Genomic DNA, 461,373 nt, shown 5'->3' with positions numbered 1-461,373 from the left:
GCGTACAAGACTGCGCCGGTACGGTGGGATGCCGTATGCAGGCGAATGGACGTTTCGCGCGGACGAATGATCGCTACATGCTGGCCTCTCAGCTTGTCGGCAAGCATGTCCGATAGTTTCTCCGTCTTCTCCCTATACGCCATTAAGATTCGCTCCGCTTCCTGTTTTTTACCCGTGATGACGCCAAAAATGCCCAGTATCTTGCGCCAATCCTCATTCCGGTCAAACAGAAGGGTAGGCGCGAATTGGCAAAGCTTCGGATACAGCCTCTCATGCAAATCCGTACAGACGATCAGGTCAGGCTGCAGTTCTGCAAGGGCATGCATATCGATCCGCTCACAGGTTCCAAGCACCGTAAATTGACCCAGCTTGTTCTGCAAATAATCCGGGAAGCAGGAAATTTCAGCGCCTCCGATCCCTACGCTGCCGGCAGGCTGTTCTTTCAGCGTAAACAGCTGGTCGGCATATTGAACGTCAAGCACCGCAATCCGCTTAGGCAGCCGCTGCAGCCGAAGCTCGCCTTTTCTATGCTTAATGACGGCCGCGTCATCTATGGTTTGCGAAGCAGCCAATGCGTAAACCTCGCCTGCCAGAGAGGTACGGCGGAAGTCCTGCGGAGCGATCCCGTAATAATTTTTAAAGGCTCTGCTGAAATAATACAGATCACGATAGCCAATGCTTAACGCAATTTCCTGAATCGTTGCGTCCGTATGCCGGAGCAGCTCGGCCGCGTGGCTCATTCTGACCTTAATGACATACTCCATAGGGCCCAGCTGCTTCTGCCCGTTAAACCATCTCTGCAGCTGCCTTGAGCTGCAATGAACCAGTCCGGCTAGAACGTCCAGTTTTAACGGCTTATTATAGTTTGCGTCAATGTGCTTCATTACAATGGCAACCGCTTCCGAAGGCGTCTGATAGCCTTCCGCCAGCAGCTGCTTCAGCAGCTCGTAAAGCAGACCCTGCAGAAGCGCATTGGCATGGAAGCCTTCGATGCCTTGCCTCATGCCCCATTTGAGCTCCAGCTGTTCCACGACCTGATGCAGCGACAGCCGCTTGGAAGGCTGAATTCCAAACGGCATTTGCAAAAGCGCTTCCTCAACAGCGGCGAGCTCCCCTCCCGCAGAAGGCATGAGCTCGGCTCTGTAATAGATGACGGTATATTCGATTGGTTCCGTAATGGCTTCCATGCTGATGGCTGCATCTTTGCCCGCATGGCGGACTGAAAAGGGGCTTAAGGAGTACGTTGTTCCGTCAATTAGCAGGCTGCCATAACCGCTCCATGCAAAAAACAGCATATTCTCCGGCAAACGCTGAAGCTGGCTGCCCGGAAGCAGGATTTCCCGCCGAACGTCAAGCACTCTGACCGCAATATCGTTCCAAAACGATAAATGTTCCTGTAATGGCATTTGACACCTCTCCAAACCTATTGTCTAGATTATTTTAATTGAAAATGATTTTCATAGTCAATTAGAAGTCTCCAACTCGTTTAAGGTTTTGGGCATTTCAAGCAATATTCGGGTGCCATTTGATAATACAGACAACAGGTCAGACGCTTGCTTCTTCCCGTGAGCCAACAACCGTCTCTGATCTCCGCAAAGGAAGCGAACGGGTTTTTCCGCATGCCAAACCGCTCTCCCGGAGCCTCCTTCGCAATATAGAGAAAATCCTCCCTTAACCTTCGGCTGAGTTCGTCATCATGATCCTGGTCATCGCCATATATAGGCGCGATACGCGCCATGACGTTCTCCCATAGAATGGCCATCGATACCGGACCTTCCGCGGCTGCTAGCTTTATTATCGGGGTCAGGCTTTCTCCAAATAACTGTTGAATAACTTCCGCGCGCCACGCTGCTCTATTAAGGGGATCGGGCGCTGTAACCATAACTTCGGTTAGCGCCATAAACGGAAAGGGGGTTCCGGAAATGGATGCTTCCTTATGAAAAAGCCGGCTGTGCTCCAGCGTAATGCCTATCCCCTTATTGTAATAGGTCATCGCGCCAAGCACCGGAGCTACAAGCAGGCTGGCTATTCTCTTTACCAGCATGGATGCAGCGACGCTTTTGTTCGGAGCGCCGATATGGTTCATCAGCCAATCCATATAAGCTCTTCGCGGCTCCGCATTAAGCAGCTCGCTTAATGCGAGCTGCTTAATGTTATGCTTCGGAGCCTCCCCAACCGTCAGGCTATAATCGCAGGACAGCTCCGCCCAGGCATCGGATACAAGAAACGGATCCATTCTATTGCTGGCCTAGCAACGCTTCCGCGGCTTGTTCAATTATCAGGCTGTTGGCGATTGGCCCGTAGTAAGCAATCCACAATGTGCTGTCTGCTTTGTAGACATGATGGTTTTTTACCGAATCCAGCGATTTCCAAATATTCGTGCTTTCCAGTTCCTTAACCGCATCCGCAAACATCGCATCGGACAACAGGAAGTAATGATCCGCGCCAATCTCGCTTACGGCTTCCAGCGATAGCTCATAGGCGGTATCGTCAACCGCCGCAACGGATGCCGGTACCTTTAATCCCAAATCGTTATAAAGGATAGCTCCCGTCCGGTGATCCGGCGTATGCACGCGAATGCCTTCGATTCTTGGACGGATTAGGGCAACGGTCTCCTCGCCCAGCTTGGCCGCAAGCTGCTCCTTCAGCTTAGTTGCTTTTTCCTCATAGGCTTGCTGAACAGCCTTGGCTTCTGCTTGCTTACCCATGATTGTGCCCATGGTATCCAGGGTAGCGCGCCAGTCCTCATCGAAATCCAGCACGATGGTTGGCGCGATTTTACTAATATTCGCGTAGGCTTCCTCCTGGAAATCGGTCATCAGAATCAAATCCGGCTGCATAGCCAGAATAGCTTCCAAGTTCGGCTTATCCCGCGTGCCTAACAACTTGACGTCTCCTGCCAGGCGGTCGCTCAAATATTCCGGAAAATCCGTATCCGATCCGGCGGCGGTTACGCTTCCCGCCGGCTGCTCGTCCAGCGCAATCAGCTGATCGACAAACTTGGTATCCAGCACCGCGATTTTTTCAGGCCTCTTCTCGAGTTTATATTCACCTTTCAAGTGCTTAATCGTGACGGGATAGGCGCTTCCGCCTTCTGGCTCAGAATTGCCCGGCGCTTCCTCTGCTGGAGCTTCTGACGGCGTGCTGCTTGGCGCGTTAGCGTTATTTCCTCCGGAACCGCATGCTGCCAGCATGAGAGCTAAACAAATAAACAACGAACAGAAACCTAAATTGCGTCTTTTCAATTTCCGATCCCCTCTTCTTCATTCCTGATAATGATTTTCATTATTGATTGTACTGGTTTTTCATTCCTTTTCAATGAACGATTGCGACGAACCGTTTATCTTTTTGCGACAACCCTGTTCTGGAAATAAAAAAACCCGCCTTCTCCTTGGAGAAAGCGGGTTCCTATTTCGCGTTATTGACGGCCTAAAAATGCCGCTACTTCGGCGAGGCGTGAGGCATAACCCCACTCGTTGTCATACCAGGCGGCAACGGATAAAAGTCCGCCTTGTACATGGGTCAGCGGCAGGTCGATAATCGAAGAATGGGAATCCCCTACGATACGCGAGGAAGCCCACTCTCCTTCCAGCACATCAAGCACTCCGTTAAGCGGACCCTCCTGCGCGGCTTTACGGAACATATCGTTAATTTCCTGGGCGGTACACGGCTTCTCCGTAACCAGATTCAGCTCCGCGATACTCCCGGTGCGTGTCGGAATCCGGTAAGCTTTACCCGTAATTTGCAGATCGGGCCAAATAAACTTAAGCGCTTTTGCCGCACCCGAAGAGGACGGGATAATATTTTCCGCGGCTGCCCAGGAATCCCTGCGGTCTCTCATCGGCTGATCGGTCAGCGATTGGGTGTTCGTATAGGAATGCACCGTGGAGAATAAGCCGTATTGAATGCCGAAGTTTTCACGGACCAGCTTGACGACCGGAGCGAGCGCATTGGTCGTGCAGCTCGCCATGCTGATGATTTTGTGCTTGTCCGGATCAAAGCTGTCTAGATTGATTCCTTTCAGCAATACCGCATCGCAGTCGTCAAGGGTTTTGCTTGGTCCGCTGACGAGAACGCGCTTCGCGCCGCGCTCCAGGTGAAGCTCCGCTACCTGTCTAGTTACCGCCCGTCCCGTGCAATCAATAACAAGCCCGACGCCAAGCTCGCTCCAGTTCGGTATTTCCTGCGACGAGTTCAAATAAAGAATGGAACGGTCGCCGATTCTAATCGTTCCTTCCGTGCCTGCCACAGGCTCCGGCCAACGCTTGTAGTTCGTATCGACCTCAAACAGAGCCGCGAGCGTTGCTTCGTCTTTAATATCCGAGATGGATACGGGGACAAACAGCTCATTTTCCAAAGCTACGCGAAGAAGCTGTCTGCCGATCCGTCCAAAGCCAAAAATAGCAATATTATTCATGTTCATTCTCCTGCCTGCGCATCGTTGGCGCAATCAAATTTTTACCGTTGCGAAAGGTTAAACGGCTATTCCTTCAGCCAAGCGTTAGCCAGCAGCATCGCTCCGCGGGCGGCCGCCGTGTCTGCCAGGGCATTCAGCATGACAAAGTCGTGAATCGTCCCCTGGAAACGCGCTTGCGTGACCCGCACGCCAGCCTCGCGAAGCTTATTGGCATAAGCCTCGCCTTCATCGCGAAGGACATCCGCCTCTCCCGTAATGATTAGAGCTTGCGGCAAGCCCTTAAGCTGCTCGGTTGTCGCGCGCAGCGGAGAGGCATAGATTTCATTCCGCTGCTCTTGATTTGTCGTATATTGATCCCAGAACCAGGCCATAGCGTCCCGGCGAAGGAAATAACCCGTCGCGAATTCCTTGTAGGATTCCGTATCGTTACCTGCATCCGTTACCGGATAGAACAGCAGCTGCTTATGAATCTGAGGTCCTTTGCGTTCCTTTGCCATAATCGTTATGGCAGCCGTCATGTTGCCGCCAACGCTGTCCCCCGCCACATAAAGCCGGCTTGTATCAAGGCCGTGCTCATCGCCGTGCTCCGCTATCCACTGCAGGGCTGCGTAAATTTCTTCGATCGCAGCCGGGTATTTGGCTTCCGGAGACAAGCTGTAATTCGGAAAAACAACGGCGGCCTCCGCCCCAGCTGCCAGCTCGCGAATAAGCCGGTCATGCGTATGGGCATTGCCGAACACCCAGCCGGCGCCATGAATATAGAGAATAGCCGGCAGCTTCTTTGCCGTATTTGGAGCGCGCAGAATGCGAATGGACACCTGCCCGCTTGGTCCGCCCTCAATCGTCAGGTCGGTGATATCGACAGGCGGCTTCTCAATATCTCCCGCTTGAACGTTGTCCACCGTTTCGCGGCCTTTTTCCGGACCAAGGTCGAACAAATATGGCGGATTTGCCGTATCCTGCGCGAATTTCAAAGCCTCCGGCTCCAGCACGATTTTCTTGCCAGCGTTTTTTTCTGTCATCTCTACCTCTCCTCACATAATTGGATTGCATCCGAATGGACTACCTATACTTAATCACCGTTATGCCAGGAAATGAATCCGGCGATGTCCTCCTAGAGGGAAAGGAATATCAATCTTAAGTCTAGGATAAGATGTCGTCAGAATATAGTGATAATTTTACTATTTTTTTGTTAGAAAGAGTCCTATGGTTTGTAAAATCTATATAAATTAAAACCGGTACGACGAAAGAATCGCGCGTACCGGCCTCATTAAATGTACTGGGACTTAGCCAAAGGGGTGAGCTAAATCTCCTGCAAACAGAAGAACAACCGCGGCAGCTATAACAAGGTTCAGAACAGCCGGGAACATCTTGCCGAACGGGTGCTTTACTCTCAAATGCGACAGAATCGCTAATAACATGGTAACTCCAATCCAAACCCCCGACCAGCCTGCCATGCCGGGATACCAGTAGCCAATAAGGAGTCCGACAGCCCCAAGCAGCTGAACAAGTCCCGTAACCACGCGGAACCATTGCGGCAGCTTGATCGAATCAAACAGCTCTACCTGATGTTTAGCTCCCGTAAGCTTTGTAATTCCGAAGAAAATCATCGAGAATAGCAGCCAGCTTTGAATAATAATGGCTAAAATATGCATGTTGAAATCTCTCCCTTGTTTTGTTTGGATGTTTCTCATTAAATGAGACACCTTACGGTGTCCTTTTCTGATTTTATAATATAACACCTTTTGGTGTCCTGTAAAGGATTATTTTTATTAAATCAGCGTAAAATAAAAAGCCGCCTTCTCGTCTAATCGACGCTCAAGGCGGCCTTTCTCTTCCTGTTACACTTTCAAATCGATATTGCCGCCCAAATGGGGCTGCACGCTTTGCGCCATCATTTGGATCAGCTGCTGCGACTGCTCCGTCGAATGGTCCTTCGCCATCTTGAGCACGCTGATTCCAACCTCGTTCATAAGCTTGCTTTGGGACAAAGCAACGGACATAGCCGGAATATCCATCATTTCCCTCCACTCCAGATTTGACTTCACCTTTTGTATCGGAACATGATCCCTTATTCGTTAGAGGGTCTTCGCGGAAGGGATTAGATCATAAATCCTCCATTAATATCCAGCGATGCTCCGGTAATATAGCCGGCTTCCGGGCTCGATAAGAAGGCTACTAAGCTGGCAATATCGTTTACCGTTCCATAACGGCCGAGCGCAATGACATTTTTCAAAATTGCGGCCATCTCTCCTTCAGCGGGATTCATGTCCGTATCCACCGGACCCGGCTGGATATTATTGACGGTCACGCCTTGCGGAGCCAGATCTCTGGCCAGACCGCGGGTCATCGCGGCAACCGCCGCTTTGGACATGCTGTACAGGCTCATGCCGGGGAATCCGGTCACATCGGCATTTACGCTGCCAATATTAATAATTCTGTCTCCGTGCCGCATTTGCGGACCGGCTGCCTGAATGGCGGCAAACACCGCTTTGATATTGACGGTAACGGTTCTGTCGAAATCCTCCATGGTGAATTGATCATACGGCTTTACATCCAGAATACCGGCATTGTTAACCAATATATTCAGATGGCCAAATTCATGAATGGTCTCTCCAACAGCGGATTTCACGGAATCGATATCTTCGCCTTTTGCTTGAAGCGCTAAAGCTCTCCCGCCTGCCGTTTGAATTTCTGTAACTAGTTCATTGGCTTTTTCAACGGAATTCGCGTAAGTAAACGCTACAGCCGCTCCCTCTTGACTCAGCCGCCTAACAATGGATGCCCCTATGCCGCGGGATCCGCCCGTCACAAATGCCGTTTTGCCTTGCAATTTATTTGAATTCATCTTATTTACTCTCCTTTTTGAATAAGGTTAAGATATATTTTAAGGGAACGATCATTCCAATTTAGAGCAAAAAAAATTAGCGCAGAAAAAAAAGAGACATCTCTAATATGTTATCTAACGTATTCCTGCCAGCAGATGCGGAAGTAACCGTTATACCGTTCGCCACATTTACAAGGTATTGCGAAAGAACACGCAAATTAGGGTTACCCTTAATTTCACCGTTGGCAGTCCCGCGTGACAGCAATTGAAAAAACGCCCTTTCTCTTAAGTTGTTGTTGGTGCTGACTCTTTCGCGGACCTCCGGATGCTCGCCCATCTCCAAAGAAGCATAAACCAGCAAACACGTTCTGACGCTGTTATGTTCAATCAATTTAGCAAAAAACCGCATCAGCACTTCCCTGCAGGTACCCGGCTCGTATAGAATCGCCGTAATGTCGCTCGTCTGGTCACCATAACGGTCCAGCGATACCAAATACAACTCTTCCTTGCTGCGGAACGTCTGATAAATACTGCTACGGTTCAGGGACAATGCGCTGACCAAGTCCTGCATCGATGTTCCTTGGTAGCCTTTTTCCCGGAATACATCAATCGCCTTATCGATTGTCTCTTCAATCTGAAATGTTTTTACTCTGGACATTTTTTTAATCATCCCCTGCTCAGTATGCTAGCCGAATATGAATTCCGTGTCAACACTTTCAGGAATGATCGTTTCAAATAAGTTAACTTTTCACGCGAAGCTGTCTGACCTTCTTCCGGAGCAGAACGCAAAGGAATGCAAACGGGATATAGACGTATATAAAATAGAGTCCCACCTTGGAATAAATATCCGCCAGCTTCTCAACGGTTCTGTGGTCTCTAATGGCTTCGCAGAGTATCGCCATCGCGATAAGACTCAAGACCAAAAACAATCGCGGCCTTATGCGAAAGGCAATCTTGGTTGCGCGGCAAGCCGCCCAAATATAGATGGAAATGCCCGCTATAATTTTGATAAACCATAAGGAGATCGCTATATATTCAAGCCGTTGAAGCAGCGGCACTTCAAAGATCCCGATCATATTCAAGGTCGGCCAGATCGTATGGCGCAGCTGTTCCTCGGTGAAAAACATAAAGGCCAGAACCAAAATGACCCCATACAACAAGATGACCAAAAAGAGGATAAGATGCGCCCATTTCTGCGACTTTTCCGGGGTTTTTATAAACGGATAAAACAAAAGCAGGATTTCGAAGCCGAGAAAATTAAAAGCCATATCTTCGGAAGAAAGCAGAATGTCGGATACGGAGTGATTCCATAACGGCAGCAGGTTTAAAGGATGCAAATACGGAAAGGCAAGCAAAACCTGCGGGATGATCGACACGCACGAAATGATCGTCGCCCATACCGCAATGCCCGTTACGGTACGGAGACCTCCCGATACGGTGTAGTAAACAAGCAATAAAATAACGATGCTGACGTATAGAAAATTCATGCTGGGAAACAGCCAGACTTGAATTAGCTCGATATACACTTTGAACTTGACGAAAGCGCCCAGAACAAAATAAATCACAATGGCCGCATTAAAAAAGCTGCCCAAAAATTTGCCGAACAGCTTGTTATTAATGGCGGCTATATCATGTGCCCCTTCGGTCGTTGACAATAGCTTATAGATCATCCATAGAAGAATATGAATGCTGATCCCCGTTAAAATAACCGAGATCCACGCGTTATAACCGGCATGCTTAATGAGAGTCCTTTGGTAAGAAAGAATGCCTATTCCCACCATGCCAACATATAGAGGGAAGATGATTAAATAGGGAGATATCTTGTATTTCTCGCTGATCTCATTGCTCAAGTCCGCTCTAACCTCCCGCGCCCGTTCGGATAATACGAGCCGTTACGCTTACTGTCGTGGACAGCTCCTTGTAATGCCTCTGAAACGCCTGCGGGTCCCAGTCTTTCGTCCTGCTTCTTATCAAATCCCCCAGGCCCAGAGGATCCACGTCATTGCTTTGCAATAAAGCGATAAACTTCCGAATCTCGTTCTGGCAGTAGGTCTCTATGCAACTCTCCAGCAAAGCAATTTGTTCCTTCGAGGTCAGATCAATCCATTGAGGGACATCCTTGACTTGAGCCTCAAGCTTTACCTTAATGGCAATGGAGGCAGGAGGACCCGTCTGAATCACTTTATACCTTGTTTTCGAATGGATGCTGTTCATCAGGAAAAACTCGTCGCCGGCCTGATCCGAGCCTGTCACGGGAACCATAATGCTCCCGTTTAACGAATTTTCCATCAACAGCTTCATCAGGAAGGAATCCTTTATGCCGATTTTGGTCTTGAATTTGTCCTCTTTAAACAAAGCGATGCCATCGAGCTTGAGTTCATCCCGTTCCACGGTGAAATGAGGAAGAAAGAAATCTCTGCCGCTTCCGTAGAAATCAAAAAACGTCAAGTGAAGATTGATTCTGGGTAAATTTCCGTATCTAATATTCTGCTCGATCATATCGGACATGAAATAGGGGTCATTGCGATTTTCCTTTATGTTAAGTATCTTCAGAGCCTCTCTGTCCGCAACGCCAAGATGGGTTCTAGAGGATATTTTAGGATCGCGGATCAGGCTTTCGATCGCCGTTTTTATGCCCTTGCGCGCAAAACGCTCTCCGAATAACGCCATTCTCAACTGCCCGTACTCTATCGGAAAATCAAGCTTCATATTGAGCTTTGGCATGCTGTCGTAGATGGATTTGGACTCCGTCACGTAAAATTCCAGCTTTGATTTCCCCTGTTCCTCGTAATTGGCAATAATAGCGCTGCTGGTTACCCCGTTCTCGACGGCATCGTACCCAATCGTTTGAACGAATTTAATGCTATTGACAACGTTGGTATCGCCGCAAGCGGACAGCAGCGCGCAGAGGACAATGATCAGGAAAGCCTTGCTTCTCAACTTCATCATTCCCGCCTTCTAAGTCATTCTCTATCCAGATCGTTCCGCCTTTTCACCTTGCCCGGCTTGTATTTGACGGTAGACTCCGTTCTTAAGTAGCCCGGTCTTTTGTTGCTGAATTGGTAAGACGGGCGTATAAAGCTGTCCTTCAAATCCTGGATCCGCAAGGGATTGATCGGTACGATATACGGGACGCCAAGAGAGGTCAGACGGGTTAAGTGGACAAGCAGGAACCCAATCCCGATAAACATTCCCAGCGCTCCCCACATCGAGGACGCAAGGATCATGGGAAAGCGCAAAAAGCGGATTGCGTTCGACATCTTATAGATCGGCGTGGCGAACGAAGCAAGCGCCGAGAAGGCCACGATAATAACCAGGATATTGCTTGTCAAACCAGCCAAAACCGTGGCTTGACCGATTACGATACCGCCAACGATACCTAACGTCTGACCGATCTTTGTCGGAAGCCGGGCGCCTGCCTCCCGGAGAAACTCGATCGTGATCTCCAGGAACATGACTTCAAGCAGCGGCGGAAACGGGACGTTCCTCCTGGAGAATATGAGCGGCTCGAGCAAATCCCTAGGGATTACCTCGTAATGAAAAGTAGTGATCGCGATATACATGGAGGTTGCAAACAACGAAAAAATGATGCCCAAAATACGGATAAGCCGGAAGAAAGATCCCAAAATCCAAGGCAGATAGTAATCTTCCGGAGAGATGAAAAAATCAAATAAGGTAGAAGGGCCCGTAATGAAATAAGGCGACCCGTCGCTAATCACCGCCACTTGCCCAATAATGAGCGCGTAGACGACGCGGTCTCTCCGTTCCGTGGACAAGAATAACGGAAATGGCGTCAAGGAATTGTCCGAGATAAACTGGTCCAGCTGGGAGGTATCGAAGATAACGTCATAATCAATAGCTTCCAGCCTTTGTTCGACGGTATGCACATATTCCTTGTTGGTTACCCCGTCGATATACACAATGGCGACTCTTGTTTTGGAAGTTGTTCCAATCAAGATTTCTTTCACAACGAGGTTAGGAAGATTGACCTGAGACCGCAATAATCCGATATTCGTATCCAGACTCTCGACGAATCCCACCTTGGGCCCAACCACGCTAAATTCATTTTCGGTATCGTTGTTTTGGCGTACTCCCTGAACAGTCGCGATAGAGATGATCGCATGTTTGCCGGCTTCTTGGTCGAATGAAGCAATCACGCACCCTTTTAACAGCTTGGCTTGAATGGCTTCTACCTCTTCCGATATGGTTACGTCTTCAATCGGAATCCAGTTTTTTATATCCTCCAGGCGTTCAAGCTCCGAGTCCAGAGCGCGGTTTTGCAAAGGGTGGATGATATTCGTCTGCAGGGACTTTTCGTCAATCAATGTACTGAAATAGCAGATGTTCAGCTGTTTGCTGCCCGCGGACACCAGAATCGATTTATAATCGCTGGATTGGCTTATAATCTTTTTTAATTGGGCAATATCCCGAATATCGGTTTTCAAATCATTAGCCATTACCAATCCTCGAATCTCCGTTTTTGGTAAAGGTATTTTTACCAAAACAACCCGCATTCATTCTCCAGCTAAACAAACAGGAACAAAAAAACTCCTTGAATATCAAGGAGTCTCCATGCTTCAGCCGTTGCTACAGCTTGTAATCGGGCGTATAAAACTCGGTAAGAAAGCGGTAAAACAGTTGCTCCGTCGGAAGCAGTTTGCGCTGGGTCGGGCAAATGACCCCTATGCTTCGCGTAACCGTTGGATCGGCCAGCGGAATTTTCACCGTCGATTGCGGGATGGTCTCGACCAAGGTAACCTCCGGCATAAGGGCAATCCCGAGGCCCGCCGACACCAGCCCTTTCAGCGCATCGATATCATCCCCTTCAAACGCGATATGAGGCGTGAAGCCGATTTCATGGCAGGCATTCAGCACGATTTTACGGAAAATGGTCCCTTCGGGAAGCGTCACGAAGGACTCGTCCTTTATCTCCGACAGCTGTATGCTGGACCTGTTGGCAAGCGGATGATGGATGGGCAGCAGCGCAACAATCCGTTCCGTAAAAAGCAGCTTTTGCTGAATAGGTTTATCCTCTTCCGGCAGCGGGGCAATCATGGCTAGATTAAACTCGCCGTTGACTACGCCGTCGATCAAATCGCCGTAAAGGGCTTGTCTCATCTGAAACTTGGCTTCCGGGTATCGTTTGCGAAAGGCGTAAATCGCCTTTGGCAGGACATGCGCGGCCAAGCTGATCGGGAACGCGATACGAACGATCCCTTTTTCCGGATCCAAATATTCCTTCACTTCCCGCTCGGCCTCGTTCATCATGTTCAGCATTTGCTCCACGCGTTGCAGCAGAATCTTTCCTATCGGCGTCAGCTTTACTCTCCGTCCATTCCGGATAAATAAATCAACGCCTAATTCGCTTTCCAGTTGGGCTAGCTGCCTGCTGACGGAGGATTGCGCAACATGCAGGACATTGGCGGCTTCAGTCACATGCTCTCTCTTCGCAACTTCCATAAAATATCGCATTTGTCTAACTTCCACTAAACTCACCCTATCCTTCATGCGCTAAACGCATCAACTTTATCCTAACTGAATATTGTTGCGATTAAATATTTGATATTAATATTAAACTACTAAATTAAAAAAGAAAAATGAATATGTTTGCCTACAAACCTTGAGGGAGTGTTACCGCAATGAGTATCGTAAAAGAAGTCGAGCAAGCGAACACAGAAGCTGCTCACGGCTATATTGATGAACTGTTTGAAACCGTGCAAAAACGAAATCCCGGCGAAGTCGAATTTCATCAGGCGGTGAAGGAAGTATTCCTGTCCCTTATTCCCGTACTCGCTCAGCAGCCAAAGTACATCGAGCATGCCGTTCTCGACCGCCTGGTTGAGCCGGACCGGATTATCTCGTTCCGCGTACCTTGGACGGATGACAAAGGCAAAGTACAGGTTAACCGCGGTTTCCGCGTTCAATTCAGCAATGCAATCGGCCCTTACAAGGGCGGCTTGCGCTTCCATCCATCCGTAAACGCCAGCATTATCAAGTTCCTCGGGTTTGAGCAAATCTTCAAAAACTCCTTGACCGGCCAAGCCATCGGCGGCGGTAAAGGCGGCTCCGACTTTGATCCCAAAGGCAAATCGGATCTTGAAATTATGCGCTTCTGCCAAAGCTTCATGATGGAGCTTAGCAAGCATATCGGCCCGGATACGGACGTCCCGGCAGGCGATATCGGGGTTGGCGCAAGAGAAATCGGCTATATGTTCGGCCAGTACAAAAAGCTTGCCGGCGCTTATGAAGCGGGCGTTCTGACGGGCAAAGGGATCGGTTACGGCGGCAGCCTCGGCCGTAAGGAAGCAACGGGCTACGGAGCCGTATACTTCGTTGAAGAAATGATGAAGAGCGTAGGCCTGGGCTTCAACGGCAGCACGGTAGTTGTTTCCGGCTCTGGCAACGTATCCATCTATGCCATCGAAAAAGCGATTCAACTCGGCGCAAAAGTTGTAGCCTGCAGCGATTCCAGCGGTTATATCTATCACGAGGCCGGTATTAACCTGGATACGCTTAAACGCCTGAAAGAAGTCGAAAACCGCAGATGCAAAGACTATGTTCTTGAGCATCCGGATGCGATCTACGTTGAAGGCTGTTCCGGCATCTGGTCGATTGCCTGCGATATCGCGCTTCCTTGCGCAACGCAAAACGAGATTGACAAGGCTTCGGCTGAGCTGCTTGTGGGCAATGGCGTAAAAGCGGTTGGCGAAGGCGCCAACATGCCTTCCACGCTGGAAGCTATCGATGTCTTCCTGGACAACAAAGTACTGTTCGCTCCGGCGAAAGCGGCAAACGCAGGCGGCGTGTCCGTATCGGCTCTGGAAATGGCGCAAAACAGCGCAAGACTGTCCTGGACGCTTGAGGAAGTAGATACCAAGCTCCAGCAAATCATGCACAATATCTATACGGCGAGCATGAAAGCCTCCGAAACATACGGCGTTCCCGGCAACTTAGTTATCGGCGCTAACATCGCCGGCTTTGTAAAAGTTGCCGACGCGATGATCGCTCAAGGCGTATAGGATCCAGCGAATCATACTGCAACAACAGCAAAAACCTCTTCTCCCTTTCAAGGGGAAGAGGTTTTCATATTATACAGGTTATTGTTTAGCGATTTGTTTCATGAGACGAATTTCCTTGAAGCCCACGAATCTCTTGTTGGCCTCATCCCAAAGGCGGAAACGGATCGCTTGCAAGCTGGAAGCTATCGTTATCGTGGTCACCTTGTGCAAGGCAGGCGTTTTCTCATGAGCTTCTTCCAATAAATAATTCGGTACTCTCGGACTAAGGTGATGGACGTGATGAAAACCGATATTCCCTGTAAGCCATTGCAGCAGCTTGGGCAGCTTGTAATACGAGCTTCCGTCTACCGCTGCCTTCACATAGTCCCATTCCTCTTCCTTCTCGAAGTAACTATCCTCGAATTGGTGCTGGACATAAAACAACCAGATCCCGGCTGCGCCGGAAAGATAGAAGATCGGAATTTGAACCAGCAGGAACGCCTGCCATCCAATCGCCCAGCAAAGCAGCGCGGCTAATCCCGCAATACCCAGATTGGTCAAATACGTATTGATTCGTTCTTTGGTTTTTGCATTTTTCCGGTTAAAACGATTCTCAATGAGCATCGTGTAGAATGGCCCAAGAACAAACATGACAAAAGGATTTCTGTATAGTCTGTACCCCAAACGCCTCCAGAAAGAAGAGGTTAAATACTCCTCTACCGTGAGGATCCATACATCCCCGGTTCCCCGTTTATTCAGATTACTGCTCGTAGCATGATGGATCGAATGCGCATGCTTCCACTGCTGATAAGGATGAAAGGTAAGAATGCCGGTAATCGTTCCTACGATTTCGTTCAGCCTCTTGCTTTTGAACAGCGACTGATGACAGCAATCGTGAAAAAGGATAAAGATCCGGATGACGAAACCGGCTGCCGCAACGGAAAGAGCAAGCGTAAGCCAATAGGATATATCAAGCGCCCAATAGGCTAAATACCAAAGCAGCACAAACGGCAAAACGGTATTCAGGATCTGAAGTATGCTGGTCCTCGCATGCGATTTTTCGTAAGGAGCCATGTCCTTTTTTAGTTGACGTACAGTTGGAGTAGGCATAGTTGTTCCCCTCTGTCCCCATGGACTTCGTTTATTTGTTGGCACATCAACTCTTTATTCTTTTGACCCCGAAATAGTACATGCTAAGCGGCCACCATAAAATGGCGAAGATCGGATAAATCGCCCAGACGGTATCCGGCGAAGAAACCAGGTTAACCGTAATAAAGAAGGCAATCATCAGCGCGCTGGCGGAGATGGAAAACGGGTAATACTGCTTCTTCCGGACATAATGCAAAGCGAGCGGCCACCAGATTACGGCAAAGGCCGGATAGATCGCCCAAGGATATTCGGGTGACATTACGGCGTTCAAGATCGCATAATACACCGTCGCGCTTATGCTCGAAAGGATGGCGAAGGCAATCGTCTTTGCTTTGGATCCGCTCCATATCGTTACCGGCCACCAGACGAACGGAAATATGGCGTAAACAAACCAAGGAAACTCTGGAGATTCCATGTAATTAAGGGTAAGCAGAAAGACGATGACGAGCAGACTTCCGAGCACGGAGTATAGCCTGTAATAGCCCTTTCTAACGGAAGCCAGACTTAGCGGCCAGAACAATAACACAAAGGCCGGGTAAATGAACCAAATTTCACTTGGAGATGTTAAAAAATTGACGATCATAAAAAACAAGATGCTCATCAAGCTGCCAACTGCGGCAAATCCAACTTGCTGCCTATCTATCATTAGGTCGACCTCCTCACCTTAAGCGCAACCAATTAAACACCATGGACAACGGCCACCAGAGAACGGCAAATGTCGGGTAAACGAACCAGATCACATCCGGCGTGTAATAGAAATTCACGAATACAACAAGCGCGATAATGAGAAGGCTGCCCCAGATCGAAAAGCCGAGATTTAATTTGGCATTGTTTCTTCTTGTGGGAAGCTTGTGTCCAAGCTGCTGCTTGATCTCCTCGATATCGCCGAATTCGACAATCGCTTTGTTGATGGCATCCTCTTCTTCCTTCCCCTGCTCCATCAGGTCGAATACCTTCTCCTGGAGATTGGACACAATTTCCTGCTTGATAATCTTCTTTTTCTCGCTCTCCGGAATACCCTTAAACAATTCGTCTACATGCTGCTTTATCGATTTCAATTCAATCCCTCCATGAACACGTCGATAATTTCCTTGATTTCTTCCCATTCTTTAACCATTTCCCGCAAATAGGCCTTGCCTAACGTCGTTATCCGATAATATTTCCTTTGTCCTCCGTGGGAAACATCACCGTAATAAGATTCGATAAGGTCTTTGTTCTCCAGTCTTTGAAATACCGCGTACAAGGTCGCTTCTTTGATCTGGAATCTATCCTTCGTCCGCAGGCTGATCTCTTTAGAAATTTCATATCCGTACCGATCCTTCTCCAGAATCAGGCGCAGGATGATTGGATCCAAATGCCCGCGAATAATGTCGCTCCTAATGATACAAAGCCCTCCTTGACCTAACTATTCTATCTGATAGAGTAATACTAACCGAAATTACTCTATGTGTCAAAGTAATTATGGATTATTGAATTTTAGGCGATCGATGCTGAACGAGAAATTAAGAAGTTCTTCAGAAATTTGAACACCGGATATTAAGATTTTCCATTTATAATGAGTGAAAAGGTACATTGAGGGGGGGTTGCTATGGAGCAACGCGTGGTGCTGGTGGTGGATGACGATAAAGAAATACGCGATGCCATTGAAATTTACTTGAAGCTGGAAGGCATCGCCGTATTAAAGGCGAAGGACGGACTGGAAGCCTTGGAGCTGCTGGAATCCAATCCGGTGCATCTTATCATCCTGGACTTGATGATGCCGCGGCTGGACGGTATAACGGCAACTTACAAAATTCGTGAGCGCATCAATCTTCCGATTCTTATCTTAAGCGCCAAAAGCGAGGACAGCGACAAGATACTGGGACTCCATGTAGGCGCGGATGATTATATGACTAAACCGTTTAACCCCATGGAGCTTGTTGCGCGGGTAAAATCCCAGCTTAGGAGATACGTCACCTTCGGCTCCTATGAAGGGGTAAAAAAGACCATTAACCTGCGGGGACTCATGCTTGACCAAGAGGCGAAGGAAGTGACGGTAAACGGCGAAGCCGTAAAGCTGACACCCATCGAGTTCAAAATCGTGGAATTGCTGATGACGAATGCCGGACGAGTCCTCTCCATCCACGATATTTATGAACGAGTCTGGAAGGAGCCGGGCTATAACGCCGAAAATACGGTGGCTGTCCATATCCGGAAAATCCGCGAAAAAATCGAGATTGAACCGAAAAACCCAAGATATCTGAAAGTGGTGTGGGGTATTGGTTACAAAATGGAGAAATAGGACTCATGTTGTCCTCTATGCGCTCTTGCTGGTTATCGGTCTAAGCGGACCCTTAACCTTAGTGGATCAGGGCAGCCGTTATCTTCACCGCGATTATTTCCATACGCAAGAGTTTCGGATGCAGCTGGAGCAATTCGCTGCCACGTTGAACCTATTCGAGCTTAATTCGATATCGAAGCAGGAGGCCAAATCCGCCATCACGGTGGAAAAAGCGGAAGTCGCGGACTACCGCAATCAGCTTGCTCCTCTTACCGAACAGCTTAATGTCATCCGGGACGAATACGAGCTCTCTATTCAAGATGCGCTTGCCTCAGGCAACAGCATGGCTGCCGAATATTACAAAGCAGAAAAAGAGCGGAAGACAGCCGATCTGTTGAAACTGTATCAAGATGATGATCGAATCGCCGCCCTCGTAAGAGAAAACAAGGAGAATCGTATAGACAGCTACTACAGAATAAGGGAAACCTACCGTTCGGAGTTCAACCGCTTCCATGACCAGTTCGATTATTACTTATGGAATTCGGCTTCAGGCATTGTCCATTCCAGCTTAAGCGCCAATAATGAACAAGCTGCGCGGAATGCAATGTCTGCCGGTAGCCACGTTTATGTAACGGACTATACAATAGATATTACAAATTCGCTGCATTACCTTATTGGAGCACATGAATTGCTGGATGCCTCCATCCTGCCTTATCAGGGCTGGATCGCGGTTCCGAAGAACAGTCCCCAACAGGCATTGGCCAAGCAATATCGTTGGGAGCAGTTCTCGCTGTTCGCTTACGTCTTGGCTGGCAGTATCTTGCTTATAGTATGCTCTGCCCGATTGAAACGCGTTATGTCCTTCCGAATGGAAACAGGCCTTTGGACGGGATTCTATACCAGACTGCCGATAGATGTCAGAAGCATAATATTTATGGGAACGGCTGTGATGACGGCCGGTATACTCGTGAACTCGGCGGGCTTCTATCCTTCGCTGTTTCATTCGCCGTTGTTGTATGCGGGCAAGCTGCTTGCTTCATTCGCGGCGGCGGCAGTCGGACTGGCCTTAACCTTCTGTCAGGGGAGGATTCTGGCAAACGAAATGCGGAGCTGGAGCAAGGTAAAGGACGAATGGGCACGCTCCCTTTTGAAGCGGACAAGCTCACGCGCAGAAGCTGGCGTCACTCAAATAAGGAGCCAAGTCAAGGACTCCTTCCTATACAAAAGCGCCGGAGTCAGACTGTTCTTGTTCGCTTTTCTTATTGCCGGATTCGGTTTTGCCGGAGGATGGGCGGTTGCCGCTTACTTCTACTATGGCGATGCCTTCTACTTCCTGCTTGCTCTGATTATGGCGGTAACTGGGGTTGCGGCGTTTATGCTGTCCATCAGACAGCTCGGATATTTGAACCGGGTTGCCTTCGCTGCGGATGAGCTGGCATCCGGCCGGGTGCCGGATGCGGTTCCCCAATCGGGAAGCGGCGTGCTTGCTTCATTAGCGGATAATATTAACGCTCTCAGGCAAGGCGTCCGCATCATGCAAAACGAACAAGCCAAAAACGAGAGGCTAAAGACGGAGCTCATTACCAATGTTAGTCACGATTTGCGGACTCCCCTTACTTCCATTATTACGTATGCCGGGCTGCTCAAGTCCGGAGATGCAACCATGGAGGAACGGGCGGCTTACGCCGAGATTATCGACCAGAAATCGAAGCGGCTAAAAACGATGATTGACGATCTGTTTGAAGTATCGACCATGGCAAGCGGCAATGCGAAACTGCTGCTGGAGCAGACGGATCTGGTTCAGCTTATGCAGCAAGCGCTGGCGGAATATAAAGATGGAATGGACGGCTCGGATATTCAATTCCGACTCTCGCTGCCGACGGAACCGGTCTACGTCTCGGCAGACGGGCAAAAGCTGTGGCGGGTATTCGATAACCTGATCGGAAATATGTTGAAGTATTCTCTTGCCCATACGCGTGCTTATATATCGATGCGGCTGACCGGACATCAGGAGGTTGCGATTATTTTCAAAAACGTATCGAAGCATGAAATCAATGATAACGCCGACGAGCTTCTCGAGCGCTTCAAACGCGGAGATACGTCGCGCCATACGGAAGGATCGGGCCTTGGACTTGCGATCGCGAAGTCCATCATAGACCTTCACGGGGGCAGCCTGACGCTCGAGACCGATGGGGATTTATTTAAAGCGACGGTTATGTTAAAGGTTGTGTTTTATTCTTAAGTCCGTTCCCTTGCCATAATAAGGACATACGGATGCTGGTGCGGCGGATCTTATCCTTACGCGTCTCGTCGGAATCCGTAAAAAAGCAAGCGTCGACGGCAATGCTGAGCAAGGCCTCTTTCGCTGCCTGGGAAGCATCCGGCTCCCGCTGGATGAGATAATGGCAGATTTGATAACAATAGGACTCATACCGCCGCAAGATACCGATTTTTACATGCCGGTCCATAGAGAAATGTTCTCCCTTCTCTTCCTGTGCAATCTATGCAATAGCATAAGAAAAACTATTTAATAAAACCTGAGGAAAAACCTTAAGTTTTTCTTAAGAAGAAGCTGGAAAGAATAAAAGCTCCCCGCGCGGGAACAGGCTGATTCGCCTGATTGCCCTTGAAGGGAGCCTCTTTGATTAATCGGAGCTTGATCCTCCGCCCCCCGAATCCGAGCCTGAAGAGACATCGCCGGAAGGGGAATGGCTGCTTCCATGATCATGATGATGATGATCGTGATGGTGGCCGTGATGATGATGGCGGTGGATATGATCATCCGATTCGTTATTTATGACGGGAGAATGCAAATTCGGATCTGCCGAGGAATGTCCCGCTCTTCTATATCCCCCATTGGAGCGGTCTCCTCTTTGATTGGAGGTTCCCATCACGTTCGAAATGATCATGAATGCGGCCGCTACAATAACGATGACGATCACAATGGACAACAAAATCCCCCCTTCTATAATATCCATATTTTACCTAGAACTCATTGGTAAGATCAATGCTTTTTTTTGCAAGAAAAATACGGCAGCCGGTCACCTAGCGACCGAATGCCGTAACTGTTGAACTTATGCAATACTTACTCTGCTTCGCTGCAATTTCCGCCTCACTTCCAGCATAAAAACGTTTAGACTTACCCAAACCCCGCCAAATACGTAACCCGCGGCTACATCGCTTGGATATTGCAAGTGGAAATAAATGAGGCTGATCCCCAGCAATAGGCATAAAAGAAACGCGGCGGCAATCATGAATAAATGAATGATTGCCTGACTGTAATGCCGCAAAATCAGAAAGACGCAAAATCCCAACACGGTAACTGCCGTAAAGGTATCCTCGCTTGGAAAGGTGTTCATGATAGGAAAACCGTACTCGGAAGAGACCGGACCTGTCCGGTGAAAGACCATCCGAAGCCCTTCGTTTAGAACGACCCCTCCAGCTGTCGTCCAGCACAAAAACAATAGTTCAAGCAGCTTGTTGTTCCCCTTGAATCGAATAACGACAAAGGTAAGGGCGATCACCGAAGCATGGAGATAAATGCTGCCAATTTGCAGGAAATCCTCCATCCGGTCATGCCACCTTGAGCCGATTATCATTAAAACCAAATAATAAATTACTTCATCAAACTGCCCAAACTCCTTCGCAACGAAATCCTGAATCATTCCGAACATAACGGAGAGTAATAATAAGAAGACAGCAAAGGAAGCGAGTATCGCATATTTGGCTTTGCCCAATGACTGTACCTGTCGAACCCCTCCGCTGACCAGATCGAGCAGGAACGCGATGATACGGTACTTGTACTTTTTCATGAGATTGTACAGCAAAAACAGCAGACCCGAAGCAATCGCAAAGATGATCAAATAACGATTCACCGTGGAATGGTACGTTTCCCATTTAGGCCCTAACACTTTTCCGAGCGAGATAAATAAGCTGACCCAAAAGACAGCCCCGGAATAAGCGTAAATCGCATACCGCCGAAACGGCATACGGGTTACTCCGCAGAAGTACCCCGTAATATGCCTGATGCCCGGTATGAAGTATGCGATAAACAACAGCTTATCGCCATATTTCTCAAACCAGACCGTTAAGCGCTCCATTTGTTCCGCACCCATATGGAACCGATGGCCGTATTTCGCAATAAACGGTTTGCCTAACCAATAACCGATCCAATAAGAAAGCGTTATACCGGCGGTTACACCGGCTGATGCGGTAAGAATGCTAAGAAGCCAGCTCAGTTTTTTCTCAAAGACCAGCATTCCCGCATAGCTCATCATGATCTCTCCGGGAAGAGGCAAGGCTAGCATTTCAAGGCATAATGCGAGAAAAATAATGCCGTAACCATACTGTTCAAGCCAAGCTGCGATATCGATGATGTATCCCCCCTTGCATCTTCCATTATTGTGAACCGGATATCAGCCGTTCATCCTAATAGAAGAACACTGTGCAATATGCAATATCCTGCACCTTCCTCCGAGACCGTGAAATAGAGCGATTAGTAATCCGTAACCAGCAGATATACCAAGAAGACGGCCGCAAGCGCAAAGCGGTAATAAGCAAATGGCGCAAGCTTAAAGCGTTCAAGCAGCTTCAAGAACGTAATAACCGCAACGAGGGCCACTACAAAAGCGACAAGGAAGCCGGTAATAAAAAATACCGTATCCGACGCGGTCAAGCTGTTATAGCTTTTTAATAACTCGAATCCGCTGGCGGCTACCATCATTGGAATTGCAATCAAGAATGAGAAGTTTGTTGCCGCTCTATAGCCAACGCCGGCTAATAATCCTCCTGCAATGGTTGCCCCCGAACGCGAAAAGCCGGGCCATAACGCCAGACATTGAAATACTCCGATAGCAATAGCTTGCTTGTAGGTAATCTGATCCAAGCCGCCGGATGGGGCAGAAGAAGACTTGCTGCTCTCTCCGAACAGCATAAAGATTCCGCCGAAAACCAAGCCTGCAAGCACGGTGTAAGCAGAAAATAAGTACGAAGTAATAAACGAGTGCAGAACCAGCCCCATCACCATCGCAGGCAAGCAGGCTAGAATAACATGAAGAAGATTAAGTCTGCCCGGCAGCTGATCTTGCTGATCCCCGGCGATATCCGGCGTTAGTCTCCCTACCCCCAGAAGGCTTAAAATTCTTCGCCAATAAATAACGGCAACAGCCAAAATGGCTCCAAGCTGTATAATAATCTCAAAGGTATCTGCCTTGTCCCCAGTGAAGCTCAACAGTTTTCCCGACAAAATCAAATGCCCCGTTGAAGACACCGGAAGAAATTCGGTTAAGCCTTCTATGATGCCCTGAACGACAGCCGTAAAAATATTTTGCATAACGGAATTACTACTCCTCTCGTAACTCATGCCTTAATTTAACCTCTCCTAATGTAAGGCGGAGATCTCAACAAGCCGTGAATATTCGATTAAATTTTTATTAATTATTATGAAGAAAAATAAAAAAGCCTGATCCTCTGATCAGACTTCTCTTTACCCTCTGCAGCGATAGCCGGCTCCCCATACCGTTTCGATATAGACGGGGTTAGCAGAGTCCTTTTCGATTTTTTCGCGAATTTTCCGGATGTGTACGGTAACGGTCTGCAAATCCCCAAGCGCGTCAACTCCCCATATCCGTTCAAACAGATGCTCTTTGCTGAATACTTTATTGGGATGACTCGCCAGGAAATACAACAGATCGAATTCTTTCGCAGTTAATACCGCTTCCTCCTCATTCACGTACACCTTGCGCGTATCCGGATCGATATACAGATCGCGAATTTGAATGATGTCTTTGGCGTCCTTTTTGCCAACTAGCCTTTCATACCTGGCCAGATGAGCCTTCACTCTTGCAACCAGCTCCGCCGGCTTGAACGGCTTGGTAATGTAATCGTCAGCTCCGAGACCTAACCCCCGAATCACGTCGATGTCATCATGAAGGGAAGTGACGATAAGAATCGGAATGTCCTGCTTCTCCCTTATTTTCTTGCATACCTCAAAGCCGTTCATCTTGGGAATCATCAGATCCAGAATGACCAGATCATAATGGCCGGACAAGCTCATGGCGAGTCCCGCTTCTCCATCGGCGGCTACCTGCACTTCAAACCCGTTAATCTCCAGGTAATCCCGCTGAAGCTCCGCAATCGATGTATCGTCTTCAATCAGCAAAACCGATTTCACCATTTTCCCCCTCCTCCCTTGAATGAATAGGCAAATACAAGCTGATGGTTGTGCCGGCTGTCCACTTGCTTGCTGCCGTTATTCCCCCGCTATGGCTCTCCATAATTTGCTTTGCGATCGCCAGGCCTAGCCCACTGCCGCCCGTCTTCATGCTCCGCGATTCGTCGGCGCGATAGAAGCGCTCGAATATGTGCGCGAGATCTTTGTCTTTCATCCCGATCCCGTTATCCGAAATCCTCATGACTGCCCGATCACCCTCCAGAAAGGCCTTCATCCGGATAACCGGCAACGGTTTGTCCATGTACCTGACGCTGTTGGAGATAATATTGTTCAGCACGCGCTTGAACTGATCTCTGTCCATGCGAACGAAATATCCGGCGGGCACATCCATATCGGGCTCGAACGCGATTGATTTTTTCTCAAGCTCGAATTGAAGCTCCTCCGACAAATCGTTAAGAAAAGGCAAGAGCTCCACCGCTTCAAAGAGGAACGGCTGGCGGTTAAGATCAAGCTTGGAGTACAGAAAGAGTTCGTTAATAAGATGTTCCAGCTCCGCGGCCTTGGCATCGATTGTTTTCATGTACCTCGCGTTTTTCTCGGGCGTGTCCGCCACCCCTTCCGTCACCCCGTCAATATAACCCCGGATGGCGGTAAGCGGCGTTCTTAGATCATGCGAGATGCTTGCAATCAATTCCTTGCGGTTCGCCTCGTATTGAGCTTGGATTTGAATAGACTCCTGCATACGCGAGCGCATATCCTCAAAGGCCATGCCTAATTGACCAATCTCGTCCTTGCCCTCAACCTGAAGCCTAAAGTCCAGGTTGCCGTTCTTCATCTCCCGCGCGGCTGTCCGCAAGGTCTGCAGGCGGCGAATAATATTTTTGGACATATAAGTCGTCAGCAGGACATGCGTAATGATCAGGATCAACAAGGAACAGACAAATAAGGTAGGGAAATACTTGCGGATGAAGTAGGTAAGCGGATCTTCCTTCGATATGATGAACAGGCTTACCGGTTCGTTCTTAAACATGACGTCAAACTGCAAAAAAACATAATTCGTGCTTCCTTCTTTTTTCTCGGTATAACCGTTCGAAGAATTAGGCCTTGCGTATTCCGGTAAATCCGCTGCCAGCCGGGGGCTTTGCTGCATATTATCGGAGCGGTAGTAGATCGCATCGCCTTTTCTTACGATAATGCCGGAATCGTTCTTCTCCAAATCAACGGACATATCCTTCAAATACGTGGAGTCCAGCAATAAATCGGGATGCCGGACCGAGGTGCGTTTGATTTCTTTGACCGCATGCTCGACGGCTTCATGACCAAACCTGTTTTCCGTCGTTTCATAAACGCCCTTTAGATTTTTCACGTCTCCTTGATAGAAAATAACCAGGAGCAGGCTGATCACCAGGATCGAAATAAGCGGTATGACCAGCATAGCCGCATAAGATAACAGCAATTTAAAGCGTATGGACATGCGAGGTAAATCTCCTTAGGGAAACAAAAATAATTTGCGCGCTTGCGTTAAGGATTGTTTCTCTATTATTGGCAATGAAAGAGAAAAGGTCAATCTCCACGATCGTGGGGCTAAATGAGCTCCTCATATTCCTTGATCGCGGACCTGATTTTCGCAGCCGAGCGCCCGGACCAATCCGTACGGAAATTGCTTGGCTTGATCAGCGATACATGGATGTTAAACGGAGCCACTTCTTTGGCAAGGCTTTCCGAGATCCCTTCAACCGCGTATTTGTACCGTTGTAATAGCCGACTCCCGGAAATGATGCCAAACCTCCAATGGAGGATAGAAAATTTTGTTCTCTAAAAATCTAATCTCTACTTTTTGTCGTACTTGTAAATGAATTTCGTAAAAGATAAAAAACACGCCATAAGACGGCGTGTTTTCTACGCTTCCTCTAACCTTGGATAATCCGGGTTACAAACCAATAAAGTCCGATGACCGCGACAAACGAAGAGGCGGCGTAATTGGCGTACTTGTAAGCTTTGTAGCGGCCGATCCAAATAAGCAGCGGAAGCAATACGGCGAGCACGGCCAATTGGCCGATTTCGACGCCAACGTTAAACGAGAACAATGTCAGCAGGAAACGGTCGCTCATCGCGCCGCGCAGCACCTCGGCGAAGCCAAAGCCATGGATGAGACCAAAGCCCATGGCGATGATCCAGCGGCGCTTTACCTTTTTGAGCCAAATATTCTCGACGGCCACATACGCGATGCTTAAAGCAATGGCAGGCTCGACGAAAGCAGGCGGCAAATTCACGATATCGAGGGCGGAAAGCGCAATCGTCAAGCTGTGTCCGACCGTAAACGCCGTCAGGACCTTCACGTAATCCCGTTTTCGCTGCTTGGCGATAACAAGCGCTGCAATAAAGAGCAGATGGTCAATGCCGCTCAAGATATGCTCGACGCCAATCCGCAAATATTCCCACATCGACATAAGCCAGTTCGGTACCTCTACCGTCGTTTTGGAAGCATCCGCCTCCGATGCTCCAAGCTGCCCGGTTACCGTATGATTGCCGTTATTAAACACGATATCCTTCGATGAACCCGCTTCGCGGATCGTGGCAAAGTTCTGATGAGCCGGATCGGTATCGAAGAAAAAGCTGTAATCGATGCTATAATCCGAAGCTCCGTCCGGGAGCGGATAGTCAAGCTTCACAAACAGGCATTGGCCATTATTTCTTTCTTTTGCCGCAATATCGCCAATCGTTGGCTCCACGGGCTGACCGCCTGCCTTGACAATGAGCGAATCCGCAATCAACGGTCGCAAATCCTCGTCCGTCCAGGACACTTCCCCTTCAGCCGGAGCTCTCGATTTCCCGGGATCAATGACAAACACGCCGCCGGAGCGCATGTCCATCCACTGGGACACTTCCGTAATATCCAAATACAAATCGTATTCCAGCTGCCCGCCGCTTACGCTGATGTCCGAATAGCCATACGTGTTCATATGCGCGTACGCATGCGGAACGATGCCAAGCAAGAGTAGACAGAACGCCAAAAGCGCAATCGCCTTTTTCATGGGATTCGCAAGCCTCCTTGGTATGCCAAACCCGAGCGGGCGCATGGAGATAGATTCTCCATGCGCCGGTCCGGTAAAAGCTGTACGTTATTTCAATTGTTCCAATAGTTCATAGACGACTTTCGCGCTTTCCAGACGCGTTGCATTCGCTTGCGGAGCGAATTGCCCGTTCTCGCGGCCGGTCATGATGCCAAGCGCGTTCGCCTTCTCAATGGCTTCTTTGGCCCAGGCGCTGATCTTGCCTCCATCCGTATAAGCAGCGTTGCCCGAGTCTGCGACAGCCGTACCTTGCTTATACTCGAGAGCACGAATGATCAGGACGGCCATCTCTTCGCGGCTGATCCGTTTGTCCGGCTGGAAGCTGTCCTCGGTAATGCCCGTTACGATTCCCGCTTTAAGGGCTGCGGCTACGGCATCCGCATACCAGCTGCCCGCTTTCACGTCCTTGAACTTCGATGCCGCCGAATCGGACCCGCTAAGTCCAAGCGCTCTCGACAGCAGCGTCACGAATTCCGCGCGCGTCGTAGACTGGTTGGCGCCAAACTTGCTGTCGCTGATGCCATTTACGATACCGCGGAACGATAGCTCCTGCACGTAATGATAAGCCCAGCTGCTTGAGGAGACGTCGCTGTACGGCTTGTTATATTCCATAACGATATACTTGCCCGGTTGATCAACGGACGCCGTAAAGCTGCCATCCGCGTATTCGCCGCCGATCCAGACGGCATTGCCGCTCTCGTCAATCCGGTAAATGCCCGCAAGCTTGACGTTATTGATCGAATCCGCCTTCAAATCAATCTTGACCGGACTAGGCAGCGTGCCGATATTAGTCAGACCGCCGGATTTGCCAAGCTCGCCGAAGGAAAGCTGCAAGGCCGCGCCTTTCGCTTCCATATTCGCATTACGCTTACTTCCCGCAGCCGCTTCTGCCTGATCGATTAAACTCTGCGCCATTTGGTCCAGCTTGATAACGAGCTGGCTGCCATCGCCGAGCTTTCCGCCGAGAGACTGCAGAACCGTACCCGGTATGGTAACCATAACGCTGCTGCCGGTGTCGACCTTCACTTCGCGGCTGCCGATTTTGGCCAGCGTTTCTTTGCTAAGAGCGATTGCGCTGTCACCCGTATCCGGCTTCAGCGTCACTTCTCCCGCTGCAGGGATCGCATTTGGTGAAATAACCGTTACATCCGGACTTGAATCCGGATTAGACGGAGTGCTCGGATTCGATGGAGTTGTTGGCGGTACCGTCTTAGAGCCCGTCGAGAAGCTCCATATATCCGAAGTCGAGCTGTCGCCGTTTATGTCCGTGGCCGTTGCGTACCAATGATATGCGGTATTGCCTGCTAGACCAGGCCAGCTTGCGGTAGCCGTGCTGCCGCTTGCCACGTACTTCTGACTGCCGATTTCTTTGCTGCCAAAGACGTTTACTCCGATAAAATCGGTCGCAACCTGCTTGCTTGGATCCTGCGTCTTGTAAGGCAGCAGGAAGTCGTCCTTGCCTTCTTCCTCGAAGAAATTGCTGTCGTTCATGTAAGCCGAGTAAGTCGTTACATGAATCTGATTAGCGGCCAAATTAAATTCCAGGAATCTCATGTAGCCTTGTCCGCCCTGCGGGCCGGATTGGTAATCCGCCAGCATCTCGATAACGACGCGGTCGCTGTTCTCGACGTGCTTGACGTTATAAGCAACGCCATGCAAATGTCCGCAAAGCACCATCTTAACATTCTCATTCTTCGCTACGATTTCGTTCCAGATCATCTCGCCTTGACCGGAATAAGCGCCCGTCGGTGAAATATATTCATGGGTACCGATAATGACGTAACGGTCCGGGTACTTCTTCAGCACGTCGTTTGCCCATTTCACCGTGCTCTCCTGAATGTTCCAGCCCAGGTACATGATCAGGAAATCCTGGCCTTTGACCGAAATCAAGTCGTAGTGGTCGCGGTTATTGTTCAGGTCGTCGCCATAATACGGCTGATCCTTGAACCGCTCGCGTCCGAAGTACTTCCAATATTCCGTGTAGTTGGATTCGTCGTGATTGACGTCATGGTTGCCCGTTACGACGCCATACGGAACGCCGGCATCCTCCAGACGCTTCATGCTGTCGCTCGCAACCTTCCACTCGTCCGGACGGTTGAAGTCATCGACCAAATCGCCGGTGTGAATGAGATAGGAAATTTTCTTCTCGTCCTTCATGTCGGCTACGTATTTCATTTCTTTGTCGTAAATTTCCGGATAGGAATCGGAGTAATATTGCGTGTCGCTCGCCCATGCGAAGCTGAAGTCGACTCCGTCCTCGGCAGCCGGCACGAGATCCTGGACAAGCACGTGAATCGTTTTGTCTCTAACCATATCCGACGCGCTGACCTTCGCCTTCAGCTCGAAGTCTTCCGCCCCAACGCCCGATGCGGCTCTTACCCACTTGTTCGTATTGTAATTCCAAGCATACAGGGTCACTTGACGGTCCGGCAGCGAATGCCCTTTCCAGACTACTTCTACGTTTGCGATATCGACCGGCTCTTGATCCAGCTTGAAGTCGTAACGCTGGTACGGGAACAGGCCGTCCGCGTCGGTGACGAAATAACTGCCGTCCACCGCTTTCACCTGATTAACCGCTTCCGCGGAAACCGCCGTTTCGCCAGCCGGGTTCAGCTCCAGCGGAGGTTCGCGGTCCGTCGAATTGGAAAAGCCCGCAATGTCCGTACGATTGCTGTAATTGTATCGGTACGCTTCGCGGAAGCTGACATCCATCGCATCCCCGTTCGGATCGCTTACCTTTACGCTAAGCTGCGCATTAGTTCCAACGTTTGCAGCGTTATCCCCAGGCGTTGGCTCGAAAGATTGACTTGGTGTCTCGTCGCCGACGCTGAAGGTCGCGGAAGAAGCCGCAGCATTGCCGGCTTTGTCCGTAACCGTAACGGTAAATACATGATCGCCGGCAGACAGCTCGGATGCTTTCACTTGACCTGGCAGCGTTACGGCTTCACCATCCAACGTAGCCGTCGTTGTGCGAATACCGGAGGTTGCGTCTGCAGCTTTAACGTTCAGCGCGATATTGCCGCTGTAGGTTTCGCCGTTCTTAACGGAGAACTCTTCGAATACCGGGAGCGTGTTGTCGATGATAGCCGTTACGCTTGCCTTGGTTCCCGCTTCGGCATCGGACACCTCGAAGACGTGCTCGCCATCGGAGAGCGTAGTTGTATCCAGCGTTGCTGCTGTGCCTTGGAACAACGATTCGGGCAGATTGACGGTCAGCTCGAGATATTCGAAATAGCCGGCGCTGTCGCCGACCTTTTGCCGTTTGGCCGGATCAACAACGGTAAACTGGTCTTTATCGAGCACCTTGCCTCTCGCAGTGATAGCGGCTTGCCCGCCATTGCCGAGCAAGAACCTCATGTTCTCGATCTTGTAGTCATCGTTATTGCCTTCCGTGCCAAGCGGATCCAGCTTGTTGCCGGCCGTCACGAGCAGCACGTTGTTGCCCGGCTTCAGCAGACTTTTAGGTACGGTTGCGACATGAGGCGCAAGATAGGATACGTTAGGGAACGTCGATACCAGCTGTCCGTTCACGTATAAACCGTCATTAAAGCTCTTCTCCATATTGTCGGCGTCAAACGTCAGATAAGCATCGTCGTTTAACGCCTTCCCGCTGCCCAGCGTCTGGCCGTCCGCTTTCAAGCTTAACGCGCGTCCCGCATCAAGGGCATTGCCTTGAATCCGGGCATTGCCTTTCAGGAAGCTGTTCGGAGCTGTATCGAGCCACAGCTTGCTTTTTGGTTCAAAGGTAACCGAGTAAAGGGCCCCTCCGCCATCCGTCGAACGGGAAACGTTCTGGCCGTCCGCCGCTTCGATATAATAGTCGAGAGCTTCTGCCCCAAGTATTTTATCCAAAGCGATTGTACCGCTGTATTCGTTTGGATTGGTCAACGAACGAAGCATGTTAGCTTCCTGATAGGCGGAATCGCCCTTCTTTTTGAAGAAGAGAGTTGCCCGGTCAACTTTGACATCGTCCAAGATGGTCGCCGCAACGTTCAAGCTGCCAAATGGCTGGTTGCCTGCGGGAGCCGTATAAGTGATTTCCGGCTTTGTCGCGTCCTCGGGAACCTCGACGGTTATTTCCGGCACCTGTCCTTCGACGATTACGCCCGGCGTAGCCGTCTGGCCGGCGGAGCGCTCGAACATCCGATTCAAAAATTGCGGATTCGAATCGCCTTTCGGATATTCGTATACAACGCTTTTTCCGTCGTCATTCACTTCATCCTTGCCAACGTTATACCAGGCCTGCGAAATGGCGCCGCCCCAATGGCCAACCCAATCGGCGGCGTCCGGAGCGATCAGAATACGTCCCTCGCTTGTATTGTCCATTCCGATCGAGTAAAGAGAAGTCAATTGCGCGCTTGTCAGATTTACAGGCGAACCCGTTACCGAGCTCCAATGCGCGTTGAAATCCGCCAGCGTCTTGTCAAGGCTTAAGTCGGATTTGACCCAAATGACCGCCGATTGCTTCGAAGGCAGATTAAAGTCCTCCGATAAATCCCATCTGATCGTCGCGCCATGCGAAAATTCGTAATAGATCGCATAGTCCTTCAGATTAACGGATCGATCCGTGTTGTTGTATACCTCGATGTACTCGTACATATCGCTGCCCTTATCATCCGGAACAAGCTCCGTAACGAGAAGCGCAGGAGCGGCATCCGTCACCGAGTGGAATATCCGAACCTGAAACGGGCTGCCGGAGAAGGGATTCTTTCTCGTATGAAGCCCGTCCGTCGCCTCAATGTAGTAATAGAGGTATTCGGCCTCCTCGCTCATGGCTTCCTTTGGAATAACCCCGCTATAGCGGTTTTCCGCACCCGCGGTCATATTGACGGAGCCGTAATCCGCATCCTTATCCGTCTTGAAGTAAAGCTTGGCGCCTTGAACAGTGCCAGCCGCACTCGTAATAACGGCATTGATCGGAATATCTTTAACCAAAGTCGAGCCTGCTACCTGCGCATGCTCGATTTGAGGGGAAAGCTGACCGGCGGCCAAAGAACCCGGCGTTGGCGCAACCTTGCTTCCGACCTTCTCCATCAGCTTCGTTTTTTGGCCATCCACTTTATAGATCACGGCCGTATTGTTCAAGTCGTCGCAATTGGTAGCCGCTTCGGCCGGGCAGCCGTCGTTGTATTTGGCCGATACGATCGTGTCGACCGTTTCTCCGGTCTTCTTCACGATCGATACCGTATGCTCATTCGTATTGATCAGATTGCCGGACGGGTGATTAAACGAGACGATGTCGTTGTCGGTAAGCGACACGTTATAAGCTCCGTTGAACTTGTCCAGCGAGCCGTTTTGTTCATCGCTGTAATAAGCGCGCACAACCATAGTCTGGTTTGGCTGGATCGTCTTGTTATCCCTGAACGTCCACTCGTATGCGAGCGCAGAACCGTTAAAATACTGGATTTGGTAGTCATTCAACGCGATTGGCTCGCTGCTGTTGTTATAGATCTCGAAATACTCCCAGGCATTTACGTCCCCGCTGCCGATATTCGGGGTGTTAAACACGATTTCCGAAATGAGCAGAACCGGGGGCAGCTCCGGCTCTTCCGGCTGCTGGGGCTGCTTGATCTGCAGCTCGTAGAAGCTGTCGGCCGCGGACGGGCTTCTGGTCATGCCGGCAGCGTTCGTTGCTTCGATATAGTACTCCACCTTGCTTGTCCCTTGCATCACGCTTGCGGGGATTACGCCGGTCAGTACGCTAGAGGAATCCTTGACGTTAATGTCTGCCGGCGTAAAAGCAGCATCTTCCGCTTTCTTGTAATAGAGCTTCGCGGAGAGCAAAGCACCGTCGCTGCTCACGTCGGCTGTCACGGAGAAATTTTGCGGTTCGATGGGTACAGTTACCGGAACATGGGTTAATACCGGAGGCGTAGTCGCCGGAACGCCCGTATCCGCAACCGGCTGACCCGCAATAAGGCTTCCCGGCGTTGGCGCTTGCTTGGATGCCAGCTTGGTCATCGCCGTTGCTCCGCTTAACGGATTATAGGCAAATACGATGCTTTTGCCGTTGCTGTCGTCGATGTTGTTGGAGGAGTTGATGAGCGGAGCCCCTGCGGCATCCGCATCGTTATATCTCGCGGAAATAACGGTTTCTTTGTTTAAAGAACGCTTGACCGATACCGTCTGTGTACCGGTGTTCGGAAGATTGCCGCCGCTGGACTGGTCCATAAAGGCGACTTGTGTCTCCGTCAGTTCGGCGTGGTATGCCGAGTTAAAAGATGCAAGCGCGTTATGCTCTGCTGCCGTAGCAGGATCGGAAGCATTGCTTTGACCTTTTACAACAATCGTCTGATGAGGCTCAAGCATGCGGCCAGCTTCGATGGGATACTCGTAATGAGCGCCGCCGTTATAGCTGTCGCGGGTAATAAAGTAGTCACCCAGCGAAATCGCAGTGTCGCTGTTATTGTACAACTCGACATATTCCCAAGCGTTATCGTCCGTACCGCTTCCGCCCGGAGGCGTATAGTTCGGAGAATTAGCCACGATTTCCGTAATCAATAGCTCCGGTCCGAGCTGCGACGCCTCCGCGTTAGCCGTCCCGGACGCGCCAATCGGCAAGCCCGTTACGACAAGCGCTACCGTCATCGTTCCCGCGATGAACCGCCGCCGCGCTTGTTTGAACAACCTATTCATTCCTCACACGCTCCGCTTCTATTAAGATTGCTGCTGCCTAATTCACAGACAGTGTAATCTAGCGGATGCGGAATGCCTATTCACATTTCATTCGATAGCATACAGCTCTTTAGAATGGAAGACGGTTTTCCGGCAAGTCCGTACTTTCTGCATATTATCTAATATAGGGTCTATCATTTTTTTGACATTCAGATAACACTAGCTTAACTCCAGACTCACTCTATGGAAGTATTATGAATAAATGGACAAATACAACTGGAAAGCAGGGTGCCTTTCATGAGAATGTTTATGCGGAAAGGGCCTTCCCACAGCTACAGAAAGCTAGGTTCGAATTTACCCCAGTCCGCTCTGTCTCGCTTGGAATGCTTAAACCGTTTAAGGAATATTAACGGAGTCTTGGGTGCGGATTGGAGCAACCGGCTGCCAGCCAACCGTAGCTGTCATGTTGTGCTCTTTCATTTTCGATTTTCCAAAGAAGCTTGCGCCAATGATGAACAACCGTATATCCTGCATAGCGTCGCCGAATTCCTCCATAATCGGATAAGCGAGAGGTTTAACGACACCGACACGTTCCAGATCGAGACGGATTGCGTGGTAACGGTCCTTTATGGAGGTATCCGCGAGAAAATCGCCTCTTTCATGCATACCTTGCAACCGCTGTTGAAACGGCAAAATATCCGCTGCCCTGTCACTATAGCCGTCGGCACGCAAAGCGTTCGTTATCATGACCTTGGCGCCGCCTATCAGGAAGTACGGCAAATGGCCATGCAGGCGAACCTGACCGAGGATATACAGTTTATTGACAAGCTGCAGGCAGCTCCTCCAATGCTGTTAAACCCGAAACACGAGCAGGCTCTGGGTTCGTTTATGCAATCGGGCAACGCCGAGGGTGCCATACAGCTGATGTCCCAGATTATCGATCTTTTCGTCAAAAACGGCGCCTCCGTTCAAGTGTATCGGCACTTGGCCGATCTTATCGCATCCAAAGTGTGGATTAATCTGGAGCCGCTGCACTTAAAGGCCGAATCCGTTGATAAGGCCTACTCCATTATCAGGCAAGTGAGGGAATGCGCCACCGTGCAAGATTATTTGGATACGTTTACAGAGCTTTTTGAGTGCGTAGCCGCCTTCATCAACGAAACGCAAGAACGTCAGGATCCAATCGCAGCCTTGATAATGGATATTTTGAACACCCGTTACTCTCAGGATTTGTCGCTTGCCTATCTGGCCCAATTGCTAAACATGTCACCCGCGTATTTGTCCGTCTATATAAAAGAAAAAACCGGAGCCAACTTCAGCGACCATCTGAACGAAATCCGCATCCGCAAGGCCAAGGAGCTGCTTATCGTCACCGGGATGTCTATCCACGACATTGGCGTACATGTCGGGTACGAGAACATAACGTCCTTCAACCGGATGTTCAAAAAGCAGATCGGGATGCCGCCCGGCGAATTCCGAAAGCAGCAAATTTCTCACATTCATAAGGTCAAATAAATGGAGAAGGGCAGTATCTCGGGTGAACCACCTGAGATACTGCCCTTCTTGTCGTTTTATCCGAGGAGATCCGAAATAACCGGATCTTTTTTCATTACGCGAAGGATAACCGTCAAAGCTTCAGCCCTTGTAAGGGTATCGTCCGGCGCAAACCGGTTTCCGCCCTTGCCATGGATAATTCCGGCTGCCGTGGCTTCTTCAATCATCTTCTTAGCCCAATGCTGGGGCGCTATATCAATGAAAGTATTGGATTCACCGGAATTGCTTTGCATAATAAGTATTTTCGAAAGAATGGCAACCATCTCGGCACGCGTAATCGTTTGGTCAGGGTGGAATGTTCCATCGGGATATCCGCTGATAACGCCGTAGTCAGCAAGAATTCCAATGGACTCTTGTGCCCAGGAGGTAGGGGTATCCTCAAATTCTTTCCCGCCATTGTCCGAACGTAAAGCAAATGCTTTAACGACAAGCGTACTAAACTCAGCTCTCGTAACAGAGGCATCCGGGCGGAAATTGCCATCCGGATAGCCCGCGATTATGCCTATCTTAGCGCCAAGTGAAATATCTTTGGAGGCCCAATGGGACGCCGTGTCTTGGAACGATGTTGGTTTCCCGGCGTTTAAGGCAGCTTGTATTGATACTTTAAGCCGGTCGGTAGAGACGAAATCGCGGAAGATCTTCGTAGCCGGGAGCGTTCCGGGACCCGGGCCGGAGACGCTTCTCACTGTCACGCTTATGTCTATGGATTTGGTTCCGTAAACGGCAGTGATCACTGTACTGCCTGTCAGGAGACCTGTAATGCTTCCGTTTGAAACGCTCGCGATTGCAGGATTTTGAACAGACCAAGAAACCAATGAGGTCACATCCGCCTCTGACAGGTTGGAATACTTGGCCGTAATGACCGTTGTCGCCGTTTGACCTGCCAACAAGCTAAATGTATTCGGACTGGAGCTTAAGCCGCTTAACGCGATCAGGGTAATGTTCTTTGTTACACTGCCGCTGTTGCTTGCTCCGTCGTTTACGATGAAGCTGACCGTGCGAGCCGCCGTATCCGGTGCTGCGGCTATATTGTTATAGGTAACGGCTCGCAAGGCGTTTTGCCATTGGGGCAAGGTTGCAGCACTTCCTGCGGAAGTCATCGTCAACTCCCCGCTCGTGCTCGAAAAACTAGCCGTAATATTGCCGTATTTCGCAGCATTGTCGTTGGTGAATGCCAGCACATCCTCTTGGGCGATGAAGTGGCTTGAGACGCTAACCGATGCACTTGCAAGCGTCGTGTTGTCCAAGTCGGTTATCGTCAGACCGCTGTCTACGGCTACCGGAGTTGAAGCTGCCTGATCACCGGACCTAAAAATGACCGAACTGTTGCTAGCGGTTAGGATAGGCGTCTGATTCGTGGCAGTTACGGTAACGGTTCTCGTTGTAGTATTGCTGGTATTGCCAGCACCATCGATGGCACTGAAGCTGATTGTACGCGTTGCCGTATTTGGTATGATGGCAGCATTTGTATAAGAAACAGTACGCAAGGCGCTTTGCCACTGCGAGAGCGTAGCCGTAGCACCCGCGGACGTCAGTGTCAACACACCCATGGCTGCATCATAGCTAGCCGTGATATTCCCCATTGTTGCACCGTCATTGGTAAAGCGAAGGATGTCTTCACCTGTTTGGAAGCCGCCCGCAATTTCCACGGACGCGCTTGCAAGCGTAGCACTGACTCCATCTGTCACCGTTAGACCGGAGTCGATAATAACCGGTATAGAGGTTGTGTTATCTCCAGCCACGAAGGAAGCCGAGCCGTTGCTCGCGGTCAAGTTTGGCGACCCGGCAACATGTACCGTATTCGTAGCAGCGGCGCTCGTTTTTGAGCCGTCGCTCCCTTTGTAGCTGATGATTCGGTTTCCTGACGCAATGCTCGTTGTCGAAAACGCAACTGAACGCAAGGCATTGGACCATTGCGCCAACGTGGCTGTCGCGCCAGAGGATGTCAGCGTCAGCACGCCCGAAGCTGCATTATAACTTGCGACAATATTGCCGTACATGGCTGAATTCGTATTGATAAAAACTAGCATATCACCAGACATGTAGCCTGCCTCGATGGATACCGTAGCGCTGGATAACGTCGTATTATCCAAATCGGTTACCGTCACGCTGGAGTCAATCGTGACAGAAGAGCTGCCGGACACGTAAGTTGTCGTCCCGCCGGACACGGTCAAGATAGGCGTCTGGTCCGTCGCCGACACCGAAACGCTCCTCGTTGTTGTATTGCTGGTATTGCCAGCCCCGTCAGCCGCATTGAAGCTGATCGTACGCGTTGCCGTATTCGGCGTTACGGCCGTATTCGTATAGGCAATTGAACGAAGGGCGCTTTGCCACTGCGCTAACGTTGCTGCAGCACCCGCCGACGTCAGCGTCAGCAAGCCCTTAGATGCATCATAGCTTGCCGCAATATTCCCCATGGTCGCTCCGTCGTTAATGAAAGCCAACACGTCTTCCCCAGCAAAAAAGTTGCCTGTAATAGCCACTTCCGCGCTTTCGAGCGTCGTACTAACCGCGTCGGTTACGGTTATGCCAGAGTCGACCGCAACCGGAGTCGAGACCGTATTGTCTCCTGCAGCAAATGAGGCTGAACCCAAGCTGGTCGTTAAATTAAGACCCGAAGCGGCGAATATGGTAGGCGTAATGTAATTTCCTGCACCCAATTGAAAGATCAATGCGACAATAACCATAAACATCCATTTTCGTGATAAGTTTTTCATGAGAACCCCTGTCCTTTTCCTATGAATGTATAAAATACGGTAGATAAACTATATTAATTATAGCTCTAAATATCTATATGAATAGGACTTTAAGACTCATTTCACTGTCGTTTATTACCATTTCAAACCATGCAGTCTATTAAAACACAAAAAAACTTCGATTATCAAATGTTTTCTTTGTGTTTAAAATATCGCGACATTGTTCGATGCGGCCGCGCGGATAAACAACCGGGTCTCTGCAAATACTTTGCAAGAGGTGATTGACTGTGGAAGCATCCAGAGCGAAGGAGATCGCCGAATCTCCGGATATGATCATCGTATCGTACTTCGGCGTCCCCGTTTTTATCGAGCACGTGAATGTAGGAGCAGGAACGGCGAGAATTCATCCGACAGCCACGCCGGAAGAAGAACAAACGGTACCGGTCGAGGTGCTGGAGGAAGAATTCAACGAAGAGTTAGATCTGCCATTCGTGTGAACGAGGAATGGGATAAGATTCTTGTCATCCGCTTGACAGGAACCTTATCCCACCATACATCCGCGGCCAATAAATGAAAACATCAGCTAAATGTGAGAGTCGATAAAACTACCTAATATGCGACAACGGAAAGTGACATTATTTATTCACCGCCTTCTATATAATCGAGTAGCGGCATAAACTAGGATTACCCGAAAATGATAGCTTGGGTAGCGACTATAGAAGATTGCTGCCACACTAAATATGAGGCACAAGAAAGGTGGAAATGCATGTACGTAAGTCAAACGATGCAGCAGGTGAAAGAAGAGATATTGAATGGAGAATGGGTGGGCAAGCTCATCCATATGCGCGACACTACCAAATCGATTAACGTAACCCTTGAACCTATCCAATCCATACACGGATTCCTAGAGTTCTATGAGGGGCAGGGTTACGGCTTCTATAAATGGAGTCAAAGCGCGATAAGCGTGTAACGGAGTAACTGTAATATAAAATAAAAGGACCAACCTTCACGTTAGTGAGCTTGGTCGATAACTATAATAGGCAAATGGAATTAGATGAATGCCTCTGAGGCAAATACCCAAGCAACTTACCTCCCCGCTCATATTGTAGAGTATACTCCAAGGAGGTGTTGTGAATTATGTCAGGATTTGGCCATGGCAATCAAGTTGGGGCGATTCTTGTACTGTTCATCTTGCTGGTGATTATCGTCTGCGGATGCGGCTTTTTTGGCGGCTGGGGCGGAGGTTACGGGCCGCAAGTTGGCGGCGTAGGCACAGGTAAAGGGCACTACTGATTGTTATAAAATTCGTTTCTTCCCTAAAATATAAAACAAAGGACCTTCCTGACGGAGGTCCTTTTAAGTTTAAGCGAAACATCGGAGATGGCTATTTCTCCAGCTCATAGCGGGCTGCGATAATGCCCGACTTGAACGTCCGGCTGGACAGCAGCTTGAGCCTGATTTTCTCGCCTGCGCCGTCGAATACCGATGTTCCGTCGCCAAGGACGACCGGACAAATCGTAAGCAGGAATTCGTCAATTAAACCGAGCTCAAGCAGCGTCTTTGCCGCTCCCGGGCTGCCAAAGATGACGAGATTTTTACCAGGCTGCTCCTTGAGCGCTCTTATTTCATCCGCGATATTGTCCTTGATCAGCATCGTATTGTTCCATTCCACCTTGTCCATCGTCCCGGAAATAACGACCTTCTTAACCGCCTGCAGCCATTTGGCATGCTCCAGTTCGTGCTTCGACGCATTCGGATCGTCCAACAACGTGGGCCAGTAGCTCTCCATCATCCGATACGTCGTGCGTCCGTACACGGGAGCGCCGACTTCGGCTACGACCTCCTCGGCGTATTTTTCCAATTCCTCATTGTACGGAATCCAATCGAGTCCTCCGTTCGAATCCGACGCATACCCGTCCAGCGACACATGCATAAATAATACGAGCTTCCTCATGTCCGTTTTCTCCTTCGATTTGAAATGTATTTTGTTATTTTTTACGCCGTTAGCCAATATCTCATCCTGCTGTTAGATTCATAATAAATCATTACGTTACGTAAGGTTCAAGCAGAAATTTATAAAAATAGAGCACCTGCCGGCGGCAGAATGCTCCTTTGTTCGTTTTGCATTAAAAAGGAACAGCTCCCAAATCGGCCAGCTGCTCCTTGATCATTAACGAATGACTCTCTTAATTGAACGTATTTTTGAATTATACATCTTTACTTAAATGCCGAGAATGGGATAACGAACGTAGGAAAACCCTGTGCAGCGCCCATTAATTCCCCCTCGGTGAAGTAAATGGCTACTCCGTTATGGGTTAAGTAAAAATTTTGATCAGCCTTAATCGTTTTAAAAGGCGTGATCACGTCAAGCTTACGGTCTTTGATTTGTTTTTTGATCTGATCGTTAATGATCGTCACATAGCTTGCCTTGCCTTCCGTCACATCCTTCAAGGTAAGTTCGTTCCCCGTACTCAAATCGAACGTATGAGGAACGAGATTATGGAGGTCATGCGCTCCACCTGAATCCATGCTGTAGGAAGTGTATAGACTTAGCTTTCCTTTTTCGTTGTACGTAACTTCGAATGCTCCTTTAAGATTGCTGTTGCTGATCGTGTCATACTCATTATGCTGGCTCGATAAGGCTATTGTTTTCTCTGCCTCTTGCTTCAACAGCGCATTGATTTTGGTCTGTACGTCCGTATTTCCCATGCCGGAAATCACAGGGTAATAAACCAATCGCTTTTTGCCGCCGCTGTTATCGCTTAACGAGTGGGCTTGGATCGTCAACTTGTTCTCGGCAATGGCTTTAATGCCGATTTGTTTGGAAGCTGATGAGTACGTCACTTCATAGCCCATGCGTTCCAACAAAAAGCGCAGCGGAAGATAGGTCGTGTTGTCCTGTAGAATCACTTGTTGGCCATTAATGAGCTGACCGTTTAACGTCACGGTGTTGTTTTTTAGATCCAGCTTCAATATCCGGTTGTGCCCGGTAACAGTAACCACTTGAGTCTTTTTATCGAAATTTGTTCCTAGTCCCAACGCCGTATTTAAGTTTCGCAATGCAATATAAGTGGAACCTTTGCTATTGATGGTACCAATGCTGCTCTTAACTCCCTCAATGCTAAAAGACTGATTGATGATGCTGAATTTGGCGTTGGTAACAGCCGCTGCTGCTTGACCTGCTGGCAGCGACAGGGCCACCGGAGAAGCTAATAACGCGATAGCAAGGGCTAGCCCAAGTTTTTTATGTTGTTTGAATTTCATATTTAACATCCCTTTCATAGAGGGCGTTACCCCCTTCGATTTATAATTAGTTTATGACTAAACGATCCTTCCGCCGAAATGTTTTGTTTTAACCTTTTACGCCCACAGGATTAACCGAAAAGTGACATACTTAACATCGGCCAGCACCTCCATTTGTTCTTACAAGTTGAAGTATAGGAGGTTTCTGTGTCCAACGTGTGTATTTGAAATGGATATCCGGAGAAACTAACAAGGGTTCAATAAATTTGCTTATAAAAAAACGGCTGCTAAAAGCAACCGTTTTCTTCACTATAGTTTCCCGTCGTTCAGGCTATGTACTTAGATAGGACTATCCAAGTTTCCGTCTTAACTATTTTTTTCTAACGGATGTTGTTTCACAATAACAAAGATCCGTAAGTTGGCCGTTACATTCGCGAAGCGTCCATTCTTACGGATCTTTTATAAGGCAGGTCTATTTTTTCAAACGATTTTTGGAAGATGCTTTACCTTGCTTTCTGCTGTTCAAGCCAGAAACCATAACATTCTTCTCCGTATGGGTGTAATAATGTTGATAAACCGGACAACAATGATGTTTCTTTACCGTTTCAATATTTTGAATGACGTTCACAAGCTGTGGATGGTAGTAGTCCTCGTATATGGTAATTGGAGGATCATAAATCGTCTGCGTTGGACAATCGGGACAAAAGTTAGCTTCATTCATACTACCTACATTGCCCATGTAATAGTTACGATTCACTTTCATTATCCCCTTCCAGTTTTTTAATACAACGTATTGTATTCACAGAGTTACAATACGGCCTGTACGCTTGACCCGGAAGGCGATAGCCTCCAATGCTTTCAAGGGTTGAAAGGCGAGAGATTTATCGGGTAACCGATATGTACGTCTTATTTGGGTCCTCTACTATATCGATATCTAAGCTAAGCCTTGCAAACCATCAACAGGTTCCCATCCGGATCGCGGAAGGCGAACCAGTGGTCGTGCTCGATTGGAGTGACGAGTTCAACGCCGTGCTCCTTCATAAATGCGTAAGAAGCGGCAAGATCGTCCGTCAACAACGTAAAAGCCGGGGTTTTGAAAGTCGGCGGGCCGCCAGGCTCTTGGCCACCCCACATTGGCATCGTGTCCAAAATGATTCCGGAGCCCTCAACAGGAAGCGAGCACAAATGACCGTTCATAACATGAACGGATTCAGCAGGTATCCCCATCATCCGGCAATACCAATCTCGCGCCTTTTCGATATCGCGGACCGGAACGAATGCCGCGCCGGATCTTTTCAAGAGCGGCGTCAACTGGGGAGGCTCCTCCTGAAGTTCCTTGCCTTCCGATTGTCGCTCCGCTTGGTAGCGCTTGAGCAATTTTGAAACATCGATTCCGTCAATCGTAAGCCCTTCGATGTTACACCTTTCAATGTGAACGCCACTAAGATCGGAGGAGGCTATCGTGCTGCCCGCCAACTCACACATCTCGAATCGCAGCGGCCGCTGACGCCCTTGATCTTCCCGGTAAGCCGGGTGCCCTTTCGTGGGCAGTCCTATATTATGTATAAAAGCTCCGCCCAGCTGTGCTCCGTCAATTTCAAGGTCCGATAGGTTGGCATCGGTGATAAGCATCCTCGACATATTGACGTCCTTAAACCTTGCTTCGCTTAAATCTGCACATTCGACTCGGAAATTGGGCAGCGAAGTATTTCGGAACGTTACTTCCTCCGCGCGGCAATTTTCGAACTCGGCCCCTGTCAGACTGGAATTCCGTACCACGACTTTTTGCGTGTTTTCCCGCTGATTGTTAATCTCCATTTCATTTCCTCCTTTAATAATAGGTAGACCGGAAGGCTAACATCAGTGTCTGTGCGAATAAACACTCGCATTTAATAACTTCTATATATGCCGAACTTTCCCTCCGTTCCAAAATTCATTTTACTTACCGCTCCAACCTGTACAATAGCGGGCACGCGATCCATAGATATTCCTGGTATTCCCAATAAAAAAACAGCAGCCGGCAGCTGCTGTTTAGGTTATCAGGTTGTCTCTGATGGATCCATTCCGTCCGGACCATCGATAATGTCGATTACGCCGACGGCAATGATGGATACTGCGGCTGCTTTACCGAGTTTCTTGGCGCCGTCTTTAATGAGCTGTTTATCGTTTTCCTTCATGCCTGTCACAACTTCTTTTCCGCTTTCAACCACGTATTCGATTCCTTGGCCCGCACCTTTAACGGTAATCGTAACCGCATCTCCAAGATCATGCAATCCGGTCTTCGTCTGCTGCTTATCCGCCGATATTAAACCTGCCCCAACATCCCATACACCGCTCGCTGCCCGGCCTGCCAGTTCACCTGTCTTTGCCGTCACTCTTTCCACATCGTTACCGATTTCTTTAATGTAATCGCTATGAACAAGTTCCCCGGCAACGCGCACGGTTCCTCCAAGCACTCTGCCCGTGAAATCGCCCGCCAGCTTTCCAAAGCCTTTCAGCAAATCCATCAGAACACCTCCGTATCTTAATTTATTCAGTATAACGATTATTGACGCACTTCGTTTCACTGCAGCTCCAGGTTTCCTTGCAAAAAAAACAGCAGCTGGTCGTTTGTATACCGGCCACTGCTTAATTACGCTTCTGAAGAGCTAATTTTTTAAACCGGTTAGAGTAATTCCCTCTACGAAATACCTTTGACCGATTAAGTAGAAGATAACGCCCGGTGCGAAAGATAAGCAAGTAGCGGCCATCGTAAGCGACCAGTCACTCTTTAATTGGCCTCTAAAGTTGGTCAGACCAAGCGCAATCGTATATTTATCGCTTGAGTTAATGTAGATCATTTGTTGAAGCAAATCGTTCCATAACCCTATGAAGATAAACAATGCGACGACAATCATGGCAGGTCGGATAGCCGGCATAATAATGCTGAACAAGATGCGGAAGTACCCGGCACCGTCGATCGTTGCCGCTTGATCGAGTTCTCTTGGAATGGACATGATAAATTGACGGATCAAAAAGATATTAAAAGCACCGCCACCGCAAAAATAAGGCAGTATCAATGGCCAATAGCTGTCGTTTAGTCCAAGGCCGCGCGTCCAACCGATATAAAGCGGAATAAGCGTTACCATGGCAGGCAGAAGCATGGAGCCTACGCATAGCGCCCAAATCAGACTTTTGCCCCGGAATCTCAATCTTGCGAAAGCGTATCCGCATAGGGTAGCCGTAAAGGTTCCTGCCAGACAGGAGGGAACGATAATCACCATCGTGTTCCACAGGTACTTCCAGAATTTGAATATCTCTAACGTCCTCTCATAGTTGGAAAACAACCAGTTTTGCGGTATTAAGGAAGGCGGATATTTATAGATCTCGGCATTCGTCATGAGCGATGTCCGAAAAATCCACCAGATTGGAAAAAGGGCTAAAACGGTAAATACGATGACAACGACAAACGTTATTAGGTTCATCATCCGGTCCCTGCGTTTTTTGCTCTTTAGTCTGCCCCCGTATGCGGCTACACTCATTTGTCGTCCCCTCCCTCGTTATAGATCCATTTGCCCGATGTCTTGAACAGTAAAGCGGTAAAGGCTGCAAGAATGGCAAAAATAATGAATGTCGTTGCGCACGCGTAACCTAATTTGTAATTGACGAAGGCTTGATCATACATGAGATAAGTCATGAACCGGGAGGAATTGCCTGGACCGCCATTCGTTAAAGAAAGCGCCGGCGTAACGACTTGAAGGTTCGCGATCAAGCTCATCAACAGGTTGTAGAAGATGATTGGCGTCATGCACGGCAGCGTAATATGACGGAAGCGCTGCCAGCCGTTCGCGCCATCCATTTCAGCCGCTTCATGGTACACAACGGGCACGTTTTGCAGCCCAGCCAAGAAGATAACGATCAAGTTGCCTGCCAGCCAGACCGAAATTAACGAGAGGGAAGGGACGACATAGCTGGAGTCGGCGATAAAGAGGATTTTATTCAGTCCAAGCTCGGAGAGAAGATAGTTGAAGAATCCAAAGTTCCCCTCATAGAGCCAAGACCAACCTACGTAAATCGCTGCAGCAGGCAACACATACGGCACATAAAACACTGCTCGGAAAAACCCTCTCGCGGGAATTTTTCGGTTCAGCAGCAGAGCGATAAATAGCGAATAGATCATGCTGCCAATGACCGATAAAATAGCAAAATAAATCGTCGCGATGATGGAATCCTTAATATAAGGATCGGTGGTAAAGATCTTCCTATAATTATCAAAACCGATGAATTCGGGGCTTTTCAAGCCCGTCCAATTGGTCAAACTGATTCCAAGCACTCCCAGAAGAGGCAAATACGTCAGGAAGATTAGTCCTAGAAAGGCCGGGATCAGACAAATATAAGCTACGCGTGCCTCGCCTGAATGAATACGGGAACGGCGCTTTTGCGGTTTATTAAGGATTTCCATTTCTCGCTCCCCACCTCATGTTTAAAAGATGACCGCCGCCGCTTGCGTAAACGTGGCGGTCATCCTTCTTATCTTTTTTATTGATTGCCTTTATGAGCGGCTTTCAAAGCATCGAGATTTTTGGTGATGGCATCCTTAGCCGTTGTTTTACCGGTCCATACATCCCCGAGAACCGATCCCAGCAGCGTGTTAAAGTCCGTTGTATTATTCGTATAGAACCATGAAGCAGGTCTAGCGGCGGAAGATTGCGCGTAATCGACTACGGCAGATTTGTATTCGTCGTACGATGGGAAGTTTGGATTTTCGACCCACTTGCGGGTTAATGCTTCGTCCTTATACCACTTCTCCAGCGTTGGCATCCAAATTCCAGAGGAGATGAGTGCCCAGTTATTTTCTTCGGAGTTGTACCATTTCAGCCATTCCATTGCTTCATCCGGATGCTTGGATTGAGAGAAAACAACATTGGCGCCACCCGTATTAAGGGTAACTTTATCCTTCATGTACGGCAATACGGCTACGCCATAGTTCAGACCGGCCTCCTTCGCCGTATTTAAGCTGGTTCCCACATTCCATGCTCCATTCGTTGCCATAGCGACCGTACCTGCAATAATCGTGCGCTGAATGCCATCGTCCGTCTGTCCGACGGACAAAGGCGCAACGTGATCTTTTAAATACAGGTCGGCAACCTTCTGGATGGCCTCGATGCTGGCGTCTTCCCCAACGCGAACCTCCGTGCCGTCATTGGAATAAAAGCCTCCGCCATTGCTGATCGCCCAAGTTTCCAGCTGCCACGGAAGATTTTCCACGGACGCGCCGTATTGAACGATGCTTTGCGAATCGAAGCCTTCCTCGCCGGGATGCCTGCCTTTTTTATCGTTCGTCAGCTTCTTGGCCGTCTCTACGAATTCGTCCCATGTCCATGCTTTGTCGAGCGCGGATGGAGGATAAGGAACGTTCGCTTTGTCGAACATGTCTTTGTTATAGTAGAGTAGGAGGATTTCGTTAGCGGCGGCGTACGCTACGGTTTTGCCTTGATATTTGTAAGCCAGGCTGTCAAGTGGCTTGCTGTCGCTTCCTTCATACATGGAGCTAACATCGTTAAGCATGCCTTGGGAAGACCATTGAATGACGCCATCCTCTTTTAACATCCCTGTATCGGGCAGCTGATCCGCCGTTGCAAGCGTATTCAATTTTGTCATGTAGCTTTCCCATGGAATCGCTTGCACTTCCACCTGTATTCTGTCCTGGGATGCATTAAATTTGTCCGCTACCGCTTGAGTGGTGCTCCCTTCTTCCGCACTTCCCCACATCGAGTAAATAATTTTAACCTTTTCCGTTTTGGAAGACGACGTTGCAGGCGTTTTGGTGGCTTCTGTTCCCGGTGATGCTGTGTTTGTCTCTTTATTCCCGTTGTTCCCATTGTTTCCGCAGCCAACGACACTCATGATAAATGCAGCCGATACAAGACCTATCCCAAGTTTCCTTCCCGTTTTCATGACCCCGATCTCCCTTCAGAATTTGCTTTCATTTAAATGTCTAACCGTTTGACTCAAACGCTTAAGGCTCCCAGGCTTTCGAGTTAAACGTTTAACATCAAGCCCATTACTATTGTGCCATTTTTAATGGCAGAGCGAAACCGATTATTTCAACCTGTTTTTTAAATATTTCAACCAATGAATAGGCAACAGGTGCAATGGATTCTGTTTTGCTTAGCCTCTTGGGTTATCTTATTTTCGCTATAAAGTTAAACGTTTAGCAAAATTCTGAATCGATCCGGAATAAGCAAGTTCATTAAGGCTATCTTATTCCAATTTTTGTGCTTTTTCAACCAGTTGCATAAAATTTAATAGATTATTCCTGCATAATAAAGACAAGCCGGTATAGACACAATAGCGTAGTCTAATACCGGCTTTTGGAATGCACTATGCACTAATGGTTTTATTGAGACAACAACAAATATTGGGCATCGCGAATGAGATAATTCGTCGCTTCGCTTGCAACATGCTTGCCGCTTTGCGCCTTCACTTCATCTATGAAAGCCGACAAGTTGTTCTTATCCAGCTTACTCTGAAGGCTATTGGCTATACCTGCATTATCAATCCATCCCGTCGTTTTGAAGCGTGATACTAGAGCGCTTATCGCTTCAATGCTTGTCGTAATCTGGAATTCAATGGTTTGACTGCTCGTATTTCCTGCCAAATCGCTTGCAGATACGATCAATGTGTGAGTTCCAAGCGGCAGTGTATACAGCGGAAGGTTTGCTCCCTGCTCCACAGGCTGCTGAACGCCATTTGTGCTTAACATAACCTTCGTCTTGCTTCCGTCAACTCCGGACAAGCTGTCAGTCAGTGTAATCAGAGGTGTAATGTCCATAGAATCGTTGTACATGCCGTTCTCCACACCAGTTACTGATAGGGTTGGAGCAGACTGATCCAGGTTGAAATTGATTGATTTGACCGTTTCGACATTACCAAACTTATCCGTTGAGCGGTAATTCACCGTATAATTGCCGTCCTGATGGAATGTTATCGGGGCCGTATAAACCATCCATATGTTTTCACCGTCCAGGCTATACTCCGTTTTTTCCACACTCGAGAGATCATCTTTTGCGTTCAAAGTCATCGTTACATCCGACGTATACCAGCCATTGCTGCCATTAGGTGCTTCTGGATTGAGAGAGGCGGCCGTAAAAGGCGGTGTCTGGTCATTCTGGGGTACCGCTTGGGATACTTCCCATTCCCATAAGCCAACGCCATTCCCGTTCCGGGCTTTCTTCGTCATCGTAACACGCAAAGATTTGATTTCCAGAGCCGGGTCGAATCCAAATAGATTGGCGGAACCAACCGGAGTAGTAAGAGCCGTGATTCCTGTAGTAACGGTCCCCGCCGTTACCCATTCATTCGTTGCGCTGTTTAACGGAATGTAGGAATACGTGTACTTTGTAGGCGCTTCTATGCCGCCGTTATCCGTCCAGAGCATCAGATTGGAGCTTTGGATGGTTGCGCCCTGCGGCCAATCGTATTGCACCCATTCCTCGGAGCTTGTATTGCCCCACGAACCCCAATGCGGGTTGCTTGCTGCCGTTTTTAATCCGTCGTTAACCGCAGGGAGGCTCTCCCAAGACGATGTGTAGCTGGCTGAGAGACTAGCTGCAAACGCCATATTCTTGTCGCGCGGACTCAGCAGCCGCAAATCTGCCAGCAGCTTCTCAATGGCCTGGGCAACATCCTCTTCCGTAGCTTCCTTGTCGCTCATCACGGCCGAAGCGGCCGCCTTCGCTGCAGCAATTGGCTCCAGACCTTGATCGATAAAGTTCGCAGCCTTTAAGGCATTCGCAAAGTTAATAACCTGTATCAGCTTCGACTTGTCAGTCCCTCCCGTATAACCGTTTACCTTCCATTCCAGAATGCCGATCCCAACGGTGAGAGGTTTCATCTCCATACGGGCGCCCGTAATGTAAGCAGGCTCAAAGGCGGTCGTGTTGTATTTATTCAAGGCATTTCCAAGTCCGCTCACTCCTCTTGGCGTGTACCAATTACCGTCCGCATCGCGAAGCTGAAGCTTCATATCCGTCGGTTGGAAATTCCCTGCTCCGTCCCGAAAGACGTAGACATCCATCGAGGAAGCAAGGAATGGCTCATCCCATTGATACATCACCCATGCCGGCTCCCCTTCTCTGCCCCAGTTGTGCCATGCGCTGTTAGCGGCACCTTTCGAGGAAGAGAAATCCGACGAGCTTTTTGGTTCGTTACCGTTATTCATCGCCTCCGGATATCCGTCGCCACCGGAGAAGCTGGCGGAAGCCCTTGCAGTCAGAGCATTGTTTTGAGGTTGTGCTTTCACGACATATACAGTGGCGCGAACCTTTAATTCGCTGCCCACGATATTCCCCTCAACTACGAATTCCCCCGCCTTCGCGTAGCTGGACGGATCGACCTCATTCCATGCGATCGTACCTGGCTTATACCCATCGTCAAACAGAATATCCATTTGTCCCGGAAGTGTCGGAGCCGTATTCAGCTGCGTCACAACGCTGATTGCCTTATAGGAACCATCGGCGTCCTTCGAAGTAATAATCGTTACATCCTTGCTGGACGTCTTGCCTTCATCAGCCGCTGTAAAGGTAAACACATAAGTGCCTGCCTTGCTGATACGGGCATATGCATTTGCTTTGTCGCCGCCAACAAAAGCAACCTCCGCTGCGCCTTCCGGTTTTTGCTTTAGCGTCCACCCATAGGTCCATACCGGATCGGATACCGCGCTGTACACCGGATCCGGGGTCGCTTTGCCGGATAACACGAGAATACTGCTGTTCGAAGCATCCTGGACCGCAGTCACCTCGCCAATGACCGGAGGCTGTTTTTCCGGCGGAGCGGCCAACTTGAAGGTCAGCTCGTTAGATCCGCTCATCAGCCCGTCGTTAGCGGTGAGTCTAACCGTATAGGAGCCTTCCTTCGTACCGTTTGCCCGCGTGGATGTCGACTTCGGATTGGTGAAGGTCAGCTTGCCGCCTTCCGGAGTGCTGACAACTTCCCATTGATAAGTCAACGTGCCGTTTGGCGCGCCGTCATCGGTCACCATTCCGTTCATCACGAACGGAATCATCGCTTGCGGGTCCTTCTTTGCCAGCTCCGCAGTAACCTTAGGAGCTTGATTCTCGCCCGCATCTGCCTTTTCAATGGTCAATTCGGCCGTTTGTTCACCGCTCATTTGGAACATTGCCGTACCTTTATTGTTCAGTGCATAGAACTGCCCCGCATCTTTTCCATCCAGCTTCATCGTATAATAGCCATTCTCTAATCCTGCTCCGTCGAAAGTAATCTTGGAAGCATGCTCGCTTTGGGCAAGATTCGAGAGCTGCAGACGAAATGCTTTGCCGTTCTTTTGAATCTGCGCGCTTTCGATTTTATCGCTTTCCGACACTAGGAATATTTTGTCGTCGATTAGGTTGATACGCTTGCCGAAACCGTCCTTCGGCGTGATCTGGTAAGTGCCGTCTTCTTCCGTGACGGAAGCTCCGTATCCGAAAAGCCCAAATACCGGGTCGGTGACGATATCGGAACTTATGCGCAATAACGAGCCATAGAGTCCTTCCTCGGATTCGCCGGAAAAGTCCTGCCAGCCGTTGTTCATCACGCGTGTTCCGCCATCGTTTACGTTCTTGGTACCCGTTCCGCCCTTCTGGGCGTTATATCTCCAAGAGATGCCGCCTACGGATTGTGCCGAGATCTGCCCCATGTTGACGGCATTAAAGTTTGATAGTTTCGCCGCATAGTTACGCTGCTGCGCGATAGCAGCCTGTTTCCCGGATCTGCCGTCATTCTCGTAGCGGAGCCAGTCATCCATGATGGATCCCGCCAAAGACGCGGTATATTGGAAATTCCACCAGCCTTCGCCGGCGCGGAATACCGGCACGGAATAATAGTACCAGGTCGGTTGAATGCCCCGCATCGCGCGGGTCTTCAAGTCGGCCATTCCCATGCTTTTCAAGGCTGCGTCCGCCCGCGCGTCTTCCGGGTAGTAAGTACGCAGCGCCTTGGCCGCGGAATAAGCCCCTTCTTCGCCGGTATTGTCGTATTCAAACTCGGAACCGTAAGGATAAGCGGCGTTTGTCACGTTCCGGCCTTTGCTTTGGGCGAACTTCTTTTTCAAATTCTCATACTCGGTAAGCATGCCCTCTTCTTTAAGCGCCTCGATCATATCCGGTATCTGCTGTTCGCCATAGAAGCCGGTTGCTCCGCTGGAAACGCGGTTGTAGTAGATGCCGTAAGCCTTTTCCAGGTAGTATTGCGGCGTTTCGCGATACTCGAGCAAATTAGGGTAAGCCTTTTGGATCCGATACATGTTGAAATAGCCGGTGGCTTCCATCATTTCGGAAAACGTCCGTACATAAGGCTTTTCCGAATTCGTGTAAGCACCCGAATCTTTGAGATAGTTCGCAACCGTGAAGCTGTTCTGCGTATTCTTCATATATTTTTCCCACATAAAATCGATCAGGTAGTTTTCAATGGATTTAATCTCATTAGGATCCGGATCGAGGTAATTCCTCATGGTCATGAAGTTGATATTATCGTGGCTCCAGTCATCTCCCCAATGGCTGGTCGTCGTGTCAAGGCCGGTTGTCAGATACCAGTCGCGGTAGATGCCATAGGTCGGACTATTCGGGTCTTTATCCTGCGTTTTGTCTACCATGAATTCGGAGTGAGCCTGCGAGGTTTGATCAAGCTCGGCTAGAATATTGAATTCGAACTGCGTAAACTTATCCGTTTGCTCCGCACCGGACTTCAGCTTGTAATTCACGCGAACGCTGTTATTGCCGAGATTGCCAAACTTAAGCGAATAGATATGATGCTGTTCGCCGTTAACAAGCTTGGTTTCCACGAACTGCACGGATTTCTCATATCCCGGGTTCCCTTCGGAAAGTCCGCGGCCGGAACGGGAATTGTTGACCATTTTGTCTCTGGTCTGACCGGGCTTGATATCCGGAATATGCGCCGCATCAAACGGATCATTCTCTTCAACAGACTGAATCTCTACCGACTGTACGTCGATGAGGCTGTCGTCATAGTGCAGATCCAGCTTGACGGGCATATTGATCGCAGCCTGAAAGCCGGGAAGCGCAACCGCATCGATCATCCCCGATTTGTACAGGATGGAACGAAGGTTAGCCTCGCGGTCTTCCATCGAAGCAGAGGCATTATTGGGGCTTTGGGCGTTAACTTGCGGGCTGTTGTCGCCTGCGCGCACCGCGGAAAATTTAAATTTGTATGTTTTTTGCTCTTCCGGCCCCAAGACCAGGCTGGTGGCGTCGGTGAAATATCCGCGGCCGGTTTTCTGAATATCCTTGGAGTGAATATACAAAACGTTCAGACCCGGAAACCAGCCGCCGCTGTCGCCGACCCAGTTCGAATACAGGCTTCCGTTGCGCAGTTCGCCCGCGTCGCCTAGCCAGTAATCCACATACTCAATGCGCGCGCCGCTTTCCGGGACCGGGGCGAACATCATGAAGTTTCCTTCGCCGCTCGTGCGGATCGCATAGGAATACCCGCTGTCGGCACCGGCAAAATTATGTACCGTAACCCGATTGTCATAGGTATCCGAATCCGATTGATATTTGTTATTCCAAGGCATCGGCAAGCCGATATCGCCGAATTCGATATATTTGCTGCTTTTGTTTTTGAGCGTGATTTCCCATAGCATCGAGCCATCTTCGGTATCCATATCAAATACGGACTTCACGTCGAAGCCTTTCATCGCCCGGGCAGCTGCGGAATCGAGATTCTGTCCGATAAAGTTGACTTCCACTTTCTTGCCGTCCGCCGAAGCCTCTTTCGTAAAATAAGGGTTAGCAGGATTGATGTTCGCATACTTGGTTGATCCGCCGGCCGCCAAGGTTTTGTTGGTATCCACTTCCACAAAGCCAGCCCTGTCGTTAGGGAATTGCTTGCTGTCGCCGGTGCGGTATGAAAATAGCATTTCGCCCATCCATTGGTGCTGGACGTCGTTTTGCGGCGACGTATTGTTCGGCAGAACAAAATTGATAGGCTTGCCGCTTTTGTTCGTTGGGTTGTTCTGAATGTATAACTCCTCAATCTGCCCTAAATCACCGACCTTGGCCGAAAGGCTGGCATTGGAGATGCTGCTCGTTGCTGCGGCTGCCGAAGGCACCGCGTTAATCCCCAAGGGCAGTACTTCGAAAAACAACGTAAAAGCGGCAGCCAGCGACATCAACTTTTTAGTAGTCGTTTTCATCTTAACCTCCTGTTTATATTTCGTAGACTGATCATGCTTATCATGATGACTAAGAAATACTAAACGATTAGATTTTAAGCTTCGTGGCAATGACTTTCCGTGTTTCCGCCCATAATCGCTACTCCTTTCTCTATTTTTATCAACGGAAAGCGCTTACTTCATTGTAACATCCCTGATTTAGGTTGAAAAACCAATATTCCAACCTATATTTATGGAATTCCAACATTCCTATTCGCGTTTGAATCATGTAGGGAAGCGTGATGCTTTAATACAAAAGCTTCTGATTTGCCCGAGTGCCGCAAAATTTTACAATCTGACGGCTCATTTTAGTAAATCGTTTAAATTTCTTTGCAGTTTATGAAATTTCACCATAGAATTAGCTTGAATTTAGTGCCGGAGAACGCTTATCATGTAAATGTAAGCGTGATCATAATGGATCAAAGTGAGGGATGCCTGATGTCCGAGCTAATCATGCACTTTGTAACTCCGCCTATTCCTTATTTCATAGATAATGGAAAGCATACTTTTTTGCCGGGAGAACGGCATGTAAGCAGATATGCGATCAACGTATTCGATATCATTATCGTCACCAAGGGGAAGCTGTTCATTGGCGAGAATAATAAGGAGTGGACCATACATAAAGACGAAGCGATTATATTAAGACCCGATGCTTATCATTACGGCACCGCTTCCTGCGAAGAGGAGACGGAAATTACCTGGATTCATTTTCAAACGTTTGGCGCCTGGGACGAAATGAAAGGCATAAACGAATGCCTGGAAAACCAAATGACGTTATTTGAAAAGCATAAACAGAAAGCCTATCTCCACCACTGCGAATTAAGCTCGATCTTTATACCGAAAAAATTAAAGCTGTCCGGCAAATCGATGAATGATCTCACGGCGTTTTATTCCCTGGATAATGATCCGCGTTCGCTCCGCAATTGGCGGAAACAAACGGCTTTCCAGACCTTTATGCAAAATATTAATCACGATTCGGGATTAGCAACAAATTCAACCGCCATTCATCTTGCCGAGAAGATTGAATTGTATATCCGCCAGAATTATACCTCCAAGATCACGAACCCCGTACTAAAGGCTGAATTTAACTACCATCCCAACTACTTAGCCAAATGCATGTTGAAGGTCTATGGCTTAACTCCCATTGATTACCTGCTTCAGTACCGAATCGAGCAAGCGAAAAAGCTCCTCATTCAAACGGACTGGTCCATTGCCCGCATTGCGGATGAGGTTGGTTTCAGCAACCCTGCCTATTTCTCTTCCGTCTTCACGAATAAACAAGGAAACTCACCGGCAAACTTTCGAAAAAAGGAATGCCGAAAGCCTGAAATATCTTAGGACAAAAAAAACGGAAGCTGGCTATCGCATATCCAGCTTCCGTTTTTTTATGTTAAATTCTAATTTCCGTACTTATAAATTGATCATCGATAAAGAATAGACTCTTAACGATTTCCCCTGCTTGCGAAACAAATATAAGTCCTTTTTCCAGCATCACATACCTGGTTGGATAGGCGGCATAACTCGTAATCCTCCAGCCCTTCCCTTCCGGCTCGATAAAGCCATTGACGCATCTGATTTCTCCTTCGGTGTCCGTATACAGGTAGGTTGTCGAACCAAACCCGAGCATATAGGCAACGAGCTCTTCGCCCATATCCCAGTCGTCGCCTTCAATGTTGGAAAAAAGACGGCTGAACAAGGGGTCGCCCGACTTTTTGAAAATCGATTGCCCAAAGCGGTTTCGGGATAATTCGGGCATATTCAAATTTGGAGCTGCAATGCTGTACGTAGAGGCTGCCTCTCCGGGTTTGAGCTTACGGATTGTCGAATGCACATTCCAATCGTAACAATTAAACACGGCCATAGTTGCCCGGTAACCTGCTTCCAGTAATTTGGGATCCCCAAGCGTTTCGTAAGAAGAGCGGGCAGCGCCCGCCACTAGTCCTCCCCATAGCGAATGCGTCATAAAGGATAAAGCCTCCCACCATCGATCCGGAGCATTTGCTCTATAGTCGTTGCTAAATCCAATGTTCGCGATAATCAAAGGCGCATACAATTCGGCTTCATCCGTTAGCTTAGCTAAGCATAGCGCTTCACACGTAGGACCAAATCCCGCATTATCGTAGAAATGCTCCGTCACGGCTCCTTGATAGCCTTGCGAGCCTAGCTTTAATCCTTCCACGAATCGTATCCATAACCCATGTAGTTTATCATGCCAATACATAATCTCTTTCTTGTTCAAATCCTCTAGCAGGTCCGCGATATAAAGTATAAATACGCCTACAAGCTGCGATTCCTCTTTTTCCCGTTTATTGCTGTGACCATCCGGATCAAGCCTCATGCACATGACTTCGGCAGCCCACGTCAGATACGTTTCCGGATTTGCATGAGACAATAAGGACCGATCGCATTTGGATAATAAATAATAGACGTGACCAATGTAATCGAAATCATAAATGCGGTAGAAGGAACCGTAAAGCGTCTTGGGGATCTTAAAATCCCCTTCCTCAAACCAATGATGTTTTAGATCCAGGAATGCGGAAGCCTCCACCGCCTGAACTTCTTTCGTTACCGGGGGAGCGAGAAGATTTTTCATCAGAATGAATGTTAATTTACCAAGCGATTCTCCTTGGTTGGATAAAGGCATAAAGGCATAAGGACGATTGGATTCCGGTGCCGCGTTAAAGCTGTTGCTGCATAGCCAAGCAGCTCTTTTTTCCAGCAGAATATGAATCGGTTCAAGCACGTTTCCAACCAATACATCGCATTTTCCGTTAGCGAAGGCAGCCTCCAGCTTAATCTCTCCCGCTGACTTCAGCGGTATAACCATACGTAAACGTTTAGATTTTTCGTTGGAAACCAACAATTTGAATTCATTCGTAATGTCGGTTTCCTGTATGGTGCCTGCTTCGTCCACGACGCTGATCATTTTCGCCGAGAGCAGAGCTTCCTTCTCCGGCAGCCTCACTTCGGCAAAAAACTTTCCGTCCGTCGTGGTCACATGCGAATAGGTCCAATGCGGGTGCCCGTATTGTTGCGCCTTTGCGTAAAAGTCCTCTTGGTCTTGAAACGGGGTAAACGCGAATGACCATATTTTTTCTGCCGAAGGTTCAAGCGTAAGTGGGGAGTAGTCTCCGCCATAGATCCAATCATTCTCTGCAGACGGACCCATCGAGCTTCCATCTTCAACAAACGACAACCGGTGATAGAGCATTCCATCCAAAGATGGCGACACCTGTTCTAAAAAACGGTTTAAGTAGCTGCAATAAGTCCCAAAAGCGGTCACACGCTCGCCCGTGCTATAGATGGCCAGATGCGGAGCCTCATTGCTTCTGCGCATTGCGGCAAACTTGGAGAAATCCCCGCCCAAATGAGGAAACACAGCACATGAATGCTTCATGTTCTTCAATACATCCGGATCGCGGAACATGATGTAGGCAAGGGAAAACCAACTATGAAATCCATTTACCTTTATAGAATAATCGGTAGGGTTCGAACAACGGATATTCCATCTCCATTCGCCGTTATGATTAAGCAGATACTCATACTCGACTTTAAATTTATTATGCAAAAAAATGACGGCAGCCGACTTATCATCCACGAAATGAATTTGAGGCTGTAAGTTAACGCTTTCAATTTTTTCATCATCAATGACAGCACTCCACTGCCCAAACCGCTTATCCTGACTTGAGTAGCCGGCGTCCTTTGCATATTGCGCATCGATAACCCAGTTCATCCTGTCCGGATCCCCAGTCAGAAATAAAGACTCTACCGTGCCTTGCGGAGATAAGTGTACTTCAAAAGTATCATTACGAAGCAGTTTCAAGTTCTCACTCCTAGTGTTGTAATCTAAACGTTTAAATTATAGAACCATCTTATCATAGCGTAATAAGCCCCAGCAAGTGTTTTATATACCATGCCAAATACGATGAATAACGGCTGCTTTCGCCCTCTTTCCTCTATTTTAATAGCACCTGACTAAGAAAGTGATAAAACTAAGAAGATCCAAATCTGATGTTAATCGATTTACCTTTTTCCCAATAAAAAAAGAGACCGCTTTGAACGATACAGTCTCTTGCCGAAATCTAAGATCCTATTTAAGGGGCATCCTCGGTGCGGCTACGGATTCCCGCTCGATTAATTTACACAAAGGAGTTTCTTCCGTTTTCTCGTTGGTTCCGTTAATCCGATTATAAAGGGCCTTCATAGCTAATGTGCCCATATCGTGTAACGGCAGATCCATGGTTGTGATTCTGGGACTGAGATAAGCGCTGAATTCCCGATTATCAAAGCCTACGATAGAGAGATCCCTTGGAATAATCACCCCTTGCTCAGACGCAGCCCGCAATGCCCCCGCTGCCATCAGATCATTCATAATAAGAATGGCCGTCGGCGGGTCCTGCAGCTTCATCAGCTCGGACGCAAGATGATAGCCTGAGTCCAAGCCCCAGTCGCCTACTTTAATAAACTGAGGGTCAAATGGCAATTGAAATTCGGTTAATGCTTTGTAATATCCATTAAATCGCAGCCTGGATGGTATTGAATCCATTAAACCGCTTATAATCGCAATTCGCGAATGTCCCTTTCCAACCAGATATTTAATTGCATCATAAGAAGCCTGTTCATCATTGTATTGGATCGAGCACTCGTTTTGCGCGTAACAATAGGTATATACGATAGGTTTATTATACGTATTGATCAACCCCGTCAAGTCGCGGGGATGCACGCCTATGTAAATGATTCCCTCTACTTGCTTGGATAAGAGGTTCGATACGGCCTCTTGCGCATGCTTTTGGTAACGATCGGTGTCCGCGTAATCATACCCCACTCTTTTTTGAAGCCGGAGGTTGGTCAGCAGAATATGCATGTCGTTCTTCTCGGCATATTCGTTAATTCCGTCGATGATTTCGGGTACGTTAAAGACGGTTACGTCCTCAGCGATTACCCCAATCGTATTCGTTCTTTTACTCTTTAGGCTTTTTGCAATATCATTTGGCCTGTAATTAAGCTCCTCGATTACTTTTAAGACCCTTTCTTTCGTCTTGGGCCTTACATTGCGGGTGCCATTCAATACATAGGAGACGGTTGCCGTGGATACGTTCGCTCGCAATGCGATATCTTTAATCCCGATTTTTTCCATGAACTTCACCCTTTTTAAACGTTTCACATTATTCTATTGTTATATCATTAACAGAATTAACAATCAAGCCATTCCCTTTCAAGCAGCCGCGGATAAGATCATGTTTTCCAAATTTCGAATCTCCGTAACCGCCATTAGGCAAGGTGATGTGCTGATTACGCTATTTCGCCAACCGATTATCCGTCATTTTAATGGCTCCCCTCGCATCGACAGTCTGAAACTCTTAGAGATTGTTAAACGTTTAGAACATTATATGATGACAAGACAGGTGATTTCAATCAGAAAAGGCAAATTGACACAATAAATACCAGCCCCAGTCTCAACGATAGTAATTCGGTCCCAAATTCGGTGAAGTAATAGCGGAGGCATATGAATGAAGTCAAAAAAGTCGACAGAAAAAGTTCTGCCGACCTGTTGAAGGCTAATGACTCTGTAATGATGATACCTTGTTAAAGCCTGGCGAAGGTGATGTAATCGACTTGGACAGGCTCCGCCGATTCGATGCGTAGTGCCCGGTTGATCTGTCCCCGGTGATATTGCCCGTGCAAGAGAACCTGCAGCAGAATGTCCCGGACGGACGTTCGGAACGGATCCCCGCTCTGGTTGGCATAGTCGACCATCTCGTCCAATTGGGAATCCTCAAGCCCTTCGATATAGACGCGATATTGCTCGGCGTTTAGTTCGAACATGGTGCGGATCGCCGTCAGGTCTTCCGTCTCCTCCCATAGCGAATATTGCGCGCTGCCCTTGCCCTGCAGCCGGGAGAGCCAGACTTGTTCCGCGACCGCGACATGACGAACCAGCTTCAAAAGGTCCTTGTTCTTCGTCTTACTCTCCTCGAGCGCATCCAGGATGCGTCCGTCCGCCCAGTACAGGTGTTCCATCATCAGCTTGATTGTCTTCATATCGGTTTCCCCCTCATCGTCTCATCCATGACTTGAACCTAATTTCCCTTAAAAAAACTTGTTTCCATCATACTACCACAATTTGCAATCCTTCTGCCCGATAACGTAATAAGAACAAGATGCCGCTGTCATAGCCGTCCGCATCTTGTTCTTAATACGCTAAGTCACTCTTCTATCGCCTGGTAGACCGTGGTCCTGAAGTCGTGGATAACCCTCGCCGAATCCGGGGTGTACATTCCGACTTGGGTGAGCAAAATCCCGGTGAGCTGTTTATCCGGGTCGGCGTAGGTCGAAGTCCCGCTTCCACCATCCCAGCCGAACTGGCCGATAGACGCGTAGTCGCCACGGTAGGTGCGAACCGCCATCCCCATGCCCCAACCGCCGTGCTGACCTTGGCCGAATGAAATATGCACGTTATTGGCGGCCATGGCGTTTCTGGCAGCCTGTTGCTCTGGCGTGAGGCGGTTGGTCGTCATCAGCTCGACGGCTGGCCTCGACAAAATTCGTTCCCCTTCGTGCATCCCGTGATTTAGCAGCATCTTGAAGTAGGCATGGTAGTCATCGACGGTTGAGACTAGACCGCCACCGCCGCCCTGGAACGCCGGAGGCTGACTATGACGGCCCCCTTTCGCCTCGTCCCATACCAAAAAAAACAAGGAGCAGCTGCCGCAGCCATCGCTCCTTGTTCATTTAACTGTAAAAACCTCAGATCGTTAAATCGTTTTCCGATTTTATGCGAATCGCTTCTTGTAATAGTCTTTGCAGGACAGAAGAAAAGACGGCGATGACGATAGAGGCGAAAATGATGGTTGAAGCCATGGGTAGGAAACTGGGAGGGTCAACCCTCTTTGCCATCAGATAGTAGAGTGGCATACCTAGCAAGTACAAAGCACTGATTGTGACGGCGCAGTATTTAATCTTTGTTAAAGCCCTTACCGATAAATCCGAGAACGCATGTTTCTTATCTATATAGCCTAAAAGCTTATAGGCTTGATATAGAGCAAAATAAAAAGGAATTGCTGCCGCATACATATCGACGAAAACAAGAAATTTCATATAAGCAATATCCGGATACGATTCCCCGGCAAAATTCCCGATCCAAGGCACCAAAAATAGGCACACGGCAAGAACCGGGATTGCAATGAGAATAACCGCCATCTTCAAAAAGAGGGTTGTTCCCCGATTCATAAGAGCACCTCACTAATATTATCAATAAAACGAAATTAACACATTTTTTATTGTTTTACAATAAATAATAATTGTTTTTAATTTCTTTTTTGTTGAATAAACGAATGAACACTACTGTATTGCAAAATAAGAAAAAGCCGCATTTTTTGCGGCTTTCCATGCTTTATATCGTTTTTTGTGGCCATGGACCTTATTTATCAATCGAGCCGAGCTCTTTTAATAGCCTGATCAATACGACTGCAGCTTGCGCGCGTGTTGTTTCGGCCTTTGGGCTAAATGTATGCTCGCTTGTGCCTGACATAATATGAAGCTTAACGATTGTCCGAACGTCCTCGAGGTAAGCTGCATTTATGCTGCCTGCATCCTTGTAACCGTCCAGGCTGGCAAACTCCAACGTTGTCGGCAGCTTTTCCAGAGCTATAACCGCCGCCAGCATGCTAGTCATTTCCTCACGAGTCAACGGCTGGTCAGGCTTAAAGCTCTTGCCCGTCACAAAGTCCAGCAGTCCAAGCTTCTTCGCTTTGGCTACGTCATTGAAGTACCAAGACCCTTCCTGAACATCCTCATATGACGCCGAGCCCGCAATAGCCGTGCTCCGTCCCAATGCCCGGACTAACATGGCAGTGAATTCTGCCCTTGATACTGGCTTATTAGGATTATACTTTCTGCCGCCCATGCCATTAACGAGTCCTTTGGTTGCAGCAAGCTCAACCTCCTGCTGGCTCCAGTGCTGCTGCACATCGGTAAAGCTCACCGGATTTTGCGCGACAACGTACACGCTATTAGAGTAAGAGTTAATCATGACATACCAAACGTTATCGATCAGTACCTTCTTCGCTGCGACGAACTCGAACTTTTTCGTTGCTTCGTTAAAGCGGAACGCACCCCATTGCTCCGGGATGACCTTCATATTCTTTGGCATCGGTATGATTCTCGTAAGGGCCTGGTTGAACTGATCTGCCGTTCCAATGCTTTGACCAGTCTTGCCATTGATGATCTCAATGCTGAAATCTACAATCGAGCCTATCGCTGTACCATTAGGTAAGCCGCCTGCAAACGCCGCTTGAATGTCCTTGTCGCCCGACTTATCGGTCAAAGTAATCTTAAAGCCGATATCCTCGGCATGGAGATTGTTCTGAGCAAGCAAATCCTTCAGCCCTGGCACCAACGAAGCTAGATTAACCGGTACTTGGTAGCTGCCATAAGGCGTCTTGATCTCGATAAAAAAAGTTGAATTTTTGCCCGCAATACTGGATAAAACACTCGCCGGAATGCTGACATACGCCATACCGCCCTTAGGCGTTACATCAAGCGTAACGAACGGCTTCGATGTATCGATAGTAGCCGGATCGAGCGCGATGCCATTCTGGTCAATGACCGGAATCGTATGGACAGGTGTTGCACTACTGCCGCTAGATAAACCGATTACCGTGATGGATGCAGATTGGTCTGGAGCTGCCGCGCCGTTCAAATAAACGGTCAAGGTATGAGTTTGCGCGCTTGTCGTCGTGTTCCGTGGAATCGTGACGGTTGCTGTTGCACTAGTAGGACTGTCTACAATGGCTGTGGCCGCCATCTTTCCGTCCAGATAAACCTCCACAGTCTTACCTGTAAGATTGATTCCCGCCAGAGACACCGTAGTGATCCCCCCAGTGCTTGCAAAGCTTGATGGGGCTGCGGTTATGTCGGTAATTGCAGGAACCGGTACTGGGTTAATTGTACATAGCACGTAGTTGCTGGACAGATCAGGGTCATGTTGATCGGATTGGATAACATTCATACTGAACGAGCTTGAGTCCAGCGAGGTTACTGCAGCAGTAATGGTAAGCGTAGCTTCCGCAGCGACTGTTCCGACCGTCCATACTCCGGTACTCGGATCATATGTGCCTTGTGACGGTACAGCGGAAACCAAGGTCACACCTGCCGGAAGCAGGCCGCTGACTGCTGCATGTGTTGCGGCATTAGGCCCTTTATTCGTTAATGTTGTTGTATAAGTAACCATACTCCCCAATGTAGGAGTTGATTCATCTACTATTAATTCCACTTCCAAGTCGGCTTGCTGTGGTGTGATCGTTCTAGACGTAGAGTTATTAGCTGAAGCAGGGTCTGGTTGATCAGAATGCAACACCGTCATAGTATACGTGCTTGGATCAGGTGAAGAGATGACTGCAGTAATCGTCAGTGAAGCTGACTGTCCTGCCTGAACGGCCCCGATTGACCATACCCCTGTACTCGGATTGTAGGTGCCTTGGGAAGGAGCAGCTGAATCAAAGGTTACACCTGCCGGAAGCATTGCGCTGACTGATACATTTGAAGCATCATCAGGGCCGGCATTTGATAAAGCGGCTGAATAGGTTATCGTATCGCCTACATTGGGTGCTGCAGGCCCTGTTAGTATTAATCCTAAATCAGCTTGCTCAGGTAATAGGGTAATAGAAGCCGCGTTATTATCCATGTTCAAGTCGTCTTGTTCCGCAGAGACCGTGGCAGTGAATGTACGCGGAAGGGCATCGACTCTACCCGTAATTTGAAGTGTATAGCTACCTGGCGAAACGGTCCCTACTCTCCAGTCCCCTATACTCGGATCATACGAGCCCTGTGAAGGCGCAGCGGATACGAAGGTTACACCTTCGGGAAGCATAGCATTCACTTTTACATTTGTCGCATCATCAGGGCCGGCATTTGTTAAATTCGCTGTAAAGACAATTAGATCTCCCACAGTTGGAGTTGCATCGTTCACGGCAACCTGCATCTGTAAATCAGCTTGCTGCGGGCGGATTGCTCGGTTGATTTGAAGCGTATATGTCAACTCATAAGCATCAGGTAACGAACAAGGCTCCACGCAAGAAGTCGGAACCGCCGCGCCGGTGCTTGTAACCTTAATAGGGATTAGGTTATCTCCTTCGTCCAAATCAATCGTTTCCAACGCGGTTCCGTTGTTGATCGAAGACACGCTCCCTTGCGCGTCCACGTATACGGTCACTTGATCTACTCCATTTGGTACATTGCCCGAATAAAATAATTGATCACTAGCGAAAGACGGCTCGAGCACCACCGGATCGCCGTTATCCCGATCAGATCCTGCCGTAACCTTGAGCGTATCCAAAGTAATTCGATCGAACGTCGTGCGAAGCATAGGGTAGGTCAATCCTTCGAATATTCCCCATTCGCTATCGTCTCCAGCCCCGCTGGTGAAGTACCAGTCTGTAAAGCTGGCGCGTCTCTTCATGTCCGCTTCGGTTAGAGCCTGTCCTCCTGCCGAAGTGCTGGTCAAGGTTGAATTATAGTAGCTTTTTTCGACTGACAAATATCCCTCCATCTTGCCGTTTAATCCACCGACGTCAGCTGATCCGGTTACTTTGGCAGAAGAGTAAGCATAACGTATAGCATCACCGGGCATCCCGGACGAATACCCGGTCAAACCACCCAACATCTCATCGCCTTTGATGGTTCCGGTTACGTATACATATTCGATTAGAGAACCTTCGTTATATCCAATCAACCCGCCGATATAATCGCCGGTGTAAGAATCGATATTTACGTTAACCAACCCGACATTTCGAATGTCGGCATTGGAAGCGTAACCGAACAATCCGAGATCATTTGTGCCAGCCCCGCCCGTGTCTATCGTCAAATTCGAAATCGTGTGTCCGTCTCCATCGAACACGCCGGTGAAAGGCTCGTTCGGCGACCAACTCCCGATCGGCTCCCAGTTCTCCCCGGATAAATCGAGATCCGTGCCTAACCGATAGGCCGCATCCAGATCGTCACTTATTTCTTTTAATTGTTCGATGCTTGAGATAATATAAGGATTCCCAGTAGTTCCATCTCCTTCACCGGAGAACGCAGCATACACTTTGCGACCTCCCCCATACAACGTTGCCGAACTCATGAGGATAACCACAACAAGCAACAATACCAACCATCTACGATTGAACAAAACCCGACAGCCTCCCTCTACTTATTTCAATGAAAAATATGTTAATTATTGTGATTTAATATAAACATATTATGAGACATATTACTATCCCTCATAGCGAGGATTGTTTCTATTTTTATACCGGGGAAATAGGAATATAAGGCAGGAGTATCGGTCTTGATCTGATCTCCCCACCAATAAAAAACGCAACCTGTAATGGTTGCGTAAAAGTTAAAAATACGATTGTCGCTTGGTGGGAACTGGGGTATCCCTTTGGTATGCCCAAATCAGCTATGCGTTTTTTCGTGGAAGCTCCACGATTTCGACCGCATATGGATCCATGATTAAGGCATGGTCAATATCTCTATGGTTAATGATACTTCGATATATCCGGTCAAGCTGCACTGTCTGTTGCTTTCGCGTAAGGTTCATTAAGAACAAATATCGTGTTGATTCATTCGCGCGCAATGAGATTTGAACACCTTCCGGCAATCCAGAGAAGAAGTGAATTCCAGATTTCTCTGCCGCAGCCTGGAAGAAGTCTACATAGAAATCTTCCTCGGGAAACGTTCCCAAATAGTAAACCTTCCCTTTACCCAAAGCGTGAACGGTTGCTGCAGTCTGACCGGCGAAGAAATCGTCTTCATAATAGGCTATCGGTTCCGCGCTTTGAGGTGTTAATATGTCGCACCATTGACTGCAGGAATAAGACTTGTTCTGCCAGCGAATAGTATGGGCATCTCTTCCAATCGGATCATACTCAGCTACAACGACCCCCGCAGCATCGGCAAACGGTCCGGGTAAAGGGCGAATCCAACATACATTATTTTGATTCTTCACACCAGTACGAGGCATCAATACGAGAGTTGCCCCATTCTTTACGTATTCCTCCATACGAGACGCGAGCTCCGGGTCGAGCAAAAAGAGGGAAGGAGCCACAATGAGCTTATATCCGCTTAGATCTTCATTCTCGTTCAGTACATCTGTCATAATGCCTAGTTTAGTGAAGGCGCGATGAATCGTTTTTATATTATCGAAATAATCCATTCCATCTACTTGAGGCTGCATCTGAAACGCGTTATATTGATCATGCGAATGAAGGATGACCGCTTCGCTCTGTACCTTTGTTCCTTCTAAGAGCGGAGCAAGTTTCTGTACTTCTTGGCACAGTCCACGATATTCTTCGAATCGCCTGCCGGGCACATTGCTATGGTCAATCAGCCCGTGCCAGAATTGTTCTGCTCCCGACGGAGCGCTCCGCCATCGGAAGTGGACCAAAGTATCCGCACCACGCGCGATGCATTGCCAAGCAAACGCTCGAATAAATCCAGGATGCGGCGTACGCCACATCGGCATCCAGCAGCCTGGAGGACCGCTAATGGTCTCCATGATCCAGAAATTTTGCCTTTTGATTCCGCGCGTCAAATCCAAGGTCAATGCCCCGCTGTATCCACTCGCAACAGTTTTTTCGGGACTTGTACTCGGATAGTAATCAAGGGAAACCAAATCTAAATTTTCGCAAAGCTTATAGTAATCCAAGCTCATCGGATAACTCCAAATGTTATGGGTAACGAAATGGTTCGGGCAATGCTCCTTCAAGATGTTCAATTGCATCTGTTGGAATTCAACCACAGAAGCGGTCTCGAAACGTTTGTAGTCCAGTAAATAAGATGGATTCTTATGTCTAGTACCCCCAAGCGGGGTAGTGATCTGTGACCAATCGCTATATTCACCGCTCCATACCACTGTACCCCAAGCCGCGTTGATTGCGTCGATCGAACCATACTTATCCTGCAGCCAAGTCCGAAACCGCAAATTGCAATGCTCGCAATTGCACTCCTGCAATCCGAACTCGTTATCAATCTGCCAACCGATAATTGCTGTATTATTCGCATAATGTAGGGCAAGCTTCTCCACGATTAATGCTGAGTAACGCCTCATGGATGGGCTGTTAAAACATCGGTGCCCCCGAACTCCGGGATAGTGTGGATGTAGCTGATGGTCTATCGGCAACACGTCCGGATACTCCTTCACCAGCCAGTTAGGCGGTGTGCAGGTCGGCGTTCCGATGACCACCTGTATCCCATGTCTTGCGAATGTATCGATTGCATCATCGAGCCACGCGAAATCGTAACAACCTTCTGTCGGCTCTAGTCTAGACCACGCGAATTCAGCAACACGAATCAGGCTGATGCCTGTATCTTGCATGAGCTTCGCATCTTCCTCCCACATGGAGCGGTCCCAATGCTCCGGATAGTAATCCATTCCCATTCTCATCTGATAATTCTCCATTTCCAATATCATTATTTTGCTTGCTATTCATTCAATAGATTAATTATATTATTTATAAAAAGAGCATTAAATCACATTTTTTTGCTTTGCATATCACAATTTTGCTATTTGAGGTGAGATCATTGCGCATAAATCACTTTGTTCCGGATCCGCGATTCGAACGCTTTCCCTGTTACCCAGAATCATTTGGCCACTATGCAAACGAGCTAGAACATTACGAGAACCGGCCGAATGGACTTACCACATACAACTGGCATATCGTTCGGGCGGGTAAGGGATACGTTCGGATCGGAGAGAAAACCGTGGAACTGAAAAGCGGCACCGGCTTTCTTTACGGACCAGGTGTGCCACAGCACTACTACGCTGACAGCATGGAGCCATGGGATATCAGATGGGTTCATTTTACGGCTCGCGGTTTGGGTGCGCTATTGCACGGACGCGGGGAACGAGAGCCTTGGCTCTTCTCGTGGGAAGGAGTCTCACGGCTTGACCAGCTGTGGTCAGAATTGTTGGACTTCCGCATGCCTCCAATGCAAGAAGGAGCAGCGAGATTATCTGCCCTTACTTACGAAATGATCGCTCTAATCGTCCAGCACGCCGAGACTATGGAGGGCATCCCTAAACCCGGAATGCGGGAAAGGCTAACCGAGGCAGCGGAGTGGATACGCTCACACTGCCGTGAGCCGCTCACGCTCGAACAGATGTCATCACAAGCTAGCTGCAGTCCATCGCATTTCAGCAGGCAGTTCCACAGCTTAATTGGAAAGACTCCGATTGAGTATTTAACGGAATGCCGTATTCTCCAATCCAAAAACCTACTGGTATCGACGAGCATGACCATAAAAAATATTGCTGAATTAGTCGGTTTTGCAAACAGTACATACTTCATTCAAAGGTTCCGAAAGTCAGAGGGAATGACTCCGGAACAATTCCGAATACTCCGGGGTGCCGGACACAACTAACCCTAACAGGAGGGTTAGGAAACAACAAAAGGGACAGCTGAAATCACTCAGTTGTCCCTAAAGTATACAGGCATCGCCTGCATTACTTGATTAGCCGGATCATCTTCCTGTTCCGACTCATCCGTGCTTGCAATTGTATGTACCTTTATTGATGTTCGACTTCTATGGAATCAATGAATCTAAGCTGATAACGACACTGCCGTGTAACTTGGGATTTCCTGCAACATCCGCTTTATTGATTTCAGTCGTTTTTGAATTAGAGAGAGACATTAAACTTACTTGGCAGAAAGCTCACTTTGTGTCACCCATTTGTGGTTTTTAACAGGTGCGCCACCCGTAGTCGGTGTATAATCCACCACATAAACGGTTGTTTGTTGGGCAGAATCAATCGTTGCTTTGGCTCCATTCATGCCCTTCATATGGTCAGCCATTAGCGTCACTTCATCCCCCTTGGCAAATGGTTTATCATCCGCATTCCTAATTTCCTCTTGAACAACCCACTTATGATTCGCAACCTTTTCCCCGCCTGTTGTCGGAACGTACGAAACGGCATAAACCGTAGTGTCGTATGCACCAACGATAGTTGCGGTCGCGCCTTTCATGCCAGGCATATGGTCATCAAGTATAACGGCTTGACTCCCCACCTTAAATTTAGGATTTTCGGCTTCTTTAAGACCTGCAGGAAGCTTATCCGAAGATGAATGTTCCATGTTCATTCCGGAATGGTTCATATTCATTCCCTGTTGACTGTTGTTTGCAGCCTTTCCTTGGTCCGAGCTTTTACCGCAAGCACTTAAAGCAACAGCCAGGATCACAGCAGCTCCGAGTATAACAATCTTCTTCATTACATTAACCCCTTCCATTGGCAATAATTCTAATCTCCTTTCATTCTAATAAATAGTTGTGTAGATCTTATGAGAACGATCATAGCGATTTAGGCAAACGAAACTCAACCGTGGTTCCTGTTCCCTTTTGGCTGCGGATTTCGATTGTACCTCCATGCGCCTCAACTAGTTTTTTTACAATCGTTAATCCAATTCCGCTCCCTCCGGAATTGCGGTCTCGGGACTTGTCCGCACGATAAAAGCGTTCAAAAACAAACGCAAGTTCTTTTTCATCAACCCCGATCCCCGTATCCGTTACCGAAATAGAAACCATGTTACCTTGCTCCGCTACAGCGACCGCAACATTCCCATCCGTTGGTGTAAATTTCAAGGCGTTGCTGAGCAAATTTGCCATAATCTGCCCAAAGCGCAACCTGTCTATAAATGCACGGACATTCCCTTGGCCTTGAAATAACAACTCCACTCCCTTATTTTTAAAGGCGGCTTGACTGGCTCCAATATGATGACGAACGATGGAATTAATATTCTCCTCTTTGAAATTCAATCTGAAGTTCGGCGATTCCACTTCGGTCAATTGTTCCAAATCGCCAACAAGGAACCGGAGCCGCTCAATCTCTTCAAAACAAGACTCCAACCGCTGGGGTGTTGGTTCCCAAACCCCTTCGATCATAGCTTCCATATGGCTTTTAAGCGTTGCTAGCGGCGTTCTTAATTCATGGGCTGCATCGGCCGTCATTGTTTTCCGCAGCTGTTCCTGAAGCAGCAGCTGATCGGCTAAATAGTTAAGCGAATGACCAAGTTCGGCCAATTCGTCTTTGCCGCTTACTTCTGTACGGGAAGTAAGTTCGCCTTGGGCCATTCGTTCAGCAACACTCCTCATCTGAATAAGCGGTGCCGTTATTCGTTTTGCCACAAAGAGGCTGATTACGATAGCAAGTACAAGTCCGAATATTGCCGTCCACAGAACCGATTGAACAAGCGCCTGCTCAAAATGCGCATCAAATGCCGGCGATGAAGCCATATTCCTATCCTGAGACTGATGCTGATACATTGAAAGGTGATAGTGGGTTTCAAGGATAAACGTAATCGTCGAAATGAGCAGAACCCCTGAAGCAATGCCAATGCATGCAATTGCGATACGGGCATATAACCCTTTCATGCGGATTCGCCTCCGGCAAACCGGTAGCCTACGGCAAAAACGGTAATCACGTATGCCGGGTTTTTAGGGTCGGACTCTATCTTTTGTCTTAGATTTTTGACATGCTGATCAATGGCACGCGCATCACCTTCGAAATCAAATCCGAGCACCTTTTCAACCAGTTCTTCTCGCGTAAAGGTTCTGCCGGGATGCCGGGCAAAAGTCAGCAACAATTTATATTCATTTGGCGTAAGAGCAATGGAAATGCGGTTTTTAAAAACTTTATGCCTTAAGGGGTGGATGGTTAGATCTCCGTTCTTAAACGTTATGATTTCAGCGAGCAAAGTATCGTCATGTGCACGGCGCAGATTAGCCTTCACTCTAGCAACCAATTCACGCGTGCTAAACGGTTTTATAACGTAATCATCTGCGCCGAGGGATAGTCCTTTCACGCGATCGTCCTCCGTTACCTTAGCCGTTAACATGATAATCGGTATCGTAGACGCCTGCCGAATTAACTTGCACACTTCCTCTCCCGACAGATCGGGAAGCATGAGATCCAAAATTACAAGATCGATATTTCCGCAGCGTACCAGATCAAGAGCGTTATTTCCTCTTTCCGCTTCAATCGTTTGAAATCCGTCTTTCCGTAAATATGATACAATGACCTCGCGAATCTTTTCTTCATCGTCTACCACCAGTATCGTCTTCATGAAATCCTCCCCGGTCGATTCACTTAACTGGCAACCGCATTGCGTAACTCTTCCATTGAAATCCGCCCAATAAACCTGGAGAACTTCTCCTTATTCTTCCCGTTTGTTTGAAAATACGCAATGAGCCTCTGAACAATGTTCATCATCCGTTCCGCATCTACCCCAGCAACGAATAATTGTGCAAAGGCGGGCTTTATTGATTTGGGTTCGCCGCCGATATAGATATCGAAGTTATCCCGCATTTTCACGACTCCGATATCTTTCAGCAGCGGCTCGCTCGTGCCGAGGGCACAACCGGCGTATCCGATTCTAAGCGGCGACGGCATTGTTATTCCCGCAATCACGCGGTTTAGCTTTTGTGCAATCTCAACCCCGGCATCTTCGGCGCCGCGACAAAAGTTACAGGTTATTAGGCTTTTGGTTACAAATCCTGCCGGATAAATTTCAAGCCCTTTCTCCGTCAGCTTTTTCTTTACTTCTTCGAAGCTTTCCTCTTCCATCTCCACATACAGCTGCTTGAAGTTTGTAAGTTCAATTCTTGCCTTCTCCCCAATAATCGACCCGAGAAGCGCAAGCTGCTCCGGTTTAAAAATGGTCCCTCCAACTTCAAAGCCAGGCGTGATCGCAAATTTCACCATCCCCATGTGTTCCTCTCCCTTTACAGTTTGACTCGCTGCAGCCGCAACGCATTCAACACAACCGATACCGAGCTTAGCGCCATCGCGGCACCCGGGACCCAAGGCGCGAGAAGTCCAACAGCTGCGATGGGTATGCCAAGCGTATTGTAGCCAAGCGCCCAGAACAAGTTTTGCTTGATATTAGCCATCGTATTGCGGCTTAAGAAAATGGCGTCGGCAATGCTAGTAAGCTCGCCGCGCCTAAGCGTCACATCAGCGGCTTCCATCGCGATATCCGTGGCCTGCGCCTATGGCGATGCCTACATCTGCGGTTGCCAGAGCCGGCGCATCGTTAATGCCATCGCCCGCCATCGCTACCTTTTTGCCTTGAGCCTGCAGTTTTTTACTTCCCTCGCCTTGCCTTCCGGCAGCACTTCGGCGAGCAAATGATCGATACCAACCTCATTTGCGATCGCTTGAGCCGTCCGCATGTTATCGCCTGTAATCATGATCATTTCAATGCCCATCTGTTTCAACTGCCGTTTTTGTTCACTGTTGCACCGATGACAGCATTGCCGGCTCTTTTCTCTACCGGGATGCTTTCGCCGGTCAGCATGGATTCGCCGATAGCGGAATTCCCCTCTACGACTTCTCCATCCACCGGGATTTTGTCGCCTGGTCTTACAAGGACGATATCTTCGATGATGACCTCTTGAACCGGGACGGTCATTTCCTGGCCATCGCGAACATATAAGCGTAATCAACATCGCGCTCGGCCTATAATGAATTGAACCGGGGTAGCCAACGCTAGCTGCACCAAAGAGTTCATCAGAAAATCAGGCAAATAAATCCATGACGTGAACGAAAAGTGGCTGACCATCAGGGGAAAAGATAACACTGCGGATATCGCTAGCTGCAGCTTTTTGCGACGAATTTCCTTCTTTTTGTAGTCGCCCGTTGCCGCTTCCTTCTCTTTGCGAATGGCTTTGTAAGCGAGCTGTTCGACCTTTCTCGTCATATCCGCTACGGAGACTTATGTCGCGTTGTATTTCGAGTGCGAAATTCAAGGATACCTTTTTCCATTGTCAATCCACCTTAGTGAAATACCCCTTGGGGGTATATATTTTTGAAAAAAATAATTACTTCTGCAGAGCCGCCTGAGGCGTCGCTAATTAATCCACTACGTCGTAGCCTTGCCCTTCAATCGCTTCTTTGATCGAATCAAGCGACACTATGGACTCGTCGAATTGAATCGTTACGGAGCCCGCATTCAAATCAATCTTACCGGATGCACCAATTTGTTTTACCGCACCTTCAACTGTATTGACGCAATGCTCGCAGGACATTCCTTCTACTTTGAGCGTTACAGTTTGCATATGGCCGCTCGCCTTATAGTTTGATCAATTTATTCATGGTAACCATAAGCTCTTTGAGAACCTCTGTATCCCCTTCTTGAATCCGTTCGATTACGCAGCTGTTCATGTGATGCTCAAGCTGAAGCTTTCCAACGCTATTCAGCGCGGATTGAACTGCAGCGCTTTGATTCAATACGCCGTCACAATACGTATCTTTTTCAATAAGGCCTTTAATGCCGCGTATTTGTCCTTCAATAAAAGATTTAACTTGAGGTAAGATTGCTCTTTGTCTTTTCGGAGTGGTCGCATAACCTCTTCAATATAGCATACCCCCAGGGGGTATAACAATAGGCAATAAAATTTCTCCAGCATTCTACCTCGTTACTCTGTTCCCATATAGAGTCGCCAGTTAGGTTACTAATCCTCCGGCGAGAACGTAAAAACGTTTTACATGTTACATGTAAAACGCTACCGTCAATGATGCTTGGCGACAGTGCGGGAGTATACACCCCTCTGGCTCAAGAACCATTTCCACTGCGAATCCATTAATTGTAGGGCTTTTTCTTGCTTGTTATTAACGAATACAAAATACTCGTGGCTACACGAAGTTCTTGTCCTAATGCGGCGAGGTATAGAAGCTCTTGTCTTGAACAAACGATCTATACATAAAATAAAAAGCCGCAGTATATGCGACTTGGATTGTATGGATGTTCTTGTCGTTCGACAGATAAATAGCGGTTCCAACACACACTACTGTCCATGAACGCAAAAAAGCTGCCGATCATACTCCGGCAGCTTCATACACTTTTGACAATTCAATATCGTTTCACGGTACTTCAATTTCCCAATTTGAAAAAATCAGCTTGATACATAAAATACTCATCAATTTTTTCGACTATGAGCCCTCCGTTTTCTTCCGAGTTGCGTTTAACTTGAATCCATTCGATGTCTTTCTTAAACTGCTCCCAGAGCCTTTGACGCTGCGCCATATCCTTAAATTCCATCACATAATATAGTTTATTTTGGCCTGTTGCATCTATCCAGAAATTCACGACCTTCATTCCCAGTCTTGTAAAAATTTTAAACGTATGATCCTTAAATCTGTCTTGAATGGCATCCATTCGACCTTCGTAAATCGTATAGATTCGCAACTCGTATAGCATGTTATTTCCTCCCCGAATGAACCTGATTGGTAATCCAGCACGCATCTATTTCGACTTTTTAAAAATTAGATCGAGCGCAGAAGCGGCTGGGAGTGGCAAGCTGCTTCTTCGTGCATTGAACTAAAGTTTGCCTTTAGTTCAATCGGTTAAGAGAAAATCAGCTGTATAATCACTAACCTCATAGATGAAGTCCTTTATCCTTTATCCTTTATCCGTGAGATTCAGATATTTTCTTACCTTCTCTACATTCTTTCCATTACCCGCTCCAGCAAGCGAATAGTTCCAAACTTTATCGCCAAAGTAATCATTAAAGGTAATATCTAAATCATTTAGGATACGGTACGCATACTGAATAGCTTTTAGGTCCTCACGTATAACACCGACTTTAAGAAGGTCTTGAGCATTTTGTAAATCCGCACTTAAAATGTCACTTGAAAGTGGCGGAATGCCACTCCATTTTGTCCATAGCGGCCTTTAACTGTTTTTTATCAGAAACCGTGAATTGAAACTCCTCATCCGCACCCCAGCCGAGTAAATCATCTAATATCCCATGAACTACTGCGATGATTGCTTTAACCTCTACCGGCACTTCATTTAACATAGGTTTACTTTTAGCTGTGATGATTACCCCATCATCCCCATAATAGGTGCGTTTGGTATATTGGATGCATAAAACAACGGATACAACAACAATAGTAATAACGGCCAATTCCCCTAATTTAGACATCTTCACTTTCAATCACCTGCCTGTGTTTCATGGGCTCTAAATAGATATAATCCACATTTTACCATGATTAACACAAGGCTTAAATAAGCTCCTTCTTGTTCATTTATTTCAACGAGTTTATCCGTCTTCAGTGGCCAGTGTTATGCCTATTCGACGAGGCAGAATCACTTCAGGGCTTTATCCCCTTCAACAAAAATGCAACCGAACATTGTATGCCCCGGCCGCTACCTTCATATTATGCTATACTGACCGTTAACGTAATAAAACTGCCCGTTTGCATGCCGGCAGCTTTATTGGTTTAGCTTTTAACTATTGTTCTGATGTTAGCTTAAGACTGCGTTCCATTATTACAAATTAAGCAACCATAGCAGGATAGAATAACTTTATGCTTGGAGCATTGAGGGAAACCAATAGGGATGGTAGGTGCCTCATCTAAATCGTCTTTGGTCGACCAGTTTATATAATGAGCTTCATCTACAAACTCTTCTGTAAAATTGGTTGCTAACAAACGTAAGTGATTTAAATTACTTACCACTTTCTCCTCTTTAGGACTGCAATTTAACTTTTCCCCTCTGTGTCTTTTCATTGCAGAATTAATTACAGATAATAAAAATCCCTTTAACTGATCGAAATCATTTCTGGTCCAAGGCATTACTAATGCTAAATCCCACAGTTCCAGCACCTATAACTGATTGATCCCTTTGGTTCAACCACACGATAAATTCCTTCTCCCTATCTGTTACTGCTAAGTCTGACCCACTTAGTGCCAATATCTGTAGAAACACACTAGTTGCTGTATTGGACATAGTGAGTGACCCAACAATTCTTTCATCGGAATTGTCACACAACCATATTGTGTCACCCATTTAAAGGTTCACCTCGTCCTTATTCCATAGAAAACAGCAACTGAGCATCAACCCTAGTAACTGACGTATTGTTTTAAACTACTGTTCTTACGTTAGTTGAGCAACTTGCGCACCTTTAAATAATGTAGAAATAGGGCAATACCATTAACTCCTGCTATTAATAACGGATATAAAAACAAAATTGCAATAATGATTAACCCTGAAACAGGATTAGGATCATCAGCTGGATTATTTGCAGGAAGAAGAGTAACAAAGATATACACATACAAGCAGTAATATGGGAACCACATAATGGATGTCAAAAGGTTTGTTAACTTTGATGGTAAAATCAGAAGAACTAAGGGAACAAAAATAACAAATATAATAATTAGGCTTACAAAACTCATAATTAAAGTAACCCTATTTATAACGTCTATTTCAATCCCAGTAATTCGATTTATTCTATACACGTTGGCTAATAGTTCGCTAATAATAAATGGTATCCATGCAACGATAGCACTCAGAGCATTTAGCTTGATAAAATACCGTATAATCCACGCCTCCTAGAAACAGGGAATTACTACTATTCATTAGACGCTGCTGAATCAATACAGGTTGCATTAATGAAACAGGAGCAGCATTTGCCATGCTCCCTACTGACATTGAACAAGCATTCCCCGTTAACGTAACATTTAAATGAATATATCACAGAACGCCCGAAGCATTCACTTACATCTCCCGATATATGTCTCGTCCCTCGGTTATGACGATTTCCCAGTCCAAGCCTATGAAAAAAATGTAAAAAAAATGTATAAAACTAAGATGAATGTATACCCTCCCAAAATTAGTTGACTGGGATATATCTTATACAAGAAACCTTTCTTCAACCAACTTACATTATTACGATATTATATGGATGTCCATTTATCTTGTTGTTACAACTGTTCAAGATTTGAAGGTTGGAGGATATGGATTAAAATGAGAGTATTGAAGTTATCATTGATTTACGAGGAGAAGCAGCAGAATGTGCCTACGGTATACAAACAACTCCAACATGAAATGAGAAGAGAGGTTATTTAGCAACACAATAAATTGTGAACCCTGGATAAAATAAAATAGATTTGGCACGATGAAGCAACCCGAGCAAGTATCAATGTTGAAAGTAAGAACGACGGGAACTCAAGATTGAGTTCAGTTTAAAAATAGAGGCAACGCTACTAATTTCATACACTGGTCGATCCACCTGGTAAACATGTCATGTCGAACCTACGTTAAGTCCGTATTAAAAAACTACAAAATTGATGGAGGTGTTAGAACGCTTCTTACTTAATTATTAATTCATCTATTTTTGAAAGGTTATTACTTGAGCGCTTATTGAGAAAAGACTTTAGAATATATGTGTAATTTCTATTGAATTGATTATCGTATTGAAATAAAAATTCAATTATCTCTTTGTCGCTTAAACAATTTGAGCGGTAGCTACGCGGCAACTTTAATGCTGAGTATATATCGGAGATGGCCGCAATGCACCCAATTTCATTTAAATTCGTTGTACCTTGAGGATAACCACTACCATCAAGTCTTTCATGATGCGAGTAGCAAAATTGAAGTATATCCGGACCAAAATCAAGTTGTTTTAAAGCGTCATGTCCAACCTTCACATGTTCAATTACTAGCTTTCTTTCTTCAGTGTTAAGACGCTGTGAGGACTTCAAAATACTATCCGGCATTGATAATTTTCCTATGTCATGTAGCAAACCGGCTAGAAACATCCTTTCTGCATTACAGGAGGCAAGGCGAATGTTTATTGTTATATGGTAGGCAATATATCCAACAACCAGAGAATGATTAGCGGTTGCCAGATCTCGGCAACTTATGGATACGAACAGTGCTTTCCCTTTCTCCCACTCCTGCTCGCCATTGTACATATTAAACAGCTGAAGAAACAAAGATTGAGAATCCAACAAAACATCGTACATGTGACGTCCCCCTTGTAAAAAATAGGAAAGGTATGATACTGTATTAATGACATAACCTAAAAGTTTAAGTGAATTTTTACGGAAAGGAAGCTCTGGTAATTTTTCTTCTGATCTCAGCTTTTGTGAAGTTTCTAGTATCAGAAATCTTAACAATTAATTGTATTAGCCCTCTGTTGGTATGCTCCTAATAATTCAACGTAGGAATCCTCCCTGCTTCAGCAATCGGTCTTCAAACTTTTTAGCGAATTAATATTGTACGTGACTGGAATTCCTGCTAATCTGCGAAGCAGCATTAGTTGGCCGATATGGCTGGCCGCATCCGTTAAAGGTCCCTGAGCAAAGGTTTCGACAACGCTTTGATCTGGTATGAATTCCAAAATTGCTTCATCCAATTGTTCGACTTTTTCAAAAAATCGCGCCGCTTCTTCATACCAGCCTTTAGATTCAAGTCGTACGTGCGGCGAACCCGTAATTAATGAATAGCAGCTTTTAACAATTGAGATAGGTGATATACAATTTCGATCGGAAATTGACGCCGTGAATCGGAACTTTATAACACTTAGCCAATGACGAATGATTAAAAAGTCAGCGCATATTTTTCTGCGTCCGATTTACCCTTTCGAATAATCTCTTCTGCACGTGCTCGGTCAAAATCATGTCCCTCCACATATAATACTTGTACATCATGTATACCTATGATATTAAGAACTTGTTTTAAATAGGGATGACTATGATCCATTTTAGTCAAAGGCCCATACGAATAAATGCCGCCGCTCACTTGTATATGAATAGCTTTTTTCCCTTTTAAATGCCCAACGGGTCCATCCTCGGTATAATGAAATGTTTTTCCCGAGACTACAATGGAATCGATAAAAGCTTTTAATCGTGGCGGAACACCCCAATTCCACATAGGAGATACAAATATATATTTATCAGCGCTCGCCACCCGATCGATAAATTGATTTAAAGCATTGATTTTTTGTTGTTCGAGTTGACTTAACTCCGAAAATGGTATCCCCTCTCGACGCATTTTCTCCCAGCCGTTGAGGATATCGAGATCCACGATTGGGAATTCCTCTTGATATAAATTTATTTCCTGGATCTCATCATTTGCATGAGTTTCACGGTAAGCTTTAAGAAAAGCTTGTCCTATTCGATGACCAATTGAGTTTTCAATCGATTTCGGATTAGCAGTAATGTATAGAACTTGTGCCATATTAAATCAAACACTCCCTTTTCTTAAATTGATTAAATACCAAATAAATGACATTTCATTCTTCTAGGGTTGTTAATATAATTACCGTCACCGACAACGATGCAAGCAATTCTTGTAAGCGACTGTGTTCACGGAGTCCCCTAAAGAATCCTACTCGTTAGTACCATAAAAAAGGAGTTGCCACACTCGTAGCCCCCCCCTTCTTAACCTCAAAGCACCTGTCAGCGAAACATGTCCCCTGATGCTTGGTAATTCCTTCTTAAGTTTATCGCCACTCCACAATCTCATCGAGCTGTTGTCTTGTTTGTGGACGTTTGGGATGCTTTTGACGATATCCGAAAGCAACCATACAGGCTACACCGAAATCGTCGCCATTAATGATACCCTCATTTTGTAAAATAGCGGTAACCTGTTTTTTATCAAAACCTTCGATCGGACAGGAATCAATACCGATAAGAGCCGCAGCTGTCATCATATTTCCCATTGCTATATAGTTTTGTCTGATTGACCATTCAAAAATGAGACGGTCATTATCTTCGATTTCTCTTTCAATGAAGGATTTGTAAAAATCACGCCAATCTAGCACCACTTCTTCTGGCATATGATGAATATCTTTCCACATTTTATTTACGTAAACCGAGTCAGGCCGTAAGCTATTTTCTCTTCTGGCCAATATAATTACAAAATGGCTGGCAGTTGGCAGTTGTCCTGTGGCTCCGCCGGAAACAGGTTCTAATTTTTCGCGAAGAGCTGCATTCTGAATCACGACAAACTTCCATGGTTCGAAACCAAATGAACTTGGAGACAGTCTTCCGGTCTCTAATATAAAGTGAAAATCCTCGTCAGGAATTTTTTTGTTGGTATCAAAAGCTTTGCAAGCATGTCTAAACTTGTAAGCATTTAAAATTTCTTGTTTTTTTACTCTCAATCATGTAGAATCAACCTTCTTCTTTATTTTATTGTAGTTAACTGATGTACCGCCACTTCCAGCTGTTCGGGTTGCTCATTGTTTCAGAACTTCGATTATATCAACTGATATTTTGATTGTAAGTCTAATTAAAACGGAGTTCTGTTAAGTAGATTACAGTTCTCCATCTATTTTTTAATCATTTTCATTAAGTTGAACGTTAGCATAAACCTTCGGTAGAATTTCTCCTAAAGAAGTTCATTTCATAATAACTTTTGTACTTATGTTAAAACCTCACTCGAATTTATAAAAAAAGCGATGCCCTATTTAGGACACCGCTCTATATATGATTTTCGCTTGCCTTAATATTAGTCTACGACCACAAATATACAAATTAAAAATTGCGGTTAAAGCACTTAATTTATCCCTTTTGTTCAATATGATTTAGGTGTGCTCTGATTTTTTGTGAATGAACCGAGATCTGCATTCTACCGGTTTGAAGAATGCCTTTTTGGGATAAGTCTTTCAAAACCGTCGTCACTGATTCGCGCGTTACGCCGATCATATTAGCAATTTCTTGGTGAGTCAATGAAAAATCTATTTTGACGAAATCTTCATTTTTCGTTCCGAACTGCTCAGATAATTTAAGCAGCAGATGCAACACGCGATCTTCGATATTGCCGATGGCCAGTTTTTCAAGCAGCTCCACTTTCTCTTTTAATTGATTGCTTAAAACCTTTAGAAATCGCATGGCCAATTCCGGTCTTTTTAGGAGGAATTTTTGGAAATGCTCGCGTAGAACAGAACAGATCAAGGTCTCTTCAATCGTTTCGATGTACATGTCATGCGTTCCGAATGATAAAGAGTCGATTTCGCCGAACATATTACCGACCCCCAAAATGGCAGTCGTAAACTGCTTGCCTTCAGCGTTTATTTTGTACATCCGGAGCTTACCTGTTTTTACGAAAAATAAGCCTTCACGATGTTGTTCGGGAGTTTGGATAAGCGTGCCTTTCGGAACTGCATTAAAATGGGTTAGTGGGGCCATCAAATCGATTTCCTTAAAATCCTCAGGGGAGAGAGATTCAAAAATGCTAATTCGCGATAGATACCAAAGCTTATCCATGAAGTTTCAGTGACTCCTTCAATTTTTGTTGGTCAAATGAATGAAGTACGTGTGTACCGGCAACTATGAAAGGTGTTGCGATACCTCCTAGACGAAGTACTTCGGCAAAAGCCTCTTTGTCGGTTCCTACGTTCTTATATTGGAAAGGAATCCCTTGCTGTTGAAAAAACTTTATAGCTTCTGTGCATGCGGCGCAATGATCGGCTCCATACAATACAACATTCTTCACTTCCATCTCCTCCTTTCCCGCTGAATGATAAAGAACCGACCATTCAACATCTAGGCTTGAATAAGACGATTGATTTGTTGAAACTTTAAGGTGTTATTTCCTTTTATATCGATTACTCGCTGATATTACAAACTCCCTGTAGCGCCTGTCAATATCATGATCGCAGGCGTTAATAAAACGATAAACAAGCAACAGTTGTTTAAACAACTCCTGCCGGATGAATGTCCGAGACGAGTAAAAGTAAAGTGAAAGTAAAAACGGGATGAATCAAGGCTCCTTGACCAGCCCGCCTTCCTATTATCAAGCGGTGTAAACGGCGCTTCAAAATTAAAGAGTGATGATTTGGTAATCGTCCGCAATTAATTTCGAAATGCTGAGGTGTCCTTCAACTTCAGCAAAAGTTGGGAGGCCGGCGGATTTAGCATCCTCGGTTACGCCGAATACGTTCGCACAGAAATTGCATACCCCGGCGATGAGGCCCATCCCTTTAACGGCTTTATATAAAGGATTGAACATATGGGATGGATCCTCCAGCGTTTTTATCCAGGTCGTACCTTGGCCATCAAAATAAATTTTGACATCAAAGTTAGCCTCGTGTAGTTCTTGGCCATATAGCAGGGCATGAGACAGTCTACCCCCTTCATTCTCCGTGGCATGTACGATAATAGCTACTTTTTTCATGATTAACACTCCTTGTTTTTATTATTTGTGTTCATGTGCTTATCATAACCGGAATGAGACAAAACCTTCTGCGAAATATCTCACATTACAGATGTGATTTTTCGGGCTGTGCATGATGTATAAATATGGGTTTCATATTTAAGAATAGGTCAAATTCTACTCTGGAATAGGTATACGAAAGCTGAATAATCTCTTTAATCCAAACTGTTGTAATGGAGTTATGGTCGTATCATGAAGCTGGCGATTATACAGGTCGATGGAAGCAGGCGAACATCGACTCAAGCAATCCCAAAGTAAATGTAATTACTCTACGGCGAAAAGTGGTTATGATTGCAGGTGAAAGCAGCGGAATAGGAAAAGCAGTGGCACTTGAACTGGTGAAACGAGGAGCCGTCTCCAGTTTAGAGACTTCTATACGATATGCGTAATTCGTGTCAATCCGGCTAAGCAGCAACTCGAAGAAGATGTTTTTGACCCCAACAGTAAACTAGTTCTTATAAAAATCCTCGCCAACGTCACCGATCCTTTGACCTTTCATTATACTTCAACAAAATTGGAGTTCAGTAATGTAGATTACAGAATCCGATTCAACCAGCATGTTACTCTTCAAAGATAACAGGCGTCATTGACAATGGGACAGGCAGGAGAATAAAAAATAAAAATACAAACATGAAAGGCGGTATAGATGCAGATACTTTGAAGAACACACTCTATGGTCTACGTGCAGCAAGAGGTTAGACACCATAAAAATGTTTGAAACGCTGTTAACCGTAAAAAAAGTGAACCGGTCAAATCAGGATCCATAGATAATAAGTCATTTATAAAGGAGATTATCGGGTTTGAAAAATAATTTAATTGAATATTGTCTAAACAAAAAAGGAGCGATTAAGGATTATCCTTCGGGACCCGATCCAATTGCAATAAAAATTGCAGGTAAAATATTCGCTCTATTTTTTGAGAAAAAAGGATACCTGGTTCTAAAGTGCGATCCAGTGATTGCAGAAAACTTGAGAGAGCAGTATGAAGATATTCGACCAGGGTATCATATGAACAAAAAGCATTGGAATACGATTATTCTTGGAGGTTCTTTACAAGAGTCATTTATCTTTGAAATGATTGACCACTCTTATAATTCCATTGTTAAAGCTCTTCCTAAGAACATACGAGAGTAGTTTCTGGACATTCATTCTAGATATCTAAAACATTGAAACACGAAGGTTATGGAATGCAATCACAAATTGATTCTGAACAAATAAGGGAGCAATACAATTTTGAAGACAACATTAAAATCTATATTGGAAGCTCAAGCAAAAATTAGCTCAAACAATCCAGATGCAACTGCTGCATTTGAAAGATATTTAGAAGATCTTCGAAGTAAAGGAGCCGGAAAGGGATTAAGTATCGGTGACTTGGCTCCTGATTTTGCACTGAAAGACGCAACTGGGAATATGATCACATTAGCAGAGGAATTGAAGAAAGGTCCTATCATTCTTATTTTTTACAGAGGAGAATGGTGTCCATTCTGTAATTTGCAATTAAAAGCCTACGAACGTATCATGAAAGACATTAAGTTAGCGGGTGCTCAACTTATAGCCATAAGTCCTCAGACACCAGATCATTCTTTATCTCAAAAAGAAAAGCAGGGGTTGAGCTATATTGTTTTAAGCGACCTTCAAAATAAAGTAGCTGAAATGTATAACTTGAAATACACGCTTCCCCAATTCATGCACGACAAATTAAACACGCTGTCGAAAATAAATGGTGACGATTCGTTTGAATTGCCCGTTCCTGCGACTTATGTCATCAATCAGAACCGCATAATCGTCGCTGGCATATCGAATATTAATCATAGAACAAGAATGGAACCATCAGAAGCATTGGATATCATCAAGTCTTTATAATCGGAGCCAGGATGCATTAGACACCCACGAGTATTATAATATACACTGTCCCGCGGTCCATAAGTGCAGGATATGATATTTGATCGCCGAGAAGTAATAAGGCTGATATCCATTATTGCATGGTTTGCATCTAGTACGTTACTCTGTTGCAAGCTTACCTGCAACGGAGTAACGTAAGGTTAAACCATCGGGATTTTGAGCATTAACAATTTGCTTAATTTATTGAGTTAAGCACGTAATAACATTTTTGACTTCCCTCATTGAGATGGTTTTTCCCTCTACTTCTGTTCGACGACAACCTCTATTCAAAAACGACAAGAACTTCTATACTACATGAATGTTCTTCTGGTTACTTTCAGCTGTGATGACTCCCCATCATCCCCATAGTAGGTACGTTTGGTATATTGGATGCTTAAAACAACGGATACAACAACAATATCAATAACAGCCACACAAAGCTTATTGGGATGAGTTCATTCATCTTCGGTGGCTAGTGTTTGCAAATTAGACGAGGCAGATTCACTAGCCTAGCGTAAGCCTGCCGATTTACCTATATTCCAAGCCGCATACCACCCACTAGACTGAGTGTAATTATTGTTAAAATTTTCCTTAATGTTAAATCAGCCTTAGTAAGCTGTATATATCGTTGCCTAACCCGTGCGATATCCCTGTCCTGCTTTATCTGCTTGAATGCACCAAAGTCCCTTTCAATGGCAATATGAGAGCTATAGCGAGGTTTAAGAGCCTTAGCAGTAATATAATTAAGAAAATAGCTGCGAAATTCTTTGTTTTTACGTATGGTAATGGGATGACGTATCTAGACCTTGCGCGTTTTTTGCAGTACGTTGCCCCCACAAAATCCGGACAAGGTACCCAGTTGCTCTCTGATCTGGTAAGTCAGGACGCGGCAAATGTACTGCTTAGTCAACAGTAAAAACAACAGGTTTGAGTCACGCATACCGCGGGTATAATGGTTGAGGAGCTCACAAAAGCTCTATGTTTATTGAAAAACATTACCTTTTCAATGCGGATATGGGACATCCTAGATATGGAGCTCCGAGTGATCACCGATATGCAGCTAGGGTCTAGCCCTCCTTTGGGTGGCCAAGTTTCACAACCCGATCTTTCCGCAAACATCAACGAGTTGCGGGACACCTCCCATGGGACGGTAAGGACCGAGGTTAGATCCACTCACGGCGACAGCCATATCGGTCACGTCTTCCCGGATGGCCCGGCTAATCGCGGTGGCCTACGCTCCTGCATCAACTCGCGTTGCTCGGATTCATCCAGGCGCGACGACATGGAGAGCGATGGCTACGGCAAATATTTAGATCAGATTGAGGAGGTTTAACATGCATCAACGCGCAGTACTCGCTGGGGGATGCTTCTGGGGAATGCAGGACTTGATCCGCAAGCTTCCCGGCGTCGTCTCGACTCGCGTCGGCTATACTGGCGGTGACACTCCGAACGCAACCTATCGCAACCATGGCACTCATGCGGAGGGGATCGAAATCGTCTTCGATACAGCGGAGACGAGCTACCGTCGCATCCTGGAGTATTTCTTTCAAATCCACGATCCTACGACGCGGAACCGTCAGGGCAACGATATCGGCACAAGCTACCGTTCGGCGATCTACTATGAGAACGACGAGCAGAGAAAGGTGGCGGAGGAGACTATCGCCGACGTGAACGCGTCGGATCTGTGGCCGGGCAAGGTCGTCACCGAAGTGACGCCTGTCGGCGACTTCTGGGAAGCAGAGCCGGAGCACCAGGACTATCTGGAGCGCTATCCGAGCGGCTACACCTGCCACTTCCCGCGCCCCAACTGGGTCCTTCCCAGGCGGCAGGCCGGTGATGACCCGTCAAGTAGACAACAATGAATAAGAGCAATAAACAGCCTTAGTTCGGTACTCCACCGGACTAAGGCTGTTTATTTTCTTCTGAAACCGCTTGACGTTGTAAAAGTGAATGTACAGATGGACCTCATCGATGAGGTGCTTTTGTCCCTTCTTCATTCTGACTACAGGGTGAAATCCTACGAACTTATGAGTCTGAGTGAGGAAAAAGGAATCATTTCGAGGGAGCTTAAGACAACGGAATGCGCTTAACTCTTCTTCATTCCGTTGGTGCTTTTTTCAATACAAGAACTTCTTTAGCGGTAAAATTTCTGTGTTTCTTAAGTTTAATTGGCTTTAGAGGTATGACTCTGACTTCATCTCCATTTGAGATATCATTTAATTGAAAAGTGTTCCCTTTTTCATTTTTAAAAAAAACTCATCCGTCAAGGTCTCAAAACCTGTGAACTAACCTTTGCTGGAAAGCCTTCTACCTGAGCTTGTTTTTCGTTTCGCTCTGCATAATACCGTGCAAACTTAACAGAATAGCCCAACATGTAGAGAACTATCAGAGTGGCGAGAACATTCAGGACGATTAGAGACATGTACAAATTAAATAAAAAGCTTAGGAGACCAACCCCCACGATTGGAACAATAAATCCGATGTAGCCAGAAAAGTAGTAAGTAGTTATTACCCTTGACCGCTCCGATACATGAGGAAGCTCGCCTGCCAATCGTAGGCTGATCTGGAATGTCCAACCGCTGCCCAACGCTTGAACGAGAACCCCGGCCCACATCAAACTTATGCTTTCTAATGTTCCAGAGAGTACAACAAGCCAGGCTCCGAAAGCCAATAAAGTGATACCTATTCGAAGGCGTACTACCGGATGTTTGAACCAAGGCAGCATTTGCATCATAGTGCCGCCCCCCATAAGCAGTAGAATCAAGAGACCAGAAACGGCAAGATTGGAAGTGTGAATCACATTTTTCACGAATGAAGGTATCAAAGAGAGAACGATTCCGTTCAAGGTAAACAATGTAAAAACGGGCAGCGCACTGAAGGATAAGAAATGAGGCTTAATGTCAGCAGACACCCTAAGCGAGATCGGTACCGATGCTGCTTGCTGACGCTCCTTGTGAGCTTGATAATCCTCGTCACGCAGCGTTTCCAGTCCAGCCCAAGCGCTCAACAACAAAACGGTTAAAACCCAAAAAGGTGCGCGCAGTGGCATAAAATGTAAATACTCAATGATTAAACCGGCCAAGGCAGGTCCTAGACCGAAACCTACAGAAACAGCCATACCTGATAATAAAATGGCTTTTCCGGATTTCTCTTTGGGGGTTTGCTTCAGCAAGAACGCGACAGCAGTACCAGTAAAGCTTCCATAAGCAATTCCTACAAGCATTCTCGCAGCATAAACGAGCCAAGCCTGATGGCTTGCCATAAAGAGAATGCTGGCCAAGATTGATAATAGGATGCTGATACGAAGAACCCGCTTCAGCCCCCAACTGCTTCCTCTGGAACCGACAATAAACAATGTTGGGAGAAGGGCGACCGCATATACCGCAAATAAAACAGTGATTTGTAGGCTGCTTAATCGGTAATGCTCCTGATACAGGGGAAATAAGGGTGACGTAAATGAAGTTCCGGTGGACATCATGAGGATGACCCATAACATTTTTTTCATTAGTAACAACCTCTTTTTTATTGAATGATAATTTTTTTTATTGCTCTCTTTTTGCTCAGGATGGGATAACATTGCTTTAGAATAATTGATGTACGTTACCGGACATCCGCATCCAGCTACTCAGTTAGAGCTTGGTTGTTGAACGTATTAAAACCTCCAATTTAGAATTTGTAACATTAAAATATTGTAACTCTGTAATGCACTTCACATTTCTCTTTATTATTTGAAAATGCAGGAATGAGGGAAATATTACTCTAACCAATCCAGCTACCACAAACAAAGACCACAGGATTTCCGGTGGTCTTTGTTTGTGGTAGCTGGATTGTATTATTTTGTTTATCTTTTAACGTTGCGCGAACATGAATAACGAAATCGTCACCGCTTACGAGCTTATTATCACCGCCAAACCAAGATGGTTTGCCACGAATGATAATATGATCTCAATACTTGTTATTCGGTGATCGAGATCCGGGCGACGCCACTTCACACCATTATTAAGTAGCCGATGTTGGTCTTGTCGGATTTATTGCGAATTATACATATGGCGCCATAATGTATTTTATTCATTTAACCCATTTTACAACATCCTCAAACGGAAGGCGTATTCTCGGTCCCGGATCTTTTTTGCGATAACCAAAGGCAATCATGACCGAAATTGTAAAATGTCCGTCTTCCAGCAGCCCTTCCTCGTTCAACAGCGTATTCATTTTCTCAATGTCAAAGCCTTCGATCGGACATGAATCAATGCCGATTTGCGCTGCAGCCGTCATCATGTTCGCAAGCGGAATATAAGTCTGCTTGATACCCCAATCGATAAGAAAACGCTCATGATCAAGGAGCTTGAAATCATTTCTCTGAAACTCTTCATAGATTTCAAGATGCCTTGTAAGGCGTTCCTTCGGAACAGCTTTGGACTGCTGCTCTTTCTGGTAGGCGGAGTCATATCGCATATCCATTGCAGTCCGGGACAGAATAATGACGAAATGACTGGCCTCCGGCAATTTGCTAGCCGCTCCATACGAAATATTTTTTATTTTATTCCGAAGCTCTTCGTTTTGAACAACAACAAATCTCCAAGGTTCAGAGCTAAATGAGCTGGGCGAGAGTCGGCCCGTTTCTAAAATAAATTCGAAGTCGTCGTCAGAAATGGTTTTACTTGGATCGAATTCTTTGGTTGCATGCCGAAAATGATGAGCTTTCAAAATTTCTTCCTTGGTCATTGTCATAATATATTCTCCTTTTTAAATAACATTTGAAATTTGTAATTCACCAATCGTTTACTCTTTTTCAAGGCAGCCATCTATGAAAATAACGTTATAGTTTTTTTAATTCTCTCAAAATTTCCTCCGGACTTTGACGTTGCATGAAATTCGGATTAACATAAGCAGAGCGAATTATGGCACTCTCATCAATCATGAAAGTAGCCGGAACCGGCAAGATCCATTTCGAGGTATTGTTGTACTCCGTAAGATCAACTCCGATACCTTCCATGAGCTCCCTTACGCCCTGTGGAACATCGAAAAGCAAATTATACTTAGCCGTTACCAATCCGCTCGGGTCGCTAAGAACTTGAAATTCCAATCCTTCTTTTTCCTGGAGGGATAAAGAATGATCCGGTTTTTGAGGACTGATCGCTATTAGCTGTGCTCCTACCGCATGGATTTCAGGCAGTAGCCGCTGATAAGCTCTTAATTGCATATTGCAAAATGGACACCATCCGCCGCGATAAAAGACCAACACAACCGGTCCCTTAGCAAGCTCATCAAATAAAATTACATCTTGGCCAAGTGCGTTTGTTAATTTAAAGTCCACTGCCTTTTCGCCTTGTTGCTTCCCGGAAGCGATCCCCGATTTCTGAAGTTCCTCAATCATCTGACCGATCTTGATTTGCGCTTCAATCGGAGAATTGGCTTTAAACTGCTTTGTCGCCGCTTCCAGTTGTTCAGTTAAAGTCTGGTTGCTCATCGTTTTGAAACCTCCAAATCTTAATTTATAGCCTAATTATAAATTTAAAACAGTCAGAGTTCTGTAATGTAGTTTACAGTTCTTGTGTAAAAGAGATACGATAATGGTTGACTTCTTAGGCATTCAATCCAAGCGTAAGATGAGAATATCGAGTTGTAGAATAGCGTTCAACGCCTATTTGGCCGATAACACTTTTTTCACAAATATGTATCCTTATTTTTACATGAGAAAAAGGGCACAGCGTAAACCGCAGATTTCTTAATGTGCATTACAAAAATTGTTAATCATTTTTTGTAATAGCATCTGCTGTGCTACTACTACCCTTATTCCAATTTTTCCTTACCTGTGTGAGTACGAACATAATCGGGATATATCCGTAAATAAAATAAAGTCCAACGTCTGCATAAAACTCGGAAGTCCATCGAAATATGCTACGGTCCTTCAGTAAATAATCTAATATCAGAAATCCGACCAGAAAAGTAAGCAAGCTCGCACGCGGTTTGATCTGAAAAACGTTTTTCATTCCACGGCATGCACTCCATAAGCTTAAAGATATACCTGCTAAATTTTTAACCAACCACAATGAAATCGCTAGATATTCTATTCTCTGAAACACAGGTCCTTCAACAATTTTAAGCATATTAAGCGTAGGCCAAGAGATTTCGCGTAGCTGCCCTTCACTGAAATACATAAATGTTATGATTAATACCATCAAATATATTAATGTAACAAAGAAAACCATAAAGTGAGCCCATTTTTGAGACTTTTCCGGTGTTTTAATAAATGGGTAAAAGAATAGTAAAGCTTCAAATCCCAAGAATTGATATACCATGCTTTTAGAAGAGAGTAATATGTCCGTTATTGAATGGTTAAAAAGAGGCATCAAGTTTCGCGGATGTGTATACGGCAAAACTGACAAATTTTCTGGAATAATAAAAATGAGCGTCAGCAGAAATCCCAAAAAACTTAGTCCGGTAACGGTTCGAAACCCACCTGATAAGGTATAGTAAATAAACAATACCAAAATGGTGCTTATTGGTAAAATTTTCATTGATGGAAACACCCAGACTTGAATTACTTCAATATAGGATTTGAATTCAATATAAGCTCCGAAAAAAAAATAAAGAACAATTGCGATATTGATTGTATTCCCTACAATTTTCCCGAAACATGTATGGTTGATTGCAGTTACATCTAGAACTTGATTAGAATATAAAATTTTATATATCATCCATAAGATTAAATGTATACTAATCCCTACTAAAATAACAGAAATATAAGCATTATATCCGGCATGTTCGGCCACTTCACGTTGGAAATTCAGAACTCCGCTCCCGACCATACTGACATACATCAGAGGAACAATTAAGAAGGGAGATATTAAGTATTTTTCGTCAACAGCTTTTTTCATAAACTAAACACCTCGCTAAATTATATTTCCAGATTTAAGCACTACCAGTATTGGCGATTTTAACCTGAACGCTTACTGTTGTTTTTATTTCTTGATAAATCTTTTCAAAATCTTGGGCACTCCATTCCTTAGATTGACTTCTTACTAAGTCCCCCAGGCCGATTGGATCAACCTTATTTTCCTTCAATAGCGACAGAAATTTTTCAATTTCTTCTTTAAGATAAGAACTCATCGTCTTTTCAAGCTGTGTAAGCTGCTCTTCTGATCTCAAATCCATCCAATCCGGGACATCCTGAAGTTTTGTCACCAATTTCAACCGAATTGAAATAGAAGGGACTGGATTAACTTTATTCACAATATAGTTTGCTTTTGAATGCATGCTTCTAAATGAAATAAAATCTTTACTCTGTTTGTTTGATGTCTTTCCTGTAACTGGAACCTTGTAAGTCCCATTCTTTGAGTTCTGAATAAGCATTTTTAATAAGAAAGCGTCCTTCATGCTGATTTCGGTTATCTTTTGATCCCTTCTAAATAAAGCCAGTCCATTGATTTTTGCTTCACCGTGATTTATTTTAAAATACGGTAAAAACATGTCTCGTCCATCACCATAATAATTAAACAAGGATACCTGAAGGTTCGTCATCGGTAAATTTCCGTTAATTATGTTTTGCTCGATCATATCCGATAAATAAAACGGCTCTTGGGTTTTTTTGATGACTTCCAACAGTTCCAAAGCGTCCTGATCCACGACTCCAAGCTGAAGCCGCGATGAAATTTTAGAATCGCGGAGTAAATTATGGATTTCAGTCCTGATCCCTTTTTCTGCACGCGTTTTTCCGAATAACACTATCCTTAGCTGTCCCAGTTCAATGGGATCATTTGTCTGCGTATTTAGTTGAGGCAGAATGCCATTATTAGCGTTGGATTCTGTATGTAAAACTTGTAATTCTGTTTTCCCCTGTTCTTTAAAGTGAGAAATTATTGCAGCGCTTTTTATGCCATTCGCAACGTTATCAAAGCTAATGGCATGGACAAGACAAACCTCATTCACAACTTTTTGATCGGTACAAGCCGATAAAACTGCACACAAAATGATCAACAGATAAATTTTCCTCCTATTCATAATGGACCTCTTTCATGATTTATTCTTCATCAAAGACATTTTTCTGTTTTACAGTTTTTTTAGGCACATACTTAACTGAAGATTTTGGTCTTAAACGTTGAGGTCTTTTATTCAAAAATTGAAAGGATGAACGTATAAAACTGTCTCTAAGTTCCATAATCCTTAAGGGGAAAATCGGAACAATGTAAGGAGAGCCTAATGATTTTAAACGAATAACATGGACAAACAGAAAAGCCACCCCGATAAATATCCCAATCCCCCCCCATATCGCTGACAGAAGGATGATAGGAAATCGTAAAAATCGTATCGCATTTGACATTTTATATATCGGTGTGGTAAATGAAGCTAAAGCCGAGAGCGCGACAAGAATGAGTAAAACATTACTTGTTAAAGCTGCTTCGACCGCAGCTTGACCGATAACAATTCCTCCGACAATGCCTAAGGTCTGACCAATTTTTGTTGGTAATCTAGCCCCTGCTTCCCGAAGAAATTCAATGGTTATTTCTAAAAAAAGCACTTCAAAGAAGGGCGGAAAAGGAACATTCATTCTGGAAACAATAAGGGGGCTAAGCAAATCTTTTGGAATGACTTCATAATGGTATGTGGTTATCGCAACATACATTGACGTGGCAAACATCGAAAAAACGACACCAAAAATACGAATCATTCGAAAAAAAGAACCTAATATCCATGGCAAATAATAATCTTCCGCCGAAATGAAAAAGTCATACAAGGTAGATGGGCCAGTAATAATATAAGGTGAACCATCGGCAATAACCGCGACTTGCCCACTAGTAAGTGAGTACGCCACTCGGTCCCTGCGTTCCGTGGATACAAACAATGGAAATGGCGTCAAAGAGTTGTCTGATATCATTTGGTCCAGTAGGGACGAATCAAAAACGACATCGTAATCAATATCAGTAAGCCTTTGTTCAACAATTTGAATATTCTGTTCATTTGTCACTCCATCGATATAAATTATTGCGACTTTTGTTTTTGAAGTTGTTCCAATGTGAATTTCTTTTATAATCAAGTTTGGAATATTGAGTAGTGCTCTGAGCAAACCGATGTTTGTATCCAAGTCCTCTACGAATCCGATTTTAGGGCCAACAACACTAAACTCGTTTTCCGTGTCATTGTTTTCTCGCAATCCATGATTGTCGGCTAAATTAACCAATGCACACTTTTGATCGTTTTCACGAAGTTGAATGATCGCATAACCTTTCAGTAGTTTGGATTGAATATTTGTTACCTCATCTGTAATCTCTATATCATTAATGGGAATCCAGGTCTTAATATCCTCGATTTCTTTGATTTCAGAATCCAAAGAACGATTTTGCATTACAAGAATCAAATGTTGCTGCATCCATTTCGCATCGATTAAGGTACTATAATAGAAAATACTCACTTCTTGTTTACCAAGTGAAATCACTGTTTTCTTAAAGTCACTCGATTTTCCGGATAATTTTAATAATTGATCGAGGTTTTTAAATTCAGTATTCATTGTGAATAAATCCTTCCTTGATAAATTCGCTAAATGTTTGTTGTCTTTGGTACCGTGTTATTTTCTGGTAAAAACTCTTTTTTTATACATTGTTCATTGATTTGTACGTCGTTCAGCCTGGTAATTCGATTTGAATGTCAAATCAAGAATAACCTAGCATTCAAGCTTTTTCTGCTTCACGGCATACAGAAAGTAAGTAAGCCTGGGATGCATTGACATCATGATTTTTATAAAGCATTATGAATGGAAACAGACTTCTAGGAGGATTGTTACATGGAGGAATACCAAATAAATAAATTATGGTATTTATCTCAAATCAGCATTTTTGAGGAAATGACCAGTGAAGAAATGAAGGAAATTGATTTACTAAATACCATTCGCCATTTCAATTGGGTACCGAAAGACGCAGTGGTTCAAACTCCTAATGCTATTCTCGAAGGTCTTTCTTTCGTCAAAAAGGGCAAGCTTAAAGTATACAAATTAAACGACAATGGGAAACAGTTCACTCTAAGTATATTGACTCATGGGAATATGTTTGGGGAAATCAATTCCATCTCGTTTGGTACAAAAGATGTTTATATTGAAGCGATGGAACCAACACTAGTTTGTTCCATATCCGAATCAGAATTCGACCGGCTTATGAAAAGCAGACCGAGTCTGGCGTTGAAACTTTTAAAAGTTGTCAGTGAACGGTTGAAAGAAAGAGAAGAACAATTAGAACAAATCGCATTTAATGGTCTGCGCGAACGGGTGATTCATATGTTGACGATGCTTAGTTCAAAATTTGGTATCATCGTAGATGGTTATGCTTTAATTGATCTCCCTCTTACACATCAAGAGATAGCAAACATGCTTGGTGTAACAAGGGAAGCCATCAGTGGAGTTATGAGTGGGCTTCTAAAAGATGGTGTTATCAAAACGTCTCGTAAGTCTGTTCAGGTAGATGCCAGAATGCTAACCCGATCTGAATAATCTCAATACGGAAGGGTGCTGCAAACATTCTTTTAATACAATAATAATGCTCGGAAGCTTCACGCTCATTTTACTCAGCGTTGACATCACGCTTGACTCATTTCTTTTATGGATGTACGTGCGCAATATCGGCATAGAATTGTAATAAATAAAAACCGGAAGCGAGCTTGCCTCCGGTCGTTTTTATATATAAAAGGTTATAGAAACCTGTAAGAGCATTATTATAGACTTGTAATCTTCATACATCAAGCTCTGCACTTAAACATGGGTATGTGGTCTAAGAGGATTCCAACCGTGTACCCTCGATTTTATGATTGTCGTAAGATGGAGAAAACACTATTCGGCGGGAAAACGAAGTTCCAGAATGACATTGCCTCCAAATTTCAGACTGTAGTAATCGAATCTGAATATGGTCACAAAATTTAAATTGTTTCTTTTAGCCCTACCTGTTGAGCGACGGGAGCGCTAATCCGTGATATCTTTTTCCGTTTTATAGCAATTAATAACATACCAGAAATCGTCATGACTCCCCCGAGAAGTTGTGACATCTCCAGTGCATGGCCCAAGATAACCGAAATAATTGCTGTAAAGACAGGGATCAGATTCATCGTTATTCCAGCCCTGCTCGCACCCAGTAATTTAACACCGTGATTCCATAATATAAACGAACCAACTGACGGAAAAATTCCCATGTATATAACCCCTACAACTCCCAAAAAAGTGATTTTGTCATAGTGAATTGGATGTAGAAATAAGAGAGGAATCATCATAATAGCACCGACTAGCGCAATCATCGCAACTAATGTCACAGGCGGAATGCCCTTTGCTTTTTTTAGAAGCAATGAATAAGCAGCCCAACATAAGACTGCGAAAAGCATGATGGCATCGCCCTCGTTATACTTAGTGTGAAACAACTGAAGCAGGTTGCCTTTCGTTAACACAATCATAACACCAACAAACGAGGTGATTAATCCAATGAATTGAAAGGTACTCACCTTTTCTCTCAGGAAAATCAACGAAAAGAGCATAATTAAGCCTGGTGTAAGGGTAGTAAATAATGCGTTGTTTGTCGCAGATGTGAACTGCAACGAAGCATACGAGAGATAGGTGTAGAGCACAATGGATAAAATCGCTAGCAAAATGATCAACACCCAATTATTTCTCCAAATTTGATTCCATGAAGGTTTCTCAATAAATTGGGCAATGGGAATAAGAAGAATCAGTCCGACTACCCACCTTAGAAAAACTGTCCATTCAGCAGGAAATTCAGCTACAATCAATTTCCCAAAAATGATATTACCTGCCCAAAATAAATTAGCCCCGATTAAAAATGTCCACGCCTTGTATTTCACCATAATTTTCACCTTCACTTGTTCTCAGTTAGTTAGTCATCAGACGATTCGGTTTCACTTCGTGAGCTCTGAAGTCCCGAACGAACAATGGCTTCTTATAACTATTTACTTAATTCATCTTTTTGCCTATTTGCCCACCCGGCTCTCCATCAACATTTAATCTCAACAAATCGTCTAACCGAAACATTATTTTTTAAATGATATGCTGATGATACTCTTCATTCTGATACGGACAACAATCAATAATTGTAAAGTGAATGCTGTCCGACCATCCTCATTTCTTAGATAGATTGAAAATTTATGAAGAAAAGGAAAATAAATTTCTTAATTCATTAAGGATAACTTCCTGATATTCGTTGCTAACTTGATATAGATCTCCGATCTCACGATATGTTTGGTTCAATTTCTTCTTATAATCGGCGTCCTGTTTATTTGGATTGTTCTTCTTAAACCGATCCATCACAGCCTGAATATAGGCTGGACGCGCCCCCCATTTACCTAGGACATCTCCGGACGCATTCAAGAAGACCGCGATTGGCTGATTTCGCCCGCCATTTGTGAGAAAGAGATCCATGGTTTCCAGATGCTCTTCCATAAGCAACACTTCAGTCGAAATATTGCTCTGTTCCATTACTCGAAACAATAAGGGAACGTTCCAGATGACGTCCGGGCACCAGTCTGTGCATAAAATTAAACAGTGCAGGTCGGATCGATTACTTAAACCGGTAAAGAAAGCTTTCTGATCTTCTTGTGCCCATTTGAAATTCTCGTAAACAGAGATAAACTTCTCTTTGGTATTCGTGATATTACTGGTTTCCATTGTCCGATTCTGCATACCATCCATGAACTGTTGAGGTGAAATTCCTTGACCGATTTTGTGTATTAAGTTCAAACGTGCTTCCATTTTTTCACGCACCTTCTTCATTATTTGGGGATATCACTTACTATTGTTAACATAAAACCTAGGCCTTTCAAACAAGTGAAGGTATACCCTTTATCCTCCTTCTTAAGATCCCTTTCGGAATAAAACGAAACGCTGCCGAATTAATGTAATAACTCAACCTGATTTTTCCTATTTCATCTGCAAAGTCATAACCCAATTTGATTCATCTTCCTAGCTCCTCACCTCGGCATAAATCATTGCATGAATTTGATCCAGTTTTTCCTGTTACCTTGATTATAATTCTAAAAAAATTGGAGTTCTGTAATATAGATGACAGATGTCGATTCTGTTGGAATGTTAATCTTGAAGCAAACCGCGAATTACCATTGAGTTACCATTCAATTTTAATTTTTCCTAGCTGACAGGGATAAATTCTTTCAATAATAAAAATGGTTGTAAAAGTGAAAGGAGAATATGAATGAAAATACTCGTTATAGGAGGAACAACGGTTCTTCGGTCGCCGGCTAGTCCCTTTATTACTCCGGGGATGGCCATGATGTAACCATTGTCACAAGAGGTCAGACTCCGGATAACTTTGGCGAGCTATGACCCGAATAAAGGTTAGGTTTATCGTACGAATCAGGATGCCATGAGGAAGGCAATGAGGAAGGTAATAAGTTACAGTGTGTTGAATGTGTCTGTATCGCAACTTACAATCGCTGCATACTGATGGGAACATTAAATGTATGGTCAACGAGACTGTTAGATTTTCCGTTTTGTTATAACAAAGAGACTGTCATTAAGACAGCCCCATGGTAAGTTTTATTTAAAAACTTTTATGCGTTCTTGAATCGAATTAAATTTCTTTTCACCTGCTAAGGCAGACGGTTTACCGAACGGCATTTGGGCAGTCAGTTTCCAACTTTCCGGCAAATTCCATTCTGCTTTTACTCGTTCATCAATCAATGGATTATAATGCTGTAGGTTTACTCCTAACCCTTCAGCCTCCAGGGCCATCCAGATAACCAATTGGTGCATTCCATTTGTTTGCTGCGACCAAATCGGGAAGTGTTCTTGGTAAGATGGGAATTGTTCAGAAAAACTTTCAATAACTAACTGGTCTTCAAAGAAAAGCACTGTACCGTATCCGTTTCGAAATCCGTTCAATTTTTCCTGAGTAGAAGAAAACTGTTCGGTAGAAATGAGTGATTTGAGAACCTCGGCAGTAATATCCCATACTTTGTCATGTTGTTCACCTAAGAGTAGAACAACGCGGGTAGTTTGATTATTAAACGCCGATGGTGTATGTTTAACGGTTTCCTCAATTATTTCTTGAATACTTTGATCCGAAATTGGCGATTCTTTGGTAATTCCATAAATTGAGCGCCGTTCGCGCAGTGCAGTGAATAAATCTTTCTCCAAGGTTTTCATGATATCTCTCCTTACCTTATCTTTCAATAATTTTTTTCGACTGAATCCGGTGGTGATTTCAACTAAATTAACTCGAAATCGGGCTTGAGTGACAACTATTTTTCAAACAATTAAGCCCATTTCATTGTCAGTTACGGACGAATACGAATGATCGTCTTACCCTTGATCCGCTCAGTCGGGTTAAAGGCGGCGACAGCTTCATCGAGGGACGCCACTTTACCGATGTTTGTCCGTAATCGTCCATCACGCACTCGCTGGGCGATCTCAATCAGTTGAGCACGATCGGAAACGACAATGAAATCGATCGCTAAACCGTTTACAGGCCGCACCTCGGGCGGGCCGGCGACGGTCACCAACCGTCCTCCCTCTCGCACTAGACCCGTGGACCGACTCCCGATATCGCCACCGAAGACATCAAAAACTAGATCAACGGAACCGATGTCTTCCAGCGAATCGTTTTCAAGGTCTACGAACTCCTGCACGCCGAAGTCGAGTGCCGTCTGACGATGTGCAGCTCGTCCGGTTCCGATAACGTAAGCGCCGGCTTGACGTGCGAGCTGTGCCGCCATCGATCCGACAGCACCGGCCGCTCCGTGCACAAGGACACGCTGACCCGACCGGAGGTGACCGTGCTCGAACAAACCTTGCCAGGCAGTCAGGCCCGACATTGCTACAGCTGCACCAACCGTGAAGTCAACCTCACTCGGTAGCGGAGCGAGGTTGCGTGCTTCGACGACTACATACTCCGCGAGGCTGCCGTCGCGAGTCCAGTCCGTAAGACCGAAAACCCGATCTCCAACCGACAGGCCAGTTGTGCCATATCCGAGGGCGGTGACCACTCCAGCCACCTCGTGGCCGGGGATCGACGGCGTCCGGTCCCGCCCTAAACGATCGATCCAGGTCGAAGGCCACTTCAACTCATCCCCTGTGAATCCTGATGCATGAACCTGAACAATGACATCGCCGTAGTTCGCGCCTGAAAGGCTTGAGAGCATCGCCACGTCCGGCTTCGGCCGTTCCAACAGTTTCATGCCAGCTGTTCCCTCAGCTTCGTCCGTCACCACAATCGCTTTCATTTGCTCCCCATATAGTTTTGCCTGGTTCTCCAAGTTATCCATGAAACCTCTCCTTACATACTTTTGAATTTTCTATCTTTCAAGGTTCCTATGTCCACGGGACATCATCTGCGGCATGGAGGTTACTCATTCCTCCTTTCTGCACATAATTTTATTATAAACATTACAAAAAAAAGTTATGTGAAGTAGATTACAAACTTGAATTTATCTTATAACTTAGAGAAAGGTTAATATAAAAAGAGCTGTTTAGGATAGGGATTGCCCCTTGGAACTGAACTCCTATTGTTAGACACGACTAACAATGGAGGTGCAGTTTTTTTCCTTATTACAGTTTAGAAGTGAAATTAGAAGCTATTCATTGATGTCAAAATGGTGCTGAAGGAGTAAAAAGCATCATTGCAAAATCAATAGGTGTTAATCAGTAAGCTCTACGTATGTCAATGAGACAATGTGAATATCACGGGCACGGCTTAAAAGGTTTTGAAAAAATACACAGCATACTCCATGGCATATAAACTAGACGTACTCAATTACATGAACGACAACGGGGACGTCTCCAAATAAGCAGATCTCATTTTCAATATCTCATCTGCAGGGATAATTAGAAAATGGCATAGCCTATTCAATAAAAATGGGATTGACGCCCTAAAACCAAAGGAAAAGGAGCGTCGCTGTATGACGGAAAAGGATAATAAGGGGCACAAAAATCAAGAAACTGCAGAGGGGTCAATTGATACGCTAAGAGCTGAAGTGGAGCGTCTGCGCAAGGAAGATGCCTATTAAAAAAGTTGAATGCCTTAGTTGAAAGGCTTCAATTCCGGTGTTGCATTACTAATGCTCGCTGAAGTCAACCGTAGTAATACACATTCTCTGGTCAGTTGAAAATTAATTAATAAAACATCTGTAACGAAATCGAGCAAAGCTGCTATGCAGTTCCAATATGCTTACTTTCATTTAAATTCTGATGGTAATAAAAATTCCCTAAAAATACATCAAATAATTTTCCTCCCCAATTACCGAAAAGTTTAGTCGACGAGTACTTTTATCAGTGAATTCAGACGCCGTGCTCCTCCATTAAAAGTATACCTTCGAGGCCTTCTCACTTCATTGCGTCCGCGCGGACGAACCCGAGTTCGCCCCCTTTTGGGCTCCACCATAATAAACAGAAAACCACGTCAAATTTGACGTGGTTTGATTGTTTATTATGGTGGAGCCAAGGGGGATCGAACCCCTGACCTCATCGCTGCCAGCGATGCGCTCTCCCAGCTGAGCTATGGCCCCGGACAAGCAAAATAATAGCACAGACATTTCCACACTGTCAATGATTTTGCTTGTTTATTTTTACAGTCACTTCACATAGCCAAAACCCTAGTATCGAAAATCTCTTCTCTTCGTGTCCGGCTGCCATTCTTATCTCGACGCAACGCTCCCTTGTTTCCTGCTCGTTATACAGAATTACCGCATTGCAATGCGTCCAATTATTCTCATGCAGATCCGCAATCGTCTCCTGCATCATTGACGGCAAACTCGATCACTACGATATCCGGCTGAGCTGCTTAATCAAATGGAAATGGTCAGCGTAGTCAGACCTTACTTCGTTTTAAACCGGTCAAAAGCTTAAACGCATAGCACTCCGTATGAATCGGTTTGGACCCTGCTCCTTGCGTGATGGAACCGCCGATATAGGCAATCGTAACATCCTCGCCTCTTTCGCCTTCTCTATGGCAGCTTTTAATCGTTTGTTAATGACTCGTCTTTGCAGGTCGTTATATTTCTTCGTCCTCAACGCCACCGGAGAATTTCGCCTTATCGCTCATCCTGCCTTCCAGATAAATCTCTTGCGTGTACTTCCCATCCTGACGGGCGCTTGCTTCTATTATGGTATCGAAAAGAATAAAAAATCCGCTTATCTCCATTCATTATAAAGAAAAGCCAAGCGAGCCCGCGCGGTAGAATTATTATAGAAAAAATGATGTATAATTCGATACTTCCACCAGATTGTGATCCGGATCGCGGAAGTACACCGATATTATTGTTCCTACTGCCCCTGTACGGGCAACCGGACCTTCTTCGATGGGCACCTCGCAAGCAGCCAAATGTCGAATGACCTCATCGATCGGCGTCTTCGTAAGGAGACAGAAATCGGCAGAGCCCGGACTCGGATTTTTTGCCTTCGGTTCAAATTCTTTACCGGCTTCATGCAGGTTGAATTTCTGCTGGCCGAATAACAGCGCCTTCCGGTTATCGCCAAAGACGATGACCTCCATATTCAGCACCTTTTCGTAAAAAGCGACCGTCTTCTCCATATTGGCTACGGTCAATACAAGATGATCCAACGCTTCGATCTTAACCATTTCCCCACTCCCGACTTGTTTAAATGCAAAAATAGTCCTTCCCATAAAGGGAGGACTATTCGCGCACCATATTAATTGTTCATTGGATGTTTGGATAACAAGCTGTTCAGTTCCTTCATGAACATGTCGATGTCCTTGAACTGTCTGTAAACGGATGCAAAGCGCACATAGGCCACTTCGTCAACCGGATACAGCTGGCTCATCACGATCTCGCCGATCTCGCGGCTTTCGACTTCCGCGAGCGCTGTTGTCCGAAGCTCCTTCTCCACTTCGGAGACGATGACCTCGAGCCGTTCAACCGAGACGGGACGCTTCTCGCATGCACGGATCAGACCGCGCAAAATTTTATCGCGGCTGAACTCTTCCCGGCTCCCGTCTTTCTTAATTACAATAAGCGGTGTTTCCTCGATCATTTCGAAGGTCGTAAAACGGCGGCTGCATTTTTCGCATTCACGCCGTCTGCGGATGGACTTGTTCTCGTTAGCTGGCCTGGAATCAAGCACTTTCGTACCGGCAAAATCGCAGTAAGGGCATTTCATTTTTTTCACTCCTTCCGAATCCTGTTTTTATTTTTTAAGAAATTTCCAGTCGTTACCTGAATGAAGTTGCGAATTCCGCACATAATACATTTACCAACCGCAAGGAGGTGAACATCAATGAGCTCGAACAACAACAACAGCAACCAACTGCTTGTACCACAAGCTAACGCAGCACTGGACCAAATGAAATATGAGGTCGCTCAAGAGCTGGGTATTACGTTGTCGCAAGACGGTTACTACGGCAACCTTCTGACTAAAGACGCAGGTTACATCGGTGGTAACATTACTCGCCGCCTGGTGCAAATTGCAGAACAATCCCTTGCTGGCCGCCAACAATAATTTCATTAGTCATGTATAACAAATGCTTTGGCTGTTCGTCCTGAAGCGACGGACAGCCAAGGCTTCTTCTTGTCCAATTTTAAATAACAGGATAAAGATCTTTGTACTTATTATAATAATAAATAACGCGTTGTACATAGTGACGGGTTTCCCCGTACGGAATTTGATCCGTCGTTTCTAGCTTCCCATCCCATTTGCCCGAATCCAGCCATTTTTTCACATTGCCGGGACCAGCGTTGTACGCTGCGATAACGGCTACCGTATTCTGTTTGAACTGTTTATGCAGGGACTGCAAATACCAGGCCCCTACTTCAATGCTGACATCCGGCCGGTTCTGCAGCATTTCTCTTGTGACATTGTTGAAATCTGCCTGCTTCACGATCCAGTCAGCCGTATCTGGCATAATCTGCATGAGCCCAAGCGCCCCTTTTTTAGAGACTTGTCCGGTAGAATAATTCGTTTCCGTCCGGATAATGGCCGCAATCAGATGCGGGTCAACCCCATAATTGGATGCGCTTGCTCGTATGTCTTCCTTGTACTCAATCGGATACATCATCCGGGCAAGCCAATTGGAATTAAGGAATAAGACGCCAATGAAGCCAATGAGCAGAATGAGCAGCACTCTTTTTCGGACTAACCACCTCATGGCAAACCCTTGCTCTTCCAAAATTCGTCCACCTGCCGCCTTGTCTCGTCAAGTGAACCGCTATTATCTATAACCCAATCCGCGCGGCTTCTCTTCTGCTCAATGTCCATTTGAAGGCCAATGCGTCTCCATGCTTCTTCTGCTGCTAATTCGTTCCGCTCCATCAGCCTTTGTAACTGAAGCGTCTGGGGAACATATACGACCATCACCCCGTCGTATAGCTCTTCTTGGCCCGTCTCGTATAAAAGAGGAATATCCGCAACGACCAATTGACTGGGGTTCTGTTCTTCATACTGTTTGATCCGCTGCCGCATGCGGCCCCGTATAGCCGGATGCAGGATATTCTCAAGCTGCGCAAGCAAATCGCGGTTGTTGAACACGATGCTGCCAAGCGCCTTGCGATCCAATGTTCCATCCGTATGTATAACAGCTTGTCCAAACGCAGAGGCGACCGCTTCTAAAGCCGGTTCGCCGGGCATAACAACTTCTCTCGCAACCTGATCGGCATCGACCAGCATCGCACCGCGTTCTACCAGCATGGCAGCCACGGTGCTTTTGCCGGTAGCGATTCCGCCGGTTAAACCGATCTTCATTAGCTTTCACCTCATTCAAGTGAATCCCGTTCCCGTAACTTTATAACAGCTTTAATATGCCGATTATGATTAATAAGATGCCCGGAAGCACCGATATCGCCTGCATGCCTTTCCAGTTCGAGAACCGGAAGCCGAACCGCATCCCGCCAAGCAGGAATAACGCACTGGCCGCAGCAATCATAATAGGGGTTAATAAAGGAGATAATCCGATCATGGCCGCTCCGATTCCGGCGCCAAACGCGTCAAACGACAAGGCTACGCCAAGCATTATCGCTTCGGTTGCGGAGATCGTTCCCGACTTATCCACGTCGGCGGCTTGCGGAGTCCGCAATATTTGTATAACCAATCCCAAGCGCTTCAATTCAACAATCACCACTAGAACCGGATGCGTGCGGTCAATCTGCTCCGTATCCGCCGCAGGATGATTCGAATCATCTTCAGCCTGGCCTTCGCCAGCTCCCGCTTCCCGACCGCTCCGCCGCAGCTGCAGCAGCGCCCATGTGCCGATGCACACAAGCACAACCGCTCCAATCAGCTTAGCCACAAAAGGCGATAAATACCCCGTAATCCATGAACCAACGATCATCGATAAGAAAATGACCAACCCTGAGCAACAAGCGATAATGATAACCGACAAGAGCGGTATTCTTATTCGCCGCAATCCGTATGTCACGCCTACTCCGAAGCCGTCCACACTGACAGCGAAAGCAAGCACCAGCAAAGAAGCAAAATGCGCGAACAACCCGCAGCCCTCCCCGCATACCGGACGTCTCTAGCCGCACAGAAGCGCTTATCTAGACATCCGCCTATTGTTTCGTAACAACAATAGCATATGCGGGGAAATCGTTACGGTGCATTAAACCTGAGGGACAGCCTTTTTGCGCGCCTTCGGCAAAGGCTGGCAGCTTGCGCAGGTATGCGTTCCTCTTCCGCCTACAACCGATTTCTCGATTAATCTGCCGCAGCTTGCGCAAGGCTCGTCTTTTCTGCCGTACACCAGCAGCTGGTGCTGGAACATCCCCATTTCGCCCTGGCCGTTCACATAGGATTTAATGGATGATCCGCCTGCCGCGACAGCCTTCGCAAGCGTCGATACGATCGCCTCATGGAGACGTATCCATTCCGCCTTCTTCAAAGAATCCGCTGTCCGCTCTGGATGAATGCCTGCCAGAAACAAAGCCTCATCCACATAAATATTGCCAAGCCCCACCACATATTCCTGATTTAAAAGAAGCGGCTTGATTAGACCTGATTTTTTTCCAAGCAGGCCTCTCAAGGCATCCGCCGTAAACGCCTCATTCTCCAGCGGCTCGAGGCCAAGCTTGCTTAACGGCTTCATCTCGAATTCCGTACCCGGCTCGAACAGATGCATGGTGCCGAATTGGCGTACATCCTTGTATCTCAGGTCCGTTCCGTCATCGAAGTGGAACAGGACATGCGTATGAAGCTCCACCGGCTCGTCGCTTGGGAATACGCCGTAGCGTCCTTCCATCCGAAGATGGGAGACCAGCACGAGACCGTCCAGCACGATTCTCAAAAACTTTCCGCGACGCTCAACCGTCTGAATCGTCCGTCCGGCAAGAGCCGCTTCGAACGCCTCCGGTTCTTCAGGGCGTTGTATGATACGCGGCAGCTTCACTTCTACCGAAGCGATTCGCTTGCCTGCGACTAATTCAATTAATGTTCTTCTGACCGTTTCTACCTCTGGCAATTCGGGCATTCTTATTCACCTCAAACCCATTATACCTGATTCGGATGGGCTGCGGGACGGGATTAGTTGTCAATCCCGTTGCTTAGGCGAAACTTTCGCCCTGCTTGGATTGGCTCAGCCACTCCAAGCTTTTGCGAAACTTCGCTTTGGACAGGATAGTTGTCAATCCCGTTGCTTAGGCGAAACTTTCGCCCTGCTTGGATTGGCTCAGCCACTCCAAGCTTATAATTGCGAAACTTCGTTCCTGCTCCTTACTTCGCCTCGTACCAGTTGACGCCATAGTTCACGTCCGCCTTCAAAGGCACGTCCAGCTTCAAAGCGCCTGCCATGGTGCTTGGCACAAGCTCCTTCATGAGCTCGAGCTCCTCTTCCGGAACTTCGAATACCAATTCGTCATGCACCTGCAGCAGCATGCGGCTCTTCAGACCGCGCTCGCGGAGCGTCTCATCCATGCGCACCATCGCCAATTTGATAATGTCGGCTGCCGTGCCCTGAATCGGCGTATTCATCGCCGTACGCTCAGCGAACGAGCGGAGATTGAAGTTGGAGGCCTTGATATCCGGAAGATACCGGCGGCGTTCCAGCAAGGTTGTCACGAAGCCGTCGCGGCGGGCTTGCATCACAATATCGTCCATGTACTTGCGTACGCCTTGGAACACTTCGAAATATTGCTCAATGAACCTCGCGGCTTCCTTCCGCGTAATATTCAAGTTTTGCGACAAGCCGAAATCGCTGATGCCGTATACGATACCGAAGTTAACGGCCTTCGCCGAGCGGCGCATATTCGCATCCACCTGATCGGCCGATACGCCAAATACGTCCATCGCGGTTTTCGTATGAATATCCATGTCATGGATAAAAGCTTCCTTCAGGCGCTCATCGCCCGAAATATGGGCGAGAACGCGCAGCTCGATCTGCGAATAGTCCGCCGCTAGAATGTACCAGCCCGGCTCGGAAGGCACAAACGCCTTGCGGATTTGCCGGCCTTCCTCTAGCCGGATCGGAATGTTCTGCAGATTCGGGAATTGGCTGCTGAGACGCCCTGTCGCCGCGATCGTTTGACGGTAATACGTATGAATTTTGCCCGTTTCCGGACGAACCTCTTTCAGAAGCCCCTCAATATACGTTGACTGCAACTTGGACAACGTACGGTAATGCAGAATCAACGGAACGATCTCGTGATAAGGAGCCAGCTTTTCCAATACTTCCGCATCCGTCGAATAGCCGGTCTTCGTCTTCTTCTGCGCGGGAAGTCCCAGCTTCTCAAACAATACCTCGCCAAGCTGCTTCGGAGAGCCAATATTGAACTCCGTTTCGGCCAAGCGGTAAATTTCGCTCACGGCTGCCGACAGCTTGCTCTCCAGCTCGCTGCCGAGACGCTCGAGCTCCGCCTTTTCCACCTTAATGCCTTGTCGCTCCATGCCGGCCAGCACAACGGACAACGGCTGTTCCAGCTCGAAATACAACTCGTTCATGCCCCGCTTCTCGAGATCCGCGCGCATCAAAGCCGTAAGCTTGCGGACCGCATCCGCCTTCACGGACAAGTGGCGGTATAACGCATCATTATCCGGTACTTTGAATTTCGCGCCTTTGCCGTACACCGCGTCGTCATGAGGAACCGAGGACTGGCCGTAACGGTCGCATAACGCGTTTAGCGTGAGGTTCGTATCGGTCGGGTCGAGCAGATAAGCGGCTAATTGCACGTCAAAAGCTACACCGCGCCATTCGATTCCTCGCCAGCCAAGCGCCAGCTCCGTCTTATGCGTGTCAAAACCGTTTTTAGGCTTGTCCGCATCCTCCAGCCATTTCCGCAGCTCCGCCGCGAACGGTTGTTGAAGCGCCGCTACCGGCACCACGTACGCCGTATCCCCTGCCGCCGCAGCAAGACCCAGTACTTCCGCCTGATGAGGATTCTCGCCGATCGCTTCCACGTATAAGCCATGCTCCGTGCTTTGCAAGGCGGACAGCATGTCCTTCAAAGCTTCACCGTCATTATCGGAATCGATAACCACGATGTTAAGCTCTACCGCGGGAGCCGCCGTATCGCCGCCGCCCGCACCTGCTCCATTCAGGTCCAGCCGCTCGATAAGCGACTTGAACTCCAACTTGCGGAACGCTTCGGCAAGCGTTGCGGGCTGGTAGCCCTCGTAACGGATATCCTCCGCGCTGTGCTCAAGCGGCACCTCGCGGAAGATCGTGGCCAGCTTTTTGCTCATGATCGCATCGTCTTTATGCGTCTCTACCTTTTCCTTCATCTTGCCTTTGAGGCTGTCCGTATTGGCGAGTACCTCCTCGACCGTGCCGAACTCATGCAGCATCTTCAGAGCGGTCTTCTCGCCTACGCCGGGGATACCGGGAATATTATCCGATGCGTCGCCCATCAACCCCTTAAGGTCAATGATCTGCATCGGCTTCAATCCGTACTTCTCTTCAATGGCGGCCGGGGAGAAATGCTCAACCTCACTGATCCCTTTGCGCGTGATCGCGATCGTGACGTTATCCGAAGCGAGCTGCAGCATATCCTTATCGCCCGTCACGACCAGCGTCTCCACGTTCCGCTCATCGGCCAGCCGCGTCAGCGTACCGATAATATCGTCGGCTTCGTAGCCGGACAGCTCGAATTGGGAAATGCCAAATGCCTTCAGCAAATCCTTCATAACCGGGAATTGCTCCGACAGCTCCGACGGCGTTTTCGCGCGGCCGCCTTTATATTCTGTATAGCCTTCATGGCGGAACACGACTTTACCCGCGTCAAAGGCAACCAGCACGTGGGTTGGCTTCTCGTCTTCCAGCAATTTAAGCAGCATAGTCGTAAAACCGAATACCGCGTTCGTATGTAAACCTGCTGAATTCGTAAGCGGCGGCATCGCATAAAAGGCCCGGTTTGCGATACTATTGCCATCAATCAATATCCACTTGTCCATTCAGACACCTCACCTAATCGTTCTACCCTCTATCATACCATATTTATCAAGCAATCTCCTCGCAGGCAGACGGGCAAAAAATAAAACCGCCAGGGCATCCGCCCCGGCGGTTTACTTCTATTCATCCCGATTATTTCGCAAATGTCAGAATCGGCAACAGCCTGTACAGCATGGCCACGCTTTCGGCGCGTGTAGCTTCGCCTGCCGGGTCAAACTCGTTCCCCGGTTTGCCGTTTACAATGCCAAAGCCCGCAAGCTGGCTGATCGCTTCAGCTGCCCATGCCGGAATTTCGCTCTGGTCCGTAAATGCTCCCGCGCCGGAAGCCTCACCTTTATGCCCTGCAAACGCCAGACCGCGAGACAGAATGACTGCCATTTCCTCGCGCGAAATCGTCTGGTCCGGTCTAAACTCGCCATTTTCATAGCCGTTGATAAGACCGGCTCCTGTTGCAGCAGCTACAACGGAGGCAAACCAATCATCCGCTTGCACGTCCCCAAACTTGCCGTTTCCTGCCGCGGCCGGTGTCGCGAGACCAAACAGGCGAACGACCAGCGCCGTGAATTCGGCACGGGTGATGGAGCGGTTCGGATCAAATGTTCCATCGCCCACTCCGTCGACAATGAGGAGGTTTGCGAGCGCATCAATTTCTTTTTTCGCCCAATGGGTCGCTGTGTCGTCAAACGATTTGTCTGTCCGTACGATCAGGAAGGTCCCGTCGGTACGACTCATCACGGAAACCTCGGAGCCGTTGACCGTAAACGGTACCGGAGTGTAGACGGGATTGCCTTTTGCATCGGTATCGACGCGGACAACCGCTACGTGACCGGCCGCCGGCTGGCTGCCAAGCTTAATCGTGTGTTTGATGTAATGGCCAAGATCGTTAAGCACAATCTCTTGTCCATCCTTCTTCACAGCTTTGAGCTTAAAGTTAGCCGAACCCAGAACATCGAGACCTGCTTTATCCGCGGAATCGGCTGCCGTCTGGTCGTTTGACGCTTCGAGCTTCAACTGCAAGTCGTTCAACGAAAGACCAAGCAATCCGGCGAGCTTGCTCCAGTCGTATTGACCCGGATTAAAGCTGTATGAGCCTGACTGCGATTCAATGACGATGGTCTCTACTTTATTCTGAGCCAGGAACTTGGCAAGCTCTGCGGCGCTGATCGTAAAGCTTGTACCCGATACCTTCACCGTGATCGCGGAAGAAGTCGCATTGCCGAGCGCCTCTTCAAGCGGGCTTGCAGGAGTGGTTGTACCTCCACCGCTTCCGCTTGTTGGAGGCGTAACGACGGCTGCATCCTTTTTCGTAACGGTTAAGATATACGTCTCCGTCGTTGTTCCGTCCGGCGAAGTGACTGTAAGCGTAAATACGGTTGTTTTGTCCGGGATGTTGAACATGGCCTTAACCGGTTCTTTCGGATCCTGGACACCGCCGGTAATGGTCACATTAGCGTACATATCCGTTGGCGTAACGGATAATAGCAATTGTTTGACGTTACTTTCCACTTCTACCGAATAGTTCTTAACGCCCTGGGTAACCACCGGCGATTTGTCTACTTCGTTCGTGTTGTCAAAGACTTGAAGCTTTTTAATGGACGAGTCCTTCGGATTGGTGCGTTTGATCTGAAGCATATAAGAGGCTCTCCAGTCGCCTTTTTCAACGCTCAGCTGGACAATATACGTCTTGCTGTCCGGCGTTGCCAGTGTAGCGTTTATACCCGAAGAAGAATTTACGCCTTCATAGGTAACCGTTGCTCCTTCAAGCAATGGGGTTGCCGCAAACGACAGCTGAGTTACCGAAGTGCTCACTGTTGCGTCGTATACCGTACGCTGCATATCAAAGCTTGGCGTAAGCGCGATCGTGTGGTTGTCCTGATCTTTGATCGTCAAATCGGTCAAACCGCGCAGACCATCGTTCGCGCTTACCTTTAGCTCCTTTGTATCCCGGACACGAATGCGGGTACCGTCGGAGAAGCCGCCCAGCAAACCGACTGCTTCCAGCTGTTCCCCGATTTCCGCCTGCGGAACCGGACCGGACTGATTCGCGATGTAACCGTCCGTGAAGACCAGAATCTCCCCGCTGCCGTCATTGATGACGTAAGAGTTTTCGTCGTACTTTTTCGTGACAAAGCCTTTCACTTTCACGAGCAAACCTTGATTTGCAGGAAGATCGGCATCCCCCGTTGCAATGGATTTTGGCGTAAGAGCAAGGCCGCTCTTAACGACAACGACATCCTTGGCGAAAGAGTCGAACTCCAGCTCTTTATTGTTCTCGAAGGTTTTGATTTTGCCGTGAACGCGAACGGTATCGCCAACTTTGAGCGAGCCGTCCGGCACCTCTTTGAACGCCATAATACCGCCTGTTGCGTCCTGCAAGTAGAAGGCATCGAAGAATACGCCCGCACCTGTGGTGACTACGCCTTGAACAACGACATCCGTGCCGTCTTGCAAAGCGCGCGCCGAGCCAATATCCGAAACGGCTGCTCCGCGTCCCGCGAGCCAGTTAATCGCATTCAGGCCAAAATCATTGTTGCCGTAGTCGCCGTACGTATTATCCCATTCCAGGTCGTTTACGACGTTCATGCCCGTAACCACGATACGGCTGTTGTTGGGTAGAATTTCGGAAGCGATACCCGGAATCGCCGAACCGCCCGTTGCATCGGACACGATGTCATACGTGTAGGTCGGAGACTTCACATTGCCTTGGTAAGTCGTTTCGTTACCGCCGGCAAGAATCGATACGGAATCGCTGTTCGTCAACGGGCCGCCGCCAAGCTTGAACAAGCTTGAGCCGCTGTAGTATTCCAGCCAGTTTACTCCGTCCATAATGCCGTTATCCACAATATTGGGGAACATCTTCACCGCGTGTTTGGTAGTAGCCGGCGTTGACCAGTAGTTGCCCGTAGCGGAATCATCAAAAATACCGTCATTGGAAATCTGGATGGTTGAACCAATCGACTCCAGCAAATCATTGTTCAAAGTTGGGTCGAGGCTGAAGTTGCTTTTGCCCAGCATGAACAAGGAACCGCCGCCGTCGACAAAGGCTTTCACCGCAGCATTCTCGTCCGCCGTAAAATCTACGCCAGGGTTGGTTACCACAAGCACCTTGACCCCCGACAATACCTCCGGAGTTAAAGCCGAAGTATTTTCCGCAACGGTATAGCCTTCCTGCGCAAGCATTTGCTTGAACAAGCCCATTTTGTTCTTATAGGTGCTGTTAGGGTCGCCGGAAGTGTTCTCGTTCTTGTGACCGGCATCAACCATGATTTTAATGCCAAGCGGAGCTTTTACCGTCACATCGATCGTATAGGTATTATCTTCTGGGTTATCCCCTTCAGGCGAGGATACAACCGCAATCAGCTTGTGATTACCAACGACAGGATCAGGCCATTTCACCGTTACCGAAGCAATCGTATTGCTCGCAAGCGAATCAATGGTGCTTGTGCCGATCAAATGCGCTTCATCCACATTGTCGTAGTAGAATTTCACCGACAAGCTCGCAAGCACGCTTGTACCCGAATTGCTGATATCCGCTTTAAGCGACGCTTCCGTTCCTTGGATCAGAGCAGCGCCCTCGACTTCGGCTGCAGAAATCTTGACATCCACTGCTGTATCCTGCGACCAGATCGGAGCCGAATAGGCACGCTCGCCGTCCATTTGCGTTACGCGAACCATGTACCATTGCTGACCGCCCGAAACGTCAACCGACGGCTCCCAAGCGAACGACCTCGAGCTCTCCGTCGGCACATACGAATCGATTACTTTACCGCCGTTCGAGATCAGTTCAACCTTCGCGATATTGTCATTCGACGCATAGTTCGCAGGCAAATAATTATATTCGGTCATGGAACGGGATTCCGTTACCGTGTCATTGCCTTTTACGCTGAAGTTCAGCTTGGAACCCTCGGCAACGCCCCCCATATAAGTGCCGTTAGCCATAAAATCCAGCGTCATATTAGGATCTTCAACCATGTACACGCGTCTCTTACGCATCGAATCGAGAAGCGATTCCGGCGACAGGTCCTTCGATACGATGATGGTGCGTTTCATCGTTTGGCCCCATGTGCCGTCGTGATTGTCTTCCCCGTAGGTCGGAGCTACCTTCCAGCCGAGATCAAGCGCGCCGAAATAAGTCTGTTCCGCATTTGCGTACGAGTAATGGCCCGAACCGTTGCCGACTTCAAACATCGTAAACAGCTTCTCCGCTTCCACATCAGGCTTCATATTATTAAAGGAGCCTTTCGGATCGTTTGGATGGTTGAATTGGGCTACCGCCTCGTCATGGGTCAATACCCACGCGTAATACTGATTAACGTCGGTATTGTAAATACCGCCGTTTTCTTTGCGGTCAATAAAGTTTTCCGTACCGAATACATTGGAATGCCCCCATGAAGTCGAGGTCATCTCAAACGCCGGGAATACGACAAACTCGTTATTTTTCGTATATTCCTTGGAAAGCGTCTTCGTCAGCTGCCAATCCGCTCCGCCTGTTCTTTCCTCCATGCCGCCCTCGTTCTTCACCGTGTCGGTGAATGTACCCGATGCCGGCGCATCGATATCATGGGAGTGATCGGAGAAAGCAAACCAGTCGTAGCCGTATTTCTGAGCAGCCTTCAAGGCATCTTCCGGCGCGCCTGTGCCGTCATGCGAAATATTGGTATGGTTATGCGTCGTTCCGCGGTAATGATTGCCGCCCGTAAATGGCTCGCTGACAATAAACGACCATTCGAAGGAGCTAACGTTGCCAACGGCATCTTTAGAGCTAACCTTTAACGTATGAGTGCCAAGGACAAGATCTGCTGCAGGCGTATACGATACCTTCACGTGCTGATTCGCTGCCGATGCAGGAGTTTTCGTAATGGAAGGCGTAACGTCTGTTTCGTCCAGAGCCAGACTGATCGTATTCATGTCAATGCCGCTCAAATCATCCAGCTCGATTGCGATCGAAGGACGGTAGGTTTCCACCCGGTAATCCTGTTCGGGCACAGCGCCTGTATATTCCGGACCTTCGTCATCCGAAATCAAAGTCACAGCATAAGGTGAAGCTGCCGAGCCTGAAGTTTTGGTCGCTACGGCGGAAGCGGCTTCGATATAGTACTCGAAGTTGGAGCTGCCGATTGCTTCCTTCGGAATTGTAGCGGTATACGTGCTGCCGCTTGCCAATGTCATTGGAACGGCCGTATATTCGGTCGTTCCCGCTTTGCGGTAGTACAGCTTAACCGACGTTGCTCCGTCCACGCTTGCTTGAATGTTAACATCCACATTGACATACGTTTGTTGGATTGGCGTATGCGTGATCGAAAGCGTAGGAACTACGTCCGCTGTCGAGCGAGGGAACAGCTGATAGCCCGTCGTATAAGGGCTGCCGCTGTCATATTGTCCTACTAACCCCGTAATGACGTACGTCTTGCCTACTTGCATAGAAGATGAAACATCTATTCCGGTTGTCGACATGACGCGAACGGTGATCGTTTTGCTTGTGTCGGCCGGATCCTGAACCGTCATGTTATAGTTTGCCCCGGAAGCCGTTTGCGCGGTTACCGTCGCCGTAAGGGTGACGAGCTTGCCCTCCAGCGGTTCAGCCGTGCTGTAATTGGTTAAGCTGGCTGCCGTTGTCTCAACCGGAGCCGGCAGATCAGCGCCATCTCCCAACCGTTCTACTGCCGATGGCTGGAATTCGGATAAGCCGTTGTAGAAGATAAGCGTTCCCGTCAGACGAAGACGGTCACCCTGAGCAATCGTCAGCCCGGAGGTTGTTCCTCCGTATACGTTAATTCCGCCTGTACCATCCTGGATGTAGTATGTAGTTGCGCCCAGGATATTGTTCGCGGCCGTTGCCACGCCTTCAATGGTAAAGGTCTGGTTTTTGTAGACCGGCGATCCTGTAGCGTCAACCAGGCGCAATGTGCTGATCGGCGTTACGCCTGAAGTATCCAGGCTTTCCGCCTTAACCGCATCGCTCTCAAGCCCTCTGCCGTTTGCGGTATTGATTTGTTGCGTCACGTAGACCGCGGCAGGAGCATTATTAAGCGCGAAGCTAAACGACTTGTCGCCGCCAGCCGTAACCGATTGGGCACCGCCGGTTGTCGACAGCTTATCCGTCATGGCTTCATCCGAATAAACGGAAATAATAGCACCTGCCGCTCCGGCTGTGCCGGCAACCGTTCCGACATTCGAGCCGTCAACCACATAACCGTTTACCGTTACTGCAGGCGCTTTTGCAGCTTCATTAATCGTGAGATCAACGCTCTCTGTCTTGCCCGTCTCTTGCACCGTAACGATGACCGAAGCTGCCGTACCGACAACCGCCTCAAACGTGCCGTCTGCTTGGGATGCCGTTGAAGTAATCAGCGTATGAGTATCCGCTGTATAGATACGCACAGTGGAGCTTGATGCAACCGCACCCGCGTACCCGGTCAAAGTACCGGAGAGCAGTTGAATATCCTTGCCGGAAGCTTTCGAGCTGGCCGGCAGCTCGCTTCCGCCGTCTGATGGCGGAGCTTCAAGCGGCGATGCTGCGTTTCTTGGATTCGGAGCCGCCACGATAAAATCGGCAGAGTTATCATTCGTGTCGTAACCCGCGCCGGAGCCCGTTGTTCCCGTGGTATCCGTGGAGGAAGCTTTGCGGACAGCCGCAGTTGTTGCCGAAATAACAGGTGTTTTTGCTGTTTCAAATTGGTTGGCATCACCGTAACCGACGAAATCAACTATCGTTGGATCGTTTAATTGTCCGATGTCCCCTGCAGGAGTACCTTGGATCGATACTGTGGAACTGACCAGGGCAACCTTGCCGCTGCCAGCCGCCATCGAAATAGAACCGGAGGCATCAGGGGTTGGCAATTCGGCAGACGCAGTTGTTCCTCTCGAGCCTTGAATTAAATAATAACCATGAGCATGGATGGTACCTGAAAGATTGGTTTTGCTCGTCAAAGCCGACGAACCTGCCGCACTTCCGTATTGCACTGACCAGTTGTTAAGTGAAACATCCGAATTGGTCGGGTTGTACAATTCAATAAAATCATTCGAATAAGTTGCACCCGAGTTCCCGCCCGCGCCATATACCTGGCTGATTACAACGTGGTCGGCTATCCCGGCCGCTGCTTGCGCCCTGGGGACGCCAACACTGGACACTATTCCCGCTGACATCGAAGCCAGCAGGAGCATGCTTGTCCATTTCTTCTTTTTGCTTGACAAAGACATAAACATATGTCACTCTCCTATTTGAACAAACGTTCAAATTTCATTTTCCCCTTGAACAACCGCAAAATAAAACCAATTCTATACGGCCCTCACTTCCCTTTCCGCGCTTTTTGTCGAAACCACACCTGAATTTAACATCATTATGTAAAATCTAGATCAACTTTTGATGTAGTTTTATTAAATTTAACCACTGAATTTTTGAGCTGTAAACAAATTCCTCATCTAATGTTAAGTGTATGTAAACTTTATTTTCAATTAAGTTAATTTAATTGACACGACTTTTCCTTCAGACCTATAATTTTAATTAAACATATCTATTCTGGAGGTTCTTTGATTGAACAAAATTTTAAAATCTAGGCGGTTTATTCTATCGCTTTTGTTCATGACTATTCCGCTTATGACGATGCCGGGTATAGCAAGCGCTCATCCGCTTAGTGCAAGCTATACCGAGATTACGTTTGAGCAGAACCAGACGAAGCTGGACTTCTCCCTTGACGAATTATCCGTGTTGGAGAAGGTTGATGTGGATACAAACGGAGACGGCAAGCTCGATCAGAACGAGTTAACGGCTAATCGGGCAACGATTATCCATTTTATCGAGGATTCCATGTATCTCGAAGTCGGACAGCAGGATCAAGCAGGGGAAGATGCAGGCATCGAGTTTTCGAAGAAGAACGATATGACCTATGTCACCGTTCATTTTATTTACCCGGCTGTCCCTTATGGCCAAACCGTTCATTTGAACGACGGCCTGTATTCCAACGACAATAATACGAATTATGCCAACCTGCTTGTCGCAAAAAGCGGCTCCGACGTTAGTCAGGCTATCCTGACGGGCAAAGACCGCGATTGGACGATGATTCATACGGAACCGCAGGTCGAACAAGGACAAGCAGCACCAGCACAAGATTCTCCGTCAGCCGCCGCGGCAAACGCCTCGCAGTCGCAACCTTCAGCAACCCGGGAATCTGCATCTAAGTCCGGTTTTAGCCTGGAGGATTCCGCCTGGTTCTCTTTCTTCAAGCTAGGCATGCATCATATCCTGGGCGGTTATGACCATCTGCTGTTCTTGCTCGCCCTTCTGTTAGGCAGACAAACCTTTAAGCAGTATGCGGCCACCATTACAGCCTTTACGATTGCCCACAGCATCACATTGACATTGACGTATCTGAATGTTCTTCATTTTCCTTCGACTTTTATCGAATCGGTCATCGCCTTTAGCATTGTGTACGTCGCAATCGAAAATATTTTCTTCCAAAAGGTTCGGTTCCGCTGGCTCGTGACCTTCGCTTTTGGTCTGATTCATGGCATGGGCTTCGCGGATATCCTGCTTGGCATGGACATACCCAAACCGTACGTAGCAATCGACTTGGCAAGCTTCAACATCGGGATCGAAATCATCCAGCTTTGCTTAATCGCATTGGCCGTCCCTGTAATCCGGTATGCACAGCGTTACAAAGGTTATTTCCGGACGGTACAAGCCGCATCTATTCTGATTGCCGCAGCCGGCGCCTTCTGGTTATGCGAGCGTCTTCTGTAATGAGAGATAAGAAAGCCTGTTACCCGAGTCACTCGGATAACAGGCTTTATATAACTTCTTAAATACTATGCTGCGTGTTCAAATCAGGGCGTTTGTTCGTTACAAGGTACACGACGCTTTCGCCGATGTTGGTCGCATGGTCGCCAATCCGCTCGATATTGCGGGCTACGAAGTTCAGAACCGTTGCCTGCGAGATGTTGCGCGGGTTCTCCATCATTAGCGACAGCAGCTCGCGCGAGATTTGGGCGCAAAGCGCATCCACCTGATCGTCTTCCGTCGCCAGCTTGTAAGCCAGATCCACGTTCTCCTGCACAAAGGATTGAATCGACTCGTACGTCATCGTCTGCACGATTTCCGCCATGCGCGGCAGGTCAATCAATGGTTTGATCAGCGGCTGGCCCTCGAGACGGATAACAAACTTCGCAATGTTTACGCAAAGATCGCCCATTCTCTCCAGATCCGATGCGATCTTGAAAGCGGCCAGAATCCGGCGAAGGTCCTTCGCAACTGGCTGTTGCGTCGCGATCAATTTCGAGCCAAGATCGGTAATCTTGTCCTCCAGATTGTTCAGATGCTGGTCATTGTTGATAATCGCTCTTGCCTTCTCCGTATCCGTGCCGCTTAACGCCGTCATTGAATCAACAAGCGCTTCCTCCACGAATGTTCCCATTTCAACGAGCAGATTGTGAAGCTGCTCCAGGCCATGGTCAAACTCTTTTCTTGTCGTCATCATTTGTACACTTCCCCCTTGTGTTAGCCGAAACGTCCGCTAATGTAATCCTCCGTGCGCTGGTCGCTAGGATTGGAGAACAGCTTCTCCGTTTCCGAGAATTCCACAACCTCGCCGTTCAAGAAAAATACCGTTTGATTCGAAACACGAGCCGCTTGATGCATGTTATGCGTAACCATAACAATCGTATAACGGTCTTTCAGCTCTTGCGCCAATTCTTCAATCTTCAGCGTCGAGATCGGGTCAAGCGCCGAAGTCGCCTCGTCCATGAGCAGAACATCCGGATTAACGGCAATCGCGCGCGCAATGCATAGACGCTGCTGCTGACCGCCGGAGAGGCTAAGCGCGGAGCGCTTCAAATAATCCTTCACTTCATCCCACAGCACAGCCGACTTCAGGCTCGTCTCGACAATCTCGTCCAGCTGCTTCTTGTTCGTAATGCCATGGAGACGCGGACCGTAAGCTACGTTATCGTAGATGGATTTCGGAAAAGGATTCGGCTGCTGGAACACCATGCCAACCTTCTTTCGAAGCGTCTCGACGTCTACGTCGCTCGAGTAGATTTCCGTTCCGCCAATCGCGATGCTGCCTTCGATTCTTGTGCCGGGGATCATGTCGTTCATCCGGTTCAGCGTCCGGAGCAGCGTCGATTTGCCGCAGCCGGAAGGGCCGATGAAAGCGGTGATCGCTTTCTCGGGAATCGTGAGCGATACATCCTTCAAAGCATGGAAAGCTCCGTAATACAAATTCAATTTGTTAATGTTAATTAAGGGTTGCGTCTGCAATAAAGTTTGCATGATCGTTCTCCTCCGTATATACATGGATAATGAACAGCAGCCCCAGATGAACGAGTTTCATACTGAGGCTTGGCCATTCATTTCGAATCATAACCGTAAGTATAATGGGTAACCTATTGAATAATCGTGAATTGCGATTTTTTTGCTCTGATGTATCTATCCTACTAGCCGTTTGTAAATCGGGTATTGTCGTTTTGTAAATTCCGTGTTAAAAATAGGACCCCAGAAGCTTATCGATCTCCTTGGAGACATGCACCGTCTGCTGATAGGCCTGCTCCGACAGCTTGCCAATCTGTTCCGTGCTGTTCTTGCTGTTCGCCGATGCCTGGAACAGGTGACTGAACACGCTGCCTGCTTCTTGAACGCAGGATTCGCTGACAACGGCCTCTTCCCGGCCTTCACGGGCAAGCGAAGCGGTCTGTTCAATCGCGGCGACGATCGTCTTCGTCAGCGTCGTAATCGCCTCGGCGGAACGCTTCGTTTCGCTGGCCAGCTTCATCACCTCGCCCGCTACTACCGCGAATCCTCTGCCATGCTCGCCTGCGCGCGCCGCTTCGATAGAGGCGTTAATGGCAAGCAGGTTGCTCTGCTCCGCCAGCTCTTTGATCAGCTTGGAGACATGGCTGATGGAGCCCGCTTCGGCCTGCAGCTCATTCATCCGGTGCTCCTGCTGCATCGAATTCGCGGCAAGCTTGCCGAACGCCGCCGTCACCTTGTCCAACTGATTTTTGCCGCTTAACGTCAGGTCCACCATATCCGCGGAAATCTGCTTCCCGTGCAAGGCCGATTGACGCACCGAGCTTACGGCCTCGTCGATTTCTTTCACACGGCCGCCAACGCTTTTGATTGTCTTCACCTGCCCGTCCACCGCTTCCTGCTGAAGCTGCCTGGACATCCGAAGCAGATCCGATACGGTTAATATCCCGATTATCCGTTCTTCTCTTGTTACAATTACGCAATTATATAGAACGCTGTCATCGCGCTTTAGAGCATTATCGATCAATTGCTGCGGAGAATACGATTGATCCACGATTAACGGGGATGGATCCATCAGCTCCGTTATCGGCTTTTCGTAATACAGGTCTACGCCAAACCTTTGGCTCAGCCGCATAAAAAACTGATTGCGCATCATAAGCCCTACCGGCTTGTCCTTATCGATCCCCTCACCGGCTATAACTACGCATTCACTGTCCGGATATTGCTTGAATAACGCAATGGTATCTTTGCAGGAACAGGAGGCTGCAATAACCGGCGCCCTGCGGGTATATTCCAGCAGGCGGGTTGAGGTCGGGGCAGCAGCTTCAACTGGTTTCTCTTGCGGTTGACGATCCAATACAGCAATGGTCATAGTCTCTCACCTTTCTCTCTATGAACTCCTTTAGCACTACTATAGGGCTTAAGCATCAATTCCATTTCGTAGAAATGTTTTCGCAGCGTAAAAAATTGCCGAAAATGACCGTTTTAATATCCAGGGAAGCTGCCTATGGCAAAAAAATAACGGCGCATCTCTGCGCCGTTCGCCGTTATTCGTTAAACCTCCAAGTTAGTTCCAGACCGCTTCCACCAATACGCCTTCCGGCTTGCCGGAGTGACGGATGAGCAGAGTTCCCGATGCTGCGTCAAATACATGATCCGCCGCAAGTCCGTCCACCGTCACCAGCTTCGGAGCCGAAGCGGCAAGCAACCGGATGCTGACCGTCATATCCGACGGACTCTCCGAGCGGAACGCAATCGTCTTCTCATCCGCCGCTTCGTCTTCGATACGCGAAGAGCTGACCAGAAGCTTGGCCGCTTTGCCGTCCCCTGCCGTACCCGCAGCGTCCAAATCGTATAATAAGCAATTGTCGCCCGGCTTCAGTTCCACGCTCTGGACGATCGGGAGATCATCCTCAAACAGGTCTATAAACCTTCCTTCGAGTATACTGCGGTCGGCAACCTCAGTCTCGTCCAACGCTTGCGCAATAACATAAGGACCGCGTTTGACGCGAAGGATCCCGCTTTCCCGGTAAGCACCCGCTTCGCCTCTAAGCTTCAGCGCCAGTTGCACGTCGCTCCGGACGGAATCCGCGCCTTCGCCGGTACGCGATAGAGCGGCCGGATGCACGCGCCGCACAAGGACAAATCCGCCCCCGCAAGCATACTCGCCATCCTCCTGATTCGCCGCTAACCCCAGTGTTTCGAACAAATGCTGGTCCGGACGCTCGTAAGAGCGGCGGCTTCCTTCCCGGTTCCACCATTCGCGTACGCCATGGAAAGCATCCGTTCCGTCGCCGACGTAAATAAGCACGCCTCCGTCTCTGACCCAGCCCGCAATCGCTTGGTGCAAGCCCGCATGCTCAGGCTTCATGAACTCATAGCTGAGCAGCAGCACCTTGTAATCATCCAAGTATCCCGGGAAGGTCAGCGCGTTATCCAGCTGCACGGGGCGCAGAGGGATGCCATGCTTCACAAGCGGCAGCGCCAGCCCGTAAAACGCGGAGAAATCGAGCAGCTCCCGTTGTTCCGGCGACAGCATATCCGACGTTGTCACGCCGCCTTCTTTTTTGCCCGTAGAGATTTCCGGCTCTTCCGGCAGAACATCGCCTCGCTGGTACATCGCCGAATTGGACAAAAGCAGCCCGATCCCGCTTGTATAGACGTCAGTCTGCTCTTCCTCATGACGATGAAGATCCCGAAGCACGTTCATCACCGTAAGAAGAACGGTCTTGTAGCTCGGCGGTATTCCTTCCTTGCCTTTGCCGTCCTCTGTCGGATAGTCTCGAGTGAATACCCGCCACGGCCAAGGGCAGACCTCAAACTTCGATACGCCGGGATGAAGAAGGGAAGCGATAACGGTCGCCCGATAATTATAACGGTAATCACTCCAGCTATAACGGGGATTGTCCTCGATCGGATCGTGAAGGAACCACATATCCCTTCCCGTACCGCGGGTCAGCTCCTGCATGACGCCGTATTCCAGGAATGCCGTCTCGAAGGTACGCTCCCGCCGGATGCCTCTGTATACATTCGGCGTTCTGGCCGTACCCGTCCAGATCTGAGCGATAAACCCGTCGCAGGACGGCATCGACACAAGCAGCGCCTCCGGGCTGATAATGCGCCATTGCGTGTAGTTAATCAAGCTGTGAGTAGGAACATAGAACCGAACCTGACGGTTATAAGTAACCAGCGCGTATTCCTTCATCTGCGCGCAGAGCCGGTCAAGCGCGCGGTAGTACAGATACGCCTTCAGCTTCGAAGCCCGGTATTGCGCGTCCGGCGAGAGGTGGGGGGCCGTCCACGGCTCCCCGTAATAGGTCAGCCACTCGCGCTTGAACGCCTCGGAGTAACCCGATGCCGCCCAGTACTCCGGCTCCTCCAGATGGATGGCTTCGACGCCGCAGTCAATCGCCTTCTTGATATAGGTCGCCAAATATTCGGAGAAAGCGATGGTTGGATCCATATACGGCACGTCTTTCCCATGCTGAATATAGTTCCCGAACCGGTCCATCTGGGCCTCGTCCCAGTGATTTCTTCCGTCGAATTTCTCGTACAGATAATCCTGGTACTCGCCCCATGACACGCCGGTCATGAGATGAATCGTATAACCGGCTTTCCTCCAGCCCTCGATGCGCTCCTCCAGCTTATCCGACAACCCGTACACCATGACAAAATCCGTTCTTAGATCATACTTCGGACCATAGGGACGAGATTCCTGAAATCCCGTCCACTCGGCGCGTTCATGCTGTTTCCCCACTCGCATGATGCCTCCTTTGCGGCCGAACCGTCCGTTCGGCCAATCTTCTTCATTTGGTTTTGAAGGTCATTGATAGGCTGCGAAAAACCCTGAAAGGATAAGAAGTAGTTCTTGCCCCACATATTAATATAAATATTAGATATAATCAATATTTCATTAGTACATTTAAAAGGAACGGACATCTATTAGACTTAGCTATTTTAAGGATAAACTCGTTATATTTCGATAAGTTTCGTGGATTTTAGTCTGGTTTTAATTTAAATTAATATATTCAATATTATAAATTGAGATCTTATTTTACGTTTTTTCCTTTCACTAGCTAAAATATAGGGCGAAAGAATCATTTTCTGGCGGCACAACAAAAAACGGCAAACCGGAACGCATGATGCGTTTTGGCTTGCCGTCTTTAGGGCTGCTTTGAGCAGCCTGCGCATTTTATGCTAGAGTGCTAGAACGTCTCCAGAGGGATGGTTAAGACGTTGATTCGCGACCCGTCCTTCGCGCTGTTTTCGAAAAGCTCGAGCGTCAGCGTCCCGTTCGCAGGCAGCTGCTCTGGCGGAATCGTGATGTCCAAGGAGAACGGCGACCAGGCGGGCACCCCCTCCTCCAGCTGCTGATGGCCTTCGAGCAAATAATCATGGCCGTCCTCCACCGCGTATTGCATAACCGCCTCAAACACTCTGCCTTTTCCGGTCACGGTATAATGACCTGCCGAGCCGGTGACCAACACGTCGCAGAACGCGTTATTGCATGGGGCGATTGCAGCTCCCGAGGAAATGACGACCTTTCCCAGCTTGTCATTCCATGCCACGGAAGCGCCCAGCATATCCCCCATCGCCCTAAGCGGAACGTAAGTGTTGCCTTTATAGGTGAGGACAGGCAATCCCTGTCCGGTATAGGCCGAACCGTTAACTTCGATTGGATATGCCGCTTCCGTCAATGAATAACTTTTATTTGTAGCTGCCATGGAAGGCAAAGCCGACATCAGCAGACCTCCCATTACTAAGCCAACCATAAATCCTTTGTATCCCCGAAGCATGTCCGCACCTCATCTCCAGAATTCGCCTGCCTACCTTCTGTATTCCATTCTATGTGGACAAGCGTGCCGAACATGCCTGTTGCTGCGATAATAAAATTCGACAAACAAAAATACCCCTGCCTCCTCCCAAACGGGATTGAAGCAGGGGTTTTTCTTCAGGCGGCCTTACGCCATCTTCACCAAACTGTATTTTTTCTTGCCCTTGCGGATAATGATGAAGCGTCCTCCAATCGCGTGTTCCGAGGATACCTCGAGCGCTAGGTCGGTTACGCGCTCGCCGTTCATGGAGATGGCACCGTTCGTAATATCCTCCCGTGCTTGGCGCTTGGAAGGCTCGATCCCGAGATCAACCAGCCAATCCACGATGTTCTTCGCTTCGTTCGTCGCTTCGAATGTCGGCATTTCCTTGAAGCCCTGCTCGATCTCTTCCGCGCTAAGCGACTTGATATCGCCGCTGAACAACGCGGCCGTAATGCGTAGCGCTTGCTGCAGCAGCTCTTCGCTATGGACAAAGCGCGTCATCTCTTCGGCAAGCTTCTTCTGAGCTTCGCGTTTATGAGGCTCCGTAGCCACTTTCTCCGCCAAGCCTTCAATCTCTTCCTTCGAGAGGAACGTGAAGTATTTCAAGTATTTGACGACGTCACGGTCGTCCGTGTTAGCCCAGAACTGGTAGAACTCGTAAGGAGTGGTCTTCTCCGGATCCAGCCAGATGGCGCCGCCCGCCGTCTTGCCGAACTTCGTTCCGTCAGCCTTCAGCATAAGCGGAATCGTCAGGCCAAACGCTTTCGCTTCGCTGCCTTCCTTCTTGCGGATCAGGTCAAGGCCGCTCGTGATATTGCCCCATTGGTCGGAGCCCCCGATTTGAAGCTGCACGTCCTCCTCCCGGTACAAATGCAAGAAGTCGAGCGATTGCAAAATTTGGTACGAGAACTCCGTAAACGAAATACCGCTCTCAAGCCGGCTCGATACGACATCCTTCGCAAGCATCGTGTTGATGCTGAAGTTTTTGCCGTAGTCGCGAAGGAACTCGATAACGTTGATCTTATGCGTCCAGTCATAGTTGTTAACCATGCGCATATTGTTATCGCCTTCGGTGAGGAACAGCTTGCGAAGCTGCGCGCCAAGCGCTTCCACGTTCGCCTGAATCTGTTCCAGCGTCTGCAAAGAACGCTCGGATGTGCGGCCGCTTGGGTCGCCAATCGTACCGGTCGCTCCCCCGATCAGAATAACCGGACGATGGCCCGCCAGCTGGAACCGCTTGAGCACCATAAACGGGATCAAGTGGCCGATATGCATGCTGTCTCCCGTCGGATCAACCCCGCAATAGAGCGAAACAGCCTTCTCGTTCGTCAATTCTCGCAATCCCTCTGCGTCGGTTTGTTGGTTAATGGCGTCGCGCCATTCCAGTTCGTCAATAATGTTCATTGGTCTAATCTCCTTTTTAATCGTGGTAAAAACAAAAAAACGCCCCTATGTCTGAATAGACATAGGGACGATTAGTTACCGTGGTACCACCCAACTTGCATGAAGCCGCCTTGCGCAAGGCTGACCTTCATACCGCTCTAGGCGAGATATCGTTCGCCGCAACCGCCCGGCATTACCCGGGATGCTCCAGAGTGTATTTCGCGGGACTTAATGTGTGCCGGGTTCCATCGCCCCCCGGCTTTCTAGAACAGGGATTAAGCCGCTACTGCGCTCTTTCGCCGCATAAGTTATATCAAGTTACAGAAATTATAGAGAATGGCGCAATAAATGTCAATCGCTTATCGCTCGCAGCCGGCTTAGGAGTGGAAGCTTGCTTTTCTTTTCAGAATCCTTACTCCGTTAAGCGGAAGGTCAAGCACATTGCCCACCTTGCCGCCGGCAAGAACATCCTCGTACGCCTGCTCGTCGAGCTTTACTTGCTGCGCCGACTCGCTGAAGTTCATCACGAATACATAATCGAACTCGCCGTCGGAGCGCAGTTGGGCCGTAACGCCTTGCGGAAGCTCCGTCTCCACGACGCGCTTCAGTCCTTCCTGCTCGACCAGCTTCTTGAAGAAATCGGTGAAGAACGGCTCCGTATTGCGGGAAGCGACGTAATACGCTTTGCCTTCGCCAAGCTGGTTCACCGTCAGTGCCGGACGGCTCGCGTAGAAGTCATCGCCGTATACGGCCAAAGCTTCCGCGCCTTCCAGGTGAATCAGGTCGCAGAGTTCAATCGCATCGTAAGAGCCTGCAAGACCCAGCTTGTTGCCTTCCGACATCACAACGCTGTTCTTTTCCCCGTCGTACAGGGAGTCAATCTCTTCGGACCAGATGCCAAGCGTCTTGCGGAGCGGTCCAGGGAAGCCTTCCAGGAAGCACAGATCGCTTTCGTTCACGATACCCGACCAGTACGTCGCAACAAACGTGCCGCCATTTTTCACAAACTCCTCAATCCGCTCGCCAACGCCCGGGCGAACCATGTACAGCATTGGCGCAATCAGCAGCTTGTAAGAATCAAACGCGCACTCCGAATCAATAATGTCGACGGGCACGCCCATATCCCACAGAGGACGGTAGTGACGTTTCAACGTTTCTTCGTAATGAATGCCGCAGTTGCGCGGTCCTTGCGAGTCCTTCACCGCCCAGCGGTTCTCCCAGTCATTGATAAGCGCTACCTCGGGCTTAACCGAAGTGCCAACTACCTCTTGCAGCTTCTCAAGCGCCTGGCCCACATCCGTCACATCCTTGAAGACGCGGGTATTCTCATGACCGACATGGTCCACGACGGCGCCGTGCAGCTTCTCGCTGGAGCCGCGGCTTTTGCGCCATTGGAAATATTGAACCGTATCCGAGCCGTGGGCAACCGCCTGCATGGAAGCGAGCAGATGCATGCCCGGCTTCTTCAGCTTGCTGATCGGCTGCCAGTTCGTCATGCTTGGCGTGCTCTCCATCAGCATAAACGGCTTGCCGCCTTTGAGCGAACGGAATACGTCATGGTTGAAGCCGATCCACGCCGCAAGCTCGCTTTGATCCTTCGCGTCATGCCAGGTCGGATAAGCATCCCACGAGATCACGTCGAGAAGCTCGGAGAATTTCCAGTAGTTCAGCGGCTCAAAGTCCAGCATGAAGTTGGTTGTAATCGGCAGCTCCGGATTAATCTCGCGAAGCGGCTCCATTTCGTTGCGGCAGAAATCCACCGTTTGATCGGTTACGAATCTTCTCCAGTCCACGTTCATGCCGTGCACCGCTTTTTCCCCGCGGTAGGTTGGCGTATCGATCTGGCTGAAGCTTGTATATTTATGAGCCCAGAAGGTTGTCCACCAGGCGTGGTTCAACGCTTCAATCGTGCCGTAGCGCTTCTTCAGCCAGTTCTGGAAGGCTTCTCTGCAGTAGTTGCAATGGCATTCGCCGCTGTATTCGTTGGAGATATGCCAGCCGATGACTGCCGGATGCTGCGAATAACGCTCTGCCAGCTTGCGGTTCATCTCCTTCACCTTCGCGCGGTATACCGGAGAAGAGAAGCAATGGTTATGGCGCGCGCCGTGCATATTGCGGATTCCGTTCTCCTCTACGCGGAGAACCTCCGGATATTTCTCCGACATCCAGGCCGGTCTTGCGCCGCTTGGCGTGGCAAGCAAGGCATAAATGCCGTTCGCCGCGAAACGGTCCAGCAGCCGGTCCATCCATTCAAACGTATATACGCCTTCTTCAGGCTCATAAGCTGCCCAAGAGAAAATGCCGACCGACATCACATTACTGCTCGACAGCTTCATCAGGCGGATATCTTCTTCGAGAACATGAGGATAATCAAGCCATTGGTCCGGGTTATAATCCGCTCCATGGAGCATTTGCGGGAATTTGGGGCTGATTGGCGGGAACTTCAGGGTCATCGGTGTTAACCTCCATACAAGTAAATTGTCTATTACGATATTAATATTGTAATACGCTTTCAGATCCAATAAAATCACATTATATTCACATCACTTTAAATATATGAAACCGGAAGTGGCTCCATTATGGATAAATTGGTATTTCCGATTCTGGCCGATTCCGACCGCAAGCTCCCCCTTTTCGTAGACATTATCGGCCACTGGAATAACCAGGAGACGATCGACCGTCAGCAGGGCTTTCCGCATTATCAGTGGCTTCAGTCCACCGGCGGAGAAGGCGAGCTGTGGATCGGAGACGAGCGGTATACCGTAAAGGCCGGTCAGGGGTTTTGTCTCTTCCCCGGCGTTCCCCACCGTTATTATGCGGTCCGGGAACCGTGGGATGTTTATTTCATCAGCTTTGGCGGCAGTCTGGCGCAGGACTTGCTTGCCCAAGCCGGCATCAAAGAACCCGGTCTGTACTCCGTTACCGACAGCGAAATGATCGTTGCCCATCTGCGCGGCATTTCCGCCATGGCGGAGTCGGGACTTCCTTTTCTCGGTCTTGAATGCTCGAAGCTGTTGTATCTGTTCCTGCTCGACTTGATGAAGGTGGTACAGGTCAGCACCCAATCCGCCGAGCAATATTACATGCGGCTCAATCCGGTCATCCGTTATATCGAAGAGCATATCGACAGCGTCATGACCATGCAAGATTTATCTTCGCGCATTGGCGTTACTCCGCAATATCTGTGCCGCTTGTTCAAGCAGCTGATGGGCATGCGGCCGATGGAATACGTGAACCGGGAACGGATTAACCGCAGCAAGGAACTGATGTTTCTAGGCCGGGAGCATAAAATGCACGAGATTGCGGCGAAGGTTGGCTTCGACAGCGCCAGCTATTTCAGCACCGTCTTCAAGAGGCTTGAGGGCATGAGTCCGGAGCAGTTCAAGAAGATGCATGGCATTCATTAGCAAGTCTGAGCTTCTTCAATGGCCGGCACGAGCAGGCAACCATGCGGCTTATCGGTTATAATGGTGGGGATAAAGTTTGATAGAAGGAGGCTTGTCCATGACAAGCGGCAACAAGCAACTCGTAATTGACACCATTGAATCCCATGCGAAAAACTTCAAACAAATCTCGCGAACGATTGGGGCTAATCCGGAGCTGGGCCACCAGGAGTTCAAATCCGCGGCCATGCTGACTGAGGAGCTGGAGAGACAAGGCTTCTCGGTTGAAAAGGGTACGCTTGGCATTCCAACCGCTTTTATCGGAACCTATGCGACCGGCAAGCCGGGTCCAACCGTTGCTTTTCTATGCGAATATGACGCCCTGCCGGAAATCGGACATGCCTGCGGCCATCATCTCATCTGCACGATGGGAATTGCGGCAGCCGTTGGGCTAAAGGCCGTCATGGATCAATTTGGCGGAACGATCCGCGTCTACGGAACGCCTGCCGAAGAAACCAAAGGCGCCAAGGTGCCGATGTCCGAAGCCGGTCTGTTCGACGACTGCGACTTCGCGCTGATGGCGCATCCTTATTATACGTTTGAGAAATCCGGCGATTCGCTTGCGCTTGACGCGATCCGGTTCGAATATTTCGGCAAGCCTGCCCATGCGGCGGCAAGCCCTTACGAAGGCGTGAATGCCCTCGACGCGGTTCTGCAGCTGTTCAACAGCATTAATGCTCTCCGGCAGCAGACACGAAGCGATGCCCGCATTCATGGCATTATCGATAACGGCGGCAAAGCGCCCAACGTCATTCCGGACTACGCTTCCGCCCAATTTTATGTCCGTTCCGCTACCCGGGCCTACACGGACGAGCTTGCCGAGAAGGTTCGCCGCTGCGCCGAAGGTGCGGCTCTGCAGACCGGCTGCAGGCTGGAAATGAGCAATTATGAATTTTCCTATGACGAGCTGCTCACGAATGAGGCTTTGTCCGAATGCTTCACCGCCAATCTGCTTGAGCTAGGCGTGAAGCCGGAAGAGATCGAGACCGGGAAGGATCATGGCTCCCTGGATTTGGGCAATGTATCCGTCCGCTGCCCCGCCATTCATCCTTATGTCAAAATCGTCGAGGAGCGCTTCCTTCTCCACACCGTGGAATTCCGCGATGCCGCGATGACGGAGCGCGCGCTCGAGCGGATGATTTTCGCCGCCAAGACGCTGGCGGCTACCGCTTACGACGTGGTTGCCGATCCCGCTTTGCTCGCCAGGATTCGCGAGGAATTCGAGCAAAGAACCCGGACATAAACGCAACTTGCTGAACATACTTTCATGAAAGGCTTCTCTTCGCCTGAGCATTGGTGAAGGAAGCCTTTTTGCTTGCGGAAGAAGCAGGATTCACCGCTAATCCTAACGAATAGACATCACAAGGCGATGGTTCTACCATCCATTTCCTATTTTCAAAACCCATGAACAAGAGAGGTCAGGTGTATCCAAGTGAAATTTAATGAGTATCGTTACGAACGTCCCGATGTAGCGTCCTTCGAGAAGCAGTTCAAGGAGCTTCTATCCGCCTTTAACGCGGCAAGCCGATTCGAGGAGCAGGACGCGGCAATGACCGGCCTCAACAAGCTGCGGAGCGAATTTGATACGATGCAGCAAATTGCGAGCATCCGTCATTCGATTGATACAAACGATGAATTTTATAAAGCCGAGCAGGATTTCTTCGACGAGAACGGACCTGTCGTTCAGGAGTACATAACGGATTATTACCGGGCGCTTGTGAATTCGGCGTTCCGCTCGGAGCTTGAAAACAAATGGGGCCGTCAGCTGTTCCAGCTGGCCGAACTCTCGCTGAAGACGTTCAGCCCGGAGGTTATCGAGGACCTGCAGCAGGAGAACAAGCTGTCCACGGAATACACGAAGCTTATTGCTTCCGCCAAAATCATGTTCGACGGCGAAGAACGGACGCTTTCGCAGCTATCGCCGTTCCAGCAATCGACCGACCGCTCCGTCCGCAAACAGGCTTCCGAGGCTTCTTCCGGATTCATGAGCGAGAATGAAGCTGAATTTGACCGGATTTACGACGAGCTTGTGAAGGTGCGTACCCGCATCGCGAAAAAGCTGGGCTTCGCGAATTTCGTTGAGCTTGGTTATGCCCGCATGAGCCGCACCGATTATACGGCGGAGATGGTGGCGAATTTCCGCAATCAGGTGCTTGAGCATATCGTGCCGGTGGCGAGCAGGCTGAAGGAACGCCAGCGCGAGCGCATTGGCGTCGACCATCTCTATTACTACGACGAGAACCTTGCTTTCCTGTCGGGCAATGCGAAGCCGAAAGGCAGCCCGGATTGGATCGTCGAGAACGGAGCTCGAATGTATGCGGAGCTGTCGCCGGAGACGGACGAGTTTTTCCGGTTTATGCTGGATAACGGCCTGATGGATCTCGTTGCGAAAAAAGGCAAGCAAGGCGGCGGTTATTGCACCTACATCAGCGAATACGGCGCACCGTTTATTTTCTCCAACTTTAACGGTACTTCCGGAGATATCGACGTGCTGACGCACGAAGCCGGCCATGCCTTCCAGGTGTACGAGAGCAGAAGCTTCGCCGTGCCGGAATACGCCTTCCCGACTTATGAGGCCTGCGAGATTCATTCGATGAGCATGGAGTTTTTCACCTGGCCGTGGATGGACCTGTTCTTCAAGGAGGACGTGGATAAATACCGGTTCCAGCATTTGGCGAGCGCCCTTCTCTTCCTCCCTTATGGCGTAACGGTTGACGAATTTCAGCATTTTGTCTACGAGAATCCGGATGCTACTCCTGCTGAGCGGAAGGCTGCTTGGCGCGAAATCGAGAAGAAATATTTGCCGCATCGCGATTACGAGGAGAACAGCTATCTCGAGCAAGGTGCTTTCTGGCAGCGTCAGGGGCATATTTTCGGCAGTCCGTTCTACTATATCGATTACACCCTGGCTCAAATCTGTGCCTTTCAGTTCTGGAAAAGAATGCACGAGGACCGGACATCGGCATGGGCCGATTATCTCAAGCTTTGCCGTCAAGGCGGAAGCCTTTCCTTCACCGAGCTTGTTAAGGTTGCCGGCCTGATCTCGCCGTTCGAGGATGGCTGCGTTACTTCCGTCATCGGCAGCATCGACAGCTGGCTGGAAAGCGTAGACGATAAAGCGCTGTAAGGAGGGGGTAGTGGTGAACGTTATCTTTCGCCCGCTGAGTGAGCTTCCGATTATCGGGGTGTCTGAGCTGTGGAACCAGTCCTTCGAAGGTTATTTGGTTCCGGCTGCGCTTCCGCTCGACCGGTTCATCGGCCGGACCGCATCTGAAGGTCTCTCGCTTGAGCATTCCCTTGCCTGTTATGTCGACGGCGAAGCCGCCGGACTCGTTATGAACGGCTTCCGTGAATACGGCGGCCGAACGCTGGCTTGGAACGGCGGTACCGCCATCAAGCCGGCGTTCCGAGGCAAGGGCATTGGCAAGGCCCTTATGCTGAGGAATCTGCAGCTATACGAGGAATTAGGCGTTGTTCAAGCGAATCTCGAGGCGATCTCGCAAAATGCGAATGCCATTCGGCTGTACGAATCCATTGGATATAAGCAGATAGACCGTCTCCTGATCCAGTCCACGGAGCAGCCGATTCCGGATATGGACGATACGTACGAGCATCCGTTCCAGATTGCGCTAGGCATGGCAGCGGAAGCCGCGCGGCTACCGTTCTACTCCGCGGGCGAAGTCTGGCAGGCCGGTCTGACCAGCTTGAAGGATGGCGAGAGCGTTGCCGTCTTTGACGGCGGAGAAGCAGCCGGTTATGCCTTGTACAGGAGGACGTTCAGCCCGGACGGCGATCTGACGGGCATTGTCCTGTACCGGGCTGAAGTAGCTCCGGGCCGTACCGACGCCAAGGCTGTATTGGCGGCTGCACTGCACGAGGTATGGCAGCCCGGCGAAACTTGCCGGCGCTCGGCCTTTAATATCCGGGCATCCAATACGGCCCTTGCCGAGGTGCTGGCCGGGATGGGACTTGCAACCACCATGGAGCAGGTGTTGATGGTGCGAGAGATGTAGCTGTGATTAAGGTTAAGGTCCCTAAGGGACTTAAACTTACTATCCCGGTTACGCAAAAAGACCCCGCCGGGGTCTTTTTTTCATTATCTGCTTACCTTACCATCAGCTGTCTCCGTGATCAACCCGCCGATTCTAGCCTTCTTCCGCTTATCATTGCCATTTAGTCCTCCGGATTTATCCATAAGACCCTCTCAGGGTCTTACTCAAATCCAGGGGCAGAGCTCTGCCCCTATCGAACAAAATGACTCAGAACAAACACGGCAGGCGAGTTCCAGTAGATCGTCACTTCGTTTGTCGAGTAGCTTTCCATAGCATCGGCGAAGGAGGCGGCAGGAGCTCTGCCTGCCAGATGCTCGCGGGCATAGTCGTCCTGAAGGCCCTGGTTAGGACCGCCGGATACCAGCCCCGGAACCGGCTCTTCCACGCCGTCGCCTTCGGATGGGCGATGATGCGGATGCTTAACCGGCCGGCTGCCGAACCCCGTTACATAACTAATGCCCATTACATTCATCCCGAACAGATAATGAACGTGATCCAGCGCCAGATCCGCATACGCGGCCGTTCCCGCAACACGATCAGCCATTAACAATAACATCGCATGATTGAGCACCAGCATATTGCTGCCCCATCTGTACTGCTCCGCCTGTAAAGATACGCCGTATCCGTCCTTCCGGCTTACATCGGCAAGCCGCTCGGCTCGTTCCGACAGACCTGCCCGCAGCCGCTCCGCAAGTGCCTGATCCCGCGTCCGTTCGGACAAGAGATAGGAGATGGTCCCGTAGCCGCCCATATCGGCCCAGCCCAGCTCATACTTGTCGAATTCCCGCTCCGCCAATAGAAGAAAAGCGTCATGATACCGTTCCTCTCCCGTTGCACGATACAGCTCGGCCGCCGCCCAATACCGCTCATCGTCATCGAGCCTATCGCCGTATTCCCCCGTTACGATCTCGGGCGGATTGCGGAAGCCCGGCACCTTTGGATGCCGCTCGAGCCACTCCCATGCCCGCTCGGCTGCCGTTTTGCAGCCGGACGCAAACACCGAATCGAAGCCTCCGTAGACGCGCGATGCCATCGCCATAATAGCAGCAAAGCAGCCCGTTGCCGTTGCCGATACCGGGGATACGTACAGTTCGTCCGTATCGTCCTCCGGCATGGTATCTGCGGCAGGGAACCGCAAAGTCGTCAGCTTGTGAAACACGCCGCCCGACTCCTCATCCTGCATGCGCTGCATCCATTCCAGCTCGTACCGGCATTCATGAAGCACATCCGGCATCACGCCGTCTGTTTCAGGCAAAGGCAGCGCTCGCGCGAATGCATCCGGATAACATTCGTAAGCCAGCAGCAAATCGGCAACCGCTTTTGCTCCCGGACCGACGTATTTGCCATAGTCGCCGGCATCATGCCATCCGCCCCAGGCATCCACCTGTCTCGTTTCATCTCCGTACACAAGCGCAGGTGACAGATGGCACGCATCATGCTTCCATACTCCCGCATAAGACTCGTCCAGCTCGCTTCCGCACCGGAAATAATAAAACGCTTTCAACAAAGCCTGAAAAGCAGACCCATAAACCTCATCTCCGATAACAAACCAATCCGAGACTTGCCCTTCCTCCGTCTCCAGCCTGTAGGCCCCCGCTTGCTGCACGCTTGAAAAATCGGCCCGGCAAACTTTCATGCCGCTGGATCCGTCCTCGGCAGCAGTCCCCGTTTCCCCTTCCAACACCACTTCGCCAGTTGTCTGGTTAATCAACCTGAACGTTCCGCCGTCTCCTTCTATAACTGCCGTCTTCCGGTCCGTCCTCCGGAAGCCCAGCTGATTAACCGCAATGACACTCCGCTTCGTCTGTTCCATAAGCAGCCCCTCTTTTCCCATGAAATCGATTATGCCGCTACAGTATAGCCCATCCTCTTCTTAATTGAACTACCGAAACTAAAGAACATGCTGCAAGATCTTCACATCAATCCTTTCCAACAATCGATATCAACACAAAAAGGCCCTCATTGCTGAGCAGCCTTTGCAGCCAATCGCATGTCTATTCTATCGGTACAACACCTTGTCCACATTGTATTTCGCCCGGAATTGATTGATCAGGTAGGTCTCGTAAATTTCTCGCTCCACCGGATCCTCATTCACGTAAATCTCGATCTTGGTCACTTCGTCGCGGTAATTCTTCATCGGCGACACGCTGTCCTCGAAATGCTTCTTTATGCGGGGTCTCAGCTTTCTGGCCTTGCCGACGAACAGCACGTCTCCCTTGAAATTGTAGAAAATAAAGAAGCCGCCCTTTTCGCGCGTGATCAGATGGAAATCCGTGAAATTGTAAATATGGCTGAGCTGCGGATTCGTCTGCTTGTAAATCGTAACGTCCGGTTCCGGAATCGTAATGGTAATCAAAAAATTCACTTCTCTTTCCTTAATTAGGTCTCCATCGTATTGTATCACAATTTAAGGAAACCAAGCCTTGCGCAGCCGAATAATTCCGTCGCGGATTTTCCGCTCGTCAAGTCCGCCGAATCCAAGCATAATGTAAGAGGGAGGACATGCCTCCGGATTCAGCCAATGCTTCCTTGGCGTATAAGCGATGACCCCGTACTCCAGTGCCTTCTCCACAAGCTCATCGCCGGAGCGCCCGTAGACGTCAAGCAGCAGATGCATACCCGACCGCTCCCCGATAATGCCGACATGGCTGCCAAGCTGTTCCCGAATCGTGCGAAGCAGCATCCGGTGACGGGTCTGGTACAGCTTCCTCATCTTGCGGATATGGCTTTCGAAATAACCTTCCTTCATGAACCGGTACATGGCGGCCTGAATAAGCGGCGATACCGACTGGCTGTAAGCCTGCAGCTTGCTGCCGAAATCCTGCGCTGCCCTTTCCGGCAGCACCATATAGCTTAGCCGCACTCCCGGCAGGAAAGACTTCGAGAACGTCCCCAAATAAATAACCTTGTCCCCGGTATCCAGCGCCTTAAGCGCCGGAATCGGCTGCCCCTGATAACGCAGCTCGCTGTCGAAATCATCCTCTACGATATAGCCGTCCTGATCATAAGCCCATTGAAGCAGCTTGATCCGGTTGTGAACCGGCATAATCATCCCGAGGGGAAACTGATGGGAAGGCGTCACGTATACCAGGCGGGCCGCGCTTTCCCTCAGATGCTCGACCGAGATCCCGTCATGCTCCAGCGGCATGGGAATGATCCTTCGCCCCATGTTCATCAGAACCGTTCTAACCCCGTTATAACCGGGCTCCTCCATCGCAATCGCCTCGGGCAGAGGCAGCAGCTGGGCCAGCAGGCTGACCATCGTCTGCGTCCCGGCGCTTAAGAAAATTTGATCCGGCGCGCATACCACTCCGCGCGACTGGTACAAATAACGGGCAATCTCGGACCGAAGACCCTTGTGTCCCTGGCGGTCGCCGTAGCCGTATACCTCCGTCGTGCACTCCTCGAGCGCGTCCACCAGACACTTCTTCCACAGCCGCACGGGAAAATGCTCCAGCTCTACATCGCCGTATTCAAAGTTAATCGCGCCTGGCGGCAGCGAGTCCAGGCTCGACTCAACCGCCGCTCTGACCGGCCCTGTCTCCTTAATCCCCTCGAGCTGATCCAGCGACATGACGTATAAGCCGCTGCGATGCCTGCTCTGAATATAGCCTTCCGCCAGAAGCTGCTGATAAGCCGTTTCGACGGTGTTTTTGCTGACGGACAAATAAACGGAGAGCTGGCGGATCGAGGGCAAACGCTCATTTTCGCGCAGCATCCCCTGCTCGATCTGTCCCTTTAAATAGGCAAATAGCTGCTGATAAAGCGGAGTCCCGCTTTGTTTATTCAAATCCGGCGTTAAACCGATCATCCTGCCACCTCAATCTGTACCCCTCATTTCGAATGAAACTGTACCTTTTGACAGGGACAGATTCCTTCTACAATGATAACACAATGAACCGAAAGAAAGGCAGTGAAGTGAAATGTTTCCTATTCGCTTGCAAAAAAGAGCCTGCACCGATGCAGGCAAAATCGAACGTTTCCTGGGGCAGGCCCGAACCGGATTTCTTGGCCTCGCCTCAGGCAATGTTCCTTATGTCGTTCCTTTAAACTTCGTCTGGAAAGACAACGCCATCTATTTCCACGGTGCATCCGAAGGTCGGAAAATCGAAATGATTGCCGATAACCCTTCCGCCTGCTTTACGGTCAGCGAAGAGTACGGCACGATCGCCGATCCCACGCCCGCCCATGTCGATACCGCTTATATGAGCGTCATTATTTACGGTACCATCGAGAAGGTCGACGATTGGGAGGAGGCAACCGCCGCCATGCAGGTCATGCTGGACAAATACGTTCCCGGTTATTTCGACCGGCCGCTTGCGAAGACCCATCTGGAGCGCTACGTCTCCTCGATGGGCAGCAAGACCTCGGTATTCAAGCTGGTATCCAGCTCTCTCTCCGCGAAGGAAAGCGAAGTGAATCCGGCAAAGATGTACAGTTCCGGCCGTACCGCCCACGACGACCTTCGCTAAGCGCACGGGAAGAGCCTCTGCAGCACGCAGAGGCTCTCTCCGTTAGTTTTTCAATTCCGGAATCACGTATTGCGGCTCCCTGCCGTATAACGCATCCACCAGGTTGCGGGCCGCAACCATGGCCATGTCGTTCCTCGTTTTCTTCGTTGCCGATCCGATATGCGGCAGCGTCACCACATTATCGAGCCGGAGCAGCGGATTATCGAGGCTGACCGGCTCCTTCTCGTATACGTCAAGTCCTGCCGCATAAATCCGTTTCGTGCGCAGAGCTTCGATCAGAGCCGCCTCGTCTACCGTCTCGCCGCGCGATACGTTAATAAAGATCGCCGTGCGTTTCATCCGGTTAAACTGCTCCTCGCCAATCATATGCTTGGTCTCCGGCGTAAGCGGAGTCATCAGCACGATAAAATCCGACTGCTCCAGAAGCTCGTTCAGAGGCAGATAATTTACGCCAAGCCTTTCCTCCGTCTCCGGCTTGCGGCTGCGGTTGTAGTAGGAGACCTCCATGTCAAATCCGAATTTGGCGCGCTTTGCGATTTGCTCGCCAATGCGTCCCATCCCGATAATGCCTAGCTTCGCGTGATGCACGTCCAGACCGAACAGCTGCTCGCCCACGCCGCGCTGCCATCCGCCGCTGCGGACGAGATTATGCAGCTCGGTCACTCTTCTGGCCGCCGCCAGCATAAGGGCCAGCGTTAAATCCGCCACCGTCTCATCCAGCACATACGGCGTATGGGTGCCAATTATGCCGCGTTTTCTCATCGCGTCCAGATCGTTATGGTTGTAGCCTACCGAAATATTGCTGACCGCCCGCAGCTTCGGCGCCGCGCTTAGCAGCCGCTCGCTGATGGCATTGCCGGCTGCAAGCAGCCCTTCCACGTCGCCGAGCTTTTCGGCAAGCTCCTGCCCGGTAATCGCTCTCTCCGGGTTTTGCCACATTTCGCAATCGCAATATTGATCGAGGTATGCTTTTACCTCGTCGGATACTTTGGATGATAGGTACACTTTTGGCCGCATGCCGTCATCTCCTCTCGCGTTATGACTCTATTATACCTATGTCTCCGCCGATTTGGCGAATGGTTGCCTTTAACGCCGAAGCCCACTACAATGAAGAAGGCAACCTGTCGCCCGGGGCGGCAAGTGCAATAAGATACTTCAACGTAAGGTGGGACCGGCAAAGGTGGAGCCGTTTAACGAGAAAGTTGTCTATGAAAACCCTTTGTTATCCTTGCGTGTCTGGCAGCCGATCCGTAAGGATGACGATTTCACCAACTGGCATTATCACCGGCAGCTAGAGCTGCTCTATATTATAAAAGGCAGGCTTGATGTGGATGTCGAGGAAGAGAGCTACCATCTCCAGCCGGGCGACATCATTATGATCGGCGCTTCCCAGCTTCACCGCGACCGGAGTGTCGGGCATCTCGACTACATCGTCCTGCAGTTCGAGCTGGAGCCGTTTTTCGATCAGAGCACGATCGCTTATATGCGCTACTTCTCCGAGACCGAGAATCCGCTCAGCATGGCCAATTATATTTTTCAAGAGAACGGCAAGGTGAAGAAGCAGATCGGAGACTATATCCGACAGCTGCATCAGGAGGCGGAACGCAAGGAGACCGGCTACGAAATCGCGGTCAGCGTTCTGATCAAGCAAATTCTGCTGACCCTGCTGCGCAACGATAACCGGAAAATGCTCGCCGAGCAGGACGACTTCGACCGCCTCCGGCTGAAGCCTGTCCTGGACTATGTCGAGAACCGGCTGACCGACCGGATTCAGGTGGAGGAAGTCTGCCGGATCGCCAACATGAGCTATTATTACTTCGTCAAGTTTTTCAAGAAAACGATAGGGATGTCCTTCACGGAATTCGTCAATTACCGGAAAATCAAATGGGCGGAGCGCATTCTTCTTACGAAGGATCTAAGCATTACCGAGGTCGGAGAACGGATCGGAATGCCTAACATGGCCCACTTTTATAAGATGTTCAAGAAGTACAATGACTGCTCCCCCAAGCAATTCCAGCGCAAGATGCTGGATTGGAACCGGCAATAGCGCAAACAAAAAACTCGTCCACCTTATCCCTTTGGTGTGACGAGTTTTTTTGACATGACCAATTTATAACCAACGCCGCGAATCGATTCGATCTGTACGGATTGACCCAGCTCCAGCTTCTTGCGCAGCGAGCTGACATGAACGTCAACCGTACGCTGCCCGCCGATATAATCAAAGCCCCACACCACGTTCATCAAATCATCTCGCGTAATAACCATCCCCGGACGCTGTACGAGATACAGCAGCACTTCGAATTCCTTCGGACGAAGCGGAACGGTCTCCCCGTTCAGAATGACTTCGTATTTCTCCGGATAAATCGACAAATCTCCTACGGTAATGACCTTCTCGGACGTTTCGATCGGCACCGAGTCATCCTGCTGCGTCCGGCGCAATACCGCCGATACCCTCGCGAGCAGCTCGGCAACGCCAAACGGCTTCGTGATATAATCATCCGCGCCATGCTTCAGCCCTTGAACGACTTCCTCCTCCGCATTGCGGGCGGTCAAAATAATAATAGGCGTCTTTACGCCATTCTGGCGAAGCCTTGTTAGTATTTCAAAGCCGTTCAAGCCTGGCAGCATGATGTCCAAAATAATGAGATCGAACGCGCGCTGCAAAGCGGTTTGAAGCCCGGTTGCACCATGATCAATGACAGTCGTATCGTAACCCTCTTGCGTCAGATTATACGACAAAAGACGCGCGAGTGTCGGTTCATCCTCAATAACGAGCACTTTATGTGACATGAGTACCTCCAGCCTGTCCAGCCTGGACACAGATTTCTACCTTATTTTATCACGATTTCATGAAGAATGGGTAAATTTTTCGACCGGCTGTTATTGCTGAAGAACGGGCAGCTCGATGACAAATGTCGAACCGACGCCTACGGCGCTTGTGACCGTTATCGTGCCTTTGTGCAGCTCAATCAGATGCTTGACGATCGACAGACCAAGTCCCGTGCCGCCTGAACTTCGTGATCTTGCCTTATCGACCCGATAGAACCGCTCGAAAATCCTCGGCAGATCCTTCTTCGGAATGCCGATGCCGGTATCGCTAATCTGAATCCGGATATGATCCTCATCGACGCTGGCGATATTCACCGACACTTTACCGCCTTCTGGCGTATAGTTTATGCCATTTGCGATAACATTCATCATAATTTGCCGTAGACGGTCCTCATCGGCTTCCACGTACAAGCCATGCTCCATCTCCAGCTGCAGCTTGATCGATTTCTTCGCCGCCTCCGACTCCATCATCGTTACGGTCTTCGTCATGAACGAATCCATCTCCACCGGCGAGAAGTAAAGCGGAACACGCTTCGATTCGATTTTCGACAAGGCCAGTATGTCCCCGATGAGACGGTTCAGCCTGTCGCTCTCGTCATAAATGATCTGCAGGAAGGAACGCGCGGTCTCCTCATCGTTCACCGCCCCGCCAAGAAGCGTCTCGGCGAAGCCTTTCACGGCCGCGATTGGCGTCTTCAGCTCATGGGATACGTTCGCGACGAACTCGCTGCGCATCCGCTCCAGGCGGCGGATCGCCGTTACGTCCGCAAGCACGAGCAGCACCCCGCCGAATTCCTGGTTCTCCTGGAGAATCGGTACCAGGTTAAGCTCCAGCAAGCGCTCCTCCGGAAAGTAGAACGTAATCTCCTCGCGGATATGCTCACGGCTCTCCAAGGCCTCCTGAATCAGCTGGGAAAGCTCGTATTGCTGCTTGGCTTCCGCGTAATTCCTTCCGACGAGCTCGCCGGACGAGATACCCAGCAGCTCGCCCGCGCGGCGGCTCATCAGCAGAATTTTGCCGGCCTTGTCAATCATCATAACGCCGTTAATCATGTTATCAAGCACGCTCTCCAGCTGGCTTTCGTTTTGCCGGATCCGCGTCATTTGCACCTCAAGGCTTTCAGCCATGGCATTAATAGCATGACCAAGCTCGCCAACTTCATCCTGCTTTCTGACCTTCACCCTCGCTTTATAATCCATCTGCTTGATGCGCTGGGCAACCTTCGTGATTTGTTCCAGCGGACGGGTTAAGCTTAAGGCGATTCGATAGCTGATAAAAGCGGCAACGATAAACAAAATCAGCAGCCCGATAATGAGCACGGTCCACAGCTGATTGATGCTCTTGTCGACTTCCTTCAAGCTCATCGCCAGGCGGATCACATTGGAATGCGGGTCCGAAGGATCTACCGCCAAGGCTACATACAATAAATTTTCCTTCAACGTATCGCTGTACCGGATAGCCCGTCCGATGCCGTCTTTATGAGCTTCCACAACCTCTACCCGCGTGCTGTGGTTATCCATCGTTTCCGGGGCATGATCCGAATCGCCAAGGACGGTGCCGTCGCCGGCTATGAAGGTCACCCTTGTATCGGCATAAGTCTTAAGATTCTCGGCTTCCTTCGTGAAATACGGGAACAGCGCCGTATTATCTCCCTGCTTCCACTCGGTTTTGGCCAGAATGATATGCATCTCGCGGATCATGTTATCCTCAAGCGCATTGATATGGTTATCCTTAAACGTCTTTGCCATGAAGAGACCGGCCGCGGTTACGGATAACGCAAGAATAATGATCATGGTTAACGTTAATCGGTTGCGAAAGCTGTTCATGGCCCTTCATCTCCAATTAGACTATTTGTCACTCGTATTATCGTACATGCCGTCATGCGGCTTTGCCAGTCTTGTTTTTGTTAAGTTTTTGTAAAACAAAATGATGCACCGTCGCGAGCGGCTGCTGCACAAGGATGGAAAGCACAACCGGCACGGCAGCCAGCGGGCTGAAGTAACCCAGCGCCAGCACGATGCCAAGCGAAATATTCCGCATGCCCGTCGCGTAAGAAACGGTTACCTGCACTTCCTTGCCGCCGAATTTGGCCGTTCCGAGGAAGCCTACTGCATAACATACCCCTACCAGCACAATAACAAGCGGGATGAGCTTCAGCATGTCATGCTTCAGCTGATCGACATACGGCGCAATCGCCGAAGCGTTCAAGGCTACCACCGCAACGAAGCAGAGCTTCGAGATTGGCATGGCAACGGGCTTCACCTTCTCCTGAATCCGCCCCTTGCTCAGCTCATGCAAGACTACGCCAATGATGGTCGGAAGAACAACGATAACGAACAGGTCGAACATAATCGGTCCAATCGCAATATCCACGGTTGTATTAAAAAAGAAATGAATGCCGTAAGGGACAACCAGCGGACTCAGTGCGGAGTCCAGCACGACCATCGCAAGCACAAGCGGCACGCTGCCGCCCGACATTCCAACCCATAGGACGGTTGATACGCCAAGCGGAATAATCGTAAAGAGCACTAGCCCAACAACGTAAGGCGAGGACGCTCCAAACCATAACGAGCCAAGCCCGTAAGCGACAAGCGGGGAAAGCAGATGCGCCAACAGGAGCGTCCATACCAGAATGCCGGGCTTTTTGACAACCTCATACAAATGCTTGAGTCCGCAGCCAATTCCCATCGTTAAGGTGACGTAGGCAAACAGATACGGAACGGCATCCACCATCGGAGCAAGCGAGTCGGCAAAAAGAAAACCCAGGACAAGCGATCCCGGGATCAGCAGAAACATCCATCGTTCAAAAAAAGAATTAAACCGAAGTCCAAACTCCCTCGTAAGCCATCCCTCTTTTCGATATAATGTCGATCGATATGATAGCCTTTATAATAGCATACTCCTCAAAAGATAACTGCCCGAACATAAAGAAAGACACCCGAGAACTTCGGCTGCCTTATCTATATCTTTCCCATTCTCAGCTATCCCGCTACAACCCCATCCTGTAAGCTTGCGGCCGGCAAACAAATATGAATCGCAGTCCCTTCGCCTACCTGGCTTGTTATATCAAGCGTCCCGCCATGCGAATGGATGATTTGCTGGGTGGCCATCATGCCAAGGCCCGTTCCGTTTTCTTTGGTTGTATAAAAGGGAGCGCCGATCTTGGCAATAAGCTCCTGCGGAATGCCTTTCCCCGTATCGGACACCTGAATCATTAGCGTTTCCGGGCTTGGGCTGGAGGCGTGGATACCGATGACCCCACCGCTAGGCATAGCCTCCATGGCGTTTTTAATCAGATTGATAAATACCTGCTTCAATTGAGCCGCCACGCAGCGAATGGCCGGCAATCCGTCCAGACCCGATAATCGGATTTCCACGTTATTCATTAACGCTTGGGAGCTCATCAGCAGGCTGACATCCTGTACAATCTGGCAGATTTGTTCAACCTTGAATTCCTGCGCCTGCGGCTTGGCCAAGTATAGCAGCTCGCTTGTAATCAGCTCGATTCTCCGCAGCTCATCCTTCATAATCGTAAAATATTTTTCGTTAACGCCGGGAACGGCTTGCTCGATCAGATGAACGAATCCTTTCAAGGAGGTGAGAGGATTCCTTATTTCATGCGCAATGGAGGCTGCAAGCTGACCAACCGCCGTCAATTTTTCAGCTTCCAGCAGCTTTGTCTTGTTTTGATTCTCCTGCATGATGTTTTTGGCAACGCCAAATACCCCCATGGATTCATTATTGACGATAATCGGCATATTGGTCACCTTGACGTCAATAACTTTTCCGTTCTTGTGAATCGCCTTCGTTTCATAATGCTGCGTAATCCCCTTTGCCGCCAGCTTGAAAAGACTCTTTGTCTTCTCCAGCTCCTCCGGGGGAATGAGCGGAATATAGGACATCTGCAAGAACTCTTCCGCCCTATAGCCTAACAGCTGCTCCATCGCAGGATTTACGCTAAGATAATTCCCTTCCAGATCAAAGGCAAATACCGCATCCGGATTGTATTTGAAGAGCGACGCGTAGTGCTGCTCCTTCAGCAGGGACAGGCCCTTTTTCTGCGTAATATCCTGCAGGTAAACCGACAGCCCGTCGGAGGAAGGAAAAACCTTCACCTCTAACCAGATAGAGATAGGATGACAATAGGCCTCGAATTCAACCCGGATCTGTTCCTGCATCGCTTTACGGTAGTGCTCATAAAAAATCGAATAGGCTTCCTTCGGAAATTCACTCCATATATACTTGCCCATCATTTCATATGACCTTCGCCTGAACAATCTGGCCGCTCCATCATTCATATAGGTAAATTCCCAATTGTTATTAAGGGCAAAGATAGCGTCCGTTATCCGATCAAGAACCTCGTTCTGTCCATTATAATGGTTCATATTTCCTCCCAGTTATGCGAAAATAATTTACCAAATAATAAAAAGCCTAAATAAGAGCCTTATTTCGGCTTTACTTAGGCTGATGTCCAGCGATCTTTCTGGTTCATTACCACCAATTTATTGACCCGGATTTAAAATGAACACCATGACGCTTTTATCCAGATGAAAATCCCAGTCGACGAACAGATCCGTAACCTTTGCGTTTAGAAATTTCTGGAAATGACCGTTATTATGCAGGTGACCCTTTTCAAGATTCCGTTTAGCCAGCTTCAAGCTTTCTTCATGACCGATCCGAATTAATTCTTTCTCTATGCTGATCAGAATCCCAACGCGAATGACGAGCAGGGTTCTATCATTGATCAGGCAAGAATATAGGACGTCCGGACGTTTCTGAACCTGTTGGCTGATTAGACTGATCTCGTGCTGAAGCTCGTCTTTTCCTATATAGTCGCTGCCGAGGTATGGCTGTCCCCGGTCATCATGGCCCTCAACCCCAACCATAACGCCGGAATGATTGTGCAGACCCCAGTCATAATAAAATTCCTGAATATTCATGCCTGCTAACAGCAGCAGGTAGGCTTTGATCTCCGGAATCAACGACTTCATTAGTAAGTCTCTAGTCGATTGAATCGAGTGGATTTGATCTTGCTCAAGAAGGATCTTCTCCGTCGGCGACAAGAAGTTTCTTAAATACAATACGACATACGGCCGATTGATGCTGACATAAATGGACTGCGGTCCTCTCCCGAAAGCCTCTCTCAGCAATCTGCCCACGTAGCTCGCTATTTGGGCTTGAGCCTCTTTCTCCAAGATCATTCATCCTTAATTTAGGCAAAAGCATTATTTCTTCCGCCCCAGATTTATTGTAGTTATATATTCGGAATAACACAATCGAAACTTTACCTATTATTTGCCTTTTTCCGCATCTTATCCGTTTCTTCATTTATGATTCGGATTCATTATAAATACGATAACGCTTTTATCTTCATGGAAATCCCAATCGACAAACACGTCTAAAATCTGCGACTTGATGATCTCCGGGAAGCGGCTGCTGTTCATTAAATAGCTTTTTTCAAGATTGCGTTCCGCGAGCTTCAAGCTTTCTTCGAATCCAAGACGGATCAACTCTTTGCCGAGGCTGATCAGAATTCCAGTTCTGACGACCAGGAGCGTCCGGTCATTGATCATATAAGAATGAGTTTCATCCGGCTTCTTTTGGATTTGTTGACTAATGCGATCGATCTCAACGTGCAGATCCTCTTTCCCCGAATACCATTCCTGCGGTCTGAACCCGAGAGACTCATCCTCCGCCTCTATGCCAACAAGCATGCCGGAGTGATTATGAAAGCCCCAGTCATAATAAAATTCCCTGATGTTCATATCGGCAAGCAGCAGGAGATACGCTTTTATTTCCGGCATCAGCGATTTCATGACCAGGTCACGGGTATGCTGCACGGAATTCACCTGATCCTGTTGAAGAAGAATTTTTTCGGTTGGCGATAAGAAATTTCTCAAGTAGATTACGATAAACGGGCGGCTGATATTAACAAAAATCGATTGCGGTCCTTTTCCGAACGCCTCGCGGAGCAGTCTTCCAATGTGGCTCGCAATTTCCTTTTGAATTTGCTTTTCATTCTTTTCCAAAAAATCCATCCTTAGTCTTAGGTAAACCTGCTCTTTACCTTCAATATGTAATTCTAATAGAGACAAAAAAAGCCTAAATAAAAGTTGTAAGAAACCAACTCTTATTTAGGCTTATGTCCAGCTCCGTCTCTGGTTCATTAACGCCGAATTAGTCGTTAACCATAAAAAAACAATTTAAATAGGCAAAAGCTTTATTTCCTTTACCCTAGCATTATTCTAATGACTTTTTATCATTTAAACAAGCAAAATTTCAAGGGAACATGATGAACAAACGGAAAGCCTCCGGAGTCAAGGTCGTCTTCGGCGGGTAAGCTAAGTCGCGCTGTCTTCCTATTAATCAAAAATATGATTCAAAAATCGGCTTGCCTTCCGGACTCCACTCCAGCTTGCGGATGAACGTGTGACGGTTCGGATCGTAGAGCGGATCGCCAATAATCTCTTTATACGTGCGGGCGTGAAAGACAAGAATGTCGTCCTCACCGTCCTTAGACTTTGTAAAGCTGTTATGGCCCGGTCCAAACAGGCCGCGCTCCTCATCCGTCTTAAGCACGGGCTGCGACGATTTCGTCCAGGCGTCCGGATTCATCAGATCAGCTTCTTCCGACGCTTCGAGCAGCCCCATGCAGTAATGATGATTTGTCGCGCTGGCTGAATAGGAGATGAAGATACGTCCGTCGCGCTTCACGACAGCCGCCCCTTCATTCACGAGGAAGCCGATCACTTCCCAGTCATACTCCGGCTTTGTCAGCATGACCCCGTCCGCCGCCAGCGTCCACGGGTTCGCCATAGGCGCGATATAAAGGTTGGAGTTGCCCTTGATATCCGGATCCTTCTGAGCCCAGACGAGGTAACGGGTGCCGCGATGCTCGAATGTCGTAGCATCAAGCGCGAATGATTCCCACATCGTCTTGATTTGGCCTTTCTCGATCCACTCGCCTTCGATCGGATTCGCCGAGGCGTTCTCCAGCACGAACATGCGGTGATCGAATAATCCGTCGTTCGTCTCCGTCGTGCGGGCTGCGGCAAAGTAGATATACCACTTACCGTCGATATAATGGATTTCCGGCGCCCAAATGTTTGCGCTCATCATGCCGGTTTCGTGCTTTCGCCACGCGACGACCGGCTCCACTATTGCGAGTCCCTCGATCGTACTCGCACGTCTCACCTCGATCCGGTCATATGCCGGAACCGAGGCCGTAAAATAGTAGAACCCGTCTTCATGCTTGTAGATCCACGGATCGGCGCGCTGCAAAATAATAGGTTGTTCCGTTGCCTGCGTCGTTTTCTGTTCAGTCATCGTCTCTCTCCCTCTCTATCTTACCTGTGTTATCGTCTTACACCCCACATAGCGACGCCATCCTTTGACAGGACCGTGAATGTCTCTGTCCATGCCTCCGCCGCCTCATCCCACGATCGGAGCCAATAACCGTCATAATTCACGCCGGCGATTGTCAGCCCCAGACCGGATTCCCCGTTCAGTCGCCATTCACCGCTAACATTCCCGGACACGGTGCCGTCCGTTTCAAGCCGGATCGATGCCGATTCCTTCAGCTCCGCCGAGATATCCTTCCCGTGGTTCACAAGCTCATAATCTCCCGCGACCGTATCTTTACCAACTTTCCGGAGTGTCTCGCCGGCGTACCGGAACGGCGCAACAACCGGCCAGCCGTCCGCGTTCAGGAAAAACTGATGGACCCGAATCTCATGCTTCTCCCCGCTGTAAGGGAACCGCGAATGGAAGATTAAAAAATATTGTCCGCTTTTCTCATCGTAATAAGCCGAGTTGTGACCCGGCGACACATAGCCGCTCTCGCGTCCTTCATCCGCCGGATCATTCCACAGATGGTTACCCACGAGTTTTGCGCCAAACGGCTCGATCGAACGGTCATCGAACAGCGGAAGAGACGGATCCGCCTTTGCCTCAATCATCTCCTTGCCCGCGGCATCAACATATGGACCGTCCGGGTTTTTCGACCGTGCTACACGAATGTTGTAGCCGCCTGCCGCATCAAGCCCGCCGAACGACAGGAATAAGTAATAGTAGTCCGAGTCCGGGCTGTACAGCATATACGGGCCCTCGATCCGGCTATGATTGCCGCCGAGCAGCTTCTTGCCGTACCCTTGGTCAGGCAAAGGTTTACCCGTCTTTGCATCCATTTCCATAATGAAAATCCCGCCCGAATACGACCCGTACACCATCCACAATCTGCCGTTCTTGTCGAAGAAGACATCGGGATCAACAACGTTCGGATGGATGGTTGCGTCATAGATCTCTCCATTCTCGCTCGGCTCCCCCCACATGCCGGACTTGAGAATGATGCCCAGATCTTTATACGGCCCTTCGATGCCATTCGCCACGGCCACGCCCATTGCCGATAGCGGCGAATCGCCGCGGCATGCATTGTAATACATGTAATACCTGCCGTCGGCCAGCTGAATGACATCCGCAGCCCAAAGCGTATCGGTCTGCGCCCATTGGAAAGCCTCGCGCAGCTCCTCTGTCACATTCGGAATGAGCGGATTGCCGTCAGCCACGCCGGATGCGATAAGCTCCCATTTCATCAGATCGGTTGATTTCGCTGCCGCCAGATGCGAACCAAACACATAAAAGGTGCCGTCTTCCGTTCGGATGACGGACGGATCATGGACGGATGCTTCCGCGAACACTGGCGCGCCCTCCGCTTTGCCTTCTCCGTTATTCCCCTCATCGCTGCAGCCAGCGAGCAGCAGCGCGGCCGTAAAAGCCGTGCCGATACCCGTCCACAGACGACGGTATCTCCCCGCCGCGCGCGCCATTATACGTTTGGCGTCAGCCGCACGACTGCTACCGATGCCGGAGGCAGCTTAACGGACAGCTTGCCGTCCGCCCAGTACGCATCGTTAAGCGACCGCTGCGTCACCCGGTTGGGCTGATCAAATGTATTATGCGCGCGAATGTCATCTGCCGAGAGGAGGGAGCCGCTAACCGTATACCCTGAAGACGAACCGCGCAGTTCGAGTTTCAAATCCGACGACTTTAATGGATCAAGGTTCGCGAGGCTGACGCTGATCATGCCATCCTTGATCGATGCGGATACGGTTACCTGCGGCAGCTTCTTGCCGAAGCCTTCGTATTCTCCGAAGGAGCCATGAACAGCAAGCGCCTCGGCATCCTGATGCACCTTGAACATCTCAAGCACATGGTACGTTGGCGTAAGCAGCATTTGGTCGCCTTCCGTCAGAATGACCGCTTGCAGCACGTTTACCATCTGAGCGAGATTCGCCATATGAACGCGGTTGCAGTGCTTGTGGAAGACATGCAGATGAATAACAGCGACAAGCGCGTCGCGCATCGTATTTTGCTGGTACAGGAAGCCTGGATTCGTGCCCGGCTCAGTGAGGAACCAGGTGCCCCATTCGTCAACAATAAGACCTACGCGCTTCGCAGGATCGTACTGATCCATGATGGAGCTGTGGCGTGTAATCAATTCGTCCATATGAAACGCCTTGACCATCGTTTCCGCCCAATCCTGCTCATCAAATTCCAATGCCGATTTCTTCTCTTCCCATCTGCCCGGAATAGTATAATAATGAAGGCTTAGACCGTCCATCACATTGCCCGCCTTGCGCATTAACACCTCCGTCCAACGATAGTCGTCAATGTTCGCACCGCCCGCGACCTTATAAATACGGTTGTCGCCATATTGTCTGACATAGGTCTGATAGTTGCGATACAGATCCGCATAATATTCCGGCTCCATGTTGCCGCCGCAGCCCCAATTCTCGTTGCCGACTCCAAAATATTTCAGCTTCCACGGCTCTTCCCGGCCGTTCTCCCTCCTCAGGTTCGCCATCGGCGACTCGCCGTCAAATGTCATGTATTCGACCCACTCGCTCATTTCCTGAACGGTACCGCTGCCTACGTTGCCGCAAATATACGGCTCCGCGTCCAGCAGCTCGCACAACCGGAAAAACTCATGCGTGCCAAAATGGTTATTTTCCACAACGCCGCCCCAATGAGTATTCACCATCCTCTTCCGAGCTTCGCGGGGGCCAACGCCATCCTTCCAATGGTATTCGTCCGCAAAGCAGCCTCCGGGCCAGCGGAGGTTCGGAATATTCAGCTTGCGCAGCGCCTCAAGCACGTCATTGCGGATCCCCATCGTATTCGGAATCGCAGAATCCTCGCCAACCCATAATCCTTCATAAATGCAGCGGCCCAAATGCTCTGCGAAATGTCCATAAATATGACGGTTGATCTTGCCGACCGTCCAGTCCGTGTGCACAACGATATGGTTAGTAGTCATCGTTTGGTTTGTCTCCTTTTTTCTATATAGAAGCAATAATCAATTCCTATCCTTTAATACCCGTCAAAGCGATCCCTTCAATGAAGAAACGCTGCGCGAAAGCAAACAAGATCAAGGTAGGCACAAGCGCAACGACCGCGCCGGCCATAATAAGCGTCCATTCCGTTGCATAGTAGGAGGAGAAGGAAGCAAGCTCTAGCTGAAGCGTATATTTTTCCGGAGTATTGAGGTAGATCAACGGTCCCAGATAGTCGTTGTACCCTGCATTAAAGGATAGAATCCCTTGCGTTATAAGTGCCGGCTTCGTAAGCGGTACAATGATCTTCGTAAAAATGCCGAACGGGTTCATGCCGTCGATCTTCGCCGCATCCTCTAGCTCGTCGGGAAGCTGCTTAATGAATTGGCGGAAGAAGAAAATCGTCATCGGCGCACCAAACATGCCGGGAATAATAAGCGGCTTCCAGCTGTCGGTCCAGCCAAACGTCTTGAACATGATAAATGCCGGAATCATCATAACCGCACCGGGAATGACCATTGTGCCGACGAGTGTCATAAACAGCTTGTCACGCCCCGGGAAGCGCAGCTTCGCGAACGCGTAAGCAGACAGCGCGCAGACAAACAGTCCGATCAGGAGCGTTGGGATGACAACAATCATCGTGTTGAGGAAGCCTCGAATCATATGCGCATCCGTAAAAATTAACTTGTAGTTCTCCCAGGCAAAGGCTGAGGGTATCCACTGCGGCGGATACGAGAACACTTCGCCGTCCGGCTTAAGCGATGTTGACAGCATCCACAGGAAGGGTACCGCCATGATGACGCCACCGATGATCATTAGCAGGTAAACAACCGTATTGACGAGCGCTGCACCTGTTTTCTCCTTGCGGCCGGTTATTGTACTCATGATTCGTACCCCTCCTTAGTTATAGTGGACCCACCGCTTGGACAGCAGGAAGTTGATCAGAATAACAAGCATAATAATGATGCCGATAAACCAGGCGATTGCCGACGCGTAACCCATCTCGCTGTACTCGAAAGCAACGGTGTACAGATAATACACGATTGTTGTCGTGGAGTAATTCGGGCCTCCGCCCGTAAGCAGCTGGAACCGCGGGAAGTCCTGAAGCGCGCCAATCAGCGAAGTAATCAGAATGAAGAACGTCACCGGCGAAATTCCCGGCACCGTAATGTGAATGAATTTGTTCCAGCCGTTAGCGCCGTCCACCGTAGCGGCCTCGTACAAGGACGATGGGACATTCCCAAGCGCAGCAAGATACAGGATAATGCTGACGCCCATGCCGCCCCAGACCCCCTGGATGATGATGGCGATCATGGCCCAGTTCTCGTCGACAAGCCATGCCGGCGGATTGAGGCCAAGCTCGCTCAGATAGTAGTTGAGCAGGCCGAAATCGGCATTAAAGATCCACTGCCAGATCATCGCCAGCGCAACCATGGAACAGATCGTCGGAAGGAAAAACATCATCCGGAAGAAGTTTCTGCCGCGCAGCTTCCGGTCGAGCAGCAGCGCGATAATCAGGGAGATAATCATACCGACAGGAACTCCAAGTGCCGCGTAGAACGTATTCCACAACGTTTTCCACACAAGCGGATCGTTCGTCAGGGCGCGATTATAGTTCTCGATGCCTGTAAAATCGGCTGGCTGGCCGAAGTTAAAAGTCGTGAGGCTCATATAAAGCGAATTGATTAACGGATACAGCAAAAACACAAGCGCGCCGATGAACGGCGGGGCGATGAACAGGAATCCCCACCATTTCTCGCTGCGATAGAGCGACTTTCGCTTCGGCGGCTTGACTGTATGGTCCTTCATCAGGGCTGGCCCCCCTCTTCTCTAAGTTGTTCTTGTTAAAAAGGTGCAGCGCGTCCGTTCGCGGCATCCGCGCTGCACCATGTCGTTACGAATTATTGAAAGAGTTCCGGATTGCCTTCCTTCAGGTCTTTCTCAATCTGCGGCTTCAGCTTCGTGAAGTAGTCGGCCGCCGATTCCTTGCCCGTCCAGAACTTGCCGAGGTTTTGGTTCAGCGTATCAAGCCATTTGCCGTTTGGCAGGTACGTCCACGGCCCCGGCTGCTGGCCTTCACCCGCCTTGACGAACACTTCCGGATGCTCCGGCTTCTGGCCAGGCTGCGTGTATACTTCGTCGCTGGACATCGATTTGAAGTTAGGAATCTGGAAGCCCAGCTCCGTCATTTTCTTCTGGCCTTCAATACCGGAGAAGAATTCAACCAGCTTGAACGCTTCCTCCGGATGCTTCGACTTCGCGTTTACCCCAAGGCCAACCGAACCGGACCAGCCGTTTGTCCACGACCCGTTATTGGACGGAATCGGAGCGACATCCCAATCAAACTTCAGCTTGCGGTATGTAGGCACCATCCAGCGGCCGCCCGTAATCGTCGCAAGCTTGCCCGCCTCGAACATTTGACCGTCGTTCATCGATTGCAGCGCCCGGGAATCCGGTACAACCTTGTGCGTATTCGTCATATCGTAGATGAACTGCATCGCATCGGAAGCAGCCTTCTCATTCAATGTGAACTGTTTGCGGTCATCGCTTAGTATCTTTCCGCCATTGCCCCAAACGAAGCCTTCCCACCATACCGGACCCGCGCCGTAGATGTCGGTCTTGCCGTCACCGTTCTCGTCGACCGTCAGCTTCTTCCACATCTCAAGCGCTTGATCCCAAGTCATAGGCGTATCCGCACTCGGATATGGAACGCCCAGCTTGTCGAAAATCGCTTTGTTATAATACATAACAGTCGGGCCAATATCTTTCGGAAGCGCATAGTAGCCGCCTGTTCCCGTAATTTTGCCGTCGTAACGGTAGCGGCTCAGACCGCCTTCCCACATATCATTGAGGTCCAGCTTGCCGCTTGCCTCAACATACTTCGTAATATCCAGAAACGCGCCTTGCTTCACCCAGCGGGGAAAGTCGCCGTCGCTTGTGAAGATCACATCCGGCGCCGAGTTGCCGGCGATCATGGTATTCATCTTCGTTGTATAATCGTTCGGAATGTGAATGAATTTGACTTTAATGTTCGGATTCGCTTTCTGGAATTCGTCGAGTACCGCTTCGAAAACTTTGCGCTCGTCCGGTGCTCCCCATGAAGAGATGGAGATTTCAACTTTCTCAGCCGGCTTCTGTTCTTTCTCTGTATTGCTGCCAGCCGCCGCGTTCGTACTCGCCTCAACATTGTTGCTTTTTGCACCCTTATTCCCGGCATTATTGCTGCTGCATCCCGTAACCGCCATCGCGGCAATCAGCGTAAGCATCAAAATCGAACTTTTTTTCATTTGTTTCACAACCTCCTCATGATTAGAAAGCGAATGACAATCCCCCATAATAGCGCTTACATGTTTGCTCCGAAAAAAGACTTCCTCCCTTCGACTGCTCGGCAGCTATTTGGAAACCGGTACCAGTAGTCAACAGCTACCCTTAGTATTTAACAAATGTGTGAAGTATTTCGTAGATGTCCGTGCTATTAAGCATGTTAAATCGAGATTTTGGTTTTGTCAACGCTTTTTCGTGAAGTGTTTCATATTTTTATTAAATTCTTTTGAAATTAATTCAAAAATTTAAATGACTGTTACACACTCTTGTCAGCGATCAATCCAATAAGGTATATTTAATATAAAAATGAACTATCGGAAGAGGTCCCATGGAGACAATCGTATCGGAGAATAATCTCCCCCTGTTTGAAGCCTTGGCCAGCAACGTCCGAATCAAGATCATTGAACTGCTCGGACAAGAGCCGATGATCATGAAAGACTTGGCCGCCGCGCTTGGACTCAGCAATTCAATCATTACCATGCACGTTAAGAAACTTGAGAAGGCCGATCTGGTTCGCACCGAGATGATTCCCGGCAAGGGTGCGTCGCAAAAGCTTTGTACCTTGGTCGCCGATCGGATCGAGCTTGTGTTCCCAAGCAAAGGGCTGATTCCGCGCAACTTCCATATTTCCAACATCTCGATCGGCCATTTCACCGATTTCGACGTCAAGCCGACATGCGGCCTGGCGTCCAAGTACAAGATCATCGGCGGCGGCTTCGACGACCCGCGGTATTTTCTTGACCCGGAACGCGTCGACGCGAAAATATTATGGTTCTTGAAGGGCTTTATCTCGTACAAAATTCCAAACTACCTAAAGCCGGATGAAGAGCCTGAGGAGCTCGAGATCACGATGGAGCTAGCGTCCGAGGCCCCGCTTTCCAACGAGCATTGGCCGTCCGACATCTCCTTTTCCTTCAATGGATTTCCGATTGGCAAATGGACGAGTCCCGGGGACTTCGGCGGAACGCGCGGCAAGTATACGCCGGAGTGGTGGAACATCGAAATGAATCAATACGGCCTGCTCGTCCATATCCGGATCAACGGCGACGGCACGTTTATTGAAGGCACGAAGGTCTCGGACTACACGATTGCCGACGTCGATATTAACCGGCTGCAGTGGGATCTGAAGCTTGAGGTGAAGGAAGACGCGAAGAACATTGGCGGCCTGACCATTTACGGTTCCGGCTTCGGCAACTACTATCAGGATATCGTCAGCAAGCTGACGTACATTGACCGCAAGAAATTGAAATAAACTTGCGCATACAACATAGAGACAGCTTCGCGCCCACGATATGCTCCCCTACGGTAGACAGGTGAAAAAATAAAACCTGTTACGGTAAGGGGAGCTTTTTCATGGCTAGAGGAACGTTGAGCTTCAAAAGACAGGTGAACCGTTTAAGGTTGGGCTCGCCTGAATTATGGTAAGATATAGTGTAAAACAAGCCCTGCTGCCGACGGATTAGAGAGGAGTTTGCGAAACAGATGGAAAGTCATTTTTTCGCTTATATGTACCGCCTGAAATATATTGAACGATGGAGTCTGATGCGAAATACGACCAAGGAGACCGTTGCGGAGCATTCCTTCCACGTTGCGCTGCTTGCCCATATGCTATGCGAGATCGGCAACAGCTTTTTCGGCCGCAGCTATAATGCCGACCGTGCCGTAACGCTGGCTTTGTTCCATGATGCGACTGAAGTTTTTACCGGCGATATTCCGACTCCCGTGAAGCATCATAATCCGAAAATGCTCGCAAGCTTCCGCGAGATAGAAGCAATGGCCGCTGAGCGGCTGCTCGGCATGGTGCCGGAGCCGCTTCAAGCCTCGTACGCCCCGCTTCTCGGCAAGCCGGGAAGCACGTTATCCGAAGAAGACCGGCTGCTCCACAAAATCGTAAAGGCCGCCGACCTGCTGGATGCTTACTTGAAATGCCTGACCGAGGTTTCCACGGGCAACCGCGAGTTTCTCGTGGCCAAAGGACAGACGGAGGCTGCCATCGAGCAGCTCGGGCTGCCGGAGACGGAGTGGTTCCTCGCTCATATGGCGCCAAGCCTCGGTATGACGCTGGATGAATTATCGTAAAGAGCAGAGTCCTGCTCTTTACGGTTAATTGCAGAAGAAAAGCAGCAATGTTTAATGGTTTGGGGGAGTAATCATGACGTTCAGAATATCCAGGGGGCATGTCCTTTTTTTACTCGGAGTTGTTTTCCTATTACTCCTTCTTGGATGGAATTATTTCAACGGCTTATACTGGCTCGCTGCTGCCGTATCTCTATTCCTGGGCTTCTATCTTAGCGAAAGCTGCGAGCTTCATGATGGGGTACTTACGAAATCCACGCTATTCTTTTTCAAGAAACGCCTTGTCATCAAGGACATTAAGCTAATAGAAGCCGTTACCAAAAAGAAACTGGGTTACATCTATATCAATCTCACAAAAGGTCCGACGGAAGATTACTACCTTATCCACTTTAAAGATTTGACAACCTACAAACTCAATGCCAACTTGTACAATAAGGGTCAATCGATAGGCAGATTCCTGGCCAAGGAGTATAAAATCAAGATAAAGGAAAAAGAGATCATGCAGTATCTGTACGGAAACTGATTAATCAAGGCTGGTGAGTCTTATGTCCATTCAAAGCACAATGGAGCGGATTAAGAGGGAGCTTAATAGGATACTAGATGATTACGAGGATTGGTTTCATGCTCCGGTTGCTTTGCAAAGCTTCCTGCCTCATGAAGGATGGAGCATTGCTCAAATTTTGGAGCATGTCACTCTGACGAACCATTTTCTGCTGATCCTCATTCGAAAAGGAAAAACCAAAGCTCTTATGCTCGCAGCCAAATCGAATTTGGAAGATGCATTAAATGATTATCATCATAATCTGGGAGAGCTGGATCAGATCGCGGAGCATAAGTCTTTTAAATGGATCAGGCCGGAGCATATGGAACCGAAAGGAGAGATGCCGCTCGAGAGGGTTCATGCTTTGCTAAGGAGCCAGATCGAGGAATGCCTGGGCATCCTGCAGGACTTAAGCAATGGCGAAGGAATCTTATATAAAACCATGATGAGCGTAAATAACTTGGGCAAAATCGATGTGTATCAGTACATCTATTTCTTGGTGCTTCATGCCAAGCGGCATATTGCCCAAATGATAAGGGTAAAAGCAGAATACGAACAACCGTAAAAGCCGAGTCCATAATGGACCCGGCTTTGCTTTTAATAATGGCAGCTGCATCGTCGTTGCGATAGACATGCTTATGCCGGATGGTCTTATGTCTCCTGCCATAGCCGTTTCACGTTATCCATGGCAATGCGGGAGGCCATGCGGCATTCCTCCATCCCTTCGAATTCGACCGTCAGGAAGCCGTCGTAGCCGGACTTCTTGATCAGACGGAAGATTCGCCGGAGATCGAGATCGCCGTGGCCGACAATCGCGCCGCGCAAATACGTGCCGTGGGCAGAACTGAACCAATCGCCGCCGCCCGGGAACTCGTCGCTAGGCCGGATGTAAAAGTCTTTGATATGAAGAAGCGAAGCATAAGGCATATTGCGGCTCACCCCAACGAGGGGATTCTCGTCGACGCACAGAAAGTTGCCGACGTCGAGCGTCGTCCTGAAGTTAGGACGGTTCACCTCCTGCAGGACGCGCAGCACGCGGTCGCTTGCCTGCACGCTGAAGCCGTGGTTCTCGATGGTTGTCGTAATGCCGTATGCTGCGGCGTAATCGGCAATGAGCAGGCTTCCCCTCACCATGCTGCGCAGATTCTCCTCGAACCATTGAATCGTCATGCTCTCCGGCGGAAGCGTAAACGCCGTCACGTCGTGGCGCATATGCTTCATGCCAAGCCTGTTCACAAGATCGACGTGTTCCTTGACGCGCGAGACTTCAGCTTGGAATGCTTCCTCGCTGCCTTGCACGAAATTAGCCGGCATCGAATAGTTGGACAGCTCGATTCCAGCAATCTTCGCCTTCTCCCGGACCGCGTCGGCAAGCTCCGGCTGATCGACAAGCGTAAAGCCGTAGGGCACGATTTCCATATGCTCGCCGCCGTTTTCGGCAATCCATTCCACAACGTCAAGCACCGACATTTCCCCTGCCTTAAGCGCGGGCAGCAGGCTGTACGTGCTTAATCCGACCTTCATAACCTGTCGCCTCCCCGAAGTCCGTCATGCATCGCATTCAGCAGCCGGCGAGTCCGGTCACAGCCGAATTCCCAGAACATTAGACCGCCTAAACCGCTGTCTTTTACATATCCGCACTTATGCCGGATCGATTCCTCATCGTCGTAAGAGATAAAGCTAGACCCGTTGAACAGGTATGGCGCGCAAGCCTCTTCGTCCCAGTAACGCACGTATCCGTTCTTGCCAATGTATTCCGCGGTTAGAGCGGTATAATCAGGCCCGTATCCGCCAACGCTCCCGGCCATCTGGTGAAGCCCGCGGTTTAGGTTCGGCACCTGGTTCCACATCCGGGAATAAAAGGCCGCTCCGATAACAATCTTCTCCCTCGGCACCCCGGCGCGAACGAACAGATTGACGGAGGCATCCGCGCTGATCCGGAAAAGGTCACCCGTCGGCGTATACAGATTGGTATGGTGACCGGTCAGCACCTGGAACCCGCCGCGCATATCGTAGGTCATAAGCTGAACCAAATCCAAATATTTCTGCGCCTGATCCATCTCGGTGCCGTCTATGTAATACTGATCGGCTCCCGCCGCAATCGTAAGCAGATAATGCCGGCCGTCCAGCTTCCCTTGCTTATCCAATGCTTCTCGGATGACGGCGAGCAGCAGCGTAAAGTTCGCGCGGTCCGCCGGGCTTGCCCCGATTCCGGCTTCGCCGTAGCAGGGATATTCCCAATCCAGATCCACCCCGTCAAAAGGATGCTCCGTCACCGCGCGAACCGCCGATTCCGCCATGCGGCTTCTTCCCGCTTCGGTAGACGCCGCTTCGGAGAAGCCTCCGGCGCTCCAGCCGCCGACGGAGAGCAGAATATTGAGTTGCGGGTGTTCTGTCTTGATCCGCTTCAACTCGTTTAGATGGCGCAGATGATCGATGGTAATAGCATCTCCCCGGACATGGCCAAACGCAACATTCAGATGCGTAAGCTTCGTCAAGTCTTCCCTTGTCAAATCGGGAAGATGGTTATCGCTCGCATATCCGGCGACCACGTAGTTCTGGTTCGTCATTTAAGATTCGCTCCCTTTCGCCGGTGATGATGGGGTAGTCTGCCTTACGGCGGCCAACGCTTGGATGGCCTCCTTGCCCATTCCGATCTTATAGCCCGATGCGGCGTAACGGATGCGGTCTTGGCTATCCAGCACGAACAGATGCGGAAAGCCCGCCTCGCGGTTTGCGGATGGCGGCAGCGAAGCTTGCCAACAATCCCTCGCGAACGTAACTTCTGACTGCAATTGCGGGTATTGCGCGGGATTAAACGACAAGGTCGATTCGGCATCGCCGATCAGGAGAAGGATCGCTGCCCCGGTATATGCCGCGGAAACCGCCAGCTCTCCCAGCTCGCGCAGCAAATGCTTCGTCGGCTCGCGCTCCGGCTCGATCCAAGCCACGATTGCGTCATCGCCGGTGATCAGATCGCCCATCGTCAACGGTGATCCGTCCAGTCCTGCGAGCGGTCTCGCCCGGTCCATTACGCCCAGTACCGGAAGCTCGAGCGCAGCCTTGCGATAGGTAAGCTCAACATCCGTATTCTCGCCTTCGCGAACAGCGAAATGCGAAAACCGCGCCAATACCGTGCCGTCCCGAAGCCTTACGCCCGTCGTAATCCGGTAGGAACCGGGCTCTGCTTCAAACAGCTTGCCGTATACGTCGCCAAACTTAGGCGGATAGATTAACGTTTTGTAGAACCCGTTCTTCTCCAGACGGGCAATCGTGAAATTCTCGGCGTACGACGGCTCAGGCGCGTTCTCCGCAGCCTCGGGATCGCGAAGCAGCCGAATGCTGCCATCCCCCCCGGACGAGGGCTGCGGCGACTTCGCGTCCGGCATCGCGTCCCGCCACTCGCCGCCCGCCTTGTATTGCGGCTTCAGCTCTTGCGGATGCAGCCGCGCCGGAATCCCCAGACTCCGGCAGACGGCTACGAAGAGAATGTCGAGCGAGTCCCTGTCTCCCCGTCTCAGCCTAAACGTGCCGACGGGATTGCCTTTGCCCTTCAAATTCGGAAGGTCTTCCCACTCGCCGTACCTGTCGTTCAGCCAATGCGCCAGCGCTGACGCGTTCGAACGGAAAGCTTCTCGCTCCTGCTCCGTAAACGCGGCTTGAAAGAACTGTCGGTAAGGCACAATCATCTCATGCAGCACGCGTGGGCAGAGAATGTAAGGGATGAACTCCTCGTCCGGCCATTCGCCGCGAACCGCAAGCGAACCGATCAGATGATCGTTCAACGTCTCCTGCCGCGCATCTATCCAATCCTTCTCGCGAAGACTCTCCAACAGGCGCAGCGGCCACGGCCCATATTCGGCTGTTCGCTCGCGCAGGAAAGACGCAATCTCGCGGAAGTTTCCGCGCGACAGGCTCAATATGCTCCACACCCGTTCCGCCGGAAGCCCTAACGAGACAGCCAATTCCTCGGCCTCCGGTTTGCTTGCGAACGTGCTCTCATAGGCGGTACGCAGCCTTGTTCCTTCTTCGACCCGGTGAGCATGCCTGCTTCCCTGCTCACCGGGCAGTGGTTTTGCCGGTTCTCCTTCGCCTTCCGGCGGAGGAACCATATCGAGATCGAGCGTACCTCCCGGCTGCTCCGTCCGATCCAGGACAAGCTCGCGGATAATATCCCCGCCAGCAGCCAGCTTCACCTCGCCCCAAAGGTTGTCCCAAGCCGCGCGAACCAGCAGATCCCCATACCCCGTCTTGAAGCTGATCTCTCCCCGTTCGTCCGCCAATAACGTGGCGATCGGGTAAAATTCCGCCATATTGTACAGCTCGAAGCGCACTACGGCGCCCGGGACCGGATGTCCGGCCCCGTCTTTCACCGTTAACGCAACGATACGGGTAGGCGCATAATTTTCGAGCAGATTAATCTCCGTAAACCATCCGTTTGCCGCGATAATATCCTCCGGGCCGGGATAGTCGTCGGCCAGGATTCGCGTATTCAGCAGCATCGCCCGGCGGGCCGGCGGGCCGAACCACCCCTGGTTGAGCCGAGCTTCCGGCTCGCAAGCGCCAAGAAAGTGCCATTTCCCGTCCGCCCAGGCCTCTACCCAGGCATGATTATCGTCGCAATGCGCCCAACGCGGCGTGTAAATCTGACGGGCGGGAATACCGATGCTTCGCAGCGCCGCAACCGCCAGCGTCGATTCCTCGCCGCAGCGGCCCCTTGCGCTCTTGATCATCGTAAGCGGCGACATCGTTCTCAAATCGCTGCCGATATAGGCAGCCTTCTCGTGACACCAATAATTCGTCTCCAAAATGGCCTCTTCCATCGTCAGCGACTTTGTGCGATAGGCTAGCTCATTGAACAAAATGCCGCGGTGATCTTCGATATTTTCCGTATTGACCCGGTAAGGGAGAACATAATGCAAGAACAGGGAGTCGGGCACCCGGTCTCCCCAAGGAACAAGCCGGCGGATCGCCAGCGTGCTCCGCACATGGCTCAAGAACAAGGCGCCGTCATAATCGGCGAGATCGTTCACCGGCATGTAGGCGAACAAATACTTGAGCGCCCAGCTCTCCTCCTCGGACAGCCCCTCCCGGAGAACGTCGAACAACTCGCGTTCCCTGGCCTGCGCAAGCTGGCGTTTTACACTTAATTTGCTTTCGATGAGATCCCGTTCCGCTTGATTCAGCGAAAACGGCGAAGTCCAGTCTGTCATGCTCCCGCTCTCTCCTTCCACAGCTTCCCGTCCTCGCGAATGCACCAGAGCGATACTCCGTCCGACGACAACGCCGAGATTTGAAACATACTGCGCGTCGTTTCGACCGTTGCTTCAATGCTCCACGTATCGCCTTTCATCAAACGCTTCGCATCCGCTTCAAACCTTCCTTCAGCCGCGAAATGGTTGCGCTGGCGGTAATACAGCTTCCGCAGCTCCCACTTGATGCGCTCGTCCTCCGGCATCGCAAAGGAATCCGGGCCTTCATCGCCGGAGAACAACACGTAACCCCACAGTTCCGGATAATGCATGTTGACGATGCCCATCGGCGTCCACACCCAGTTGTCCTCCGGATAGGGCTTGCCCGTCTTCGGATTGATGACCTTGCGGTAGCCGCCTTCCGCCGGCTCCGCTTGCCATTCCACTCTGGAGAAGTTGATGCGCCAGAATTCCCCGGCCAGCGGCGGCCTGCTCTCCGCCGCGCATTCGCGCAGACTGGCCCAAGGAATAGCGATTTCGACGCTCCACATCCGGTTGTCGGCCGCTGGATTGTTCAACTCGCCTTCGATATAAACGGCGCTTCGCAGCCCCGCGATATCCCAGCCGTTCACCGGCGGACCGCCGTCCCGATACGGCTTGACGAGCAGCAGATCCCATACCGTATTCAGCGCATTGATTTCAATCTCGTAATAACCATGCGTGTCCCCGTCCGGATCGATAAAAATTTCAAAATCGTTGTCGTAAAAAATAACCGAATCCCGCTCGGTGAGCGTTGCCCAGATCTGGTCCTCCAAGAGCTCCGCTCCGACATACAAATAATCGTCGTCCCACAGCATTTTGACGCGAGTCCGCTTCGTAGGCTTGGAGCGGACTTCGCCTTCGATATCTATAAAATCCTCGGTCCAGTCCGCCGCTTCCCAGAATGGCTTACTCAAACGTCCGTCAAGCGCGAACGGCTCCAAGGCCCGCCGGCAAATATAATGCCTTGGCCCGTAATCGATTACCGGCTCCGGCACTCCGCTAAGCATCCTATCCTTCCCCCAATCGCTTCCGCTAGTTAGTTATGGGTCACTACGGCTCCCGTGCCTCCGTAAAACTTTACTTCCTCGTCAAATTCCAGCTTCAGCACCGTTACGTGCTTGTGCGTGTCTTCCGCCGTCAACCCGATCCAGGTTGTTCCGGGGATGTCAAACCAAGGCACGCCGCCATGAATTTGATGCGTCAGCTCTTTGCCCGAATGCAGCACGGTAATCCGCCTAATCGGATTGCACAGCCCTTTCAGGCATAGCTGTTCCTTCGGATCGTCATAGACGAACAGGTAGAGCGTCTTCTTATCCGGCGTTAGCGTGCTTCCGCCCGAATAATAACGCGCCATAATGCCTTCCCGCGTGCCGTAAACCGCCTCCGCGTGCTGCCGGATCCACTCGCCGAGGCCAAGCAGAATATCTTCCTGCCGCTTGTCGATTGTCCCGTCCTCCCGCGGCCCGATGTCCAGCAGCATATTTCCGCCCATGGAAATACAGTCGCAGAACATCCGGATGATCATGCCAAGGGATTTGTAACGGTTGTCCGTCGGCACATACCCCCATGAACCGTTAATCGTCGTGCAAAACTCCCATGGCCCTTCCGGTCTCGTTATGGGAAGTCCCTGCTCCGGCGTCTTGTAATCGCCATGTCCCTGCAGCCGTGAATTGATGATCACATCCGGATTAAACGATTTCAGGTACTGCTTGAACGCCGGCAAATTCCATTGGCCGGCGCTCCGCTCCCAATCCCCGTCGAACCAAAGCAGGTCCACCCGGCCGTAATTCGTAAGCAGCTCCCGAAGCTGGCCATTGTTGAACTGCAAGAACCGCTGCCATTTCCCCTCGTCCTCAAGGCCGTCTGGCGGACTGGAAAACCGGTTAACGGTGCTGAGGTCCTCGGGAATCCTGCCGTCCTGATAGACGCTTGGATAATCCGGATGCGACCAGTCGATCAGCGAGTAGTACAACCCGAGCCGAATCCCCCGCTTCGTAATCGCATCGGCGAATGGCCTAACCAAATCCTGGCCTGCCGGCGTCTTCTTCACGACATTCAATTCGCTAAGCTGCGTGTCCCATAAGGCCACGCCGTCGTGATGCTTGGTCGTCAGAACGGCGTACCTCGCTCCAGACTTCTCAATCAGATCGGCCCAACCTTCCGCATCGAACCTTGCAGCCGTAAACCCGTCAAGCTGATTCATATATTGTTCATAAGACATTTTCCCGTTGTAAAAAGACCAGGATTCCGCCACGCCGTCAACCGCATAAATGCCGTAGTGAATGAATATGCCAAGCTTTGCGTCTTCGAACCATCCCTGCATCCCGCATCATTCCTTCCTCACGCCCGAATCCGGAAGACATGCGCGATTGGCGCTTCAGGAGCGCAACGCTCGGTTTCCGGCAGACGAACGGCAATGCCGCTTTCGGTCCGGCGATAGTCGAGCCGCTCCTTCCCGCCAACCAGCTCGATGCTTCCGGCTCCTCCGTTCCAAGGAAGATGGATCTCCTCCGGTACCGGCTCGCTCGCGTCTTTGTACAGGTAAAACGCATAGACGACGCCGTTTTTCTGCGTAAAGCATGTATGGCCGACCGAATACGGCTCGATGACCCTTGTGCCGTAGATCGCTTCTCCGTAAACGTTCAGCCACTGTCCCATGCCTTTCATGCGGGCGATTGCCGTCTCCGGCAATCTGCCGTCCGGCTGCGGGCCGACGTTTAGCGCCAGGTTGCCGCCCTTTGCCACGATTTCGATGAGCAGCTGGATGAGCTGACGCACCGATTTGTAACGGTCCTCGTAACGGAAAGAAAACGACGTGCCCATCGTGATGCAGCTCTCCCACGGCACATGGAGCGCCCGTTCCGGCAGCGTCTGCTCCGGCGTAATCAGGTTCTCGTAAGGTCCTCCGACGGTCCGGTCCGCCGAGAGCAGCCAAGGCTGGAGCTGGCGCGCCTTCTCCACCACTTCTCCCAGCCGGATATTTTGCTTGCGGTAATCGTTCACCCAGCCGGCGTCGAGCCACAGCACGTCGATCCGGCCGTAATTGGTCATCAGCTCCATGATCTGCTCATGCGTAAATTGAACGAATTTCTCCCACAGCCACGGGTATTCCTTCGGGTCGTACGACGGTCCCCTGGACGTCTTTGTATCCGGCCGTATCCCCGGGGTCCAATAATAGGGAGAATGCCAATCCGCTTTGGAGAAATAGGCGGAGATGCCCAGCCCCTTGGCGCGGAACGCGTTGAACAGCTGCTTCACGATATCCGCATGCTTATGCGTATGAAACGGACACTCCTCCCCCGTAATCCGGTAATCGGTCGTACGCGTATCCCACATGCAAAAGCCGTCATGATGCTTGGTGGTGAAGTTCAAATAGTTGAAGCCGTTCGCCGCCGCAAGCTCCGCCCACAGCTCGGGCTGGAAGCGAATCGGATTAAAGGTTTTGTTCAAGGCGAAATATTGCCGCTTCAGCTCTTCCGAATCGATGTCCCAATCGATACCGTTCCGTGACCAATCCCCATCCTCGTCGCTTAACGCCCAAGATTCCACAAGGCCCAGCTGCGAGTAAGGCCCCCAGTGCATCATCAAGCCAAGCTTCTGATCCTTGAACCACTCAAGCCGCTCAAGCAGCAAGGGATCTTCCGGCTTCACCCAGCTCTCCTCGCTGCTGTAATTATGTACGCCCTGTTCGATTGATTCTTCGTCTGCGGCAATTGCCTGTTCCTTCTCACTCATCCTATTTCCTCCTAAAAAACCATTCTTTCAAACCGACGGACGTTGTATAATAGATTTAATTTTCAGATATTTAAGATTTGTAAAAGAGATAGATAACCGTAGTCAGGGGGCATACCATTTGAACCGGAACTATTTCAAGTCCAAGCTGTTTCTGAAATATACTTGGTCCTATTTGTTCATCTTGCTGATTCCTTTGATTTTTACTTCTATCTTTATTTACGAAAACGCCTCGCACCGCCTTCGTTCCGAAATCGAACGCTCCCATCTCGACCAGCTGACGCAAGCCGAAACGATTATCGACGGCCGAATGAAGGAACTAAGCGAGATTGCAACCCGCATCTCTTACGACCACAGACTTGCCTCTTACCTCGTGCACGATCCGATACATAGCGGAGAAGCCATTGAAGCGCTCGACCAATACAAAGCGACAAGCTCGATCATTGGGGAGCTGTACTTGTATTTCCACAAGGACGACCGCATCTACTCCAGTGAAGGGATGAACCACTTCGACGTATTTACGAGCAATCTACTGTTTCAGAATTGGGATAAAGACGCGGTCTACCAGGATTTGAATAACGTCAAATTCCCGACGATGCGGCCTGCCGATATCGCAAGCAATTCCTCCGGCCGGAAGCAATCGATGCTCGCCTACCTGATTCCGATCAAACCCAATAATCCGAATCCCTACGGAACGGTGATGTATTTGATCCGGAAAACCGAGCTGACGAGCCTCATCGATTCCATACTGGGCAGCTATCAGGGCCAGACGTACATTCTGGATAACCAGGGCCAGATTCTGGTGGATAATCGCCAAGGAGAGACGTTATCCGACACGGACACCCGCTCTTTGTTCGGCCATCTGACCCCGGGCATTCAAAAGCATGTCCTAAACGGCAAGGAGCACTCGATCGTCTCCGTTCGGTCGCCGGTCAACGGCTGGACCTACGTGACCATCATGCCGAGCGAGCAGTTCTTCAGCAGCGTCCTGCATGTCCGAAGCTTCATCATTATGCTGCTGATCTTTGTTGTGGCCGCGGGAGCGGCAATCGCGCTATTGCTTGCCCGGATGCAGTATCGGCCGATTTCGACCCTTGTCGAATTTGCCGCCTCCAAATGCAGCAAGCCAATTGGCCGTCCCGGCGAGTCCCGCAACGAATTGGACCGGATTCGGACAACGCTGCTTGAATACAGTGCCAGAGTCGACCTGCAAGAGCCGTTTGCCCGCCATCATCTGCTCTCCATGCTGCTCCGTTCCGGCAGCTCCCGGATTCTGACGCCGGAGCTGAGAGAGGTGCTGGATCTCCGGTTCGACCGATCTCTTCATTTCGTCATGGTAATCGGCTGGATGAAGAGCGATAAGAACGGCGTATTGGAGCACCAGGAGATACTGGAGCTGCTTACCCATATCGAATTGCCGAATCTGAACGGTCACGGGTACGGCGTTGAGCTTTCCCAATTAGGCCAGATCGGCTTACTGGTCAACTTCGACCCGGACAAAGACGTGGACGAATTCGAACATAAGCAGCTTATCGTTGAAGCCTTGCGCATCCGCTTGCTCGAATCCTGCCACATTCAACCGGTCATTGGCGTCGGCTCGAGCTATTCCGGTCCGGATCAGCTGAATCAGAGCTATATCGAAGCCTGCTCGGCCTACGACCTGAGAGTGTCCTCCAACGCCGGCTCGGTAAACTATTTCGAGAAGCAGTCGTATCCGACGGATCAGTCGTTCTGGATTCCGAACAACACGCTGTTAAAGCTCTCTCAGAGCTTAAAGCAAGGCAGCTTCGAGGTAGCGTCGCAAATGATTAAGTCGGCCGTCCTGAGCCTGCGGCAGTCCGAGCTGTCCACGCTGCTTATCCGCTGCATCGGCATCGATCTATTGAATACCATTCTTAAGACCGCGGCTGAACTCGAGAACCAGCGGCTGATTCAGGAAATGGCACCGCAGATGATCTCGGGCCAGTCGCTTGACGAGCTGGAGCGCAATCTCCTCCATCTGGCTTCCCGTCTATGCGAGCAGGTTGAGCAAGCGAACCAGAAGGAAGAGCAGTCGCTTACCGACAGAATGATCGCTTACATCGAAGAACATTTTGCGGACAATGCCCTCAGTCTCGAGACGGTCGCTTCCGAATTCAGCCTGTCTCCGTCCCACGTCAGCCGCTCCTTCAAGGAGAAGATGGGCGTGAACTTCGTCCAGTACATCTGGCAGAAACGGCTGGAAGAAGTGATGCACCAGCTGAAGACGACGGATGACTCGCTTAAGGACATCATTATCCGGGTCGGCTACGTGGACGCGCCCAACTTCATCCGCAAATTCAAGAAGGAGACCGGCTATACGCCTGGGCAATACCGCAAAATGTTCTCGTTAGGCCAATAATAAAAACTCCGTTTTCAAATGGACGTCGAACTTATCAATTCTGCAGGCGGTGGCCGAAAACTTCGGCCTTCTGCCCTTTACTTGCCCGCCTTCCAGCGGTCGTACGCGCCTTGATACACTTCCGCTATGCGGTCGCCGCCCATTTTCTTAACCTGTGCAAGATACTTGTCCCAGCCCGACATCGGCTCTTGTCCCGTCACGAACTTCGCTTCCATCTGCTGAACGTAAGTGTCCAGGTCGGACAGCAGGGACGTAATTTCGCTTTGCTCGTCATTCGTCAGATACACGTTAGGGAAAGGAGCCTTGCCGATAGGCTTCAGCTTTTCCTCGCTTTCCTTTTGAATCCAATTATCGAATTCCGTCGTAAGACCATTCGTTAATTCGTTAATTTTGATGCCCGGGGTCAAGATCCCGAAGTTTGGCGTTAGCGTGCCCCGGAAGTCTTCGCGGTCCTGGCCGCTGGGAAGCTCGACCCATTCCTTCTCGTGAGTATCCTTATTCTTGTACTTCCAGAGCATGCCTTCAGGTCCCTGGTTCATAAGCGTTGCGCCTTCGTAGCTGTATTGATAGTCAACCCAGCGCATCGTCGCCTCCGGATTCGGGTCCTTGCTCGTGATGGCGAACGTTCCGTTGGCGGAAATGCCCGGATGCATGCCGTAAACCGGCGTTCCCGCGATTTCGCTGCTGACCGGCGTCATGAGCGGATTATCCCCGCTAGGCTCGCCGCCCAGCGTGAAGTAAGGGAAATAGTCGTTAAACAATGCGATTTGGTTATTCTGGCCTTTCGCCTTCTTCTGGTCGGAGGTCTGCGAGAAGGTCTCGTGATCCAGCAGATTCTCATTCCACAAGCGGTTCATGAAGGTCAGGTAGCCCTTGTAGCCTTCCTCTTGCGGGGAATAGTGAACCTTGCCATCCTTGTCGGCATAGATCGTCTCGTCATACATACCCCAGAATCCGAAGAAGAACATCCGCAGATCGTCCAGCTTTACGGAAGTGAGCGGAATTTCGTCCTTCTTCCCGTTTCCGTTCGGATCCTCGTCCCTCACCCGCTTCAGGAAGCTGTACAGCTCCTCCGTCGTCTTCGGCAGCTCCGTTACGTTTAAGGCCTTGAGGAATTTACCGTTGTACCACATCGGACTGCGATACCAGATGGCCGACAGGTCGATGTACGGAAGAGCATACATATGTCCGTCAGGCGTCGTAAACGATTTGCGGATGTCCGGATGCTCGTCGAAAATTTTCTTCAGATTCGGAGCGTAGCCCTCATCAATATACTTCTCCAGCGGAATAAGCACGCCTTGGGTTCCGTACGTCACCTGCTCGGCCGGAGTCAAATCCGGGGCATAGAGCACATCCGGCAGATCTCCGCTCGCGAACACGAGGTTCTTCTTCGTGGAGAAGCTGTCGAGCGGCGTTAATTGGTAAGTGAACTTGATATTCGTCAGCTTTTCCATTTCCTTCAACGCCGGCATGGTGTTCCAGTCTGCTTTGCCCACGTCCTGCGACATCATCTTAAGAGTGATCGGCTTATCAACGATAGGAAAGCCTTCTTTTTTTACGCCGCTATCGGCGGAAGCCTCAGGCGAAGAAGAATTTGCAGAAGAGGATGGCGAAGCGGAATTGTTGTTCTCGCTGGATGAGCTGCTGCAGGCAGCCAGCATGCCGGCTGTCATGGTAACGCAGAGAATAACGGATGATGCCCTGGAAATCCTGTTCATGCAATACACACTCCCTTTATTAGATGAATGATATGGGAAGATCAGCCCTTGACGGAACCAATCATTACACCCTGTACGAAATAACGCTGCAAGAAAGGATAAATAACGATAACCGGAATCGTAGCGACGATAATGACGGCATACTTGACGAGGGCCGCAATCTCCGCCTTGCTGTTCATGGCCGTTGCCGAAGAGAGGTCGATCGCGCCGCCTCCTTGCGCCCCCATCTCCTGAAGAACCAGGATTTGACGCAAAACAAGCTGCAGCGGATACTTTCCGGCCTCGTTCAGATAAATCAGCGCCGAGAAATAACTGTTCCAATTGCCTACCCCGTAAAACAAAGCCATTACCGCGATGATCGGCAGCGAGAGCGGCAGAATGATTCTCAGAAACAGCCGCATATTCGAGCAGCCGTCAATTTGCGCGGCTTCCTGCAGCTCCCTCGGAATGGAGCTTTGGAAAAAGGTGCGGGATACGATTATATTCCAGATGGACGCGGCGGACGGAAGAACGATCGCCCACATCGAATTCATCATGCCTAGTTGTTTCACGAGCAGATACGTTGGGATCAGACCTCCGCTGAAGAACATGGTCACCATAAACATGCCCATGAAGAAGTTTCTCCCGACGAAATCTCTGCGGCTTAACGCGTAAGCTGCAGGCAGCGTCACGAACAAGTTGATCGCCGTCCCAACCACCGTATAAATGATGGTATTTTCATAGCCGATCCAGATGTTGGTGTTCTTGAACACCATCTTGTAGCCCTCGAACGTAATGCCTTTCGGCCACAGCCACATCGCTCCCGAAGCCACCGCCTTCGGATCGCTGATGGATGCGCTGATCATATACACCAGCGGATAGAAAACGATCAGAAAGGCGAGAAAAACGTACAAGTAATTGCAAGCGAGAAATAGTTTATCGCCCCTGCTCTCTTTAATGCCATGGAACATGCGTCTCCAGCCTCCTTCTTCGTAAGCTTTAAAAAGAATTGTCACACAAAAGCGCCGTTCCTGTCATTTGCGATCATTCTTTTTACCACAAGCTGTTCTCGCTCGTCCTGCGAACGATCTGATTTACGGCTATCAGCAGAATGGCGTTGATGACGGAATTAAACAGGCCAACCGCTGCCGAGAAGCTGTATTGGGCATTCTCCAGACCGGAACGGTAGACGAAGGTAGCGATGACGTCGGAAGACTCCATATTAAGCGGATTTTGGAGCAGCAGGATCTTTTCGAACCCAACCCCAAACAAGCTTCCCATGTTCAAAATAAGCAAAATGGTCATCGTCGGAATCAAGACGGGTATATTAATGTGGCGAATGCGCTGGAACCGCGAAGCCCCGTCGATAATGGCTGCTTCATGAAGTCCGGGATCCACGCCGGACAAGGCGGCCAAATAAATGATCGTCCCCCAGCCCGCGCTCTGCCACGCATTCGAGAATACGTACATCGTCTTGAACCATTTGGGATCGGTAAGAAATTCCGGCGTGCCAAAGCCAAGCCATTGAATGACATGAACCAGAATTCCGGTAGACGGCGACAGGAAAGATATGATCATCCCCGCCATGACGACAACCGATATAAAGTGAGGTGCATAGGTGACCGTCTGGGCCATCTTTTTGAAAAAACCGTTGCGCACCTCATTAAAGGCCAGCGCCAGTATGATCGGAATCGGAAAGCCAATCGCTAGATCATAGAGACTGACGCTCAGCGTATTCCAGATCAAATCCCAGAAGTAATAGGAATGGAAGAATCGGTCGAAATGGTCCAATCCCACCCAAGGACTTCCTATAATTCCTTTGGTCGGGATAAACGATTTGAACGCGATCTGGACGCCGTACATCGGCAGGTAACAAAAGATAATAAAGTAGAAAAACGCCGGTGCAACAAAAATGTACAATTCCCAGTTCTGCACAATCCTTCTTCCGAGCCGCTTGGTCGAAGTCCCGGATCGTAGCGCCATGCTGCCCGTTGCGGCAGCTTTCGAATCTTGCATCGGATCACCTCTTCCAAATAGGTTCAAGCACTCTCGCCGCGAAGGAACGTTTGCTTGTCCTTGTCAGCGCTTACTTCCGAGGATAGAGCATGGAAGCGGCCAACGTAAATATGTCGTTTTCGTGAACGTGAAAAGCACCACCCGACAAGGCCGGAGCGATGATGACAATCATGCAAGACAATCGGACAATATGTTATTTTCGCAGCGGGATTAGGCGCCCAGCCTGTCTTTGTCAAAATTGACATATTCGAATCTATCCGAAGACAAAGAAAAGCCGGGTCAACAAGGACCCGGCTTTCACTATTATAAGGGCAGCTTTTTCGTTCTGACAATGGAAACATTCCCTGTTACGGCTTCAGGCAGCCGAACATCAAGTTCAACATCCTCCGGAGCCGAAATTCGAAGGGACATGACGTCATTCGCGATGCTCCAGTCCACCTCGATGGTTCCTCCGTTAGGCAACGGAACGGCACCTCTTGCCCATGTCAAATCGCATGGAGCCGGCTCGATTCTCACTTTGCTCCAGCCGCTGTCCAGCCGTTTGACTCCAAGCACGTTTCGGCCGAGGAAATATGCCGGCCCTGCCGACCAGGCGTGGCAATGACTGCGGGTAAGCAGCTCTGCATTGGCGCGATTTTCCGTGAAATTCGGGTACATCTCCCAGCATGTCGTTGCATCGTTTGCGATCATCAAGCCGTAATTGCGGCGGATATCGTCAAGCATGTCGGGGATATGCCGCATCGCTTCCAGCGCTTCATAATAGAAGAAGGACATAAACGGACTGCCGATCTGCACAAACGAAGCCGACGGCTGAAGAAGATAGGCTTCCAGCTTTGCTCGGCGCTCCCCTTGAGCGATGCCGCACAATAGAGCAACCACTTGGGTCTGCATGCTATAGATATCCGAGCGCCGTCCGTCGGCATGAATGCAATCGAGGTAAGCTCCCCGCTCCTCATCCCATAAACGGTCGTTTATGGCCTGTTCCAGTAATCCGGCTGCTTCGGCAAAAGAGGCTCCTTCATCTGCTTGCCCTGCTTCTACGGACATTTGTACCGCCTGCCGGAGCGTTTTCGTCAGGAACAGATTCTGATGGGTGACAATCCCTTCGTTCGGCTGGTCAATCGGCGCCCAGTCGAGCAGGTTCCAGCCCCGCATGTCGAGCAGCCCATCCGCATTGATATGGGTCAAATAATGCTCGAGCGTAAAGCGGACATGGGGCCACATCTCGGCGGCAAAAGACTTGTCTCCCGTATGCTCCACATATTCCATCGTCGCGAGCACCCAGAAGAACGTCCAGTTCGGAATAACGCTCGTCCAGCCGCTTGGCACCTGATCCATATAGAGCGGGGATCTGTCCTTCGAGCCCGGAACGAGACGCAAGCAGCGTTTAACGATGTCCAGCTCGCCAAACACATAGTAGTTAACCAATGCCTCATTGCGGCTGTCTCCTACCCAGTAGGTCTGCTCGTAAGAAGGACAGTCCACAAACGTATCCTCCATGCAATTCCGGGTCGTATGCTGGCTGATCGCCCAGATGTCGTTCAGCAGCGGGTCGGAGCTACGGAACGTTCCGGCTTCCGCAACCGGATAAGTGCTTTGCACCATATACACCTCATGCAGCTTAACGGGTCCCGCCGCTCCCCTTATGGTCAGCACCGCATAACGGAACCCGCGCCTTACAGGAGATTCGTATTGCTGCCGTCCTTCCCGGCAGATGTATCTGAACGTATTATCGAGGCCAAACGTATGCTGTCGGAAATCGGCTTTTAAATATTCAAGGCCGTATACATCCACAACCGTCCCAGCCGGAGCCTCAATCTTGAAGCCAAAAAAGCCGGTCCGCTGCTTGCCGAGGTCAATCACAAGCTCCGTATCGCCATCCCGGAAACGAGGAATATCCGCATATTCCGGCGCTGCCGTCAAGCAGGCATTCAGGCCGGAAGGCATAGCATACCGCTCGGCTTCCGGACGCCAAACATTGGAGCCGAATACATCCTGCTCGGTATAATAAGGGCCGGCCAGAGGACGGATCCAATCCTGTACGGCGGCCAGCTCCTCCATCGAAGCCGCTCCTGCCGCTTTTAAATAATTCGGCTCATTCCGGTCTATCTGTCTGTTTTCCCTTGTATCGATGTATTCCGTATCGTCAAACGGTCCAATAAGCAGCCACGGCGTCTCCCCTTCCTTATCGGGAGAATGAATCGAGAGCTTACGCTCCGAATGAATCGCCACATGGTAAGCTCCCCCGTGATCGCCTTGAGTAATATCAAGCAGCAGGAAATGCTCGCCGGCTGTAAGCTCTGCCTCGTAGTAACGCTCCGGATCGTTGCCATGACTCCGCTCGATCCGTTGTCCGTCGATCCAGAGCTTCTCGCCGCGGGATTGCAAAATGCCAACCGTCACTTGACCGGCTTCATCCAGTAATAGCGTCGTAGCGATGTAACCCATGTATTGAATGGGATTAGCATGCTCGACCGAACCGGGAACCATCGCGTTCCGAAGATCGATAGCTGCCGTCCAGGCAGGCGGCCTCACCCGCTGGAGAGACTCGATGCGGGAGGGATACAGCTTTTCCTCCGTCAGGAACGGAATGTCGCGGGGGATCAGCTTTTTCCAAGGGCCTTCCCCGACTTCAGCTACGTGTGCAGCCTGCAACCATGAAGAATCGTCGTAGGTTGTCTCTGTCCAATCTCCGTTCCATTCCCTCGCATCATAAATTTCCGCAAAGCCCTGCTGACAGGACATGCGCGGAGCCGCGGTATGATGGCCTCTCAGCTTCTCCGTTTTCCAGGACGAATCCGTTGCTGCCAGTACGCCATCGCCTGAAGCGATCTCCGCAAGCAGACCGCCTTTCCCCCTCAAGTAATAGAAGTTGGTTACGCCAAAATGCAGCACGAGAACGGCTATCGTGTTCTTGCCGCCAGGCTGAAGCAAATGACCGATGGAATAGGCATCGTAAAATTGCTCCTCCGGCCAAGAACGGACCGGACCTCTGCCGATTTGCACCCCGTTTACATAAGCGACGTATCTCGAATCCGCGCTAATCCGCAGCTGCGCATCGGCTGCTTCTTCAGACGGCACGTCAAACGTTGAACGGAAGCAGCGCCATTCGTTGCGGGGGCTTTCCTCTTCCCCTCCCCAAATCCATTGAGCCTTCCAAGCCGTATCCTTCATCCTCATTTCCTCCTAGCCCTATTGAAATCATTTCCTGACTGCCTCTTCCACCGCAACTTCGTTCCAGTTTTTGGCGTTAAATGAATAGAGTTCATTACCTAACTACCAAGGAGGAATCGATTTGTCGGACAAGCTGATGGGCGCGGCAGCGATTATTACGAATGCCGAAGGCAAGGTGCTGCTGGTCAAGCATAGTTATGGCAAGAACAATTGGGATCTGCCGGGAGGCAAATCGGAAGCAAACGAATCGGCGCAGCAGACAGCCGCTAGAGAAGTGGTCGAGGAAACCGGGCTGACGGTCGGGATTGGCGCATTAACGGGGATCTATTACGATCCGGCGTATGATATGCACCACTTTGTCTTCTTGGCGGATATTCATGGCGAACAGCATCCCGTGCCAAGCTCTACGGAAATACTGGAATGCCGCTATTGCGATCCCGCCAATCTTCCGCGGCCTATCAGCGATTTTACGTGCAACCGAATTCTTCACGCGCTGGATCCAAACCGTAAATCTCTCTTCCACACCATTGGCCCTAGGCAATGGATTTAAGACAACGCTCAGGCTAAAAAACAAAGCTCCTTCGCATCCAGCTCATGCTGGCACTAGAGGGAGCTTTATTTTGTTCCTTATTTTCCGCCAAGGGCTTGCCGGATGAGCTCAACTTCCTGCACGGTCAGGGGCTGGCCCGCTGCCAACGCGTTGGATTCCACTTGGCGGATATTTTTGAAGCCGGGAATGACGCATGCATTTGGAGATTGGGCCAGCGCAAATTGAATAGCTGCTCTAACCAAATCCTGCGTGCTTTCGCCAAAATGCTCTTTAAGAGGCTGAAGCTGTCTGCGAATCTCGTGCAAGCGTTCCTTGGAATAGGATTGATTCGTTGAACGGATATCGCCTTCTCCAAACTTTGGAGGGTTCTCCGGATCGAATTTATCCAGCAGCAAGCCCTGTGCAAGCGGTCCGAACAGGACCATGCCTAGGTTCTGCTCTCCCGCCCAGCGGAACAGGTTAGTGCTCTCCCGATCAAATTCATTGCCGAAGGCATTGTAATGGAACTGAAGCACATCCGGACGTGTTACCGGACATACCCGCATAAAATCGGCATAGCTGTAAGCCGATTGGCCAATGACGCGGACCTTGCCTTCCTTCTGAAGAGCGCGCATCGTATCGGCCGCTTCCTCCAGATAACGGTCATCCGGGCCAAAGTTCGTATTATGGAAATAATAGAGATCTATATGGTCCGTTCCGAGATTCGTAAGCGTCTGCTCCAGCTGGTGGCGGATATGCACCGGCTGCATGGCATTAGGAGCGGTTCCTCTGAACCATCCTACCTTTGAGGCTACAATGACGGAGTCGCGCGGAACATCCTTCAGGAACTGTCCGATGACCCGCTCCGAATGGCCGTCTCCATAAACATCGGCTGTATCCAAATGGTTAATGCCAAGCTCATGCGCCCTGCGCAAGCCCGCGAGAGACTCGTTATCATCATTGCCCGACCAGCCTACGGGTTCGCCATCCCGCCACGATGGACCGCCAATCGCCCAGCAGCCCAAGCTAATCTCGCTTACCTTCAATCCGGAACGTCCAAGTACACGGTATTCCATGACTATCACCTCTGAGTGAGAATAGGAACATTTGATATAACATATAATTCAATTCATTATAGCATTAGAAGTTTTTCGGAATAAGAAGTGAAAAATTATTTACTTAGTTACTCGAGGATACTGTGGGATTGCGACAAGATTGCGACATCGAGAGTTGGACGACCCGGTAGTGACTAAAAAAAGCCCTGCCTCACGAATAGTATGATATAAGTCTGAAATCAGCGCCTTATTAATTCTATCCCGTTGCTAGGAGGGAAAATGGATGACGATCCAACTCGCAAAAGGAATGAACCTCTCAACTCAAAGTAATTCCAATATAATTTCTATTATGGCCGAAATGATCGCAACAATGGAATATGACGCCAAACTCAAAAAAGAGATTCTTTTTAAAGTGGATGAAATCAGCATGGAGATATCCAGAAAAGATAAACTCTGTTATGACGTAGTGAATGCTACTCGCAATAACGGTGACTATTACAAAGCGATGAGGGTATGGAAACAATTTAGAAACGAAGTAGAACAAGCCCTGGGAGAGTTGCATAAGCGTATTCAGAGGACAAGATACCCTGACGAGTGGAGCGAGACCTATGAGCTACTAAAGCGTAGAGCAGCTTTGCATGATGACGAGGTGGAAAGATTAGAGCGGCAGGAATTATTGAGCGGCTAGTCTGTTTTATAGATTAAAAAGGCCCTCTCCGCCCGAAGGACAGAAGAGGGCCTTTTTGCGGTGTCTGAGCGCTTGCGCGGTCAACTCGCCTTTGCAAGTCTACTGCTGCGAACGGATGACACGGCGTATACGACAAGCGATGTCCAGATGAGCGCGAAGCCGACGAGCAGCACAGGAGAGACCGACTCCTTGAACACGAATATGCTCAAAAACAACATGATCGTCGGCCCAATGTATTGCACGAATCCAAGTGAGGACAAGGACATCCGGGAAGCAGCCCTTGCAAAGAAGAGCAGAGGCAACGCCGTAACGACGCCTGACAGAAGCAGTTCGACGAACGTGGATGCGGGCAGAGTCCATGCCGTCGTCTTTCCCACGGCGGCCAGGTAGACCCAGTAGCCGAGCGCAACGGGCAGGACGACAGCCGTCTCCGACAGCAAGCCTACAGAAGCGTCCTGTACAATCTTCTTTTTCGCGAAGCCATACAAGCCAAACGACGTGGCAAGCGAGATCGCGACCCACGGAAACCGCCCGTAATCGATGGCGATGATAAGCACCGCGGCGCCCGCGATGGCAATAGCGAGCCATTGGCCACGGTTTGGCTTCTCGCGAAGGAAGAGAACCGCCAGAAGCACATTCAGCAAAGGATTCAAATAATAGCCGAGACTTGTCTCTACGACATGGCCGTTGTTAACCGCCCAGATGAAGATGAGCCAATTCGCCGCGATCAGTAGTCCGCTGGCGGCGAGCTGCAGCAAGAGCGGGCGGCTAGCCGCAATCCGCTTCATATCGCCCCATCGGCGCTGGACGGCTACAAAAATCCCCATAAATACGAATGACCACACAACCCGATGCGACAAAATCTCTCCTGCCGGCACATCGTTAAACAGCTTCCAATATAGCGGGAGAATTCCCCACATGATATACGCAATAATGGCATTGACCAATCCGTTGTTCATAACCAATTCCTCACTTCTTACTCCAATGTCTGAACGGATTATACACCTCGATCCGCGATTAAACAAAGGAAAAAATTGGTCATAAGGAAAGCGACCATGTTCTCGCCAGGACGCCCTTGTATTTCTCTATTTAATAAATTTTTACATGAATAGAGATGATACGCAGGAAAGTAAAGCGAATGATCGAACTATTGTAAGACGTTTCATCCATTTGCGCGACCGAGCCTTTACTATTATAAGAAAAGAGTGAAGCAGTTGAATGCCTCTAAGAAGTTAATCATTAGCTTTTTTATAACCTTATTCGTGTTTACAACCGCGGCAAGCGCCTCGGGCAAACTGAAAGAAATTAAGGCTTATTTGGATCCGGATGTTTCCGTTGCGTTAAATGGGAAATTGGTTGTCAGCAAGCCAATCCTATATAACAATTCTACGTATGTTCCGCTTAGGGAAGTGGCGGCCGCATTCGATGCCCAGATTCTTTTTTCTGATAATAACAAGAAAGATATTTCTGTTGAACGAATCCCTGAACCAGCTGTCGAGGATCCTAATCCGGTTCCCTACCATGACGTACAGGTTACCTTTTACAGCGGATTCGGAAAACCTCAATTATTTCATAAAGGCATCGAATTTATCGTTGGCTCGGTAAACAAAGAAACCGTCGAAGGCCAAGCTGCTGCTGTTTTAACGATTAGCGTGTTGAACAAATCCGAAAAGGAATTTAATTTCAAACCGAATTTGTATATAGAATTAGAGGACGCAACGGAAGAATTTGATTTTAATAATCAGAGGTATGAAATCGTTGGGCCCGATTCGGTTCCGGCTAATCAAACAATTAAATATCAGATCATTTACCATGAACTGCCGAAATCAGCCGTTACCTATGTTTCAATCGTGCAGAACAGACTCCATGATTTGGTTTGGGTACCTTCAAAACCTATCGTACTCAAATAACTAAAATAGCTCTACACCGTATAAGCTAACAAGCCTCCCGTCGAGACGGAAGGCTTTTTTCGGTCTTTGTTAACGCTCGTAGCCGGGATATTCGTAATCGGTATTTTGCAGCTTATTAAGTATGTTCCTATCATGAATATGAGCCTTCGTCTCGTCCGTTCCCAATTTGTAGATTGCTTGATAGAGCTTGAGCAGATCACCGTTAAACTGATCCGTTGCTTTATCGTGATCGGCGGATTTATACGGAATCGGGGCTCTGAATTGGGTCGCTTCATCGTCCTTCTTTAGTCGCTCAAGCATTCGACGCAGCTCTTCGAGCTCCTCCGCTGTCCCCCGGACCTCAAGCTGTTCATTCATGGAAGCTTCCGCATCAAGACTTTTATTGGATACGGAAACGTATAATGTTTTTTTAGAAGACATTCCAAGCCCTCCTTCTTCGATAAATGAATTCGTCTAATTTCGGTTTTTAAAACCGGCTTCCTCCAGGAGATGCGCCGGGTACTTCCTGTCCAGCATCAAAATAACGTGTTCAATGAGTCCCTCCTCCAGTACGGAAGCTGTCCTTTCCTTTAACCCTTCTAGTGTTTGTTTAATAAAATCCAATGATTGTTTGTTCATCGAAAATCCCCCCATATGATTAATAACGTATTCCAAACAAAATAAAACACTTGCTCCATGGACCGACAAAAAGGAGCAAGTGTTCAACAAGGCCTAGCTTTAGGCGGTATCAAAATAATGAAACGACACGCTTGGTTTTTTTCATTCGCATCATGCAAAACGAATAAGGAATGATACGTTGAATGCTGCTTCTTTTCTAAACAAATAACCTCTAGAACGGAGTTTGAATCACTAGCTTACCGGCACTATATCGTTTCCAATGCTTTCTGTAGTCACTCTTTGACGGAGTTTTCCTCATAGGGATAAAGGGTTGAAGGAAACGTTAAACAACCCTTCATGACAAGTGAAGGGTTGTTTGCGCATTTTTTAGCTGTGGACCATTAAAGGCTTTACGCTTCGAATATGTTGAATATAATCGGTCTTGCTCTGAGCAAGTCGTTCATCCGTAAGATTCGAGGTGTCGTTTAATGAAAAATGAGGCAGATATTCCGCGCTGATAAAGCGAGCCGAAGCTTCAACCGGGCGCAATAGCTCTTGAAGCGTAAACCGATTAAACCCACTGGCTTGGTAGGACTCTTCGGTACCATAGGTCGAGATTGCCACTCCGAATTCTTTCCCGGCTGTTTTACTGCCATCCGGTCCGTATGCCCAACCGTATTGCAAAACGTCATCCATCCACTTTTTTAAAAGCGGAGGCATGTTGTACCAGTAAAATGGATATTGCAATATGATTCTGTCGTGGGATTCGATCAGTTTTTGTTCATTTGCAACATCTATTTTCCCATCGGGGTAGGTTGCGTACAGTTCATGGACTGTAATGTCTTTTTGTTTTTGCAATTCATCACGCCATGCCTTATTTACGCGCGAGTTCTCCATATTGGGATGAGTGACAATGACCAGTATTTTCATCGATGATCCTCCATTCAATATTCGAATCGAAAAACTGCATACCCGTTGAAAACACACGCTCAAGGTTTAAATCAGTTTAAATCAGTGCATCTCATTCGTGCGGAATTCGGTTTTTAGGATACCCAAAACATCGTCTTATTACTTCATAACAAAAAACGCCCCTGATCGTCTGCCGCGACGAGATTCAGGGGCGGTTCCATTTTACAGCGGTATATTCCAGCCAAACGGGTATTGCGCGGATAGCTCAAGCGGCAGCGCGCCGGTTGGCTTCAGCTCGCCGGTCAGTACTTTAGCTGCCGATTCAAGGGCAAGCGGACGGCATTCGTACACGGCCAGATAAGCCTTAGCATCCGGATATACCTTCAGATCAAGCGGGTTGCGGACGGAAACCGCAACGGTGCGGTCGGCTGCCAGCTTAATGACCTGCCCGGCGATCTCGCGCTCAACCTTATGTTTGGTTGCATCATAGGTTACAACGACAATCTGTTCGAACGCATCCAGACCGGAAAGCGGATCCGATCCGCTCATGGAACGCTCCTCGACTTGATCAAGGCGGCCCTTCAGATAGTCCCCAAGCGTACCGTCTCCGGCTAACATCTCATCGGCAACCGATACCGGCTTGATGTCCGGCCACAGCACAAGCGTACGGCCTTCCCTGCGAAGCGGAAGCAACGAGTCTTCATTCTTCACCAGGGTTGCAGACGCTTCGCTCCACTTCCGGGCTGCCGCTTGGCTTGCGGAAGTCGCAAGCTTCGACTGAACATCGTTCCATGCCAAGAGGGGTGCGTCGATCTCATAGTCTTGTTTCAGCCGCATTACTCTCGCGAGCGATTCGTTAATCCGCTCCTCGGATAGCTCGCCGCTCTCAACCGCAGCCACCACGGCCTCAAGCGCAGCTACCTGTTTTTCATGCGTATGGCTGACGAGAACCATGTCCGCTCCGGCTTGGATCGCCTGGACCGCGCCATTCGCCGGACCGTAAAATTTGTCGATGGCATCCATCTCGAGGCAATCGGTGACGATAACCCCATTATAGCCAAGCTCCCCACGCAGTAACCCGGTTAATACCGGCTGGGACAAAGTCGAAGGCTTCCCTGACGGATCGAGAGCCGGCAGGCAGACATGCGCCGTCATAATAGCCGCGGTTCCCGCCGCGATTGCCGCGCGAAACGGCGCAAGCTCAATCGCATCCAGCCGCTCCCGGCTATGAGGCAGCACGGGCAAATCATGATGGGAGTCTACCGAGGTATCGCCATGGCCCGGAAAATGCTTTACCGTTGCCGCTACCTTCGACGCCTGATAACCAAGCAGGGCAGCTTTCCCCAGCTCGCTTACGATTTGCGCCCGGTCTCCGTAAGAACGGACATTAATAACCGGATTATCCGGATTGTTATTAACGTCGAGACATGGCGCATAGTTCATCGTAACGCCTAACAAGCGAAGCTCTTCGCCGCATATGCGGGCAGTCTCGCCTGCTCCCTCAGCCGAACCCGTTGCTCCAAGCGCCATATTGCCGGGCATCAGCGTCACGCCTTCCACAATACGCGCCACCATGCCGCCTTCCTGATCAATCGCCACAAGCATGTTCGGCCTGCCCGCGCGATCGGCAATGCCCTTCAGCGAGCTGGATAGCTGATGAACCTGCTTCGCATCGCGCACATTACGTCCGAAGTAGATCGTTCCGCCGATGCCATACTTTTCAATTAACGAAGTAATCTCTTCCGTAGGTTCATAGCCGTGAAATCCGAATACAAACAGCTGTCCGACCTTCTCCCGCAGCGACCAGCCATTCCAATTATACTCTCCCATTACCGTCCCCTCTTTCCCCGCTAAACTAGCTTTCCCGCTCCTCCTGAACCTGCTGATGCCTGCTCCGGTAATCCGTCGGGTTCTCCCCGGTATATTTCATAAAGACCTTCGTAAAATACCGCCGCTCCGCATAACCCACTTCCTTGGCGATCTGCGCGATACTCTTCATCGTATCGGCGAGAAGCGACTTCGCCTTCTCCATCCGTTCTCGGGTTACGTATTCAATAAAGGTTTCGTTATAGGTTTGTTTGAATAGCAGGCTGAAATAAGAAGTGCTTAAACCGACATGAGTCGCCGCTTCCTCTACGCTCAAATCCCGGTACAGATTGCGGCCGAGAAACGCCTTGGCTTCCGCCATCGAGCGTTCGGACTGTTTTTTCTTGTCCGTCGATTTCTCGGCAACGGCCTTGGTCACCTGCAGGATGACCGACAGCAGATCCTTAATGCCAAACCTCCGGTCCAGCTTCAGCCATAATAGATCCTCCTGCTCGCGCGAAAAAATTCCCATTTCCTTCGTCTCGCGCATCAGGTTGAGCACAAAGAAGTGAAGCATCGGCTTAAAACGGCCAAGCGAGGTTTCGTTCATCATCTGCAGCTGGGCGGTCAGATGCTTGAGCTCCTCGTCAACAACCGACGTATCGCCGCGTTTAACTGCCCCTATGAGCTTCTCGGAAGTATCCCAGAAAGCCTGGTCCTCTCTCGAAGCACCTGCACAATCGTTCGGGTAGACGCAAATCTGTTCTTGTACCGGCGTAAGCTGCATGCCCTGCTGTACCATTTTATAAGCCTGCGACAATGCCTTGATATCCGCATAATCCCGGTAAATACCGGCATAGAGCGATAACTTGACGTGATTTTTCACCGCCGTGAGCAGCAGCTCCGTCCAGAGCGTAATCTGCTTCAAATTATAGGGTAGCGTCTTCTCGCATTCGATAAGCACGCACCATTCGCCGTCGCGGATTTGGATAACCGCATGATGAAGACCGTTCTGCTGAAGCCTCTCCCGCAGGACATTGCACACCGCGAAGTTCCACAGCTTCCGCTCCTTGTCCGACCATTCCCGCCAATCCTTCGTCCGCTCCGAGCTGACGTCGAGATCAAGCACGATCAGCACATACTTCTTATCCAGCTCCTGCTCTTCCCCGTTAAACAGCCAATTGCCGCTTGTTACTTCGGTGTAATCCATCAAAATATCATACAAAACCTTCTCGCTCGCTAGATCGATCATACGGCCAATCTTTTGCTGCTCCTCGCTTTGCTGCTTCTTCTTCTGGCGCTGATTAGCCATTACCCGGGCAATAACTCCCGTTAATTCGTCATAAGGAATAGGCTTTAAGACATAATCCTTTACGCCGTATTGAATAGCCGCCCGGGTATAGGCGAAATCCTGATAGCCGGACAGCATAATAATGTCGCTTTCCGTCCCTTTTTCCCGAATATGCCTGACAAGCTCCAGCCCGTCCATAACCGGCATCCGAATATCGCATAACACGAGGTCGAACGACTCCGATTCCAGGAGTTCAAGAGCCTCCATCCCGTTTTTCGCCGTTCCGCCAACGGTCAAACCAAGCATTTCCCAAGGAATAACCTTCTCGAGATTGCGGGTAATGTGCGGTTCATCGTCTACGAGCAATACTTTGCCGTTCATAATCGTTCACCTCTGTTTTTCGGAATGGTGCAGCGTATAACCGTGCCATATCCTTCCGCGCTGCAAATCCTTAATCCGTAAGATGGACCATAATGAATGCGAAGGCGATCCGCCACATTGCGGAGCCCTAGTCCCCGCCGTTCTCCAAGCTCTGCGGCATTGCGCCGTTTCCCGCTTGGCTGCTGCTGCTCCCGCTCGGAAAACTTTCTGAGCGTCTGCTCATTCATGCCATGTCCGTTATCGCTGACCGTAATGACAATCTGATGGGCTTCCACGGCGACCTCAATCGTGATGATTCCGGCCCCGTCTTCCAATCCCTCAAAGCCATGCTGAATGCTATTCTCAACAAGCGGCTGAAGCGTCAGCTTAAGAATCGAATAGTCAAACGCTTCTTCCGATACGTTTAATTCGTAAGTAAATAAATCCTCGAACCTGTACTTCTGGATTTCCAGGTAACTGCGGACATGCTCGATTTCCTGGCTGAGGAAAATCTCTTCGCTATGATGCATGCTTGTGCGCAGCAGGTTGCTGAGCCGCCGCACCATCATCATAATCTTCCCGCCTTCATTCTGGGCGGCGAGCGCATTAATGGACTCCAGCGTATTAAACAGGAAATGCGGCTTGATCTGCGCCTGCATCAGCATCATCTCGGCATGCTGCTTGCGCTCTTGCTCCGTTCGCACCTCCGTGAGCAGATCGCCAATCCGCTGCACCATGCTGTTGAAGCTGTTGGCGAGCAGCACCGTCTCGTCCTTGCCCTGCGCGTTAACGCGGATATCGAGGAGGCCTTGCTCAACGAGACGCATTTTGCGAACGACCTTAATGATGCTCTTCGCGACCCGGTTCACAAAAAAGATATTAAACAGAATGGCCGACAGAAGGCATAGGATCGTAATCATCCCGATCCATTGAACGAAACGCTCGTTCTCGTTCGTCAGCATATCCCATGATTTGACGGATACGAGCACCCAGCCGTTAAAGCCGAGATTATAGGAAGAGACTAGGCTGTCCTCCCCGTTAAAACGCAGTCTCGCGCTGGAATAATCGGCCGTGTTTTGCGGTAAAGCGCTGGAATATTCCGATATGTTGGTCCCTTCGAAATGCTTGCTGCTGTCCAGCATCACCAGTCCTTCGGAATTTACGATGACGTACCTGGAATTCGGGCCCTCCGCCTCCGGATTAAGGAAGGTATTCAGCATCGTGTAGACCTCTTCAGTCTTGTATTGCGTAATCATAAGGCCAAGATCCGCAAGCGTTTCGTAATCCTTGACAAGTCTGAGCTGGGTAAACAGCGGCGGCTCCACCCCCGTCAGCTCTTGATGCTCGTATGGGCCAATCCATTTCGGACGGCCTCCCAATTTAATCGTCTCATTATATAGGGGCTGGTCCTTTAACGCCTCGAAGGCAATCGGCCGGAACGTTGTCGGGTCATTGCGGAAGGCGCGGAACATCGTGCCATCCAACGCGTACAGCACAACAAAGCTGACAGCCGGATGCTGGAACAGAATCCGTTTCATTTCCTTCTCGGATTGGTTAATCGCAATCAGGGTGCTGGCATCATCGCTGGAGTAATATTTCGTGTAATTCAGCGTGTCCTGCACCTCGGAGCTCGTTAAATTTCCGTCGGAGAGCTGATCAAGCTCCTTGAAGAAGTACTTGATATTCCCTCCGACAGCCTTGAGAGAGATCTCGGTCTGCTCGCTGTATTTTTTCTCCAGCACGGTTTCCGTATTGAGAAAAGACACGATGCCAAGCCCAATCATGGGAACCACAACCAGAAAAATAAAAGCAAGCATCAGTTTCGGTCTCAAGTTCATCTAGCGGGCCCCTTCCGGTCATCCTCAGCCCTTCACGCTCCCCGCCGTCATGCCCTCGATAATCTGCTTCTGCAAGAAGAAGTACACGACAAGCACCGGGATAATGCTCATAATAACGGCAGCGGATAAAGCGGCAAAATTCGTGCGGTAGCCGTCATTAAAGCTGGCCATACCCGTCGGAAGCGTGCGAAGCGATTCGGATGTTATAAATAATTGGGATAAAATGTATTCATTCCAGTTGCCGATAAAATTAAGAATCGTTACCGTAACGAGCGCCGGCAGGGAGATTGGCAATACAACCTTGACGAACAAGCCGCCGGCCGTAAGCCCGTCCATAATTCCCGCCTCTTCCAGCTCGCTGGGAATAGATAACATAAATGCATAAATAATAAATACGGTAATAGGCAATGCATATGTGCAGTATACCAAAATAAGGCCAAAATGCGAATTGTATAAATGGATGCCGCCTAGGCTCATTTGCTGGATCAAACGGTACAGCGGAATGAACAGCGCCCCCGGCGGGACAAGCAATCCGAACAGGATAAACTGGTACACCGTTTTATTCATCCGGGAATATTTCATGCGGGACAAAGCAAAGGATGTCATTGCCGCAAAGAGCAGCGTTACAAGACAAGCGATGACCGTAACTTTCACGCTGTTTAAGGCGTAAAGTCCGATTTTGGCCGTCTCCCAGGCTTGCCGGTAGTTGTCAAAGTTGAAATGCTTCGGGAAGGCCCAGGTATTAACCGTAATCTCGCGGCTCGTCTTGAAGGAAGACAGGAGCAGCCATAAAAGCGGGAATAGCGTTGCGATAATGTACACGATCAAGGAAAAGTGAATCCAGAACTTCCCTCTGCGCAGGCCCGTAATCGCTGCATTCATTAGTACTGCACCTCCTCATGCTTCGTCAGTTTTTGCAGGATGCCCGTAAGCACGAGAATCAGAATAAACATCGTAACGCCAATCGCGCTGCCGTAACCAAGCTCCATCGAACGGAAGCCAACCTTCAGCATGTACGTGGACATAACCTCGGTCGACTGGAACGGACCGCCGTTCGTCATAATTTGAACGATATCAAGCACCTTCATCGTGCCGGATACCGTAAGCAGCAGCATAACGAACAACACGGGACGGATCAGCGGAAGCGTAATGAGCCAAGTCTCGTTCCAGCCGTTTATGCCGTCGATCTTGGAGGCTTCCACGATTTCCTTCGGAATGTTCAAGATAGCGGCCAGACATAGAACGATGAAGAAGCCGATATTCTGCCAAGCGTTAGCAAGCAAGATGGAGAGCATGGCAAGCTTGGGATCCGACAGCCATTCGCGCGCCCAGCTGTCCGGAGCGACAAGACGGATGAACTGGTTGATTAGACCCGAATCGTAGTTGTACAACACGCCAAACAATATAGCGACCGTTGCCGTCGAGATGACGACGGGAACAAACACGGCCGACTTGTAAAAGTCACGCATACGGCCAACCTTACTGATCAGAATCGAGATAAGGAAGACGAGCGGAATATTCACGATCAGGGAGAACGCCATAAAGTAGAAATTGTTAACAAGCGATTTCAGGAAAACATGGTCTTTCCACAGCCGGGTGAAATTGTCCAGGCCGATAAACACCTTTTGCGTTATGCCATCCCATTGAAAAAATCCGTAAACAAACGATACGATAACCGGATACACAAAAAACAAAGCGTACAATACAAGCGTTGGTAGAATGAACGCGATATAAGTATACGGATTTCTGAGAGCCTTGTTCATAACTTCGCCTCCTGCTTCCTTTGAAAAAACCACTATCGAAGCCATTCGAAGATGAGCGACCCCGATAAGAGGTGGGTTTCTGGTAAAAAAGCTAAGGTTCGCAGAAAACCTTAGCTTTTCCCTTCTTATTTCCCTTGCCTGTGAAGTTGTAAAGGACCCGCACTAGCGGAGCGGAAGTATCATTCTGGAGAAGCGTAGCGTTCGCTTTTGTCATCCGAATTTCATCCGCTATGCGGATTATAATGAAGAAATTCGGTGGCAATGGCGATTGGAAGAATGATTCTTTCGCGGAGCGGCCTTACTTCGCAGCGTTCGCCTTATCCTGTGCGGCCTGAATATCCTTAGCCACCTTCTCAGGCTTGCTCACCTTGCCGATCAGCTCCTGCAGGCCTACGTTTACGACAGCGCCTACGGCAGGTTGAACGATAGCGTCATAAGCTTTCCAGGAAGTCGAAGCGTTAGCCATAACCGTCAGCACTTCGGAGATCAGCGGATCCACGCCGGACAGGTCGGACAGCTTCATCGAAGGAAGGACCTTGTCTTCGAGCAGCGTGCGTTTTTGGATTTCTTCGCTGTAGAAGTTAGCGATAAATTTCTTAACCATGGCCACTTGATCTTCGTTCAGGTTAGCCGAGAAGCCGAAGCCGTTCGAATACGAAGCGTTGATCGACGTTTGGTCGCCTGCGCCGCCTGCGATGGACGGGAAGTTGAAGTAGCCGATTTGACCTTTCAGGTCTCCAGCCTCGTCGCCAGTGAAGCGGCTGGCATCCCACGTGCCCGTGAATACCATGGCTGCTTTGCCGGAGAGCAATTGCGCGCCTTGATCGGCATAAGCGAGACCGAGTGCGCCCTTCGTGAAGTAATCGCGGTTTACAAGATCCGCGTAGTCCGAGAAGCCTTTGATGAAGCCTTCGTCTGTCCATTTGGTTTCGCCGGTTACCAGCTTGTTGATCGCGTCGATCCCTACGTTGCGCTCCATAACGGTGTTCCAGAGCATGCCGTTAACCCAGCCGTCTTTTGCTGCCAGACCAAGCGGCGTGATGCCTGCTGCTTTGATTTTGTCAGCTGTTTCGAGCAGTTGATCCCAAGTCGTAGGAACGGATAGACCCAGATCGGAGAAGATTTTCTTGTTGTAGAAAATGCCTTCCGAATAGCCGCCGAACGGCAAGCCGTATACTTTACCGTCAACCGTGAACTCGTCAAGGCTGGCGAATTTATCTTTAATGCCAAGCTCTTCAATGATTGGCGTCAGGTCGAGCATGCGGCCTGCTTTTACATACAGGTTCAGGTCGGCGCCGCCGAATACTTCGAAGATATCGGGCGGATTGCCTGCCGTCATCTCCGCCTTCAGCTTCTGGTCGCGGTTGACAACCTCGTCGATGCCCTCCAGCTTGAAGGTCAGGCCAGGATTCTCATCCTGCGTTTTCTTCACAACATCCTCGAGAATTTTGAGGCGGTTTTTGCTCGTTTCTTTAATTTGCGTATGGCGCAGGGACAACGTTACGTTTTTCGCTTCCGGAGTAGGGGTTGCTTCCGTTGTAGCTGCCGGCTCTTGCGAAGCTTCTGTGCTTGCAGGAGCGTTATTGCCGCCGCTATTATTGTCCGATCCGCAGGCTGAAGCGACCATGGTGAATGCTGCAAGCAACGTGGCGGTGAGCAAAGTACTTTTTTTCATTTATAAAGACCTCCTCGATATGATCTTGCTTGTTTGCCTTGCACCTTAATTATAGATTCGATAATTCCTTGCTCGGGAGGTCGAAAAAAAGCAGGATGAGGGATACAATTCTATTATTTTTCGAAACAGGGATAAAAAAACACAGCTCCTCGGGTTACTATTACCGACAAGCTGTGTAATATTAAATTACTTATTACTTACGCATACCCTCAATGTGGGCTCGGATTGCCTTATAAAAGGCTCTCCATTCTTCATTTCCTTGCTCAGAACCTGACGTATCGGGCGCCGAGCGCCCCTGATCCGGCTCACCGGGCCCAGGGGAACCGGTGTGACGCTCGCTCATCGCTTTCGCCCACTTGTCCTTTTCTCCAGACATTTATCCCCCTCATCCCTTCAGCCAGTTTTTGCGAAGCGCGAACAGCTCCTTCAGCTCATCCGTGGACAGCTCGGTAATCCATTGCTCCGACTGTCCGACGACCTGCTCGTTCAGCTGCTGCTTGCGGTCAATCATCTCGTCGATTTTTTCCTCAAGCGTGCCTAGCGTAATAAATTTGTGAACCTGCACCTGCTTCGTCTGACCGATCCGGAAAGCACGGTCCGTCGCCTGATTCTCGACTGCCGGATTCCACCACCGGTCGAAATGGAAGACGTGATTGGCCGCCGTCAGGTTAAGACCGGTACCGCCGGCTTTAAGCGAGAGCACAAACGCGCAGCATGGCTCCTCCGGGTTCTGGAATTTCTCGATCATCTCGTCCCGCTTGGCCTTAGGCACCCCGCCGTGCAAATACGGAACCGAAAGCCCCAGCCGCTCCTCCAGAAGCTTCTTGAGCTGCTCCCCCATATCCACGAATTGAGTGAAGATCAGGCAGCGTTCGCCCTCGGAGGCAATCTCCTCCACCATCTCGAGCAACCGAGCGACCTTGTTCGAGCGGCTGTCGTCCCACCGCTGCTGGAGTTCGCGCTCTTCGCTGAGCATTGCCGGATGATCGCATAGCTGCTTCAGTCTCGTAAGCGAAGCCAGAATCAAGCCCCGGCGCTGCATCGGACCCAGCTTATCCAGCTTCTCGAGCAGATCGGCAACGATATTCTCGTAGATCGCCCCTTGCTCGGTCGTCAAGGTCAAATACGTTTTGGCTTCGTTCTTTTCCGGCAGCGACAGCTGAATCGCGGGATCCTTCTTCACCCTGCGCAGCATAAACGGCTTAACCCAACGCTGAAGGCCGCTAATGACCTGTTCGTCGCGGGTGCGTTCAATCGGAAGCACAACCGCCTTGCGGAACTCTCCCATGCTGCCCAGGTAACCCGGATTAATGAAATCGTAGATCGACCATAGCTCGGTCAGCCGGTTTTCCATCGGGGTACCGGTCAACGCAATCCGGTGATGAGCCGGCAGTGCGCGGATAGCAGCAGACTGCTTCGTGTATACGTTTTTTATATTTTGCGCTTCATCCAGACAGAGGGCATCCCACTCGATCTGATTCAGCTCTTCCTCGTCAATTTGGGCAAGAGAGTATGACGTGATGACGATATCCGCATCCGCGACCGCTTCTTGAAGCGCTTCCCCCTTCTCCCTTTTTGGGCCGTAATGCAAATACGCCGTAAGGGTCGGGGCGAACTTCTCAAGCTCCTTCTGCCAGTTGCCGATGACGGAAGTCGGACAAATGAGAAGAGAAGGTCCGAGACGGTTGTTTCCGTGCTCCTTCACATGGGATAGATAGGCCATGAACTGAATCGTCTTGCCAAGACCCATATCATCGGCAAGCACGCCGCCAAGACCAAATCTCCGGAGAAACAGCAGCCACGAGACCCCTTGCAGCTGATACGGACGGAGCGAACCCCGGAAGCTGCCAGGTATATCGACCAGAGGGATTTCCGCCGTATGCTGAAGCTGCTCGAGCCATCTCGTCAGATGATCGTTCAGCTCAACCTCCGCCCGCAGCGCAACCGAAGCATCCTCTCCGTCTTCCATAACGGTGCCGCCAAGCAAATGCATCTCCATCACGTCGCGGAACGACAGCCCTTTGCGTTTGCCGACCCGCTTGATCCAATCGCGAATCTGGGCGACATCCTGCGGATCGAGATGAACCCATTCGCCTCCGATATTCATGAGCCTCCGGTTCTCCTCGGCAAGCCGCATGAACTCGGACTCCGACAGATCGACATTGCCAAGCGCCATCTTCCAGTCAAACTGTACGATCTGGTCAAGACCAAACATCGGCTGCGCGTCCGAGCCAACCGACGATTTCATCTTAGCTTTCAGCCTTAAGCGGCGGGAGCGCACGGCCTCCCACCAGCTTGGCAAGAGCACCGGGCAGCCTGCCTCCAGCAGCTGCAGGCTCGCCTTCTCCATAAAGAACCAGGCATCGTTATCCGTCAGCTGACCTCGCAGCTTCTCCGGATCCGCTTCATCCTTCCAGTCCGGCAGGGCAGCAAGCCATTTGCCGTGTTCCTTTGCCAATCTCGCCTCCAAATGGGGCTCCCAATCAGCCGGCAGCGGTCCATCCTGGGGGAACAAAGCCTGCCATTGCCCGTTCGCCTGCGCAACCGGAATCCATGATCCGCCGTTTCGGTCCTGCAGCGCAGGCCGAAGCTGCCAGCTCGCGCCTTCCGCAGGCTCCGCGAGCTGCAGAGCCACCTTAAACGGCATCGTATCCTTATGAAGACCCAAAGCAATCAGCCAATCCTCTTCATCGCCTGCCTTATGAAGAAGCACGGATTCCCCGCCTGCAGCCGCGGCAATTTTGCGCCAAGCCGCAGCGGCGTCGCCGTTTTGGGCTAAAATCTGTTCGACCGCTTCGCTTAACCACTGATCCGCACCGGTTATCCCGGTATCCGTTATAAGCCGCTGCCATTCCGCGGCAAAAGCAGCTTGTTCCGCAGGGATTTCCAGCCGCCACGCGCGCCGGTGCTCCGACCATCTGCCCCAGTCCGGCTGAAACCATCCCTCAAGCAGTGCCTCGCGGAGCTTGCCCGCCATGCGCATCAAATCCTGCAGCCGATCCGTCCATTCCACTTGCAGAAGCCGCACATGACGAGGCGAGGACAAGTAATCGACGGCAAGCAGGGGAGGAAGCTTAAGCGCCTTCCCGATTTCCGTATCGATCTCCTCAACCTCCGCGCCATACCAGGAAGCCTGATGCCAGGCAAAGAGCACCTGCTTCAGCCTTGCCGGACTATCCCCCCGGTCTGCCGCCGCGAGGATAATCGCACTGTCTTCCGCTTTGTCGCCTTGCTTCCAGTAACCGTCCACGAGTAACGTCCGAGCGCCGATGAATGATTTCATGTTACGATTTTTCCTTTCCACAGCTCTTCCTGAAACGCGCGAAGCCGTTGATACTTGCTTGCGATTCCTTCAATGTAACGCTCCCATTTATCCGCATGCTTATCGGCCTTGTATAGCCTCTCAAGCTTTTTCAGCTCTTTGACGGCAAGGCGGTAGCCCTGCCGGTTGCGCGACTGAATGGCCTCCTCAATCGACTGATGATAGATAGGAATCATGACGCCGGGAGCTGACTTCGAAACTTCGCGAACATTCTGAATGCCAAGATCATCCGGCTTCATGCCGATCAACAGCTGAAGATCCGCCCATTCCTCGTACTTTTGCACCGCCAGCCAATGATCGGACAAATCCGCATAGGAATGCGGAAGAAGCTCAACCATATACCGGGTCCAGCGCGGCTCATCAGGCTGGTCCGTATCGGCTCTCCGGCATAAGGTCATAAAGGGTCCGATGGTTCTCGCATTTTTCACCTTGGAAATATGGTCGTACAGGAAGCTCATCCAATGGCCGATCAGCTCCCAGTCTCCTTCCTCAAGCCGCTGCGCGACGCAAGGGTAAATCACCTTCTGCGAGCGTTGGAAATCCGTCTTGCCGAAATGCGCCAGCGCCTCTTCGTCCTTGCGGCCGAAGAAACAGAGCATCGCCGCTGCCGTATGCACGAACGTCCTATTAACCGGCTCTTCCGAATCCCGGAGTTCTTCCTTCCTCATCGCATCCAGCTCATGCTCATACCAAGCGGCGTCCGAAGCCATCCGTTCGCATATGGCCAAATAGATATAGGTCCAGTCAAACAGCTGCTGTTCATTTTTCACGGCTCTGCTCTTCGCGTAACCGGCAACGTAATCCACCCAGCTGCGGTCATGGCCGGCAACCTCCGAAGGTTCCAGCTCAAGCGCCAGCGTATAATAATGCTCCACCCACGGCTCCGCCATGCGAAGAAACGACATTTCATGATAATAACGGCTGAACGTATCGACCGTCTTGATCGCCTGCTCCGCCTGGTCGAGCACAAACAGGATCACGCTCATCCAGTGCAGCCGCTGACTTTTTTTGTCCCAATGCTTCGTCGTCCCCTTAAGCGCGGACAGAACCGGCTGCAGGGCGTGAAGCGAATGACGGCAGCTTCGCCAGGTTTCGCCGTATTCGGCGTCCATCCACAATCCCCATTCTACCGGCGGCGCATTATCGGAAGGCTGTGCGTGACGGCCGCTAAACTTCGGCACGCTTACGGTAACCGTGCTGCGCTGCTGCTTCCCGTCGCCCCTAATCCGGTCGTAGGCCGCTTTGGCCGCAGCCTCGCCGTCAAGACTGTGGCAATAGGCGAAATAGACCGCCGCCATATGCTTGCAATAATCATTAAAAGGACAAGTGCATTTGCTGTATCTGAAATGGTCTGAATCAAGCAACACCGAATAAACGTCGGACCCTTGCACGGCCCCGTATAACGTATCCGCGTCCGCCTGCTTGACGTTCAACACCTGGCCGCTCCGATAATAATCCCATCCGCGGCGAATGATCTCTTCGTTCAAATGCTGCCCCAGACTGTGTTCAAGCGCTGTATGAAGCTTATCATCAAGACTTGCCAAGTTCGTTCACCTGCCCTCTTTCCGTTCACCTAGCATCTTATTAGTATACCACAAAAAATGCGCCCTCTGAAAAGCCAAAAGCAGCCCATTTCGCTTCGTTAAAAGCGAACGGGCTGCAAGCGAATAATATAGTATTAGTGCGGGATACGGATAAAGAAGGTAATTCGGTCCTCAACCTCGGCATGGATCTGCACGGTTCCTTTATACTGCTCGGTAATGGACTTGACGGTAAACAAGCCAAGTCCTTGATGAGCCTCGTTCTTGGTGGAGAAGCCGGCCTCAAAGAGCGGCTTTTCCGTAACCTCCCGAGCATTCGAGCAGGTATTTGTAATGCAGAACTCGATGAAGCCGTCAACCTGTTTTCCCGTCAGCTCAACCATGCGGCATTCCTCGGGATACTTCATGACCTCGTCAAAAGCGTTATCGATCAAATTGCCAAGCATCCGGTTCACATCCAGCGTCTTAATCCCCATCTCCAGACGGTTAAGCCCGCTGAAGGAGCAGGTAAAGGAGATCCGGTAGCTTTCAGCCTGCGAAATTTTCGAGCGGATCAACGCCGCAATCGCCGGATTCCCGATATTGATAATATCGTTCATCAGCCGGATCTCGCCGGTCAGCTCTTTCGTATACGCAACAAGCTCCCTCGATTTGTTCAGCTCCGCGAGGGAATGAATGGTCTGGACATGGTTCAGAAAGTCATGCCTCTGCGCCCGGATGGACTGGAACATGCTATTGATTTCGTCGACGTACGTCTGCTGCGTGACCACAACCACCTTCTCGCGCGTCTGCCGGAAATAACGCATCGCAAAGGCAGCGATCAAGAGACTTATGCCCGTAACGAGGAATATAACGATTCCGATATTCAGAAACTGGCTGTCGAGCCTGTCCTGAATGACCTGGTAATCGGATACGAGAGAGAGCACGTAACCGTGAATCGGCGCCCCGTTCTCGTCGACCATGCTAACTCCCGATCCCGTCGTGACCGGGATAAACATTTTGAGCACATGCTTGCCGTCGATATTTTCTTTAACCGAGAGGCTCTTGCCGGTCGCAAAAGCCTTCTTCACATAGTCGACGTCTTTGTCTCCCTTGTAACGGTAGGTTCCATAGAAGATATCCTTCTGCAGCAAATGCCCCTGGACTTCGCCCGCTTCGTTTACCGTATCGAAGGAGCTTTTGCCAAACGTCTTCGGATTAAATAACGTCGCTTCGAGCAAGGAATCGCTGCTTCCGATTGATTTGTCGATCAGCTCGTTAATGCCCGTCAGCTTCTCGTAATCGGCAAGCGTCGTATAGTTGACGTACGGATCAATAATATAATTAGTCGTTCCGTCGTAGTAATAGCCCCATTTGTAAATGCTGTCCGGATCCGTTGAAGCAACCTCGAACGGTCCGCTCCAGAAGTTCGGCAGCGTCTGGCCAAGCCAGTCGATATTGACCTCGTGCCGGTCGAACAGCTGATTGAAGGCGACATACCAGGGATCCCAGGTTTTCGTCCCTTTGCCCAGCTCGTTCTCATCCGAGGATTTGTACAGGATAATGTTGTCCTTGGTCCGCTTCATCAGCGTAATATGCTCGACGCCAAGCTTGGCGCTTAATTCCTTCAGCTGGTCGTTCGTCACCTTCTCGACGTCCGGATCAAGCGCGTATTGCGCCGCGATCGATACGACCCGGAGCTCCTTCCCGATCTGCTCCTGGAACTTCTCTGCCCCAAGCCTCGATTGCTCAACGGAAAATTCAATTTGCTTCGCAACAGCCCGCATCTCATGGTTTAGCGCATCTTCCAACGTTTTTTTCGTCAGAAAATAATAAGCGGCATTGCTCAGTAAAACGATGATAACGCTCAAGCTAATCGCCATGAGCCAGATATTGCGCGGCATATGATGCTCCTTTAAGCTCTCGTAATGTAATTCGATTATGGATGATTTTCACGGAAACAACAATATGGCAGGCGGCAAATCAAACAAGCAGTTCTTTCCATCATCCTCGGGTCTTCCGGATGTACAAACGGAGCGCCCACTTGCGCTCGACCCGCTTCTTGTAACGCGGCAGGGAACGGTAAATCCGAAGCCCTTCGGAAACGGCCTCCATCGCGTCTTCCTTGCGGCCCATCTGCTCGTAAATATCCGCGAGGCGGCAATAAGCTTCGCAGGATGACGAATGAATCTCCTGAAAGGCTTCCATATAGGAGAGCGCCCTTTCCGGGTCCAGCTTGGAATAGTAGGCGGCCAGCCTCAAATAAGGAGCGCCGTATTTCACTCTCGGATTAAGCAGCAGCGCCTTGCTCATGGCGGCTTCGGCGGCTTCCGGTTGTCCGGTCTGCATCAGGCAAAGGCCAAGATCATCCCAATATTCGGCGGAATCGTCGAGCATACGCTCGAGCGGCTCAAGCAGATCCAGCGCTTCCCGGTATTTCTTCTTCTCGATCAGAATTCGGGCAATTTCCGCTTTGGCGGATGTATCGTTGGGAGATTGAACGACATGTTTCTTCAGCTTGCTTAAACGCGAGGACCGGCGAATCGGCTTTAAGAGGCTTGGGGACAGACCGATAAACCGGCGGTCTATGACATACACGATAACTAACAGCGCTATTATGGCGATAATCGGATTTCCGAACAGCCACGTAAAGAAAACAAATAACAGAAAGAGTTTTCCCATTGGACCCTCCTAAAAAGAATGATCACCCAAATCGGCTGGGTCACAGCCTATTGTGATGATTCTTGCTTCGAAAGCATTCGCTAAGAATGATCACCCAAATCGGCTGGGTCACAGCCTATTGTGATGATTCTTGCTTCGAAAGCATTCGCTATGAATGATCACCCAAAACGGCTGGGTTTTCGTTATGCATAAACTTATTTTGCGTCATTTTGTGTCGATTTTCTTCGTATATGCACTTATTAAGGTATATTTTGGTGAAAGATGTGTTTATTAATAGTAGCATAACCCTATCATCTTGAGAAATAGATTTCATCGATAACCTTATCCCCGGAAAGCATGAAAGGCTTGTTACAGGATATTCCGCAAACCGTCCGATTACCATTAAAAATAGGCGGAGTGATGATTGTATCAACGAAAAAAAGAGCTGTCTATACAACCTTTTTGAAAGGCTGTACAAACAGCTCTTGCTTATCGCCTTAAAGCCTGGCTTAGGTTACCGGTACAGCCTGCGGTCTTCGGCTTCGCGCACCCACACCTGCATAAAGCCCGCTTCCCGGTTATCCCACGCATAATACGGGATCAGCTCGCATGAACGGCCATCCTCCGTCCTGCCGCGCAGCACCGTTACGCCGCCAAGCCGGTCGCCGGCATACTCGACAGCAAACGGCTCAGCCGCCTTAAACGCGAACTCGTCGTAGACAAGCTCCTCATTGCCGGATTGCTCGATGCAATACACGACCGGCCCGCGCTGGAAGGCGAGCCTTCCGCGATTAGCTTCCGCCTCTTCGCGTGAACGCACCGCGGTTACCGGCATATCCAGCTCCACCACAACCGTATCGCCAGGCAGCCAATGCCTTTTAAGCACTACATATCCGTTCTCTACCAATGCCTCTGCACCGGTTACCGCTTCGCCCTGCGCATAAACCCGGTAGCTTCTGCACCAGCCCGGCACGCGCAGACGTATAACGAACTCATCCGCTTGCTCCGGAGTCAGGGAAAGCTCTACCCGGCCATCCCAAGGATAAGCCGTTGATTGGGCAACCTTCACGCCGCTGCCGCCGGCAAGCCGAACGGTGGTCTCGCTGCTCAAATACTGGTTCACCGAAATGCCGTCTTCCGAAGCGGCATACGCGTATTGCCCGATCGACGGCAGGAATCGCGCAAGGTTGGTCGGGCAGCAGGAGGTATGGAACCATTCCACCCGGTGATGCTCTCCCTTGGAAGCAAGCGGATTCACATAGAAGAACCGGTCGCCGGACAGCGAAATGCCGGACAACGCGCCGTTAAACATCTCCCGTTCTACAAGGTCCGCATACTTGCCGTCGCCATGCAGCAGATTCATCCGGTGATTCCAGAAGGCCATCGCAATCGCAGCGCAGGTCTCGCAGTAAGCCGACTCGTTCGGCAGGTCGTAATCGTGCGTAAACCCTTCGTTATGGACGGAAGGGCCAATGCCGCCCGTTACGTACATATTCCGCTCAACCGTATGGGCCCATACGCGGTCGAGCGCTTCCATATAAGCGGGGTCGCCGGAAGCCAGTACGACGTCGGCCATCGCCGTATAGAGATACATCGCCCGTACGGCATGCCCTTTTACCTCCCGGATATCCCTTACAGGCACATCGTCCTGGCAATACGCCGGTCCCCAGTCTTCTTTGTCCCAGATCGCGCCAACGCCATGGCCGTGGCCGCGTTCCTCGAGAAGCCACAGCGCAAGCTTCCAGTACCGGTCCTCTCCCGTCGCGCCGTACAGCTTCACGAGCGCCAGCTCGATCTCTTCATGCCCTTCCGCCCAATGACGCTTGCCCGGACCGAACAGCGAATCGTAATGATCCGCCATGCGGCAGGCGACATCCAGCAGCCTGCGCTTGCCTGTCGCTTGATAGTAGGCTACGGCTGCTTCGATCAGATGGCCGCCATTGTACATTTCATGCTTTTCCATGTCGGTCCATTTAAGCTCCGGCGCTTCCAGGGTGTAGTAAGTGGACAAATAACCGTCGCTCTCCTGAGCGGCTTCGATCAGCTCCGCGATCCGGTCAATCTCCGCCTCCAGCTTGGGATCGCGGTCGGTCATAAGCGAGTACGCCGCGCCTTCGAGCACCTTGTACACATCGGAATCATTGTAGTACATGCCCTCAAATTTGCCTTCCATCAATCCGCCGGCAACGGCGAAGTTCGCAATCCGCCCCGTCTTCTCGCATTGGTCCAGACAGACGCCCATCGTTACGTTTTTGAGAGTCTCAAGGCGCGGACGCCAGAAAGCGTCATTTATCTTCACTTCCGAGAACGGAACTCCGCGCCAGCCTTTAATCCGTTGGTTCGTAACGGTCACGTTGCTTCCTCCCTATTCGTTTGGTTAAGCTGGGTTAGCCTTTCAATCCGGTAAGCGTAATGCCTTCCAGGAAGAACCTTTGACCGATCAAAAAGACAAGCACGCAAGGCAATACCACCGCCGTTGAAGCGGCCATCAATAAATCCCATTGCGCGTTATAGCTGCCCTGGAACATCTGCAGGCCAAGCGCAAGCGTAAAACGGCTGTCGCTCTTCAAATAGATGAGCGGGCCCATGAAATCATTCCACGAAGCAAGGAACGTGAAGAGCGCAACCACGATAACGGCCGAACGGCTGAGCGGGAGCAGGATGCGCCAATAGATCTGGAAGTAATTCGCTCCGTCTACAAGCGCCGCCTCGTCGAAGTCCTGCGGGATCGACATGTAGAACTGGCGCAGCAGAAAGATATTGAACATGCCGCCGCCGAAATACGCGGGAACGATCAGCGGGTAGAACGTATCGTAGAAGCCAAGCTCCTTCCAGCCGATAAAGCTTGGAATAAGCGTTACCGCTCCCGGCAGCATCATCGAGGACATCAGGATGGCGAATACCGTGTCGCGTCCCTTCCACTTGATGCGGGAGAAGCCAAATGCGGCAATGGTGCTCGAGACGACCGTTCCGAGCAGAACCCCGGCTACGATAATGAGTGTATTTTTGAAGAAGGCCCCAAACGGCACGACAGTCAAGGCTTCCTTGAAGTTTTCAAAGTGAAAGGGCTTCGGTATCCATTGCGGCGGCATGATGAAAATTTGCGACAAATCCATCACCGAGCTGCGCAGCAGCCACAGAAACGGCACGATAAACATCGCGGAAACGATCAGCAGGGAGGTAAACCCGGCGGTAAGCTTCAGCCTGGACTCTCTCATTGTTTTTCCCCCTCATAATGCACCCAGGATTTCGAGGTCTTAAAGACAAACACCGTAAAGATCATAATAATGATGAACAATACCCACGCCAGCGCGGAGGCATAGCCCATTTCCGTATCGCGGAATGCGGTACGCCACAGATAGAAGACGAAGAACAAGCTTTTGTTGTTGGGTCCGCCTTGGGTCAGAATGTACGCTTCGCTGAACACCTGGAAGGAGCCGATAATCGTCATAATCGTATTGAAGAAGATCGTAGGCGTCAGCATCGGTACCGTGATGTGGCGCAGCTTGCTGTACCATCCGCCGCCGTCAACGTCAATCGCTTCATAGTAGGATTTCGGTATGCCCGACAGGCCGGCAAGGAAAATGATAACCGTACCGCCAATCCCCCATAACGTCGTGAGCACGATGGACGGGATAACGCTGCCCTCTCCGAACAGCCAGTTGCTTGTTGGCAGATGAAGCCAATCGAGCGCCATATTCAGCAGGCCCAGATCCGGGTTCATAAGCCACAGCCAGATCATCGAAGCGGCAACCGCCGGAACAATGCTCGGCAGGTAGATAATCGTCCGGAAAATCGCCCGGCCCTTCACGTTCATATTTAGCAGAATAGCCAAAAAGAAAGAGATAATGATAACCGCCGGCACGCGGAGAATAACGAAATAAAAGGTTGTGCCAAGCGACTTGTAGAACAAATCGTCTTCGCCGCTGAACAGCTTGACATAGTTGTCCAGACCGATAAAGCTGGTCGTGTCTTTAAAAACGTTGTAATCCGTTAAGCTCAAATATAAGCTGGCAATCATCGGCCCTAACGTATAGATGATGAAGCCGAGTATCGCCGGCGCTGTAAAGAGCAAGCCGTAGAACAGGGCCTTGCGCTCCCTTTTGCTGCTCTTTCTGGCAACCGTCTTGACGGACTTGCCCGTGTTTGCCGAAATCTCCATGCCGTAACCCTCCCTGTCTATGGCAGAGGACAGCGATTCATCGAATTCCCGAACCGCTGCCCTCTCCTGTTATCCGCGGTCTGCGGACAGCTTACTCGACGTCGCGCCGGCCTTGTACTTGCTGCTGTGCCTTCGCGGCAATGGAATCAAGCGCTTCCTGGGCGGATTGTTTGCCCAGCCACACTTTATCCAAAGCAGGGTTAACGACATCCATGATTTTATTGAAGTTTTTCACGTAAGCCGTTGGCGTTGCATGGCTGTGGTTCAGAAGCATGTCAATGATCGCGCCGTTATAGCCGGATGGGCGGGCTGCCAGATCTTTTGTCCACTTGTCCAGCTTCTCGCTGTCGGTGTACCAGTCTTTCGGAGCAGGCATCCAGGTTCCGTTGGTCAGCATGTCGAGCGAAGCTTCCGGATCAAGCAGCGCCTTGAGCAGCTCCCAAGCTTCCTGCGGATGCTTGGTCGATTTGAAGATGGAGAACATGCCGGCTACTACGGTTGTTACCGGCTCTTTCATAACCGGCAGAACGCCTACGTTATAGTTGAACTTGGATTCCGCAAGCGACGACGAAGCCCATTGTCCGTCAATGGCCATCGCAACCTTCTTCGTCTGAAGCGCTACGTTAGTTCCAGGGATATTCTTCGACTGAAGCGGGGATGGAGCAACATGATACACGTTGATCAGGTCGGCCATCTTCTGAAACACTTCTACGGCTTCCGGTTGATTAAGGGCAAAGGTTTTGCCGTCGGCCGACAGGAAGTCGCCGCCGTTGGAGTAGATAAAGTTACTGTAAGCGCCCCACCAGGTCGGCAGGTTGATGCCGAATTGCTTAATATTTTTAGGGTCGAAATTCGGGTCCGCCGCATTGCGTCCCTTGTTGTCGAGCGTCAGCTTCTTGGCAACGTCGACGAATTGATCCCAGGTCCACGCTTTGGAAGCGTCGGAAGGAGGCGGTTCGATGCCGGCATCCTTGAATACGTCTTCGTTATAGAACAGTCCGAATGTCTCGGGACCAGGACCGATGCCGATAATGTTGCCCGGCGCTTGGGAATACGTAATATTCGGAACAATCGAATCGAGTGTAATCTGCTGATCCTTCGCAAGGAAGTCCTGCAGGTTCAGGAACTTGCCTTCTTCCGCAAGCGGGAAAGCAATGGTGGCGGATTCCATCATCGCGACATCCGGCTCGTCGTTGCCGGCTACCATTGTCGTCAGCTTCGTATCGTAATCACCGCTGCTGATGGCCTGAAATTCGACTTTTACGTTCGGATGAGCCTTCTCGAAATTGGCAATGGCGGATTTGTACGCCGCTACCTCAGCCGGCGCGCCCCATCCGGTCAGCTTCAGTGTAATTTTTTCGCCGCTGCCAGCCGTGCCGGAATCGGTGCCGGAACTGGCCGTATTTGCCGAGCTGCTTGCGTTATTGCCGGATGAAGAATTGCCATTGCCGGAACTATCGGACTTGGTGCAGCCGGACATGACCAGCACGGCCGACAGAACCGTAACCATAAATGCGGAAGTGTATTTCCATCGATTCATAATCATTTTTTTCGAGCCCCTCTCTCATTTCATCCTCATGGCTCATAGCTGCAGTCTATGATTGCTTTTATTGTAGATGATGGATAACGCTTACAAAACCCGAGCATTTCTAGAATGGTGGACTTTTATTGGGTCTTGCCCGGCAGATGGATGACGATGCTTGTCCCCTTGCCCGGAGCGGAATGAATGCGGATGCCGTATTCGTCGCCGTAGGCCATCCGGATCCGCGAAATCGTATTTTTGATTCCGACAGAAGCGGATTCCTTGTACAATATCGCGTCGATCCCCTCCTTGCTGATCCCCCGTCCGTTATCGCGCACCTCGAAATAACGGCCGTCCTCGTCGATCCAGCCCCGGATCGTGATTTGCCCGCCTTCTTCCACGCCGCTGAATCCGTGCAGAATGGCATTTTCCACAAAAGGCTGGAAAAGAAGTCTTGGCAGCTTGATCTCGTAGAGCGCCGGCTCGATCTCGTAAGCAACCGTAAACTTGCCTTCGAACCTGGCGGACATGATAAAGAAGTAGTTGCGCATCCATTCCAGCTCCTCCGACAGATGAACGGCTTCCCAATCTTTCCGGGACGTATAATGCAGCATATTGGACAAGCAGACCAGCATCTTGCTCAGCTCCGTCTGACGGTTTTCGAGAGCCGTCCAGTTCATGATATTCAGCGTGTTATACAGGAAATGAGGATTCATCTGCATGTTAAGCGCCTGAATCTCCGCTTCCTTCTCCTTCAGCTTGATCTCGTAATTTTCTTTCACGAGCATGGCGATTCGGTCGTTCATCCGGTTAAAGCGCTGGGACAGGAGGCCAAATTCGTCCTTGCGGTCCACGTCAACGCGGGCTTCGAAATCCCCTTCACCTACCGAACGCATCGCGCTCATCAGCTTTTTGATCGGAACCGTAATTCGGCTAATGATGAAATAAGCAAACACTAGAGCTACAACGCTTAAGGCGATGGCGCTCACTATGGTCGATGTCCGGAGCACCGGTACCAAGGAGCTTACGAGCGCGGATTGCGGCGTAATGACAATCGACATCCAGCCGGTTACTTCCGAACGGGCGAAGCTTACGATCTGGTTATGCCCGTTCAGCTTGATCCGCTCGCTCCCGCTGCCCTGCTCGCGGAAACTATTGATCCAGTATTCGTCGAAACGCTTCGTTACCTGGGACTGGTCGCTTGAAGCCACGACGATATTGTCGGGGTCAAGCACCATGTAGGAGGAGCCCGCCGGGATACTCCGCTCGAACAGCTCGTCCATCACCGTCGACTTGAAGCTGATCGTGAGCACCGGGCGCTCGACTTCAGGCTTCAGCTTGACCAGCGTGCTGTCCTCCATGTGAGAGAAGTTAAGCAATCGGGTTGCGGAGAACAAGTAACGGTAATCGATCGTCCCGTCTTGCAGCCACGGCTGATCGTACATCTTGATGAAATCATAGGTCGGGTACCAGACCATCTTGCCCCCTGCCTTAACCGCTTCTTTGTAAATCGCGGACAGTACCGGATTACCGAGCGGCATTAGCATGGTGCTTCCGAAGGTGTAATACGAGGTCCATAGCTGCGCGGAATAGACATCCGCATTCTGGGAGAAATATTTGCTTAAGATGGCGGTAACCTGCCGGTCGGCTGCGACAAGCTCTTCTTCTTTCGCCGGGTTCAGATTATTGAAAATCTGGAACAGGTCCTTGTCCACGAACAAGGACCTGCTATTCTGATCGACGATCCCCAGCTTGGTGTCGATCACGTCGTTATTTTTCATCACGACATCGTAAACATTGTTTTGCGCCTGCTCGGTAACGACCTTTAAGCTTGAATTGTAAAACAGCGTGCTCAGCACAAGCAGAGGCAATGCGATAAGCGTCAGATAGCTGAGCAGCAGCCTTAATCGAAACGTCATGATCTATCCCCTCTCCCCGTCTGCGGACGCAGCGTATGCTTGTAGGCTTCCGGCGACAAGCCAACTTGCCGCTTAAAAATCCGGGTGAAATATTTCGTATCCCGGTAGCCGCATTGCTCCGCGATTTCGTAGATTTTGAACCGGCCGCCGGCGAGCAGCTCCTTCGCCGCCCTCATACGGGCCTCCGTCAAATGATCGGAGAACGAGCGTCCGGTGCGGCTCTTCATCAAGGTACTGAAATAGGAGGGATTGAAGTGAAATTGCTCCGCTGCCATCTCGAGCGTCAGATCCTCCGCGTAATGCCCCTGAATCCAATTCAGGCATTGCTCCACCGCCAGCTCGCCGCTGCCCTGCTTCCGCTCCGTCAGCGATTTGTGCACCTCGGCCAGCCTGCCAAGCATCAGCTCCATCAGCATACCGCTGCTGATACAAGACGGAATGGCTGTGGAAGCGGTATCCGCGAGAGCGCTTCCAACCTGCTGGTCGATGATGCCGGAGGTCCTGCTCTTAAGCTTCATTAGCGTCAGGGACGCATAGTTTTTCATCAGCTTCGGCTCCGTGCGGCCCTGCGAGGCCAGCTCGGCAAAGGCATCCCGGCACATCGCCTCGGCCCTTGCGAAGGACTGCTCCTGCAGCGCTTCGAACAGTTGCTCGCCATCGAGCTGGAAAACAGCGCTCGTATTGCCCAGTCCAGCGTCAGGCTCAAAGGTCACGACACCCTCCCAGACCTCGTGGAAAGCATATTCCAATGCTTCTTCCGCCTGTCGGTACAGGCTCGAGATATAGGTCTCGGCAGGTTTCACCCTATGCTCTTCCCGCAGAGCCGCAATGCCATGGGATACCATGCCGCAAGCTCGCCATATCTCCGTCTGCCTCATCAGGCTGGAGCGCAGCTCCTCTATCCCCTCTGCTGGCTTGCTCTCCCGCTTCAAGACGGTCACCAGACGAATGCTGTGCTGCGATACCGTCTGCAGAGGGAACACGCAAGCCTCGCCATAGGCGGATACCCGCTGCTTAAGCTGTTCGACCAGCTCCTGCACGGGAAAAGCTTCTCCTTCAGTGCGGATTTCCGTCAATACGAGAGTGTTCATTTGAGCAAGCAAAGGCCACTCTTCAAGGTCAACCGGTTCGCCCGGGGAAAGCTCGCCGTTCAGCCATTGGTGAAGGAGCCGGCTCCTGTAGGCGGAGGATGCCAGCTCAAGCTTTTGCTTCATTTCGGCCGATTCGCCTCGCTCCCGCTCTTCTTCCGCAAGCTGCCGGTCGAGCCGCTGCAGCAAAACCTCCACCTTGTCCATGTCAACGGGCTTGAGCAGATAGTCGTAAGCGCCGTGGCGGATCGCTCTTTGGGCATACTCGAACAAATTATAAGCCGATACCATCACTACCTTGGTCTGCAGCTCCTCTTCCTTCAGCCGCTGCAGGAACGCAAGCCCGTCAAGCTTCGGCATTTGTATATCGCTAAGCACGACATCGGGCTGTTCTTCCCTAACCAGGGCAAGGGCGGCTTCTCCGTCCTTGGCCGTTTTCACCTTGGCGCCCGGGCGCATCATTTGAATCATGCCGGCCATTCCTCGCAAATGCCGCGGTTCGTCGTCGACGATCAATATGTTCATGGGACTAGTCCTTTCCACCTTCTGATAAGCAGGCTGTTTTCTAATACAGTACTACGCGCCATGACGCTTGAATAGGGGGATAAGGCTTCAACTATATTCCAATTGCTTTTCATAAACTCTTTCGGAATGAGGAATAGTATTGGAGTATGAGGTAAAATCGACGTGAAATTGGAAATGGAGGAAAGTCAATAATGTCTGCAAATGATACAAACGGCACTCATGCGGCAGCCGCGGGCGGTGCAGCCGATAACCGCAAAGCGGCAGGCGAATCCGGTCTGACGCTTACGACCAGACAAGGCCATCCGGTATCCGACAATCAGAACACGAGAACGGTTGGCAACCGCGGTCCCGCTACCCTTGAAAATTACCATTTTATCGAAAAAATCACCCATTTCGACCGCGAACGCGTTCCTGAACGGGTTGTACACGCCCGCGGAGCAGGCGCACACGGCTACTTCGAAGCTTACGGCACGTTCGGCAACGAACCGATCGGCAACTATACGAGAGCGAAGCTTTTCCAGGAAAAAGGCAAAAAAACGCCTGTCTTCGTCCGCTTCTCAAGCGTTATCCACGGCGGGCATTCGCCGGAGACGCTCCGCGACCCGCGCGGCTTTGCGACCAAATTTTACACGGAGGACGGCAATTGGGATCTGGTGGGCAACAACCTGAAGATCTTCTTCATCCGCGATGCGATGAAATTCCCGGACATGGTTCATGCCTTCAAGCCGGATCCGGTAACGAACCTGCAGTCGATGGAGCGCTTCTTCGACTTTGTCTCGAATTCGCCGGAAGCGACCCATATGATCACATTCCTGTTCTCCCCTTGGGGAATCCCGGCGAACTACCGCCAGATGCAGGGCTCCGGCGTCAATACATACAAATGGGTAAATGCGAAGGGCGAAGCGGTATTGGTCAAATATCACTGGGATCCGCAGCAAGGCGTCAAAAACCTGACTCAAGCCGAAGCCGAGCAAATTCAGGCGAAGAACTTCAATCATGCGACGCAGGATCTGTACGAGGCGATTGAGCGTGGAGATTACCCGGCCTGGGAGCTGAAGGTGCAGATTATGGCGGACGGCGAGCATCCGGAGCTTGACTTCGATCCGCTCGACGATACGAAGCTGTGGCCGGAAGAGCAGTTCCCGATGGTGCCGGTAGGCAAGATGGTGCTTAATAAAAACCCTGAAAATTATTTCGCCGAGGTGGAGCAGGCGGCATTCGGAACGGGCGTATTGGTGGACGGGCTGGACTTCTCGGACGATAAAATGCTGCAAGGCCGCACTTTGTCCTACTCCGATACCCAGCGTTACCGCGTAGGCGCGAACTACCTGCAGCTGCCGATCAACGCGCCGAAGAAACGCGCCGCAACCAATCAGCGCGACGGTCAAATGGCCTTTTATGTCGATGTCGCTCCGGGGCAAAATCCGCATGTGAACTACGAGCCCTCGAGTCTGAACGGACTTTCGGAGGCCAAAGCTTCCGGTATGCCGCATGAGCCGCATTATGACGCGAATCTCGTCCGGCAGACGATTGACCGGACCAACGATTTCGCACAGGCTGGCGATACGTTCCGCAAGCTGGAGCAGTGGGAGCGCGACGAGCTCATTCATAATCTGGGCGATGCCTTGTCAACCTGCGCGCCCGTCATTCAGGACAAGATGCTGTCCAATTTGACGAAGGCGGATCCGGAATACGGCCGTCTCGTGGCGGAAGCCATCAAGAAGTCCTCCGCTAGGAAGCCGGGACACGAAGGCACCTTCCCAGCCCGCGAGGGGATGGAAATCGCCGAGGAGCTTGGACACAAAACGGATGGATACTAAGCCTTCACGGAAACATTAAATAAACAAGGGCTGCCCCCGCGTCAAGCCGATTGACGTCCGGGACAGCCCTCTTTTATTATAAGCGCCCATTTTCCCTGCATACAGCACCATTGCTATAGCCATTTCATACAATAAGTTGACTGTATCCCTTAACCTTGTTAAACCATAAAAACCCGAGCAAGGAGGGGTGACAAACTTGAAGGGTATTATACTATAATGAAATAATCCTTGATATATAAGGGCTTTTCATGCACAGTATAGTTATCTGATGCAAATTTGATGCAAATCCAGAAGGGGCTGTTATTATGGCTAAAATGAAGGAAGGCAGCAAAACTAAAGACGGCATCTACGTCAACGAGGACGCTAAGAACGGCAAGCCATACTGGTTTCAGGTCATGGTTAATGGTAAGCGAGTAACGAGGCGCGGCTTCCGGACGCGTACTGAAGCGAAGAAGGCGCGTGACGAGGTAATGGTCGATATGAATCGTGGCTCTTACATAGACCCCGCGAAGATGACCTTTGGCGAGTATTTTCTGGAGTGGCTGTCGGGCCGGAGCAACATCGAGGAATCTACTCAGGAGCTTTACATGTCATATTACAATACCCACATTAAAGAGCGAATCGGAACCATGGAGCTTTCTAAGCTTGGACCCTTAGATATTCAGAAGTTCTTAAAGTATCTCCGGACAGAAGGGAGCATCCGAGGCGGTGGCCTCAGTGATGAAACGGTCAAGCGGATCTTCGTAACGATTCAGGCTTCACTCAATGACGCCGTCACCTTAGAGATACTTGATAAGAACCCCACAACAAAGATACCAAAGAATGAACGGCCGCGCGTGGAGAAGAAGGAACGGCAGATCTGGAGTAATGACTCTGTCAAACATGTCCTATCAAATAGCAAGGGCTCCACTCGCTACTGGATCGCCTACTTCCTTGCTGTAATGACCGGGATGCGTCAAGGCGAGATACTTGGCCTCAAATGGTCTGATATTGACTTCGACAAGAGAACAATCACGATCCGCCGCAGCCTTCGTAAAAACACTGGTGAGATGAAGAAGGTTAAGACCCAAAAGAGTAACCGGGTCATAAGTATATCGCCATTAACGGCTGCCTTCCTGCTCGAACATCGGGATATTATCGGTGTGGAAAAGCGTAATCTGGGTAAGCAATATGAGGAGAACGACCTCGTTGTCTGCACCCGAAGGGGAACGCCGGCTCACGCCACCAAAGTACTGGATACCTGGTATACGCTCTGCAATAAATTCAAGCCAGCGCATGAGCCTTGGATAACTTTCCACGATCTTCGTCACCAGAGCGCCAGCATCATGCTTAATGAGCGCGAGGATATCCGTGTTGTCTCTGAGCGACTGGGTCATTCGACGGTAACAACGACACTGAACACCTATTCCCACCTGCTTCCTACAGGCCAAGAGCAAGCTGTCTTATCGTTGGACCGTACTATCGGTTTTGGTTACGAGGAAGAAGACGAGAAATAAAAAAAACAAGAGCAATTACTGCTCTTGTCCGTTAAACCATTTATAGAATGATTCCTTTGGTATGATGATCTTTCGCCCGATCTTGATAACCCTAAATTCCCCCGAGTTTACAAGCTTATATGCTTGATTCAACCCAATTCCTAGAATGCGCCGGATGTCAGCTACCTCCAGTGTCTCCGGCTCATATCCTTCCTTGTAAACGTCCATTTCCCCTCACCTCACTCTATTGTATTCTCTCTTACCTTGTCCCCATGTTGTCTAATCTTCGCCACCCTCGTCCGTTTTTTCAACAGCCAGGTCAAGAGTTAGAGCAAGCTTATAGAATGCCTTCCATCGGATTTTGATGTATGTTCCCTTGCTGATCGGCGGGTTAAAACTCTGGTTGTAAACCTTCCAATCGTAAACGTAATCCTCTTTCATGTATCGTTCTTCGATGAGCAGTCGTTCCTTCGGGTGCAGCCGCCTTACTGCGCGCTCGATCCGTTCACAGTATGCCCGCCGCGCTGCCGGAACGTCCACATTGTGCATTGCGATGCTTGCTGTTTGATCGCTCGTTGTACCGGTGTAGCTACGAGGCATGTCGCTGTATCCTGCCGTCGTGCTGGCCTCGCGTTCGTCGAAGGTGATCGTCTTGAAGATCCGATATTTCTCCAGAGCTGCTTCAACAGCGGCTTGCGTCCTTCTCCGGTCCAGCTCCGGCAATTCGAAGTATTGTTGTTGCATAAATCACCTCGTGTGCTCCAGGTTTTTAACAAATGCCATCGATGATATCTTGCTTCAACGCCATTGAATTGCATAGAATGCGAGCATATTCCTTGATTTCATCATACATACGATCTGACACCGCCCGCGACTCGCTATCCTCTTTCCGAATGGCTGCAAGTTCATCTTTAATCCGGTCGATATTGGACTGTAGTTCTTCAATTTCCCGTTCTTTTTCCGTCATAATGCTGTTTGTCAATTGCCATTGTGGAATAAGATCCGTATGGCGGTCGTGAATGTTTTGTCGCAATTCACCGATCCTGCTCATGGTTGTATCGATAATGTTTTTGACAATCGGTTCAGGGAAAGGCAATGAGATGCGATAACAAGTAATGAGCCTCTTAATATTGACGTCGGTAACCATGATAATATCTTGGTACAGGTAGTAGTTCGTTTTTGAAGTAACCGTATCGGTTAAAGCGTCTTGTACAATGAGTTGGGACTGCTCAAACGCATTTGCTATCTCTATCGTTATTTCCGTATTAATCTGGTCGATGTCCTTACGGGATGCAGAATTCAACCTCCTCACCCGCGTCATCCATCGTTCTTTAAAGTGGTTCGTAATTTCAGGTGTTTTCAATTCCCCAACCTCCTTGTATCTCAATATTCATTTTGTTTCTTCTTTTCCGTTCTCGTCAGTCGTTACTGACCAGCCACATTTACAACTACGGTGGAACTTATTCGGGTACTCACCATCATCGGCAATCAACTTCCCTGCACCATTGCCGATTTTATCGCTACCGCATAAACGGCATTCCGCATACTTTGCGCTTAACTCCAAAACCTTGGTTAGCTTCACCATGCATACCACCTATTCATTCAGATACTAAAGCCCCGATCCGGATGAACCGGGGCAACTCGATTAAACTTTAAAACTAAACCAGAACGCTGCTACCCAGCAGGCGACAGAGAAAATGACGGCTCCAATTAAGCCCCAGTTCCAGTTCTTCATAAAGGCAACTCAGACTGATTTGGATCTACGGTCACCGTGCCGTCCTTATCGATCTTGCCCCGGACACCTTCACGCGGTTCGGCGTGGAATTCCTCAAGGCTCATCTGCGACTCCTTGATCGCAAGTTCAACGTCAGCGCCGGCCATCTTATAGAACTCGAACGTTTGAGCTGCCGACGCATCGCCCTTAACCTCGAAGTCGAGGACCGTCTTCTTGGAGTCCTTTGACGTCTTCTTGAACTCGGCCGTCAGTTCGACATCAACACCGGAGATCGAGAGGAGGACCACCGAACGCGTCATCTGGTTCAGCTCCGGGCGCTTTTCGTCTTCACCTTTCAGGTAGAATTGAAGACCTTCCTTTTTGCTGTCCTTCGTTTGCTTATTGAAATGAGCTTTAACAGTAATTTGCATGGGATAATTGCTCCTTTATATTTGAGATTATTGGCCGCTGCCGATAAGCTTCTGTTTAATGCATTCGAGGTAAATGAGCTGATCTGTGATCTCTTGCTGCGCATGCTCGATCCATTCAATCAGGCTGTAGCTGTCCAAGTTAACCAGTTCGCCGTATTTCTCCAGCCCCTTGGCCTGCTGCCCGATAAAACGTTCCAGGATAGCGCTAAGCACCGGATTCTTCTTCATTTCATCCATAGGACACCTCGTTGCTTTTTCGTTCATAATCCAGCCATTTCATGCGGATATCCTTAATCTGTGCCCCGATCCGTTGAAAGCTAACGCCGAGATAAACTCCGATTTCTCGCATCGTCATGTCGTCTAACAAGCCTTTGACAATCTGCTGTTCTCTAGGTTTCAGTGTCTCAATGAACTCTTCAACAAGAGGCACTGTAGGATCAATGTCCGGAGTTCCAAGCGTATCTAGCAAGGTTGTTTCATCATCGAATGTTATAGGAGCATCGGCTGAATAAACATTGCTATCAATGAAGTGGAGCGCGTCCTTGATTCGCTTAATCGTGACTCCGTAACGGGCGGCCATGTCCTTAATTGAAGTTCCGTCAATATCAAGGCCATCCTTTGTAATCGCAGCTGCCGTTTCCTTCACGAGCACTGGTACATATATCTGTGACACTTTGTTCTTATGACGTTTAATCTGACCGATGATGCAGCGCGTAGCATATGTTGAGAACTGCAATTCGCTGGTAGTATCAAACCTAGCTGCTGCGTGAATCAACCCCATGCAACCAGCAGAAAAGAAGTCTTCATAATCAAGAGCTGCGTCACGGTTTGCCATTGCCATTTTGTTTGCATACTTGCTGACAAGCCCCATGTTCTCTGTAACCAGATAATGACGATCTTCCGTAAGTCTCATTTGGCGAACAACCTCCTTTCGGAAACCCTGCCCAGTTTGGCCAACCGCTTGTTCTGCCGGCGCATCAGTTCCGCCTCCGCCGCAGCCTTGTCCGTCATTGAGGCTCTATCGTCGTTGAAGGCAATCTCCCGGAGCTGCTGCTTCGTTGCTTTTCTCCAGTTCATAGTGGCCTCCCTATCCTGCGATAGCCTGCAGCACTTCAAGCTGGAAGGTAGGTAGATCGAGAGCCAGCTGCCCGCAGTCGCTTTGTTTAATCGCTCTTGCCATTTGAGCCAACACGTAGGCATCAACCACGTTGTTGCTGCTGCTTTCGAATCCCCAACGTTTATAGATCGGAACCGCCATCGCATCCTTCGGCGTGTTGCCCTTGCCGGTTGCGAACTTCTTGAGCTGCGATGGAGTGATAATCGTATATTCAAATTTCATGCGGTATAGCCATTCTCGGATCATCCCGCCAAGCTCGTACTGGAAGCTCACTCCTTTGCCTTGCGAACCGAACGAGTAGCCTTCCAAGCAAATGATGTCATCCGTATGCAAATGGGTTATGATTTCGTCAACCAGTGTGACAATTCTTTTGGGATCCACGCTGCCGACTCCGGTCAGTTCTTTCCGGCGCAGCACCTCTCCGGCTTCATCCAGTGCCACAAATCCTGTTTTTGATGATGGGTCAATTCCTACAAATCGCATGCTATTTGTTCCACCACTTTCGGTTTAATTTTGAAAGCGACAGGGAACACCGTGGATGACTGCTGCTTTGATCGCTTTTCCAAAGCGTCGCGCAATTGTTCTGCGAGTGCTTTTCCTAAGTACCAAGCGACCCGGGAAGCGACCCCATTGCCGACTATTTCATACATTTTGCTCAAGCTGATCGTCTCCGGAAAACAGTACCAGTCTGGGACAGATTGGATCCGCAGGCATTCCCGAACTGTGAATCGACGCGGTCTATAGTGATTAACGCTCGTCACTTCATTCGGACATTTGGCGCGGTATTGTGCTATTAGCGTTTTAGCCGGCACCGATCCGTCATTAACTGGAATTCCAGTTCCATAGTTTGTTGTCGTCTTGCCATCAACTACGTTCTGGATGTATTTCGGCAGTGATACCTCAGGATCATGATTTTCTGGTCCTGGATGGATTTCTGCATGATCCAATCTCGAGCAGTTAACAGTCCACCCTGGCTTACCCCAGTCCGCCGTATATGAACGCTGGAACGACAGGTTTTGATTTTCCTTGACCGTTGTTGCTTGTGTCTGAATATGTGCGTTTGTCCCGTCATTAGGCTCAGGCAGATCCCCAATAGCATCCCGCAGCACTTGCGTCCTGTAATCTCCGTCCATTGGTTCGGGAAACTGGAATTCAAATTTAAGGTCTTTTCGGATACCAACGATAAACACACGCTCACGCTTTTGTGCAACTCCGTAATCCCAAGCCATCACAACTCGATATGAAACGTTGTATCCGATCCGTTTAAATCTCCGCAGCAGTTTTTCGAATGTCTTCTTGTGGTTCTTGCCTATCAGCCCTTTTACATTCTCGAATACGAATGCTTTCGGTTGCTTCACCTTGATGATTGCTAGGTAACGGAATACCAACCGTCCCCGGCTGCCCTTTTCCCCGGCACCTTGTCCAGCTACACTGTAATCTTGGCACGGAGGGCCTCCTGCAATGATGTCCGTGTTTGGGATGTCTCTAGCTTTGATCTTCGTGATGTCGCCATGTACAATGTGATCACCGATGTTATGACGGTAGGCTTCACATTGCTTTTTCTCAAAGTCATTCGCCCATACAAGGTTGTATCCAGCTGTTTTCAAACCTACAGCCATTAGCCCGCCGCCAGCGAACAGCTCTGCGGCGGTAAAGCCGTTGCTCGGCTGCTGCGGCGTTGCGTCGTATAACATTCCAGCATCCTCCTTTTCGTTTATTCCGGGGTGGAGCTGACAATTTGCTTTCCCCATGATACTCGCAATTATTGAAAGTGCAGGCTCTTCCCATCTCATCCGTTTTAAAAACCCTGTCTGCCCTCCGCCGCTGCCGAATGCACCTTTCATGAAGGCTTTTTGCTCATCAATGGGCAAGCATTTCCAATTGCTCCCCGGAAGAATTTTATGTGCATAGGGCTTTTCGTCGTTTCGAAGACCATAGCCATAATGGTTACTGATCATCGGGGTTCACCTTTTTCAAAACAGCCCAGCATTGAACGTCATGCGTTTTGCCGGCGTACTTATACGGGTGCCTCGACGACTGCCTATATTTGAGCTCCATGCGGTCAATGCTTGTCTTCCCTTGATTGATCAGCTCATATCCGCGCTTCTCGAGGTCCGTGATAGCTCGATTCAATTCTGCTTCGTTCATCCGCCTGATCGTTACCGGCCGTAAGATTTTGTCCGTTTGTCTTTTCGGAAGCGTGAAGACCTCGGCAAGCACTTCTCCGTTATCGCCTTTAATGATCTCTTGCGGCACTTCCTGAAAGATCGGGTCCGGCCGCTTCATTCCCGTTTACCCATCCGCGCCTGGCTCCACGGGATCAGCATTTCAATCTTGCGATATTCCGGCCGTGTCTCAGCCAGCTTGGTGTTTTGCTTCTTGGTGTAGTAGAGAACCGTTTCCTTGCGGATCAACTCGTTATGTTCGTTACAAAGCGGTACAAGGGCAAAAGTAGTATGAGAGCGAAGCTTGCAGCCGGGATACTTACACAGCGGCCGAGGAGATAAATTGTTCATTCCTTACACCTCACTTTTCCTATATTCACGTGCCACATGGCACATCTTGTCATAGAACCACATCAGCTTTTCACGCTTCTCCGGGTCGATCAGGGGATCACCGATCACGACAGCTGCGTCAGTGATTCGTTTCAGTAACTCGTTGTATTCCTCATCGTTGTTGACTTGGTCAGGTATCGCCTTAGCCATCAGGCAGCACTCCGTTCCAGGTCAACGAACTTGCCATATTGCTTGAGGAAAGCCATTTCTATGGTGAAAGTGCCGACGTTCCGGCCCTTAGCGATGATAAGCTCGATGATGTTCTTCTTCTCGGTGTTCTTGTCGTAGTAGTCTTCGCGGTGTAGGAACGTAATGATGTCCGCGTCCTGTTCGATACCACCCGCCTCCTTGATGTCGGAAAGCATTGGGCGCTTGTCCTGCCGCTGCTCGACTCCCCGGCTGAGCTGGGCGAGAGCAACGATTGTAATGTCGCATTCGCGGGCCAGCAGCTTGAGGGATTTCGAGACATACTCGACCTCTTCGCGCTTATCCTTAAACTTCCGCCCACCGCTGATCAGCTGGATATAGTCGATGTATACGACCAGGTTCGGCTGCTCCTTAACGAGCTTCTTAACCTCGCGACGGATATGCTGGATAGTCATCCCGGGCTCGTCGTCGATGAAGATTGGCAGCTGGTCAAGCTCGTCCCGTGCAAATGAATATTTGAGCCAGTCATCATCGTCGAAGGAGCCGCTGCGGAGTTTCGAGTGATCAATGTTAGCCATGGTGCAGATCATCCGCTCCGTCACCTGCAATTCTGGCATTTCTCCAGAGAAGATGGCTGCTGCATAGCCGTCCTTAGCTGTCTGAAGTGCATCGCCATTCATGTAAGCCGTCTTGCCAACCGAAGGCCGCGCTGCGACGATCTCAAGCTCTTGACGTTGATGCCCACCTGTTATCGCGTCGAGCTTCTTGCTTATGGTTCGAGCGCCGGTCATACCGCGCTTCTTCTGCCGTTCTTCGATAACTTCCTCATGACCGTTCAGTACGCCGCCCATTTTCTTGAGACCGCCGCTACTGCCCGGACGCTTCTGCATCTCCTGAAGCTCCTCGATCTTGGCAGCAGCTTTACTCAAATCAATCCTTTCAGATCCGGCATAACTCGCAAAGGAGGCGGATGCTTGTCTGTTGATAAATGTCTCTCTCACGATGTATTGATAGCTCATAAAGTTGTTGGCCGTTGGGACTGAAGCTGCAAGTTCGCTGAGATAAGACATGCCGCCGATTTTCATGACATTGGAGCCAGCTCGCTGGACCAGCATAACGAGGTCTACCGTGCCCTCGATTTCATAACAGTACTGAAGGGTTTCAAGGATAAGTGCATGCCGATCATCTGCGATGAATTCCTCAGGTCGGAGGTAGCAGTCATCCATAAGGTCCGGTTGTTTGATTAGGGCACCAAGGACGGCTGCTTCAGCTTCGTAGCTCATGCCTGCTCACCATCCAGCTTCACTCCACAGAATGGGCAGAACTTAATGTTGAACCAACTTGGAGCAATTCCGCCTTTCATTTCCCATCCACCGCAGTAATCCCAAGAAATCACTTGATATTCTTCTTGCTCTTCGCATTCATGAATAGAATTAGGTTCACTCAATCTCCGACACCTCGCTTTAAATGTAATGGCATGCTCGTTGCTGCTTGTTCCCATTGAGCCTTGAGAAGAAACCGGTCTTCCGTCTCTTGCTGAAGCAGTTTGATTTGCGGATCATGCCGGACGATATCCGCTATATCCGGGAAGAAATTGCTTGTGTCGATGTGCCGGTTGAGATTCGCCAGCCCTGCGGCCGCATCTACGCTTGCCAGGCGCTCCACCCACAATTCAAGAATTTGAGGATTGCGTCTGAAGTCAGGTGCTTTATTCGGGTAGGCTGCGGTTGCCTTCGCCAAGAGCAGTAAAACTTGATCCCTGGTCAGCGCCGCCACCCCCTAATTGGTTTTTGAAGAAATCTAGGTTGGAATCGAACTTGTTACCGGATGTTTTAGCTAACCCTTCCGGATCCACTGTTGGGTAGTCCTCATACCTCTTTTGGTTTAAAAAGGTGGAAGGGTGAGGAATGTATCTCGCTTCCGTATTAAGCAGCTCGCATGTCTTTGCGAAATTGATCGTATTAGTGATGATTGCGTTAGGATCGAAGTCTTTCTCCTTGGACAATTTGGTCCAGGCTTTTAATGCTGCTTGTTTAGATATCTTTCTTGGGTATGAAGAGTAGAAATCATCGAACGTTACATTTTCTTTAAATACTTTCTTTAAAGATATTTCTTTATTTGGGGGTACGATCGTATACCCCTGAGTAATTACTTGAGGTATATGATCGGATACCTCTAGAGGGATACAATCGTATACCTCTGAACTTGGTTGTAGAGGGGTATGATCGTATACCTCTGGGTCGTCTTTAGAAGCCATCCCCGCGACCTCCCATTCTTCATAATTTTTATTGAAGGAAAGCTTTCGAGCTGCATTGTAGGTAGCTTCCTTGGTCACCTTGAGGACCCTGGCTTCGATCAACGACTTCAGTTCCTTTTTAACGGTGACCTCCGACAGGCCGGTTGTCTCATGCAGAAAAGTAACACTGAAATCGTGTTCCTTCCGGCTATATCCGTAGGTCAACCGCCATACTTTCAAGATGATCCGAAGCTGTGAAGCGTTAAATTTGTAGCGGCAGATCTCGTCCAACAGCTCATTCGCCACCGGCGTGAAGCCGTTCTCCTTCTGCGGCGTTGCCATTGTGCCTCACCAACGTTCAATTTGCTTCTTCTGCTAATACTTCGCGCACTGCACGTGCCAACTGGTGAGCAAAGTGGGTGACTGGTATCGGGCATTCAATACCCGATTCTTCGAGTGCAGCCGTAAGCTTTGCTTCAATGCGATCCTCCGTTGTTTGTTCGACCGCATAACCATTTGCAATAGCCTGCATGTATTTAAAAGGTTCTACAGAAGCGTATTGCCTCAATGTTTTTGCATCTTCATTACCGGTAATGAAACCATCTGGATTAAGAAGAAATCCCGCGATTTTTTCTTCAGAAAACTTCTTCTCCCAGGTTGTAATTACTCGATCGAAAGCTTCGGCCACCGTTTTAGGTACCTCGACCGGTTCGGGTTGTTGTCTCTTTAGTGCAGCCAACTCAAGTCCGACTCTGCCGAGATCGCCAACCGCTTTTTCTTCAGTTTTCTTTGCCTCTGCAAGTTCCCCGTTCATGATGCCGATATGGTCCAGTAAGCTCCGGACACAGGCGTACCTGCCGTAAATGTTCTCGATATTCTTCAGCTGATCCCAGCTCAGTTTTTTGTTCATTCGATTCGCCTCCTAAGAATAAAGGTCTAATTCCCGGTAATGCTTGATGTGCTTGATCTTCTTCGTTGACCGGCAGTAGTCGCAGGACTCGCATCTTTCCGGACCTGCCTGTCCACTCTTTACAGCCTTCACTCGCTCTATATGTCGCTCCACGATGCCAAGCTGCTGCTCTATAGCTTCATAGTCGAAGTAGATGATTTCATGGTCTGGCGGGTCTTGCTTCGTCACAACAACCAGGTGAGGGATCAGCCAAACGTCACGGCCGGTTGCAAGTCGCTCAATTTCTGCGTAAACCGCCATCTGCAAGGTGTAGCCGTAATAGTCGAGGAAGTTCTCATACCGGTTTGCTTCCTTGTTCCAGAACTTGCCGTCGATCTCTTTCAGGGCTTTCAAATCCCCGAACATCCCGACGCCCGGCTGGTAGCTGTCGATCATGATTTTCCACTGGATCCCGAATAACTCGGCTGTGAAGATGACTTCCTTTTGCCCGGCCAGCGCCTTCATTGCAGTTGGGTCCGACTCAAGGGTCTGGATCATCTTGTCGCAATGTTTGAAGTTCGATTTAAGCTGCCCGGCTGTCGCCCCCCGGCTGCTGTATATGTCTGGATTGGCTTCTCTAAATTCATCGAGCGTCCCTTGGTTCCATGCGTGGACATAGTGCCCCTCGTCAAAAGCCGTCTTATCCGGCCGTTCGTACAGTCCGGCGAGCTCTGCCATACTCTTTGCTTCACAGCCACCGTAAGCGGGCAGGAAGCCTTTGAACTGGCTGACGCTCATGTATCGGAGATTGGCGGCCCGGCTGAAGTAGTTATTCGGATTGAGCTTCAGTTGCGGAACCATCGTTAACCACCTCGTACTCCGCCTCTACAACGTTCAGCGGGCTTGTTTGCTGAGGCGCAGTCTTTTTGTTGAAGTCAACATCTGCAGCATCCTCGAATGCTCTTGCCTGCTCGATCGTATCGAAGTCCAGTTCAATGTTTTTGCACAGTCGGCGAAGAACCGTCTTCTTATACATCTCTCCGGTGCTTACTTCCCAGGCTTTAGAGAATTTGCCGGTATCCTTGGATTTCTTGGAATAGTTCTCTTTGATATGCTCCATTTCAGCGATGCTCATTGTCTCGTAAAGCATCCCGCCATCATGGAACAGAACTACAGCGAATGCGCCAACAATGTCGCCGTTATTGAATGGAACCGGTGCAAATTGGATTGTTTGCTGACCATCCGTAATGTTTTCCTCGAAGACGTCACCAGCTCGAACGAGTTTGGCGTAAATGTCTTTCACCTTGCGGACGCTGTACTTTTTAGCAAGTTTACGCTCGCCTTTGTAGTCGGTTTGGAAGTTCATCGAAGCGCCGTACGGAATCGCGTAGCATTCTTTATTAAAGAAATCGAGCCCTAGGAATGCGCCCTTCAGCAGCGTCCTAGCAACGGTCGTCGGCTCGCACTTCTCGATTCCGTAAGTATCTTGGAGCACTGTCATGCAGTTTTGGATGAACCTGGTTTTATTAAAGCCTTGCGGCATTGCGTCTTTCTTAGCTTCAATCAGTTTTTCAAGGTTGTTATGGATCGTAATAAGCTGGGTATTAGCGGCCATGTTAGACCTCCTCGATAATTTGGTGACAGTTCCAGCAGGTGACAGCGTCATACGTGCGACGCTCCTTAAAATCCCGGACTGTCTGGATATAAACATCTGCATCGCAGCAGGGGCTTGTACGACCTCGAAGTGTGTGCTTTGCTTCGAATTCTTGGCGCCGGTAATCATCGGCTTCATCTTCAATAGCGATCGGGTTTCGTTTGTAGGTCATTTCGTTAAATCCTCAAGCACTGAAATATGGTCTTCAAGTTCCTCAATTCGCTTTTGCAGCTCTTTGTTTTCGTTCTCAAGTTCCTCGACTTCGGTTTGAATTTCTGAAACCTCGTCGATCCATTCGTCAAGTCCTTCACCTGCGAAGTCCGATAGCGAACTGAGAATGTCCCATGTTCTGCGTTTCGTGTCGGAAATGTCGTCGCTAAAATTGCGCATTGTACTTTCAAGGTCAGCGATTCTACGTGACGTCATTTTTCTTCTTCCCCTTTTGCCAGCTCCATGTTAAACTGACTTTGAATTTTTTTTCTTGCGTGAGACTGTGAAGGGGTAGGAGCCTTAACAGTCTTTTTTATTGCAGCGAGCTCGTCCCATGTTGGGCGCCGCTCTTGCCGTTCGCCCCATAGAGGCCGGCTGAATCGGTCAAGGTTCGGCTCATTCATTGCCGGACACCTCGTAGTAGTTAATCGCCTCTTCCAAGGTGTTCAGCAGCATCAGGCTGACATTGGAGAAGTCGAGGTTGCCTAATACCCTGCGGAAGTCAGCGTCGCAGATTGCTTCAATCCAAGACCCGCTCATTGCGCCAGCACCTTTGCATGACCGGCGCGGATCGTCTCTTGCGCTTTAAAGTCGGCAACCATGCGTGCTGCTTCATAACCTTTCAGGACGCGAGTGGCGTACACTGGACCGCTCGTAAGACCTTTTTCGTTGAGCATTTGAATAAGCGTCATATTATCGCCTCACTCCTCATAAGATAGCGGAGTATCAGGTTGTGTCATTTTATGACACTCCGCTTCAAAAAAATTTGCAACCGGCACTTTAAACAACTCACTCAGCGTTGCAATCTCATCAACATAGAACCGAGACTTTCCGTTTTCTTTCTTGGAATAACCGCTCTTGGAGATTTTCAATGCTTTCGCTGCATCCTCAGGTTTAATACCGCAATTTATCCGAGCTGCCTTAACCGTGATAGTGAATCCCTCGGGCAAACTGTTCACCTCCTTTCTGTCGATCATGCTCGTCGTGTCATCTGGCGACACCCATACTATACAACGCCGAATTTTACCTCGTCAACCACAAAAAGACACAAAAAAATAAAATAGTTGTATTCGTGTCTTATTGTGGTTTATACTGTTTTCAGGCCATTAATGAAGGAGAATTTAAAATGAATCAGCTTAATGACTCAAAAAATTTTTATTTTCAGGTCGGCAAAAACATAAAAAAATTCCGCGATCTGAGAAACTACAGCCTCCAGGTCCTTGGCGAAAAGGTTGGATTGACTAAGAAGACAATCCAGCGTTATGAGCTTGGTGAGATCCGAATTACTATGGATCGCCTCAAGGACATCGCTGCAGCTCTTGATGTGACAGTCACGCAATTGACTGAGGGAGCATACCAGTTTCTCGGGACTGAGGTAGCTGAATCAGAACATGTTAGCCTTCCAGTCGTAGGAAAGATATCCTGCGGCAATGGCCAAATCGCATACGAATACATCGAAGGCTACGAAACAACACCGCGCTCCTGGATCAACGGCGGCGAATATTTCTACCTCAGAGCAAAGGGCGACAGTATGCAAGGAGCTCGCATTTTCGACGGCGACTTATTGCTGATCCGCAAGCAGGAAGAGGTTGAAGACGGGGAAATCGCGGCTGTATTGATCGGGGAAGAAGCGGTCTTGAAGCGCGTATACCGTCAAGGCACAACGCTTGTGCTTCAATCGGAGAACGCAAACTACCCGCCGATCATTTGCACGGCAGGGGAGAATAATATATATGTGATTGGCAAGCTGAAAAAGGTTGTCATCACTTTCTAATATGCAGCCCAGGGCGAACCCGGGCTGTTTTTATTTTTGTTTATAAATGGCAGTAACCTTGCCGATAACTAGAATATCTCCGGGCATCATATCCTCGGCCTTCTTAAAATCAATAACGGATATATCTTCTTCGCTTGCAAGGGCAATAATGTCGCCATTACAATATGATTGAGTCATGATGATTTTTACAGAATCACCCTTTTGGATGACAGACAAACAGTCAGATTGTGCTTTGTAAATGAATTGATTCATGAGAAATGGCCCCCAGATATCGGAATGATGCTGCACTAGAAAGGAGAAAAGATGAAGGCACTCGAGCGGGGAGAGTGCCGGTTACGTGAACATAGAATGCGGGCTGGACTAAGCCAAGAAGATTTATCGTATGAGTTGGTCAAAAGATTTGGCCTTGAGATTTCCGCCAACATGATCAGCCAGTACGAGAATAATCGAAAGCCCATGAGCATCTATGCATTGAGAGCATGTGCAGTTATTCTCCATAGAAAAATGGATGATTTCTACACATGGACGTAACGGATTGCGAGTTATTTATCGCTCTCCCCCGCTTGGCCCTGTACCTATAGGTACTGAAAAATAGGTAATAACTGTATCTGATTTATATTATTAGGTAATTTTAATGCACAGTAAACAAAAACTGAGCGCGCTGAATTTTTTTCAGGCATACGACAAACTCCGACAACATTTTCTTTCATGACATGTTATATTGGCAAATCATAAACAAAAACCCCTACCACAACCGGCAGGGGTTTTCATGTGTATTTATAGGTTTGTGATGATTTTAGCATTGGGGCTATGCACCCCGATTAGTTCATTGACCTTGTTGTACTTGTCCCATGACATTGAGCAACCGCCGTTAACCCTATCCGAAATCTCATACTCGAAGTATGCTTTCTTGAACACTGGATCCAACAACTTGATGTTGTTCAGATTAACCGCGTTGTTCCTATCCACGATCATGAAGTTTGTATAGCCGGAGTTTCTGATCAGGTCAACCCAATATTCGAACGTGCCGGCAGCGTATAAAACCTTGTTGCCTATATGGAACATCACCCGTTTCAATTTCCGGCTATACTCCAGATAATCCACGTCGCTAATATTTGTTGGAATCAAACCAGTTTTTCCGTCTATATCTCCCGTTAATGTGACCATGGTTAAATCAATCCCCCTACTTTAAAAGTACTTCAGGAGCATCCTCGCTGTACACCAGCAGCCAGCTTTGTGGAGATACTGTCGTTGCCAGAACTGCTAACATCATGAGGCCCGAAGCTGCGAATGTCGATACTGCGTGTTTGATAGACGTAAGATTTTTCATGTTTGTTTCACCGTTTCCTCTCGAGTGTGTGTTTTTATTTATCTCTATATGGGGGTTGGGAACTGCGGCTGCTACTACATTTTAACCACCACCTCTCAAGTAGCTCGTCTTATTTTTTAAAGCGGATAAGCGTTAATGCTTGAGTGAAGAATGCAGCCGCCATTACCGGCGACTGAATCAAGAAGTTGCTTGCCACAATCAGCAGCGCGATTAGCCGGAGCGTCGGGTAAGACTGCTTTTGAACCCAGGTGCTTTTTTCAAGTCGGCTTGGCGCAAAGATCAGAACCAGCAGGCAGCTTGCGATGTTTAGGATAAAGGTCCAATGGTTGTCCACTGCGATGTAGGAAAGAATCGTCGCGCCCCCTGCGCTCGCCAGGATACAGGCTTCGGTTGACTTAAGGTGTACTCCACCGGATACGTGCCGGAGAAGGGCGAAACATACCAATACGATTGCCACCTCAGCAGTCCGGCCGGTAAACAGCGAGATCAGCAGAGCTCCAGACACCGCGAACAGTGGGTTGAATATCATCATCAGGGAGTACCGCAGGACTTCGACGCTTGCCGGATGCTCCGGAGCTGCTTGCTTGATTCCAACTGCCAGCTTGTTGGCGAGTGCTTTAACGATCATTATCTTGCTGTTCCTTTCTCAATGCGTAGTACAAGAATATAAGTATCGAGATGATGAAGAAGATGAGGAATATGTATAGGTTCCCGAGGTAAACCACGACGCCCATTGTCAGGCAGAATACGATGCAAGTGATGAAGACCAGCGGGCTTTCCCATTTAAAGCGGAACCGTTCAAAGTCGGTTGAGAACCCGATCCCGAACTTGTAAAGCGTATGTGATATCGTGACTCCGATCACTCCGCTAAGGAGTTGCATGATGTAGCCTTTGTATGGAACATCCTGAACCTGTTCGACTGACAAGTACCCGGCAGAGCAGTAAGCGATTAGCAGCTGTACCACCGCAAATGCGGCGTATCCGATGCCGGCTGATACGATCGATCCGACGATCGACATGCGCACGATACATTTCATGAACATGATCGAGAACAGCAGGTTAATTATTGGAACCAGGTAGAAGAATTGCGTATCTTCTCGTAAATAAAAACTCTGCAGGTTCATCAGAACAATCAGTATCATCACCGGTAGAATGTATTCCGAAAGCTTAAATCTGAATATGTACAACATAAACGCGTAAACTGCTAAGCCCTCTATAGTCGAAAAAAGCATGAACCATACAAAGTCAAGCATCATCTAATCCCCCTCAGCGTTATCCCCAGGCTCCCGGCCTGCTAGGCGAACCATTCCCTCATGTGTTACTAACCAAACCTTTGCCGACTTGCGGGCTTCATACGGCTCAAACCTCCCTCGGTTAATCCATTGAGTAACAGTGTTTTCAGATAATCCCCACATTTCCGCTGCCTCTCTGGACGAGTAGACCGTGAAGATTTTTTTGCTACCCATCAGCGTCAGCTCCTTAATTTTTTAGTTGTCAAACTGTATTGCTAACAATACAAAATATACCATGAAACTGTATTGTTAGCAATACAAATTTTAGGCATTTTGTCACGGCAAATCACTTACGCCGTAGGACATCTTCAATGCTTCCCTGGAGAACTCTAAAGGACCTGACACCTATGTTATACCGGCCGGCACCGTATATCCAGACTATAGGCGCAATCTTCTTGTCACGGGGCTGCCATTCCGCCTGTTCCCATGCACCGCTAAGGTAGTACTGCTCATACCGGTTCAGCTTCTCGGCCATCTCCTTAGCACTGTACACCTTGTTCTGAATCTCAACATAGAAAGGAGCGCCTTTCCAGATCATGAAGATGTCAGGCTCCGGCAGCCCCTTGCCACCCAGCTTTGGCTCCACTTCAAATTGACGCGGCTGCTCAACGCGGTGAGCCTTCTTATAGAAATCCGCAATAGCGAGGAAGTGACCGATCTTGGTGGAATCCTTCTTCATGCTGGCCGGCTTAGGGAAATAGAGGTACATCCGCCGTTCTTTGGAGACTTCAATTTCGCCAGTCCTCCGGAGCCGCAGCAGGGCTTTGTTGGCCTCCGTTATCGGGTTTCTAAGCCCGGAGAAGTGGATCTCCGCTATATCATCCCGGGTAAGGCACCGGAAGCGCTGAAGGTTCGATATGATCGCCTTATCACGTTCTGTCATTGTAAGCCACCCCACTCAATCGGTTGTTCTTCCGGCGTCTCCTCTACAGGCGGAGAAAGCGGCAACGCCTCCGTATGGCGCTTATACGGCGCGAGGAGTGTCTTTGCCTTGGATAGCTCCAGGTATGGCGACTGAACGAATTTAAGGCCATCTAATTTGAACACCATCCGCCCGCGCTGGCTGTTCAGTATCTCCGCCGCTTCCCCGCTGCCGATAGTAATTCGGCTGTTAATTTCATCTTGGTGCCGTAGTGCCATCCTGACGGTCAGGTTATTTTTCAGCTTTCCGTCGAGTACCTGGGCGTCCGGACGTTGCATTGAAAGGATCAGGAATACGCCGAGGGCGCGGCCGATAGCGCTAATGTCTTCGATAATGCTCATGATGTCTTTCTCCTTCTTGAGCAGCGCTACCTCGTCAATTGCTAGCACAATAAAGGGGGGCCGCTCTTTCTCCGGCAGATCCAGGACATTTGCCAACTCCGCTTTATCGAGCAGCTTGCCGCGGTTAATTAGCTCCTTTTGAATCTTCAACAGCATGGTATGGAGCTTTGGAGTGTCATTAACCACCTCTTCGGCAATGCCCCGGAATAAATGGAACTCTGAGCGCTTCAAATCGGCGCAGTAGAGCTTCATTCGTTCTCCTGCAGTCTTGATAAGGGTGGCGAGAATAGAGCGCACAGTGGCAGATTTTCCGCCGCCAGTCTCCCCGGCAATGAGAAGGTGCGGGAACTCCGTAATGTCGTAGAACTCATCACCGTGCCGGCTGCGGCCAACGTAGATCGGCAGGTGCAGCCCCGTCAGCTTAGGAGCGATTTCCTCATAGTCGTAGTCGAACGTCACCATGTCTTGACGGTAGATGGTGAGCACAAAAGTCTTAACCTCTCCCTCGAGCTCTACAAGCTCTCCAAAGGCCTGTTTGAACAGCCAGAGGTGTTTATGAACATCCTCCGGATTTACGCCTTGTGGGACCGTAAAGACGGCCTGAATACGATCCTGATATATGCTGACCCGCTGAATCTTTGGCGGAATGATGATGTCCTTAAGCTTGGTCCCGGGCGGCCGTTTGATCGTTTTAACGATCTGCCCATCCTTGAAAACCTTCATCAGCTTACGCCGGATCACGCTGTCTGGCATCGTCCGCCAGGCCGTCCACGCGGTGTAGAGACTAGCTGCAATCCCGGCTATTTTAGCTCCAGCAATTACTCCAGTAATGCTCATGAGATCGACTCCCTTATAGCTCGATTAGCTGTCTGAGTAACAACAGCACTAGCTGCTCGAGTTTTGTTACTCCAGTAATACAAGCAGTTTTTCAATTCTAGGCTGAATTTTTAATTTTCCTAACAGGCTATTTTGAATAATGCTTATTCATTATTGCCTTATATTCACTCCAACGGATTGAGCCGTCTTCATTGGACCGGCTGTTGACCTCGGCGCGAAATGCCTCGCTCTTCCTGTCCCACCTCCGGTTAATGAGGTGAATGTCCAGCTTGGCGAGTGAGTACCCGACAACGGCTGCACCGGCTAAAACGAACAGGCCGCCCATTAGATATGCACTCCAAACATGTGAGCCACATAACGCACACCGGTCCACCAATAATCCAGTGCGATGTATGCCCCGGCCACATAAGAGATGAACTTCACAAATACGACTTTCCCGCCGTGCCCTGTCTCCTCCATCAGCTTGGAGATAAGCTCACTGCCTAAAGCAATGCCTGCGATTTGTAATATCGGACCCAACATATAAAAACCCTCCCATGCTCAAGCATCTACTCGAGCAGCTTTTGAAAACAGCATATGGAGACAGCTTGGGCATATTTCCTAACTCTCTTAGACCTGCTTGTATCTTTTTCAGTAGATTTGTCCACACTTTAGAAGAGTTAGGAATATGGGACGAGGGTGGTTAAGTATGTATGGGTTAGGTAAGGAGAGAAGTGTTTTCGGGAAGTTTGTAGACGATCATAAGATTTCACACGGGGAGCTGGTTCGTATAAGCGGGGTGAGTAAGGATACGGTGACTAAGGCATGCAGCAAGAACGAGCCATTGAGGGATATTTCGAAGGATGCTTTGATCGCAGCATTAAGGAAGATAACGGGGAAAGCTCTATCGAAAAGGGATTTTTGGGAATAGGCAAAAAGTTGCAAACGTAGTAAAATATTAGAAGTTTATAGCGATAATCGCTGCGGGAGGTTAAAGAAGTGGCAAACATAAAAAAACTTGTTGCTTTAGCGAGCCAGCACTTACAACCAGGTGAACAGGTTCACGCCTCTGTAATGGGGGCATACGAAACAAAGATCATGGGCCAGGATACACTTAGGAATGGCGTGTTCCTCGCCACAGATCGGCGTGTATTCTTTTATGGCAAAAGAATGTTTGGCTATAATTCAGAATCCTTCCCTTATTCAAGTATTAGTTCCTTCGATGCAGGAAAAGGAATGCTTGGAAAGTCGTTGTCTTTCTTCGCATCCGGAAACAAAGTAACGATGAAGTGGATTAAGACAGGGGATTTTCAAGGGTTTATGGACAAAGTTCAGAGCTCAGTAGGAAAGAAGTCAGCTGCGCCAGAAGTGGCTGCCTCAAAGGATGATGTGGCTGACCAAATCAAAAAGCTTGCTGACCTCAGGGATTCGGGGATTCTTACAGAAGAGGAATTCTCAATTAAAAAGAAACAACTGCTTGGCATTTAAAATGCAAAAAAAGCCCACCAGCCGCTATAGGCCAGTGGGCTTTAATTATTTCTTCGTCAGATCGACGCGTTTAGCCTTGTTATCCCAATTTACAGCCACTCCAAAGGATTCGGCGATAGAACGTACCGGAACATAGGTAACGCCTGCCTTATCGTCGTATAGGCCGTCTGTGAGCTTCTTCCCGTTGACATATACATCAATCTTCTCCATTTCGTCCTCCTCCGTCGCTACCTTGTCGTGCTCCGTCAGGTTGTTGCTCTTGATGATCGACATGAGCTTTCCAGCGTAGTCAGGATCGGTTGCATACCCACATGCATAGAGCGCGGAGCACTGTGCTTCCGGCGTCTTGGCTGCCCTGACGCGGGCGTACCGGCTTATCCCAAAGAGAAGGTCCTGATCTTTGTAGAAGTCATAAATCGAGTCGTATGCCCGCCAGTTGGCTGCTGTATTGATCTTCTTACCGGCATAGACTTCCCAGGTTGCCGTGTTGACTGTACGGCCTTTCCAGAAGGCATTAGGAGCGCCGCTGCCGACCTTATAGCCACCGAGATTAAACCAGTCATGGATCCGGCCGCCGGTCTCCAACCAGTTTTGAGCGAGCCGGACACTCGGCAGCAGAGGCGATCCCTCTTTCCATACCTGAAGAACCGTCGGCGCGAGGTATCGAAAAAATGCTTCCCTGCTGAGCTGCATTGTCATTTGCTCACCGTCTGCTTTATGACCTGGTTGCTGTAGACCGCCACAGCGCCGCATAGGACGCCTTGGAGCACACTTTGAACCGACCAGCCGAGTAAACTGTTAGCGGCGATTGTGCCGACCACAGCGACCGCGTACACGATGGTCCAGTCCGGAACGCGCGGGGTCTTCTTGAGGATATAACCAAATACCCAGCATGCAGCAACAACGATGATTAACCGCGGATCAATAAGCTCCTGAATTGCCGTCCATTCCATGTTAATCTTCCTTTCGGTGAATATCGTTTTTAAGGTCGCGGATCTCGGAAATAATCACGTCGTATTTCTCACTGAATTTATCCAGCAGATTGTGCAGACGAGATTCGCGCTCCTTGTTGTTCTTCATGACATATACAAGCAGCCAAACAAAAAGAGCCGCGAACGGCCCTTGCGTGACAAAGTATTTTAACAGCTCGTTCTCCACTATCCACCTCACCCCCAAGGCCGGCTATTCGGTGCCGCCGACCGGTATCATATCTCCGTTTTCGTCTTCGTAAGCACGAACGTCCTCCAGCGAGAAAATACAATCGTCATACTCGTTAATCATCAAGCCAGAGCTGCGCTCTTGCAACACTGCTATAAGCAAAGGCCGGAACTCGACGCGAAACAAATTCATCCCACCGCGCAAAAGCACTTTGAACATTAAGCCACCGCCGTCCATGAGAATTGAACCGCATAATACTTACTGTAGAAGTTAGGCAGGTTGACCACGATATATCGACCGTAACCCTTAACTGTGAACCTCGCGTTAACATAATCGACGTTTATGATTTTTAATTCAGTCCCGAAGTCTGCGTAAGGCACGTAATAGGAGTCGCCATCACGCTGAGACATAGCGTAACTCGATGCCGATGTTAACGCCAGTGAAACGGAGAATTGCTTGCCTTTGAAATCGTCCGGCAGTTGTATAGTAACGTTCGGGATGCCCGCGCCATTTGCTTGACCGTCCGAATACTGCCCGCCGCCGCCGTCGAAGTAGTTGCCTGGCGATCCTGTTTCGCTCAGCCCTGTGTCGCTAAGATAGTGGTACTCCTTATCCACCCCGTCCACGATCCTAGTCAATCCTTCCGGGCCGAGAGCAGTAATGCTGCCGTCCGTGTGGTAGCCTGCGACTCCGTAGCGTCCCGGTATCCATTCACCCATACGGACAGCTTCGCCCGTTGCGTCATCGATATGGAAGCCGTTTGCGTCCATGTAGACGGACATGTATTTGACGCCCTTGATGACTGCAATGTCACTAACAGCGTCGACCGCATCGGTGACAGCTTCACCCTTCACCGCATCTGCTTTTGCCTGCGCCCCTGCTGGCGTCTCTTTTGAGCTTGGATCATACCCCGGATCATATGTTGTGTTGGCTCCAATACGGATTAGAGAGGCTTCTAAGATACCAACGTTGATGAGACTCGCCGTAAAGCCCTTACCGGTGCCGAACGTAACCCAATTCCAGTCTCCTCCAACCTTCTCCGAAGCAATCGCGAATATGCCCGGGCCAAGGTAGAGGGCGCCATAATCGGGGCTGTTCTCGTCCGTATTCTCCAGCAGGAAACCTTGATTCGGGAGCACGTCAGACGAAGCATATGCCCCGCTGGCAATGAGCTGGTTCTTTAAAACGTTGATTTTACCCTCAATCCAGCTGCTTTTAATACCGTTGGGTGTAATTATCTTCTCGATAACTTGGTTACTTTCTTGTAAGCGGGTTACGGTATCTACAAAACTTGGTAGAAAGTTTGCCAGAGTAACGCGGGAACGGTCCGGCCGGAAAGGATAGTACTCATATTCCACAATCCGGGCCGTAACGAGGATACCTAGGTCCTCATCATCGATATGCACCGTATCTCCCAGCTCGAAGCCTTCTGATTCGTCCCAGCCTTCGGCATACTTCAGTTCGATCACATCGGCCTCATAAGCGAGTGCAGGAGTGTCCACGGTTGCCAGATACGCCTCGCCCTTGGCCTGCAGTGTCGCCAAGTCCTCAACATCATCGAAAGTCACGGAGCCGCATTTGGGACGTGGATACAAGCCGATATTCGAGCTATCAATGGGCTCCGGCAACTCGAGATCATCCTTGCCATAAACAAAGAGCCGAGTAATGATACCCCGGCTCTCTTTGGTTCGTTTTATGGATTTGAGATTCTTGCGATAGCTTATCCGTACGCCATTGTCAGCGCCGATCTGCGGCTTGAATGTTACGTTGAAGTTGTCGCGCTTCATCTCCCCGTCCGTCAGCGCCAGGAAGTGGTTGATGCCCCATGCGACCGTGTTCCGTTCAACCAGAAAGTCATGATTGGTCGTGATCGCCGTTGCATCCCCGGTGAAGCGCGTGCCAGCGAACAGCCCGTTAATAATCGCTGCCGCCGTCGCATTGGTGTACTGGAGCAGTGGCACATATTCGGTTAGCAGCTCCGTGCTGATATGCTCTGCGAACACGTCAGCCAGTAGCCGACCAGATGCGTCCCGGGATTCATTGACCGTCCGGATGATAAAAAGCCGCCCATCGACCTTGACGATATTCTCCTCAACAAGGTACTGGACGGCCGGATCGGTGTAAGGGACGGCGAATTCGCAGGTATACTCCGCATTCATCCGCTCGAAGATCCGCGGACCAGGGTCTAGTGTGGTCGTGATTACGGCCAGCCCGAAATGGGTGAAGTCTGTCTCGAGCTTGTCAAAGATTGTAATGATGTTGTCCACTAGTCAAGTAACACCTCCAGTTTAACGCAAAATTCACACAAAAACTCTAGACCTGTTATAACACGTAAAGTGGGCAGCCTTCACAGTGTTCCAACGGAAACACTAAAGCGTTTTAAGCCATGCTGTCACTTTAGGATTTAAATAAGTTGTATAGCCTAATTCTGATGGATGTGTTTTATCTCCTACTCCATTTGTAGACTGAAAATACCCGCCGTTATTTACTTCCGTAATACCAGGAGTTAATCCGCCTTCCTTGAATAAATCAATGTAAGGAATCGAATACTTTTCAAGCGTTGCAATAATGGCAGGTCTCTTTTTTGTTCGGAAATACGTGTTATCTGGATTGTTTGGAGTGATGATAAAACCAATTTTTGAACCTAAACAAGTTTTCAATAGGATACGACAACACTGTTCTAAAGCACCGTAGAATGTATTTTTATCTAATGCCCCAGTAAAATCAATTACATCAGTTAATGTTCCAGTAGGATATAGTGATTCACCTCTAGCACCGTCATTAAATCCACCGCTAAAGATAATATAGTCTCTACCAACTAAACTACTTGCATATGTTTCAATTGCTTTTGTTATACAATTTGTTTCTGTTGTTGTCTGTCCTGATGGTAGATAGGATATTGCTGAACCGGCAACCGCATAGCTAATGGAATCCATATTGTTTACCAAAGGGATATGATACGCCCATGTTTTATTAATAACATCCGTGATGCTGTCACCAAACCATGCTATTTTCTTCGCGTATAACGGATTGAATAATTTATTAATACTTGCATCAATGTCACTTGATTTTACAGGCGGTAATTTAAGATTTTTAATGGTGTTTGTTTCAAGGCCGTACTGCTCATGTGTTCCTTTCCAGTTGCTTGAAACCATTAGATCGGCATTGGCATAATCCGTAAAACTGCTGTCTGTAAATATTCTAAATCCTGTGTAACCGCCCGGAATCGTAAAATTAAATACCCCATTGTTGTAAGTAGGTACTATATTGGTCGAATAACCTGACGGAAGATAAACAGCAGCCCTGATATACAAAGATGAAGATGCACCAGGTAAGCTTAGGATATAGGTATTTGAACCTGTATTTACAAGATAGGGCAATGTATTGTTACTGTTTTGAGCTTCTGTTTGGTCAGGTGCAGCTCCTGTTGTAGTTACTGGCTTTGTTTTCATCAAAACTAACGCAGGATTTAAAAGGTTAGCCGATTTATAACGTTCGGCAAAATCTGTTTTTTCTGGAGTTACTGCTCCATTAGCAATCCCCGAACTCTGGTATTGTCCGCCCGACGTCCATGTCGATCCACTCCAGTAATACCATTTCCCATCATCAGAGACGACATAAATACCTGTAGTTCCAGTTGGAAAAGCAGCTTGAAGTGCTGCGACAGTAGCATATGCCCCTTTTGGACTGGCATTTCCAATTGTCGAAATACGGTCGTCAATGTACGACCTTACATCTTTATTTTCAGTATCTAGCCGTTTCTTTAATGTTGCAAAGGCTGTACCGCTTGCCGGCAGCCTTGCATCAACAATTTCGCTGTTGCTATTGCCAGTTTGGCCGATGACGTTATCCATGCGTCTATCAATGTCTGCGACCTTTTGATTGATTGCACTCCTACCAGCGTTTAACGACGTGCCAGCAGGGATTAAATCCGCCATGTCCATCACCTCACGTATATTTCGCTCTAAATACAAAAGACACAGAGCAATTGAGCCATGTGCCGCCGATCTGAACGCTATTTGTTCCTGGCTGCAGCTTGATGAACTGGCCGGATACTTTGTTGTTCTTGTTGGTCGTGCCGAGCTTTGCCTGCATGCGCTGGCAATCGATTGTTACCGTTCCGGAGGCAACCGCCTCACCATATACCAGCGTCCGGCCATCCGCGGTCAGTGATAGGCTTGTGAAGCTGCCGACCACCTTAATGACCGGCCATATCTCGAAAGCCCCGTAATTGACTACCTCGACAGCCCCCGGCGCTGTAACCGTGTAGATCGGCGGCTCATAGTCGAACGTGATCCGCTCGTTATCCATCAGGATGTCGCTATCCCAATCCAGTTCATCGGTCGATAGCTCGGTCTGGTATGAGAACGGGTCGAAGGCTGTAAACGGTAGCGTAAACGTCCCGAGCCCGATAATGCGATCTATATCAAGGGAGCCGGAATACCGGACCGTATATTTCTTGCTCGGCTTGTTATCGAAGACCAGCTCCAATTGCCGTGGCCGGCCAGAAGCGTCAAGTAGGAACTCTGCTATCCGCTCAGCTGCTGCTTGCAGTTCCCTCGGCGACTGTGTGATCATGGCGCATTCAAGCCCGAACTGCATAGGAGATAACTTCGCCCCGAAGTCATATGCTCCGTGCATGCCCGCCACGTCAGCCGTGCTGTCGACCGTTGAGGCGAGCATAGGGCGTTTTGATTGGCGCAGCATGATAATTCCTAGCGACCTAGCCGTACGGACGTCAGACGGGGCGGATACAGGGGTTAGAGTGAATCCGTTGTTATAAACCGCCATTGAGTCCTAACCCCCTTGATCTCGTCATGTTCATGTTTGCCATCGGACCTGATGTAGCTCGAGCAATTTCACGGCCATCCAGATACACTGGGACAACAACCGGCTGGCTTCCGCCTGTAGCCGCGCCCGCCGCCGCAGCGCCGCCGCCTGATGTAGCTGCTGAGAAGTCTGAAGACTTCGGTACTGCCGCTTTAGCCAAGGAGGAAGCCTGCCGGGAGACCTCGGCCACCGAGTTTTGCAAGCCCAGCGCCATGCCTTCACCGGTGAATTCACCGATTGCCATCATGACCCGGGAAGGAGAGTGGATATCAAGCAGACCTTTAATCCCGTCAGTGATCGTCGAAGCGATCTCCTTGATTTTGTCCTTTATCTTGCCGATGCTACCGGTAATACCATCAACAATGCCCTGAATAATGTTCTTGCCGATCTCAAGCATCTGTTTTGGCAAGCCTTTAATCCAGTCTATCGCCTTACTGATGGCGCCTACGATGGCATTCCAGTTGTCTGCTGTTCTGTTTTTAACATCCTCCCAAGCATTAGATATGCTATTAACAACCGCCTTAAACACCTTCGAAGAAGTTGAACTAATCCAATCCCAAACTGCAGAAAGACCGGCTTTAATATCGTCCCAATGCTTCACAATCAGCAGTGGAATGCCGATGAACGGCGCGACAATTGCCAGGATTTCGACACCCCACTTCTTAAAGAAGTTGACCATCCAGTCCCAGAGCCCCGAGAAGAAGGCTTTAATTGTATCCCAATTCTTGATAACCAGATAAACGCCTGCAGCCAATGCTGCTATAGCCGCGATAACCAATCCGATGGGGCCAGTGAGTGCCACAAATACCGGCATCAATGTGCCGATAGCGGAGACAATGGCCCCGAATGCAATTAATAGCGGTCCAATGACAGCCGCCAGCGCCCCTATAACCCCCACAAGCTTTTGAGTAGATGGAGAAAGATTGGAGAACCATTGCGCGACCTGGGACACCATTGCAATGAGCGGAGGCAAAACCGTCTGCGCCAACTCTATCAGGGCTGTTCCAAGTGGAGCTAAATCAGATTGAAGTTGCCGCCATAGGGCTGTCATTTCCGCAAGAGGATTGTCCTGCAATGCAGCTCCGGCTTTATCGGCAGCACCTTCAAATTCATTGAGGGAGCCAATACCATCCTGCATCGCAAAGATAACCTTTGAGCGCAAATCTTCCCACTGCGTACCGAATAGATTGACGCCAGCTATATTCTGCTGGACTGGATCTTTCATGGCAGCAAGCGCCGTTATGGTAGCCTGGAAGGCATTGCTTGCAGTCTCACCACCTGCAGAAATCGCATTAGCCATTGTAGTGGCATCCAGCCCAATCGCGGCAAATCCATCTGCTGTTGTCTTGCTGCCATCTTGCGCCCGGATGTTAAACTCCTTAAGCGCATCGCCGACCTTGTCCAGGTTGAACGCGCCGGCATTGGCTCCGGAAATAAGGATACCCATTGCGTCTGAGGCTGAAATGCCCATTGAGGCAAACTGTGGTGCGTATTCCCGAAGTGTATCCAGCAGTTCGCCTGAGAAGTCTCCGCCTTTCTGGAAACCAACTGTCATCAGGTCGAAGGCCGTATTTCCGTCAATCCCGAAGTTTTTCATCATGACGGACGCCGTACGTACTGACTCTGTAACATCCGCGCCGAAAACTTTCTGAAGGACGAGCGCGTTTGTGGTCAGCTTCTCGAGATCGGCATCATTTAGGTCTTGGATGTTCTGTTCAACGGTTGTTAATGCCAGTGAGACCTCGTCGATGCTCTCGCCGAAGCCTTGCTCCCAAATGCCGCGTGCAGCTTCTGAAAGTCGGTCTGCTTCTTCAGCTGTTGCTCCAAGCCTTGCTTGAATCGTGCTTGATGCGCCTTCAACCTGCCCAGCAGCGTTAATAGCAGCCGCACCGATGCCGACAAGTGGCAGCGTAAGACCTGCAGTCATATTAGCCCCGGCATTCTTCATCCCCGAGCCAACATTCTTCAGCTTGTCTGCAGCATTTCCAGTCTTAGCAGCAAATTGATCTACTTTCTGGCCGGTTGTTTCCAACGCTTGTTCGAATGTCTTGAGCTGCTGTTCTGTCTGGACGATTTCCCGCTGGAAGGCTCGGTACTGCCCTTCTGAAATGGTGCCGGCCTTGAACTGTTCATTAACCTGCTCCTGAACCTGTTTGAGCCTGCTAAGCTTCTCCTTGGTGTTCTCAATGGAGTCCGCAAGAAGCTTCTGCTTTTGAGCTACCAGTTCTGTATTGCCGGGATCGAGCTTGAGTAACTTGTCTACTTGCTTGAGCTCGGACTGAATATCTCGGCTTCGTTTGTTGACGTCACCGAGCGCAGCGGATAGGCCGCTTGTGTCTGCGCCGATGACAACGTTAATCCCTTTTATCGTTTCTGCCAATTACCTCACCTCCCGTAGAAAGCGTCTATATCGGCCTGTGTTGCCTCTTTAGGTGAGTCATCTTCTTCGCCAAAGTACGTATGAGCCAGGTCTAATAAGTCACAAACCCGAAACTCATTCATTTCAGCAAGCGAGAGGTTCATCTTTTTGCCGATTCTAATTAATTCAATTTCTAGCCTGTCAGCGAGTTTTGCGCGGCTTCCGTCCTTGTGTTGACGCTTGGAGTCCTTTACGAAAAAATCCGTGTGCGGCTTCCTCCAGAGCACCTTTCAATAAGGATTCATCGGTAAAGTCGACGTCTTCAAAAGAGCCCAGCCAGTTAATAAACGATGGGAAGGAGGGTCCGCCGAACGCATCTGCTTTCGCCATCGCCCAAATAAGCTGCAGGATAGCGACTGTATCTAAACCGGAGATATCGGCTTCCTGTTCGGGTTCTTCCTTCAACCCGCCGGCCATCTTTGTCATGTCCGCGAGAAGATCCCCGCCAAACTCTTGCTTATAAAAAAGAAGAGCCAAGGGCGTCGCCTTGACTCTGACAGTTTGTTCACCGAATTTAAGTTCTCTCATCTATGATTAACCTCCGAATGTAGGAGTCAGAACGTTTGTGAAGAAGCCGTTATACGCCGTGGCATTTGTGGCGCTGAGCTCGATGTCGCCCTTAACGACTGTCTTGCCGTCAAGTTCGATAGGTGAGATCGTCAAGTTAAGGACATCAGTTGCCACCTCAACGGACTCGCCTTTTGTCGTGCGTTCTTTCGCCGGGCGGCTTGCTTGGCAGTCGTAGTAGACGAAGCGGCGGTTCTTTTGATCGCCCTGGATTTGCCCAAGCAGTGCGAATTTTTCAGGAATGCCGTTTGTCACCTCGACCAGCATGCCATTGTTGTCGATTTCCCAGCCGAGCATACGGGCAAGGATTGCATCCGGGATTAGAGCCATCTCCAATTCACCGGTATATCCATTGTTTGCTGATACAACGAAGTAGGCTCCGTTGTCGGCGTAGAAGGTGGAGGTTTCGCCCTGCGCTTCAGGAGTCCAACGAACTGCACCAGGCATGGGCGTGGGAGCCTCCCAAGTAGGCGGCGTTAAGCTATCTGCATCATAGAAAGCAATGTGGACTTTGTCCAGGCCAAACGTAACTTTATTTTCAGGCATTTTGTCAGCCTCCGATCAGTTGTACTTGATAAATGATTTGAAATAGCTTCTCGTCGTCAAGGTAAACCTCGACTTTGCTGTAAGGCAGCTGCAGTTCCTTTAGCTTGGATTGCACCAGGCTTTCGGCAGCCGGGTCTTTCTTATCGGTGTAAAGCTCAATTTGATAATTACCGACGTCCAAATAATTGGCGTTGTCGGCAATCATGTCCGAGTTATATGCGAGCTGGTAAGTGATAAACGGAGGCGCTGGAACTGGAGTCTTTGCTGTGCCTTTAAACTCGTTATAAGCAACCGGCATCCCGGTGCTCTTCAACGCCTGGTTAAGTTCCTGTAACGTCATCCGCCGCCTCCGTTCCTGATAATCCGCTTAATATCATCCTGTAACTTTTCCGCATTCCGGTCGTAGGCCGGGCGCAAGTGAGGCTTACCGGCTACACGGCCGCCGCCGCGCTTGGCATGTCCGAACTCTTGAAGATGGACTAAGCGATAGTATTTTTTGTTCCAGATGTAGTACCCTTTGTATCCTTGTCCAGGCAGGACTCGTTTGGTCTTCGCAAAACCTTTTCTATATCTTCCGGTTCTATAAGGTGAATCACGTTTCGTGTCCTGCAGGACGGCGTCCGCGACTTCATCAACCTTATTTTCTATGGCCTCCCCGACATCCTGCGTATATGCCTGGACGGCCGATGTCAAAACGTTTGCCAGTTGGTCAATTCGGATGTTAGCCATTCCCCAACACCTTCTCGCATGTCAGCTCCAGTTCTTCCGATCCGACCGCATAGGACCGTATGACCTTGTAACGCTCACCCTCGAACTCTACAAGCTGCTCAGCGCTGTATTCGTAATTGTGAATCACAAAGACACGCTCCGGGCGCAGGCCGTTCGCAGCTGCATTGTAGAACTCGTTACGCGCGACAGACTTGAGACCGCAAAGGATAACAGTAGGAGTTTCGGCAGCAATTTGGTTGCCGATATTATCATCGCTGATCGTCTCACCAATGAGCGTAAGTTCGTAATCGTATGTCATGGCCCTGCACCACTCGAATGGATAATCAGATTGTGAAGTCGGAACTGGATGTCTCGCGGCATCGCGCCGGCACTATCCCGGCTTTGGTAACGCCATGTAGCGTAATCGCAAACGAACAGAAGATGCGAAGCATTGCCCTCTTCTAAGGCGACTCCCTTCTCGTCTGTGAGCTCCTGTATGACGCCTTCTACAATCGCGGTCAGGTACGTATCACGGACAGTCGACCGGATGCCTAACCGCTCTTTCACAAGCCCCACGGCCGTCGTAACGTCCATGAACTCACCTCATTAGTCATCCAATGAGTCAAGATCGGCCTGGGCTTCCTCTGCGGCAGCCTTGCCCTTGACGACCTCACCGTTGGATAATTCGTATTTGCCGCCGCCGACATGCTTCGGCCATTGTTCAACGACCGCTTCAGCGCCAATATAGCCAAGTGCAGCGAGCTCGGCTTCGCGTTTTCCTTCGTACTCCTCGCCAGCTTCAAAGAGGTGTTTAGTCACTTTGCATCTGAACGTTTTTAAGACGGTTGGCATTCGTGATCCTCCTTAATTAACAACAGGAGCAGCCCGCAGGCCACTCCCGTTTAACGGATATTAGACTGCAGGGACGATTGTGACGAGTGCGAAGGCGCCAGCCTTAACCGGCTTACCATCAAATCGGCCTTTGCCACGGAATGCCGTTTGGTCTTCGGTGAATTTGACATGAGTCGAAGTGTCGATCGTAATGTTCTCGCGCTCAACAAGCGTGTATTGCGAGAAGTCTCCGAAGAGGACCTTGTCCGCATCCATGTTGTTGTTGAACACAACACGCAGGCCGACCAAATCCGGATTTGTCAGGTTCGGCAGCTTGCCAACAATGTTACCGCTGGAATCAACTTGGATGCTGTAACCAACCAGGCGGTTGTAATAAGTGCTGCGTTTCATGACCGCGACAATTTCGCCGACGCTATCGTCACCTGTATCGATGAGGCCGATTTGTTTTACCAGGTTTTTCAACAGATCCGCGTCTTCATCAACGTTAACTTTGTTTCCGGCTGGGATAGCCGGGATAACGCCGCCAGGCTGTTTGTTCGCCGAGCCGGTGCCTTTGATGATTGCCAGGTCAAGAGCCTTGGCAATAGCGCGGGCAATCTTCTTCGTGACGTAAGCGTCCAGGTTGATAATGGAATCTTGCAGCAGGTAGTTGTCGACGAAAGTCACCTTGCCGACCTTGAAGCCGTCGAAGTCAACGTTCGTGATAGTGCCAACGTCGCCAGTAGGGAGCGCGGCGGATTGCTCAATCCATGTAGCTGCCGAAGTGTCGGAGTCAATCAGAATCCGCGTAGTGCCTTTTACTTGAATCTTGTCTACCAGCGGGTACAGAGTAGTAAAGTCGCCCATGATGTCCATGATGCGGTTTACAACGACTTCTGGGATTGTCAGCTCGCCACCGGATACGGCGCGGAGGTTCTTGAATTTCTCATAGAACTCAACAACCTCGCTGCGTTTGTAGTACTCGCCAGTTTTAAGCAACTCTCTCACTTGCAATTTGTTCATGCCTTCTGCACCTCTTTCGTTTTGGTTGGATTGGTTTGTGTTGCTGCGAGTTGTATTGCTCGGAGCCGCGCTGTTGAGTTGTTCCAGCTCGCCCTCGAGAGCAGCGATCTCGCCCTCAAGAGTGGTTTTTTTAGCCGTGAGCTCAGACCGCTCATTCTCGATGGTAGTAACCTCGCCTTCCACGGTAGAGATTTCCTCTTCCGTATTAGCCTCCTCAAGAGCGGCCTCCAGATTAGCAGAGCGGAGATCCAGCCCGCGCTCCTGCTCCAGCAGTTCGGCAAGCGCCGATTTGCGTTGTTCGATTTTCTTGCCAATCATTAATTGTCTAAGCATTATTTGTTCAACCTCGCTTTCAAATTGTGTTTACGTTGTTGCAGCTGGCGCTCACGATGCTGAGCAACTTCCGCCTTACGCGCTTGAACGCCGGTGTCCGTATACTGCGGGAAGGTAACGACCGATACCTCATGCAGATCGATTTCTCGGATGGTCCATTTCACAGTACCGTCGTCGCGCCAGTCCGTTTCTTCACGGATGATGTTGAAGCCAAAGCTACATTGATCGACGTCACCGCGCTTGACGCGGGCATACAGGTTCATTGCGTCGACGTCATCCGGATTGATCTTAATGCGGCCCCATAAGCCGTGGCTGTCGGTCCTGAGCTCCAGTGTGCCGGCCTTATTCCGGCCGAGAACAAACATTGTGTCATGATTCGCAAGAGCGCGAATGTCATTGCCGAGTGTGCTGTCAAAAGCGCCAGGAGCGATTTCCTCATATGCCCCTGTCCAAAGCTCTGTTTGCTGCCCAAATACGGAGAAGTAACCTTCGATTGTCAGGTCCTCGCTCTCGGCCGCCCGCGTTTTAAGCTCGGTCATTACGCTGCGGGTCTGCCTAATCTCTCTATCCACCTTCATCACCCCCTTGGTTCAGTTTCTTTTGATCGCCAATCATGCCGGCCGGGATATAGTTCTCCAGGATGACGCGCTCATTTAGGCCTTCAAGCGGCGAGTCTCCGAGCCAATTGCGAACCTCGTTGCCAAGGTAAAGCCCGCGTACGTAAAGGTTGCTGCCGACTTCAGCAAGCTCCTTCAGGTCATAGGCATATAAGCTGCGCGGGTTAAATCTGAAGTAAAGGTCCGGAGCATAGAGCAGCTTCCGCGTCAACTCTTGGACAATGCCGGTAGCAAGCGGAAGAACCCGAGTGTTAACGAAGGCGTTGTACTCGTCTTTCTTGAAGTCTCCGACGCCAACAAAAAAAGCCGGCACTCCAATGAGGGCGGCTACGGTTCTTTTATCCAATTGGACTGCATCATTAATGGCAAGGTCAGCAAGAGAGAGCGGACGGACCTGGTCGACCTTCAGGAGATCGGCCGGGATAACCCAAGGCTTGCCGCCTGAAGTCTCCGACACGTACTTGTTAAGAATCTGGTCGCGGCCTTCTGGGCTGGACAATTCCTCCGTCATGGCATCGACCGATACAATGATCGACGGCTTCCATTTATCGCTCATGAAGCTCTTCTTCGTAGCTGTCGCCTGCTTCAGATTGTCAACGATATCCTTTAGAACGACGCGGTAACCGGTACCGACCCAAGGTCGTTCCGGATCCGGATTGATAGTAAAGTGGAGCACTTCATCATGACCGTATGTGGCGCCTTGATAGAGCACGTTATAACCGTCTGGCGTATCCATGAATGCGACGCTTGACGGTTTGAGCGGTATGAGCTCATCAATAAGGCCATCTCGAATGCGCGGGTATACAACACTGTTACCGTCTCCCGGCAGCAGCATGGTATAGACCAGGTTGTACATCCACGCTTTGCGCGTCATGAGGCTGTACGGGTTGATGTCCAGCTTCCGGGAAAGCTCATTCTTCACCCGGACATCCCCGTTCTCGGTGTTCCTCATAAGGTGAATTGTCATGCTGCTGATTAAATCCGCGATCTTATCAACCGCCATGCGTACCTCGGGATTATCGGATAAGCGGGTGTACCCCGGAATCAGTATTGATGTGTCGCCGCCATTCATGAATAGCCCAACCATAGAAGGTGTGTCCGCTCTGGTCAGATTCGCGGAACGTTTCTTTTTACGACTCAATATATCAGCCTCCTTTCAACCATTGGTCTGCGCTCGCTTTGCTCTCCATGTTTTCGAGCATGCGAATAGCACCGAACACCGCAGCATCGAATAAGTCGATGCGCTGCGTCGGCATTACCTTCTCGTATTGGATCATGTCGTCCGTCTTCTCAATGGCCGCAACATTCTGCAGGCAGTACTCGAAGGCGTCCGAATGGAGGTAATAGAAATTTCCGTCTTTCGCCGCTTTCTCAATCCGGCGGAATCCCTCGGACTTCTTGTAGAAGTATTGCGGCTGGTCAATGATCTTGAAGCCTGCTTTCTTCATTCCCAGGAAGAACTCCCGCCCAAACTTCCGGTCAAAGCCAACCTGCTTAACCTTGAATCCTTTATCCCGCATCATCTTGAACCAGTTCACAACGTCGGCATGGTTCACCGTTGGCGTGTTACACATATCGAGCCAGCCGTCATCCTTCCAGCCAAACAACGGTATGCTGTCCTCTTCAGCTTTAGCGGCAGCCGCAACGATAGGGAACCATGCGTGAGTAATGGCGATGTCTACGCCCTTGTAATGGCCGTATAGAGCCGCTGCGGTAAGGTCATGCAGCTTTGACAGGTCAGCGCCTGCATACCAGTCAATAGGCAGCTTGGCGAGTTGTGCGAGTGTCCAGTCATGTTTCCGGTCTGAAGCCTTAAATTCATCGACGTTAAAGTAAGCCTTGATCGCTGAAGTGTAGACGTTGAGCGACTTAGCAAAGAAGTCTTTCCGTTGCTGTGGGTCGTTCTGGGCCTGCATGGCATCGTTCATGATATCGTTCGGACGGATGGAGACACCGTAGGCCGGGTTCGCCATCTCATGGATCCTTGGGTTCGTGAAGTCGACTTCGCCTTTTTCGTCTTGGTCAGCTTTGGCGATGAAAATGAAGTAGGCTTCATCCTTCGCCGTGCCGTCCAGAACCTTCTTGCAATACGTAAGCCGCTGGTAACAGAAGCTTGTCATGTCATCGCCGGCTGTCGTGATGCCAATCATGAGCTTGTTCGTGTAAGCCTTCATCGCTTCCTTGATGATGTTGTACTGCTTAGGCGTCTTGTATGCGTGGATCTCGTCGGCGATCGCGATATTACAGTTAAGTGAGTCCTGCCGATCCGGGCTGGCCGCAAGCGCTTGAATGTAAATGGAACCATCGCCCAGGTCTCCCGCAATAGAGTGCTCTTGGTTATTGTCGATGACTCTGAAGTTCTCTCTTTCACCCATCTGTCCTAGGTTGAAGTTGATGAAGTTAAAGCTCTCCAATGACTGTTTAAGCGCCGCTGCCGTGATGTAGACCTTACTACCAGACTTGCGCTCCAAAAGCCCCAGCGCCCACGCTAGAGCCGCTGCAAAGGAAGTCTTGATGTTCTTCCGGGGAATAAAAATAAACGCTTCTTTGAAGCGCCTAATTTTGGTTCCTTTATGATAAAAGCCCAGCAGGTTATATACCTGGAACTTATGAAATGGCTCCAGCAAAAACGGCTGCCCGCGGAGGGGAGTGCCGTCCAGCATCTCGCCTTGAGCATGAACGAATGTCTTCTCAATGATGCCGATTACGAATTCGGCGTTTTTCGGGTTGAACTCATATTCAGGGTTCTCCAGATCGCGGAAGAACCGCTCACAAGCCTGAATGATTTCTCTGCAAGCTATCTTTCGTCCTTCGACAATACTCCGGGCATACTCGAAGACTGTCTCGCGATTTTTAAACTCGGTCATCCAAACGAGCTTAAAGCAGCTGTCAGCTTTGAAGTCTTGGGAGCCGGAAGGTCCCCAACCTTTCTATCGGGCGTCACAGAACCAAACGACTTAGGGTTGAGACAAAGCCGGTCAGAGTATGCCAATATATCTTTCCGTAAAGCTTCGAGCGTAGCCACTAACGGAGCTTTCTTCGCGCCGCCGTCGGACGTCTTCGTTTGATACCTCATACCGCCGTTTCTGAAGCGTTCTGAGAGCGTATTGTATTGCACGACTAGCTCAGCATACATTTGGATTAGCGGGTCGTATTCAGCCTTATAAACGCCGATAGACTGCATGTCTCTAACGGTTCGCTCGAAAACGATCTGTTGGTCAGCCAGCGCCTTTTCTCCTGCTTTTGCCATTGCCTCACCTCCCGAAAAAAGTTTGTGGGGAACTCGCGCCATTGGAAAAACCTCCCCCGCCAGGTCCCAAAAGGGTCAATTTGAATTTTCGACAAGAGGGGGGGATGCTCGCTCTTTCCACCTTTTTCCGATTTCTGTTAACTCGTCCGTCGTCCGATCATGCATCGAACCGTGACATGGATTGCACAATGAAATCAGATTCCAATTCTCATAGCCGTACTCTGGATGATCCTCGAGAGGATGGATGTGATGGACTGTCTGAGCTGTTGTGCTCTTGCCGAATCGTTTGCATTCTTGGCAGAGATATTCATCACGTCTCAAGATTCGCTCGCGCTTCTTCAGCCATCGTGTTGTTTTGTAGAACGCTTTGACAATCTTCATTCGTTCATCACCCGTTGTTCAAGTCGCTGTATCTCGTAGTGAATACGCCACCTTATGTCCACTTCAGCATCCTTTATATAAAGAGCAGCTATCTCTTCTTCGGTTGCATTCTCGATGATGTAGCCGCCAGCTATCGTAGACCAAACGCGGTACTTGCCATCGTCCTGCTTCTGTATCTGTCTGCTCATCGTCCATGCCGCCTTTCCTTGCGGTTACGTGGTTCTGGTGCAGCGAATGGAGCCAGTCGTTTTATGAATCGTCTGAACCATCTCAATGTCATCACCCCTTTCGTAGGCAATAAAAAAAGCCACTCAGCGAATGAGTGACTTCAAAGGATATGTAAGGCATGACGTGCGCTCCGCTCGTCACATAAGGCATGGTAGCGCGTAGAACGCGCATTTATATTAAAAGCATACGCACCTTTGTAACTTTGGAGATAAGAAGACAAGACCATTTTACACATGCCCCAAAATCGAGGTCAATGGGTTTTGCACAAGTTCTCCACAACTGCCGTGGAGTTTTTTTGTTGACTGGAAATCATCGCCTGTCTTATAATCGAATCAAATCCGGAAGCACCGGTAATTAAGACAAAGAGCCCGTTGGGAAAGCATCCCGCGAGGCTCTTTTTATTTGAAATCCACTCTTGCTATGTAAGCATCCCGCATGGTCGCCATTTCACGCCTAGCCACATGCCGCTGCAACGTGATCTTATGAACATAACCACGTAACCGAACCTCATACTCTTCGCTGTCGTCATTCTGCTTAACCTTGGTGATCTGCATCTTCAGCCGGCCAACGTTCCTGCGACTGGCGTTTATGTCATCCTCAATCAGCACCAGAGCTTTCTTGTTTGCTTTAACGAAAAGATCGCTGAGTGTCATTCCCTCCGCTTTAATCTTCTCTATGTTGTTTTTAACCATGTTCTTTACAAAGGGCAATATAATGTAATCCCGGATCAAGCTGTATTCATCATCAGACAATGTCTGCCCGCTCATTGCAATCACCTCATGGCGATTATATCTGAACGGTTGGTTGTCGGACAAGAATTCATTTTAAGCCTTGCAAGTTGTGTCACTAGGATGAAGGAATTTTTCACCTCACACGCCAAGTCGGTTGCCATCCGCACGAGCAAGGCCGGCTTATCAGAGACGTCGAGCACCCACGCTAGATGATCGAATCCGATTTTTAGGAACAAAAAAAAGCGGCGCTGGTTACTAGGCAGCGCCGCCCGTTTCTCAATTTCCTATGATACAAATATACCACGGTTAAAAGCTAATGGAGCACATTCTCCGCCCAATTATTGACAAACATTCGTTCTTATATCGTACAGCACATTTTATTTGATGCAAACCGATATGTACTGTTTGATGCATCTGATGCAAATTTGATGCAAGTAACCGGAGTGAAATGAAGTTAATGCAGAATTAAAAGAGGTGAAGGATAATAGTTAAAAGTGGACAAACACTGAGGAAATAAGGGTTTTTAAGTGATGCAAAAGTAAAAGATAACATTTGGAGTGAAATCCTCGCTTTACCCTTGAAGGGTAGCGACCATAAAAGCAAGTTTTTGTTAACGCATCGTGAACGCGAGGTATTTGAGCTGCTGGTGCAGGATAAAACAACTAGAGATATTGCGCAGCAATTATTTATCAGCGAAAAGACCGTCCGCAACCATATTTCGAATGTCATGCAGAAGTTAAATGTTAAAGGTCGTTCGCAAGCGGTTGTCGAGCTGATCAAGCTTGGGGAGTTGCAAATCTAACCATCCCATTCATGATTTGGGCGTTTCCAGTTTCCCCCGCTCCCCTTAAAAGGCGCGGGGTTTTACTTTGTTTCAATTTCGACAAAGTTCTTTAATCTTAGGCTAAGGTTTCTTCGTTACAATCATATGCATCAACCCCACAGTTGATACCATTTCTAGGACAGGCCCGCTTGCTTCGCAAGCGGGCCCTTTTTTGTTTATATCTAGCTGTTAGCGGTGATCGTAAATATAAGGAGTGGTGTGCTTCGCCGAACTCGAATTCAGCTTGGTGGCATTGGCGGGGAAAATGCGCTCAACCATGGCGTTAAATTCGGATACAAAGCCTTGAATCGGGTGACCCAGACGAACGTCGCCCATATAGCTGTTCATGCGGTCCACAAAGTCCGGGCTTGCGGATACATAAACGTTCTGAACCGAAGGATGCAGCCGTTTTACTTCCGCGGCGATATCGCTTTTGATCTTGTCCGTAAGCTGGCTCTCGCCGGTGTCGGTTGTGCTCAGGCCGCGCATGCCGTTGTTGGAATAGCCGCCCATCGTGCCGTTCATGCCATACGTTCCGTTCATGCCGTTCATGCCGTATTTCCCGCCGCTCGCGCCATACGTGCCGTTCATGTGGCGGTTCGCGTCGGTGATCGGACTGCTCATGTTCGTACGGTTGTAGCTTTTTGCGCTTAGACCGCGCGTATGATCCTCGAAGGATACGGCAACATAAGCATTGCGGTCAGTAAGCATCACATTGGCTGTCTTGACCGTATTCATGGCGACAAGCTTCTTCGCGATTTCCTCGCTCATTTCCATCTTATAATTTTTATGACTGCCAACGATGTTGTTGCTGTTGAGACGGCGGCCATTGACGCGATTCATTTCGTTCATTTGATCATTCGCGAAACGTTTGTCGGTCAATGTTCCCGGAGCCGCCAAATTTCGGATCATATTTCCGTTAGCATCGTAACGCACGCTGTTGGGGCGGATATTTTTGTTGCCGATATCTCCCTGATTGGACGCGCAACCCGCTAACGATGCCGCTAAAGCCACACTTGCTGTAAGAAGAATGAATTTGTTTTTCATGAACTGGCCACTCCTCCATTCGATTAGTCAGGCTTTGACCCGTGACTTATTGTGCTCCGTTATGTGGAAGCTATCCTCAGCAATGCTTGACAAATGGATTCAAATTCAGTAATTTAATATCAAGTGTTAGTACCAGGTACTAAGATAAATGCCAATCATGCAAATCAAAGGAGCTGTTCCAATGGAAAAGCAAATGCAATCCAACGCAGCTATAACGGCCATAGGCACTTATACTCCGGATAAAGTTTTGTCCAATGCGGATTTGGAGCGTATCGTCGACACCTCGGACGAATGGATCGTCCAGCGCACGGGCATCCGCGAACGCCGGATTGCGGCGGATGACCAGTTCACAAGCGATTTATGCATCCGGGCGGTAAGGGATATGCAGGAGCGGTACGGGGTGGAAATCGAGGATGTCGATTACATTATCGTCGCTACCTCGACGCCGGATAATGTCATCCCAAGCGTTGCCGCCCAGGTTCAGGCTGGCCTTGGAATCCGTCATTGCGGCGCAATCGATATTCAGGCCGCATGCGCGGGCTTTACCTCGGCAGTCCAGCTGGCGAACGGACTGCTCCTGTCAGGCGTTTACCGTAAAATTCTCGTCATCGGCGGAGAAACCTTGTCCAAGGTTACGAACTACGAAGATCGGACGACTTGCATTTTGTTTGGCGACGGAGCCGGCGCATTTTTAATGGAAGCCCGCGGAGAAGGAAATATCCTGGCGGTCTCCGCTCAGACGGACGGCGCTGGCGGACACCATGTCTACCGCAGCGGCTTGTCCCCTGTCATTAACGCCGCGGATATCGATACGACAAGCCGCATCGTCCAAAATGGCCGGGAAGTGTACAAATGGGCACTCAGCCACGTATCCGAGGGAATCGCCGGATTGCTGCGTGACAGCGGACTGGCGCCATCCGAAATCAACTGGTTCGTTCCGCACAACGCGAATCAGCGCATTATTGACGCGTTATGCGAACGGACCGGCATAAGCGAGCAGCAGGCTTTGTCGAGCATCGAGCATTACGGCAACACTTCCGCGGCATCCATTCCGCTTGCTCTCGATGCCGCCGTCCGCGACGGCCGCGTATTGCCGGGACATTTGCTGCTGCTCTATGGCTTTGGCGGCGGATTGACCCAATCAGGCGTCTTGCTTCGTTGGTCCATTTAATTCATGAAGTGCTAGAGGAGCGGGAATAATATCGTAAGCATCGTCTGAAGACGGTTCGCGTATTTATGGTCCCGGAAAGCCCGGTACATGCCGCGAAGGGCGATTTGCTGCCGCTCCTCCTCGTGCTTCAGGTAATAATCCAGCTTCTCGATTAGCTCCACCGGCGAGGAATAGGTTACGATTTCCACTCCGGGAGTGAAAAAGGAAGCAAGATCATCCCGGGTATCGCATACCTGCAACACGCCGCATGCGGCAATTTCGAAGGTCCGGGGATTAGGAGAAACAGCCGTTAATCCGATCCGGTTGCTATTGTACAGAGCATCGTCATGCGCGCGGTGCATATTGATCACGATTTTGGAAGCATTGTAAGTCAAGGCCGTTTCTGCCGGGCCCATCCAGTTGTTCAGCTTGATTTTCGAGCGGAGCAGGTCGTATTGGGATAACCGGTCCCACCAAATACCGGATATTAACGTATTTTTCTCCGCCAGATAAGGCGTCAATTCATTGAAATAACTAACTCTGTTTAAATAGGCGGAGCCGATAAACGTAATTTCCTTGCGGCTGGAACGCTCCGGATTCGTCGGGCGATACTGCGCCGGATCGAAGCAGAACGGCAGGTAATGCACATTCTGGCAGCCAAGCTGCTTGTAATAGTCCACCGAGTTGCGCTCCAGCGTAAATACCGTATCGTAATGCGGCACAATCATCGTCGTAATATCCATATAATAAGGATCATCGGTCAGCCAGATGGCCGTCCGGATGCCGTTATTCCGAAGCGTCGCGATCTGGCCGACATCAAACTGCAGTCCGTCCAGTACAATAACGACGTCGGGCCGATCCGCCAGCGCGATCTCCGCCACCGCCTGCGTTGCGTTCACGACGGTCAACCTCTGAACCATCGCCGCTAAAGTCCCTCTAACGGCTTCGTCGATCGGCGAATAAGGAAATCCTTTGCCCGTCTCCACGTACATCGCGTGAACCGGCCATACTTTGTGGGTCTGCGGGATGCGGCTGATTGCTTCCTCGCATAACCCGAACCAGTACCCGTGATCCCAGCCCAGCTTATACCCCGCCGCTCGCCCTGCCTCCTCGTCAATCTTCCGCTTGACTACTGGCGCCATATTCGTCCCTCCTACTTCAATAGATTCAAAAGCGCGACGATTCGCGCAGTCATCGTATGCTCGCGAAAAGTACGGTACAAGCCTCTCATCGCAATCCGCAAACGCTCCTCTTCATGGGTCAAATAATAATCGATTTTCTGCAGCAGCTCCTGCGCATTGCCGTAAGTTTCGATCTCGTAGCCCGGACGGTACTGGGAATACAGATCATCCCGGATATCCGTTAGCTGCAGCGTCGCGCATGCCGAAACGTCATAGGTTCTCGGGTTCAGCGACAGGCCCGGTGCCTGGGCTTCAATCTGATTATCCTTCCCGGGGACATCGGACCGGTGCATATTGATGACAATCTTGGAGCCGTTGTAATAATGGGCGGCTGCTTCAGGCGCAATGCCCTCCGGATGGATACTGGACGCTAACAGCGGATATTGCTTCAGACGGTCCCAGTGCCCTCCGGCAATAAACAGCTTTCGCTTGGACAGCTGCCCGGCGATTGAATCGATCAGCTCTACCCGGTTCCAGAAGGCTACTCCTATAAAACAAACCTCGTATTCATACGCCTTCTCCGCGCGAAAGGGACGGAATACGGACTCGTTGACCGCGAGAGGCAGATGATGCACCTGAAGGCATCCATGCTGCCGGTATAGAGGAATGGTCCCCCGCTCATGCGTCAATACAACATCGTAAAACGGCGCGATCTGGACCGTCTGGGCCGTCATGTACGGATCATCCACAAACCAGATCGCCGTCTTGATTCCCAGCGCCCGGATTGCGGCAATCTGTTCCAAATGATCCGGCGGAAACGTGTATAGGCCGTTTAGTACCAGCACAATGTCCGGCGAAAGGGCGGCCGCCTGCTGCAGCAGGCCTTCGTGCACGCCTACATGCAATTCGCTGACGCATCTTTGCAGCGCCTCTATGATTCCGGAATCAATCGCGTCAAACCCTAATGAGCCTTGCGGAATATACAACACACGCAGAGGCATTACTTCCGGGACCGGGGTTACGAGAGAAGTCTTTGCCCATTCGCAAGCTCCGTCCCGCCATCCTGCATGAAAACCGGCCGAATATCCCTGCTGCCTGCCTTGTTGAAAGGACGCCGCCGCTGCCGTGTTCAAATTTCACACTCACCTGCCCGTTATTCGAAGTTATACAAAAAAAGCCTTATTCCTGATTTGTCCATGCTGGGCATGAACAAGGCAGAGCTAAGACCTCTATCTTCCGTTTGCGCGATTACGCCTGCGTTTCGTAGGCAATCTGATGGCCGTCCTCAAAGCCTTTGGCGAAGCCGGCGTTATAACCGTCGTTATAGGCTTGGTTAAAACCGTTATCATAGCCGGCTTGATCAAAGCTGTAGCTTTTTCTTCTTTTTCTGGCCGAAGACTTCCGGCGTTTCATCGTGCTTTTGCCCGTCTTCTTCCCCGCTGTCTTCCGGGCTCCGCTTACTTTGCGTTTCGTCCGGACACCAGGCTTGCGTTTGGTTCTCCGTTTCGCCGATACGGCGCTCTTCTTCTTCATATCAAACGCCTCCTTCCGCGATGACCTCTGTCTTGCAGCCTGCTGATCTTGACGTTCAGCCAAGGGCTGCCGGGGCGTCCGCGCTTCAGTCGCCTGCCCCGCATCGTTAGCCCCGTTACGGACTCCGCTATATTTTTCTGCATGGACGTTAAGAGCTTTACATTCTCGGCAATGCTTCTGGCGAGCTCGGGGGAAGCCTCCGATACGTCGGCGATGCTGTTCAGAATGCGGGCAAGCGCCGTCTGGCTGCTGGCGAGAGACGAGAGAATCTCCAGCTTCACTTGCCGTTCCTTGGATGCCATTAATTTCAATTCATGTCACCCATGCCGCCGAACAGCATCTCCTCGTCGTCCCCGTCATGATCGCCCCCGCCTTCATTGCTTTTGGGCAGAACCGAGCGCATGACGGACAGGATCCCTTGGCTCATTTTGTTAACGCCGTCCAATAATTCAATCACCTGCTCGTTGATTTGAGCTGTCTGTTTAAGCTGGGTCTGATCGCCGAGGAAGGATGCCTCGGTAATATGATTGCATATCCAATTACGCGCTTTCTCCGCCTCTTCAGCCTTGGCTTCCAGCATCTTGGCAATGTTCCACTGCATATTGGCGGTAGCGCCAAGCATACGCATATAGGCCTGTTCCCGATTCATGACTAACATCCTCCTTCCGGCGGCTTACTCTTCTTCTTCTGCACGAAGCTCGCGGACCGTAAACGTCAGCTGCGCGGCAAGCGTCTCCTGCAGCTCGGCTATCGTTGTCAGATAAGAAACAACTCCGCCCAGCAAAGCCTGCGTGTTCGACAGCAGTCCCTCGGTTCCCCCAAAATTCGGATTGTTGTCGGGGATGGCTTTCACGACCTCAGCCATCCGCACGACAACATGGCGCTTGGAGTCGATCATGCGTGCCATTTGTTGATGGGAATGCGATAAATGCTCTATGATTTCGTTAACGATCTGCTGCAACTTCAAGCCCCTCCTTTGCAGCAATAAACGTCTCCAGTTCAATTGTCGCTCGTCATCCTAGCATATGCATCTTTGAAAAAGGGTGATACTTGCGTATGCCTACAGGACTTGGCGAAGCTTAACCGGCGGAATCAGCGGCAGCCCTTCCGGCATTTCCTGCAGCTGTTCCACGGTCAGCGGATACTTCGCCCTTTCGTTCAAATGCCAGGAGACGGCCGCTGCTTCGGTAATAATTTTTCGCTTGGTGCCATTCTCCAGATAATACAGGAAGCCGTCCAGCCCGCTTGCTATCTGCCCATGCATGGGAGCACCGTAATGAACGGAATGAAGCGCATGCCATTTGGACATCGCTTCAACCGAGGGCAGCGCTTCTCCCGCCGGCCAGCTCCGGAGAAGAATTTGCGGCAGGCGTACGACGGGTCCGAACCATTCCCCTTCGATTGGACGTTTGATCCCTTGCTCAATCCAATAAACCTGCGGGCCAATCCCTTTCACTGCGACGCCTTCCGGGTAAAAGGCGGTCTCTCCTTTTGCCATAAGCGAAGTCAGCTTCGGATCGCTCGTGCGGACTTGATGAATCCACGCATACGGATTATTCCATTTGGTCATATAGTAAACCATATTCCGGGTGTTAACCTGTTCAAGCTGATCGCCCAGCGCCTTGATGCTGACGCTCCCGAAATGGTGGATAAAGGAGTCCCTTGCGATGACGAGGGAGTAACCGAGCAGCCTGGTCCGAATATTATAATCATCATCCTCGTAATTGCCGAATTCGAACCCTTCGTCCAAGAATCCGATTCTCTCCCACAATTCGCGGCGGAACAAGAGGCAGAAGCCCGGCAGCCTGTCTGTTCTCTCCCAGCGCTTCGGATCGGAAATATTATTGAGTCTAGCGAATTCCGGCATATCTTCGATTCTGTCGTAAGGGACCGGGATTTGCTGATCCCCGCTAATATAATTCGTGACCGGACCCACCATACCGATAGTAGGGTCGCTGTGCAGACAGATCAGCAAGTTGCCCAGCCAGTTATCCGTCACAAGCGTGTCATTGTTCAGAACAAGCATCGTTGTGCCTTTTGCCATCATCAGCCCCATATTCACCGCACCGGCGAACCCGTAATTCCGATCGAGCACCCGGTAACGCACCTGACCATCCAGCTGCTCCAAATATTCGGCTGTCCCGTCTGTCGACGCATTGTCGACTACGATAATCTCATGGGGCTGCTCCGTGTTGTCCACGATGCTGTCGATGCAGGCGCGCAAATAATCCACCTGATTGTAGCTCGGGATAATAATACTTGTTCCCTCAAACAAAGAATGATAGCTGCTTCGACCGGCCAGAAGTCCCTGATTGTACCCTGCCTGCAGACCGGCCTGATAGTTAGCCGTACGCCTTCCCTCTTGCGTTGGTTTGAGACGACGAATGCCCCGCGGTTTACGTCTCACTCAAAAACCTCTCCCGTCTAGTATTCTGTATCCCAATATCGGGCGGACGCTTCCTTAAGCGACTCGAACGTTCCCGCATCCATCCACCAGCCGGATAACGTCCGGTAGGTTAATAGACCGGCAGCCGCGTAAAGATTATTCAGATCCGTAATCTCGAGTTCTCCTCTGCTTGACGGGCTGATATTCTCGATCCGCTCGAACACATCCGAGCTGTACATATATAAACCGGTAACCGATAGATTCGACTGCGGCTCCTCGGGCTTTTCTTCAATACGCTTGATCGCGCCGTTAGAATCGAAGACCGGAATCCCGTACCGGTGAGGATCGTCGACTTCCTTGAGAAGCACCATCGCCCCTTCCGGCTGCTGCCGAAAATCATGAATATAGGGCTTTAAATCCTCTTCGAACAAGTTATCGCCAAGAAGAACGAGAAACTTCTCGCCGTCGGTAATAAACGGTCTGGCCAGCTGCAACGCATCCGCAATGCCTCCGGCCCCTTCCTGGATCCGGAATGCCAGCGATACGGCCCGGTCTTCGCCGCTGCCGAAATATTGAATGAACATTCCCGCAGACTGACGGTTCGTAATAATCAGAATTTCCTTGATCCCGGCCTTGCGCAGCGTCTCGATGCCATGATGGATCATCGGATGCCTGCCGACCGGCAGCATATGCTTATTGATATAAGAAGTAAGAGGCATGAGCCGTGTACCGGTTCCTCCCGCCAAAATAACAGCTTTCATAAGTGCAGCCCTCCTAACCATGTGCAGACTTACAAGGCCATCTCGCGCTTGCGCAGCCGATCCTCGAACCCGCCCCGTTCATCTGTGCATGACAGCAGCCAGTAGATCGCCTCCAAATGATCACCCAGAATCAACCGTTCAAGCGGGTTTTTCCTCTCCCGCTCCGGCCGGGGTTTATTTATTTTGCCGACATTAACGGTGTGTACGGCCTTCACCTTAAGACCTTGCTTCACAGCCATCGCGTGGGCAAGCGGAGGGACCAATAAAGCCTCCGCGCCTATCGTATCCAGGCATCTGCGGCTGATCGCATGCGGTACGGCCGTGAAGGACATTCCCTTCAGGTCTGGCCTTTGAAGAATGGCATTCAAGGCATGTTTGGCCAGCACAACGCTATGAACCTTCGCTTTGCGAACCGGACCGGAGTAATTATTCAACGCCGCGTCTACTCCTTTTTCTCTCACCGCGCGAATGAAAGGGCGTAAATCGGCAGCCGGTATAACCATATCTCCGTCAATAAACAGCAGTACCTCGCCTTTGGCTTCCAGCGCCCCTATCGTTCTCCCAACGTCATGGCCAAGAGGCTTATCGAATTGCAGCACTTTCGCCCCCGTCTTTCTAGCAATCGCTATGGAACCGTCTGTAGAACCATTGGCAACAACAATAACCTCCGTACGGGGATGTACCTTTGCAGCTTCGCGAATCACGCGCCCGATGGTCGATTTTTCATTCATAACGGGGATAATGACCGATACGGCCGGTTTAGGATGAGGTGCGCGTTTCATCCACTGAATCACCTCAGTTTTTACACCTATTAAAATTTGCAAGCAGATTGATGCACATCACATAGTATGTATGCGGAATGCTGGCGCAACGGCATTTGTACAACTTCCAAGACGTCTGTCCCCCTCCCAATTAAAAAAGAGGATAGGAGCATAGATTTCGCTCCCATCCTCTATTGAAACTATCAAATCTTACCGGCCAATGGCGATCCAGTTCATGTATCCCTCAGGCTCAAACGAACCTCTGGAGCGGACAATGTTCAGAATGGCGCTGCCTTCCGATTTGCTAAAGACGGATACGTAACATTCCGGATTATCGCAGATGGCGGTAATGGCATAGTTCGTATTGCTGAACGGCTCCTCGAAAATAATTTCAACCTCCAGTATCTTTCCTTTCTTGAAGAACGAATACGGCGCAAGACCAAACTGTTGAATGACCTGACCGGTTCCCGCGGAACGGATAAAGGAAGGCGCAGGTTCCGATTCTTGTTCGAACTGTTCATCCGCAGATCCCATAAATGGCGGGAATATGGCAGACACAAGCTCGGGGGCTAATTTATCCAGCGTTATGGCCTCTGATGCAATATGCCAACCGCATACGCTGTCTTCCGCCAGCTTCTCTCTCGTTACGCTCTCATCGGCCAGCTTCTCGGTTATGATGCTTTCATCGGCCAGCTTATCGGTTGTGATGCTTTCTTCGACCAGCTTATCGCCCGTGATGCTGTTGCCGGCGAGCTTATCGCCCGTCACGCTTCCGAAAGCCAGCTTCTCGCGAGTTACGCTGCTAGTTGCCAGCTTATGGCTTGTAACACTCTCGTCGGCAAGTTTATCGCTGGTCACACTTTCATCAATCAGCTTGCGGCTCGAAATACTGTAGTCGGCTAGCTTGCCTGTCGAGACGCTCTCATCCGCCAGCTTGCTTCCGGTGACAGACAAGTCGGCTAGCTTGCTCGTAATGACATTTCCGTCGGCCAGCTTCTCGGAGGTTACGCTCTCCGCGATCAGCTTGCGGCTTGTAATGCTATCGTCGGCTAGCTTCTCGGTTGTCACACTTTCATCGGCAAGCTTGCGGCTTGTAATGCTATCTGTCGCAAGCTTATCTTCCGTGACAGTTCCCGCCGCAAGCTTCTCCGTTGTGATGCTCCCATCGGCTAGCTTATTCCAAGTGACAGCCAGATCGGCAAGCTTGTTGCTTGTTACAATTCCGTCGGCCAGCTTTTCGCCGGTTACACTTTCATCCATAAGCTTGCCGGTTGTAATGCTATAGTCGGCAAGCTTCCCGGAAGTGACGCTCTCGCTTGCCAGCTTCTCCGCCGTAATACTGCCGGAAGCCAATTTGCCAGTTGTGACACTTTCATCGGCAAGTTTATCGCTTGTGATGCTGCTCTCGGCAAGGTTCCAAGCCGTAACGCTGCCGCCCGCGAGCTTGCGGGTTGTAACGCTTTCGTCGGCAAGCTTCTCGGTTGTGACGCTCTCGCCTGCCAGCTTCCAGGTCGTTACACTTTCGTCGGCCAGCTTCTCATTGGTTACGCTGCCGCCTGCCAGCTTCTCATCTGTAACGCTCTCGTCCGCCAGCTTGCTGCCGGTAACAGTCAGGTCGGCAAGCTTTATGCCGGTGATACTCTCGTTGGCCAGCTTGCTGCCGGTCACACTTTCATCAACCAGCTTGCGGCTTGTAATGCTATCGTCGGCAAGCTTCTTGGTTGTGACACTTTCATCAGCAAGCTTGCTGCCGGTAATGCTATCTGGGGACAGCTTATCAGCCGTAATGCTTCCTGGCGCCAGCTTATCGCCGGTAATGCTGTTATCGGCAAGCTTGCTGCCCGTAACGGCCTGATCGGCAAGCTTCCTATTCGTCACGCTCGCATCGGCAAGCTTCTCGCCAGTGACGCTTTCATCGATCAGCTTGCGGCTCGAAATACTGAAATCGGCAAGCTTCCCGGTTGAGACGCTCTCATCCGCCAGCTTGCTGCCCGTAACGGATAGATCGGCAAGCTTGCTTGTAATGACGCTTCCGTCGGCCAGCTTCTCGGCAATAACGCTTTCGTCCGTCAGCTTGCGGCTTGTAATGCTGTCGTCGGCCAGCTTCTCTGTCGTTACGCTTTCGTCCGCCAGTTTACGCCTTGTAATGCTGCCTGTTGCAAGCTTATCGGAAGTAACGCTTTCCTCAGCGAGCTTTGCCGTCGTCACGCTCTCATCGGCCAGCTTGCTGCCAGCAACAGCTTGCTCGGCAAGCTTGTTGGTTGTAATGCTGTCGTCGGCCAGCTTCTCGCTGGTGACGCTCTGGTCAATCAGCTTGCGGCTTGTAATGCTGTCGTCCGCCAGCTTATCGGAAGTGACGCTCTCCGCTGCCAATTTGCGACCCGTTACCGCCTGATCGGCAAGCTTGCTCGTTGTGACGCTCTCTTCGGCCAGCTTCTCCGCCGTAACGCTTTCGAAGGCCAGCTTGCGGGTTGCGATGCTATCATCCGCCAGCTTATCCGCCGTAATGCTCTCGAAGGCCAGCTTGCTGCCCGGCACGCTTTCATCCAACAGCTTCTCGGACGTAATGCTCCGATCCGCCAGCTTATCGCTTGTGATGATGCCGTCCATAAGTTTGTCGCTTGTAATGCTTTCGACAGCCAGCTTACTGCCGATAATGCTCCCGTCTGCCAGCTTGCTGCCCGTAATAATGCCATCCGCCAGCTTCCGGCTTGAGATGCTTTCGTCCGCCAGCTTGTCGCCGGTAATACTGCCTCCGGCCAGCTTACTTCCCGTGACGCTCTCGGCTGTCAGCTTATCGCCGGTAATACTGCCTTCGGCCAGCTTCCGGCCGCTCAGGCTTGCGTCGGCCAGTTTATCTGCCGTAATGCTGTTGTCGGCCAGCTTGTCGTTTGTAATGCTGCCTGCCGCCAGCTTGCTTCCGGTAATGCTCTCATCCGCCAGCTTCTCGCTCGTGACGCTCCCGCCAGCCAACTTGCTGCTTGTGACGCTCTCGTCGGCCAGCTTGCCGGTTGTGACGCTCTCGTCGGCCAGCTTGCCGGTCGTGATACTTTCATCGGCCAGCTTGCCGGTAACGACGCTTCCGTCCAACAGCTTGGAGGTTTGGATAATTCCTTCAGCCAACTGCTCCGGCAAAATCGTTTTCGGCTTGAATTCATTCAGAACCTCCGCGCTCAGATGATCGAAGGATACCGTGCCTTTCCGGAGATGATAGCCTTGGATGGAGTCTGCCTTAATATGCTTGCTCGCGATTGTCTCCAGGCGCAGGTGATCACCGGACACGGTATCCACTGCCAGCTTGGAAGAGGTTACCGCTCCGTTTTGCAGCTTGCTCTCATCAACAATTCCGGGTGTCAGATGCTTCTCTTGAATCGATAACGGCTGGATATGATCGGCATTAACGGATAAGGAAGCCAGCTTGGTTTCCTGAACCGCGCCGTCGGCGAGATGCTCCGTTCCGATAATTTCTTCCTGCAGGGCCTCGGCATTCACCGCTCCGGCTTGGATATGGGCTTCCCCGACGCTCAGCGGAGCAAGCTTCGCTTCGGTTACCGCTTCATCGGTGAGATGGATATTGCGGACGCTGCCCTCGACGATATGAATGCCAAGGACGGAATCATTCGCCAGGTGCCGGCTCATGACCGCTTCATTGCCGATATGGGCGGACTGGACAGCGCCGGTTGTCAGCTTCGACGACGTAACCGACTGGTTAGACAAAGCGTCCGTTCCTACCGCTCCGCCGCGAATATGATTCGCTCGGATAACGTCTTCCGCCAAATGCTCGGATTGAATGGAGAGCGGCTCGATATGGTTCGATTGAATCGAGAACGGACGAATCAGCTCCGAGTAGATCGAGCCTTCGGCAAGTTTGCTGGCCGTAACGCTGCCGTCTGCCAGCTTGGAGGTGGTTACGCTCGAATCATTCAGCTTCTCGGTCGTTACCGCATCTCTTGACAGCTTGCTTTCCGTTACCGCCTGGTCGGCAAGATGATCCGTGTTCACGATATCGTACGACAAATTCATCTCGGTAACGGATTGATAGCCCATATGCTCCGCTTGAATAATACCCGACTGCAAATGCTCGGACTGGATCGCCCGAAGGCCAATGGATTCAGACTGAATCGAGCCCGGAGCAATATGATTCGTTTGCACGCTGCGATCAGCCAGCTTGGAGGAGGTAACGTTCAAATCCGCCAGCTTCTCGCTTGTTACCGATTGGGCAGCCAGCTTGCCGGTTGTTACCGATTGGTCGGACAAATGCTCCGTCTGTACGCTGCTTTCCGACAGATGCCGCATCGTTACAGCTTCGTCTGCCAGATGGACCGACTGGATGGCTCCGCCCGCAATATGCTCGCTTGCAATCGAAGAAGGCTGTACGTGGCCCCCATGAATGGAAGCAGGCTGAATCGCATCCGAATTCACCGCGTTTTGCGCAATATGCTGCTCGTTGACGCTGCTGTCGCCAAGCTTCGAGGCGGTTACGCTTCGTTCAGCCAGCTTGTCGGTTGTAACGGATTCAGGAGCAAGCTTCTGAGAGCCGATAACATGGTCGGTTAGATGATGCGGATGAACGGAGTTCGGAGACAGGTTAAACTCGGTAACCGCTCCGTAAGCGATCTTGCCGTTCGTAACCGACAGATCCTGAATGGCATCCGTATCGACGGCTTGATTGGCGAAATGCTGCTTCTCAATCAGCTTTGGCTTCAAATGCCCGGTGGAGATCGCTTCCGGGGAGATCGCGTCTTCGGTTACAGCGCCTGCCGAGAAGTGATAAGCACGAAGCGCTTCCGGAGCAATTTTCTGAAACGTAACAATTTCGTTCTTGAGATGAACCGTTTCGATGGAGCCGGCAGCGAGCTTGGAGCTTTTGACCGCTCCGTCGGCCATTTTCTTATCCGTAACGGCCTGGTCCGCAAGCTGATGGGTGCCAACCGACTGATCGCTTAGATGTTCGGTCGTAATCGCTTGGGGAGCGATTTTCTCCCCTTTCACTGAGCCGTCCTGCAGCTGCTCCCTGCCTACGGAACCGGACTGCAAATGCTGACGGGATACCACTTGGTGGGCAATATGGCGCTGCTCGATCTGACCGATAGCGATATGATCCGAAATGATGCTGCTTCGTCCGATATGCCGGGTCTGCACGGCTTCGTTCGTCAGCTTGCTGGAATTAACGCTTTGGTCGACAAGATGCTTGCTTCCAATCTGTCCGGCCACGATATGCTCGCCAGAGACAGTCTCCTGCTGGAGATGACTTGCGTTAACGGCTCCGGGTGCTATCCGCTCGGCGTTTACGGATTGAAGCTGAAGAGCTCCTGTCCCTACCGCTCCTTCCGCCAGATGCTCCTGCGTGATGGCGCCTGGAGCTACGTGCTTCCCCAGGATAGCCCCAATCGATACATGCTCCGCAAGGAGCAGCCCTTGCTTCAGATGAACGGATTCAATCGTATCCGCGGCCAGCTTGCTGCCGGTAATCGCTCCGTCCCGAAGTTTGGAATGGGTCACCGACGCCTCGCCAAGCTTCGAATTCGTAATGGCCTCATTGGCGATTTTTTCCGTGCGAACGGCGCTGTTTTGAATTTTGTCCGACGAAATGGAATGATTGTCGATCAGCTCTTCCGTGATGATAAACGGCTGAAGATGTCTCGACGTTATCGAGCTGTCCGAGATTTTGCTGGAATCAATGGTCCGGTCGGCCAGCTTCTCCGACGTGATGCTGCCATCCTGCAGCTTGCTGCCGTTAATCGAGGAATCCACGATTTTATCCCCGGTGATGGAGCTGTTCGAAAGATGGCTTCCCGTAATGGATAAAGGCGAAACCTTATTGCCCGTTACGGCCCCCGGAGCAAGATGAATATTCTGCACCGCATAATCGGAGAGGGTGGAAGAGTTAACGCTGCCCGGCCGCATTTTGTCCGAGTCTACCGAATACGGGGCAAGCTTGCTGCCGGTTACGGCTCCGTCCACGATATCGTCCGCATAGATAAACGGAAACGGTTTGTACAGGTCCTGCTTCTCCACCAGTTTGTCGAGCTTCGCCTCATAAGTGGGCTCAAGCTCCCGTACGGGTGTTTTTTGTTGCTTCGGTTCCGTCTCCGGCTCCGGCTTCGGCTCTTGTTTTTGCGCTTGCTTACCCTTTTGCTTAACCTCTTGCTTCACTTCTTGTTTAATCTCCTGCTCCTTCCGCTCTGGCGCAGGCTCTTCCTTCAGCTCCGGAACCGGTACTGGATCCGCATCATAAGAAGCAATTTCCTCGATAAGCCGCTCTGTCTCAGCTTTGCTTATTTCAGCCGATGAGGAGGCATCGGCAACAAGGATCGATTCTTCCGTCAATGCAGGGATCAAATGCGTCTCCGCCTGCGGAGCTTCTTCCACAGGAGCTATTGCGTTAATACTGACCGGCCTGTTCTCTGCAGGCTTAGGCTGCGGAACAAGCAGGTTGTTATTTTGAACTTTATTTTTCTTGCTTTTTAATTCATCCAGCCACTTTAATTCCGAGGCATTCGGATTATCAACATAATAACTCGGCTTACGCCCTTTGGCGCTTTTCGACGATTTACCTTTTGTCATTGACCTCTCCTTCTTTCTTCCTCCCCAAAGTTATTTCACTATATGCTCCTACCCATGGGCGCGCTACTGCCGTTTGGGCAACAAAAAAAGGACGGCAGCTTTTAACTGCCGTCCTCCGGGGAATAAGGCTTGCGATTCGAAAAGCCCATTTCATAGCTGATTACCTGCTCAGCCTCGTGAAGCTTTTCCTGCTCGCGCTGAGAAACGATCTCCGGTTCCGTATCTTCCTCGCATAACTCCGGGTTGTCGCGGCATCTCAGATCCGCTTCATTTCGTTGAATCTTTAACCACCGCTTCGCCGTATGTTCCCATGTAAACAGCTGCTCCACCCGTTGTCTGCTCTTTAACCCCATTTGCCTGCGAAGCGCCGCATTTTGGAGCAGGAGCAGGAGCCTTGCAGTCAGCTCGGCTTTAATTTCTTTCTGATCGATGAGATAACCGGTCTCTCCGTCCTGGATAATTTCCTGCATTCCGCCAGCCCGCGTAGCTATAACCGGAAGGCCCGTTGCCATCGCCTCCACATTCACGAGCCCGAATGCTTCCCGCTTCCCGGAAGGCATTACGGCGATGTCGGCTGCCATGAACCAGCCCGGCACTTCCGAGTAAGGCACGTAAGGCACGAACCGGACATGCTTCTTGTACCGCTCTCCCATCTTCATCAGCTTGCGGGAATAGGCGGTTGTACGGTGCGAGCCATAGAACGGGCTTCCGACGATGACGACTAGAAGATCCGGATGGACCTTGATCAGATTTGGCACAATGGCAAGCAAATGATGCACGCCTTTCAGCGGAATTAGCCTGCCGAGGAAAACAATGACTTTCCGGTGGACCAGACCTTTACGCTCCCTATGATATCTTCGCGCTGCCTCCCCTTCCGCCGTATAACGGGACTGGAATCTCTTCGTCTCCACTCCGGGATATACGACGCGGAGCTTTGTTTTCGCTTCCGGCATCTTCTTTAGGATCAGAGCGCGCAGAAATTCGCTGTTCACAATAATCCGGTCCGCTAGAGCAAAGCTCTTGCGGAGCTGCGTCTCGGAGATATGTCTCGGACTTATATAAGTGGAAGAATGCAGGTTAAGCCATATTTTGGCTTTGGGATTGGAACGCCTCAGCTTTATAACATAAGTCGGCCGGTTCTCGACCTGTATGATTTGCGGGCTAAATTTCTGTACAGCACGTCCTATGTTCGCCACATAAGACGAACGTTTGGCAGCAGGGAATCTTTCGCACACGACGTCATGAACAAGGCTCCGGCGGGGCAAATTCCGCCCGATCTTCCCGTAAATGCGAGGCTCCACACTAGGACGCAGCAGGGGAACGAATTTTTCGACAACCCGTTCGACAGAGCTGCTGTTTCCCGATGGGATCGGATAGGCTCCTGGCGTAACGAATGCCACTTTCACAGGCGACATGTCGAAGGAAGGCCTCCTTCGTTATCAATTTGCAGTTAGCATACGCGAGCCATTCCGGTATTGCCACAAGGTTGCGCGGACGCCTATACTATTGATTTGTATGAACGGTTGTGTCACACTGTTCGGAGGACATCGAAAGGCAAGACGCAAGGAAAGGACGTGAGTGAGCGGGCATGATGGGATGGTTGTTTCAGGCCATGACGGAGCTTAGTTCGCGCAAATGGATATCCAGACTTACCGGCCGCTTCGCGCAATCGAAGGCAAGCCGCAGCTGGATCCCGAGATTCGCCAGCATGTATAACATCAAAATCGAAGAAGCGGAAAAGCCGCTGGAAGCATACAGCACGTTAAACGAATTTTTCACGAGGCGACTAAAGCCTGGATCGCGGATCATACATGAAGAGACTACAGCACTCATAAGTCCGGTGGACGCCTTGATTACCGGGGCGGGACCGATTAAAGCCGGTACGATTGTTAACGTCAAAGGACAGGATTACACGATTGAGGAGCTGCTTAACCGCTCTCCAAGAACCGAGCTTTACCGCGAGGGATATTACATCGTATTGTACTTAAGCCCTACCGATTATCACCGCATACATACACCCGTAGACGGAAAGATTGTCGAGCGTGAGCATGTTCCGGGCAAGGTATACCCGGTTAACGAATTTGGCCTTCGCCGCATGCGCCGTGTCCTCAGCCGGAATGAAAGACTGATTACCTACATCAAACATGCAGGCGGAGAAACGGCAGTCGTCAAGGTTGGCGCCATGAACGTCAGCAGCATTCGTTATGTGGAGCCCATCCGCGACAAGGCTGAAAAAGGCGGCGAGCTTGCCTACTTCGAATTCGGCTCAACGGTGGTACTGCTTATGGAAAACGATACCTTCATTCCGCGGCACGATCTTGCGCCGGGGTTAAAGGTGAGAATGGGCGAGATGCTGGGGAAGTTGATTGGAAATTAAGCACAAACTGCGCAAGCTGATTGTTTATAAGCATACCCTGCACATTTGATGTTCTTCCGATCGCCATTGCTCGGGAAATTCCCAGAATAAACAACGAAGGGTCGGAATTCCCGAGCAAAAGCGACCACTACGGTTCTCCAGAATCATCAAATGCTCCGTTTGTACTTTCCCATCAACTTTTATAAAGACAGTCATGCAGCCATTGCTAATAGAAATGGCTGCATTCAACCCGAAAGGCGCCGCGGGGGGTTATCCCTGCGGCGCCTTTTTTCGGGCTGGTTAACGGATTTCGGATGGGCTGCGACCCGTGTATTGCTTGAACTGCCTGCTGAAGAAGAAGATATCCCTGTAGCCAAGCGCATCCGCGACCTCCGTCACGTTCATGCCTTCATACATCAGCAGATGCTGGGCCCGTTCGATCCTTGTCCGGATCATATACGACTGTACCGACATGCCGATCATTTCTTTAAATTTTACGGAAAAATACCGCGGGGACAGCTGTGCGCGCATCGCCAGATCCTCCACCCGGTGAGCGACGCTTGGATGCTGCTTCACGTAATTGGCAACCTCTTGAATCGCCTCGGTCAGCTGGTTGCTGCCTTTGCGTTCAACCGGCAGCTCCCGGTCCTCCCGAAGCAAATGGATCATGAGCTGCTTAAGCACCAGCAGGGCCTCTTCCTCCGCCGCGTACGTCTCGACGAGGAACAGCCGGACATACCGGGAGAGCAAATATTCGAAATCCACCGTATCCGTCAGCTTCCGGTAGCGCTCGGGCACAAACTGCACCGTCTCGCGTACGTCAAAATGGATATAAGTCAGGACAAGCGGCTTTTGGGGATTATGGGTAGCGCTCGTGTGGTCGCCAGGCCTGAAAAGAAAGCAGCTTCCTTTTCCTACCGGATACGTTGTACCGTTAACTTCCACTTCCCCTTCGCCGCTCCATACATAAAATAAATCATAGTTCGCCATCGGCTTTTCGCGCCGCTGCCATCTCCAGTTTGGTTCACATACGATTTTGGCAATAGGCGGCAATTTAATGTAAGAATCCGGAGATAAGTGCAGCATGTGAATCCTCCTAAAATTTTTCACACTAACGCACTTTGTTAGTGTGAAAAATGACTTCGTAAGCATAAACCAAAGTTTTCAGACTAACGCACTTTGTTAGTCTGAAAACTGACTTCGTAAGCATGATTACCAGATTCGCGCGCCGCTTAACCAAAGCATTTTTCGCGAAATTTCGAGTTCTTGCCGACATCATACAACAGCCGGAATCTCGCACGCAAGCGGGTATTGCACTACCGTTTGCACAAAAGTCAAAAAAAATTGCGTTTTGGTTGGTGTGCTTTGTTAAAAAAATGTTATAATAGCACCCGATAAGCGTTAAATGACGAATTGATTTCCCGGAAGGATGGAATGAAGTCCATGAACCCACTTGCTCAGCAGTTGAATGAGACGCTCGAAGCCGAAAGTCCGAACGTCTACGACATGTTGTCCGCTTTAGGAAAAGCGATTTATTTCCCGAAGGAAGGCATACTCAGCCAATCCGCAGAAGCAAAGGCCAAGGCTAAGAAATTTAACGCCACGATCGGCATAGCAATAGAAAACGGTCAGCCCATGCACCTTAAGGTTATACAAGACACCTTGTCCTCGTATGATCCAAAAGATTTATACGAATACGCTCCGCCGGCAGGCAAGCCGGAGCTGCGTTCCGCATGGCGCACCAAGATGGTTAAAGAAAACCCTTCCCTCGAAGGCAAAAAGTTCGGCAACCCTGTCGCTACGAACGCATTGACGCACGGTTTGAGTATTGTTGCCGACTTGTTCGCCGATGTCGGCGATGCGGTTATCATTCCGAACAAGAACTGGGAAAACTATGAACTGACATTCAACATCCGCCGCGGTGCCGAGATCGTTGAGTACCCGCTGTACAACGAGGATTACCGTTTCAACAGCGCCGGACTGCGCGAAGCTCTGCTCGCCCAGAAGGACAAAGGAAAAGCGATTGTCATCCTCAACTTCCCGAATAACCCTACGGGCTACTCGCCGGGTCCTCAGGAAGGCGATGAGATTGTTGCAGCAATCCGTGATGCGGCAGAAGCAGGCATTAACGTTGTTGCCGTAACGGACGACGCGTACTTCGGCCTATTCTTCGAAGACTCGCTGCATGAATCGTTATTCGGCAAGCTGGCTGATCTGCATCCGCGCGTACTCGCTGTCAAAGTCGACGGCGCAACCAAAGAAGAATACGTATGGGGCTTCCGCGTTGGTTTTATTACTTACGCTAACCCTTCCGATAAAGCACTGACCGCTCTTGAGCAAAAAACAATGGGCATTATCCGCGCGACCATCTCGAGCGGCCCGCATCCATCGCAAACCTTCGTATTACGCGCATTGCAATCGGCTGAGTTCGATGAGCAGAAAGCGGAGAAATACGATGTGATGAAGAAGCGCGCCAATAAAGTAAAGGATCTGCTCGACAGCGGACGTTACGGCGACGTATGGAGCTACTATCCGTTTAACTCCGGATACTTTATGTGCCTTAAGCTGAAAGGCGTCTCTGCAGAAGAGGTCCGCACCCGTCTCCTGGACGAATACGGAATCGGAACAATCGCGCTTGGCGAGACCGATCTTCGCGTCGCATTCTCCTGCATCGAAGAGCGGAACCTGGAAGAGCTGTTTGATACGATCTACAAAGCGGTTACCGAATTGATCGGCTAATTGCCTTCTAATAAATAAAAAATAGCGGTGCAAGGGACCATCCCTGCACCGCTATTTTTTTTCGCAAAACCGGTCATTCCTCCTCAGCATCCTCCGCAAGCTTGCGGCGCAAGCGGCCGGGACGCAAGAACAGAATCTGCGCGCAAGCAGCCAGCAGCGCGACAACTGCCGGTGCAATAAGTCCCTGCAGCAGCAGCATGATGGCTGCCGGCAGCCACATGAGGAAAGAAACAGCCGCAAGCGACCACCGGTCCACGGTGACTACGCTGTCCACTCGTTTAGCCTCGGGCAGCGGGTAGACATGCCGCCATACCGAATAACGGTGCGCATGCCGCAAGCCTCCGATCTGAACGGCAACCAGCTGCAGCAGGATCATGTAAGCTGCAGCAGCTCCCCAGCCCGACAGCCATCCGTCCTCCGCAAACCAGTAAACGATAAGCGCAAACAACACGGTAAGCCGCAGGACGATGCCGCCAATTTCCGTCCGCGCAAGGGATGCCGCGTACAAATATACGTAAGTCAGTCGATGCCGGTTCGGTATATACCTTAAAATCCATGCCAGGTAAGCTCTAGACATCGTACGGGAAGGCATCGTTGGCACATCGATAAACAAGCCGAAAAATTGATAGTAGCCTCTTCGGGTACGAGACTCTTCTTCAATCAGCCTCTCCCAAGGAAAGGCATGCTTGACCGGCATCCGGTACAGCAGGGCGAACAAGACAAGCAGCAGCAGCAGGAACAATGCAGCCTTCCACGGCGCGCTTGTCAATATGACTGCCAGCGCAAGCGCATTTGCTGACCAGCGCAAGATCCGAAGCAGAAGCCGGACGCCGGACCAGGCTAATCTCCGTTCCTTCCATGCCCCCCACAGGTTGGCCCCCCGCATAGCCGCGCAAAAAAGCAGCAGGGTCACAAAGCCCGCTTCCCCGTCCCCTTGCCGGTAAATCGGCCAGTATAGAAGAAGAACCATAATCCCTAACACGGATGTCAAGATTGCGGAGCGGCGGAAGCTTCTTCGCATATAGCCGCCCATTTCCGCTTCCCGCGGCATATGGAAAACAATATCCGGCGCTGTCAGCCAGGTCCGAAGCGGACTCCAGCTAAGAATAATAAACAAGGCCACGATGCCAACAAGCGTAATCGGAAATCCGCTTGGCAGATCCCGGATCAGCTTTATGTAGCCAAAGGCGGATGACAACACAATAAACGACATAAACAACGGAAACCCGCTCTGCGCCATATAGCCGAAATAAGGGGTTACTTCTTTGCGGAATTCTCCTGACCGCTTGAACCATAACGCTTCAAGCGAGCGATCCCCCCCGCTCATTGACGTCCCTCGGTTACTAACTTGTAAAAGGCATCCTCCAGCGCTCCGCCGCGCGTTTCGACTCCGGCAGTCCGGCATACCTCTTCAAGCGTGCCGTAGGCAGCCACCTTGCCTTGATGCATAACGATAAACCGGTCGCAATACGCCTCCACCGTGGACAGAATGTGAGAGCTCATCAGAATAGCCGAGCCTCTCTTCTTCACTTCAACCAGCCGTTCAAGCAGAGAACGAATGCCGAGCGGATCCAGACCCAGAAACGGCTCGTCTATCATATAAAGCGGCGGTTCGGAGAGCAGCGCGTTCATAATCATTACCTTCTGCTTCATCCCCTTGGATAAATGCGAAGCAAATGCGCCGCGTTTCTGCCTCATCTGGAATTCATCCAGCAGCTGTTCCTGCCGTTCGCCAAATGCCGGCTCCTCCACATTGTAAGCCATCCCGGTCAGGCGTAAATGCTCCTCTACGGTCAGCTCGTCGAACAGCACCGGAGTTTCCGGCACGTAGGCAAAAGCGGACCGGTAACGTTCCGCGTTGTCCTCAAGCGTAACGCCGTCTACCTTTACCAGCCCCTGATGCGGCTTCATAAGTCCCAGAATATGCTTGATCGTTGTGCTTTTTCCCGCGCCGTTCAATCCTATTAATCCTACCATTTCTCCTGCCCGCACCTCGAACGTCACATCATGAAGCACGGGACGCCGCGGGCTGTAACCGCCGGTTAATCCGGCTACCTGCAAAATGGGCTCGCTCATATTCCCTCACCTACAATTACCTCTATAATAAGTTGCTCTTCTCTTATCAGCATACCGAATTACAGCGGCAATATCAAAAAAAAGCAGGTATTCCTTTCCGCGAAGGAAAGTATACCTGCTTATCGTTCAATCCTTATTAAAGGATCGTAATACCTGCAATAACGCCGTCTTTGCCTTGAATTCTAACATCATGGCCAGTTACAAGATTGTTTCGGTCGCCGGTAATCAGCGCGTTATCCGCCACGTTGTAAATCGTTACCGTTGTTTGATTTCCGTCTTGCTTCGAGATGGAGATCGTCGACAGCTTGCCGTTAGCGTTATAAGTAATCGTGTTGATTTTGCCCGTAACGTCGAATACCTTGGAGTCATCAACGGCTGATTTAGTCACCTCAATAAACACAACTTTATTCTGATAAGTGCGGACAAGAATTTCGTCGCCGGCTTTCAGCGCGCTGACGGCCGCTTTCTTGTCGTCTCTGAAAATAAAGACGTTTGGATCCAAGCTAAGCGTCAAATCCGTACCATTCGATTGCGTGATCGTAATTTGACCGCCCGAAGCAACGGCTTTCAGCTTGCCCGTGATAGCCTGTCCGTCGTTATCCGGAATTTCGGAATCCGTGCGGTCAAGCAGTGCAGCAAGCTCCGCGCGGGAAACCGGCTGGTTAGGGCGGAATGTATTATCGTTGTAGCCCGTAATAATGCCTTTTTTGATAGCCAGAGCCACATAACCTACGGAACCGGCAGGAATATTTTTGGCATCCTTGAAATCAAGCTGAGTGTTGTTAAGCGCCTTCGCCTCATCTTCCAGTTTAAGCGCTTTAACGAGAATCGTTGCCGCCCACAGACGAGTTGCATTCGCTTGCGGATTTACCGAAGTTTCCGTTTCGGAGAACAAATCGTTCTCAACCGCAACCGCTACGTAACCAACAGCCCATGGATATTTTTTCGCGATGAGATCGGCATCCTTAAAGTTCAGCTTCGTGCTCATTTCTGCCGTCGATTCCGCCTGATCGCGAAGTCCCATCAGACGAACCGCCGCTACCAATGTCTCAATGCGGGAAATTTTTTGGTTGGGCTTGAACGAACCGTCTTCATAACCGGTAAATACGCCTTTCGATGCAAGACGCATAATATATTCCATTGCCCATTTCATATCATCTTCGTCTTTGAATTTCCAGTTCACTTTAACTTCTTTTTTGTCGCCGTGATCGTCGCCTTTTTTTCCGCCATTGTCGTTATGGTTACCGTTTGCGAATGCCGAAGACGCGCCGCCTGCAAGCATCATTACCGCCAGCGAAGAAATCACCGTTTTTTTCCATACCGCTTGTTTCTTCATAAAAAGCCACTCTCCCTTGTACTTTTTGACGGAATTTAATCCGCTTGTACCTTCGCCTATACGTTTTCGTCGAAGGTCTGAAGTTTTGGGAGGGTGGCTTCTAAAAAAATTTCTTTTATTTGGTTTTTTATTGGTTTTCCTGACTTTCGCGCTTGGCCTTCAGCCACTTCGGAGCTCCCTTGTCTTTCTTGTCGCGTAGCCGCTCCTGCTTGGTTGCAGCGGGCTTTGGACGCGGTGCCGGAGCGGCGATGTCCGGCTTTGCAGCACCTTTTTTAGGCTTCCGGTCTTCCTTCAGCAACGATTCCCATTCTTTGCTGTTCTTGGGCGCAACGAAAGAACGCGTACCCGCTTCCTGCTCATCGGCCGTCCGGCGTGGGGAAGGTCTTGCCGAAACTTTATTCGGCAGTTCGCTTGGAGCCACGAATTCGCCTTTGTACATCGCCTTCTCCGGCAGCTCGATGCGAAGCGATTTGCGGAATTTATCCATAATAAACCGTTCTTGCGGCGTAATTAGCGAGATAACGGTTCCTTGGCGGCCCATACGCCCTGTACGACCGGCACGGTGTACGTAATGATCCGCATCGATAGGAGGATCCAGATTAATGACAAGCTGCAGACCCTCAATATCGAGACCTCTGGCCGCAACGTCGGTTGCGAGAAGCAGCTGCGTTTTTCCTTCGCGGAATCTGGCCAGCGTTGCTGCCCGGCGCTGCTTGTCCGCATCGCCGTACAAAGTTTCGACGGAGAAGCCTTCGTAGCTCAGCTTCGCTTCCCAATTCGCGATATTTTCGGTAACGTTCAGGAACAATAGCGCGGATTCCGGCTTCAGCATGCGGACAATCCGTCTTGCTGCATCCGGCTTGTCCCGTTTATCGCATACGATATAGAAATTATTGATCGTCTCCGAAACCCGTTGCTCCGGCGAAATCTGAATGCGGACGGGCTCCTTCATCCAGCGTCCTTCAAACCGTGCCATTACGTCGGGATACGTTGCGGAGAAAAAGGCCAGCTGGCGTTCCTGACTCATGGCGAACAGGATCGTCTCCACCTCGCGGGTAGAGCCAAGCTCAAACACCTGATCCGCTTCGTCGATCACAATATGACGCACATCGCTTAACTTCAGCTTGCGCAGCTTTAACAACTCGTGAATCCGACCCGGTGTACCGATGACAATTTGCGGACGAAGCTTCAGCTTCTCGATTTGGCGCTTCATCGCCGCGCCTCCAATCAGCTGCTGTACGCGAAGGCCAAGCGGCTCCGCGTATCCTTCGGCTACGCGGACGATTTGCATCGCCAGCTCCTGTGTCGGAGCCAGGATAATCGCTTGAATGGCCCCCGATGAGGTATTCAGCTGTTGAAGCATCGGCAGCAAATAAGCCAACGTCTTGCCCGAGCCCGTCTGCGATCGCGCGGATACATCCCGGCCTTCCAGCAAGGTCGGGATCGCCTCGGCTTGGATGGCCGAGGGGACCTTTATGTTGTTCGCTTCCAGCTTATCGCCAAGCGCCTTCGTAATGCCTAAATCATTCCATGTCTTTTGACTCATATACGTTCCTTTCTTATTCCACCGCTATTTTCGATTGAACCAACCGCCAAATACGCGGTCGGCGATGCGCGGGAACAGCTGATACAGCTTAATGCCTACAGCCGCTGTTTTTGGCAGATCCACTTCGGCTTTCCGCCGTTCCATTACTTTAATAATTTGCGATGCGACATATTCAGGCTTCATCATAAACCAGCTTACGTTTTTCACGTAAGTGCCCGAAGGATCGGCGACATCGAAAAATTCGGTGCGGATTGGGCCCGGATTAACCGCCGATACCGTAACGCCGGTACCGTTCAGCTCCATGCGCAGAGAATTGGTAAAGCCAAGCACCGCATGCTTGGTTGCCGAGTAACCGGTAGACTTCGAGGAACCAATTTTCCCCGCCATGGAAGCGATATTAACAATATGTCCGCTTCCCTGCTTCAGCATGTAGGGCAGCACGGCTTTCGTGCAGCGGACAACTCCCATGTAATTGGTGTCCATCATCTGTTCGAAGCTCTCTACCTCTGCTTCCAGGAAGGTCTCGAATTTGCCAAAGCCCGCATTGTTCAGCAGGATATCGATTTTGCCGTACTTCGCCATAATGGCATCAACGGTCTGCTGTACCTGCTTCATATCGGTTACATCCATCTGATACGTCGGGCATGCCGCGCCGATTACGTCCGCATGCTTGCGAAGACGCTCCAGATTCCGTCCGGTCAAGATCGGCACCGCCCCAAGCTTAGCCAGCTGTTTTGCCGTGACCGCTCCAATTCCGCTGGAGGCTCCGGAAATAAGGACAATTTTCCCCTTTAACACACATCATCACCTGCATCCGCTTCGCTCATTCTCATCTCTTCAGTTTACTTGATCAGTGCCCGATTAGCAAAAGTTAAACCCCAAAAAAAATAGCTCCCGAAGGAGCCTGCTTCTATGTTACGATGCGACTAGGACTTGAATATCAAATTGACCGATTCCGTCCATAATGAGAGGAACGGTTAAAGCCTGTCCCGCGGAAAAGCTTTCGTCGCTAGCCGAAAGAATGATTCTCGGAGGCGTAATATCTACGTTTACCCCCTGATTGTAAAGCATGGTGCTCGCATTGCCGCTAATCATATTGCCAAGTTCGGATATCGCGCTGCGGCCGATCTCGTCAAGCTCGGAGATCGTAAATCCGCCCATCATGGCTGAGACCATCTTCAAAGCCACCTGCTCACTCAGCCCGAATACGATGTCGCCATTCATTTGCCCATTAATCCCAATCTGAATCCAAATGTGATTTTCTACTAATTCGATATTCCTAAGGCCTAGCTTTCCGGTGGAAGGCCGAATCTGGATCACCTGTTCGATGACGATCGTTGCGGCTTCAAGAAACGGATTAATGTATTCTGCCTTCATTAGCGGGAACGCTCCTTTTCGACAAAATTCGCACGTAGTCTATTCTATTTCCATTATACTTAAATACGTAGGACAAGTATACTAATATTATCATTATTGAAGCTTAAGTCCTACGCTTATAGTCACTTTTTCATACTTAATTTGACAAAATGTGGAGGTTTTCTTCCATGCCTAATGTTTGGGCTCATCTCATCTTTGGCCAAAAAGTACTTGATCAGCTGCAAGAGTCCGGGCTTGTTGCCTCGGAACCGCTTCGCCGGTTATTTTATATGGGCTGTCAGGGTCCGGATTTCCTGTTTTATCACCGATTTTTGCCGTGGCAGGGGAAATCGCCCATGATTCAGCTTGGCACGGAGATGCATAACCGGGACTGCGGCCCTGTTCTTATGAAGCTGCTCGATTCGATTCTCGGACGTTCGGCAGAACTCGGGGGACAGCCCGATCAGGCGGTTGTTTATTCTTTGGGATTTGTGCTTCATCATGTGCTCGACCGGCATATGCATCCGCTTGTCTTCAGCAGATCCGGCTTCCGCAAGTGGGATCACCAGCGTTACGAGGTAATGATGGATACGATTATCGCCAGGCAGCAATGGGGAATCGAAACGTGGAAAACACCGGTATGGCGTAAAATCGACATAGGAGGGCGGCTGCCGGAAGCTGCGGTGAAAGCCCTCCAGGCCATTACGGACAGCTTCTATCCGGAGCTTGCTCCCGTCATCCGCGAGGAAGACTGGAATAGCGCGATTCGGGATATGATCCGGGCGCAACGTCTGTTCCACGATCCGGCTTCTATTAAACGAAACGTTACTTTTGGGCAAATGGATCCTTTTGTCTTTCGGAAGCAGGTGCCTTACGACGTGCTGAACGAAGCCGGAACGCCATGGATTGATCCTTCGGACAAAACCGTTATCCGCAACGAGACAGCCTGGACCTTATGGGACCGTGCCATGGAGGATGCGCTGCTGGTTATTCCCGCGGTCCTTCGCTATTTAAGAGAAGGCAGCGGAAGGCCGGAGCTTCGTCAGCATGCTGAAGGCCTGATCGGCAACCTCTCCTATGAGACCGGACTTCCCTGCGATTCGGGCGCAAGCATTCGATATGCGGAGCCGATATGGCCGGATGGCGGAATAAAGGAAGCCCCCTAAACCGGGAGCTTCCTTTATTTTTCCCCTGACCTTACATCGCTTGCTGCTTCGCGGACTTCCGGTAGTGGAGACGGACAAGGCGCAGCCTTTCATAGAGGACATCCATTTGCTTTTCTTTTAAGCTGTCCTCCCCGTATACCTGCTGCAGCACAGGCTTCAAGTATCGGTCGCCGGCCTGGCGGAACGTTTCCCAGATCAGCTCCCTTTCCGTATCCGGCATATCCGCGAGCTCCCTGGCAATAAGCGGCTCAAAGTCGTAGCCTTCCGTCTCGAGCTGTTCAATCCTGTCCATAATCTCGCGTCGGGGAAGCTCCAGCTCCGATTGCAGCTGTTCCATCGAGCCTCCTTCAAAAACAAAGCTCAATATCCGCTTCTTCTGCTGCTGCCGGAGCATATCGTTCTTGTAGCGTGCCTCCTTCTGCTTGTACATCCATTGGGTATACGCCGACGGCTCCAGCTTCTCGGTTACCCATTTCAGCGGAAAATCGGTCTCGCGGCCATGCTGAACCGTAATTTCCAGGAGCTCCTGCCCGTAGGCAGCATGCTTCTGCTCCCCCCAGCCCGGAATCTGCATCAACTCATCCGTTGTATAAGGAACAAATGCGCTAATCATCCACAGCATCCGGTTGGTGGCAACCATATAAGCCGAACGCTTCTCCGAAACGGCCCTCTTGCGGCGCCATTCCCGAAGCGCTTCGAACAGCTCCTGCTTCGCATGAAGCTCGCCGTAACATTGAAGCATGGACAAGAAGCTGCCCGCTCCTCCCCGCTTCTCCTCCAGCATGCCGTCTACGACGGGCGTATAGCCTTCGCCCATTTTAACCGCAACGCCATGACGGAAGCCGATCAGCATTTCTTCCCAGGACGTACCTTCAAACCAGCTGACCGCCTCTTCCGCCCCCTCGGACCATAAGACGGTCCAGATCCCGTCTCTCTCGCAGATAGAGAGCTTTCCCGTAACAATGGTGCCGTCCTCAATTGGTTTTTCAAACGTGTTCAAAAAAACGATTTGCATGCTTCCTTCACTCCTCAATCAAAATGGATAATCGCGCGAATAAACGTAAGCAAGCGTAAACGCAAAAAAAAGCACCCCTCCTGCAAAAAAATGCAAGAGAGGTGCTTCCTCACGTTCGTTTATTCGATTAATTTTATGCTATCATAACCGAACCTTTCTTACAAGCGTTTTCTTATTGTATAATGTGTGCAAACGATTTATGGAGGCTTTATCATGCTGCTGCCTGATTTCGATTTTATGTCCGATACAACGGAAGATACGTCCACTAGATTTGTAACGTTTATTACGCCAAGCATGAAGCGTTTCGACCTCGCTATTATGGCCACGGCAAGATTTTACGGCAAAAAGCTGATCACCGATCTTCAAGCCGGCCGTACGGCTATCATTGGCCCGGATGATCTGGAAGAGGAAGGTTATCTGGAACATACCTTTCAGCTGACGGAGGAAGAAGCGGCCGAGCTCGCTCAATTTTTATATTTTGTAGTAGGAACGGTGAATTTTACCGATTAATCAAGGGTAAACTGAGAGGGCGAACGCAAACTTAAGCCATTTCAGGAGGAGATATCGGTGGATCGGTTTATGGACGAAGACCGCAGCGAATACACGGATTTATCGACGGTGGAATCGCAAAGGAATGACCTCGCGCATGAAGAGTTTCCGGACGGTTCCTACGGCTCGAGCATAACGGGGCCAACTGGCAAAAGCGGTCCTTGGCGCATTGATCAGCGTTCCTCAAGGCCTTACGGCTATGAGAATCGTCAAATGCACGAGGAATATAACCGTGATTTTGCGGGCGATGATGATTACGACTCGCTCCCTGATGCAATGGATGAACCATAAAACAAAGCCCTGGCCAATGGCCGGGGCTTTGTTTGCCGTTAGGATCTTGGAGGGAAAATGCCTCTCAAAGAGATAATAAAATTGAGTGCCTGGTAAGGCTGCATATTATTGTGCGGCTGAGAGCCTCCTGTAATTCCTACCGCCATCGGATTAAGAGAAACGTCCGTTTTATCGGAATAATACTGGATTCCGCCCCGGCCAGGCGCGCCCGCCATTGCCCAAATATCATTTTGCGCCTCTGTTTTGTTAGAAGCGGCTTGAGCGTTTGCCAGGTGAGTATGGGCGGGAATTTCGGTTTGCAGCAGCGTTACGCTAGGTTCACCGTTCATCTCGCCTAAATCTCGAAGCGAAAGTCCCGGTCCTTGTCCCCAATGCATCGGTGCGCGGCCGCGAAGATCCGGCAAAGCAAATGTCGTTTTGCCGTCGCCTCCGTACGTGACGCCAAGCAAAGAGAACAGAGCTGTATTTTGAGCGATAGACATAATTTGACCATTGCAGAATGCCCAGTCTTTCGGTGCGAAGTTACCTGCAAACAACCGAATCTCGCCAATGTATGGATCCATTTATTTTCAGTCCTTTCTACTAGTCTCTCGGAGGATAAATCCCTTGTAATGCGATACAGAAATTGACAACCAGATACGGCTGCATATTGTTATGAGGCTGGCTCCCGCCAGCTTGCGCAATGGCATTCGGGGACATAATCGTATTGGGCTGCGGAGCAAAAGGCGAAACGCTGGATGAAGTCCCCCAGGTTTTTCCGGCTAGCCCCGATCCCGTAGCATCTGATCCGCCTTTAGCTTGATGATTATGCTGCGGCATCTCGTTAATGGTAAGCGTATGAGCTTCCTCGCCGGCCGTCTGTCCTAACACGACGGTTTGACCTGGATGAACCGGAACGCGCCCTTGCAGATTCGGAAGAGCAAAGGTTGTCCTGCCGTCGCCGCCATACGTTGTGCCAAGAAGAGAAAACAGCGCCTGATTCTGCTGGATCGGCAGGAGCTGACCGTTACATTGCGCCCAGCCTTTTGGAGCAAAGTTGAACGGAAATTGTCTTACTTCGCCAAGAAATGGTTCTGCCATGATATTTCCTCCTTTTTCTCTTTAGTATTGGGACGGATAGATCCCCTCAAGCGCAATAATGAACGAAACGGCCAGATAAGGCATCATATTGTCATGAGGCTGGCTCCCGCCGGTTACTCCAATAGCTGCAGCATTTAAAGTAACGTCGGAGGCTGCGTCGGAATAAAGATTTTTGTCGCTGACAGCCCAAAAAGCATTCTCCGGACTGTTGCTCGTTCCCGATAAAGTTGAACTGTTCGCTGCGTGGGAATGAACGGGAAGCTGATTCATAATTAATGTGACGGATTCGGTGCCTGCACTCTGTCCCATCGAATACATGCTGCCTGTCGTATTGCTGCGTCCCGTATGTACAGGCAAGCGCCCCTGCATATTCGGAAGCGCAAAGTTAGATACGCCGTCTCCACCGTAAGTTGTACCGATCAAGGTAAACAAAGCTTCGTTTTCGCTGATGGACAATAGTTGGCCATTGCACAAAGCCCAGCCGACAGGAGCAAAATTGCCTCCAAACATGCGAATTTCACCTAAATATTGCTCACTCATATAATTGCTCCTCTCTCTTATCCGGCTGCCAGCTCATAGAGATATAAGGAGATGCTTCCCCTATAGCCTTGAAGCCAAGTCTTTCGTACAACCGCTTTGCCAGATTGTGCTCCAATACGCTGAGCTTCACCGGTAGACCTGCTGCCGCTGCTTCCTCCTGCAAACCGGTTATTACCGCCGTACCTATTCCTTTATTACGGTAACCGGCCAGCAAGGAGATATCAATGAGGTGAATAGAGTTGCTCCTGGACGCAATGATCCTTCCAATTCTATTCCCGTCATGAATGATGATCCGCGTGACGGCCTCCGGGAACTGCAACGCATAAGACCTTGTCTGAAGCTCGAACTGCATACGCAAAAAAGCTTCCGCGTCTCCTGCCGGCCATCCCCAAGCTTCCATCTCTTCGCGCCTTGTATCGGCATAAACCTCAAACAAAAAAACGGCATCTTCAGGACAAGCAGATTCGAATACCAGCATCGCACCCCCACATTTCGAATAGTAAAAATAGCAAAAAAGTAGTGCTATTCTACTATAGATTTAAGAGACGGATATTGTCAATTAATGTATAAAAATATTAAGAAAAGCCCCTGCCAGGAATAGGCAGAGGCCTCAAAAACCAATTGATTTATTCTGGTATAAACGTTTCGCTGCCGCCGGAACCTCGTGCCGCGTCATGAGATCTTGAAGCTTCTTCAATCGCTCCAAACGCCCAGAAGGAAGCCGGCACATCCTTCCAAGTAGGCGTTGTTACGCCGGTTAACGGACCGCGTCCAAGAATCCGGTTAAGGATGACAACCGCTTCGGCTCGGGTTAACGGCTGGTCGGGACGGAACGTGCCGTCCGAATAGCCCGTCATGTAGCCAAGCTTTGCTGCCGCAGCAATGTGGGCAGACGCCCAATGCCCCTTCACATCGCGGAACGCCGGATTCGCGGCGCCGGGATCGAGCTGCAGCCATTTGGCTATAATAGCCGCCATTTCGGCGCGCGTAATCGTTGCGTTAGGCTTGAAGCTGTGATCCGGATAACCGTTCAGAATGCCAACCTGTTGACCCCACCGGATCGCTTCGGAAGCCCAGAAATTATTGGACACGTCTGCAAAGGCGGTAACGGAGCCTTTGCCCGGAAGAGTGCCGGACAAAAGACGATACAGCATGGTGCTCATTTCCGCTCTAGTTACCGACTGATTCGGACGGAACGTGTCGTCGGAATAGCCCGTCATATAAGCATCATGATGCACGCTTGCTCCTTCGGCCGACACAATCGTAAACGTACTGAACTTGTTTACCTCGATTTGGATGCCAACCGGATAACCTTTGTCGTTATAGACGATTTTGCCGCGCTGGAATACCTTGTCGCCATCCGAGTGTTCAATATATACGCCAAGGCTGGCGAGGAAAAGCTTTCTTTGACTCAGGTCGCTTGGAATCACGCTGGAATCCAGCGGAAACGTAACCTGAACCGCTACTTTCGGCAAATTCGTCTCAATCGTCATCGGCATCCCGATAACGCTCACTTTGCCTGAGTTCGCGATTTTGCGGATCGCTTCCGCGTTAACCGTCCTGTCCTTCACCGCGTTCTGCTCGTCCTTCTTGCACATTGGCATGATATCGAAGAAGAATTCCTGACTGCCCTTCATCGCGCCTAATGCCTCGGTGGATAAATGAAGCGTTGCATTCTCCGTTTGAATCTCCACCTGAATCGAGCTGTCGAGGAGATACTTGATGGAGTTGACCGTCAGTTTCACCTTGACCTCGTCTGCCGGATCTCCGGGAATGTCGTCCACGATAATTCTTATCGTTCCTTGGTGGGCGCCGACTGCGCTTTCTACGGCTTGTTTGATTTTGTCCTCGTTCATAATGACGGTGTCCACTTTCTTGCCGCCGATTACCTCGCGTACAATATCAATTTGCACGACAACCTGCGGATGATTCGGGTCTCCAACTTCAACGGTCACTTGACGTACGTTCGTGTTGCTGACAGGCTTGTTGACCACTTTAACCGTACGAATGACTTCCGCCGCTTGATTGCCCGCAAGGTCAATCGCGTTATAGCGCAGCGTGTAAGTGCCAAGAGCGGCGGTATCCACCGTCCCGGTCACCGTAGCCAGAGGAGCCGCCGGATTCGCATCCTGCACTTTAGCCCCTTGCTCCGTATAGGTGCTGCCGTTGTATACAATAACCGTATCATTGCCGTTCAGCACGATAACCGGAGCTGTCTTGTCGATCTTCACTTCGACTGATTTGACCTCGCCGATGTGATTCTCAGGATCGGTGACTCTCGCATAAAAGGCAGTCAGTCCTTCCTGAGAAACAACTACGGGAGCGGTATAGCTCGTCCATGTCCCGCCGCTGCCCAGCTTGTATTCTATGGTGTTGTCCGGATCGGTAGCGACGGTCACCGTTACGTCTTTATTCGTCCAATCCGTCTCGCTCGGCGTAATCGAGAAGTTGTTGCTCACCTTAATGTTCTGCGTAGCGCCGATATGGTTAAGCGTTGCGCTGAAGCCGTTGCCTGCGGCATCCGAAATAACCGCTCCGTTTAAGGCCAGCGCTCCGGAATCGATGCCGATGCCATCCGAATCCTGATCCTCCAGACGTACCGTGTAACGGAACTTGAGCTCGCTTGACGATACGGCTTCCAGGTATTCCGCCTTGACGACAGCAGCTCCAACCTGTACTTCAAGGTATGGTTTTCCTGCCGTGACATCAAGAATAACCGGTTCGCTTGCTTTAACAATAAAATCAAGGTTTGCCCCTGCATGATACGTTCCGTCAGCAGGAACGCTGACCAGATCCACAACCGGTACGGTTGTGTCGATCCGTACGGCGCTTGTATCGCCTGCGTTTGCAAGGGTAGGTACAGCCGCATTGCCTGCTTGGTCAGCCATTGCCGCGCCATTCAAGGAAATAGCCGCAGCAGGCTCAATGCCATCCGAATCCGTATCTCCGGCTTGCACTTCATATTGGAATACAAGAGCGTTCGTACCCGATCCCGATACATACGCGGCTTGAACGGTTTTACCGTCAAGCTTCACATCGAGCTCCGGGGTACCGCCCGTTACATGGACGTTCTCGCTGAAATGAACCGTAAACTGCAGATTTGCTCCCGCTTTGTAAGAACCGTTTGCCGGAACCTCCACCTTCGTAATGCTCGGTGCAACCGCATCGACCTTCACCCCGGCCGTGCTGCCAAGACCGCTCAGAACCGCTGCCGCGTTGTTGCCTGTTGCGTCCTTCAGCGTTCCGAGGTTCAGGCTGAGGGCTCCAACCTCAATGCCGTTCGCATCATTATCGCCGGTTTGCACGGTGTAGCGGAACAGCAGATCTTTTGTCCCCGTACCCGACACGTATTGGGCTTGTACCGTAGCCGCACCAATCGTAATCGAGATGGATGGCGTTCCGGTTACCGTTACCGCCTCGTCGTAATGAACCGTGAAATTCAGCTGTTCTCCTGCCAGGTAAGTATCGTCCGCAGGAAGGTCTACGCCTTCAATCGATGGAGCGATCGCATCGACGAGGACGTTGCTTGTGCTGCCTACGGAAGCGAGCGCCAGATCCGCCGCATTGCCTGCCGCGTCCTTTAGCGTGCTTCCGTTTAAGGAAATGGCATTTCCTGCTTCTATGCCGTTTCCATCAATGTCGCCGGCTTGTACCGTGTATCGGAACAACAAAACGTTCGTTCCCGTACCCGATACATACGTCGCATGGACGGCTGTCGAACCAAGCGTAATCGTCAAATTCGGCGTTCCGCCGCTGACCGTTACGTTTTCGTTGAAGTTAACCGTAAAGTCCAGCTGGTCTCCCTCTTTGTACGTTCCGTTTGCGGGAACTGCTACGCTAGTAACGGTTGGCGCAATCGCATCGACGTGTACCGTGCTAATGCTGCCTGCTCCAGTAAGAGCAAGGCCGGCCGCATTGCCGGCCGCATCCTGAATGGAAGCTCCGTTCAGATTCACTGCACTGCCTACTTCAATGCCGTTCGTATCTTCTTGACCTGCTGATACCGTGTAGCGGAATACCAACGCATTGGTGCCTGTGCCCGACACGTAGGACGCTTGGACTGGCATAGTCCCAATGGTGACGGACAAATAAGGAGTTCCGCCGGTTACGTGAACGGCTTCATCGTAATGAACCGTAAAAGTCAAAGTCTCGCCTGCTTTGTACGTTCCGTCAGCCGGAACATCCAAGCTTGTTGCCGCAGGCGCAACCGCATCGACCTTCACTCCAGCCGTGCTGCCAAGACCGCTCAGAACCGCTGCGGCGTTGTTGCCTGTTGCGTCCTTCAGCGTTCCGCCGTTCAGGCTGAGGGCTCCAACCTCAATGCCGTTCGCATCATTATCGCCGGTTTGCACGGTGTAGCGGAACAGCAGATTTTTTGTCCCCGTACCCGACACGTATTGGGCTTGTACCGTAGCCGCACCAATCGTAATCGAGATGGATGGCGTTCCGGTTACCGTTACCGCCTCGTCGTAATGAACCGTGAAATTCAGCTGTTCTCCTGCCAGGTAAGTATCGTCCGCAGGAAGGTCTACGCCTTCGATTGTTGGAGCAATCGCATCGACGAGGACGTTGCTTGTGCTGCCTACGGAAGCGAGCGCCAGATCCGCCGCATTGCCTGCCGCGTCGGCGATCGTTCCGCTATTTAAGTTGAGGGAGGTGCCTACGGAAATTCCGTTCAAGTCCACCTGACCCGCTAGCACGGTATAGGTGAAAACCAAAGAATCCGTTCCCGTTCCCGTTACGTATGCCGCCTGAACAGTTGAAGAACCAATTGTAATTGGAAGGGTCGGCGTACCCGTAACCGTTACTTTTTCATTGTAGTGAACCGTAAAGTTTAAAGCCGAACCCTCACTGTAATAACCGTTGCCAGGCACTTGCACGCCGGTGACGGAAGGTGCCGCGGTATCCACCAGCACTCCGCTGGTGCTGCCTGTTGTCAATGTCAGAACAGCGGCATTACCTGCCGTATCTTGAAGCGTTGCTCCGTTTAATTGAATGGCGCTGCCGGCTTGAATGCCGTCCGAGTCGTTATCTCCCGCCAGCACGTCGTAAGCGAACAGCAAAGAACTTGTGCCCGAACCCGATACATAAACGGCTTGGACCGCAGCCGAGCCAATCGTTACGGGCAGATAAGGCGTTCCGCCGGTTACCGTAACCTTCTCATCATAATGAACGGTAAATTTAAGTCTGTCCCCTGCTTTGTAAATGCCGTTGTCCGGCACGTCCGCGCTTGCGATAGATGGTGCATGGGTATCAACCAGCACTTCGTTGGTGTTGCCCGCTGAAGTAAGCGATAGGCTAGCCGCATTGCCAGCAGCATCGTTTAGCGCTCCGCCATTTAACGCTACCGCACCTAGTTCAATACCGTCCGTGTCCTCATCCCCGGTTTGAACGGAATAAGTAAAAGTAATGTCCTTTGTTCCCGATCCGGAAGCATAAGCGGCATGGACCGTAGCGCTTCCGATCGTTAACGCGATGTAAGGCGTTCCGGTTACGGAAATTTTTTCGTCATAGTGGATCGTAAGGCTTAAGCTGCTGCCTGCTTTATAAATACCGGCCGCCGGCACGTCAATGCTTGCAACGGACGGAGCGACGGCATCGACCAATACTTGGCTGGTATCGTCAACAGCATTCAAGGTCAAATCTGCCGCATTGCCAGCCGCATCCTTCAGCGATCCGCCATTCAGCGCCAGAACGCCCCCAACTTCGAGGCCATCCGAATCCTCCTGTCCGCTAAGCACCGTATACCGGAATAAAAGGGCGTTTGTCCCCGTACCGGATACATAAGCGGCTTCGATCGTTGAAGATCCGATGGTGATTGGCAAGGCTGGAACTCCGGTTACCGTAACATTCTCGGAATAATGAACGGTAAACTCCAGTGCGGAGCCTGTCCGGTAGCTGCTATCCGCAGGTACTTCGACTCCCGTAACCGCCGGTGCCGCCGTATCAACCAAGACCGCTGTAGTGCTGCCGACGCCGGCCAAGGCCAGAGTGGCATGATTCCCCGATTCATCCTTAATCGTACTGCCATTCAAAGAAATAGCGCTGCCCGCTTCAATGCCGTTATTGTCATTGTCGCCGGCTTGCACGACGTAGCTGAATACAATCGTGTCCGTACCCGTTCCGGAAACATATTGCGCCTGCACCGTGGAGGATCCAATCGTTAAAGGAAAGGAAGGCGTTCCGCCGGCGATAACAACCTTTTTGCTAAAATGAACCCTAAAGTCCAGATTAGCCTCCGGCCCGTAGGTCTGGCTCGCCGGCACGTCAACGCTGCTAACGGATGGAGCTGTCGCGTCTACCAATACCGCCGTCGTGCTTCCAACATTATTCAAGGCTAGGTTGGCATTATTCGTAGCGGTGTCTTTTATCGTGCCGCCATTCAAGCTCAAGCCGGAGGCAACCGCAATTCCGTCAGAATCATAGTCTCCAGCCTGAACCGTATAGCGGAACAGGAGATCTTGCGTTCCGGAACCCGATACATAGCTTGCTTGAACAGCCTTGCTGCCGATCGTTACGGGCAAATAGGGTGATCCCGTCACGGTCACGCTTTCATCAAATGCAACCGTGAAATCAAGATCCTGCCCCTCCAGATAAGTTTTATTCGCAGGCACGACTACGCTGCTAACTGTCGGGGCGACCGCATCTACCAATACGATGTTGGTTCCGATGCCGGAAAGCGAGAGGCTTGCGTTATTGTTTGCCGCATCCCGAACGGTTCCCCCGTTCAACGCCAGATTTGCCCCTGGCTGAACTCCGTCGGTATCAAGATCGCCCGCTTGGATTGTGTAGCGGAATAAAAGGTTTGGGGTTCCCGTTCCCGATACGTAGCTTGCTTGTACCGAAGAACTGCCGATTATAACCGGTAAATAAGGGCTGCCCGCTACGTTTACGTTCTCGTTGTAATGGACCGTGAAGGTAAGCGGATCGCCTGTCTTATAGGTACCCGCAGCAGGCACATCTACTGAACCGACGGTCGGAGCTATGGCATCTACTCTCACGCCTGCCGTGCTGCCAACGCTATTGAGTGTCAAAGCTGCAGCATTTCCTGCCAAATCTTTGATGGTTGCCCCATTGAGGGCAAGAGTATTTACCGCAATTCCGTCGGAATCCGATTGCCCGTCTTGCAAATCGTATCGGAATGCAAGCGAGCTTGTTCCCGAACCGCTTAAGTAATTGGCTTGTACGTTTGTCGATCCGATCGTAAGACCAAGGCTAGGCGTTCCGCCTGCTACGTATACAGGTTCATTAAAATTGACCGTAAACGCGAGGCTTTGCCCGCTGCCGTAAGTCGCGGTAGCCGGTACGGCTACTGAGGCTACCGTTGGAGCTGCGGCGTCTACTTTTACATTGGTTAAAGAGCCAATATTATTGAGGGTAAGAATACTGTCTTCATTACTGCCATTTCTAATGGTGCCGCCATTGAGGCTGATCGAGCTTCCTAATGATACGCCATCGGTATCAAGCTGTCCGCTTGTTACCGTGTAGCGGAAGGTAAGAGCGGTAGTGCCAGTACCTGATGCATAGGTTGCCTGCACAACCGTGGAACCAATCGTCAGAGAGAGGGAAGGCGACCCCGTTACGTTGACGATTCGGTCAAAGTTCACCGTAAAGTCCAGGTTTTGTCCGGCTGTGTATGTTCCATTCGGCGGAGCCGCCACCGACAGTACTTTTGCGTTTGTTGCGGTAGTCACTTCCAGAGCAGGTTTGTTGGAAGGCGCATTGTTAGAATTGATGGCGAACTGATTGCTTTTACCAGGCGTGTCTTTGCTTGTCAGCACAAGGGTTGCTTTTCTGTCACCCGTAGCCTGGGTTTTAATATAAGAGGTTAGATCAATATTTAGAAACTGGCCTTGCGTAATCCCCGTTTGTCCATTAACGATCGTAACATCTTGCGTAGGAATTTTTTGCGATGATTCCGAAATAACGTCATCATTAGACCCGTAGACATTTACAAATAGCGGGGTTGGGTCTGTGTGGTCGTAGTCTACGTACGGCACAAACAGCTTTAATATCGCGCTCGAAACGGTATCGTTGACTGGTATATCTTTCAGATCAAATTGCATAACCGTTACAGAGTTGCCATACGCGGAATCGAAATAAGTACCAATCCAGCTATATCCCGGACCTACGGTGTCATCCCCGTTAAAATAATAACCGGAATTATCGTGGAAATAATCCACGCTTGCCGGAATGGGAGCCAGCGCTGCCGCATAGCCCGTTTGCGCGGGCAGCAGTCTGAACACGATTAATGCCAGCAGCACCGACATAACCGCCATTCCTGTTTTTCGTAAAACACCTTTCATAATCCGCCTCCTAAACAGAATTGTCACACAAATGGCTATCCTGAGCTATTTGTGGTGATTCTTGCTTTGCAAGTATTTTCTTGGTTGCGCAGATGACCCTTGCCCCGTACCGTTTGTTGCCCTTCTAACGCTCGCAGATCCGCCGGTCTTCGCGCGCCAAAAACCCTCTCGGTTCGCCCTGCCGCCCAGTTACCGCCAATGGGCAATGCTAACATGAGAAGTTGCTTGTTTTTAGCCAATATAGGTCTTAGTTACCAGTTCGACATTTGTTTCCAGTTTCCTTTTTCCGCAACAAAAACTTAGTATTTTTTGGCAAAAAAAAAGGCAGCCGCGCCTTTAGCGCAGCTGCCTTTCAAATCAACCGATTAATTTCAATAATGAGGCCAGACGATATTTTTCAAATACAACCTCGGCTTCAGCCGGTATACTCCATACGCATTCTTCCAGACTGCATGCAACCGGCACTTCAATGTTAATCCGCGCCAGCGTCCGGGACAAATGCAGCATATCCAGATCCGCTTCAATCTTTGCTTTAATGCTCTTGGACAAAGAGTCCAGATTGCTCAAAATGCCGTCGATCGATTCAAACTCCTGAAGCAGCTTCAGCGCCGTTTTCTCGCCAATTCCTTTGACACCCGGGTAGTTATCGCTTGTATCGCCGGTCAGGCCCTTCATCTCGATAACCTGGAATGGATGGATACCTTTGTCTTCTTTGAGAAAACCTGGATCATAGACCGCGTAATTGCCTCTGCCTTTTTTCATGATGACAACATGTATGCGCTCGTCAACCAATTGGAGCATATCCTGGTCGCCAGTCAGGATATACACATGCGCCATCTCGCTAAGCTGCTTCGATACCGTGCCGATACAGTCGTCCGCTTCGTAACCCTCGATTCCGATATTCGGAATGCCAAGTGCGGCTACGATATCTTTCACGAGCGAAAACTGCGGGATTAAGTCGTCCGGAGCTTCAGGCCGGTTCGCTTTGTAATTCGAGTACATCTCGGTGCGGAACGTTTTGCTTCCCATATCCCAGCAGCATGCCACGTGGGTGGGCTGAAACTGGTTCACCGCGTCAAACAGATATTGCATGAAACCGTAGATCGCATTGGTAGGCGTACCGTCTGCGAGACGTCTAGCACTGTATTGCTGGGCGAAATAGGCGCGGAAAAGCAGCGCCATTCCGTCTACGACAAGAATTTTATTTTCGTTCATTCGAAAGGCCATCCTCTACACCGTAATATGATTCTATTGTACAGCAGTTTTGGCGTTCCTTGTAATGCAAAAGCTGGCATTGTGGATGGAGAAGTCGCTTGGTGGTTACTGCGCAGGTGAATTCTGTGGGGATGGGGTCGCTGGGGTCGCTGCGTAAGGGAATGTTCTTTCGATCGCTGTTGTGTCCGGATTCCTTGAACAATCGGACTAGGGTCCGAATCCGGACACAAAGGCGAACGCTGCGCTTCTCAAGAACATTCCCCTACTCCGCTTCCCGCTCCTCCCCCCGGAACCTTCACTCGCGAAGTTCCCTCGCCCGCCTCTCTCTTCATGCCGCTGATTTTGCATTAAGATGAATCCAAAACCGTGTACGGGCCGCGGCCCGTTAACCATCACTCATTTCTCGACTGATGACAAACTAATTCATATCCATTACTCGTATTCCGAGTGATGAAAACGGCCCCTATAAAATTGCTTGGACGAAGCGAAGCGAATCAATACTCTGGAGAAGCGCAGCATTCGCCTTTGTCCTCCGAATTTCATCCGCTAAAGCGGATTCCAAATGAAGAAATTCGAGGACAACAGGATCGGAAGAGTATTGATTTGCGTAGTGAGCGCTTCTAGCAACGAATAAATTCCCCGATCCGCCGTGCAGCCTCACGCAGCCTTGCTTCGTCTTCGACCAAAGCAATCCGCACAAACCCTTCGCCCTCGCTGCCGAACGCTTCGCCCGGTATCACAACGACGCCCGTCTGATCCAGCAGGCTCCGCGCGAACTCACGGGAGGTCCATGTGGTGCCGTTGCTGCGCTCCGGCAGTTTTGCCCACACAAACATGGTCGCTTTCGGCTTCTCTACAGCCCAGCCTTCGACGGCCAAAGCCGCGATAAACGAATCCCGCCGCTGTTCATATAATACGCCGGCTTTAGGCGGCGCAGAAGCAGACATTGCTTCCTGCAGCGCCGCGACGCCCGCTTCCTGAACAGCGCCAAACACGCCGTAATCGATGTTTTCTTTCAGCTCGCGCAGCGCTCCAACCGCTTCGCGGTTCCCGGCAAGGAAGCCGATGCGGCAGCCCGCCATATTAAAGCTTTTGGACAAGGAATGGAATTCTACCGCCCCGTCCAATGCACCCGGAACTGCCAATACACTTGGGGGCTCATGTCCATCGAACGCCATTTCGGAGTATGCCGCATCGTGAACGACCAGTACGCCGTGCGACTTGGCTTTAGCGAGCAATCGTTCGAAGAAGGCAAGATCCGTAGTGGCGGATACAGGATTACCCGGATAGTTCAGCAAAATAAATTTTGCGCGTTCCCATACTTCTTTCGGTACCGAGTCGAGATCCGGAAGAAAATGATTCTCTTCCTTCAGCGGAAGCAAATACGGCTCCACTCCCGCCAATGCTAACGCCGCGGTATAAATCGGATAACCGGGATTAGGCACGATAACCATATCGCCCGGATTGCAGAGCGACATTGCCAAATGGGACAAGCCGTCCTGCGAGCCCATTAGGGAAACCAGCTCGCGATCCGGATCCAGCTTCACACCGAACCGGTGCTCCATCCAGGCAGCTGCCTGCCGGCGGAAGCTTGTACTGCCATGCGTACCCGGATATGAATAAATATCCGTGCGCAGCGCCGCTTCGCTTAATGCCTTTCTTACAGCCTCCGTCGGAGGCTTATCGGGACTGCCGATGCCAAGGTTAATAATGTCCCGGCCTTTGCCGGCTGCTTCCGCTTTCCACTCCGCGACCTCGGCAAAAATCGACGAGCCCAGCTGCGACAACCGTTCAGAACGCCATGATTTCCTCATCCCGTCACCCGTTCCATACTTGCTCGTATTGTTCTTCCTTGTACCCAACCGTTACTTTATTGCCGTCTGTTACAATCGGACGTTTGATCAGCATGCCGTGGGAGGCCAACAGCTCAAGCTGCTCCTGTTCGCTCATGCTGCCGAGCTTGTCCTTCAGCCCAAGCGCCTTGTACACTTCGCCTGAAGTGTTAAAAAATTTCTTCAGTTCCAATCCGCTGTTCTGCAGCAGCACTTTCAGTTCGTCGGGAGTTGGCGTCTCATCCACGATATGCTTCAGCTCCAGCTCATTGCCCTTCGCCTGCAATGACTTGACGGCCTGTCGGCATGTACCGCATTTCGGATATTGATAAATCGTCAGCTTGCTCATCTGTGCAAATCCTCCTATTTCGTTCAAAGCACCGCCCATGCCGGTCTCCAACCGGCTATAACACGGTTTTTTCCTCTTATTCCGTTGCAGTCCGCCGTGAGCTTGTTCAAGCTTGCCCTCAGCACTCTCTTAACGCCAGCTCCAGCTGCACAAGATCAGGCGGCAGCGCCGCCGTCCATTCGATCCATTCCTTTGTCATCGGATGCGTCAACCCAAGCGTCTCCGCATGAAGCGCCTGACGTCCGGCTATCGTCTCCCACTCGTCGACCTTTCCCGCCCGCAATCCGTACATGCCGTCGCCGATCAGCGGGCAGCCGATATGCTTCATATGGACGCGGATCTGATGGGTTCGCCCGGTCTCCAGCTTTAATCGGACTCTGGATGCTAGACCCTCGCCAAACACGGCCGCCGTCTTGTAATGCGTGATAGACGGATACCCTTCAGGCGTTACGATTCGGACATGCGGATCCTCGGGGTCCCGGTCAATTGGCGCATCAACCGTTCCGTCCGCCGGGGATGGCAAGCCATAGACGAAGGCGCAATAGATCTTCACAATCGTTCCGGCCTGCAGCTGTTCCGATAGCTGCTGGTGAATGTACGGATTTTTGGCGATGACGACCAGTCCCGACGTATCCTCATCAAGCCGGTGAACCGGACGGAACCGTACGCGTTCGCCCTTAACTTGCCAATGATGCACAATCCCATTCGCTAGCGTATTGGTGTAATGCCCCTTCGTGGGATGAACGATGATACCCGCGGGTTTGTTCACGACAAGCAGATAATCGTCTTCGAATACAATGGATAAAGGCAGATCCTGCGGCAAAATATCCTCCGAAATCTCTTCCTCCATCCGGATGGCAACCCAATCTCCTTCGGTGACCTTCGCCGTGGTGTACGCCCTTGCTCCATTAACGGTGATGCCGTATTCGGTCAGCTTTAGCCGGGACAGAAGCGAGCGCGATACGCCCAGCTTCCGTTCCAGCACCGTCCTGACGTCTTTTCCTGCCAGATCAGCGCCGACCTCAACGGCCAGCGCTTTGTAATACCCTGCTATATCTTGCATTGTCATTTCGATTTCTTGCGGAACACTTCCGCACTCCGTACATATTCGGTGTCTGGCACGCCAAGCTTTGCGTTGGCCGCTCTCGCTGCCGCAAAGAAAAAGTCCGACAGCCTATTCAAATATTTCTGCACTTCCGGATTAGCCGGATTGGCAGGATGCTCCGCGGCAAGCGTAACGACGCGGCGCTCCGCCCGTCGGCACACGGTCCGGCATACATGCAGCAAAGCCGACACGGAGCTTCCTCCCGGCAAAATAAACCTTGTTATCTCAGGCGCCTCTTCGGTATATTGATCGATCATTGCCTCAAGCCTAACCGCCGCCTCTTCCGTTACTTTAAGCGGAGCTCCGGGACTTGCATAGGCCAGATCCGAACCGCAGTCAAACAGCTCCTGCATAATATCCACGAGGAGCGCGGCCATATCCTCCAGTTCCTCATGCTTCGCAGCCTCGGCTGCGGCCTGACCGACAAAGGAATTCAGCTCATCGATCGTGCCGTAAGCCTCAACGCGGATATCGTCTTTCCGTACTCGTCCGCCAATAAGCGAGGTCTGGCCCTTGTCTCCCGTACGCGTATAAATTTTCACAAAATCAGCCCTTCCTTAAGGGAATTGTTCCCTTCACTATACCACAAAAAAACAGGCAAGGGCGCGCCCTGCCTGTTTATCTTCTACTCCTGTTAGCCCTGCTTCAGCTTATGAACAAATTGTCCGATCCGGTCAAGCGCTTCCGTAAGCTGGGCTACCGATGTCGCATAGGAGCAGCGCAGATGCCCTTCGCCTCCCAGGCCGAATACGTCGCCAGGAACGGCAGCGACATTCCCTTCCTCCAGCAGCCGCTGCGCGAAATGCTCGGAGGTTAGACCCGTTGACGTAATGGAAGGGAAAGCGTAAAACGCTCCTTCCGGCTCGTGGCACTCCAGTCCGATTTGCCGGAAGCCCTTCACAACAAGACGTCTGCGCTGGTTGTAGGATTCCATCATCCGGTCCTTCTCTTCCAGGCCATGAGGAGTCAACGCCTCAAGCGCCGCGTATTGGGCCATAATCGGCGCGCACATAACGGTGTATTGATGAATCTTCAGCATCGCGCCAATCAGATCCTGATGGCCGCATGCGTAACCCATCCGCCAGCCGGTCATGGCAAACGCTTTGGAGAAGCCGCTCACAAGCAGCGTCCGGTCCTTCATGCCCGGGATAGCGGCGAAGCTCACGTGCTTGGAGCCGTAAGTAAGCTCCGCGTAGATTTCGTCGGAAATAACGATCAGATCGTTCTCTTCAACCACCTTGGCGATTGGCAGCCAGTCCTCGTAAGTCATAATGCCGCCGGTCGGATTGCTAGGATAACATAGAATAAGAACCTTGGACTTTGGCGTAATCGCCGCTCGCAGCGACTCTGCCTTCAGCTTGAAATTATCCTTCGCAAAGGTCTCGATGCCAACGGCTTTCCCGCCGCTGAGCGTCGTAATCGGCGAGTAGGAAATATAGCATGGCTCCGGTATAAGAATCTCATCGCCGGGGCTGATCAAAGCCCGCAGGGCAAGGTCGATCGCCTCGCTGCCGCCGACCGTTACCAGAACCTCGTTAGCCGGATTATAGGAAACGGCAAAGGAATCGTTCAAATATTGACCGATCGCCTCGCGCAGCTCCGGCATGCCCGCATTGGATGTATATTGCGTCTTGCCTTTCTCGAGCGCGTACACAGCCGCGTCGCGCACATGCCAAGGCGTTACGAAATCCGGTTCGCCTACGCCAAGCGTAATTACGTCCTTACGGGTACTGACCAAATCAAAAAAGCGCCGGATGCCTGACGGTTTGATGCTCCGAGCAAGCGGCGACAAATAATCAGCCATCGATTGGCGATGATTCGATGTTACCTCGTCTTTAATCATAGCCATCACCCTCTTATGGCGAAATCATCAATCGATGGTCACCCTCATGCTCCTCGAAGATAATTCCGTCCTGTTTGTATTTTTTCAGAATAAAGTTCGTTTTTGTCGACAGCACTTTGTCGATAGGCGATAATTTATTTGAAACGAAAGAGGCAACCTCTTTCAGATTTTTACCTTCAATCTCGACAAGCAAGTCGTATGCCCCGGACATCAGGTAGACCGATTTCACTTCCGGATATAAGTAGATGCGCTCGGCGATGCCTTCGAAGCCGCGTCCGCGCTCAGGCGTGATTTGAACCTCGATCAATGCCGTAACCTTCTCGTCATCGACCTTGCTCCAATTCACAACCGTCGCATATTTAACGATGATATGTTCCTCTTCCATGTAGGCGATTGCCTGCTTTACGCTCTCCACCGGCTCATTCAGCATGGCGGCGATCAGGTCGGCGTCGCGTCGCGCGTCTTCCTTGAGCAGCTCCAGCACTTTCAGCTGTAGTTCGTTCATCGTCAAACTCCTTCCAAAACTGCGGTTATTAAAATATTTTACAACGAATTATAGGTTCCTGCAAAGAAAAAAAACGAAAGACCCCGAAGGGTCTTTACATAAAATAAGGCTGATGCGGCTGGTGCTGCTGCTGTTGGAATTGACCGAATTGCTGGAACGACGGTTGCGCGCCGCCTAGTCGTTGCTGTAAATATTGCGTCGTTTTTTGCTGCGTTTGCTGATATTCTTTCACTTGTTTATCAATTTCTTGACGAAGAGCAGGCGATGCCGTGTTATACATATTGGCCGATTGCATCGTTTGGAACAGGTTTCCCTGCAATTTAAGCGTGCTGTTCATCAGCTGCGTAAACATTTGGCGAACCTCAGGGCAACTCGATTCCGTAGCAGCCGTCGAATACTCACGAACGACACGCTTCAGATCGGACAATACCGTATAAGCTAAATCCTCATCGGGCAAATGATGCTGTTGATACATGTTTTTTCTCCTCCCGGGTTTTTAGTTCTGCTGCGGTTGCGTTGGAGCCAGGTGCTGATGCTGCTGAAGGGCTTGCATCAAGGTTTGATAATGCTGTTGATGCGTTTGTAATTCAGTCATTCCGGCTTGTCTTAACTGCGGGTTCATCGCGAGAGAGGCCAGCAGAGCATTTTGCTTCATCAACAAATCTTCATTGGACAATGAATCCGCGATATATTCAAGTTCCTTCGCGGTTAAAGCTTGCATCATATGGTTTCGTCTCCTTCATGCCAGGTTTGGGATAGCATACATATTATGGGCGCATAACCCATGGATTATGTATGCAGCTCAAGCTCGGATTTGGTGCGCAGCTCGGATTGCTTCGTAATCTTGCATTTTACCTCGATGGCCAGATCCTTCGGGCCTGGCTTCCAATTCTCTTTCACCAGCCGTTTCCATGCGCGATTGTGGTGCCGGTACAGCTGATGCTCCAAATCATAGATATCGGCATTTAATGCTAATCCCCTCAAATAGGTATCCTCCAGCTGGCTTTGTACCGCCTGCTCCACCCGCGTCTTAAGCTCCTCGTCCGTAAAGTCGCTTGACGCTTCAATTAAATGTCCGGAGACATTAACCTTAAGCGTAAATTCGGGGTCCTTGTCCGCCCAATTAACCTTAATATTCGATTTGGCGGCATCAATCACTACGGAACCTCGCTTACCGTCTACATTAACGGGAATAAGCGACCGCTTGAACGCTTCGCTTGTCCATATGAGCCCCTTCGTTCTCTCACGGGATAGATAGCCTGCCGGTTTCTTCTTGTTAAATAAAAACACTCCGTCAATCGTTAAAAATTTGAGCTTCTTTTTATTATTCTCCCAGTCATCCGGCAGGGTGGAAAGGGCGGGCAGTTTCACCGCCATGGCAGGCTCCAGAGCTCCGCGAATCAATGTCTGCAGCGTCATGGGCTCGATATAGCTGTTCTGGTTATTCTCGATATGCGGCGCGTAAAGCGGCGTCGTAAGCGGCGTTTTGTTGAACAGCATATCCATCGTAAACAATTCGTTAATGTCCGTCTTGGTCCCAAATACAAATGAGTTAAACCGGGTTGAGCTCAAGCGGTTAAGGCTGTCGATAATCTGCTTGATTTCATTGAAAGCACGCTCGTGAATGACGACCGTCTTCAAGTGATTTAATGAAAGCTTATATTGAGAGGAATCCATCAGGTTAAAGATGGCGGCAAGATTGGTATTCCCCTCGTGCTTCCCTATCCAAATCGGGCTCCCAGGCGGCGGAGCAGTGTCCTGCTTCGCGATTACGCCAAACGATATCATTTGAGCGTATACAATAAAATGATTGTCCACGTAATCTACGCCAATAGCCGAAATGTAGCTGACATCCTGCAGATTGACCTCATCCCAACAGCCCCCGGTTACCAGCATAACACTTAGCGCCAACACCGCTTTCATCGTTTTCAAAAACCTTCGGAGATTCGAATGAACCTTCATGGTTTATCACCTTTAGCTCTGGACTTCCATGACTTCTGCAGCAATCCCGATATGAGTTCCCTCCATTTAATCGGAGCAATAGGCTGCATGTAGTTCTGGTTAAACGTCTCCAGGGAGCACATGTAGATCAGAATAATAAACACGCTCACGAAAAAGCCGAATATGCCGAATATCGAAGAGAGAATTAACACGAAATACCGTAAAATGCTCACCGTCCCGCCTAAGGTCTGGTTCACCAGAGTGAAGGTAGAAACTGCCGTAACCGCCGCCGCCACCAGCATCGTTGGCGAGGTCAGGCCCGCCCGGATTGCGGCGTCGCCAATAATAAGTCCGCCTACAACGGATACCGTCTGGCCGACGGGGCGAGGCAGCCTGACACCCGCCTCCCGGAACAGTTCGAACATCGTCATCATGAGGAACATTTCCATGGTGGTGGATATCGGAAGTCCGATTCGGGAGTTGGTTACTGTTGCAAGCAGCGTAAACGGAATTTGATCGGTGTTGTATGCCGACAAGGCGACCCAAAAGCCTGGCAGGCAGATGGCAAGAATAAACCCGCCAATCCGGAGCAGCCGTTCAAGGGATACGTAATAAAAGGGCAGATGAGCATCCTCCGGCGATTTGATCAGAAGCGTCAAATTGCCCGGAATAATGATGACAGAGGGATTGCCATCCACAAAAAGGCATACTCTTCCCTGCATCAACGCTTGAACCACGTAGTCAGGACGGCCGATGTAATCCACTAACGGGAACAGGCTCTTAGGCCTGTCCGACACGAGCTCTTCCAGCTCGGAAGAGCTGTACAAGGCTTCGATATCAATCGCTTGCAGCCTGTTTCTGGCTTCATTGACCAAAGAAGGCTCCGCTTTGCTCTTCATGTACATGATCGAGATTTCCGTCTGCGACTCTGTCCCGATCTTCATATATTCAACGTGCAAATCCGGTGTCCGGAGCCTTCTGCGGACAAGCGCGATATTCGTGGAAATCCCCTCCACAAATCCGTCCCGAGGACCTTTAACCGAAAGCTCCATCGTCGATTCCTCAGGCTGGCGTCCCGGAATGCTTGCAACGTCAAAGGAATATACCGATCGCGTGGCTTCGTCGACGGCTATAACACTGCCGGAATAGAGGCTTGAGTAGAAGTAAGAGACTTCCCTTTCATTGTCCAGTGACAAACGTGCGCCAAACGAGTAGCCTTCTTTGTACGGATGGTTCTTCTCCATAACGACGGGCTCGCGCCCATTCTCAGCCCGCTCCGTCTGCCCGAATTCCTCATTCAGCGTCTCGGCCAGCTTGTCCAGCTGCGGCATTAAAGCGATAAACACCGTCTGCATGTCCACCATGCCGCCGCACATCATAATGCGGAATTCCCGCTTAAGCTCTTTGCCCGCATCAATCGTCTGGATGACAATATCGCCCGAGCCGTCGAGCTCCTCGTAAATCCTGTCCAGACGGTCGAGGCCGCGATTATGCGTTTCCGATTCACGGCTCATTACGGTAACCTCCTTGTGCTTTCGGCTGTTCCGATTTCTTTGGTTTCATAAACGAGAGAATCCATAGCAGCAGAAGAACGGTGCCAAACAGGACCCATGCTGATTGGAAGTACGCATGCATCAGGATCATATACCATTTCATGTGCATCAGAACGAAAAGGCTTGCGGCCGCCAAAATCAGAACGGTGATCAGCATGCTGATCCATTTCCGTTTTATTTTTCTGAAAGGCCCGTAGAGCTGGATCAAATAGAGCGACAGCGATATTCGAATAAGAGCGCCCGAAAGCCATTGAAAGACCGCGAAGAAATCGACATGCTCGAAATACTTGCCGATCTTCACTAGACGCCATTGCGAATAAGCGGGGTAACGCATCAAACTCGCCTCGTTAGGTCCAAACAGGGTAATAGCCCCCACGGTTGGTCCCAGGGTCAAGAGCATTATCATGAGCGTCAGCAGCAACAAATGCCATTTCTTAAAGCTCCTCTTCATTTCATGCTGGATAAGCAGCAGAAAAGACAGCTCCATAAAAGCGCTGATGGAAAAGACCGCCCCTTTGAGTATCGGGTACATTCCCATTTCGAACATTGGAAGCAAAAACCGGTAGTCCTTGGCAGGCATGTTAGCCGTCATCACAAAGTCTCCCAGCACAACAACGATAGGAAGCAAAATACAGGATACGTACGCAATCGTGCGCAGCCCGTTCATGGCCGCAAACATGCAGATAAAACAGAACACAAACAGGACCACAAATTGGGGGGTCAACGGCAGATAGGTATTGGACGTCCAGGACACTACGTCTACCAATGATCCGAAAGCAACGAACAGCAAGGCCAAGTTAATAATTGCGAGAATCAGCCATACAAAAAAAGTCGGGATACGCTGCTTGAGCCATTCGTCAAAACGCACTCTGTTCATCTTGAACATCACGCGCTGCAAAGGAAAGGCTGCAATGGGAAGCGCGATAATAAGCGCAACCGGAATGCTCAGCCAGGCATCCCTTTTCGCTTCGGCAAGCAGCAGGGGAACTACGATGACGTGATTGACAAGACCAACGCTAAGCAGCGTCATCATTACAATTGGCCATAAACCGATAGGCTTTGCGTTAGGGTGCACAGACATTCACCACCTTCGCTTCCAGCTTTCCCCTTAAGAAGAAAACTGATGCATTTCCCGTATCCGCACAAAAAAGCCCCTTGATATGCTGGACGCAACCAAAAGGCCTTTCCTGTTTATGGAAGGTGAATCGTTTTGACGTGATCAAAATGGATAAACACCGATGATCCGCTTGCGTCCGCAAGCTCAAGCAGGCTCAAATCAACATTTTTGAGGACACCTGTTTTTCTGGGGTTCTCTCCCAGATCGAGAACGACGAATTGTCCGATATGTTTGCGCAGCTGCTGATCAAAGGTCCGGGCAAGGGTTAATGGCGTTGGCTTGAGCGGAAATTGTTCGGAAGACAAGGAGTAAGGGGTAACATTGGCATTGTAGGGTACCAGATATTTCAGATGCCGCATGGAGATCATGACGGAATGGTAGATCGGAGAGTAAAAAACAAAGAAATCGTTCATTACCGCCGTTACATAGCCATGTACCGATTGATTGCCGGTGATATAGATTTCCGAAAACATGCCTTTGGAATTCAATAATATTTTGCGGAAAGAGATGGAGTCATTATACGATTCGAAAGGAAGCTCCGGCGTACTGCTGTAGCTCTGATCTTCATCGTATACAACTCTCATTTGCTGCAAATGGATAAGCGGAACATAGTAAAACTGGGTCCCGTTATAAAGCACGAGAATATCGGGGCCAAAATCAATCAGCTTGCCGCGGATGCCCGCTCTTCCGGAAATGACAAGCTCAACCTGTGAATCGAGGAAAGGGTGCTGGTTCTTCAACTGCTCGACCTCCTTTTCAAAAGCTTCATCTATTAAGGATGCCGGACACTAAAGTACATGCCCGGCATCTCATCTATCGATTAGCCTTTTTTCGAGCGGTTGCTGCCACCGGATTTTTTCGATTTGTTGCCTGTCGATTGTCCTTGAGCTTGAGCGCCGGCACGGTTGCCCGTTTTGTTACCGCCGGATTTGCCGCCTTGAGCTCCGGATTTGTTGTTTTTGTTGCCGCCGGATTTGTTGCCGCCTTGGTTGCCGCCGGATTTATTGCCGCCTTGGTTGCCGCCTTGGTTGCCGCCTTGGTTGCCGCCTTTGTTACCCGATTTGTTGCCGCCGGATTTACCGCCGAGTTTTTTGATGGTTTTGATGTGGTCAACCAGGATATAAACGACTTGGTTATTCGCTACAACAAGTGCCGTGTTTCCTTGGACTTCAGCGAGGAAGCCTTCTACCTTTTCCGGGCCGCCCCAGTTGATTTGCACGAATTCTTTCGTCAAAGCGTTAATGATCCCTCTGAAGCTGTTGGCGTTGATATAATCGTTGGAAGTTCCGCCGCTTTTGCCTTTAGCAAATCCCGTTACGCTTTTTACATGGTCTAGGTCAACGTATACGACCCCTTCTCTTGTCGAAAGAACCAGGTAATCGTTTTTTACTGCGAGCAGTTTGCCCTCCATAGATTCCGGACCGCCACGATTAATTCTTACAAATTCGCCTACCAGGTTTCTAAGTTGGGTGTTGCCCGTGTTTGTACCGCCATTGCTGCTGTTGCTTCTGTGGCTTCTGTGGCTTCTGTTGCTTCTGTGGCTGTTGTGGTGGTTACCGTTGCTAGTGTTGCCTTGCTGCCAATTGCATCCGTACATGTAATAAATCCCTCCGATGACTCTCGCTTAATAGATTTACAACCGTGCCATCCAATTGACCTTCTACCACTAATAGGCTGAACTTGCTGGTAATTCGCTATCTAGTCATCTACCATTGGTGACGGTTTGTAATATATTTATATGTAACCCGTATAGGAGAGGTACTAGATTAGTAACCATTTATGCGGACAAAATGGAGAAATAAACATTTTCATCGCTTACGGGTGTCATTCGCCCCCATTCCCGAATACCGTAAATAAGCACAGGAGCCTATCGGCCACGATAGGCTTTGACTTCGGTCTTAAGGGGTGAAGCCCGTGGCACAGCTGCCTATACGTAAAATCGAAATTGACGAGGATGATTTGTGGGATCTGAAGAATAATCCTTGGAGCAAATCGTTTAAACCGATCCATATTGAAATAGACGGCGAACAATATTCGGCGACATGCGGCATTCGGGGAGGCCATACGCGCAATTATACGAAGAAATCGTTTGAAATCAGGCTGGACGGGGGCAAAACGCTCCACTGGAATGCGGAATTCGACGATCCTTCCATGATCCGCAACGCCTTATCCTTTCAGTTTTTTAATCTCATCGGAGTACCGTCCCCGGAAACCCAGCATATTTCCGTCGAGATTAACGGCTATCCGCAAGGGGTCTACTTGGAGATTGAAGCGGTGGATCGTCGGTTCTTTAGAAAAAGAGGTATAGGCTATACCTCCCTGATTTACGCCGTTAATGACAGCGCGGATTTCAGTCTTGTTGATCAGAATACGAATGCCAAAAAAGACTCCTTGTTTGACGGTTATGAAATCGTGAAGGGACAAACAAACACAAAATACCGGCTTGTCCGTTTCATCCGCAATATCAATACTCTCTCCAGCAAACGGCTGAGCGTTTATGCGGCCAAACGGCTGGATATCAATCAATATTTATTGTGGCTGGCCGGAGCGGTTCTGACCGGCAATTATGACGGCTTTGATCAGAACTATGCCCTTTACGAGCATAAGAAAACAAGCAAATACCGGATTATTCCGTGGGATTACGAAGGAACCTGGGGGAGAAACTGTTACGGGAAGCCTTGCGGAAGCGATCTTGTACGGCTGCAGGGGTACAATAGTCTGACCGGCAAGCTGTTTAAGTTCTCTTCCTGCCGTCAAAGATACCGCGCAATCCTGCAGAAGCTATTAAAAACAGCCTTTACCGTAGAGCGCATCGATCCTATGATTACCCGCTTATACAAAGAGATCACGCCGGCAATACGGGATGATTTTACCCGCAAAAGCAGCTACGACACGTTTCTCGATGAACCCTCCTTTATTCTGGATTACGTAAGAGAACGGCGCGGACTTATAAAAGAAGCCCTTAAAGCTTGGAAATAAGCTTTAAGGGCTTTCTTTTAAAGCGGAGTTCATCATGGACTTTATTTATAAGCCTAGATGCAGCTTGCGGACATTCAGCATTCCTTTCAAGCCGGTTGGATTCTTTTCCGTCCAATCCTCTAAAACACGTTCATGCTTAAATACCGCTCGCCGGTATCCGGTGCTATGCATAAAACACGCTTGCCCGCTCCAAGCGTCTTGGCAACCTGCATGGCCGCCCAAACGGAAGCGCCGGAGGAAGGTCCCAGCAGCAGACCTTCCAGCCGCGCAAGGTCTCTCATCGTCTGAAGCGCATCTTCATCCGCTACCTGAATAATCTCGTCATAAACTTCCGTGTTCAGGATCGCGGGGACAAAACCGGGACTTGTGCCAACCAGCTTATGAGGACCGGGCTGGCCTCCCGACAGAACAGGCGAACCGGCAGGTTCAACAACGGCAATATGTATATGAGGCAATGCAGCCTTAAGCGTCTCGCCGGTGCCGGTAATGGTCCCGCCCGTTCCGGCCGTGGCAACAAAGGCATCCAGCTTGCCGCCCATTTGCTGCAGGATCTCTACGGCGGTTGTTGTCCGGTGGATGTCCGGGTTGGCATGATTCTCGAACTGGTTCGGGATGAAACTGCCCGGTATTTCCGCTTGCAGCGCCAGCGCCTTGCGGATGGCTCCGGGCATTCTTTCCGCCGCGGGTGTCAGAACAACTTCTGCCCCGTATGCCTGCAGCAGCTTGATTCGTTCCGCGGACATATTGTCCGGCATGATCAGGATAAGCTTGTAGCCTTTGGCAGCCGCATTCATCGCCAGGCCAATACCGGTGTTGCCGCTGGTCGGCTCGATAATGGTACTGCCCGGGGAGATTAAACCTTGCTGCTCGGCGGCTTCGATAAGCGCCGACGCGGCGCGGTCCTTCACGCTTCCGCTCGGGTTGAACCGCTCCAGCTTAACGCACACATCCGCGCTTCCCGGTTCAATAAGCCGGTTAAGCTTGATGACGGGCGTTTCGCCGATGAGGTCGATGACGGTAGATACTATTCGTGGCATAAATTCTCCTTTTCGTGGTAGTTAAAAAACCGGCAACCGTGGCGTAATGCTACGCAAAAACGGCTTAGCAGTTATTTTAAAAAGCACTCAACGAAATTTATTGTTGGCCGTTAGGAATGGCCGGATAAAGAACCATCCGGCGATTGGAACGATGCCAACACAAAACATAAGGGTAACGATTGCCGCCGGCGTCTGCGTCTGGGAAACGACAATCAGATAGGCGGCAAGACCGATGACACGCCCAATAATAAGGCCCGCCTCGCGGAGAACAATGAGCTCCTCGCGGTTAACGGCGCTTTCCTCCGAGTGACCGATCAGATCGAACACACGGGATGTCATCGGGATAATGTACAACGGTATAAACAAGGATGTGCCTATGCCAAAGATAAGCAAGGTGCTGTAGCTGACTTTGTAGAACAACGGAAGAATGATCAGACCAATCATAATCGTACCTGCCAGCATCGCGATTCTGCGGTTGCCCGGTTTAAGGCGCTTGCCGACAAACCAGAAGCTGATTAGAGCAACAAGGGAAGTAATCAGCGAGAAATTCCCCAGCTTCCCTTCGTTTTTCGTTGCGATATAGATGACAAGTCCGATCAGGAACATAAAGACACCCTCCCGAACGCCTTGAGTGACAATGGCGCCAAACATCCTCCGCCATGGGTTTCCCTTCTGCTTCAGCTCTTCAATGCCAAGGAACCATTTGTACTTTTCTCCTATAACGCCGCGGTTCTTCAGCCAGAAGCTGCCTACAACAGCAAGCCCAAAGATGACGAGGGATATCGTAAAAATAAGCTTGTAACCGCGCTCGCCATGCAGCGTCGTAATCAGGAAACCCGACACCCACGGGGCAATAATCCCCGATAATGCGCCTAATATGCCTGCCGTTCCATTAAACCGGTCGCGGTTATCCGGCTCGGTGATTTCGAAATAAACGACATTGTATGCCATCCAATAAAAGCCCATTGCCATGCCGCTCAGCATGCCAAGAGGTATGCCGTACGTTTTTGCCTGCTGGCCCAGCATCAATACCATAAAATAAAACGCCCCCGACAGCACGATGCCAAGACGGAGGCTGTACATTTTATGATGTTCCTTTACCCATTTGCCTGCCAGCCAAAAGGTGATGCCGCTTGTTATGTATTGCCCAAGCGTGTACCAGCCGATTAGCATAAAGGACTGGCTTGCTTTCCAGAGATAGACCGGGATAAACGTTCCGGACAGCGCGCTTGCTACGCCAAACAGACCTTGTACCGTCAGCAGCAAGATGGCCTGCGAATCCAGCGCTCTGCCTTGGCGAGAACCCTGGACTTCGCGGCCGACTGATCTGCCAGGCATACGCCCGCCGGTCTTAACGCCATGATGACTCTGCTTCAATCCGATTCCTCCTAACAGTGATGTTCCGTTAGGATTCCCAATTGAACAGGCTGCATGCCGTTTTTCCAGTAATTACTCTTTTGGAGCAAGCAGCTCCAGCATCTGTTTCCGGGAACTCTCGCCCAGTACCGTCGAAGTCTGGAAGCAGGACGGACAGATATAGGTTACCGTTTCAAACGGGGATTGGATAATCGGTTTACCGGTTACGGCATGTACCGTTGGCAGAAGAGATACCGTCTGTTTCCCCGCTTCCAGCATATATTCACGGCAGGAAGGACACTCTGGCGCTTCATCCTGGCCGTCCGTAATTTGACGGATGGTTGCTTCCGCGGCAAGCCAGGAAACATTCATTTGACGGAAGCCTTCGTTGGAATCATCGTCATAGGCATCATCCTGCGGCTGCTGTTGCTTTCCTTGCTCCCCGTCCCAGTTGTCGTCCTGCTCGTCTTCATCGCGGTCGATTCCGATCTGCATCGTGCGGTAGCCGCTCAGTTCATTCTCGCAATGCGGACAATGCTTCTCCGGCCCAATTTCCTCATCCCACACGATCTCGGTATCGCACCATGGGCAAATTGTTTGTTCTTCCATTTCAAAACCCTCCACAAGCTTAATTGTTCATAATATAGATAACGCCTAGACCGAAAAATATTATGGCGATTGCGAGCAAAATTCCCCACAAATATTTCATTGATGTCCTCCTAAAAGACTTTAAACCTACAATATAACCGTTGCTCCAATTACATAGGACAGCGATATGGAAATAATCATGGCAATAAACCCCACCGCCCGGTTGTCCTTTGCGATTTCGTCGTCGATCTTGAACACCGGCGTAAGAAACTCAAACAAGAAGTAGGCGGCAAGCAATATGATAAAGCCAAAGATCCCCCAGATCAGACTTTCGTAAACGGATATGTTCGCTTCAATGGAAAACCTGAAAATATTGCAAATCCCGAAAATTTTCCCGCTTGTCGCCATAGCTACCGCCAAATTGCCGTTCTTGATTTCTTTCCAGCAATTATAACGGGTTACAAGCTCAAACACGGACAAAAAAACGATAAGCGACAGCACAACCAGCGATACATAAACGAGAGATGCCGCATACGAATTGCTGAGCAAACGATCGACTTCATTACCCATCCTTATCACTCCCAAAGGCTTGCTTGCCGTGCCGCAAGCTTAACGGCGAAGCTATTTCAGCTCCGCCACGGTTACGCCTGCGCCGCCTTCGCCGTATTTTCCGAGACGATACGTCTTCACAAGACTATGCTTGCGCAAATATTGCTGGATTCCCGCACGCAATACGCCGGTACCCATGCCATGGATGATATAGACCTGACCAAGGCCGCCCAAATACGATTCGTCGAGGAAACGATCGACTTCAATGATAGCTTCCTCCAGATTCGCTCCGCGTAGATCAAGCTCCATCCGGAGGCTGTCTTCCTTGGAGCGCTTCAGGCTTGCCGTCTGCTTTGGCTGCTGCTTGTTAAGCTGAGCCACGGGCTTGATCAACTCCAGGTCATCAAGAGCAACCTTCATCTTCATAATGCCGAGTTGGACGGTAGCATCCGATGCGCCTATCTCTACAACGATGCCTTTCTGATTGAGGCTATAGACCATAACCTCATCGCCGGCTCCAATCTTCGCCGGCTTCTTCGCTCCGCCGCCTGCCGGACGCTTCTTCTTCGTGGCAAGCTCCGGTGCCGCTTCCTCCAGCCTGCGCTTCGCTTCTATAAGCTTATGCTCCTTTACGGAGGCACCTTCCTCCAGAGCAAGCCTGCGCAGGTCCGCAATGATCTGATCGGCTTCGCGTCTGGCTTTGGCAACCGCCTCATGCGCTTCCTCCTGAGCCTTCTGCAGCATTTTGTCGCGCTGCTCTTCGAAGCGCTCCAGCTCGGCTTCATGGCGTTTGCGCTGCGCTTCCATCTCGCGGCGCATCATCTCTGCCGTATTGCGCTCCGATTCCGCGCTTAAACGGTCTTCCTCAAGGGAAGCAATCATATTCTCCACGCGTTGATCCTCTTCGCTGACCTCGCCGCGGGCATGATCAATTATCGCTTGGGAGAGACCAAGCCGTTCGGCAATGGCAAACGCATTGCTTCGGCCGGGAACGCCAACGAGCAGCCGGTAAGTCGGGCTAAGCGTTGCAACGTCAAACTCCATGCTCGCGTTAATGACGCCTTTGCGATTATAAGCGTAAGCTTTCAGCTCGCTATAATGCGTAGTCGCGATAATCCGGCTGTCGAGCTTGTGGATATGCTCCAGAATGGCGATCGCAAGCGCCGAGCCTTCGGCCGGGTCCGTTCCCGCGCCGAGCTCATCGAGCAGCACAAGGCTCTTCGACGTCATTGACTTTAAAATCCGGATAATATTCGTCATATGGCTGGAGAAGGTACTAAGGCTTTGCTCAATGCTCTGTTCATCGCCGATGTCGGCATAAATGGAGTCAAACACGCAAAGCTGGCTGCCTTCTTCAGCCGGAACAAACAAACCGGACATCGCCATCAGGCTGAGCAGTCCTACAGTCTTAAGGGATACCGTTTTACCGCCCGTATTCGGACCGGTAACGATAATAGCCGTAAATTGGTTGCCCAGCTCCACATCAAGCGGCACAACCTTCTCCGGATCGATCAACGGATGACGGCCGCGTTTGATTTTGAGAAAGCCCCTGTCGTTCATGCGCGGCAGCGTGGCTTTCATTTCATGCGCAAGCCGAGCTTTGGCATAAGCGAAGTCCAGCCTCCCCAACAGCTCCTGGTTATATAGCAGGTCCTCCACATGCTCCGCCGCGCGGGCCGTCAGCTTTTGCAGGATTTTCTCGATTTCGCGAAGCTCCGCGGCTTTGGTTTCGCGCAGCTTGTTGTTCATCGATACGATGGCTTCCGGCTCAATAAAAAGGGTAGCGCCGGAACCGGACTGGTCGTGGACAATCCCGCCAAAATGCGAACGGTACTCCTGCTTGACCGGAATGACATAACGGTCGTTGCGCAGCGTAATGATGGAATCCTGCAGCATCTTCTGCACCGAAGACGAACGGATCATCTGCTCCAGCTTCTCCCGGATTCGAGACTCGCCGCTCCGCAGCTCGCGGCGAATGGACGCCAGCTCGGGACTTGCGCTGTCCATAACCTCCGCGTTATCGTCGATGCAATCAAAAATGGCATCCTCCAGCGGCTTATGCTCCGATAACTGCTCAGTCAGCCCGAACAGAAGGGGAATCGGGTCATCCTCATGAAGATTGTCGATATGCTTCTTCACCCGGCGTGCGCCCCTGGCCGTTGCCGCGATGTCCAGCAGCTCCGCGGGATTCAGAGTCCCGCCGATTCGCGCGCGATGCAGGGAAGCGCTAATATCGACAACGCCCCCAAACGGCGCATTACCTTTCAGCCTGTCGGCTTTGTACGCTTCGTCGGTCGTCTGCAGCATAAGCTTGACGTCTTCCAGATCGGAGACGGGAGCAAGCTGCCCGGACACGTTTTTTCCGAGCGATGTGGCGGCATGATGCACCAATTTATTCGTAATTTTATGGAATTCCAAAGTGGATAAAATTTTGCTGTCCAAGTGAACACTCCTCTCGCCCTTATATTATAGCTGATCGGTGTTTAGGATGCACGACATCACCGCTTGATTCATACATGTTTCCCCGATTAATGGTCATAATAAGGGAGGAAACGCACCATACTTAGGCTAACCTAACATAAGGAGGCTAATGATATGAGTTTTCTTGGTCATGTTGTCCGTTTTATCGTTGCAGCCATCGTTCTGATGGTAGTCGGCTGGATCGTTCCTCAATTTAGCGTCGGCGGGTTCTGGAGTGCACTTCTGCTGGCGCTTGTCATTGCGGCGCTTGGTTGGATCATTGAAGGTATTTTTGGCAAAAAAGTTACCCCGTTTGGACGCGGTATTGTTGGCTTTCTAGCCAGCGCGGCAGTCATTTGGATTGCGCAGTTTATCGTCGGCGGCGTATCCGTCACTTGGCTTGGCGCAATCTTAGCGGCTCTCGTTATCGGGATTATCGACCTGTTCATTCCGGTCAGCACCCCGTACGAGGCAGGCAGAAGCGATTACCGCAACCGTGACTAACAGTAAAAATGCAAAGATTTTTGCCTTAAGCCCTTGTCCTGTCGGAAACGATAGGCGGGGGCTTTTTCATTTGTCACGGGACTGTCACTGCAAATTGGATATGGATAAGCTACAATAGGAAAAGAATTGAATTTCTATGTTTTTGGCTATGAAAGGGGTATAAAGATGAAGAAGTGGCTCATATTTGCATCTGTGCTATGCCTTGTGTTCGTCGTTGCCGCCTGCGGCTCGAACAGCAAGAGCAATAACTCCGGATCGGAGGCAGCAAGTTCTACGGTTGCCGACGTTGTGATTAAAGCAAGCAGCTGGGAATTCGATCAGCCGGAATACCGTATCAAAAAAGGTCAGACCATTAAGCTTGAGCTCATCGATGGCGTTCACGGCGTGGAGATTGAGAAGACAAACGTGAAGCTGACTCAGAATAAAGCAAAAACCATTACGCTCGATGCCGGCGAATACGAAATCAAATGCAACATTCCTTGCGGCGGAGGACATTCGAAAATGTCAGCCAAGCTTATTGTTGAAGCTGCCTAAGCCATATGCTGCGGAGACCTCTTTTTATGAAGAGGTCTTTTTTATTTCCCGCGACATGCCTTCTTGCCACCCTACATATGAATTATAATGATTCCTTTACAAAAGGGTAAGAAAGACTGATGCTATGAACTCTTCCCCTACCGCCTTCCGGTCTGATAAGATGATTCATAAATTATTCTTTTGAGGAGGGGTATGATCCATGAGCTTATTAAACGGACGGATTGCCATCGTAAGCGGTGCAGGTTCGGGACTCGGAAGGGCAACTTCCCTGTCGTTCGCGAAGGAAGGAGCCGAGATTGCTTTGTTAGGCCGCCGTGAAAGCAAGCTGCAGGAGACAGCCGAGCTGATCAAACAGACTACGGGCCGCGAAGCGCTGATCATCCCTACCGACATTACGCAGGAAAGCCAAATTCAATCCGCAGTCCAGCAGGTCATCGACAAATGGGGTTCCATACATGTGTTATTAAATAATGCGGCCGTATTCGAGCCCGGTTCCGTGCTGGAACTAACCTCTGAGAATTGGCATGCGCAAGTGGCCACCAATTTGACGGGACCGTTTCTGCTTACAAAGGCCGTTCTGCCAACCATGCGCAAAAGCAAATACGGCCGCATTATTAATATAACCTCCGGCTTGTCCTGGAACGGAGCAGGCGGTTATGCCGCCTATAGCGCAGCGAAAGCCGGCCTTGAATCGCTGACCCGCACGCTCGCCGACGAAGAGCATGAGCACGGCATCCTGGTTAACCTATACAACCCCGGTACCCTGCGTACCGAAATGCACGCCACCGGCAAGGACCCGGCAGTCGTCACCCCGGACCTCATCCGCTTGGCCAGCCTTCCGGTAGGCGGGCCAACCGGAACTATAGTCAGCTACGGGTAACGAAACGGAGGAAGCCGTTCCAGTGCTATTGCATTGGAACGGCTTTTTTGTGCAGAGGCGCGAATCTCTGGCTTTGTTACACCGTATTTCCGTGTTATTTGGTGTTCGCACCTACTCTACGCCTCATCCGCCCGGTAACTCGGCGCATCGTTAAGCTACCTATAAACGTCCGAACGCGGCTCGTTGCGAGCACACATAACATCCTTAACGATGCGGCGCATCGTTAAGCTAGCTGCAAACGTCCGACTCCCTTGCCGAACCAGTATATCAATTTACGCAAAAGAGCCACCTGCTCATGAGAGCAGATGGCTCTTTTCTGTATCGGTTCAGCTATGTTCGATTAATTCTATCCATTCATTGTACTCCGTTTGAAGCTTGCGGTATTCGATCTCCAGCTTCTCATGCTTCACGCCAAGTACGCGAAGCTCCTCGCGAAGGGCTTCCGTTTCACCGGAAGCATCCTGATGCTCAGCCGCCAGTGATTGCGCCTGCTCATCCAGCAATATCCTCAAATCCGCAGCTGCTGCAGCTTCTTTGCGCGCCGCTTCGAGCTGTTCGAGAAGCGATTTCTCTGCTGCTTCCCGATTGCGTTCCGATTCTGTCAAACGTTCAGCCTCCTGCTTCGCTTGCCGCGCAAGCTGCTGCTCGGCTTGAAGCTGTTCGTTAAGCTTCTGAATTTGCAGTCCGGCAGCTTCGATCTGCTGTACCGTGATCCGTTCGCGCGCAGCGGTATATTCCAACTGCTCCATAAGCTCATTCTCGCGTTTTGTTGACTCCGAGAGCTTTTCTTCTTTTTCAAGACTACGAAGCTTCGTCTCTTCCAAGGAAGATTCCAGCTCCTCAATGCGGGAGCGCAGGAGCTGCTGTTGTTCTTCCTGCTTCGCCAGAAGCCCGGAGTACCGTTCCTCCGCTTCCGAAAGACGCTCCTCGTAGCGATGCTCGTACTGCTGGCGCTGCTGATCGAGTGTGCGGCTATGCTCCTGCTCCCGTTCATCCCAATCCGCTTTAAGCTCCTGCTGCTGGCGCTCAAGCTGCTCGATTTGCTCCATGTACTGAAGTTCAAGCAATTCGTTCTGATCGGTGAACTGCCGTTCGAGGGAACGAAGCTGCTCTTGATGCTGCCGCTCCAACTCGGCAATTTGCTGCTCCTGCTTCGCGGCCATAGCGGCATTGTGCGACTTCAGCCGCTCTTCCAGTTCCTGATTCGTCAACTGAACTGCGTCCAGCTGCTGTCTTAGATCAGCATATTGCTGCTCATAACGTTCCTTCAATTCGAATTGCTGCTCGGCAAAACGCAGCTCAAGCTGCTCCTGCTGCTCTTGGTATTTACGTTCCAGCTTGTGCTTGTCCTCTTCATATTGAAGCTCCAGCTCAAGCTCCTTCTCTTCAAAAATAGCGGATGCTTCCGTCAACTGACGCGCTTGTTCTTCCAGACGGCGTTCCGCTTCGCTGTATCGGTCCGCATGAAGCTGCTCAAGAACAGAACGTTCCGTTTCGAATCGTCGCTGCTGCTTCTCCATCTCATCCTGAAGGAGATCAAATTGCTCCTGCAATTGCTGCAGCTTCTCCGTTTGTTCGGCTGCAAGCACTTCAACAGCCGTTTGCAATTCCAGCTGCTTGGAGGCCTGCTGCTCTAATCGCCCTATTTTCTCAAGCGATTGCGCATACTGCTGAGAAGCTTCCTCGAGCTGTTCCTTAACCTCGGCATATTGCCGCTCAAGCTCGTTTGATTGCTGCTCCATCGCCTGGATGGAAGCACGCAGCGCTTCTTCCTGCTCCATCGCCTGCATCAAATGCTCGTCCGCAGCCTGGAGACGAAGCTCATGCAGTTGCTTATCCTGATTCCAAGCCTGCTCCAGCTCGGACAATTTCGTAAGAAGCCTTGTACGCTCCTCAATCCATCCATTGCGGCGGCGTTCAAAATCGGCCTTCAGCGATTGCTCAAGCTGAGCAAGCTGCTCCTGCCACTGCTGCTCCTTCGATTGTATAAGCTCGAGCGTTTTCTTGCGTTCCTGCTCCAACTCTTCCGTAGCAATGACTTGGGCTAATGCAAGCTCGTCTACGGCTTCCGCAACTTTTACCCGCTCGCGCTCCAGTTCCCGTGCCGCTGCCGCTTGCTGTTCCGCGAGGGCTAGCGCGGCTATTGCGCGCTCTTCCTCCAACTTCGCGGACAAAGCTTCCGCTGCTTTCATGCGTTCAAGCTCCAGCTCTTCCGCAGCAAGCGTTTGGTTAAGCTTCAGCTCCTCTGCAGCTTCAGCCGCTTTCGCGCGTTCACGCTCCAGCTGCTCAGCCAGCTCTGCGGCTTTTGCGCGCTCTAGCTTAAGTTCCTCAGCGGCCATGGCTTGCACTAAGGCAAGCTCCTCCTCTGCTGCGGCTTTCTGCTCGGCTATGGCTTGCGAAGCTTTGACACGTTCGCGTTCTACTTGCGCGGCTAATGCTTCCGCGGCTTGCAAACGCTCCCGCTCCAGTTCCTGTGCGGCTTGCGACTGCAATGCGGCCAAAGCTTCCGCTGCCCTTGCGCGCTCGCGTTCGACTTCTTCTTCTGCTAGTGCTTGCGCCAGCGTCAACTCGTCCGCAGCTTCGGCAGCTCTGGCACGCTCTTGCTCAAGCTCCTGCTCCGCTTGCATTCGCAAAGCGGCCAAAGCTTCCGCTGCCCTTGCGCGTTCGCGTTCGAGCTCTTCTGCCGCAAGGGCTTGCGCCAAGGCCAGCTCGTCCGCGGTTTCCGTAACCTTCGCTCGTTCTTGTTCAAGCTCCTGCTCCGCTTGCATCCGCAAAGCGGCCAAAGCTTCCGCTGCCCTTGCGCGCTCGCGTTCGAGTTCTTCTGCCGCAAGGGCTTGCGCCAAGGCTAATTCTTCAGCCGCTTCTACCGCTCTGATCCGCTCTCGCTCCAGCTCTTCAGCAGCCTTCGCCTGCTGCTCCGCTAGTGCTTGTGCAGCTCTCGCACGCTCACGCTCTACTTGCTCGGCCAATGCTTCCGAAGCTTTCGCCCGTTCTTGCTCCAGCTCCTGTGCCGCTTGCGCTTGCAGAGCGGCCAGCATTTCCGCTGCTCCGGCGCGTTCGCGTTCCAATTCTTCCGCTAATAAAGCTTGCGTATGCGCCAGCTCATCCGCAGCCTTAGCCGCTTTCGCCCGCTCTTGCTCCAGCTCGCGTGCCGCCTGCGCCTGCTGCGCGGCCAACAGTTCCGCTGCCGTTACGCGCTCGCGTTCCAGCTCTTCATTCGCCTGCGCTTGCTGCTCCGCCAACCTTGCTTCTGCTGTCGCACGTTCCCGCTCAAGCTGCTCCGCCAGCGCTTCCGCAGCCTTCGCACGCTCGCGCTCCAGCTCCTCCGCGGCCAGCGCTTCGGCCAGCGCCAGCTCCTCAGCCGCTTCCGCTGCCCGCGCGCGCTCCCGCTCCAGCTCCTGCGCCGCCGCCGCTTGCTGCGCGGTTAGCGCTTCCGCTGCCCGCGCCCGCTCGCGCTCCAGCTCCTGCGCCGCTGCCGCTTGCTGCTCCGCCAGCGCTTCCGCTGCCTTCGCCCGCTCGCGATCCAGCTCCTCCGCGGCCAACGCTTCGGCCAGCGCCAGCTCCTCAGCCGCTTCCGCTGCCCGCGCGCGCTCCCGCTCGAGCTCCCGCTCCGCTGCCGCCTGCTGCGCGGCTAACGCTTCCGCCGCCCTCGCCCGCTCGCGATCCAGCTCCGCCTCCGCTTTTGCCTGCGCAAGCTCAAGCTCCTGCTCCAGCTGCTCTGCGGCTAACGCCTGGACGCGCTCGATCTCCTCCGTCGCTTCCGCTTGCGCTAACGCCAGAAGCTCTGCCGCTTCTTCCAGTCTCGCAGCCAGCTCCTCCGCGGCAGCCGCTTTCGCGGCGGCTATCTCGGTTTCGTACTCTCCCCTAAGCTCCTCCAGCTCCGTCTTGGACCTCTGCTGAACAGCCGCAAGCTCCTCTCGCAGCGAAACCTCCAGCCGGCTTGCCTGCTCCAGCAAATCTACCAGCACAAGACGCTTGGCCTCGGCGTCGTGCAGAGTATCGTTTTCTCGACGCAGCCGGAAAACTTCCTCAGTCATCTGAACCGCGGCCAAAACGGCAAGCTTGGGCATATCGAGACGAGGATTGCCGATCGCCAGCTTTTTCATAGCGTCATCGATCGTGCCGGCTACACGCTTTATATAATCAACGTTGTTATGACCCTTAAGCTTATATTGATGTCCGTATATATCAACTGTTACTACGGTTTGGTCAGCATCCATACTGGGTTATCCTCCTATTCAACGTCTCGCGTTTTAAAAGTCATACGCAGATCCTAACATTTGTCTTCATCTATGTAACAAAAAACGATTGCGAAAGTTGCAAATCTGTGAAAAAACTCATCTTTCATGCCTTTTTTTGCGCAAAAAGCACAAAAAAAGCCGCATCGAAAGTTCACAAGGAACTATTTCGATGCGACTTAAAAGGTTTCCTGCCTACTTTCTTAATTCAGCGGCAAAAGATTGTTCAAGCTCGGCAACGACTTTGCCGTGCAGCTCGGTCACTTCTTCATCGGTCAGCGTACGGTCGGCATGACGGTAAACGAGCGCTACGGCAACGCTCTTCTTGCCGGCTCCAAGCTTTTCGCCGGTGAAGACGTCGAACACCCGAACGGACTCGAGCAATTCGCCCGCAACAGCCCACGCGGTTTCTGTCAGCTTCGCTGCCGGAACAGCCTGGTCCAGCACCACGGCGATATCGCGCTGCATAGCCGGGTAGCGAGGAAGAGCCTTGTATTCGATGCCGGAATCAGCCAGCCCATACAAGGTGCCCAATTCTATCTCAGCCACGTACGTGTCGGCAAGGTCGCTTTCATGCTGCAAGGTCGGATGAAGCTGGCCGACGTAACCGATCGTTTCCGGTCCATGGGCGGTATCCACGATAACCGCCGCCGTTCTGCCCGGATGGAAGTTCGTTGGCTGAGCCGATTCGTAACGTACCTTCGAGGTCAAGCCAAGAACATCAACCACGGTTTCCAGAACGCCTTTTGCATCGTAGAAATCTACAGGCTCCGCTTTACGGTTCCATTGCGCGTCTACACGGTTGCCCGTGAGCAATACCGCAAGGCGCTGCTTCTCTTCCGGAAGGCGCGTAAGCTGCTCTTCTTCCGTATGGAAGACGCTGCCGATTTCGAAAATCGCTGAAGATTCATTTTTACGGTTGCGGTTATACGTCGCTGTCTCAATCAGCTGGGCAATCAGCGTAGTACGGAGAACGCTGCGGTCCTCGCTCATCGGCATAGCCAGCTTCACCGGTTTCAGATCCTTGCCGGTCAGCTCAGGGAACAGCTCGGTGCGGGAAGGTCCCGTAAACGAGTAGCTGATCACTTCAAAAAGACCCGCATCGGTCAATCTTCTGCGCAGCTCGCGGCGGATCGTCTGCGGCTTGGTCAGCCCGCCAGGCGTCACATCGCCGTGAATCGGCGTAGTAGGAATATTGTCGTAGCCGAACAACCGGGCTACTTCTTCAATTAAGTCGACATCGCGCGTAATGTCGCCGCGGCGCGTAGGCACCGTTACGGCGAACAGGTCATTGGCATCGGATAAACGGTAGCTGAAATGCAGGCGGTCAAAAATCGTCTGAACCTCAAGGCGCGACAGCTCCGTTCCGAGGTAACCGTTGATTTTGTCCAACGTGACTTCAACAACAGCCGGCTCTGTTTTCGCAACGACCGCTTCCACGATTCCTTCTGCCACAAGACCGTCGGCAAGCTCCGCAATAAGAGCAGCCGCACGATTCAGCGCCGGAATAACGCGGGCCGGATCCACTTCCTTCTCGAAGCGGATGCTCGACTCCGAACGGAGACCCAGCTGGCGGGAGGTTTTGCGGACGGTACCGCCGTCAAACTTCGCCGACTCCAGCAGGATATTAACCGTCTGGTCGTTGACTTCGGAATTCGCTCCGCCCATAACGCCTGCCAGCGCCACAGGCTTCTCGCCATCCGTAATAACGAGCATATGAGGCTCAAGCGTACGCTCCTGGTCATCCAGGGTTACGATCTTCTCGCCTTGCTTCGCCTGACGAACGTCGATTCGGCCGGTTGTAAGGGCATCCGCGTCAAAAGCGTGCAGCGGCTGGCCATATTCCAGCATAACGAAGTTTGTCACGTCAACCACGTTGCTGATCGGACGAATGCCCGCAGCGATCAGCCGGTTTTGCAGCCATTGCGGGGATGGACCAATCTTTACGCCTTTGATGTATCGCGCGCTGTAATGCGAGCATTGCTCCGGAGCGCTGATCGATACCGAGATATGGCTGTCCGCACGGTCTGCCGCATGGTTAACGGCCGGTTCGGGGATGCGCACCTCGCGGCCGGTCAAAGCGCCAATCTCGTAAGCAACGCCCAGCATGCTGAGGCAGTCCGAACGGTTGGGCGTCAGATCCAGCTCAAGCACCTCGTCGTTTATGCCAAGCACATCGCCGATCGGCGTGCCAACCGGCGTCGATGCCGGAAGCACGAGAATGCCTTCCTGCTGCTCCTTCGGAAGCAGCTTGTCGTTAATGCCGAGCTCCTTGGCCGAGCAGATCATGCCCTGCGATTCCACGCCGCGCAGCTTCGCTCGTTTGATTGCGAAATCTCCCGGCAGCTTCGCGCCGATCATCGCAACCGGAACCTTTTGGCCGGCGTCCACGTTTTTCGCGCCGCATACGATTTGAAGCTCTTCGCCCGTACCGACGTCAATCTTGCATACGCTAAGCTTGTCGGCATCCGGATGCTTCTCGCGGGATTTAACGTAACCGACTACAACGCCGGTCACCCCTTTGTTGAGGGACTCCACGCCGTCGATCTCGATACCTCCGCGCGTCATTTTTTCCGCTAATTCTTCGCCCGTATAGCCTGTCAAATCGATATATTCATTTAACCATTGGTAAGATACTTTCATCGCTTGTTTCCCCCTCCCCTTTACATTCTCGCGAATTGGCTTAAGAACCGCTGATCGTTCGTGTAGAAATGACGGATATCGTCGATGCCGTATTTCAGAAGCGCGATGCGCTCAACGCCCATGCCGAAAGCAAAACCGCTCACTTCCTTCGGATCGTAGCCGCCCATCTCGAGAACGCGCGGATGCACCATGCCGCAGCCGAGAATTTCAAGCCAGCCTGTCTGCTTGCACATCCGGCAGCCGTGGCCGCCGCATTGCACGCAGGTAACGTCAACCTCCGCGCTTGGCTCCGTGAACGGGAAGAAGCTTGGGCGGAGACGGATTTGCGCCTGCTGCCCGAACATTTGCTGCACGAATTGAAGCAGCGTGCCTTTCAGGTCGCTCATTCGGATGTTTGGACCAACGACAAGACCTTCAATCTGATTGAACATGAACGAATGCGTCGCGTCGTCGTCATCGCGGCGGTATACTTTGCCCGGGCAAATAACCTTGATCGGCTTGCCGTTCATTTGCTGCATCGTACGGACCTGAACCGGCGACGTATGCGTACGCATCAGGATGTCTTCCGTAATGTAGAACGAATCCTGCATATCGCGGGCAGGGTGGTTCTTCGGCAGGTTAAGCGCTTCGAAGTTGAAGTAATCGGTCTCGACCTCCGGACCTTCGGCAATGGAGTAACCCAAGCCTACGAATACATCCTCGATTTCCTGCGCGACCTTGTTCAGCGGATGCACCGCGCCTGTCGGCAAAGCTTTGCCCGGCAGCGTTACGTCAATGGTCTCCGCGCGAAGACGGTTTTCCGTCTCGGCCGCGAGGAACGCGTTTTGCTTCTCGTCGATAACGCCCTCGATTGCGGCGCGCACGTCATTGGCCACCTGCCCGATAATCGGACGCTCTTCCGCGCTCAGACCGCCCATCCCGCGCAAAATCTCGGTCAGCGCCCCTTTTTTTCCTAAGTATTTCACACGCAAATCATTCAGCTGCTGCGGATTGTCGACCTGGTGCAGCTCTTGCAGCGCTTCAACGCGCAATGCTTCCAAACGCTCTTTCATCGTAAAAACTCGCCTCCATTGTGGAATTTATAACAACAATAGCAACAAAAAAAGGCCTTCCTCCCCGCAAGGGACGAAAGACCGTGGTACCACCCTAATTCGGATTGCCCAAAAACAGCAACCCCTCAAATCCCGTTAACGGCGGGAACCGGACCTTCCCTAATTCGCGTTCGGCCATTGGCGGCTTGAAGCGGTTCAGGCGTCTGCTCCGGAGTGAACTTCGGCAGCCTAATCCCGTAAAGACGCTCGCAATCCATGGCGTCTTCTCCCTGTACGGAAGCTCTGCTTACTTATCTCCATCAAAGCTTTCTCTATTGGACACAATAATCTATATTATATGCATTTCCTGATTTCCTTGCAACCATTCGCTGCTTGGCAAGTTTATTTTTCGAGCAGCCCCTGCTCGTAGGCATAACGGGTCAGCTGAACGCGGTTATCCAGATGAAGCTTCTGCAAAATATTTTTCAAATGGTTCTTGACCGTATGCTCGGATAACCCGAAGGCAACCGCAATCTCCTTGTTCGACTCTCCCGTCACAACACGCTCAAGAATATCCTTCTCGCGGGAAGTAAGCGGCGTTGTCATTGCAGAGGCATCACCGGGCATCCCGGATTTAGTACCGGCTTTTGCCGGGTTTGTCCCGTTTGACGAGGCCGCCGAAGTAAACTCCTGCAGCAGCCTGAAAGCAATTTCCTTCGACATGGGCGCTTCGTCATCCACAACGGCCCGGAGATATTCTCTCCATGCGGAAGGAGACAGATTTTTGAACAGATAGCCTTGCGCTCCCCGCTTGATCGCTTCGAACAAATGAGTAATGTCGTCCGAGACCGTCACCATAACAATCTTGAGAGCCGGGTACAAAAACTTCAGCTGCTGCGTCGCCTCAAGCCCTCCCATGCCGGGCATATTGATGTCCATCAGCACCAGATCGGGCAGCACGTCATCGATCCGGGCAATCGCTTCTTCGCCGCTGGCCGCTTCGCCGACAACCGCAAACTCCGGATCCGCTCCGATAATTTCCCGCATGCCTTCCCTTCCGTGAGGATGATCATCCACCAGAAATACCCGAATTGCTTTACTCAATTTCCTTCACCTCCGGATTGAATGCGTACCGTTGTTCCCGCGCCTGCCGCGCTTCTAATATCAAACAACCAGCCCATCTGTTCTGCTCGATCCCGCATCATGCGGATGCCGTACCGGTCCTTCGCTTCGATCAGGCCAGGGTCTGCTCCAACTCCGTTATCCTTTATTTCGCATACAAAATCCTCTTCGCCCTGCTGCCGGCTTATAACCTCAACCTCGGTCGCCTGCGCGTATTTGCGGACGTTCATCAGCGCTTCCCGAATAATCGACTGCAGCTCGACCAGCTGTTTGTTGGATAACGCGCCTTCCGGCAGCTGCCAATCGAGCTTTGCGCGAACGCCGCTGTTTTGCAGCAAATCATTCACCGCCCCATGAATGGCGTTCAGCCATGAATCATCTACGACTACGGCCGGAGACTGCAAACTCGCAATGGACTGCCGGACATCCTCGTAGACATGCTTAACCGTCTGTCTGATTTGAACGGTCGTTTCCCTCGCGTCATCGCCCAGCCCCATATGCTCCAGCTTATCCAGCTTTACGGAAAGCAGGAACAGCGATTGCGAGATGCCGTCATGAAGCTCGCGTGCCAGCTGCTCCCGCTGCTCGAAGGAAGCCTTGGACACCCGCTCGCGTTGAAGGGCTTCCTGCGTCTGTTCCAGCTTGCCAAACAGTCCGCGCAATAAAGTCAGTGTAAACAGAAACACAAGGGCCGGGGCCAAAAAGTTACCCAGCTCCATTGAAATATACGGAAGCAGGAAGACGTGCCGGACGTACTCCCACAAACCTACAACAATAGTAGGGATCCATAAAATTAAAAATTTCAGAGATTTGTAGGACATTTTTGCATCTCCTAAAAAGAATTATCACACAAACGGCCTTTGGGCTGTTCGTGATGATTCTTGCTTCGTAAGCATTCGCTTAAAGAATTATCACACAAACGGCCTTTGGGCTGTTCGTGATGATTCTTGCTTCGTAAGCATTAACTTTTATGAATGGCGATAGCGATTCATACTTCGTAAGCATTCGCTTAAAGAATTATCACACAAACTGCCTTTCGGCTGTTCGTGATGATTCTTGCTTCGTAAGCATTAACTTTTATGAATGGCGATAGCGATTCATACTTCGCAAGCATTCGCTTATGAATGGCCATGCTTAACTAATGCGATAAAAGATTAATGCTGATAACATTTCCCGGGTAATGCTTATTGTGACTCCCTCAAGTGTACTAGACGCCTTGGGAAAGAACAATTCGTATAAGAACGCTTCGCCGCGAGCACAATGAAAATGAGAGAGGAGGATTACCGATGACCAACAATCATTTCAAGCTTGCTGAGCTTGAGAAGCATACGGAAGCGCTTGAAGAAATCCGACAATTAGAGCAAAAGCTGACCGGACAGATAGGTTCAACGATCAGCTTAATCGCTTACGAGTCCGAGGACGAACATAAGTAGATACTACGCCCCCATTTTAGCATGGGGGCGTTTTTTCTATTGACAGGAAATCAAATTTCAATTATTTTTGTTGTACATACAAAATAGAAGTCATCAAACCGCAAGGAGGGCATAGGATATGTCAAAAGACATCGACCCCGCAGCGGCTGCGGATTTAGAAGAACAAGTGGATAATCCCGAGGCTTTCCTGCACACCTGCTTATATTTTACGGCGAACCGCCTGAGCAGGGCCATTACCCGCATGGCGGACGATGCTTTTGCTGCAACGGGGCTTGCGCCCGGTTACGGCTATGTTATTCGTCTAAGTGTCGCCAAGCCCGGTATTACGCAAAAGGAATTATCCGAGAAGCTGTACATCACCCCTTCTACCCTGACACGGTTTATCGACAAGCTGGAAGCCAAGCAGCTTGTTGAGCGCAAGGTTCAAGGCAAAACCGTTCTTGTCTATCCGACGGACAAAGGCCGCGAGCTGGAGCCAACGATTCGCTCCGCCTCCAAAAAGCTTCTTGAATCTTACCAAGCCATTCTTGGCGTAGAAGCGTCATCGCAGCTGACGCATTCCTTGGAATCGACAAGCGAACAGCTGGAGAAATAGCAACTTTAGTTCCTTAACCGGAACTTTTGCTTTCATACATTTGTATGTACAAACAAAATAAATCGAGGTGCGAAATGAATCAGGTCAAAAGCAAGTTTTATTACGGGTGGATAATCGTACTGCTTACCTTTGTTACGCTGCTGGTATCGGCAGGCATTCGTTCCATGCCAAGCGTCTTGATGATCCCCTTCCAGGACGAATTCGGCTGGAGCCGGGGAGAGATCTCAAGCGTGGCATCCATCGGCATTTTACTATACGGTCTGGTTGGCCCGTTCTCCGCTGCCCTGCTGCTGCGCTTCGGCATCCGCAAGGTCGTGCTTCTTTCTCTAGCCGTATTGGCCGCAAGTCTTGCCGTTACGCCCTTCATAAATGCGTTGTGGCAATTTGATCTGCTGTGGGGCCTTGTCTCCGGGCTTGCAACCGGCATGATGGCCAACGTGCTTGGCGTTACCGTCAGCAATCTGTGGTTTGTGAAGCGTAAAGGACTGGTTGTTGGCATGCTGACGGCAAGCGCCGCTGCCGGACAGCTGTTGTTCCTGCCGCTGCTTGCCAAAATGACCTCCGATTACGGCTGGCGCTCCGCGATGTATACGGCTGTTATTGGCATTGTCACGGTGTTTGTGCTGGTTGCCATCTGGATGAAAAACCATCCTTCCGATGTGGGTGCCGCTCCGTACGGCACGGACGAGATCGTAAAGCCAACGCCTTTCCGCGGCAATCTGTTCCTGGCCCCAATCAAGAATCTCGGTTACGCGATGAAAAATAAAACGTTCTGGCTGCTCGCCGGCACCTTCTTTTTCTGCGGCTTCTCTACAAACGGCCTGATCGGAACCCATCTCATTGCCGCCTGCGGCGATCACGGGATGGTTGAGGTTGCCGCTGCCGGACTTCTGGCCATGATGGGCATCTTTGACCTCTTTGGCACCACGATCTCCGGCTGGCTGTCGGACCGCTTCGACAGCCGCTGGCTGCTGTTCTGGTATTACGGGCTGAGAGGGCTGTCGCTGCTGTTCCTTCCTTACGCGCTGGATGCTACGCCGGCTATGCTTGTTATTTTCTCCGTATTCTACGGCCTGGACTGGATTGCGACCGTACCGCCTACAGCCAAGCTCGCCGGAGAAACGTTCGGCAAGGAAAAATCCGGCATGATCTTTGGCTGGATCGTGGTTGCCCACCAGATCGGCGCTTCCACCGCCGCGTACGGCGCGGGCCTTATGCGAGACTGGCTCGGCAGCTATTCGCAGGCTTTTGTTATCGCAGGCTTCACCTGCTTCTTTGCCTCCCTGATGGCGATTCGGGTAAAAAGACATCTGGCGGAGCGCAAGGATATGACGCTTCAAGCTTAATAGTCGCCAAAAAGCCTCGGGCTGCTCCTTGAATACGGAGTGCCTGAGGCTTTTTGCGATTGACCGCTCTTGCTATCGATGCTTGCGGGATTCGGCTGGCTTACTCGTGTGACGTCCCATTCAGCGATTCAATTGCCCGTGCTTATTCCGCTAACGAAACTATGTATTCTTATTTCGCAAAGATCAGCTGCTTCCAGAAGCTAATGAAACTTAGTAACGTTATTGGGCCGAATAGAGACTGGAATCTGCAAAAAATAACCAAATAGCGATATGGGGTTTCGTTAGAAATTCAGAGGCCTTAAATTCGGGCAAATAGCGTGTTGTAGTTTCGTTAGGTGTCATGGGTGGCGCCAGCGGCTGAAAATCTCGGATACAAATACCGTATGGGATTTAGCCAGCGAGAAAAAACGGATAAACAGCAAAACAATCTTTATTTCAGGAGATTTGACCTATTTTGATCTAGTACAAAATAGGGGATTTTTACATTTTGGAAATAAAAAAAGAGAACGCGCCAAAAGGCGTTCTCCCGTTCAAGCTTTATCGTGTTATTTCAGAAACTTCACCAGGTCCAGCTTAACCTCTTCTACCCATACATCCGTAATTTCAGCATCTCTGAAGTATTTCCAGGCTTCGTAATAGACCTTTGTCATGTAGACGGATACATCATAACGTCCCATAGGGAATGTGACCTTATAACCTTCAAAAAATTCTCCCGTGATCCCATCCTCAGTCATAGCTAATCTCTCCCCTAGCCCTAGATCATACCTCTACATCATATCTAATTTTAGGAGATTATGTGCTTCCAGTCTAGCAGTAAATTTACATTTCATGAAAGCTTTAGTTTAGTGGTCAAGCTATTTATGAAATCCGGCCACGATGAGCCGGGAACGGGCGGAAAGCCGCGGTCAGACGGCCAGATATAAACCCAGCCCTCAAGCTCGGGAGCTCCGACATCTTGAACCCAAACCCGGTCGTAGTCATTGTTTTCCTCGATGCCGTAAAACTCCTCCAGCTCGTCGAGAACAGCGAGTCCGGCACGGTCGATCGTCAGCCACAGCCCCTCAATCACCGCCCCGTCTGCTCTTGCCGCCTGATCTCTAACCGCAGCGGGATAAGCTCCCACGTTCACCAGCCTGCCCGCGATCATGCCGCTTCTGCTATGCATGAGGAAAGGAGCGATGACAGCATGGTTGATTAAACCCGGAAGCAGGGAGCCGTATGCAAACACGGTAATCTTGTCCCGTACTGACATGAGTTACGCCTTGCCCGGCGCCTGGAGTGTAATCCCCTCATTGACCAGCGCCTCCCGGATACGGGAGGCAAAAAGAGCCGCGAGAGGACCATCGCCGTGCAGGCAAATCGTGTCGGCCTGTACGTTCACCAGTGCGCCTTCCGGGGTAAAAGCGATACCTTTCGCTGCCATCGCTACCGCTTGGGCGGCCGCCTGGTCCGCATCATCCAGGACGGCTCCATGCTTGCCGCGAGGAGCGAGACTGCCGTCCGGCTCGTAAGCTCGGTCCGCAAACACCTCGGCTGCGGAAGGCAGACCGTATTTCTTGGCCGTATCCAGCAGCAGGCTGCCGGATTGACCGTAAATCATAAGGCAGTCATCAACAGCCAAAGCCGCTTTGACGATCGCCTCAGAAACCGCCTTATCGCGGTTAGCCATATGATAAAGGGCTCCGTGCGGTTTCAGGTGAGCCATTTCCCCGCCTAATGCCCGGACAAAAGCCCGTAATGCGCCAGCCTGGTATAAAACAAAATCGTATACCTCGGCTGCGGTTACCTGCATCTCACGGCGGCCAAAGCCAAGCCGGTCCGGCAGACCGGGGTGGGCGCCGATGGCGGCGCCCGCGGACAAAGCCTGCTTCACGGCAGCATGCATCGTGTGGGGATCGCCGGCATGAAAGCCGCATGCGATATTTACGCTTGTAATATAGGGGAGAAGCTCGGCATCTTGCCCGAAGGAATAGTTGCCGTAGCCTTCCCCGAAATCGCAGTTGAGATCAACCGCGCGCTTGTCCGTATTGCTGTTTACCATGCTGGTTCTCCTTTCGTTTAAGGCTGACGGCTGCGAATGGCGGCGGCCAGATAGCGGATGTCCTGCTCGCGCTTGCGATCCAGCCGCTGCGCCTCGCCTAAGGTAACAGGCTGGAACCGGATCGTATCGCCCGGTTTCGCTTGGGCGAGTAGCGGCATGTCGACCGTAGCGACATGCGCGATTTTGGGATAGCCGCCGGTCGTCTGGCAGTCGGCGGCCAGAATGATCGGCCCCCCGCCGGGCGGCACTTGCACGGCGCCGGGCGTTACCCCGTGCGAGAGCAGCTCCGCACGGGACTCTCTTGCAAGCGGGGTGCCGGTCAGTCGGCACCCCATGCGGTCCGAGGCGGGAGCGACGGTATACCGCTCCCGGTACAGGGCTTCACGGGCAGCTGCGCTGAACTGCCCGTGCTCGCTCCCCGGCATCGCGCGAAGCACGATGCCGTCTTCGCCGTCGCCGCCGCCGTAGGCGCCCGGCGGCGCAAACCATGGCGCGGCCGCCCACGGCAGGCGGCGGCCCGCGCCTTCCGGCGCTGAAGCGGCGGCTTCGCCCTGCCGCGCCAGCGCCGTTGCCCATGCGGCTGCCCACCGGGACGGGGCAGCTGCGCCCTGCGCCGCGCCGCAGGGCAGGGCGTCGCCGGCGGCAAGGCGCCGCCCGGCAAGCCCGCCCAGCGCGGCGCGCGCATCCGTGCTGCGGCTGCCAAGCTCGCGCGGCACGCCAAAGCCTCCCGCTGCCGCCACGTAGGCCCGGCAGCCGCTGACAGCGCGGCCAAAGCGCAGCACCGCGCCGCGCGGAACAAAGACCGGCCGCCACATCGGCAGCTCTTCGCCATCAATCGTTGGCTCCAGATAAGCGCCGCAAACGGAAAGAAGCAGATCCATACCGGCCTCCAGCTCAGGGCCAACAAGCGTCACCTCAAGCCCCGCTTCCCCTTCCTCGTTGCCCACCAGAAGATTCGCAATCCGCAGCGCGTACCGGTCCATCGCGCCTCCGGCAGCTATGCCCGAGGAACGGTAGCCGTCTCTCCCCAAATCCTGAATCGTGGTCAACAGGCCGGGTCTTAACACCTTTATCCCGGCTTCCGTTCTTATGCTGGAGTCTGTCATAAGCGGCCCTCACCTCCGGACACGGGAATAAATCGGACGCGGTCCCCCGCCCGTAGAAGCACGGGCTCGATGCGTTCCTTGTCAAACATAGAAATCGGCGTATAGCCGATAATCTGCCACCCCCCTGGCGTAGCAAGCGGATAAATACCGGTCTGCCTTCCCGCGATTCCGACGGATCCTGCCGGGACAACGGAACGCGGCACGTCCTTCCGCGGCTGCTCCAGCTTCTCCGGCAGCCCGCTCATATACGGAAAGCCGGGCATAAACCCAATCATCGCCACGGTATATTCCACCCTGGAATGCTCCTCGACGAATTCCGCCGCCGACAGCCCCGAGCGCTCCGCCGACTCTTCCAGATCCGGGCCGTAATGGCCTCCGTAGTACACGGGAAGATCAAATCTGCGGACTTTCCCATCCCGTTCGGAAGCGGTTTTTTCATTCTCCACCAACTCCCGCAGCTTCCGTTCCGCGAGCTGGTGCGGAAGCAGAATATCTGCCTCCGGCCCTTGCTCGATTTCCCGCCACAGCGTGGCAGGATCATACAAGACGGTAACGGTCTCGTATGCCGGCACAATATCAATCACCCAAGCTTCGGCTCGCTGCTTCAGCATCCAGGCAAGGTCGGCCATTTGCTTCCAGCCTAGCGCCCCCCGCGTTTCCTGCTGGAGGACAAGCGCACGGTCACCAAGCGGCAATACGTTTACAGTCACGGCTCAGCACCTCCGGCTCTGCTCTTTTCCCCCATTGTAAAAGAAATCCGCGACAACAACCATCCTATGCACGAAAAAAACGAGAGCCGCCATTTCAGACAACTCCCGTTTTTCCGGCAGGGCAATCCCCCACCTTATCTTATTGAACGTACCGGTTAATGACTTCAACCAGCAGATCGTTAAGCAGCTTCGTCTCATACTCGCCTACGGCAGGCTCCAGATGATCGCTGCCGATGCCGCTGTCGTCGGTCAGAAACAGGTAGGTGCCGCCGGTTGCGACGGCCGCGAACCGCAGCAAGTATTCCGTATCCACATCAACGCCGCTTGAAGCGACCGGAATGATGCGAATCCCTGCCTTTGCGGCGTCTTCGATAACGCTGTGCATCTCCTGCATAATTTGAGCTTCGTGATGAGGCGGCGCGTCCAGCACAACAAACATCAGCCTTGCCCGCGCGTTCTCGCTCCATTTATGATCGCTGACCGCATTGCGCAAAGCCTGCTCGACCGCTTCCGGATAATCCCCGCCGCCCTGCGCTTTTTGCATCGCGATAAGCCTTACCGCCTGATCGATATTCGTGGTGAAGGGATTCGCCTTCACGACATAATCATCATGAATATCCCGGTAAAAATTCGTGCTCATTCGGATATCCAGCTGATTGGCATGCTTCTCGCCTACCCGGGCGATGACATCCTTCAGCTCCGCCTCCATATAATCCATCTCATCCTGCATGGAGCCGGTTGTATCCATTACAAACATGACATCCACCTGTTTGGAGTCCGGCAGCTCTCCGTCCAGATCTACCTTCAAGACTCCTTGACCGGGCACCTCGATATTGGATACCTTTTTCTTCTGCTGGTCGGCCGTCACTTCAACGGAATAGCGCGTTCTCTGATAAGGCTGCTCGTTATCCTTGAACAAGCCAGCGAACACGTAGGCCTTGCCATCGGCATTTGTCCTCGCTTCCCAGACGGTTCGATTCTGCTGCCCGATCAGCCTTACCGTCGCATCGGTAACGGCGCGGCCATCCGAGGTCACCGATACTTCCAACCGGTTAAAATATTCAAAGCCCCAATGCGCGGAGCTGTCACTGCCTTCATAGCTGTTGAGCAAATTATTGAACCTTTCCCAGGCGGCAAGGTCATCCCACTCGCCCGCGGTCAGCTGGCCTGCCTGGATTGGCGCGTCGGTACGTCCTTGACGTCGCGCTTCCTCCCGGTGAGACTCGGGTTCAACCGGCTTATCCTCAACCCGGTTTCCCCGGTCATCAGCGGAGGTCTCGGATTGGCTGCTTTTCGCTCCGCTATCCGGTGCCGCTCGGTCGGCGGCATTATTGTTCCGGTTTGAGGAACAGCTGCTCAGAATAAGCAGGAGAACAAGCATTGAAATGATCATGGACATGAGCTTGCTTTTCGTTTTGTTTTTTATCATTTTCCATAACCCCCTTTATTTTCTAAATAGACGATGGGAAATGGCGGATTGTTGCATTAACCGGCAATCAACATTACAATCAAAAGCAGGCATCCTAGCGAAGAATATCGGCCGTTTTATGCCAGTACATGGAGGGCTGCAATCATGGAAACTATTCAACTTAAGGGCATTGAGATTGTATACCGGCAGCAGATGAAGGAGCTTCTGTTCCAGTCCGCTGAGCTTGTGCTAGTGTCGGATTACGGATCAAAGCTATGGTACGTGGACGTTAACGGAGTAAAAGATACCGAGCTGCTTTCATGGTTTGGGCAAAGCGAGGATATCCGGGTCGAATTATACGCAACGGCAGCCGATGGACGAGCCTTTAACGGCACTGCCTATTTGCACCCGAACGAGCCTCATCAGGCCGCGGCCATCCGGGGCGACGGCGAGCTGCGCCAAACCTAAGCCGCTTGTACATAGGGAAGGAGAACGAGAACAACATGACAATTACTTCAAGATTGGTTACCAATGAGCAGGATCTGCAGTCGGTTTACGACATCCGCAAAAAAGTTTTTGTGGACGAGCAAGGCGTGCCGGCCGAGAACGAATACGACGAATTCGAGGAATCGTCCAAGCATGTCCTGGTCCTTTATAATAATGAGCCGGTTGCTGCCGGCCGCGTAAGAGTGGTTGACGGAGTTGCCAAGCTGCAGCGCATTTGCGTCCTTGCCTCCCACCGCAAATACGGACTAGGCCGCGCTGTCGTAGAAGCGCTTGAATCCGTTGCCCGCGAAGACGGCCTCAAGGAAGCAAAGCTTAACGGCCAGACGCATGCCGAAGCCTTCTACGCCAAGCTCGGCTACCATACCGTCTCCGACGTATTCCTGGAAGAAGGCATTCCCCACGTAACCATGAAGAAGACGCTTTAAGGTCCCGTCCCACCAGAAAGGAGCTGCCATGGCCGGCAGCTCCTTTCTTTTTTGTCTTTCCACGCCTTTCTATACATCTCAAGGTTGCCTTTCTTCGTGTACCCTCTCGTACCTGACTAGTTGTGCTTCCCCGTCCTCACTGCCCTTCTCCTCTACCCTCTGCCGCTTGCCATTCTCCACTCGCCTTCCAGCGCTTTGCGCCCCGAGGCTTTGATAATCTCCGTTAAGCCAAGCCCCCTATAAGAGTCGAACTTCGGCACTAACCAAAAACCTCCCTGTTCATCACTTCCACCTACAGCTGCTCCTCATGCTCCACTCTTCGCATCTAACGAAACCTGGTAACCTTATTTACTCAAAATACACACTCCTGAAGTTCTAACGAAACCAGATATCGCTATTCATCCGTTTCACCCTCGTATTCCCTTCAAAACAAGCAAATAACGCTATGTCGTTTCGTTAGAACTCCAAAACCGCCCATTTTCCTCAAATAACGATACTACGTTTCGTTAGCGCTCCGTTAATTGCCTTTTTCTTTTGGAGTATCCTGCAGTCGCGGAAAAATCTACTTCTCCGCAAATCGCACTATATGCTTTTCCCGATCGCGGCGCCTGGAATCCACCAGGCGCCTCCACGTCCCTACCACAAAGGGGCTGCCTATTTTTAAGGCAGCCCCTTTGTGGGAAGAGTGCGCATGTTGGGAAGCACGCGGAGTGAGCGAAGTGAGGGTATTGTATCTCCTGGAAGAGCGGAGCGCCTGCCTTTGTTCCTCTGAATACTCATTAGATGAGTAAATTCAATATTCAGAGGAACAACAGCAGCTGGAAGGAGATACAATCCCGTCCTGAGCAACACGCAGCATTATCCCACCTGAGCATAGACTTCTCCCGCAAATTAAAAGGCTGCCTTAAACCAAGGCAGCCCCACAAACTATTTGCTATGAGCAACTTCCGGAGTCGTCAGACGATCATAGAAGTCCACGCATTTATCTTTGTCTTCCGAATCACGAAGGGCCATAGCCGAGCGTGGATGCTCGTCCAGCATACCCGTGATCATGTAAGGAATAATGTAGCCCCACTCTTCCTTCTCGCGGAGAGGAATCATGTATTTCTCGATCATGTCGAGAACCGGACGTACATTGTATTTCGCGTTTTGCAGGTTAGCGACAAGCAGCTCCGTGTTGCAGTTGCCCGCAGCGCGGCCCATGCCGTATACGGATGCGTCCAGCAGCTCAACGCCTTTTTCCGCAGCGAGCAGCGTGTTCGCGAATGCCAGCTGCATGTTGTTATGCGTATGGATACCAAGGCGTTTGTTAGGCAGATGATGCTGGAATTTCTCAATCAGGTAGCTGTAGTCGTTAGGCTTCAGGCTGCCGTACGAGTCAACGATGTAGACAACGTCCACTACGCTTTCCTTAATCAGTTCAAATGCATCAATCAGCTGGTTCTCCATCACGTTGGAAAGTGCCATGATGTTAAGCGTTGTTTCGTATCCGCGTTCATGGAACAGCTGAACCAATTGCAAAGCCTTGTCAACATCCTGGATGTAGCAGGCTACGCGGATGAGGTCAAGCAGACTTTCGCTGCGCGGCAAAATGTCATTCTCGTCTACGCGACCGATATCGACAAGAGCAGACAGCTTGGTATTGCCTTTGTTAGGGATGACTTGCTTCAGGAAGTTGTCATCCAGGAAGCGCCAAGGACCGGCCGTATCGGCGCCTTTCAGCAGCTTAGGCGAGTTTTTATAGCCGATTTCCATATAGTCTACGCCGGCTTCGTTCAATGTATTATAGAGATGTTGAACGAATTCAACGCTGAAATCCCAGTTGTTCACTAGTCCGCCGTCGCGGATCGTGCAATCGACAATTTTACAATGGCTAGTTTTCGAATTCATGTCCTACTCCTTCTGGTTCAATTATGTTACATCCAATCATACTTGAAATAGATGCGGAACGCAAAATAATTTTGTCGTTTTTTGGATGCGCTTCAGGCTTCCTTCAGCAGCTTTAGAGCCGTCTGGCGGTAGTTTTTCTGGAATTCCTTTACCTCGGGCAACAGCTGCGTCCCGCCGGGTCCGCGCATCATAGCCATGTCATCCGACTTTGCCAATATCTCCAAAAAACGGCTCGCCATAATTCCCGTAACGGTACCCGGATTTTCCGACGACACCTTCTTGTAGCTGGCTTTCACTTCCGGCATCAGCTTCAGATTGCTTGAATCAAAGATTGGCGTATTCGAAAGCCCGTACATATACATTTTCAAATAAGTATCCAAATAGATACTTTCCACCTCCGTATATTCCGGGGAATCCGCATATTGCTTCAGGAAGGTCTCGGCCATTACCGCCCTGCTGGCCAATTCGTTCCACGTAATTACAAGCCCGGCGTCCATGGCAGCCGGATCGTTCGATTCCGCCGCTTTCAAGGCGATGTAGCTGTTTAACGGATTCGATAAGTACATGCTGTATTTCTGCTGGTTGCTGTAGTCAACGATCGGGTAGATGGTGCCTTCCACCCATACCAGCTTATAACCGCCGGACAGCTTAGTCACCACTAACTGCCTGACCGCTTCGTCGGGAATGGACCCCGCGTTTGCCGAGGTAATCGGCCAGTCCATTTCCGTCAATACATTTTGAACATTATCTCCGAAAAAAGCTTCCTGGGAAGACTGCAGATCCTTCGCGTAAAAGGCGTTCAGCTGCCTAACCATCTGGTCGGCATTATTCTGCCCTGCTTTGTTCAGGTTCTCGTTCAGGAAGGAGACGATATCGGAAGCTTCCTTCGCCGTGCTGACCACCGTCTTGAATTTATGTATGAGAGCATCCTGCTCAGAGGTTTTCTCAACGGCTTCCGTGGCTGCAGGCTGCTTGACATCCCGGTCAGTCCGGACGGCATTGTCATTTTGTTCCGCTTTGCTGCATCCCATCAATCCGATCACGATGCAGACGGTCATTAATCTATATAAGGATTGTTTCAGACGAGAATTCATATGCACCCAACCTTCCGTTCCATATAGTGTATGCCAGATTGAGCATATCCATTAGACGACTGGACAGATCGATTGGTTTCGGTCCAAGCGCAAAAAAAACAGGCCGACTGCTCGGCCTGCTCTTTATTTTACCGCCAGCTCCCGCTCGAAATGACCGGAACGGACAACCTTGGTGGACAAATATTTCTCGTTATGAACGGATGCCTCACCCCATAACGGTACGCGCGAGGTAATGTTCATTCCCGCATCGCGAAGGGCTTCCACCTTGCGCGGATTATTCGTAATGATGGATACCGGAGCTTGTCGAAGAAGCTTCAGGACGTCAATGGCTTCGCTGTAGTCGCGTGCATCCTCGGCAAAACCGAGCTCAAGATTGGCATCTACGGTATCGAGGCCTTCCTCTTGAAGCAGATAAGCCATCGCTTTGCTGAACAGGCCGATACCGCGGCCCTCATGGTTAGCCAGATAGAACAATGCGCCTGCCCCATTGGCCGTAATCATCCGCATCGACTGCTTCAGCTGGAAGCCGCAGTCGCACCGCTGGCTGCCGAAGATATCGCCGGTATGGCAGATGCTGTGCATGCGGATAAGCACGTCTTCCTCGTGCTCGAAGTCTCCGTAGACAAGAACGCTCGACTGCTGGAAGTCCGCGTAATGAACTTGATTAAGCTCCGTAATAAGCTCTTCCAAGGATTCGCTCTTCCCGATATCGCGGCGAAGCCAGCTATACCACTGGAATGTTACGGTTTCTCCGTCGAGCTCAACCGGAAGCTTGATTGGACCTACGACGTGGATCGCATGATCGCCATTGTCGATGGTTTTAATTTTATTTTTTAATATCGATAAGATATGTTCATTAGACATGTTTACCGCACCTTCTTTTTAGCTGAATAATAAACCACGGATAATGGACCAAATTCTTGCAGTAGATACCAGTATATTGAGAAATATGCCATAACGCAACAGGCCGCTGGTCCATCTTCGTATTCGCCCGTATAAGCCGGGTTGGACAAAAACAGCCGTTTTCCCGTTACTAATAGTAACTAATTATAAATTCATAAACAAGTAACGTCAAGTTACAAGCCTTACAAAAGTTTGCTTGTATTCATTTTACAATGTGACTATAATGAAATGGAAATGAATCAGAGGTGATCGTAATGGAGCAATCTGACCTTTGTCCGCGCGTGCAAAAAGGGATGGATCTCATTGGAAAACGTTGGATCGGCCTGATTATTTATCAGCTGTTAGCCGGCCCGCAGCGTTTCTGCGCTGTTCAAGCCGCGCTTCCCATCAGCGGCAGGCTGTTATCCGAACGCTTCAAGGATTTGGAGAATGAAGGAATCGTCACTCGCGTTGTTTATCCTGAAATACCTGTCCGCATCGAATATTCCTTGACGGAGAAGGGCCGCGCCCTGGAACCCGTCGTAAGGGAAATCGAGAAGTGGTCACGGGAATGGATAAGCTTGGAGGAAGACCCTTTCTGATACATGATAGACTTGGTAAAAGCCTGTCTTTTTCCGTAATGGAAAAGGCGGGCTTTTTTAATTCTTCTATAAAATATGACCGCCTTCTAATTATAGAACACATGTTCGCCGTATTCAACAGCATTTACAAAATCTTTTTCTAAACTATTTCAATGACGGATTATCGAGGTTTTCGGCTTGGAGACCCGACCTTCTAGCGATCTTCCGGCAGCAGAGGCAGCAGCCTGGCATCCTTCGTAAACCATAACCGGTAGCTGACCAGGCTGAGCACCATTGCCGTCATTGCCGCGGAGGAGGCCAGCACAAACATGATGAGGATTTGATAGCGGACCGCTTCCATCGGATCTGCCCCCGCTACAATCATCCCCGTCATCATGCCGGGAAGCTGCACCAGTCCAACCGTCTTCATGCCGTCGAGCGTCGGGATCATGCTGGCTCTGACGGAGCGCCGCAAGGAACCGTGGACGGCCTGCTTTTCCGTTGCCCCAAGGGCAAGAAGCATCTCCATCTCACCCCTGGCCGTCTCCATCTCTCTCTTCATCTGGTTTAAGAGCAAACCGCATACGATCATCGAGCTTCCAATAATAATGCCGCTGACCGGAATGATATATTGCGGCGTTGGCTCTATAATGCCAAGGCCAAGCAGAATCCCCATCGTTACCCCTTCCGTGCAGGCCAGCGCTAAGGCAATCCGGCTGCGGATCCCCCGGACATGCTTCGCCTTGGCTCCCGCATTCCACGCGGCAACCGTAATCATGCATAGAATAATAATGATAATAAAAGCCGGATGGCTTGTTTCGAATACGAAATGCAGAACGTAGCCGATAAACAGCAGTTGAACCGCTGAACGTAAAGTGCCGATCAGAATTTCCTTCTCCAGCCCAAGCTTCTGTCTCATGGAGATCAAGGCCGCAAACGCAATAAAGCACAAGGTGCAAAGAAGGGCAAAATTGTTCATTCCCCCTCCCCCTTTACTTCCTGCAGGCTGCGAATAAACCGTCTCGCCTGTTCCGTAGCCGGATGTGCGAAAAAGACTCCCGTCACGCTTCTTTCTAGCAAGCTTCCCTCTGCCATAAACCAGACTTGATTGCTGATCATGCGAGCCTGATCCAGATCATGCGTGATCCACAGGTATGCCCGCTCCGATCCTTCGTCCCGTACGGATACCCAATCGAGCAGAAGCTTCTCGACGGCCCTCTTGCTCGCCGGATCAAGCGAGGACGTAATTTCATCGAGCAGCAGCAGCTCGGGATGAAGCAGCAGGGAACGGACAAGCGCTAGCCGCTGCTGCTCGCCGCCGGACAGATCGGAAGCCTGTTTTCCCCAATCGGTCTGGCCGAGGCCTACGGCATCCATATAACGGCGGGCAAGCCCTTCTTCAAAGGGCTTGTTATGAAGCTCGCTGACCGTGCGGAGATTGCAAGCAACCGTGCCGCTGCGCATGACCGGCTTCTGGGCCACGTAGGAAACCTTTTTGCGCCAGCTTTGCGGCTTGCATGCCGCGGGCAGCTGCCCGTCCAGACGAATGGCGCCTTTATCGAAAGGCTCCAGCAGCGAAAGGATGCGAAGCAGCGTGCTTTTCCCTTGTCCGGAGCCTCCAAGGAGGACAATCCGGTCTCCGGGGCGAATCTCGGCCGTAATGCCGCTGAACAGCCATTCTCCCCGATTATCGAATTTGGATTTCGCCATTTCGTTTACCTGCAACACGGTCACCTGGATATCCTCCAATACTTCACGCATTAAAAGAAGGAAAGGATGATGCCGACGATAAAGCCGCATACCGCTCCGTTCACCCTAATCCACTGCAAATCCTTGCCGATCTTCTGCTCCAGCATCCGAACGAGCGCCTGATCATCCATCTGGTTGACATTATCGCGGACAAGCATGCCAATGCGGTAATGGTTCTTCTCAATCCAGCTCACCAAATAAGCCAGAATAGACTGCTCCCACCGATTGATCAGCTCTTCTCTGCTCCTCGCCTGCTCGACCAGGAAGCGGAAGGCTTTGACGAGTATACGTCCCCCGTTCAGGCATTCCTCCTCCAGCTTATCGAGCAGCAGCTGACGGAGCTCTTCCAAGCGAAGATGAATAAACCGTCCCACTCCAACGCTTTCCGCGCCGGATTCCAATCCAGCCTTCAAACGGGTCATCAGCTCCTCATTGGAGGACAAGGCCAAAGCATGCTTTTTCAATTCTTCCAGCAGCTTCTGCCTGTTCGGATTGCCCGGCGTGCCAAGCTCCTTGATACTCGAGAGCAGCATGCCCTGAATGATGGGTCCTAGCTTCTCCGGGCTCATAAATCCGACAAAGGCCTGCACGGCAAAGCCCATAAAGCCGCCGACCTGCAATTCTTCCATCTTGCTGTGCGCTAGTCTGCCGAAAAACTGCTCGGTCTCCCGCTTCTTCACCCATTCCCGTCCTTGCGCCAGTACGAAATCCAGCGCCTTCTCGTCCCAGCCGTCATAGACGAATTTGTCGGTCAGCTTGTCTACGATCGGGACGATATCCTGCTTGCGGATATAATCCGCGGCGAGCTCCTGAATTTTCGCGCTCAGCCTCTCGAGCTGAACCTGTTCAAGCGAGGATTGGACGAATCGCAGGACGCCAACCCGAAATTTGCGCTTGCCGATCAGTCCGGCAATACCCGATGCCAGTCCCCTGAACAGCTTCAGCTCCTTCAGCTTTTTGCTGATGCTTTCCTTGTTCAGCAGCTCGTTTTCCATCGCCGAAATAAGCGAGTTGACGATTTTGTCCCTGTTCTTGAGCAGCAGGGAAGTATGCGGAATCGGAATGCCGAACGGATGGCGGAACAAAGCCGTAACCGCAAACCAGTCGGCTATCCCGCCGACAAGCCCCGCTTCAAAGCCGCTCTCTAGGAGCCGCGTCCACCCATTATCCGGCAGCCACAACCTGGTTACGATAAAGCCGATAAACATAATGGCCAATGACAAACTTGCAATGTATCTTGATTTCATAGTAGCTGTAGTCCTCCTGTACCGTTTGCTTTATACTAATTATACCAGATAACGTTAGGAACTTAGAATTTCGCGTATGTCCTAGGCTTCCATGAAAGGTGATACACGGCTTGAAGAAATCCATATTAACCAAAATCAATCCGCCGCAAATTCTGACAGCAGGCTTTATCGTGATTATTCTGATCGGCTCTTTCCTGCTTTCGCTGCCTTACGCTTCGGAAGACGGCATGCATACGCCTTTTATCGATGCCTTCTTTACCGCCACAACGGCGGCTTGCGTAACCGGCCTTGTTGTTGTCGATACCGGGACGCATTTCTCTGCCTTCGGCGAGCTCGTAATCCTGATGCTGATGCAGGTCGGCGGACTTGGCTTTATGACGATGGCCACCTTATTCGCCCTCGCCTTCCGCAAACGGATCTCGCTCCGGGAACGGCTGTGGCTGCAGGAATCGATGAGTCATACCTCGCTCGAAGGGATTGTCCGTTTTATCCGCCGCGTTCTGATCTACGCCTTTACGATCGAATTTGCCGGTGCCCTGCTCCTTGCCTTGCGCTGGTCCGACATGATGCCGTTTGACAAGGCCTTATATTACGGCGTCTTCCACAGCGTATCCATGTTTACGAATGCCGGACTCGATGTGATGGGACCGATTCACGGTCCTTTTAACAGCTTTACCAATCATGTCGACGATCCGATTATTAATGCGGTCTTGATGCTGCTTATTTTTCTTGGCGGGATCGGCTTTATCGTACTGGCCGAAGTGATTGACTATCCGAAAATACGCAAGCTGTCGCTTCACTCCAAGGTTGTATTGTACACGTCCGGCCTCTTGTTTCTAGGAGGAGCTGTACTCCTCTTTATATTCGAATACACGAATACGCTGGAGCCGCTTAACTTTGCAGGCAAGCTGTACAGCTCCTTGTTCCAGTCGATCTCGCCGCGCTCCGGCGGAGCGAATACGCTGAATATCGCCGATATGCGCAATGCGAGCCAATTCCTGCTTATTATTCTAATGTTTATCGGGGCTTCCCCGGGATCCGCGGGCGGCGGCATCAAGGTCACGACATTCGCCATTCTGATCGGAGCCGTTATTGCGATGATCCGCGGGAAAGAGGATGTCGTTTTCTTCAAGCGCCGATTGGCAAAAGACCGGGTGCATAAAGCCTTGACGATTACGGCCGTCTCCGTTGCTACCATCGTCTTGTTTACGATGATTCTGTCCGCCACGGAAGAGACGGGTTTCCTGACGGTTATGTTCGAAGTTACCTCCGCTTTCGGAACGACGGGCTTATCGATGGGGTTAACCCCGCATTTGACCGAGATCGGGAAGATCTTAATCATTATCGTCATGTTTATCGGAAGGATGGGGCCGCTCACTCTTGCTTATACGCTGGTTCCGAATCAATCGAAAGAGCTTTACCGGCATCCGGAAGGCAAAATAACAATTGGATAACGGAAAAGTTCGAGGCCATCTCCGCCTATGCGGGGATGGCTCTTTTTCATGCGCAGAAGCAGGAAAAATATTCTTTTTGCATAAGGCTTGTTCGGCCGTTGAATTATTATTCAATATACTGTATATTAATTCACATCATGTTAGAGACGGAGGTTTGATCATTCATGCAATCGTTAACGAAAACAACCGACAGCTTGCTCGCATCCGCCAAGCAATCGCTCCTATATACGGCTAAACGTCCCGAAGTAGTCATGGCCCGCGGTGAAGGGATGTATATGTGGGATACCGAAGACAAAGCCTATCTGGACTTTATTGGAGGCTGGGCAGTGACGAGTCTTGGCCATTCCCCAGCCGTACTGCAGGAGGCCCTGGCCTATCAAGGCGGCCAGCTGGTGCATGCAAGTCCGGGCTTCTATAACAAACCCATGATTGAATTCGCAAGCCTCCTGACGGAGATTTCCGGCTTTGACAAGGTCTTCTTCGCAAGCAGCGGCGCCGAAGCGAACGAAAGCGCGATTAAGCTTGCCCGGAAGCACGGCGCCCTTCATCTGAATGGCGCTTACGAGATTATTACGTTGACGAACAGCTTCCACGGCAGAACGCTGGCCACGATGTCCGCAACCGGCAAACCGGCGTTCGAATCTTTATTCGAGCCGAAGGTTCCGGGCTTCAAGCATGTGCCGATCAATGATTTCGATGCCTGCTTTGCCGCGATCAGCGATAAGACCTGCGCGATTATGCTTGAGCTCGTGCAAGGCGAAAGCGGCGTGCACTCGGTGGAGGCTCCTTATTTGCAGGCCTTGCGCAAAGCCTGCGATATATACAACATTATGCTGATTTTCGACGAAGTGCAGACAGGACTCGGAAGAACCGGCAAGCTGTTCGCGTACGAGCATTACGGCGTGAAGCCGGATGTCATGACGCTCGCAAAAGGAATCGCAGGCGGATTCCCGCTTTCGGCGATGCTGACTACGGAAAAGTACGATCTGTTCGAAGCCGGCGACCAAGGCGGCACTTATAGCGCAGCGCCGCTTGGCATGGCGGCCGGCCATGCGGTGGTGAGCGAGATCCTGCATCGGGGGCTGGCGGACAATGCAGCTAAACAGGGGGCTTTTATTCAAGAAAAGCTGACGGAGCTGTCCAAGGATTACGCGGTTGGTCAAGTCCGCGGCAAAGGACTGCTTATCGCTTTTGACGTGCCGGAGGGAACTGCGCCAGTCCTTGCCGAGGAGTGCATGAACAGCGGCCTGCTTGTCAACGCGCCTAATCCGCGCACAATCCGCTTAATGCCGCCGCTTATCGTAACCGCCGGGGATGTAGAGAAGATGATCAGCATCCTGACAGGCGTGCTGGAAAGCTGCGGTCTAAAAAACGAAGCCGTTTATTCCTGAGAATGGAACAATTTTCTCAGCTCATCCGGGACCGATCGGCTTTTGCGGGCGGATTGATCCATCGTCACGCTTGTTACCAGGGCATCGGCCCGCACTTCGCCGCGCTCGTCCTTGATTTCCTGTTTCAGAACGTAGCTGGAGGTACCTATCCGTTCAGGCTGGCAGGTGACCGTCAATCGGTCGCCTTGCCTGCACTCTTTTTTATAGTTCACGTTGATGTTCACGGTAACCGTTTGTATATTCATGTCTGCGAAAGTTTCATAGGGAAGCCCGCATTGCTCGTACCATTCCTCGCGGCCCCATTCGAAATATTCCAGGTATTTCGCGTTGTTTACATGACCGTTGACGTCAATTTCCGTTGAGCGAACAATGATGGGCAGCGACGATTTCATTTCATCCATTCTCCTTCTGTAAATTAATATGACTACTTATTAATATGACTACTTATTAAAATAACACATGCCCTTAAGTTAGCAAAAAAACCCGCCTTGCGGCGGGCTCCTAATCTGCAATTCATATAATGACCGGACATCACGTCCCGGCGACTTGCCGCCAAGCCTGCTCAATATCCCCGATCAGCGTTTGCGGATCCTCCAGGCCAATGTACAACCGGGCTACGGAAGGGTTATTCCCGTCCGCATTACGGCTTGCCGGCGTCCGGCCAACCGTCACCAGACTCTCGAAGCCGCCCCAGCTGACGCCAATCCGGAAGTATTGCAAGGCATCCGCCCATTGCTTCAGCTTCTCCACCGGCAACCGCGTCTCGAAGGAAAACAAACTGCCGTACCCATCCAATTGCTTGCGTGCAAGAGCATGCTGCGGATGCGAGGGCAAGCCGGGATGATTCACCCGGTTCACGAACGGATGCTTTTCCATAAAAGTCGCGAGAGTGAGCCCGCTGCGATGATGTCTTTCCATCCTGAGCGGCAGCGTTCGCAATCCCCGTATCATAAGGGAAGCCGTGTGCGGAGTCATTACGCCCCCAAACAGCATATACCCTTTGTTTGCGATTTCCCCGATCAGGTCCTCGCGTCCCGCCACGACGCCTCCCAAGCAATCGCTATGGCCGGAGAAATATTTGGTCATCGAGTGAAGCACAAGATCTACGCCAAAGGCCAGCGGTCGCTGGAAGCACGGCGTCGCCCAGCTGCTGTCAATCATCGTAAGGACGCCAGCGCGTTTCGCTAGCGCCGATACTCCCTCCAGATCCTGCAGCTGGAACAATCCCGATGTCGGACTCTCCAGATAGATCAGACGCGTGTTAGGCCGCAAAGCGTTTTCGAAGTCGGCCAGCTGACAGCCGTCGACATAGGTCACTTCGACCCGGTACCGTTCGGACAATTCGTCAAGAAATTGCCTGGTCGGACCGTAAGCCTGATTGACGCAGACGACATGGTCGCCAGATCGCAGCAGGGCGTGCAAGGAGCCGGCTATGGCTGCCATCCCCGACGCGAAGCAGCGCGCCCGACCGGCTCCTTCCAGATCGGCGATTTTATCCTCCAAATATTGCACCGTCGGGTTATTGCCCCGCGAATAGACGGTGGCGGCCAGCACATCCCGCATGGCATGATCGAACGATTCATGGTTTTCGAACGCAAACAGGCTGTTTTGATAAATCGGAATGGTAACCGCCCCGTAATGCTTCGCATCCACTTCGTCATGCGACACCTTGGTATGCAGCCCTTCATCTATTTGTTTTCTCTCCATATGCATTCATTCCTTTGCGTGTGTCATTCCGCCGCTAACCTTTCTCGGCGCCTTGTGTGAGCCCTTCCACGATATACCGCTGAGCGAACGCAAACAAGACGACGGTCGGAATAACGGATAATACGGTTCCGGCGGACATGGAGCCCCAGTCCACGTCGAATTTCATGACGAAGGAGTTCATCGCCACCGGCAGCGTCTTCAAATTTTCGTCGTCAATAAACATAACCGCCATAAACAGCTCATTCCAATTTTGAACGAATGCGAAAATAAATGTCGACGCGATCCCCGGGAGCATCACCGGAATTATGACCCTTATCAGCGCCGTCAACCGGGAGCAGCCGTCAATCATCGCCGCTTCCTCCAAACTGCTCGGAATTCGCTGGAAGAAACCTCGAAGCATAATCGTGGAAAAAGGAATGAGCATGACCGTATAGGCGAGAACCAAGGAAAACCGGTTATTGATCAGGTTCATGTCGGACATCAGCAGATAAAGCGGCGCGAGCGAAATAAAGCCGGGCAGCATTTGCGTCAAGAAAAACGCCATCATGATTTGCTTATGTCCCCGGAATTGGAACCGAGCCATCACGTAACCGCTTAACGTCGCAATGCAGATGACGATAAGTGCGGCAATGACGGAAATGAGCAGACTGTTGCCGATATAGACATGGAACTTCGATACTTTGAAGATGTTGGCGTAATTTTCGAATGTAAACCTCTCCGGCCAATACCGAATCGGCAGAGAAAAGATCTCCTTCTTCGGCTTTAGCGAAGTAATCACGATCCAATAGAGCGGAAATACCATGATGAGAAAAAAGGCGGCGAGATAAAGCGTCTTCAATCCCGTTAACGCGCGCTGCTTCATCTAGAAGTCACCTGCCTTTTCCGACCTGGTCGCGAACAAATAGAATACGGTGTACAGCAACAGAATGATGATCATGATAACGCCAATCGCCGATGCCATTCCGTAATCCCCGCCATAGATAATCTTCTCAAGCATAAGCGAAGAGAGAATATGCGTCGTTCCGGCAGGTCCGCCATTCGTAAGGCCGTAAATAATGGACGGATCGTTGAAGATCCAGATGGCACGGAGCAAGGTTGTTGCGATAACCGTTGGCAGTATATACGGGAACGTTACGTTAAAAAACTTGCGCAGCCCTCCGGCTCCGTCCATTTCCGCCGCTTCGTACAATTCCGAAGGCACGGATTGCAGCGCGGCCAGCAGCATTATCGCGAAAAACGCGATTCCGTACCAGACGTTCGCGATGATGACCGAAGTCATCGCCCATTTCGGATCGGAGAGGAAGCCGATACGCGTATCGATAAGGCCTGTTCGCATTAGCAGATCGTTAATGACGCCAATCTGCGAGTTAAACATCCACTTCCAGATGAGGCCGATCAAAAAACCGGACAAGGCCCACGAATAGAATACGAAGCCTTGATAGATGCCTCTTCCTTTGAAGTTCTTTCGCAGCGTGAGGGCAAGGGACAAACCGATCAGAAACTGCAGCACGAGCGAGAAAAACACCCAATACCCGCTGTTCTCAAGCGCCGAAAGAAACTTCGCGTCCCGGAACGCGGTTTCGAAGTTTTGCAATCCGATGAACTGAACGTTCGTCAAATCAAACAGCACGTAGTTTTGAAACGCCATGACTACCCCTTGCAAAAAAGGATAGAACGTAAACGCCAGCAGCAATGCCAATGCAGGAAGCAAACTGAGTAATATGTATCTTCGTTGCTTGCTCATGCCATCTCACCTTCCCCGCTAGTAAAATGCGGCGGGCGGTTCCCATGCCGCCCGCCGCGTATTTAAGGTCATTTTTTCAGTTCGGCCTTCGCTTTTACCCAGTAATCGTCCCATTTTTTCAGCGTATCTTCCACGCTCGTCTGTCCAAGCAGCATGCTCTGACCGGATTCCATGGCTACCGTGCCCCATTGTCCGTTCGCGGGATATTGGAAAGGCGGCTTGAAGTTTACGAACGTATCCGGCTGATTCGTCATATCGAGCAGCGTCTTGTATGGTCCGCTTTGGAAAAAAGCGTCCTCCGTGGCGGAAGAATGTATAGGCACCGTACCGTGGGCCTTGGACAGCTTCGTATTCTGCTCCGGCGAAGACAGGAAGCTAATCAGCTTCCAAGCCGCCTCTTTGTTTTTCGAGTAAGAGGTGATGCCCCATCCCGCGCCGCCGGCGGAAATAAGCGCTTTGCCGTTCGGGCCCTTAGGCATTGGAGCCGTTGCCCATGTGCCTTCCTCCATGCTGTCCGTCAACGTCTGGATCACATCCGGATCCTGCAGCAGGAATGCCGTCACGCCGGAAGTGAACGCCTGCACTTGTTCCTGGAAGCCCCAGTTAATGGAGTCCGGCGGGGAGCCTTCCTTATACAGCTTCACGTACTGTTCAACCGCTTCCTTGGCTTCGGGAGACGAATAGATGGTTCCGCCGTCCTTAAGGAACATCGCGTCGTCGATATCGATTTTCTCCGAGTCGTACGCTTGAATCATCGTATCCGGAACGGCGTTGGCGCCGGATCCTCCGCGGAACGAGAAGCCAAAGCGGTTCTTGGAAGGAGCGGTCAGCTTCACGGAGGCATCGATTAACTCCTGGTATGTAGCAGGAACGGCGATACCCGCGTCCTTGAGCCAATCCGCTCGATAGAACAGCTGCCGCTGATAGAGACCGTTTGCGATGAAATAGAGCTTGTCGCCAACGGTGGCGACGGACTGGGCAACGGATGTGACGGTGCCGAAGTCATCCCAATTTTTCGTATATTCGTTTAGAGGTTCCACGTAGCCGTTGTTCACGAATTCCGCTACGTTGAGGTCGCGAACTTCCAGCACGTCAAGGTCTTGCTTGGCGTTCAGCATCGTTCTGATTTTATTGTCCGCCTGATCGAACGGCGGCGAAATCAATTCGACCTTGATATTCGGATTCTGATCCATAAATGCCTTAATGCCTTCTTGGATGATGGCTGTGCGATTAGGGCTGGTCAAGCTTTCGATCATGCGCAGCGTAACCACCTTGTCTCCTCCCCCGTTTCCGTTCTTGGATCCGGACGAGCTGCAGGCCGATACGGTCAAACTTAGCGCTACACCAATCATTGATACGGATAACAGCGATTTCTTCCAAGACATGTGTTGCATTGGAATCCCCCTTTTAATGAGTGAGTATCATACTGTCTACCTGTCTGATAGGTTTAATATAAGTGAGGCATTTACAAGTTGTCAATATCTAAATTTTCTGTCAATATTCCCGTATCGTCTCTTCGATAATGTCCATCATTTTGTTAAATTCCTGTAACGCATGCTTCCAATCGTGGTTTGCAATCCCGTCGAATAACGTGCGGTGGAACGGGTACGTATTATCGAACAGCTCTTTTACGCCAAACGGACCCGAGAAGAATTTCTTGATCAGCTCCGAGATGGAATCATACACGCTGTGTAGCAGCGGATTGGCCGCGGCATCGTAAATATGCTGATGAAATTCGTAGTCGATCGCCGACGTATCCAATCCTTTCTGCTTGCGTTCGTCGTATTCCGCAAGGCACACTTTCATCTCCCCGATTTTGGCGTCCGTAATCCGTTTCGCGGCAAGCTCGACCGCTTTGCCCTCCAGCGCTCTCCGAACATCCAGAATATCGAGCAAGAACGATTTCTCGTCGTCGATTTTCACTTTCCCGCTGTACCGGTAAGAGCCGGAATCGGTCACGTAAATGCCTTTGCCGTTAATGACCTTCACGATTTCAATGGCCTCCAAATAGCGCAGCGCTTCGCGCAAGGAAGACCGGCCGACCCCGAACAGCGATACAAGCTCGTCCACGGACGGAAGCTTGTCCCCTTCCTCCAGCCCTTTGTCCGCGATATATCTGATGATCTCTTCCGATACGAGCTCATGCGTATGCTGCTTCTTAATTTTACGATTCATCCTTCAACCATCCTTTATGCCTATCAGATAGGTGAATATTATTTAAATATTTTAAGAATGTCAACTGGAGGCGCGTTACATTCGGCTGAGAGGCGTATGGGCAAGTTTTGGAATTGGATTATGGCAAAATACAAATTTAACCGTTTTTGCCCTTGCGGGATACCGCCTTTCTATGCGTTAATATAGATGTCGGGCCGACGAAATGAACGGAAAGGAGGCTGAACGAAATGATTCAGATCCAGGAGGTGGCATTCGCGTAAGCGAATGTCCCATATAGGGGGAACCTGCCCGGTTCCCCCATCAAATTTGATCATAATTGCAACGCAAAATACGAAAGGAGGAGGGTTAGCCATGTTTGACGCAAAACAAGCCAACGAAAGCCAATGGAACCAAATATCGAAGGAGGGCCTCGATGGGGCGTTACAAAAACGGAAAAGATGTGCTTCCCCCGACTCTGCTTAGGCAAATCCAGCAATATATTGATGGCGAATTGCTTTACATTCCGAAGCAAAGCGAAGAGCGCGCAGGCTGGGGACAGCTAAGCGGCACCAAAGCGCGGATCAACGATCGCAATGGTGAGATCTACGCGGAATATTGCAAAGGGCGGTCAATCGCTGACCTTGAGCGGGTTTACTTTTTATCCGGGGACAGCTTACGAAAAATCATATGCAAACAACAGCAGAATGCACGCATAGGCAGCGGAAGCTGATGCGGCACTTATATAGCATGACCACAAAGATAGCCTGCCACCGGTAATTCGAGGGCAGGCTATTCGCCTTGTTTTAATGAATCCACCTATAGTTCATCTTGTCGTCGACAACAAGCGTGTCGTTGATCAACCGAAGCCGATATCCCAGCTGTTCGTTGAATTCCGTCGTTGATGCGGCGTGATTCGCCGGATTGTAGCGGGTTATGGAAGTCTTCCCCAGACTATAATCGCAAGCGGCCCAAATGAGCTCCGGCTCTCCCGGTTCCGACAGCAGGACATAATCCATGCTTGCATTGGCCGGATCCTCCGTTGGCGACCAGTACAGCTCTTGATCGCGGTCCACGAACAGAAGCGTTCCGGATCCGTTGACCACCGTCTCCGGCGCTTTCAAATCCTCCAGCTTTTCCGCTTGCGCCAGCTTCTTTATTTGGCCCGTTGCCACGTTAGCCAAGCCGTAGCTCAGAGCTGTCTTGCGGGGAGCCGCTCCTTCCTCGGAACGATTCAGCCCGTACCAGGACAGCACGCCCTCGGCTCCATTCGCAAGCCAGCCGTTCCAGTCCACATTTGTCAGGCCTTCCTTCGGCCTAGCCTGCACATCCCACGTCAAGTCCCCTTTCTCGTCATAAAAAGCGATTCCTTCGGGAGCAATGATGTAAGTCTCTTCCCCGCCAAGAACATTGTCATGACTGTCGCTCTTCGTAAAGGATAACGCCGCAAACCGGCTGTCCGGACTCCATTCGAATGCCGGGTAAGAATGATAACCAAGCGTTGGCGGAATAACCTTAAGCTCTTTGCCATTCCGGTCGTATAGACGGAAGCCATCTGCTTGTTCATGCCAGAACAGATTGCCGTCGGGGGAAGGCGTTACGAGATTTAGCGGCCATTCGTGCTTGAATTGTCCTTCTATCGACCGGACCTCGCCCGTATTCACATCTACCGACGAGAGACGCCCGTCGGAATAGCTGTTCAGATACAACTGCCCTTCCTCATTCATCCATCCCTTTGCGTAAAAGGACGGCGACACATCCGGCACCGCGTTCGCCGCTATGGTCTTCATCCGCCCGTTGTATAAATCCAGCGATACAATATCGTATTGAATTCCCTCCTGCCCGTCGTCCCGCTTCCTGGGTTGGACGAGCACGAGCTGATTCTGACTCGTAAATCCGTAGGCTTCCGCGACGGAATCGACCGAATAATCATCCTTTACGATCATATCCGCTACCGGATACAGACTGTAGGTTTGCTCTTTGGGCTTAACGGCAACGACGTCCAGCCGATATCTAATCCCCTCCGGGTCGTAGACGGTTCGTTTTACGAGATGGGCAACCAGATTTTGATCATGGGGAACTGGAAATGTTTGTGCGACAAAACCGTTAACTCCTTGCGAATCATGTAAAGGAAAGGAGAACCCTTTATCATGTTTCGTTAGGCTAATCAGCAACTCTTTATTGGCGGATGGCTTGGCAGTTGCCGAAGGCATGTCCGAAGGCTGAATCTCTTCCCGGGCTATTGGCAAGGCAGAGGTTGACGGACCGGGGCTCGAGCTCGAGCTGCAGCCCGTTAATAGTAACGCACTCATTAAGACGGTGTTTGCGAGGATAGTAAGCTTCATTCGTTAAGCCTCCCCTCTTGGCCTTTATCATCTAGACTCTTTTTTCCAGATAAAGGTTGCTTGGATGGACGAATCGGCTTTTTACCATCCTCCGTTTCATGTACCTTGGTCTACGTGTATAAGAAGTTAATAGGACTAAAGACTCCTATTTCGGACAAGTATTCACCCGTACAGACGCGAAACCGATAATTGAAGAAAGAAATGCCTATTCCAGGCAAATACAACAAGCTATAAGACAAATAAGGAGGGCATGACAAATGACAACCGCTCGGAACAAAGGCTGGAGGGGATTGCGCTTCATTCTTGCGATGGCGTTTATTCTGGCCTTGACGGTACAGCCGCTCGCACAAACCGCGCAAGCGGCAGACACGGTTCACCACTGGAAGCATTACACGAATGGTGTTGCTTATATGAATCAAGGCAAGATCAAGCTCGCAATCAAGGAATTCGAGCTTGCCGTAGCCCAGTCGGAGCAGGCCGGTTACCTGCGTAAGCTGGCAGAGGCTTATACGCTGGACAACCAGTTCCAGAAGGCAGCCGATACGTATTACCGGGAAGCCAAAATCCACAAAGCGATCGGGGAAAAATCCGGCGATCTAAACACGTATTTTGCCGTACTGGCAAAAGCCGACGCTTTGAATACGGAAATTGATCTTTATCTCGAGAAAGATGCAGCCTCCTCCGTATCCGGAAGCAGCCATTTAGCGAAGTTCGAACCGGCGTCGGGCATGTACATCGGTGCCTATGTAGAGAAAGACAGCGGCGTCGAGAAACAAAAGGACGGCAAGTTTGACGCCTTCAACAAGCTCGCCGGCAAGCAGCATGCCGTATTTTTCAACTATCATAAATACGGCAATCCTTTCCCTTATCATTGGGCAGAGACCGTAAAAGAAGCCGGCGGCGCGATTCAGATCGCGCTGCAGCCGGATGACGGGTTAAGCGCGGTGAAGGATGATGCGTATTTACGCAAATTCGCGCGGGATGCAAAGGCAGCAGGCGTTCCGGTCTTCCTCCGGTTTGCTTCCGAGATGAACGGCAGCTGGGTGAAATGGAACGGCAATCCTTCGCTCTATATCGAGAAGTTCCGCCTTGTCTCGAAGGTGATGAAGGAAGAAGCGCCAAATGTGGCAATGGTCTGGTCCCCGGCGGCGAATCCAAAGCAAAAAATCGTGGCTTATTATCCGGGAGACGATTGGGTCGACTGGGTTGGCCTCAGCATCTACAGCGTCAAATATTTCAACGGCAACGTGAATGAGCCTGCCGATCAGGTGAATCCGCTTGATTCCGTGAATTATACGTACAAGCTGTACGCTTCCCGCAAGCCGATAATGATCAGCGAATTCGGCGCGACGCACTTCAGCAAGGCGGGTAATACATCCGCCGTCAATTTCGCCATTACGAAGATGAATATGCTCTACCATGGCGCAAAGCTGAAATATCCACGCGTAAAATCGATCAACTGGTTCAGTCTGAACACGTTGACGGATTCCTACAGCGCGGAGCGCAGCCTGAACAACTTCAGTCTGACGGAAAGTCCTGCATTGCTCGCTTCTTACGGCAAAATGATCCAAGATCCGTACTACTTATCGAAGGTTGCATCGGGTACCAGCAGTTACACGAAAACCGTAAGCAAGTTCGCGAACCAAGGCACAATCGGCAAGCCGGCTACCGGCGTCGTATGGGTGAAAACTTACGACCCTTATATCAGCAAGGTGGTCATCAAGCTGGACGGCGCCGTTGTGCTGACGCGCCAGCAGTATCCGTATACCTTCTCGATCCAGCCGGACAAGCTGAAGGCCGGCAGCCATAAAATCGAGGTTATTGTCTTCGATTCCAAGAACCGCGAAGCTTCCCGCAAATCGTATACGTTTAAAACGACTTAGGGCTTGTTGGCCGTGCCGGGTAACCGGCACGGCCTTTTCGTACCCGCGTCCCCTTCACGTTGACCGGCCCAACGTCCGCCCAACCCTCAGCAGCACGGTTTTTCCGTCTTATCTGGCTACTCTTGTTTCGCGTTGACCTGCCAGACCCCCAGCAGCACGGTTTTTCCGTCTTATCCTTTTAACGATGTGCCACATCGTTAATATCTGTTAATTTCCCTGTTTCGGCTATCTTAACGATGCCGCACATCGCTAAGCTCCTCGAAATCAGCCAAATTTCCGGCTTTTCCCCTGCATCACTGGCCCCTTTACGATGCACGGCATCGTTTGGCGGCGCTAACGAAAAAAGCTGCCCAGCAGGGCAGCTTTCTCCATCAAGAACTATTTAATAACGCCTTTTTTCAAAATCAGATTGGCGTAGATGGCGCTTTCGCCGGTTGCGACGATGGCGTAGGCTTTCTTCGCGCGCTCGTAGAAGGCGAACCGCTCCACTTCCTCGAATGGCTCTTCCAGCCCGCTGCGCTGCGTGATAATAGCCTTGTACTCGTCCCAGATTGGCGTCTTCGCCGGATCGCCCGGCACAACCTGCATGAGAGCAGCCGGCTTCTCGACATATTGATCAAGCGGGAATAGCTGCATAATCGCATCCAGCAGTTCAGGCACGCCGTGTCCGTCGCAGCGGACGAGACGCTGGGCATGGCTTACCGCGGGAAAATTGCCGTCAGCCAACACGATTTCGTCGCTATGCCCCATTTCCATCAGGATCTTCAGCAATTCGGGTGAAATGATCTTCGGAATACCGTTTAACATCGCTAGTGGTCCTCCCCATGTAGATCAGCCTGCAGCAGCTGCTTGAATCGTGCATAAGCCTCATTCCATACATCCATTTCCGCCGGCTCGTAGATTTCAACCGGGAAGGATGCGGCCGACAATTGCCGCGCTTCCTCCAGATTGACGCATTCTCCAAGCGCCATAAATTGTGCCAGCATGTTGCCAATCGCGCTTGCTTCCACTGGTCCGGCCCATACCGGGCGGCCAATCGCATTTGCCGTCAGACGGCACAGCAGCTTGTTCTGAATGCCGCCGCCGACCATATGCATGCCGCCATAAGACTTACCCGTCAGCTTCTCGATCTGCTCAAGCGCATTCCGGTACTTAAGAGCAAGACTATCCATAATGCACCTTGCAACCTCAGCCGCCGATTCCGGAACGGGCTGCCCCGTCTCGCGGCAAAAGCTTCTTACCTTCTCCGTCATGTTGGACGGGCCGAAGAACCGCAGGTCATCCGGATTAACGAGATAGCGGAATGCCGCTTCCTGCTCGGCCATGACCGCAAGCTCGCCGAAAGAAAACGCCGTCCCCTGCTCTTCCCACTCCCGCCTGCACTCCTGCAAAATCCACAGCCCCATGATGTTTTTGAGCAGCTGGTATTTGCCGCCAACTCCGCCCTCATTCGAGAACTCCAGCTCCATCGCTTCTTCGGTTAACAAAGGCTGCTCAAGCTCCGTTCCCACCAGAGACCAAGTGCCGCATACCAAATACACAAACGGCTCAGCGGCTGCCGGGATGGCGGCAACGGCCGATTCCGTATCGTGAGTACCCACGGCTACAGCTTCCACGGCAGGTATGCCAAGCTCCTCGCAAACCTCCGGGGACAAAGGTCCGATCCGGGTTCCCGGATAAACGGGCTCAAGAAATACCTCCTCCGGAATTCCCAGCTGAGCCATTAGAGCCTTGTTCCACTGCCGGGTCTCGGGATGAAGCAGCTGCGTGGTCGTCGCCATCGAAAACTCGCAAACTCGCTTCCCCGTCAGCAAATAGACAAGCAGATCCGGCGTCAGCAGCATCGTTCTTGCCGCTTGCAGCTTTGGCGAGGCTGCCTTCTTCATGGCGTACAGCTGATAAACCGTATTAAACGGCATGAATTGCAGACCGCCTTGCCGGAACAGCTCTGCTCTGCCAAATCTGGCTTCGATCTCCTCAATCAGCCCTTCCGTATGCGGGTCCCGGTAGTGATAGGGATTGCCAAGCAGCTCGCCATTCGCATCCAGAAGGCCAAAGTCGACGCCCCATGTATCCACGCCAAACGTCGCCGGCTTATACCCAAGCTGAAACGCCTTGCGCAGCGCATGCTTCATCTCCTGCAGCAGCCTAAGAATATCCCAGTGCAAATGACGGCCAACTTGAACCGCGACATTCGGAAAACGGTGTATCTCCTCAACCTCCAGCCTGCGTTCCGCTGAAGCGGAGCCCGTCAGCCTGCCAATCAGCGCCCTGCCGCTGCTTGCTCCAAGATCAAACGCCAATACGGTGGTTGCTTGTTCCATATGCCTGAATTCCTCCTTGCAGCGGCAGCCGCTGTCATCAAGTTATTGCTGCTTCTGCAGCAGCTTGATCCGATATGCTTCGCTCTCAAGCGACGCAATCTCCTCGAATTCTTCCTTCGTCAGCACTTTAGGTTCCTTAACCTGGCTGGCGATCAGGAAGATCTTCGCGCTCTCCTCCACAACCTCCGTACGGTAATACGCCTCGCGCAGGTTGCGCCCGGTTGTGACAAGGCCATGGTTGCCAAGCAAAATGCTGCTTGCTTCCTTCACTTTAGGGACAAGGGCATCCGCCAGCTTTTCCGTAGTAGGCAGCACATAAGGAATGTAGACGGTCTTGCCGACAAGCGCCGCTTGGTCCGGGAACATAATCGGAAGCTCCTCTTCCACCAGGGTAAAAGCAATACAGTATGGCGGATGGGTATGAACAATGGCCCCAATCGCCGGATTCGCGCGGTAAGCGTAGAGGTGCATCAGCACCTCGGAGGACGGACGGAGCCCGTTATCCTCTACTTCACCGGTCTCGATATCAACGGCTACCCACTGCTCCGGTTCAATCTCGTCAAGGGCAAAGCCGCTTGGCGACAGATACATTTTACCCTCGTGCTTTGCGCTGATATTGCCGCCCGGTCCAACGACCAGCTTGTTCGCAACCGTCTTTCTCGCGTATTTGCACAGCTCCTGCCGAATATCCAATCCGTTCATCCCCCATTACCATTTCCATATTTTTGGACCACGAGTGCACCATTCTCGCTTCGAAAGCATGCTTCCTACTTGTACAACGGTCCGAAGTTCGAGCATGCGCGGTAGTCCGCCGCCTCTTTGTCGTTGGTGCCGAACAGTCCCCATGCCCGCGGACGGAAAATATTCTCTTCCGGAACGTTATGCATGTTGACCGGGATGCGCAGCATCGAAGCAAGCGTAATCAGCTCAGCGCCGATATGGCCGAAGCTGATCGAGCCGTGGTTGGCTCCCCAGTTATCCATCACGTCGTACACGGAGGTGAAGGCGCCTTTGCCTGTCAGAGTCGGAGCGAACCAGGTTGTAGGCCAGGTTGGATCCGTCCGCTTGTCGAGCTTGTCATGCACCTCGCTTGGCAGCTCGACGGAGTAGCCTTCCGCAATTTGAAGAACCGGCCCAACGCCTTTTACGAAATTGATCCGGGACATCGTCATCGGCATGCCGCCGCGCGACAGGAAGTCGGAGGAGAAGCCGCCGCCGCGGAAATATTCAACGCCGGCCGGTCTCCACGAGGTAGCCGCAAGACAAGCCGCCGCTTCGTCTTCCGTAATCTCCCAGAACGGCTTCATCGCCGGCTGGCCGTCCAGCTGCTGCTCGCCGGTACCGTCAAGCGTTGCCGAGCCCGAGTTAAGCAAATGCAAAATGCCGTTAGCCGCATGGCCTTCAAGCTTATGCCCCGTAACCCGCTCTACCGAAGCCGGGCTCCAGTACGTGCGCACGTCCGCAAAAATTTGCGGCGTATTCGTCAGCAGATAGCCAAATAGCATAACGACGCCGTTCAGGCTGTCGTTCTCCGTTGCCACGATAAACGAAGGGCGGATGCCGTTCCAGTCAAAGGAGGAGTTCAGAATCGCTTCCATAAAGTCGCCGTTCGGGAAATGGTCCGTCCACTGGCGTTGTCCCTGGAATCCGGACACGATCGCGTTATGGCCCATCGCTTCTTCACCGAAGCCAAGCTCAGCAAGGCGAGGATTGCCGATCATCAGGTCGCGGGCAATCATCGTCATTTTGACAACGGTCTCCCAATCCCGGTCTTTCTTCTCGCGGGAGGTTTGAATAGCCTCAGGGTTATTGTCCGGACCCTCCGCGCAGTTCTCCTTCACCCAAGCGAGAGCTCGCTCAAATTCGGCCGTATCGTAAATTTCTTCTTCGAAACGGCGTACAAACTCGGACATATCGATGTATTCCGTCCGCATGCCGAGATACTCCTGGAAAAAGGAATCGCTTACAATCGAACCCGCGATTCCCATCGAGACCGAACCCATCGACAAATACGATTTGCCGCGCATGTAAGCAACCGCAAGGCCCGCTCTGGCAAAGGATAGCAGCTTGCCCCGCACATCATCCGGAATGGAAGTATCGGAGGCTTCCTGCACTTCCTCGCCGTAAATGCCAAAGGCCGGAATGCCCTTTTGCGCGTAGCCAGCCAGAACGGCAGCCAAATAAACCGCACCCGGACGCTCCGTCCCGTTAAAGCCCCATACCGCATTCGGGATGGAAGCATTCATATCCATCGTTTCCGTACCGTAACACCAGCATGGCGTAACCGTTATCGATACCCCAACATTCTCGCGGGCGAATTTGTCCGCGCATGCCGCCGCTTCCGCCACCCCGCCGATCGTTGTGTCCGCAATGACGCATTGCACCGGTTCGCCGTTCGGGTAACGCAAATTCTCGGCAATCAGATTCGCGACCGATCTAGCCATATTCATGGTTTGAACCTCAAGCGATTCGCGAACTCCCTTGCGGCGCCCGTCTATCGTCGGCCGAATCCCGATCTTCGGAAAACCATTCTGAAAGCGATAAGCGATGTCCGTCATAAATACCCCTCCAAATGAATGAATAATAACGAATCTGGCAAATAAAATGTTACCGATAACTCTAATTTAGCAAGGCGTCCTGTTGCTGTCAATCGTTTTCTCTTGTAAGATAAAAGCATGAATTGTCGATGAGGAGCAGTAGGTATGGTTACAATCTATGATATTGCGGAGAAGGCTAACGTATCCGCGATGACCGTTTCCAGAGTTATCAATAACACAGGCAGAATAAGCGAGAAAACAAGAGCCAAGGTCAAGAAGGTGATGGAGGAGCTGAACTACGTTCCGAACCAGATGGCCCGCAGCCTTGTCCTGCAGCAGACCCGAAGCTTGTTCCTGCTGATTACCGATATAACGAACCCGTTCTATACCACGCTGTCCCGGGGAGCCGAAGACGCTGCCACCAAGAACGGCTACCGGCTGCTGTTCGGCAACAGCGACGAAAGCTTGGAAAAGGAAGCCGATTATATGAACACCATTCTGACGACCCGGGTGGACGGCGTGCTGATTGCCCCTGCAGGAGACCCGTCTCTGCCCCATCTCGAATCGCTGCAGCGGCATAACATCCCGTTTGTCCTGCTGGACCGCGAAGTGCCCGGCGTCGAATGCGACATCGTGCTTGGGGACAGCAAGGAAGGCGCCCGCCAGCTGGTTAACCATCTGGCCAAGCAGGGCCATCGCCGCATCGCGATGGTGAACGGCTCCGATACGATCTCAAGCGCGAGACTGCGTCTGGAAGGCTATAAGGAAGCGTTAATCTTGAACGGATTGACTTATGACGAACGAATCGTCTTTGAGACCAGCTACGGTCCCCGTACCGATCTGTCGGAAATGGAAGCCTGGCTGGATTCGCTTGAACCGCTCCCAACCGCCGTCGTGGCCGGCAACAACGTCCTGGCGATCGAAGCCATCCGCCTGCTGAGAAAACGGAATATGCGCATCCCGGAAGATATCTCCATCGTCTGCTTTGACGATTTCGGCCCGTATTCCGAGGTGGACCCGTTTATGACGGTTGCCGCGCAGCAGGCCTATCAATTCGGCTACCTGGGCATGCAGATGCTCATAGACCGCATTCAGAACAAAGAGGAAGCCGGACCGTGGAAAAAAATCGTCCTGCCAGCGGAGCTCATTATCCGCCGGTCGGTCTCCACCTTGTAAAAAGAAAAAAGGCTGAGCGTAATAAACGCCCAGCCTTTTCTTTATCATTGCTCTTCCGTCGTTAACGGCAGGATGATTTCAATCGTTGTCCCTTCGCCCGGTATGCTTGATATATTCATGAGCCCTTGATGCTGCTCGATAATGCGCGAGCTGATCATCAGGCCAAGCCCCGTTCCCTTCTCTTTGGTCGTTATAAACGGCTGTCCGATCTGACGGATAATCTCGTCCGGAATGCCCATGCCTTCATCGCGGATCGTCAGGCGCACCCGCTCATGATCCGGCTCCATGGCCGCCGTGATCGTAATCTGTCCCCCAAGCGGCATCGCTTCAATCGCATTTTTGATAATATTGATAAAAACCTGCTTCAGCTGATTCTCATCGCAATAAATCGACGGAATACAGTTCTCGAACTCCGTACGGATCGACACGTTCATCAGAATCGCCTGCGTCTCCAATATCGAGATGACCGCATGCAAAATATGGTCCAGCCTGCGCGTGCTGAATTTGGAGAAATGCGGCTTTGCCAGCGTCATAAATTCATTCACGATAAAATTGATCCGGTCCAGCTCATTGGTCATGATGTCGTAATAGAACGAATTCCCCTCCGCCTTGGATTTCAGCAGCTGGGTAAATCCTTTTAATGCGGTCAACGGGTTTCGGATTTCATGCGCTACGCCTGCCGCCAGCTGTCCGATCACCGACAGCTTCTCGGAGCGGACCAGCATTTCTTCCGACCGCTTACGGTCCGTCAAATCCCGGATGACGGTCAAGATCACCATTTTCCCCCGGTAATTGTGAATCCGGATGCTCGACATCTCTACGTCGATCGTCTGGCCGTCATTGCACAGCATCTTGTTTTCGATAAAATTCGTGGGATCGTCGGTATGAATCACCTTGTTGAGTACATCCATGAGATCATCGCTGTAAGCGGGATCTACGTAATCGAGGATAGGCCGCCCGACCATCTCGGAATCATCGGCAGCGCCAATCAGCTTGACTGCTAACTTATTGGCATATACAATCTCGCCATTATCGATCAGAACAATAGGCTCGGGAAGGAACTTGATAATACGCTGATACATGTTGGCACTGTCGCGAAGGGAACGCTCTTTTTCCTTCTTGATCGTGATATCCTGTACCGTGCCCAGCAGCGCCGGCTTGCCTTGAAAGGAGATCAGGCAGGAGTTGCCTTCGAGGTGAACAGGGGAGCCGTCCTTCTTGACCCCTGTAATGTTGAAATGATAATAAATCTGTTTTTGCTCCATCAAGGTTGCTTGCGCGTCCCGCGTAACGACTTCCAGCTCACCGGGCAGCATCAGCTTTCCCAACTCAATCTGCAGCAATTCCTCATTCGTATACCCATAAAGCGCCGCAAGATAAGGGTTCGCGTACAAAATGCGGCCTTCCTGCCCGACAAACACGCCTGCCAACGCGCTGTCAGCCAAATGACTGTAAAGGCTTTCCGCTTCAAACAACGAGGCTTCCATCTTGATCCGGTCCGAAATATCCCTCTCGATTCCAACAATCCCGATGATAGTCCCGCTGTCATTCCTAAGAGCCGTAAGGGTAAGACTGACATAGACCATGGTGCCGTCTTTCCGGAGCTTAAACGTCTCCTGGCATTGCAGACTTTCGCCAAGCTTGGCCTTCTCGATCATCAGCCTTCGCTCTTCCAGAAGATGAACCGGCGTAAAGCAGCAGGGTCTGCCGACCAGCTCTTCCCTCGTCCAGCCGTGAAGCGCTTCAAACCCCGGATTGACATCCAGGATATTCTCGTTCAAATCTATGACGACAATCCCGTCGGGGATATTGTTCCATATCGATTCCATAAACGTATGCTTCATTATATGACCATGCTTGTCCATTCGAATTTTTCCACCTTTTCGAAGTCAAAGTGATCGCTACTCCATTCAATTCCACAAAATGCCGGAATCCCCTGCTAACATGACCATTGAAATTAGATTAATTTTGGGTTTAAAGACCATTCATGTATAATGTGGCTATTATTCCGACACCGAGGAGAGCTTGAGAAGCCATATGGCCAACCGAAGAAAATGGAACGTGGGCGTCCTTCTATTACTTATTATTTTTGCATATGTACTGGTCCAGTTTTATTGGTCTACCGAACGGATCAGGGGACTCGTAACCCCGCTGGAGGCAAGCGATCAGGTTCATCCCAAACGGCAGATTGCCCTCATCTCGCAGGAGCTGGACAATCCGTTCTGGCGGTCCGTCGAGCAGGGAGCGCAGAAAGCGGCCGGTGAATACCGGATGGAGCTGCAATATATGGGGCCGTTCCGCATTAACGCGGAGGAGCAGATGAAGCTGCTGGAGAAGGCCATTGCCTCGAAGATGGACGGGATTATTTTGCAGGGGATCGGAACCTCGCAGGACAAAGCGTTAATCGAAAAAGCCAGCCGGCTTGGCATTCCGGTCATTACCGTCGACACGGACGAACCCGGCAGTAAGCGACTCGCTTATGTCGGCACCAATAACGCCTTAGCCGGCCAAGAGATGGGCCGTCTGATTGCGGAAGGCGGTCGGAAGGAACCCCGCGGCGCAATAGGCGTTCTAGTAGGCAGCAAGGAAGCGGCCAACCAGCGGCTCCGACTGGAAGGATTCCAATCGGTCATTCATTCTTACAAGGGGCTGTCTATCGCCGATGTCCGCTCATCGAATATTTCCCGGCTTCAAGCCGCGCAGCAGGCGGAGCAAATGCTGAAGGACCATCCGGAGATCAATTACATGGTCGGCTTCAGCTCCCTTGACGGAATCGGCATAGCGGAAGCCGTTGCCCGCGTAAAGCCCGGGGGGGTCGCGGTCTTTGCTTTCGATGACCTGGAGGATACGCTGATCGCTATTAAGAAGAAGCAGATCGAAGCTTCGATTGTTCAGCAGCCCTCCCAAATGGGCTATGAAGCGATGTCGCTGCTCAATCAATATTTTCAGGGAAAAGACGTCTCATCCAAGCAGTACACTCCAATCTCCGTCGTTACGGAGAAGGAGGTTGCCGCCCCATGACCCTCCGCAAAAAGCTGCTGCTCTTTATTCCGCTGCTGGTGCTCCTGACCAACGGCGTCACGTTCTTCCTGTTCGAGAGCTCCAAAACGGTACAGCACAGCTATAATACGATGATGGACCGCATGCTGCTGTATACCCAATCGGCCCAAACGGCCGATGCGAATGTGCAGGCCTTGTACGCGTATCTGCTTAATCCCGAGGACAACAGCCGGACTTCGCTTCTGGAGCAGCAAGCGGAGCTGACGCAAATCAGCGGGCAGTTGGATAAACAGCGGACGGAATCCGACATCGCCGGCGTGCTGGAGGGTTATGTTCATATGCTTCAGACGCTGGCGGAGCAGGTACAGTCGGCCGAAAAGTCTGCCGCTCCGGACGAGGCACTTGGTTACTATGAGGACACGGAGCGGACGGGCTCTTTCATAAGAGAGGAAGAGCGCCGTCTCATTGATCTGGAGCTAAGCGCATATGAGCCCGTATACCGGAGCATCCAATTGGAAATCGTACGAATGGACTGGCTGGGGCCAGCCGTATTTATAATCAATACGCTGCTAAGTATCGTTGTTGCGTTATGGATCTCAAGAAGCATTACGGAGCCGGTAGACCGTCTCGTGTTAACGGCGCGGCATCTGGCCAAAGGGCAGCTGGATGCGGCTTATCTCCCCGAACGCTCGAATGACGAGCTTGGTATCCTATCGGAAGCGTTCCGCCACATGATTAAGGATTTGACTGAGTTGATGGGTCGGGACAAAGAACGTTTGGAATCGGAGCGTCTGGTGAAAGAACTCGAGCTTCAGGCTCTGCAAAGCCAGATCAACCCGCATTTTTTGTTCAATACGCTAAATGTGCTGTCCAAGCTGGCGCTGCTTGAAGGGGCCGACCGGACAAGCGACCTTATTGTGTCGATGTCCAAGCTGATCCGTTATAACTTAAGCCAATTGGACCGCCCGGTTACGCTTGGCGACGAGCTTAAGCATGTCCGGGAATATTTCACGATTCAACAAGCCCGGTTCCGCAACCGCGTAGAAATTAGCCAGCAGATCGACGAATCCGCACTTAACATGCTCATTCCCGCTCTGACGATACAACCTCTGGTGGAGAACGCATTCGTACACGGCGTGGAGCGTTTGGAGTCCGGCGGAAGAATTCAGCTTACTATCGAGCGGTCCGGCGATAGGGTTAGAATAGTTATTAAGGACAACGGAGCCGGAATGAAGACGGAGGAACGCGACGCGCTTCTTGCCTTGCAAGAGCCCGCAAATCCCGCTCCGGCGAAGAAAAACTCCATGGGCTTTGGCACGCGGAATGTGATTAAGCGGCTGAGGCTCTTCTATAACCGGCAGGATGTTGTTAATATCGAAAGCGAGCCAGGACGGGGAACCTCGGTTATTCTCCTCCTGCCTAACGAAGCGGATGTTGAGCAGAAAGGAGGACCGGAGCACGATGTACCGTCTATTGATCGCCGATGACGAAGCGCTGGAACGCGAAGGGCTGGAGCATCTGATTCACCGCATGCTGCCGGACATGTTCCAGATCGCGTTTGCCGATAATGGCCGGAGAGCCATTGAACAGGCGGAGGAATTCCGCCCCCATATCATTATGATGGATATTAATATGCCCGGTATTCAAGGTCTGCAAGCCATAAGGGAAATTAAATCGCGGCTCCCGGATACCAAGTTTATACTGGTAACGGCTTATGACTTTTTTGCCTATGCCAAAGAAGCGGTGTCGCTTGGCGTAAAGGAATATATCGTCAAGCCTGCCGGACGCGAGCAAATCTCTTCGACCTTGAACCTGCTCATTGAAGAGCTGGAGCGCGACAAATCCAAGCGGAACGAAGAGCTTCTTCTGCGGGACAAGGTATCCCAGCTGCAGCCGCTGGTGGAAAACGAGCTGTCACTCCTGCTCATGGTGGATCAGGTATTGGGCGCGGATGAGGAGAAGCTATCCGACTGGCTGAGCTTCCCGCTTGATGAGGGCTGTGCGGTTGTTGTCGCCTTCCCGAAGCAGATTTATACGCTGGACAAGAAAAAGCTGTACGAAACGTTCCGCAGCTTTACCAAGACCTATGGGGTGTCTTGCATTGTCAGCTCCTTAATCGACCTGCATATGGCTGTTTTCATACGGGTTGACGCGGAGGAGCGTTCCTGGAAAAGCGGCATCAAGCCGTTCGGCGAGAAGCTGTGCAGGCTGGCCGAGCGCCAATTCGAGCTGCCGATTACCGTTGGAATCGGGTCGGTGCAATCCGGCGCCGACGGCTGGCGCAAATCGTATTTCGAGGCCGTATTCGCTTCCGACGTTGACCGGCATGCTGGCGAGGTCCGCGATTTCGAGGAGTTGGTGAAGGGGGCGGCCGCATTACCCGCCGATCCCTTTACTGCGGGTGATGGCTCCGGTCCGGAGGATCAGCGCTCCTATGTCATTTCCGCCCTGCAGCGAATCCGGGAGCAGCGGGAGCAGCAGACGATTAACGTGATGGATAAGGCCAAGCACTATATCGGGCAGCATTTTACGGAGGAATTATCACTCGAGGAAACCGCCGAGCATGTCCATCTGAACCCCCACTACTTCAGCAAAGTGTTCAAGCAGCAGGCAGGAGCCACGTTTATCGATTATTTGACGGGGCTGCGGATCGAGAAGGCCAAGCAGCTGATCTCGTCCGCCGACGAGCTGGCTTTGAAGGAAGTATGCTTCGAGGTGGGTTATAAAGACCCGAATTATTTCAGCCGGGTGTTCAAGAGGGTAACCGGTCTTACCCCGACCGAATACCGCAGTCAAGCAAAATGATCAGGATATACAGGGAGTTCATGCCAGAGAGGCATGGACTTTTTTGTTTTGGCAAACTAATAAAATGCTACTCGTTTCAAGCTCTCTCCAATGTACCCGGTCAAGCAGCTATTCCATGCTGGAACAACACAAATAAGTGCAGACGAATGACCGCTAATCCCCTTCAGTCCGGTGATATAATGAAACTCGTTTCAATAAACGCAACCATTTATTCAAGCAGTCACATGATGGAAGGGGAATAAATAAAGTGAGCAGCTTAACTGCAAATGTGAGCGGCAAAAGCATGAAGTTTGTTACGCTCGTTTCGATGATTGCCGCCCTCGGCGGATTATTATTCGGCTTCGATACCGCTGTCGTATCGGGAGCAATCGGATTTATGCAAGACCGATTTGACTTAAACGAGGTGGAAGTCGGCTGGGCCGTATCCTCGCTTATTATCGGATGCGTGGTTGGCGCGGGATTCTCCGGTGTACTGAGCGACCGTTTCGGCCGCAAAAAAGTACTTATCGCGGCAGCAGCCCTGTTCATTATCGGTTCGATTGGCTCCGCGATTCCGGATACGTTCTCGATGTATATCATCGCCCGCATGATCGGCGGTCTTGGCATCGGGATTACGTCCACGCTCTGCCCGCTGTACAACGCGGAGATTGCTCCTGCGAAATACCGCGGCCGTCTCGTTGCCTTGAACCAATTCGCGACGGTTACGGGGATTTTCCTTGTTTACTTCGTCAACTCGGGTATCGCCGGCTATGGCGACGATGCTTGGGATATTGCGAACGCGTGGCGCTGGATGTTTGGCGTAGGCGTTGTGCCAGGCGTTATTTTCTTCGTTCTGCTCTTCCTTGTGCCTGAAAGCCCAAGATGGCTGATCAAGCAAGGCCGGCCGGAGCAAGCGCTCAATATCCTTCTTCGCATCCACGGCGAGGAAGATGCAAAGCAAGAGGTTCTCGATATTAAAGCCTCTTTCGCTGAAGAAAAAGGCAGCTCTCTCAAAGAGATTTTCCGCCCTGGCATCCGCCTTGCGCTCATCGTTGGCGTCGTACTCGCCGTTCTTCAGCAAGTAACCGGCATTAATGCGGTCATGTATTACGCGCCGGAAATTTTCAAGTCGATGGGCTCCGGGACGGACTCTTCGTTGCTTCAAACCATCTTGATTGGTTTCGTTAACTTCCTGTTTACCATTCTTGCAATCTGGCTGATCGATAAAGTCGGCCGAAAAATTTTGCTGCTTGTTGGTTCGTCTGTCATGACGGTCTGTCTGGCGGTTATCGGGATTGCGTTCCATACCGGCCATACCACCGGCTCGCTTGTCCTGATCTTTATCCTGATCTACGTTGCGGCCTTCGCCGTATCGCTTGGACCCGTCGTATGGGTCGTCCTTAGCGAGATCTTCCCGAACCGCGTCCGCGGCCGGGCTACCGCAATCGCATCGATGGCGCTGTGGATTGCCGACTACGTCGTATCGCAGTCGTTCCCGCCCATGCTGGAATCCGCAGGGCCAGCCGTTACGTTCTGGATCTTTGGCGTCATGTCGCTCATTACGTTCCTGTTTACGATGCGCGTTGTACCGGAGACGAAAGGCAAGTCGCTCGAGGAAATCGAGGCGTCCTGGAACGGGAAATAAGACTTTAAGTTATCGCTCCGTGGACGGGGTATCTCCTTCGGTCGCTGTTGCCATTGTGAATTCTTGAATCCATTTTATTATGTAAATTTCACAAGTGGCAAAGGCGAACGCTTCGCTCCTCGGGAGATACCCCTTTCCTCAACCGATTACCTTTTTAAAATAAGCAAAAAGCTGGGCGATTGATTTCGCCCAGCTTTTTTAATTTAGCTTTCAAATTTGATTTCCGCAGCCTTCATCTCCCATATCTGAAGGCTTGCGGCTATGCCTTCACCGCTGTCCGTTCGGAGCTGGATGCCGGTACTGTCCTCCAGAGTAGGATAAGCTCTTGCCGTCAGGCAGGTCTCGTCATCCGCAAACACTTCGATAATCGATTGGTCTGCGAATACACGCAGCTTGATTGGATCCGCGCCATCTGCAGATGGCAGATCACCCTGGACCGGCGTTTTATGCACCTTTGGAAGCAGGCTTGAATTCGACCGGTCAATCGTAATCGTATTGGAGGCCAGATCCAGGCGTACGTCCGTATGCTCCTTGCCGCAGGCGGAAGCGAATACGGAAATGGTAAGAGCCGTTGCATCGATCGACTTCCTGTCGATTTCGAGCAGGCATTCGAAGGATCTCGATTGTACTCCCGTTCGGACAGGCGTTTGTCCGACTTTTAGATCTTTAAAGCTGTAATTCTCGCCTCTCAGCGACTCCACCTCAGGCACGGGGATCATGGAAAGAGCACCGCTAGCCTTCAGATCTACGACACGGGGCAGCGCCAGCGCCCCGGCCCAATCCAGGTTCTCGGGAAACTCTTCGCCCCTGCTGCCTTCCGGAATCCAGCCATGCACAATGCGGCGGCCGTTCTCGTCCACGAATCCGGTAGAAGCGTAATAGCCCTCCCAGCCGCCATGGTCGACAGTACCGTGCTTTTGCACGTCGATAAGCTTATCTCCGCTGATGGTACCGGAAAGGTAACGGACGGGACCGCTTGGGGAATAGAACAATACCGCTTTATCGCCGAAACGGAACAAATGCGGACATTCCCAGATCCATTCTTCACCCTTATAAAAAATATCTTTGAAGCTCCAATTCTCCAAATCCCCGGAGTGATAGATAAAGGCGCAGCCTTTTTCCTCATGGATGCCGCCAAGGATCATTCTCCACCCGTCTTCCGCCTTCCAGACATAAGGGTCCCGCCAGTCCCGAATCTCAAGGTCTCCATGCAGATTCAGGCTAAGTACCGGGTTAATGTCCGGTTTATGCCATGTACGCAAATCCGTCGAGCGGGCCATCCATTGCTGCGCTCCTGTAGCGGCGTTTCGATCCCCTTCGCCAATGCTTGTATAGAACAACGTCACTTCGCCTTCATGAATGACGGAGCAGCCGGAGAAGCAGTGGGCCTCGCCAAGCTCATACGATGGAGCCATTCCAATAGGCAGATGCGTCCAATTCACCAGGTCCGTGCTTGCGGCATGCCCCCAATGAATGTCGCCCCACTCGGGCTTTGACGGGTTATGCTGGTAAAACAAATGGTATTCGCCGTTTAACTGAAACGGCCCGTTCGGGTCATTCATCCAGTTGCGAGGTGCCGTAAAATGATACCTTGGCCTGTAACGATCCATGTTATCTCTCCTATCTAATTGGCTGACAGCTCATACGTTCACAATCACAATATAAACGATATATTGAATATGTCAATATTTTGATAGGTGTTTTTTATCATTTCAATTAACGAGGAGAATCCGTAATAAAAAAACGGCCGTGCAGATTCAAATTCATCTGCACGGCCGCTTATTAGGTTAAATCGAGGAGATACTCCCGTCCGTTTAAGGCTTGATTGCGTCGTAATACTTCGTTTGCATTTCTTTCGCTGCCGCGTCGAGCTGAGCTTGCGTGTCGGTACCTTTTTTCGAGAATACTTCTTGCAAGACGTTCGTCATAGAGCCGTAGTATTCTTGCGTGTTGTACTGAGCCTCAGGCTTGCCGTCGAGCAAAGCATTGGACTCCGCGTTGTATTTGTATACGTTGTCGTACTTGTCGAAGATCGCTTGAACTTTTTTGCCATACTCCGAATCCGGGCTGAAGTAGTTGATGTGCGGCGGAATGAAGTATTTGCCTTCCGTTTTGCGAGCTTGAATGTCTTTTTCGATCGAAGTCAGATAGTCGTCCGTGAAGTAGTCGAACGTGATGTAACGGAACGCCATTTCCTGCTCGTCTTTTGTAGCGTTAGGGTTGATAACGAGATAGTCGCCGCCCAAAACGCCCGTATGTTTGCCGCCTTTTTCGGCTGCCGGCATTGGATAAGTCAGCACGTCTTCGATCTTCATGCCTCCTTGGTTCAGCGCTTGCTCCAGTACGCCTTCCGCGCCGGCGATAACCATTGCCGTGCGTCCTTGACCAAACGCGCCTACGGCGTCGCCCCAGCCAAGAGCCCAGTCTTTCGGAATAACGTCTGCATCCCATCTCAGCTTGTTGTAGAAATCGAGAGCTTTCTTGCCGGCTTCGGAGTTGAACGTTGCCGTTACCTTGCCGTCTGCTACGTTCTGGATTTCTCCGCCTGCTTCGAAAAGGAAGTTGGTCCAGTTCCAGCCTGCTTCGTTGCCTTTGCCCATTGGAGCGATACCCGCGATCCCTTTCTTCGCATCGGCAACGCCTTTAGCCGTATTCACCATGTCGTCCCAAGTCCAGTCGTACGAAGGTACGGCTACGCCTTTGTCATCCAGCATTTTTTTGTTCACAACCGTCGTCGTTACATAACCTTTTTGGGCGATACCGTATACTTTCCCGTCAATGATGAACTGGTTTTGCAGAACCGGGTTGATTTGATCCTTGAACTCGTAGCTGTTGTACAGATCCGTAATATCGGCTGCCCAGCCTTTTTCAACGAGGAACTTCGCTTCGGTTGCGTAAGTGTTGAAGAAGGTTGGCGCTTCGTTGGCAGCCATTTTGATGCCGATTTCGTTAGGTGCGTAATGCCAGTCGCTCTTCACGATCTCGACGTTAGGATACACCTTGTTGAAGCGTGCGATCTTGTCGTCTTCCAGCTTGCGGTTTTCCACCTGGTCAGGAAGCGGATAATAAATGCTGATTTTAATTTTCTTTTGCGTAATATCTTCGGATGGTTGCGGAGTGGCCGTTGCCGTGTTTGTGCTTGCATTTGCGCTTTCAGCCGGCTTGTTGCCGTTGTTCGACGTATTATTGTTGCCGCCGCACGCAGCAAGAGTCGAACAAAGTAATACCGCAGCTACTGTCGTAAAGACGCTCTTTCTCATTGTAACTCCCCTTCTCGAGTTCGTTTATTTGTTACACCCTCATCATAGTGGAGAGGGATAGGCGCCTGCGAGGTGTATTCCTATTCCGATCATGTGCACGATTACGATTTGAATACTATCCTTTCACGCCGCCCAGATGCAATCCGCGCATGATGTACTTCTGGAAGATCAGGAACACGACGATTGGCGGAAGCATAACCATGGTCAGAATCGCAAACCGGATATTAAGCGCCAGCCCTTTGGCGTTAATCACGTATTTGTAGATCGCCGTCGCCAGCGGATAATGGCTGTCGTTATGCATGATGAGCGATGGCCAGAACCAGTCGTTCCAGGAAGACGAGAAGATAAAGATCGCAAGCGTCGAGAATATCGGCACCGACAGCGGCAGCGCAATCTGCGCGAAGCTTCTCCAGTCCGAAGCGCCGTCAATACGCGCCGCTTCGAAGATTTCGTAATGGATCTCGTCGAAGAAGTTTTTCAGAAGCAGCAGGAAGAAGGCATTTGCGCCTGCCGGCAGCCAGAAGGCCGCAAACGAGTTCATGAGGCCCAGGTCCTTCAGGTTCACGAAGTTCGGAATGATGTACGTGGTTGGCGGAATAAACAAGGTCATCATAAAAAAGAAATAGACCGCTTTGCGCTTAGGCACGTTGAGCCTCGACAAGCTGAAGGATGCAAGGCCAAGAACGCCTACGGTAATGACCAGATTGCCTCCGAAAATATAAAGCGTGTTTCTTAGAAACTCCGGAAGATCGATAAACTTCCAGCCTTTGTTAAAGTTGTCGAAATGCCATTCGCTTGGCAGGAACCTCGGCGGGAAGGAGTTGACCTCCACGTTGGTTTTGAGGCCGTTAAAGAACGTCGTCAGAATCGGATAAATCATCGAACAGGACATGACGACCAGTACAAGCACCATAATCGAGTAGCCGATCAAGATCGGTTTCTTCTTCAGGTCAAACGAAGAGAGTATCCCTCTGTCCATCTGTTTCATCGTACGTCTCCCTCCTTGCCTTGAAGCCTGTATTGAACGATGGCGAGCAAGCCCAGCACGATAAACATCAGAACGCCAAGCGCGGCCGCAACCCCGTAATTTTGCTGGTTAAAGGCGTATTTTACAATGAGCAGCGCGTAAGTCAACGTCGCATTGTTAGGTCCGCCGTCCAGCATCGCAAGCTGGGATTGGTACCCCTGCGAGGTGCCGATCAGCTGCAGAATGAGAAGCAGGCCAAGCAGGCCTTTAATCGAAGGCAGCGTGATATGACGGATTCGGTTCCATACGCCAGCCCCGTCGATTTCCGCAGCTTCGTACCAGTCGCGCGGAATGCTGAGCACGGCGGCCAAATAGATGAGCATCGCCGAACCGAACTGCTGCCAGGATTCCATAATGACGAGGGAGATCATCGACCATTTGGTATCCGTCATAAACGATACCGGTTCATCCGCGCCAAACCAACCTGTTATCACCCCGTTGATCGGTCCGACAGGATCGTAGAACCAGCGCCACAATCCGTACAAAACGACTACCGGAATAATATTCGGCAGATAAGCGGCTACGCGGACAACGCCTTGGAACCGGCGAAGCTCGGAGATCGCGATGGCGAATACAATCGGAATCCAGAAGCCGATCACAAGACAGAGGAACATATAATAAACGGTGTTTTTCACCGCCGTCCAGGCGTCTTTATCGTGAAGCGCGACTTTATAGTTGTCGAATCCGACGAAACTGTTTCCTTTTACAAAGTCAATGTGGTAGAAGCTGTAGATGAATCCTTTGAAGATCGGGACCCATAGAAACAAGATAAAAATAATAAAGGCGGGAAGCAGGAACAATAGTCCCCAGAAATGCTTCCTCAAAAATACGGCAAACCGGCCTTTACGCTCGAGAGGCGCGTTTGCGACAGCGTGTTGCTCCATACAAGTCTCCCTCTTTTCTTTAACAATCCTCTTTCCTTATTGTAAAAAAAGGAGCCTCTCGAGGTAATGTGCGTATCCAAGGCAATGATGAGTAATTCTACTTCTTTAGCTCGCTAGGACTCATGCCGTAATATTTTTTGAAAATTTTGCTGAAATGCTCCGGCGATTCGTAACCAACCTTCTCCGAAATCTCGTAACGTCTCATGTCCGTATGAAGAAGGAGCCGCTTGCTCTCCTCCATCCGCAGCTTAACGACATATTCCCACAGGTTATAGCCGGTCTCCTTCTTGAAGAGGTAGCTGAGGTAGTTCGGGCTGACATGGTTGTTCTGCGCGACTTCATGCAGGGTTAAGCCCTTCTGCGCGAAATTCCGGTTGATGTACTCCATCGCTTTCTCGACAATCAGGCTGGTCTGGGCGGTGAACTCTTCCTCGGTTGGACGCTGGGAATATTGGTTCCAATTGAAATCCCCGTAATAGAACACATAGTGGTCCTTATGACGCTCATTGCAGCTGAGCGCTTTGATGACCTGATCGTGAAGGACGTCAATAAATTCGATCCCCTTCAGGATTTGGCTGATGCCGATTACGCTCGTGATTCCCAGATACTTCTGGATATTGAAGTGCAGGCTGCGGCCAATCATATCCAGCTCGTTCATAATGCCGGAAGAAGCCGTCTCCCCGTACAACGTCTCATTCCATTGCAACACAATATTGATTTCCCGATCCGAAGCATAAAAGGCTGTATGATTCCAATGCTCGTCAAAGAGCTCATTTACGATATTAAGCGCGGCATAACGGAGCAGCCTCTCATCCGTCTTCGTTAACTCGCGGTTACGGTCCGTCAGATGAAGCCGGATGCGGATCATGGAGAAATAAGGCCCCTCCAGCCGGATCCCGTGCTTCTCCTTCAATATTCGGACGATGTCCTGCACCTTAAGCGCTGTCTGACTGTTTACGAGCTGATTAAGCCAATCCACGGATTGCGGATTCAGCTCATCCATATGGAAATGCTCCTGCATGCCCGCAATCAGTTTTTCTTGTTCGGCAGGCTCGGGTTTATGCAGCTTAAGTAAAACGTTGCGCACGGAATCCAGAAACTGTTCGTTGTTCAGCGGCTTGATTAAATAGTCCTTAGCCCCGAGACGGATCGCCATCTGGGCATAATGAAACGTCTCGTGGGCCGAAATAATAATCGTCTGCACCCACGGCTTAATTAACTTCGCCTGCTGCATCAGCTCAATACCGTTCATCGTTCCCATCTGAATGTCGGTAACAAGCAGATCAATATCGTCGGTCCGAAGGACGTCGAGCGCCTCGTAACCGTTATGAGCCATATGAATGGCGGAAATATCAATGCCGGAAGAAGCCAGTACGCTGCTTAGACCTTTGCAAATAAGCGGTTCGTCATCCACCACCAGTATGTTATACATCGCCTAGTTCCTTCCTTTCGCCGGCGGCCGGAAGCTGGATCGTAACGATCGTTCCGCCGCCGTTTCTTTTTTTGTACTGAATGCCATAAACATTTCCGAAATGCAGCTGAAGCCGCTGATGTATGTTTTTAACGCCGTATCCGGAAGAGGATTGTGCCGCCGGCTCGTTCAATAGAGACTCAATCGCTTTATGATCCACCTCTTTATAACCGTTATCCTCCACGCGGATCAGCAGCTTGTCGCCTTCGTATTCCGCGTTAATATGAATCTCGCCGTCTTCCCCCATGTTCTTGACGCCGTGGATGATGGCATTCTCGATCAACGGCTGAAGCGTAACCTTCGGAATGAGATGATTCATCATCTCCTCAGGTACCGCCCAGATGACCCGGAAGTCATAGTCGTAACGCTTCTGCTGCAGCTTCACGTAAGCAGCCGCATGCTCCAGCTCCTCCGCCAGCGTAATCAACTCCCGGCCGCGGCTTAAGCTGATCTTCATCAGCTTCGACAGCTCCTTGATCATTTCCGCGGATTCGGAGTTGCCTTCGAGCGAGCTTTTCCAATAAATGCTTTCAAGCGTGTTGTAGAGAAGATGAGGATTAATCTGCTGATACAAAATTTGAAGCTGGCTTTCCCGCTGCTTGATCTCCATCTGGTATTTGTCATGAATAAGTCCATTGAGCCGGCGGGCCATATCATACAAAGCTCCAATCAATACTCCCACCTCGTCGTTTCTGCCTTTGCCAGGCGTCTCCGGCACTCTCTTGCCAGGCTCGTAACGGCGGACAAACGTTGCCAGTCTTTGCAACGGCGTCATTAACGAACGCCAGAAATAGAAAATGACGATACAGCCGAACAGGATGTACGCCACCGATATCAGCTGAATAACCCGCTTCACTTCATTTTGCTGCTGAAGGAGCGATTTGATCGGAATCTTGTAGATAAGCCGCTGCTGCAGCAGCTCGTTGTCACTGGCCATATAGATGTATTCCGAGGTCATAATCGGCTTGCTAAGGCTTTCCGCCTCGCCGGAAGCGGTTACAGGAAGTTCAACCGTGGAACCCATGGTCCTCGGACTCGTGGAGGCTAGAATATAATTTTGCTTATCCGTGAAAAAGATTTCTCCGCCGGGCAAGGAGACCGACTGCATCGATTCGGCAAGCTTCTTATCCATGTTGGTTGCGATCAGCACGCCGATGACGCTATGCCCTTGACTAACCGTATTCACCGCCCGGATATAAGCCAGAGTGCGCTTCTTGACGAGCATGTCGTTATTTTCGATAATCTCCATAAAGCCTTGACCCTTCAGCCCTACCGCCTTATCGAACCATTTCGGCTTATTGGCGTCGGAGAAGAAATAAACGCCGCTTTGAATCATCTGAACCTTAGGCGCGAAAAAATAATAGTTGTTCGGATCGTAGATATACAGGCTGTAATAAACAGCCTCCCCGCCGTTTAAGGCGGTTGAATAGCCTGCCAGCAAAGCGTCCATTTTCTCGTATTTGCGGACGCGTTCAATGACGGTTTCATCGTCATCGGGTACAAGCTGCTGAGCAGTCGGGTTCTGGATAATCGTCGTTGTGATTTTGTTGACGGTATCGATATCCCGGTCGATCAGCGTATGGTTCTGTTTGTTCAATTCAGCATAGGCATTCGTCACGTGGCGTTTGAGTATCTGTTCGGCCTCCGAATTTCCGTAGCTGTGAAGAATGAATATCGGGCTGACCATAAGCAGGAACAATAACAGCAGCTGCTGCTTCACGCTTAGCTTGGTCATTGGATTGGAAAAGCCCGTTCTCATGATGACGCACCCCCAGCTTCCTTCCTTTAAATATAGCAAATATGTAATACAGCGGTATGGCTATTCTTATTTATTGTATAGGTAATTTCACGCACTTCAAGCATTGATTCTAGTAGAAACGACCGATTTTTCGAGATTGAAAAAGGAAAATATTGACTGCCGCAAAGGGGGAGGGCATAATAGCTGTGTGTTCAGAATTGCTTCACCATTCTTTAAGCCCATGCTTTCGAAGTAAGAATTGCTTTACCATTCTTTAAGCCCATGCTTACGAAGTAAGAATTGCTTCACAATTCTTTAAGCCCATGCTTTCGAAGTAAGAATTGCTTCACAATTCTTTTAAGGAGTGATCCTATGTCGAACAAAGTGCTTATTGTAACCGGCGATGCCGCGGAAGTTTTGGAAGTGTATTATCCTTATTACCGGCTGCTGGAGGAAGGCTACGAGGCTGTTATCGCTTCCCCGACGCAAAAAACCTTACATACCGTCTGTCACGATTTTATCGAGGGCTGGGATACGTATACGGAAAAGCCCGCTCATCAGCTGCAGTCCCATTTGGGCTTCGCCGATGTAGACCCGTCCGAATACGCTGCGATTATTATTCCCGGGGGAAGAGCGCCGGAATATATTCGCGGCAACGCGGAGCTGCCCCGCATTCTGCAGCATTTTATCGATGCCGACAAACCGATTGGCGCGATCTGCCACGGTGCGCAGGTATTCCTGTCGCTGCCTGATTACAGCTACTTTAATGGCCGCACCATGACGGCCTATAACGCTTCGCGTCTGGAAGTCGAGCGCCTTGGCGCTTGCTATGCGGACGAAACGCTTCATGTGGACGGCAAGCTAGTAACCGGCCATGCATGGCCGGATCTTCCCGGCTTTATGCGCGAGTTTCTGAAGCTTGTCCGCGAGGATGCCGCAACGGCAGCAGGAGCGGAAGCCTTGACTTCATAATGGATAAGCAAGATGCAGCTTTGGCTTTATGCCGTAAGCTGCATCATTGTTTTTACTCAGCTTAACTGCCTAATATATTTACAATAACAAACCTTTCTCTAAATTTTCTCTTTATTTTCCCCTTAACATATCCGATATAATTTAAGTGAAAAATTATTGAAAATAGAGGAGTAGATTTAAAATGTCTATATTTAGAGAAAGGGGTTTTTACATCATCCTATGCTTAGCTGCATTTTTTTTATTGGCTGGGTGCGGTGGTAAAGAGAAATCCGATGAAGAGATCATACAAGATAAGGTAGAACAAGCTTTTAAGGATGCGGGGATACAGACCGATACTTCTACTCAATCCGATGAAAAACCTACTGTAGAATCGACATTAATGGAAATAAAGAACTTCGTCATAGGGGAAATATGGAACGAAGGACTTGTTAACATCGGCCACTATGCCTACGACGGGACCGATGCTACGGGAAGTACCATGGATATTGACTTCATGATTCAGCAACTCAGCAAGTCGATGGAAAAGAAAGCAGAATACGATATTTACATTCAAGGATTAGATTCGAAGTATGATGAAGTAAAACAATTGTGGACGAAGGTTTCTGGGGAGATCGATACTTTGTATAAAAAGTTACAAGATGATCCTCCAAAAGCTAAAGACACAGAATACCAGTTTGATACCGGGTTATACGAGCAGTACAGTGATGCTTTTTTTGGAGCAGTTGAAGCTTTAAATCAAAAATAATGTTAGTCAATAGCTACATTGATTGGCTACATTGATTACAACCAACAAACAACAAACCGCGTTGCCGTTATGGGTAGCGCGGTTTGTTGTTTGTTCAAACGACTTTAACGTGGAAACAGATTCTGCTGATTGCTTTCCCGGAACCGCTTGGGAGAGAGCCCCGTCACCCGGCGGAAAATAATCGAGAAATAATTCGGATTGTCGTAGCCCAGAAGCTTTGCCACCTCCCATACCTTCATCTCCGTCGTGACGAGCAGTCTGGTCGCCTCACCGATCCGGCGGTGAATGGCGTAGTTAATCGGGGAGATCCGATAGTGATCCTTAAAGACGTGAGAAATATAGTACGGATTGACGTGAAATTGCCGACCCAAATCCTTGAGACTTATATTTTGCGTAAAATTCCTGTCGATATAATCCTTGATCTGCTCGGCTAGTCCGGTATTGGATTCCTGCTTGATATGCTGTTGATTCCTCACCGCTCTTCTAAGGAGCAGAATAACGGAATTAATCAAATAACGGCTGATCCCCTCGTATCCTTCCTCCTTGATGGAGGATTCATCGACGATCATTTTCATCAAGGCCTCAATTTCCGAGAATACGCGGCTGGACCGAATCACGGGCTCGACATCCGGCGGAATAACCCAATCCTCGGCCGGGCTTGCCTTGGGCAGCGAGAATCCGCAGTAATAGGTGATTAACGGATTGCCCGTTGATGACTGTTCTTCGTGCAGTACCCCTTTATTGTAGACCAGAATGTCCCCCCCGCTTACGTTATACGATTGTCCTCCAATCGTAAACATCCCTTGGCCGCCGCATACAACGATAATTTCGTGCAAATCATCATGCTTGTGGCTTGGAAAATTCCAGTTGGGCGTATCGCTTACTTTTCCGGCATACAGCAGGTGACTTTGTATTTCCTCTCCGGCGGCGGATGCCTTCATCCCTACTCCCTCTTTCCCAATATCCTTTGTCTATACAGCAAGATATATCACATTGCAAACATATCCGGCAAGATGCTTCATTGCCGCTGCTTAAGCCTTCCATTAAGCTTTGACTGTAGACAGCAAGCCAAAAGAGGTGATAGCATGCGCGAGATGGAATGCTGGGAGCAGCATGGCTTTGCGTTATTTCCGAGAGCGGTGACGCACTTTTATGCGCTGCGTTACCTTCTATGGGTGAAGGAGCTTCCCGTAGATCAGCCTTACGACATTCACCATCAATATTTATGGGATATACGTATGTATGAGCCTGTCTATCAGGCCTTTAGCGAAATACTCGGTACAACCGAACTTTGGGCGCATCTCTGCCCTGGCGAGCCCGCTCCCGTCAAAGGCGGGATATGCCTCCAGCAATCGGTTCAAGTTCCGGTCAACCATTGGAGCATTGCAAATATCGGCGATTTATTTATATATAACGCGAAAGCCTGCAGCGTGGATCTGGACGGCCTGCCGGATTACAGCTGGCTTCCGATCTCCTACTTTCCGGCAGTCCCCGATAATCGGTCCATGCTGAAGGAGCGGATGCGAAGCTGGACGGCGAGCCGGAATCAAGCTTATCTGTCCACAAGGGGCAATAAGCTTCTTGGCTCCGAACGTTGGTAGAAGCAATAGAAGCGATAAACCTGGAGGATCTTCAACATGAAAAGAGAAAACCTGCTTATCTTTACCTTTACCTTGCTGGCCTTTATCCTGGGCACGACCGAATATGTCATCGTTGGTTTGCTTACGCCCATTGCGAGCAGCCTTGGCGTCTCCGTTGCGCAGACCGGCATTATGGTCTCCGGCTTTGCGATTGCTTATGCGGCCGGTACGCCTTTTGTCATGATGGCGGCCGGTTACTTTACGAAACGCCGCGCCTTGCTGCTAGGTGCTTCATTGGTTGTTTTGTTCACGATGGGAAGCGCCTTGTCCTTCTCCTATCCCGTATTGTTTCTTACCCGCATGGCAACGGCTGTCTTCTGCGGACTGAGCGTTTCCCTGGCCGTGTCCATCTGCACGGATTATGTGTCGCCTGAGCGAAGAGGGCTGGCCCTCTCCTATATTATTGGCGGCTTCACCATCGCCAACGTGCTTGGCGTTCCGATCGGTACCTTCGTAGGCCTGCACTTCGAATGGCCTGCGGCCTTCTGGCTGGTTGCGGCTTGCGGGATTATCAGCCTCCTGCTTTTGTATCGAATCGTCCCGAAGGATTTGCCCGCCGTTCAAAGCTCGCTCAAAAATCAGTTTCGGTTAATGACAAACCCGAGAGTGCTGCTTGCCTTCTTTATCCCGATAATCGGGGTTGCGGCCATATTCGTCATTTACACTTATATTAATCCGCTTATGCTGGACGTTATGCATATCTCGGAAGAACGAACCAGCACCATCCTGCTTGTCTACGGAGCGGTAACGATCGTCAGCAATATACTTGGCGGCAAAATCGCAAGCGGCACTTATGTCGCGAAGCTGAAAACGCTGTTCCTGGTCCATGCCGTCGTTTACGTCATCTTTGGCTTTACTTTATCATTCGAGTGGCTTGGCATCGTCAGCTTGATGGCTATTGCGCTTATTTCATTCTCGATCAATGCGGCTTGCCAGCTGTATTTCATCCATCTGACCGAGCAATACGTGCCCGAAGCGAAGGATTTCGCCTCTTCCCTGCTGCCCATCAGCGCCAATATCGGGATTGCGGTCGGCTCCTCGATCGGCGCCTTCGTTACCGATCATTATGGTTTGCGTTATCTTCCGTGGGCAGCGGTCGTACTCGCCTTGCTTGCTTTTGCCGCTACAGCCTACAGCTACAGTCTCGACCGCTCGGCCAAAAAAGCAGCCCTGCAGGCTGCGGGATAAGCGTAAACGGCTGCGCCGTCCTTAGGAGGGGCAGCCTGCGTTTCGTTAATAAAATAGAAGCACAGTATAGGAAAAAGCTGCGTTCACCGTCCGGTGGCGCAGCTTTTCGCTAGCATATGCAAGTTTTCTTCTTCGTGCCGATCTTTCCTCTAGCTTCCATCCTGGCGATATAGTCGGAGGCGAGCGGAACTTTGCAGGCGGTATCGCCGACATCAACTTTTACGGCGCCAATCGCGTCCGCTACGGCTTTTGCTTCCTCCGTCAGGGGTGCGACGTAAGACGCGACGCAAATAACAAACGTATTCATCGTATACCGCACGCGGTTCCGCTCTTCATGAACGGTCTTCTTTATCTGCTCTAGAAGCCCGCGGATTTCCGTCAAATCGAGCTCTTCATCCGGAGCGATCGTCACGTAATTCGCATAGGCGCTCCATCCGGCTACCGCGACCATCTCTTCCGGAGACAACATCCATTCCATGGCAAGCTCACGCGCATAAGGACTCTCCGCCGTTACATTCGCGACCGTATATTCCGCAAGCGAATACCAATAAGCCTGCTTCACCCAATGCCGGAGCATCTCCTTGGGGATTGTTTTCGGATTAACGGTCAGACCTGCCAAATACATGGCATCATGATTGCCGGAATCGTACAGCTTGTACGCCAGCTCCTGATCCTTCTTGACCTCCTTGACCAGCCTCTTCATATCGCCGATCTTCACGCCATAGAAAGGCTCCTTCGCGCCATGCCGCACGTAGGTGCTCTTGGTCTGCTCGCTTCCCATTTCCTCTAACGCCTGCAAAACTTCATCAAAGGTCATTTCTTGGCCTCCAATTACAACGGTCATATGCTACGAGTATACTGCTCGGGGCAAGACTTGCGCAAACGAAGTGAAACGGCTATCGCCATCCTAGGCCGGGCGATTTCATTCCGGTGAATTCTTGGAATGACAAAAAGGGCTGACAATCAGCGCATCATGCGCCGCATTGTCAGCCCTCATTTATATTAATCGGTAAATGACAGCCAACCTTCTCTTGCGGTCAGCATGCGCCATAAACCGTCGGGAATTACAAGCCGCTTCTGCGAGCTTAAGCTTAAGCGGGACTGAATCTCATCCTCGCGTCCTTCTTCCACCTTCTGTACCCAATCCGGGTCCGTAAGGAGTACGCGGCCAATCGCGACCAGCGGTATACCCGTTTGCTTGGCTTCAAGAGCATCATCCGCCGAATGAATGGAGCCTACGCCAATAACCGGTACGCGGCCGGCTACTCGCTCCGCGATCCATTCCAGCCTTGTTTTGCTATCATCCGCACCACGCGCCGGCTTGGAACGGAAATCAAACAACGAGACATGAAGATAATCCAAATCCTTCTGCGCAAGCTCATCCAACAGGCGGAACGTATCCTCCATCGTAAGCCCCGGTGTCTCCGCTTCTTCTGGCGAGAACCGGTATCCGACCAGGAACGGCCCTTTGGCATGCTCAGCCGCCGCGCGTTTCACCTCATCGACGACGGCAAGCGGGAATGTAAGTCTCCGGTCGATATCTCCGCCCCATTGATCGTTTCTGCGGTTGGAATGCGGAGAATAAAATTGCTGCAGCAGATAAGTGTTTGCGCCGTGAATTTCGACGCCGTCGAAGCCGGCAAGCGCCGCGCGGCGGGTCGTCTCGCCAAAATCGCGGATAATCGATTCAATCTCCTCATGCGTCAGTTCGCGCGGAACAACGTCAGGACTTTCCGCCGCCGCAACGGCGCTAGCGCTGACCACGTCGCCATTAGGCACCAATGCAGGCGGTACCCGGCGGCCGCCGTGGAAAATTTGGAGAACGGCCTTCGCCCCTTTGGCTTTAATCGTCTCCGCAAGACGAGTAAGCCCCGGAATCATGGCATCGCTGTCGCCTGCGAATTCCCCGGGAAATCCTTTACCGTTAGGCGTGACATAGATGCATGCCGTAATAACCAGCCCAGCGCCTTCGGAGCGGCGGGCGTAGTATTCCAGCTCCGCATCCGTTACCGTTCCATCGTCATTCGAGGATGAGTGCGTCATAGGCGCCATTACAATGCGGTTCTTTACTTCCACGCCGCTTGGGAAAGTAAAGGATTCGAATAAAGGTTTGAATTTCTGTTTCAAAAACTCCACTCCTATCGTATTCTCTTTTTCGCGCGCTAACTGTAACAACTTTTGTTACTGTAATAATATTATATACAGTTAGCGAAGTCAAGCAAATAATTGTCATTTTTTACGCTCTTCTATTCTGCCCATAAAAAGGAGCGGCTACAGAAACAAAAAAATAGCGATGGAGAGTCGGAAACTCAGCATCGCTACAGTCCTTATTTGCGTATTAATCACATTCGGGACGATACTCGAAATAATCGTAATAAGCCGGAGCGGAAGGTCCCTCCTCCGTTCCCGCAGCAAACATGCCAAGGCATACGCCTGTAAAAGCTCCATCGGCATCCGGCGTTAAGGCTTCCGCCGGCAAGGCTCCAAGGCTAACCCACTCCGCGGACGCTCCGCCCAAGGTATACAGCAGCTCGTATTCCTTCTCGTCCGTACGGATCGACAGGCGTACGGGAACCTGCTCCTCAATCGGGGTAAAAGCTTCCGTCCCGCTTCCTTGCGCCATCGCCGTTACAAGAATGCCGGTCTGTCCGGCTTTCTTCGTTATGCCTATCGCGCAATAAGACTTGTCGCTCAGCCGAGCGGCAATTCCCGCCTGCTCGCCATCTCTTCCAGGAACAAAGGTCAGGCGGGTCTCGATGCTCATCCGATGATGCTGCTGGCGGCGGCATACGAATACATGGGCTCCACCGTCGCGAAGACCGTTGGCATTGCCGCTTAGTCGAAGGCAGCCTTCCCTCTCCGTTAACGACAGCTCCTCCTGCCCGGGGATCACGCGGTTATACATCCATTCGAGGCCAAGCCCTTCGGAAGAGAACTTGGTGGTCACCGACTTATCCAAGCCGGACGGGGAGGGTTTGCTCTCCCGGATAGCCGGACCTTCCATAACCATTGATACGTGACCTTCGTTATTGTCTATTATCGGCCAACCGTCTTCGCTCCAGCGAACGGGGGCAAGGAACGTCTCGCGCCCAAGCACGCTGCCCTTGCCGCCTTGCGGCCGGACGCCAAGAAACAGTGCCCACCACCGGCCATTCACGTCGTCAAGCAGCTCAACATGGCCGGTATATTGAATCGGATGATCCTTTAACCCGTTATGCGTCAGAATGGGGTACGGCAGCATTTCGAAAGGTCCGTACGGGGAGGTGCCGCGTCCGATAATCTCCCGGTGCATCGGCCCCGTTCCCCCCGATGCCGTCATCATGTAATACAAGCCGTTTATTTTGTACAAATGCGGTCCTTCGACCCAGGGCCCTTCATCTCCCTCAAATACGACAACCGGCTCCGATAAGGCCTCGCCCGTCAGGATGTCAATTTCGTATTGGATAATATGGGATGTCTCGCCAAAGCCCGCCTGCGCGGATACGTATACTTTGCCGTCATCGTCAAAAAAAAGCGAAGGATCGATATTGCCGTAAGGGATGCGAATCGGATCGGACCATGGCCCTGCCGGGTCCGTTGCGGTTACATAAAAGTTGCCGATCCCGTACACATCCGTTGTAATCATATAAAAGACGCCTTCATGATAACGAAGCGTAGGCGCATAGATGCCTTCCGAGCTGTTGCGGCTTAGCAGATTCACCTGGCTTTCCCTCGTCAATACATGACCAATCTGCTCCCAATGAACCAAGTCCTTGCTGCGAAACACCGGAACGCCCGGAAAATATTCAAAGGTGCTGGTCACCATGTAATAATCCTCGCCAACCCGAACGGCGCTTGGGTCCGGATAAAAGCCCGGCAGTACCGGGTTCCGGTACGTGATTTTGCCTGTTAACGCGCGTGTCATGAATCGATTTGCCCCGCTTCCCGATTAAGATAAGGAACGGAGCCCCTGCGAAGGACTCCGTTTCAGGTTTATGCTTATTTCCGCCAATCCGTAATTTTCCAAAAGGATGCTTTTGGCTCATGCTTCCCATCAAATACAAACGGCCAATTTTTCCGTCCGCGTACGGGGAAGTTATCCAGCCAGGTGTAGTCGTCGGCTGCCCCCCAGAACGTAACCGCGGTAATTACCTCTTTGTATTCGCGGAACAGCTCGAATACCTGCCCGTAACGTTCCGCCTGCCGCTCCAGCATGTCCGCCGAAGGCTCCGTCAGATCCGTCCGCTTATCGTCATGATCAAATACCGATATGTCCAGCTCCGTTACTTGCAGCTTAAGCCCCGTTGCCGCGTAACGCTCGATGGCTTCCCGGATTTCGGCAAGACTTGGACCGTTCAGATTCCAATGTCCCTGCAGGCCGATTCCGTGAATCGGAACCTGTTTAGCCTGCAGCGATTGAACGAGACGTATAATTTTGTCCCGCTTCTCCGGGTTGCATTCGTTATAGTCATTGTAGAACAGTAGGGCGTTAGGATCGGCCGCATGCGCATATTCGAAAGCTTTTGCGATAAAGTTCTCACCGGCCAGGTTCAGCCATTTGGACTCCCGGAGCCATACGCCGCTTTTATCCTCAATAACTTCATTTACAACATCCCAGCAATAAATAATGCCTTTATAGCGGCCAACAACGGTATCGATATGGCTCTTCATCCGGGCTAGCAGCGTTTCCCTGTCGGCCGGTTCACCACCGGGAGCTTCAAATACCCAGTCAGGCGTCTGATTGTGCCAGACCAGCGTATGCCCGCGCAGCTTCATGCCGTTAGCCGCCGCAAAGTCGGCGATCTTATCCGCCGCTTCGAACGTGTACGCCTCTTCGGAAGGATGCACGCGCTCGAATTTCATATCATTTTCAGCCGTCAGACTGTTGTAATGGGCAGTAAGCACATCCTTCTGGGATGCAATCGTCGTCAGATTAACCGCTGCTCCGATATCAAAGTAATCCTTATAAACGGAATGAAGTGCCGGAAGCTTCGAAAGGTATGACATAATCTGCATCAACTCTTTCCTTCTGGATTAGTAAATTACCCGGTTATGAGCATCCGGAATGCCGGATTTGCGGAAGAAGTACGTATTAACGATGTCGCGCCATTGCTTGGCATTCTCCAGCTGCTTATTCATGCGGCCCATTACATGGCGGAACCGGTTGCCGTCAACGAGACCCTCAAGCTCCTGCCAGCGGCTCATCCAATATTCCACCCGCTCCACGCCGGCGAAATGCGTATCGTAAATATGCTGAATAACCGTCTTGCCCGATTTCAGCCGATGCGTGTAAGGCACATGATGGAAGAAGAGCAGCAGCTCGTCCGGGCAAGTCTCCAGGCTGTCGTAGACCTCGGCAATCGGCTGCGTATACTGGCTGCTGTAGCCTGTACCCGTCGCAGCCGTACGGTCCACTCCGATACCCTTATGGTCGGCAAAATGGTACGTTCCCCACTTGGAATATTCGTAGCCGTCAATATCCGGTCCGTAGTGGTAATGAGGCGTAACCATCCAGCCCACGCCAAGCGGCGCCGTATAACTCTCGTAGATGGACCAGGATTCAAGCAGGAAGTTAACGAGTACCTCCCGGACGTTGTTGTCCCCCCCAAACGTCTGAACAGCCCATTCCGCCGCAATCTCCTCCGAAGACAGCTCCGGATTCCAGATCAAGCGGCCGTAGCCGTACAAATTCGCCTGCGCGAGATGATGCCCGGTCCAGTTCTCGTCATTGCCGATATTGCTGACGGCCGTAATGCCGCTATAAGTATAGGCATGGACGCTGCCTGCCGCAATCTCCTTGACCGTGCTGCCCGCACCTTTGACATGGGTATCAAAGTTCAAGACTTCCTTCCACTGCGGAATGAGGAAGCAGACATCCTTCTGCTGGCCCGTATATTCCTGGGCAATCTGAAACTCCATCATCTGGTTGGTATGCTCCATTGCGCCAAAGAGCGGCGAGACCGGCTCGCGGACCTGGAAATCCATCGGACCGTTCTTAATCTGCAGAATCACATTGTCCTTGAAGCGTCCGTCCAGCGGCTTAAAGTGATCGTAAGCGGCACGCGCACGATCGGTTGAACGGTCGCGCCAGTCCTGATGGCAGTTGTAGACGAAGCAGCGCCAGAGCACAAGTCCGCCGTACGGTTCCAAGGCTTCGGCCAGCATGTTGGCTCCGTCCGCATGGTCGCGTCCGTAGGTAAACGGACCGGGACGATTCTCGGAATCGGCTTTTACCAGGAAGCCGCCAAAGTCCGGAATATAACGGTACACTTCGGCCGCCTTCTCCTTCCACCAGCCGCGCACGGCCGGATCAAGAGGATCGGCCGTTTCCAGGCCGCCAATCTCAATCGTTCCGGCGTAGTTCACGCTCAGGAACAGCTTAATGCCGTATTCGCCGAACACCCCGGCAATGCTCGCAACATCCGGAAGAAGCTTTTCCGTTATAAGAAACGTCTCTTCGCGGTGCACGTTGACATTGTTAATGGCAATGCCGTTAATGCCGACCGATGCCATCAGACGGGCATAATCGCGGATCCGTTCCGAATCGGACAGCACCTGGTTGTTATCGTAAAAGATCGAACGGCCGGAATAACCGCGTTCCACGCTGCCGTCGAGGTTATCCCAATGGTTAATCATGCGCAGGCCGTATTTCGGCGACTCGGCCAGATTCAACTGATCAATCGCAGCCCCGGACTGCATCAGGCGCAGCAGATGGAATACCGCGTACAATACTCCTCTCTCGGACTTGCCGGCCGCGATGATATACTCTTTCTCCGCCTCCCGAACGGTTTTTAAGAGGTAGCCCTCATCAGATAGAGCCGCCGCATCGCCGGCCGACTGATCCACCCAAGAGTTGCCGCCGAGAACCTCCAGCACGATAAACCGCTGCAAAGAGGCTTCATGCGTAACCGAAGGCGCTGCGCCCAGCATGGAGCGGATTCCCCGCGACAATTCCAAAGCGGCCGTTTTCAGGATCCCCTCAACCGGCACTCCCGAAGGCAGCACAAGCTCGCCCGCCCAGCTTTTGTATGGCTCGGCAAGCCTTTCGTCCTTCACCTGATCGTATCTCAGCCATGCTGCGTATCCGTTGTCTCCCATCTTTCATCCCCCTAATAGAAATTGTCCCGCGAACAGCCGGAATTCGAACAAAAACGCGCCCGCCCGATACAAGTCGAGGGACGCGCGATTCAAGCGATTAACCTTTAACGCCGCCGACGGTCATCCCTTTAACAAAGTATTTCTGCAGGAACGGATAAACCAGAATAATCGGCAGACTCGCAACTATCGTCATCGTCGCGCGAATCGAGGTTGGCGTAACCGCCGTTACGCCGCTTTGTCCGGCTGCAAACTGATCGCCTGCATTGGTTGACGATGCCGCCGTATTGGAGGTTTGCAGTATTTTCATCAACTCGTATTGCAGGGTGCTCAGGTTAAGATGCGATGAGTTGTACAAGAATACGTCAAACCAGGAATTCCATTGATACACCGCCACGAAGAGCGATACGGTCGCAAGAGCAGGCACGGTCAGCGGCAATACGATGCGCATGAAGGTGATGAACTCTCCCGCGCCGTCGATTTTCGCCGATTCCATAATGCCGTCCGGCAAGCCCTCGATAAAGGAACGGATAACGATCATATTAAAGACGCCGATGATGCCGGGAATAATGTAAACCCAGAACGAGTTAATCATATGAAGCTCTTTGATCAGCAGGTACCCGGGAATGAGACCGCCGCTGAAGTACATCGTGAAGATCGCGACCAGCGTTACGAATTTGCGGAGGACGAACTCCTGGCGGCTGATCGTATAAGCCAGCATAGCCGTGCAGAAGACGGAAGTAACCGTTCCGGCAATGGTACGCAAGGCGGAGATCAGCGTAGCGTGATAGATCGATGCTTCATTAAAAATGTAATGATAGTTATCCCAGGTCCACATCCTTGGCCAAGCGTAAATGCCGCCGCGGATCGAATCATTCGCATCGTTGAACGACAACGCGAACATATTAAGGAAAGGATATAGCGTAACCGTCACGACGAGCAACATAAAAACTATATTACTTATATCAAAAATCTTATCCGGTAAAGAGCTGTACCTGGCTTTGGCCGAACTCTCTTTCATGTCGATAGCCTCCTTGCTTCATCCAACTTTCGGGTCAATCTAGAACAGTCTGCTCTCGCCAAGCCGCTTCGCAATCGAGTTGGCCGACAAGAGGAAGATAAAGCTAACGACCGTTTTGAACATGCCGGCTGCGGTAGCCAAGGAATAGTTGCCCATGTTCATGCCGTATTTCAACACAAATATATCAAGGTTCTCGGAATAGTCCACGGTCATCCCGTTGCCCAGCAGGTATTGCGGCTCAAATCCCGATTCCAAAATATTTCCAAGGTTCATGATCAACAGGATCACGATAACCGACTTCAGACCCGGCAAAGTAATATGCAGGATACGCTGGAAGCGGTTCGCCCCGTCAATCTCGGCAGCTTCATATTGGGAAGGATCAATGGTTGTAATGGCCGCCAAATAAATAATGGTGTTCCAGCCAACGTTCTTCCAAACCTCCGACGCACCAAGGATGCCCCAGAAGTAATTCCCTTTGCCCAGCCATAAGACAGGCTGATCAATCAGATGCATTTTCGTCAATAGGATATTAACGATCCCTTCCGGCGCAAGCGCCGAAGATATAATATTGGCCGCAACGACCCAGGAAATGAAATGCGGTAAGTAGCTGATCGTCTGAACGACCCGCTTGAACATCACTTGGCGAAGCTCGTTTAATAATATCGCCAGTACGATGGCGGTAACAAAACCTAATACGAGATTGATGGAGCTCATCACGATCGTGTTTCTTAACACGCGGTAGAAGGAATCGTCGTTGAACAGGAAGCGGAAGTTTTTCCAGCCTACCCATTCCTGATCGAACAAATCCTTAGCCGGTCTGAACTTTTGAAAGGAAATGGTCCAGCCCCAGAGCGGTACGTACTTAAACAGGAACAGCCATAATACAAACGGCATCGACATAAACACGAGCACTTTTTGCTGCATTAGCTTTTTGAAAAACAGTTGAAGCCGCGATTCGCTTGCTTTGGGACTCCTGACAACAGATGGTGCAGCTTTTTGTATGTTCTCCACTTGCTCTTCCCCTCTCTAGCATCCTGCATGAATCCAATAGATCGGAAGGCCGGAATCAGCTTTCCGGCCTTCCGTCTACTTTTATCTCATTACCACTTGCCCGCGATGCGGTCCTGTACCACCTTCGTTACGAAAGTTTCATAGCCCTTCACGTCAAGCTTGCCCATTTGGCCCACATAGTCGTTCCAGATCGAATCGAATTCGCTTGGCTTGGCAAGAACGAGCTTCGGAACGAATTTCTTTTGCAGGTCGCCGGCTTTTTGCTGGAAGATCTGCTCGGGCGTGCCTTGGCCTTTGTTGATACTCCATGCCGGGTACCAAGCGCGCTCGTCAGGCTTCGAGAAGTATTCGGAGAAGGTCTTCACGCCGTAGGCGTCCAGCAGCGCTTTGTCGCCGTCCGTGTAACCCGCGTAAGCCACTTCAGGCTGGTTGCCTACGCCGTATGCGTTGCCGTCGGCCAGTACGGAGTTGTTGCCGTAACGCGGCCAGCTGTATTCGAAATACTGCCATCCGATGGTGCGTTTCTTCTCGGGGTCGTTGCGGTCGGCGATTTGCTGCGCGCTCATTACGTAACGGCCGTTTGCGTCCACGGTATAGTTCTGGTCTTTAACGCCCCACTGAACGAGAACCTGGTTCTCTTCTTTAAGCAGGTTATCGAAGTACTTGATGATGCGTACAGGGTCTTTCGCTTTTACCGAGATACCGATACCTCGGTTGTTAACAAAGCTAGGCGGATCTACGTATTGGTCTTTTGTATTCTCGTCGAACACGATTGGCAGCGGAGCGTAACGCTTCTCGTCGATGCCGGCTTTCTTCAGGTTGTTCGTCGCGTCGCCAACCTGCCATGCATAGTTGAAGTAGCCAAGCACGCGGCCGGAAGTCAGCTTCGCCAGGAATTGGTCTTTGTTCGCCGTAAAGGTCTCCGGATCGAACAATCCTTCCGCGTTTACTTCGTTCAGCTTTTGCAGCCATTTTTTCTCGATGTCCGTAGCGGCGTAGGTTTTAGCCTCATGCGTGTTCATGTCGACGATAACGTCGCCGTCATTCGGGTACCCCGCAAGGTGCATGGAAGGGTTCGTGATCGAGAAGAAGCTGTCGGCAGGACCTGCAAGGGAGGCAAAGCCAATCGTGTCCTTGCCGTCCACTTGCGGATGCTTCTCTTGGTATTGCTTGATCAGATCGAAGTATTGGTCAAGCGTCTTGATCTTCGGATAACCCGCTTCCTTCAGGACGGAGCGCTGGATCCAGAATGCGCCTTGGCTGATGCCCGGATCGCCGATGTAGCCTTGGTTCGCGCCAAACGGAAGGAAGTACATTTTGCCGTCGGCTTGTCTGAATTTATCGAAATAAGGACCGTATACGCGCTTGATGTTTGGACCGTATTTCTCGATCAGATCATCAAGAGGAATAAAAGCGCCGGCGTCTAGCAGCTTGTCGATTTCGCCTTCCGGAACGATAACGTCCGGATAGTCGCCGCTTGCGATCATAACGCCGGATTTCGTTTGCGGGTCGCCAACGAGGAATTCCATTTTCCAGTCCACGCCGGTTTGCTTTTGCAGCTCTTTACCGATAACGGTGTCGCTCGCAAGAGTGTCCTTCTGGCTGGAGAAGCTGTAGTACGAGAAAGTGACGGGTGTTTTGTCATCCGCTTCCGGAGAAGAGGAGTTGGAAGCTGCATTGCCGCTGTTGCCGGAGTTACCGCTATTCCCATTGCTGTTATCGTTATTGCCACCGCAAGCGGATGCCGTAACAGCTAACATAGCAGCAGCCAAGCTGACAGTTAAAAGCTTTTTGTTAACCATTTCTGTTTAGACCCCTTTCGTCATTTCAACGTGTTTGTTGTAAGCACTTTCATCATAAAACGAATCCGAAAGCTTGATTACCCCTCAAACTTTAGTTCGTACTTTGAAAAGCATAGTTCAGCTTTTTTGTCCTTTATTGTCCGTTCATGTCGAGAGGAAGGCGCAGCTCAACGGTTGTTCCATGGCCTTCTTCGCTGATAATGTCGAAATCGAAGGAGTCTTTATAGCATAGCTTCAGCCGGGTATACACATTTTTCATGCCGACATTGTCTCCGATGGAATCATCCAAACGCAGGTAATTCAGCAGCTCCGTCAGCTTGGCCTCGGACATGCCAATCCCGTTGTCCGACAGCCTGAACATCAGCTTGCCGCCGGCAATCCCGATGTGAATCTGAATAAGACCGATTCCCGGAGAGCTTTCAATGCCATGTATGCTGGCGTTCTCGACAAACGGCAGGAAGGTCATCTTCGGGATCATCTGATCGTAAACCGCTTCCTCAACGGTAATCCGGTATTGCAGCTTATCGCCAAACCTGTATTTCTGGATTTCAAGGAAGCATTCGGTCAGCTCAATCTCCTCGCGGACCGATACCCAGCTTCGCTTCCAGGAAATCGACTTCCGGAAAATCTTTGCCATATAGTGAATCGTCTTTGCCGTCTCGGTCTCCCCTTTCATCAGGCTCCGCATCCGAATCGTTTCGAGCGAATTGAACAGGAAGTGGGGATTGATCTGGCTGTGAAGGGCATGAAGCTGGGCCTGCCGTTGACGAATCTCCAGATCCTTCTTCTGGATATCGGCGAGGTAGACGTCGGTAATGAGATTGTCGATCCGCTTGGTCATCCGGTTGAATTCTCCTGTCAACTGGCCGATCTCATCGCGCGCGTCGTCAAGCGGGATCGTCTCGAAATGCTGGTTTTTTACCTTTTTCATATGCTTTACAATCTTGACGAGACGTTTGTTTATGGATCTGGACAATGCGGCGATAATCAAAGAAGGCAGCACGAAATTAATAAGCGCCAGATAGATGACGAAGGAGCCGGATTTCCGCACGTCATGCAGGAAGCTTCTCTCGTTAATGACGCCATGCAGAGACCAGTCGTTCAAGTAATTGTTGTTGGTGTAAACCTTGTCAAAGGAGAGTGAGTTCTTCGGCATCGGCAGCGCTTCGATCTTAAGCCCCTGTGAGCGCCAGTCTACGCCGGGGTCATTGGAGTAGAGGACCGTACCTTCCGGATTCAGGAAGTACACACTGCCCTCAAAGCCGGATATCGCAAACAGCTGCTTGACCGTCGCCATGTTGAGATCAATCTTGATCAGATTGTTGTAGCCGTTGCCTTTGACATAGTTCAGTCTTTGAACGAGGCTAAACGTGTCTCCATCCTGTATGAACAACGGATAAGACACATCCGTCTTCATAAAATCCCGGTACCAGTCGGCTTCCCTCTCCGCTTCGCCAAGAGGCATTATAGGTCCGGAGGAAAGCACGGTTGGATTATCGGTATAAATAACCGTGGCGCTGGTCGTTTTGTACGCCTGCTCGGATTTGTTGAAGACGCTTCGAATATTGTTGAAAGCCTCTACGTATTCAATTTGGGATTCGTATTTTTTGTCCAGCAGCTGATTCAGCATCGGATCGATATAATACAGGTACGAGATGCCCGCGGCCTCGTCGATGACAGCGCGAAGCTCGCCCTGAAGCTTCTCCAGGGCGATGTCGGCGTCATGCGATTTTTGGTTTTTAATATTGTTGGTTGTCACGTTATAAAAAACGATGTTAGTCAATACGATCGGGATAAATACGCATAAGATATACATCAGCAAAAGCTTGTCCCGCAATTTAAGATGATTCCAATGAAATCTGCCCATCAAATCTCCACCCGTTTATTTTTTGCCCAGCAGCTTGTTGCGGTAATCGGTCGGAGTCACTTTCTCCAGCTTCTCGAATTGGGTCACGAAATAATCGGCGTTCTGAAAGCCCACTTTCTCCGCAATCTCGTACATCCGGAAATCGGTCTGTCGAAGCAGTTTTTTGGCCTCTCCGATCCGAATATGCAGTAAAAAATCATTAAAATAAATCCCGTAGGTTTTGCGGAAGAGCTGCCCCAAATAAACGGAGTTCATGTAAAATTTGCCCGCAATGCTCTTAAGGCTGATATTCTCGGTATAGTTCGCTTCGATGTATTTCTTGATGCGTTCAATCCCGCCCTTGGACTGCTCGTTCCGCAGCTCGGCCAGATAAGCGGCAGCCTCGCGGAGGAAATCCGTGAAGAGGCCCTTCAAATCCTGCAGACGGCTATGGCTGCCCTGCCAATCCATGATGAACGGGAGCTTGCTAAGTCCCTTCTCGTCACCCTCCATCTTCCGGATAATATTAATAATCCCGATCGCAAACCGGGTAATGGTATTGGCAACCGCATTGGGCGCAAACCGCTTCTCCACGAACTGGCGGAATAACAGTTCAATATCCTGCTCATACAATTCCGCGTCGTTCTCCTCCAGCCTCTCGAGCAATCTGCCGTACAGCTCCGAATCAACATCGAAATAATACAGCGGAGTCCCCTGTACCTGGTTCGCGTAAATAACGGTGCTGCCTTGCTCGGCGTATTTATAGGACATGGCTTCATTTGCCGACCTGTAGGAAAGATGCATTTCCTGCAGCCGTTCCACGGTCTTGCCGATATACAAGGTGACGGGTCTGCCGGAAGACTTCGTAATCGCTGCTTGAAGGCTGCTATAGACGGTTTCCGCCCGCGTTTCCGGCGAAAAGTACGTCTTCTGGTCAATCAGCAAACCAAATAAACCGCTCGCCTGCTCATAGACCGGAATTTTGCCGTTCGGAGCAGCGCTCACCGATTGCGCTGCAGCAGCCAGCTCCTTGGCCTGCCAGTCGGTGCACGCGGATTGCGGACCGGCATGAAGCTCAACCAGCACATAATCAAAGCTGGAGAACTCCGGCATTTGCAGCGCGGCGCATAAAGCTCCGTTATCGGCCTCCGAGAACTGGCCTTGAACAAGCGTTTCCACGATAGAGTCGGTAACCAGGCTGTCCCCTGCGATTGTTGTCAGCTTTTTTAAGCCCAGCGTTCCGGAAAGCGTCTTCAAGGTTGTTTCCAGTTCAGCCTCATCGATAGGCTTTAATATATAGTCATGGACGCCGTAACGGAGAGCGCGCTGCGCATATTGGAAATCATGATACCCGCTGACGATAATAAAGGCGGGGCTGTACGCGCCTTCCTCGGTAACCTTTTGAATAAGCTCCAGTCCGTCCAGCACCGGCATCCGGATATCCGCGATAACAAGATCCGGCTTAAGCAGCCGTATTTTCTCTAAGGCTTCCTGTCCGTTACCCGCTTCATCGCAAATGTCATAGCCAAGCGATTCCCAATCTATTAAATTTCTTAACCCTTTGCGCACAAACATCTCATCATCCACTAAAAGCACTTTGTACATATGCGAAGCCCCCTGACGTTTTAAACGATCCTTAATGACATTAATAATTATAAAAGCAATCTTAATAGAAAACATCCTGCTCCGATTACCTGTTTTTCTCCTATAGTTAGGTCTTTTGAACAAAGAGCATTTATTCTGTAAGCGATTTCAAATTTTCTCTTATTGCGTTAAGCCAAGCTCATAGGGAAAATTATAAAGCGGTTAAACCTTGTCCAATACCAAGAAACTATAGAACTTTCTTTGTGAATTAAAGAGAAACGGCTCTCGAGATAATAAAAAAAAACAGCCAGCTATGACGGCTGGATTTCAGCCGTTCATAACTAGCAGTTTCAAGGATTAGCCCCCGTTCTTCGTTACCAGCTCGACCAGCGTGCGAACCATTACGCCGGTTGCTCCTTTTGGCTCCAGTCCGCGGCTCTTATCAAGGAATGCCGTACCGGCAATGTCCAGATGAACCCAAGGAAGCTCCTCTGCGAAAGCGCCGATAAACAAACCGCCTGTGGTTGCTCCGGCATAGCGTCCGCCGCTGTTCTTCAAATCTGCGGCATCGCTTCTGAGCTGTCTCTTATACTCCGGAAATGCCGGAAGCTGCCAGATCCGCTCGCCGCTGCGCCCGGCAGCCTCGAACACCTGCTGCATCAGCGCTTCGTTATTGGTAATGGCGCCCGTCGCTTCCGTGCCTAATGCGACCATCACCGCTCCGGTTAGCGTTGCTACGTCTACCAGCTGCGTCGCGCCTCTGCGGATTGCCGTTGTCAGGCCGTCTCCAAGAACAAGACGTCCTTCCGCGTCCGTATTGACGATTTCAACCGTTAAGCCATTCATCATTTTAATGACATCGCCCGGTTTAAACGCTTGGGCAGACGGCATATTTTCCGCTGTCGGGATAACCGCAATGACGTTTACTTCCGGCTTAAGCTCGCCGATAATGCGCATTGCGCCAAGCACGGCTGCCGCGCCGCCCATATCGGAGATCATTTCCTCCATGCCAGGCCCTTTCTTGAGCGAGATGCCGCCCGTATCAAAGGTGATGCCCTTGCCGATTAATCCCCATGCCTCTTCCTTGTCGGGAGCGCCTTTATAATGAAGAACAATCATTCTTGGCGCATGGACACTGCCCTGGCCAACGGCCAGCAAGCCGCCCATTCCCTGCTCAATCGCCGCCCACTCATCGAGCACTTCGATATCCAGATCCCATTCGCGGGCAAGCTCTTCCGCGTGGGCGGCGAGAGATTCGGGAACCAGCTGATTGCCGGGCAGATTGGTCAAATCGCGCGCTACCTTAACGCCTTCCGCGTAAAGCTGGCCCACCATCATGCCTTCGTTCCACTTTTCCGCGATATCTGCCGGAACCGCAGCTCCCGCTGCCGGCACAAAAGATACATGGGAAAGCTCATAACGCTGCTTGGCTTGACGCAATTCCGGAACACGGTCGTATACCGCAAGCGTTAGTCCTTCCACCAAGGCCTGCGCAGCTTGCTGCGCGGTATAGTCGGCAGACGAAATAATCGCCTCTGGCAGACGGATTTGCGCGGTTTGCGCTTTGATCCGCTTTAGGGCATTTGCGGCTGCCGCTGCCGCAAGACGAAGGCCTTGCAAGCCGGTTTTATCGTCATAGCCCGCAAAAATAACATGGGAAGCCGAATGAAGCCCAAGCGTCGACAACGTCTCGGTTTGTTCCGGCTCCGCCTTAAACAAGCCCTTGGCATGCAGTCCGCGAACCGCCTCGTCGATTTGCGGCTGCACCCACTCCGCCATGCTGCCGGCCTTAAGCTCGGCGCTGTTAATCAGTCTCACGATCGCATCCGCTGAACCTGCCGTTGCCGCCGGTTCATATGTAAAATGTGTACGCATCAAATAATTCCTCTCTTTCAATGACAAAATCGGGGATCGCATCCTAATAAGCGATCTATCCCCGATTCTAATCGTTTATTCCGCTAATGGCAAATAGATAACAAACGAGGTACCGCTGCCCTCGGTACTGTCCACCCGGATGGAGCCGCCATGATTCCGGATTATCCGGTAGCTGACGGACAAGCCAAGACCGGTTCCTGCTTCCTTTGTCGTAAAGAAGGGATCAAACAAACGGGCAAGCGTTGCTTTGTCCATTCCTTTGCCGTTGTCTTTCAACGTAATCTCCGCAAATTGGCCATCCGATCTCACCACCAAATCAATCCGGCCTCTGCGCGCTTCCTGCAACGACTCAATGGCGTCAATCGAATTTTTGACGATATTCAGAATGACCTGCTTGATCTGCTTCACGTCGATGGAGACCATCAAATCACGTTCATTCTCGTAGGTTTCCAATTGAATGTCGCAGTTGCGCATCAGCGCTTCGCTTTCGGTCAGAAGAATAACCTCTTGTATCAGCCGGTTAATCGATACGGACTTCTTCATTGGCGCTGACGGCTTGGAAGAATTCAAGAATTCGAAAATAATATCATTCGCCCGGTCGATCTCCGTAAGAATAATCCGGGCATACTCTTCCTTGCCAAGCTGCATCAAATAAGGCCGCAGTAATTGAATAAACCCGCGAATAGAGGTGAGCGGGTTACGGATCTCGTGAGCAATCGCTGCCGCAATCCGGCCCAGCATGGCCAGCTTGTCGTTCTGCAGCGCGGTCTGCTCGATTTGCTTATACTCGGAAACATCCTTCACGCTGATTAAAAAATCGCCGTTCATCTGATCGCCGTAAGTAAAGGACACAAGCAAATGCTTGCCGTCCTTATCCTGGAACTCGTAGTACACATTCCGTTTCAGAATCATTTCCTTATGTAGGCGGAGAATAACTCGCTTGGTAGACCGCTTCAGCAGCGGATGCAGCAGAATCTCCCGCAAATTGCAGCCGACTAACGTTTTGCGCGGAATATCGAGAAGCTTCGCCATCCGGACGTTGATAAATGACAAGATCCCGTCGCTGTCAAACAACGCAATGCCGCTGTCCATATGCTGGAGGACGTTCTCATACTTATGTTTAACCATCTCAAAGGAGCGGTTGGAAAGAAAAAGCCTCTCGCGCATATCCGAAAACTTCTGTTCGACCGTTTCAGCCGGTACTTCGTTCATTCTGTGGGCAACCATCACTTCTATTAGAAACATGAATGATTGATTATAAAGCTTTAACGCTTCTTCGGATTCCACATTGGCGGCCAAATATTGGATACTTTCCTCGTGAACAGCAATAATCTCCTCAGGGTTGAACCCTTTAATGTCTCTACCGAGTTCTGATGCTTTGTAGAGGGACTGCTCCTCGCCGCCACGAATATATTCGGCAAGCGCCGGGAAATAGCGCTTTCTAATGGAATGCATCATCAACCCTCCCCGGCCACAACGATTTACAACATTTAACAACCTTACATATCTCTATTATCATAGGAGTTATTGCCAATAGCTGTCAATCGGAGACTTTGTCGAAAGATGGACGTCTTTTCCATCGAAAAACCGACTTTATTCCCGTGTCCAACGTCCCATGATTCGAGTTATTATTTATCCCGGTTGTTGCTGCGGCCTTCCCGGTCATTGTCCTTCTTATTGTCATTACGGTTATGTATGCGGTCATCCCCCTGTTCATCGTCATTATGGTTATCCTCGTTCCGCCAAGTCCACTTCTCAAGCTTGCTTGAACCGTTTACCGAATTGTCCTTATCGGAACTGTTTATTTCATCATCCCGATCGTCGTCACGGTCTTTATCCGAATTATTCTTTCCTTTAGGCCAATTCCCGCTTTGCCATTTATTCTGATCCGAGCCGGACGGCTTGCTTGGTGATACCGGCTTCGCAGGGATGGAAGGCTTATGCGGGTTGTTCTCTCTGGACCAAGACGGTTTTTCCGTATGGGACGGTCTATTCGGATGCTTCAGCGGACCCTCGGTTGGTTTGACCGGCGCGGTTTTGTTGATGGTTGCGCCTAAGGCTGTTCCGCCTTGCGAGGATGCGGCTTTATCCGCAACAGGCGTAGCCGTTGCTTGCGAATTGTTTTGCTTTTCCTTGACGGCAAGCTCTTTCAGCTTCTCCTTGGTGACACCCTTCTCCACGATTTTCTTCACGCCGCCTACTGATTTCGTCGCTTCGGCCAGGGACTGGGACTTGATTTGTTCGAGCTCAATAGGATAGCCTTCATCCTTGGCCATGAGATAAACGGCCATCTTGCCGGAAGAAATGCCATTGGCGGATGCTTCCTCGCGCACCTCCGAAGGAACGGACAGTACCGTTACGTTAGGCTCCTTAGCCGCGTCAATCCCCTTGATTGCCTCTTGAATCTTCTGGTCGACGGCACTCGTTACGGTCTTTTCAAGCTCTTCTCCGGGACTTTTATCCTCCAGCATGTAGCTTGTAATCACGATATCCTTATCCGGTTTATCCAAGTAATGCTCTGCCGCAACCGTACTCATAATCGAGGCAGCAACCGTATCAACAGACTTGCCCTTATAGCTGATCTTGCTTACGATCGCTTGTCCGTCGCGGTTAAGTCCGATCAGCTCCTGCACGCGCTGCTGTTGGTCTACGCCCATCTCGATGCTTGGATTAATGTCAAGGCTCACATAAGCAACTACCGGATGAGCTTCCGCCGTAGTCAGGTAGAAGAAAGGAATAAAGAAGAGCAGGATGGCCGCTGCTGCCCCCGAATACCAGTAAACTCTTTTTGGTTTACGCCTTGGCGGCGCGGCTGTCTCCGCTGGAATCGAAGCTTCGTCCCCGACTCGCATATGGGCTTGATGCGGGATTGAAATGAATTGGCCATCCGCCGTCATGACGACGGCCTTCTTGTTTTCGATGGAGAGAACAATCCCTCGTTTCATAATCCCGCCTCCTTCCCTGACATTGGCACTGAAATGTTTAAGTAATCGGATAAATACGGATATGTACCGTTTAAAATAAGTGAAATCGCAATAATATATTTACGGTTGCGCTCAACCGTTTTCCTCGATACGCCGCATAGCTCCGTGAGCTCTTTGACCGGCAGCTTGCCCGATACATACAGCTGGGCAAACAGCTCCCGCTGCCCCGCGAGCGTCTGCGCAATACCCTGCAGAAGCAGGCGGGAATCGGCATGCTTCGGCGAGCTGTCGGCCAGCTCCATGAAAGAGATCTGGAACTGCTGCAGCTCCTTCGAATATTCCTCTATCTCGAGCCGCCTGTCATCGCCGTCTTGCTTCAGCTGATAAGCCTGGATAGCCATTTTGGTATCGATCGGGTTATACGTCTGTTCCTCTTCATCCTGCTGGTCAAAGGCCGTATACGGCACCGTCTTGAGATGACGCTGCTCCTTGCGCACATAGTCAATAAGCCTGCGGCGCATGACCGTCTCGGCAAAGCTAAGGAAAGATCGGCCCGACTCCGGGGAAAACTGCGTGATCGCTTCGTTAAATGCCGTTAAAGCTATGCTAAACTCATCATCGCGGGTGGGATCGACGAACCGCTTGCAGAATCCGCTCGTCACCTTCGCTACATACGGCTTGTAATCGGAAATAAACGTTTCCCTCAATTGTTCATCGCCGTCATGAATTCGTTTAATTATCTGTTCAGGAGCTGATCTTTCGTCATGCGCAGCTTTAGCGGGTGATTTCCGCAAAAACCGTTTAAACATGAAGAGTATCCTCCTCTCTGTATAAGTTTCGATAAGAAGCTTTCGTTTTTAGGGGGTTCCCGCTTAGCAAATGTTAGAAATATGAGAATTAATATGAGAAATCTATGGTACAGTTGTATTTATGCTTAGAAAAAAAAGCCCCCGACTCGGAGGCTTAACTTTGGTCGTGCTAAAAAGTTAAACAGAAGTTCGTCGCTGCCGTAATTTATTTCGTCTTCCGCTTAACATACCAAGACGCGTTTTAAGCTCGTTTTCCCATGCCTCGTCGCCAATCTGCTTCGCAAAGCTGAGCAGATCAAGCGATATATCGATTTGACTCAACACAACCTCCATGGGATCCTCATTCTCGTGATTGACGCAATTCTCATACAACGCTTTGCCTTCCTGTTCCACATAATCCTGGAAGTCAACTTCGGCGGCGCCGTCCCCATGGGCGTATTCAGCCAATATTTCATATTCATTCTCAATCAAATAATGTATCTCTACGCGGTGGCATACAGGACAGAAAAGAATCGGTACATTATGAATATGAGTTCGCATATGCTTCAAAGTGCCTTTCGTTCCGATCATACTCGCTCCACAACAAAAGCTCATCGGGCGACAACCTCCTAAAAGAATTTTTCGCGGTCTTTGCGATAAATTCTGCTTCGTAAGGATCAGCTAAGAATTTACGCGGTCTTTGCGATAAATTCTGCTTCGTAAGGATCAGCTTAAGAATTCTCGCGGTCTTTGCGATAATTCTACTTCGTAAGGGTCAGCTTAACTTGCGCATGCTTACTTCTCAAACCTATTCGCTTCTTCCTGCCGAAATTCCTGCTTTACAAGCATAATCCGGCTTGGTTCTACATGCAAACCAGGATTTACCTCCATCGGCCAAAAAACAAAAAAAAGCCCGTACCACATTGTGGCACGGGCTTTCTCCTGCTTAGCAGAACTTATTTCGCAACCAAGTGCTGTTGACCTGGCTTCCAGTTCATCGGGCACAGACCGCCGGATTGCAGAGCTTGCAGTACGCGAAGCGTTTCGTCAACGCTGCGGCCTACGTCGTTATGGTTAACGACTTGGTATTTCACTTCGCCTTCCGGATCGATGATGAACAGGCCGCGCAAAGCAACGCCTTCTTCTTCGATCAGGACGCCGTAGTCACGAGCAACGCTCTTTGTGATGTCGGCAGCCAGCGGGAAGTTCAATTCGCCAAGGCCATTGTCGTTTACCGGAGTGTTGATCCAAGCACGGTGGCTGTGCTTGCTGTCAACGGAGACGCCAAGAACTTCTGTATTCAGCGCTTTGAATTGCTCGGAAGCAAGGCTCAAAGCCGTAATTTCAGTTGGGCAAACAAATGTGAAGTCGAGTGGGTAGAAGAACAATACCAGCCATTTACCTTTGTAATCAGCAAGGGATGCTGTTCCGAAATCTTTACCGTCACCTGTTGCGGTATCCATTTTGAAATCTGGAGCCGGACGGCCAACCAAACGCTCTGCCATAATACAATTCCTCCTTAACCTATCCAACAATTTTTATAGTTAATGTCACTATTAAGTCGTGACTTACTTATAGAATAGTAACACTAGCCTAGAATAAAGTCAATATTGGAATTAATATTTATTTATAATAATTATAAATAAGGGGATCTTATTTTGTCATTGCCGCAACGATCAGATCGCCCATTGCGGTTGTGCCGATTGCCGTGCTTTTATCAACCGCGATGTCGCCCGTACGGTGACCGGCGTCAAGAACGTTTTTAACCGCGTCTTCAATGACTTGAGCCGCCTCATGGTAGCCGAATGTCAGGCGGAACATGAGCGCAACGGAAAGAATCGTAGCAATCGGGTTCGAGATGCCTTGACCGGCAATGTCAGGAGCGGAGCCGTGTACCGGCTCGTACAGGCCAAAGCTGCCTTCGCCAAGGGAAGCGGAGGAGAGCATGCCGATCGAACCCGTCAGCATAGCCGCTTCGTCGCTCAGGATGTCGCCGAACATGTTTTCCGTAACGATAACGTCGAAGCTCGAAGGACGACGGAGCAATTGCATCGCGCAGTTGTCTACGAGCACATGCTCGAGCTCAACTTCCGGATATTCAGGAGCGATCCGGTTAACCACTTCACGCCACAGGCGGGAAGTTTCAAGCACGTTAGCTTTATCGACGGAAGCCAGACGCTTGCTGCGGGTCATCGCGATATCGAAAGCCTGACGGACGATGCGCTCAACCTCTTGCACGTTGTATACGCAAGTATCAACCGCTTCTTCGCCGTTTGCGCCTTCGCGGCGGAATTTCTCGCCGAAGTAGATGCCGCCAGTCAGCTCGCGGACAACGATCAGGTCAGTGCCTTCGAGAACCTCAGGCTTCAGTGTCGATGCTTCCTTCAGGCAATCGAACACGTTAGCTGGGCGGATGTTCGAGAACAAGCCCAGAGCTTTACGGATGCCCAGCAGACCTGTTTCCGGACGAAGCTCTTTCGGGTTGTTGTCCCATTTCGGACCGCCAACAGCGCCGAGCAATACAGCGTCAGCCTTTTTGCAAATATCAAGCGTTTCTTGCGGCAGCGGCGTGCCTTTCTCGTCGATGGCGATACCGCCGAACAGTCCATGCTCGAATTCGAATTGGTAACCGAACAGCTCCTCGGTTTTTTTCATTACTTTAAGCGCCTCGCCAACAACCTCTGGACCGATACCGTCGCCGGCGATGACGGCGATTTTTTTCACTTCTGACATTATTAAACACTCCTCTTATTCGCTCTATTAAGCTATTCTCACTCTGTTATCCTTTGTACCACATTTGCAGCATGAAAATCCAAGATATAAAATCTATCATCTTTATAGGTGCTGCTTATAAAGGTTGTTCCTCTTCCTTAACCCTCAATCAGCTTAACATGAAAATGGCGCGTACGAGGCCCGTCAAACTCGCAGAAATAAATGCCCTGCCAAGTGCCAAGCACCAGCTTGCCCCCGTTAATGATAACCGTCTGGCTTGTCCCTGTCGTCAGCGCCTTCAGATGGGAGGCCGTATTCCCTTCCGCATGGCGGTATTTCGGATGCTCCCAGGGATATACCTCATCGAGCCTCATCAGAATATCATGCTTCACGTCCGGATCGGCATTCTCCTGAATCGCAATCCCAGCCGTCGTTTGCGGACAGTACACAACGGCAAGCCCGTCCTGGATCCCTTCGCGAGCAACAATAGAAGCTACCTTGCGCGTAATATCAATCATTTCGTCTCTTCTTGATGTTTGCAGCGTCTCGGTAATCATTCATTCCGCTCCCTTCATTCAACCTATGTACCATTCTTCATTTGTTTTGTTCAACTAACCGCAAAAGCCAAACTGAGCAAGTCTGAATAGACTTTATCGGTTTGGCTTTTGTTGGTGCTTTAGCTTGTTAGATCAAGCTCATTTTGTCGCGTCGTCCAGGGGACTTGCGCTTCTCGATGAGGCGGTTCAGCGCGTCGATGTAAGCACGTGCGCTCGCTTCAAGGATGTCCGTGCTGAGACCGCGGCCTTGTGCGGAAATATCGTCCTGCTTCAGCACGACGTGTACCTCGCCTTGCGCATCCTTGCCTTGCGATACGGACTTGATGGAATAATCCTCAAGCTCAACCGCTTCAGCCGTAACTTTATCGATCGCGTTGTAGATCGCGTCCACGGAGCCGTTGCCGATGGCGACTTCTTCGCGCGTTTCGCTCTCCGCCGTACGGATGCGAACGGAAGCACTAGGCGTAGATTGGTTGCCGTAGCTAACTTGAATGGCTTCAAGCGTATAAACTTCCGGCGTATCGACCAGCTTCTCTTCCAAGAAGGCGCGGATATCTTCATCCGTAACATGCTTCTTGCGGTCTGCCAAATCCTTGAATTTAGCGAAAGCAACGTTAACCGCTTCTTCGTCCAGCTCGTAGCCAAGATCGATCAGCTTCTCGCGGAACGCATGGCGTCCCGAGTGCTTGCCAAGAACAAGCTTGGAATCGCGAAGACCGATGGTTTCCGGAGAGATAATCTCGTAAGTCGTTTTCTCCTTCAGCATGCCATCCTGGTGAATGCCGGACTCATGCGCAAATGCGTTGGCCCCAACAATCGCTTTGTTGCCAGGGATAACCATACCGGTCAGCTTGCTGACAAGACGGCTTGTTCTGGCGATTTCCTGCAGGATCAGGCCGGTTTTTGCGCCAAAATAATCGAAACGCGTCTCGAGCGCCAGCGCGACTTCCTCAAGTGCCGTGTTACCCGCCCGTTCGCCGATACCGTTGATCGTACCTTCGATCTGGTCGGCGCCGTTCAGAATAGCCGCGAGGGCGTTAGCCGTTGCCATGCCGAGATCGTCATGACAGTGGGCGCTAAGCTGAATTTTTTCGATGTTTGGTACATTTTCCTTCACCGTCTTGAAGATATTGCCGTATTCAAGCGGATTCAAATAACCAACCGTATCCGGAAGATTCACGACGGAAGCGCCTGCGCGAATCGCCATGTCCGTCATTTGGCAGACAAAATCCAGTTCGGTACGCCCTGCATCCTCAAGCGAGAACTCAATCTTGCTGAAATACTTCTTCGCGTAAGTGATCGCACGTTCGGCCGTTTCAAGCACCTGCTCCTTCTCCATCCGAAGCTTATGCTTGCGGTGGATGGGGCTTGTTGCAAGGAAAACGTGAATGGACGGATCCTGCGCGCCCTTCAGCGCTTCACGTACCGCGTCGATATCCTGTTCGCGGGAGCGTGACAAGCCAATAATCGTAGCATTCTTAACTGCGCTAGCAACCGCATTTACCGCCGCGAGGTCCCCCGGGGAAGCCGCAGGGAAGCCTGCTTCAATCCGGTCAACGCCAAGCTTCTCAAGCTGAAGCGCGATCTCAACCTTTTCCTTTGTGTTCAGGTTAACACCGGGAGACTGCTCTCCGTCGCGAAGCGTCGTGTCAAAAATATAAATTTTTCGCATTTGTGCCTTACACCTCCGGGAACAGAATCATCCCGGCCGCACAGAGCGCGTGACAGGCAAGTTGGACCCTAACCTACGCGCACTCCGGCGAACCGGGATCATTTATCTGCGGGTTATGATATTATTACTTCTTAATCCAGTGCATCAGTTCGCGCAGCTGTTTGCCGGTTTGCTCGATTGGATGAGCAGCCTCGTTGCGGCGAGTAGCAGTCAGCATAGCACGGTTGGATTGGTTTTCAAGGATGAAATCGCGCGCGAAGCGGCCGGATTGGATGTCTTCCAGAACGCGTTTCATTTCTTTTTTCGTTTCCTCGGTAACGATACGAGGACCAGTTACATAGTCGCCGTATTCAGCCGTGTTGGAGATCGAGTCGCGCATTGTAGCCAGACCGCCTTCATACATCAGGTCAACGATCAGCTTCAGCTCGTGCAAGCACTCGAAGTAAGCCATTTCCGGAGCATAGCCAGCTTCAACCAAAGTTTCGAAGCCTGCTTTAACGAGCGCGGAAGCGCCGCCGCAAAGTACGGCTTGCTCACCGAACAAGTCGGTTTCTGTTTCTTCTTTGAAGGAAGTTTCGATAACGCCCGCACGCGTACAGCCGATACCTTTTGCGTAAGCAAGACCAATTGCTTTCGCGTTGCCGGAAGCATCTTGGTGGATTGCGATCAGACCAGGAACGCCGAAGCCCTCTTGGTATGTACGGCGAACCATATGACCAGGGGATTTAGGAGCTACCAGGAATACGTCCGTGTCTTTGCTAGGCACGATTTGGCCGTAGTGAATGTTGAAGCCGTGGGAGAACATCAGAGCCGCGCCTTTTTTCAGGTTTGGTTCGATTTCTTCCGCGTATACTTTCGCTTGGGTTTCGTCAGGGAGCAAAATTTGAACAACGTCAGCAACTTTAGTCGCTTCAGCTACAGTCAACACTTCGAAACCGTCTTTTGCTGCAACGTCTGCGGATTTACCCGGACGAAGGCCGATAACTACTTTCAGACCGCTGTCGCGAAGGTTTTGCGCTTGCGCGTGGCCTTGGCTGCCGTAACCGATAACTGCGATTGTCTTACCTTGAAGTACGCTTTGGTCTGCGTCTTTTTCATAATACAATGTAACTGCCATTTTAATGATTGCCTCCTTTTATTTAACCCTTTTGAACGGGTGTTTAAGCAGAGAATGGACCTTATAAATTCTCCCCTTAAACTCCCGTTCAAAACGGGACGTTCCTAATTTATTAACGTACGTTACCGCGGTTAAGCGCTGTTACGCCAGTACGGGAAAGCTCACGGATGCCATAAGGCTTCAGCAGTTCTACCATGGCATCGATTTTTTCCGTATCGCCAATAACCTGTACGATAAGCGAATGAGTGCCGATATCCACTACCGCTGCGCGGAAGGTGTCTACCACGCCCAGAATTTCCGGACGGGACGAAGGCTCCGCGCTTACCTTGATCAGCGCAAGCTCGCGGGAAACCATCGGATTGGAGCTCAGGTCAATAACTTTGATGACATCGATCAGCTTGTACAGCTGTTTCGTAATTTGCTCGAGCGTATGGTCATCGCCAGTTGTGACGATAACCATGCGGGACAAGCCCTGCTCTTCGCTGGCACCTACGGTAATGCTCTCAATATTGAAGCCGCGGCGTCCGAACAAGCCGGATACGCGCTGCAGAACGCCGGGCTGATCGTTGACAATAACTGCGATCGTGTGCTTTTTCATTCTGCATCCCCCATGATCATCTGATCGATCGTGCTACCCTGCGCTACCATCGGGTATACATTCTCGTCTCTGCGAACAACAAACTCGACAACTGCAGGGCCCGGATGGCGAAGCGCCTCTTCCCATACAGCTTTCGCCTCTTCTTTGTTCGAAGCGCGGAAGCCTTTCACGCCGTAAGCTTCTGCAAGCTTCACGAAGTCAGGGCTGCCTGCCAGATCGATATGGCTGAAGCGGTTCTCGTGAATCAGTTCCTGCCATTGACGAACCATGCCGAGCACCTGGTTGTTCAGGATAACAACCTTAACCGGAATGTTGTTGATCGCGCAAATCGCAAGCTCTTGCGCGCACATTTGCATGCCGCCGTCACCGTTGATCGATACAACGGTACGATCCGGATTCGCCATTTGGGCGCCAATCGCGGACGGGAAGCCGAAGCCCATTGTGCCGAGACCGCCGGAGGTTACCCAGGAGCGTGGTTTGTTGAATTTATAGTATTGCGCGGCCCACATTTGATGCTGGCCTACGTCCGTAGTTACGATAGCATCGCCGTTTGTTGTGTCGTGGATCATTTCCACAACCCATTGCGGCTTCAGTTCAACATCCGAATCCTTGTAGCTGAACGGATATTGCGCTTTCGATTTTTGAATCTGCTGGCGCCAGGCATCTGCCTTATCCGCCCGCTTCGCAAGCTGATTAACCTGCTGCAGAACCGTTTTCACGTCGCCTACGATTGGAATATCGGTCGGAACGTTCTTGCCGATTTCGGCAGGATCGATATCGATGTGAACGATCTTCGCATGCGGCGCGAAGCCTGCCAGTTTGCCCGTCACGCGGTCGTCGAAGCGAGCTCCGATATTAATAAGAAGATCCGCAGCCTGAATCGATTTGTTCGCCGTATACGTCCCGTGCATACCCGGCATGCCGAGCCACAGATCGTTGCCGCTTGGGAAGCCCCCGAGACCAAGCAATGTCGTGGTGATCGGTATTTCGGTTTTCGTTACGAATTCCAGCAGCTCTTCATGCGCTCCGGAGTATACAACCCCGCCGCCGGCAAGAATAAGCGGACGCTCGGACGCTTCGATCGCTTTGATCAATTTGTCCACTTGCAGCTTGTTTGGCGACATCGTTGGGTTGTAACCGCGGATGTTCACTTCCGTTACGGGCTTGAACAGCGTTTTTGCCGCGGATACGTCCTTCGGAATATCGATGAGTACCGGACCTTTGCGGCCGGTATTTGCGATATGGAAGGCTTCATGGATGATGCGAGGAAGATCCTCGACATCGCGGACCATGTAGCTGTGTTTCGTGATTGGCATCGTAATGCCCGTAATGTCCGCTTCTTGGAAGGCATCCGTTCCGATCAGGGACGAAATAACATTGCCCGTAATAACAACGAGCGGTACAGAGTCCATATAGGCCGTAGCAATCCCCGTTACGAGGTTGGTTGCGCCAGGACCGGATGTTGCGATACATACGCCAACATTGCCGCTTGCGCGAGCATAGCCGTCCGCCGCGTGAATCGCTCCTTGCTCATGTCTAGTGAGTACGTGGTTGAAATCGGAGAACCCGTGCATCGCATCGTAGATGTACAATACGGCACCGCCCGGATAACCAAACACGCAATCGACGCCTTCCAGCACCAAACTGCGGAGTAATATTTCGGAACCGGAAATTACTTCCGGCTTTCTCATCCGTTCCATAATTTCTTCTTTTGACTTCAGCGTTGCACTTTGCGTGACCATTAGTCATCCTCCTCTCGAAAACAACAAAAAAACCTTTCGTTCCTCGAGCTTCATGTAGAGAAGCCTGAGGGACGAAAGGTTATATCTTCCGTGGTACCACCCAAATTCGTTATACATCTTGCGATGCATAACCTCCATAGGTAATGAACGTGTGCGCACAAAACGCCCATACCTTTGACACAATAACGCGTGTCTTGCGATTTTCCCTAATAACCAACATTGACAGTGTTGCTTTTCAGGAAAACAGCTCCGAGGTGAGCTCGTAGAAAAGGGGTTTTGGCGATGGTTGCAGCTGATCCATCCGCTCTCTGAGCAAAAGAGCCCTTAACACTTCGTCCTCATCATTGCCGATAACATATGCTTGGATAAGATTTTCTTTATTATATGCCTTGCACATCTGTTCGTCAAGCTAAAGTGCCTAACAATTTGAAAAATTGTGTGAGGCATATTTGACCATCCGTTCATACAATAACATAGCCTAATTTTTGAAATTTCATTCGGTCAGGAAGGGATCGCTGATGATACGAGCACGCAACCCCAAAACGGACGATAAGGAAATATTCCGTCTCATACAAGCCGAGCTTATTCCGATGTCGCATACGGCGCATCCTCTTGATGCGCAGACGATCCGGGATCTTCCCGTGCGCTTTCGCCGGGGTGTTACCTATGTAGCCGCAGAAGGAAAAACTAGCAAGCCTTACGGCTTTATCCGTTTCGAAGTCACGGGGGAGCTTCTGTATCTGGATATGCTTGTTGTCCATCCGGATCACCGCAACCGGCAATGGGGCCGGAAGCTGCTGCTTGCCGCCGAAGCCTACGGCTTAACCCAAAACTGCAGAGCCTCCAGACTTTTCGTGGACGACATTAATGCCAGGGCCAAGAATCTGTACGCCCGCCTCGGCTATCAGGCCATCCAGTATTATCCGGAGCTCCGCTGTTATGAGATGATTAAGCCGCTTGCTTCCTCATCTTATCCATCCTATTAATAGAATCCGCCGCCACCGTACGGACCGCCGCCGTAGCCGCTGCCATAACCGCCGCCGTAGCCACCACCGTATCCGCCACCGTATCCGCCGCCGTAGCCGCCGCCACTGCAACCGCCGCAGCCAGCGTTGCCGCATCCGCATCCGCCGCCGCCCCAGAATCCAAGCGTACCGATTGCCAGCAGATCAAACAGTACAAGCGGCAAAATCGCTTTCGTCCGAACGACTTTCCCCTTTTCTTTTTTCAGAGGTGCTAATACGAGCTTGTTTTGCCGCAGTTCCACAAGCTTACCCGTAACGATAGCTCCGTCTTTGCGAACCGCATAAATGGGTTTGCCGATCAGCTTCTTTACTTGTGCTTTAGAAACTTTGCTCACTTTGCTCATGAGTATCCCTCCCTTCCCGTTATTCTACAGATTATTCAGGAGGAAGCACGGCTGCCTGTTTATTTGTCCTTGCTAGGGGTTAAGCACAAACCTATTTCATCTATAATTCAGGAATAGATATCATCCAGGGATGAAGAACCCCCCGATTTCAGCACTCGCCGCTGTAGTCGGGGGGTTCTATTTTCCGGGAGAGAGGCTGTGATAGAGCTGAGATACGGATTAGCGCGAAATAAAGCGGTGCAGGATATCTCCTGCACCGCTTCTTCTATTAAATATAGAACAGCAGCTTCGACTCTGCTGGCTCAAGCTCAACCACATGCTCGCAGGCGCCCGGCTTCAGGCTGCACGACTCCCCGCTCCACAGATCGCGGACCGTCAAGCCCTTCGCGCCGTCGATGCCGACGCGGGACAGGTCGATTGCCTTCGACTTCCCGTTCTCCCCGTCAAAATTGAAGACGGCCACCCATGTACCGCCATTGCCGGCTAGCGAGAACAGATCCTCGCCTCCCATGCCGCTTCGGCCCTCGGCGGGACGGAAGGACTCGCCGCGCCTTGCCAGCGCCATAACTTCCCGGTTGGTCATCCAGGCTTTCGCGCGTTCTGCCGCTCCCTCCATCCGGTAATCATCGCCAAGCAGCAGAGAAGTACCGGAAATCACGCCGGAGTTCAGGCGGCTGCGGCCTTCATGCTCCGTCGTCGCCCGCTGATTATCGCTCTTGAACAGGACGATATGGTCAGGATCGTTAAAGCGGTACAGATTGTCGCTGATCCACCAGCCGTACGTCAGCGCGTTAAGCATATATTCCGTATCGCCGATCAGGCCGAAGGCATCGCAGGATACGCGTCTGCTATGCGCGTAACCATGCGGGAATAGCGGAGCGATGGACAGGTTGATCAGGAACGGCCGGCCAAGCTTCTCCGGGCTTAACGCTTCCGCAATAGCCGCCATGCCGTAATTGTACGCCTGGATGCCCGTTCGGATGGAAGGATCGTGATGGATGCCTTCCATTGCGCCATGCGCCAAGAAGTCCATTTTCAAATATTCAAAGCCGGCAGCCGCAATTTGATTAAGCTTGCGCATTATGCGCGCGATCGCTTCAGGATGCGAAGGATCAATCGGGAAGGCCCCGTCCAGCTTCGGCAGCGGATTGCCAGCTTCGTCCTTCAGCAAAATTTCCCGGTACAGAACCTTACCGTTTGTCCCTTCCACGGGCGTATCGGGGTTGCTGCCCCAGAACGCAAACGGCGTGTAGTACGTTCCCGGCTTCTGGCCGTTAGCCTTCACTCGGCGCACCGCATCCTCAAGCTCGCCCTCCTTCAGATTATCCGAGAAGGCGTCGAAGTTGACGTACAGGCTGCCTTCCTGATCGGCGAACCCGTTTTGCTGCAGCTCCTTCGCGAAGAAATCGGAAGTATGCGTATATACGTCGTAGTCCAGCTTCGTCATAACGGCCGACCAGCTGTTCCAGCCCATCGGAACGCCCCCGCTCCAGGAAAGCGCGGGTTGAATGACCGCATTGGCCTTTCCGTAGGCTTCCATGCCTTCGCGGTAATCCTCGTAAGCGCCTACAAGTATCGTCGGCGAGACAATGGAGGTGCCGCGGAGCGAGCCATGCGGAACCGTATCGCGGGTCTGCAGATCCGCGACGCCGGAGATTACCCGCAGGCGCCCGATGGCCTCCGAGAAGGTTCCTTCCACGTCAATGGCCGTTTTCCATGTATCATGGGTAACCGAGCCGATAACGAAGCCGCGGCGCGATTCGGCGCGGTAGACGGCCGTCACCTCATAGCTGCGTACGCTGGACGGATTGGCGTGCGAGCCAAATCGCACCCATTTGTCGTTATCGAACGGAATAAACAGCGAGCGGATCTCTTCCTTTGAACCGTCGCCGAAATCGAGTACGCCGTTGTCGTTCAGATAGGAGGCAAGAGGCGTCAACTCATTGGTTTCCCATTCCTGCGAGTCTGACGCCTCAAGCTCTATCAAAGCGTAAGGCAATCCCTGATACAGTCGGATATGCTGCTTTAACGACGGCCTGCCCGGCTGGGTATGCTCAAAGCTGAATCGAATCCCTTTGCCAAAGCCATCCTCCACCTCTTGCACCGAGCTTTCCTGAACCGCATGTCCAGCGTACCAGGAAGAACGGACAACGGCACCGCCAACACGCGCTTCCGCGTAAAAGCCCGTCATCGTCTGGCCGCTCTTCCAGGCAAGCGCAAGCGTGCCGTCTTCCGTATTTGCCGTAACCTTCAGCAGCCCGTTATCCGCCGCAAACGTTCCCGAAGCCTGCTCCAGCTTGAATTGCCCCATCTCCGTCGTCATCATTTTCTCGCTCCCATTCTTCCAAAGAGTTATAACCTACTAATGACTATGGAAGGAAAAAGGCCAGCACAGCTGGCCTTTCCTTCTACTGTCTATTAAATGACATGATCCCAATTAATTCCACAGTTGTTTGCGGGCTTCGTAATTCGTTGTGTATACCGCCTCGACTTTTTCGTCGCCGGCAGCTTTCATATCCGACAGCATTTTGTCGAAAATCGTGCTTGCTTCTTCCGCCGTAGGCGCCATAATCGCTTTCGTGATCGCCTGCTTCGTGATATCGCTGATTTTTTGCTCGGACAGAGCCTCCGGCGTGCCGCCTTGCGGGCTTATGCCGTCATAAATCGCGGTATCGAATACGCTGTCGGAAAGATTCTTGATTGCCATTTGGTCAACCGGAGCGCGCTCGTAACGACCTGGAAGGTCATAAGGCGTGCCGTCTTTGCCCGGGCCGTTCTTGATGAACCAAGTCCACTTGCGGATACCCGTTTCTTTCGTGTAAGCAGCCCAGTCGTCTTTGAACGCTTGCAGCGTTTCCGGACGCGGTACGTGCTTGCCGTCCTTCATATCCCAATGCACGCCTTCGATCCCCCACATGAGCAGGTATTGGCCTTCTTCGCTTGCGAGGAAGTTAATGAATTGCATCGTGCGTTCCGGATTTTTGTTCTTCTTCGTGATCGCAATCGCATCCCAGCCAAGCGAGCTGCGGCCGCCGTAAGTCGTTTTCGAAGGATCTACGCCGTCTGCGACCACTTTGTACGCGAACAGCTGCGAGTCTTCGCCTTTATCCTTTTTGAGGATGGTGTTGGAGTTGCCAAGATCCCAATAAGCGCCTGTCGAGGAGAAAATCGTGCCCGTCGCGATTTTTTGCTCCCACACTTGACGTTTGTTGATCGCCCATTCCTTATCCATAAGACCGGAACGGTACAGATCGTTCATGTACAGAATCATATCCTTGTACTTCGGATCCTTCACGTCGTATTGCAGCTTGCCGTCATGCTCGTAATAAGGCATCAGGCCGAACATCCCTTTGAACGTGCCAAGCGTTCCGCCCCAGTTCTCGCCGTCCATCGTCAGAGCGATGGTATCCTTGCCGTCGATTTGCGGATATTTCGCTTTGAAGTCGGTCAGAAGCTGTTTGAACTCGCTTTGCGTAAACGGCACGCCCCCATCCGCTTTATCCGGAGCAAGCTCCTTCACGATGTCCTTGCGCATGTTGAAGCCAAACACCGGCTCATGCTCAAGACCGTACCAGTTGGACAGGTAGTAGTTCTTGCCGTCTTTGTAGCGCGTTTTGTTCAGTACGTCGCCGTACATTTCTTTGACATCCGGACCGTATTTCTCAATCAGATCGTCCAGCGGGATAATCGAGCCCGCTTCCGTATATTTCGCTACCAGGTCGCTGGAGCGGTCGAACATGATCATGTCGGGCAAATCGTCGCTCGCCAGCATCAGGTTCAGCTTTTCCGTCGGGTTGCCCGTCGGCTGCTGAATCTCAATCGTTACGCCGGTACGCTTCGTAATCTCTTTGGCGATCGCATTGTCAAACTTGTCGCCTGTATTTTTATCAAAGAAGGTAATCGTAATCGGGTCCGTGCTTGGATCCTTTGTCGCGCTGTCATTGGTGCCGGTATTCGCGGATCCCGTGTTCGAGCTATTGCTTGGTTTTTCCGATGAATTCGAAGAACAAGCGGAAATCAAGGAAACCGACATAACGGCCGTAAGCAAAGACAGCATCCATTTTTTCGAGTTCATACTGTAATCCCCCTATGATTGATCTTGGACTTATAATAGCATTGGCAAGCTGCCAGGGCATCCCCGGCCGTGACACACCTCCTCGCATGTAATCTGATCCGGCTAAGCCGGGCGGATTAGCTTTTAACCGCGCCTAGGGTCATGCCTTTAACAAAATATTTTTGCAGGAACGGATACACCATGATAATAGGAAGCGTTGCAACCATGGTTGCCGCCATCCGGATCGTGTCCGGCGATACCTGCATGCGTTTCGCCGAATTCGCCATCGCCTGCGCGTCTCCAACCATGGAACCCGTCTGATACTGGTTGAGGATTTTGACTAGCACGGCCTGCAGCGTCTTCAAATCCGGTTTGTACGTAAACACGTACGAGTCAAACCAGGAATTCCAATGGCTGATCGCCGTGAACAAACCAATCGTTGCGAGAACCGGCGTTGTAAGCGGCAAAATGATGCGGAAGAAAATCTGGAGATAATTCGCTCCGTCCATCTTTGCCGACTCATCCAGCTCCTGCGGCAGCCCCTGCATAAACGTCCGGACGATGATCATATAGAACACGTTCATTAAGCCCGGCACGATAAACACCATAAAGTTGTCGATCAGATGATAGCTTTTGAGTACCATGTAGTACGGAATCAGTCCGCCGCCGAAATACATCGTAAAGACGAAGTATAGCGTCCAGAAGCGGTTCGCAACAAGCTCCTTCTTGCTGAGCGCAAAGGCCAGCATGCTGATCGTGAGAACCGCGAGCGGCGTGCCGATAACGGTCCGGAGCAGCGTAACCCGAATGGCTGTCCAGATCTCGCTGTCGCCGAGTATCTGCTCGTAACTCTTGAGACTGAACTCTCTCGGCCACAGGTACAAATGGCCTCGTAGAGTATCCTCCGCACTGTTTAACGAAATAATGAAAATATTCCAGAAAGGATAAAACGTGATAACGAATATCGCAACGATAAAGGCGTAAACGGCAGCCATAAACAGAAAATCTTTTTTGTCTTTCACCATAGCGTGTTCTCCTCTTTGCGTTATTGTTCTAGAACAGCGACTGCTGTTCCATTCTTTTGGCCATCTGATTCACGCTGATGACAAGGACGAAAGCCACAAGCGATTTGAACAATCCGACGGCTGCCCCGTAAGAGAACATCCCGTTTTGCAGACCGTACTTGTAAGTGTAGGTATCAATAACTTCCGAGTATTCCATTACCGTATTGTTCTGGAGCAGGTATTGCTGGTCAAAGCCGGCGTTCAAAATACCGCCAATCGCGAGAATCGCGAGAATGATAATCGTCGGGCGAATGGAAGGCAAGGTTATATGAAGCATTTGCTTCAGCCGGCTTGCGCCGTCGACCTTCGCCACCTCATACAGTTCGGGGTTAATCGCCGATATTGCGGCCAGATACATAATGGCGTTAAAGCCCATGTCCTTCCAGGCATTCCCGAAGGCGATAATCCACCAGAACAGATGGCCCTTCTGCATAAATTGGATAGGCTCGTTTACGATATGAAGCCCGGTCAGGATGTTGTTGACGACCCCGCCAGACGAGAGCATCGTAATAATAATGTTCGCCGCGATAACCCAGGAAATAAAATGCGGCATGTAGGAGACGGTCTGGAACGTCCGTTTGAACCAGCCGTTTCGCAGCTCATTGATCATAAGCGCCAGAATGATCGGCATCGGGAATCCGAACAGCAGCGACAGGAAGCTTTGCGCCAGCGTGTTGCGCATAATCCGTACGAAATCGCCGTTGGTGAAGAAGTAATCAAACCATTGCCAGCCTACAAACTCTGTCGTGAAAAATTGCTTGAAGAACGTTCCCCCGCCCGGTTGATAATTAATGAAGGCCATATACAACCCGAACATCGGCACATAGGAGAACATCAGAGTCAGGATAATGGCGGGCAGCATCAGTACGTAAAGCAGCCGCTGTTCCTTGAGCCTCGCCAGCAGCCCGCCTTTGTTTCTCTTGACGGCAAGCGCTCCGTTGCTTTGTGGATGCGCTTTCGTTTGCATGTTCATCGTGTTGCCCTCCCGCGAATATAGTTTCCGTTTGCATCGCTTTATGGACTTAATTATAGCCGGGCTAATCGGCCGTTCTATATTAAGATCTACCGATTCATGCTCGAAACCCACACACTTCCGCCAGCTCCATTGTTGAATAACGGCATACCCGTTAAACTAGAATCATCGTACATCATGAGGTTTTATTTCTATTGAAAAAAGGCGGTGCCGACATGTATACAGTACTTCTGGTTGACGATGAAGCGATTGAGCTGGAGACCATGGAGCATTACGTTCCTTGGGAGCAGGCCGGCATTCAGGTCGTTGGGACAGCACGCAACGGGAAAGAAGCGCTGGCGAAGCTAACCGAGCTGAAACCGGATATCATCGTAACGGATGTGCGCATGCCCATTATGGACGGGCTGGAATTCGGAAGGCGCGCGAAGCAAATCGACAAAAGCGTAAAAATCATCTATCTAAGCGGACATAACGAATTCCAATACATCAAGTCCGCTCTTAATATCGAAGCAGCCGGCTATTTGCTGAAGCCGATCGATATGGAGGAGCTGCTTCTGCTCTTGGCAAAGGTGAAAAAGAAGTTCGAAGAGGAGCAGCTGGCGAGCGAGGGAGGCGGCTGGCAGCTGGAGCGGCTGCTGCTGCGCATCGTCCGCGAGCCTTCCCCGGAACGCCGGATGGAATGGATCCGGCAATGGGAGAACGGAGCTTCCGGCTTTGTGGCGCACCAGGCTTTTGGAGCCGCTTACATGACGGTCGAGCCTCCCGCGTTTCCGTCCGGCGGATTAGACGGAGAACCGGCGCAGCCATCCTCTTCATCCATTCTGACCGCGGATGCGGCGGAAGCGGCCCGCGCTTTGCTAAGGCGGAGGTTGGATGCCGCCATTGTACTGGAGACCGGACCAAGCACGCTGTTTGTCCTCTTTCAAGGAAAACCCCAGCAGTGGGAGACGGCTTATTGGGAGCTGCTTCGGGAAGAGCTGCTGGCCGCAACTTCGGAGGGTGAGGCGTTTGCGACCATCGGCCTGTCGGGTCCTTACAGAGGATTTCATCTGTTAAAAGAAGCATTCGAGGAGTCGCAGCGCTGCAATGAAGAGAAGCTGTACCGGCAGGCCGGCTCCGTGATCCGCAGCAGCGGCACCGACGAAAACGTGAAGCAGACCGATATCTCGGTCGAAGCGACCTCGGCTTCGCTTATTGCGGCCGTGCAAGCCGGCGATAGCGAACGCGCAGGCCAATTGCTGGACGACTGGTTCTCCGGCATGCGTCAGGAACGAATCGAGCGGAACTATGCCGTCCGGGCGGTTATTCAGCTGCTGTCCGCACTGGAGCAGCATTTCGCTTCTCTAATGGTAGGGCCGCTTCGCGATCAGCTGCTCGCCGATCATTGGAAGGAGCTGTCGTCGCTCCCGTCAATCGCCCATTATCACGCTTACGCGCTCCGTTTTTGCAGAGAGCTGCTGAAAGCCGCAGCCGAGCGCGACCTTGACCGCCATCAGTCGGTTGCGGAACAGATTATGAAGCTGATTGCCGAGCGTTATCATCTGCCCCTTACGGTGGAGGATATCGCCAAGGAGGTCTATTTGTCCCCGAATTACGTGCGGACCATCTTTAAAGAGAAGACGGGCGAGACGATCCTGGATTACTTGACCCGAATCCGCATGAATCATGCGGCGGAGCTGCTGAAGGACCGGTCGCTGAAGGTACGCGACATCGCCCACCGGGTCAGCTACGAGAATGTCTCTTATTTCTGCTCGGTATTCCAAAAGCACAAAGGCAGCACGCCCAACGAATACCGCAAATTGCAACTTTAGGCTGGAGTGGTCTTAAATCATGAGGAAGCTGGCCGGATGGCTGATTAATCCGTTTTATAATTGGCGGCTTCGCGAGAAGCTGTTCGTCATGTTTTTGCTTGGGGGCATTCTCCCCCTGCTTTTTTTCGTTCAATATTCGTACGAGACGATTCGCAGCGAGCTTTCTTCGCAGATGATCGCCAATACGAACTCTACGGTCGCGCAAATCAATTCCAACCTGGAGAACAAGCTGGACACGTACACGAAGCTGTCCGCAACGCTGTATCTGGACTCCAATATGCGCGCCTATCTGACCAACGATTATTCAAAGGATCCGTCGCTGTTCGTTGACGCTTACAAATACATCAACAATTCGTTCGTCAACATGCTGACGACGAATCCGGACATCGAATCGATGAGCATCTATATTAACAATGAGACGCTTCCCACGGACGGCATGTACATCAAGTCCATGGACCAGAGATTCCGGAGCTCGCTTGCTTACAAATCGCTTAGCGGCAGCTTTGGGGACGTAAGGTTCGTCACTTCCCCTCCGGAGCCTGATAAGCCTCCGATGTTCACGCTGACGCGGCTGCTCAACATCAGCAGCATGAACAATCCGTACGGCGTATTAACCATCAATATTCTGGAATCCGATATTTTCCGGCTGATGGAGAAGGAAGCAAGCGATAAGACGGTGCTCATTATTAATGAAGAAGGCATCGTGATGTCCGCCAAGGACAAAAGCCTTCTGAACCTGCCCATCGACCTGCCTGAACCGTTCCCGTCGGAGAATAGCGGACGGTTCGACAGCACTTATAAAGGGGAGAAGGTGCTGGTCGTCTACAACACGACCAAATACGGCTGGAAGAGCGTTTCGCTTATTCCCTACAGCAGCTTTTTGTCCAAAGCTCATCTGACGGCAAAAAGAATACTGACTTACGCGCTGGTCAGCCTTGGCCTAATGGCTATCCTGATCTACGTCACCGCGCGGCTGTTCACCAAGCGGATGGAGAAGCTTGTTGGCATGATCCGCCGTATCGAACGGGAGGACTTCGAGCTTATCGACATCCGGCCGCTTGGACGGGACGAGATCGGTCAAATCGGCAATGCGCTGCGAAAAATGAGCCAGCGTCTAAGCTCGCTCATCTCCGACGTCTACATGAAGGAAATCGACAAGCGGGAGGCGGAGCTTAACGTGCTGCAAGCCCAGATCAATCCGCATTTCCTGTACAATTCGCTTGCTTCGATCTCCTCGCTTGCCATTCGCAACGACGATCCGCGAATGAACAAGATGGTAACCGATTTGGCCAAGTTTTACCGAATCTCTCTAAACAAAGGAAAAAACACGCTGTCCATCCACGAGGAGATTCAGCTGACCCGTTATTACGTATCGATCCAGCAGGTTCGGTTCGCCAATCTGCTCCGTGTTCACTACGATATCGAGGAATCCGTCTTGCCTTGCATGATTCTTAAGCTGACCCTTCAGCCCTTCGTGGAAAATTGCATCAATCATGCGATCTGGGATCATGAGTGCGGCATCAATATCATCATCAGGGCTTACCGCGAGGGACAAGACATCATCCTGAAGGTTATCGATGACGGCATGGGCATGAAGATGCCTAGCGGCGATCTGCCGCAAAGCGAGGATACGTTGTCGGGCTACGGCGTCCGCAACGTCGATAACCGGATTAAGCTGCTGTTTGGCGACTCGTATGGGGTGTCGATATTTAGTCGCCTTGGAATCGGGACGTCGGTGACGATTCGGATTCCTGGGAAGTAAGAACTTGATGATTAGGTTAAAGGGTATGCTGCGCAATTAAATGTTCTTCCGATCGCCATTGCTCGGGGATTCCTTGGAACAATTCCAATAGGATTGGAATCCCCAGAGCAAAAGCGACCGTTTCACTTCTCCAGAATCATTTAATTGCTCCGCCTGCACTTAACCTAGAGGTTAAGTTCTTAAAACCCAGAAAAAGAACGTCACCACTTTGGGGTGATGCATTTAAACGGCTGTGCGGGGTTACCCGGCACAGCCGTTTGCTGTTAAAGACTAACATCTCGCCCGCATTGGCAAGAGCATCCGCGTCTACTTTTTTAGATAAATCCATCGGAGGTAGCTACGTTGGATATAGTCCAACGTTTTGCATGCATTAGAGCTCCGGAGCTAACCTTCATTGGAGTTCATCCAACGGAATTAGCCATTTTCGGCCGTCTAAGTCCGCTTTTGGACTTTTACGCAGGATAGAATCCAACGTACGTGTTAAATTCGTGCATTGGGGTATCATTCTAGTGGACGAAATCCAACCTAGCACTAGTAAGGTCGGTGCATGGGCGCATCGCGTGAAGGGGCGGAAACAAAAGACGCCATCATAACAAAAGGCTGTACCGGTACTCACCCGGCACAGCCTTTTTAGCTTATTTCTTGATAATTACTTTGTACAGCTTGGATTGAGCGCCGTCGAGCTGCACCTGAAGAGTGTCCTTCGCTTCGGCTTTGGAGTTGGTCCAAGCGTCCGTGAGCTCAACTTTTGTTGTTGCCGAGATGCCAAAAGCACGCTTCAGATCGACGGTTTTGGTTACCGCGTCATTCGTGTAGTTAAACACGGCAAGGTAGTAATCCTTGTTGTCCCGAAGGACAAAGATATCCGCTGCGGCATTGCCCGTGTTGCCTTCAACCGGACGGAATGCTTCGCCAAGCAGGGCGATATCGTTGACGTTTTTGTTCGTGAGCAGCGATTTCATCAGCTTTTGCGTCTCCGCATTGCTGACGTCGTCGGAGTTCATATAGACGGTGCCGGAAATAGCCGCGGCATTAACGCGCGTCTGGGCTGCGTTAAACGAGCCGCCTTTTGCTAGCGTCATGTAGTCCGGATCGGTGTAAGAATAGATCGTGCCGTTCTGCCACCAGCCGTAAGTCAGATTGTTGAGCTGGTATTCCGTACGGCCGAGCGAGCCGTCGACATCGCACGAAATCCGTCTTGCGTGAGCGTATTGGCTAGGGAACATTGGCGCGATGGACGCGCTGATGAACATTTTGCCGCCCAGCGTCTTGTCGATATGAGCCATACCCTGATTATAAGCCTGAATGCCGGTCTGCACGTTAGGATCATAATGCTTGCCCTCGAAGGAGCCATGGGACAGGAAGTCGATCTTGATGTATTCAAAGCCGTAATCCAGGAACTTGTTGAAAATATACTCGACACGCTGCTTCGAGCCCGGATGCGTCGGGTCAATCGCATACGCGCCGTCCACCTTCGGCAGAATGTTGCCGTTCGCATCGCGGAGCACGATATCGCCGTACGTGTATTTGCCGTTTGTTCCTTCTACCGGCTGCGACATGTTGTCGCCCCAGTATACGAACGGTCCATAATAGATACCGGCTTTTTGCCCGTTTTTCTTAATGACCTTCACCGCGTCGCGAAGCTGCTGCTCGGACAGGTTATCCCAATAGGAATCCATATTGATATAGACCGTGCCTTTATTCGTAAACGACTTTTGCAGATTATCCTTGAAGAAGTTCGACACCTCTACGACTTTGTCATAGCTGAGCGAGCTTTCGTAAGCGCCCCAGCTGTTCCAGCCGACCGGCACGCCGGAAGGTACGCCCTTCTCGAACTTGAGCGGCGGCGCTACCGCCGCGTTGGCTTCCCCGTAGTTCTCCAGTCCATCGCGGTAATCCGCGTAGTAACCAACCGCAATTTGCGGCGATGTGATCGTTCTGCCGGATACTTTGCCATGACCGATGCTGTCATGAGTCGATGCAAGCGAAGTGAAGCCGCCGTACACCTTCAATTTGTTGAGCTTGTCATTCGAGCCGCTCCAGAAAATACCGGTTTTCCATACGTCATGCGTTACCGAACCGATAACAAGTCCGGCACGGCTCGTATTGTCATAGATTGCAGTCATTTCGGAGCTGATATAGTTATTGTTGTTCAGAGCCGTGTTGATCGTACGCGCCTGATAACGGGACCAAGAATCGTTGTCATAAGGCGTGATCAGGACACGGTTGTCGCCATTACTTCCCAGATCCACGCCGCCGCTGGCATTCACGGCAAGCGGCGCCATATCGTTCGAGCTGATTGTGGAGCTGCCCGTTACCTGCTGGGAGACAAGGAAGTAGGACTGATCCTCGTACAGCTGGTAAATCTGTTTCATCACCGGCAGACCTTCGCTGTAGTTTTCAACCGTAATGCGGACGCCTTTGCCATGTCCGTCTTTGATTTTCTCCACGCTGCCAAGCTTGAAGCTATGCTCGCTGTATTTACGGCTGTCCAGCAGCTGATCTTCCAGCTGAGCGCTCGCGTAAGCGCCTTTTACAAGCGTCTTGCCGTTCCAGGCGTACGCCGAAAGACCCGACTCCGTGTTGTAAGTGATGCTGTAGCTGCCGGAGGCAAAGATCGCTCCCTTTTCGTAAGCCGTCACTTTAATCGAGCCGTATTTCTTCGAGTCAATGGCTTTGCCAATCTGGCCGATGTTGTCTACCGGACCCGGATCCTCGCCCGGACCTTCCGTAGAGGCAATCTCGATCTTGTCGATATCCGGCGACCAGCCGCCGTCATCGTTAAACGTGATCGTATTGGCTCCCGCCTTCAGCTGGGCCTCCAGCTTGAATACGCCAAGCGTGTCCCAGTTCTCGGTTTTCGGAAAAGCGTAGTTATCCGAAGGGCCGTCATTAACGGCGATCGATACCGGACGCGGGTCTCCCGATATGTAAGAGACGCTAAGCGTATACACGCCGGCTTTCTCCGCCATTACGTCACGGAATTGCAGGGTGGAGCCGCCCCACAGGTTGCCAACCTTCTTCCCGCCTGAGCAGCCGGTCGCCGCGCTGCAGCCGCTGACGGAAGCATTGCCTGTCAGAACGTTCCCCGCCGCTTCCGCCTCGTAAGCCGTACCCGTACCCGGCTCGCCGGAGCCGCCCTCCGACAAGCGAAGCTCGATTCGGTCGATATCCGGGGAATAACCGCCTTCATCGTCCAGACGGATCGTGTTGCTTCCCGCCTTCAGCTCCAGCTCTAGTTCATAGACGCCAAGCGTGTTCCAGTCGGCGGTTTTCGGCAAATCGTAATGATCAATCGCGCCGCCGTTGACGCTGACTCCAACCGATCTCGGATCGCCCGAAATATAATGGACCGTCATCGTATATACGCCGGCTGTATCCACCGTTACTTCGTTAAAGGTGAGCGACGAGCCGCCCCACAGCCCTCCCACGATTTGGCTGCCCGAGCAGCCGGTTGCGTCCGCGCATCCTTTGATCTCCGCTTTGCCCGAAAGCGTGTTAACGGCGGATTCAGCCTCAAAGGAATAGCTGCCGGCAGCTGCTGTATCGGCAGCGGCGGTTACCTCCGCGCTTGCCGCCTCAACCTCCCGACCGGAGGTACCTACCGCCAATTGAAGGACCAGGACCGCTGCCAGCAGCAAAAACCATCCTTTGCCGGACCATGCCCCAAATTTTTTCTTCATTACATCAAGCCTCCTGTTCGCATGAAATGTGGTGAAGCGCTTTCAGTTTGCCTTTTCAATGTAAAATAGAGACAGGGCTCGAACAATCCCAATATTTAACGAACCATACGACAAACCGCCAAAGTTTGAAGAGGAAGCATCCTCTGCCCCTTCCTTTGGCGGTTTTTACGGAAAGCTATTTTATGGTTTCAACCTTAAGCAGCCTCAATTGGCCGTCAAGCTCGTAACGCTTGCCCGCTTCCAGCCGCAAATGAATCTGGCTGCCTCCGCATTTCAGGGCAGTCTCCAGATCCGAGTATGCCGTAATAACCGCACCCTTCAACAGCCCGTTCTCCCAGCTGGCCGCCGCTTCCGCGTTGCCTTTTGCCCGAAGTCCCCGGTACGAGCCGCTTGCCCAATCCGCCGGCAAAGCAGGCAGCAGATGAATGGAGCCCGCATGGCTTTGAAGCAGCATGTCCGCAATGGCCGCCGTTCCGCCGAAATTGCCGTCAATGACAAAAATATTCGTCTCCGCGCCGGCCACGCCCGGCTTGGAGTAGGACAACAAATTATCGAAGCAAAGCTCCCCAATCAAATGCCGGATATGCTTCACCGCCTGATTGCCGTCATGGAGCCTGGAGAAGCCGAGGGCAAACAAGGCCGCCGTAAATTCGATATCCTCCAGCTCATCGACCAGCATCCGTCCGAGCAGCGTTTGCCGCATAGCCTGGCCAAGCTCGGGCGTCTTTTCCGGCGTAATCTGGTTCCCCGGATAAACGCCGTACATATGGGAGAAATGCCGGTGCTGCGGCTGCGCCTCCTCGTAATCCTCCAGCCATTCCTGCAGCTGTCCGCGTCTGCCGATTTGCAGCGGAGGCAGCAGCTCCATCGCTTCCTTCAGCCTCTCTTGCAGCTCTTCGTCAACCGCGAGCAGCTCCGCCGATTCCAGCACAAAGCCGAACAAATCGCGGACCAGCATCTGATCCATCGTGGAGCCCATGGAAAGCTGCTGCTCGCCCTGCTCCGCCGGTCCCGGATAGAAGCTGTTCTCCGGCGAGGTCGACGGGCCGGTCACCAGCCAGCCGTATTTCGGATGAACAGTCATATAATCCAGGAAGAACAGAGCCGCTTCCTTCATGACCGGGTAAGCCTGACGAGTCAAAAAACCGCGGTCACGGCTATATTCGTAATGCTCCTTCAAATGGGTTGCAATCCAGAGCCCCCCTGTTACGTTCAGTCCCCATGAGCGTCCCCAGCCGGGCGAGGCGAATCCCCAAGCGTTCGAGAACACATGCGCCACCCAGCCTTCGCAGCCGTAGAAATCTTCCGCGGCCGCTCGCCCCGCATAAGAAAGCTGCTCGATATAATTCATAAGCGGAATATGGCATTCCGCCAGATTGCTGATCTCTGTCGGATAATAATTCATCTCCGTATTGACGTCCAGATGGTAATCGCAGCTCCAGGCCATGGCGTTAGCCTCGCCGTCATTCCATAGTCCCTGCAGATGAAGCGGCAGACGGGAATCCGCCCGCGTACCGGCAATCGTCAAATACCGTCCATATTGATAAAATAATGCGATTAGTCCGTTATCCGCCGACTCGCCGGCTCTGAGCTTGCGGATGCGCTCGTCTGTGGGAAGCAAATCATACGACTTGGACCCGCCAAGATCAAGGTCTACGCGGCCATACAAGGACTGATAATCCGCAATATGATCCCGCAGCAGCCGCTCGAAGCCTTTTGCCTCCGCCGCTTCTATACGCTCCGAGCTTTCCGCCTTCCACGCATCATCGCTTCGGCCGTAATCGGTTGCTGCCGCAAAATAAAGAACAACCTCGTCGGCTTGCTCGATCATGACCGAACCGGCTTCCCCAAATACGCGCCCGCCCGTAACCACAGCTTTTAAAGCGCCTTCGCTCCATACCCCGCAAGTACCGTCGCTATGGATGTTCTCCGTCGCCTGCGTCCGGAAAACCAGCTTATCCGGTCCATCCAGCCGGGCATCAAACGTGGTTGTTCTGCCCAGTATACGCAGCGCAAGGGATACCGAGCCTGCCTGCTCCCCTTTAATCCGGGATACCAGCACGCCGTCCGGGTGAGAAGCAAAGGTTTCCCTTCGCATAACCGCTCCGGAAACGCTTCGGTAAGATACCCCGGCAACCGCCTTTTCCAGGTCCAGCTCGCGCACCAGCTGACTGCCCTCATCCTTATAGCCGATCAGAATATCGCATAAGGACAGATTGGTTCCAAAGTTGCCTTTCTCCGGTTCCAGCTGCTCGGCTGCAAGCTTGTCTCCAAGTACATAATCGCCGCTAAAAAAAGCCTCCCGCATCGTCTTCAGCTTTTCCTTGGCATCCGGCGATCCGCCGAACCGCTCCGGCTTGCCAGACCAGAAGGTGATTTCCGTCATATTCCAGGTTTCGCTGCCGATGCCGCCATGCAGCACCGCGCCAAGCTGTCCGTTCCCCAAGGGAAGTCCCTGCTTCCAGCCTGCGGCCGGCTCGGTATATATCATTTTCATCCTGCTCATCCTCTCAAGTTTTAGCTAATTGTCCGTTCTTAAAGTGAAAGCCCTTTCGAAATTCATGGCATTATTGTAACATTGAACAGAATCAACGTATTTGTCCGTCAGTCCTATTATTTAACGATTTATCCGCTAATTTTTATTCGAGGGCAGGGAACCGAATGAAAACGATAAATGAAATAAAACCTTATGTCGGGGACTCCATGCGTTATCTATACGTGGGAGGCTGGAATGAAAAGCTGCGCGTCAGCAACGTATACGCGTTCCATCTGTTCGTAGACGGTCCCGGGGAAATGGAAGTCAACGGGAAGCTCTATCCGATTGAACGCGGGACACTCATCTTCCTTCGCCCCGGCGAGCCTCATGCCTTCCATATCCGGAAAGGACAGCCGTTATCTTCGTATAATCTGTATTGCAATATGTGGGAAGGGACTTCCGACTCTTATAACCGGATATTCATCCATGCACCGGAGCCGTTTGTGCTGGAGCCCAGCTCGGACGAGGAGTATTGCCCGGAGCTGGATTCGCTGCCAAGCTTCTTCTCGCTTCAACCTTATCCGTGGCTGTACGATGCTTTCGTTACGCTCTCCAGGCAGTTTGACAACAGCCTGCATTACCGCACGGAGCTGGTGAACAGCATGCTCTATGCCTGGATGCTCAGTTGGTACAACGTAGTTCACACCCGCCAGCCAAGCGATTTCCGAATCGTCAAGCTGCTCGCCCATTTGAACGAGCATCCCGAGACCCGCTCCCAAGTAGAGGATTGGGCGGCCATGTGCGGCCTTAAGCGCTCCTACTTTCATTCCCTGTTTCAGCGGGAGACCGGGTTTACGCCGCAGGTATACCGCCATAGGCTTCTTATGAAGCAAGCTGCCCAGCTGCTTGTCGAAACGGATTATTCCGTAACCGCGATTGCCGAACGGCTTGGCTATTCGTCGATTCATCCGTTCACCCGCCATTTCAGCGCTTATTACGGCGTCAGTCCCCGCGCTTACCGGCTCCAGCCCTCTTCCGAGCGGGAGCTTTAGCATAAACGCAAAAAAGAGGTTGTCCCCCTCAGGGACAACCTCTTCTCTATATCACGCTTAAAACTAAGCGTTGATTTTCGCTTTTGCAACGCCAGCAAGGGAGTTGAACGAGTTGATGTCGTTAACAGCCAGGTCAGCCAGCATTTTGCGGTTTACTTCGATGCCAGCCAGTTTCAGGCCGTACATGAATTTGTTGTAGGAAAGACCGTTTTGACGAGCAGCCGCGTTGATACGAACGATCCACAGTCTGCGGAATTCGCGTTTGTTTTGACGACGGTCGCGGTATGCGTAAAGAAGCGACTTGCCAACTTGCTCCTTTGCTGTTTTAAACAGACGGTGTTTCGAACCGAAATAACCTTTTGCCAGTTTAAGAATTCTTTTACGACGACGAGCGCGGACAAAACCGCCTTTAACTCTTGCCATGAGTGGAAACCTCCCGTAGGTTGAATTTGATTAAGCTATCTGAACGATTGCTACTATTTAAGGTTAGCGAGACCTTGTTGAATACGACGAACGTCGCCTGCTGCCATCAGTGGCTGGCCGGCAAGAACACGTTTTTGACGACCGGATTTGTGGGAAAGCAAGTGGTTTCTGAACGCTTTGTAACGTTTCACTTTACCAGTACCGGTAATTTTGAAGCGGTCTTTCAGACTGCTGTGTGTTTTCATTTTAGGCATGTCGATTATCCTCCCTTTATTTAGCTGTTGCTTTTTGGTGCCAAAATCATAATCATGCTCCGGCCTTCAAGCTTCGGTGCACGTTCTACGCTGCATATTTCGGCAACCTCTTGCGCCAGACGGTCCAGAATTTTCTGGCCGATGGCAGCATGAGCGATTTCCCGTCCGCGGAAGCGTACGGAGGCTTTAACTTTATCGCCCTCGCCCAAGAACTTCACAACATTGCGGTATTTCGTTTGATAGTCATGCTCGTCGATGTTGGCACGGAACCAAACTTCCTTCAGGTCGACGATTTTTTGATTCTTGCGTGCTTCTTTTTCTTTCTTCTGCTGCTCGTAACGGAACTTGCCGTAGTCCATAATCCGGCAAACCGGCGGTTTAGCCGTCGGTGCTACATTCACCAGATCCAAGCTCAGGTCAATTGCCATCTGCATAGCGTCACGGATCGATTTGATACCGATTTGCTCGCCGTCCGCGCCTACAAGTCGTACTTCTCTGGCCCGGATCTCATCGTTGATTTGATGTTCTCTGCTAATAACGTGCCACCTCCAAGATAGGATGTTTATGTGTGGTGTTGCAAAATAAAAAATGCGGGTTCGCACGAACCCGCATTGTTATAACCGTTCATTGTGGCCGCCCTCGTTACTCCACGGGGAAGCAACTCGTTAAGCTAATCAGTTATCGCAAACCAGCCGGCGTTACCGAAAGGTGAGAAGCGGGTGCTTCTGCTTGTGCAAATATGTTTTGTCAAAAACGTTACCGACTTACTATAACACAATGGATTTCTATGTGTCAACCCATTATGCCATGCGTTTTTACAGCTGTTTGCTCTGCACGTCCTCCAGACGAATAACGCGAGTATGCTGCGTATGGCTCCATTTCTTGTTGTTCTGCGTGAAGAACGCATGAACCGTAATCGGCCACCACGACACGGTGAAGAGCAGGAACGTCGGAATCCGCAAGTAAAGCTTCCACGGCACCTTGGCCATATACATCGACAAAGGAATCTGGATAAACACATAAGCCATATACGGAATGCTCAGCCAGATCGGCAGCAGGTTGTATACCGATTCCACATTGTTGCCGCCAAAGAGAAGCATGTCTCCCCAGATGATCGCTGCAATGAAGAAGCCGGCCAGATAGTTATATGCGTTAAATACGTACAGCGCAGCGTCGATCTTCGTCATGCTGCGTTCTTTAATGCCCTGCCACAAAAGCGGCAGCATGTACTTGCGCGTAACGTCGAAATGTCCTTGCATCCAGCGCAGACGTTGACGTGCCGATGCCTGAAACGTAATCGGCTTCTCGTCGAACACCTTCGCCTCGAAATTAAACTTCGGATAAATCCCCCGCTGAATACAGCGGACCGTGAACTCAAGATCTTCTACGAGGCTTGTTGCGCCCCAGCCCATTTCCTGCAGCAGCTTGGCGTCAAAGCACATGCCCGTGCCTCCGAGGAAGTTGGCCAGACCCAGATTCGTGCGCGGCAGCTGCCATAGGCGGTTGCAGAACCAGTAGTTGATCGCGTTAGCGGAGCTGATCCACGAGTCGTTCGGGTTTTTCGTATCCAGGTAGCCCTGAATAACGCGGTGTCCGTTAATCAAATCATTGTTCATGTACTGCAGGAAATCGGTCGCTACCAGATTGTCGGCATCAAAGATCGCAACGCCGTCGTAGCTCTTCGGCATCTTCCACAGTTCCTTCAGCATCCATTCCACGGCATAACCTTTGCCCCGTTGGTTCTTGTTATTGCGCACGCAGGCATAAACGCCGTCGTAGCTGTTCACAATATCGACGGTGCCGTCCGTACAGTTGTCGCAGATGACGAAAATGTCAAACAGCTCGCGAGGATACTTCAGCTTCAGCAGATTTTCGATAAGCGCTCCGACAACCTGTTCCTCGTTATGCGCCGCAACCAGAAGCGCGAACGTCTTTTGCGGCGGATGGGATAAATCTTCTTTCTTGCGGTGCCAGCCAAAACATGTCAAAAACAGTTGGTACAAGCCCAGCAATGCGAATACGATCTGGAAAACAAGCATAATCGTGTTGAACATTTTTCGGTACTGCCCCCTTGAGACCCCTTTTTAATTGCCCGTTCTGAACACCTTGCCATCAGGCGCCGACAGGCTCTTTATCATAATTCTCTCTTGTGTCCGGTCCGTTTTTTTTGTTTGTGTAAACGAATCTCGGGACATTTTGATTTTCCACACAATGATTATCTTTGTCAAAAGCTCTAATTCCCGCCATTATCCGTTATCCAGCCAGTAAAACGCTTGCATGGCAGTCAGATGGTTCCATTACCTCCTTTTGCGCCCTATCGCCCTTATTTTCATCCATTTCCTAATTTTTTAGCCCTTACGTCCAATACATACGTAAAGAGTTGATACAATGTTCCCGGTCCGTCACTCCGCTTTGTGACGAATATGTGGCTGTACGGGGATCGAATACCGTTCAAAGCTGGCGGCCAGTTTGTCGAAAATAGCGTTCCAGGACTGCTTCTGGCTGTAGATGCGTCCTTGCTCGGCAATCGCGGAGCGAAGCTCCGGATTGCTGTACAAAAGCCCCATCGCATTCGTAAACGAACGGGGATCCTCCGGATTGCACAGCAGGCCCGTTACCCCATGCTGAACGGAATCCGTTACGCCTCCCTTGTCGGCGCAGATGACAGGCGTACCGCAGGACATCGCCTCCAGCACAACGTTGCCAAATGTTTCCGTCGCCGACGGAAACAGGAACAGATCGGCGGAAGCATACCATTTTTGCAAATCCGGCATCGCCGTAAAACCGATAAAACGGGCGTCGATTCCTTCGCGGCGGCACCGTTCCTTCAGCGCATCGGACGAAGGCCCGTCGCCGGCGATGACAAAAACCGCTTCCTCGCTTATATTTTGCCGAAATTCCGCAAAAGCATCTAAGGCGATATCGACATTTTTTTCGGGAGCTAATCTTCCCACGTACAGGACGACAAATCGATCGCTGTCGATTCCGTGCCGGAGGAGCCACTCCTCCCGGTTGACAGACGGATGAAAGGCTTCCGTATCAATGCCGCGGCTCCATACTTCAAGCCGGCCGTCATCCCAGCCCTTCTCCTTCAAATCCTCGTAAGTGGAACGGGAAGGCACGTAGATGGAGCGGCAGTCATGGTGAAACCATTCCATATATCTCCATAACAGCTTTGCCATCCATTGCAAATTGTAAAACGGCAAATATTGATCAAAATGGGTATGATAGGACGCAACCAGGGGAACCCGGAGCTTGCGGGCATAATGAATGCCGCAAAGTCCAAGGTTGAACGGAGTAGCTACGTGGATGATCGTTGGAGCAAAATCCTTTAGCGCCCTGCGGATATGAATGGGATTGGGAAGTGCCAGGCGGCACTCGGGATACAGGAAAAAGGGCAGGCTGGCGAAGCGCTCGACAGAGGCGGATTGTTTGCCGCTTTGCTTGCCTGCGGCCGGATCCGGAGCCATCACAAGCACTTCGGCACCCTGCCGCTTCAAATAATCGGTCCAGCGGCCAAGCGTGCGCGCCACGCCATTCACATCAGGTTCAAACGTATCGGTAAAAAGCGCAACTCTCATGAAGAACGCCTCCTTCGGAATGAAACCTTGATCGGTTCCATTCTACAGGAGGTCTGTTAGCGAATAATCAACCTCATTTTAAAGATTGGTTAATCTTTCGAAATCCCGCCTCTTCGTATAAACTTAAAACTTGTACAAGCTGATTTATTGAACCATAATAGACAAATATCGATTATAATGTGTGGGAATCGCAAATCTTAGGTCTATGCTTACGAAGCAGAATTGCTTCGCAAATCTTAAGTCTATGCTTACGAAGCAGAATTGCTTCGCAATTCTTAAGTCTATGCTTACGAAGCAGAATTGCTTCGCAATTCTTTTAGGAGGAAACGGATGAGAAGAATGATAGGGTGGTTGCGAACCCGGGAATTGCAAATGATCCTATGGGCGAATCAACGCCGATCACAAAGCAGGCTTCACCGGTTGCTTGGGGTTTATTTAAGCACGGTGACGCATGTTGGAGGAGCGTCCTTTACACTCATCAGCTCTTTCCTCGTTGCCATGTTTGCTCCTAATCCCTGGAGCACGACGGGCTGGCAATGCTTTACTGCCGTATTTATCAGTCATCTACCGGTCTATGTCGTGAAACGGAAACTAAAAAGGCTTCGCCCTTATCAGGCGTTAAACGGAGTAAACACGGGTAAAAACCCGCTCGTCGACTCCTCCTTCCCTTCCGGACACACAACCGCTATCTTCGCTTATGTCGTGCCGATTATCGGAGCGGGCGGAGTATGGTTCCCGATTATCCTGCCCGTTGCGGCCGTACTCGCTCTGTCGGTTGCGTGGTCGCGCATGTATCTCGGGCTGCATTATCCGTCCGACGTGGCGGCCGGTGCGCTTGTCGGCACGCTGACGGCCATAACCGTCGAGTACGGCTGGACTCTTACTTTATTCTAGAAGCAAGCTCAAACGGCTTGGCGGAACGCGTTCCAATCCCGAGAATTCCAGGCCATGTTTATAGCAAAAACTTGTAAAAACTTTGAATTGTAAAAAGGCTGTTCCCGGCGGGAACAGCCTTTTTGTTATTCTGCCGAATCGTCTTCGTCGTCGCCGGCAAGCTCGGCTTCCGCTTCTTCGCGGCGCGCGTTCTCCAGCTTGCTTTCGCGGTATTCGCGCAGCACGGCTTCGCCGATTACCGCTTCCAGGCGGTAGATGGGCTGGCCCTTTTCCATAAACTTCATCTCGTATTCGGTAAACACAAGATCCTCGCGCGGACCGTTTTTATGAAGATTAAGCGAAATATTGCGAAGCTGCAATTCCACCTCTGCAAAGCTGTTAAGGGAGAACTCGAACAGAGATTCCGAATCGGTCTTGAAATGGATCTCCCCGCGTTCATTCAACAGCTGGGCATACTTGCGCAGGAAGCGCGGATGCGTCAGCCGGCGGCGGGCATGCTTGCTTTTTGGCCATGGATCGCTGAAATTCAGATAAATCCGCTCGATCTCGCCCGGCTCGAACATTTCTTCGATATGCTCGATATTAGCACGAAGCAGCGCCAGATTCGGCGGCTCTTCCACTCCGTTTTCCTCCCAAATGTTGCGAGCCTTGTCGCTTGCCCGGCGGATCAGCTCGTCGTACATATCGACGCCGATATAGTTGTTGCCTGGGTTACGGAAGCTCATATTGCTTATAAAACGGCCTTTCCCCATGCCAAGCTCCACATGGATCGGCTTATCGTTGCCGAAAAACTCGCGCCATTTCCCCTTGAGCGGCTTCGCATCCAATACGACTAATTCCGGCTGCGCTTCCAGCGACTCGCGGATACCTTTTCTTCCTCTTAAACGCATCTTGTACAGATCCTCCTACAAATTAAGCTAGTCCTTATTGTGCCCAAGTTCGGTCGCCTTGTAAAGATGCCAGTTGAGACGAGGACAAAAGAAAAAGCCTTTAACGATTTTTGAATCGCCAAGGCTTTAGGTTTGTATGGATGTTGGCATAATCATTATACGAGCAATTGGTAATCAATCGGACCTTCGGATTGAATGTCGCGGTACGTGTTCTCGATAATTTCGTTCAGCTTCTTGCGCGCGGAAATTTCGATATGATGGTTATTGTGGAACCGGACTCCTGTAAGCGCCATCAATTCTTTCACCGTTAATTCAACCGTTACTTTCTCATCACCATGCGGAATTCTTGATTGTTGACTCATTGGGATCACCTCATCGATTTTTTTACTACAGCATTTCCAGTTTATCGACGTTTTATGACGATCATTACGAATTAAGCATGTAAGGTTTTTTCATTGATTTGTCGCACTTTTAATATAACAGATCATGTAAGGTATAGCAAGCCTATTTCGGTCCGGTTTTAAAATAATTTCCAGCTTGTTCTACGGCTCGGAATATCCTTAAAATGCCCCTGGCCAACCCCTGCAAGCGGGCATGGCATTTCCCCCTTCTTTCCGATAAAATGGAGAATGCCATTCTTATCCGTACCTACAAAAGGAGAACCGCATGAACGCACATTCCTTATCCTTGACGCCCGGGCAGCCGATGCTGTGGGGCGACAAACGATTTCATACATGGAACTACGAGATGCGCGAGCAGCTTGGCGGCAAAGTCTTCAAGGTGACGCTAGATGCGGGCTTTACCTGCCCGAACCGGGACGGCTCGATCGCCAAGGGCGGCTGCACGTTCTGCAGCGCCCGCGGGTCCGGCGATTTTGCCGGCAGCCGGCGCGATGATCTCGTTATCCAATTCAATAAAATCCGCGACCGCCAGCATCGGAAATGGCCGGAGGCCAATTATATCGGCTACTTCCAGGCGTATACCAATACGTATGCTCCCGTTGAGGAGCTTCGGGAGCATTACGAGGTGATTTTGCAGCAGCCGGGCGTGGTCGGGTTATCGATTGCGACGCGGCCGGACTGCCTGCCTGACGATATCGTCGAATATTTGGCCGAGTTGAACGAGCGCACCTACCTGTGGGTGGAGATGGGCTTGCAGACGATCCATGAGTCCACCTCGGAGCTCATCAACCGCGCCCATGATACGGCCTGCTATCTCGACGCGGTACGCCGACTGCGAGAGCGGGGCATCCGCGTATGCACGCATATTATTTACGGTCTGCCGCAGGAGTCGCACGAAATGATGCTGGAGACGGGCCGAGCGGTTGCCGCGATGGACGTGCAGGGCATCAAAATCCATCTGCTCCATCTCATGCGCAAGACGCCGATGGTCAAGCAATACGAAGCCGGACTGCTTCGCTTCCTCGAGCTGGACGAATACGTCAAGCTGATCGTAGACACGCTGGAATTCCTGCCGCCGGAGATGATCATTCACCGCCTGACCGGCGATGCGCCAAAGGAGCTTCTCATCGGGCCGATGTGGAGCATGCAAAAATGGGTGGTGCTGAATGCCATCGACGCGGAGCTGAAACGCCGCGGTACATGGCAAGGCAAGCTATGGGGGACGGTGTAAAATGGGGTTTCTGTCTATTCTCAGCATGGCGCATCAATGGATCGCCGAACGCGTGCAGCCGGGCGACATTGTCATTGACGCTACCGCTGGCGGGGGCGTCGATACGCTGAAGCTCGCCGAGCTGGTTGGGGCGCGCGGCACGGTACACGCGTTCGATATCCAGCAGGATGCGCTGGACCGGACGCTCGAGCGGCTCCGCCCGCTGGAGGAGCGCGGCAAGCTGCCGCAGGTGCGGCTTCACCTGCGGAATCACGCATTGATGGCGGAGGCCGTTGGACCCTCCGCCGAAGGAAACGTTGCAGCCGTGATGTTCAATCTCGGCTATTTGCCGGGCGGCGACGAGTCGGTCATTACGGTACCGACGACAACGATCGCCGCCCTGGACGCGGCGCTGGCGCTGCTGCGCCGCGGCGGCATTGTCACTGTCGCGCTGTACCCGGGGCACCCGGGCGGCGCGGAGGAGGCGGCGATTGTCGCCGACTGGGCAGCGAAGCTGCCCGGGGCCATGTATGCGGCTGTTCTGTACCGCCAGCCGCAAAGAGACACCGCGCCGTATTTGATCGCGGTGGAGAAGAGGTAGCGCAGCCCGGGGCTTGCCCGGCAGCTATAAGTGGCGCGCCCGAAGGGTTTTTTAATTACCCTTCGGGCGCGCTTTTTATCGCAAGGACATTTTTCTCCCGCTTCACCGCCTCCGCGCATCACCTTAACGATGCCTCGTATCGTTAAGCCCGCAAAGCGCAATATCGTCCCGATTCCCATTCCCTCCGACACGATGCCGCCAGCGTAAAACATTTTCTCACGCCAACCCACTTGCTCTCCGGAAGCATTTTTGATACGATCAATCCAACTTATTAAAGACGTTTAATAAGTCTGTGCAGAGGAGTTGTAAACAACCGTGAGCGATTTTCCGGCAACGCCTAAAGAGATGAAAAATGTAATTCTATACGGCCTGCGTTCCGCCCTGCTGACGATGGGAAGCGCGACCAAAGCGGAGCTGAGCCAAAAGCTTGGCCTCAGCTTTCCGACAATCAGCAAGTTTCTGACGCAAATGGAAGAGGCCGGCGAGCTGCTGACCGTAGGGCTGGACGATTCGAGCGGCGGAAGAAGGGCTCAACGCTACGCGTACAATACGGAGTTTATGCTGGGGCTGGCTCTCTTTTTCGAGAAGTCGGAGATCAGCTATACGATCTTTAACTGTGCGGGAGACATCAAGGAGCAGGGCACGACGTCAAGCGCATTAATGAATGATCTCCCCAGCCTGACCTTGTATATCGAACAGCTTCTGCTGAGTCATCCAACCATCAAATCCATAGCGATCGGGGTACCGGGCGCGGTCAATAACGGCCGTGTCATTCATATCCCGGATTACTCCAACTTCCAAAATATGAACCTGAAGCAATACCTGGAGGAGCAATTCTCCCTGCCTGTCGTGGTGGAGAACGATATGAATGCCGCCGTGCTGGGCTATTACAAAACAGGAAGCCACGAGAATAATCCTTCCCTCGTCTATTTGTATTTCGGGCAATTCGGCCCGGGCGCGGGCATTATGATCAACGGGGATGTCGTAAGAGGCAGCACCTTCTTCTCCGGAGAAGTCTCCTTCGTGCCTCAATACGATGAGCTGAACTTCCAACAAGCGATACAAAAAAAGGACGGAGCCAGCAGGCTCGATGCCATCAGCAGACTTATCGCTTCATTTGCGGCGATTATCAATCCGCATACGATTGTGTTTAATAACGCCGAGGTGAATGACGCCATTCTGGGACGGATCCTGGAGCGAAGCGCCGATTATATCCCAATGGAGCATCTCCCCCTTCTGAAGGCAAGCGATATGAAGAAGGATTATCTGGACGGCCTGCAAAGCCTTGGGCTGGATCTGATGATCTCCAATTGATTAAAGAAGCAGGTGAACGAGTATGGCAACTTTTTTTCTGATCATTATTTATTTGGCTTTTATCAGTCTAGGCTTGCCGGACTCCCTTCTCGGCACGGCGTGGCCGGTCATGCGGCCGGAGCTGAACGCTCCCCTTGGAGCGGCGGGCGTGCTGTATATGACCATTGCCGCCGGAACGATCGTCTCCAGTCTCGCAAGCGGCACGATTCTTACTCGCTTTGGCACCGGAAGAGTAACCTTGGTCAGCTGTATTATGACCGCTGGCGCCCTGCTTGGTTATGCCACCTCTCCGTCCCTTGTCTGGCTGCTCGTTTGCGCGATTCCGTTAGGGCTTGGAGCCGGAGCGGTTGACGCCGGCCTGAACAACTATGTGGCCGCCCATTACAAAGCGCATCATATGAGCTGGCTGCATTGTTTCTGGGGCGTGGGCGCAACGCTTGGACCTGTCATTATGGCTCAATTCATTTCCAATAACGCCTGGAGATACGGCTATCTGACCGTTGCGGCTATCCAATGCGTTCTCGTGGTCATCCTGTTCTTCTCCCTTCCCTTGTGGGACCGGGTTGCCAAAATTCACAGCAGAACCTCGTCCCGCGCCGTGCTGGAGGAAGCCGCAAACGAGCGCGGGGAGGAAGCTTCAGCCGGCCATCCGTTGCAAATCAGAGGCGTCAAGCTCGCGCTTGTTTCCTTCATGCTGTACTGCGGGATTGAAGCGGCAGTAGGTCTGTGGGGCAGCAGCTATCTTGTAAATATGAAAAACGTATCCGCTTCTACGGCCGCGCAATGGGTGTCGCTCTACTATGCAGGCATTACGGCAGGCCGGTTTATTACGGGCTTTATCACCTTCAAGGTCAGCAACCGCAATCTGATCCGCGGAGGCCAGCTAATCGCCTTAATCGGTGCCCTGCTGCTCTTCCTTCCGCTGCCTGAAGGCTTTGCGCTTGCCGGCTTGATCGTTGTGGGCTTTGGCCTTGCCCCCATCTATCCGTGCATGCTGCACGAAACGCCGGTACGGTTCGGGACAAAGCAATCGCAATCCATTATGGGTTACCAAATGGCCGTGGCTTACACCGGCAGCACGCTGATGCCGCCGCTTCTCGGTTTATTGGCTTCCTCGATTACAATCGGCATTTTCCCGTTCTATATCGTCCTGTGCACGGCAGCCATGCTCCTGTTTACGGAACGGCTCAATATTTTCCTTCGGTCAAAAACCAGCCTGACGCACGCAAGCACAGGTTCGGGTTCGGGTACAGATCAATCCATATAAACGCGCAAAAACCTGCCGGGATGCCCGGCAGGTTTATTTTATCCCTATTCGCTTGCAGCAGCCGCCTGCGCCTTCGTTAGCCGCGACGTCCCGATTACGCTGCTGATTTGCGCTATAATGCCATCCAGCGATGCCGGATCGTGAACATCGTATTCGTCAATGTTCAGTCTTAGCACCGGGCAAGCGTTAAACTCGCCGATCCAGGCTGCGTATCGTTCATGCATCCGCTCCCAATAAGCGCGTTCCGTCTGAATTTCCATCTCCCGTCCGCGCGCCGCGATCCGGTTCAGAATGGACGGCAGGCTGCCTTCCAAATAAATCAGAATATCCGGATGCGGAAAATACGGCGTCATCACCATCGCTTCGAACAAGCTGGTATACGTCGCGTAATCCGTTGCGGTCATCGTTCCCTGATCCGCATGCATTTTGGCGAAGATGCCGGTGTCCTCGTATATGGAACGATCCTGCACAAATCCTCCGCCTGCTTCAAAAATCGCCTTCTGCTCTTTAAAGCGCTCAGCCAGAAAATAGATTTGCAGATGGAAGCTCCACCGCTCAAAATCATGGTAAAACTTCTCCAGATACGGGTTATGCTCGACCTGCTCGAGCGAAGTCCGAAAGCCAAGACGCTCGGCCAAAGCGGACGTTAACGTCGATTTGCCGACCCCAACCGTACCGGCTATCGTAATAAGCGCATTAGAAGGAATGCCATGTTCCATGTATAATAACTCCTTTTATTACCGCGTAAACGGCTGTTCCGCTCATAGGAGCGGCAAACGTTCCACATAGCTTCCTATTGTATCATATGAGCAGCCGCGAGCAATGGTTTTATATGGGCGCAGGCAAAAAAAAGCCGCCTCCCGGGGCGGCCTTGATTCTTCTAGAAACCTACGGACAGGGCATCCGAGCTTACCCTCATAATAACCGGCTTAGGCGTCGGCTTCGCTTGACGTTCTCCTCCGCCCAGCGCGTACAGGACGGCAAGCAGCGTATGGCTGCTCTTGACAATCTCGCCCGTCGCCAAATAATGCTGCAGGTCAAACGGAAGCAGCTCGATAACCGTATGCTTGTAAAGCTCCTTCTCGTTCAGCTGCAGAGCGGCAAATTCACGGGATACTTCCTCCGGACGCTCGGCAAGACGGCGCATCCAGCCGCTCCATTCCGATTTGTCCATCGTGAATTCCCACCAAGTTTTCCGCGGCTTGTAGTTATGGTTCAGGAAGTAATCGTACTTCATGAGGCCAAGCACGACGTCCAGATCCAGCTTAGCCGCTTCTTCGGATGCCGCATTCGCCTTGTACTCGGAGAGGAACGCCCACAGCCTTGAGAAGAGATCCTCCAGCTGATGCCCGATCTTCTGCCAGCCTCTCTCCTCCCAAAAGTCTCCAAAATATTGGAAGAAATCAAACGGAGAAGGAAACACATTGTTGACGAGGTAGCCCAAAGTACGGTCCATCCGGTGCGCGTTCCAGTACTTCTCCAGCACATCCTCTACCCGCTTGATCCGCACGATATCGGCAAACGGCATCAACTCGTTGCCAAGCATTTCGTACGGCGCGTGGTCCATATAAATGTAGCCCCATTTATCGGCATCCCGCCGCAAGCCCGTTCCGCGCAGCATCTTCAGGAAGCCAAGCTGCAGCTCCTCAGGACCCAGCTCGAACACGTCGTTAAACGTCCCGCGGAACGTATCGTAATTCTCGAGCGGCAAGCCTGCGATCAAGTCCAAATGCTGGTCGATCTTGCCCGATTCCTTCACCTTCGTAACGGTCCGCACAAGCTTCTTCCAGTTCTGGCGGCGCTGCACCGCTTCATTGGTCGGATCATTGGTCGACTGAACGCCAATCTCGAAGCGGAAAACGCCCGGCGGCGCGTGCTCCGCCAAATAATCGAGCACTTCCGGCCGCATGATATCGGCGGTAATCTCGAACTGGAATACGCAGCCGCGGTGGTTCTCGATGAGGAATTTAAACATTTCGAGCGCGTAGTCCCGCTTGATGTTGAAGGTACGGTCCACGAATTTGATCAGCTTCGCGCCGGAATCGATCAGATACGTAATATCGGCCTTCGTTCGCTCCATATCGAAATACCGGACCCCAACCTCGATACTCGACAAACAGAATTGGCAGCTGAACGGACAGCCGCGGCTTGTCTCGAAATAAACAACCCGGCTGCCCAGATGAGGAATATCCTCCTCGAAGCGGTGCGGAGACGGCAGCGTCGCCAAATCCAGCTTCGGACGGCCGGGATTGAGAAGAATCTCTACCCGGTCCTCGCGCTGCTTGCGGTAAGCAATGCCGAACACCATATGGTATTTGCCCGCTCCCTCAATCTCCGTCAGCAGATGATGGAAGGTCTCTTCCCCCTCGCCAACGACGATAAAATCGACCTCCGGAATTCGCTCCATCCAATATTCCGTATCGTAGCTCACTTCCGGTCCGCCAAGGACAATCTTGATCTCCGGCATGATTTTTCGCAGCATATTGATGACGGTAATCGTCTCTTCAATATTCCAGATATAGCAGGAGAAGCCTACAACATCCGGTTTGCGCGAAAAAATGTCCGAGACGATATTCATCACGGGATCTTTAATGGTATACTCTGCGATTTCCATATCGAAATGCTCGCCGCTGTACGCCTTCAGGCAGCGCAGGGCAAGCGAAGTATGAATATATTTGGCATTTAACGTGGATAACACAACTTTCATCACGGTACCTCTTTCTGCTCTCATGCAAGCTTCCCCTATTGTACCGAAAACACGGCAAAAAAAGAAGAGGCCCGCCGCCGGGAGCATCCATGCTGCCCTAGCGGTAAGCCTCTTTTTTGTATAATGGAGAATTAGTCCCTCATATCGATATAAAGCTGATCTTTAAACTGCATATCCAGAATCGGGAAGCGAACCTCCCATTTGTCATTGCCAAGCGCCTTCACTTCGCTTGCGTTAAAGCCGCGAGGTTCGAAGCCGAAAATACGGTCGTAATAAATCTGGAATTGAATCTTGTCGCCAGGCAGCATCCGATGAAGCTCGTTGGCCAGGTTAATCGCCCAGGTGCGAAGGCCCTCTTTGTTCTGCCCGCCGTAATACGTGTAGAAGACGGGATCCATATCCGTCGTAATGACAAGCCAGCCTTGGGAATCACGCGTAACCTTCCAATTACTCAGCTCCGCTTCCCCTTGTTCCGTCGAGAAAACACCAAATTGCTCTTTCAATAAAGCCGCAATCTTATCCTCCGATTGACCAACAAGCGTATCCGGCAAGGTTGGATCCAGGAATTTCACTTTGTCGGAAGGCACCTTCGGAAGATCCTCCATCAGCATCGCCGCATAGACCGTCGAGACCGCGAAATTCAGATCCGCTTGCGACGTATAGCCCGCGGATGTGATGCCAATCAGCTCGCCGTATTCATCAAATAAAGCGCCGCCGGAGCTGCCATGGTCGATCGGAGCGCTGGTCTGGATGTAACGCGTGCTGCCCTCGTAGATGACATTGCTGACCAGACCGTCGGAAACCGTATTTTGAAGACCAAGCGGACTTCCGATCGCGACAACTTTATCGCCTTTTTTCACGTTCAGGCTGCTGTAGCCTACCTCGACCGGCGTCGAACCAATCGACTGGTCGGTCTGGATAATCGCCAAATCGTTGTTTTGGCTGTATGTAACAACGCCGGATACCTTAATTTGCTTATTGTTTACGGTAATAACCGTTGCCGAAGAGGCATCCTGCATCACATGGTAATTCGTAAGAACGTAACGGTCGCCAATCACTACGCCGCTGCCGAGACCCAAATTGGTCGTAATGGTAACCACGCTGTCGTCGTACATGTCGACGATTTGCTGCGGCGTATATTTCGGACGGTTGTTCAGCTCCTCCTGAAGCTGCTCGTATTCCTGTTCGTATTCGTATTCCTCCGTTGTGATTCGCACAGCCTGCTTGGCATTATCCCATTTCACCGTGCCGCCAAGCGACTCGGCTACGAAACGGGCCGGAACATAAGTCGTATTGTTCTTGATTTCAGGCGCGGCATCCAGCTTCACGGACTTGCCGTTGATTAGCGCTACTTTGTTGCCGATCGTAAGCGTAATGGAGGTGTTATCCTTGCGGACGATAATCGTCTGCGCCTTCTCTTCCCAGGTTACGGAGGCATTCAAGGCTTTGAACAGCTCGCGCATCGGAACGAAGGTTACGCCATTTTTCGTATAGGGAGCTTTCGAGAGCGAAAGCTTCTTGTCGTCGACGTAGACGCTGATGGCGGAAGCTTTGGCCGCAATTGCGAATTTCACGGGAGACGTTGCGGCTGCGGCATGCTGCGGAGCCCCGAGAGGAGAAAGCAGGAGGCCTGCTGCAAGCAGCGGAGTTAATAAGGTATAGGATATTTTTTTCTTCACGATTACTTTTTCCTCCAAATTTTTACTGTATTACCAGCGATAATGATAGATTAATCTATCGTACCACTATCAGCCTTCGTTTGTCTATGAAAATGGTTTCATAGGATAATCATGCCAATGCTTATTATATCGGCCCAACATGAACGTAGTGTGAAGGGTTCCGTGTAGAATTTGCAAAGCCGATCATGGTATAGTGATTGCAGTCAAGCTTGAGCAAGTCAAGCGCAGGAGGAACTTAAAGTCATGCCAAAGAAACCTAATAGCCCCGGCCCGGCTAAAAGCGCTTCATCCAAAAACAGCTCGGCCACGCCAAACAAGACGTTTGCCGTTACGGAGGAGTCCGAGCTGCTCGCTTTTTTGCTGGCTCATCTGAACCAGGGCCGCAACTCCGTCAAATCGCTGCTGGCGCATGGTCAGGTATACGTCAATGACCGCGCTGAAACGAAATATAACTACCCGCTTCAGCCCGGGCAAACGGTTGTCATCCGCAAGGAACGGGAAAAAGAGAAGTTCCCCCTCGTCGGACTTACGATTCTGCATGAGGACGAGCATGTCATTGTGGCCAGCAAAGAGGCCGGTCTTCTTACCATAGCTTCGGATAAAGAAACCGAGATGACCGCTTACCGCCAGTTGATGGCCTATGTTCGCGATTCCGATCCGAAGAACCGGATCTTTATCGTTCACCGCCTCGACCGGGATACTTCCGGGGTGCTGATGTTCGCGAGGAGCGAGGCCGTGCAGCAAAGGCTGCAGGAAGAGTGGCAAACGATCGTGAAGGAACGATCTTACGTTGCGCTCGTGGAGGGCGAAGTGAAACGGCAGGAGGGCACCATCTCCTCTTGGCTGAAGGAAAGCAAAACGCTCCGAATGTATTCCAGCCCCCACCCGAATGACGGACAACACGCGGTAACCCACTACAAGCTGCTGCAGGCGGGAAAAGCCTATTCGCTCGTAGAGGTCCATCTGGAGACCGGCCGTAAAAACCAAATCCGCGTTCATATGCAAGATATCGGGCACCCTATCGCGGGAGATAAAAAATACGGCTCGCAGACTAAGCCGATCGGCCGTCTTGGGCTGCACGCGCGTGTTCTTGCCTTCGAGCACCCGGTAACGGGGAAGCTGCTGAAATTTGATACCGGCATCCCCAAGCTGTTCTACAATCCGCTCCGGAACGGGGCGCCTACAACAGACAGAAGAAGCAAAGGATGATCATATGCTTGAGATTACGACCTACAGCGTAGAGTTTATTAAAGATCCGTTCGGCATCCTGTCCGGACGCCGATACGAGTTTCTGATCGATATCGATCTGGATGAGGAAGATGAATTGTATTCGAAGAACGGCATCTATATCCGCGCCGTATACAGCGAAGAGGAAGGCGGCGGCCGTCTGGTCAAGCATGAGCTGATCGAGCGGGTAACGGACAAGCTGCTCGACTTCGAATTGGAGGAAGACGAGGAGCAGGAGCTGCTTGCTTTCTGCAAGGAGCATTACAAGGAAGCGGATGAGCAATGATGAAGAGGCTGACCGGTCATTTGACTGGTCAGCCTCTTTTTTCGTGCCTATACCGGGATGCGGTAAGACGAATACTCCTCGATAATATGCTCGCCGTTGTTGTATACCCATTGAAAGCAGAAGCGGTTGCCTTCATAGCGGGTACGTTTCCGGATATCCGGCAAAATAACCGATTCGAAATGGTCCGTAATCGCCTGCTGCATGCCGCGAAGCCTTTCCTCGTTCGCCTGCTGCTGCGCTGCCGCCTCCTCGTCCGACTGGGCCGTCTGCCGGAAATACAGGATAGCTACCTCCGTATCGCTTACGTCCCCCGGGATCGGATGTCCCGAGCCGCGGAAAACTTCCTTCACCGTATCAATCCAATTTCTATATAAATCTATCGTAATGTCATACATCTGGTCCGAATCTCCCTTCATAATATAACGCCTTGAAGTTGCAAGGCTTCTTCTTTTCCCTTCGTGCTCCCGCATATACATAACTAGCAGCAATATCATCGCAGCAAAGGAATGAATGCGGACTATGGATATGGATCGAATCCGCGCAAGGATCGAGCGGATGCGAAGCGAGCTCCTGCAGCTTCAATCAGCCGATGGCTCATGGCGTCTTTGCTTTGATTCCGGCACGATGCCGGACAGTTATTTTATCATTATTCTCCGGATGCTTGGCTACGGCCAAGATGAGGCGCTTATCCGCCAAATCGCAAGCCGGATCCTGAGCAGGCAGCTTCCTAACGGTACTTGGAAGATCTATCCCGACGAAGAAGACGGCAATCTGGACGCGACGGCGGAGGCTTATTTCGCGCTGCTCTATTCCGGTTATTTGAACAAACTGGATCCCCGCATGCAGCTGGCGAAGCAGTTTATTCTAAGCAAAGGCGGCTTGTCCAAAATCCGCTCTCTCCTGACGCAGGCGATCTTCGCCGCGGCAGGTCAGGCGGCATGGCCAAAGTCGATGCGCATTCCCCTCGAGGTCTTTTTCTCCGACAACGGCATCGGCATCGATCTCTTTTCCTTGTCCGGGCATGCCCGCGTACATATCGTGCCGATCATTATGCTCGCTAACGCTCAGTTCGTGCAGCATAGCGCCTCCATGCCCGATCTGTCCGATCTGTTCGAAGGCAGCTCCAAGCGATTCGAGAACGATTCGCCATGGATTGCGGCCTTGGCTACGTTGGTGGGTTCCTTGTCGCTATCGGAGCTGCTTCCTTTCGAATCGCCTACCCCGCAGGAAAAAGCGGTTCAATTTCTATTCGAACGGCTGGAACCGGACGGTACGCTCCTTACTTATACAACGGCTACCATGTTTATGATTCTGGCGCTTCTGATGCTTGGTTATTCTACAAATTCACCGCTCATTCACCGCATGGTGTCCGGCATCCGTTCCGTCATGTGCGCCAACAGCCATGTGCAGATCGCCTCCTCGGAAGTATGGGATACGGCCATGCTGGTTCATGCCCTGCGCAAGGCCGGAGTAAATCCTACCTCCACCGCGCTGGAGAACGCCGGGGCTTATCTGCGCCAAAGACAGCAGACCCAGCTTGGAGACTGGGCAATCCGCAACCCCGGCACGCCAGCCGGAGGCTGGGGCTTCTCCAACGTAAACACCCTTTATCCGGATGTGGACGATACCACAGCCGCCCTTCGCGCCATCCAGCCCTACAGCTCCCGCACGCCGGAGCTGCAAGCGGACTGGCAGCGCGGACTGAATTGGGTGCTGACCATGCGCAACGATAACGGCGGCTGGCCGGCGTTTGAACGGCAGGGCTCGCGGCTGCCGATAGCTTTCTTTCATTTCGAAGGGGCCAAGGATATCGCGGTTGATCCTTCGACGGTCGACCTGACCTCGCGCACGCTGCAATTTCTCGGCCAGGAGCTTGGCATGAACGCCGGCAACAGCTGGATCGAATCCACGCTGCGCTGGGTCCTGTCCCAGCAGGAAAGCAACGGCAGCTGGTACGGGCGCTGGGGCATTACTTACGTGCACGGCACAAGCGCTGCCATTCAAGGGCTGACGGCCGTAGGCATCGCGGAGGATCATCCGGCGGTCAAGAAAGGGGTCGACTGGCTGCTTCAGGTCCAGAATGAAGACGGAGGCTGGGGCGAATCCTGTATCAGCGATAAAGTCAGGCGTTACGTTCCCTTAAACTTCAGCACGCCATCCCAGACGGCTTGGGCGCTGGATGGGCTGACCGCGGCTTTGCCTAAGCCTACTCCCGCTTTGGAGCGCGGCGTGGAAGCTCTCCTGCAGTCCCTTGACCGCCGCGACTGGACTTATACGTATCCGACCGGCGGAGCTCTTCCCGGCAGCGTCTATGCCCATTATGCCAGCAACAACTATATTTGGCCGCTTCTTGCCCTCAGCAATATTTGGCTGAAATACAGCTGATACCCCTGCGGTCAGGCTCCCTTATCCGAAGGGGGCCTTCGTTTTATGCTCTTGTCCTTTACGATAACGCAAGAGCATCGGCTTCTGCAACCGCCCCCTCCATGCTTCCGCATCCGTTGCAATGAGGGGCGAAGTCAAGGTAATCTAAGGGATAGCACCGTTGATGAAAGCTAAAGCAGTTACTATATTTTAAGGAGGGAGCATTATGCCGCAGCTTTTGTTTCGCGGGGTACCCGCAGACCGGCTCACAACGGTTAGCCAGGCGCTTGCCGAGGAACTGGCCTCCGTATGCGAATGCGGAACGGACAACTTTACGATGGAATGCCTGCATACGACAGCCGTCTTTGGCGGTCTCGCGGAAGGACAATCGTATCCGTTCGTTGAGGTGGGCTGGTTCGAACGCGGACAAGCGGTCCGTGACCGGTTCGCGCAGGCCGTTACCGCGCAGCTCGCCCGGATCGGCATTGACGAAGTGGAGGTTGCGTTCCGAACGTACCGGGAAGACAGCTACTACATAAACGGCAAGCCGTGTTGTTAAGCCTTTTTAAACAACAAAGGAGCCTTTGGACCCATTCATGATCCAAGGCTCCCTATTATGTTAGGACACCGCTTTGCGGTCGTTGTCGCTTGCTTTGCTTTTGCAGGCTTTGCAAATTCCGTGGAAATCAAGGCGGTGGTCCAATACCTTGAATCCGAATTCCTTCGCAATCCGGTTCTCCATCGGAAGCAGCCAGTCGTCCATAATCTCCTCGACCGTACCGCATTCGGTACAAATCAGATGATGATGGTGATGCTCCTGATCGTTGCTTCTCAGATCGTAACGCGTCGCTCCGTCGCCGAAATTCACTTTTTCCACGACATGCAGCTCGCTCAGCAGCTCCAGGGAACGGTAAACCGTTGCCAGACCGATATCCGGATTGCTGCGCTTCAGCAGCATGTAGACATCCTCCGCGCTGAGATGATCCTTCTCGTTCTCCAGCAATACGCGGACAGTCGCTGCGCGCTGCGGCGTTAATTTGTAGCCTTTTGTTCTTAATTGACGGTTGATCGTTTCCATTTGTTCTTCGATCATAATAAAGCTCACCCGCCTTTCCTTGTGTTTCAATATCCGATGCGCTGTGTTCAAGCTTATTTAGAATGATTATAATTTAGAATAATTATAATCTTAACATAGTTATCATTATTACACAATGACATCTAAAAATTCACAGTGACCACCGATTAATCAGCTCGATATCCGCAAATTTGCCCTCCGCGAATTCTTTGTCGCCAAAGATGCCGCTAATGCGGTTGAATCCGGATTTGGTCCAGAAGCGCAAGCCTGCCCAATTGCGGAGAGATACGTTCACCCTGACTTCCGAGTAACCAAGAAGACCGATCTCCAGCAGAAAATGCTTCATGACTTCCTGGCCGTAGCCCTGATTCTGAAAGTCCCCGCTGATGCACATCATCGCCAGATAAAGCGAATCCCGATGCGGATAGCCGTGATAAACGCTAAGGAACCCAACGATTTCTTCCGTTGTTTTCAGCCTGATGGCCTGGATCCGGAACTTGTCCTTCACGCCGCCTTCCGGCAGTATGCCTTCATGATAGGAACGCTCGATATAATGAGGATCATGCTCTTTCCCGTCCCACAAGACAACCGGCGCGCTTGCCATGTACAGCTCCTGCACAAGACCAATTTCAAATGGCTGCAAATCTTCACAACTAAAAGTCGGGGTACTCCAAGAGGAAGGGATTAGGTTCATTATGTATCACCCGTTACGTTTGTAATAATTACGCCGGTTCTACAGTTTCGACATAACTCGCCGCATTCCTTCTTTCCTCGCCTTTATTCTGCGGATACAGTCTTTACCATTCTCGTATAACGGTGTCCGCTAATAAGAAGCTCGCCGTCTGCGCTGTAGCCCATTTTCTCGTAAAGCAGCCTTGCCTGGCCGTTGTATTCTTCGACAATCAAGGAGACCAGCCGATAGCCTTGCTTCACGGCCTCCCGTTCGAAAGCAGCCATCAGCGCCTTGGCAATGCCTTGGTTGCGGAACGAGGAATGGACGGCAATCGAGTCCAGGTAAAACTCGCCCGGGCGCGTTTCCGTCAAAATCGTATAATCCTGAATTCCGGTTACGCGCTCCACGCGCTCGACTAAGGGCTGATCCAATTGCTCGGCATCGTCCCCCGGATAGCAAACCAATATACCGGCAACCACGCCGTCTCTTTTGTCCGCGATTACATTCCTGTAGCTGACCCGGTTCCCCTCTTCGATATAGAATTCCGCCAAGATCCGCATCGCTTCCGCTTCATCCTCCACTCCCGCAAGCGAGCAGGCGATATTGCCGATAGCCTCATGCAGCAGCGGCATTACTTGCTCCACGTCTTCCTTGCCTGCCGGTCCAATCATGCTGCCTCATTCCTCTCCAACTATTAATAATTTCGGTTTATACGGTACGAACATCCATTCTATCATGCTATAATCGACAACAGGTGATTACAGACGATGAACAAAGCAACAACTTCCAACAATAAGATCTATTACAAACGCCCGTACGGCGTTGTTAACAAAAATTATACACCAGCCGCCCACGCTTCCGCGGATACAAGCGAGCAGCTGATCCCGCCTTCCGACAAGGACGCCTTCTATTTCCGCGCTTTGGAGAAGCAAGGGATCCGGCTGAACGAGCGGCAGATCGCTGCGGTGCGCCATATCGACGGGCCCATCCTGACATTAGCCGGCGCAGGCTCGGGCAAAACCTCCGTCCTCGTCTGCCGGACCGGGTACATGCTGGCCGTCCGCGGCATCCCGCCCCAGCAGCTTCTGCTCATGACCTTCTCCAAAAAAGCAGCCGACGAAATGAAGCTGCGGATCAGCCAGCTCCCGGATATAGGAAGCGCGGCCGCATCCCGGATTGAAGCCCGCACCTTCCATTCGTTCTGTCTTCTTATGCTGCGCAGACGCGGATACAAGCAGAACATCCTGGGCGAAACCGGACGCAAGCAGATTTACTTCAAACGGCTGCTGCGCGAACGGAATTTGCACGAGACGTACCAGCCGGAGACGCTCATTTCGCTCCTCTCCTCCTACAAGATGCAGATGATTGCCGTTCCGGAACTTCCGGAGAAGACGGAAGAGGATCGGCAGCTTAAGCTTATCTTTACCAGTTATGAAGAATGGAAACGCCAATTGGACCTGATCGATTACGATGATATGCTGCTTGAAGCATATCAGCTGCTGAAGCGGGACGAGAACCTGCTGGCCATGCTGCAGAACCGGTTCCGTTACGTCATGATCGATGAATTCCAGGATACCAATACGATTCAGTACGAGATCATCAAGCTCCTCGTTCAGACCCACCGGAATCTGATGGTGGTGGGCGACGACGATCAGACGATATATTCCTTTAACGGAGCGCGCAACGATTATATTCTGAATTTCGAGAAGCAGTTCCCCGGCGCCAGGAACATCATTCTCGACGTCAATTACCGCTCCGGCTCCGGCATCGTTGGCCTTGGCAACGCCGTTATCCGTCATAATAAGCAGCGGCGCAGCAAAACCCTGCTGACGGCGAAGCCCCACGGCCTTCCGCCCGTGTATGCGAGACCCGGCAACAGCGACGACGAAGCGGATCTGATCGTTAACACGCTGCTTCAGCAGAAGGAGAAAAAAGGCCGCTCGTTCCGCGATTTCGCCATTCTGTTCCGGACAGCCAGCAGCAGCCGGGCGGTATTCGATCAGCTGGTGATCCGTCAGGTCCCTTTTATCGACTACGGCAGCGGCGAATCTCTGTATGAGCAATGGGTCGTCAAGCCGGTTATCGCCCATCTGCGCTTGTCCGTCGACCGCCGCAACTTTGACGCGATGGAAGCGATGCTCGCCACGATGTACGTCAAGCCTGATCAGGCGATGGCGTTTATATGGAATGAGGATAAGAAGCAGGCCAAGAAATGGCCGCTTATCCATCTGACCCGGTTCCCCGAGATTAAGTCTTTCCATCAGGATAAAATAAAAGAACGGATCAAATTAATCCGTTCCCTGGAAAAGCTGAAGCCGGAGACGGCGATCCGGCGGCTTCGCATGGAATTCTACGATCAATTTATTGAAGCGAACAAAAGCGGACCTGCCTTGACCGAGCATAAGGAGTCCTTGAAGGAAATGCTGGACGAGCTTGAGGCATCGGCTAAACGGTTTGACGGCATTGCGGCTTTCCTTGCTTTTATCGACGAGATTGCGGCAAAGCACGAAGAGATGAAACGGATGAAGCCAGACAGCCGCAATGCCGACGCGGTCAACTTTATGACCATTCACAAGTCTAAAGGGCTGGAATTTCCGGTCGTCTTTGTATGCGGCGTATCCGAAGGGATTCTTCCGCATAGCTCGGCCATCACCGCTGAGAAGAATAGCGACAGAAGCGCTATTCAGGCCGGCGACAATGTCGGGGAGGCTGCGCTGGAAGAGGAACGTCGCCTCGCTTACGTCGCCGTCACAAGAGCGGAAGAGGAGCTGTATATCAGCTCCCCCGCTTATTACCGCGGCAAGCCCGCGGCGGTATCCTCTTTTATCATTAATGCTTACAGCTGATGCCGCTGAGCTGCGACCTCAACCCGGAGTCGGTCTCCTTCCTTCTCTATCGAAAGAGGCAGCGCCGACAGCTTGACGAATACTTGGTCATTGTATTGGAACAAGCGGCTTCCTTGACTGTAACGGGGATCGCAAATCAGCAGAACAGGCGCCGAATCCGGAAAGGTGAAACGGTACTCCGTTTCGGACTGCTCGATATAGGAAATAAAAGCTTTTACCCGTAAATAGGCTTCCCCTTGAAGCTCCAGCAGCGGATATTCGGTCTCATTAAAGGGATGAATCGACAAGGTCGTTGAGGTCACTTTGACCGGCGAAGTTCGTCTAAGTATTTTATGAATCTGTTCATTTCTGAGCGGCAGACCTAAGGCCAGATGATACATTCCTTGCTGCAGCCGAACCAGCTCGGCTAGCGAGACAAGCACAAAACCGGCAACGGCGAACATCCCGGCTTCTGCAATTTGTCCCGAAAAGGAAACCAGAAGACCAAATAAAAGAGCCGCATATCCTAAAATGCGCTGTGCGATAAACATTCTATTTCCCCCATCTTTATCATAAAAAAACGGGACCTGCTGCCAGGTCCCGTTTCTTCATGACGACTATTATTCTGCCGGAGCTACGAACGAGCGCTGCGCGAATTCCGCATCCAGCATGTAGAAGGCGTTGCTGTCTTTATCGAAGCGCTTCAGCTTCTGGATAATATTATCGAACAACGCTTCTTCTTCGACCTGCTCGTCGATGAACCATTTCAGGAAATACATCGTTGCGTGCTCGCGGTCGTTAAGCGCAAGATCCGCCAGGTTGTAGAAGCGCTTCGTATTTTGCTGCTCATGCGCGTAGCCATGCTGGAAGGCGTCAAGCATGGATTCGTACTCGTTCTTAGGTTCGCCCAGCGCGGTAAGCGTAGCTCGGCGGCCGCGGTCATTCAGGAATTTGTATATTTTCATACCATGGAACCGCTCTTCCTCCGCTTGAATAATGAAGAAGTTCGCGAATCCATCGAGACTTTCGCCGGAGCAATAGGCTGCCATTGCAAGATACACATGCGCCGAATAAAATTCAAAATTCATCTGCTCATTGAGCGCTTCCGCTAATTTATCATTCATCGCTTATGCACCTCTTTTTCTTGTTTGGTCTTATTCTAACACAAACGGAAAGGACGGCAAAAGCCGTCCCATGCAATATTATCCAAATTATTTGCTTAGCCGATCAATTTCTTCAATTCCTTGTACAGCTGATCCGGGCTCGACGCGCAGATGCTTCTGGATTTGATCATGGCAAAGCTCTCGCGCTTGCAGGTTCTGCAGTTGCCAAGACAGTCCTTCTTCTTCATCTTTATGTCCGGATATTTGCTCTTCATCGCCTTGTAAACGGGCTTCGTTCCGTTCTTCAAATTCCGGGTGCAATATTTGATCTTCTTCAAACCGGCTCACCTCGCTGCGCAACGGTGTAATGCTTTCCTCTATGAATGATAATAATTATCATTCCCGTTGTCAATAGCGAATTCGGCAGAATTATTTACTATTCAAAATTTCGATCCCTTTGCGAAGCTGCGTATCCTCGCCCTTGAGCTTGTCGCTTAACAACTCGAGAATCCGGTAGCCCGTCATGTCGTTAAACGTTCCGGTTGCCTCCAGCTTGTTATCCTTCTGGAATCGGATCAATGCATCCGCGGTCTGCCCGTTAAACAAGCCGATATCTCCGACAGGCGTATAACCCAGCTCCTGCAGCATCAGCTGGAGCGTCTTGACGTTCTCGCCGTAGCTTCCGGTCTTAAGCTCCGTTCCGAACGGAAGCTGGCTGAGGCTTGCGAATGCGGGCAACGCTACCGTCACGTCCGGCGTCACGCCCTGCTTATGAATCCAGGTGCCGCCCGGCGTTTTCCATTGGGCTTCCGTCAGGCTGAGCACCGATTTGTCTTTGAACTGCTGGAAGGTCTGCACAATGCCTTTGCCGAAGGTCTTCTCGCCAACAACCGTCGCGCCGGCGGACTCCTTCAGCGCTGCCGTCAGCACCTCGCTGGCGCTTGCGGATTGACCGTTGACAAGAACAACGATCGGAATCGTCCACGGCTTATCCTGCTTCGACCGGTACGTGATCGTCTTGGAGTTGTTCTTGTAGACAACCTCAAGTATAGCCTTATCCTTAGGCACAAGCATATTCGCGATCTGGATCGTGGATTGCAGCAAGCCGCCGGGATTCGAGCGGAGGTCCAGCAGCAGCTTCTTCATTCCTTCTTTTTGCAGCTTCTCTATCTCGGTCTTGAACTCGTCGTCGGTCTTCTCCCCGAACTTCGAGATCGTTACATGCCCGATGCCGCCGCTGAGCATTTCCGAGGTTACCGTATGTACAGCGATTGCTTCCCTTGTCAGCTCTACCTCAATCGGCTTGGCTGCGTCTCCCCGTTGAAGGGACAGCTTTACCTTGGTACCGGCATCTCCACGGAGAACGGTGATCACGTCATCGTATTCCTTGCCTTTGATCGAGGCCCCGTTCACGCCTACGATCTCATCCCCCGCATGAACGCCTCCGCGCTCGGCCGGCGCGCCTTCCGTCACGCTGGCCACGATAAACTTGCCGTCAGCTTCCTGAAGCGTGATGCCCACTCCGGAGAATTCCCCTTCGTAGCCTTGCGTATAAGCGCTGCCCTGCTCCTTGACCAGATACCTGGAGTAAGGATCGCCAAGCGACGCCAGCATGCCTTGGGAGGCGCCGTTAATGAGGTCCTCCGACTTCGCGCCGTTTAAGTATTTATCCATGATGGTGTTATAGGACACCGTGAAATTACGGAATGCGGGCTCCTTCAGCATCGGGTACCGTACCTCCATCCAGAGCCAGCCAAGAATAAATCCGATAATCGTAAATAGTAATGCCCCAAGAACCGCAAACGTTATAATCCGCTGCTTCGCTGCCTCATTCGAGATTTCTTTCACTAAGGTCACTCCTGACTATGACTGATGTTCTGTATTCTAATGTAGCTTATTTGGGGTCCGCTGAGCAAATGGGCCGGATCCCCCTTCATGATATAGGGTTGAAGACGGCTATGTTTTTCGCTACAATCAACCTAGCTTTTGTTGGACGAATAGAGACAGGAGAGAGAACATGTACAAATTAATCGCAATCGATGTCGATGATACGCTTCTTAATGACGAATTAATCGTGACCGAAGGCACGAAAAAAGCGATGGAGGACGCCATTGCGTTAGGCGTAACCGTCACTCTGGCTACGGGGCGGATGTACGCCTCGGCCAAAAAAATCGCCGATCAAATCCGGCTGAACGTTCCGATCATTACTTATCAGGGCTCGCTTGTGAAGACGCTCCTGGATGGAGAAGTGCTCTACGAGCGCTGCGTGCCGCAGGATGCGGCGAAGGAGCTGTACGCGATCACCGAGCAGCGCGGCCTGCATTTGCAGCTCTATGCGGACGATATTTTATACGTGAAGGAAGCCAACGAAAAAGCGGTCAACTATTCCACGCTGACGAATATCCCGTATGTCGTGGCCGAGGATTTCGAAGCATTGCTCGACAAGCCTAACAATAAAATGCTCATTATCGACGATCCTGCCTATCTGGACCGGCTGGCCGAAGAGTTAAAGCCGATTATCGGTGACCGAGTCCATATTACGAAATCCAAGCCTCATTACCTCGAGTTTATGCACAAGGAAGGCACCAAAGGCCATGCTCTTCGCTTTATGGCCGAGCATTTGGGCTGCGGGGTTGAGCAGACCATCGCGATTGGCGATGCATGGAATGACCATGAAATGATTGAAGCGGCCGGTCTTGGCGTCGCTATGGGCAACGCCACGCCGAAGCTGAAGGAAATCGCGGATTATATTACGCTGACGAATAACGAAGAGGGCGTTCGTCATGTCATTGAGAAATTCGTGCTCCAGCCTGCAGCCAAATAAACGGGCGCAATAAGGTGAAACGGCTTCGCCGTCCTTCGGTGGGGAGGCGCGTTTCAATCCGGAGAAATTCAAAAAAAACTCCACGGGGAAGCGACGCTTCCACCATGGAGTTTTTTTATCTTATCCGTTCTAGATTCCCGCAAGCACCTGATACCAGATGCCCTTCTTCGAGTACAGATTCTGACGGACTTCCTTCCAGCCGCCCAGATAAGAGATATCGAACAAACCTTCCGGCACGACATACTTGTCCTTAGACTCTTCGGCTACTTTATCGTCTACCGAACGGAAGCCGTATTTGACGAACGTACGCTGCGCCTCTTCGCTTTGCAGATACGAGATAAACGCTTCGGCCACTTTGCGCGAACCGTGTTTATCGACGTTTTTATCCACGACGGCAGCCGGGTTCTCGATCAGGATCGTGTTCTTCGGAACAACAACGTCATACTTGACGCCATTCATAATGCGGCCAAGCAGCTCGTTCTCGTAAGTGACGATAACATCGCCAACTCCGTATTCGAACGCCGCCATGGAAGCGCGCCCGCTCTTATCGAGAGACTCCACGTTCTTATGAATCGACTCCAAATATTTCTTGGCAAAGGCCGGATCTTTTGTCCCCGTCGCTTCCTCCGATTTCTTAAGCCCTGCCCCATAAATGGCGTTGATATCCCATTGCGCGCCGCCGGACGTTTTGGGATTCGGATAGAGCACCTTTACGCCTTTGCGGGTGAGGTCATCCCAGTCCTTAATCCCTTTGGGGTTGCCTTCTCTGGTCCCGAGGACAACGATCGATTTCGTAATCAAGCCATTATTCGGCTGCGACTTCCAATCATGCGTAATGAAGCCTGCATCCGAGATTTTATCCAGATCGCCTTCCATCGCAAGAATCGCGACATCCGCCTCGAAGCCTCCGGCTATGGCGCGTGCCTGCGTCCCCGAAGCTTCGTACGATTCCTGGAATACAACCTTCTGACCTGTCTGCTCTTTCCAATAAGCCTGGAACTTCGGCAGAATCTCGCTGAACGCATCCTTCACTACGGAGTAGGCACCGATGACAAGCGTTACATCACCGTCTTGTGCGGTAGACTCGGCGGGCTGCCTCGTCTCCTCCTTGCCGCAGCCTGCTGTCATAATCAGCAGTACGGCCAGGAGCAGTACGGCAATCCGCCGGCTTGCTCTTCGATTTATATTCATGTTCGTATACAACTCTTTCCACTAAGATGAGTACTTAGATATGAATCGGCATTGGGTCAACCTTCAGACTGTTTTCCATAATCCAGCTGTCGTTATCGTTAAAGAGGTACGCGCGGTGGACAAGCACGCTAACCTGCTCGCCGGGCTGCAGCACTTCCTTCTCCAGCGAACGGTACGTAATAAGCTTTACGTTGTCTACAAGCAGTTCGACCATCCACTCGCTGCCGCGGAAATGCAAGGCCTTTACCGTTGCGTTTACGGTCGCGGACTGCAGGCGAATCTCGCCCGGCTTGCCAATCTCGATATATTCAGGACGGATAAGAGCTTTTGTTCCCGGATAGGACAATGCGGCATCAAAGCCTTTTAATACTTTAACGTCCTCCACGATCGTCGATTCGCCTATAAAGCTTGCGACAAACGGCGTTTCCGGATTTTTGTAAATTTCCCACGGCGTGCCTTTCTGCTCCAGCTTGCCTTTGCCGATGATCATAATCTCATCCGCTACTTCAATCGCTTCGTCCTGGTCATGGGTAACGAAGATGGAAGTGATGCCTACGCGCTCGATCATTTCTTTCAGCCAGGTCCGCAGCTCGGTACGGATCTTGGCGTCAATCGCCGCAAACGGCTCGTCAAGCAGCAGCAGCTGCGGCTCCGGGGCAAGCGCGCGGGCGAAAGCCACACGCTGGCGCTGGCCGCCGGACAGCTGGTGCACGTAACGGTGCTCGAAGCCTTTTAGACCCGTCAGCTCAACCAGCGTCGATACGCGCTCGCGGATTTGTTCTTTGGACTGCTTTTTCACCTTCAGCCCAAAAGCGATATTGTCATATACGGTCATATGCTTGAACAAAGCATAGTTCTGGAATACGAAGCCGATCCCGCGCTCCTGCGGAGGCAGATCGTTAACGCGCTTCCCATGGAACAGGATATCCCCGGAAGTTGGCGTCTCAAGGCCGGCCAGCATACGAAGAATCGATGTTTTGCCGCCGCCGCTTGGACCAAGAAGCCCGATTAGATGACCTTTTTCAATCTCGAAGCTGACGTCCTGCACGGCGTGGAAATCGCCAAAGCTTTTGCTCAAGTTACGAACTTCAATATGCATGGCTTAATGCACTTCCTTTCGTTTTTTCGCCCATTCCATTAACAGGAGAAGGCCTACGGAGAATACGGCAAGCACTAGGGCTACGCCGTTTGCTTCTACAACATTAAAATTCTCGACATCCTGATACACGAGCGTAGTAGCCGTTTGCGTCTTGTTCATAATATTGCCCGATACGACAAGCACCGCGCCAAACTCGCCTAGCGTTCTTGCTACCGTCAGTACAACGCCGTAGATCACGCCCCAGCGGATAGACGGCCAAGTCACCTTCCAGAACGTATACCACGAATATGCGCCTAGAGTAGAGGCCGCTTCCTCCTGCTGGGCGCCAATCTCCTGTAGAACCGGCAGCACCTCGCGTACCATCAGCGGGAAGGTCACGAACAGGGAGGCAAGAATCATCCCCGGCAGGGCGTAAACGACTTTAAATCCCGCATCCTCGAAAAAAGAACCAATTACGGTATTAGGACCTAACAACAGAACAATCATCAAACCGCCGATAACCGGCGACACGGCAAACGGCAGATCCACGATGCTGTTAAGCAGCCGCTTCATGCGTGGTCCGATCCAATGGGCGCGAACCAGATAAAGCGCCAGCATAACGCCAAATACGGTGTTAATAGCCGTTACCACAACAACGATAATGGCCGTCATCTGCAGAGCATGAAGCGATTGCTTGCGGGTTAACCCTTCAACAAAGCCGCTCCAGCCGTCCGCCCATGAGCCCGTAAAGATCTCGATAAGCGGAATAATCAGCAATAAGGTAAACACGATATAAGAAAGTCCAATCCACGTCCGTCTAATTGTCATTTTCCCGGCCTCCTCGATTGAATCAGGTTGACCGTCCATAAAATGATAAACGAAAGCGTCAGCAGCAATACCGAAACCGCCGCGGCCCCTTGCGGATTGTCACTTTCAATTTCTCCAAAAATATAAACGGCGGCAATCAGCGTCTTGCCCGGGATATTGCCCGCTACCAATACAACAGCCCCGAATTCCGCCAGCGCTCTTGAGAAGGCCAGCATCGCACCGCTGATTACTCCCGGCAGCATGGAAGGATAGATAACGCTAAAAAAGGTTCGGAATTTGCTTGCGCCCATCGTGTAGGCCGCTTCTTCTTCCGATTTGTCGATCTCCTCAAGCAGCGGCTGAACCGCCCGGATCACAAACGGAAACGTAACAAAGACCATTGCGATCACAATCGCCGGCTGATGGAAAACAATCGTAAAGCCCATCTTCGAAGCCAGTTCGCCGACAAAGCTGCCCGGGCCAAGCAAAAGCAGAATCATTAGCCCGGTTACGGCTGTCGGTAGAGCGAACGGCAGGTCAACCAAGCTGTTCAAAATCCGTCTTCCCGGAAACCGATACCGGATAAGCACCCATCCGATCATAGAACCCAGCAGCACGTTAATGACAGTTGCGATAAGCGCCAGCTTAATGGTCAGCAGTACAGCCTTCCAAGCCAGGGGATCCGATATACTCTCCCAGAAAGGAACAAACCCTCCGGATAGCGACTGCGTATAAATTCCGATAATGGGAAGTACAATTAATACAATAAAATAGAGCATAATCGCGCTCCGGAATCCGAAGCTCCACCATTTGCTGCGAAACATGACATTCATGCTGCTTATGACCTCCAAACCACCGGTTCGAACCGTAGGTGTTTGCTAATACTTAATCAATAGTAAATACAGAATTCCTATTAGATCACTTGGTATTCTAAATTTAGCAGAGAACAACTGGTCTAGTCAATCCCATATTTACATTTTATGCGTAATCAGGCCGTCCAATTTTACTGTAGCAATATTACTTAGAAAATAGAAAAAAGCCGCCCGCTGTCTTGTACCCAAGACAACGGGCGGCTTTTCTTATTCGCCTTCGATATAATAAAGCTCTTCGCCTTCCGTAATGACCGCTTGTCCTTGCGTCAAATCGGTCATCCACGCCACGAAAGCGTCGGCCTCCGATACAACGGGCAGGCATTTCACCGTAACGCGGTCCGTAAATTCGGTGCCGCCAAGACGCGTACCCCGGCCGTGGAGCTCGTTCTCCACTTTGCCGTACCAGGTATAGTCCACGTCGACAAAAACCTCCCGGTGCAGCACCCTCACGATTTCGCCGGCTGCTTCGATTCCCGCTACCGCGCCGTCCGTATAAGCGCGGACCAGACCGCCGGCACCAAGCATGATCCCGCCGAAATAACGGGTAACCACAACCGCCACGTTTTTTAAGCCTTTATGCTTGATGACCTCAAGGATTGGCTTGCCGGCCGTCCCGCTAGGCTCCCCGTCATCGGAGGCTTTCTGATGCTGATCGCGTTCTCCGACCACATAAGCCGAGCAGTTATGGGTGGCAGCCCGGTGAAGCCTTTTGATCTCGTCGATGAACGAAACGGCTTCCTCCTCCGTCTCCACCGGCTTTGCGTAGCCGATGAAACGGGATTTCTTGATAACGACCTCTTCGCTGCCCGGACCTCGAACCGTAGAATAACGCTCCAGCATTACAGACGAGCTTCGAGCTCAGCCTTTTCCTTCTCGTAGCCTGGTTTGCCAAGCAGCGCGAACATATTGCGTTTGTATGCCTCTACGCCCGGTTGGTCAAACGGATTCACGCCCGACAGGTAACCGCTGATGCCGCAGGCTTTCTCGAAGAAGTACACCATGTAACCAAACGTATAAGGCGTCATGTCGGCGATGTTGACGATAAAGTTAGGTACTTGTCCGTCCGTATGAGCCAGAAGCGTGCCTTGGAATGCTTTCTTGTTAACGAAGTCCATCGTTTTGCCTGTCAGGAAGTTTAGTCCGTCGAGGTCCGCAGGATCGTTGCCGATTGTGATGTGCTCGGAAACTTCATTCACTTGGATAACCGTTTCGAAGATATTCCGGTTGCCCTCTTGGATAAACTGACCCATCGAGTGCAGGTCTGTCGAGAAGTCAACGGATGCCGGATAGATCCCTTTGTAGTCTTTGCCCTCGCTTTCGCCGAAGAGCTGCTTCCACCACTCGGATACAAAGTGCAGGTTAGGCTCGTAGTTCACGAGGATTTCCGTTACTTTGCCTTTGCGGTACAACGCGTTGCGCGCCGCAGCGTATTGATAGGCCTCGTTCTCGGCGAGGTTCGGGTTGCTGTATTCTTTCGATGCGTCCGCCGCGCCTTGCATCATCGCGTCGATGTCGATGCCCGCAACGGCGATTGGCAGAAGCCCTACCGCTGTAAGCACGGAGTAACGTCCGCCTACGTCGTCAGGGATAACAAACGACTCGTAGCCTTCTTCGGTCGCCAGCTTTTTCAGGGCGCCTTTAGCTTGGTCAGTGGTAGCATAGATCCGTTTGCGAGCTTCCTCTTTGCCGTATTTGCTCTCGAGAGCTTCGCGGAAAATACGGAACGCGATAGCCGGCTCCGTTGTTGTGCCGGATTTGGAAATGACGTTGATCGACCAATCGCGGCCATCCAGCAATTGAAGCAGATGCGTCACGTAAGTCGAGCTGATGTTATTGCCCGCGAACAGAACTTGCGGAGTTTTGCGCTGTTCTTTGGTTTGCAGGTTGTAGAAGGAATTCGAGAGCATCTCGATCGCCGCTCGCGCGCCGAGGTAAGAACCGCCGATACCGATAACCACGAGCACTTCGGAATCGGAATTGATTTTTTCCGCGGATTGCTTGATGCGGGCGAATTCTTCTTTATCATAATTGTTAGGAAGGTCGATCCAACCGAGGTAGTCGGAGCCTGCGCCAGTACCATTATGTAATTGTTCGTGGGCGATACGAACTTGTTCCGACAAATTGTCAATTTCATGTTGTCCAATAAAGCCAAGCGCTTTAGTGTAATCGAATTTTACCGTTTTACTCATGAAAGAAAAGCCTCCCTGATACTATTTTTCAATTACCTGTCTTACTTAGCCTTTAGAATATCGGATTTAGATTTTAAAAACAAGCAACAAACCATGAAAAAGGTATGCAGATTATCTATAATGATTAGTAAAAGCTTTTATGGCTTGAGGTAATATTTAACTTAATAAGGTGAAACGGCTTCACCGTCCCTTGACGGCCGGGCAAGTTTCATTCCGCCCGAATCTAAGCTATGATAGGAGATAAAAGTGATTATTACTTAGAACCTAAAGATACACTGGAGGGAACTGTACATGAAAAAAATCGGATTTATCGGCCTTGGCGTTATGGGATACGGGATGGCTGCGAACCTGCTTCGCAGCGGTTTCGAGGTTACGGTCTACAACCGGACTGCCGGCAAAGCCGGGGAGCTGATCGCTTGCGGGGCAAGCGAAGCGGCAACTCCGGCCGACGCGGTCCGCGAGGCCGAAATCGTCATTACGATGATCAGCAACGATGCGGCAATCCGCGAAGTTTATTATGGAGAAAACGGGATTTTTGGCGCAGTCCGTCCGGGTACCGTTCTGATCGACAGCAGCACCATTTCTCCTTCTCTCGCTCTAGAGCTTACGGAAACGGCAGAGTCGAAGGGCGCATCTTTCCTTGATGCTCCGGTTACAGGAAGCAAGCCGGCGGCGGAAGGCGGCACGTTGACGTTTATGGTGGGCGGTCCCGAGAAGAAGCTGAAAGAGGTCGAAACGGTTCTGACCGCTATGGGCCGTAAGATCATCTATATGGGCGCTAACGGCAGCGGCGCAACGGCAAAGCTTGCGCATAATACCATCGTGGGCATCAATATGGCGGCCCTGGCCGAAGGCATGGCGATTGCGGCTAGCGGCGGCATCAACGGCAGCGCATTCCTCGAGCTTGTCCAATCCGGCGGCGCAGCAAGCCGTACGGCCGAGCTGAAGGGCGAGAAGGTGCTTGCCAGCGATTACGACGTCCAGTTCTCCCTCGCGCTGATGCTGAAGGATCTCCGCCTCTCCTCCGTGCTTTCGGATGGACTGAAGGTGCCTACGCCGATGCTGGAGGCCGCAAAAAGCCTGTTCCAGATCGGCGACTCCATGGGTCTCGGCGATTTCGACATGAGCAGCGTAACGCAAGCCTATGAGCAGTGGATCGGCCGTAAGATCGGCGATAAAAAATAACAAAATAGTTGCGGCCATGCAGTTCCTTGCATGGCCACTTTTTTAATCTCTTCTTGCCTTTGAAATGAATAGGTTAATTGCAAAGGTAGCAATTCGAATGATTCTGGAGAAACGTTAGTGTTCGCTTTTGCTCGGGGATTCCAGCCACTCTATATTCATTCATGGAATCCCCGAGCAATGGCGATCGGAAGAACATTCGAATGCGTACTTTGCTGTTTAACCGAATAAAAGGGGCCGTCCCATCGTCAAGACGATGGGACGGCCCTTTTTCATTTGATGCTATTCGTAGATGTAAGAGCAGCAGTAATCGGATACAGCCGCTACTTGAAGCTTGAACTTCGTGTTGGCCGGAACGGTGAATTCACCTTTGCCTTGGATGTGTACCCACTCTGTTTCGCCAGGGAGCAGCACTTTCAGGTCTCCAGCCAGAATTTCCATAATCTCAATGCAGTCCGTGCCGAACTCGTAGTCGCCAGGAAGCATAATGCCAAGCGTTTTTTTCGTGCCGTCCGCGAACAGGACAGCGCGGCTGGTTACTTTACCGTCAAAGTAAACATTTGCTTCTTTGACAACCGTTACGTTTTCAAATTGCGACATGGTATGGTTAGCTCCTCTACGCCAATAGCTTATTAAATTACAGAACCGATTTCACTTTGCTTACTACGTTCTCAACCGTGAAGCCGTATTCTTTGATCACGCGGTCGCCAGGTGCGGATGCGCCAAAGCGGTCGATGCCGATAACCACGCCTTTGTCGCCAACGAAACGATCCCAGCCGAACGGATGAGCCATTTCGACGGCTACGCGAGCTTTGACTTCAGGCAGGATAACGGAATCTTTGTATGCTTGATCTTGCTTGTCGAACAGATCCCAGCTTGGCATGCTGATTACGCGGACTTGGATGCCCTCTTCAGCAAGCGCTTTTTGAGCCGCAACCGCCAGTTGAACCTCGGAGCCTGTAGCGATAATTTGAGCTTGCGGAGCACCGTTTGCCGCATCGGATACCACATACGCGCCACGCTTCAGGTTCTCGCGAACGCCTTCAACCGTACCTTCCAGTACAGGCAGGTTTTGGCGAGTCAGAACAAGCGCTACCGGGCCGCTTTGGTTCTCAACCGCATAAGCCCAAGCCGCGGAAGTTTCGTTCGCGTCAGCAGGACGGATAACCGTCAGGTCAGGAATGATGCGGATCGAAGCCAGCTGCTCGATCGGTTCATGCGTAGGACCGTCTTCGCCAACGGCGATCGAGTCATGCGTCAGAACGTAAGTTACAGGTTGTTTCATCAGGGCAGCCAGACGGATAGCCGGACGCAGGTAGTCGGTAAATACGAAGAACGTACCGCCGAATACTTTCATGCCGCCATGAAGGCTCATGCCGTTCATTGCTGCAGCCATGCCGAACTCGCGAACGCCGTAATAGATGTTGCGGCCGTCGTAGCTGCCTGGTTTGAATTGTGCCAAACCTTTCAGGTGAGTCATTGTCGAGCTCTCAAGGTCAGCGGAACCGCCAGCCAGAGCAGGTACGTTGTGAACGAGACCGTTCAGAGCGTTACCCGATGCTACGCGAGTCGACAGCGGCTTGTCTTCCGTTGTGTATTTAGGCAGGTCTTTATCCCAGCCTTCAGGCAATTGACCGGAAGTAGCCAGCTCGAATTGAGCCGCTAGCTCTGGATATGCTTTTTTGTAAGCTTCGAACTGCTCGTTCCAAGCAGCGTTTGCTTTCTCGCCGTTCTGCTTCACTTCAGCAAAGTGAGCGCGAACTTCGTCAGGTACATGGAACTGATCGTCTTCGTTCCAGCCGTAGAATTGCTTCGTCAGTTTAGTCTCGTCAGCGCCCAGCGGGGAACCGTGAGGACCTGCGTGTCCGCCTTTGCCGCCTTTGTTCGGGCTGCCGTAGCCGATAACGGTTTTAACTTCGATCAAGGTCGGTTTGCCAGTTTCCGCTTGCGCTTCGGCGATTGCCTTGGACAATGCGTTCAGGTCGTTGCCGTCCTCCACGCGAAGAACTTGCCAGCCGTAGCCTTCGAAACGTTTTTGAACGCTTTCGGAATACGACAGGTCAAGTGCGCCGTCAAGGGAGATATCGTTCGAATCATACAGAACAACCAATTTGCCAAGCTTCAGGTGGCCTGCGAAGGAAGCCGCTTCATGGGAGATGCCTTCCATCAGGTCGCCGTCGCCGCAAATGGAGTATGTGAAGTGGTTAACAACATCAAAGCCTTCTTTGTTGTAAGTAGCCGCCAGATGAGCTTCTGCCATGGCCATGCCTACAGCCATCGCAACGCCTTGTCCAAGCGGACCGGTTGTTGCGTCAACGCCGGCCGTATGGCCGAATTCAGGGTGACCCGGAGTAAGGGAGCCCCATTGACGGAAGTTTTGAAGCTCTTCGAGAGGAAGATCGTAACCGCTCAGGTGAAGCAGGCTATAGAGCAACATCGAACCGTGTCCTGCGGACAGAACGAAACGGTCGCGGTTAATCCAAGTCGGGTTCGACGGATTATGCGTCATGTTTTTCGCGAACAGCTGGTAGCCCATTGGAGCTGCGCCCATAGGCATGCCTGGATGTCCGGATTTTGCTTTCTCGATGGAGTCGATTGCCAGCGTACGGATGGTGTCGATCGACAGCTGTTCAATCGATTTTTGTGTAACTGTCATTTCTTACTTCCTCCTAATTCCTGTTTGAAATTGCTCTGTCTCTCTCTATATTTCTGGATATAGCGCGAGTTGTAGCGCAAAGGCTTTGAATATTGTACCATTCCGAAAACCCGTTTGCCATCCTTAAAATGGAGAAAGACTAGAGCATTTATTGGATTAATTGAAAACGACCGTTTTGTTCTGATGTACAATAATGCGGTCTTCGGTATGCCATTTCACGGCACGCGCGAGAACGACGCGCTCGATTGTACGGCCGATTCGTTTCAATTCCTCTACATTGTCGCGATGGCTGACGCGCTGAACGTCTTGTTCGATAATCGGACCGCCGTCGAGTTCCTCCGTTACATAATGTGCCGTTGCGCCGATGATTTTAACACCGCGATTATAAGCTTGCGCATAAGGCTTGCCGCCAACGAACGCAGGAAGGAAGGAATGGTGGATATTGATAATGCGGTTCGGGAACTGCTCGATGAATTTCGGCGAGATGATCTGCATGTAACGGGCAAGAACGATGAGATCGGCCTTGTCCGCAACGATCTCCATCTGTTTGCGCTCCGCTTCGGCTTTGGTTTCCGCCGTTACCGGAATATGGTGGTACGGAATGCCGAACGATTCGACCATATCCTTCATGTCCGGGTGGTTGCTCACGACCATCGCAATATCCGCGTCAAGGTCGCCTGCTTTCCACTGCCACAGAAGCTCCATCAGGCAATGGTCTTCCTTGGAGACAAAGATCGCAAGACGCTTCTTGCGGCTCGCGCGGAACGTATGCCATTTCATATCGAAGCGGTCCGCCACGCGGGCGAAATCTTCAACGAGAACCGGAAGCTCCTTGTCCATATCGTTCAAATCAAATTCAAAGCGGATAAAAAACATGCCGCCTTCCGGATCCATCGTGTATTGGTCCGATTGTACGATGTTCGCACCATGCTCGTACAAGAAATGCGATACCGCCGCCACGATCCCCGGTCTGTCCGGGCACGAGATCAGCATGCGCGCGCGTCCGCTGCGCGACTCAGTAGTAGATGAAGACATAAACGTTAAAACTTCCTTCCTTTTACAATGGTTATCTTAAAGCATGATTATACCGTTTTAAGCAGTTGCTTGCCGGCAAACCATGCCGTAATCCGCTGGTTGATTTGCTCTTCGGTTAGATCGCCCGGAAGCGCGTCGCTTTCGGCCAGGAGATCGAACAGGCGCTCCATTGGCTCGCGAGGATCCGCTTTTTTCGCCTTGGCATCGTTCTTCAGAACGTCCCAGGTGGATAATACGAACTGGCGAGGGTCGATTTCCTGCTTGCCGTAGAAGTGATGCAGACGTTCGACATGGTCGAAGAACGACTCGCCAAAGCGATCCATCGCATCGCCGCGGAGCAGCGCGATTTCCGCTTCGTACATCGGGAACTGCTTCTTGTCATCCTTCCCGATCCATGGCGTTTCCAAAATAAACGGACGGCCAGCCAGCGCTTCATGATGAACGATTCGATGAATGGCCTCATGTCCAAGCCAGCCTGCACCAACGGGAGCATGGCGGTCTTTGCCCGCGCCTACCGGGTTTTTACTGTCGTTGACATGGACGACCGCAACGCGGTCAAGACCGACGGTCTGATCGAACTTCTGCAGCACGCCGTCCAGATCGTTGATAAGATCGTAGCCCGCATCGTGCATGTGGCAGGTATCCATGCATACCGTCAAACGGTCGTTATGCTGTACCTTATCGATTATTTGCGCAAGCTCCTCGAAGCTTCGGCCGATCTCCGTTCCTTTGCCGGCCATCGTCTCGAGGGCAATGTTAACGTTTGTTTCCTTCGTGCCTTCGAGCACTTCGTTCAGGCCTTCCGCAATACGCGCGATGCCGAACTCGGCATCCTTGTCCGTATAGGCGCCGGGATGCAGAACGATATTGCGCACTCCGATATAATCGGTGCGGCGGATTTCCTCCTGAAGGAAGCGGACGGCAAGCTCAAAGGTGTCGTCCTTGTAGGAACCCAGGTTAATGATGTAGGGCGCGTGCACGACAATCTCGTTGATGCCGGCCTGCTCCATCATTTGTTTGCCTTCTTCAATATATAAAGTTTCGATTGGCTTTCTCCGTGTATTCTGCGGTGCGCCGGTATAAATCATAAACGAGCTGGAACCGTAGGATACGGCTTCTTTGGCCGCGGTAAGCAGCCCCTTGTCCGAAAATGATACATGGGAACCGATTTTCAACATCTTTAAAACGCCCCTTTCGGTTGATCAACCCTTATTTTACAAGGAATGTCGAAATAAATCTAGGAATACGGTATAATTCTTCCTGAGGTGAAGGTACAGTATGAAATCAGCTCCCGATTGGTTTATGTTTTTCATTATCTTCTGGGCGGTCGTAATGGTCGGCGCTATGGCCATCGGCGGTTTCTTCATGTTCCGCAAGTTTTTGAAGGTGCTGCCTCAGCGCGACGGCAAGTCTAAGCTGGACTGGCAAAACTACTGGGTCGAACGAAGCCGCAGCATGTGGACCGACGAATCGAAAAGTTTTCTGGACGAGCTGGTGTCTCCCGTTCCGTCCGCGTTCCGGGACATCGCCAAGCACTCGATTGCCGCTAAAATCGGTCAGGTCGCCATTGATAACGGAGCTTCGGAAGTAACGCGGGACCACTGCATCGAAGGATACATACGCGCAACGCCTAAGCGTGACTATCGAAGCCTTGTTTCTTTCCTGGAACGCAAGGGAATCGACTACGATCCCTACCGGCATTTGCTCAATAAATAAACAAAGAGCGACGGGCTGCTTCGACTAGGGGCAGCCTATTGTTTAATCCTTATGAATAGTGTTTACAAATCTATTGGAACCTTAAACGGATTATTTCGTTATAAAACATATAAACAGCTCGTTCACGGCTGTTTGTATGTTGATTCAGCCAATGCTTTCAGGAGGTGCTTCTATGACAACTATGAAAACGAAAAAGAAAAGCAGCTTAATCGCGGCAAGCGCCGTATTGCTCGCGGTAATGATGACCGCAACGGCCTGCGGCTCGGACAAAGCCAATTCGAACGGCAATGAACAAGGCTCGTCGGTTGAACAACCGGCCAACGCCTCGCCGGAGAACACAAGCAATAATACAACTGACGATAATACGGGAAATAGCCAGTCCGAAGGACAAAACAACGGAGTGATGGATCCGGGAACCGCGTCGCCGGATACGGATGCAAGCACAGTGCCTGATGACAGCGCCGTTAAGACAAACGAAGGCACCTTTGTCGGACAAGCCGATACTACCTCGGTTGAAATCGATTTGCCCGATGGACCGATGGTGCTGCAATTTACCGACGAATTAACGGACAAGATCAACAGCATTCCGCCGGACACAAAGGTACAATTCGAATATACCGAAAAGGTCAGCGGAGATGTCACCCAATATTTATTGAAAAAGCTTGAAGTCAAATCCTAATGAAGGACGGATGAACAATGCGCGTTGCGGTAACGGGAGGAACCGGTTTTGTTGGCCGGGCGCTGGTGAAGGCACTGCTTGAGCGGGGCGATGAGGTTACGGTCGTTTCCAGGAAAGGAAAGCCTTCTGCTTCACCTCAGCATGCGAAGCTCCATCATATGACATGGGATGAGCTTGCCGCATCGCCTCCTCTGCTGGAGGGCACGGACATTATCGTGAATCTGGCCGGCGAAAGCATTAACCAGCGTTGGAACGAAGCCTCCAAGCAGCGTGTTCTTCATTCCCGCATCGATGCCGCAGCGCGTATTGCCAAGCTTGTGACCGAACTGAACATAAAGCCGGAGGCCGTTATTAACGCCTCCGGCATTTCTGCGTATGGCAACTCATTAACGGCTACGTTTGCGGAGGACAGCCCGCTAAAAGCAACCGACTTTTTATCCGGTGTTGTGGAGCATTGGGAGAAAGCTGCCGATTCCATTCCCGTAAAAAGGCTGGTTAAGCTGCGGGTAGGCGTCGTGCTTAACCGGACAGGCGGCGCATTCCCGCTGATGAGTCTGCCTCACCGTTTATTTGCAGGAGGCCGGCTGGGAAGCGGCTCGCAATGGCTGTCGTGGATTCATCTGGAGGATTTGGTCCGGCTGATCTTGTTCTGCATGGATCACCGCGAAATTCAGGGACCGGTAAACGCGTCGGCTCCGGAGCCGGTTACCAATGACCAATTCGGCCGCGCGCTAGGGACAGCGTTCGGAAGGCCGCACTGGCTGCCGACCCCCGCATTTCTGCTCAAAGCCGTGCTCGGAGAAATGTCCTCGCTGCTTCTCGAGGGACAGCGCGCCTTGCCCCGCAAAGCCTTGGAAAACGGCTTTGCATTCAACTACCCGACCATCGATAGCGCAATGAAGCAATTAAGCGAAGCGTAAATAACCGCAGAATAACTAAAGACGAGAGGTCAGCCTCTCGTCTTTAGTTCGTATTTGGGGCCGTTGCTGCCGGCCAACTGAATGACATCCCCTGCGCTAAACGGGTAAGACTTATACGGTATCATCGTCTCTCCGTTCAGTGTACTCCCGTTCCTGGAACCCAAATCCTTCGCATTGCAAGCACCGCCATCCCGCTCCAGCTCCAGATGGAGCCTGGAAATGCCATGCGCTTCTTCCTCGTAGCTGACCTGCTCGCCTAATCGGCCTATCGTAAATTTCTGATCCCGCCACTCGATCCACGAGCCTCCGCCAGCCCATTCCCGGTATAAAGCCGGCGCCTTCGCGCCTCCCGGTTCCATGCCCCTATCCGCAAGCAATACCGTTGCTTCTCCCGGGAGCGATTGACTCCGGAGATCAGCGGTATTCCCTCCATGAGGATTGGGCTCCGTTTCCAGCCCCATTGCCGGTTTTACGGCAAGGGCATAGGCGGAAGCAGGCTCAATCAGCTCCCTATGCTCTATATCCTCGTATCGCGGCCACATGCCAAGCGGCTGGGATTCCGGTATAAATTCCTCTTCCCCCTCCCCGTCCGCTTCCTTGGCAAGCAGTCCGGCAGGAAGCCTGCGGGACCAAACCATATAAAGAGCCGCTGTGCCCATCAAGGTCAGGCCCAGGCAGATATACAAGCTGCTTCGGGAATGCGAGGATAAGTAGATATATTTCCATACGCAAGCAACGGCTAGGGCCACAATGGCTGCCGTTACCCATAATTTCTTGCTCCCCTCCGCAGCGGA

General features: G+C 50.8%; 407 protein-coding genes, 1 tRNA gene, 4 pseudogenes and 1 other annotated feature (2 of these 413 only partly in view). Of the genes and pseudogenes, 83 read left to right on the top strand and 329 right to left on the bottom strand.

What is annotated here, in order from left to right:
* The 13 genes from EV294_RS02550 to gltC all read right to left on the bottom strand — a co-directional run.
* On the bottom strand, positions 1-1,406 hold the 5' portion of the coding sequence (locus EV294_RS02550) for a helix-turn-helix domain-containing protein (protein WP_132303479.1). Its footprint begins 298 nt before the window's first position; only the first 1,406 of its 1,704 coding nucleotides appear in the window; it begins with the start codon at positions 1,404-1,406; its stop codon lies beyond the left edge, outside the window.
* Between the two features lie 80 nt (positions 1,407-1,486).
* Positions 1,487-2,236, bottom strand: coding sequence for an IucA/IucC family C-terminal-domain containing protein (locus tag EV294_RS02545; protein ID WP_132303477.1), 750 nt, complete (start codon positions 2,234-2,236; stop codon positions 1,487-1,489).
* Position 2,237: 1 nt separating this feature from the next.
* The gene (locus EV294_RS02540) at positions 2,238-3,245 is read right to left on the bottom strand and encodes an ABC transporter substrate-binding protein (protein ID WP_243711545.1); all 1,008 of its coding nucleotides are present in this window, start codon (positions 3,243-3,245) and stop codon (positions 2,238-2,240) included.
* A gap of 173 nt (positions 3,246-3,418) precedes the next feature.
* On the bottom strand, positions 3,419-4,417 hold the full coding sequence (locus EV294_RS02535) for a type I glyceraldehyde-3-phosphate dehydrogenase (protein ID WP_132303475.1): 999 nt from the start codon (positions 4,415-4,417) through the stop codon (positions 3,419-3,421).
* Positions 4,418-4,482: 65 nt separating this feature from the next.
* Positions 4,483-5,439, bottom strand: a complete 957-nt coding sequence (locus EV294_RS02530; protein WP_132303473.1) for an alpha/beta hydrolase — start codon at positions 5,437-5,439, stop codon at positions 4,483-4,485.
* Between the two features lie 264 nt (positions 5,440-5,703).
* Positions 5,704-6,072 (bottom strand): DoxX family protein, encoded by a 369-nt coding sequence (locus EV294_RS02525; protein ID WP_132303471.1) that lies wholly within the window; start codon positions 6,070-6,072, stop codon positions 5,704-5,706.
* Between the two features lie 186 nt (positions 6,073-6,258).
* Positions 6,259-6,438 carry a YjfB family protein gene (locus EV294_RS02520; protein ID WP_481856021.1) on the bottom strand — a complete coding sequence of 60 codons (180 nt, stop codon included), beginning with the start codon at positions 6,436-6,438 and terminating at the stop codon, positions 6,259-6,261.
* Positions 6,439-6,518: 80 nt separating this feature from the next.
* Positions 6,519-7,265 carry a 3-oxoacyl-ACP reductase family protein gene (locus tag EV294_RS02515; protein WP_132303469.1) on the bottom strand — a complete coding sequence of 249 codons (747 nt, stop codon included), beginning with the start codon at positions 7,263-7,265 and terminating at the stop codon, positions 6,519-6,521.
* A gap of 76 nt (positions 7,266-7,341) precedes the next feature.
* Positions 7,342-7,902, bottom strand: a complete 561-nt coding sequence (locus tag EV294_RS02510; protein ID WP_132303467.1) for a TetR/AcrR family transcriptional regulator — start codon at positions 7,900-7,902, stop codon at positions 7,342-7,344.
* 82 nt (positions 7,903-7,984) lie between these two features.
* Positions 7,985-9,094, bottom strand: coding sequence for a GerAB/ArcD/ProY family transporter (locus EV294_RS02505; RefSeq protein WP_132303466.1), 1,110 nt, complete (start codon positions 9,092-9,094; stop codon positions 7,985-7,987).
* 7 nt (positions 9,095-9,101) lie between these two features.
* The gene (locus tag EV294_RS02500; protein WP_132303464.1) at positions 9,102-10,193 is read right to left on the bottom strand and encodes a Ger(x)C family spore germination protein; all 1,092 of its coding nucleotides are present in this window, start codon (positions 10,191-10,193) and stop codon (positions 9,102-9,104) included.
* A 14-nt stretch (positions 10,194-10,207) separates the two neighbouring features.
* The gene (locus EV294_RS02495; protein ID WP_132303462.1) at positions 10,208-11,701 is read right to left on the bottom strand and encodes a spore germination protein; all 1,494 of its coding nucleotides are present in this window, start codon (positions 11,699-11,701) and stop codon (positions 10,208-10,210) included.
* 130 nt (positions 11,702-11,831) lie between these two features.
* Positions 11,832-12,731, bottom strand: a complete 900-nt coding sequence (gene gltC, locus EV294_RS02490; RefSeq protein ID WP_132303460.1) for a glutamate biosynthesis transcriptional regulator GltC — start codon at positions 12,729-12,731, stop codon at positions 11,832-11,834.
* A 152-nt stretch (positions 12,732-12,883) separates the two neighbouring features.
* Between gltC and gdhA the strand changes: the two genes are divergently transcribed.
* The gene (gdhA, locus tag EV294_RS02485; RefSeq protein WP_132303458.1) at positions 12,884-14,263 is read left to right on the top strand and encodes an NADP-specific glutamate dehydrogenase; all 1,380 of its coding nucleotides are present in this window, start codon (positions 12,884-12,886) and stop codon (positions 14,261-14,263) included.
* 78 nt (positions 14,264-14,341) lie between these two features.
* Here the strand turns inward: gdhA and desA are convergent, their stop codons facing one another.
* Genes desA through EV294_RS02465 form a run of 4 tightly spaced genes read right to left on the bottom strand, consistent with a single transcriptional unit; the run spans position 14,342 to position 16,775 of the window.
* The gene (gene desA, locus EV294_RS02480) at positions 14,342-15,352 is read right to left on the bottom strand and encodes a Delta(5) desaturase DesA (RefSeq protein ID WP_132303456.1); all 1,011 of its coding nucleotides are present in this window, start codon (positions 15,350-15,352) and stop codon (positions 14,342-14,344) included.
* A gap of 46 nt (positions 15,353-15,398) precedes the next feature.
* Entirely contained in the window at positions 15,399-16,037 is a 639-nt protein-coding gene (locus EV294_RS02475; protein ID WP_132303454.1) for a hypothetical protein, read from the bottom strand.
* Between the two features lie 13 nt (positions 16,038-16,050).
* Entirely contained in the window at positions 16,051-16,449 is a 399-nt protein-coding gene (locus EV294_RS02470; RefSeq protein WP_132303452.1) for a permease prefix domain 1-containing protein, read from the bottom strand.
* Entirely contained in the window at positions 16,446-16,775 is a 330-nt protein-coding gene (locus EV294_RS02465; protein WP_132303450.1) for a PadR family transcriptional regulator, read from the bottom strand. The genes EV294_RS02470 and EV294_RS02465 overlap by 4 nt, the downstream gene beginning before the upstream one ends.
* 204 nt (positions 16,776-16,979) lie before the next feature.
* On the opposite strand from EV294_RS02465, the gene EV294_RS02460 reads away from it, so the two are divergent.
* The gene (locus EV294_RS02460) at positions 16,980-17,672 is read left to right on the top strand and encodes a response regulator transcription factor (RefSeq protein ID WP_132303448.1); all 693 of its coding nucleotides are present in this window, start codon (positions 16,980-16,982) and stop codon (positions 17,670-17,672) included.
* A complete protein-coding gene (locus EV294_RS02455) occupies positions 17,650-19,893 on the top strand; it encodes a sensor histidine kinase (RefSeq protein ID WP_132303446.1) in 2,244 nt (747 codons plus the stop codon). Before EV294_RS02460 ends, EV294_RS02455 begins: the two co-directional genes overlap by 23 nt.
* Here EV294_RS02455 and EV294_RS02450 read toward each other — a convergent pair.
* The 9 genes from EV294_RS02450 to EV294_RS30200 all read right to left on the bottom strand — a co-directional run bounded on the left by EV294_RS02450 (position 19,865) and on the right by EV294_RS30200 (position 34,259).
* Positions 19,865-20,119 (bottom strand): hypothetical protein, encoded by a 255-nt coding sequence (locus EV294_RS02450; RefSeq protein ID WP_132303444.1) that lies wholly within the window; start codon positions 20,117-20,119, stop codon positions 19,865-19,867. The genes EV294_RS02455 and EV294_RS02450 overlap by 29 nt on opposite strands.
* Positions 20,120-20,296: 177 nt before the next feature.
* A complete protein-coding gene (locus EV294_RS02445; protein WP_132303442.1) occupies positions 20,297-20,602 on the bottom strand; it encodes a hypothetical protein in 306 nt (101 codons plus the stop codon).
* Positions 20,603-20,725: 123 nt separating this feature from the next.
* Positions 20,726-21,982: a VTT domain-containing protein gene (locus tag EV294_RS02440; RefSeq protein WP_279513557.1), complete on the bottom strand. Its 1,257-nt coding sequence runs from the start codon at positions 21,980-21,982 to the stop codon at positions 20,726-20,728.
* Positions 21,983-22,146: 164 nt separating this feature from the next.
* The gene (locus EV294_RS02435) at positions 22,147-22,983 is read right to left on the bottom strand and encodes an undecaprenyl-diphosphate phosphatase (RefSeq protein ID WP_132303438.1); all 837 of its coding nucleotides are present in this window, start codon (positions 22,981-22,983) and stop codon (positions 22,147-22,149) included.
* Positions 22,984-23,136: 153 nt separating this feature from the next.
* Complete coding sequence (locus EV294_RS02430; protein ID WP_207918086.1) at positions 23,137-23,826, bottom strand: response regulator transcription factor; 690 nt, start codon at positions 23,824-23,826, stop codon at positions 23,137-23,139.
* A complete protein-coding gene (locus tag EV294_RS02425) occupies positions 23,801-25,297 on the bottom strand; it encodes a sensor histidine kinase (protein WP_132303436.1) in 1,497 nt (498 codons plus the stop codon). Before EV294_RS02425 ends, EV294_RS02430 begins: the two co-directional genes overlap by 26 nt.
* Before the next feature lie 436 nt (positions 25,298-25,733).
* The gene (locus EV294_RS02415; protein ID WP_165930562.1) at positions 25,734-26,858 is read right to left on the bottom strand and encodes a HupE/UreJ family protein; all 1,125 of its coding nucleotides are present in this window, start codon (positions 26,856-26,858) and stop codon (positions 25,734-25,736) included.
* Between the two features lie 87 nt (positions 26,859-26,945).
* The gene (locus tag EV294_RS02410; protein ID WP_132303432.1) at positions 26,946-33,533 is read right to left on the bottom strand and encodes an S-layer homology domain-containing protein; all 6,588 of its coding nucleotides are present in this window, start codon (positions 33,531-33,533) and stop codon (positions 26,946-26,948) included.
* A gap of 375 nt (positions 33,534-33,908) precedes the next feature.
* The gene (locus EV294_RS30200) at positions 33,909-34,259 is read right to left on the bottom strand and encodes a hypothetical protein (protein WP_165930561.1); all 351 of its coding nucleotides are present in this window, start codon (positions 34,257-34,259) and stop codon (positions 33,909-33,911) included.
* Between the two features lie 33 nt (positions 34,260-34,292).
* Here EV294_RS30200 and EV294_RS30195 point away from each other — a divergent pair, with 33 nt between their 5' ends.
* Positions 34,293-35,027 (top strand): helix-turn-helix domain-containing protein, encoded by a 735-nt coding sequence (locus tag EV294_RS30195; protein WP_165930560.1) that lies wholly within the window; start codon positions 34,293-34,295, stop codon positions 35,025-35,027.
* A gap of 56 nt (positions 35,028-35,083) precedes the next feature.
* Here EV294_RS30195 and EV294_RS02400 read toward each other — a convergent pair whose 3' ends face one another.
* Positions 35,084-37,783 carry an S-layer homology domain-containing protein gene (locus tag EV294_RS02400; RefSeq protein ID WP_132303429.1) on the bottom strand — a complete coding sequence of 900 codons (2,700 nt, stop codon included), beginning with the start codon at positions 37,781-37,783 and terminating at the stop codon, positions 35,084-35,086.
* A 266-nt stretch (positions 37,784-38,049) separates the two neighbouring features.
* Between EV294_RS02400 and EV294_RS02395 the strand changes: the two genes are divergently transcribed.
* The 3 genes from EV294_RS02395 to EV294_RS30190 all read left to right on the top strand — a co-directional run bounded on the left by EV294_RS02395 (position 38,050) and on the right by EV294_RS30190 (position 39,055).
* Positions 38,050-38,259: an H-type small acid-soluble spore protein gene (locus EV294_RS02395; protein ID WP_132303427.1), complete on the top strand. Its 210-nt coding sequence runs from the start codon at positions 38,050-38,052 to the stop codon at positions 38,257-38,259.
* A gap of 269 nt (positions 38,260-38,528) precedes the next feature.
* Positions 38,529-38,732 carry a hypothetical protein gene (locus EV294_RS02390; RefSeq protein WP_132303425.1) on the top strand — a complete coding sequence of 68 codons (204 nt, stop codon included), beginning with the start codon at positions 38,529-38,531 and terminating at the stop codon, positions 38,730-38,732.
* Between the two features lie 167 nt (positions 38,733-38,899).
* Entirely contained in the window at positions 38,900-39,055 is a 156-nt protein-coding gene (locus tag EV294_RS30190; RefSeq protein WP_165930559.1) for a hypothetical protein, read from the top strand.
* Between the two features lie 91 nt (positions 39,056-39,146).
* Here the strand turns inward: EV294_RS30190 and EV294_RS02385 are convergent, their stop codons facing one another.
* The 9 genes from EV294_RS02385 to EV294_RS02345 form a co-directional block, all read right to left on the bottom strand.
* Positions 39,147-39,716: a dihydrofolate reductase family protein gene (locus tag EV294_RS02385; protein ID WP_132303423.1), complete on the bottom strand. Its 570-nt coding sequence runs from the start codon at positions 39,714-39,716 to the stop codon at positions 39,147-39,149.
* Positions 39,717-39,979: 263 nt separating this feature from the next.
* A complete protein-coding gene (locus tag EV294_RS02380) occupies positions 39,980-41,044 on the bottom strand; it encodes a stalk domain-containing protein (protein WP_132303421.1) in 1,065 nt (354 codons plus the stop codon).
* Positions 41,045-41,477: 433 nt separating this feature from the next.
* Entirely contained in the window at positions 41,478-41,762 is a 285-nt protein-coding gene (locus EV294_RS02375; RefSeq protein ID WP_132303419.1) for a hypothetical protein, read from the bottom strand.
* Positions 41,763-41,944: 182 nt separating this feature from the next.
* Positions 41,945-42,823, bottom strand: coding sequence for a VOC family protein (locus EV294_RS30985; protein ID WP_132303417.1), 879 nt, complete (start codon positions 42,821-42,823; stop codon positions 41,945-41,947).
* A 221-nt stretch (positions 42,824-43,044) separates the two neighbouring features.
* Positions 43,045-43,512: a hypothetical protein gene (locus tag EV294_RS02365; RefSeq protein ID WP_132303416.1), complete on the bottom strand. Its 468-nt coding sequence runs from the start codon at positions 43,510-43,512 to the stop codon at positions 43,045-43,047.
* A 141-nt stretch (positions 43,513-43,653) separates the two neighbouring features.
* Positions 43,654-44,526, bottom strand: a complete 873-nt coding sequence (locus tag EV294_RS02360; protein WP_132303415.1) for a carbohydrate ABC transporter permease — start codon at positions 44,524-44,526, stop codon at positions 43,654-43,656.
* Positions 44,523-45,446 (bottom strand): carbohydrate ABC transporter permease, encoded by a 924-nt coding sequence (locus EV294_RS02355; RefSeq protein ID WP_132303414.1) that lies wholly within the window; start codon positions 45,444-45,446, stop codon positions 44,523-44,525. Before EV294_RS02355 ends, EV294_RS02360 begins: the two co-directional genes overlap by 4 nt.
* Before the next feature lie 77 nt (positions 45,447-45,523).
* Entirely contained in the window at positions 45,524-46,942 is a 1,419-nt protein-coding gene (locus tag EV294_RS02350) for an ABC transporter substrate-binding protein (RefSeq protein WP_132303413.1), read from the bottom strand.
* Positions 46,943-47,384: 442 nt separating this feature from the next.
* Positions 47,385-53,198, bottom strand: a complete 5,814-nt coding sequence (locus EV294_RS02345) for a DUF5695 domain-containing protein (protein ID WP_132303412.1) — start codon at positions 53,196-53,198, stop codon at positions 47,385-47,387.
* A 456-nt stretch (positions 53,199-53,654) separates the two neighbouring features.
* Between EV294_RS02345 and EV294_RS02340 the strand changes: the two genes are divergently transcribed.
* Positions 53,655-54,554, top strand: coding sequence for an AraC family transcriptional regulator (locus tag EV294_RS02340; protein ID WP_132303411.1), 900 nt, complete (start codon positions 53,655-53,657; stop codon positions 54,552-54,554).
* A gap of 52 nt (positions 54,555-54,606) precedes the next feature.
* Here the strand turns inward: EV294_RS02340 and EV294_RS02335 are convergent, their stop codons facing one another.
* From EV294_RS02335 to EV294_RS02305, 7 genes and pseudogenes are all read right to left on the bottom strand, one after another.
* On the bottom strand, positions 54,607-57,039 hold the full coding sequence (locus tag EV294_RS02335; protein ID WP_132303410.1) for a hypothetical protein: 2,433 nt from the start codon (positions 57,037-57,039) through the stop codon (positions 54,607-54,609).
* Positions 57,040-57,306: 267 nt separating this feature from the next.
* On the bottom strand, positions 57,307-58,353 hold the full coding sequence (locus EV294_RS02330; RefSeq protein WP_132303409.1) for a LacI family DNA-binding transcriptional regulator: 1,047 nt from the start codon (positions 58,351-58,353) through the stop codon (positions 57,307-57,309).
* Positions 58,354-58,802: 449 nt separating this feature from the next.
* Complete coding sequence (locus EV294_RS02325) at positions 58,803-59,258, bottom strand: DinB family protein (RefSeq protein WP_132303408.1); 456 nt, start codon at positions 59,256-59,258, stop codon at positions 58,803-58,805.
* Between the two features lie 164 nt (positions 59,259-59,422).
* A pseudogene (locus EV294_RS02320) lies at positions 59,423-59,908 on the bottom strand (serine hydrolase domain-containing protein); the annotation flags it as partial.
* Between the two features lie 55 nt (positions 59,909-59,963).
* Positions 59,964-60,446: a DUF2975 domain-containing protein gene (locus EV294_RS02315; protein ID WP_132303407.1), complete on the bottom strand. Its 483-nt coding sequence runs from the start codon at positions 60,444-60,446 to the stop codon at positions 59,964-59,966.
* Between the two features lie 190 nt (positions 60,447-60,636).
* Positions 60,637-64,386, bottom strand: a complete 3,750-nt coding sequence (locus tag EV294_RS02310; RefSeq protein ID WP_132303406.1) for an S-layer homology domain-containing protein — start codon at positions 64,384-64,386, stop codon at positions 60,637-60,639.
* A 270-nt stretch (positions 64,387-64,656) separates the two neighbouring features.
* Entirely contained in the window at positions 64,657-66,642 is a 1,986-nt protein-coding gene (locus tag EV294_RS02305; RefSeq protein ID WP_243711543.1) for a beta-galactosidase, read from the bottom strand.
* Positions 66,643-66,770: 128 nt separating this feature from the next.
* On the opposite strand from EV294_RS02305, the gene EV294_RS31050 reads away from it, so the two are divergent.
* Entirely contained in the window at positions 66,771-67,619 is an 849-nt protein-coding gene (locus EV294_RS31050) for a helix-turn-helix transcriptional regulator (protein WP_481856045.1), read from the top strand.
* 275 nt (positions 67,620-67,894) lie between these two features.
* Here EV294_RS31050 and EV294_RS02295 read toward each other — a convergent pair whose 3' ends face one another.
* From EV294_RS02295 to EV294_RS02220, 17 genes and pseudogenes are all read right to left on the bottom strand, one after another.
* Positions 67,895-68,464: a YdhK family protein gene (locus EV294_RS02295; RefSeq protein WP_132303403.1), complete on the bottom strand. Its 570-nt coding sequence runs from the start codon at positions 68,462-68,464 to the stop codon at positions 67,895-67,897.
* A gap of 79 nt (positions 68,465-68,543) precedes the next feature.
* A complete protein-coding gene (locus EV294_RS02290; protein ID WP_132303402.1) occupies positions 68,544-69,623 on the bottom strand; it encodes a sensor histidine kinase in 1,080 nt (359 codons plus the stop codon).
* Entirely contained in the window at positions 69,620-70,315 is a 696-nt protein-coding gene (locus EV294_RS02285) for a response regulator transcription factor (protein WP_132303401.1), read from the bottom strand. Before EV294_RS02285 ends, EV294_RS02290 begins: the two co-directional genes overlap by 4 nt.
* 23 nt (positions 70,316-70,338) lie before the next feature.
* A complete protein-coding gene (locus EV294_RS02280; RefSeq protein ID WP_132303400.1) occupies positions 70,339-70,959 on the bottom strand; it encodes a nitrite/sulfite reductase domain-containing protein in 621 nt (206 codons plus the stop codon).
* Positions 70,960-70,973: 14 nt separating this feature from the next.
* Positions 70,974-71,471: pseudogene (locus EV294_RS31045) on the bottom strand (HAD-IC family P-type ATPase); the annotation flags it as partial.
* Positions 71,465-71,662 carry a P-type ATPase actuator domain-containing protein gene (locus tag EV294_RS31040; protein ID WP_207918085.1) on the bottom strand — a complete coding sequence of 66 codons (198 nt, stop codon included), beginning with the start codon at positions 71,660-71,662 and terminating at the stop codon, positions 71,465-71,467. The pseudogene EV294_RS31045 and the gene EV294_RS31040, both read right to left, overlap by 7 nt.
* Before the next feature lie 442 nt (positions 71,663-72,104).
* The gene (locus tag EV294_RS02270) at positions 72,105-72,308 is read right to left on the bottom strand and encodes a copper ion binding protein (protein ID WP_132303399.1); all 204 of its coding nucleotides are present in this window, start codon (positions 72,306-72,308) and stop codon (positions 72,105-72,107) included.
* 13 nt (positions 72,309-72,321) lie between these two features.
* Positions 72,322-72,643, bottom strand: a pseudogene (locus EV294_RS02265) (metal-sensitive transcriptional regulator).
* Between the two features lie 480 nt (positions 72,644-73,123).
* Positions 73,124-73,450: an NIPSNAP family protein gene (locus tag EV294_RS02260; RefSeq protein WP_132303398.1), complete on the bottom strand. Its 327-nt coding sequence runs from the start codon at positions 73,448-73,450 to the stop codon at positions 73,124-73,126.
* Positions 73,451-73,877: 427 nt separating this feature from the next.
* Entirely contained in the window at positions 73,878-74,177 is a 300-nt protein-coding gene (locus EV294_RS02255; RefSeq protein WP_132303397.1) for a hypothetical protein, read from the bottom strand.
* Positions 74,178-74,505: 328 nt separating this feature from the next.
* The gene (locus EV294_RS02250) at positions 74,506-74,859 is read right to left on the bottom strand and encodes a hypothetical protein (RefSeq protein WP_132303396.1); all 354 of its coding nucleotides are present in this window, start codon (positions 74,857-74,859) and stop codon (positions 74,506-74,508) included.
* 1,485 nt (positions 74,860-76,344) lie between these two features.
* Positions 76,345-77,001 carry an HD-GYP domain-containing protein gene (locus EV294_RS02245; RefSeq protein WP_132303395.1) on the bottom strand — a complete coding sequence of 219 codons (657 nt, stop codon included), beginning with the start codon at positions 76,999-77,001 and terminating at the stop codon, positions 76,345-76,347.
* A 577-nt stretch (positions 77,002-77,578) separates the two neighbouring features.
* Positions 77,579-78,217, bottom strand: coding sequence for an FMN-dependent NADH-azoreductase (locus EV294_RS02240; RefSeq protein ID WP_132303394.1), 639 nt, complete (start codon positions 78,215-78,217; stop codon positions 77,579-77,581).
* 265 nt (positions 78,218-78,482) lie between these two features.
* Complete coding sequence (locus EV294_RS02235) at positions 78,483-79,145, bottom strand: NAD(P)H-dependent oxidoreductase (RefSeq protein ID WP_132303393.1); 663 nt, start codon at positions 79,143-79,145, stop codon at positions 78,483-78,485.
* A 400-nt stretch (positions 79,146-79,545) separates the two neighbouring features.
* On the bottom strand, positions 79,546-80,250 hold the full coding sequence (locus tag EV294_RS02230; protein ID WP_132303392.1) for a Crp/Fnr family transcriptional regulator: 705 nt from the start codon (positions 80,248-80,250) through the stop codon (positions 79,546-79,548).
* Entirely contained in the window at positions 80,243-80,479 is a 237-nt protein-coding gene (locus tag EV294_RS02225) for a glutaredoxin family protein (protein ID WP_165930557.1), read from the bottom strand. Before EV294_RS02225 ends, EV294_RS02230 begins: the two co-directional genes overlap by 8 nt.
* Positions 80,480-80,806: 327 nt before the next feature.
* Positions 80,807-81,160: a DsrE family protein gene (locus EV294_RS02220; protein ID WP_132303390.1), complete on the bottom strand. Its 354-nt coding sequence runs from the start codon at positions 81,158-81,160 to the stop codon at positions 80,807-80,809.
* Between the two features lie 839 nt (positions 81,161-81,999).
* Between EV294_RS02220 and EV294_RS02215 the strand changes: the two genes are divergently transcribed.
* The 4 genes from EV294_RS02215 to msrA all read left to right on the top strand — a co-directional run bounded on the left by EV294_RS02215 (position 82,000) and on the right by msrA (position 84,941).
* Positions 82,000-82,332: an MmcQ/YjbR family DNA-binding protein gene (locus EV294_RS02215; protein ID WP_132303389.1), complete on the top strand. Its 333-nt coding sequence runs from the start codon at positions 82,000-82,002 to the stop codon at positions 82,330-82,332.
* Positions 82,333-82,431: 99 nt separating this feature from the next.
* Entirely contained in the window at positions 82,432-83,061 is a 630-nt protein-coding gene (locus tag EV294_RS02210) for a peroxiredoxin-like family protein (protein WP_165930556.1), read from the top strand.
* Between the two features lie 970 nt (positions 83,062-84,031).
* Positions 84,032-84,412: a peptide-methionine (R)-S-oxide reductase gene (locus EV294_RS02205; RefSeq protein ID WP_347813045.1), complete on the top strand. Its 381-nt coding sequence runs from the start codon at positions 84,032-84,034 to the stop codon at positions 84,410-84,412.
* A 1-nt stretch (position 84,413) separates the two neighbouring features.
* Entirely contained in the window at positions 84,414-84,941 is a 528-nt protein-coding gene (gene msrA, locus EV294_RS02200) for a peptide-methionine (S)-S-oxide reductase MsrA (RefSeq protein ID WP_132303387.1), read from the top strand.
* Here msrA and EV294_RS31035 read toward each other — a convergent pair.
* The 7 genes from EV294_RS31035 to EV294_RS02165 all read right to left on the bottom strand — a co-directional run bounded on the left by EV294_RS31035 (position 84,924) and on the right by EV294_RS02165 (position 92,587).
* Positions 84,924-85,076, bottom strand: coding sequence for an IS3 family transposase (locus EV294_RS31035; RefSeq protein ID WP_132303386.1), 153 nt, complete (start codon positions 85,074-85,076; stop codon positions 84,924-84,926). The genes msrA and EV294_RS31035 overlap by 18 nt on opposite strands.
* Before the next feature lie 266 nt (positions 85,077-85,342).
* Entirely contained in the window at positions 85,343-86,656 is a 1,314-nt protein-coding gene (locus tag EV294_RS02190) for an MFS transporter (protein WP_132303385.1), read from the bottom strand.
* A gap of 491 nt (positions 86,657-87,147) precedes the next feature.
* Positions 87,148-87,810, bottom strand: coding sequence for an NAD(P)H-dependent oxidoreductase (locus tag EV294_RS02185; RefSeq protein WP_132303384.1), 663 nt, complete (start codon positions 87,808-87,810; stop codon positions 87,148-87,150).
* Between the two features lie 88 nt (positions 87,811-87,898).
* Positions 87,899-88,549, bottom strand: coding sequence for a peroxiredoxin-like family protein (locus tag EV294_RS02180; protein WP_132303383.1), 651 nt, complete (start codon positions 88,547-88,549; stop codon positions 87,899-87,901).
* A 280-nt stretch (positions 88,550-88,829) separates the two neighbouring features.
* The gene (locus EV294_RS02175) at positions 88,830-89,960 is read right to left on the bottom strand and encodes a GerAB/ArcD/ProY family transporter (RefSeq protein ID WP_132303382.1); all 1,131 of its coding nucleotides are present in this window, start codon (positions 89,958-89,960) and stop codon (positions 88,830-88,832) included.
* Between the two features lie 34 nt (positions 89,961-89,994).
* A complete protein-coding gene (locus tag EV294_RS02170; protein WP_132303381.1) occupies positions 89,995-91,083 on the bottom strand; it encodes a Ger(x)C family spore germination protein in 1,089 nt (362 codons plus the stop codon).
* 19 nt (positions 91,084-91,102) lie between these two features.
* Positions 91,103-92,587: a spore germination protein gene (locus EV294_RS02165; protein ID WP_132303380.1), complete on the bottom strand. Its 1,485-nt coding sequence runs from the start codon at positions 92,585-92,587 to the stop codon at positions 91,103-91,105.
* A gap of 273 nt (positions 92,588-92,860) precedes the next feature.
* On the opposite strand from EV294_RS02165, the gene EV294_RS02160 reads away from it, so the two are divergent.
* Entirely contained in the window at positions 92,861-93,559 is a 699-nt protein-coding gene (locus EV294_RS02160) for a Crp/Fnr family transcriptional regulator (RefSeq protein WP_132303379.1), read from the top strand.
* A gap of 422 nt (positions 93,560-93,981) precedes the next feature.
* Here the strand turns inward: EV294_RS02160 and EV294_RS02155 are convergent, their stop codons facing one another.
* The 8 genes and pseudogenes from EV294_RS02155 to nrdR all read right to left on the bottom strand — a co-directional run bounded on the left by EV294_RS02155 (position 93,982) and on the right by nrdR (position 101,194).
* Positions 93,982-94,914, bottom strand: coding sequence for a DMT family transporter (locus EV294_RS02155; RefSeq protein ID WP_208403081.1), 933 nt, complete (start codon positions 94,912-94,914; stop codon positions 93,982-93,984).
* A 295-nt stretch (positions 94,915-95,209) separates the two neighbouring features.
* The gene (locus EV294_RS02150) at positions 95,210-95,815 is read right to left on the bottom strand and encodes a thioredoxin family protein (RefSeq protein WP_132303378.1); all 606 of its coding nucleotides are present in this window, start codon (positions 95,813-95,815) and stop codon (positions 95,210-95,212) included.
* A gap of 801 nt (positions 95,816-96,616) precedes the next feature.
* The gene (locus tag EV294_RS02145; protein WP_207918109.1) at positions 96,617-97,216 is read right to left on the bottom strand and encodes a nitroreductase family protein; all 600 of its coding nucleotides are present in this window, start codon (positions 97,214-97,216) and stop codon (positions 96,617-96,619) included.
* A 140-nt stretch (positions 97,217-97,356) separates the two neighbouring features.
* Positions 97,357-98,343 (bottom strand): NADP-dependent oxidoreductase, encoded by a 987-nt coding sequence (locus tag EV294_RS02140; protein ID WP_207918084.1) that lies wholly within the window; start codon positions 98,341-98,343, stop codon positions 97,357-97,359.
* A 1,163-nt stretch (positions 98,344-99,506) separates the two neighbouring features.
* Positions 99,507-99,582: transfer RNA gene (locus EV294_RS02135), tRNA-Ala, on the bottom strand.
* A gap of 335 nt (positions 99,583-99,917) precedes the next feature.
* Positions 99,918-100,217 (bottom strand): annotated as a pseudogene (locus EV294_RS31030) (SGNH/GDSL hydrolase family protein); the annotation flags it as partial.
* Between the two features lie 42 nt (positions 100,218-100,259).
* Entirely contained in the window at positions 100,260-100,655 is a 396-nt protein-coding gene (locus EV294_RS02125; RefSeq protein ID WP_132303376.1) for a VOC family protein, read from the bottom strand.
* 71 nt (positions 100,656-100,726) lie between these two features.
* The gene (gene nrdR / locus EV294_RS02120; RefSeq protein ID WP_015843146.1) at positions 100,727-101,194 is read right to left on the bottom strand and encodes a transcriptional regulator NrdR; all 468 of its coding nucleotides are present in this window, start codon (positions 101,192-101,194) and stop codon (positions 100,727-100,729) included.
* 117 nt (positions 101,195-101,311) lie between these two features.
* On the opposite strand from nrdR, the gene EV294_RS02115 reads away from it, so the two are divergent.
* Positions 101,312-101,533: an alpha/beta-type small acid-soluble spore protein gene (locus EV294_RS02115; protein WP_132303375.1), complete on the top strand. Its 222-nt coding sequence runs from the start codon at positions 101,312-101,314 to the stop codon at positions 101,531-101,533.
* Positions 101,534-101,612: 79 nt separating this feature from the next.
* Here the strand turns inward: EV294_RS02115 and EV294_RS02110 are convergent, their stop codons facing one another.
* From EV294_RS02110 to EV294_RS02085, 6 genes are all read right to left on the bottom strand, one after another.
* Positions 101,613-102,179 carry a lytic transglycosylase domain-containing protein gene (locus EV294_RS02110; protein WP_132303374.1) on the bottom strand — a complete coding sequence of 189 codons (567 nt, stop codon included), beginning with the start codon at positions 102,177-102,179 and terminating at the stop codon, positions 101,613-101,615.
* Positions 102,176-102,772, bottom strand: a complete 597-nt coding sequence (coaE, locus tag EV294_RS02105) for a dephospho-CoA kinase (RefSeq protein WP_132303373.1) — start codon at positions 102,770-102,772, stop codon at positions 102,176-102,178. Before coaE ends, EV294_RS02110 begins: the two co-directional genes overlap by 4 nt.
* A gap of 40 nt (positions 102,773-102,812) precedes the next feature.
* Positions 102,813-103,514 carry a sporulation membrane protein YtaF gene (gene ytaF, locus EV294_RS02100; protein WP_132303372.1) on the bottom strand — a complete coding sequence of 234 codons (702 nt, stop codon included), beginning with the start codon at positions 103,512-103,514 and terminating at the stop codon, positions 102,813-102,815.
* A 114-nt stretch (positions 103,515-103,628) separates the two neighbouring features.
* A complete protein-coding gene (gene mutM / locus EV294_RS02095; protein ID WP_132303371.1) occupies positions 103,629-104,492 on the bottom strand; it encodes a DNA-formamidopyrimidine glycosylase in 864 nt (287 codons plus the stop codon).
* Positions 104,493-104,734: 242 nt separating this feature from the next.
* Positions 104,735-107,407 (bottom strand): DNA polymerase I, encoded by a 2,673-nt coding sequence (gene polA / locus EV294_RS02090; RefSeq protein ID WP_132303370.1) that lies wholly within the window; start codon positions 107,405-107,407, stop codon positions 104,735-104,737.
* Positions 107,408-107,537: 130 nt separating this feature from the next.
* Entirely contained in the window at positions 107,538-114,611 is a 7,074-nt protein-coding gene (locus EV294_RS02085; protein ID WP_132303369.1) for an S-layer homology domain-containing protein, read from the bottom strand.
* Between the two features lie 328 nt (positions 114,612-114,939).
* Here EV294_RS02085 and EV294_RS02080 point away from each other — a divergent pair, with 328 nt between their 5' ends.
* Complete coding sequence (locus tag EV294_RS02080) at positions 114,940-116,145, top strand: HupE/UreJ family protein (RefSeq protein WP_132303368.1); 1,206 nt, start codon at positions 114,940-114,942, stop codon at positions 116,143-116,145.
* 58 nt (positions 116,146-116,203) lie between these two features.
* Here EV294_RS02080 and phoU read toward each other — a convergent pair whose 3' ends face one another.
* The 7 genes from phoU to EV294_RS02045 form a co-directional block, all read right to left on the bottom strand.
* A complete protein-coding gene (gene phoU / locus EV294_RS02075) occupies positions 116,204-116,875 on the bottom strand; it encodes a phosphate signaling complex protein PhoU (protein ID WP_132305224.1) in 672 nt (223 codons plus the stop codon).
* Positions 116,876-116,898: 23 nt separating this feature from the next.
* Positions 116,899-117,672 (bottom strand): phosphate ABC transporter ATP-binding protein PstB, encoded by a 774-nt coding sequence (gene pstB, locus EV294_RS02070; protein WP_116393773.1) that lies wholly within the window; start codon positions 117,670-117,672, stop codon positions 116,899-116,901.
* A 208-nt stretch (positions 117,673-117,880) separates the two neighbouring features.
* The gene (locus EV294_RS02065) at positions 117,881-119,020 is read right to left on the bottom strand and encodes a methyl-accepting chemotaxis protein (protein ID WP_132303367.1); all 1,140 of its coding nucleotides are present in this window, start codon (positions 119,018-119,020) and stop codon (positions 117,881-117,883) included.
* A 195-nt stretch (positions 119,021-119,215) separates the two neighbouring features.
* Entirely contained in the window at positions 119,216-121,411 is a 2,196-nt protein-coding gene (locus EV294_RS02060) for a hypothetical protein (RefSeq protein WP_132303366.1), read from the bottom strand.
* A gap of 442 nt (positions 121,412-121,853) precedes the next feature.
* Entirely contained in the window at positions 121,854-122,390 is a 537-nt protein-coding gene (locus EV294_RS02055; RefSeq protein ID WP_165930555.1) for a Gmad2 immunoglobulin-like domain-containing protein, read from the bottom strand.
* Between the two features lie 219 nt (positions 122,391-122,609).
* Complete coding sequence (gene tyrS, locus EV294_RS02050) at positions 122,610-123,869, bottom strand: tyrosine--tRNA ligase (protein ID WP_132303364.1); 1,260 nt, start codon at positions 123,867-123,869, stop codon at positions 122,610-122,612.
* 60 nt (positions 123,870-123,929) lie between these two features.
* Positions 123,930-124,157, bottom strand: a binding site (T-box leader).
* A gap of 68 nt (positions 124,158-124,225) precedes the next feature.
* On the bottom strand, positions 124,226-126,301 hold the full coding sequence (locus tag EV294_RS02045) for a beta-galactosidase (RefSeq protein ID WP_132303363.1): 2,076 nt from the start codon (positions 126,299-126,301) through the stop codon (positions 124,226-124,228).
* 126 nt (positions 126,302-126,427) lie between these two features.
* Here EV294_RS02045 and EV294_RS02040 point away from each other — a divergent pair, with 126 nt between their 5' ends.
* The 4 genes from EV294_RS02040 (at position 126,428) to EV294_RS02025 (ending at position 131,304) form a co-directional block, all read left to right on the top strand.
* Positions 126,428-127,255: an AraC family transcriptional regulator gene (locus EV294_RS02040; protein WP_132303362.1), complete on the top strand. Its 828-nt coding sequence runs from the start codon at positions 126,428-126,430 to the stop codon at positions 127,253-127,255.
* A gap of 97 nt (positions 127,256-127,352) precedes the next feature.
* On the top strand, positions 127,353-128,534 hold the full coding sequence (locus EV294_RS02035) for a M20 family metallopeptidase (protein WP_132303361.1): 1,182 nt from the start codon (positions 127,353-127,355) through the stop codon (positions 128,532-128,534).
* Between the two features lie 189 nt (positions 128,535-128,723).
* A complete protein-coding gene (locus EV294_RS02030; RefSeq protein ID WP_132303360.1) occupies positions 128,724-130,418 on the top strand; it encodes a M3 family oligoendopeptidase in 1,695 nt (564 codons plus the stop codon).
* A gap of 13 nt (positions 130,419-130,431) precedes the next feature.
* Positions 130,432-131,304 (top strand): GNAT family N-acetyltransferase, encoded by an 873-nt coding sequence (locus tag EV294_RS02025; protein WP_132303359.1) that lies wholly within the window; start codon positions 130,432-130,434, stop codon positions 131,302-131,304.
* Positions 131,305-131,533: 229 nt separating this feature from the next.
* On the opposite strand, the gene EV294_RS02020 is transcribed toward EV294_RS02025, so the two are convergent.
* From EV294_RS02020 to pdxR, 3 genes are all read right to left on the bottom strand, one after another.
* Positions 131,534-133,156 carry a glycoside hydrolase family 9 protein gene (locus EV294_RS02020; protein WP_132303358.1) on the bottom strand — a complete coding sequence of 541 codons (1,623 nt, stop codon included), beginning with the start codon at positions 133,154-133,156 and terminating at the stop codon, positions 131,534-131,536.
* A gap of 186 nt (positions 133,157-133,342) precedes the next feature.
* The gene (locus EV294_RS02015; protein ID WP_207918108.1) at positions 133,343-133,699 is read right to left on the bottom strand and encodes a nucleotide excision repair endonuclease; all 357 of its coding nucleotides are present in this window, start codon (positions 133,697-133,699) and stop codon (positions 133,343-133,345) included.
* A 51-nt stretch (positions 133,700-133,750) separates the two neighbouring features.
* On the bottom strand, positions 133,751-135,154 hold the full coding sequence (gene pdxR, locus EV294_RS02010) for a MocR-like pyridoxine biosynthesis transcription factor PdxR (RefSeq protein ID WP_132303356.1): 1,404 nt from the start codon (positions 135,152-135,154) through the stop codon (positions 133,751-133,753).
* Between the two features lie 112 nt (positions 135,155-135,266).
* Here pdxR and EV294_RS02005 point away from each other — a divergent pair, with 112 nt between their 5' ends.
* Positions 135,267-135,815: a pyridoxamine 5'-phosphate oxidase family protein gene (locus EV294_RS02005; protein WP_132303355.1), complete on the top strand. Its 549-nt coding sequence runs from the start codon at positions 135,267-135,269 to the stop codon at positions 135,813-135,815.
* A gap of 42 nt (positions 135,816-135,857) precedes the next feature.
* Here EV294_RS02005 and EV294_RS02000 read toward each other — a convergent pair whose 3' ends face one another.
* Positions 135,858-136,832, bottom strand: coding sequence for a 2-hydroxyacid dehydrogenase (locus EV294_RS02000; RefSeq protein WP_132303354.1), 975 nt, complete (start codon positions 136,830-136,832; stop codon positions 135,858-135,860).
* Between the two features lie 163 nt (positions 136,833-136,995).
* Here EV294_RS02000 and EV294_RS01995 point away from each other — a divergent pair, with 163 nt between their 5' ends.
* On the top strand, positions 136,996-137,862 hold the full coding sequence (locus EV294_RS01995; protein WP_132303353.1) for a helix-turn-helix domain-containing protein: 867 nt from the start codon (positions 136,996-136,998) through the stop codon (positions 137,860-137,862).
* A 23-nt stretch (positions 137,863-137,885) separates the two neighbouring features.
* Here the strand turns inward: EV294_RS01995 and EV294_RS01990 are convergent, their stop codons facing one another.
* From EV294_RS01990 to EV294_RS01935, 12 genes are all read right to left on the bottom strand, one after another.
* Complete coding sequence (locus EV294_RS01990) at positions 137,886-138,605, bottom strand: response regulator transcription factor (protein WP_132303352.1); 720 nt, start codon at positions 138,603-138,605, stop codon at positions 137,886-137,888.
* A gap of 90 nt (positions 138,606-138,695) precedes the next feature.
* On the bottom strand, positions 138,696-140,471 hold the full coding sequence (gene pnpS / locus EV294_RS01985; protein WP_132303351.1) for a two-component system histidine kinase PnpS: 1,776 nt from the start codon (positions 140,469-140,471) through the stop codon (positions 138,696-138,698).
* 52 nt (positions 140,472-140,523) lie between these two features.
* Entirely contained in the window at positions 140,524-141,441 is a 918-nt protein-coding gene (locus EV294_RS01980) for a bile acid:sodium symporter family protein (RefSeq protein WP_132303350.1), read from the bottom strand.
* A gap of 185 nt (positions 141,442-141,626) precedes the next feature.
* Positions 141,627-143,030: a PAS domain-containing sensor histidine kinase gene (locus EV294_RS01975; protein ID WP_132303349.1), complete on the bottom strand. Its 1,404-nt coding sequence runs from the start codon at positions 143,028-143,030 to the stop codon at positions 141,627-141,629.
* 117 nt (positions 143,031-143,147) lie between these two features.
* Positions 143,148-143,846: a Na-translocating system protein MpsC family protein gene (locus EV294_RS01970; RefSeq protein ID WP_132303348.1), complete on the bottom strand. Its 699-nt coding sequence runs from the start codon at positions 143,844-143,846 to the stop codon at positions 143,148-143,150.
* Positions 143,847-143,969: 123 nt separating this feature from the next.
* Positions 143,970-144,683: a Na-translocating system protein MpsC family protein gene (locus EV294_RS01965; protein WP_243711542.1), complete on the bottom strand. Its 714-nt coding sequence runs from the start codon at positions 144,681-144,683 to the stop codon at positions 143,970-143,972.
* Between the two features lie 328 nt (positions 144,684-145,011).
* Positions 145,012-145,971, bottom strand: coding sequence for a glycoside hydrolase family 43 protein (locus EV294_RS01960; protein WP_132303346.1), 960 nt, complete (start codon positions 145,969-145,971; stop codon positions 145,012-145,014).
* Between the two features lie 29 nt (positions 145,972-146,000).
* The gene (gene abnB, locus EV294_RS01955; RefSeq protein ID WP_132303345.1) at positions 146,001-147,470 is read right to left on the bottom strand and encodes an arabinan endo-1,5-alpha-L-arabinosidase AbnB; all 1,470 of its coding nucleotides are present in this window, start codon (positions 147,468-147,470) and stop codon (positions 146,001-146,003) included.
* Positions 147,470-148,960, bottom strand: coding sequence for an alpha-N-arabinofuranosidase (locus EV294_RS01950; RefSeq protein ID WP_132303344.1), 1,491 nt, complete (start codon positions 148,958-148,960; stop codon positions 147,470-147,472). The genes abnB and EV294_RS01950 overlap by 1 nt, the downstream gene beginning before the upstream one ends.
* 46 nt (positions 148,961-149,006) lie before the next feature.
* Complete coding sequence (locus tag EV294_RS01945; RefSeq protein WP_132303343.1) at positions 149,007-149,861, bottom strand: carbohydrate ABC transporter permease; 855 nt, start codon at positions 149,859-149,861, stop codon at positions 149,007-149,009.
* A 15-nt stretch (positions 149,862-149,876) separates the two neighbouring features.
* Complete coding sequence (locus EV294_RS01940; protein WP_132303342.1) at positions 149,877-150,785, bottom strand: carbohydrate ABC transporter permease; 909 nt, start codon at positions 150,783-150,785, stop codon at positions 149,877-149,879.
* 92 nt (positions 150,786-150,877) lie between these two features.
* Positions 150,878-152,263, bottom strand: a complete 1,386-nt coding sequence (locus tag EV294_RS01935; protein ID WP_132303341.1) for an ABC transporter substrate-binding protein — start codon at positions 152,261-152,263, stop codon at positions 150,878-150,880.
* Positions 152,264-152,628: 365 nt separating this feature from the next.
* Between EV294_RS01935 and EV294_RS01930 the strand changes: the two genes are divergently transcribed.
* The 4 genes from EV294_RS01930 to EV294_RS01915 all read left to right on the top strand — a co-directional run bounded on the left by EV294_RS01930 (position 152,629) and on the right by EV294_RS01915 (position 155,482).
* Positions 152,629-153,552, top strand: coding sequence for an ArsR/SmtB family transcription factor (locus EV294_RS01930; protein ID WP_132303340.1), 924 nt, complete (start codon positions 152,629-152,631; stop codon positions 153,550-153,552).
* 230 nt (positions 153,553-153,782) lie between these two features.
* Positions 153,783-154,379, top strand: coding sequence for a 5'-deoxynucleotidase (gene yfbR, locus EV294_RS01925; protein ID WP_132303339.1), 597 nt, complete (start codon positions 153,783-153,785; stop codon positions 154,377-154,379).
* A 73-nt stretch (positions 154,380-154,452) separates the two neighbouring features.
* The gene (locus EV294_RS01920) at positions 154,453-154,899 is read left to right on the top strand and encodes a hypothetical protein (RefSeq protein ID WP_132303338.1); all 447 of its coding nucleotides are present in this window, start codon (positions 154,453-154,455) and stop codon (positions 154,897-154,899) included.
* 22 nt (positions 154,900-154,921) lie between these two features.
* Complete coding sequence (locus tag EV294_RS01915; RefSeq protein ID WP_132303337.1) at positions 154,922-155,482, top strand: DinB family protein; 561 nt, start codon at positions 154,922-154,924, stop codon at positions 155,480-155,482.
* Between the two features lie 86 nt (positions 155,483-155,568).
* Here EV294_RS01915 and EV294_RS01910 read toward each other — a convergent pair whose 3' ends face one another.
* From EV294_RS01910 to EV294_RS01885, 6 genes are read right to left on the bottom strand one after another with little or no spacing between them, the layout of a single operon-like run.
* Positions 155,569-156,441, bottom strand: a complete 873-nt coding sequence (locus EV294_RS01910; protein ID WP_132303336.1) for a sugar phosphate isomerase/epimerase family protein — start codon at positions 156,439-156,441, stop codon at positions 155,569-155,571.
* Positions 156,438-157,487 (bottom strand): glycoside hydrolase family 18 protein, encoded by a 1,050-nt coding sequence (locus tag EV294_RS01905; protein ID WP_132303335.1) that lies wholly within the window; start codon positions 157,485-157,487, stop codon positions 156,438-156,440. Before EV294_RS01905 ends, EV294_RS01910 begins: the two co-directional genes overlap by 4 nt.
* Complete coding sequence (locus tag EV294_RS01900; RefSeq protein ID WP_132303334.1) at positions 157,488-160,130, bottom strand: transglutaminase-like domain-containing protein; 2,643 nt, start codon at positions 160,128-160,130, stop codon at positions 157,488-157,490.
* On the bottom strand, positions 160,127-161,158 hold the full coding sequence (locus EV294_RS01895) for a carbohydrate-binding family 9-like protein (RefSeq protein WP_132303333.1): 1,032 nt from the start codon (positions 161,156-161,158) through the stop codon (positions 160,127-160,129). The genes EV294_RS01900 and EV294_RS01895 overlap by 4 nt, the downstream gene beginning before the upstream one ends.
* A 29-nt stretch (positions 161,159-161,187) precedes the next feature.
* Positions 161,188-162,474: an alpha-L-fucosidase gene (locus EV294_RS01890; RefSeq protein WP_132303332.1), complete on the bottom strand. Its 1,287-nt coding sequence runs from the start codon at positions 162,472-162,474 to the stop codon at positions 161,188-161,190.
* A gap of 17 nt (positions 162,475-162,491) precedes the next feature.
* Positions 162,492-163,886, bottom strand: coding sequence for an alpha-L-fucosidase (locus tag EV294_RS01885; RefSeq protein ID WP_132303331.1), 1,395 nt, complete (start codon positions 163,884-163,886; stop codon positions 162,492-162,494).
* A gap of 118 nt (positions 163,887-164,004) precedes the next feature.
* Here EV294_RS01885 and EV294_RS01880 point away from each other — a divergent pair, with 118 nt between their 5' ends.
* Positions 164,005-166,263 (top strand): helix-turn-helix domain-containing protein, encoded by a 2,259-nt coding sequence (locus EV294_RS01880; RefSeq protein WP_132303330.1) that lies wholly within the window; start codon positions 164,005-164,007, stop codon positions 166,261-166,263.
* 77 nt (positions 166,264-166,340) lie between these two features.
* Here EV294_RS01880 and EV294_RS01875 read toward each other — a convergent pair whose 3' ends face one another.
* The 4 genes from EV294_RS01875 to EV294_RS01860 all read right to left on the bottom strand — a co-directional run bounded on the left by EV294_RS01875 (position 166,341) and on the right by EV294_RS01860 (position 173,150).
* Positions 166,341-167,981 (bottom strand): extracellular solute-binding protein, encoded by a 1,641-nt coding sequence (locus EV294_RS01875; protein WP_132303329.1) that lies wholly within the window; start codon positions 167,979-167,981, stop codon positions 166,341-166,343.
* Positions 167,982-168,022: 41 nt separating this feature from the next.
* The gene (locus EV294_RS01870; RefSeq protein WP_132303328.1) at positions 168,023-168,931 is read right to left on the bottom strand and encodes a carbohydrate ABC transporter permease; all 909 of its coding nucleotides are present in this window, start codon (positions 168,929-168,931) and stop codon (positions 168,023-168,025) included.
* A gap of 82 nt (positions 168,932-169,013) precedes the next feature.
* On the bottom strand, positions 169,014-169,943 hold the full coding sequence (locus EV294_RS01865; RefSeq protein WP_481856044.1) for an ABC transporter permease: 930 nt from the start codon (positions 169,941-169,943) through the stop codon (positions 169,014-169,016).
* A gap of 336 nt (positions 169,944-170,279) precedes the next feature.
* The gene (locus EV294_RS01860) at positions 170,280-173,150 is read right to left on the bottom strand and encodes a family 78 glycoside hydrolase catalytic domain (RefSeq protein WP_132303326.1); all 2,871 of its coding nucleotides are present in this window, start codon (positions 173,148-173,150) and stop codon (positions 170,280-170,282) included.
* Positions 173,151-173,271: 121 nt separating this feature from the next.
* Here EV294_RS01860 and EV294_RS01855 point away from each other — a divergent pair, with 121 nt between their 5' ends.
* Positions 173,272-173,700, top strand: coding sequence for an NUDIX hydrolase (locus EV294_RS01855; protein WP_132303325.1), 429 nt, complete (start codon positions 173,272-173,274; stop codon positions 173,698-173,700).
* A gap of 77 nt (positions 173,701-173,777) precedes the next feature.
* Here EV294_RS01855 and EV294_RS01850 read toward each other — a convergent pair whose 3' ends face one another.
* Complete coding sequence (locus EV294_RS01850) at positions 173,778-174,755, bottom strand: aldo/keto reductase (RefSeq protein WP_132303324.1); 978 nt, start codon at positions 174,753-174,755, stop codon at positions 173,778-173,780.
* Between the two features lie 262 nt (positions 174,756-175,017).
* On the opposite strand from EV294_RS01850, the gene EV294_RS01845 reads away from it, so the two are divergent.
* Positions 175,018-175,422 (top strand): hypothetical protein, encoded by a 405-nt coding sequence (locus EV294_RS01845; RefSeq protein WP_132303323.1) that lies wholly within the window; start codon positions 175,018-175,020, stop codon positions 175,420-175,422.
* Positions 175,423-175,502: 80 nt separating this feature from the next.
* Here the strand turns inward: EV294_RS01845 and rarD are convergent, their stop codons facing one another.
* Positions 175,503-176,381 carry an EamA family transporter RarD gene (rarD, locus tag EV294_RS01840; RefSeq protein ID WP_132303322.1) on the bottom strand — a complete coding sequence of 293 codons (879 nt, stop codon included), beginning with the start codon at positions 176,379-176,381 and terminating at the stop codon, positions 175,503-175,505.
* Positions 176,382-176,636: 255 nt separating this feature from the next.
* Here rarD and EV294_RS01835 point away from each other — a divergent pair, with 255 nt between their 5' ends.
* Complete coding sequence (locus EV294_RS01835; protein ID WP_132303321.1) at positions 176,637-177,332, top strand: hypothetical protein; 696 nt, start codon at positions 176,637-176,639, stop codon at positions 177,330-177,332.
* A 69-nt stretch (positions 177,333-177,401) separates the two neighbouring features.
* On the opposite strand, the gene EV294_RS01830 is transcribed toward EV294_RS01835, so the two are convergent.
* The 19 genes from EV294_RS01830 to EV294_RS01745 form a co-directional block, all read right to left on the bottom strand.
* A complete protein-coding gene (locus EV294_RS01830; protein WP_132303320.1) occupies positions 177,402-177,752 on the bottom strand; it encodes a hypothetical protein in 351 nt (116 codons plus the stop codon).
* Between the two features lie 33 nt (positions 177,753-177,785).
* A complete protein-coding gene (locus tag EV294_RS30185) occupies positions 177,786-177,950 on the bottom strand; it encodes a hypothetical protein (RefSeq protein WP_165930554.1) in 165 nt (54 codons plus the stop codon).
* 366 nt (positions 177,951-178,316) lie between these two features.
* Positions 178,317-178,859, bottom strand: a complete 543-nt coding sequence (locus tag EV294_RS01825) for an NAD(P)H-dependent oxidoreductase (RefSeq protein WP_132303319.1) — start codon at positions 178,857-178,859, stop codon at positions 178,317-178,319.
* A 201-nt stretch (positions 178,860-179,060) separates the two neighbouring features.
* Complete coding sequence (locus tag EV294_RS01820) at positions 179,061-180,668, bottom strand: glycoside hydrolase family 3 protein (protein WP_132303318.1); 1,608 nt, start codon at positions 180,666-180,668, stop codon at positions 179,061-179,063.
* A gap of 25 nt (positions 180,669-180,693) precedes the next feature.
* Positions 180,694-182,316 carry a response regulator transcription factor gene (locus EV294_RS01815; protein WP_132303317.1) on the bottom strand — a complete coding sequence of 541 codons (1,623 nt, stop codon included), beginning with the start codon at positions 182,314-182,316 and terminating at the stop codon, positions 180,694-180,696.
* A complete protein-coding gene (locus tag EV294_RS01810) occupies positions 182,313-184,133 on the bottom strand; it encodes a cache domain-containing sensor histidine kinase (RefSeq protein ID WP_132303316.1) in 1,821 nt (606 codons plus the stop codon). Before EV294_RS01810 ends, EV294_RS01815 begins: the two co-directional genes overlap by 4 nt.
* A gap of 24 nt (positions 184,134-184,157) precedes the next feature.
* Positions 184,158-185,015, bottom strand: a complete 858-nt coding sequence (locus tag EV294_RS01805; protein WP_132303315.1) for a carbohydrate ABC transporter permease — start codon at positions 185,013-185,015, stop codon at positions 184,158-184,160.
* Entirely contained in the window at positions 185,015-185,896 is an 882-nt protein-coding gene (locus EV294_RS01800; RefSeq protein WP_132303314.1) for a carbohydrate ABC transporter permease, read from the bottom strand. The genes EV294_RS01805 and EV294_RS01800 overlap by 1 nt, the downstream gene beginning before the upstream one ends.
* Positions 185,897-186,194: 298 nt before the next feature.
* Complete coding sequence (locus EV294_RS01795) at positions 186,195-187,571, bottom strand: extracellular solute-binding protein (protein ID WP_132303313.1); 1,377 nt, start codon at positions 187,569-187,571, stop codon at positions 186,195-186,197.
* 385 nt (positions 187,572-187,956) lie between these two features.
* Positions 187,957-190,854, bottom strand: a complete 2,898-nt coding sequence (locus EV294_RS01790) for a DEAD/DEAH box helicase (protein WP_132303312.1) — start codon at positions 190,852-190,854, stop codon at positions 187,957-187,959.
* Positions 190,851-192,437, bottom strand: coding sequence for an SWIM zinc finger family protein (locus EV294_RS01785; protein ID WP_132303311.1), 1,587 nt, complete (start codon positions 192,435-192,437; stop codon positions 190,851-190,853). The genes EV294_RS01790 and EV294_RS01785 overlap by 4 nt, the downstream gene beginning before the upstream one ends.
* Positions 192,438-192,571: 134 nt before the next feature.
* On the bottom strand, positions 192,572-194,317 hold the full coding sequence (locus EV294_RS01780) for a sensor histidine kinase (protein ID WP_132303310.1): 1,746 nt from the start codon (positions 194,315-194,317) through the stop codon (positions 192,572-192,574).
* A gap of 100 nt (positions 194,318-194,417) precedes the next feature.
* Positions 194,418-195,095 carry a tetratricopeptide repeat protein gene (locus EV294_RS01775; protein WP_132303309.1) on the bottom strand — a complete coding sequence of 226 codons (678 nt, stop codon included), beginning with the start codon at positions 195,093-195,095 and terminating at the stop codon, positions 194,418-194,420.
* 493 nt (positions 195,096-195,588) lie between these two features.
* A complete protein-coding gene (locus EV294_RS01770) occupies positions 195,589-197,427 on the bottom strand; it encodes a glycoside hydrolase family 127 protein (RefSeq protein WP_132303308.1) in 1,839 nt (612 codons plus the stop codon).
* 34 nt (positions 197,428-197,461) lie between these two features.
* A complete protein-coding gene (locus tag EV294_RS01765; protein WP_132303307.1) occupies positions 197,462-198,292 on the bottom strand; it encodes a carbohydrate ABC transporter permease in 831 nt (276 codons plus the stop codon).
* Positions 198,289-199,236: a carbohydrate ABC transporter permease gene (locus EV294_RS01760; RefSeq protein WP_116393834.1), complete on the bottom strand. Its 948-nt coding sequence runs from the start codon at positions 199,234-199,236 to the stop codon at positions 198,289-198,291. The genes EV294_RS01765 and EV294_RS01760 overlap by 4 nt, the downstream gene beginning before the upstream one ends.
* 91 nt (positions 199,237-199,327) lie before the next feature.
* Positions 199,328-200,782, bottom strand: a complete 1,455-nt coding sequence (locus tag EV294_RS01755) for an ABC transporter substrate-binding protein (RefSeq protein WP_132303306.1) — start codon at positions 200,780-200,782, stop codon at positions 199,328-199,330.
* 119 nt (positions 200,783-200,901) lie between these two features.
* The gene (locus tag EV294_RS01750; protein ID WP_132303305.1) at positions 200,902-202,677 is read right to left on the bottom strand and encodes a sensor histidine kinase; all 1,776 of its coding nucleotides are present in this window, start codon (positions 202,675-202,677) and stop codon (positions 200,902-200,904) included.
* Entirely contained in the window at positions 202,674-204,290 is a 1,617-nt protein-coding gene (locus EV294_RS01745) for a response regulator transcription factor (protein WP_132303304.1), read from the bottom strand. Before EV294_RS01745 ends, EV294_RS01750 begins: the two co-directional genes overlap by 4 nt.
* 191 nt (positions 204,291-204,481) lie before the next feature.
* On the opposite strand from EV294_RS01745, the gene EV294_RS01740 reads away from it, so the two are divergent.
* Both EV294_RS01740 and EV294_RS01735 read left to right on the top strand, forming a co-directional pair.
* Positions 204,482-206,110, top strand: a complete 1,629-nt coding sequence (locus tag EV294_RS01740; RefSeq protein ID WP_207918082.1) for a catalase — start codon at positions 204,482-204,484, stop codon at positions 206,108-206,110.
* A 305-nt stretch (positions 206,111-206,415) separates the two neighbouring features.
* Positions 206,416-207,606, top strand: coding sequence for a tyrosine-type recombinase/integrase (locus EV294_RS01735; protein ID WP_132303303.1), 1,191 nt, complete (start codon positions 206,416-206,418; stop codon positions 207,604-207,606).
* 15 nt (positions 207,607-207,621) lie between these two features.
* Here EV294_RS01735 and EV294_RS01730 read toward each other — a convergent pair whose 3' ends face one another.
* The 24 genes from EV294_RS01730 to EV294_RS01635 all read right to left on the bottom strand — a co-directional run bounded on the left by EV294_RS01730 (position 207,622) and on the right by EV294_RS01635 (position 219,488).
* A complete protein-coding gene (locus EV294_RS01730) occupies positions 207,622-207,813 on the bottom strand; it encodes a helix-turn-helix domain-containing protein (protein WP_132303302.1) in 192 nt (63 codons plus the stop codon).
* A gap of 51 nt (positions 207,814-207,864) precedes the next feature.
* Positions 207,865-208,329, bottom strand: a complete 465-nt coding sequence (locus EV294_RS01725) for an ArpU family phage packaging/lysis transcriptional regulator (RefSeq protein ID WP_132303301.1) — start codon at positions 208,327-208,329, stop codon at positions 207,865-207,867.
* A 25-nt stretch (positions 208,330-208,354) separates the two neighbouring features.
* A complete protein-coding gene (locus tag EV294_RS01720) occupies positions 208,355-208,948 on the bottom strand; it encodes a hypothetical protein (RefSeq protein WP_132303300.1) in 594 nt (197 codons plus the stop codon).
* A 27-nt stretch (positions 208,949-208,975) separates the two neighbouring features.
* Positions 208,976-209,170 carry a DUF3797 domain-containing protein gene (locus EV294_RS01715; protein ID WP_207918081.1) on the bottom strand — a complete coding sequence of 65 codons (195 nt, stop codon included), beginning with the start codon at positions 209,168-209,170 and terminating at the stop codon, positions 208,976-208,978.
* Positions 209,171-209,316: 146 nt separating this feature from the next.
* A complete protein-coding gene (locus EV294_RS01710) occupies positions 209,317-209,730 on the bottom strand; it encodes a hypothetical protein (RefSeq protein ID WP_132303299.1) in 414 nt (137 codons plus the stop codon).
* 27 nt (positions 209,731-209,757) lie between these two features.
* Positions 209,758-209,967, bottom strand: coding sequence for a hypothetical protein (locus EV294_RS01705; RefSeq protein WP_132303298.1), 210 nt, complete (start codon positions 209,965-209,967; stop codon positions 209,758-209,760).
* A complete protein-coding gene (locus EV294_RS01700) occupies positions 209,960-210,643 on the bottom strand; it encodes a sigma-70 family RNA polymerase sigma factor (RefSeq protein ID WP_132303297.1) in 684 nt (227 codons plus the stop codon). Before EV294_RS01700 ends, EV294_RS01705 begins: the two co-directional genes overlap by 8 nt.
* Entirely contained in the window at positions 210,640-210,807 is a 168-nt protein-coding gene (locus EV294_RS30180; protein WP_165930553.1) for a hypothetical protein, read from the bottom strand. The genes EV294_RS01700 and EV294_RS30180 overlap by 4 nt, the downstream gene beginning before the upstream one ends.
* A 10-nt stretch (positions 210,808-210,817) precedes the next feature.
* Entirely contained in the window at positions 210,818-211,330 is a 513-nt protein-coding gene (locus tag EV294_RS01695) for a hypothetical protein (protein ID WP_132303296.1), read from the bottom strand.
* Entirely contained in the window at positions 211,318-212,805 is a 1,488-nt protein-coding gene (locus tag EV294_RS01690; RefSeq protein ID WP_132303295.1) for a DNA cytosine methyltransferase, read from the bottom strand. Before EV294_RS01690 ends, EV294_RS01695 begins: the two co-directional genes overlap by 13 nt.
* Complete coding sequence (locus EV294_RS01685; protein ID WP_132303294.1) at positions 212,795-213,133, bottom strand: hypothetical protein; 339 nt, start codon at positions 213,131-213,133, stop codon at positions 212,795-212,797. Before EV294_RS01685 ends, EV294_RS01690 begins: the two co-directional genes overlap by 11 nt.
* A complete protein-coding gene (locus EV294_RS01680; RefSeq protein WP_132303293.1) occupies positions 213,130-213,363 on the bottom strand; it encodes a hypothetical protein in 234 nt (77 codons plus the stop codon). Before EV294_RS01680 ends, EV294_RS01685 begins: the two co-directional genes overlap by 4 nt.
* Positions 213,364-213,366: 3 nt before the next feature.
* A complete protein-coding gene (locus tag EV294_RS01675; RefSeq protein ID WP_132303292.1) occupies positions 213,367-213,552 on the bottom strand; it encodes a hypothetical protein in 186 nt (61 codons plus the stop codon).
* Positions 213,552-214,832 (bottom strand): replicative DNA helicase, encoded by a 1,281-nt coding sequence (locus EV294_RS01670; RefSeq protein ID WP_132303291.1) that lies wholly within the window; start codon positions 214,830-214,832, stop codon positions 213,552-213,554. Before EV294_RS01670 ends, EV294_RS01675 begins: the two co-directional genes overlap by 1 nt.
* Entirely contained in the window at positions 214,829-214,996 is a 168-nt protein-coding gene (locus EV294_RS30175; protein WP_165930552.1) for a hypothetical protein, read from the bottom strand. The genes EV294_RS01670 and EV294_RS30175 overlap by 4 nt, the downstream gene beginning before the upstream one ends.
* The gene (locus EV294_RS01665) at positions 214,993-215,289 is read right to left on the bottom strand and encodes a hypothetical protein (protein WP_132303290.1); all 297 of its coding nucleotides are present in this window, start codon (positions 215,287-215,289) and stop codon (positions 214,993-214,995) included. Before EV294_RS01665 ends, EV294_RS30175 begins: the two co-directional genes overlap by 4 nt.
* Positions 215,258-216,127 carry a replication protein gene (locus EV294_RS01660; RefSeq protein ID WP_132303289.1) on the bottom strand — a complete coding sequence of 290 codons (870 nt, stop codon included), beginning with the start codon at positions 216,125-216,127 and terminating at the stop codon, positions 215,258-215,260. The genes EV294_RS01665 and EV294_RS01660 overlap by 32 nt, the downstream gene beginning before the upstream one ends.
* Positions 216,128-216,143: 16 nt before the next feature.
* A complete protein-coding gene (locus EV294_RS01655; RefSeq protein WP_132303288.1) occupies positions 216,144-216,695 on the bottom strand; it encodes a hypothetical protein in 552 nt (183 codons plus the stop codon).
* A 12-nt stretch (positions 216,696-216,707) separates the two neighbouring features.
* Positions 216,708-217,535, bottom strand: coding sequence for a PD-(D/E)XK nuclease-like domain-containing protein (locus EV294_RS01650; RefSeq protein WP_243711541.1), 828 nt, complete (start codon positions 217,533-217,535; stop codon positions 216,708-216,710).
* A complete protein-coding gene (locus EV294_RS01645) occupies positions 217,504-218,340 on the bottom strand; it encodes a RecT family recombinase (RefSeq protein WP_243711540.1) in 837 nt (278 codons plus the stop codon). The genes EV294_RS01650 and EV294_RS01645 overlap by 32 nt, the downstream gene beginning before the upstream one ends.
* 156 nt (positions 218,341-218,496) lie before the next feature.
* On the bottom strand, positions 218,497-218,754 hold the full coding sequence (locus EV294_RS01640) for a hypothetical protein (protein ID WP_132303287.1): 258 nt from the start codon (positions 218,752-218,754) through the stop codon (positions 218,497-218,499).
* A 180-nt stretch (positions 218,755-218,934) separates the two neighbouring features.
* A complete protein-coding gene (locus EV294_RS30170; RefSeq protein ID WP_165930551.1) occupies positions 218,935-219,078 on the bottom strand; it encodes a hypothetical protein in 144 nt (47 codons plus the stop codon).
* Complete coding sequence (locus EV294_RS30165) at positions 219,075-219,230, bottom strand: hypothetical protein (protein WP_165930550.1); 156 nt, start codon at positions 219,228-219,230, stop codon at positions 219,075-219,077. Before EV294_RS30165 ends, EV294_RS30170 begins: the two co-directional genes overlap by 4 nt.
* Positions 219,231-219,239: 9 nt before the next feature.
* The gene (locus EV294_RS01635) at positions 219,240-219,488 is read right to left on the bottom strand and encodes a helix-turn-helix domain-containing protein (protein WP_243711539.1); all 249 of its coding nucleotides are present in this window, start codon (positions 219,486-219,488) and stop codon (positions 219,240-219,242) included.
* A 176-nt stretch (positions 219,489-219,664) separates the two neighbouring features.
* On the opposite strand from EV294_RS01635, the gene EV294_RS01630 reads away from it, so the two are divergent.
* Positions 219,665-220,312, top strand: a complete 648-nt coding sequence (locus tag EV294_RS01630; RefSeq protein ID WP_132303285.1) for a LexA family protein — start codon at positions 219,665-219,667, stop codon at positions 220,310-220,312.
* Positions 220,313-220,342: 30 nt separating this feature from the next.
* Here EV294_RS01630 and EV294_RS01625 read toward each other — a convergent pair whose 3' ends face one another.
* The 8 genes from EV294_RS01625 to EV294_RS01585 all read right to left on the bottom strand — a co-directional run bounded on the left by EV294_RS01625 (position 220,343) and on the right by EV294_RS01585 (position 225,556).
* Entirely contained in the window at positions 220,343-220,564 is a 222-nt protein-coding gene (locus EV294_RS01625) for a hypothetical protein (RefSeq protein ID WP_132303284.1), read from the bottom strand.
* Positions 220,565-221,089: 525 nt separating this feature from the next.
* Positions 221,090-221,479, bottom strand: coding sequence for a hypothetical protein (locus tag EV294_RS01615; protein ID WP_132303282.1), 390 nt, complete (start codon positions 221,477-221,479; stop codon positions 221,090-221,092).
* A 272-nt stretch (positions 221,480-221,751) separates the two neighbouring features.
* On the bottom strand, positions 221,752-222,270 hold the full coding sequence (locus EV294_RS01610; RefSeq protein ID WP_132303281.1) for an accessory gene regulator ArgB-like protein: 519 nt from the start codon (positions 222,268-222,270) through the stop codon (positions 221,752-221,754).
* Positions 222,260-222,787, bottom strand: a complete 528-nt coding sequence (locus tag EV294_RS01605) for a hypothetical protein (RefSeq protein WP_132303280.1) — start codon at positions 222,785-222,787, stop codon at positions 222,260-222,262. The genes EV294_RS01610 and EV294_RS01605 overlap by 11 nt, the downstream gene beginning before the upstream one ends.
* Before the next feature lie 111 nt (positions 222,788-222,898).
* Complete coding sequence (locus EV294_RS01600) at positions 222,899-223,108, bottom strand: helix-turn-helix domain-containing protein (RefSeq protein ID WP_132303279.1); 210 nt, start codon at positions 223,106-223,108, stop codon at positions 222,899-222,901.
* Between the two features lie 112 nt (positions 223,109-223,220).
* A complete protein-coding gene (locus EV294_RS01595) occupies positions 223,221-223,817 on the bottom strand; it encodes a replication-relaxation family protein (protein ID WP_132303278.1) in 597 nt (198 codons plus the stop codon).
* On the bottom strand, positions 223,814-225,034 hold the full coding sequence (locus tag EV294_RS01590; protein WP_132303277.1) for an FtsK/SpoIIIE domain-containing protein: 1,221 nt from the start codon (positions 225,032-225,034) through the stop codon (positions 223,814-223,816). Before EV294_RS01590 ends, EV294_RS01595 begins: the two co-directional genes overlap by 4 nt.
* 324 nt (positions 225,035-225,358) lie before the next feature.
* Entirely contained in the window at positions 225,359-225,556 is a 198-nt protein-coding gene (locus EV294_RS01585; protein ID WP_132303276.1) for a hypothetical protein, read from the bottom strand.
* 456 nt (positions 225,557-226,012) lie between these two features.
* Here EV294_RS01585 and EV294_RS01575 point away from each other — a divergent pair, with 456 nt between their 5' ends.
* Complete coding sequence (locus EV294_RS01575) at positions 226,013-226,501, top strand: PH domain-containing protein (protein WP_132303274.1); 489 nt, start codon at positions 226,013-226,015, stop codon at positions 226,499-226,501.
* Positions 226,502-226,546: 45 nt separating this feature from the next.
* Here EV294_RS01575 and EV294_RS01570 read toward each other — a convergent pair whose 3' ends face one another.
* The 23 genes from EV294_RS01570 to EV294_RS01455 all read right to left on the bottom strand — a co-directional run bounded on the left by EV294_RS01570 (position 226,547) and on the right by EV294_RS01455 (position 244,159).
* Positions 226,547-227,200, bottom strand: a complete 654-nt coding sequence (locus EV294_RS01570) for a glucosaminidase domain-containing protein (protein ID WP_165930549.1) — start codon at positions 227,198-227,200, stop codon at positions 226,547-226,549.
* Positions 227,197-227,454 (bottom strand): phage holin family protein, encoded by a 258-nt coding sequence (locus EV294_RS01565; RefSeq protein WP_132303272.1) that lies wholly within the window; start codon positions 227,452-227,454, stop codon positions 227,197-227,199. The genes EV294_RS01570 and EV294_RS01565 overlap by 4 nt, the downstream gene beginning before the upstream one ends.
* 1 nt (position 227,455) lies before the next feature.
* On the bottom strand, positions 227,456-227,659 hold the full coding sequence (locus tag EV294_RS01560; RefSeq protein ID WP_165930548.1) for a BhlA/UviB family holin-like peptide: 204 nt from the start codon (positions 227,657-227,659) through the stop codon (positions 227,456-227,458).
* A gap of 24 nt (positions 227,660-227,683) precedes the next feature.
* Entirely contained in the window at positions 227,684-227,878 is a 195-nt protein-coding gene (locus EV294_RS01555) for a hypothetical protein (protein ID WP_132303271.1), read from the bottom strand.
* Positions 227,878-229,926, bottom strand: coding sequence for a phage tail spike protein (locus EV294_RS01550; protein WP_132303270.1), 2,049 nt, complete (start codon positions 229,924-229,926; stop codon positions 227,878-227,880). The genes EV294_RS01555 and EV294_RS01550 overlap by 1 nt, the downstream gene beginning before the upstream one ends.
* Positions 229,927-230,028: 102 nt before the next feature.
* Positions 230,029-231,597 carry an SGNH/GDSL hydrolase family protein gene (locus EV294_RS01545; protein WP_132303269.1) on the bottom strand — a complete coding sequence of 523 codons (1,569 nt, stop codon included), beginning with the start codon at positions 231,595-231,597 and terminating at the stop codon, positions 230,029-230,031.
* Positions 231,598-231,607: 10 nt separating this feature from the next.
* A complete protein-coding gene (locus EV294_RS01540; protein ID WP_132303268.1) occupies positions 231,608-232,450 on the bottom strand; it encodes a distal tail protein Dit in 843 nt (280 codons plus the stop codon).
* A complete protein-coding gene (locus tag EV294_RS01535; protein ID WP_132303267.1) occupies positions 232,437-234,869 on the bottom strand; it encodes a phage tail tape measure protein in 2,433 nt (810 codons plus the stop codon). Before EV294_RS01535 ends, EV294_RS01540 begins: the two co-directional genes overlap by 14 nt.
* A gap of 180 nt (positions 234,870-235,049) precedes the next feature.
* On the bottom strand, positions 235,050-235,436 hold the full coding sequence (locus EV294_RS01525; protein ID WP_132303265.1) for a hypothetical protein: 387 nt from the start codon (positions 235,434-235,436) through the stop codon (positions 235,050-235,052).
* Positions 235,437-235,442: 6 nt separating this feature from the next.
* A complete protein-coding gene (locus tag EV294_RS01520) occupies positions 235,443-236,021 on the bottom strand; it encodes a major tail protein (protein WP_132303264.1) in 579 nt (192 codons plus the stop codon).
* A 4-nt stretch (positions 236,022-236,025) separates the two neighbouring features.
* Complete coding sequence (locus tag EV294_RS01515) at positions 236,026-236,361, bottom strand: hypothetical protein (RefSeq protein WP_132303263.1); 336 nt, start codon at positions 236,359-236,361, stop codon at positions 236,026-236,028.
* Positions 236,358-236,750 carry an HK97 gp10 family phage protein gene (locus EV294_RS01510; RefSeq protein ID WP_132303262.1) on the bottom strand — a complete coding sequence of 131 codons (393 nt, stop codon included), beginning with the start codon at positions 236,748-236,750 and terminating at the stop codon, positions 236,358-236,360. The genes EV294_RS01515 and EV294_RS01510 overlap by 4 nt, the downstream gene beginning before the upstream one ends.
* A complete protein-coding gene (locus EV294_RS01505; protein WP_132303261.1) occupies positions 236,743-237,048 on the bottom strand; it encodes a phage head closure protein in 306 nt (101 codons plus the stop codon). Before EV294_RS01505 ends, EV294_RS01510 begins: the two co-directional genes overlap by 8 nt.
* Positions 237,045-237,323, bottom strand: a complete 279-nt coding sequence (locus tag EV294_RS01500; RefSeq protein ID WP_132303260.1) for a hypothetical protein — start codon at positions 237,321-237,323, stop codon at positions 237,045-237,047. The genes EV294_RS01505 and EV294_RS01500 overlap by 4 nt, the downstream gene beginning before the upstream one ends.
* A gap of 12 nt (positions 237,324-237,335) precedes the next feature.
* Complete coding sequence (locus tag EV294_RS01495) at positions 237,336-237,581, bottom strand: hypothetical protein (protein ID WP_132303259.1); 246 nt, start codon at positions 237,579-237,581, stop codon at positions 237,336-237,338.
* Positions 237,582-237,641: 60 nt separating this feature from the next.
* Entirely contained in the window at positions 237,642-238,916 is a 1,275-nt protein-coding gene (locus tag EV294_RS01490; RefSeq protein ID WP_132303258.1) for a phage major capsid protein, read from the bottom strand.
* Complete coding sequence (locus EV294_RS01485) at positions 238,916-239,494, bottom strand: HK97 family phage prohead protease (RefSeq protein ID WP_132303257.1); 579 nt, start codon at positions 239,492-239,494, stop codon at positions 238,916-238,918. Before EV294_RS01485 ends, EV294_RS01490 begins: the two co-directional genes overlap by 1 nt.
* The gene (locus tag EV294_RS01480) at positions 239,481-240,674 is read right to left on the bottom strand and encodes a phage portal protein (protein WP_243711538.1); all 1,194 of its coding nucleotides are present in this window, start codon (positions 240,672-240,674) and stop codon (positions 239,481-239,483) included. The genes EV294_RS01485 and EV294_RS01480 overlap by 14 nt, the downstream gene beginning before the upstream one ends.
* 4 nt (positions 240,675-240,678) lie before the next feature.
* Positions 240,679-242,400 (bottom strand): terminase large subunit, encoded by a 1,722-nt coding sequence (locus tag EV294_RS01475; RefSeq protein WP_132303256.1) that lies wholly within the window; start codon positions 242,398-242,400, stop codon positions 240,679-240,681.
* Complete coding sequence (locus EV294_RS01470) at positions 242,397-242,783, bottom strand: P27 family phage terminase small subunit (protein WP_132303255.1); 387 nt, start codon at positions 242,781-242,783, stop codon at positions 242,397-242,399. The genes EV294_RS01475 and EV294_RS01470 overlap by 4 nt, the downstream gene beginning before the upstream one ends.
* Before the next feature lie 75 nt (positions 242,784-242,858).
* The gene (locus EV294_RS01465) at positions 242,859-243,164 is read right to left on the bottom strand and encodes an HNH endonuclease (protein ID WP_132303254.1); all 306 of its coding nucleotides are present in this window, start codon (positions 243,162-243,164) and stop codon (positions 242,859-242,861) included.
* Positions 243,161-243,352 carry a hypothetical protein gene (locus EV294_RS01460; RefSeq protein ID WP_132303253.1) on the bottom strand — a complete coding sequence of 64 codons (192 nt, stop codon included), beginning with the start codon at positions 243,350-243,352 and terminating at the stop codon, positions 243,161-243,163. Before EV294_RS01460 ends, EV294_RS01465 begins: the two co-directional genes overlap by 4 nt.
* A gap of 438 nt (positions 243,353-243,790) precedes the next feature.
* Complete coding sequence (locus EV294_RS01455) at positions 243,791-244,159, bottom strand: YhjD family protein (protein WP_132303252.1); 369 nt, start codon at positions 244,157-244,159, stop codon at positions 243,791-243,793.
* Positions 244,160-244,700: 541 nt separating this feature from the next.
* On the opposite strand from EV294_RS01455, the gene EV294_RS01450 reads away from it, so the two are divergent.
* Positions 244,701-244,925 carry a helix-turn-helix domain-containing protein gene (locus EV294_RS01450; RefSeq protein WP_006040330.1) on the top strand — a complete coding sequence of 75 codons (225 nt, stop codon included), beginning with the start codon at positions 244,701-244,703 and terminating at the stop codon, positions 244,923-244,925.
* A gap of 210 nt (positions 244,926-245,135) precedes the next feature.
* Here the strand turns inward: EV294_RS01450 and EV294_RS01445 are convergent, their stop codons facing one another.
* Positions 245,136-245,993 carry a YhcN/YlaJ family sporulation lipoprotein gene (locus tag EV294_RS01445; protein WP_132303251.1) on the bottom strand — a complete coding sequence of 286 codons (858 nt, stop codon included), beginning with the start codon at positions 245,991-245,993 and terminating at the stop codon, positions 245,136-245,138.
* 181 nt (positions 245,994-246,174) lie between these two features.
* On the opposite strand from EV294_RS01445, the gene EV294_RS01440 reads away from it, so the two are divergent.
* Positions 246,175-247,164 carry a ketoacyl-ACP synthase III gene (locus EV294_RS01440; protein WP_132303250.1) on the top strand — a complete coding sequence of 330 codons (990 nt, stop codon included), beginning with the start codon at positions 246,175-246,177 and terminating at the stop codon, positions 247,162-247,164.
* An 11-nt stretch (positions 247,165-247,175) separates the two neighbouring features.
* Here the strand turns inward: EV294_RS01440 and EV294_RS01435 are convergent, their stop codons facing one another.
* From EV294_RS01435 to EV294_RS01385, 11 genes are all read right to left on the bottom strand, one after another.
* Positions 247,176-248,285 (bottom strand): CgeB family protein, encoded by a 1,110-nt coding sequence (locus EV294_RS01435; RefSeq protein ID WP_132303249.1) that lies wholly within the window; start codon positions 248,283-248,285, stop codon positions 247,176-247,178.
* Positions 248,286-248,296: 11 nt separating this feature from the next.
* The gene (locus EV294_RS01430; protein WP_132303248.1) at positions 248,297-249,397 is read right to left on the bottom strand and encodes a CgeB family protein; all 1,101 of its coding nucleotides are present in this window, start codon (positions 249,395-249,397) and stop codon (positions 248,297-248,299) included.
* Between the two features lie 115 nt (positions 249,398-249,512).
* Positions 249,513-249,797, bottom strand: coding sequence for a hypothetical protein (locus tag EV294_RS01425; RefSeq protein ID WP_132303247.1), 285 nt, complete (start codon positions 249,795-249,797; stop codon positions 249,513-249,515).
* Entirely contained in the window at positions 249,794-250,108 is a 315-nt protein-coding gene (locus EV294_RS01420; RefSeq protein WP_481856014.1) for a hypothetical protein, read from the bottom strand. Before EV294_RS01420 ends, EV294_RS01425 begins: the two co-directional genes overlap by 4 nt.
* Positions 250,105-250,446: an alpha-helical endospore appendage domain-containing protein gene (locus EV294_RS01415; RefSeq protein WP_132303246.1), complete on the bottom strand. Its 342-nt coding sequence runs from the start codon at positions 250,444-250,446 to the stop codon at positions 250,105-250,107. Before EV294_RS01415 ends, EV294_RS01420 begins: the two co-directional genes overlap by 4 nt.
* A gap of 24 nt (positions 250,447-250,470) precedes the next feature.
* Entirely contained in the window at positions 250,471-250,758 is a 288-nt protein-coding gene (locus EV294_RS01410; RefSeq protein ID WP_132303245.1) for a nucleoside-diphosphate sugar epimerase, read from the bottom strand.
* Between the two features lie 99 nt (positions 250,759-250,857).
* On the bottom strand, positions 250,858-252,204 hold the full coding sequence (locus EV294_RS01405; protein ID WP_132303244.1) for a glycosyltransferase family 2 protein: 1,347 nt from the start codon (positions 252,202-252,204) through the stop codon (positions 250,858-250,860).
* A 17-nt stretch (positions 252,205-252,221) separates the two neighbouring features.
* On the bottom strand, positions 252,222-252,944 hold the full coding sequence (locus EV294_RS01400) for a sugar phosphate nucleotidyltransferase (protein ID WP_132303243.1): 723 nt from the start codon (positions 252,942-252,944) through the stop codon (positions 252,222-252,224).
* 29 nt (positions 252,945-252,973) lie between these two features.
* A complete protein-coding gene (locus EV294_RS01395; RefSeq protein ID WP_132303242.1) occupies positions 252,974-253,726 on the bottom strand; it encodes a glycosyltransferase family 2 protein in 753 nt (250 codons plus the stop codon).
* A 189-nt stretch (positions 253,727-253,915) separates the two neighbouring features.
* On the bottom strand, positions 253,916-260,272 hold the full coding sequence (locus tag EV294_RS01390) for a WIAG-tail domain (protein WP_132303241.1): 6,357 nt from the start codon (positions 260,270-260,272) through the stop codon (positions 253,916-253,918).
* A 101-nt stretch (positions 260,273-260,373) separates the two neighbouring features.
* On the bottom strand, positions 260,374-261,687 hold the full coding sequence (locus EV294_RS01385) for a glycosyltransferase family 4 protein (protein ID WP_132303240.1): 1,314 nt from the start codon (positions 261,685-261,687) through the stop codon (positions 260,374-260,376).
* Positions 261,688-261,860: 173 nt separating this feature from the next.
* Between EV294_RS01385 and asd the strand changes: the two genes are divergently transcribed.
* Entirely contained in the window at positions 261,861-262,649 is a 789-nt protein-coding gene (gene asd, locus EV294_RS01380) for an archaetidylserine decarboxylase (RefSeq protein ID WP_207918080.1), read from the top strand.
* A 279-nt stretch (positions 262,650-262,928) separates the two neighbouring features.
* Here asd and EV294_RS01375 read toward each other — a convergent pair whose 3' ends face one another.
* On the bottom strand, positions 262,929-263,714 hold the full coding sequence (locus EV294_RS01375) for a helix-turn-helix domain-containing protein (protein WP_132303239.1): 786 nt from the start codon (positions 263,712-263,714) through the stop codon (positions 262,929-262,931).
* Between the two features lie 357 nt (positions 263,715-264,071).
* Here EV294_RS01375 and EV294_RS01370 point away from each other — a divergent pair, with 357 nt between their 5' ends.
* Positions 264,072-265,367: an aminotransferase class I/II-fold pyridoxal phosphate-dependent enzyme gene (locus EV294_RS01370; protein ID WP_132303238.1), complete on the top strand. Its 1,296-nt coding sequence runs from the start codon at positions 264,072-264,074 to the stop codon at positions 265,365-265,367.
* 73 nt (positions 265,368-265,440) lie between these two features.
* Here the strand turns inward: EV294_RS01370 and EV294_RS01365 are convergent, their stop codons facing one another.
* The 6 genes from EV294_RS01365 to EV294_RS01340 form a co-directional block, all read right to left on the bottom strand.
* Positions 265,441-266,694 (bottom strand): ABC transporter permease, encoded by a 1,254-nt coding sequence (locus EV294_RS01365; RefSeq protein WP_165930547.1) that lies wholly within the window; start codon positions 266,692-266,694, stop codon positions 265,441-265,443.
* Positions 266,691-267,443, bottom strand: a complete 753-nt coding sequence (locus EV294_RS01360) for an ABC transporter ATP-binding protein (RefSeq protein WP_132303236.1) — start codon at positions 267,441-267,443, stop codon at positions 266,691-266,693. Before EV294_RS01360 ends, EV294_RS01365 begins: the two co-directional genes overlap by 4 nt.
* Before the next feature lie 136 nt (positions 267,444-267,579).
* Positions 267,580-268,779, bottom strand: a complete 1,200-nt coding sequence (locus EV294_RS01355; RefSeq protein WP_132303235.1) for an S-layer homology domain-containing protein — start codon at positions 268,777-268,779, stop codon at positions 267,580-267,582.
* 127 nt (positions 268,780-268,906) lie between these two features.
* Positions 268,907-270,325, bottom strand: coding sequence for a DEAD/DEAH box helicase (locus EV294_RS01350; RefSeq protein WP_132303234.1), 1,419 nt, complete (start codon positions 270,323-270,325; stop codon positions 268,907-268,909).
* Positions 270,326-270,349: 24 nt separating this feature from the next.
* The gene (locus EV294_RS01345) at positions 270,350-271,123 is read right to left on the bottom strand and encodes an SDR family NAD(P)-dependent oxidoreductase (RefSeq protein WP_132303233.1); all 774 of its coding nucleotides are present in this window, start codon (positions 271,121-271,123) and stop codon (positions 270,350-270,352) included.
* 117 nt (positions 271,124-271,240) lie between these two features.
* Positions 271,241-271,702, bottom strand: a complete 462-nt coding sequence (locus tag EV294_RS01340; RefSeq protein ID WP_132303232.1) for a chemotaxis protein CheX — start codon at positions 271,700-271,702, stop codon at positions 271,241-271,243.
* 167 nt (positions 271,703-271,869) lie between these two features.
* Between EV294_RS01340 and EV294_RS01335 the strand changes: the two genes are divergently transcribed.
* Positions 271,870-272,847: a zinc dependent phospholipase C family protein gene (locus EV294_RS01335; RefSeq protein WP_132303231.1), complete on the top strand. Its 978-nt coding sequence runs from the start codon at positions 271,870-271,872 to the stop codon at positions 272,845-272,847.
* A gap of 31 nt (positions 272,848-272,878) precedes the next feature.
* Here the strand turns inward: EV294_RS01335 and EV294_RS01330 are convergent, their stop codons facing one another.
* A complete protein-coding gene (locus EV294_RS01330; protein ID WP_132303230.1) occupies positions 272,879-273,862 on the bottom strand; it encodes an HRDC domain-containing protein in 984 nt (327 codons plus the stop codon).
* A 213-nt stretch (positions 273,863-274,075) separates the two neighbouring features.
* Here EV294_RS01330 and EV294_RS01325 point away from each other — a divergent pair, with 213 nt between their 5' ends.
* Entirely contained in the window at positions 274,076-274,372 is a 297-nt protein-coding gene (locus EV294_RS01325) for a DUF3055 domain-containing protein (protein WP_207918079.1), read from the top strand.
* Positions 274,373-274,429: 57 nt separating this feature from the next.
* Positions 274,430-274,702, top strand: a complete 273-nt coding sequence (locus EV294_RS01320; protein WP_207918078.1) for a hypothetical protein — start codon at positions 274,430-274,432, stop codon at positions 274,700-274,702.
* Positions 274,703-274,740: 38 nt separating this feature from the next.
* On the opposite strand, the gene EV294_RS01315 is transcribed toward EV294_RS01320, so the two are convergent.
* The 19 genes from EV294_RS01315 to EV294_RS01225 all read right to left on the bottom strand — a co-directional run bounded on the left by EV294_RS01315 (position 274,741) and on the right by EV294_RS01225 (position 297,499).
* Complete coding sequence (locus EV294_RS01315; protein ID WP_132303229.1) at positions 274,741-275,265, bottom strand: phage tail protein; 525 nt, start codon at positions 275,263-275,265, stop codon at positions 274,741-274,743.
* A gap of 19 nt (positions 275,266-275,284) precedes the next feature.
* On the bottom strand, positions 275,285-275,782 hold the full coding sequence (locus EV294_RS01310) for a phage tail protein (protein ID WP_132303228.1): 498 nt from the start codon (positions 275,780-275,782) through the stop codon (positions 275,285-275,287).
* Positions 275,783-275,803: 21 nt separating this feature from the next.
* Complete coding sequence (locus EV294_RS01305; protein ID WP_132303227.1) at positions 275,804-276,322, bottom strand: phage tail protein; 519 nt, start codon at positions 276,320-276,322, stop codon at positions 275,804-275,806.
* Complete coding sequence (locus tag EV294_RS01300) at positions 276,315-276,800, bottom strand: GNAT family N-acetyltransferase (protein ID WP_132303226.1); 486 nt, start codon at positions 276,798-276,800, stop codon at positions 276,315-276,317. The genes EV294_RS01305 and EV294_RS01300 overlap by 8 nt, the downstream gene beginning before the upstream one ends.
* Before the next feature lie 148 nt (positions 276,801-276,948).
* Positions 276,949-284,628 (bottom strand): S-layer homology domain-containing protein, encoded by a 7,680-nt coding sequence (locus EV294_RS01295; RefSeq protein WP_132303225.1) that lies wholly within the window; start codon positions 284,626-284,628, stop codon positions 276,949-276,951.
* Between the two features lie 357 nt (positions 284,629-284,985).
* Complete coding sequence (locus EV294_RS01290) at positions 284,986-285,843, bottom strand: 5'-3' exonuclease (protein ID WP_132303224.1); 858 nt, start codon at positions 285,841-285,843, stop codon at positions 284,986-284,988.
* Between the two features lie 620 nt (positions 285,844-286,463).
* Positions 286,464-287,657 (bottom strand): aminotransferase class I/II-fold pyridoxal phosphate-dependent enzyme, encoded by a 1,194-nt coding sequence (locus EV294_RS01285; RefSeq protein ID WP_132303223.1) that lies wholly within the window; start codon positions 287,655-287,657, stop codon positions 286,464-286,466.
* A gap of 4 nt (positions 287,658-287,661) precedes the next feature.
* On the bottom strand, positions 287,662-288,024 hold the full coding sequence (locus EV294_RS01280; RefSeq protein ID WP_132303222.1) for an arsenate reductase family protein: 363 nt from the start codon (positions 288,022-288,024) through the stop codon (positions 287,662-287,664).
* Positions 288,025-288,142: 118 nt separating this feature from the next.
* Entirely contained in the window at positions 288,143-289,093 is a 951-nt protein-coding gene (locus EV294_RS01275; RefSeq protein ID WP_132303221.1) for an RluA family pseudouridine synthase, read from the bottom strand.
* Positions 289,090-289,671, bottom strand: a complete 582-nt coding sequence (locus EV294_RS01270) for a cob(I)yrinic acid a,c-diamide adenosyltransferase (RefSeq protein ID WP_132303220.1) — start codon at positions 289,669-289,671, stop codon at positions 289,090-289,092. The genes EV294_RS01275 and EV294_RS01270 overlap by 4 nt, the downstream gene beginning before the upstream one ends.
* Positions 289,672-289,763: 92 nt before the next feature.
* A complete protein-coding gene (locus tag EV294_RS01265; protein ID WP_132303219.1) occupies positions 289,764-290,972 on the bottom strand; it encodes an aminotransferase class I/II-fold pyridoxal phosphate-dependent enzyme in 1,209 nt (402 codons plus the stop codon).
* A 13-nt stretch (positions 290,973-290,985) separates the two neighbouring features.
* A complete protein-coding gene (locus tag EV294_RS01260) occupies positions 290,986-291,477 on the bottom strand; it encodes an Lrp/AsnC family transcriptional regulator (protein WP_015843024.1) in 492 nt (163 codons plus the stop codon).
* A 94-nt stretch (positions 291,478-291,571) separates the two neighbouring features.
* Complete coding sequence (locus tag EV294_RS01255) at positions 291,572-291,952, bottom strand: spore coat protein (RefSeq protein WP_132303218.1); 381 nt, start codon at positions 291,950-291,952, stop codon at positions 291,572-291,574.
* Between the two features lie 21 nt (positions 291,953-291,973).
* Positions 291,974-292,201 (bottom strand): hypothetical protein, encoded by a 228-nt coding sequence (locus EV294_RS01250; RefSeq protein ID WP_207918077.1) that lies wholly within the window; start codon positions 292,199-292,201, stop codon positions 291,974-291,976.
* A 65-nt stretch (positions 292,202-292,266) separates the two neighbouring features.
* Complete coding sequence (locus EV294_RS01245; RefSeq protein WP_165930546.1) at positions 292,267-293,400, bottom strand: Ger(x)C family spore germination protein; 1,134 nt, start codon at positions 293,398-293,400, stop codon at positions 292,267-292,269.
* Between the two features lie 35 nt (positions 293,401-293,435).
* Positions 293,436-294,932 carry a spore germination protein gene (locus EV294_RS01240; protein WP_132303216.1) on the bottom strand — a complete coding sequence of 499 codons (1,497 nt, stop codon included), beginning with the start codon at positions 294,930-294,932 and terminating at the stop codon, positions 293,436-293,438.
* The gene (locus EV294_RS01235; RefSeq protein WP_165930545.1) at positions 294,922-296,046 is read right to left on the bottom strand and encodes a GerAB/ArcD/ProY family transporter; all 1,125 of its coding nucleotides are present in this window, start codon (positions 296,044-296,046) and stop codon (positions 294,922-294,924) included. The genes EV294_RS01240 and EV294_RS01235 overlap by 11 nt, the downstream gene beginning before the upstream one ends.
* A gap of 116 nt (positions 296,047-296,162) precedes the next feature.
* Positions 296,163-296,828, bottom strand: a complete 666-nt coding sequence (locus EV294_RS01230) for an adaptor complexes medium subunit family protein (RefSeq protein ID WP_132303214.1) — start codon at positions 296,826-296,828, stop codon at positions 296,163-296,165.
* 80 nt (positions 296,829-296,908) lie between these two features.
* Positions 296,909-297,499, bottom strand: coding sequence for a hypothetical protein (locus tag EV294_RS01225; RefSeq protein ID WP_132303213.1), 591 nt, complete (start codon positions 297,497-297,499; stop codon positions 296,909-296,911).
* Positions 297,500-298,002: 503 nt separating this feature from the next.
* Here EV294_RS01225 and EV294_RS01220 point away from each other — a divergent pair.
* Complete coding sequence (locus EV294_RS01220; RefSeq protein ID WP_132303212.1) at positions 298,003-299,067, top strand: CotH kinase family protein; 1,065 nt, start codon at positions 298,003-298,005, stop codon at positions 299,065-299,067.
* 119 nt (positions 299,068-299,186) lie between these two features.
* Here the strand turns inward: EV294_RS01220 and cysK are convergent, their stop codons facing one another.
* The 5 genes from cysK to EV294_RS01195 all read right to left on the bottom strand — a co-directional run bounded on the left by cysK (position 299,187) and on the right by EV294_RS01195 (position 305,039).
* Complete coding sequence (gene cysK / locus EV294_RS01215) at positions 299,187-300,104, bottom strand: cysteine synthase A (protein WP_132303211.1); 918 nt, start codon at positions 300,102-300,104, stop codon at positions 299,187-299,189.
* Between the two features lie 87 nt (positions 300,105-300,191).
* The gene (locus tag EV294_RS01210) at positions 300,192-301,481 is read right to left on the bottom strand and encodes an MFS transporter (protein WP_132303210.1); all 1,290 of its coding nucleotides are present in this window, start codon (positions 301,479-301,481) and stop codon (positions 300,192-300,194) included.
* A 72-nt stretch (positions 301,482-301,553) separates the two neighbouring features.
* Positions 301,554-302,069, bottom strand: a complete 516-nt coding sequence (locus tag EV294_RS01205; protein WP_132303209.1) for a hypothetical protein — start codon at positions 302,067-302,069, stop codon at positions 301,554-301,556.
* A 126-nt stretch (positions 302,070-302,195) separates the two neighbouring features.
* Positions 302,196-302,618: a DUF350 domain-containing protein gene (locus EV294_RS01200; protein ID WP_132303208.1), complete on the bottom strand. Its 423-nt coding sequence runs from the start codon at positions 302,616-302,618 to the stop codon at positions 302,196-302,198.
* A gap of 51 nt (positions 302,619-302,669) precedes the next feature.
* Positions 302,670-305,039, bottom strand: a complete 2,370-nt coding sequence (locus tag EV294_RS01195) for an endonuclease MutS2 (protein WP_132303207.1) — start codon at positions 305,037-305,039, stop codon at positions 302,670-302,672.
* A gap of 153 nt (positions 305,040-305,192) precedes the next feature.
* Between EV294_RS01195 and EV294_RS01190 the strand changes: the two genes are divergently transcribed.
* The 3 genes from EV294_RS01190 to EV294_RS01180 all read left to right on the top strand — a co-directional run bounded on the left by EV294_RS01190 (position 305,193) and on the right by EV294_RS01180 (position 306,975).
* On the top strand, positions 305,193-305,561 hold the full coding sequence (locus EV294_RS01190; RefSeq protein ID WP_132303206.1) for a phage holin family protein: 369 nt from the start codon (positions 305,193-305,195) through the stop codon (positions 305,559-305,561).
* Positions 305,562-305,726: 165 nt separating this feature from the next.
* Positions 305,727-306,095: a cupredoxin domain-containing protein gene (locus EV294_RS01185; RefSeq protein WP_132303205.1), complete on the top strand. Its 369-nt coding sequence runs from the start codon at positions 305,727-305,729 to the stop codon at positions 306,093-306,095.
* A 199-nt stretch (positions 306,096-306,294) separates the two neighbouring features.
* On the top strand, positions 306,295-306,975 hold the full coding sequence (locus EV294_RS01180) for an SDR family NAD(P)-dependent oxidoreductase (RefSeq protein WP_132303204.1): 681 nt from the start codon (positions 306,295-306,297) through the stop codon (positions 306,973-306,975).
* 326 nt (positions 306,976-307,301) lie between these two features.
* Here the strand turns inward: EV294_RS01180 and EV294_RS01175 are convergent, their stop codons facing one another.
* The 6 genes from EV294_RS01175 to EV294_RS01155 all read right to left on the bottom strand — a co-directional run bounded on the left by EV294_RS01175 (position 307,302) and on the right by EV294_RS01155 (position 316,830).
* Positions 307,302-311,195: a hypothetical protein gene (locus EV294_RS01175; protein WP_132303203.1), complete on the bottom strand. Its 3,894-nt coding sequence runs from the start codon at positions 311,193-311,195 to the stop codon at positions 307,302-307,304.
* Positions 311,196-311,408: 213 nt separating this feature from the next.
* Positions 311,409-313,856 carry a phenylalanine--tRNA ligase subunit beta gene (gene pheT / locus EV294_RS01170; protein WP_132303202.1) on the bottom strand — a complete coding sequence of 816 codons (2,448 nt, stop codon included), beginning with the start codon at positions 313,854-313,856 and terminating at the stop codon, positions 311,409-311,411.
* Positions 313,857-313,876: 20 nt separating this feature from the next.
* Positions 313,877-314,908, bottom strand: a complete 1,032-nt coding sequence (gene pheS / locus EV294_RS01165; protein ID WP_132303201.1) for a phenylalanine--tRNA ligase subunit alpha — start codon at positions 314,906-314,908, stop codon at positions 313,877-313,879.
* 125 nt (positions 314,909-315,033) lie between these two features.
* Positions 315,034-315,165, bottom strand: a complete 132-nt coding sequence (locus tag EV294_RS30860) for a hypothetical protein (RefSeq protein WP_279513470.1) — start codon at positions 315,163-315,165, stop codon at positions 315,034-315,036.
* 124 nt (positions 315,166-315,289) lie between these two features.
* A complete protein-coding gene (locus tag EV294_RS01160; RefSeq protein ID WP_481856042.1) occupies positions 315,290-315,934 on the bottom strand; it encodes a response regulator in 645 nt (214 codons plus the stop codon).
* Positions 315,935-315,987: 53 nt separating this feature from the next.
* Positions 315,988-316,830, bottom strand: coding sequence for a sensor histidine kinase (locus tag EV294_RS01155; protein ID WP_132303199.1), 843 nt, complete (start codon positions 316,828-316,830; stop codon positions 315,988-315,990).
* Positions 316,831-317,295: 465 nt separating this feature from the next.
* Here EV294_RS01155 and EV294_RS30160 point away from each other — a divergent pair, with 465 nt between their 5' ends.
* The 3 genes from EV294_RS30160 (at position 317,296) to EV294_RS01145 (ending at position 319,383) form a co-directional block, all read left to right on the top strand.
* Positions 317,296-317,442 carry a hypothetical protein gene (locus EV294_RS30160; RefSeq protein ID WP_165930544.1) on the top strand — a complete coding sequence of 49 codons (147 nt, stop codon included), beginning with the start codon at positions 317,296-317,298 and terminating at the stop codon, positions 317,440-317,442.
* 118 nt (positions 317,443-317,560) lie between these two features.
* A complete protein-coding gene (locus EV294_RS01150) occupies positions 317,561-318,037 on the top strand; it encodes a MarR family winged helix-turn-helix transcriptional regulator (RefSeq protein WP_132303198.1) in 477 nt (158 codons plus the stop codon).
* A gap of 74 nt (positions 318,038-318,111) precedes the next feature.
* Entirely contained in the window at positions 318,112-319,383 is a 1,272-nt protein-coding gene (locus tag EV294_RS01145; protein WP_132303197.1) for an MFS transporter, read from the top strand.
* Between the two features lie 545 nt (positions 319,384-319,928).
* On the opposite strand, the gene EV294_RS01140 is transcribed toward EV294_RS01145, so the two are convergent.
* From EV294_RS01140 to EV294_RS01115, 6 genes are all read right to left on the bottom strand, one after another.
* Positions 319,929-320,117 (bottom strand): hypothetical protein, encoded by a 189-nt coding sequence (locus tag EV294_RS01140; protein WP_015842998.1) that lies wholly within the window; start codon positions 320,115-320,117, stop codon positions 319,929-319,931.
* Between the two features lie 92 nt (positions 320,118-320,209).
* Positions 320,210-320,635 (bottom strand): gamma-glutamylcyclotransferase family protein, encoded by a 426-nt coding sequence (locus EV294_RS01135; RefSeq protein WP_132303196.1) that lies wholly within the window; start codon positions 320,633-320,635, stop codon positions 320,210-320,212.
* A 3-nt stretch (positions 320,636-320,638) separates the two neighbouring features.
* Positions 320,639-321,424, bottom strand: a complete 786-nt coding sequence (locus EV294_RS01130; RefSeq protein ID WP_132303195.1) for a 5-oxoprolinase subunit PxpA — start codon at positions 321,422-321,424, stop codon at positions 320,639-320,641.
* Positions 321,425-321,441: 17 nt separating this feature from the next.
* A complete protein-coding gene (locus tag EV294_RS01125; RefSeq protein ID WP_165930543.1) occupies positions 321,442-322,530 on the bottom strand; it encodes a 5-oxoprolinase subunit C family protein in 1,089 nt (362 codons plus the stop codon).
* Positions 322,527-323,240, bottom strand: coding sequence for a 5-oxoprolinase subunit PxpB (pxpB, locus tag EV294_RS01120; RefSeq protein WP_132303194.1), 714 nt, complete (start codon positions 323,238-323,240; stop codon positions 322,527-322,529). Before pxpB ends, EV294_RS01125 begins: the two co-directional genes overlap by 4 nt.
* A 139-nt stretch (positions 323,241-323,379) precedes the next feature.
* Entirely contained in the window at positions 323,380-324,669 is a 1,290-nt protein-coding gene (locus tag EV294_RS01115) for a VWA domain-containing protein (protein WP_132303193.1), read from the bottom strand.
* A gap of 144 nt (positions 324,670-324,813) precedes the next feature.
* On the opposite strand from EV294_RS01115, the gene EV294_RS01110 reads away from it, so the two are divergent.
* Positions 324,814-325,116, top strand: coding sequence for a hypothetical protein (locus EV294_RS01110; RefSeq protein ID WP_132303192.1), 303 nt, complete (start codon positions 324,814-324,816; stop codon positions 325,114-325,116).
* A 35-nt stretch (positions 325,117-325,151) separates the two neighbouring features.
* On the top strand, positions 325,152-325,580 hold the full coding sequence (locus EV294_RS01105; RefSeq protein ID WP_132303191.1) for a GNAT family N-acetyltransferase: 429 nt from the start codon (positions 325,152-325,154) through the stop codon (positions 325,578-325,580).
* A 927-nt stretch (positions 325,581-326,507) separates the two neighbouring features.
* Here EV294_RS01105 and EV294_RS01100 read toward each other — a convergent pair.
* From EV294_RS01100 to EV294_RS01090, 3 genes are all read right to left on the bottom strand, one after another.
* The gene (locus tag EV294_RS01100) at positions 326,508-327,470 is read right to left on the bottom strand and encodes an aldolase catalytic domain-containing protein (RefSeq protein ID WP_132303190.1); all 963 of its coding nucleotides are present in this window, start codon (positions 327,468-327,470) and stop codon (positions 326,508-326,510) included.
* Between the two features lie 92 nt (positions 327,471-327,562).
* Positions 327,563-328,564, bottom strand: coding sequence for a hypothetical protein (locus EV294_RS01095; protein WP_132303189.1), 1,002 nt, complete (start codon positions 328,562-328,564; stop codon positions 327,563-327,565).
* A 123-nt stretch (positions 328,565-328,687) separates the two neighbouring features.
* On the bottom strand, positions 328,688-329,428 hold the full coding sequence (locus EV294_RS01090) for a GTP cyclohydrolase II (protein WP_132303188.1): 741 nt from the start codon (positions 329,426-329,428) through the stop codon (positions 328,688-328,690).
* A gap of 293 nt (positions 329,429-329,721) precedes the next feature.
* Here EV294_RS01090 and EV294_RS01085 point away from each other — a divergent pair, with 293 nt between their 5' ends.
* Complete coding sequence (locus tag EV294_RS01085) at positions 329,722-330,048, top strand: winged helix-turn-helix transcriptional regulator (protein ID WP_132303187.1); 327 nt, start codon at positions 329,722-329,724, stop codon at positions 330,046-330,048.
* A 193-nt stretch (positions 330,049-330,241) separates the two neighbouring features.
* Here the strand turns inward: EV294_RS01085 and EV294_RS01080 are convergent, their stop codons facing one another.
* From EV294_RS01080 to EV294_RS01070, 3 genes are read right to left on the bottom strand one after another with little or no spacing between them, the layout of a single operon-like run.
* Complete coding sequence (locus EV294_RS01080) at positions 330,242-331,006, bottom strand: ABC transporter permease (protein WP_132303186.1); 765 nt, start codon at positions 331,004-331,006, stop codon at positions 330,242-330,244.
* Positions 331,003-331,761, bottom strand: a complete 759-nt coding sequence (locus tag EV294_RS01075) for an ABC transporter ATP-binding protein (protein WP_243711537.1) — start codon at positions 331,759-331,761, stop codon at positions 331,003-331,005. Before EV294_RS01075 ends, EV294_RS01080 begins: the two co-directional genes overlap by 4 nt.
* Positions 331,762-331,787: 26 nt before the next feature.
* Positions 331,788-333,023: a DUF445 domain-containing protein gene (locus EV294_RS01070; RefSeq protein ID WP_132303185.1), complete on the bottom strand. Its 1,236-nt coding sequence runs from the start codon at positions 333,021-333,023 to the stop codon at positions 331,788-331,790.
* 110 nt (positions 333,024-333,133) lie between these two features.
* Here EV294_RS01070 and EV294_RS01065 point away from each other — a divergent pair, with 110 nt between their 5' ends.
* Together EV294_RS01065 and EV294_RS01060 are read left to right on the top strand one after the other, a co-directional pair.
* A complete protein-coding gene (locus EV294_RS01065; protein WP_132303184.1) occupies positions 333,134-334,477 on the top strand; it encodes a TrkH family potassium uptake protein in 1,344 nt (447 codons plus the stop codon).
* A 164-nt stretch (positions 334,478-334,641) separates the two neighbouring features.
* Positions 334,642-335,868, top strand: a complete 1,227-nt coding sequence (locus tag EV294_RS01060) for an aspartate aminotransferase family protein (RefSeq protein ID WP_132303183.1) — start codon at positions 334,642-334,644, stop codon at positions 335,866-335,868.
* Here EV294_RS01060 and EV294_RS01055 read toward each other — a convergent pair.
* The 6 genes from EV294_RS01055 to EV294_RS01030 all read right to left on the bottom strand — a co-directional run bounded on the left by EV294_RS01055 (position 335,859) and on the right by EV294_RS01030 (position 341,494).
* Positions 335,859-336,260 (bottom strand): acyl-CoA thioesterase, encoded by a 402-nt coding sequence (locus EV294_RS01055; RefSeq protein ID WP_132303182.1) that lies wholly within the window; start codon positions 336,258-336,260, stop codon positions 335,859-335,861. The genes EV294_RS01060 and EV294_RS01055 overlap by 10 nt on opposite strands.
* Positions 336,261-336,399: 139 nt before the next feature.
* Positions 336,400-337,575 (bottom strand): trans-sulfuration enzyme family protein, encoded by a 1,176-nt coding sequence (locus EV294_RS01050; RefSeq protein WP_208403072.1) that lies wholly within the window; start codon positions 337,573-337,575, stop codon positions 336,400-336,402.
* A gap of 34 nt (positions 337,576-337,609) precedes the next feature.
* Positions 337,610-338,437, bottom strand: a complete 828-nt coding sequence (locus EV294_RS01045; RefSeq protein WP_132303181.1) for a carbohydrate ABC transporter permease — start codon at positions 338,435-338,437, stop codon at positions 337,610-337,612.
* Positions 338,438-339,319, bottom strand: coding sequence for a carbohydrate ABC transporter permease (locus tag EV294_RS01040; protein ID WP_132303180.1), 882 nt, complete (start codon positions 339,317-339,319; stop codon positions 338,438-338,440).
* Between the two features lie 68 nt (positions 339,320-339,387).
* Entirely contained in the window at positions 339,388-340,713 is a 1,326-nt protein-coding gene (locus EV294_RS01035) for an ABC transporter substrate-binding protein (RefSeq protein ID WP_132303179.1), read from the bottom strand.
* A gap of 100 nt (positions 340,714-340,813) precedes the next feature.
* Positions 340,814-341,494 carry a FadR/GntR family transcriptional regulator gene (locus EV294_RS01030; RefSeq protein WP_132303178.1) on the bottom strand — a complete coding sequence of 227 codons (681 nt, stop codon included), beginning with the start codon at positions 341,492-341,494 and terminating at the stop codon, positions 340,814-340,816.
* 412 nt (positions 341,495-341,906) lie between these two features.
* Here EV294_RS01030 and EV294_RS01025 point away from each other — a divergent pair, with 412 nt between their 5' ends.
* Complete coding sequence (locus EV294_RS01025) at positions 341,907-342,203, top strand: CD3324 family protein (RefSeq protein WP_015842974.1); 297 nt, start codon at positions 341,907-341,909, stop codon at positions 342,201-342,203.
* Between the two features lie 73 nt (positions 342,204-342,276).
* On the opposite strand, the gene EV294_RS01020 is transcribed toward EV294_RS01025, so the two are convergent.
* On the bottom strand, positions 342,277-343,815 hold the full coding sequence (locus EV294_RS01020; protein ID WP_132303177.1) for a TolB family protein: 1,539 nt from the start codon (positions 343,813-343,815) through the stop codon (positions 342,277-342,279).
* 257 nt (positions 343,816-344,072) lie between these two features.
* Here EV294_RS01020 and EV294_RS01015 point away from each other — a divergent pair, with 257 nt between their 5' ends.
* Complete coding sequence (locus tag EV294_RS01015; protein ID WP_132303176.1) at positions 344,073-345,698, top strand: glycosyl hydrolase; 1,626 nt, start codon at positions 344,073-344,075, stop codon at positions 345,696-345,698.
* A 378-nt stretch (positions 345,699-346,076) separates the two neighbouring features.
* Here the strand turns inward: EV294_RS01015 and EV294_RS01010 are convergent, their stop codons facing one another.
* The 4 genes from EV294_RS01010 to EV294_RS00995 form a co-directional block, all read right to left on the bottom strand.
* The gene (locus tag EV294_RS01010; RefSeq protein WP_132303175.1) at positions 346,077-346,505 is read right to left on the bottom strand and encodes an RbsD/FucU family protein; all 429 of its coding nucleotides are present in this window, start codon (positions 346,503-346,505) and stop codon (positions 346,077-346,079) included.
* A gap of 2 nt (positions 346,506-346,507) precedes the next feature.
* Entirely contained in the window at positions 346,508-348,022 is a 1,515-nt protein-coding gene (locus tag EV294_RS01005) for a rhamnulokinase (RefSeq protein WP_132303174.1), read from the bottom strand.
* A gap of 42 nt (positions 348,023-348,064) precedes the next feature.
* Complete coding sequence (locus EV294_RS01000; protein ID WP_132303173.1) at positions 348,065-348,724, bottom strand: class II aldolase/adducin family protein; 660 nt, start codon at positions 348,722-348,724, stop codon at positions 348,065-348,067.
* A 65-nt stretch (positions 348,725-348,789) separates the two neighbouring features.
* Positions 348,790-350,580 (bottom strand): L-fucose isomerase, encoded by a 1,791-nt coding sequence (locus tag EV294_RS00995; RefSeq protein WP_132303172.1) that lies wholly within the window; start codon positions 350,578-350,580, stop codon positions 348,790-348,792.
* A 144-nt stretch (positions 350,581-350,724) separates the two neighbouring features.
* On the opposite strand from EV294_RS00995, the gene EV294_RS00990 reads away from it, so the two are divergent.
* On the top strand, positions 350,725-351,735 hold the full coding sequence (locus EV294_RS00990) for a LacI family DNA-binding transcriptional regulator (RefSeq protein ID WP_132303171.1): 1,011 nt from the start codon (positions 350,725-350,727) through the stop codon (positions 351,733-351,735).
* Between the two features lie 44 nt (positions 351,736-351,779).
* Here EV294_RS00990 and EV294_RS00985 read toward each other — a convergent pair whose 3' ends face one another.
* A complete protein-coding gene (locus tag EV294_RS00985) occupies positions 351,780-353,600 on the bottom strand; it encodes a PAS domain-containing sensor histidine kinase (RefSeq protein WP_132303170.1) in 1,821 nt (606 codons plus the stop codon).
* 172 nt (positions 353,601-353,772) lie between these two features.
* Between EV294_RS00985 and EV294_RS00980 the strand changes: the two genes are divergently transcribed.
* From EV294_RS00980 to EV294_RS00965, 4 genes are all read left to right on the top strand, one after another.
* Positions 353,773-354,756, top strand: coding sequence for a substrate-binding domain-containing protein (locus tag EV294_RS00980; protein ID WP_132303169.1), 984 nt, complete (start codon positions 353,773-353,775; stop codon positions 354,754-354,756).
* A complete protein-coding gene (locus EV294_RS00975) occupies positions 354,753-356,222 on the top strand; it encodes a sensor histidine kinase (protein ID WP_132303168.1) in 1,470 nt (489 codons plus the stop codon). Before EV294_RS00980 ends, EV294_RS00975 begins: the two co-directional genes overlap by 4 nt.
* On the top strand, positions 356,197-357,540 hold the full coding sequence (locus EV294_RS00970) for a response regulator (protein ID WP_132303167.1): 1,344 nt from the start codon (positions 356,197-356,199) through the stop codon (positions 357,538-357,540). Before EV294_RS00975 ends, EV294_RS00970 begins: the two co-directional genes overlap by 26 nt.
* Positions 357,541-357,787: 247 nt before the next feature.
* Positions 357,788-359,164: a sugar porter family MFS transporter gene (locus EV294_RS00965; RefSeq protein ID WP_132303166.1), complete on the top strand. Its 1,377-nt coding sequence runs from the start codon at positions 357,788-357,790 to the stop codon at positions 359,162-359,164.
* Positions 359,165-359,367: 203 nt separating this feature from the next.
* Here EV294_RS00965 and EV294_RS00960 read toward each other — a convergent pair whose 3' ends face one another.
* From EV294_RS00960 to EV294_RS00935, 6 genes are all read right to left on the bottom strand, one after another.
* Positions 359,368-360,774 (bottom strand): glycoside hydrolase family 32 protein, encoded by a 1,407-nt coding sequence (locus EV294_RS00960; RefSeq protein WP_132303165.1) that lies wholly within the window; start codon positions 360,772-360,774, stop codon positions 359,368-359,370.
* A gap of 204 nt (positions 360,775-360,978) precedes the next feature.
* A complete protein-coding gene (locus EV294_RS00955) occupies positions 360,979-362,424 on the bottom strand; it encodes an ABC transporter substrate-binding protein (RefSeq protein ID WP_132303164.1) in 1,446 nt (481 codons plus the stop codon).
* 115 nt (positions 362,425-362,539) lie between these two features.
* Positions 362,540-363,412: a carbohydrate ABC transporter permease gene (locus tag EV294_RS00950; RefSeq protein WP_132303163.1), complete on the bottom strand. Its 873-nt coding sequence runs from the start codon at positions 363,410-363,412 to the stop codon at positions 362,540-362,542.
* A complete protein-coding gene (locus tag EV294_RS00945; RefSeq protein WP_015842957.1) occupies positions 363,409-364,335 on the bottom strand; it encodes a carbohydrate ABC transporter permease in 927 nt (308 codons plus the stop codon). Before EV294_RS00945 ends, EV294_RS00950 begins: the two co-directional genes overlap by 4 nt.
* Before the next feature lie 97 nt (positions 364,336-364,432).
* A complete protein-coding gene (locus EV294_RS00940; protein ID WP_132303162.1) occupies positions 364,433-365,767 on the bottom strand; it encodes a response regulator in 1,335 nt (444 codons plus the stop codon).
* Positions 365,760-367,565 (bottom strand): cache domain-containing sensor histidine kinase, encoded by a 1,806-nt coding sequence (locus tag EV294_RS00935; protein WP_132303161.1) that lies wholly within the window; start codon positions 367,563-367,565, stop codon positions 365,760-365,762. The genes EV294_RS00940 and EV294_RS00935 overlap by 8 nt, the downstream gene beginning before the upstream one ends.
* 351 nt (positions 367,566-367,916) lie before the next feature.
* Between EV294_RS00935 and EV294_RS00930 the strand changes: the two genes are divergently transcribed.
* Positions 367,917-368,516, top strand: coding sequence for a DJ-1/PfpI family protein (locus EV294_RS00930; protein ID WP_132303160.1), 600 nt, complete (start codon positions 367,917-367,919; stop codon positions 368,514-368,516).
* Positions 368,517-368,697: 181 nt separating this feature from the next.
* A complete protein-coding gene (locus EV294_RS00925; RefSeq protein ID WP_132303159.1) occupies positions 368,698-369,261 on the top strand; it encodes a hypothetical protein in 564 nt (187 codons plus the stop codon).
* A 104-nt stretch (positions 369,262-369,365) separates the two neighbouring features.
* Here EV294_RS00925 and EV294_RS00920 read toward each other — a convergent pair whose 3' ends face one another.
* Complete coding sequence (locus EV294_RS00920; protein WP_132303158.1) at positions 369,366-370,202, bottom strand: AraC family transcriptional regulator; 837 nt, start codon at positions 370,200-370,202, stop codon at positions 369,366-369,368.
* Positions 370,203-370,346: 144 nt separating this feature from the next.
* On the opposite strand from EV294_RS00920, the gene EV294_RS00915 reads away from it, so the two are divergent.
* Both EV294_RS00915 and EV294_RS00910 read left to right on the top strand, forming a co-directional pair.
* Positions 370,347-370,862 (top strand): hypothetical protein, encoded by a 516-nt coding sequence (locus tag EV294_RS00915; protein ID WP_132303157.1) that lies wholly within the window; start codon positions 370,347-370,349, stop codon positions 370,860-370,862.
* Positions 370,863-370,898: 36 nt separating this feature from the next.
* On the top strand, positions 370,899-372,089 hold the full coding sequence (locus EV294_RS00910; RefSeq protein WP_132303156.1) for an MFS transporter: 1,191 nt from the start codon (positions 370,899-370,901) through the stop codon (positions 372,087-372,089).
* Between the two features lie 109 nt (positions 372,090-372,198).
* Here the strand turns inward: EV294_RS00910 and EV294_RS00905 are convergent, their stop codons facing one another.
* From EV294_RS00905 to ilvB, 22 genes are all read right to left on the bottom strand, one after another.
* Positions 372,199-372,906, bottom strand: a complete 708-nt coding sequence (locus EV294_RS00905) for a DNA alkylation repair protein (protein ID WP_132303155.1) — start codon at positions 372,904-372,906, stop codon at positions 372,199-372,201.
* Positions 372,907-373,091: 185 nt separating this feature from the next.
* Positions 373,092-374,216, bottom strand: coding sequence for an NADH-dependent flavin oxidoreductase (locus tag EV294_RS00900; RefSeq protein WP_132303154.1), 1,125 nt, complete (start codon positions 374,214-374,216; stop codon positions 373,092-373,094).
* A 211-nt stretch (positions 374,217-374,427) separates the two neighbouring features.
* Positions 374,428-375,993: a glycoside hydrolase family 43 protein gene (locus EV294_RS00895; RefSeq protein WP_132303153.1), complete on the bottom strand. Its 1,566-nt coding sequence runs from the start codon at positions 375,991-375,993 to the stop codon at positions 374,428-374,430.
* Positions 375,994-376,067: 74 nt separating this feature from the next.
* On the bottom strand, positions 376,068-377,075 hold the full coding sequence (locus EV294_RS00890; protein WP_132305194.1) for an endo-1,4-beta-xylanase: 1,008 nt from the start codon (positions 377,073-377,075) through the stop codon (positions 376,068-376,070).
* A gap of 27 nt (positions 377,076-377,102) precedes the next feature.
* Positions 377,103-379,166: an alpha-glucuronidase family glycosyl hydrolase gene (locus EV294_RS00885; RefSeq protein ID WP_132303152.1), complete on the bottom strand. Its 2,064-nt coding sequence runs from the start codon at positions 379,164-379,166 to the stop codon at positions 377,103-377,105.
* 97 nt (positions 379,167-379,263) lie between these two features.
* Positions 379,264-380,184, bottom strand: a complete 921-nt coding sequence (locus EV294_RS00880; protein WP_132303151.1) for a carbohydrate ABC transporter permease — start codon at positions 380,182-380,184, stop codon at positions 379,264-379,266.
* Between the two features lie 39 nt (positions 380,185-380,223).
* Positions 380,224-381,195: an ABC transporter permease gene (locus EV294_RS00875; RefSeq protein WP_132303150.1), complete on the bottom strand. Its 972-nt coding sequence runs from the start codon at positions 381,193-381,195 to the stop codon at positions 380,224-380,226.
* Between the two features lie 89 nt (positions 381,196-381,284).
* The gene (locus EV294_RS00870) at positions 381,285-382,997 is read right to left on the bottom strand and encodes an ABC transporter substrate-binding protein (protein WP_132303149.1); all 1,713 of its coding nucleotides are present in this window, start codon (positions 382,995-382,997) and stop codon (positions 381,285-381,287) included.
* A 133-nt stretch (positions 382,998-383,130) separates the two neighbouring features.
* Complete coding sequence (locus EV294_RS00865; RefSeq protein ID WP_132303148.1) at positions 383,131-384,864, bottom strand: sensor histidine kinase; 1,734 nt, start codon at positions 384,862-384,864, stop codon at positions 383,131-383,133.
* 15 nt (positions 384,865-384,879) lie between these two features.
* A complete protein-coding gene (locus EV294_RS00860; RefSeq protein WP_132303147.1) occupies positions 384,880-386,448 on the bottom strand; it encodes a response regulator in 1,569 nt (522 codons plus the stop codon).
* A gap of 336 nt (positions 386,449-386,784) precedes the next feature.
* Positions 386,785-388,302, bottom strand: a complete 1,518-nt coding sequence (locus tag EV294_RS00855; RefSeq protein WP_132303146.1) for a leucyl aminopeptidase — start codon at positions 388,300-388,302, stop codon at positions 386,785-386,787.
* 75 nt (positions 388,303-388,377) lie between these two features.
* The gene (locus tag EV294_RS00850; protein ID WP_132303145.1) at positions 388,378-389,757 is read right to left on the bottom strand and encodes an ATP-binding protein; all 1,380 of its coding nucleotides are present in this window, start codon (positions 389,755-389,757) and stop codon (positions 388,378-388,380) included.
* A 173-nt stretch (positions 389,758-389,930) separates the two neighbouring features.
* Positions 389,931-391,247, bottom strand: a complete 1,317-nt coding sequence (locus EV294_RS00845; protein ID WP_132303144.1) for an anti-sigma factor domain-containing protein — start codon at positions 391,245-391,247, stop codon at positions 389,931-389,933.
* Positions 391,244-392,035: an RNA polymerase sigma factor SigI gene (gene sigI, locus EV294_RS00840; RefSeq protein WP_132303143.1), complete on the bottom strand. Its 792-nt coding sequence runs from the start codon at positions 392,033-392,035 to the stop codon at positions 391,244-391,246. The genes EV294_RS00845 and sigI overlap by 4 nt, the downstream gene beginning before the upstream one ends.
* A 177-nt stretch (positions 392,036-392,212) precedes the next feature.
* On the bottom strand, positions 392,213-392,629 hold the full coding sequence (locus EV294_RS00835) for a hypothetical protein (RefSeq protein ID WP_015842935.1): 417 nt from the start codon (positions 392,627-392,629) through the stop codon (positions 392,213-392,215).
* A 341-nt stretch (positions 392,630-392,970) separates the two neighbouring features.
* Complete coding sequence (locus tag EV294_RS00830; RefSeq protein WP_132303142.1) at positions 392,971-393,519, bottom strand: peroxiredoxin; 549 nt, start codon at positions 393,517-393,519, stop codon at positions 392,971-392,973.
* A 148-nt stretch (positions 393,520-393,667) separates the two neighbouring features.
* A complete protein-coding gene (gene leuB / locus EV294_RS00825) occupies positions 393,668-394,747 on the bottom strand; it encodes a 3-isopropylmalate dehydrogenase (protein WP_132303141.1) in 1,080 nt (359 codons plus the stop codon).
* Positions 394,748-394,884: 137 nt separating this feature from the next.
* Entirely contained in the window at positions 394,885-395,283 is a 399-nt protein-coding gene (locus EV294_RS00820) for a secondary thiamine-phosphate synthase enzyme YjbQ (protein ID WP_132303140.1), read from the bottom strand.
* 127 nt (positions 395,284-395,410) lie between these two features.
* Positions 395,411-396,955: a 2-isopropylmalate synthase gene (locus EV294_RS00815; protein ID WP_132303139.1), complete on the bottom strand. Its 1,545-nt coding sequence runs from the start codon at positions 396,953-396,955 to the stop codon at positions 395,411-395,413.
* 124 nt (positions 396,956-397,079) lie between these two features.
* A complete protein-coding gene (gene ilvC / locus EV294_RS00810; protein WP_132303138.1) occupies positions 397,080-398,072 on the bottom strand; it encodes a ketol-acid reductoisomerase in 993 nt (330 codons plus the stop codon).
* 112 nt (positions 398,073-398,184) lie between these two features.
* Positions 398,185-398,670: an acetolactate synthase small subunit gene (ilvN, locus tag EV294_RS00805; protein WP_132303137.1), complete on the bottom strand. Its 486-nt coding sequence runs from the start codon at positions 398,668-398,670 to the stop codon at positions 398,185-398,187.
* Positions 398,667-400,412 carry a biosynthetic-type acetolactate synthase large subunit gene (gene ilvB, locus EV294_RS00800; RefSeq protein WP_132303136.1) on the bottom strand — a complete coding sequence of 582 codons (1,746 nt, stop codon included), beginning with the start codon at positions 400,410-400,412 and terminating at the stop codon, positions 398,667-398,669. Before ilvB ends, ilvN begins: the two co-directional genes overlap by 4 nt.
* Positions 400,413-400,930: 518 nt before the next feature.
* On the opposite strand from ilvB, the gene EV294_RS00795 reads away from it, so the two are divergent.
* Positions 400,931-401,398 carry a GNAT family N-acetyltransferase gene (locus tag EV294_RS00795; protein WP_132303135.1) on the top strand — a complete coding sequence of 156 codons (468 nt, stop codon included), beginning with the start codon at positions 400,931-400,933 and terminating at the stop codon, positions 401,396-401,398.
* Here EV294_RS00795 and EV294_RS00790 read toward each other — a convergent pair.
* The 5 genes from EV294_RS00790 to EV294_RS00770 all read right to left on the bottom strand — a co-directional run bounded on the left by EV294_RS00790 (position 401,395) and on the right by EV294_RS00770 (position 407,872).
* Positions 401,395-401,781 (bottom strand): hypothetical protein, encoded by a 387-nt coding sequence (locus tag EV294_RS00790; protein ID WP_132303134.1) that lies wholly within the window; start codon positions 401,779-401,781, stop codon positions 401,395-401,397. The two genes, EV294_RS00795 and EV294_RS00790, sit on opposite strands and share 4 nt — an antisense overlap.
* A gap of 268 nt (positions 401,782-402,049) precedes the next feature.
* Positions 402,050-404,107 (bottom strand): alpha-galactosidase, encoded by a 2,058-nt coding sequence (locus EV294_RS00785; RefSeq protein WP_132303133.1) that lies wholly within the window; start codon positions 404,105-404,107, stop codon positions 402,050-402,052.
* A 111-nt stretch (positions 404,108-404,218) separates the two neighbouring features.
* Positions 404,219-405,856, bottom strand: coding sequence for an ABC transporter substrate-binding protein (locus EV294_RS00780; protein WP_132303132.1), 1,638 nt, complete (start codon positions 405,854-405,856; stop codon positions 404,219-404,221).
* Between the two features lie 116 nt (positions 405,857-405,972).
* Complete coding sequence (locus EV294_RS00775; RefSeq protein WP_132303131.1) at positions 405,973-406,860, bottom strand: carbohydrate ABC transporter permease; 888 nt, start codon at positions 406,858-406,860, stop codon at positions 405,973-405,975.
* A gap of 28 nt (positions 406,861-406,888) precedes the next feature.
* Positions 406,889-407,872, bottom strand: a complete 984-nt coding sequence (locus EV294_RS00770) for an ABC transporter permease (protein WP_132303130.1) — start codon at positions 407,870-407,872, stop codon at positions 406,889-406,891.
* 215 nt (positions 407,873-408,087) lie between these two features.
* On the opposite strand from EV294_RS00770, the gene EV294_RS00765 reads away from it, so the two are divergent.
* Positions 408,088-409,683: a response regulator transcription factor gene (locus EV294_RS00765; RefSeq protein ID WP_132303129.1), complete on the top strand. Its 1,596-nt coding sequence runs from the start codon at positions 408,088-408,090 to the stop codon at positions 409,681-409,683.
* 19 nt (positions 409,684-409,702) lie between these two features.
* The gene (locus EV294_RS00760; protein WP_132303128.1) at positions 409,703-411,445 is read left to right on the top strand and encodes a sensor histidine kinase; all 1,743 of its coding nucleotides are present in this window, start codon (positions 409,703-409,705) and stop codon (positions 411,443-411,445) included.
* Positions 411,446-412,080: 635 nt separating this feature from the next.
* Here EV294_RS00760 and EV294_RS00755 read toward each other — a convergent pair.
* Entirely contained in the window at positions 412,081-415,128 is a 3,048-nt protein-coding gene (locus EV294_RS00755) for a CBM35 domain-containing protein (RefSeq protein ID WP_132303127.1), read from the bottom strand.
* 175 nt (positions 415,129-415,303) lie between these two features.
* A complete protein-coding gene (locus EV294_RS00750) occupies positions 415,304-417,625 on the bottom strand; it encodes a glycoside hydrolase family 95 protein (RefSeq protein WP_347813044.1) in 2,322 nt (773 codons plus the stop codon).
* Positions 417,626-417,789: 164 nt separating this feature from the next.
* Between EV294_RS00750 and EV294_RS00745 the strand changes: the two genes are divergently transcribed.
* The gene (locus tag EV294_RS00745; RefSeq protein WP_132303125.1) at positions 417,790-418,656 is read left to right on the top strand and encodes a helix-turn-helix transcriptional regulator; all 867 of its coding nucleotides are present in this window, start codon (positions 417,790-417,792) and stop codon (positions 418,654-418,656) included.
* A 63-nt stretch (positions 418,657-418,719) separates the two neighbouring features.
* Here the strand turns inward: EV294_RS00745 and rplT are convergent, their stop codons facing one another.
* The 5 genes from rplT to EV294_RS00720 all read right to left on the bottom strand — a co-directional run bounded on the left by rplT (position 418,720) and on the right by EV294_RS00720 (position 422,914).
* Positions 418,720-419,079: a 50S ribosomal protein L20 gene (gene rplT, locus EV294_RS00740; RefSeq protein WP_127490829.1), complete on the bottom strand. Its 360-nt coding sequence runs from the start codon at positions 419,077-419,079 to the stop codon at positions 418,720-418,722.
* A gap of 53 nt (positions 419,080-419,132) precedes the next feature.
* Positions 419,133-419,333, bottom strand: a complete 201-nt coding sequence (rpmI, locus tag EV294_RS00735) for a 50S ribosomal protein L35 (RefSeq protein ID WP_091186665.1) — start codon at positions 419,331-419,333, stop codon at positions 419,133-419,135.
* 20 nt (positions 419,334-419,353) lie between these two features.
* Positions 419,354-419,893: a translation initiation factor IF-3 gene (gene infC, locus EV294_RS00730; RefSeq protein ID WP_174806518.1), complete on the bottom strand. Its 540-nt coding sequence runs from the start codon at positions 419,891-419,893 to the stop codon at positions 419,354-419,356.
* A 255-nt stretch (positions 419,894-420,148) separates the two neighbouring features.
* Positions 420,149-421,387, bottom strand: a complete 1,239-nt coding sequence (locus tag EV294_RS00725) for a glycosyltransferase family 2 protein (protein WP_132303124.1) — start codon at positions 421,385-421,387, stop codon at positions 420,149-420,151.
* A 348-nt stretch (positions 421,388-421,735) separates the two neighbouring features.
* The gene (locus EV294_RS00720; protein ID WP_132303123.1) at positions 421,736-422,914 is read right to left on the bottom strand and encodes a glycosyltransferase family 4 protein; all 1,179 of its coding nucleotides are present in this window, start codon (positions 422,912-422,914) and stop codon (positions 421,736-421,738) included.
* A gap of 330 nt (positions 422,915-423,244) precedes the next feature.
* On the opposite strand from EV294_RS00720, the gene EV294_RS00715 reads away from it, so the two are divergent.
* Positions 423,245-423,808 carry a phosphatase PAP2 family protein gene (locus tag EV294_RS00715; protein WP_132303122.1) on the top strand — a complete coding sequence of 188 codons (564 nt, stop codon included), beginning with the start codon at positions 423,245-423,247 and terminating at the stop codon, positions 423,806-423,808.
* A gap of 125 nt (positions 423,809-423,933) precedes the next feature.
* On the opposite strand, the gene trmB is transcribed toward EV294_RS00715, so the two are convergent.
* On the bottom strand, positions 423,934-424,698 hold the full coding sequence (gene trmB / locus EV294_RS00710; protein ID WP_132303121.1) for a tRNA (guanosine(46)-N7)-methyltransferase TrmB: 765 nt from the start codon (positions 424,696-424,698) through the stop codon (positions 423,934-423,936).
* A gap of 155 nt (positions 424,699-424,853) precedes the next feature.
* Positions 424,854-425,060 (bottom strand): hypothetical protein, encoded by a 207-nt coding sequence (locus EV294_RS00705; protein WP_132303120.1) that lies wholly within the window; start codon positions 425,058-425,060, stop codon positions 424,854-424,856.
* 304 nt (positions 425,061-425,364) lie between these two features.
* Here EV294_RS00705 and mnmL point away from each other — a divergent pair, with 304 nt between their 5' ends.
* The 4 genes from mnmL (at position 425,365) to EV294_RS00685 (ending at position 429,491) form a co-directional block, all read left to right on the top strand.
* Positions 425,365-426,330, top strand: a complete 966-nt coding sequence (gene mnmL / locus EV294_RS00700) for a tRNA modification radical SAM protein MnmL/YtqA (protein ID WP_132303119.1) — start codon at positions 425,365-425,367, stop codon at positions 426,328-426,330.
* Position 426,331: 1 nt separating this feature from the next.
* On the top strand, positions 426,332-426,910 hold the full coding sequence (mnmM, locus tag EV294_RS00695; RefSeq protein ID WP_132303118.1) for a tRNA 5-(aminomethyl)-2-thiouridylate-methyltransferase MnmM: 579 nt from the start codon (positions 426,332-426,334) through the stop codon (positions 426,908-426,910).
* Positions 426,911-427,225: 315 nt separating this feature from the next.
* Positions 427,226-428,224 carry an ROK family transcriptional regulator gene (locus EV294_RS00690; RefSeq protein ID WP_132303117.1) on the top strand — a complete coding sequence of 333 codons (999 nt, stop codon included), beginning with the start codon at positions 427,226-427,228 and terminating at the stop codon, positions 428,222-428,224.
* A 22-nt stretch (positions 428,225-428,246) separates the two neighbouring features.
* Entirely contained in the window at positions 428,247-429,491 is a 1,245-nt protein-coding gene (locus EV294_RS00685; protein ID WP_132303116.1) for an MFS transporter, read from the top strand.
* A 44-nt stretch (positions 429,492-429,535) separates the two neighbouring features.
* Here the strand turns inward: EV294_RS00685 and EV294_RS00680 are convergent, their stop codons facing one another.
* The 3 genes from EV294_RS00680 to EV294_RS00670 all read right to left on the bottom strand — a co-directional run bounded on the left by EV294_RS00680 (position 429,536) and on the right by EV294_RS00670 (position 433,877).
* Positions 429,536-430,210, bottom strand: a complete 675-nt coding sequence (locus EV294_RS00680) for a deoxynucleoside kinase (RefSeq protein ID WP_132303115.1) — start codon at positions 430,208-430,210, stop codon at positions 429,536-429,538.
* Between the two features lie 161 nt (positions 430,211-430,371).
* A complete protein-coding gene (locus tag EV294_RS00675; RefSeq protein WP_132305192.1) occupies positions 430,372-432,198 on the bottom strand; it encodes a B12-binding domain-containing radical SAM protein in 1,827 nt (608 codons plus the stop codon).
* A gap of 131 nt (positions 432,199-432,329) precedes the next feature.
* Positions 432,330-433,877: a stalk domain-containing protein gene (locus EV294_RS00670; protein WP_165930542.1), complete on the bottom strand. Its 1,548-nt coding sequence runs from the start codon at positions 433,875-433,877 to the stop codon at positions 432,330-432,332.
* A gap of 243 nt (positions 433,878-434,120) precedes the next feature.
* Between EV294_RS00670 and EV294_RS00665 the strand changes: the two genes are divergently transcribed.
* Positions 434,121-435,086 (top strand): RluA family pseudouridine synthase, encoded by a 966-nt coding sequence (locus EV294_RS00665; protein WP_132303113.1) that lies wholly within the window; start codon positions 434,121-434,123, stop codon positions 435,084-435,086.
* A 4-nt stretch (positions 435,087-435,090) separates the two neighbouring features.
* Positions 435,091-435,390 (top strand): DUF6509 family protein, encoded by a 300-nt coding sequence (locus tag EV294_RS00660; RefSeq protein WP_132303112.1) that lies wholly within the window; start codon positions 435,091-435,093, stop codon positions 435,388-435,390.
* A gap of 47 nt (positions 435,391-435,437) precedes the next feature.
* Here EV294_RS00660 and EV294_RS00655 read toward each other — a convergent pair whose 3' ends face one another.
* The gene (locus EV294_RS00655) at positions 435,438-435,806 is read right to left on the bottom strand and encodes a hypothetical protein (protein WP_243711536.1); all 369 of its coding nucleotides are present in this window, start codon (positions 435,804-435,806) and stop codon (positions 435,438-435,440) included.
* A gap of 103 nt (positions 435,807-435,909) precedes the next feature.
* Here EV294_RS00655 and EV294_RS00650 point away from each other — a divergent pair, with 103 nt between their 5' ends.
* Positions 435,910-437,775, top strand: a complete 1,866-nt coding sequence (locus EV294_RS00650; RefSeq protein WP_243711535.1) for a prenyltransferase/squalene oxidase repeat-containing protein — start codon at positions 435,910-435,912, stop codon at positions 437,773-437,775.
* 205 nt (positions 437,776-437,980) lie between these two features.
* On the top strand, positions 437,981-438,313 hold the full coding sequence (locus EV294_RS00645; protein ID WP_132303111.1) for a DUF1904 family protein: 333 nt from the start codon (positions 437,981-437,983) through the stop codon (positions 438,311-438,313).
* 60 nt (positions 438,314-438,373) lie between these two features.
* On the opposite strand, the gene fur is transcribed toward EV294_RS00645, so the two are convergent.
* The 3 genes from fur to EV294_RS00630 form a co-directional block, all read right to left on the bottom strand.
* The gene (gene fur, locus EV294_RS00640; protein WP_132305186.1) at positions 438,374-438,844 is read right to left on the bottom strand and encodes a ferric iron uptake transcriptional regulator; all 471 of its coding nucleotides are present in this window, start codon (positions 438,842-438,844) and stop codon (positions 438,374-438,376) included.
* Positions 438,845-438,980: 136 nt separating this feature from the next.
* Positions 438,981-439,472 carry a GNAT family N-acetyltransferase gene (locus EV294_RS00635; protein ID WP_243711534.1) on the bottom strand — a complete coding sequence of 164 codons (492 nt, stop codon included), beginning with the start codon at positions 439,470-439,472 and terminating at the stop codon, positions 438,981-438,983.
* 134 nt (positions 439,473-439,606) lie between these two features.
* Positions 439,607-440,173, bottom strand: coding sequence for a GNAT family N-acetyltransferase (locus tag EV294_RS00630; protein WP_132303110.1), 567 nt, complete (start codon positions 440,171-440,173; stop codon positions 439,607-439,609).
* A 96-nt stretch (positions 440,174-440,269) separates the two neighbouring features.
* On the opposite strand from EV294_RS00630, the gene EV294_RS00625 reads away from it, so the two are divergent.
* On the top strand, positions 440,270-442,348 hold the full coding sequence (locus EV294_RS00625) for an ATP-dependent helicase (RefSeq protein ID WP_132303109.1): 2,079 nt from the start codon (positions 440,270-440,272) through the stop codon (positions 442,346-442,348).
* Here EV294_RS00625 and EV294_RS00620 read toward each other — a convergent pair.
* The 4 genes from EV294_RS00620 to EV294_RS00605 all read right to left on the bottom strand — a co-directional run bounded on the left by EV294_RS00620 (position 442,339) and on the right by EV294_RS00605 (position 445,278).
* Positions 442,339-442,878 (bottom strand): hypothetical protein, encoded by a 540-nt coding sequence (locus EV294_RS00620; RefSeq protein ID WP_132303108.1) that lies wholly within the window; start codon positions 442,876-442,878, stop codon positions 442,339-442,341. The genes EV294_RS00625 and EV294_RS00620 overlap by 10 nt on opposite strands.
* 69 nt (positions 442,879-442,947) lie before the next feature.
* Positions 442,948-443,451, bottom strand: a complete 504-nt coding sequence (locus tag EV294_RS00615; RefSeq protein ID WP_132303107.1) for a ferritin — start codon at positions 443,449-443,451, stop codon at positions 442,948-442,950.
* A 95-nt stretch (positions 443,452-443,546) separates the two neighbouring features.
* A complete protein-coding gene (locus EV294_RS00610) occupies positions 443,547-443,768 on the bottom strand; it encodes a DUF1450 domain-containing protein (protein ID WP_132303106.1) in 222 nt (73 codons plus the stop codon).
* Positions 443,769-443,859: 91 nt separating this feature from the next.
* Positions 443,860-445,278, bottom strand: coding sequence for a S41 family peptidase (locus EV294_RS00605; protein WP_132303105.1), 1,419 nt, complete (start codon positions 445,276-445,278; stop codon positions 443,860-443,862).
* Positions 445,279-445,447: 169 nt separating this feature from the next.
* Here EV294_RS00605 and EV294_RS00600 point away from each other — a divergent pair, with 169 nt between their 5' ends.
* Positions 445,448-446,254 (top strand): Cof-type HAD-IIB family hydrolase, encoded by an 807-nt coding sequence (locus EV294_RS00600; protein ID WP_132303104.1) that lies wholly within the window; start codon positions 445,448-445,450, stop codon positions 446,252-446,254.
* Positions 446,255-446,383: 129 nt separating this feature from the next.
* Here the strand turns inward: EV294_RS00600 and EV294_RS00595 are convergent, their stop codons facing one another.
* From EV294_RS00595 to EV294_RS00570, 6 genes are all read right to left on the bottom strand, one after another.
* Entirely contained in the window at positions 446,384-447,445 is a 1,062-nt protein-coding gene (locus EV294_RS00595) for a sulfate ABC transporter substrate-binding protein (protein ID WP_132303103.1), read from the bottom strand.
* 34 nt (positions 447,446-447,479) lie between these two features.
* On the bottom strand, positions 447,480-448,544 hold the full coding sequence (locus EV294_RS00590; RefSeq protein ID WP_132303102.1) for a sulfate/molybdate ABC transporter ATP-binding protein: 1,065 nt from the start codon (positions 448,542-448,544) through the stop codon (positions 447,480-447,482).
* A 3-nt stretch (positions 448,545-448,547) separates the two neighbouring features.
* A complete protein-coding gene (locus EV294_RS00585; RefSeq protein WP_132305182.1) occupies positions 448,548-449,345 on the bottom strand; it encodes a sulfate ABC transporter permease subunit in 798 nt (265 codons plus the stop codon).
* A 2-nt stretch (positions 449,346-449,347) separates the two neighbouring features.
* Positions 449,348-450,163, bottom strand: a complete 816-nt coding sequence (gene cysT / locus EV294_RS00580) for a sulfate ABC transporter permease subunit CysT (RefSeq protein WP_132303101.1) — start codon at positions 450,161-450,163, stop codon at positions 449,348-449,350.
* A gap of 246 nt (positions 450,164-450,409) precedes the next feature.
* Complete coding sequence (locus tag EV294_RS00575; RefSeq protein WP_132303100.1) at positions 450,410-451,042, bottom strand: YigZ family protein; 633 nt, start codon at positions 451,040-451,042, stop codon at positions 450,410-450,412.
* Positions 451,042-452,391 carry a glucose-6-phosphate isomerase gene (locus EV294_RS00570; protein ID WP_132303099.1) on the bottom strand — a complete coding sequence of 450 codons (1,350 nt, stop codon included), beginning with the start codon at positions 452,389-452,391 and terminating at the stop codon, positions 451,042-451,044. The genes EV294_RS00575 and EV294_RS00570 overlap by 1 nt, the downstream gene beginning before the upstream one ends.
* Before the next feature lie 270 nt (positions 452,392-452,661).
* Here EV294_RS00570 and EV294_RS00565 point away from each other — a divergent pair, with 270 nt between their 5' ends.
* Positions 452,662-453,576, top strand: coding sequence for an NAD(P)-dependent oxidoreductase (locus EV294_RS00565; protein ID WP_347813050.1), 915 nt, complete (start codon positions 452,662-452,664; stop codon positions 453,574-453,576).
* A gap of 279 nt (positions 453,577-453,855) precedes the next feature.
* On the opposite strand, the gene ppnP is transcribed toward EV294_RS00565, so the two are convergent.
* The 4 genes from ppnP to EV294_RS00545 all read right to left on the bottom strand — a co-directional run bounded on the left by ppnP (position 453,856) and on the right by EV294_RS00545 (position 458,442).
* Positions 453,856-454,173: a pyrimidine/purine nucleoside phosphorylase gene (gene ppnP / locus EV294_RS00560; protein ID WP_015842878.1), complete on the bottom strand. Its 318-nt coding sequence runs from the start codon at positions 454,171-454,173 to the stop codon at positions 453,856-453,858.
* Between the two features lie 37 nt (positions 454,174-454,210).
* Positions 454,211-456,229: a transketolase gene (tkt, locus tag EV294_RS00555; RefSeq protein WP_132303097.1), complete on the bottom strand. Its 2,019-nt coding sequence runs from the start codon at positions 456,227-456,229 to the stop codon at positions 454,211-454,213.
* Between the two features lie 156 nt (positions 456,230-456,385).
* Positions 456,386-457,264 (bottom strand): formyltetrahydrofolate deformylase, encoded by an 879-nt coding sequence (gene purU, locus EV294_RS00550; protein ID WP_132303096.1) that lies wholly within the window; start codon positions 457,262-457,264, stop codon positions 456,386-456,388.
* 47 nt (positions 457,265-457,311) lie between these two features.
* Complete coding sequence (locus EV294_RS00545; RefSeq protein ID WP_132303095.1) at positions 457,312-458,442, bottom strand: deoxyribonuclease IV; 1,131 nt, start codon at positions 458,440-458,442, stop codon at positions 457,312-457,314.
* A 100-nt stretch (positions 458,443-458,542) separates the two neighbouring features.
* Between EV294_RS00545 and EV294_RS00540 the strand changes: the two genes are divergently transcribed.
* The 3 genes from EV294_RS00540 (at position 458,543) to EV294_RS00530 (ending at position 460,579) form a co-directional block, all read left to right on the top strand.
* Positions 458,543-458,980: a DUF2621 domain-containing protein gene (locus EV294_RS00540; RefSeq protein ID WP_132303094.1), complete on the top strand. Its 438-nt coding sequence runs from the start codon at positions 458,543-458,545 to the stop codon at positions 458,978-458,980.
* A gap of 172 nt (positions 458,981-459,152) precedes the next feature.
* Positions 459,153-459,659: a hypothetical protein gene (locus EV294_RS00535; RefSeq protein WP_132303093.1), complete on the top strand. Its 507-nt coding sequence runs from the start codon at positions 459,153-459,155 to the stop codon at positions 459,657-459,659.
* A gap of 17 nt (positions 459,660-459,676) precedes the next feature.
* Positions 459,677-460,579: a TIGR01777 family oxidoreductase gene (locus EV294_RS00530; protein WP_132303092.1), complete on the top strand. Its 903-nt coding sequence runs from the start codon at positions 459,677-459,679 to the stop codon at positions 460,577-460,579.
* Between the two features lie 29 nt (positions 460,580-460,608).
* Here the strand turns inward: EV294_RS00530 and EV294_RS00525 are convergent, their stop codons facing one another.
* Positions 460,609-461,373 carry the 3' portion of a DUF6382 domain-containing protein gene (locus tag EV294_RS00525; RefSeq protein WP_132303091.1) on the bottom strand. Its footprint extends 762 nt past the window's final position, so 765 of the gene's 1,527 nt are visible here — the last part of the coding sequence; its start codon lies beyond the right edge, outside the window — the gene reads right to left on this strand; it ends in the stop codon at positions 460,609-460,611.

The sequence above is a fragment of the Paenibacillus sp. BK033 genome (assembly GCF_004345425.1).
Classification (GTDB): domain Bacteria; phylum Bacillota; class Bacilli; order Paenibacillales; family Paenibacillaceae; genus Pristimantibacillus.
This window is presented reverse-complemented; position numbering and strand designations above follow the sequence as displayed.

Coding starts and splice junctions, on each gene's coding strand:
- EV294_RS02545 (WP_132303477.1), bottom strand. CDS start 2,236: ATGGATCCGTTTCTTGTATCCGATGCCTGGGCGGAGCTGTCCTGCGAT.
- EV294_RS02535 (WP_132303475.1), bottom strand. CDS start 4,417: ATGAATAATATTGCTATTTTTGGCTTTGGACGGATCGGCAGACAGCTT.
- EV294_RS02530 (WP_132303473.1), bottom strand. CDS start 5,439: ATGACAGAAAAAAACGCTGGCAAGAAAATCGTGCTGGAGCCGGAGGCT.
- EV294_RS02525 (WP_132303471.1), bottom strand. CDS start 6,072: ATGCATATTTTAGCCATTATTATTCAAAGCTGGCTGCTATTCTCGATG.
- EV294_RS02520 (WP_481856021.1), bottom strand. CDS start 6,438: ATGATGGATATTCCGGCTATGTCCGTTGCTTTGTCCCAAAGCAAGCTT.
- EV294_RS02515 (WP_132303469.1), bottom strand. CDS start 7,265: ATGAATTCAAATAAATTGCAAGGCAAAACGGCATTTGTGACGGGCGGA.
- EV294_RS02510 (WP_132303467.1), bottom strand. CDS start 7,902: ATGTCCAGAGTAAAAACATTTCAGATTGAAGAGACAATCGATAAGGCG.
- EV294_RS02500 (WP_132303464.1), bottom strand. CDS start 10,193: ATGATGAAGTTGAGAAGCAAGGCTTTCCTGATCATTGTCCTCTGCGCG.
- EV294_RS02495 (WP_132303462.1), bottom strand. CDS start 11,701: ATGGCTAATGATTTGAAAACCGATATTCGGGATATTGCCCAATTAAAA.
- gdhA (WP_132303458.1), top strand. CDS start 12,884: ATGAGTATCGTAAAAGAAGTCGAGCAAGCGAACACAGAAGCTGCTCAC.
- desA (WP_132303456.1), bottom strand. CDS start 15,352: ATGCCTACTCCAACTGTACGTCAACTAAAAAAGGACATGGCTCCTTAC.
- EV294_RS02475 (WP_132303454.1), bottom strand. CDS start 16,037: ATGATAGATAGGCAGCAAGTTGGATTTGCCGCAGTTGGCAGCTTGATG.
- EV294_RS02460 (WP_132303448.1), top strand. CDS start 16,980: ATGGAGCAACGCGTGGTGCTGGTGGTGGATGACGATAAAGAAATACGC.
- EV294_RS02450 (WP_132303444.1), bottom strand. CDS start 20,119: ATGGACCGGCATGTAAAAATCGGTATCTTGCGGCGGTATGAGTCCTAT.
- EV294_RS02435 (WP_132303438.1), bottom strand. CDS start 22,983: ATGCAAAATATTTTTACGGCTGTCGTTCAGGGCATCATAGAAGGCTTA.
- EV294_RS02430 (WP_207918086.1), bottom strand. CDS start 23,826: ATGGTGAAATCGGTTTTGCTGATTGAAGACGATACATCGATTGCGGAG.
- EV294_RS02425 (WP_132303436.1), bottom strand. CDS start 25,297: ATGTCCATACGCTTTAAATTGCTGTTATCTTATGCGGCTATGCTGGTC.
- EV294_RS02415 (WP_165930562.1), bottom strand. CDS start 26,858: ATGAAAAAGGCGATTGCGCTTTTGGCGTTCTGTCTACTCTTGCTTGGC.
- EV294_RS02410 (WP_132303432.1), bottom strand. CDS start 33,533: ATGAATAGGTTGTTCAAACAAGCGCGGCGGCGGTTCATCGCGGGAACG.
- EV294_RS30200 (WP_165930561.1), bottom strand. CDS start 34,259: ATGATAACGAACGCTTTGCGTGCCGACGGCTATAGTGACAGGGCAGCG.
- EV294_RS30195 (WP_165930560.1), top strand. CDS start 34,293: ATGGCCATGCAGGCGAACCTGACCGAGGATATACAGTTTATTGACAAG.
- EV294_RS02400 (WP_132303429.1), bottom strand. CDS start 37,783: ATGAAAAACTTATCACGAAAATGGATGTTTATGGTTATTGTCGCATTG.
- EV294_RS02390 (WP_132303425.1), top strand. CDS start 38,529: ATGTACGTAAGTCAAACGATGCAGCAGGTGAAAGAAGAGATATTGAAT.
- EV294_RS30190 (WP_165930559.1), top strand. CDS start 38,900: ATGTCAGGATTTGGCCATGGCAATCAAGTTGGGGCGATTCTTGTACTG.
- EV294_RS02385 (WP_132303423.1), bottom strand. CDS start 39,716: ATGAGGAAGCTCGTATTATTTATGCATGTGTCGCTGGACGGGTATGCG.
- EV294_RS02380 (WP_132303421.1), bottom strand. CDS start 41,044: ATGAAAGGGATGTTAAATATGAAATTCAAACAACATAAAAAACTTGGG.
- EV294_RS30985 (WP_132303417.1), bottom strand. CDS start 42,823: ATGGAGATTAACAATCAGCGGGAAAACACGCAAAAAGTCGTGGTACGG.
- EV294_RS02365 (WP_132303416.1), bottom strand. CDS start 43,512: ATGGATTTGCTGAAAGGCTTTGGAAAGCTGGCGGGCGATTTCACGGGC.
- EV294_RS02360 (WP_132303415.1), bottom strand. CDS start 44,526: ATGAGTGTAGCCGCATACGGGGGCAGACTAAAGAGCAAAAAACGCAGG.
- EV294_RS02355 (WP_132303414.1), bottom strand. CDS start 45,446: ATGGAAATCCTTAATAAACCGCAAAAGCGCCGTTCCCGTATTCATTCA.
- EV294_RS02350 (WP_132303413.1), bottom strand. CDS start 46,942: ATGAAAACGGGAAGGAAACTTGGGATAGGTCTTGTATCGGCTGCATTT.
- EV294_RS02345 (WP_132303412.1), bottom strand. CDS start 53,198: ATGAAAACGACTACTAAAAAGTTGATGTCGCTGGCTGCCGCTTTTACG.
- EV294_RS02340 (WP_132303411.1), top strand. CDS start 53,655: ATGTCCGAGCTAATCATGCACTTTGTAACTCCGCCTATTCCTTATTTC.
- EV294_RS02330 (WP_132303409.1), bottom strand. CDS start 58,353: ATGGAAAAAATCGGGATTAAAGATATCGCATTGCGAGCGAACGTATCC.
- EV294_RS02325 (WP_132303408.1), bottom strand. CDS start 59,258: ATGAAGACAATCAAGCTGATGATGGAACACCTGTACTGGGCGGACGGA.
- EV294_RS02315 (WP_132303407.1), bottom strand. CDS start 60,446: ATGAATCGGGGAACAACCCTCTTTTTGAAGATGGCGGTTATTCTCATT.
- EV294_RS02305 (WP_243711543.1), bottom strand. CDS start 66,642: ATGAGAATGGGAATGGATTACTATCCGGAGCATTGGGACCGCTCCATG.
- EV294_RS02295 (WP_132303403.1), bottom strand. CDS start 68,464: ATGAAGAAGATTGTTATACTCGGAGCTGCTGTGATCCTGGCTGTTGCT.
- EV294_RS02290 (WP_132303402.1), bottom strand. CDS start 69,623: ATGAAAGGGTTATATGCCCGTATCGCAATTGCATGCATTGGCATTGCT.
- EV294_RS02285 (WP_132303401.1), bottom strand. CDS start 70,315: ATGAAGACGATACTGGTGGTAGACGATGAAGAAAAGATTCGCGAGGTC.
- EV294_RS02280 (WP_132303400.1), bottom strand. CDS start 70,959: ATGGGGATGGTGAAATTTGCGATCACGCCTGGCTTTGAAGTTGGAGGG.
- EV294_RS31040 (WP_207918085.1), bottom strand. CDS start 71,662: ATGACCGTCCCGGTTCAAGAGGTCATCATCGAAGATATCGTCCTTGTA.
- EV294_RS02270 (WP_132303399.1), bottom strand. CDS start 72,308: ATGCAAACTGTAACGCTCAAAGTAGAAGGAATGTCCTGCGAGCATTGC.
- EV294_RS02260 (WP_132303398.1), bottom strand. CDS start 73,450: ATGCTATACGAGTTGCGAATCTATACGATTTACGAAGGTCGAATGGAT.
- EV294_RS02255 (WP_132303397.1), bottom strand. CDS start 74,177: ATGTCTAAATTAGGGGAATTGGCCGTTATTACTATTGTTGTTGTATCC.
- EV294_RS02245 (WP_132303395.1), bottom strand. CDS start 77,001: ATGTACGATGTTTTGTTGGATTCTCAATCTTTGTTTCTTCAGCTGTTT.
- EV294_RS02240 (WP_132303394.1), bottom strand. CDS start 78,217: ATGGCACAAGTTCTATACATTACTGCTAATCCGAAATCGATTGAAAAC.
- EV294_RS02230 (WP_132303392.1), bottom strand. CDS start 80,250: ATGGATAAGCTTTGGTATCTATCGCGAATTAGCATTTTTGAATCTCTC.
- EV294_RS02220 (WP_132303390.1), bottom strand. CDS start 81,160: ATGAAAAAAGTAGCTATTATCGTACATGCCACGGAGAATGAAGGGGGT.
- EV294_RS02205 (WP_347813045.1), top strand. CDS start 84,032: ATGGTTGAGGAGCTCACAAAAGCTCTATGTTTATTGAAAAACATTACC.
- msrA (WP_132303387.1), top strand. CDS start 84,414: ATGCATCAACGCGCAGTACTCGCTGGGGGATGCTTCTGGGGAATGCAG.
- EV294_RS31035 (WP_132303386.1), bottom strand. CDS start 85,076: ATGAAGAAGGGACAAAAGCACCTCATCGATGAGGTCCATCTGTACATT.
- EV294_RS02190 (WP_132303385.1), bottom strand. CDS start 86,656: ATGTTATCCCATCCTGAGCAAAAAGAGAGCAATAAAAAAAATTATCAT.
- EV294_RS02185 (WP_132303384.1), bottom strand. CDS start 87,810: ATGACAATGACCAAGGAAGAAATTTTGAAAGCTCATCATTTTCGGCAT.
- EV294_RS02180 (WP_132303383.1), bottom strand. CDS start 88,549: ATGAGCAACCAGACTTTAACTGAACAACTGGAAGCGGCGACAAAGCAG.
- EV294_RS02175 (WP_132303382.1), bottom strand. CDS start 89,960: ATGAAAAAAGCTGTTGACGAAAAATACTTAATATCTCCCTTCTTAATT.
- EV294_RS02170 (WP_132303381.1), bottom strand. CDS start 91,083: ATGAATAGGAGGAAAATTTATCTGTTGATCATTTTGTGTGCAGTTTTA.
- EV294_RS02165 (WP_132303380.1), bottom strand. CDS start 92,587: ATGAATACTGAATTTAAAAACCTCGATCAATTATTAAAATTATCCGGA.
- EV294_RS02160 (WP_132303379.1), top strand. CDS start 92,861: ATGGAGGAATACCAAATAAATAAATTATGGTATTTATCTCAAATCAGC.
- EV294_RS02155 (WP_208403081.1), bottom strand. CDS start 94,914: ATGGTGAAATACAAGGCGTGGACATTTTTAATCGGGGCTAATTTATTT.
- EV294_RS02150 (WP_132303378.1), bottom strand. CDS start 95,815: ATGGAAGCACGTTTGAACTTAATACACAAAATCGGTCAAGGAATTTCA.
- EV294_RS02140 (WP_207918084.1), bottom strand. CDS start 98,343: ATGGATAACTTGGAGAACCAGGCAAAACTATATGGGGAGCAAATGAAA.
- EV294_RS02125 (WP_132303376.1), bottom strand. CDS start 100,655: ATGGTTAAGATCGAAGCGTTGGATCATCTTGTATTGACCGTAGCCAAT.
- nrdR (WP_015843146.1), bottom strand. CDS start 101,194: ATGAAATGCCCTTACTGCGATTTTGCCGGTACGAAAGTGCTTGATTCC.
- EV294_RS02115 (WP_132303375.1), top strand. CDS start 101,312: ATGAGCTCGAACAACAACAACAGCAACCAACTGCTTGTACCACAAGCT.
- EV294_RS02110 (WP_132303374.1), bottom strand. CDS start 102,179: ATGAGGTGGTTAGTCCGAAAAAGAGTGCTGCTCATTCTGCTCATTGGC.
- coaE (WP_132303373.1), bottom strand. CDS start 102,772: ATGAAGATCGGTTTAACCGGCGGAATCGCTACCGGCAAAAGCACCGTG.
- mutM (WP_132303371.1), bottom strand. CDS start 104,492: ATGCCCGAATTGCCAGAGGTAGAAACGGTCAGAAGAACATTAATTGAA.
- polA (WP_132303370.1), bottom strand. CDS start 107,407: ATGGACAAGTGGATATTGATTGATGGCAATAGTATCGCAAACCGGGCC.
- EV294_RS02085 (WP_132303369.1), bottom strand. CDS start 114,611: ATGTTTATGTCTTTGTCAAGCAAAAAGAAGAAATGGACAAGCATGCTC.
- phoU (WP_132305224.1), bottom strand. CDS start 116,875: ATGACGACAAGAAAAGAGTTTGACCATGGCCTGGAGCAGCTTCACAAT.
- pstB (WP_116393773.1), bottom strand. CDS start 117,672: ATGCAAACTTTATTGCAGACGCAACCCTTAATTAACATTAACAAATTG.
- EV294_RS02065 (WP_132303367.1), bottom strand. CDS start 119,020: ATGACCATTGCTGTATTGGATCGTCAACCGCAAGAGAAACCAGTTGAA.
- EV294_RS02060 (WP_132303366.1), bottom strand. CDS start 121,411: ATGCGAGTGGGGAAACAGCATGAACGCGCCGAGTGGACGGGATTTCAG.
- EV294_RS02055 (WP_165930555.1), bottom strand. CDS start 122,390: ATGTCGGCTTTGCCTTCCATGGCAGCTACAAATAAAAGTTATTCATTG.
- tyrS (WP_132303364.1), bottom strand. CDS start 123,869: ATGAACATTATTGACGAACTGGAATGGCGCGACGCCATTAACCAACAA.
- EV294_RS02045 (WP_132303363.1), bottom strand. CDS start 126,301: ATGACCCTGAAGTTCCCGCCAATCAGCCCCAAATTCCCGCAAATGCTC.
- EV294_RS02040 (WP_132303362.1), top strand. CDS start 126,428: ATGGATAAATTGGTATTTCCGATTCTGGCCGATTCCGACCGCAAGCTC.
- EV294_RS02035 (WP_132303361.1), top strand. CDS start 127,353: ATGACAAGCGGCAACAAGCAACTCGTAATTGACACCATTGAATCCCAT.
- EV294_RS02020 (WP_132303358.1), bottom strand. CDS start 133,156: ATGGAACAGACGAAGCGGAGTGTCATTGCGGTTAATCAGCTGGGCTTC.
- pdxR (WP_132303356.1), bottom strand. CDS start 135,154: ATGATCGGTTTAACGCCGGATTTGAATAAACAAAGCGGGACTCCGCTT.
- EV294_RS02005 (WP_132303355.1), top strand. CDS start 135,267: ATGTTTCCTATTCGCTTGCAAAAAAGAGCCTGCACCGATGCAGGCAAA.
- EV294_RS02000 (WP_132303354.1), bottom strand. CDS start 136,832: ATGCGGCCAAAAGTGTACCTATCATCCAAAGTATCCGACGAGGTAAAA.
- EV294_RS01990 (WP_132303352.1), bottom strand. CDS start 138,605: ATGTCACATAAAGTGCTCGTTATTGAGGATGAACCGACACTCGCGCGT.
- pnpS (WP_132303351.1), bottom strand. CDS start 140,471: ATGAACAGCTTTCGCAACCGATTAACGTTAACCATGATCATTATTCTT.
- EV294_RS01980 (WP_132303350.1), bottom strand. CDS start 141,441: ATGTTTCTGCTGATCCCGGGATCGCTTGTCCTGGGTTTTCTTTTTGCC.
- EV294_RS01975 (WP_132303349.1), bottom strand. CDS start 143,030: ATGAACCATTATAATGGACAGAACGAGGTTCTTGATCGGATAACGGAC.
- EV294_RS01970 (WP_132303348.1), bottom strand. CDS start 143,846: ATGATCTTGGAGAAAGAGGCTCAAGCCCAAATAGCGAGCTACGTGGGC.
- EV294_RS01965 (WP_243711542.1), bottom strand. CDS start 144,683: ATGGATTTTTTGGAAAAGAATGAAAAGCAAATTCAAAAGGAAATTGCG.
- EV294_RS01960 (WP_132303346.1), bottom strand. CDS start 145,971: ATGACTGAACAGAAAACGACGCAGGCAACGGAACAACCTATTATTTTG.
- abnB (WP_132303345.1), bottom strand. CDS start 147,470: ATGGCGCGCGCGGCGGGGAGATACCGTCGTCTGTGGACGGGTATCGGC.
- EV294_RS01950 (WP_132303344.1), bottom strand. CDS start 148,960: ATGACTACTAACCATATCGTTGTGCACACGGACTGGACGGTCGGCAAG.
- EV294_RS01945 (WP_132303343.1), bottom strand. CDS start 149,861: ATGAGTACAATAACCGGCCGCAAGGAGAAAACAGGTGCAGCGCTCGTC.
- EV294_RS01940 (WP_132303342.1), bottom strand. CDS start 150,785: ATGAAGGACCATACAGTCAAGCCGCCGAAGCGAAAGTCGCTCTATCGC.
- EV294_RS01935 (WP_132303341.1), bottom strand. CDS start 152,263: ATGAAAAAAAGTTCGATTTTGATGCTTACGCTGATTGCCGCGATGGCG.
- EV294_RS01930 (WP_132303340.1), top strand. CDS start 152,629: ATGGAGACAATCGTATCGGAGAATAATCTCCCCCTGTTTGAAGCCTTG.
- yfbR (WP_132303339.1), top strand. CDS start 153,783: ATGGAAAGTCATTTTTTCGCTTATATGTACCGCCTGAAATATATTGAA.
- EV294_RS01920 (WP_132303338.1), top strand. CDS start 154,453: ATGACGTTCAGAATATCCAGGGGGCATGTCCTTTTTTTACTCGGAGTT.
- EV294_RS01915 (WP_132303337.1), top strand. CDS start 154,922: ATGTCCATTCAAAGCACAATGGAGCGGATTAAGAGGGAGCTTAATAGG.
- EV294_RS01910 (WP_132303336.1), bottom strand. CDS start 156,441: ATGAAGGTCGGATTAAGCACGTACAGCCTGCTGCCCGCGCTTAAGGCA.
- EV294_RS01905 (WP_132303335.1), bottom strand. CDS start 157,487: ATGACGAACCAGAACTACGTGGTCGCCGGATATGCGAGCGATAACCAT.
- EV294_RS01900 (WP_132303334.1), bottom strand. CDS start 160,130: ATGACAGACTGGACTTCGCCGTTTTCGCTGAATCAAGCGGAACGGGAT.
- EV294_RS01895 (WP_132303333.1), bottom strand. CDS start 161,158: ATGCTTAGCGGAGTGCCGGAGCCGGTAATCGATTACGGGCCAAGGCAT.
- EV294_RS01890 (WP_132303332.1), bottom strand. CDS start 162,474: ATGCAGGGATGGTTCGAAGACGCAAAGCTTGGCATATTCATTCACTAC.
- EV294_RS01885 (WP_132303331.1), bottom strand. CDS start 163,886: ATGAGTGAGAAGGAACAGGCAATTGCCGCAGACGAAGAATCAATCGAA.
- EV294_RS01875 (WP_132303329.1), bottom strand. CDS start 167,981: ATGAACAGGATTTCCAGGGCATCATCCGTTATTCTCTGCGTTACCATG.
- EV294_RS01870 (WP_132303328.1), bottom strand. CDS start 168,931: ATGTTCCATGGCATTAAAGAGAGCAGGGGCGATAAACTATTTCTCGCT.
- EV294_RS01865 (WP_481856044.1), bottom strand. CDS start 169,943: ATGGCGCTACGATCCGGGACTTCGACCAAGCGGCTCGGAAGAAGGATT.
- EV294_RS01860 (WP_132303326.1), bottom strand. CDS start 173,150: ATGAAGGATACGGCTTGGAAGGCTCAATGGATTTGGGGAGGGGAAGAG.
- EV294_RS01850 (WP_132303324.1), bottom strand. CDS start 174,755: ATGGAATACCGTGTACTTGGACGTTCCGGATTGAAGGTAAGCGAGATT.
- EV294_RS01845 (WP_132303323.1), top strand. CDS start 175,018: ATGACGATCCAACTCGCAAAAGGAATGAACCTCTCAACTCAAAGTAAT.
- rarD (WP_132303322.1), bottom strand. CDS start 176,381: ATGAACAACGGATTGGTCAATGCCATTATTGCGTATATCATGTGGGGA.
- EV294_RS01830 (WP_132303320.1), bottom strand. CDS start 177,752: ATGTCTTCTAAAAAAACATTATACGTTTCCGTATCCAATAAAAGTCTT.
- EV294_RS30185 (WP_165930554.1), bottom strand. CDS start 177,950: ATGAACAAACAATCATTGGATTTTATTAAACAAACACTAGAAGGGTTA.
- EV294_RS01825 (WP_132303319.1), bottom strand. CDS start 178,859: ATGAAAATACTGGTCATTGTCACTCATCCCAATATGGAGAACTCGCGC.
- EV294_RS01820 (WP_132303318.1), bottom strand. CDS start 180,668: ATGGGAGAGTATAATTGGAATGGCTGGTCGCTGCGGGAGAAGGTCGGA.
- EV294_RS01815 (WP_132303317.1), bottom strand. CDS start 182,316: ATGAACGGCAAAGTATTGCTCGTAGACGATGAACCGCACATTACCCGC.
- EV294_RS01810 (WP_132303316.1), bottom strand. CDS start 184,133: ATGAACTTGAGACCGAAACTGATGCTTGCTTTTATTTTTCTGGTTGTG.
- EV294_RS01805 (WP_132303315.1), bottom strand. CDS start 185,015: ATGAATGCAGCGATTACGGGCCTGCGCAGAGGGAAGTTCTGGATTCAC.
- EV294_RS01800 (WP_132303314.1), bottom strand. CDS start 185,896: ATGAACAAGGCTCTCAGAAATCCGTATACTTATATCGCGTTCATTCTA.
- EV294_RS01795 (WP_132303313.1), bottom strand. CDS start 187,571: ATGAAAAAAAGTACTTTGCTCACCGCCACGTTGCTTGCAGCATTCACC.
- EV294_RS01790 (WP_132303312.1), bottom strand. CDS start 190,854: ATGAAATCATTCATCGGCGCTCGGACGTTACTCGTGGACGGTTACTGG.
- EV294_RS01780 (WP_132303310.1), bottom strand. CDS start 194,317: ATGCCGCGCAATATCTGGCTCATGGCGATTAGCTTGAGCGTTATCATC.
- EV294_RS01775 (WP_132303309.1), bottom strand. CDS start 195,095: ATGGGAAAACTCTTTCTGTTATTTGTTTTCTTTACGTGGCTGTTCGGA.
- EV294_RS01765 (WP_132303307.1), bottom strand. CDS start 198,292: ATGAGAGAGTCCAGGCTGAAGCTTACCGCCGGGTTTACCTCCCTGCTG.
- EV294_RS01760 (WP_116393834.1), bottom strand. CDS start 199,236: ATGGAGATTTCGGCAAACACGGGCAAGTCCGTCAAGACGGTTGCCAGA.
- EV294_RS01755 (WP_132303306.1), bottom strand. CDS start 200,782: ATGATTATGAATCGATGGAAATACACTTCCGCATTTATGGTTACGGTT.
- EV294_RS01750 (WP_132303305.1), bottom strand. CDS start 202,677: ATGACGTTTCGATTAAGGCTGCTGCTCAGCTATCTGACGCTTATCGCA.
- EV294_RS01745 (WP_132303304.1), bottom strand. CDS start 204,290: ATGAACATATTGATCGTCGACGACGAACCGCGGCATTTGCGAGGAATG.
- EV294_RS01740 (WP_207918082.1), top strand. CDS start 204,482: ATGTCTGCAAATGATACAAACGGCACTCATGCGGCAGCCGCGGGCGGT.
- EV294_RS01735 (WP_132303303.1), top strand. CDS start 206,416: ATGGCTAAAATGAAGGAAGGCAGCAAAACTAAAGACGGCATCTACGTC.
- EV294_RS01730 (WP_132303302.1), bottom strand. CDS start 207,813: ATGGACGTTTACAAGGAAGGATATGAGCCGGAGACACTGGAGGTAGCT.
- EV294_RS01725 (WP_132303301.1), bottom strand. CDS start 208,329: ATGCAACAACAATACTTCGAATTGCCGGAGCTGGACCGGAGAAGGACG.
- EV294_RS01715 (WP_207918081.1), bottom strand. CDS start 209,170: ATGGTGAAGCTAACCAAGGTTTTGGAGTTAAGCGCAAAGTATGCGGAA.
- EV294_RS01710 (WP_132303299.1), bottom strand. CDS start 209,730: ATGCAAATTACTGTTAAAGCTCATTTCAATAAGCAAACGAAGGACAGC.
- EV294_RS01705 (WP_132303298.1), bottom strand. CDS start 209,967: ATGGATGAAATGAAGAAGAATCCGGTGCTTAGCGCTATCCTGGAACGT.
- EV294_RS01700 (WP_132303297.1), bottom strand. CDS start 210,643: ATGAGACTTACGGAAGATCGTCATTATCTGGTTACAGAGAACATGGGG.
- EV294_RS30180 (WP_165930553.1), bottom strand. CDS start 210,807: ATGAACTGGAGAAAAGCAACGAAGCAGCAGCTCCGGGAGATTGCCTTC.
- EV294_RS01695 (WP_132303296.1), bottom strand. CDS start 211,330: ATGCGATTTGTAGGAATTGACCCATCATCAAAAACAGGATTTGTGGCA.
- EV294_RS01690 (WP_132303295.1), bottom strand. CDS start 212,805: ATGATCAGTAACCATTATGGCTATGGTCTTCGAAACGACGAAAAGCCC.
- EV294_RS01685 (WP_132303294.1), bottom strand. CDS start 213,133: ATGAAGCGGCCGGACCCGATCTTTCAGGAAGTGCCGCAAGAGATCATT.
- EV294_RS01680 (WP_132303293.1), bottom strand. CDS start 213,363: ATGAACAATTTATCTCCTCGGCCGCTGTGTAAGTATCCCGGCTGCAAG.
- EV294_RS01675 (WP_132303292.1), bottom strand. CDS start 213,552: ATGGCTAAGGCGATACCTGACCAAGTCAACAACGATGAGGAATACAAC.
- EV294_RS01670 (WP_132303291.1), bottom strand. CDS start 214,832: ATGAGCTACGAAGCTGAAGCAGCCGTCCTTGGTGCCCTAATCAAACAA.
- EV294_RS01660 (WP_132303289.1), bottom strand. CDS start 216,127: ATGGCAACGCCGCAGAAGGAGAACGGCTTCACGCCGGTGGCGAATGAG.
- EV294_RS01655 (WP_132303288.1), bottom strand. CDS start 216,695: ATGAACAAAAAACTGAGCTGGGATCAGCTGAAGAATATCGAGAACATT.
- EV294_RS01650 (WP_243711541.1), bottom strand. CDS start 217,535: ATGGTTCCGCAACTGAAGCTCAATCCGAATAACTACTTCAGCCGGGCC.
- EV294_RS01645 (WP_243711540.1), bottom strand. CDS start 218,340: ATGACGCTGTCACCTGCTGGAACTGTCACCAAATTATCGAGGAGGTCT.
- EV294_RS01640 (WP_132303287.1), bottom strand. CDS start 218,754: ATGACGTCACGTAGAATCGCTGACCTTGAAAGTACAATGCGCAATTTT.
- EV294_RS30170 (WP_165930551.1), bottom strand. CDS start 219,078: ATGAGCGGGTCTTGGATTGAAGCAATCTGCGACGCTGACTTCCGCAGG.
- EV294_RS30165 (WP_165930550.1), bottom strand. CDS start 219,230: ATGACGCTTATTCAAATGCTCAACGAAAAAGGTCTTACGAGCGGTCCA.
- EV294_RS01630 (WP_132303285.1), top strand. CDS start 219,665: ATGAATCAGCTTAATGACTCAAAAAATTTTTATTTTCAGGTCGGCAAA.
- EV294_RS01625 (WP_132303284.1), bottom strand. CDS start 220,564: ATGAATCAATTCATTTACAAAGCACAATCTGACTGTTTGTCTGTCATC.
- EV294_RS01615 (WP_132303282.1), bottom strand. CDS start 221,479: ATGGTCACATTAACGGGAGATATAGACGGAAAAACTGGTTTGATTCCA.
- EV294_RS01610 (WP_132303281.1), bottom strand. CDS start 222,270: ATGATCGTTAAAGCACTCGCCAACAAGCTGGCAGTTGGAATCAAGCAA.
- EV294_RS01600 (WP_132303279.1), bottom strand. CDS start 223,108: ATGGGTAGCAAAAAAATCTTCACGGTCTACTCGTCCAGAGAGGCAGCG.
- EV294_RS01595 (WP_132303278.1), bottom strand. CDS start 223,817: ATGACAGAACGTGATAAGGCGATCATATCGAACCTTCAGCGCTTCCGG.
- EV294_RS01590 (WP_132303277.1), bottom strand. CDS start 225,034: ATGAGCATTACTGGAGTAATTGCTGGAGCTAAAATAGCCGGGATTGCA.
- EV294_RS01585 (WP_132303276.1), bottom strand. CDS start 225,556: ATGTTGGGTCCGATATTACAAATCGCAGGCATTGCTTTAGGCAGTGAG.
- EV294_RS01570 (WP_165930549.1), bottom strand. CDS start 227,200: ATGACAATGCAGCTCAGCAGGGAAGCATTTTTTCGATACCTCGCGCCG.
- EV294_RS01565 (WP_132303272.1), bottom strand. CDS start 227,454: ATGGAATGGACGGCAATTCAGGAGCTTATTGATCCGCGGTTAATCATC.
- EV294_RS01555 (WP_132303271.1), bottom strand. CDS start 227,878: ATGTTCAAAGTGCTTTTGCGCGGTGGGATGAATTTGTTTCGCGTCGAG.
- EV294_RS01545 (WP_132303269.1), bottom strand. CDS start 231,597: ATGGCGGATTTAATCCCTGCTGGCACGTCGTTAAACGCTGGTAGGAGT.
- EV294_RS01540 (WP_132303268.1), bottom strand. CDS start 232,450: ATGGCGGTTTATAACAACGGATTCACTCTAACCCCTGTATCCGCCCCG.
- EV294_RS01525 (WP_132303265.1), bottom strand. CDS start 235,436: ATGAGAGAACTTAAATTCGGTGAACAAACTGTCAGAGTCAAGGCGACG.
- EV294_RS01520 (WP_132303264.1), bottom strand. CDS start 236,021: ATGCCTGAAAATAAAGTTACGTTTGGCCTGGACAAAGTCCACATTGCT.
- EV294_RS01515 (WP_132303263.1), bottom strand. CDS start 236,361: ATGACGTTACAGGAACTTAACCAGGCGTTGAAGAGCACCGGGATGCCG.
- EV294_RS01510 (WP_132303262.1), bottom strand. CDS start 236,750: ATGGCTAACATCCGAATTGACCAACTGGCAAACGTTTTGACATCGGCC.
- EV294_RS01505 (WP_132303261.1), bottom strand. CDS start 237,048: ATGACATACGATTACGAACTTACGCTCATTGGTGAGACGATCAGCGAT.
- EV294_RS01500 (WP_132303260.1), bottom strand. CDS start 237,323: ATGGACGTTACGACGGCCGTGGGGCTTGTGAAAGAGCGGTTAGGCATC.
- EV294_RS01495 (WP_132303259.1), bottom strand. CDS start 237,581: ATGCCAACCGTCTTAAAAACGTTCAGATGCAAAGTGACTAAACACCTC.
- EV294_RS01490 (WP_132303258.1), bottom strand. CDS start 238,916: ATGCTTAGACAATTAATGATTGGCAAGAAAATCGAACAACGCAAATCG.
- EV294_RS01485 (WP_132303257.1), bottom strand. CDS start 239,494: ATGAAGGTGGATAGAGAGATTAGGCAGACCCGCAGCGTAATGACCGAG.
- EV294_RS01475 (WP_132303256.1), bottom strand. CDS start 242,400: ATGACCGAGTTTAAAAATCGCGAGACAGTCTTCGAGTATGCCCGGAGT.
- EV294_RS01470 (WP_132303255.1), bottom strand. CDS start 242,783: ATGGCAAAAGCAGGAGAAAAGGCGCTGGCTGACCAACAGATCGTTTTC.
- EV294_RS01465 (WP_132303254.1), bottom strand. CDS start 243,164: ATGAAGATTGTCAAAGCGTTCTACAAAACAACACGATGGCTGAAGAAG.
- EV294_RS01460 (WP_132303253.1), bottom strand. CDS start 243,352: ATGAGCAGACAGATACAGAAGCAGGACGATGGCAAGTACCGCGTTTGG.
- EV294_RS01455 (WP_132303252.1), bottom strand. CDS start 244,159: ATGAGCGGGCAGACATTGTCTGATGATGAATACAGCTTGATCCGGGAT.
- EV294_RS01445 (WP_132303251.1), bottom strand. CDS start 245,993: ATGAAAAACAAATTCATTCTTCTTACAGCAAGTGTGGCTTTAGCGGCA.
- EV294_RS01440 (WP_132303250.1), top strand. CDS start 246,175: ATGGAAAAGCAAATGCAATCCAACGCAGCTATAACGGCCATAGGCACT.
- EV294_RS01435 (WP_132303249.1), bottom strand. CDS start 248,285: ATGGCGCCAGTAGTCAAGCGGAAGATTGACGAGGAGGCAGGGCGAGCG.
- EV294_RS01425 (WP_132303247.1), bottom strand. CDS start 249,797: ATGAAGAAGAAGAGCGCCGTATCGGCGAAACGGAGAACCAAACGCAAG.
- EV294_RS01415 (WP_132303246.1), bottom strand. CDS start 250,446: ATGAATCGGGAACAGGCCTATATGCGTATGCTTGGCGCTACCGCCAAT.
- EV294_RS01400 (WP_132303243.1), bottom strand. CDS start 252,944: ATGAAAGCTGTTATTTTGGCGGGAGGAACCGGTACACGGCTCATGCCT.
- EV294_RS01395 (WP_132303242.1), bottom strand. CDS start 253,726: ATGAAACGCGCACCTCATCCTAAACCGGCCGTATCGGTCATTATCCCC.
- EV294_RS01390 (WP_132303241.1), bottom strand. CDS start 260,272: ATGACAAAAGGTAAATCGTCGAAAAGCGCCAAAGGGCGTAAGCCGAGT.
- EV294_RS01385 (WP_132303240.1), bottom strand. CDS start 261,687: ATGTCGCCTGTGAAAGTGGCATTCGTTACGCCAGGAGCCTATCCGATC.
- asd (WP_207918080.1), top strand. CDS start 261,861: ATGATGGGATGGTTGTTTCAGGCCATGACGGAGCTTAGTTCGCGCAAA.
- EV294_RS01375 (WP_132303239.1), bottom strand. CDS start 263,714: ATGCTGCACTTATCTCCGGATTCTTACATTAAATTGCCGCCTATTGCC.
- EV294_RS01370 (WP_132303238.1), top strand. CDS start 264,072: ATGAACCCACTTGCTCAGCAGTTGAATGAGACGCTCGAAGCCGAAAGT.
- EV294_RS01365 (WP_165930547.1), bottom strand. CDS start 266,694: ATGAGCGGGGGGGATCGCTCGCTTGAAGCGTTATGGTTCAAGCGGTCA.
- EV294_RS01360 (WP_132303236.1), bottom strand. CDS start 267,443: ATGAGCGAGCCCATTTTGCAGGTAGCCGGATTAACCGGCGGTTACAGC.
- EV294_RS01355 (WP_132303235.1), bottom strand. CDS start 268,779: ATGAAGAAACAAGCGGTATGGAAAAAAACGGTGATTTCTTCGCTGGCG.
- EV294_RS01350 (WP_132303234.1), bottom strand. CDS start 270,325: ATGAGTCAAAAGACATGGAATGATTTAGGCATTACGAAGGCGCTTGGC.
- EV294_RS01340 (WP_132303232.1), bottom strand. CDS start 271,702: ATGAAGGCAGAATACATTAATCCGTTTCTTGAAGCCGCAACGATCGTC.
- EV294_RS01335 (WP_132303231.1), top strand. CDS start 271,870: ATGCCTAATGTTTGGGCTCATCTCATCTTTGGCCAAAAAGTACTTGAT.
- EV294_RS01330 (WP_132303230.1), bottom strand. CDS start 273,862: ATGCAAATCGTTTTTTTGAACACGTTTGAAAAACCAATTGAGGACGGC.
- EV294_RS01325 (WP_207918079.1), top strand. CDS start 274,076: ATGCTGCTGCCTGATTTCGATTTTATGTCCGATACAACGGAAGATACG.
- EV294_RS01315 (WP_132303229.1), bottom strand. CDS start 275,265: ATGGATCCATACATTGGCGAGATTCGGTTGTTTGCAGGTAACTTCGCA.
- EV294_RS01310 (WP_132303228.1), bottom strand. CDS start 275,782: ATGGCAGAACCATTTCTTGGCGAAGTAAGACAATTTCCGTTCAACTTT.
- EV294_RS01305 (WP_132303227.1), bottom strand. CDS start 276,322: ATGAGTGAGCAATATTTAGGTGAAATTCGCATGTTTGGAGGCAATTTT.
- EV294_RS01300 (WP_132303226.1), bottom strand. CDS start 276,800: ATGCTGGTATTCGAATCTGCTTGTCCTGAAGATGCCGTTTTTTTGTTT.
- EV294_RS01295 (WP_132303225.1), bottom strand. CDS start 284,628: ATGAAAGGTGTTTTACGAAAAACAGGAATGGCGGTTATGTCGGTGCTG.
- EV294_RS01290 (WP_132303224.1), bottom strand. CDS start 285,843: ATGAACGAAAATAAAATTCTTGTCGTAGACGGAATGGCGCTGCTTTTC.
- EV294_RS01285 (WP_132303223.1), bottom strand. CDS start 287,657: ATGAGGAAATCATGGCGTTCTGAACGGTTGTCGCAGCTGGGCTCGTCG.
- EV294_RS01280 (WP_132303222.1), bottom strand. CDS start 288,024: ATGAGCAAGCTGACGATTTATCAATATCCGAAATGCGGTACATGCCGA.
- EV294_RS01275 (WP_132303221.1), bottom strand. CDS start 289,093: ATGACAATGCAAGATATAGCAGGGTATTACAAAGCGCTGGCCGTTGAG.
- EV294_RS01265 (WP_132303219.1), bottom strand. CDS start 290,972: ATGATTAAAGACGAGGTAACATCGAATCATCGCCAATCGATGGCTGAT.
- EV294_RS01260 (WP_015843024.1), bottom strand. CDS start 291,477: ATGAACGAACTACAGCTGAAAGTGCTGGAGCTGCTCAAGGAAGACGCG.
- EV294_RS01255 (WP_132303218.1), bottom strand. CDS start 291,952: ATGTATCAACAGCATCATTTGCCCGATGAGGATTTAGCTTATACGGTA.
- EV294_RS01250 (WP_207918077.1), bottom strand. CDS start 292,201: ATGATGCAAGCTTTAACCGCGAAGGAACTTGAATATATCGCGGATTCA.
- EV294_RS01245 (WP_165930546.1), bottom strand. CDS start 293,400: ATGAAAGCGGTGTTGGCGCTAAGTGTTATGCTGGTAACCGGGGGCTGT.
- EV294_RS01240 (WP_132303216.1), bottom strand. CDS start 294,932: ATGAGCCGTGAATCGGAAACGCATAATCGCGGCCTCGACCGTCTGGAC.
- EV294_RS01225 (WP_132303213.1), bottom strand. CDS start 297,499: ATGGAGGGCAAACTGCTCGCAGTAAAAAACGATTACCTGGTTCTTTCG.
- cysK (WP_132303211.1), bottom strand. CDS start 300,104: ATGCCACGAATAGTATCTACCGTCATCGACCTCATCGGCGAAACGCCC.
- EV294_RS01205 (WP_132303209.1), bottom strand. CDS start 302,069: ATGGAAGAACAAACAATTTGCCCATGGTGCGATACCGAGATCGTGTGG.
- EV294_RS01200 (WP_132303208.1), bottom strand. CDS start 302,618: ATGGGTAATGAAGTCGATCGTTTGCTCAGCAATTCGTATGCGGCATCT.
- EV294_RS01190 (WP_132303206.1), top strand. CDS start 305,193: ATGAGTTTTCTTGGTCATGTTGTCCGTTTTATCGTTGCAGCCATCGTT.
- EV294_RS01185 (WP_132303205.1), top strand. CDS start 305,727: ATGAAGAAGTGGCTCATATTTGCATCTGTGCTATGCCTTGTGTTCGTC.
- EV294_RS01180 (WP_132303204.1), top strand. CDS start 306,295: ATGAGCTTATTAAACGGACGGATTGCCATCGTAAGCGGTGCAGGTTCG.
- EV294_RS01175 (WP_132303203.1), bottom strand. CDS start 311,195: ATGGATGCTGACCAAACCGTAGTAACAGTTGATATATACGGACATCAA.
- pheT (WP_132303202.1), bottom strand. CDS start 313,856: ATGAAAGTATCTTACCAATGGTTAAATGAATATATCGATTTGACAGGC.
- pheS (WP_132303201.1), bottom strand. CDS start 314,908: ATGAAAGAGCGTTTGGAAGCATTGCGCGTTGAAGCGCTGCAAGAGCTG.
- EV294_RS30860 (WP_279513470.1), bottom strand. CDS start 315,165: ATGGATTGCGAGCGTCTTTACGGGATTAGGCTGCCGAAGTTCACTCCG.
- EV294_RS01160 (WP_481856042.1), bottom strand. CDS start 315,934: ATGCGGGAAATTATCGGAGCGGATCCGGAGTTTGCGGTTGTCGGCGAA.
- EV294_RS01155 (WP_132303199.1), bottom strand. CDS start 316,830: ATGTCCTACAAATCTCTGAAATTTTTAATTTTATGGATCCCTACTATT.
- EV294_RS30160 (WP_165930544.1), top strand. CDS start 317,296: ATGACCAACAATCATTTCAAGCTTGCTGAGCTTGAGAAGCATACGGAA.
- EV294_RS01150 (WP_132303198.1), top strand. CDS start 317,561: ATGTCAAAAGACATCGACCCCGCAGCGGCTGCGGATTTAGAAGAACAA.
- EV294_RS01145 (WP_132303197.1), top strand. CDS start 318,112: ATGAATCAGGTCAAAAGCAAGTTTTATTACGGGTGGATAATCGTACTG.
- EV294_RS01140 (WP_015842998.1), bottom strand. CDS start 320,117: ATGACTGAGGATGGGATCACGGGAGAATTTTTTGAAGGTTATAAGGTC.
- EV294_RS01135 (WP_132303196.1), bottom strand. CDS start 320,635: ATGTCAGTACGGGACAAGATTACCGTGTTTGCATACGGCTCCCTGCTT.
- EV294_RS01130 (WP_132303195.1), bottom strand. CDS start 321,424: ATGGTAAACAGCAATACGGACAAGCGCGCGGTTGATCTCAACTGCGAT.
- EV294_RS01125 (WP_165930543.1), bottom strand. CDS start 322,530: ATGACAGACTCCAGCATAAGAACGGAAGCCGGGATAAAGGTGTTAAGA.
- EV294_RS01115 (WP_132303193.1), bottom strand. CDS start 324,669: ATGATAAAAAACAAAACGAAAAGCAAGCTCATGTCCATGATCATTTCA.
- EV294_RS01110 (WP_132303192.1), top strand. CDS start 324,814: ATGGAAACTATTCAACTTAAGGGCATTGAGATTGTATACCGGCAGCAG.
- EV294_RS01105 (WP_132303191.1), top strand. CDS start 325,152: ATGACAATTACTTCAAGATTGGTTACCAATGAGCAGGATCTGCAGTCG.
- EV294_RS01100 (WP_132303190.1), bottom strand. CDS start 327,470: ATGAATTCGAAAACTAGCCATTGTAAAATTGTCGATTGCACGATCCGC.
- EV294_RS01095 (WP_132303189.1), bottom strand. CDS start 328,564: ATGAATTCTCGTCTGAAACAATCCTTATATAGATTAATGACCGTCTGC.
- EV294_RS01090 (WP_132303188.1), bottom strand. CDS start 329,428: ATGTCTAATGAACATATCTTATCGATATTAAAAAATAAAATTAAAACC.
- EV294_RS01085 (WP_132303187.1), top strand. CDS start 329,722: ATGGAGCAATCTGACCTTTGTCCGCGCGTGCAAAAAGGGATGGATCTC.
- EV294_RS01080 (WP_132303186.1), bottom strand. CDS start 331,006: ATGAACAATTTTGCCCTTCTTTGCACCTTGTGCTTTATTGCGTTTGCG.
- EV294_RS01070 (WP_132303185.1), bottom strand. CDS start 333,023: ATGAAATCAAGATACATTGCAAGTTTGTCATTGGCCATTATGTTTATC.
- EV294_RS01060 (WP_132303183.1), top strand. CDS start 334,642: ATGCAATCGTTAACGAAAACAACCGACAGCTTGCTCGCATCCGCCAAG.
- EV294_RS01055 (WP_132303182.1), bottom strand. CDS start 336,260: ATGAAATCGTCGCTGCCCATCATTGTTCGCTCAACGGAAATTGACGTC.
- EV294_RS01050 (WP_208403072.1), bottom strand. CDS start 337,575: ATGGAGAGAAAACAAATAGATGAAGGGCTGCATACCAAGGTGTCGCAT.
- EV294_RS01045 (WP_132303181.1), bottom strand. CDS start 338,437: ATGAAGCAGCGCGCGTTAACGGGATTGAAGACGCTTTATCTCGCCGCC.
- EV294_RS01040 (WP_132303180.1), bottom strand. CDS start 339,319: ATGAGCAAGCAACGAAGATACATATTACTCAGTTTGCTTCCTGCATTG.
- EV294_RS01035 (WP_132303179.1), bottom strand. CDS start 340,713: ATGCAACACATGTCTTGGAAGAAATCGCTGTTATCCGTATCAATGATT.
- EV294_RS01030 (WP_132303178.1), bottom strand. CDS start 341,494: ATGAATCGTAAAATTAAGAAGCAGCATACGCATGAGCTCGTATCGGAA.
- EV294_RS01025 (WP_015842974.1), top strand. CDS start 341,907: ATGGGGCGTTACAAAAACGGAAAAGATGTGCTTCCCCCGACTCTGCTT.
- EV294_RS01020 (WP_132303177.1), bottom strand. CDS start 343,815: ATGAAGCTTACTATCCTCGCAAACACCGTCTTAATGAGTGCGTTACTA.
- EV294_RS01015 (WP_132303176.1), top strand. CDS start 344,073: ATGACAACCGCTCGGAACAAAGGCTGGAGGGGATTGCGCTTCATTCTT.
- EV294_RS01010 (WP_132303175.1), bottom strand. CDS start 346,505: ATGTTAAACGGTATTCCGAAGATCATTTCACCCGAATTGCTGAAGATC.
- EV294_RS01005 (WP_132303174.1), bottom strand. CDS start 348,022: ATGGAACAAGCAACCACCGTATTGGCGTTTGATCTTGGAGCAAGCAGC.
- EV294_RS01000 (WP_132303173.1), bottom strand. CDS start 348,724: ATGAACGGATTGGATATTCGGCAGGAGCTGTGCAAATACGCGAGAAAG.
- EV294_RS00995 (WP_132303172.1), bottom strand. CDS start 350,580: ATGACGGACATCGCTTATCGCTTTCAGAATGGTTTTCCGAAGATCGGG.
- EV294_RS00990 (WP_132303171.1), top strand. CDS start 350,725: ATGGTTACAATCTATGATATTGCGGAGAAGGCTAACGTATCCGCGATG.
- EV294_RS00985 (WP_132303170.1), bottom strand. CDS start 353,600: ATGGACAAGCATGGTCATATAATGAAGCATACGTTTATGGAATCGATA.
- EV294_RS00980 (WP_132303169.1), top strand. CDS start 353,773: ATGGCCAACCGAAGAAAATGGAACGTGGGCGTCCTTCTATTACTTATT.
- EV294_RS00975 (WP_132303168.1), top strand. CDS start 354,753: ATGACCCTCCGCAAAAAGCTGCTGCTCTTTATTCCGCTGCTGGTGCTC.
- EV294_RS00970 (WP_132303167.1), top strand. CDS start 356,197: ATGTACCGTCTATTGATCGCCGATGACGAAGCGCTGGAACGCGAAGGG.
- EV294_RS00960 (WP_132303165.1), bottom strand. CDS start 360,774: ATGGATCGTTACAGGCCAAGGTATCATTTTACGGCACCTCGCAACTGG.
- EV294_RS00955 (WP_132303164.1), bottom strand. CDS start 362,424: ATGAGAAAGAGCGTCTTTACGACAGTAGCTGCGGTATTACTTTGTTCG.
- EV294_RS00950 (WP_132303163.1), bottom strand. CDS start 363,412: ATGAAACAGATGGACAGAGGGATACTCTCTTCGTTTGACCTGAAGAAG.
- EV294_RS00945 (WP_015842957.1), bottom strand. CDS start 364,335: ATGGAGCAACACGCTGTCGCAAACGCGCCTCTCGAGCGTAAAGGCCGG.
- EV294_RS00940 (WP_132303162.1), bottom strand. CDS start 365,767: ATGTATAACATACTGGTGGTGGATGACGAACCGCTTATTTGCAAAGGT.
- EV294_RS00935 (WP_132303161.1), bottom strand. CDS start 367,565: ATGAGAACGGGCTTTTCCAATCCAATGACCAAGCTAAGCGTGAAGCAG.
- EV294_RS00930 (WP_132303160.1), top strand. CDS start 367,917: ATGTCGAACAAAGTGCTTATTGTAACCGGCGATGCCGCGGAAGTTTTG.
- EV294_RS00925 (WP_132303159.1), top strand. CDS start 368,698: ATGTCTATATTTAGAGAAAGGGGTTTTTACATCATCCTATGCTTAGCT.
- EV294_RS00920 (WP_132303158.1), bottom strand. CDS start 370,202: ATGAAGGCATCCGCCGCCGGAGAGGAAATACAAAGTCACCTGCTGTAT.
- EV294_RS00915 (WP_132303157.1), top strand. CDS start 370,347: ATGCGCGAGATGGAATGCTGGGAGCAGCATGGCTTTGCGTTATTTCCG.
- EV294_RS00910 (WP_132303156.1), top strand. CDS start 370,899: ATGAAAAGAGAAAACCTGCTTATCTTTACCTTTACCTTGCTGGCCTTT.
- EV294_RS00905 (WP_132303155.1), bottom strand. CDS start 372,906: ATGACCTTTGATGAAGTTTTGCAGGCGTTAGAGGAAATGGGAAGCGAG.
- EV294_RS00895 (WP_132303153.1), bottom strand. CDS start 375,993: ATGACACGCGCGTTAACAGGCAAAATCACGTACCGGAACCCGGTACTG.
- EV294_RS00890 (WP_132305194.1), bottom strand. CDS start 377,075: ATGTCATACCTTTCGAAGCTTCCGGCACTTCATTCCGTTTATAAGGAT.
- EV294_RS00885 (WP_132303152.1), bottom strand. CDS start 379,166: ATGGGAGACAACGGATACGCAGCATGGCTGAGATACGATCAGGTGAAG.
- EV294_RS00880 (WP_132303151.1), bottom strand. CDS start 380,184: ATGAAAGAGAGTTCGGCCAAAGCCAGGTACAGCTCTTTACCGGATAAG.
- EV294_RS00870 (WP_132303149.1), bottom strand. CDS start 382,997: ATGGTTAACAAAAAGCTTTTAACTGTCAGCTTGGCTGCTGCTATGTTA.
- EV294_RS00865 (WP_132303148.1), bottom strand. CDS start 384,864: ATGGGCAGATTTCATTGGAATCATCTTAAATTGCGGGACAAGCTTTTG.
- EV294_RS00860 (WP_132303147.1), bottom strand. CDS start 386,448: ATGTACAAAGTGCTTTTAGTGGATGATGAGATGTTTGTGCGCAAAGGG.
- EV294_RS00855 (WP_132303146.1), bottom strand. CDS start 388,302: ATGCGTACACATTTTACATATGAACCGGCGGCAACGGCAGGTTCAGCG.
- EV294_RS00850 (WP_132303145.1), bottom strand. CDS start 389,757: ATGCATTCCATTAGAAAGCGCTATTTCCCGGCGCTTGCCGAATATATT.
- EV294_RS00845 (WP_132303144.1), bottom strand. CDS start 391,247: ATGAAACGAGGGATTGTTCTCTCCATCGAAAACAAGAAGGCCGTCGTC.
- sigI (WP_132303143.1), bottom strand. CDS start 392,035: ATGTTTAAACGGTTTTTGCGGAAATCACCCGCTAAAGCTGCGCATGAC.
- EV294_RS00835 (WP_015842935.1), bottom strand. CDS start 392,629: ATGAGCTTTTGTTGTGGAGCGAGTATGATCGGAACGAAAGGCACTTTG.
- EV294_RS00830 (WP_132303142.1), bottom strand. CDS start 393,519: ATGGCAGAGCGTTTGGTTGGCCGTCCGGCTCCAGATTTCAAAATGGAT.
- leuB (WP_132303141.1), bottom strand. CDS start 394,747: ATGTCAGAAGTGAAAAAAATCGCCGTCATCGCCGGCGACGGTATCGGT.
- EV294_RS00820 (WP_132303140.1), bottom strand. CDS start 395,283: ATGATTACCGAGACGCTGCAAACATCAAGAAGAGACGAAATGATTGAT.
- EV294_RS00815 (WP_132303139.1), bottom strand. CDS start 396,955: ATGCGAAAAATTTATATTTTTGACACGACGCTTCGCGACGGAGAGCAG.
- ilvC (WP_132303138.1), bottom strand. CDS start 398,072: ATGGCAGTTACATTGTATTATGAAAAAGACGCAGACCAAAGCGTACTT.
- ilvN (WP_132303137.1), bottom strand. CDS start 398,670: ATGAAAAAGCACACGATCGCAGTTATTGTCAACGATCAGCCCGGCGTT.
- ilvB (WP_132303136.1), bottom strand. CDS start 400,412: ATGGTCACGCAAAGTGCAACGCTGAAGTCAAAAGAAGAAATTATGGAA.
- EV294_RS00795 (WP_132303135.1), top strand. CDS start 400,931: ATGATACGAGCACGCAACCCCAAAACGGACGATAAGGAAATATTCCGT.
- EV294_RS00790 (WP_132303134.1), bottom strand. CDS start 401,781: ATGAGCAAAGTGAGCAAAGTTTCTAAAGCACAAGTAAAGAAGCTGATC.
- EV294_RS00785 (WP_132303133.1), bottom strand. CDS start 404,107: ATGATGACGACGGAGATGGGGCAATTCAAGCTGGAGCAGGCTTCGGGA.
- EV294_RS00780 (WP_132303132.1), bottom strand. CDS start 405,856: ATGAACTCGAAAAAATGGATGCTGTCTTTGCTTACGGCCGTTATGTCG.
- EV294_RS00775 (WP_132303131.1), bottom strand. CDS start 406,860: ATGGTGAAAGACAAAAAAGATTTTCTGTTTATGGCTGCCGTTTACGCC.
- EV294_RS00770 (WP_132303130.1), bottom strand. CDS start 407,872: ATGAACATGCAAACGAAAGCGCATCCACAAAGCAACGGAGCGCTTGCC.
- EV294_RS00765 (WP_132303129.1), top strand. CDS start 408,088: ATGTATACAGTACTTCTGGTTGACGATGAAGCGATTGAGCTGGAGACC.
- EV294_RS00760 (WP_132303128.1), top strand. CDS start 409,703: ATGAGGAAGCTGGCCGGATGGCTGATTAATCCGTTTTATAATTGGCGG.
- EV294_RS00755 (WP_132303127.1), bottom strand. CDS start 415,128: ATGAAGAAAAAATTTGGGGCATGGTCCGGCAAAGGATGGTTTTTGCTG.
- EV294_RS00750 (WP_347813044.1), bottom strand. CDS start 417,625: ATGAAAATGATATATACCGAGCCGGCCGCAGGCTGGAAGCAGGGACTT.
- EV294_RS00745 (WP_132303125.1), top strand. CDS start 417,790: ATGAAAACGATAAATGAAATAAAACCTTATGTCGGGGACTCCATGCGT.
- rplT (WP_127490829.1), bottom strand. CDS start 419,079: ATGGCAAGAGTTAAAGGCGGTTTTGTCCGCGCTCGTCGTCGTAAAAGA.
- rpmI (WP_091186665.1), bottom strand. CDS start 419,333: ATGCCTAAAATGAAAACACACAGCAGTCTGAAAGACCGCTTCAAAATT.
- EV294_RS00725 (WP_132303124.1), bottom strand. CDS start 421,387: ATGTTCAACACGATTATGCTTGTTTTCCAGATCGTATTCGCATTGCTG.
- EV294_RS00720 (WP_132303123.1), bottom strand. CDS start 422,914: ATGAGAGTTGCGCTTTTTACCGATACGTTTGAACCTGATGTGAATGGC.
- EV294_RS00715 (WP_132303122.1), top strand. CDS start 423,245: ATGAGAAGAATGATAGGGTGGTTGCGAACCCGGGAATTGCAAATGATC.
- trmB (WP_132303121.1), bottom strand. CDS start 424,698: ATGCGTTTAAGAGGAAGAAAAGGTATCCGCGAGTCGCTGGAAGCGCAG.
- EV294_RS00705 (WP_132303120.1), bottom strand. CDS start 425,060: ATGAGTCAACAATCAAGAATTCCGCATGGTGATGAGAAAGTAACGGTT.
- mnmL (WP_132303119.1), top strand. CDS start 425,365: ATGAACGCACATTCCTTATCCTTGACGCCCGGGCAGCCGATGCTGTGG.
- mnmM (WP_132303118.1), top strand. CDS start 426,332: ATGGGGTTTCTGTCTATTCTCAGCATGGCGCATCAATGGATCGCCGAA.
- EV294_RS00685 (WP_132303116.1), top strand. CDS start 428,247: ATGGCAACTTTTTTTCTGATCATTATTTATTTGGCTTTTATCAGTCTA.
- EV294_RS00680 (WP_132303115.1), bottom strand. CDS start 430,210: ATGGAACATGGCATTCCTTCTAATGCGCTTATTACGATAGCCGGTACG.
- EV294_RS00675 (WP_132305192.1), bottom strand. CDS start 432,198: ATGAAAGTTGTGTTATCCACGTTAAATGCCAAATATATTCATACTTCG.
- EV294_RS00665 (WP_132303113.1), top strand. CDS start 434,121: ATGCCAAAGAAACCTAATAGCCCCGGCCCGGCTAAAAGCGCTTCATCC.
- EV294_RS00660 (WP_132303112.1), top strand. CDS start 435,091: ATGCTTGAGATTACGACCTACAGCGTAGAGTTTATTAAAGATCCGTTC.
- EV294_RS00655 (WP_243711536.1), bottom strand. CDS start 435,806: ATGAAGGGAGATTCGGACCAGATGTATGACATTACGATAGATTTATAT.
- EV294_RS00650 (WP_243711535.1), top strand. CDS start 435,910: ATGGATATGGATCGAATCCGCGCAAGGATCGAGCGGATGCGAAGCGAG.
- EV294_RS00645 (WP_132303111.1), top strand. CDS start 437,981: ATGCCGCAGCTTTTGTTTCGCGGGGTACCCGCAGACCGGCTCACAACG.
- EV294_RS00630 (WP_132303110.1), bottom strand. CDS start 440,173: ATGATTGGACCGGCAGGCAAGGAAGACGTGGAGCAAGTAATGCCGCTG.
- EV294_RS00625 (WP_132303109.1), top strand. CDS start 440,270: ATGAACAAAGCAACAACTTCCAACAATAAGATCTATTACAAACGCCCG.
- EV294_RS00620 (WP_132303108.1), bottom strand. CDS start 442,878: ATGTTTATCGCACAGCGCATTTTAGGATATGCGGCTCTTTTATTTGGT.
- EV294_RS00615 (WP_132303107.1), bottom strand. CDS start 443,451: ATGAATGATAAATTAGCGGAAGCGCTCAATGAGCAGATGAATTTTGAA.
- EV294_RS00600 (WP_132303104.1), top strand. CDS start 445,448: ATGTACAAATTAATCGCAATCGATGTCGATGATACGCTTCTTAATGAC.
- EV294_RS00595 (WP_132303103.1), bottom strand. CDS start 447,445: ATGAATATAAATCGAAGAGCAAGCCGGCGGATTGCCGTACTGCTCCTG.
- EV294_RS00590 (WP_132303102.1), bottom strand. CDS start 448,544: ATGCATATTGAAGTTCGTAACTTGAGCAAAAGCTTTGGCGATTTCCAC.
- cysT (WP_132303101.1), bottom strand. CDS start 450,163: ATGAATGTCATGTTTCGCAGCAAATGGTGGAGCTTCGGATTCCGGAGC.
- EV294_RS00575 (WP_132303100.1), bottom strand. CDS start 451,042: ATGCTGGAGCGTTATTCTACGGTTCGAGGTCCGGGCAGCGAAGAGGTC.
- EV294_RS00570 (WP_132303099.1), bottom strand. CDS start 452,391: ATGAGTAAAACGGTAAAATTCGATTACACTAAAGCGCTTGGCTTTATT.
- ppnP (WP_015842878.1), bottom strand. CDS start 454,173: ATGTCGCAATTTGAAAACGTAACGGTTGTCAAAGAAGCAAATGTTTAC.
- tkt (WP_132303097.1), bottom strand. CDS start 456,229: ATGACAGTTACACAAAAATCGATTGAACAGCTGTCGATCGACACCATC.
- purU (WP_132303096.1), bottom strand. CDS start 457,264: ATGTCTTCATCTACTACTGAGTCGCGCAGCGGACGCGCGCGCATGCTG.
- EV294_RS00545 (WP_132303095.1), bottom strand. CDS start 458,442: ATGTTGAAAATCGGTTCCCATGTATCATTTTCGGACAAGGGGCTGCTT.
- EV294_RS00540 (WP_132303094.1), top strand. CDS start 458,543: ATGAAATCAGCTCCCGATTGGTTTATGTTTTTCATTATCTTCTGGGCG.
- EV294_RS00535 (WP_132303093.1), top strand. CDS start 459,153: ATGACAACTATGAAAACGAAAAAGAAAAGCAGCTTAATCGCGGCAAGC.
- EV294_RS00530 (WP_132303092.1), top strand. CDS start 459,677: ATGCGCGTTGCGGTAACGGGAGGAACCGGTTTTGTTGGCCGGGCGCTG.